Here is a 446,883-nt window from a genome sequence, read left to right as displayed (position 1 = left end):
TGCGCGAACTGGGCGACCCCAACGAGCAATACGCGGTGGGTGACGTGGTGCAGTTCCCCACGCCCGACCGCAAGGGACAGTTCGGTGGCGTGGTGCGCCAGCTGGGTGAAGAGGCTGTATTGTTCGACTTCAACCACCCGCTGGCCGGCCAGCCGGTGAGCTTCGAAGTGCAACTGATCGGGGTGTTATGACCATGAGTACGCAGGCTGAGATCCTCTTGGCCGAGCCGCGCGGTTTTTGTGCCGGCGTGGACCGTGCCATCGAGATCGTCGAGCGCGCGCTGACCAAGTTCGGCCGCCCGATCTACGTGCGCCACGAGATCGTGCACAACACCTATGTGGTCAACGACCTCAAGGCCAAGGGCGCGATCTTCATCGAGGAGCTGAGCGACGTGCCGCCCGGCGCCACCCTGGTGTTCTCCGCCCACGGCGTGAGCAAGGCCGTGCAGCGTGAGGCTGAAGCCCGCGGCTTCCAGATCTTCGACGCCACCTGTCCGCTGGTGACCAAGGTGCACGTGGAAGTGGCCAAGCTGCACAAGGAAGGCTACGAGTTCATCATGATCGGCCACAAGGGGCACCCCGAGGTGGAAGGCACCGTAGGCCAGCTCGATTCCGGCATCCACCTGGTGGAAGACGAGGCCGATGTGGCCCGTGTGCAGCCGGCCCAGACGGCCAAGCTGGCCGTGGTGACGCAGACCACGCTGAGCGTGGACGACGCGGCCAGCATCATGGCCGCGGTGAAAGCCCGGTTCCCCCAGGTGCGCAGCCCGAAGCAGCAGGACATCTGCTACGCCACGCAGAACCGGCAGGACGCCGTCAAGCTGCTGAGCCCGCAGGTGGACGTGGTCATCGTGGTGGGCAGCCCCACCAGCTCCAACAGCAACCGCCTGCGCGAAGTGGCCAAGAAACTGGGCACCGAGGCCTATATGGTGGACAGCGCCGACGAGCTGAAACCCGAATGGTTCGATGGCCGCAGCCGCGTGGGCCTGACCGCCGGCGCCTCGGCCCCGGAGATCCTGGTGCAGCAGGTGATCGAACGCATCCGGGCGCTGGGGGCGGTGGCGGTGCGGAAGATGGATGGGATTGAGGAGACGATCAAGTTTCCTTTGCCTAAGGGCTTGAAGACGGACGTCTGACCCTCTTTCTTCCTGAGGTTTTGCCCGGCGGCGCTTTTGTAGTCCCCCCCTATCCCCCCAGCCCCCTTCCCACCCCCGCCGGGGCGGGAAGGGGGAGCCCGATTTGAGTTTTGGACTCCGGCTGCGCTTCTACGGAACGAACCGTCGCCTCCGCCACTTCGGGCCGAGATTTTCGGGAGGCGGTCGTAGTAAATGGGGCGGAAGTTGTCTGCCAACGGCGGTGGTCGTTCCGACCTACCGCTTTCGAGTCCAGCCTGTCCTCTCCACTTTCTCGTCGCTGGCGCGCAGCTGCCAGCCAGAGCCGCACTGATCCAGTGCCGTTTACTACGACCGGCGCCCAGAAATGCAGGCATCCAAACCCGGAACGTGGCCCCACCCCCGTAGAAGCGTAGCCAGATAACCAGAAACCAAATCCAAGCTCCCCTTCCCGCCCCGGCGGGGGTGGGAAGGGGCGGGGGGATAGGGGGGATTACAAAAGCCCGCGCAGCGAAAAAGCAGCGAAAAGAACAAAGAAAAACGAAGAAAACCAGAGCCCAGAAAACGAAAACTACAATATCCAAATGCTAGACCTCACCCTGCTCCGCAAAGACCTCGACGGCGTCCTCGCCCGTCTGGAGACGCGCAAGAAACCCCAGCCCTTCCTCGACGCCGGCAAGTTCCGTGCGCTGGAAGGCGAACGCAAGACGATCCAGACCCGCACCGAAGAGCTTCAGAACAAACGCAACACCCTGAGCAAGCAGATCGGTGCGCTCATGGGCCAGGGCAAAAAGGATGAGGCCGAGGCGGCCAAGGCCGAGGTCAATGCGCTCAAAGGCGAGCTGGACAGCTCAACCACGCGACTGGACCAGATCCAGACCGAGATGCTGGCCCTGCTGCTGGCCGTCCCCAACCTGCCACACGAGAGCGTACCCGTGGGCAGCGACGAACACGGCAACGTGGTGGCCCGGACCTGGGGTACGCCGAAGACATTCGACTTCGCGGTCAAGGACCACGTGGACGTGGGCGAGCCGCTGGGCCTGGACTTCGACACCGGCACCAAGCTCACCGGGTCGCGCTTCACGGTCATGAAGGGCGGCATCGCCCGCCTGCACCGCGCGCTGGCGCAGTTCATGCTGGACGTGCAGACCCAGGAGCACGGCTACACCGAGTGCTACACGCCCTACATTGTCAACGCCGACACGTTGCGCGGCACCGGCCAGCTGCCCAAGTTCGAGGAAGACCTCTTTGCCGCCAAGAAGGGCGGCCAGGAAGGCGCGGCCGAGGACGTGGCGCTCTACCTGATCCCCACCAGCGAAGTCACGCTGACCAACTTCGTGCGCGACGAGATCGTGGCCGAGGCGGACCTGCCGCTCAAGCTCACCGCGCACACCCCCTGCTTCCGCTCCGAGGCTGGTTCTTATGGCCGCGACACGCGCGGCATGATCCGCCAGCACCAGTTCGACAAGGTCGAGATGGTGCAGATCGTGCACCCCGAGAAAAGCTACGAGGCGCTGGAGGAGATGACACGCCACGCCGAGGCCATCCTGCAGAAGCTCGGCCTGCCCTACCGCGTGATGTCGCTGTGCACCGGCGACATGGGTTTCGGCGCGGCCAAGACCTATGACCTGGAAGTCTGGTTGCCGGCGCAGAACACCTACCGCGAGATCAGCTCGGTCTCCAACTGCGAGGCCTTCCAGGCCCGCCGCCTGCAGGCGCGTTTCAAGAATGCCCAGGGCAAGAACGAGTTGCTGCACACGCTCAACGGCTCGGGTCTGGCCGTGGGCCGTACGCTCGTCGCTGTATTGGAAAACTACCAGCGCGCAGATGGCAGCGTCGAGATTCCCGCTGCCCTGCAGCCCTATATGGGCGGCATCAAGGAGCTGCGGCCGTGAAATCCCGGCTGCGCCGCGCCCTGTGCCTGCTGCCCGCCAGCCTGGTGCTGGGAGCGGGCGCAGCGCGGGCCGCCGCACTGGAGCTGGGTCAGAACGCACCGGATTTCGAACTCCCCGACCAGCAGTGCAAGACCCGCAAGCTGGCCGACTGGCGCGGCAAGTGGCTGGTGCTTTATTTCTATCCCAAGAACGACACGCCGGGCTGTACTACCGAGGCCTGCAACTTCCGCGACGACTGGCTGCTGCTGCAGGAGCTGGGCGCCGAAGTGGTGGGCATCAGCGTGGACAGCAGCGCCTCGCACGCAGCTTTCGCCCAGAAGTACAAGCTGCCCTTCCCGCTGCTGGCCGATGCACAGGGCGAGGTGGCGACACGTTACGGCGCTCTCTCGGACTGGCTGGTCTACAAGTTTGCCAAACGCCAGACCTTCGTCATCGATCCCCAGGGCCGCATCGCCCGCATCTACCGCTCGGTCGACAGCGACAAGCATTCGGCCGAGATCGTGGCCGATCTCAGGCAGCTGCGGCAGGCGCGCTGAAGCCTGGTTTCCATACACGCCATGTCCGCCAAGCCCAGCGATCAGAACCAGCGGGACATGGCGCAAGCCTTGCCTGCCGCTGGCAGCCCGGATGAGCTGACCGGCGTGTTGAGCCGGGCCGGCTTCGACGAGCGGCTGGCACTGGAATGGGCCCGTGCCCGGCGCGAGCAGACGCCGTTGTCCTTGCTGCTCATCGACATCGACCACTTCCGCGCCTATGTTGACACGCATGTGGCCACCATGGGGCCGGACCGCCTGAAGAAGATTGCCGCCGCCCTGGGCCGCGCGGTGTTCCGTCCGGCCGACGTGGTGGCGCGTTATGGCGACGACGAATTCGCCATCCTGCTGCCGGCGGTGCATGAGGTGGGCGCGCGCGTGGTGGCGGCCCGCGTTCGCATGCTCATCAATAGCCTGGCCATGCCGCACAGCGGCGGCGAGGGCGGCATCGTCACCGTCAGCATCGGCGTGGCTGCGTTCACGCCGGCGGGCGAGGCCGGCCCCGAAGCCCTGGTGGACCTGTGTGCGGCGGCGCTGGAGCAGGCCAAGCGCATGGGGCGCGACAGCATCGTCTCGCAGGACTGGATGGCCTGATGTCTGTTTGTCCGGGAAAGCCACCATGCGCCTGCTGATCCTCGAAGACGATCTCCAGCTGGGCGAGGCGCTCAGCAGCGGGCTGCGGCAGCTGGGGCATGTGGTGGACTGGTTCACCCGCGGTGAGCAGGCCGATGCCGCTGTCCAGGGCACGGCGTATGACGCCATGGTGCTGGACCTGGGCCTGCCCGTGACCGATGGCCTGGTCTGGCTCAGGCGCTGGCGCGAGCGTGGCGTGGACCTGCCGGTGCTGGTGCTGACTGCACGTGACACGGTGGAGCAGCGCATCGAGGGGCTGGACGTGGGGGCCGACGATTACCTGATCAAGCCCATTGCCATCGGTGAACTGGCCGCCCGCCTGCGCGCCATGCTGCGCCGCGCCACCGGCCGCACCCAGTCCGAATGGGTGCACGGGGCCCTGCGTTACGACCCGGCGAGCAAGCAGGTGCAGTGGCAGGGCCGGGCGGTGGATCTCACCGGCCGTGAGATCGCCCTGCTGGAAGTGCTGCTCAAGAACCCGCAGCGTGTGCTCTCCAAGACGCAGCTGCAGGAGCAGCTTTATGACTGGAGCGGTGGCGAACCCGAAAGCAATGCGCTGGAGGTGCACATCCACCATCTGCGCCGCAAGATCGATCCGGGCATCGTGCGGACCATCCGCGGCCTGGGTTATGCGCTCGGTGCGCTGGAGGACAAGTGATGAGTCTGCGCCGTCGTCTGATGCTCTACCTGCTGGTCTGCGCGCCGCTGGTGTGGCTGATCGCCGTGACGGCCTCGACCTTCCGCGCGCGGGCCGAGGTCAATGAACTGTTCGACACCGAGATGATCCGCCTGGCGCGCCAGGTGCAGCTGACCCTGGTCGGCGTCAGTGCTGACAGCGAGGCGCCCGGTGTGCCGGCCTCGCCGCTGGGCGGCGAGGCCGATCTGGACGACCTGGCCATCGCGGTCTGGGACCGGCAGGGCGAGGTGGTGCTGGTGGACCGCGAGGGCGCGCAACTGCCCTTGCGGCCCGATGGGGTGGGTTTTGTTGATCTGATCGTCAATGCACAGCCCTGGCGTGCCTACTACCTGCAGTCGCCCAATGGCCAGTGGGTGGTGGCGGCCGGGCAGAACCTGCACGAACGTGACGAACTGGTCTACGACCTGATCGGCAGCCAACTCATACCCTGGCTGCTGATGCTGCCCATCCTGTTGCTGGCCATGGGCTGGGCGGTGCGCGAAGCCCTCGCACCCATGCGTGCCCTGACCACGGAACTGCAGCAGCGCGGCGCCGACGAGCTGCAGGCCATCCCCGTGGTCAGCGCCCCGGTTGAGCTGCAGCCCATGCTGCTGGCCATGAACGGCCTGTTCGAACGCATTGAAACCACGCTGGCGCGCGAACGCCGCTTCACCGCCGATGCAGCCCATGAACTGCGCACCCCCCTGGCCGTGCTCAGCGCCCAGTGGGATCGCCTGCACGGTGCCAGCGCGGCGGCCGAGCGCGAGCAGGCCATGGCGGCCCTGCGTGCGGGCATCGAGCGCATGAGCCGGCTGGTGGACCAGTTGCTCAGGCTCTCGCGCCTGGAGGCGGCCAGCGGCCTGCCGCAGACCGCGCCGCTGGACTGGCCAGAGTTGGCGCGCCAGGCCATGAGCGAGGTGCTGCCGCTGGCCGAGCGGCGCCAGATCCAGCTCGATTGCCTGTGGCCGCAGGCGCCGCAGACCGCACCGGCCTGGTCGGGGGACGCCCACCTCATGACCGTGCTGCTGCGCAACCTGCTGGACAACGCAGCGCGTTATGCGCCGCAGGGCAGCACGGTGACGCTGCGTTTCGGGCCGGACCGTCTGACGGTGGAGAACGAGGGGCCGGCCCTGGCCCCCAAGGTGCTCGCCCAGCTCGGCGAACGGTTCCACCGGCCCGAGGGGCAGATCGAGAGCGGCAGCGGCCTGGGTGTGTCCATCGCCCGGCGTATCGCCGCGCTGCATGGCCTGGCCCTGCAGTACCGCGCGCGTGCCGACGGCACGGGCGTGGTGGCCGAACTCGTCAGGAACTGATCAGATCACTGCCCTTTGGCCTTGGCCAGCAGGGTGCGGATTTCCTCGCGCCGGCCGGTGTCGGCGATCTGGCGGGCAGGCCGTGGCGGCGCCTGCAGCGCGCGTTCGAGGAAGGTGATGCCTTCGGCGTTGCGGTCGGTCTCGATCAGGAATTCGCCATAGAAGAAGTTGGGGTCGATGCCGGCCGGGTTGATCTCCAGCGCCTTCTTGAGCATCTCCTCGGCCTTGGCCTTGCTGCCGAAGCCGATGGGCCAGCCCGGCACCTTGTAGTACAGCACACCCAGGCTGCCGTAGGCCGAGCCGTCGAGCACACGACCGTCGATGGCGATGGCCTGTTCGTACAGCGTCTTGGCCTGCTTGACCAGACCCAGTGCACCCAGGCCGCCTTTTTCACCCGCCAGCGTGCTCACGATGATGCCTTCCCAGACCAGGGGTTCACTGCGCCCCGCGTGAGCCAGGCTGACCTGGTGGGCCTTCTCGGCCAGCACCTCGAAGCGCTTGAGGCGGTCCGCGGGCGGCGTCTGGTAGCGGATGACTTCCCAGTCACGCTGCAGTTCGGCCACTGCATCGTCGACCGGTGCGGCCATGCCCACGAGGGGCAGGAAGAGGGCGCAGGCCAGCAGGCCTGTGAGCATTTTTTTCATGGGGTGACTCCTTGGGTGGGGGTGGGGATGGCGACCTGGCGCCGGTGCTTGGCGAAGCTGCCGTCGAGCAGCGGACCGATGAGGCTGTTCAGGCGCACGGCCAGGCGTTCCGGAAAACCAAGGTAGCGTTCGGCGGCCTCGCTCTCGATCAGCGCCAGCAGGGCCTGCGCCACCACGGCGGGCGCGTCGCTGCCCGTGCCGGTGGCCGTGTTGTAGGCCTGGGCGGCGTCGTCGTTGAAGGCGGTGCGGGTGCTGCGCGGTGCCAGCAGCTGCACGCGCACCGGCGTGTCGCCTAGTTCGCGGCGCAGGGCTTCGGCAAAACCGTGCAAGCCAGCCTTGCTGGCGGTGTAGAGGCTGAAACCCGGCAGGCCGATGCGGCCCAGGGCCGAACCGACGAAGACGATCTGGGCGTGTGGCAGCTGGCGCAGCCGCGGCAGCAGCGCCTGTGTGAGCAGCATGGGCGCGAGCAGGTTGGCCTGCAGCACGGCCTGCATCTGTGCGGCCTCCAGCTGTGGCAGCGCGCCGAAGGCCGGCAGGCCGGCCGCGTGCACGACCACGTTGGCGCCCCAGCGGTCGGCGGCCTGCGCGATGCGGGCCAGGTCGGCGGCGTTGCCGAGGTCGGCCGTGATCCAGGTGAGTCCGGCTTGTGCTGGCTGCGGCGTGCGGCTTACTCCCAGCACCTGGGCGCCGGCCTGCAGCAGGGCCTGCACCATGGCCTGGCCGATGCCGCCGCTGGCGCCGGTGAGCAGCACGCGGGCCTGGGCGGCCTTCATGCCAGGGCCTCCGCCCGCACCGGCATGGGCAGGGCGCGGAACACATCGCCATACAGGCGGTAGAAGGCGCGCGCGGCGTGGACGATGGCAGCCTGGTCGGCCGCGTCGGTGATCTCGTCCATCAGCAGCGCGAAATGCGCCGTGTGCTCCTGGTCCAGCGTGCCGTGTGAGCGCAGGTAGCTGAAGGCCGCATCGGGCAGGCCCAGCGGTTGCTGGATGGCATCGGCTGCCTGCAGGGCCAGGGCCACGCTGGTGCCTTCGAGCACGTGCACCATGCCGAAGAAACCCAGGGGGTTGCCGCGGGCGATGGTGTCGTAGGCATAGGCCACCATGACCTCGGTGGCGTGCGCGGGCTGGCCGTGGCGCACCGCTTCGGCGTCACCGCCGCAGGCGCGGATGTCGTCCAGGATCCACTCGTCGTGGCCGGCTTCTTCCTCGATGTACTCGTCCATGGCCGGGTTCAGCCAGGCGTGCCGCGCCGGCAGCGCGGCCTTGGCGGCGCGCAGCAGGGGCACGGTGTGCTTGACGTGGTGATAGGCCTCGGTGAGGAAAGCGACATAGCTGGGCAGCGAAACCTCGCCGCGTTGCAGCACCCCCTGGATGATGGGGGCGCTCAGCAGGCCCATGCGGGCGCTGCTGCTTTCCTGGATCAGTCGTTGGTAGAAGCTCATGGGGTGCTCATCAGTTGGGAAAGGGGTTCAACGGGCATCGCATCGGCGTGCGCTGCGAGGATGACCGCGCGTTGCGGGCGGCCGTTGGCGGTGGCGTAAGCACTGGCGACGGTGAAGGGGGCGCGGGCGCGGGTCCAGCGGGCGATGCGCGCGTAGTCGGGCAGCGTGGCATTGGCCGCATCGACGGCCGCCTGCAGCGCGCTGTCGGGTGTGTTGTCCTGCAGCGGCCAGAGCACGGCCCACAGGGCGGGTTCGCCGTCGCCGTAGACCACGGCCTGCCGGATGGCAGACTGGCTGCCCAGAGCGGTCTCGACCCATTCGGGCGAGATGTTGCGGCCGTAGGAGCTGATCAGCACGTTCTTCTTGCGGCCCTGGATGTGCACAAACCCTTGTGCATCGATGTGGCCGAGGTCGCCAGTGGGCCACCAGTCGGGGGCGGGGGTCCCGTCGCCCAGGTAACCCGCCATGAGGCTGCCGGCGATCTCGAGCTCGCCGTCGGGCGCCACGCGCATCTGCGCATGCAGCAGCAGCCGGCCGGCGCTGCCGTGCAGGTGGGCGCCGGGAAGGTTCAGCGTCTGCACCGATGCGCCTTCGGACAGGCCGTAGCCTTCGTAGGCGGGGATGCCCAGGGCGTGCGCTGCCGCCATCAGTGGCGCACCCACGGCCGCGCCGCCGACGGCGACAAACTTCAGGCCGGTGGGGGCGGTTTGCCGGGTCTGCTGCAGGTAGCCGCACCAGGCGCGCAGCATCTGCGGCAGCAGGATCATGCTGTCGGGCCGGTAGTGCAGCACGGCGGCATGGAAGGCGACCACGTCGAATTGCGAGGAGCCGCGCCAGCCCAGTTCGGCCAGCGGCGGCGTGAGCAGCGTGGCGCCTTGCCGGCGCGCCGCCATCTGGCCGGCCACGTTTTCGAGCAGAACGGCAAAGGGCAGGGCGCTGAGGTGGCGCGTGATGCCCAGCGGGCCCAGCGCCTGCACCACGCCGTCGGCCACACGTTCCATGGCGCCCTGGCGCAGGCAGACGCCCTTGGGGCTGCCGGTGCTGCCCGAGGTGTAGGTGATCTTCGCCGTGCCCTGCGGCATGGGGACGCTCTGCGTCGGCAGGCGCGCGGCGCGCAGCTCCAGACCGGCCAGCGTCAGCGGCAACCAGGGCAGGCCGGCCCAGGCGGCGGCCGTGGCGGGGGAGGTGAGCAGGGTGTCCACACCGGCCGACTGCAGGGCGTGCTGCAGCTGCGCGGGTGTGAAGAAGGGTGGCAGGGGGATGTGCACCAGGCCGGCGCCGGCGGCGGCCTCGTCCAGCACCACGAAAGCGGCGCCGTTGTCCAGCAACGTGGCCAGCACGCGGGTGTGTTGCGCCTGCAGCCACTGCTGTGCCGCGCGGCCGGCGTCATGGAGTTCGGCCGCGCTCCAGTCGCGCTGGCCGTCGAACAGGGCTGCGTTCATGCGGCGCTCCGGCGGCGGGCCAGCATGCGCAGCGCCAGGTCGATGCGACCGGCCACGACGACGGGGCGGTGGTCGTAATAACTGCCCCAGTCCGCCGCGGCGGCGCCGAGCTGGGCCGCATCGGCCACGCCCAGGGCCAGGGGCGTGATGCCCAGGCGCACGAAGAGGTGCTGCAGTTCCTGCGTCAGCGTGCTGACCACCCATTCCAGGCCCAGGCCCGCCAGCTGCGGCCCCATGAGATGGATCAGGCGTTTGCCTGCGCCGGCCTGCACGGCCGAGAGATGGCCGACTTCGGCGATCCGGGTGCGCTGCACCTGGCTGCTGCCTTGCCCCAGCAGGACTTCGACCGGCTGCTGCAGATAACGTTCGAGGAAGAGCGGGCCGGTATCGGCCACGCGGTAGCCGGCGGCGGCGATGATCTGGTCGTCTTCGTCGCGCAGGCTCACGAGCATGGGCGCGTAGTGGCGCACCTGGGCGCCGTAACGGGCCTGGTAGACCGCGTGGATGAAACGCTCGACACGCTCGCGCTGTCCATCCTGCGTGTCATGGACGGCGAGGCGATGCCGGCTGGCTGCTTGGGTCGCCACCGATAAACCTGAACTGTGAGGGGACATGGCCAGGGCCAGCATGCTTGCTCCTTGCGGCTCCATCGAGCCTGTGCATGGGTGCTGATCTTGGCGGGGGCGAATTAAGCGGACCTTAAGCGCCGCGGCCCGGACCCGGGGCCCGGGCCGCAGAACGTGTGCATTTGTTAACGCGACGGGCCAACGCTCACATCCTGTTGCACAAGGCGCGGGTCTGGCCGGAGCGCGCTAGAATGCAGGCAGGTCACGCAAGTGGCCAGACCCGATCGGGAGAGACTGCCGCAGCTGGCAGCGCCGAAGGAGCAACCGCCCCGGAAACTCTCAGGCAAAAGGACCGAAAGGGAAGTTCACACTCTGAAGAGCGGCCGGATGTCGTCACCCGGCCCACCGCAGGAGCAAGCGCAGCCGACACGGTTGCGTGAATCTCTCAGGTACCAAACAGAGGGGGCGTGTTTCGCACATGGTGTGCGGGGCACCCACCCCCTATGACGTTTGGAGCCTGTCCTCATGAAGTCGATCGCCGTCATCGGCGCCGGTATCACCGGCGTCACCACTGCCTACGCCCTGGCCAAACGCGGTTTTGCCGTCACCCTGTTCGAGAAACACCGCTACGCGGCGATGGAAACCTCCTTCGCCAACGGCGGCCAGCTTTCCGCCTCCAATGCCGAGGTCTGGAACCACCCCTCCACCATCCTCAAGGGCCTCAAGTGGATGCTCAGGAGCGATGCGCCGCTGCTGGTCAACCCCAAACCCGGCTGGCACAAGCTGAGCTGGTTCGCCGAGTTCATCGCCAGCATCCCGAACTACCGCCGCAACACCATCGCCACCGCCCAGCTGGCTGTGGCCGCGCGCGAGCACCTGTTTGCCTGGGCCGAGGCCGAGGGCGTGGACTTCGACCTCAAGCGTCAGGGCATCCTGCACATCTACCGTGACCAGAAGGGCTTCGACCATGCGGGCGAGGTCTCGAAGCTGCTGGCCGCCGGCGGCCTGCCGCGGCGCGCGGTGACCCCCGAGGAAATGCGCGCCATCGAACCCACCCTGGCCGGCAGCTACTACGGGGGTTATTACACCGAGAGCGACGCCACCGGCGACATCCACAAGTTCACCGTGGGCCTGGCGGCCGCGGCCGAGCGCCTGGGCGTGCGCACCCTGTACGGGCAGGAGGTGCAGCAACTCGGCAGCGATGGCCGCAGCGCCAGCGTGACCGCGCGCGTGGATGGTTTGCCGCAGACGCACCGCTTCGATGGTGTGGTGGTCTGCGCCGGCGTGCTCAGCCGCAGCTTTGCCGCGCAGCTGGGTGACCGCGTCAACGTCTACCCGGTCAAGGGTTATTCCATCACCGTCAACCTGCCCGATGCGCAGAGCCAGGCCGCCGCACCGATGGTGAGCTTGCTGGACGACGAGACCAAGCTTGTGACCAGCCGCCTGGGCGCCGACCGCTTCCGCGTCGCCGGCACGGCTGAGTTCAACGGCTACAACAAGGACATCCGGGCCGACCGCATCCGCCCGCTGGTGGACTGGGTCAACCAGTGCTTCCCCGGCGTGAGCACGCGCCAGGTCGTGCCCTGGGCCGGCCTGCGCCCCATGATGCCGGACATGATGCCGCGCGTGGGCCGCGGTCGTGCCGCCAATGTGTTCTACAACACGGGCCACGGCCATCTGGGCTGGACACTCTCGGCCGTCACGGCCGACATGGTGGCCGGGGTGGTGCAGCAGGCTTATGTGGGCACGGCGCCCGGCGTGCGTGTGTCGGCTTCGGTGCTGTCGCAGCCGAGCTGAGCTACTTGCGCCCGACCAGGTAAGTCACGCCGGCCGGGCCGTAACGCTCGCTGTGCGGCTCTGCCGGCGCGAGGTGAAACACCTCGCCGGGCCGGTACAGCCGCTCCTGTCCATGGCAGACGAGAGAGATCTCCCCGCTGAGGATCAGGGCCTTCGCCTCGAAGGGATGGGTGTGGGTGTCGAGAAAACCGTCGGGCTCGCGCGTGACGGTGGTGATGGTCCCGTAACCCTCACGCTGCAGTTCCAGGGTGAAGTTGCTGGAGTCCATGGGCCGACCTGCTTTCAGGGTTTGGATTGCAAGGCCGCTTCGATGGCCGAGACCAGTGTGCGGTGGCCCGGCTCGATGGCGCTGGCGAAACTGCTCACGGTCTTGCCGTCGCGCGCGATCAGGTACTTGTGGAAGTTCCACTCGGGCGCGGCCTTGGTGGCCTGATGGAGCTGGGTGTACAGGGCATTGCGCCGGGGGCCCACGACGCCGGTCTTGTCGAACATGGGGAACTTCACGCCATAGGTGTTGAAGCAGAGGTCGGCGATCTGCTTCGCATCGCCCGGTTCCTGTTGGCCGAAGTCGTTGGACGGAAAACCCAGGATGACCAGGCCGCGTTTCTCGTACTTGGCATACAGCGCCTCCAGCCCTTCGTATTGTTTGGTGAAACCGCAGTAGCTCGCGGTGTTCACCACCAGCAGCACTTTGCCGGCGTACTGGCAGAGGTTCTGCGGCGCGTCGTCCTGCAGGCGGGGGAACTGGTGCTGCAGCAGGGCAGGGCAGGAGGTTGCCGCAGGCTTGACGGTCTGGGCGTAGCTGCTGATGGGCAGCAGGGCTGCGGCCAGGCTGGACAGGGCCAGCAAAAGAAAAGGACGCATGGAAGTCATGCGCCCATTCTCAGTCAGGCGGCGTAACCCTGCCGCGCAGGTGGTCGGATCAGTCCGCCACGAAACCCGTGGCCTTGACGATGCGGGCCCAGCGCTCGGACTCGCGGTTCATCTTCTGCAGGAACCTGTCACCGCAGAGGTCGGGCGAGACGCTCAGGCCCGCATTGAGCATGCGGGTCTTGAACTCGGGGTTGGCCGTGATCTGCTGGTGCGCATCGCTCAGGCGCTGGACGATGGCCGGCGGCAGGTTCTTCGGGCCGGAGAAACCGAACCAGACCGTGGTGGCCAGCTGGGGCAGGCCCACCTCGCCTACCGTGGGCACATCGGGCAGCTGCGGCGCGCGCTGCTCGCCGGTGGTGGCATAGGCCACGAGCTTGCCGGCCTTGATGTGGGGGTTGGCTGTGGCGATCTGCACAAAACCCAGCGGGGCCACGCCGCCGATCATGTCGGTGATCTGCTGCGGGCTGCTCTTGTAGGGGATGTGCGTCATCTCGGTCTTCAGGGCTTCGCTGAACTGGTAACCCAGGAAGTGGGCCGGCGAGCCGGGCGAATAGGACGAGTAGGTCGGGGGCGCCTTCTGCGCCTGCACCCACTGCGAGAGTTCCTTGTAGTTCTTCGCGCCCAGGTTCGGGTGGCTGGCCAGCACCAGCGCCGCCTCCACGCCCTGGCAGATCTGCGTGAAGTCGGCGCCCTGGTAGCGGGCCTTGGGATTGGCATTGGGCGTGATGGTCATCATGCCGGCGGTGTTGACCAGCAGGGTGTAGCCGTCGGCCGGCGCGCGCTGGATCTGCTGGGCCGCGATCATGCCGCCGACCGCAGGCACGTTCTCCACCACCACGGGCTGGCCCAGCGCCTTGGCCAGGTGGTCGGCCAGCGCGCGGGCATACACGTCGGGCGGGCCGCCGGCGGTGGACGGCGCCAGCAGCTTGATGGATTTTTCGGGCCAGGCCTGGGCGGCGGCCCAGGGGGCGGTGAACGCCAGCAGGCCAGCGATCAGGGCCGTGCGTCGTGCGGCGGTAGTGAAAGTCATGGGGTACTCCTCGTCTGGTTTTGTTGGATTGGGATGAAGGGCCACTCAGCGCTGCGGCATGTCCTTGTAGGAATAGCCCAGGCTCACGGCAGCATCTTCTGGAATGGCGGGCACGGTGCTTTCCCAGGCCAGCCAGTCCTTGCGCAGGGCAGCAAAGCGTTCGGGGTGCTTGGCCGCCAGGTTGGCACGCTCGCGGGCGTCGGCCGTGATGTTGAACAGGTACTCGTTCTCGTCCACCTTCAGGTACTTCCAGTCGCCCCGGCGCAGGGCGCGCTGGCTACGGTGGTTCATGCGCCAGTAGAGCGGGCGCTCGAAGGTGTGTGTGGGGTCTTGCAACACGGCAGCCAGCGAGACGCCGTCGATGGGGACGTCCGCGCGCGGCTGGCCGCCGCCCAGGGCCAGCAGCGTGGCTGACCAGTCCATGGTCATGCAGTGTTGGGTGCTGAGGCTGCCAGCCGGAATCACGGCTGGCCAGTGCGCGATCCAGGGCACACGGATGCCGCCTTCGGTCAGGTCCATCTTGCCGCCGACCAGGGGCCAGTTGTCGGAGAAACGCTCGCCGCCGTTGTCGCTGGTGAAGACGATCAGCGTGTTGTCGAGTTGACCGGTGTCGCGCAGCGCGGCCACCAGCCGGCCGATGCCTTCGTCCATGTGGTGGATCATGCGGCGGTAGCTCTCGACATTGCCGCCATCCAGGTGGAAGAGGTTGCCCAGTCCGGCGGCGATCTGCGCATCGTCGCGTGTTTCCCAGGGCCAGTGGGGCGCGGTGTAGTGCAGGCTCAGGAAAAAGGGCTTGCCGTCCCTGGCCTGTGGCGCCATGCGCTGAACGTAGTCCACCGCGCGGTCCGACAGCACGTCGGTCAGGTAACCGACCTCGCGGTGTGACGCTTCGCCAAGGTAGAGGTCATGGTCGCCCTTGCCCGAGCAGTGGGTGAAGTAGTCCACCCCGCCGGCCATGATGCCGAAGAACTCGTCGTAGCCCGAGCGCAGCGGACCGAAAGTGGGTGGGTAACCCAGGTGCCACTTGCCGACCAGGGCGGTCGCGTAACCGGCCTCGCGCAGCAGCGAGGGCAGGGTGGGCATGTCGGTCGGCAGGCCCAGGGTGGTGCTGCCCTTGCTCTTGCTGTTGATGGGCTCTTCCATGCCGCCGCGCAGGCGGTACTGGTAGCGCATGGTCATCAGGGCGAAGCGGGTGGGCGAGCAGACCGGGGAGTTCGAGTAGCCCTCGGTGAAGCGCAGGCCGCCGGCTGCGAGGGCGTCGATGTGCGGGGACACGGGGCCGAAGCCGGCCTCACGCCCGCCGTAACAGCCCAGGTCGGCGTAGCCGAGGTCGTCCGAGACGATGTAGATCAGATTGGGTTTGGAGGACATGAGGGCTGAGCTTAGGGAAGGCTAGACCATTTGTAAAATTGAAACTTGTCATATTGAAATAAAGAAAACATATGGATCCGCGCCATCTGGTCCAACTGGCCACCATCCTGGAAAAGGGCTCGATCACCCAGGCCAGCCGCCACCTGCACCTGACCCAGCCCACGCTGACGCACAACATGCAGACCCTGGAGATGCAGGCCGGTGGCACCTTGTTCGAGCGCAGCCGCTTCGGCGTGCGCAGCACCCCGCTGGGTGAGATGTTGGCGCGCGAGGGGCGGGCCATTGCACGTCGGCTGCAGGACGCGGCGGAGGTGAGCGCCCGCCACCGCAGCGGGCTGCGCAAGCAGCTGCGCCTGGGCAGCGGGCCCATCGTGGGCGCGGCCCTGCTGCCCGGCCTCACGCAGGTCTTGCTGCAGCGTTTTCCGGACATCGCATTGAGCATCCAGAGCGACCGCCCGCACCTGCTGGTGGAACAGCTCATCGACGGCCGGCACGATCTGGTGATCGCGCCTTCCTGGCTGGACAAGCCGCCGCCTGGCATCGAGCGTTTTCTGCTGGTGCCCGATGACCTGGGCGTGTTCTGCGGGCGCTCGCACCCACTGGCAGTTCAAGGCCGGATCGAGCCGGGCGCGGCGGACGGCATGTCCTGGATCAGCCTGGGCACGGCCTCGCCCTTTGACCAGGCCGTGCGCGAGATGCTGACGGCCGCCGGCGTGGGCAGCACGCGCACCGAGATCACCGTGCTGGGCGAGGCCTTCATGCTGCTGCGCATCCTGGGCGCAGGTGCGCATCTCTCGGTGCTGCCGCATTTCCCCATGCGCCTGCTGCAGGCGCATTTCCCGCTGGTGGAGCTCAAGCTCGCGGTGCCGCCGCAGCCGCGGCCCATCTACCTCTGGTGTCGCAGCACGCTGCTGGAGGACCCGGGTTTTGTCGAAATGAAAGAGGTCATCCTGGGCTACGCCGCGGGGGTGTGAGACGCGCAACCACCCCGCAGCCCTGGCGCGCTTCGAATGGCGTCAGCCTGGTCTCAGCCGGTGCGACGCTTGCGGGTACCGCCTGGCGCCAGGGTCGCGCGCAGCGTGTCCAGGAAGACCTGGCAGGCGGCGGGCAGGGAGCGCCCTTTTTTGGTCACGACATAGAGGTCGCGCGAGACCTTGGGCGCGTGCAGGGGCTTGACCACCAGTTCCCGGTAGTGCGAATAGCTGGCATAGGCCGAGGGCATGATGCAGGGCGCCATGCCGCTGGCCGCCATCCACAGGCCGGTGGAGAGGAAGGAGACCTCGTTCACCACCTGCAGCGTGACGCCGGCCTGCGCCGCTGCCAGATCCACCAGCTGGCGCACGCCGTAGCCCGGACGTCCGGCGATCACGCGGTGGCCTTGCAGGTGGCTCCAGCGCAAGGTCTTCACGGCCGCCAGCGCATGGTCGGGTGGACAGACCAGGCAGAGCTGGTCACGCATCAGGGTCTGCAGTTCCAGTTCGCCGCCGGCACGCTCGGGGGTTCCGATGCCGAAGTCCACATGCTCGCCCAGCACGCGCGATGAAAACTGCTCGGGCGCGCAGTCGTCCACCACCACCTGCACCTCGGGGTGTTGCTGGCTGAAGGCGCGGATCGCCTCGGGCAGCAGCATGCCGGCCAGGGTGGGCGTGATGGTCAGGCTCACGCGGCCGCGGCGCAGGCCGCTGAGGTCGCCAAAGGTCGTGCTCAGGGCGTCCACGTCGCGCAGGATGCGCTCGGCCATCACGGCGACCTCGTGCGCCGCCTGGGTGGGCGCCAGTGAGCGTGTGGTGCGGTCGAACAGGCGGGTCTGCAGGCCGTCCTCGAGCTGGCGGATCAGCACGCTGATGGCCGACTGGGTGACGAACAGCTGGTCGGCCGCCGCCCTGAGCTTGCGCAGGCGATACACCGAGAGGAAGGCGCGCAATTGCCGCAGCGTGGGCGAGAAGGCGTGCGCAGGGTTTGCTTGATTCATTCTGAAAAATCATAAATGATTCGGAAAGTTTCGATTTACAAACCAATCGCCTTGCCCTCCAATCGTCTCCAGACCGACACAGGAGACCCCCACTTGAGCACCCCCCGTCCCTACAAACGTATCGCCACCGAAGAAGGCTGGGCGACACCGGAGATGATGCAGATGTACGGCAAGGTCCTGGAGAGCCGCACGCTGCAAGACCCGGGTTTTTACAGCCTGTGGGGCTTCTTCGGGCAGAGCCAGTCGCCGCGGGCACGTGATCTGTACGAGCGCATCCAGGACACCGGCGCGCGCCGCCTCGCCGACATGGACGCCTGCGGGATCGACATGCAGCTGCTGCTGCTGACCTCGCCCGGCGTGCAGATCTTTGACGCGCCCACCGCCACGGCACTGGCCATCTCGACCAATGACCACCTGGCCGCCACGATACGCCAGCACCCCACGCGTTTTGCCGGGCTCGCCGCGGTGGCGCCGCAGGCGCCGCAGGCCGCCGCAAAGGAGCTGGAGCGCGCCGTGCAGCAGTTGGGCCTCAAGGGCGTGGTGATCAACTCCCACACCCAGGGCGAGTATCTGGACGACGAGAAGTTCTGGGACATCTTTGCTGCTGCCGAGGCGCTGGATGTGCCGGTGTACCTCCATCCCAATACGCCCTCGCCGCAGATGGTGGAGCCCTTCCTGTCGCGCTGCCTGGACGCCGCCATCTACGGCTTTGCGGCCGAGACCGGCCTGCACGTGATGCGCCTCATCGTCAGCGGCGTGTTCGACCGCTTCCCCCGCCTGAAGTTCGTGCTCGGGCATCTGGGTGAAGGCCTGCCCTACTGGCTCTACCGCATGGACTTCATGCACGCCGGCATCGTGCGCTCCAACCGCAGCGAGGGTGTGCGGCCGCTGCGGAAAAAACCCAGCGACTACCTGCGCGAGAACTTCTACTACACCACCAGCGGCATGCCCTGGGAGCCGGCCATCCGTTTCGTGCAGGAGCAGATGGGGCACGACCGCGTGATGTACGCCATGGACTATCCTTACCAGTACGTGGCCGACGAGGTGGCCGCCATGGACGGCATGGCGCTGAGTGACGAGCACAAGAAGATGTTTTTCCAGACCAATGCCGAGACCATTTTCAAGCTGTAACCCGAGGAGCGAGACACCATGACATCCCGACTGAATCCGCTGCGTCGCCTGCTCGTGCTGGGCCTGTCTACCCTGGGCCTGGCCTGTGCCACCGGCATGGCCTGGGCACAGGCCGCCTGGCCGGCCAAACCCATCCGCCTGATCGTCACCTTCCCGGCCGGGGGCAGCAGCGACGCCGCTGCCCGCATCGTGGCCCCCCGGCTGGCCGAGCGCCTGGGCCAGCCCGTGGTGGTGGACAACAAGCCCGGGGCGGGCGGTGGCCTGGGCCTGGACCTGGTGGCCAAGTCACCAGCCGATGGCTACACCATCGTGCTGGCGTCGGCCGGCGGGCTGACCGCCAATCCCACGCTCTACGCCAACCTGCCCTACAACCCGGCGCGTGACTTTGCCCCCATCACCCTGTTCGGCACCAGCCCCTTTGTGCTGGTGGCCAACGCGGCACTGCCGGCGAACAACGTGCAGGACGTGATCAGCCTGGCCAAGGCGCAGGTCGGCAAGCTCAGTTACGCGTCGGGCGGTAATGGCACGGCCATGCACCTCTCGGGCGAGCTGCTCAAGGCCACCACCGGCAGCTTCATCCTGCACGTTCCCTACCGCGGCAGCGCGCCTGCGGTGATGGCCGTCATGTCGGGGGATACCCAATTGGCCATCGCCGATATCGCGTCCATCCGGCCGCAACTCAAGAGCGGCCGCATCAAGGTGATCGGCGTGCTGAGCAGGGAGCGTTCGTCGCTCGCCCCCGAGATGCCCACGCTGGCAGAAAGCGGCGTGCCGGGCTTCGAGGCCAACGGCTGGTTTGCCGTGCTGGCCCCGGCGGGTACACCGCCGGCCGTGGTGGCGCGGCTGAATGCCGAGATCACCGCCGTGCTGCGCCTGCCCGAAACACGCGAGCGTTTTGCCGCGGCCGCCCTGGAGCCGCTGACCAGCACACCGGAACAGCTGGCGCAGCTGATGCAGGCCGAGACCGTCAAATGGGCCAAGGTCATCAAGGACTCGGGCGCCAAGCTCGATTAGGACAGCGCTGGCCGGATTCGCTGGCGCCACAAAAAACAAAGCCCCGCAATGCGGGGCTTGTCTTTTGGCGGAGAGGGGGAACCCCGCCAATCCAACACTGACGCAGGTTGCAGCCTGATTCTTGACGCGATGCCTACAGGGATGCCTACACATTCAATTGACGGACTGTATATTTGGTGAGCCCTTTGTCACTCTAGATGTTGCACGAAAGGCCGCCATGCACCTTGGATTAGTAGCCAAGATAAGAAAAGGAACGGAATGAATACGGCAACGAGAACCATCAGCCAAAGGATTCTTGCTCTATTGGTTGCGGCTTTTGTCGCGATTGATATTTGGAACGTTCTGTTCCCATTGCCTGGTGAGTTTGAGGCATTGAAGAGATGGATGCCTGCATGGGCGATATGGCCCGGACTCGCGACATTGCTCTTAGTGATCTATTTCAAGCCCGATCGACGTAGGTTAAGTTTCAGTGGACTAAAAAACTTGCTGTGGCAGGGAATCTCTTGGGACTCACGTCCGCTTTTTATCAGAATAATGTCACGTCAAGATGAAAGCGATCCGAAGCATTTTCACTACGCCATGTCGTCGACTCAGCTATTTGGGTTCAACAATAGCCATCGACCATTGAAGCAGGCTAGCGCATATCTAAAGTTACCCGACGGCAAAAAGATTCCTCTGAGGGTCACGACCTCTGATCCCGCAATGGATACATCAGAAACCGTTGAGGTCGCCGCCAGGACAAGGTTCCAGATAGGTGGGAGCTTTGGTGAGGGTATGGAGTATTCTGATTTCGCCCCTCAATTTCTGCCGGCTCAACTTGTTTTCGAATGGCTAGAAGGTGATTACCGACAAACGGCCACAAAAGCACGGTATGACAAAGCGCTGGAAAAGTTGCGCAGACAAAATACACGTCCTTGGAAAGACAAGTTTTAATCGATGGCCAAGAGGAACGGTCACCCTGCCGTGACATAGGCAAGGTGGATGCCGCAGGATTCGAACCCACCGCGAATGCAGGGCCCTTATGTGATGCAAGACACCATTTGTAGGCATCGTGGCGATCCCTGCTGATGGATACCTGAATGCCACATTGATAACACGCTAAGCGTGAGGAGGTGCCGCACTATACAAATTTCGAGACGGCTCTCGGGTACCTTCGGCGATTCGATTTTTTCCAATGTGGTTCCCACCGCGCCCTGGGAGTTCAGGCGCCGATAATTGCACTGAGAATGAATACCATCAATGGCTTTGTATCGCCGCACCGATACTTCTGAATGAGATCGCCGTATCCAGGCGGGCTTTTTTCGAGTGTCCATCGCACCGGGATACGGCCGTAGCGAACGAGCAGTATCCATATAAGCAGTCTAGCGGTATGACCATTGCCGTTCGCATAAGGGTGAATCGTTAGAAAGCGCTCTAGGGTCGCTGCACAAACGGCCACAATTTTCTGTAGCACTTTTGCCTTTTCCCCAGGCTTCTTAGCATCGGCAGCAGCCGTATCTAGTTTCTGCAGCGCTCCCGCTAGATCGACGTGGAAAGCCTGCATGAAGGCGTCCACCTGTATCGGTGCGGTGCCAATGTGAGGGCCGACCTGTACTCTATAAGTGGTCAGGCAGGGGTGATGCGAGCCGCGGTAGTTCCCCGCCAAATATTGGCAGGCAGCAGGCGTTACTTTTGTAAACATCCTGCTGTGAGTCGGCCGTGTATCGCTCAACGCACCTTGATGGGACTGAGAATCTTTCTTCAGTTCATCAAGTATCGCGGCACACTCGTCAACGACGGAATTGAACTGGGGGTGGCCCTTATATTCCCAGCCCAAGCAGTCCTCGTGCCCCATTAGGCAAGAGGATTAGTGAAGTTGGCTCTTCGCCAAATTCTTGGCCCAATGGGGATCATTAGTTCTCCCCTTTTGTTCAGATGCGACTACTGCCTGCTCAGCAAGCGCTAGCAACTCTGGATCTAGGTCTTCATTCTCGACGGAGTCAATACTTGATGCGACTTTCTGGAAGTTTTCGCGTGAGGAGGCTACAGCAGCCTCCCAAGTGCGACCGAGTGCACTTTTTGCGCCGATGAAGATGTGATGCACATCCAGCACATGCACATACAACTCTTGCGTCGCAACCGCGAGCTTGTCAAACTCGAACGCCACCTTCGAATGTGGATTCACTTTTCGCAGTGATACAGCGACTCGGCTGAATGAAGGAATGTTTTCAAGAAGAGCTGTCTCGAGTTTGCCAAGATTCGTAAGCACTACAACTGTTTCTTCTGGACTCGCGTTCAGTCCTTCTTCCAACAGTTGGATCTTGATTGACTGAAAGACCATGACGTGAGCTTGCACGCGCGCAGTTGCGCTACTTATCCAGCCAGCTACGATCTTGCCAATGGTCGCAGACAAAGCATTGATCAGCTTGGCGGGGGATAGGAAGAGCAGACTCCGAAGAGTAAACGTGTTTAGAGACGCATTCCTGTTATCAGACTTGATCTGGCTGTACTCAACACGTACAACGCGAATGACGTCGGAACTAATCGACGCAGCACTCATAGTGGTCTCCTGTTGAGGCGAGGCGATAGAGCCTATTTAATTATTGTCCCCACACGACTGTTCCGCAATACGTATTACATATCCCCCATACATGGATATGCCTTAGAAACTGCTGTCAATTTGCGCTACTAAAATGCGAGCGCTGTATGCATTCACATGGCTCTTTTTTTGGGATCAGGGTTAACCCGGGTGTACGGGCGTTTGCACTCAGGTTGATTGCTTGGAGTCGGTTATCTATGTGTAAAAAGTAAAACGGGCCTAGGGGCCCGTGTTTACTGCGCGTCTGGCGGAGATGGTGGGATTGCTCGAAATTCGTCTGGCGCGAATTTCTCGGGGCTACGCCCCCGCGCTGTGCGCGTCCTGAAACAGTCCCCCGGACTGTTTCAGAGCGAACCACGTGGCTTCTCACCCACCCGACCCGCAAAAAACAAACCCCGCATGCGCGGGGTTGGTCTTTTGGCGGAGAGGGTGGGATTCGAACCCACGGTAGTGTTGCCACTACGCCTGATTTCGAGTCAGGTACATTCGACCACTCTGCCACCTCTCCGGCTTTGTGGAGCGCGTATTGTAGCAGCGTGCCAAGGGCTCATTGGCGCCCGGGGGGCGCCCAAGCCGTTCAGGCCTGGGCGGCGGCGGTACGCAGCAGGCGGTGCGAGGGGGCCGGGCGGGGCAGGGCTGCCGCCTGACCGAGCCCGCGGCGCTTGCGGATCCAGGCCATGGGCGTGGTGCTCAGGAACTTGAAGAAGAGCGCGTTGAGCGTCTGGTGGTCCAGGCCGCTCCTGGCCATGAGTTCCTGCCAGCCGATGGGCTCATCCAGATGGGCTTCGATCCAGGCGCACAGTTCCTCGAAGGTCTGGCGGTGGTCCGACAGGGCGGTTTGCTTGCGCGTGACGGCGGTGCGGGCGAAAGACATGGGTACGGCACTCCTCTGAGCTGGGGTAGCCGCAGTTTGCAAGAACCGTACCCGCCCAGCTCAGGGGGGAGCGGTCGCGGGGCAGGGATCAGTCCCGGGCGGCCAGCAACTGTTGTAGCGCAGACTCGAGCACCTGGGTGGTAACCAGTTGTTTCACTGGTATCTCTTGGAGCACGGAGGCCAGGGGCTCGGCCAGGTCCTGCAGCCGTTTGACCGTCTGTCCGGCCTCCTTGGGGCTGGCAAAACCCTCGCTCTGCAGCAGCAGCTGGCCCTGGGCGTCGACCAACTTGAAATAGAAGCGGCCATCGGCTTCGCGGTACTGCTTGAAGCTGGGCAGCGCGGCTTTGGCCGCCTTGTCCTTCTTGTCGCCGGCCTGGGCGCGCAGGTCGCGCAGGCCCACGGCGTGGCGCACCTTGGTGGTGAAGGGGGTGGCAATTTTCTGGGCCTTGGCCGCACCAGCCTTGAGCAGCTCTTCCAGGCGTTCGGGGTGGTGGATCAGCGATTCATAGGCGGCGCGCATGGGGGCGACCTCGTGGTCGATGCGCTCGAACAGGATGGTCTTGGCCTCGGCCCAGGCAATGCCGTCGGCATAAGCCTGGCGCAGCTGTGCGGTTTCGGCGGGTGTGGCGAAGGCCTGGTAGATCTGGAACAGGGCCGAACCCTCGGTGTCCTTGGGCTCGCCGGGCGCGCGCGAATCGGTCTTGATGCCAGCGATGAGCTTCTTCAGCTGCTCGCGCGGGGCGAACAGCGGGATGGTGTTGTCGTAGCTCTTGCTCATCTTGCGCCCGTCCAGGCCGGGCAATGTGGCCACCGACTCCTCGATCTGCGCCTCGGGCAGCACGAAGTGCTCGCCGTACAGGTGGTTGAAGCTGGCCGCCATGTCGCGCGCCATCTCGATGTGCTGGATCTGGTCGCGGCCCACGGGCACGCGGTGGGCGTTGAACATCAGGATGTCGGCCGCCATCAGCACCGGGTACATGAAGAGGCCGGCGGTGACGTCGGCATCCTCGTCCGCCCCAGCGGCCTTGTTCTTGTCCACCGAGGCCTTGTAGGCGTGCGCGCGGTTGAGCAGGCCCTTGCCGCAGACGCAGGTGAGGAACCAGGTGAGCTCGGGGATCTCGGGCACGTCGGACTGGCGGTAGAACGTGACGCGCTCGGGGTCCAGGCCGCAGGCGATCCAGCTGGCGGCGATCTCCAGCGTGCTGCGCTGGATGCGCGCCGGTTCATCGACCTTGATGAGCGCGTGGTAGTCGGCCAGGAAGTAGAAGCTTTCCACCCCGGCGGCGCGGCTGGCGGCGATGGCCGGGCGGATGGCGCCGACGTAATTGCCCAGGTGCGGGGTGCCCGAGGTGGTGATGCCGGTCAGGACGCGGACAATGCTCATGGCGTGGTGTCAGTGAAGAAGGAAGGACAGGGGCGTGAGCAGGAAGTCCAGCAGGCCGTAGGTCAGGCCCATGACCGGCCGCATCCACAAGGTGCTGACGATGCCGGTGATGACCAGCGCCATGACGATGAAAAAGCCCCAGGGTTCGACGCGCGAGACCATGGCCGCCTGTTTCCAGGGCAGCAGGCCGACCAGGATGCGCCCGCCGTCCAGCGGCGGCAGCGGGAAGAGGTTGAAGGCGAACATCACCACGTTGACCAGCACGCCGGCGCGACACATCTCGAGGAAAAAACGCTCTTCCAGGCCGCCCGCCAGCAGGACGTACATCAGGACGCCCCACAGCAGGGCCTGCAGCAGGTTGGCACCCGGGCCGGCCAGGGCCACCCAGACCATGTCGCGCTTCGGATTCCTCAGCTGGTCGAAGCGCACCGGCACCGGCTTGGCGTAGCCGAAGAGGAAGGCACCGCTGGTGGCGAAATACAACATCAGCGGCATCAGGATGGTGCCCACCGGGTCGATGTGCTTGATGGGGTTGAGCGTGATGCGGCCCATCATGGCCGCCGTGTTGTCGCCGAAATGGCGCGCGGCATACCCGTGGGCGGCCTCGTGCACGGTGATGGCGAACAGCACCGGCAGGGCGTAGATGAGGACGGTTTGAATGAGGTTGTTGAAATCCACGGGATCGATTGTCTCAGAGTGCGGGGCGCAGGCGAGGCCGGCGCGGGGAAGGGGGCTTAGAGGCCCAGATCGGCCGGATCGCCGCGGCCGCGGCGCAGCACCTCGGGCTCTTCGCCGCTGAGGTCGATCACCGTGGTGGGCTCGTGCGGGCAGGCGCCGGCGTCGATGACGGCGGCCAGCTGGTGCTGGTAGCGCTCGCGGATCTCCTGCGCATCGTTCAGCGGGTCGGTCTCGCCGGCCGGGATCAGGGTGGTGGCCAGCAGGGGGCCGCCGCTGTGCTGGGCCAGCAGTTCGTGCAGCACCGGATGCTCGGGCACACGCAGGCCGATGGTCTTGCGCGAAGGGTGGCTCACGCGGCGCGGCACTTCCTTGGTGGCTTCCAGGATGAAGGTCCAGGGGCCGGGGGTGGCGGCCTTGAGCAGGCGGTACTGCCGGTTGTCCACGCGCGCGTAGCTGGCCAGCTCGGCCAGGTCGCGGCACAGCAGGGTCAGGTGGTGCTTGTCGTCCACGCCGCGGATGCTGCGCATCCTGTCGGCCGCGGCCTTGTCGTCCAGGTGGCAGACCAGGGCGTAGCTGGAGTCGGTGGGCACGGCCACCACACCGCCTTTTTCCAGCAGGGCTGCAGCCTGCCGGAGCAGGCGGATCTGCGGGTTCTCGGGGTGGACGTCGAAGTACTGGGCCATCGTGCGGGGGTGCTCAGACTTCCATGGGTTCGAGCTTCAGGCGGTTTTCCCGCACGGCCAGCCAGGCGCTGGCGGCGCCGCAGCCAGCGATCAGGATCATGCCCAGCAGGGACCAGCCGTCGGCGATGTGGCCGAAGACGACCCAGCCCGCGAACATGGCAAAGGCGATCTGCACGTACATCAGCGGCATCAGCGTGGCGGCCGGCGCGCGCCGGTAGGCCAGGATGAGCACGAAGTGACCGATGGTGCCCATGAGGCCCATGAGCGTGAGTGCGGTCCATTCGGTCAGGGTCTGCGGCGTGACCCAGATGAAGGGCAGGGCCAGCGAGGCCAGCAGGGCGCCGACCCAGCCGGTGTAGAAATGCATGGTCACGGTGTCCTCGGTCTTCACCATCCTGCCGGTCAGGATCTGGAAGGCGGAATGGGTGGCCACCTGGGCCAGCGGCAGCAGGACGTGCCAGCCGAACAGGTCGCCACCGGGCCGGATGATGACGAGGGTGCCGACGAAGCCGCCGGCCACGAGGACCCAGCGCAGGCGCGAGACGTGCTCGCCCAGCAGGGTGGCCGCCAGCAGCGTGACCACCAGCGGCGCGATCATGGCGATGGCCGTGAATTCACCCACGGGCATGTAGGCCACGCTCAGGAAGGTCAGCAGGCTGGTGGTCGCGAGCAGGGCACCACGCAAGACATGCAGACCCAGGTGCCGGGTATGGAAGATGGCACGCCCGCGCTGCGGCAGCATGACGGCCGTGGTCAGCACGGCCTGGAAGATGTAGCGGAACCACAGGCCCAGCAGCACGGGCAGGGTCAGGGCGACCACCTTGGCCGAGGTGTCCAGCGTGGCAAAGCAGGCCAGGGCGGCAAGCGCGAACAGCATGCCGCTCAGGAAGTGGGGATGTTTCATTGCTGGATGCGATCTGCCAGCAGTTCCCACACCGGTGTGAGCTGGCCGGGCAGCAAGGGCAGGGCGCCCAGATCGGTGTGTGATTCGTCGGGGCTGTGGAAGTCGCTGCCGCGCGAGGCGGCCAGGCCGAATTCGCGCGCCATGTCGGCGTATTGCACGTACTCGGCCGCGCTGTGGCTGCCGGTGACCACCTCGACGCCGCGCCCGCCATGGGCCTTGAACTCGGAGAACAGGGCGTATTCCTCGGTGGGGCTGAAGTTGTAGCGCGCCGGGTGGGCGATCACGGCCAGACCTCCGGCATCGCTGATCCAGCTGACGGCGTCGCGCAGCGTGGCCCAGCGGTGCGGCACGAAGCCGGGTTTGCCTTCGGTCAGGTACTTGCGGAAGACTTCATTGGTCTCGCGGCAGACGCCGGCTTCCACCAGATAGCGCGCAAAGTGGGTGCGCGAGATCAGCTCGGGGTTGCCCGCGTACTTGAGCGCGCCCTCATAAGCGCCCTGGATGCCCACGGCCGCCAGGCTGGCCGCCATTTCGCGGGCGCGCTCGCCGCGGCCGCCACGTGTCTGGCGCAGGCCGGCCTGCATGCGCGGGTCTTCGGCGTCGAAGCCCAGGCCGACGATGTGCACGGTCTGGCCGGCAAAGGTGATGGAGATCTCGGTGCCCGTCAGGTAGGGCAGGCCGTGCGAGCGGGCCGCCGCCATGGCGCGCTGCTGGCCGCCGATCTCGTCGTGGTCGGTCAGCGCCCACAACTCCACGCCGTTGGCGTGCGCGCGTGCGGCCAGTTCCTCGGGCGTGAGGGTGCCGTCGGAGACGACGGAGTGGCAATGCAGGTCGGCGTTGAGAATGGAGCTCACGAGAGACATTTTAGGCGCTGGGGCGTTTCCCTGCCCGCAGCGGCGGTGCTGGCACAATGGCCGCATGCGGTACACCACCGAAGCCCGATGCGTCCTCCCCTGCCGCTGATGTAATGCCCATGGCCGCCCTCGATCTGCGCTCCCTTGTTGTCATGAGTGGCATCCTGAGCCTGCTGCTCGCGGTCTTGATCCTCTTCCTGCGCGTGAGCTATCCGCGCAGCATCCGCGGACTGGGGCTCTGGGCGGCCGCCCATGCCTGGGTTTTCCTGTCCACCGCGCTGTTTGCCGGGCGCGGTTTCCTGCCGGATTTCGTGACCATCGTGCTGGCCAACCTGGCCCTGCTGATCGGCATGGTGTCCTACCACGCCGGCGTCGAGCAGTTCTTCGGGCGTCGCCCGGCCTGGGCGCGCTGGGCCGGCCTGCTGGTGCTGCTGACGCTCCCCCTTTACTGGTACGCCGTGGTCGAGCCGAACTACAGCGCCCGCCTGATCCTGGTCTGCCTGGTCTGGGCGGGCATCTTCCTGGCCATGGCCTGGATGATCTGGCGCCAGGGCCCCGAGATCTTTTCCACGCGTTTCACGGTCGTGGTCCTGCTGGTGCATTCCATGGTGCTGCTGCTGCGCTTCTTCTCGGCCTGGATGCCGCTGGCCGAGGAAGGGCTGTTCACACCCTCGCGCGTGCAGGCGATCTACGTGGCCTCCAATGCGCTGATGCTGCTGGCACTGGGCATGGGGCTGATCCTCATGGCCGGCGACCGTCTGCGCGAGGAGTTCGAGCACCTGGCCTCCCATGACGCCCTGACCAATGTGCTGACGCGCCGGGTGTTCCTGACCGCCTGCGAGCAGGAGCTGGCGCGTTGCCGCCGCCACGGGCGCAGCATGGCGCTGCTGCTGCTGGACATCGACCACTTCAAGACCATCAACGACACCCATGGCCACCAGACGGGGGACCGTGTGCTGGTCGACTTTGTGCAGCGCATTGCCTCCCTGCTGCGCCGGCCTGACCTGATTGCGCGCTTTGGCGGCGAGGAATTTGTGCTGCTGCTGCCCGAGACCAGCCAGGAGGAGGCCATCGCCGTGGCCGAGCGCATCCTGGCCCATGTGGCCGAGTCGCGCGACAGCCTGCCGACCATCACGGTGAGCATCGGCGTGGCGACCAACCGGCCCGACGAAGACCAGATCGATGCCCTGCTGGCGCGTGCCGACAAGGCGCTCTACCAGGCCAAGACCGAAGGGCGCAACCGCGTCGAGGTCGCCTAGGTCCTCAGACTTCGGCGCCTTCGACCAGGAAGCGCACCCGACGCAGGCCCTGCCACTCGTCTGCATCGAGCCGGAAGGCCAGCAGCACGCGCGATGGCAGTGGGTCGGTGTGGCCGAACCAGATGCCGTCCACCGGCTGGCCCTGATGCTTGAGCTTCAAGGCCAGGTGCTTCTCGCCCACCAGGCGCTGGGAGAGCACTTCGACTTCCTCGCTGAAGGTGGGCGGGGCGAAACCCTGGCCCCAGACCTCGCGCTGCAGCGTGTCCACCATGTCGGCGCGGCGGTACTCCACCGGCAGTGCGCCGTCGGTCTCCAGCCGGCGCGTCAGCGTGGCGGCGTCCAGCCATTCCTGTGCCACCTCGGCCAGGCCCTGCTCGAAGCGGTCCAGGTGTTCCTCGGCGATGGTGCAGCCGGCTGCCATGGCGTGGCCGCCGAAGCGCAGCAGCACGCCGGGGTAACGCTTGGCCACCAGGTCCAGTGCGTCGCGCAGATGGAAACCGGGGATGGAGCGGCCCGAGCCCTTGAGCTCGTGCTCCTTGCCCGGCGCCTGGCTGGCGGCGAAGACGAAGCTGGGGCGATGCAATTTGTCCTTCAGGCGTGACGCCACGATGCCGACCACGCCCTCGTGAAAGTCGGGGTCGAACACGCAGATGGCCGGCGGCGGCTCTTCCTCGGGGTCGTAGAGCGATTCGACGATGTCCATGGCCTGCTCGCGCATCTCGCCCTCGATCTCGCGCCGCTCGCGGTTGATGCCGTCCAGCGTCTGTGCCAGCTCGGCGCCGCGGGCCGGGTCGTCGGTCAGTAGGCATTCGATGCCCAGGGTCATGTCGGCCAGGCGGCCGGCGGCGTTGATGCGCGGGCCCAGGGCAAAGCCGAAGTCGAAGGTGGTGGCCACGGCGGCCTTGCGCCCGGCCACGTCGAACAGCGCGGCCAGGCCCGGCGGCAGGCTGCCGGCGCGCACGCGCCGCAGGCCCTGCGCCACCAGCCGGCGGTTGTTGGGGTCGAGCCTGACCACGTCGGCCACGGTGCCCAGGGCCACCAGCGGCAGCAGCGTGTCCAGCTTGGGCTGGTTCTCGGCCGTGAAGACACCACGCTGGCGCAGCTCGGCGCGCAGCGCTAGCAGCACATAAAACATCACGCCCACGCCGGCGATGGATTTGCTCTCGAAGCTGCAGCCCGGCTGGTTGGGGTTGACGATGACCTCGGCGTCCGGCAGGGCAGGGCCGGGCAGATGGTGGTCCGTCACCAGCACCTGCAGGCCCAGCTCGCGCGCCAGGGCCACGCCCTCCACGCTGGCGATGCCGTTGTCCACGGTGATCAGCACGTCGGCGCCGCTGTCCTTCACCCGCCGGGAGATCGGCGGGGTCAGGCCATAACCATCGACCACGCGATCCGGCACCAGATAGTTGACCTGCTGTGCGCCCAGCATGCGCAGGCCGCGCACGCCCACGGCACAGGCGGTGGCGCCGTCGCAGTCGTAGTCGGCCACGATGCAGAGTTTCTGGTTCTTGCCTATCGCATCGGCCAGCAGCACCGCGGCCTGGGCCGTGCCCTTGAGCGTGGCCGGTGGCAGCAGGCGCGCCAGCGCGTCGTCGAGTTCGTCCTTGCTGTGGACGCCGCGGGCGGCATAAAGACGGGCCAGCAGCGGGTGCACGCCGGCCTGTTCCAGCGCCCAGGCGGCGCGCGGCGGGATGTCGCGGGTGACGATTTTCATGTCGGGCCGAGTATGTCAGACACAGACAGGGGTTTCAGGCGGCGCATCAGGCGCGACCAGGCACTGCGCGGGGCGGGGGTGTAGCGACGTGTGCCCAGTTCGCTGCACAACGTGAGCGTGGCGACCTGTCCGGCGTCCAGCGCAGCGTGCAGACCGGCCAGCTGCGCATCCAGCGCCTGCCAGGCCTGCGCCCAGGCGGCCCAGTCGCTGCGCACGGCGTGCTGCGCCAGGTCGTCGAGCACGCGCAGGCTCACACCTGGCGTCGGCACGGCAGGCAGCTTGCCACTGCCGCTGAGCCAGAAGGAGTTGACCGCCAATGCACCGCGCTCAGCACGTGCGTCGGTGACGGCATGGGTGTAGAGCAGCATCTGCATCTCGTTCTGCAGGCGGCGTAGCAGGGGCGAGGCCGGCAGCCAGGGCGCGACGTCACGCCCGATCACGCGCTCCGGTGATGCGCCGATCAGCCCGCGCAGCGGCTCACCCTGGGCCAGCCAGCGCAGCGGCGCATCAAAGTGCAGGGTGATGCCGTCCTCGGCGAAAAAAGGCTGCATGGCCGCCAGCAGGGCGCGCGACTCGTCTTCGCGCAAGTCCAGCGCCTTGGGGTCGCGCAGGCTCACGCGGGCCTGGCCGATTTCCCAATGGCTGGGGGTGATGAAGGCCCAGGGCTCTTCGCCGGCCCCGGGCAGGCCCAGTTTGTGTGCGCGTAGCGCAGCCCAGGCCGGCGCCTGCGGGTCCAGGCCCCGGGCCTGCGCCTGCAGGCGTTCGTGGGCGCTGACGGGGCTGTCTTCGGGCAGGGTGTGGGCCGGGTCCGGGCTGAGTCTGTGGAGCAGGGTTTGCAGTTGGGGGAGCTGCAGTTGGCGCAGAGCGGCTGTGGCGGCGGGGTCGTCGCTGAGGGCGTAGGGGATCAGCACATGCATGGGGGTATTGTCGTCCTTGTCCTTTTGCGATTTTCTTGCGCTGTCTCTTCCCCCCTATCCCCCCAGCCCCCTTCCCACCCCCGCCGGGGTGGGAAGGGGGAGCCTCATTTTGGAATTGCGCTCCGGCCACGCTTCTATGGGGCTGAGGTCGCGGACTGGGTTGGGGCGCCAGCATTTCTTGGAAGCGGTCGTAGTAAATGGCACTGAAGTGGCGCACCACCAGCGGTGGTCGTTCCGACCTATCGCAGTCTCGTTACTGGCGCGTAGCTGCCAGCCGGGGGGAGCCGACCCGGAACCGTTTACTACGACCAGTTCCTCGAAGTCTCAGCCCGAAATGGTGGCGGCAACGGCTCGTTCCGTAGAAGCCTAGCCGGAATCCAAAGGTCAAATCGGGCTCCCCCTTCCCGCCCCGGCGGGGGTGGGAAGGGGGCTGGGGGGATAGGGGGGGAAGAAAAAGCAGAACGAAAACAAGGACACAACAAGAAACCCAGATAATCCAGACCAAGCAACATGCAAATCCCCTACGAACTCCTCCTCGGCTGGCGCTACACCCGTGCCGGCCGCGCCACCCGGCGCAACGGCTTCATCTCCTTCATCTCGGGCGTGTCCATGCTGGGCATCGCGCTGGGTGTGGCCGCGCTCATCATCGTGCTCAGCGTGATGAACGGCTTCCAGAAGGAAGTGCGCGACCGCATGCTGGGCGTGGTCTCGCACATCGAGATCTTCTCGCCCTACGGGCAGGCCTTGCCCGACGTGGCGAAGACGCTGGCCGAGGTCAGGGCCAACCCGCAGGTCATTGGCGCCGCGCCCTTCATCGGCACGCAGGCTCTGCTGGCACGTGGGGAGGACATGAAAGGCGCCATCGTGCGCGGCATCGACCCGGCGCTCGAAGGCGAGGTGACCGACCTGGCCGCCACCCTGCGCGGTGGCGCACTGGACCGGCTGGTGTCGGGTGAGTTTGGTGTGGTGCTGGGGCGCGACCTGGCGCGCCAGCTGGGGGTGCAGGAGGGCGACAAGGTGACCCTGGTGGCGCCCAGCGGGCAGGTCACGCCGGCCGGTGTGGTGCCACGTCTGAAACAGATGACGGTGGTGGGCACCTTCGATTCCGGCCACTACGAATACGACGCGGGCCTGCTGATGCTGCACGTGGACGACGCCGCGCGCATCTTCCGCCTGGAAGGGCCCACGGGCATCCGCCTCAAGCTGAAAGACCTGCACCAGGCGCGCGAGGTAGGCGCCCAACTGGCCGGCACGCTCAGCGGTGATCTGCTGATCCGTGACTGGACACGCCAGAACCGCAACTGGTTTGCGGCCGTGCAGCTGGAAAAACGCATGATGTTCATCATCCTCACGCTCATCGTGGCCGTGGCGGCCTTCAACCTGGTCAGCACGCTGGTGATGACGGTGACCGACAAACGCGCCGACATCGCCATCCTGCGCACCCTGGGCGCCAGCCCGGCCAGCATCATGGGTATCTTCGTGGTGCAGGGCGCGGCGGTGGGTGTGATCGGCACCCTGTCCGGGCTGCTGCTGGGTCTGGGGGTGGCCTTCAACATCGACGTCATCGTGCCTGCGCTGGAGAGCCTGCTGCAGGCCAGCTTCCTGCCCAAGGACATCTACCTCATCAGCCGCATGCCCAGCGACCCGCAGAGCAGCGACATCGTGCCCATCGGCGTGATCTCGCTGGTGCTGGCCTTCGTCGCCACCATCTATCCGAGCTGGCGCGCCAGCCGCGTGAACCCCGCTGAGGCGCTGCGTTATGAGTAAATTTGCTCACCCCCAGGCTCCGCGCACTGCGTGTCGCTGCGCCACCCCCCTTGCAGGGGGCAACACCAGCGGCCCGGCAAAGCCGGTTCCGCGGTGTTCCCCGGTTTTTGTGATTTGGAGTGCGGTATGAGTGGGGTATCTGCCAGCGTAGTCCTGCAGGCCCAGGGTCTGGACAAGCGTTACAGCGAAGGCCGGCTCGACGTACACGTGCTGCGCGGCGTGGACCTGCAGGTGCATGCCGGCGAGATCCTGGCCGTGGTGGGCGCCTCGGGCTCGGGCAAGAGCACCTTGCTGCACCTGCTGGGCGGGCTCGATGCGCCCACCAGCGGTCGTGTGCAGCTCATGGGCCAGGATTTCTCCACGCTCTCGCAGGCGGTGCAGGGCCAGTTGCGCAACCGGCATCTGGGCTTCGTCTACCAGTTCCACCACCTGCTGCCCGAGTTCAGCGCGCTGGACAACGTGGCCATGCCGCTGTGGATCCGTCGTATGGACCGCGCGTTGGCTGCACAAACGGCGGCCCGCATGCTGGAGGCCGTGGGCCTGAAGGAGCGCCTGCACCACCGCCCGGCCGAACTCTCGGGCGGTGAACGCCAGCGTGTGGCCATCGCCCGGGCCCTGGTCACCCAGCCAGCCTGTGTTCTGGCCGACGAGCCCACGGGCAACCTGGACCGCGGCACGGCCGAGGGTGTGTTCGAACTCATGCTCAAGCTCGCGCGCGAGCAGGGCACGGCCTTCATCGTCGTCACGCACGACGAGACGCTGGCGGCTCGCTGCCAGCGCACGCTGCGGCTGGAGCAGGGGCGGCTCGTTTAAGGACCGCTCAGGCGCCGCCCAGGTCGCGGCGCTTCTGCTCGAATTCCGCGTGGTCGATCTCGCCGCGCGCATAACGTTGCGCCAGGATGTCCAGTGCGCTCTGGCCTGGCGAGGGCGGCCGGCGTCCGCTGCCGGCGGCCAGCCAGCGCAGCAGCGCGATCACACCCACGATGAGCAGCGCCCAGAACAGCAGCATCCCGAAGCCCATGCCGAAGAAGCCCGGGCCGCCATAAGCCCAGTTGTCGAACATCATGAGGGTGCTCCGATGTATTTCACCGCTCGGGCTCAGTCATCGCCGTCCATCATCCAGCCGCGGCGGTAGCTGCGCAACTGGTCCCGCTGCTCCTTGCTGAGCAGGGCTTCGATGCGGTTGTGGGACTCGATCGAGGCTTCCAGCAGCTGGCGCCGCAGGTCGGCCAGTTTCATGGACTGCTTGCCGATGGCGGCGGGGTCGCGTTTCTCGGCGGCCAGCAGGTCGCGCAGCCGGGCCTGTTCGTCCATCAGCTTGCCCATGGTGTCCCAGTTCTTGCGCCGCGTTTCGTCGCGGATCTGGTTGATGCGGGTCTGCTGCTGTTCGTTCAGGTCTAGCGCCTGCAGGGGCCCCAGGCCCATGCCACCCATCATGCTGCCACCGCCCATCATCCCGCCGCCCATCATGCCGGGCCCGTAGCCATAAGCCTGACCCTGGCCGCGCATCATGCCCGGGCCATACGGGCCTTGTCCGGGGCTGCCGTAGCCGCCCATCATGCCGGGGCCATAGGTTTCCCGGGGGATTCGCTGCGCGCCGGCTGGGCCTGCACCAGCGGGGCCGCAGCACTGAGTGCGGCCAGCGCCGTCAGCGTCATCAGAAAACGCCTGTACTTCATGGATCGCTCCTTGGAGAGTGGAATGCAGCGCATGCGCCGTTAGTGCGCGCAACCGCTACAGAACCAGCATAGGAAGTGCTTGCGCGGAATACCAATGAATTCGGCGCCGGAATGCGCCGGGATTGACGGACATCAAATGTCCGTGCCGTGGGCCTCAGGCGACGCGGTGGTACCAGAGCATCGAGAGGCTGGCGCCGGCCAGCATCAGCACCGCGGCCAGCAGGGCCAGCAGCGCGGACACCTCGGTTTCCTTCTTCTCCACGCTCAGGCGCGAACTCAAGGTCTCGTAGACCTTCTTCAGGTCCTCGGCCGTGGCGGCGTGGAAGTATTCCCCCTGGGTGCGGTGGGCGATGGCCTTGAGGGTTTCCTCGTCCAGGCGCACGTGCATGGACCAGCCCTCGAAACCGATGGTCTCGCCGTCCACGGTGCCCACGCCTACCGTGTAGATGCGCACGCCGCGGTCGGCGGCCATCTTGGCGGCTTCCATGGAGTCGATGCCCGTGGTGCGCTGGCCGTCGGTCAGCAGGATGATGGCGGCCGAGCCGTAGGAGCCGGGCGCCACGGGGGTGAACTCCTTGACGGCCGGGGCCGGCTGGTCGATGGACACGCCACGCCAGCGCTCGCGCCCGTAGGTCAGGTTGCCGATGTCGATGCCGGCATCGGGGAACAGCGTGGCCAGCGAAAGCACGATGCCGTTGCCGATGGCGGTGCCGCGCTGCAGCTGGAAGCGATCGATGGCCGAGGCCAGGTCCTCGCGGTTGTGCGTGGGGATCTGGGCCACCTGGGCCGAGCCGGCAAAGGCCACGACACCCACCTTCACGTTGCGCGGCAGCTCGGTCAGGAAGGCCTTGGCCGCGTTCTGCGAGGCGACCAGCCGGTTGGGCTGCACATCCGCGGCGCGCATGCTGCCCGAGACGTCCATGGCCAGCATGATGGTTTCCTGCTGTGTGGGCAGCACGATGACCGCCAGCGGCCGCGCCGCCGCCAGCAGCAGGGCGGTGATGGCCAGCAGCAGCAGGGCCGGCGGCACGTGGCGCCGCCAGGTGGACTGCTGGCCCATGGCCTGCCTGACCAGGCCCAGGCTGGCATAACGCAGCGCCAGCTTGTGCCTGCGTTTCAGCAGCCACAGGTAAAACGCCACCAGCAGCGGCGGCAGCAGCAGGAGCCACAGCATGTTGGGCCAGAGAAAGTTCATGCGGCAGCCTCCGTGCTGGGCTTGCGGACCAGTTGCAAATGGGCGGGTGGCGGCTGCCAGCGCGCGCGGCTGCGCTGGCGCCGCAGTTCGGCAAAGCGCAGCAGGGTGGATACCAGATCCTCGCCGGTGGCCAGTTCCAGCGTGTCCACGCCGGCGCGTGCCAGGGTCAGCCGCAGTGCCTCTTCGCGCTGGGCAGCCAGTTGGGCAAAACGTGCGCGAAACACCGGGTCGTGCGTGTCCACCAGCAGTTGTTCGCCGGTCTCGGCGTCGCGCATGGGCAGCAGGCCCAGGTCGGGCAGTTCATGTTCCAGCGGGTCGTACAGGCGTACCGCCAGCACCTCGTGGCGCAGGGCCAGGCGAGCCAGCGGGCGTTCCCAACCCGGCTCGCTGATGAAGTCCGAGAGCACGAAGACCGTGCTGCGCCGCTTCAGCAGGGCGGCGCTGTGTTGCAGCAGGTCCTGCAGGCGGGTGATGCCGGGGTAGTCCTCGGCTTGCGGGGCGGGGGCCTGCACGCGTTGCAGCAGCTGCAGCACGTGGCGCCGCCCGCTGCCCGGCGGCAGCACGGCCTGGATGCCGCCGTTGTAGAGCACGGCGCCCACCCGGTTGCCGTGGCGCGTGAGCAGGCGCGCCAGCACGGCCACGAAGTCGGCCAGCACCTCGCGCTTGGACCGCTCGCCCGAGCCGAAATCCACCGAGGGGCTGAGGTCGAGCAGGAACCAGGCGCTCATCTCGCGGTCTTCGGTGTAGACGCGCACGTGCGGCACCTGCATCCGGGCGGTGACGTTCCAGTCGATGTGGCGCACGTCGTCGCCGGGCTGGTATTCGCGCAAGTCGGCCAGGTCCAGGCCGGCGCCGCGCAGCAGGCTGCGGTAATCTCCCTGCAGCAGGCCGTCCAGGCGGCGCAGCACCGTCCACTCGAGCCGGCGCAGCGCCTGTTCGGCGGATTCGGGGGCGGGATGGACGGTGGTGGGCATGGTCAGGCGGCGAGGGGCTCGTGTTCGAGCACCTTGGCGGGCAGTGGCACGTGCGACATGAACTTGCCGATCAGGGCGTCGGCGTCCAGCCCCTCGGACAGGGCTTCGTAGGACAGCACCAGGCGATGCCGCAGCACGTCGGGCGCGAGATCGCCCACGTCCTCGGGCAGGGCGTAGCTGCGCCCGCGCAGCAGGGCCAGGGCGCGGGCGCCCTCGATCAGGCTGATGGTGGCGCGCGGGCTGGCGCCGTAGCTCAGGTAGCGCGTCAGGTCCTTGAGGCCGGCACGCACGGGTTCGCGGGTGGCGGCCACCAGCTTCACGGCGTACTGCACCAGGGCCGGGTCCACGTAGACCTCGCGGCAGTGGCGCTGCAGCGCAGCCAGCTGCTCCGTGGTGCTGACCGCAGTCACGGCCACCGCTGCGCCGGTGACACGCTGCACGATGACGAACTCTTCTTCCTCTGTCGGGTAGTCCACCTTCACTTTGAACATGAAGCGGTCGACCTGCGCCTCGGGCAGGGGGTAGGTGCCCTCGGTCTCGATGGGGTTCTGCGTGGCCATGACAACGAAAGGGGCGGGCACCGGGTAGCTGGTGCCGGCGATGGTCACCTGGCGCTCCTGCATCACCTCCAGCAGCGCACTCTGCACCTTGGCCGGGGCGCGGTTGATCTCGTCGGCCAGCAGCAGGTTGGCGAAGACCGGGCCCAGCGCGGTGCTGAACTCGCCGCTCTTCTGGTTGTAGATGCGCGTGCCCACCAGGTCGGCGGGTACCAGGTCGGGCGTGAACTGGATGCGGCGGAACTGGCCCTGCACCACCTGGGCCAGGGTCTTGATGGTCAGGGTCTTGGCCAGGCCTGGCACGCCTTCGACCAGCAGGTGCCCTTGGGCCAGCAGCGCCACCATGACACGTTCGAGGAAACGGTCCTGCCCGACCACCACGCGCTTGACCTCGTAGAGGATCTGCTCCATGAGTCGGGAGGTCTCGGCGGCGGTGTGCGAACTCTTGTCCATGGGGGCCTTTCCAGCGTCTGTTCAGAAGGGATGCATGCCGGCGGCCGAAGCCGCGTTCTCGATGGGCACGGCAAAGCCGATGCCGATGAAGGTGCGCTGCTCGGACGGGTTGAGGATGGCGGTGACGATGCCCACCACCTCGCCGTCCAGGGTGACCAGCGGCCCACCCGAATTGCCGGGGTTGGCCGCCGCGTCGAACTGGATCAGGTTGCCGATCTGCTGTTTGCCCTCAGGCGAGCGGAAGCTGCGCTTGAGCCCCGAGACCACGCCGCTGGAAACCGAAGGCCCGATGCCGAAGGGAAAACCCACGGCGACCACACCGTCGCCGGGCTGCAGTTCGGCAGTGGAGCGCAGGGTGGCGGGTTTCAGGTCGTCGGGCAGTTTCTGGGCCTGCAGCACGGCCAGGTCGTTGTGGCTTTGCGCGCTTGTCATGAGCGCGGGTGAACGGGTGCCGTCGTGGAAGGTGAGTTCGATGCGCTGGGCGCCGGCCACCACGTGCAGATTGGTCAGGATGACACCGCTGTCCACGATGACCACACCGCTGCCCAGGCCATGTTCGGTTTCCTGGCCGTCCTTGTCCGTGACGAAACCGGCCACCCGCACCACCGAGGGCGCGATGAGCGCCGCGGCCCGGGCGGCCGGTGAGGGCAGCCTGGCTGTCTCCAGCGTCTTGAGCACGGCCGCGTCGATGTCCTGCTGGGTCAGCTTGCGCTGCGGGGCCCCGGGCCACAGGGCCTGGGCCAGCAGCACCAGCAGGGCGGCCAGCGCCAACCAGCGCCAGTGCTGCTCCTGCCAGCGCGGCAGGCGGGTACGCCAGGGGCGGGCGGTGGAGGCGGTGGTGTGGGCCTCCGCGGCAGGCAAGGCCAGGTCCGGCGCGCTGGCGGGGCCACGCGGTGAACGGCTGTACAGGGCAGGCTGGCGCATGCGTACACCTGGGAGGTTGGGCCGCACCGGCGGCGTTGCACAGACGGTAGCACGGCTGGACTTTTTTTGCATGCGCGCCAGCCCGGCCCGTACCCTGTTTACGGCATCATCGGCGTCATGAGCCTGACTGGATGGATCGACACCCACTGCCACCTGGATGCGCCGGAGTTCGCGGCCGACGTGGCCGAGGTGCGCGAACGCGCCCGCCAGCGCGGTGTGGTCCATTGCGTATTGCCGGCCGTGCAGGTGGCGCATTTCGAGGCCACGCGCGCCCTGGCGCACCAGTTCGGTGACAGTTATGCCCTGGGCATCCACCCTTTGTATGTCAAAGACGCGTTGGACGCCGACCTGGCCCGGCTGGACGCCGCCCTGGCCGAACATCGCGACGACCCGCGCCTGGTGGCCGTGGGCGAGATCGGGCTGGACTATTTCGTGCCCGAACTCTGCGCCTCACCGCTGCGCGAGCGGCAGGAATACTTCTACGTGGAACAGCTCAAGCTGGCGCGCAAGCACGGTTTGCCCGTGATCCTGCACGTGCGGCGCTCGGCCGACATGTTGCTCAAGGGCTTGCGCGCCGTGGGGCAGGGAGGGCACCGCTGGAGTGGCATTGCCCATGCCTTCAACGGCAGCCTGCAGCAGGCGCAGGCCTTCATCGATCTGGGTTTTAAGCTGGGTTTCGGCGGCGCGCTGACCTACGAACGCGCGCAGAACCTGCGGCGCCTGGCCACCGAGCTGCCGCTGGAAGCCCTCGTGCTGGAGACCGATGCTCCCGACATGCCGCCGCACTGGCTGTACGCGACGGCCGGGCAGCGTGCGGCCGGCCAGGCGCAGGGGCGCAACGAGCCGGGGGAGTTGCCGCGGATTGCAGAGGTGCTGGCCGGATTGCGAGGACTGAACCTGGCAGCTCTGGAGCAACAGACGCGCGAGAATTCAAAGGTGGCCTTGCCGCGCTTGCAAGTGGCGAGCGCATCGTCGGCATGAATTCTCGACGCCTGCATGGCCTGCCGCCCCTGGTGGGTCCTGATACCCGTCTTCTCATCCTCGGCAGCTTCCCGAGTGTGGCGTCCTTGCAGTCTCAGCAGTACTACGCACACCCGCAGAATCATTTCTGGAAGATCCTGCAGGCGCTGTGGCCCGAACACCCTGTTCCGGGGCCGGAGCGTTATGAACAACGCTGTGCCTGGTTGCTGGCACGCGGCCTGGGCGTCTGGGACGTGTACGCGAGTTGTGAACGCAGCGGCAGCCTGGACAGCGCGATCCGCCACGCCGAGGTGAACGACTTTGCTGCCCTCAAGGCGCAATGCCCGCAGCTGCAGTTGATCGTGCACAACGGGGGTGAGAGTTACAAACATGCGAAGCTGGTGCGCAGCAGTCTGGGTATGGAGCACTTTCCCTTGATCAAGCTGCCGTCCACCAGCCCGGCCAATGCTTCCTGGAGCTTCGAGCGCAAGCTGGGTGCTTGGAGGGAGGCTGTGGTTCGGGCGGGGTTGTTGTGATTCCTGGTTGAGTGACGTTTTTCTCTGCGAGGCTGATCTGCCCCCCACTCATCCCCCGCCCTTCTCTACCCCCGCCGGGGTAGAGAAGGGAGCCTGGATTTCGCTTTTGGCTTTCTGGCTGCGCTTCTACGGCGCGATGCGTCACCACCCTTTGTAGAGCGTCTGCATTTCATGCCCGCGGTCGTAGTCAAAGGTTGCTGATCTTTGCGCCCAAAACGGCGGCCGCGAGCGGCCTGCCGTAAACGAGCCAGGATTGCGCAGCGCTTTTCCTGTCTCGTTGCTGGCCGGCGCAGCCGCCAGCCGTGGCGTGCAAATTCGTTCGAGTTCTCTACGACCGTTGGCTGGCGGTCGAGGCGAGCCAACCCGCGCTGTGACCTCACGCACCTTAGAAGCGTAGCCGGCGCGCCCAAGTCAAATCCAGGCCCCCTTCTCTACCCCGGCGGGGGTAGAGAAGGGCGGGGGGATGAGTGGGGGATAGACCAGGCGACGCCAGTCAAAACCACCAACTGCCGGCAAAAAACGAAAGCGATAATCCCAACACCTTGACCAAGAAGCACCCCCCCTCCCCGAAGTCCAGTTCTCTGACGAAGGCCCCATCCGTCATCTCCACCTGGATTCGATCTGGATCCAGGGCTCCATGGACACCCGGGACCCGACGCGCCTGGTGCACGAATACATCCAGCGCATGATGGCCTGGCTGCTGTTCGTGGAGCCGGCCTCCGTCCCGAAGCGCCAGGCCGTGCAGCTGGGCCTGGGCGCTGGTTCGCTGACCAAGTTCTGCGCCAAGTTGCTGCGCATGAAGACCACGGCCATCGAACTCAATCCGCAGGTGCTGGCCGCCTGCCGCGGCTGGTTCAAGCTGCCGGCGGATACGGCAAGGATGCAGGTCATCCTGGCCGATGCGGCGCAGGAAATCCAGAAACCCGAGTGGTTCGGTACCGTGGACGCGCTGCAGGTGGATCTGTACGACCACGAGGCGGCCGCGCCCGTGCTCGACAGTGCCGAGTTCTACGCCCATTGCCGGCGACTGTTGACTGAGGAGGGCTGCATGACGGTCAACCTCTTCGGCCGCTCTTCCAGCTATGCCAGGAGCGTGGACAAGATCGCCAGCGCCTTCGGCCGCGAGGCGGTCTGGGCCTTCAAGGCGACGCGCGAAGGCAACACCGTGGTGCTGGCCCAGCGCACGCCCTCACGTCCCAAGCGTGCCGTGCTTGCCGAGCGGGCCGAAATCATCCAGACTCAGTGGGACTTGCCCGCCACCAAGTGGCTGCGCGGCTTCAAACCGATAGTCGATCTGTAAACCATCCATGAGCGCCCAGCCCAAACTCAAGAGCCTGTCCAAGTCCGAGCACGTGGGGCCGGTCGACTGGCGCCGCCTGGTCGAGTGGCTGCTGGCCGACGGCGTGATTGCCGATGACGAGGCACAGCGCACCATCGCGCGTTGTTCGCAGGCCGAAAGCGCCCAGCACCCGCTGCTGCGCCTGGCCAGCGTCTCGATCCGCCGTGCCGTCGATCACAAGCCGCTGGACGTGGAAAGCCTTACGCAGTGGCTGGCCGGTCGTGCCGGCCTGGACTATCTGCGCATCGATCCGCTCAAGGTGGACGTGGGCAAGGTGGCCGACACCATGAGCGCAGCCTATGCCGAGCGCCACAAGGTGCTGCCGGTGCAGGTGCTGCCCAATGAGGTGGTAGTGGCCACGGCCGAGCCCTACATCACCGACTGGGTGGGCGAGGTGGAGCGCCAGACCCGCCGCAGCGTGCGCCGGGTGATGGCCAGCCCGGGTGAGATCACGCGTTACACGGCCGAGTTCTTTGCCCTGGCCAAGTCGGTGCGTTCTGCCATGAAGTCGGGCAGCGGCAACACGGGCGCCAGCTTCGAGCAGCTGGTGGAACTGGGCAAGAGCAACAAGCAGCTCGACGCCAATGACCAGAGCGTGGTGCAGGTGGTGGACTGGCTGTGGCAGTACGCCTTCGACCAGCGCGCCAGCGACATCCACCTGGAGCCGCGGCGCGAGCAGGGCGTGATCCGTTTCCGCATCGACGGCGTGCTGCACCCGGTCTACCAGATGCCCATGGGTGTGCTCACCGCCATGACGGCGCGCATCAAGCTGCTGGGGCGCATGGACGTGATCGAGAAACGCCGGCCGCAGGACGGCCGCATCAAGACACGCAACCCCGGCGGCGACGAGGTGGAAATGCGTATCTCCACCCTGCCCACGGCCTTCGGCGAGAAGATGGTGATGCGTATCTTCGACCCGGACACCACGGTCAAGGACCTGGCCGAGCTGGGCTTCTCACCGCACGACGCGCAGCGCTGGGAGTCGCTGGTCAAGCGCCCGCACGGCATCATCCTGGTGACCGGCCCCACGGGTTCGGGCAAGACCACCACGCTGTACTCCACCCTGAAGCGGGTGGCGACGGAAGAGGTCAACGTCAGCACGGTGGAGGACCCGATCGAAATGATCGAGCCGGCCTTCAACCAGACCCAGGTGCAGCCGCAGCTGGACTTCGGTTTCCCCGAGGGCCTGCGCGCCCTGATGCGGCAGGACCCGGACATCATCATGGTGGGCGAAATCCGCGACCTGGAAACCGCCGAGATGGCGGTGCAGGCTGCGCTGACCGGCCACCTGGTCTTCTCCACCCTGCACACCAACGATGCGCCTTCGGCCATCACGCGCCTGATGGAACTGGGCATCCCGCCCTACCTGCTCAATGCCACCGTGCTGGGCGTGCTGGCGCAGCGTCTGGTGCGCACACTGTGCGCGCAATGCAAGCAACGCGACGAGGCCGCCACGCGCGAGCACCTGGCCGAGATGGTGAAACCCTGGAACATCAGCGGCGGCTACAAGCCCTTCAAGCCGGTGGGTTGCGTTGACTGCCGCATGACGGGTTTCCAGGGACGCATGGGCCTGTACGAGCTGCTGGTCATTTCCGAAGCCTTCAAGGACAGGGTCAGCAAGGAGCCCAACATTGACGCGCTCAAGCGCCAGGCGGTGGCCGACGGCATGCGGCCCTTGCGCCTGGCCGGTGCCCTGCGCGTGGCCGAGGGCCTGACGGTCATCGATGAAGTGCTGGGTGCCACACCGCCCCTGAGCTGAGACAGCCCGTGTCAGGGCCTTGCCCCACGATGGCGCGTCGCTGCCGGAGAACCTAGGGTATTCCCGGAGCGCTGGTTCTGAATACCGTGTGGGGATAGGTGGAGTCCACATGTTCTGCCGGCCCGGATAGGTGAAACCCACATTCAGCAACAGATGTTTTCCGGGGCAGAATCGCCTGTGTTTCGGGCTTTCGACCCGTAGGAGACTGTTTGTGAAATTCATCAAGAGTGAAGAGGACTTTTTCGCGGGCGTGCTGTTTGCCGCCGTGGGTCTGGCTTTCGCCATCGGTGCGACCAACTACAACATCGGTACCGGTGCCCGTATGGGTCCCGGTTACTTCCCGCTGGGCCTGGGCGTGATCCTGACCATCCTGGGCGGCATCATCATGCTCAAGGGCATGGCAGGCAAGGAGGGGGCCAGGATGGGCAAGGTGGCCCTGCGTCCCCTGGCCTGCATCATCGGTGCCAACGTGCTGTTCGGCATCCTGCTCGGCGGTCTGCCCAAGCTCGGTATTCCCGCCATGGGTCTGGTGGTCGGCATCTATGGCCTGACCATCGTGGCCAGCCTGGCCGACAAGCAGTTCCGGCTCAAGAGCGTGCTGATCCTGGCCACCATCCTGGCCATCATCAGTTATGGCGCCTTCGTGAAATTGCTCAATCTGCAGTTCCAGATCTGGCCTGCCTTCATCACCGGCTGAGAAAGACAAAAAAATGGAACTCCTTGACCATCTGTCCCTGGGTTTTGGCGTGGCTTTCACGTTCCAGAACCTGCTGTACTGCTTCATTGGCGTGCTGCTGGGCACCCTGATCGGCGTGTTGCCGGGTGTTGGCCCGATCGCCACCATCTCCATGCTGCTGCCGGCCACTTATGCGCTGCCCCCGGTGGCCGCGCTGATCATGCTGGCCGGTATCTACTACGGCGCCCAGTACGGCGGCTCCACCACGGCCATCCTGGTCAACCTGCCGGGTGAGTCGTCCTCGGTGGTGACCATCATCGACGGCTACCAGATGGCCCGCAAGGGCCGTGCCGGTCCGGCGCTGGCTGCTGCCGGCCTGGGCTCCTTCTTCGCCGGCTGCGTCGGCACCCTGATCCTGGCGGGTTTTGCCCTGCCGCTGACCGAGGTGGCCTTCAAGTTCGGCCCGGCCGAGTATTTCTCGCTGATGGTGGCGGGTCTGGTCGGCGCCGTGGTGCTGGCTTCCGGCTCGCTGCTCAAGGCCATCGCCATGATCGTGCTGGGCCTGCTGCTGGGCCTGATCGGCACCGACGTGAACTCGGGTGTGGCGCGTTACTCCTTCGACATCCCGGAACTGACCGACGGCCTGGGCTTCATCGTGATCGCCATGGGCGTGTTCGGCTACGGCGAGATCATCAAGAACCTGTCGATGCCCGAAGAACATCGCGAGGTCTTCACGGCCAAGGTGACCCACCTCTACCCCTCGCTCGAGGACTTCAAGCGCATGGCCCCGGCTGTGCTGCGCGGCACGACCATCGGTTCGATCCTGGGCATCCTGCCCGGCGGTGGTGCGCTGCTGTCGGCCTTTGCGGCCTACACCATCGAGAAGAAGACCAAGCTCAAGAAAGGCGAAGTGCCCTTCGGCCAGGGCAATATCCGCGGCGTGGCCGCGCCCGAGTCGGCCAACAATGCCGGTTCCCAGACCTCCTTCATCCCGCTGCTGACGCTGGGCATTCCGCCCAATGCCGTGATGGCGCTGATGGTCGGTGCCATGACCATCCACAACATCCAGCCCGGCCCGCAGGTGATGACCAGCAACCCCGAGCTGTTCTGGGGCCTGATCGCATCCATGTGGATCGGCAACCTGATGCTGGTGGTGCTGAACCTGCCGCTGATCGGCATCTGGATCAAGCTGCTGACCGTGCCCTACCGCTGGCTGTTCCCGGCCATCGTGCTGTTCTGCGCGGTTGGTGTGTATTCCACGAACAACAACACCTGGGACATCTGGATGGTGGCCATGTTCGGTGTCGTCGGAACCATCTTCTTCAAGGTGGGCGTCGAGCCGGCTCCGCTGCTGCTGGGTTTCATCCTGGGCCCGATGATGGAAGAGAACCTGCGCCGCGCCCTGCTGCTGTCGCGGGGCGACTGGAGCGTGCTGGTGACGCGTCCGATCTCGGCTTCGCTGCTGGCCCTGGCCCTGCTGCTGCTGGTGATCGTGATGCTGCCGGCGATCAAGTCCAAGCGCGAGGAAGCCTTCGTCGAAGACTGAGTTCCTGCCATGCCCCGACCAGAACGGCACCCATGGGTGCCGTTCTTGCCTTTTCGGTAGCCCTACAGAGGAGAGACCCCGATGAAATTCAAAACCCTGCTCGGCCTGCTGGCCGTCGGCCTGAGCCTGTCGGTCTCGGCGCAGACCTGGCCGGCCAAGCCGCTGCGCCTGGTCGTGCCTTTCCCCGCGGGCGGCGCCACCGACATCCTCGCGCGCGCTCTCTCGCAGGAGCTCAGCAAGAAGCTGGGCCAGTCCATCGTGGTCGACAACAAGCCCGGGGCCGGTGGCACCATCGGCGCGCTGGCCGGTGCCCAGGCCGCGCCCGACGGCTACACCCTGCTGCTCACCACCTCGAGCACCCACAGCATCGGCCCGGCCATCAACCCCCGGATCCCCTACAACGCCGAGACCGATTTCACGCCCATCGTCTACGTGGCCAGTTCGCCGCAGGTGATCCTGGTGCCCCTGAGTTCGCCGGCGAAGAACCTGCGCGAATTCATCGACCATGCGCGCAAGAACCCCGGGCGGTTGAACTACGCCTCCAGCGGCAACGGCACCATCTCCAACCTGTCCACCGAGAACTTCAAGGCGCAGTCGGGCACCTTCCTCGTGCACATTCCCTACCGGGGCACCGGCCTCTCGATCGCTGACCTGATCAGCGGCAAGGTGGACGTGCTGTTCGATTCCATCGTGTCGGGCATGCCCCATGTGCGCGACGGCAAATTGCGCGCGCTGGCCGTGACCAGCCCCAAGCGCAGCGCGCTGGCTCCCGAACTGCCGGCGGTGTCCGAGGTCTTGCCTGGTTTCGAGTCCGTCACCTGGTTCGGTGTCTTTGGACCGCGTGGCCTGTCGCCGGAGATCGTGGCCCGTGTCAACCAGGCGGTGAATGCCGCGCTGGCCGAGCCCGAGCTGAAGGAGCGCTTTGCCCGCCTGGGGGCCGAAACGACGGGTGGCACCCCGCAGGCTTTCGCCACGGTGGTGCGCTCCGAATCCGCCAAGTGGAAGAAAGTCATCACCGAGCGCAAAATTACTGCGGATTAATGAAGCCGCCTGAGGCGCCTCGAGGGGCGCCTCGGAGCCTTCGCCAGAGGCGAAAGCTCTTCGGGTCGTCCAAGCCTGCGCAGGCAGGCTTGGAGCCGCGGCCCTCAGCCCCGCAGGGGGATGACGCCAGTGGCCCGGCGAGGCCGGTTCCACGGCGTCCCCGCTTTAGCAATTTGGCAAACGACAGATTCAAAGTGACGAGATCCTGATTCATGAACTTCAACTACAGCACCCCCTACACCAGCACCCGCCTGCCCGTCTTCGCGCGCAACGTCGTCTCCACCTCGCACCCGCTGGCCGCGCAGGCTGGTCTGCGCATGCTGCAAAACGGCGGCAACGCGGTGGACGCGGCCATTGCCGCGGCGGCGGCGATGATGATCTGCGAGCCGGTCAGCAACGGCCTGGGCAGTGACGCCTTTGCCATCCTCTGGGACGGCAAGGAACTGCACGGCCTCAATGCCTCGGGCCGCGCGCCGCAGGGCTGGACACCCGAGTACTTCCGTTCCAAGTACGGCGACGGCGCGAAGATGCCGCCCAAACGAGGCATCGATTCCGTCACCGTGCCCGGCGCCGTGGCCGGCTGGGTGGCCTTGAGCGATCGTTTCGGCAAGCTGCCTTTTGCGGACCTGCTGGCGCCGGCCATCGAGATCGCCGAGCGCGGTTACCTGATTCCTGTGGTGGTGCAGCAGAAATGGGCCGCCGCCACGCCCGAACTCAAGAGCGTGCCGGGTTTTGCCCAGAGCTTCCTGCCCTGGGGCCGGGCGCCGAATGTTGGCGAGCTGTTCCAGTTCAAGGCCGCCGCGCGCGCGCTGCGCGCCATCGCCCAGACCAAGGGCGAAGCCTATTACCGCGGCGAGATCGCCCAGGCCCTGGCCAGCTTCGCTGCCGAGTGCGGCGGCGTCCTGAAGGCCAGCGACCTGGCCGCCTACCAGCCCGAGTGGGTGCAGCCCCTGGCCAAGAACTACCGTGGCCACACCCTGCACGAGATCCCGCCCAACGGGCAGGGCATCGCCGCGCAGATGGCGCTGGGCATCCTGGACAAGTTCGACCTGGGCAGCCTGCCCGTGGACAGCGTGGACTCGCAGCACCTGCAGATCGAGGCCATGAAGCTGGCCTTCGCCGACGTCTACCGCTACGTGGCCGAGCCCTCGGCCATGCACGTGACGCCCGAGCAGATGCTGGACGACGCCTACCTGGCCAGCCGCGCCAAACTCATCGACATGAACAAGGCGCAGGACTTCAAGGCCGGCAACCCGGTCAAGGGCGGCACCATCTACCTGACGGCGGCCGACGAGAACGGCATGATGATCAGCTTCATCCAGAGCAACTTCATGGGCTTCGGCTCGGGCTGTGTGGAGCCGACCTTCGGCATCAGCCTGCAGAACCGCGGCCACGGTTTCAACGTGGACCCGGCCGGCAACAACACGGCCAACCTCGTGGCACCGGGCAAGCGCCCCATCCACACCATCATCCCGGCCTTCCTCACGAAGGACGGCCAGCCGGTCATGAGCTTCGGCGTGATGGGCGGCAATATGCAGCCCCAGGGACACCTGCAGACCCTGGTGCGCATGCTGGACTACGGCCAGAACCCGCAGACCGCCTGCGATGCGCCGCGCTGGCGCTACAACGCGGGCTTCGAGATCAACGTCGAAGCCACGATGAACCCGGCCACGGTGCAGGGCCTGTCGGCGCGCGGCCACCGCATGGAAGTGATCAACGACTCCTACCAGGACTTCGGCGCCGGCCAGTTCATCTGGCGCGCGGGCGATCCCAAGGTCGAAGGGTATGTGGCGGCGAGTGACCCGCGCCGCGACGGCCAGGCGGCCGGTTTCTGAGCCTGCTTTCGTGACAGCGCCAGACGCTACTAAAAATATAGCATTCGGCCTGCTGTTCGCGGTGGTGGGTGCCATCGCCTTCAGCGGCAAGGCGATCATCGTCAAGCTGGCCTACCGCTACGGGGTCGATGCGGTCACGCTCATCATGTACCGCATGCTGTTTGCCTTGCCGCTGTTCCTGGCCATGGCGGTGTGGGCCAGCCGGGGCAGGGCGGCGTTGACCCGGCGCGACTGGCTGGGCGTGCTGGGCCTGGGCTTCTGCGGTTATTACCTGGCCAGCTTCCTGGACTTCGCGGGGCTGGCCTGGATCACGGCTTCGCTGGAGCGGCTCATCCTCTACCTCACGCCCACCATCGTGCTGCTGCTCGGTTTCCTGCTCTATGGCCGGCGCATCAGCCGTCTGCAGGCGGTGGGCATGGGGATCAGCTATCTGGGTGTGCTGCTGGTGTTCGGCCGCGAGGCCACGCTGGCCGGTGCCGACGTGGCCTGGGGTTCGCTGCTCGTGTTCCTGAGCGCCGTCAGTTATTCCATCTATCTGAGCTACAGCGGCGAACTGGTGCAGCGCCTGGGTTCGCTGCGCCTGGTCGGGCTGGCGACCAGTGTGGCCTGCGGGCTCTGCCTTTTGCAGTTCGTGCTGCTGCGCCCGCTGTCGGCGGCGCAGGTGGCACCCGAGGTGCTCTGGCTCTCCCTGCTCAATGCCACGGCCTGCACGGCGGTGCCGGTGCTGCTGGTCATGATGGCGGTGGAGCGCATTGGTGCCGGCGCGGCGGCGCAGGCCGGCATGGTGGGCCCCATGTCCACCATCCTCATGGGCGTGTGGCTGCTGGGCGAACCCTTCACCGGCTGGGTGGTGGCCGGTACCGCGCTGGTGCTGGCCGGCATCTTCGTGTTCAGCCGGGCCGCGCGCCTGCCCGCCGACTGAAGGCCTGGCCGCGGCGGGGACTCGACCGCCCACGTATCATTTCTCTCATTCGACTTTTACTCACAGGAAAACATCATGGATCTCGGAATCAAAGGCAAGTGGGCGCTGGTCGGCGGCGCGAGCAAGGGCCTGGGCTATGGCTGCGCGCAGGCGCTGGCGCGCGAAGGCGTCAACGTGGTGATCGTGGCGCGTGGCGCCGAGGCCTTGCATGCTGCAGCGGCCAGCCTCAAGGCCGAAGCCCCGGGGGTGCAGGTCATCGCCGTGCCGGTGGACATCACCACCGTGGCCGGCCGCGAAGCCATCTTCGCCCAGCGCAAGGACTTCGACATCGTTGTCACCAACGCCGGCGGCCCGCCGCCCGGCGACTTCCGCGACTGGGACCGCGAGGCCTGGATCAAGGCGGTGGACGCCAACATGCTCACGCCCATCGAACTCATCAAGGCCACGGTGGACGGCATGGCCGCGCGTGGTTACGGCCGCATCGTCAACATCACCTCCAGCGCGGTGAAGGCGCCGATCGACATCCTGGGCCTCTCGAACGGTGCGCGCAGCGGCCTGACGGGCTTCGTCGCTGGCGTGGCGCGCAACGCGAAGATCGCGGCCAAGGGCGTGACCATCAACAACCTGCTGCCCGGCGCCTTCGATACCGACCGCCTCAAGCACACCATGGCGGGTGCGGCGCAGAAGACCGGCAAGCCCATCGAGGACATCGCCAACGCCCGTCGCATGACCATCCCGGCCCAGCGCTTCGGCACGCCCGAGGAATTCGGCGCCATCTGCGCCTTCCTGTGCAGCCAGTACGGGGGGTACATCAACGGCCAGAACGTGCTGGCCGACGGTGGCGCCTATCCCGGCACGTACTGAGCCGGTTCAGCCCGGCGCGGCCAGCACCGTATCAGCGGGTATTCCAGCCCGTTTCGTGACCCGCCGCGCCTTGCGATGGCGCGGCTGAGTGGCGAGAGGCGTGTCTCCGCCTTATCGGGGGGGAAAGGGTTTTCCCTTGGTTCCCTTAGAATGCAGGGGCGGGTATCTGCTTTTCGCAGTTCGCCCGCGCCCTTGGCGGGATCTGTGCAGGTCCTGCCAGTCAGTCCGACTACCCCCTGTGATCCCTGTCTGACCGTGCCTATGCGGAGGACGTGATATTCCGATCGCGTTTCGCGAACCGGGTGGGTCATGTCATGAATAGATGGAATTGAATGATGAAACAGAAGATCTCCTTGGCACTTGCCGCCGCATGGCTGGCCGCGACCGTCTGCAGCGCCTGGGCCGATACTTTCACGGGGGCCGGCTCGTCCGCCGCGGCGCCGATCTACCGCAGCTGGGGTGCTGCCTATGAGAAGGCCACCAGCAACAAGCTGGTCTATGAGTCGGCAGGCTCTTCGGCCGGCGTGCGCAAGATCAAGGCGCGCGAGGTGGGGTATGGCGCGACCGACGTCGCACCGACACGCGCCGAGCTGGAGAAGGATGGGTTGCTCGTATTTCCGATCGCCATCACGGGCATCACGCCCGTGGTGAACCTGCCCAGGATCGCCGACGGCCAGCTGCGATTGAACGGCAACGTGCTGGCGCGCATCTTCATGGGGCAGCTCAGCCAGTGGAATGCGCCGGAGATCGCCCAGCTCAACCCGGGCCTGGCCCTGCCCAATCTGCCCATCAAGGTCATCGTGCGCAGTGACGGCTCGGGTACCACCTACAACTACACCGACTATCTGGCCAAGGTGCATCCGGACTGGCAGGCGCAGTTCGGCGTCAAGAGCAGCATCGCATGGCCCGCACAGTTCATCGCGGCCAAAGGCAGCGAGGGGGTTTCCAAGGCGGTGCGCGACACGGTGGGAGGCATCAGCTATGTCGACTTCGGTTATGTGCGTGAATACCAGCTCACCCCGGTGCAGCTGGCCAATGCCACGGGTGAATTCCTGAATCCGTCCAGCGAAAGCTTCCGCACCGCGCTGTCGGCCAGCGACTGGGTCAGCAGCGGCAACTTCACGACGACGCTGACCAACATGAACCGACGCGGTGCCTGGCCTATCACCATGGGTACTTTCGCCATCGTGCCGCTGGTGGCCGACCAGCCGCAGGACATCCTGCCCGCCCTGAAGTTCTTCGCCTGGTCCTTCATGCACGGTGACGAACTGGTGCAGCAGAGCAGTTTCGTGCGCCTGCCCACCCGCGTGCAGGCGGCGGCCTTCAGGATCATCGCTTCCGTCAAGGACAAGACCGGCAACCCGATCGGCATGCAGGTCACGGGATTCTGAACCGGTGCGGCCTTCAGCGCCGCGCCGACGACACCACGATGCCGCAGACGATCAGCACGAAGGCGGCGCCGTGGTACAGCTGCGGCAGCTCGCCCAGCAGGGCGGCGGACATCAGGGCCGCGAGCAGGGGCGTGAGGTTGCCGAAGAAGCTGGCCACCGTAGGGCCGGCGCGTTGCACGCCGATGCCCCAGGCGCGGTAGGCCAGCAGGGCCGGTCCCACGGCCACGAAGACCAGGGCCGCGACCAGGGGCCAGCCCCAGGTGATGCGCTGGTCCACCACCACCCATTCACCGGCGGCAAAGAGGCCTGACCAGGCCAGGCCAAAGACGATCTGCGCCAGCAGGAAAGCCGCCCAGTCGCCGCGGATGGTGGTCGGTTCGCCCCCCGGGCGCGCCAGCATCCAGCTGTAGAAAGCCCAGCATATCGACGCGATCAGGATGTAGATGTCGCCCGGCAGCAGCTGGACCTGCAGCAGGGTGTCCAGCTGGCCGCGGCTGAGCACCAGCAGCACGCCGCTGATCGAGAGCAGGGCGCCCAGCAGCTGGCGGCGCGACACGGGCGCCGCGAAGAACAGGCGGCCGATGAGCTGCATCCAGATCGGCATGCTGGCGGCCACCAGGGTGACGTTGATGGGCGAGGAGGTCTTGAGCGCCAGGTACTGCAGCGCGTTGTAGGCGCCCACGCTGAGCAGGCCCAGCATGGAGAAGCGCCGCCAGTGTTGCCACATCCCGCTGTCGCGCTTCAGCACCCAGGCCGCCAGGGGCAGCAGGATCAGGCCGGCCAGCGCCCAGCGCAGCAGGTTGAGCATCATGGGCGGCACCAGTTCGCCCACCATGCGGCCCACCACGGCATTGCCGGCCCACATCAGGGGCGGCAGGGTCAGGAGCAGGGCGGTGGAGGGGCTGAGGCGGGTGTGCATGGGTTGGCACTGTAACAAGCCCGCGGCCGGGACGCTGCCGCCCGGGCCGTTTGGCCCTGCTGACGGCGGGCACTCGTATGCTCACGTAGAATTTTGCGCAACACAAGGAGACAGACCATGAGCCAGTTCACATCCCGCGCCGTGCGCATCAATCAGCACGGCGGCCCCGAAGAAATGAAGATCGTCGAGGTGACGGTGGGCGAACCCGGCCCCGGCGAGATCCGCATCCGCCACAAGGCCTGCGGCCTGAACTTCCTCGACGTCTACCAGCGTACCGGTGTCTACCAGCTGCCCATGCCGCTGCAGCTGGGCATGGAGGCCTCGGGCATCGTCGAGGCCGTGGGCGAGGGCGTGACGCACCTGAAGGTGGGCGACCGCGCCGCCTATGCCAGCCAGCCGCCCGGCGCCTATTGCGAGCTGCGCGTGATGCCGGCCAAGTGCGTCTGCAAGCTGCCCGACAACATTGATTTCGAGACCGGCGCGGCCATGATGCTCAAGGGCCTGACCGTGCAGTACCTGCTCAACAAGACGCGCCCGGTCGAAGGGCTGCAACCCGGCGATCACATCCTCTTCCATGCGGCTGCCGGTGGCGTGGGCCTGATCGCCTGCCAGTGGGCCCGGGCCCTGGGCCTGCAGCTGATCGGCACCGCCGGCTCGGCCGCCAAGTGCGAACTCGCCCGTGCCAACGGCGCAGCGCACGTGATCAATTACGCGACCGAGGATTTCCAGGCGCGCGTGAAGGAGATCACCGGCGGCAAGGGCGTGAAGGTGGTGTACGACTCGGTGGGCAAGGACACCTGGGACAAGTCGCTGGACTGCCTGCGTCCCTTCGGCCTGATGGCCAGCTTCGGCAACTCCTCGGGCGTGGTGCCGCCCTTCGCCCCGGGCAGCCTGGCCGCCAAGGGCTCGATCTACGTGACGCGCCAGACCCTGTTCACCCACATCGCCACACGCGAGAGCACGCAGGCCATGGCCGACGACCTGTTTGCCATGGTGGGCAGCGGCAAGGTGAAGATCAACATCGCGCAGCGCTACCCGCTGGAGCAGGTGCAGCAGGCGCACCGCGACCTGGAGGCCCGCAAGACCACGGGCAGCACCATCCTGACGCTGTGAGCTGGGCGCTGCTGCATTATCGGAAGACTGCGTTCTAGCGCAGCAGCGTCAGCACCATGCGCGGCATCTGGTTGGCCTGCGCCACCATCGCCGTGCCGGCGTTCTGCAGGATCTGCGCGCGCGACAGGGCGGCCGTCTCCTTGGCGAAGTCGGCGTCCATCACACGCGAGCGGCTGGCCGACATGTTCTCGCTGCTGAGCTGCAGGTTCTGGACGGTGGTGTCGAAGCGCGACATCTGCGCGCCCAGCTTGGCGCGTGTGCCGCTGACGTAGTTCAGCGCCTTGTCGATCTGGCGCATGGCCAGGCTGGCGTTGTCGACCGAAGTGACGTCCACGTTCATCAGGCCCAGCGAACCCAGGTTCATGCCGCCGATGGCCGTGTCTATGGTCTGGCCCGCATTGGCACCGACCTGGAAGCTCAGGATGTTGCCGGTGCCGCCGGCCTTGCCCAGCTCTTCCCAGGTCTCGGTGAAGCCTGCGAGGACATCGGTGCCGCTGCGGTTGCCGAAGTCCTGCACCACGCTCTTGGCGGTCTGGGTCGTGCCGTTGTCGACATCCAGGCCGCCGATGGCCCCGGGATCGGTATTGCTGAAGTCGAAGCTGGCTAGGAAGCCGGCCTTGCTGGTGTTGAAGTCGGCCACGAAGGCCGCCTGGCTGGCATAGGCGCCGCCGCTGGCATTCACGAAGGCATCGTTCAGGGTCTGGCCCGCGGTGTTGTGCAGGTAGGCCAGCATGTCCTGCACGCCGTTGCCGCCGGCCGCCTGGATCTTTTCGTGCAGGTAGCGGACGGCCACATAGGCCGACGAATAGTCCACGCTGGCGCTGCCCCAGGCCGTGATGTCGTCGGCCAGCGTGGCCACGGAGCCGTCGGCCTGCACCCGCTCTTCGGCGCCGTGGATGAATTCGGCCGCACCTTCGAGGAACCAGGTGGCCGAGCCGTCGTTGGCCAGCTCACCCCAGCTGGCGCCAGTGGCCATGACGGCGTGCACCATCTCGTGCGCGATGATGCGGTCGTTGTAGAAGGGGGCGGTGCCGCCGTCGGGCAGGTTGGGCGGCACGAAGTCCGCCATGTCGACCTGCATCCTGATGTTCGTGCCGGGGCCGCTGGCCCCGACCGACGACACGACCCGGGCGGCCGTGTTGCCGGCGGCATCGGTGAAGGTGGTGAGCTCGATGCTGATGGCATTGCCCTTGCCCGCGATGCCGTAGGCCTGGCTGATCATGTTCTCGGCCACTTCCAGCCAGCCGCCCTGCAGGCCTTCGATGACGGCATCCTGGTCGGTGTTGCTCAGGCCGGTCACCTTGTTGCGGCTCTGGTCGAAGACCTTGAGCGTATTGAATTCGGTGGTGCGGCCGATGCGGTCGATCTCGGCGGCCAGCTGGTTGACTTCCTGCTGCAGGGACTGCCGGTCGGAGGCCGAGTTGGTGGCGTTGGCCGACTGCACCGCCAGCTCGCGGATGCGCTGCAGGTTGCCGGTGATGGTGGTGGCTGCGCCCTCGGCGGTCTGCAGCATGGAGATGCCGTCGTTGGCGTTGCGGATGGCCTGGTTCTGGCCGCGGATCTGGCTGGTGAAACGCTCGGAAATGGCCAGGCCGGCAGCGTCGTCGCGGGCGCTGTTGATGCGCAGCCCGCTGGACAGCCGCTGGATGGACGTGGCAAAGGCCGACTGACTGGTCCCCAGATTTCTCTGGGCCGTCAGCGACAGCATGCCTGTGTTGATGACCATCCCCATGATGGAGCCTGTCTTCCGTCTGCCTTGTCTGATGCAGGGCCCATGGCCCGACCACGGTCTGCCCGCAGGAAAGACCGCCCCTGCACTGATGTCGGCAACTGGCCCGGAAACTGGGGCCTTATTTTTGGATGGGGGGAAACACCTGCAGCAGGGGGCTAAAGTTCATCGTCCTCGTGCCGATGGCTGCGCCAGATGGCCCGGCCCAGCCAGAGCGCACCGATGCCCGCGCCCAGGAAACCCAGCAGGCCGAAGGCCGGCAGGCCCAGCAGGGTGGGGCCGCCGCCCACCGTCATGACGATGGAGGAGCCGATGATGAGCGCCGCGATGATCAGCGCCAGCGAGAGCCGGTTGGCCGCGCGGTCGAGCTGCTTGCCGACGTGGCGCAGCGAGCGGCTCTCGATGTCCAGGCCCATGCGCCCCTGGCGCGCGCGGCGCAGGAGATGCGAGAGGTCCTGCGGCAACTGCTCGGCCACCTCCAGCAGGCGCAACCAGGAGCCCCAGGCGCGCCCTGCCAGTGCGCGGGGCCGGTAGCGCGCGCGCACCACCTGCTGCAGCAGGGGCAGGGCCTCACTGGTCATGCTGAAGTCCGGGTCCAGGCCACGGCCCAGGCCTTCGAGCGTGATGAAGGCCTTGATCAGCAGGGCCAGGTCCGCCGGCAGGGCCAGGTGGTTCTCGCGCAGCAGGGTGGTCACGTCCAGCAGCATGCGGCCCAGGTTCAGTTCGGCCAGCGGGGTGCCGTGGTACTGGTCGACGAAGGCCTCGATGTCGCTTTCCAGCCGCTCCACCGGTACGGCCTGGCCGTCGCGTGTCCAGTCCACCAGCACGTCCGCCACGGCCCGTGGTTCGCGCTGCACCAGGCCCAGCAGCAGCTTGAGCAATTGCTGGCGCCGGCGCATGGAGAGATGCCCCACCATGCCGAAGTCGATGAAGGCCAGGCGGTTGTCCGGCAGGTAGAAGACGTTGCCGGGGTGCGGATCGGCGTGGAAGAAACCGTCTTCCACGATCATCTTGAGCACGGCCTGGGCGCCGCGCCGGGCCAGCAGGCGGCGGTCCAGCCCGGTGGCGTCGAGCCGGTCCAGGTCGTGGCCGGCGATGCCCTCGACATAGTCCTGCACATTGACGCGCTCGCGCGTCCAGGCCCAGTGGATGCGGGGGATCTGCACGAAGGGCAAGGCCGCCATATTGCGCGCCAGGCGCTCGGCATGGCGGCATTCGCTGGCCAGGTCCAGTTCGCGCTGCAGCGAGCGGCCGAACTCGCGCAGCAGCTGGCGCGGGCGGTAGGGCGCGAGCGCGGGCAGTTCGGCTTCGGCCAGGGCAGCCAGGCGATCGAGCAGGCGCAGGTCGGCCTCGATCACCTCGCGGATGCCGGGGCGGCGGATCTTGACGATGACTTCGCTGCCATCCTTCAGCCGGGCGCGGTGCACCTGGGCAATGGAGGCGGCGGCCAGCGGCTCGGGGTCGAAACGGGCGAACACGGCCTCGGGCTCGTCGCCCAGGTCCTCGCGCAACTGCGTGCGCAGGTCGTCCAGCGGCAGGGCTGGCACATGGCTGTGCAGTTTCTCGAATTCGGCGATCCACTCGGGGCCGAACATGTCGGCGCGGCCGGCCAGGATCTGGCCCAGCTTGACGAAGGTGGGGCCCAGTTCTTCCAGGGCCTTGCGCAGCTGCACGGGGGGCGGCAACTGGGCCAGGTCGGCGGCGTGCTCCCAGTGCAGGCGGTGGCCGGCCTTTTCCAGGGCCCCGGCCAGGCCCCAGCGGCGCACCAGTTCACCCAGGCCATGGCGCATCAGCACGCCGGCGATCTCGTTGAGGCGGCCCAGGCTGCTGCGCCTGACACCGTGGACCGTAGACATCGTGTTCATGGTCGGAGTGTCAGGCCGGCGGACTCAGGCGCGGGCGCGCCGCACCCGAAGGATCTCGTCGAGCAGCAGGAAGATCACCCCCAGGGTGATGGCGCTGTCGGCCACGTTGAAGGCCGGGAAATGCCAGCGGCCGATGTGGAAGTCCACCATGTCCACCACGTAGCCGTGCAGCAGGCGGTCCACCACATTGCCGATGGCGCCACCCATGATGCAGGTCAGGGCGAAGCAGAACAGGCGCTGGCCGGCATGGGCGCGCAGCAGGTAGAGGATGAAACCTGTGGCGGCCACGCCGATGCCCACGAAGAACCAGCGTTGCCAGCCGTCGGCCCCGGCCAGGAAGGAAAAGGCCGCGCCGCGGTTGTGCACGCGCACGATGTTGAGCCAGTCGGTAAGGTAGGAGCTCTCGCCCGGGTGGTAATAGGCCAGGATCAGCACCTTGGTGAGCTGGTCCACCACCAGGATCAGCAGGGCCAGGCCCAGCCACTGCAGCAGGCCGGCCGATTTGATGGCGCGCCCCATCAGGCGACCTTCCGGCTTTCGCCGGCGCCGTAAAGGTTGCTGGTACAACGGCCGCACAGCGTGGGATGGGCGGCGTCGATGCCGACGTCCTCGCGGTAGTGCCAGCAGCGTTCGCATTTCTGCGCGGTGCTCGGTGCGACCTGCACGGTCAAGGAGCTACCGGCTTGCAGCGTCACGGCCGAGGTGATGAAGACGAACTTCAGGTCCTCGCCCAGGCTGGCCAGCAGCGCATGGTCGGCCGGCTCGGCCGCCAGGGTCACGGTGGCCTGCAGCGAAGCGCCCACCTTGCCCTCGGCACGCAGCGCTTCGATGTCCTTGTTCACCGCATCGCGGATCTCGCGGATGCGGGTCCACTTGGCCAGCAGCGCGGCATCGGGCTGGCCCAGCTCGACATAGGTTTCCATGAAGATCGATTCGGACGAGCCGGCCACCTTCCACGCTTCCTCGGCCGTGAAGCTCAGGAAAGGCGCCATCCAGCGCAACATGGCTTGCGTGATCTGGTACAGCGCGGTCTGGGCACTGCGACGCGCCAGCGACTTCGGGGCCGTGGTGTACAGGCGGTCCTTGAGCACGTCCAGGTAGAAGGCGCCCAGGTCCTCGCTGCAATACACCTGCAGCTTGGCCACCACCGGGTGGAATTCGTAGACCTCGTAGTGCGCCAGGATCTCAGCCTGCAGTTCGGCCGCACGGCTCAGCGCGTAGCGGTCGATCTCCAGCAGTTGGTCCAGCGGCACGGCGTCCTTCTTCGGATCGAAGTCGCTGACGTTGGCCAGCAGGAACTTCAGCGTGTTGCGGATGCGGCGGTAGGTGTCCACCACGCGCGCCAGGATCTTGTCGTCGATGCCCAGGTCGCCCGAGTAGTCGGTGGCGGCGCACCACAGGCGGATGATCTCGGCGCCCATCTTTTCGCTGACCTGCTGCGGGGCGACGACGTTGCCCACGCTCTTGCTCATCTTGCGGCCCTGGCCGTCCACGGTGAAGCCGTGGGTCAGCAGGCCGCGGTAGGGTGCGCGGCCGTACATGGCGCAGGCCGTGAGCAGCGAGCTGTGGAACCAGCCGCGGTGCTGGTCGTGGCCTTCCAGATACAGATCGGCCTCGGGGCCACTCTCGTGGCCGGCGCCGGGGTGCGAGGTCTTGAGCACCGTGGTGTGCGTGGTGCCGGAGTCGAACCACACTTCGAGGATGTCGGTGCTCTTGCTCCACTGCGTGGCGTTACTCTTGTCGGCTATGCGCTGCAGGATCTCGGCGGTGCTGAGCTTGCTCCAGGCCTCGATGCCGCCCTTCTCCACCACCTCGGCGGCCAGGTCGATGATCTCGGGCGTGCGCGGGTGCGGCTCACCGCTGTCCACGTCCAGCAGGAAGGGCAGGGGCACGCCCCAGCTGCGCTGGCGCGAGATGCACCAGTCGGGCCGGTTGGCGATCATGTCGCGCAGGCGGGTGCGACCGTTCTCGGGGTAGAACTTCGTCTCGTCGATGGCGGCCAGGGCCAGCTGGCGCAGGGTCTGCGGCGCCTTGTCCTTGGTGAAGATGCCCGTGCCCTCGTCCATGCGCACGAACCACTGGGCCGCGGCGCGGTAGATCACGGGCGTCTTGTGGCGCCAGCAGTGCGGGTAGCTGTGCGTGATGTCCTGGGTGGCGAAGAGGCGCCCGGCGTTCTTCAGCGCCTCCAGCACCACGGGCACGGCCTTCCAGATGTTGAGGCCGCCGAAGAGCGGGAAGTCGGCGGCGTAGGCGCCGTTGCCCTGCACGGGGTTGAGGATGTCGTCGTACTTCATGCCGTGGCTCACACAGCTGTTGAAGTCGTCCACGCCGTAGGCCGGTGCCGAGTGCACGATACCCGTGCCGTCCTCGGCCGTGGCGTAGTCGGCGAGATACACGGGGCTGGGTCGGCGGTAGCCGGCATCCACGTCGTACAGCGGATGCTTGAAGTTGATCAGGCCCAGCTTCTTGCCCAGGGTGGTGGCCAGCACCTTGCCCGTGAGCTTGAAACGCTCCATGCACTTGTCGACCAGCACGGCGGCCAGCACCAGCAGGCCGCGCTCGGTCTGCACCAGCGCGTATTCGAGCTCGGGGTTCAGGTTGAGCGCCTGGTTGGCGGGGATGGTCCAGGCGGTGGTGGTCCAGATCACGGCGTAGGCCGCTTGCTCCAGCTTCGGAACACCGAAGGCTGCAGCCAGTTTCTCGGGCTCGGCGCACTCAAAGCCCACGTCCAGCGTGCTGCTCTTCTTGTCCTGGTACTCGATCTCGAATTCGGCCAGCGAGGAGCCGCAGTCGAAGCACCAGTAGACGGGCTTGAGGCCGCGGTAGACGAAACCGCGCTCCATGACACGCTTGAAGGCACGGATCTCGGCAGCCTCGTTCACATAGTCCATCGTCCGGTAGGGCTTGTCCCACTGGCCGAGCACGCCCAGGCGCTTGAAGTCGGCCATCTGGCCGGCGATCTGCTCGGTGGCGAAAGCGCGGCTCTTGGCCTGCATCTCGTCGCGCGGCAGGTTGCGGCCGTGCAGTTTCTCGATGGCGTTCTCGATGGGCAGGCCATGGCAGTCCCAGCCCGGGATGTACTGCGCGTCCAGGCCCTTGAGCTGGCGCGCCTTGACGATCATGTCCTTGAGGATCTTGTTGACGGCGTGGCCGATGTGGATGGAGCCGTTGGCATAGGGCGGGCCGTCGTGCAGGATGAACTTGGGCTTGCCCTGGCGCACATCGCGCAGCTTCTTGTAGAGGCCCTGGTCTTCCCATTGCTTGACCCAGCCCGGCTCGCGCTTGGGCAGGTCGCCGCGCATGGGAAAGGGGGTGTCGGGCAGGTTCAGCGTGGCGCGGTAATCAACTTTGTCGGTCATGGCAAACTTTTCGAGAGACGTGGCGGCCCAGAGGGGCGGGCGAAAGGGGGCTTGAGCTGGCGCGGGGCAAGGTGCGCCGGTAGTGCCCCGTCAAATTCGCCGGGCGAACCAGGCGCGGGCAGCATCGCAGTCCCGGGTGATGCCTTGCGTGAGGGCATCCAGACTGTCGTATTTCAGTTCGTCGTGCAGTTTGTGCAGCAGTTCCACGCGGATGATTTTACCGTAGGCCCCCTCGGCGCCCAGGGCGGCCGGCCAGTCCAGGCAATGGGTTTCCAGCAGGACCCGGCCGCCATTCACATCGTTCGGGTCCAGCGAGGGACGGACCCCCAGGTTGGCCACCCCGCGCAGGGGCTGGACGTCCAGGCCATGCACCAGTACGGCAAAGATGCCGCTGGCGGCCGGTTTCCAGTGGCTGAAGCGCAGGTTCAGGGTCTTGAAGCCCAGCTCGCGCCCGAGCTTGCGCCCGTGCAGCACGTGGCCGGAGATGTGGTACGGGTGGCCCAGCAGGCGGGCCGCGTCGTCCATGCGGCCCTCCGCCAGGGCAGCGCGCACGGCTGAGCTGGAGACGCGCAGGCCGTGCACCTCGTAGCTGTTCATGCGCGCCACGTCGAAGCCCCGGGCTGTGCCGGCGGTGTCCAGCAGGGCGTAGTCACCGGCGCGTTTGGCGCCGAAACGGAAGTCGTCGCCTACCAGCACGTAGCGCGTACCCAGGCCGCGCACCAGCACGTCGTCTATGAAGGCCTGGGGACTCAGCGATGCCAGCCGGGCGTCGAAGGGCAGCACGATCACCTGGTCGATGCCGCAGCGCTGCAGGTCGGCCAGCTTGTCGCGCAGGGTGGCGATACGTGCCGGCGCCAGGGCAGCGTTGCCCGTGGCGCCGGCAAAGTAGTCGCGCGGGTGAGGTTCGAAGGTCATGGCGCAGCTGGGCACGCCGCGCTGCGCCGCCTCGCCGCGCAGCAGGGCCAGCATGGCCTGGTGGCCACGGTGCACGCCATCGAAATTGCCGATGGTCAGCGCACAGGCGGGGGCGATGCCGGGGTGGTGGAAGCCGCGGAAAACCTTCATGGGCAGGGTGTTGGTATCTTTTTGATAGCGGGCCGGGCTGTCAGCAAAAGCAAAGCCGCCAAACAGTCATCAAATCAGGGTATATTGTGTCCGAATGGCGAGGCGGCTCCATCGCAGGGGCCACCGCAGACGCAAACGTTCCGTTTGGATGGTTCTCGTAACCGGTCAGGAGGCGTGTTTTGAAGGTCTTGAAGCTGTCGGCCCAGGGGCTGCCCCAATCCTGGATTTCGCTCGAAGAGGCGGTGCTGCACTATGCCGCCGACGAGGTGCGCTGGGAGGCGGGCGGCGAGATCGCCGTTTTCCATGGCGGCCACAACGCCATCACCGGTGAGCAGTCCGTCATCACCGTCAACAGCATCATCGGCACCAAGGGCGTGCCCAGCATCAACCCCTTCGACCTGCGCCCCAGCCTGACCAACAGCAAGCTCTTCACGCGCGACCGCAATGTCTGCGCCTACTGCGGTGTAGACCACCACGAGACCGAGCTCACCCGCGAGCACATCATCCCCTTTGCGCAGGATGGCCAGGACCACTGGATGAACGTGGTGACGGCCTGCCGCTTATCACCCCCAAAAACATCACCAGTTGAGTGCGTGAGTGAGTTCCGACCTCGCAGGAGGCGGACGAATCGCCTCTCAGCAACTCGTGGTCATCACCAGTTCAGTTTACGAGTTCGCGGGAGGGCACGATGAGGTCCCTCCATCTCGCTGTCGACAGCTCGGGGTACCCGGCTCGCTGGCTGTCTTGGCAAGACGCCATCTGCCAGGAGACTCTTGGCAAGGTCGCCTATGGCTTTGGCGACCACGAGTTCACTTTCACTGGCGGCAAGAACCGAGACACGGGTCTTGACTCGCAAATCACGCTCAAAAGCATCTTGGTGCTCAAGGGACGCAGTCCTGAGCGCAACAAGCGCACGACCATCCCGCTCTCGAATGCTGCGTTGTTCCGGCGAGACCAGTTCATGTGTGCCTACTGCGGCACAGTGAGCGCTAAGGGGCTCACGCGCGACCACATTAAGCCGCTGTCGAGGGGCGGTGCCGATTCTTGGCTCAACTGCTGTGCTTGCTGTGTAGCCTGCAACGCGCAGAAAGGCTCGCAGACGTTGGAGGAGCTTGGTTGGCAACTGCTGTATGTGCCGTACGTGCCGAATCACCAAGAGGGCCTGATTCTCGCAAACAGGCACATCCTAGATGACCAGATGGAGCTGCTAAAGAGCATGGTTCCTAAGCACTCCCGGGTGGTAGGGCACGCGTGAAGCGTGCCCGCGGGCGTCACTCCAGCTGCGCCATAAACTCCGGACATGGGCACTGGATTGAGCGCCTACGGCTCTCAAGTGATACTAATTCTGATTAGCCCAAGGATTACGGTCGCTATCATAAAAAATATCCAATACGGAACCCGATTTTCTACCTCATGAATGAGCACGTTTGGTTTCGACTTGCCCTCAGTTTGGCATGTCTTACAGCCTTAGTTGGTTGGTCTGCTTGGGGCTGGAGCCATTACGCAGCGATGAGGGCAGATAGCGTCGGTGAAAGTCGTCGCACCTACCAGCAGGAGATGGCGGAAAGATGTCGAAGCGCTCCAAATTTTCCGGCATGCATCAGCAACGATGAGTTCTTGCTTGGCCAAGCAAAAGCGATGCTTGAAGGATTGCAATACCGCGAGCAGGCGCGGGCCATTGTTCCTTGGGCTGCTGGAGTACCGGTAGCCATATTGCTCATTTTCTTCTTGACTCGATGGATACTGACAGGCCGGGTCAGGCCATTTTGGGTCCTTTCGGAAAAATCTAACAGGGATGATGCGTGATGGATGACCGCGCATTTATGTGGATGAGGTATGTTAGTGAAAACTCCCTTGCCTCAACCTTGATTGCAGCGATACTCATCGGCGCCGTGGGTGGCCTTTGGCGGCTGTATCGAAATACACGGGACAGCAAACGTATTTACGAGTATCTAGTTCACTCTGCCTCGAATACTGACTATGTATTTCGTTCGACGCAGGCTATATCCACAAACACCAGAATCCCTGAAAGTCGAGTTGTGGACCTCTGTATCAAGCATCCAAATATCAAACGCAACGAAAAGGAAAAACAATCATGGCGTCTGGCGGACCATTGAAACTACTGATTGCGTCGAGTTTGACCGTATTTTTCGTTGGCTGTGCGACGCCGGTAAGCCATACAAATCAGTCCCTGGCTACATACGATAAAGACACTGAGTACGGTATCGAAAAGAGAGATGACGGATTCGGAATTACTGTCTATTACTCTCGCTACCAATTCATCCCAGAAAGCAGTGCCGTTGCAACGGCCTGCAAGAGCCAGCTCACCGCTATCGCGTGGGAGCATGCAGATAAGGTTGGGAAACAGATTGTGCCGATTAACGAGCAGCGCATCCGCATCTCTATGGGGCGGAATGGAGTGACAGGGATAACGTCCTGTCAGGCTACTGCAGTCGCAAATTGGAAGTAGGCGCCCTTAGCGTTCTCAAGCTCGTGCTTCGAGCGTTGAACGAATCAGCAAGTCCAGCGCCACTTGCCTGCTCTGAACTCGAGGCGCACTTTCCACGGCAGCTCTTGCTGCGTCCTCGTCGCCAACGATTAGCACCTGCTTCTGGGCGCGTGTGACCGCGGTGTAAATCAGAGTGCGGTCAAGCAGTCGGTGCCCGGTGAGCGGAACGATGACGCGAGGCCACTGTGAGCCCTGGGCCTTATGCACCGTGATGGCGTAGCCCAGCTGCAGGTCGTCTAACATCTCCTCGGCGACAGGCCTGCGAATGCCATCGTCCCAGAGAACCCAGGCTAGGGGGCGCTCGGCATCGCCGTCCTCACCATCAGCCACGGGTTGCTGTACATCCTCAACGTCCACGATGGTGCCCAGTGAGCCGTTCTGCAAGCCTCGGTCCCACATGTTCCGCGTGCACAGAACAGGGTCGCCAAGGTTGAATCCGGTGAGCGCCACCGTGTCATGCTGAGCGCTCCAAACTGTCACGGCTTTGCGCCCTGCCGTCGTCTCCGCCTGGCAGAGGCTGTTGATGGTGTTCACGCCGTCGGGCCCGTTGCGGCGTGCGGACAGGATTTGAGTGTTCTCTGGGTCGAGCCTGTACAAGTCCAGAACTGTCTCGGCAATCAGGCTGCTACCTGTGGCAGTAAGTGTGTCAGCGCATGGGATGAACGCGATTGCGCCAGCCTCGTCGTTTGACAGGGAAGGCCAGATGCCACTGCGGATGGAAATCGCCGCGGCCGCGATGTCGCCACCGTAGCGCTTGATGACCTTTAGCTCTCCCAAGGGAACAGCGGGAACGCGAATCAGAGCATGAAGCACCAGCCCTGGTCCGACCGGCATCAGCTGCTCAGGGTCTCCGGCGAGCACCAGGCGAACATCGGGACCCAGCAGCGTGCACAGCCGATACATCGAAACAATGTCCACCATGCTGGCCTCGTCCACGACCACAACAACCTTTCCTGAAAGCTCCTTGCCTGCCCGCAAGAAGTTGGCGATAGTGGAAGCCGAACGGCCAGTCGCCTCCTGCATTCGCTTCGCTGCACGGCCGGCCAATGCGAGTTGTACCACCTCGATGCCCGATTGGTCGTAGACCCTGTACAGCGCCTTGAGCACCGTGGTCTTGCCAACGCCAGCTCCTCCTGTGATGAGAACAAAGGAGTGGTCAGATGCAAGGTAGACGGCGCGTCGCTGTTCGGCATTGAGCTCAATGCCTTCCTTCGCCTCGTAGTCGTGCAGAAGGCCCTCGACTTCTGCAGGCGGCATCAGTGCTTGGTCGGCAGCGGTCAGGCGTGAAACGACCGCATTGGCAACCTGTTGCTCCATCACCATCGCGCCAAACGGCTGCACACCGTGAAGGCCCACGACAAAGCTGCCGTTGGATAGGCCCTGCGACAAGGCTGTCGGAACCAGGTTGCGCCAGCGAAACGTCGTGGTCTGGCTGCCCAGGACGGCTTGTAGGTAGTCCATGAGGGTAGAGGACAGTGCGGTGGTGTGACCGGCCGTGAAAACGCGATAGCAGGCCTCCTCGATGGCTCCCTGCAGGCGACGCGGGTCGTCCACCGCCACGCCGAAGTGGCTCCTAGCAAGTGCATCAACCTGCCGCCACGATGCTGAGAAACTCAGAAGGCGGTAAGGGTCTTGCTGGAGCTTCTCTGGTGTTTCGCTGCCGAAGAAATTCAGCACCTTCCGGCCAAGCTCAAGGTCGAAGCCTTCTGCCTGAAGCCACTGCAGCGTGCGACTGTCTCCAAATTGCGCCCAGGCGGCGGCCACTTGGGCTGCGCTCTCCGGCGTGAGGACCGTGGCCAGTGTGTCAACGTTTGCGGTGTCCAAGACCTCGAACAGCTTGGCGCCTAGGGCATCCCACAGCTTTCTGGCCTTGACCCGCCCGATGCGTTCGAAGGCTGGGTTGTCAGCCAGGAACGAGACGATGTGCTCGCCAGAAGGACGCAGCAGGAGGGCGCTGGACGCTTCGACTTGCCATTCCGATACCCGGAAACCATTGACCTCCAACAAGCGCTCAACGGCCTCGCCAGAGACCTTCCACCACTGACCGGGCTGGACGAGTGTCTTACCCAAAGTCGCACCGTTGGCCTTCACGACGTAGTACGCCGCTGCGTCCTGGACGTTGCCAGTGTCGTCGATGGGCTTCCCAGTGAAGATGCAGCCACCGAAGCCCTTTGGGCTCTGGCTGCGTATCGCGGTGACCCGCAGGGTCCTCTCGAGCATCAACGCGGTAACCTGCCTGTCAGGGCCAGTGCTTCGCTCAGGACGGCGTACTTCTCCAACGCCCTCTTGAGCTCGGTGACTTCGGCCTTCAGACCCGCGTTCTCCGTCTCCAGCCTGCGCAGACGCTCTGCTTCAATGGCGCCTCGCAGCTTGCCGGGTTCCCTGGTGAGCGGGGCAGGCACGCCGGCGGGCTCTTCCACTTTCGGTGGAAGCACGCCGCGCTGACGCAACTCGTCCTCCAGGTCGCTGAGCGCCTTCTTGACGCGTGGGTTCTGGTCAAGGACCGACTTGGCGAAGCCGCACTCGATTGCGAGCTCCTTGCGCGAGAGCTGTCCACGGTGAACCAAGGAGCGAAGCTCATCGTCAGACTTACTCGCTATCCAGGTCGCAAAAGCCTGGACGTTCTCCTCGGCGACCTGCCTACCGCTGGCCATCAGATGCTCCCTCTGTTTCATACCGCTGCTGCCAGTCGCCATCAGCTAGGCCGGTGCTCCGTCGATAGGCTGCAACCTCGGCCGAGTCCAGCACGACCTTCTTGTTAATGGTAAGACGGCCCTTGATGAAGGTGTACTGCCGTCCGCCAACAAGGTGGTCCATGAGCTTCAACAGCGCTGCCGCAACGTGCTTGTCGGCATGCGGTTCTGGACTTTCTGGTGCAGCCAACAGGAACGGTTGTCCGCCCTTCGTGGCACGAGCAATGGCGCCGTCTATGTCGACGCCAGGCCGCAGCGTCTTGAGCAACGTGCGAAGTGCGTCGTTCTCCTTCTGGAGCCAGCGTGCAACGCTCTCTTTGTCCCTGATTTGGGCCTGCAGGACGGGGTCGAGGACGGTGTCCGCGAGACTGCCGTTCCTGGAGACGCTCTTCTGGCGAGACGCCTGCTCGGTGATTCGCAGTTTGATGTACTCGCCAAGCATGGAGCCGGTGTTGCTGACCGTCGAATACGCCGGTCCGTTTGGACCGCAGCGACGAACCACCTCAGCCGCGGCAATCGGAACACCGTCCTTCTCCATCAGGTCGCACACCTCTCTGATGGCAGCGATATTCCCGCGCCTGATGCTGTTGCGAGAAGCGGCAATATCGTCATACAGGACGTCTGAGGCCCTGCGTTCCGGCTGTTGAGAGTTGTTCATTTCAGGGCCTTGATGGGGATAGTTTTTGAGGCGCTAGGGGTGGTCGCTTTGCTTGATGCCAGCAGTAGCTCCGACAGTCCTTGCTGCAGGTGTGGAAGGGAGGCAAGCGGTGTCCGCCCCTCAAGCAGGTCTGAGGCTTGCGACGGGTCTTCTGCCGCACCCAGCATCAACTCGATGGCCAGATTCGCAGCTGACAGACGCTGGTCGTCAGTGAGCTTGAAGTACAGATTCGTCAGGTCAGAGTGCTCGTTGATGGCCAGGAACTTGCCAACGGCCATCTCGAGGTCGAGTGCCACTGCCTTGGAATCCAGGGCGTAATCGGGCAGGAGTTCTGCGCAGGTTGATAGGAAGTGGTCAAGCTCCAGCTGGGTTGCCTGCTTGAAGCTGAAAGTCAGGTCCTGGTTGGGCTGGTCTGTCACCAGCATCAGGCGTGAGGTCGATTCACCATCCGCCCTGCCGCCTGCCAGAAACTGCTTGTAGTCATCGAGCTTATGCACCGATGCTTCATAGAGCTTCATCCTGTGCCACCACTCGGTGAGCATGTCGTTCAGCTGCCGCTCCTCGACATCGGTCTGTCCGCGCAGGAGGTCGGCCTGTGCGAAATCCTCAGCGTCCTCAGCGTCAAGGATGGAAGCACGCAGCACGTCGAGGGCCTGAATCTTCTGGCGAATCTTGAGAATCAGCTGGTTCCCTTCGATGCACTGCCCGAGCAAGAACGCTGGCCCCGTCAACCAGAATCTGCACTGCGGACACGACGGGCCCCTGTCGCCCACCGGAACCGGGGCAATTCTCCCATTCGAAGTAAGGCCACCTTCCTCGCAGCGGGTGCCTGGGCAGATGCCACCCAGCCGGAATTGCAGCAGGCCAGCGTTCTCCGTCATTGCGTCGAACCCGGTGTACATACCCTTGTACGAGGAGTTCGTCACCAGGTAATCGCGCATTGCGTGCGCTTCGGCTTCCGTGAACTTCGGGATTGCCGCCGTAGACCTCCCCGCCGTGGCCTCGGCGTTCTTCAGAGCTTGACGCATTTGCCCTGGTGAGGGTTTGTCATACCATAGCGTCATGATGTACGTGGCATGGCCGGCCACGTACTCTGAGACGATATTTAGTGGGACACCTCGGTCAAGCAGGTCAGTGATGCCGGAGACCCGCAGGGTATGAATGTCGTGGAGCGCGCGAGTCTTGCCGCCGGCGGTCGTAACGAGCTGCACGCGCTGGCTTTCGCTCTGAGCCAAGCTGTTGATGCGTCTTTCGGTTTCGGCACAGAGTTCGACCCAGAGCTTTAGAAGTTTTTGTTTGGATACCGGCAACGACGGGTCAGTCCCGCGGTCCGCAGAAGGGTCACGGAAAAGGCAGAGGAACTTGTCTTGGCGCTCGGTCCACTCTTCCGGCTGGTTCCGGTGACCCTGCACTTCGATAATGCCGTACGGGGTGGGGTGAGCGGCATATAGGCGAATCCATTCGTACTGGTAGCGCAGGTGCTTAAGTAATTCGTCGCTGACCCACGGGATGTGGTACCCCTCGTCGGATGTTTTATTGACCGGCACCCAGATGCCAATGACGTCAGACACGTCCAGCATCCCGGAAGGAATCACCTGCAGTACGCCCTCCCTGCGATTCGAGTCAATGACGCCATTGATTGCTATTTGGTTCGGATTGGGGACCATGGCCCGGCGCTCGAAGTCGAAGATGAACGCATCGGCTTCGCCGGAGTCAAACAGCCTCGCCTGAAGGCTGCGCAGGGGCAATGTCAAGAGGGTGTAGAGCAGCAAGGCTGCGCTCGGGCACCAAACGTACTCCAGCGCTTTTGTCTTCTCGTTGACGAGGTGGGTCCAGCCTCCCTGCGCTTTCGCCCATGCGTAGTCATCGCCGGTAAGGACTTTGCGCATCTCTTCCATAATATGAGCTGCAATCGCCTTCCGAGTGGTACCGCTCTTAAGCGTGTCACTGAATCGGTCCAGCTTCATGTCAACTGGCTGTGCTAACCAAGGGGCGTTCTTCGGGTCCCCCTTGTGCCTTGCCAGGAGACGGTCTTTCACGAAGTCGAAGAACTGACCGAGCATGGTTAGGCGCCCGTTCCTCGCTGCAGCAGAACTGAGCTTGGTGGCCAAGTAGCCGCGGTAGCAGGCGTAGCTTCCTAGCTGGTAGTCGTTGATGAGTGACCGCGTGATTTCCAGGGGCGAGCGGGGCGGATTGGGAAGAGAGCAAAGGAATGTCGCAAACTCTGCACATGCGGTCTTGCGGGTTTGACCTTGCGTGTCTTTGGTCTCCCTGACGAACTCTTCGAACCACTGGCTCCACTCAAACATGTGAGGGTGCTCAGCGCGCAGCTGCGAGAACGAAGAGAAGTCCTCGAGCTTGACGACCTCCGGCTTCTTGAAAAGAAGCGCCTGTGTTGGTGCTCCGGCGCACCTCGAGTTGTGGAGTCTGAGGAGTGCGTTGTAGGTCTTGCGCTGCTTGCCGGCCTGTTGCACCGTCATGGGCTCCTTCGCCTCAAGGACCAAGTCAATGCAAGTCGCTAACAATTCCGTGGTGACCTGCGCGAGGGAGCGAAGGTCAGAGGCGAGCATCAGGTTTCGCAGATGCGTTTCCCGGTTCACTTCAGTTGACTTCGCCACTTCCATGTTCGCGAGCTCGGCCATCAGCTCGTCGGCTTCTGGAGGGCGATACTCCTTTGCAAATATGGCGCCCTGGTTGCTGCGATGCGAGAGGTGGAGGTGTTCTTGAATGCCTGATTGGGGGTGTACGAACGGGAAGAGGAGCCAACCCTTCGTCGCGCTGTATCCCAGAAACTCGTACACCCTCGCCTGGTAATAGGATTTTGGGATGGTCCCCCTCTGGGGGTTGACATCGCGAGACCCCTCGAACAATGCCTCGATAATGAGGCCGTAGAAGGAAAGAGCCGAATCCGCAGCTCGTGCGGCGCCCGTCAGGTAGTCGTGACCGATGGCGGATTCACGGTTGCCATTGAGGCGGTACAGAGCGTCCATCTCCGTTACGGTCTTAGGCTTCAGCGCTTTCAAGACGCGAGGCCCTTCCTCGCCGGTCACCAGCTCACGCAGTTGAGTTACTGTGAAGTCTTCGCCAAGAATGGCGCTAACGGCGCCCCGGTTCACATTCCAAAGAGAGTTGCCCGCTGTGGCAAAGAGCTTGCAGGAGCCGTCCTCGACGGTTGTGAGTTCCCTCCAGAGTGCTTCGCCCCGCACTGCTGCATACGAGTCGATGGCGGCACGCAACTCGCGCATCGAAGGCGTGGTCAACAACTTGAACCTGGTTTTGTCGGTGTTCAAGTGGACTGCTGGTGCCAGCGCTGTAGAAGCAGGGAACACTGCCAGCGGCTCGGTGCTGATGTACTTGTAGGTCATCGCATCTTCCTGGTTAGTCTCTTGGTGTCGATGTCCCCGAGCGCCGTTGTCCCGTGCCGCTGGAGGGCGCTGGGCAGCACGCCCTGCGCCTGTGCGCCGACGGCCTTCCTGCCCTCGGCTGCAGCCAGCTCGTCCCTTGCCGTTTCTGGTGAGATGTGGGCATAGACGGCCGTCGACGATATTTGCGCGTGACCCATCCATTTCTGCACCATCAGCAGGTCGGCCTTCAACACGTCGACACAGTAGAAACCGTAGTAGTGGCGCAGTGAGTGGAGGCCATACCCTTTCAGGCTGACCCCAAACTTCTTCTCCACACGTTTGCGGGCCAGGTCGAATTGCTTGGCGGCTGCCTTCAGGGTCAGGGGCTCACCGTCTTCATTCACCCAGTAGTACGGGTGCGGCCGCCTGGGCAGCCTCTGCCTGACCTCGTGCAGGTACTCCCGATATAGAGGGACGAGTTCTTTGTCGGCGTTTCGAATGAAGTAAGTTTCCGATTTGAGGGCAGCCTCATCGTCGAATTTGATGCCCTTCCATCCGAGTGCGCTGCGCTCGGCGCCGTGGTCAGTGCGGGGCAGCAGACCGAACTGTTTCTTCAGATATTCCTTTCGCGTACCGCGAAGGGTCGCGCCCGACAGGTTGGTCCACTCCATCAATGACTGCACTGGATGGGCAAGGACGAAGTGCAACATCTCCTTGTCGGTGAAGACGTCGTGGGTGAATGCGTTGAGCACCTCCGAGATGCGACGTCCCCCAAAGGCCAGTGTCGAGAACAGCAGTCGGTCGCGGGGGTTTTTCGTCTCGTCCAAAAGTAATTGCAGGTATTTCTGAGGAAATGGCTTGTACTGCCTTAAGCCGGTGAGCGCCTTCTTCCTGCCCCCAGTCTTCTTCCTGAGTCGCTTCTTGGTGTGGAAGAGAAGACTCTTCTCGGCATGCTGCGAGCCTGACCACGAGACACGACAGTCTTCGATGAACCGTATCTCCCGGGTTGGCCAAATCGCGTCTCCGTTGTCCATCACGAACTTGACGTACTCCACCACGGCGCTCCGACACAGCACGTATTCGTTCTGCGAGGACGGAGCCCATCCCAACACGGTCCCATGGTCATACGCGTGAAGGAAGTCTTCCAGCAGCCGCCCGATTTCGCGTGCCTCGATGGGCTTGCTCCCACACACAAGCGTGTAGTAGTCCTTCAGTTTGCCGATGGCTGTGACGTACTTGCGAAGCGTCTCGTAGCTTCGCGCTCCCTCGCGCTGGAGATACCTCGCGTACATAGCCACGCTGAGGCTCATGGTCGGCAGGCCCCTCTCATCCAGTTCCACCAAGACCGGCAGCGTTTTTGCGTCAGGCGCCTCAATCGCTAGGTGTATGACGATGTGGGCGCCGTCGAAGCTCAGCATTTCGATATCATACCAGTAAACTGGTAGGTGTTAATAACTAAAATTTGGAGCTATCAAGTGCAGTCACAGTGTTTTCGGCCTCCCTCTAAAATCCTTCAGAACTGGTGACTCAGCTTTGGGGGTTGGAATGCCGCGCCTGCAACCACCGCAAGAGCAGCCGCACGCCCGAGCAGGCCGGCATGCCGCTGCTGTATGCGCCCTACGTGCCCAGCCTCTGGGAAGACTTCATCCTGCGCAACCGGCGCATCCTGGCCGACCAGATGGAGTTCCTCATGGCCCACGTGCCGCGCTCCTCGCGCCTGCTGGTCAACTGACACGGCGTCCATCGGGCAGGTCGCAGGCAAGCTCCGCTACCTTCAGCCACCATGCAGCCTGAGCGTCCATTGCGGGTCCTGGTGACCGATGACGACCCGATCCAGCTGCGCATTGCCGCGCGCCTGCTGCGCGAGCTGGGCCATTCCGGGGCCCTGGCCAACAACGGCCAGATCGCCCTGGACATGCTGGAGCGATTGCCCTTCGACCTCATGCTGCTGGACCTGAACATGCCGGTGCACGATGGCCTGGCGACCCTGGCCGGTCTGCGCCAGCGGCGCGAGCGCGGGCAGGCCACCCTCCCCGTCATCCTGGTCAGCGGCAACGACCTGGCGGACAACTGGGCCTACTACCGGGATGCCGGAGCCAGCGCCTACCTGGTCAAGCCGCTGGACATCAAGGACCTGGCAGCCGCACTGCAGCGGCTGTGAACGGCCCATGGATCAGCAGCTGGTCGTCCGTCGTTACCTGCTGATTTCCTCGGCGCTGTTCGTCCTGGGGCTGATGGGACTGGGCTACGCCCTGGTGGGGCAGCGGTTTGGCCATCTGCTGACCCGTGAAGTCCTGCTGGCGGCGGGCTTCAGCCTGGCGCTGGCCGGCGGCTGGCAGTTCTGGGCACTGGCCATCACGCACTACCGGGCCGACCAGCGATCCAGCGCGCTGGCCGACGAACTGGAGATGATGGCCAGCGTGGCCCAGCACACGGGCAGCCCCGTGATCGTGACCGATGCGCAGCACGCCGCCGTCTGGGTCAACGAATCCTTCTGCCGTGTGACGGGTTTTTCGCCTGCCGAGGTGATGGGACAACGGCCCGGGGGCCTGCTGCGTTCGCCACTGGCGGATCCGGCGACACTGGCCAGACTGGACGAGGCGATCCAGAAGCACGCCGGCATCGACCTGGAGGTGCTGCACCGTTACCGCGACGGCCGTGACCGCTGGGTGCGCATGCTGCTGTCGCCGCAGCAGGATGCCGCGGGCGGTTTCACCGGCTTCGTGACCGTGCTGGTGGATATCGACGAGCAGGTCCTGACCCGCGAAGCCCTGCGCACCAGCCAGGACATGCTGGCGCGCACCAGCCGCATTGCCGGCATCGGGAGCTGGTATGCCGACCTGCGCAGCCGCCGGCTCTACCTGTCGGATGAATGCCGCTCGATGCTGGGGCTCAGGGAGGACGAGGCGAGCCGCATCGAGGACATCTGGTGCCATTTCGACGAGACGCTGCGCGAGCAGGTGCGCGAGCAGCTGCAGGCCATGGAGCGGCTGGAGCGGTATTCGGTGGACCTGGTGGTGCGCATGAAGGGTGTGGAGCCAGACCGGCCCCAGTGGGTGCGCCTGGTCGCCGAGCTCGACTGGCATGGCGCGCGGACCGAACGCATCATCGGCTCGGTGCAGGACGTGAGCGCGCAGGTCCGCGCCCAGCAGCGCATCGAGGAGGAGCAGCGCATCCTGCGCGGCGCCATCGAGGCGGTGGACGAGGCCTTTGCCATCTACGACTCGCAAGACCGTCTGGTCTTCGCCAACGACAAGTACAAGGACCTCTACGCCCCGCACCAGGCTTTGGTGGTGGAGGGGGCCCGCTACGAGGACATCATCCGCTCAGCCGCGGGGAACGCCGTCTTCAAGGAGGCCCGGATTGGCAATGTCGTGGTGGACAGCCTCGAGGAGTGGCTGGCCGAGCGCCTGAAAAAATTCCGGCAGCCTCGTTCCGACTCGGTGATCGAACTCAGTGATGGCCGCTGGCTGCGCGTGGTCGAGCGCACCACCAGCGACGGTTTCCATGTTGGCTTTCGCATTGACATCACCAAGCTGCAGCACGCCCTGCAGGCGGCCGATGCCGCATCGCACAGCAAGGGCCAGTTCCTGGCCAACATGAGCCATGAGATCCGTACGCCCCTCAATGCCGTGCTGGGCCTGCTGCAGCTCCTGCGCTACACCTCGCTGACGCCGGAGCAGGGTGAACTGGTGCACAAGACGCATACCGCGGCGCGCTCCTTGCTGGCCATCCTCAACGACATCCTCGATTTCTCCAAGGTCGAGGCCGGCAAGATGGCGCTTCACCCCGAGCCCTTCGCGGTCGCGCAACTGATGCAGGAACTCCTGGTCATTCTGTCGGGCGCCCTGGGCGAGAAACAACTGGAACTGGTGGGCGACATCGATCCGCGCATTCCGCCCGTGCTGCTGGGCGACGCGCTGCGCCTCAAACAGGTGCTGATCAACCTGGGCGGCAATGCCATCAAGTTCACGGAACGCGGCCAGGTGCGGGTGGTCTTGTCCCTGGTGCACCGGGAAAACGGGCGGGTGCGGATCCGGTTCTCGGTTCAGGACACCGGCATCGGCATCAGTCCGGAGCAGCGCTTGCACATCTTCAGCGGCTTCTCGCAGGCCGAAGCCTCGACCGCGCGTCGTTACGGCGGTACCGGCCTGGGCCTGGCCATCAGCCAGCGGCTCGTGGCGCTGATGCAGGGCGAGATCACGCTGGACAGCGCGCCGGGCGCAGGCAGCGTGTTTGCCTTCGACGTCGACTTCCCGGTGGCGACGACGGCCCTGCCGCCGCCTCCGGCGCCGGGTGAGGGTGCGCATGCAGCGTCCGGCCCACGGCTGTCCGGCCTGCGCCTGCTGCTGGCCGAAGACAATGTGCTCAACCAGGAGGTGGCGCTGGCCATGCTGGCGCGCGAAGGCGCCCAGGTGGCACTGGCCGGGAACGGGCAGCAAGCCCTTGATCTGCTGGCAGCACAGCCGCAGGGATTCGATCTGGTGCTGATGGACATGCAGATGCCGGTGCTCGACGGCCTGCAGGCCACGCAGCAGATCCGCCAGCGCCTGCAGTTGCGCGCCCTGCCCATCGCGGCCATGACGGCCAATGCCATGCCGGCGGACCGCGACTTGTGCCTGGCAGCCGGCATGGATGCCCACATCGGCAAGCCTTTCGACATGGATGAACTGGTGGCCCTGATCCTGCGCTGGACCGGGCGCCTCAGCCCCCGCGATCAGATGCCGGCCGCCGCTGCGGTGACGCCACTGGCGCCGCCGCAGGTGCTGGAGGAGACCGGGACCTTGCGGCGCCTGGGAGGTGATGCAGCCCTGCTGCAACGCCTGCGCACCCGTCTGGGGACCATCCTGCCGGCCCAGCTGGCACAGACCCGCCTGGCCGTGGCGCAGGGCGACTGGGCCGGCGCTGCCGGCCTGATGCACCAGATCAAGAGCAGCGCGGCCGCCGTCGGTGCCCAGCGGCTGGCGCTGGACTGTGCCCGCGCCGAGCAGGACTGGAAGCGCTGCGCTGCAGCAGAGGCAGGGCCGCCGGACGACCCTGCCTGCCTGCTGGCAGGGCTGGAGGCGGCGGTGGCCCAGGTCCTGCCACTGCTGACCCCGTCGAGCGCAGCGAGCGGTGTGATGGATGCAGACCGGCCGGTGCAGACCGACCTGCTGTCCGAGCTGCACCGGCTCAAGAATCTGCTGGAACAGGCCGATATGGAAGCCGTGGAGGTGCATGAGCATCTGCTGGCGCAGCATGCCCGGGTAAGCGGTCCGCAGTTCGCCGGGCTCCATGCATTGATGGAGCAGATGGATCTGCTTGCTGCGGCCACGGAGGTGGCGCGGCTGCTGGAGGTGATCCGCCGGACCGGGCCGTGATGCCGGATGCCGCCGGCTTGACAAAAGCAGGTCGGCGCTCAAAGATGATTTCCATGAAGACACCCTGGCCATGCACGGGTGCCTGTCAGTTGTGTACCGCCAGACTCAACAGAAAGTCACGTCATGCGCAAGAACCTTCCGGTCAGCCAGAATGGATACGACTTCCCCTCCGACCAGACCCTGATTTCGGTCACGGACCTCAAGGGGCGCATGACCTACTGCAACACCAACTTCATCGCCGTCAGTGGTTACACGCGCGAGGAGCTGATGGGCCAGCCGCACAACATGGTGCGCCACCCGGACATGCCGGAAGAAGCCTTCCGCGACCTGTGGGCCACCATCCAGGGCGGCCTGCCCTGGTCGGCCCTGGTCAAGAACCGGCGCAAGAACGGCGACTACTACTGGGTGCGCGCCAATGCCACGCCCATGCGCAAGGGCTCGCAGATCGTGGGGTTCCTGTCGGTGCGCACCAAGCCGGGTGCGCAGGAGATCCAGGCCTGCGAAGCGCTCTACGCCACCATGCGCGCCGAGGCCGAAGCCGGGCGCCTGGTGCATCGGCTGCAGCGCGGGGTCTTGATCCGCGACGACCTGTTCGGGCGCGTCGGTCGCTGGCTCCGGCCCGGCCTGCGCAGCCAGCTGGTGCTGCTCAGCCTGTGGGCTGCCCTGGGTCCCTTCGTCTGCGCCCAGCTCGATGCGCCGCACTGGGTCACTGCCGTGGTGGCGGCGTTCACCGTGATCTCCGGCTCCTGGATGGCCATGCGTCTGACCCTCAGACCGCTCAAGGAAGTGGTGGACCTGGCCAACCTGGTGGCCAGCGGTGACCTGACCAGCTTCATCACGGTGAACGGCAAGGACGAGATCGGCCAGCTGCAGCTGGCCCTGGCCCAGCTGGTGGTGTCGGTGCGCACCGTGGTGCGCGACGTGCGGCACGAGGTGGCCAACCTGCGTGGCGCCAGCCAGGAGATCGCGGCGGGCAACCAGGACATGTCGACCCGCACCGAGGCGCAGGCCACCAACCTGGAGCAGACGGCCTCGTCCATGGAGGAAATCAACGGGACGACGCAGCAGACCACGCAGCTGGCGCGCGACGGGGCTCTCGTGGCGCGCGAAACCTCGACCGTGGCGCATCGCAGCCACGAGGCGGTGCTGGCCGTGGCCCAGACCATGCAGGAGATTTCGGACTCCTCGCGCCGCATCGGGGACATCATCCAGGTCATCGAGGGCGTGGCCTTCCAGACCAACATCCTCGCGCTCAATGCCGCCGTGGAAGCCGCGCGCGCCGGCGAACAGGGGCGCGGTTTTGCCGTGGTGGCGGCCGAGGTGCGCGCCCTGGCGCAGCGCACCACTTCGGCGGCCAAGGAAATCCGCACCCTGATCGAGGAATCCCGCGAGCGCGTGGATGCAGGGACGACGCGTACCGCGGATGCCCGCGCCCGCATGGACGAGGCCATGGCCTCGGTCGAGAAGGTGGCCAGTGTGCTGGAGAACATCAGCCATGCCACCACCGAGCAGTCCGTGGGTGTTGCCAAGGTCAGCACCGCGGTGGTCGAGATGGATGGCATCACGCAGCAGAACGCCGCCATGGTGGAGGAACTGGCCGCCGCCGCCCAGTCGCTCAACGGGCAGGTGCAGCAGGTGCACGACTCCATCCGGGTGTTCCGCCTGACCGATGCCGATGTCACCCTGGCCGAGGTCGATGCCGTCAGCCTGCGCAAGGACAACCGGGCCGGGGGCACGGGAGAGTTTGACCACGACGAGGCCCTCAGGACGCACCAGCAATACAGCATCACGCTGCGCAACGCCATCATGCGCAAGCTCACCCTGGACGCCGACAACCTGCGCCGGGACGACTGCTGCCAGCTGGGGGAGTGGCTGCGTGGCCCCGGCGGACAGCACGCTGCAAACAAGCCGGGTTTCACCGAGTTGCTACGCAACCACCGTGAGTTTCACCTGGAAGCGGGAAAGGTGGCCGACGCCATCAACAGCAAGCGCATGAGCGAGGCGCAGGCCATGCTGGAGTCCGGCCAGGGCTTTCACCATGCCGCCCGCGGTTTCATGTCCTCATTGCAGGCCTTGCACAGGAACGCCTGAGTTCACGCCCCGCTCAAAAAGCAGAAGGCCCGCAAAGCGGGCCTTCTGCTTGGGGGCGAACCTGGGCCTGATCAGGCGAAGACGCCGGCCGTTTCCTGCATGCGGGCCGACACCTCGCCCACCTGGTGCAGGCTGTCGCCGTAAGTCATTTCCAGCTGGGTCAGCTTCCTGAAGTAGTGGCTGACGATGTACTCGTCGGTCACGCCGATGCCGCCATGCAATTGCACGGCCTGCTGGCCCACGAAACGCATGGACAGTCCCAACTGCACCTTGGCGCGTGCCATGGCTCGGCGGCGCTCGTCGGCCGGGGCGTTGAGCTTGAGGCTGGCGTAGTAGCTCATGGAACGGGCCAGCTCCAGCTGCATCTTCATGTCGGCCGCGCGGTGGCGCAGGGCCTGGAAGCTGGCGATGGCCACGCCGAACTGCTTGCGCGTGTTCATGTAGTCCAGGGTCACGGCCAGGGTCTGGTCCATCACGCCCACGGCTTCGGCGCACAGCGACGCGATGCCGATGTCCACGGCGTGTTCCAGGGCCGTCAGGCCGTCGGCCGTGACGAGCTGCGCCGCGGCCTTGTCCAGCACCACGTCGGCGGCGCGGCCGCCATCCTGCGTGCCGTAGCCGCGTGTGCTCACGCCCTGGGTCGTGCGTTCCACCAGGAACAGGGCCAGCTTGCCACCGGTCATGGCCGGCACCAGGAAGGCATCGGCCTGGTCACCGGCCGGCACCATGTTCTTGGTACCCGACACGGCCCAGCCGCTACCGGCCTGTGCCGCCGTGGCGGTGCACACATCGAGGCGATAACGCGCCTTGCGCTCCTGCTGGGCCAGCACCACGAGTACTTCGCCCGCAGAGATACGCGGCAGCCAGCCGCTCTTGAGTTCAGCGCCAGCGTAGCCGGCCAGCACGGCGCCCGCGATCAGGCTTTGCGCCAGCGGCTCCAGCACGATGCCGCGCCCCAGCTCCTCCATCACCACCATGCCCTCGATCGGGCCCATGCCCAGGCCACCGTCGTCTTCGGGGATGTAGAGACCACAGAGGCCCAGTTCCGCCAGTTCAGTAAAAGCCTCACGCGAGAAACCGCCCGCGGCCTCAATGCTGCGGCGGCGCTCGAAGCCGTAGCCCTTCTCCACCCATTTGTGCACGGCGTCGCGCAGTTGCTGCTGGTCGTCGGTGAAATCGAAATCCATGTTCTGTCTCCTTGTGCTCAGCCGAGGATGGTTTGAGCCACGATGTTGCGTTGTACTTCGTTGGAACCACCGTAGATGGTGGTCTTGCGCATATTGAAGTAGGTCGAGGCCAGCGGGGCGTTGGCCAGCAAGCCGCCGGGGTAGTCCCCTTGCCAGCCGGCTTCCATGGCTTCGCGAATCAGGGGCAGGGCGTAGGGGCCGGCGGCCAGCATCATCAGTTCGGCGTAGCGCTGCTGGATCTCGCTGCCGCGGATCTTGAGCAGGCCGGCGATGTCCAGCGAGTTCTTGCCAGATTTCTCGGCGCTCAGCACCCGCAGCACCAGCATCTCCAGCGCCACCACGTCCACTTCCAGCTTGGCGATCTCGTCGCGGAATCGCACGTCCTCGTAGACGCCCTCGGCCTTGGCAATGCGCTTCAAGCGCTCCAGTTCGCGCTTGGCGCGGTTCACGTCGGCGATGTTGGTGCGCTCGTGGCTCAGCAGGTGCTTGGCGTAGGTCCAGCCCTTGTTCTCTTCACCGATCAGGTTCTCGGCCGGCACCTCGACGTTGTCGAAGAAGACCTCGTTGACTTCGCACTCGCCGTCCAGCAGCTTGATGGGGCGCACGGTCACGCCCTTGGACTTCATGTCGATCAGCAGGAAGGAGATGCCGGTCTGCGGCTTGCCTTCGTTGCTGGTGCGCACCAGACAGAAGATCCATTCGCCGTACTGGCCTAGCGTGGTCCAGGTCTTCTGGCCGTTGACGATGTACTTGTCACCCTGGCGCTCGGCGCGAGTCTTCACCGAGGCTAGGTCCGAACCGGAGCCCGGTTCGCTGTAGCCCTGGCTCCACCAGACTTCGCCGCTGGCAATGCCGGGCAGGAAACGCTGCTGCTGCTCGGGGCTGCCGAAGGCCATGATGACCGGAGCCACCATCACCGGGCCGAAGGGGATGACACGCGGCGCACCGGCCAGCGCGTTTTCTTCCTCGAACAGGTGCTTCTGGATGGCGTTCCAGCCCGGACCACCGAACTGCTTGGGCCAGCCCCAGCCCAGCCAGCCTTTCTTGCCCAGGATCTTGGCCCAGCGCTGGTGGTCGTCGCGGGTCAGCTGCAGGGCGTTGTGCACCTTGTGCGAGATGTCGGCCGGGAGGTTCGCGCGCACCCAGGCGCGGATCTCCTCGCGGAATGCTTGTTCTTCAGGGGTGAATGCCAAATCCATGGGGATCTCCGATAAAAAGCGGTTTTAGCTCCGGCATGACAAGTCCTGCGGACTTTGTCAGCCTGCACTGAAACCGGGGCGCTACGCGTACCCCGGTTTTAGCACGGTCGTTCGCTTACGGCTGTCCAGGTGGCGACATGCCGAGTTCCGCGCACAGTCGCTGCACGGTGACACGCAGCTGCGCGACCTCTGCTTCGAGCTGCGCCAGCCGCTCCACGGTGTTGCCGGTGACTTCGCCGCCTGGGGTGCGGGCTGCCGTTATGGGCCCGGCCTGCGTCTCGTCGACCGGGCCGCACAGCAGGTGCGCCCAGCGTTGCTCGCGCGTGCCGGGTGTCCTGGCCAGCTTGATGACCAGGGGGCCGCCTTTTTCGGCCGGGCGCTCTTGCAGTTCCTCCAGGAAACCCTCTACGGAGGAGATGTCGGCGAACTTGTACCAGCGCTCGGTGTTGAGCCGCAACTCGCCCGCAGTTTGCGGGCCGCGCAGCATCAGCAAGCCCAGCAGCACGGCCGATTGCTCCGGCACGCCGATGGCGCGCTGGGCGTTGTGCTCATAACGCGCCGTGCGCCCGCCGCTGACTTCGCGCACCAGCCCGAGCGGCTTCAATGTGTCCAGCGCGGTGGCGACCTGCGCCTCATCCAGTTCCATCAGCGGCTCGCGGCTGGTCTTCTGGTTGCAGCCCAGCAGCAGCGAGTTGAGCGTGAGCGGATAGCTGTCCGGCACGGTGCGGGCCTTCTCCATCAGGGTGCCCAGCACACGCGCCTCCACGGCGCTCAGAGTCGATGGCTGGGGCAGGGCGTGTGTGCTCAGGGTCATAATTCGTGCCGGTATGAAAAACATCGTCATTTTGATCTCAGGCGGCGGCTCGAATATGGCGGCCATCGTCCAGACGGCCGAACGTGAGGATTGGCGAGACAGATACGGCGCCCGTGTGGCCGCCGTGCTGAGCAACAAGGCCGATGCCAAGGGCCTGGTCCTGGCCCGCGAACGCGGCATCGCCACCGCCGTGCTCGACCACAAGGCCTACGACAGCCGCGAGGCCTTCGACGCCGCCCTGATGGCCGCCATCGACGCGCACCAGCCCGCCCTGGTGGTGCTGGCCGGTTTCATGCGCATCCTGACGCCGGGTTTTGTCCAGCACTACGCCGGGCGCCTGCTCAACATCCATCCTTCATTGCTGCCGGCTTTCACGGGCCTGCATACGCACCGCCGTGCCATCGAGGCCGGTTGCAAGTTTGCCGGCGCCACCGTGCACCAGGTCACGGCCGAACTGGACCATGGGCCCATCCTGGCCCAGGCCGTGGTGCCGGTGCTGCCGCAGGACGACGAACACACCCTCGCCGCCCGCGTACTGACGCAGGAGCACCAGATCTACCCGCGGGCGATCGTCGATTTGCTACAGAAGTTGTAGCAATCAGGGCGCAGACGAACCGGCTTCGCCCACCCAGGTGAAACGCGGCTGGCGTACGCCGGCGATCACGACTTCTTCGTTGAACATCGCCGCCGGCCGCACCCACAGGCCGCGCTCACCGTAAAGCGCGCGGTACAGGGTCATGGGCTCCAGCGTCTCGCTGTGACGCACGGTGCCCAGCACCTCGTACATCAGATTCTTGTAGTGCCGGTAGAGGCCGGGGCGGGTTTCGATCAGCGGGGGGAGGTTTTCATCGCTCATGGGACAATCCTAGGCCAAGTTCCAAACAACAAGATATGCATCCCCAAACCCTGCTGGACGTCTGCACCGAGCTCGTCCGGCTCACCCTCAAGTTCGACCACCCGGCCGACGCCATCGTGTCGCGCTTTTTCCGCGAGCACCGTGGCCTGGGCCCGCGCGAGCGCGCCACCCTGGCCGAGACGGTCTACACCGTGCTGCGCAAGAAGCTGCTGTTCGAGAAGCTGGCGCTCTCGGGCAGCGGGCCCAGGGAGCGGCGCCTGGCCATCCTCGGCTTCCACGGCCCGCGTGACTTCATCAAGAGCGTTCTGATCGAGCAGGAAAAGCAGTGGCTGGACCAGTGCGACCAGGTCAAGCCGACTGAATTGATGGACCTGCACCGCCACAACCTGCCTGAATGGCTGGTGCAACCGCTGAAAGACCAGCTGGGCGCAGGTTTCTGGCCCCTGGTCGAGAGCCTCAACCTAGGCGCGGGCCTGGACCTGCGCGTCAACACCCAGCTCGCGAAGCGCGAGGCCATCCAGAAGGAATTGAAGGAGGCTGGCATCAAGGCGGTGCCCACACCGTATTCACCCTGGGGGCTGCGCATCGACGGCAAGCCGGCGCTGAACAAGCTGGACGCCTTCACGCGCGGGGCCATCGAAGTGCAGGACGAGGGTTCGCAACTGCTGGCGCTGCTGCTGGATGCCCATCGCGGCGAGATGGTGGTGGATTTCTGTGCCGGCGCTGGCGGCAAGACCCTCGCCATCGGTGCGGCCATGCGCAGCACGGGCCGGCTGTATGCCTTCGACACCTCGGGTCACCGGCTCGAAGCCCTCAAACCCCGGCTGGCGCGCAGCGGCCTGTCCAATGTGCACCCGGCGGCCATCGCCCATGAGCGGGATGAGCGCATCAAGCGCCTGGCTGGCAAGATCGACCGCGTGCTGGTCGACGCGCCCTGCTCGGGCCTGGGCACCCTGCGCCGCAACCCCGACCTGAAATGGCGCCAGAGCCTGCAGGCCGTGGAAGAGATGACGGTCAAGCAGGCCGCCATCCTGGCCAGCGCCGCCCGCCTGCTCAAGTCCGGCGGCCGGCTGGTCTACGCCACCTGCAGTGTGCTGCCGCAGGAAAACGAGGCCATCGCCGAGGCCTTTTGCGCCGACCACCCCGACTTTCAGCCCCTGGACGCCGGCGAACTCCTGACCCAGCTCAAGGTCCCGGGCGCCGACCGCCTGTGCCATGGGGGCGACAATGGCCAGAAATACCTGCGGCTTTGGCCCCATCTGCATCAAACGGACGGCTTCTTCGCTGCAATTTGGCAAAAAAAGTAGGCATTTGACTTGAATTAAGGTTTCCCGCCTAAAACTGGCCCACTATGGCCAAAACAGGGTGGAACCCTTAGAATCCATGCCACAGGCCCGGCCGCTTATTTAAGGCTGGGCTTATTCCTATTCACTACGTTGAGAGACTTCTATGTTCTTACCTGACTGGGCTGTGCTGAACGCGGCCATTGACTGGCTGGCGCACGGCCTGTTGGACCTGAGCTGGTGGCAGATTGCCCTGGTCGCCCTGGCCTTGACCCACGTCACGATTGCCAGCGTCACCATCTTCCTGCACCGCCACCAGGCGCACCGCGCGCTGGATCTGCACGCCATCCCCTCGCACTTCTTCCGTTTCTGGCTGTGGCTGACCACGGGCATGGTGACCAAGGAGTGGGCCGCCATCCACCGCAAGCACCACGCCAAGTGCGAGCAGGCCGAAGACCCGCACAGCCCGCAGGTCTACGGCATCAAGAAAGTCTTCTTCGAAGGCTCCGAGCTCTATCGTGCCGAAGCCAAGAACCAGGAGACCATGGCCCGTTATGGCCACGGCACCCCGGACGACTGGATCGAGCGCAACCTCTACACCCGTTATTCCTGGCAGGGCGTGGGTCTGATGATGATCATCGACCTGGCCCTGTTCGGTGCCGCCGGTGCGGCCGTCTGGGCCCTGCAGATGGCCTGGATCCCGATCACCGCCGCCGGCATCATCAACGGCATCGGTCACTACTGGGGTTACCGCAACTTCGAGGCACCCGACGCCAGCACCAACATCTCCCCCTGGGGCATCATCATCGGCGGTGAGGAGTTGCACAACAACCACCACACCTATCCGACCTCGGCCAAGCTGTCCGTGAAGCCCTACGAGTTCGACATCGGCTGGATGTACATCAGCATCCTGAGCGCCATGGGCCTGGCCAAGGTCAAGAAGACCGCACCCAAGCTGGCCCTGGGTGACATCAAGCCCGTGGCCGACGACAAGACCCTCGAGGCCTTGATCGCCAACCGCTACGAGATCATGGCCGGCTACGCCGCCGGCATGCAGCGCGCCTTCCAGCAGGAAGTCGCCTCCCTCAAGGCCCGCAGCGCCGACACCGCCGTCATCAAGGCCGCCAGCCGCTGGCTGCATCGTGACGAAGACAAGGTTCCCGCCACCGTGGCTCCCGTGCTGGCCCAGGCCCGCGCCGCTTCCCCGGTGCTGGACAAGATGGTCACCATGCGCGAAGAACTGCGCCAGCTCTGGCTGAACACCTCGCTCTCGCGCGAGCAGCTGCTGGCCAATCTGCAGGCCTGGTGCCACCGTGCCGAAGAGAGCGGCATCGCTGCGCTGCAGGAGTTCTCGATGAAGTTGCGGATGGCTCGCGCCTGAGACGCTTCGCCTACTCCATGATCAAGCCCGCCGCGTGCGGGCTTTTTCTTTGGGGTGGGCTGAGCATCAAAAAAGCCACCCACAGGTGGTTCGGGCCTGTTCACACTCATTTCTCAAGATGCGTTGCGGATCAAAAAAGTCATGCGGTAGGCGCGGAGATGCCGCCGGAGTAATTTCCGGCAAGGCTGCGTAACACCCCGCATGGCTTTTTTGGCCGCAACCCAGAGGGAACGAGGTGAAAACCGCGCCACTCGTTGTTGCACTCCTAGCCCAGGCGGCGAGCCTGGGCGTCGTCGCGCGCCTAGATTGGCGCGGTTTTCACCTCGTTCGCACTTGAGAAATGAGTGTGAACAGGCCCTAGTTCAGGAGGTGCGGAACTCGCGGAAGGCGTCGTCGTCGATCTGCGCCAGCGCGGCGTTCAGGCCTTCGGCCAATGCAACAGCCTCTGATCGCAGGCCGCGCCGGTCCGAGGTGTGCGGGTCCGCGCCATCGATGGTGTATTCCCAGCCGAAGGTTCCGTCCTTGCGCGCCACCGAGGTCACCACGATGGCTTTTTCGCGGTAGACCTCGGCGCGCGTGCTCACTTCTTGCTCTTGGTATCGAACGACAGCAGTTCGGCACCGACGCCAGCCGACAGCAGGCCGGTCTGGGAATAGATGCCCAGCTTGGCGCGCGTGTCCGTGATGTCCAGGTTGCGCATGGTCAGCTGGCCGATGCGGTCCAGCGGGCTGAAAGGCGCGTCCTCCACCTTCTCCATGCTCAGGCGCTCGGGCGCGTAGGTGAGGTTGGGGCTCTCGGTGTTGAGGATGGAGTAGTCGTTGCCGCGGCGCAGCTCCAGCGTGACCTCGCCGGTGACGGCGTGGGCAATCCAGCGCTGGGCGGCTTCGCGCAGCATGATGGCCTGCGGGTCGAACCAGCGGCCCTGGTAGAGCAGGCGGCCCAGCTTGCGGCCGTTGTCGCGGTATTGCTCGATGGTGTCCTCGTTGTGGATGCCGGTCACCAGGCGTTCGTAGGCGATGTAGAGCAGGGCCAGGCCGGGGGCTTCGTAGATGCCGCGGCTCTTGGCCTCGATGATGCGGTTCTCGATCTGGTCGCTCATGCCCAGGCCGTGGCGCCCGCCGATGCGGTTGGCTTCCAGGATCAGGGCCACCGGGTCATCGAAGCGCACGCCGTTCAGCGCCACAGGCTGGCCTTCCTCGAAGCGTACGGTCACTTCCTCGCGCTTGACGACCACGTCGTCTTTCCAGAAGGCCACGCCCATGATGGGGTTCACGATCTTGATGCCGGAGTTCAGCTGCTCCAGGTCTTTGGCTTCGTGCGTGGCGCCCAGCATGTTGGAATCGGTGCTGTAGGCCTTCTCGGCGCTCATCTTGTAGCCGAAGCCGTGCTGCGTCATGAAGGCGCTCATCTCGGCGCGGCCGCCCAGCTCGTCGATGAAAAGCTGGTCCAGCCAGGGCTTGTAGATCTTGAGCGAGGGGTTGGTCAGCAGGCCGTAGCGGTAGAAGCGCTCGATGTCATTGCCCTTGAAGGTCGAGCCGTCACCCCAGATGTTGACGTCGTCTTCCTTCATCGCTGCCACCAGCATGGTGCCGGTGACGGCACGGCCCAGCGGCGTGGTGTTGAAGTAAGTGGCGCCGGCGGTGGTGATGTGGAAGGCGCCGGCCTGCAGCGCGGCAATGCCTTCGTGCGCCAGCTGGCGGCGGCAGTCGATCAGGCGGGCCAGCTTGGCGCCATATTCCATGGCCTTGCGCGGGATGGCGTCGTAGTCCGGTTCGTCGGGCTGGCCCAGGTTGGCAGTGTAGGCGTAGGGCTCGGCGCCCTTGAGCTTCATCCACAGCAGGGCGGCGCTGGTGTCCAGGCCGCCCGAGAAGGCGATGCCGACCTTCTGGCCGATGGGGAGGTTTTGCAGGATGGTGGCCATGGGATTAACCGAAGTGGCAGATGTAGTGGTAGGGCTCGGTGACCCGGATCTCGAAGCTCGAGTTGCCGGGCACGCTGAACTTGCTGCCCGCGGCCGACTTGACCCAGGCGTCCGAGCCCTTGAGCTTGTACTCGCAGCTGCCGGCCACGCATTCCATGATCTCGGGCGCACCGGTGTTGAAGGTCAGGGTGGCGGGCAGGACCACGCCGACGGATTTTTTGGTGCCGTCGGCCAGGGTGATGCTGTGGCTGACGCACTTGCCGTCGAAATAGACATTGGCCTGGGTGGTGACGGTCACGCCGGTGTATTGCTGGGTCATGGTGTGGTGCTCTGTTTGCAGGGGCGAATCCGCGATTTTAAGGCAGGGGGCTGTCCGGCCGGCTTCAGAGGCGCTGGAGCCACTCCGTGGCGTCGAAGCCCACGCTCACATCCTGCGCATTCCATTCGACCACGGGGCGCTTGATCACGCTGGCCTGGGCCAGCATCAGGGCGCGGGCACTGCGGGCATCGGTGACGCCGGCCTGGGTGGCCGGCTCCAGCTTGCGCCAGGTCGTGCCCTGGCGGTTCAGCAGCTTTTCCCAGCCGGCCGTGGCCAGCCAGTGGTCCAGACGGGCTTCGGGCACGCCCTGCTTCTTGAAATCGTGGAACAACACCTCCACCTGATGTTCAGCAAGCCAGGCGCGCGCCTTTTTCACCGTGTCGCAGTTGGAGATGCCGTAGAGGGTGATGGAATTCTTCATAGGCGACAATTCTCCCGTATGAACACGCTTTCTGACTGGCTGGCCCACTGCGAGCGCCTGCATCCCAAGACCATCGACATGGGGCTGGACCGCGTCAAGGCCGTGGCCCAGCGCATGGGCCTCAGCTTCGAATGTCCGATCATCACCGTGGCCGGCACCAATGGCAAGGGTTCCACCTGCGCCATGCTGGAGTCCATCCTCGGCCAGGCCGGCTACCGCACCGGCGTCTACACCTCGCCGCATCTCGTGCACTTCGAGGAACGCCTGCGCCTGCGGGGCGAGGCGGTCAAGGCCGACGAGTTGCTGCCGTCCTTTGCGCGTGTCGAGCTGGCCCGCACCGCGGACGGCGACGAGATCTCGCTGAGTTACTTCGAATTCACCACCCTGGCCATCCTGGACTGCATCGCGCAGGCAGGCGTGGACGTGGCCATCCTGGAGGTGGGCCTGGGCGGGCGGCTCGATGCCGTCAACATCCTCGATGCCGACTGCGCCATCATCACCAGCATCGACCTTGACCACATGGAACTGCTCGGCCCCGACCGCGAAAGCATCGGCCGCGAGAAGGCCGGCATCATGCGCACCGGGCGCCCGGTGGTGGTGAGCGATCCCATCCCGCCGCAAAGCGTGATCGACCATGCTGCCGCCATCGACGCCGAACTCTGGCGTTTCGGCCGCGACTTCAACTACTCGGGGGACAAGCAGCAGTGGAGCTGGGCCGGCCGGGACCGCCGTTACAGCGGCCTGGCCTACCCGGCGCTGCGCGGTGCCAACCAGCTGGTCAACGCCTCGGGGGTGCTGGCCGCCCTCACGGCGCTGCGCGAGAAGCTGCCGGTAACGGCGCAGGCCGTACGCAATGGCCTGGCCTTCGTGGAATTGCCCGGGCGTTTCCAGATCATCCCGGGCCAACCCACCCTGGTGCTCGACGTGGCGCACAACCCGCATTCGGTGGCTGCGCTGACCGCCAATCTGGACGCCATGGGCTACTACCCCACGACCCATGCCGTTTTCGGTGCCATGGCCGACAAGGACCTGGCGCCCATGCTGGCGCGCATCATGCCGCTGGTGGACCGCTGGTATTTCACCGATCTGCCCACGCCGCGGGCCGCCAGCGCGGCCGATCTGCAGGCCCGCTGCCAGGCGCTGAACCCGGGCGTGGCCAGCGCGTCCGCGCTCTTCGCCGACCCCCTGTTGGCCCTGCGTGCGGCCGTCGCCGCAGCGGACCCCGCTGATAGAATCGTGGTCTTCGGATCGTTCTACACGGTCGGTGGCGTTCTGAAGGAAGGCGTGCCGCGCCTTCAAGCCCAGCATCTCAAACCCTGAACCCGTAGCACATGGCCTTTTTCAAGTTCCGCAAGGGTGGTGACGATCAGACAGCGCCTGCCGCGCAGCCCGAGAGCGTCGAGGTGCTGCGTCGGCGCGCCAAGAACCGGCTGATCGGTTCGGCCATCCTGGTGCTGATCGGCGTCATCGGTTTTCCCCTGCTGGTGGACAAGCAGCCGCGCCCCGTGGCGGTGGACCTGCCGATCGAGATCCCCGACAAGAACAAGGTGCTGCCGCTGACCGCCCCCGCCCTGCCGGCGCCGGCAGCCGCTGTACCCGAAACCCCGCCCTCCGCCTCGGCCTCGGGCCCCATCACCGAAGCAGCCCCTGCTTCAGCGGCCAAACCGGCGCCGGCTGCCAAACCCGAGGCCAGGCCTGAACCCAAGGCGACCAAGCCCGACACCAAGGCAGAACCCAAAAAGGCCGACAGCAAGGCGGCGGCCGAAACCCGTTACGTGGTGCAGGTCGGCTCCTTTGCCGACGAAAGCCGTGCGCGCGAGGCGCGCAGCAAGATCGAGCGCGCCGGCCTCAAGAATTACACCCAGGCCGTGGAGACCAAGGACGGCAAGCGCATCCGGGTGCGTGCCGGCCCCTTTGCCAGCAAGGCCGAGGCCGAGCGTGCCGCGGAGAAGCTCAAGAAACTCGATCTGCCGGGAACGGTGCTGAGCCTGTAAGGACATGGCCATCGCCGTACTCGACTGGATTTTCATCGCTGCCTTGCTGGCCTCGACCGCCCTGGGTGTCTGGCGCGGTTTTGTTTACGAGGTGATGTCGGTATTGAACTGGCTGCTGGCCTTCGTGCTGGCCCAGTGGCTGGGTGCCGATGTCGGCCGCCAGTTGCCGATCGACAGCAGCTCGGAGGCCTTGGTCCAGATCATCGGTTTTGTGCTGGTTTTCGTGGCGTCCGTGTTCATCGGCGGTCTGGTCGTGTGGGGTATACCCAAATTGATCGAGCAGGCCGGCCTGCGGCCCGTGGACCGGGTGCTGGGCGGTGTGTTCGGCCTGCTGCGCGGCGTCATCCTGTTGCTGGCACTGGCGGTGCTGGTGCTGATGTCGTCGCTCAAGAGCCAGGCCTGGTGGCGTGAGGCCAAGGCCGCGCGGGTGTCGGTGGAGGTGCTGAAGGTGCTCAAGCCGATGCTGCCGCAAAGTGTGGGAAAGTATTTGCCCTGAAATGATCGGGTCGTGCACGGACTGGCCGTGTGCCCCTGACTGGAAGTGAAACTATGTGTGGAATCGTCGGCGTTGTCAGCAACGCACCCGTCAACCAGCTGATCTATGACTCGCTGCTGCTGCTGCAGCACCGCGGGCAGGATGCGGCCGGCATCGTGACCCAGCAGGATCGCAAGTTCTTCATGCACAAGGCCAAGGGCATGGTGAAGGACGTGTTCCGCACGCGCAATATGCGTGCGTTGCCGGGCAACTGCGGCCTGGGCCAGGCCCGTTATCCGACGGCGGGCAACGCCTACAGCGAGGAAGAGGCGCAGCCCTTCTACGTGAACGCGCCCTTCGGCATCGTGCTGGTGCACAACGGCAACCTGACCAATGCGCATGCGCTCAAGGCCGAGCTGTTCAACACCGACCACCGCCACATCAACACCGAGAGCGACTCCGAAGTCCTGCTCAACGTGCTGGCCGACGAACTGGACAAGTCCACGCGCGGCAAACCGCTGCGTGTCGGTGAGGTGTTCGCCGCCGTGCGCCAGGTGCACAAGCGCATCCGCGGCTCCTATGCCGTGATCGCGCTGATCGCCGGCCACGGTGTGCTGGCCTTCCGTGATCCCTATGGCATCCGTCCCCTGTGCATGGGGCGCAGCGCCGAGGGCACGGTGATGCTGGCCAGCGAATCCGTGGTGCTCGAAGGCACGGGCCATGTACTCGAGCGCGACATCGCGCCGGGCGAGGCGGTGTTCATCGACCTGGAAGGCCGCGTCAGCGCCCTGCAGTGCGCCGACGTGCCGCGCCTGCACCCCTGCATCTTCGAATTCGTCTACCTGGCCCGCCCCGACTCGGTGATGGACGGCATCTCGGTCTACCAGGCGCGCCTGAACCTGGGCGAGACCCTGGCCAAGCGCGTGGTCTCCACCGTGCCACCCAGCGAGATCGACGTCGTCATCCCCATCCCCGAATCGAGCCGCCCCAGCGCCATGCAGCTGGCCCAGCTGCTGGGCCTGCCCTACCGCGAGGGTTTCGTGAAGAACCGCTATGTGGGCCGCACCTTCATCATGCCGGGCCAGGCTGTGCGCAAGAAGAGCGTGCGCCAGAAGCTCAACGTGATCGGCAGCGAGTTCAAGGGCCGCAACGTCTTGCTGGTGGACGACTCCATCGTGCGTGGCACGACCAGCCGCGAGATCGTGCAGATGGCGCGCGAGGCCGGCGCCAACAAGGTCTACATGGCCAGTGCCGCGCCGCCGGTGCGTTTCCCCAACGTCTACGGCATCGACATGCCCACGGTGGAAGAGCTGGTGGCGCATGGCCGTACCGTGGAGGAAGTGCGCCAGATCATTGGCGCCGATGCGCTGATCTACCAGGACGTGGACGCCATGAAACATGCCATCGGCAAGCTGAACAAGAAGATCAGCGGTTTCGACGCGTCCTGCTTCGACGGTGTGTATGTCACGGGTGACATCCAGGCCGAAGACATCGCGCGCCTGAATGCCAGCCGCGTCAAGGGGGGCGAGGACGACGCCGACACCTCGCGTCTGGCCCTGCCCAACCACCAGGGGGACTGAGCGCATGAGCAGCAAGACCTCCAGGGAAAAATCCCGGCCCGAAGGCCTGCGCCTGCAGACGCTGGCGGTGCGTGCGGCCGTCGAGCGCAGCCAGTACGGCGAAAACTCCGAGGCGCTGTACCTGACCAGCGGTTATGTGCAGCCCAGCGCGGAGATCTCCGCGCGCCGTTTTGCCGGCGAAGAGGAGGGCTACACCTACGGCCGCTCCGGCAACCCCACGGTCACCAGCTTCGAGCAGAGGTTGGCGGCCCTGGAGGGAACCGAGGCCTGCATGGCCACCTCCTCCGGCATGTCGGCCATCATGCTGATGTGCTTCAGCCTGCTGAAGGCGGGCGACCACGTGGTTTATTCCCAGTCCCTGTTCGGCTCGACCATCAAGCTGATTGGCTCCGAGTTCGCCCGCTTCGGTGTGGAGTCCACCGCCGTGCCGCAGACCGATCTGGCGGCCTGGAAACAAGCGGTGCGCCCCAACACGCGCCTGCTGTTTGCCGAGACGCCCACCAACCCGCTGACCGAGGTCTGCGACATCGCCGCGCTGGCCGACATCGCGCACAACGCCGGCGCCCTGCTGGCCGTGGACAACTGCTTTGCCACGCCCGCGCTGCAGCGCCCGGTCGACATGGGCGCCGACATCGTCATGCACTCGGGCACCAAGTACCTCGACGGCCAGGGCCGTGTCATGGCCGGCGCCCTGTGCGCCAGCGAGAAGATGGTGCTGGAGAAATTCCTGCCCGTGCAGAAGAACAGCGGCATGGTGCTGTCACCCTTCAACGCCTGGGTGGTGCTCAAGGGCCTGGAGACGCTGGACCTGCGCATGCGCGCCCAGAGCGCGCTCACGCATGAACTGGCCCTCTGGCTGCAGCAGCACCCGGCGGTGGCACGCGTGCATTACCCCGCGCTGGCCGACCACCCCCAGCATGCCTTGGCCATGCAGCAGATGTCGGGCCTGGGTGGCGCCGTGCTGTCCTTCGATGTGAAGGCGACCAGCCCCGAGCAGGCGCGTGCGCGTGCCTTCCATGTGCTGGACTCGCTGCAGACCCTGTCGCTGTGCACCAACCTGGGCGACACCAAGACCCTGCTCACCCACCCGGCCAGCACCTCGCACGGCAAGCTGTCCGAGGCCCAGCGCCAGGCGGCCGGCATCGGCCAGGGCCTGATCCGTGTGGCCGTGGGCCTGGAGCATCCGCAGGACGTGCAGGACGACCTGGCACGCGGCCTGAACACCCTTTGAACTGATTTCACCGTGACCCAACGCGTTCGTACCCGCTTCGCCCCGTCGCCGACGGGTTTCATCCACCTCGGCAACATCCGCTCGGCCCTTTATCCCTGGGCGTTCGCGCGCGCCACGGGGGGGGACTTCATTCTGCGCATCGAGGACACCGACCTGGATCGCTCCACCCAGGCCGCAGTGGACGTCATCATCGAAGGCATGGCCTGGCTGGGTCTGAGCTATGACGAAGGCCCGTTCTACCAAATGCAGCGCATGGAGCGCTACAAGGTCGTGCTGGCCGAGCTGCAGGCTGCCGGCCATGTCTACCCCTGCTACATGAGCGTGGAGGAGCTCGACGCCTTGCGCGAGCGCCAGATGGCCCACAAGCAGAAACCCCGTTACGACGGCACCTGGCGCCCCGAGCCGGGCAAGGCCCTGCCGCCGGTGCCTGCCGGTGTGAAGCCCGTGCTGCGTTTCAAGAACCCGCTGGGCGGCGCCGTGGTGTGGGACGACAAGGTCAAGGGCCGCATCGAGATCAGCAACGATGAACTCGACGACCTGGTGATCGCGCGCCCCGACGGCACGCCCACCTACAACTTCTGCGTGGTGGTGGACGACATCGACATGGCCATCACTCACGTGATCCGTGGCGACGACCACGTGAACAACACGCCGCGCCAGATCAACATCTTCAAGGCCCTGGGCAAGGAACCCCCGGTCTACGCCCACCTGCCCACCGTGCTCAACGAGCAGGGCGAGAAGATGAGCAAGCGCAACGGCGCCAAGCCCGTCACCCAGTACCGCGACGAGGGCTACCTGCCCGATGCCATGGTCAACTACCTGGCGCGTCTGGGCTGGAGCCATGGCGACGACGAAATCTTCAGCCGTGCGCAGTTCCTGGAGTGGTTCGACCTCGATCACCTGGGTCGCAGCGCCGCGCAGTTCGACGAGGCCAAGCTGCGCTGGGTCAACGCCCAGCACCTCAAGGCCATGGCCGACGAGGCCCTGGCGCCACTGGTGGCCGAGCAGTTGCAGAAGCGCGGCATCGCCGCCGACGAGCGCCTGCCGCGCATCTGCGGCCTGTTCAAGGACCGCTGCGACACCACCGTGGCCCTCGCCGACTGGGCCCAGGCCTTTTATGGCGACGTGACCCCGAAGGCCGAGGACATGGCCCAGCACGTGACCGATGCCGTCAAGCCCGCGCTGGCCCAGCTCCAGGACAAGCTGGCTGCCTGTGCCTGGGACAAGGCCGGCATTGCCGCGGCCATCAAGGAAGTGCTCACCGCTGCAGGCTTGAAGATGCCGCAGCTGGCCATGCCGGTGCGTGTGCTGGTGCTGGGCACGCCCCAGACCCCCTCGCTGGATGCCGTGCTGGAGCTGCTGCCCCGCGAAAAAGTTCTGACCCGTTTGCAAAGGGTCTGAATTTCAGTCTATAATTCGAGGCTCGACGCGATGCTCTTGAAAAAGAGTGTCGTTTAGAAATGGGGGTATAGCTCAGCTGGGAGAGCGCTTGCATGGCATGCAAGAGGTCATCGGTTCGATCCCGTTTACCTCCACCAATTTCTTGTCGAGATGGAAATCAGTCCAGGTTTTGACCCTATCGTCTAGAGGCCTAGGACATCACCCTTTCACGGTGAGTACCGGGGTTCGAATCCCCGTAGGGTCGCCAAGTTTTGCAGCACTTGGTCTGTTTGCAGCTGCAAGCAGACAAACGTTGCTACCACGTGGAGTGGTAGTTCAGTTGGTTAGAATACCGGCCTGTCACGCCGGGGGTCGCGGGTTCGAGTCCCGTCCACTCCGCCAAAAAATGAAAAGCCGTTGCATGCAAATGCAGCGGCTTTTTTCTTGCCCGCCCCCCGTCGTCATTTTGAGATGAGGCCCCAGCCAGCCCTGCTGTCCTACCTGGGCAACTGGTGCGCTGCGCGGTGCAGGTGTGCGATGAAGTGGCGGATGGCGGGGGAGACGACCGAGTCGCTGCGGATGATGGCGCCGACCGTGAGCGGCAGCCCTGCCTTTGCAATGGGTACCACGTGGATGTGGGGCGCGGTCAGCGGGTGCTGCGCGATCTGGCGCGGCGCGCTGTCCGCGCAGGTGAAGAAGGTCCACCAGACCTACTACCTGCCCTCGATGACTGGCATCGCCACCGCGATCTACGAGAACCTGGCCTCACCGCCCGTGGTGGGCGAGGTGGAGCGCCACCGCGCGCACATGGCCCAGCAGCTGGCCGGCGCTGAACGCCTGCAGGGCACCTATCCCTACACCCTGGCACGCAGCTTCAAGGCCTATCGCCTCAACAAGTTCCTGCACGACATGGTGGCCCCTGCGCACCGTGCAGCCTTCAAGCGGGACGAGGAAACCAGCTTTACCGAGGCCGGCCTGAGCGAAGAGGAGAAGGCCCTGCTGCGTCGGCGCGACTGGCGCGGCCTGATCCATTACGGCTGCATCTTCTTCGGCCTGGAGAAGTTCGGCGCGGTGGTCGGCGTGTCCAACCTGCACATCTACGCCGCCATGCGCGGCGAGAGCCTGGAGGCCTTCCAGAAGACGCGCAATTCGCCGGTCCTGTACTCGGTGGCCAGCACCGAGGCGGGCAAGAAGGACTGGTCCGAGACCAGGTAGTCGCCCCGCACGGCGCTGGCATCGGCATGGACAAAAGCCCTGGTGCGGCTGCGCCAGGGCTTTCTTGATGCCGGGGATTATTCGGGCCACCGCCGCATGCGGCCCTGCAGGCAGCTCAGGCGCTGGCACTCCGGGCCAGTTCGGCTGCGCGCTGCTCGATCGCCAGCAGCAGGCGGCCTACGCTCTCGGAGCTCTTCAGGTCGCCGACGTCCAGCAGCAGGGCCGCAGCGCGCGCCATCGCCTCGATTTCCTTCGCGGAGTCTTCGGTGGATGGTCTGGTGGCTTGTTGCATGGTTGGGCCCCGCTTCATGCCAAGGATGGCGCAGGGCAGACCCATTGTGCTGCGCCCGCCAGGCAGGTCAACGGCCACAGCGTCTTTTTCCAGCCATCTATGCGTCAAAGTTCACGCCCGTGACGAGAGATCGGGAGGCTCGGGGGTGATGCACAGAGCGGCTGGGCTGTCGCGGCCCATGGGAAAGCCCGGACTTTGCAGGCCAGGGCTTGCTGCCGGTGCCGGGAAAATGCACCCGAGTCTCCGGCCAGTCTGGCTAACCCGTTGATTCTTATGAGCAAATCAATATGGCATGGCTTGAAACTGCCGCCGATCCCGCCGCGGCACATCCCTGATCCCTTGGTCGTGCGGTCAGCCCTTGAAAAAGGAGTAATGCGCCTAAAATACCGATCACAGGGGCTGCACTGGTTTCGACGTGGGTTCGGACGCGTGGCAGGGCATGTCGAGCTGAATGTGCTCGTAAAACAGATTCAAACAAACTAACTGCAAACGACGAACGTTTCGCACTCGCTGCTTAATTGCACGTGAGCCTCACAACAGCAAGCCGATAGGCTGGGCAAGGGTGGCGCAAGCTGTCCAGGCTGTGGGGTAACTTCATTCGGCTGGGCCCGCCTTGGGTAACTTAGGGCGGGTCGAGAAAATAGGTTGCTGGCGTCTTGCATAGCGTGCCACTGCGCGATGCAAGAAGCGAGACTTAAATCAGATGGCTACACATGTAGAACTGTACGAAGAAGGCTTGCGGACGCGGGTTCAAATCCCGCCAGCTCCACCACCTACCCTGTTAAAGAGCCCCCGATGAGAAATCATCGGGGGCTCTTTCTTGCCTGATCGTTGGACAACGGCGAGGTTTATCAATGCTGCTGGATGGCCGGCAAGACCGGATCCGAGTTTGCGCAACATCGCAGGGAAGCTGCCCTTGCATCGACTGGGCAAAGAAAAAGCCCGCTACCTATTTGATAGCGGGCTTTCCTTCACTGTCATGGTGCCGGAGAAAGGAATCGAACCCTCGACCTTCTCATTACGAATGAGCTGCTCTACCAACTGAGCTACACCGGCGCTAAGCCCAAAATTATACCTTGGGCAGGGCTGAGCAGGTCCTGGCGACTGGGCTGCGCCTCGCATCGGGATGGGATGCAAGGCGAAAACCGCAGCCATAGTCCAGCTATGGCGAGGATTTGCAACGCCGCAGACCGCCCGAGGCGGGGATGCAGCACACGCCAAGGACTTATTCAGCCTTGCCTTGGTGATAGGCCGTGACGCGCTCGACCTCGTTCTTCGAGCCCAGGATCACGCTGACGCGCTCGTGCAGGCTGGTGGGCTGGATGTCCAGGATGCGCTGGCGGCCGTTGGTGGCGGCGCCGCCGGCCTGCTCGACCAGCCAGCCCATGGGGTTGGCTTCGTACATCAGGCGCAGCTTGCCGGGCTTGTTGGGCTCACGCTTGTCCCAGGGGTACATGAAGACGCCGCCGCGGGTCAGGATGCGGTGCACGTCGGCCACCATGCTGGCAATCCAGCGCATGTTGAAGTCCTTGCCGCGCGGACCTTCCTTGCCCAACAGGCATTCGTCGATGTAACGCTTTACCGGTTCGTCCCAGTGGCGCATATTGCTCATGTTGATCGCGAATTCCCTGGTGTCTTCCGGGATCTGCACGTTCTCCTGCGTGAGCACGAAGGAACCCTGCTCACGGTCCAGCGTGAACATGGCCACGCCATCACCCACGGTCAGCACCAGGGTGGTCTGCGGGCCGTAGACGCAGTAGCCGGCAGCCACTTGCTGTTTGCCCGGTTGCAGGAAGTCGCTCGCACTCACAGGTTCGACGGTCTTGGGGTCGTCGTTGTGCTTTTTCAGCACGCTGAAGATGGTGCCAATGCTGACGTTGACATCGATGTTGCTCGATCCGTCCAGGGGATCGAACAGCAGCAGGTATTCGCCCAGGGGGTAGCGATTGGGCACGGCGTAGATGTCGTCCATCTCCTCCGAGGCCATGGCGGCCAGGTGGCCACCCCATTCATTGGCTTCGATCAGGACCTCGTTGGCGATGATGTCCAGCTTCTTCTGCACCTCACCCTGCACATTCTCGCTGCCGGCGCTGCCCAGCACGCCGCCCAGGGCGCCCTTATTGACGGCCTGGCTGATGCTCTTGCAGGCGCGGGCCACCACTTCCAGCAGCAGGCGCAGCTCCGACGGAATGTGGCCGTGTACGCGCTGCTGTTCGACCAGGTAGCGGGTGAGGGAGATCTTGGAACTCATGTCGGTCCTCTCGTTGGGTTCAGTCGGCGAGGGCGCGGGTCACGACCTCGCGCACGTCGTTGCTCAGCTCGGGTTTGGTCGCCACGCGGGCGATGGCCTCGCGCGCGGCGGTGCGGTAGGGCTCGGCCAGCTTCTTCCAGCGGTCCAGCGCACGTGCCAGGCGGGCGGCCACCTGCGGGTTGATCCCGTCCAGCTCTAGCACGCGTTCGCTCCAGTAGACATAACCGGCGGCGTCGGCGCGGTGGAAGGCGCCCGGGTTGGCACTGCAGTAGCTGAAGATCAGGCTGCGCGCGCGATTCGGGTTGCGCAGGTTGAAGTCCGGGTGGCTCATGAGCTGGCGCACGGCGGGCAGCACCTGGCCGCCGCGGTCGCAGGCGCCGGCCTGCAGGGCGAACCACTTGTCCAGCACCAGGGCCTCGTCCTTGAACAGGGCATGGAAGCGTTCCAGCGCAGCTTTGGCCAGTTCGTGCCCGCTGTGGACCAGGGCGGCCAGCGCATTGAAGCGGTCGGTCATGTTGCCCGCGTCCTTGAAGCGCTGGTAGGTCTTGCCGGGCCAGATCACGTCACCGGTCTCGCGTGCGGCAAGACACAGCATGGTGAGCGCCAGGCCAGTCAGGGCGCGGCGGCCGGCGGATGCGGCGTCCGGGCGGTAGGCGCCGGTGGCCTGGTGTTCCTCGTAGGCCCAGGCCCAGTCGTGGCGCAGTTCCAGCGCCAGTTGCTGGCGCATGGACTCGCGCACGGCATGCACACGCTGCGGGTCCACCACGTCCAGCTGCTCGGCCATATAGGTCTCGGCGGGCAGGGTGAGCACCAGTTCCTTGAAGGCGGCGTCCAGCGTGGGGTGGCGCAGCACCTGGCGCATGGCGTCGATGTAGGCAGCGTCCAGCACCTTGGCCTCGCCCGGCTGGGCGTGGCCACGGATGAAGGCCAGTGCGCGCTTGACGGCCAGGCGCTGACCGGCTTCCCAGCGGTTGAAGGGGTCGGTGTCATGGGCCAGCAGGGCCAGCAGCTGCTCGTCGCTGTAGTCGAACTCGAGCACCACGGGGGCACTGAAACCGCGCAGCAGGGAAGGCACGGGCTCGGCATCGACGTTGACGAAGCGCAGCGTCTGCGAGGCTTCGGTCAGCACGATGGTGCGCGAGCTGGGGCCGGGTTCGGCCTCGCCATCCAATTGCAGCGGCAGCGCGCGGCCGTCGGCCGTGATCAGGCCCAGGCTGACCGGGATGACGAAAGGCTCTTTCACCGCCTGGCCCGGGGTGGGGGCACAGGACTGGGCCAGCGTCAGCGTGTAGCTGCGGGCTGCGGCGTCGTACTGGGCGCTGGCGTTCAGGCGGGGTGTGCCGGCCTGGCTGTACCAGCGCTTGAACTGCGGCAGCAGGCGTGCCAGCTCGGAGCCGGGGTTGGCGTCGGCGATGGCCTGGGCGAAATCGTCGCAGGTCACGGCCTGGCCGTCATGGCGCTGGAAGTACAGCGCCATGCCCTTGGCAAAACCTTCGCGGCTGGTCAGCGTCTGCTGCATGCGCACGACTTCGGCGCCCTTCTCGTAGACGGTAACGGTGTAGAAGTTGTTGATCTCGATGTAGCTGTCGGGCCGCACCGGGTGGGCCATGGGGCCGGCGTCCTCGGGGAACTGGGCGGTGCGCAGCACGCGCACGTCCTCGATGCGCTTGACGGCGCGCGCCGAGAGGTCGCCCGCCAGGTCCTGGCTGAACTCCTGGTCGCGGAAGACGGTCAGGCCTTCCTTGAGGCTGAGCTGGAACCAGTCGCGGCAGGTGACGCGGTTGCCGGTCCAGTTGTGGAAGTACTCGTGGCCCACCACACTTTCGATGTTGGCGTAGTCGGCGTCGGTGGCGGTGGCCTGGTTGGCCAGAACGTACTTCGTGTTGAAGATGTTCAGGCCCTTGTTCTCCATGGCGCCCATGTTGAAGTCGCTGGTGGCGACGATCATGAAACGTTCCAGGTCCAGCGGCAGCTTGAAGCGCGCCTCGTCCCAGGCCACGGAGGCCATGAGGGAGTTCATGGCGTGTTCGGTCTTGTCCAGGTCGCCCGGGCGCACATAGACCTGCAGCAGGTGGTCCTGGCCGTTGCGCGCGGTGATGCGCTGTTCGCGCGCCACCAGCTGGCCGGCCACCAGCGCAAACAGGTAGCAGGGCTTGCGGTGCGGGTCGACCCACTTGGCGTAGTGGCGGCCGTCTTCCAGCGCACCCTGTTCCACCAGATTGCCGTTGGACAGCAGCACCGGATACTTCTGCTTGTCGGCGCGCAGGGTCACCGTGTAGCTGGCCATCACGTCCGGGCGATCCAGGAAGTAGGTGATACGACGGAAGCCCTCTGCTTCACATTGCGTGAAGAAGGAGTCGTTGCTTACGTACAGGCCCATGAGCTTGGTGTTTTTCACCGGGGCGCAGGTGGTGAAGATCTCCAGTTCGAAAGGCGCCTCGCCCTCGGGCAGGTTCTCCAGCACCAGCTGGCCGCCGTCCATCTTGAAGCTGGTGCCCTGGCCGTTGACGAGCACGCGCGCCAGGTTCAGCTCCTCGCCGTCCAGGCGCAGGGGCTGGGCCGCCACCGCCGGGTTGCGACGCAGCGTCATCCTGTTGAGGACGCGGGTCTTGGCCGGGTCGAGGTCGAAACTCAGGTCGACGGTGTCGATCCAGTAGGCGGGGGCGGTGTAGTCTTCGCGCCGGATGACGTGGGCTTGTCCTTCACGCATGGTGATTCCTTAAACGCCTTGTTTCAGCGAGGCTTCGATGAAGGGGTCGAGGTCGCCGTCCAGAACCTTCTGGGTGGCCGAGGTCTCGTAGTTGGTGCGCAGGTCCTTGATGCGGCTCTGGTCCAGCACGTAAGAGCGGATCTGGTGGCCCCAGCCCACGTCGGTCTTGCTGTCTTCCAGCTTCTGCTGTTCTTCCTGGCGCTTGCGCATCTCGTGGTCGTACAGGCGGCTGCGCAGGCGTTTCCACGCCACGTCGCGGTTGCTGTGCTGGCTGCGGCCGTCCTGGCACTGCACCACGATGCCGGTGGGGATGTGCGTGAGGCGCACGGCCGAGTCGGTCTTGTTGATGTGCTGGCCGCCGGCGCCGCTGGCGCGGAAGGTGTCGGTGCGCACATCGGCCGGGTTGATGTCGATCTCGATGGTGTCGTCGATCTCCGGGTAGACGAAGACGCTGGCAAAGCTGGTGTGGCGGCCACCCGAACTGTCGAAGGGCGACTTGCGCACCAGGCGGTGCACGCCGGTCTCGGTGCGCAGCAGGCCGAAGGCGTAGTCACCCTCGATCTTGATGGAGGCGCTCTTGATGCCGGCGGTGTCCCCCGGGGTTTCTTCTTCCACCGTGGCCTTGAAGCCCTTGCGCTCGGCGTACTTCAGGTACTGGCGCAGCAGCATGCTGGCCCAGTCGCAGGCCTCGGTGCCGCCGGCGCCGGCCTGGATGTCCAGGAAGGCGGGCAACGGGTCGGCCGGGTTGTTGAACATGCGGCGGAATTCCAGCTTCTCCACGATTTCGGAGAGCTTGGCTTCTTCGGCCGAGATGGTCTTGAGGCCGGCCTCGTCGCCTTCTTCCTTGCTCATCTCGTAGAGCTCGGAGTTGTCGGAGAGTTCGCTGGTCAGCTTGTCCAGCGTGACGACCACGTCGTCCAGCGCCTTCTTCTCCTTGCCCAGTTCCTGGGCGCGCTTGGGGTCGTTCCAGACCGTGGGGTCTTCCAGCGAGGCGTTGACCGTCCTCAGCCGTTCAGCTTTGGCATCGTAGTCAAAGATACCTCCGGAGCTCGACCGTGCGCTGGCTCAGGTCGGCCAGTTTGCTACCGATGGCATTGATTTGTTCTGCGTCCATGATGGGGGATCCTGTCTGGGTTCTGTGGGGGCGGTCTGCCGGTGGCAGTGTTGAGGGCCCGGAACCCTCGATTTTAGGCCCTCCCTCAAAGTCGGGCGGGCGCCTCAGGGGCCGAGCAGCCCCTGGAAGCTGTGGCTGTAGCCCAGAACCACCCCGGCCGTCCCCAGCACCATCAGGTTGATCGAGCCGTTGGTGCTGGTCTGGTAGCTGAGCGAAGGGATGATGGCGGGCGCAAAACCGCGCCAGTTCAAGGGCACTTTGTCCTCGTATTCATCCGTGTAGCCGTAGATGATGCCGGCCGACACCTTGACGCTGAGCCGGGAGTTCCCCAGCACCTCATGCCAGTGGTAACCCGCGTAGGCGTAGGCCGATGGCTGGCCGAAGGAGTTGCGGAACAGGGCCAGCCCTGCCAGGCGCTGGCGGTCCAGATGCTGTTCCAGCGTGAAAACAAAGGAGTACTTGTGCTCGGGATCGCTGGTCCAGTGGTAGACGATGGGCGCAATCGTGAGGGTGAGGGGGCGCGTGATGGGCGCCTCGCTGCCGGGCGTGTCCGGCGGAGTGCCTGTCGTGGGGGGGTGTCGGTGGTCGTTGGCGTGGTGCCGGCCTGGGTGTCGACCGTCTGGGCCAGGCTGTTGCCGGTCCACAGCAGGGTCAGGGCCAGGACGAAGGTGTGCGGTAGCAGGTGCATGGGGCTGGTAGAGCCCTAATCGGCCAGAAAGTTCTCGATCAGGCGGGCCAGTTGTTCGGGCTGGTCGTGGTGCAGCATGTGGCCGGCGTCCTGGATCTGGGCCTGCTGCAGCCGGGGCACGCTTTGCAGGCGCTGGTGGAACTCGGCCAGGGTGTATTTGCCCTCCCACCACTGCTCCATCTGGTTGTGGCTGGCTTCCACCGAGAGCACGGGCGCCGTGATGGCGGCAAAGGCGGCCAGCACCTCGTCCACGCGGTAGAGCTGGGCGTTGACGATCTTGTGCGCCGCGTCGCCCAGGATGTTCCACTGGCCTTGCGCATTGGGACGGGCCCAGTGGCGGGCCAGCCAGAGTGCCTTGTCCTCGCCCAGGCGCGGGTTGGTTTTCATGAGGCGGCGCGCCACGCCGTCGGCGTCGGCATAACTCTTGAGCGCCAGTTCGCCGCGGTGCAGGCTTTTGAGCTCGTCCATCCACTTGGCATAACGGCGAGGGGCTTGTGCCGCTTGCGTGGCCGGCATGCCGAAACCCTCCAGGTTGACGAGGCGGCGGATGCGCTGGGGGCGCACGCCGGCGTAGAGCATGACCACGTTGCCACCCATGCTGTGGCCCACCAGGTCCACAGCCCTGTCCCCGGCGTAATGGTCGAGCAGGAAGTCCAGGTCGGCCAGGTAGTCGGGGAACCAGTAGTTGTCATGCCCGGGGTAGCTGGCGCCCGCACCCGGTTCGCTGGTGTCCAGCCCGGTCAGGCCAAAACCGCGCCAGTCGGCGGCGATGACGGTCCGGTTCTCGAAAAAGGCCGGGCTGAAGGCGTCCACCATGAACTGCCAGGACGCGGCCACGTCCATCCAGCCGTGCATGAGCACCAGCGGGGGCAGGGTGGTTTCGGCCTGGCCCCAGCGCAGGACGTGGTACTTCAGCTGGCGGACGGGGGTAAATTCGCTGTGGGCGCTACGACGGACTTGGTACATTTGCTCAGGGTCTGGGGTCACACGCGGAATGGGTGTGGGCCGGCCCTCATCATACGGAGACACAGCATGGCGACCAGTCGACACCGTGACAGTTACGAGTCTTTACACGGCCAGTTCCGCTGGCAGGTGCCCGATGAATTCAATATCGCCGAGGTGTGCTGCCGGCGCTGGGCACAGGCGGCCGATGCCGGCCAGCGCATCGCCATCCATGCCGACGGGCCCGGCCTGCAGGCGCGCGCCCACAGCTACGCCGAACTGCAGCAGCAGGCCAACCGCCTGTCGAACGCGCTGGTCCAGTTACGCGTGAAGCCGGGCGACCGCGTGGCCATCGTGCTGCCGCAGCGTTTCGAGACGGCCGTGGCCTATATGGCCGTGCTGCAGATGGGCGCGGTGGCCATGCCCCTGTCCACGCTGTTCGGGCCCGAGGCGCTGGAATTCCGCCTGAACGACAGCGGGGCCGCGGTCCTGATCTGCGACGACGCGGCCATCGTCAACATCCAGAACATTCGCGGTGAGTGCGAGGCCTTGCGCCATGTGATCGGCGTGGGCGACAGCGCCAGCGGTGAGGTGGGGGGCGGTGCGGCCGGCATGGCCGACCTGGATTACAGCGCCCTGCTGGCCGAACACCCGCCGCAATACCTGCCCGTGGCCACGCGTGCCGACGACCCGGCCGTGCTCATCTACACCAGCGGCACCACGGGCAACCCCAAGGGCGCCTTGATCCCGCATCGCGCATTGATCGGCAACCTGACCGGTTTTGTCTGCAGCCAGAACTGGTTCGGCTTTGATCCTTTTCCGGCTCCCTCCCCCGTGCGGGGAGGGTTGGGGTAGGGGCGAGCACGGAAAGGACAAAGTCCAGCTTCAGGCTACCGGAACCGAAAACGCAAAGCGTTTTCTGGTCTCCGGCAGACTGGAGCTGGACCGGCGGGCTGATGGACGCCTTGTTGCCGACGCTTTATTTTGGCCGCCCCATCGTGGCCTGGAACGGCCGTTTCAGTGCGCAGACCGCCTTCGAGCTGCTGCAGAAATACGAAGTCACGCACACCTTCCTCTTCCCCACGGCGCTCAAGGCGATGATGAAGGCCTTCCCGCAGCCGAAGAAATTCTTCCAGCTCGGGCTGCAGGCCATCATGAGCGCGGGCGAGGCGGTGGGCGACGCCGTGTTCGGCTATTGTCAGAAGGAACTGGGCGTGACGGTGAACGAGATGTTCGGCCAGACCGAGGTCAACTACATCGTCGGCAACTGCGCCATCTTCTACCCGGCCAGACCCGGCAGCATGGGCAAGGGCTACCCGGGCCACCGCGTGGCCGTGATCGACGAGCAGGGGCGGGAATGCGCCGCCGGTTCGATCGGCGAAGTGGCGATCCATCGCCGCGACGTGCACGGCGACCCCGATCCCATCTTTTTCCTGGGGTACTGGAAGAACGAGGCCGGCACGCGCGACAAGTACACGGGGGACTGGTGCCGCACCGGTGACCTGGCGCTGCGCGACAAGGATGGCTACCTCTGGTACCAGGGGCGCGCGGACGACATGTTCAAGGCTGCGGGTTACCGCATCGGCCCGGGCGAGATCGAGAACTGCCTGCTCAAGCATCCGGCCGTGGCCAATGCGGCCGTGGTGCCCAAGCCCGATGCCGAGCGCGGCGCGCTGGTGAAGGCCTATGTGGTGCTGACGGCAGAGGCCGCAGCCGAGCGTGGGGACGAGCCGGTCTCGCGCAACGAGTGGGAGCGGCGTCTGATGATCGATCTCCAGCGCCATGTGAAGGGCAAGCTGGCGCCTTACGAATACCCCAAGGAGATCGAGTTCCTCGATGCCCTGCCCATGACGACCACCGGCAAGGTGCAGCGCCGCGTGCTGCGGCTGCAGGAAGAGGCACGCCATGCCCAGCACCGTGCGGTTTAAGCCCGGGCTGGCGCGGCGCGTGGCGCTGCTGTCCTTGTCGCAGTGGCTGCTGCTGCCCGCCATGGCGCTGCTGGCCTGGGGTGCCGTTTCCCAGGGGGGCAGGCCGGTCGTGGCCCTCTTGTTCGCGCTGGTGCCGGGGCTGGGCCTGCTGCTGGCCTTGCGCGCCTGGGAGAAGAGTCTGCGCCGCCAGTTCGTGCGCGAGGCGCCGCTGCCGCGCTTTCTGGGGACCAAGTTGTGCGAACGCTATCCCCAGCTCAGTCCGCGCGATACCGAGCTGGTGCTGCGCGGCCTGCGCCAGTTCTTCATGGCCCATCTGCGCAGCGGCCGCGCCTTCGTGGCCATGCCTTCGCGTGTGGTGGACGCGGCCTGGCACGAATTCATCCTGCACACGCGTGGCTACGAGTCATGGTGCGACACGGCTTTCGGCCGGCTCCTGCACCACAGTCCGGCCGAGGTGCTGGGCCGGGATGCACGGCGCAACGACGGCCTGCGCCGCGTCTGGTTCTGGGCCTGCAAGGAGGAGAGCATCGACCCGCGCCAGCCCAGCCGCCTGCCGCTGCTGTTTGCGCTGGACCGCAAGTTCGGGATTCCCGGCGGTTTCCACTATGTGCCGGACTGCCGCGAGATCGATCGCCAGAGTGGTTCCGACGCCTATTGCGGGACCAGCTTTGGCGGGAGCGACGGTGGTGGCGACGCGCCCGGTGATACCGCGGGTTTTGGCGGTGCGGACAGCAGCGCGGGCGGGGACAGCGGTGGGGACGGTGGTGGTTGTGGGGGCGGTGGTGACTAGGTTTTTCAAGTCGCGCTACGATGGCGCGCCGCGTTTACGCTTTTCTTCCTGTACCACCTGCACTGTCTCCCCATGAACCAAGTACAACTCGGTCGCAGCGACCTCCACGTCACGCCCATCTGCCTGGGCACCATGACTTTCGGCGAACAGGTCAGCGAGGCCGACGCCCATGCCATCCTGGACCGCGCGCTGGAGCGCGGCATCAACTTCCTGGACACGGCCGAGATGTATTCGGTGCCGACGCGGGCCGAGACCTTCAACCTGACCGAGAAGATCATCGGCAACTGGTTCGCCAGCCGGCCGGGCGCGCGCCAGAAGATGCAGGTGGCCACCAAGGTGGCAGGCCCCTCGCGCGGCATGGACTGGGTGCGCAAGGGCAGCCCCAACCTGACGCCGGCCGACATCGTGGCCGCCTGCGACGACAGCCTCAGGCGGCTGAAGATCGACGTGATCGACCTCTACCAGATCCACTGGCCGGTACGCCATGTGCCCATGTTCGGCCAGATGTATTTCGACCCGGCCAAGGATGACGCCACGGTCACGCCCATCCATCAGCAACTGGAGGCCCTGGGCCAGCTGGTGCAGGCCGGCAAGGTGCGGGCGATTGGCCTCTCGAACGAGTCACCCTATGGCGTGCACGAGTTCGTGCGCCTGGCCGAGTTGCACAACTTGCCGCGTGTGGCCACGGTGCAGAACCCCTATTGCCTGGTGAACCGCACCGTCGAGAACGGGCTGGACGAGACCCTGTACCGCCTGGGCGTTTCCCTGTTGGCCTATTCGCCGCTGGGTTTCGGCTTGCTCACCGGCAAGTACGACAGCAGCGGCTTCACCGGTGCCGATGCACCCCAGGACGGCCGCATTGCCAAGTTCGAGAGCGTGCGCAAGCAGCGCTGGGGCCGCGCCGAGTCGCTGGAGGCAGCGCGTCGTTACAACGCGCTGGCGCGCGAACATGGCCTGACGCCGACCCAGATGGCCCTGGCCTTCTGCTACACGAAGTGGCAGGTCACCAGCACCATCATCGGCGTGACCTCGGTGGCGCAACTGGACGAGGACCTCGATGCCTGGGGCACCACGCTGGCCCCGGAACTGCTCAAGGCCATCGACGCGATCCGCAAGGAACTGCGCGACCCGGCCGTCTAGAACTAGGACGCCCCCACGCTTGCGCACTGCGTGTCGCCGCTGCCCCCACTGGGGGCCCTCGTCGCCTTGGGGCGGCCCGGCGGCGACTCACGCCGCACTTGCCTACTTCAGCAGGAACTTCAGCAGCTTGTCCGTCAGCGGCCCATAGGGCGGCGCCAGCAATTTTGCCGTAGAGAAGCGCGCCTGCTTGAAGACGGGACGCAGCTTGGAGAAGGTCAGGAAACCCTCGTAGCCGTGGTAGTGGCCCATGCCCGAGGCGCCCACGCCGCCGAAGGGCAGCTCTTCCTGCCCGACGTGGAACAGCGCATCGTTGATGGAGACACCGCCCGACATCACGCGCGTGAGCAGCTCTTGCTGCACGGTCTTGTCATTCGTGAAGGGATAAAGCGCCAGCGGCCGCGCTCCGGCGTTGATGCGCTTGATCACATCGTCTTCCAGGTCCTCGTAGCTGATCACCGGCAGGATGGGGCCGAAGATCTCGCGCTGCATCAGCAGGCAGTCGGCCGGGGCATTGAGTACCAGGTGCGGCGCGATCTTGCGCAGCTTGATGTCGAAGGGCTTGCCCGGGATCAGCGGGATCACCTGCGCGCCACGCTGTTTGGCTTCGTCCAGGGCGTGCAGCAGGCGGGCATAGGCGATCTCGTCGATGATAGCCGTGTAGTCCGGCGTGTCCAGCTTGGGGTAGCGCCTGGGCATGATCTCCTGCGCCAGCCGCACGAATTCCTTGATGCGGCGCTCGGGCACGTAGACGTGGTCCACCGTGGTGCAGATCTGGCCGGCGTTGAGGTACTTGACGTAGAGCAGGCGCTCGGCCGCCGTGCGCAGCGGGAAGTCCTCGCAGACGATGGCGGGTGACTTGCCGCCCAGCTCCAGCGTCACCGGGCAAAGGTTGGCCGCAGCCGCGGCCATGACGGCGCGGCCGGTCTGGCCCGAGCCGGTGAAGAGCAGGTGGTCGAAGGGCAGGCTGGAGAATTCGATGCCCACACCGCCGGTTTCGTCGAAGAACTGCAGCTTTTCCTCGGGGAAATAGTCGGGCATCTCCTTGATCAGCAGTTTGGCGAGGTGGCGCGAGTTCTCGCTCATCTTGACCATGGCACGGTTGCCGGCCGCGAAGATGGCCGTCAGTGGCAGCAGGCTGAGGTTGAGCGGGAAGTTCCAGGGCACGATGACGCCCACCACGCCCAGGGGCTGCGGGATCACGCGGTTGCTGGCCAGGCCGAAGGCCATGCGGTCGATGCCGCGGCGCTGCGGCTTCATCCAGCGCTTGAGCTGCTTGAGCGTGTGGTGGATGCCCTTGAGCACCGGCATGATCTCGGTCAGCAGCGTCTCGTGGCGCGAGCGGTTGCCGTAGTCGGCGCTGATGGCCTCACAGATGGCGTCCTGGTGCTCGCGCACGAAACGCTCGAGCTTGCGCAGGTCGGCGCAGCGGCTTGCATAGTCGGGCTCCGGGCTGGCCAGGTAGGCGGCGCGCTGGCGTTTGAGTGCGGCCTCCAGGGTGGTGCGCAGCACGGCATGGGCGGAATCATTGACAGCGTTCATCGTCACTCTCCTTGATCTTGATGTTGTTCTTCAGGTGGCCATGTAGCGGCCGGCGCGGTGGTTGATGGCCAGCGTGAGGTTCAGCACCACGGCCCCGGCCACGGACAGGGCTACCTGCAGCAGCGGCGCCGTGGCCAGCGCCAGCAGCAGTATGAGCGTATCCACGGCCATTTGCACGTGGCCGGCCCGCCAGCCCCGGGTTTCCTGCAGCCAGAAAGCCAGGATGCCGACGCCGCCCAGGCTGGCGCGGTGGCGAAACAGGATCAGAAAACCCACGCCCAGCAGCACGCCGCCCAGCAGTGCGGCGTAGAGCGGGCGCACCTGCTCGAAGACGATGAGATACGGCATCAGTTCGGTCTGGACGGACAGCAGGGCCACGGCGATCATGGTCTTGAACAGGAAGGCGCGGTCCAGCCGGCGCCAGGCCAGCACGTAAAAGGGCAGGTTGAGCACGAAGAACACCGGCCCGAAACCCCAGCCCGTGCCGTAGTGCAGCAGGAAGGCGATGCCGGCCGTGCCGCCGCTGAGCAACTGCGCGTGCTGGAACAGCGCCACGGCCAGCGCAATCAGCGCGGTGCCCGAGAGCAGGGCCAGCGCATCCTCGGCATGGCTGTGGCGCAGGGGCGGTGTGTCTTGGGGCGCATTCATGTCCTGGAATTGTGGCACCGCCTTCTGACGCCTGGCCTGCTCCCCTGAGAGAAAATTCACGCATGGCCAAGAAAGAACACGTTTCCGAAACCCCTGCCACCCAGCTGCTCAAGGCAAACAAGGTGGACTACACCGAGCACCCCTACGAGTATCTGGAGCACGGCGGGGCGCAGCACAGCGCGCAGGTGCTGGGCTGGGATCCGTACACGGTGGTGAAGACGCTGATCATGCAGGACCAGGACGCCAGGCCGCTGGTGGTGCTGATGCACGGCAACCGCAAGGTGTCCACCAAGAACCTGGCGCGGCAGATCGGCGCCAAATCCGTGGAGCCCTGCAAGCCCGAGGTGGCCAACCGCCACAGCGGCTACCTGGTGGGCGGCACCTCGCCTTTCGGTACGCGACGCGAGATGCCGGTCTACATCGAGGAAGGCATCCTGGCGCTGCCGCGCATCCTGATCAACGGCGGACGACGCGGTTACCTGGTGGGCATCTCGCCGCAGGTCTGCGTGCAGTTGCTGGGGGCCACACCGGTGCAGTGCGCGCTGGCCGAATAGCGACGGGGGCGCCACCACGCCCGGCAGCGGACTCTGAGAGAATGAACGCACTACCGGAGTTTGTTGCATGCGATTCCCGGGCACTGCATTTTTCTCCCGGCGCGCCGGGGCGCTGGCCAGCTCAGCGATCGCATTCGCCTTGCTGTTGGCGGGCGGGGAAGTGGTCCTGCGTTCCCAGTTGCAGGACCGCCTGAACAAACGCCATATCGAAACGCTGTCCTACGCCACCACCCTGCGTGTACGCCTGGAGCGTGAACTCAACGCCCTGCTCTATCTCAATAGCGGCCTGGGCGCCTATCTGGTCGTGCGCAACAGCAGCATGCAGGCCAGCGAGATCCAGGACATCCTGGCCGTCCTGCATCGCAGCAGCCGGCACATCCGGAATTTCGGGGTGGCGGTTGGCTACCGCCTGCTTTATGTCTATCCCTTGCTGGGCAATGAAAGGGCGATCGGCTTGTACTACCCGGATCAGCCGACCCAATGGCCCATGATCCAGAAGATCGCCCAGAGCGGCCTGGCCTTGCTGGCCGGACCGGTGGAACTGGTGCAGGGGGGCCGGGGTCTGGTGTACCGCATGCCGCTGATGCTGCATGGACGCTACTGGGGCCTGCTGTCGACCGTGATCGACTCCGACTCGCTGTTCCAGGCGGTACAGGCCGAATCGGAAGACGATCGCTACGAGTTTGCGATCCGTGGCCGTGACGGACAAGGGCTGACAGGAGGGGCGGTCTGGGGGGCACTGGGCCTGTTCGATCAGCCGGAGGTGCTGGTCCAGGAGATGGACGTGCCCGGGGGGCGCTGGGCCATCGCCGTGCGTCCGCGCCTGGCCGACGACACCCGCAGCCTGCGCGCCTGGGTGCGCGCAGCTTCGGGGGGCGGTGGCCTGCTGGTGGCGACCATGCTCTACATGCTGGTCCGCAACCGCGGCCTGATGGCACACCGGGCCATGTACGACGACCTGACGCGTCTGCCGAACCGGCGCCTGTTCGAGGACCGCGCCCTGATGGCCTTTTCCCGCCAGCAGCGCCAGCCCGAGCAACTGTGCGCCCTGCTGTTCCTGGACCTGGACGACTTCAAGTGCGTGAACGACCTGCACGGCCACAAGGCGGGCGATGCCGTGCTCATGGCCGTGGCCCGCCGGGCGCTGGCGGCCGTGCGGCAGAACGACACGGTGGCCCGCTGGGGTGGCGATGAGCTCATCGTGCTGCTCGAGCATGTGTCCCGGGACATGCTGGAGACCATCGCCCGGCGCCTGCGCAGCGCCATCCAGGAGGCCATCGACTTCGAGGGGCGCACCTTGCAGGTGGGCGTTTCCATCGGGGTGGCGATCTACCCGGAGGACGGCAGCGATCTGGACCAGCTGCTGCACGCGGCCGATGGCCAGATGTATGGCGACAAGACGGCGCGCAAGAACGGCCCGTCCCGGCCGGCGCCACTGGCAGAATAGCGGCCAGCACCAATCAACAGGCCCCGGCCGCATGCCGGGCCGCTCGAAGAGGAAAAAGTCTTGGATTCCCTGTCGCTCGCCTATCCCGTCCTGGCCGCCGTGGCTGCCTATCTGCTGGGCTCCCTGTCCTTTGCCGTCATCGTCAGCCGCGTCATGGGCCTGAACGACCCACGCAGCTATGGCAGCAAGAACCCGGGGGCCACCAATGTGCTGCGCTCGGGCTCGAAGGCGGCTGCCGTGGTCACCCTGCTGCTGGATGCCGCCAAGGGCTGGCTGCCGGTGGCCCTGGTGCAGTGGTATGGCAAGCCCTACGGGCTGGAGGCCGGCACGGTGGCGCTGGTGGGCCTGGGCGCCTTCCTCGGCCATCTGTATCCGGTGTTCTTCCGCTTCGCAGGGGGCAAGGGCGTGGCGACGGCCCTGGGCGTCCTGATGGGGGTGCACTGGGCGCTGGGTCTGGCCACCCTGCTGACCTGGATCCTGATCGCCTTTTTCTTCCGTTATTCCTCCCTGGCTGCCCTGGTAGCCGCCGTGTTCGCGCCGCTGTATTACATCTTCGGCGACGGCCTGGCCTGGTATATGGAAGGAGCGCTGCTGATGGCGATCAGCCTGATGTCGCTGCTGCTGATCTACCGCCATGCCGAGAACATCGGCCGGCTGGCGCGTGGCACCGAGTCCAGGCTCGGCAAGAAGAAATCCTGAGCCGCCGGGCCCCGCCGGCGTCAGCCCTGGGCGGCGTGGGCTGCCAGTTGCAGGATCATGTGGTGGTTCAGGCGCAGCCGCACCAGCGAGGTGGCCAGGGCCGCCTGGATGGCCGGACGGCCTCCCATGGTGCGATGCAGGCGGGGTTGCGGCAGCACCTGGCCGTCGGTGCCGGTGACCACGGCCACATGGGGCAGGTTGGCGCGGTCGCTGCGGCGCATCACCACGGCCAGGGTGCTGTCCTCCAGCCGGACATAGGTGCCGGGCGGGCACAGGCCCACGGCGCGTACCAGGGCGTGGCCCACTTCGTCGTTGTAGGCATTGGCGCCCGTCATGATGGTGCGCACGGACTCGGTGGCGCTGCGACCTTCCCGTGACTTGCGCGGCGAGATCATGGCGGCGTAGCGGTCCACCACCCGCAGGATGCGGATCAGCCGCTTGTGGGCGGGCAGCTGGCGCAGCTCGATCTTTTCGGTGTATTCGTCGTGGTGCGAGGACACCACCTCGATCCACAGCGGGTCGTTCACGCCCAGGCTGTTGGCCAGCATCAGGCCGCCCTTGGGCGCGTGCAGGCGGATGGCTTCGAGCTGGGGCTGGCTGAGTTTCTCGGTCTGCAGGGCCAGCTGGTCCTGCAGTTCGGTCATGGCAATGTTCATGGTCAGCGCCGCATGGACCAGGCTGTCGCGTTCCTTGGGGTCGAGCTTGAGCTCGGTCGCCAGCAGGTGGCTCAGGGTGGCGCAGACCAGGCTGTGCGAGGCGCTGTAACCCACCGAGGAATTGGTGGCGAGCTGGAACAGCAGGTACAGGCCCACATCCGCATCGCGCTGCAGCAGGGCCTGCATCCAGCGGTCGTATTGCCAGACGCGCTGTTCGAACTCCTGCACGCTCAGCGGACTGCCCAGCAGGATGCCCAGGCCGGACTCCAGGTCCGACCACAGGCTCAGCAGGTCTTCGTACTCGTTTTCGTTTTGGACAGTCACGGCGCGCGATCCGGAATTTGAGCCTAGGATACCAGCAGCTTCAATAGCGCCGCTCCAGCACCAACTGGTCGTTGGTGCGCGTCATCTGGAAACGCGTGAGGTAGCTGTTGCCCAGCAGCACGTAAGGCATGGGGGCCGGGCTGACGATGCCTTCGACGTCATAGATCTCGACGCTGCCAAGTCGTACTGAACTCAGCTTGACGATCCAGCCTGTCGTGCTGCCGTTGGCCGTTTGCATCTGGACGGGTTGGCCTGCTTTGTAGTTGATGCCGATCCGGTCGGCATCTGCTGCACTCAGACCGACCACGGATGCTCCTGTGTCGACCAAAAAGGTCACCGATCGGCCGTTGATCTGCCCCGGCGTGCGGAAATGCCCGTTGCTGCCGGCGTGCAGCACGATGCGGCGCTGGTCACCGGCCTCGCCAGCCGAGGGGGGGGCGCTGACCGGCCCGTCGCCGAGGCGCAGGGTCTGGCGCGCACCGCCGATTTCCACCGTGGCCTGGCCGGCCTGCAGGCCGATGAGCGTCACGCCCTGGTGGCTCTGGCCCACGGCCACGCTCTTGGGCGGCCCGCCGTCGACCACCAGCAGGGCCTTGCTGCCCAGGATGCCCGACAGCACCACGGTCTGCGCCTGCACTGCGCCCGTCAGGACGAGGGCGCACAGCAGCAGGAAGAGGCGGCTGATCATGGTGCCGGCCTCAGTCGCGGAAGTTGTTGAAGCTGATGGGCACGTCGGTGATGTCCTTGCGCAGCAGGGCCATGACGGCCTGCAGGTCATCGCGCTTGGCGCCGGAAACCCGCAGCTTGTCTTCCTGGATCGCGGCCTGGACCTTGATCTTGCTGTCCTTGACCAGGCGCTGGATCTTCTTGGCCAGTTCGGCTTCGATGCCGTTGCGCACCTTGATGAGCTTCTTGACCTTGTCACCGCCGATCTTCTGCAGCTCCCCGATGTCCAGGAAGCGCACGTCTACCGCCTGTTTGGTCAGCTTGTTGCGCAGCACTTCGAGGATCTGATCGATCTGGAAGTCGGCGTCGCCGACCACGGTGATCTCCTTGTCCTTGATCTCGATGCTGGCCGAGGTTCCCTTGAAGTCGAAGCGGGTGCTGATCTCCTTGGCGGAGTTCTCCACGCCGTTTTTCACCTTGACCATATCGGCTTCGCAGACGGTGTCGAAAGAAGGCATGACGGTATTTTTCCGGGACTGGTGCAAATGAGAGAATCAGACCGATGTTAGTCGAGAAAAACGTCCCGCTCCAGCCGTACAACACCTTCCGCATCGTTGCCCGGGCCCATACCCTGGTCCGGGTGTTGCAGGAGGCCGACGTGTCCGCCGTGCTGGCCGACCCCGAACTCGGCCCGGCCCCGAAGTTCGTTCTGGGCGGGGGCAGCAACATCGTGCTGACCGGGGACGTGAAGCCGGTGGTGCTGAAGGTGGAGATCATGGGCCGCCGCCTGGTCGAGGAGACGCCCAGGGCCTGGATCGTCGAGGCCGGTGCTGGCGAGAACTGGCATGATTTTGTGAGCTGGACGCTGGCGCAGGGCTGGCCCGGCCTGGAGAACATGGCGCTGATTCCCGGCACCATGGGCGCCGCGCCGGTGCAGAACATCGGTGCCTACGGCGTCGAACTGCAGGACCGCTTCGAGTCGCTGGACGCCATCGACCTGCAGACCGGCCAGGCGCTGCGCCTGGACGCCGCCCAGTGCGGTTTTGGCTACCGCGATTCGGTGTTCAAGCATGCTGCTGCGGCCGGTGGCCAGGCGGGCGGCCTGGGCCTGGCCGGGCGTGCCCTGATCACCCGGGTCAGGCTGCGCCTGCCCAAAGCCTGGAAGCCGGTGCTGGGTTATCTGGACCTGGAGCGCAAGATGGCGGACAGCGGCATCGCCGAGCCCACCCCTCGCCAGATTTACGACTGGATCTGCGAGATCCGCCGCGCCAAGCTGCCCGACCCGGCCGTGATCGGCAATGCCGGCAGCTTCTTCAAGAACCCCACCGTCAGCCCCGAGCAGTGCGCCGACATCATCGCGCGCGAACCCAAGATCGTGTACTACCACCTGGACGACGGCACCGTGAAACTGGCCGCCGGCTGGCTGATCGATGCCTGCGGCTGGAAGGGCAAGTCCATCGGCCAGGCCGGGGTCTACGAGAAGCAGGCCCTGGTGCTGGTCAACCGCGGCGGCGGCGACCAGGGCGAGGATGGAAGTGGCCCCCGCGGGGCCACGGGCGGCGAGGTCATGACCCTGGCCAAGGCCATCCAGACCAGCGTCTACGAGCGTTTCGGCATCCGGCTTGAACCCGAGCCGGTGGTGGTCTGAGCCGGTCCCGTCGCCTCAGTTCGTGCTCACATCGATGCCGCTGAGCGCGCGCTCCAGCGCCGAACGGCTGGGCGTCTCGATGAAAACACACTGTTTACCGGTGCGTTTGCAGTGATCCTTCACACGCCAGTAGGCGTTGTGGCTGATGCAGCCGCTCTGGCAGATCACCAGGTCGGCCGCGGCCAGGGTGGCGTCGAGCTGGCTGCTGTTGTCTTCCGTGCCGCCGTCGTGGTGCAGGAAACGCGCGCCGGTGTGCTCGATCACCTGGCGGTAGATGGGCACGCTGGCCGTGCGGCCGCCCACGCACAGGACGGCGCGCTGCTCCAGGTCGGGCGTGCCAGATGTCTGGGGCGCGCTGCGTTGCTGTAGCGGCAGCTCGTCCAGCCGGTTTTGCAGCTGGTCCGCGCGCTCGCCCTGCCTTTGTGCCTCGGAGCGGGCCTGGGCCAGCTGGCGTTGCAGGGCGCGGATCTCCTCCGCCTGCTGCCGGCCCTGCTGCGTCAGTTCCATGCGCCCGGCCAGCCCTGGCACGTTGGCCTGCAACTGCTCCAGCGCTTCCTGCTGCTGGTGCAGCCGGGTCTGGGCCTGGACCAGCTCGGCGCGCAGGCGCAGGGTTTCGGCCTGCTGCTGTTCCAGGCGGGCGCTGTGCAGGCTGGCCTGCTGCAGGCTGCGCTGCTGGGCATGGGCCAGTTCACGCGCCAGGATGGCGTTCTCGTCGTGCAGGGTTTCCAGCCGGGTCAGGTCGGCACGCGTGACCATGCCGACCTGGTGCTGCAGCATGTGGACCTCGCCCAGGATGCGCTGCTCCAGCTCGGCGTCACAGCGCGGGTGGGTGAGTGCGGCCCACAGGGCGCCGGCCCAGTCGGCGCTGGCGCGGCAGTCCGTCCACCAGGCGCCCAGGGCTTCGGTGCTCTTGAGCTGCTGCGCGGCCCGCAGCACCAGCGCATAACGGTTCTCGAGTTCCTTGTGCAGGGTTTCGGACAGGGGCGAGCGGCGCCGGCATTCGGTGACGACGGTGCAATGCACCTCGTAGTCGCTGTACGGGCCCAGTTTGCCCAGGGTTTTCTCGGCCAGGCGGCGCAGCAGGGGCAGGGGCAGGCAGACCCCGATGACCGGGCAGTAGGCATGGCCGTCGAGCTCCCACAGGCGGCGCCGGCGTGAACTGTTGCCGGGGTGCGGGACCGTCATGGCCGGTTCGACGGCCAGGGGGCCGAGGTGGACGACGTCCGGTTTGGCTTGCAGCTGGCACATGGGACGCGCCTCCTCAATGCAGCAGGCCGCCGCCGGGCAGGGCGGCCAGCGGGTCCGAGGCGCGGGTGACCACCGAGCCGTCGCCAGCCGATTCGGTCAGCAGCACCCAGCGTTCGTGGGGGCGGGCCATGACCTGGCGCAGGCCGGGGCTGGCGTGCGGATGGTTCTTGAGGAAAAAGAGATTCGAGACGATCTTGCGTGCCATCAGCGTGCGCTGGCGGCTGCTGGGCAGTTTGGCGTCGCCGGCCGGGGCGGCCCAGCAGGTCATCAGGGCGAAGGTGCCGGCCACCAGGGCTTCCAGGCAGGGCGGGTTCAGGTCGTTGTCGGCACAGGACATGGGCTCTCCAGACGGGGTGGGGTGATTGCGGTGCAACCGTGCGTTGATTGTAATGAGAATAATTCTCATTACAATATTCAACACCTATCCCCTCAGGGTCTTGTCCTGGTGCCGGAAACAGAAAAGCCCGCACGAGGCGGGCTTTCGGTCGGGAGCCGGGCTGAATTACTTCAGCTTGGTTTCCTTGTATTCCACATGCTTGCGAGCCTTGGGATCAAACTTCATGATCGCCATCTTCTCGGGCATGGTCTTCTTGTTCTTGCTGGTCGTGTAGAAGTGACCGGTGCCGGCCGTGGATTCCAGCTTGATCTTTTCGCGTCCGCCTTTGGTTGCCATGATTCAGCTCCTTAAGCTTGGCCACGTGCGCGCAGGTCGGCGAGCACGGAGTCGATACCATTCTTGTCGATCAGACGCAGGGCGGCGCCGGACACGCGCAGGCGGACCCAGCGGTTCTCGGTCTCGACCCAGAAACGGCGATATTGCAGGTTCGGCAGGAACCGGCGCTTGGTTTTGTTGTTGGCGTGGGAAACATTGTTTCCGACCATCGGGCCTTTACCCGTTACTTGACAGACGCGTGCCATGAGGACACTTCGCTTTCTTCAAAACGGCCGCCACCTGGGCAGTGGGGGCCTCACCTCGCCAGTAGGGTGGCGGTAACCCATGATGGACAGCAAAGTCCAGCAAAGCCCGCAATTATAGCCGGATTGCGGAATGCTGGGCTGGCTTATTCCTGTTGCTCCAGGAAGCGTTGGGCGTCCAGGGCGGCCATACAGCCGGTGCCGGCACTGGTGATGGCCTGTCGGTAGACGTGGTCCTGCACGTCACCGGCGGCAAAGATGCCGGGCACCGAGGTCTGGGTGGCAAAACCCTTGAGCCCCCCTGGGTGACGATGTAGCCGTTTTCCATGGCCAGCTGGCCCTGGAAGATCTCGGTGTTGGGCGCGTGGCCGATGGCGATGAAGGCGCCCTTGAGTTCCAGCTCCTCGGTGCTGCCGTCCACGGTGCTCTTGAGGCGGATGCCGGTCACGCCGCTGGCGTCGCCCAGCACCTCGTCCAGGGTCTTGAAGGTCTTGAGCACGATCTTGCCGGCCTTGACCTTGTCCATGACCTTGTCGATCAGGATGGGCTCGGCCTTGAACTTGTCGCGGCGGTGCACCAGGTAGACCTTGCTGGCGATGTTGGACAGGTAGAGCGCCTCCTCGACGGCGGTGTTGCCACCACCAACCACGCAGCAGACCTGGTCGCGGTAGAAGAAACCGTCACAGGTGGCGCAGCCCGAGACACCGCGGCCCATGAAGGCCTGCTCGGAGGGCAGGCCCAGGTACTTGGCCGAGGCGCCGGTGGCGATGATGAGCGAGTCGCAGGTGTAGGTGCCGCTGTCACCGGTCAGGGTGAAGGGCCGCTTGCTGAAGTCGACCTTGTTGATGTGGTCGTAGACGATCTCGGTCTTGAAACGTTCGGCGTGGGCCTGGAAACGCTGCATCAGCTCCGGGCCCTGCACGCCGTCCGTGTCGGCCGGCCAGTTGTCGACTTCGGTCGTGGTCATGAGCTGGCCGCCCTGGGCCATGCCGGTGACCAGCACGGGGTTCAGGTTGGCGCGCGCGGCGTAGACGGCGGCGGTATAGCCGGCGGGGCCGGAACCCAGGATCAGGACCTTGGCGTGTTTGTTCTGCGACATTCTGTGAACCTTGCTTGTTTCGTGAATCTTTTGGTCAATAATCGATGCGCCGCGTACCGTGCCGCGGTGGATGGCCAGGGGGGAGACCGGAAAACCGGCCGACTTGCCATTGTATGAACTCAACCATGCACGCGCAGAATGACCGAACTATGTCAATGCTGACCAATCAGGATTTGTTGCGCCGGGTTCCGCTGTTTTCCATGCTGTCGGACGACCAGCTGCATGCGCTCGCGGCTGCGGTGGTGAAGCGCCGCGTCAAGCGCGGGGAACGCATCGTCCAGCAAGGGGAAAAATCGGACGCCCTGTCCATCATCCTCTCGGGGCGTGCCCGCGTGCTCATGACCGACACCGGCAACGGGCGCGAAGTCATCCTGGCCACCCTGCAGTCGGGCGACTACTTCGGCGAGATGAGCCTGATCGACAACGACGTGCACTCCGCCTCGGTGGAAGCCGAGACCCAGACCGACGTGCTGGAGCTGGGCCGGTCCGAGTTCCTGCGCAGCCTGGCCGAGAGCGCCCCGATGGCCTACGGCATCATGCGCGGCCTGGTGCAGCGCCTGCGCCACGCCGACCGCAAGATCGGCTCGCTGGCCCTGATGAGTGTCTATGGCCGCGTGGCCAATGTGCTGCTGGATGCCGCCAAGGCCAGTCCGCAGGGCGACATGACCATCCATGACAAGCTCTCGCGCCAGGATATCGCCAAGATGGTGGGCGCCTCGCGCGAGATGGTCAGCCGCGTCATGAAGGATTTCGAGGAGCAGGGCTTCGTGACCCCGCTCGAGGGCGGCGCCATGCTCGTCAAGGAACGCCGCTCCAAGCCGCGCTGAATGCGGCGCTTCACCTCGCGTGAAGGCGCCCTTTTTCTGTCTACATGACCTACCGACTCCACACGCTCAATTCCGAAGACTCCGGCGCCGCGGCGCCTTCGCGCTCCGGCCGCGGCCGCTTCGCAGGCGAGGTGCTGCTTTTCATCAGTTTCGTGCTGTTGGCCTACTGGCTGCTGGTCCTGAGCAGTCACAACCTGCTCGATGCCGCCGGATCCACCTCGGGTGACGGCGCCCCCGTGCGCAACCGGGGTGGCCAGCTCGGCGCCTGGCTGGCCGATGCCAGCTACTACCTCTTCGGCTTCTCGGTCTGGTGGTGTTTTGCTGCGGCGGTGCGGGGCTGGCTGTCGGCGCTGGCGCGCTGGCTGCGCGGCCCGGAATTGCCTGTCGAACCTGCAAGCTCCCCTTCGTGGCTGGCGCGCTTCGTGGCCAGCCGCGCCAGTTTCTGGGTCGGCCTGGCCCTGCTGATGCTGGCCAGCACGGCGATCGAGTGGGCACGTTTCTACAGCCTGGAGCCGCGCCTGCCGGGGCATGCCGGTGGCGTGCTGGGGTATCTGGTCGGGCCGCTGGCGGTGCGCTGGCTGGGTGTCACCGGCTCGGCGCTGCTGGCCATCGGCCTGTGGGTGCTGGCCATGGGCCTGGTGTTCCGTTTTTCCTGGGGCCATGTGGCCGAGCGCATCGGCGGCTGGGTCCACGGTTTTCTCGAATCGCGCCGCGCACGCCGCGAAATGGCGCAGGACCTGGCCCTGGGCCAGCAGGCCGCCCGCGAGCGCGAGGAGGGCGTGCTGGAGGAGCGCGAGGACTTCATCGAACACCACACGCCGCCCGTGCTGATCGAGCCGGTGCTGGTGGAGGTGCCGCAGAGCACGCGCGTGGCCAAGGAGCGCCAGAAGCCGCTGTTCAGCGACATGCCCGACTCCAAGCTGCCCCAGGTCGACCTGCTCGACGGCGCGCAGACTCGGCAGGAAACCGTGGCGCCCGAAACGCTGGAGATGACCAGCCGCATGATCGAGAAGAAGCTCAAGGACTTCGGCGTCGAGGTGCGTGTGGTGCTGGCCCAGCCCGGCCCGGTGATCACGCGCTACGAGATCGAACCCGCCACCGGCGTCAAGGGCTCGCAGATCGTGGGCCTGGCCAAGGACCTGGCGCGCTCCCTGAGCCTGGTGTCCATCCGTGTGGTCGAGACCATCCCGGGCAAGAACTTCATGGCGCTGGAGCTGCCCAATGCCAAGCGCCAGTCCATCAAGCTGTCCGAGATCCTGGGTTCGCAGGTCTACAACGAGGCCAAGTCCATGCTGACCATGGGCCTGGGCAAGGACATCGTGGGCAACCCGGTGGTGGCCGACCTGGCCAAGATGCCGCACGTGCTGGTGGCCGGTACCACCGGCTCGGGCAAGTCGGTCGGCATCAACGCCATGATTTTGAGCCTGCTGTACAAGGCCGAGGCGCGTGACGTGCGCCTGCTCATGATCGACCCCAAGATGCTGGAGATGTCGGTCTACGAAGGCATCCCGCACCTGCTGGCCCCCGTGGTGACCGACATGAAACAGGCCGCGCATGGCCTGACCTGGTGCGTGGCCGAGATGGAGCGCCGTTACAAACTCATGAGCAAGCTGGGCGTGCGCAACCTGGCCGGCTACAACCACAAGATCGACGAGGCCAAGGCCAGGGAACAGTTCATCTACAACCCCTTCAGCCTGACACCCGAGGCGCCTGAGCCGCTGGACCGGCTGCCGCACATCGTGGTGGTCATCGACGAGCTGGCCGACCTGATGATGGTGGTGGGCAAGAAGATCGAAGAACTCATCGCCCGCCTGGCGCAGAAGGCGCGCGCCGCCGGCATCCACCTGATCCTGGCCACCCAGCGCCCCAGCGTGGACGTGATCACCGGCCTGATCAAGGCCAACATCCCCACCCGCATCGCCTTCCAGGTCAGCAGCAAGATCGACAGCCGCACCATCCTGGACCAGATGGGTGCCGAGGCCCTGCTGGGCATGGGCGACATGCTCTACATGGCCAGCGGCACCGGCCTGCCCATCCGTGTGCACGGCGCCTTTGTCAGCGACGAGGAAGTGCACCGTGTGGTGAAGTACCTCAAGAGCCAGGGCGAGCCTGATTACATCGAGGGCGTGCTCGAAGGCGGCACGGTCGATGGCGAGGACGGCCCGCTGGGCGAAGGCGGCCCCAGTGGCGAGAAGGACCCCATGTACGACCAGGCGGTGGAAATCGTCCTGAAGAACCGCAAGGCCAGCATCTCGCTGGTACAGCGCCATTTGAAGATCGGCTACAACCGCGCGGCACGCCTGGTGGAAGACATGGAAAAGGCGGGTCTCGTCAGCGCCATGAGCACCAACGGCCAGCGCGACATCCTGGTGCCGGCGCGCGCGGAGTGAACCCCATGAAAAAACTGTTTGCTATTCTTTCGATAGCTGTCTGCGCCATGGCGGCCCGGGCCGATGGCCTGGGTGCGCTCGAGCTTTTCCTCAAGACCGCCTCCAGCGGTCGCGCCGAATTCACCCAGGTGGTGACGGCGCCGCCACGCGAGGGCCAGGTGGCACGCACGCGCAACTCCAGCGGGACCTTCGAGTTCCAGCGTCCCGGGCGTTTCCGCTTCGTCTACGGCAAACCCCTGGCCCAGACCATCGTGGCCGATGGCCAGACCCTCTGGTTGCATGACCTGGACCTGAACCAGGTGACGGCGCGCTCGCAGGCCAGTGCCCTGGGTAGCACGCCGGCCGCGCTGATCGCTGCGGCGCCCGACATGCGGGCCCTGCAGGCCGACTACCAGCTGGCCAACGGGCCCGAGCGCGAGGGCCTGCAGTGGGTGGTGGCGACACCGCGTGCGCGCGACGGCCAGGTGCAGAGCGTGCGTGTGGGCCTGCGCGAGGTGGAGCAGGGCGGCAAGAAGACGGCCGAACTGGCCGCGCTGGAGATCGTCGACAGCTTCGGCCAGCGATCCCTGCTGAGCTTCAGCCGTGTGCAGCTCAATGTGAGCCTGCCGCCCGAGACCTTCCGCTTCAAGCCGCCGGCCGGCGCCGACGTGATCCGTCAGTAATCAGTTGGCGGCGATGGCCTCGCGCACGGCGCTCAGCTGCCGGCGCGAGACCGAGAGCAGTTCGTCCGTGCCGCTCAGGCGCACCGCCCAGCCCTCGCCCTCCTCGGGGTCGTAGTGTTTCTCCAGCGCCCGCACGGCCCGCCGGGCCACCAGGGCATTGCGGTGCACCCGCATGAAACGCAGGGCGTACTTTTCCTCCAGCTCGCTCAGGGCGCCATCCAGGATGTAGGTCTTGGCCGCCGTGCGCACGGTGACGTACTTGAGCTCGGCCTTGAAGTACAGCACCTCGGCCAGGGGCACGCGCTCGGTCCGCCCGCGTTCCTGGATCAGCAGCACCTCTTCGGGCGCCGCCGTGCCGGCCTCCTGGCGGCCGCGCAGCAGCCGTTCCACCTTCTGCAGGGCCTGCTGCAGGCGCTCCAGCCGCACCGGCTTGGTCAGGTAGTCCACCGCCTCCAGTTCGAAAGCCTGCACAGCGTGTTCGGCGTGCGCCGTCACGAAGATCACGGCCGGGGGGTGCGGCAGGCTGCGCAGGGTCTGCGCCAGCGTCAGGCCGTCGGCGCCGGGCATGTGGATGTCCAGCAGGGCCAGGTCATAGGGCTGGCGGCGCAGCAGTTCGATGGCCTGGGTGGCGTTGGCGGCCTCGCCTTCGATGCTGATCAGCGGCGCCTTGCAGTCGCCCAGCAGGGTGCGCAGGCGGCTGCGGGCCAGGGACTCGTCGTCGACGATGAGCGTGCGCAGACCCATGCTCATGAGAAAACCTCCGTGCTGCGCACCGTGACACTCATGCCGGCACCTCCATGCGCACCTGGTAGATGCCGTCCTTGTGGATGGTCTGGAAGCTGCATTGCACGTCGTGCAGCAGGCGCAGGCGGTCGCGTACATTGTCCAGCGCCACGCCGTGGCCGTGTGGGCCCGGGCCGGATGGCACGGTGTTGGTCACCTTGATCACCACGGTGGAGCCGCGGCGCTGGGTGGAGATGCGCACCTGCGCCCCGCTGGGGCTGGGTTCCACGCCGTGGCGCACGGCGTTTTCCAGCAGCGGCTGCAGCAGCAGGGGCGGCAGGCGGGCGCCGTCGGCTCGCGGGTCGAGGGCCCATTCGAGCTGCAGGCGGTCACCGAAGCGCACCTGCTCGATGTCCAGGTAACGCCGCGCCAGCGCGATCTCGTCGCCCAGCGTGACCGATTCGCCCTGGTCGACCAGGGCATGGCGGAACAGGTCGCTCAGGTCTTCCAGCAGGGCCTCGGCCTTGGCCGGTTCGGCGCGCACCAGGGCAATCGCGCTATTGAGGGTGTTGAAGAGGAAATGGGGCCGGATGCGCGACTGCAGCTCGGACAGGCGCGCCGCCGTATCGGCCGGCATGCGCCCGCGCGCGCGCAGGGCCAGCACGGCCACCAGCACGCCGGCCAGCAGGGCGCCGCTGCTGGCACTGGCCAGCCAGGGCGCGGGGCTGAGCAGGCCGGCCAGCAAAAGCATGCCGCAGCCGTAGAGACCGGCCAGCGCGCCCAGCAGCACGCCCGCGGCGTACTGGGCCGGGCGCGGCAGGCGCCCCAGGGGTTGTTTGAACAGGCAGGCCACGACCAGCCAGAACACCGTGGCGGGCAGGGCACTGCCGGTCAGCAGGGCCAGGCGCACGATCCAGTCCAGCGCCGTGCTGGTGCCGTACATGGCACCCACGGCCACCACGGCCTCCACGAAAAGCACGGCGCGCAGGGCCACGCCCACCTGGCAGGCGTCGTACAGGAGTACGGCGGGCGCGGCGCTGGCCGGGCTTTCCGGAGCCAGCTCCTGGAAGGCCGATAAAATCTGGGTGTCTTTCATGGATGATGGGGATCGGCCCTGGGGCCGCCCCCATTATTGGTGAAATGACCGTGGTCGCACAATGGCTATCACGCCAGCCCTGCCCACCTTTGCCTTAAACGCCCGCCCGCCATGTCACAAAACCAACTCGACAAGAAATCACAAGCCTGGTCGGCGCTGTTCTCCGAGCCCATGAGCGATCTGGTCAAGCGTTACACGGCCAGCGTCTTTTTCGACAAACGCCTGTGGCATGCCGACATCACGGGCAGCCTGGCGCACGCCGAGATGCTGGCCGCCCAGGGCATCATCGGCGCGGCCGACCTGGCCGCCATCCGCGACGGCATGGCCCAGATCGTGGCCGAGATCGAGACCGGCAAGTTCGAGTGGAAGCTGGACCTGGAAGACGTGCACCTCAACATCGAGGCGCGCCTGACCCAGCTGGTCGGCGACGCCGGCAAGCGCCTGCACACCGGCCGCAGCCGCAATGACCAGGTGGCCACCGACGTGCGCCTGTGGCTGCGCACCGAGATCGACCTCATCAGCGACCTGCTGACCGACCTGCAGAAAGCCCTGGTCACGGTGGCCGGGCAGAACGTGGACGTCATCCTGCCCGGTTTCACCCACCTGCAGGTGGCCCAGCCCGTGAGCTTTGGCCACCACATGCTGGCCTATGTGGAAATGTTCGCGCGCGACGCCGAGCGCATGGCCGACGTGCGCCGCCGCGTCAATCGCCTGCCCCTCGGGGCAGCCGCCCTGGCGGGAACGAGCTACCCGCTGGACCGCGAGCGCGTGGCCCGCACCCTGGGCATGGTGGATGAGAACGGTGATGCCTGCGTCTGCCAGAACAGCCTGGACGCGGTGAGCGACCGCGACTTCGCCATCGAATTCACGGCCGCGGCCTCGCTGGTCATGGTGCACATCAGCCGCCTGAGCGAAGAACTGATCCTCTGGATGAGCCAGAACTTCGGTTTCATCAAAATCGCAGACCGCTTCACCACCGGCAGTTCCATCATGCCGCAGAAGAAGAACCCGGACGTGCCCGAACTCGCGCGCGGCAAGACCGGCCGTGTGGTCGGCCACCTCATGGGTCTGATCACCCTGATGAAGGGCCAGCCCCTGGCCTACAACAAGGACAACCAGGAAGACAAGGAGCCGCTGTTCGACACGGTGGACACCCTGAAGGACACGCTGCGCATTTTCACCGAGATGGTGGGTGGCCAGCTCAATCCAGAAACCGGCCAGCTCGAAGGCGGCATCACCGTCAACGCCCCCGCCATGGAACAGGCCGCCCTCAAGGGCTACGCCACCGCCACCGACCTGGCCGACTACCTGGTCAAAAAGGGCCTGCCCTTCCGTGACGCGCACGAGACCGTGGCCCACGCCGTGAAGGCCGCCATCAGCCACGCCTGCGACCTGTCCGAACTGCCGCTCACCGTGCTGCAGCAGTTCAACAAGAACATCGAGAAGGACGTCTACGACGTGCTCTCGCTGCGCGGCTCGCTCAACGCGCGCCACACCCTGGGCGGCACCGCGCCGGTCCAGGTCAAGGCGCAGATCGAGCGCCACCAGGCCCGCCTGGCGGCCCTCTGAACCCCGAAAGAGCCACGATGTCTGCCACCCATACCCTGAGCTGGACCGAAGAACTGGTGCTCGGTGACGCGCGCACCGACCACACCCACCAGGAGTTCATAGCCCTGGTGAACGCGACCACGGCCGCCCCCCTGGAGCGCAAGCTCGCCGTCTACCAGGAACTGCTGGCGCACACCGTCGAGCACTTCGCCCAGGAAGAGCGCTGGATGCTCGCCTGCGGCATCCAGCCCGACTTTTGCCACTTCGGCCAGCACGCCAGCGTGTTGCAGGTGATGCAGGAAGTCGAGCGCCGCGCACTGAATGGCGAAATGGAATACATCGGCAGCATGATCGAGGCCCTGGTCGAGTGGTTTCCCTCGCATGCCAACAGCATGGACGCCGGCCTGGTGAGCTACCTGCAGGAAAAGGGCTACGACACCACGACCGAGACTTTCAGGGACGGCGCGCCCGCCGCGACGCAAGCAGCTGTGCCGTCCTGCGGGCATGAACCCGGCCAGGCCTGCGCCTGATGCAGCTCCAGGGCATTTCAGGATCCTCAGCGAGATGCCCATGAAACAGCCCATCCGACGCATCGCCATCAGCACCGGGGGCGGTGACGCCCCGGGCCTGAACGCCGTCATCAGTTCCGTGGTCTGGGCCGCGGCCAACCGCGGCTGGGAGTGCGTGGGCATACGCGACGGATTCAACGGCATCCTGGCGCCGCAGCACTACGCCCAGGGCGGCGTGGAGCTGCTCACCCGCGACCGGGTGCGCGGCATTGCCCATCTGGGCGGCACCATCCTGGGCACCACCAACAAGGGCGACCCTTTCCACTTCCCCGTGCGCCAGGCCGACGGCAGCGTGGTCGAGGTGGACCGCTCCGGCGAGATCCTGGACTATTTTCAACGCGAGGGCATCGACGCCCTGGTCATCGCGGGCGGCGACGGCACGCTGACCATCGGCCACGAGCTGCACCGGCGTGGTCTGCGCGTGGTGGGTGTGCCCAAGACCATCGACAACGACCTGGACAAGACGCACACCACCTTCGGTTTCGACACCGCGGTGTCCTTTGCCACCGAGTGCCTGGACCGCCTGCACAGCACGGCCGAGAGCCACCAGCGCGTGATGGTGGTGGAGGTGATGGGGCGCTACGCGGGCTGGATTGCCCTGCACGCGGGCATCTCGGGCGGCGCGCATGCCATCCTGATGCCCGAGATCCCGTACGACATCGAGAAGGTGGCGGCCGCCATCCGCGAGCGCGAGGCCCACGGCCGCCTCTACTCGCTGGTGGTGGTGGCCGAAGGCGCGCAAGCCCGCAAGGGCCAGCGTGCCCTGCTGGCCGCGGCCGAGGCGGGCCACGCCGAGCGCCTGGGCGGCATCGGCGAGCAGGTGGCCAGAGAACTGGCGCAGCGCACGGGCAAGGACGCACGCGTGGTGGTGCTGGGGCACCTGCTGCGCGGTGGCAGCCCCACCACCTTCGACCGGCTGGCGGCCAAGCGTTTCGGCACGGCGGCCGTGCGTGCGCTGGACGAGGGGCACTCGGGTGTGATGGTGGCGCTGTCCCATCCCAACGTCATCTACGTGCCGCTGACCGAGGTGGCCGGCCGCATGAAGGCCGTGCCGCTGGATGGCGACACCGTACAGACCGCGCGCGACCTGGGCATCTGCCTTGGCGACTGATGGTGTGCAAGGTTTCCCGTTCGGGCTGAACCTGTCGAAGCCTGGGAGAGCCCTTCGACAAGCTCAGGGCGAACGGTCATAGACTCAACGCATTGACAAGTACCATAACCACAAATTTTCCGGAGAGATCAACATGCCCGTCATCACCAACATCGAAGACCTGCGGGTCCTGGCCCAGAAGCGCGTGCCGCGCATGTTCTACGACTACGCCGACAGCGGCTCCTGGACCGAGAGCACCTACCGCGCCAACGAGAGCGATTTCCAGAAGATCAAGCTGCGCCAGCGCGTGGCCGTCAACATGGACAACCGCAGCACGGCGGTGAAGATGATCGGCATGGACTTCAAGATGCCGGTGGCCATCGCCCCCGTGGGCCTGACGGGCATGCAGCACGCCGACGGCGAGATCCACGCGGCGCGCGCGGCCGAGAAGTTCGGCATCCCCTTCACGCTCTCGACCATGAGCATCTGCTCCATCGAGGACATCGCGGAAAACACGAGTGCGCCCTTCTGGTTCCAGCTTTACATGATGCGCGACCGCGAGGCCATGGCCCGCATGATCCAGCGCGCCAAGGACGCCAAGTGCAGCGCGCTGGTGCTGACGCTGGACCTGCAGGTGATCGGCCAGCGCCACAAGGACCTGAAAAACGGCCTGACCGCACCGCCTAAGCCCACCCTGGCCAACATCCTCAACCTGATGACCAAACCGCGCTGGTGCCTGGGCATGGCCGGTACGCGCCGCCACACCTTCCGCAACCTGGTGGGGCATGTGAAGGGCGTGAGCGACATGCGCTCGCTCGCGGCCTGGACCAACGAGCAGTTTGACCCGCGCCTGTCCTGGCCCGATGTGGCCTGGGTCAAGGAGCAGTGGGGCGGCAAGCTCATCCTCAAGGGCATCCAGGACGTGGAAGATGCCAAGCTGGCCGTGGCCAGCGGCGCCGATGCCATCGTGGTCAGCAACCACGGCGGCCGCCAGCTCGATGGCGCGCAAAGCAGCATCGAGGCCCTGCCGGCCATCGTGGCCGAGGTGGGCAGCCAGATCGAGGTCTGGATGGACGGCGGCATCCGCTCCGGCCAGGACGTGCTCAAGGCCTGGGCTCTGGGCGCGAAAGGCACCATGATCGGCCGCGCCATGGCCTACGGCCTGGGCGCCATGGGCGAGGCCGGCGTCAGCAAGGCGCTGCAGATCATCCACAAGGAACTGGACATCACCATGGCCTTCTGCGGCCACACCGATCTCAACAAGGTGGACCGCAGCATCCTGCTGCCGGGGACCTACCCGACGGCCTGAGTGGCCTGCACGTCCAGGTGGTACAGGCCCCAGGGGCACTGGGCGTAGCGCTCGGCCAACGGCCGGGCCATCACATCCGCATGCCGGTCGGTGTCGAACACGGCCCACAGCGGGCCCAGGCCGCCCAGCGGCAGGGGCTGGCCGTCCAGGTGGGTGGCCACGATGAAGCGGTAACGGCGCACCTGGGCCAGCGTCAGCGTGACGCTGTAGCCGTCGATGGCGCGCAGCACGAGCCTGAGGGTGGGGTCCATCCGGGTGCCGGTGGCCTCCACCACCTGGCCCAACAGCGGCCCGCGCAGGGTGTGGACCCTGGCGTCGTACTCCAGGGTCGGGCGGATGGTCACGGCCGGCAGTGCGCGCAGGGCTTCGAAGTCGAAGGTGTGGGCCCGGTCGAAGGCCAGCTGCTGCTTGACCATCATCTGGTCCAGGGCCAGGTCCAGCGGGCCGCGGTTGCCGCGGCCGATGGCGCCCGTCACCGTCAACAGGGTGGGGCCGCGCTGGCCGGCAGACGCCGCGAAGGCGGTCGCGGACAGTGTGCTGGCACCCAGGGCCGTGGCAAGGAAATGGCGTTTTTGCATGGGGTCTCCGCAGCGGGTGCAGCCTGCATTCTGCATCGGGTGCCGAGGTGCCGTGCCGGGCGGCAGCACGCTATGCTTGCCGGGTGATGGCTCCCTCTTCCGCCGCTCCGCAGCCGATGCGCCGCATCGCGCACCTCGACATGGATGCGTTCTACGCCTCGGTTGAACTGCTGCGTTACCCGCAGCTGCAGGGCCTGCCGGTGGTCATCGGCGGCGCGCGGCGCCGGCCCGACGATGCGCTGCTGCTGAAACATGCCGATCTGCCCTTGTCGGAGATCCCGGTGGCGGAATTTCCCCTGCTCAAGGACTACACCGGCCGCGGTGTCATCACCACCGCCACCTATGCGGCGCGCCAGTACGGCGTGGGCTCGGCCATGGGCCTGATGAAGGCTGCGAAGTTATGCCCGCAGGCCATCCTGCTGCCGGTGGACTTCGACGAATACCGCAAGTACTCACGCCGTTTCAAGGAGCTCATCACCGAGATCGCGCCGGTGATGGAGGACCGCGGTGTGGACGAGGTCCAATGAGTCATCAAATCCCACATTTGTATTTAATCATCAGATACCTCGAAAAACGGTAGAGTGATGACCTTGCATGTGGTGCAGGTTTGTATCCTATCGACAATGCATTGTGCTGATGAGTGACTATCTATTTTGAGTATTTCAAATGAGACTCGTTGAAGCAAACGGACGCTCGCTTGTACTGACCCACGCTGGAGAACTCCATGGTCCATTCACTCTATTCATCAACTTAAAGTACGACAACCCCAACACCCGGACGGCTGTCACCGGGGGTCTAAGGCTGCTGCAAGCTTTTGTACAAGCTTTCAGAGTGACTCTGCCCCACCGAGCACTTGAAGGGCACTGTCTTCACTCGCAGGAGGTGGGGTGGCTGGCGAACTTGGCGTATCGACCGATGGAGGAGATCGAGTCAATGACTCCGCAAATGCTCTCTCGTTTGGCCAAGACCGAAGTTGTTGCTCACAGAGACCGACCCGGGGCGGTGACGCGCGCTACTGCCAGTGCACGACTGGTGCAGATCGCGACCTTCCTCGACTGGTACTTTGTGGCTGTCCTAGATCCACGCATCCGATCTGCCCAAACACGCCGCGAGTTGAAGGACAGGTACGCAGCCTCCATCAATGACTTGAAAAGCAAAATCAAGGGATCCGGAAGCAAGCACCCGACGCAGGTGAGATCCCTTCCGACGATGCGTTTTAAGCAACTGATGACTGCTGCCTATTCAAACCCAGAAGCAATCTTCGGTCGTGGTAAGGGCGCCAGTTCCACCATGAAGCGAAATCGGGCAGTGTTCTTGCTCGCCTGTGAAGGTCTGCGACCGGGAGCGATTGGGAACCTTCAGTTGGAGGACTTCAAGGGCCGCTACCTTGAGATTAAGGACAACATTGCCAGGAGAGACGAGGCACCTACCTCAGGAACGCCTGTGCAAAAAGGAGCCCGGTCCAACTCTGTCAATTACAACTCTCAGTACACCATAACGCTGTGGCCTTGGACATCGGAGGCAATATCGGACTACATCCGTTCAGAGCGAGCCGAATTGCTGGCACGCCGGCTAAAAAACCAATCCAAGGGCTTCCTATTTCTTGAGGTGCTGGGGGCCGGTCCGATCCGAAACAGGAAAACCATCAGCCTCGTCTTCAATGAGGCGGAGGTAAGGATGCAAGAACAGGGCATGCTGACAAGGGAGTCCGGAGATGCATATGTGAAAGCCGAAGAATATGAGCTAGTGGCCTACACATTGCGGCACTCAGCCGCCACACTCTATGTCGCAGAAAAAGGCGGCAGTGACCAAACCAAGAGTGAAATGAAAGATCGCTTCGGCTGGACCAACAACAGCGCTATGCCGGATTTGTATGCGCGCCGGGCAGCCTTCGACGCGGCAGCCATTGACATCGCTGATTGGTGGGAAAGCATGAGAGCCGAACGTCTCAAATTGCAGCGAAAGGCGGATACGTGAACACGGCTGCAGCAAATAGCACTGGGGACCAATTCCGCACTGAGGATGAGTTGCTGTGGACTATGACCCGCGTGGTGAGTGATGGCAGGGACCAGAGTTCAGAAGAATTCAGCTTCGATCTCACCATGCTTGCCAAGGGATATTCTCGGCCCTTCCTTATTGCAGTGAAGACAGCATTGATCAACAGCCGTAACCGTGTATCGATTAAAACGATATTTAACGAGTACTCCCGCATAAGGACCATTCTGCTCAAGTGCCAGGATGCCGGGATAACGACTGCCGTTGTTGAGCAAATCGACCTCGCGTACCTTGCTGCGCTTGAGAGCCTCAAGCAGGAACAATCCCAATCAAATCTGCAGGGCTTCAAGCGCTTCTTTCAGGCGAACCGAGGCAATGAGTCGATCTTCGAATCAGCCTTGCGGCCAGAAGACTTTCCTCTCTTGGTCTCGGCGAGGGGTGAGCGAGGCGAGGCGATCAAGCGGATTTTGTCGCAAGCATTGAGTCGTGCTGCGGTAGCCCAGACCCTTACTGCAGTTGAAAATGCATATGAGGCCGGGGAAGTCGAAATTGGGATTTACGCGTTTGCGATGCTCGCTTTCCAAGTCTTCTTCCGGCCGGAGACTTACCGCAAGCTGAGGCTCATGGATCTAACCCGAGATGAAAACAAGGTGACCGGCCAGTTGACCTGGTTCCTCGACATGCTGCCCGTCAAAACTCGGGTAGACAGCCCGTACCGTCTCGCCATCAAAATCACCGCCGATCTCGGCGAGATTCTTCAACTTCAGAGAGAGCACGTCGTTCAGCGATACGGCCACTTGGTTGACGAAGCCGACCTCAGCAAACTAGCACTCTTTCCAGCAAGACGACTGAAAGCCGACGGAACATGGCACCATGACCACGCGAATGCGAATCATGGAATGTCTGGGAGCTCCGGGTCCTTCAGAGTAAGCTACTTAAACCCCATCGCTACGCTTGGTCGCCGCAGCCTAAGTTTCAACGCACTGCGGCACACTGTAGGAACCCAGCTCGCGCTCTCTGGGCTCTCTGCATCAAGTATCGCTGTAGTTTTAAGACACGCTACAGATGCCGCATGCCAGCGATACGTCGATCTCTTTTTTCAAGGGGTTCTCGACCGAATTAGCGACGCAATTCAACCGGCATTCGATCAGCACTTTCCTGTCTACAAAGACGTAATGGCGCGGGCGATCAGCAGGCACGACCAGATCGCGAAGGACAATCCCATTGTCAGTGAAGACCTTGCCACAGGACGCCGTGAGGTGACTGCGGCGTGCGGTAGGCAAAGCTTGTGCGGGTACGCGCCACTTGCCTGCTACGACTGCAACAAGTTCCGGCCGTGCTGGGATGCCGACCACACGATCAACCTGGATCTGGTAAATCGGGAGATCGCCGATTTCGAGGGGCAGGGGCTCGCCCTGCAACACGAGGTTCAAAAGTACAAGCAACTTAGAAATGCGATCCGCGTGGTGATCAGTATTTGCCAGTTGAAGAATCCGGCTGCCGGGCTAGGAGAAAGTTCTTGAATGCAAGGCAAGACGTTTTCGTCGAACTGGACATCGCGCAGCGCGGCTCGGCGCAGAAAGCCTGGCTTGAGGACTGCAGGACACGCATGAATGCGCGCTGGCCAGAAATCGACTTCGACTCGGACCACTGGCCTCTTTGGACCCGCTACAAAACAAAGCTCCTGGACGTTAGCTTCGCCCCAGCCCTCGCCGACTTTGAAGGCAAGGATCCTGCCTATGCACTGGCGCTCAAATGCATCATGGCTGAGATCGCCCTGAAGGGTGAAATCAAGGACCCATACGGCCAGTTACCTGGATGGCGGCTCCTGTCCCAAATCGACGCGCCGCTGTACCAACTCAGGCGGGTGCATCTGACCGAGCTTGAAGACGTCGTGGTTGAACGAGCCAAAGCATCACCAGGCACTGCAGGCGGGCTGTACGGGAACCTTTTGGCCCTTCGTGCTCAAATCGATCTGGTTGGTGCTGCTGGCGTCACAGACCGGTTGGCATGGAACATTGCGCCGCAGACCAAATCGCAGCTTTGGGCACTCAGCAAGAGCACAAGTAGGAACTTCAGGGCCAAGAAAGTGGCAATCCTGGAGCGGCAAATTGAAGCCCTGTCAGATGCGCAGACGGCTATGTTTCGAGGCGATGACCGGCTGTCTGCTTATGACCGTGTAGCCTTGGCGGTGATGGGACTCAATATGTGCTGTCCCAACCGGGTGAACGAGCCGCTCTGCATGGCAGCGGACGATCGCTTCACTTTGGAGGATTACATGATGCGCACATCTGAACCTGATGTTGGCAGTGATGGTCAATCCTTGGAGCGGGTGCATCAGATGCTGCTGGTCAAAGGATCCAAAGGGGCGGCGTGGGGCGGGAAACCGATCCTCAATTTCATGATCGCCTTCGCCGACTTGTGTATCGACGTCATTAGGCAGCACGGCGAACGTTCCCGAATGCTGGTGAACTGGTACTCGGAGCGCCCTGACGTTCTGTACCTGCCCGCTGAGCTTGAGCATCTGCGAGGAACCGATATCAATAAGAAAGCGCTTTGGAAGATCACGAACTTGGAAAGCCAAGAACCGACTGCAAAAAAAGAATCTAATGTGAAACCGATTTGGGAAGAGCTGCGCCGAAAGGGCTTCATAAAGAAGACAACTAACTCCGGGACTCACAGGTACGCTGGCGCAAAGTACACAAGAGAATCAATCCTGGCAGTTGGATGGTCCGACCTAGAGCCTGTCTTGTTGGCAAGGGTGAAGCAGGCGATGGAGGACCTTCGGAGAGTGACGCGTGGCAATCACTACCAGGGGCGTTTGTCTAACATGCTGATGCTGTTTGACAGCGCGCAAACGCCCTACCTACCTGGTTCTATTAAATACAACTCGCTAGTCCTTCGCTTGCGGCAGACCGAAAATGACAGAAAGCCATCTTCAGGTAAACAATACCGGAGTGACTGGAAGAAAGAGCCAACACTGTTTGAAAAGCTGGATATCAAGATGGTGGTGGACGGGGTCGTAGAGACGGCATACATAAACACCCATGATCCGCGGCGGTGGTTAACTTCACAGGCGCTTGATTCAGGCTTACCGGATGTGCTTGCGAACAAGTGGGCCAACCGCCTCAGCATCAATCAGCTCAAAGCCTACGACTTGAGAGGCGCTGAGCACAAGGCCGATCAGGCCGCCATGCCGGACGTCAAGGAGTTGTGGGACATGACTCAGGGCCTGCAAAGGCTCGGGGCAATTGAAAATGAGTACGGGCTAAAAACACAGATTGTGGCGCTTGGTGAAGCGAACATCGCTGTCACGAGCATGAACGACATCATGCAGGCAACCGAAGACCGGCCCGTTGCACGTACAGCGAATCAGATCATCGTCCTTTACCCGCAGCGCTACGGGGTCTGCCTTCATCAGCACCACGAACGACCGTGCCGGTCTTACAAATGCGCGCCGTGTAATGAAGGTTTGGTAGTGAAGGGCCATCTGCCGACCAATGAAAGAGTCAAGAAGGATGCCGATCTTGTGTTCCGCAGTATTGTGAACCAGTTGGAGGCACTGCTGATTGCTCGTCATCGGCAATTGGCTGACAATCCTGAGACACTAGACGGACACATCTTGACTCTCGTGCGCGAAGGCTTAAACCCTGAGCAGATGGCCAAGGAGCTGATCGCGAGATTCCATGAAATCAATGATCAGATCAAGGACCGATCTTTCGCCAACAAGCTAGGTGAAGCGTTCGCACTTACTGGTTTCGCTGAACAGCTGAATAAGGAGAGCAATCGTTCGGGTGCCCTGATTAAGTACCACAACCCCTCGTACCACGGTGCCCCCGGACACGAGCGAGCGTTAGAGGCGAGGCTCGGTGGCAGGGCCGGGGTGAAGGAAAGTATTCAAGCTTTCGAGCTGAAGTATCCGCAGTTTGTGCAAACGGAGTTAGGTAAGCAGGACCAGCGTGACCTGTTGGAAGTGGACGGAGACGATGACCACGAGGCCGGCAATGAATAGTACGAATGCGCCCAAGGGCGTCCGGAAGGGTGGGCGCAAGGAAACTCTGACGCTTGAAGTCGCCAAGAAAATTGTGGAGATGGTGCGGCTGCTGCCCGACGCCGAAGTACCTGTTACATGGAAGAACATCGAGGCGCACGTCAAGAAGAAGTTCCGAATTGCGCCCAAGCGCAATGCCCTATCGACCAAGGCATGGGGCGGACGGAGGCTGATCCGGGAGGCGTACGAGGAGGCGTGCGAGGTAGAAAGGCGCATGCAGCGCCAGTCTTCGTCAAAATACGCAGACAGTTCTCGCGCAGTTTTAAGAGCGCGCATCATGGAGCTAGAGGCCAAAATCCTCAGTCTTCAAACTGAATTGAATGCGACTCGTGAGCGTCAATACGATGAATTGAGTGTGCTTTGGACACGCAATACGCCGCTGAGTAGGCTACTTGATGACACAATAGAAAAATAATAGGCGTAGCCGACGCTCGATCTCCTCGGCGCGCGGAAGTTGCATTGCGCTCGATTGGCTACGCCATTTTTCGCAGAAATACCTCGGCATTTTCTTGCGGTACAGTGTAAACATGTCGAAATGACATGGCACTGTGGATAAAACCCCCAAGTTCTGACCACAAGCTTTGCTGACTAATCTAGTTTGAACTGAAGTAGGGCTAGGCAGACGCCCCCGTCGCAGTATTCGGCCATTTCTTTCCCCTTGTATATAAGGGGTCTCATTCAGCCTCCGAAAAGGTGCCGGCGAGTCGCGCGAACTCCATAGACTACAAACGTTCCAAAGACGGTCCTTTGTCATAGATCGCAGAAATGGCCTCTCCCACAATTCGACGCATCGCACACCTCGACATGGACGCGTTTTTCGCATCTGTGGAGTTGCTAAGGTATCCTCAACTCAAAGGACTTCCCGTGGTAGTTGGCGGCGGGCGCGGCGCCATTGATCTGGCGTTGCAGCGGATTCGTGAAGATAAGCTGCAAATGAACCCCAACACTGCGTGGGATGCGGCCACAGAGCGGGCTGCATTGAGTCAAATCCCTGTCAGCGGATTTGGACGACTTAGGGATTACACCGGGCGCGGCGTAATAACCACTGCCACATATATGGCGCGCAAATTCGGTGTGGGATCGGCAATGGGCATGATGAAGGCAGCAAAGCTTTGCCCCGAAGCCATCATGCTGCCAACGGATTTTATAGAGTATCGAAGCTATTCCCAACGCTTCAAATCCATCATTAAAGACATTGCGCCCGTCATGGAGAACCGGGGCATTGATGAGGTGTTTATTGATTTTTCCGAAGTGCCTGGTGGTCAGCGCTCTGGTGGACGAGTACTGGCCCGGCTCATTCAAAAGGAAATTTTCGAAGGCACGGGATTGACTTGCTCCATCGGAGTTGCGCCCAACAAACTACTTGCAAAGATGGCCAGTGAGTTCAACAAACCGAACGGCATCTCGATCGTGCACGGCGAGGATCTGGAGTCCATAATCTGGCCTCTTGCATGCCGCAAGATCAACGGGGTTGGTCCCAAGATGGATGAGAAGCTCCGGAGCTACGGCATCGAAACTATTGGGCAGCTCGCAGGACGTGAGCGCGACTGGCTCATTGCCCACTTCGGAAAAAGTAACGGCGCTTGGCTGCATGAGGCATCCTGGGGACGCGACGAGAGGCCCGTTATGACGGAGAGCGAGCCGGTCTCGATCAGCCGTGAGACCACCTTTGAGCGCGACCTGCACGCCGTGCGCGACAAGTCCGAGCTCGGTGCTATCTTCACCGCCCTTTGCGAGAGCGTGGCCGACGACCTCCAGCGCAAGGGCTACGTGGGGCGCACCATCGGCATCAAGCTGCGCTACGATGACTTCAGGAGCGTCACCCGTGACTTGACGCTTCCGCATTACACAGACAACTCAAAAGTCATTCGCGCTGCTGCTGGGAAATGCCTAAAGCGCGCGCCACTTGAGCGTCGTTTGCGATTGCTTGGCGTGCGTATTGGCACCTTAATCCGCCTTGCCGAATGGGAGGAGATCGAAACATCGGCCAACGTGATAGAAATGACGCAGGACTTGCATGCGCAAGCTCGCACGGGGCAATTGTTTTAGCCAGTTCACCGCGCTTCTGTTTGCCGAGTCCTTTGATCAACGCCAAAGGTAATTCCAACACCCACTAAAGGCTGGCTGCTGCCAATTGGTTTCGGAGCGCCAATGTCCGCTCCTATCGATACCAGCCACTGAAGGGCTCTCAGGCTGACGGGCCGCTTCACAACGCGAAGCGGACGTTCAAGGGATCGGCCGCCAAAGATGGCCAAGACTGCCCGACTTGGACCAACGATCTACCGCTATCGCGGTCCATTAACTGGCGATTTCGACCCATAGCGGACCGTCGTCGACAGCGAAAGCGGACTCTCAACGTGGAGGTCAGGGGCGCTGCGCGGCTTTATCGCGCAGCGTCCCCTGGACCGCAGGGTTAGATGACAGATTCTGTGCAGACTGGCATAAAACGCCAAACCAGCGGCAGGCATTTAGTTCGCTCTGCACCGGAGACACAAGATTCTTAACAGAGACTATGGCGTCGTTTGGAATGACACTGACGAGCCTTGCTTGGTCGACAACGATTGCGAAGCCACCAAATCGACGAATGCCCAATAGAGTCTGTTTCGTCGTCGTTGATCCATCACGGAGAACCATCTCCCATTTCGGCGTTGCCGTTGTGAGCATACGAGTACCAGATTGATAGCCGTGAAGTCCAGCCATAGAAAGCAGTATTGGGATCATGACGAACAGTCGAGCGCGTAGGCCCAAAAGCGAAGCTCCCAAGCGAGGGTGATTGATTACCGATAACGCAAGAAACCCCCACAGCAGGATAAAGAGCAGGTAGGCCCACTGTAGGTCGTTGGATAGGAATGGTCCAACCAAGGCTGCAAGTGAGCCGACAACGGGGACAACCAAGTCTCCGAACTTTCGGAATGCCCGTGTAAACCGGGGCGTTGGCGAACTCGCAATAAGTTCTTCTTCGGACTTTCCGCCTTCCACCCTCCGAAGGAATAACCCGTACATGAAAAATGCAAGGGCCGTCAGAAGCACTTTTGGCGCCCACAGGATTGCGCTTCTGACATGCTCAGACAATGAGCTTGGAATCTCGTCAAAGGAAAGGCCGATGGCAAGCAAGAAGCTGTAGTCGAAGAAGACCGAGACGACAAGAAGCAGCGAAGCAATTACGGCCACGGCTTTCCCTACTTGCTCGGCGAGAGCTAGCAATGGTGAGGCGACGGATGGGGCGGCGTCTGTCATCTAACGTGATATGGACCGCAAAAAAGTGCGGAATTACATGGACGGACGTTCATCCTGGCGCCTCCCTTGCTGCAAGCTAAGTGCTTGTTTTGTCTGAAGAATTCTCACGAATATAGCGCAGAGCCGCGCTCATAACAAACCGTGAAACCCCGCAATGTAACGGCCGGCTGCCGCTACGAGCGCCACGGAACGTCTATCCCCCAAAAAGGATCACTCAGTGACCGCTTTTGGCCGGGACCGGGTCTCCCCGGGGTATGTCGCAAGCAGACTCTGGCCGGCAGGGCCGCCGCGCTGAAGATCAGCTCCCTGGCGACGCCTGGTACTCACGCTGGCGGCCAGGGGCGGTAGTTCACTCAATCGTGGCCGATGTCCGTTCAAGGCTGTCTGCAGTCACTCGGTGTCGGAGCCCTGATGACTGCTGCAGAGCGTGAAGCCGCTGTTCAAGGCAGATGTTCCCGGCCCATAGCGGAAGCAACCCCCTCACAAAAGCAGTCATTCGGCAGTCTTCAAAGGCTGTAGCTGCCCCGCCATGCGCCTTTCACGTGGTCGATGCTGACCTTCTTCGGCGCCATCTTGCGTACTGCATCGGTGTCCAGTTCGACTTCAGGCTGCCGACCCAGGGCTTCAGCCTGCTCCATATGGCAAGCCGTCGACGTGACGGGGCGAAAGTAGAGCCGCAGCTTGCTGCCAACCGCCACGGTGCTGCGGCCCGGCGCATCGTCATGGAAGTGCACGAACTTCTTCACCAGGCAGGAAAAATACAGTTCAAGCTCGACGATGAGCGGTGTGTTCCGCGCGGCCAGTGCCTTCGCCGCAGCAGGGCTCCATTCGACCAGAACGTCCCGGCCGTTGATGGAGACGGTGGCAGTTTGTGTCATGGCAGGCGCTCCTGATTCTGACCGTTTCGGCCAAGATACCCGAGTGGACATCAGCCTGGCCGCATTCGTCAATGCTTCGTGCTCGATGCGCTGGAGCAGGCCTTTTTACGAGCGCCAACCCGCGCCCGATGCATGATTCATCACAGTTGCTGTTGCGAATGGTCTGAATCTGGCGTCCAATGGTTCGTGCAGCATGACCGGCCGCGCCCCTGTCGCCTCATCGAGTGGGCGAAATGATGAGGCGCGATACCCATCCAGATCTAACGGGAAGGGAGTCACCGTATGGCCAACACCACCCACCATTCAGCTGGCGATCACACCCCTCACGCCCGGCATGTCGCCGCGATTTCACCTGACTCCCTGAAAGACCCCGTATGCGGGATGACGGTCACCGAGCAGGCGAAATACAAGCTGGTACACGAGGGTCGGCCCTATTACTTTTGCAGCGCGAAGTGCGAAGGCAAGTTCTCGGCCGACCCGCAAAAGTATCTGGCACCGGCGCAATCCAGCGCGGCCGCGACAGACGCCCCAGCCGCAGGCACCATCTACACCTGCCCCATGCACCCCGAGGTGCGCCAGAATCACCCGGGCCACTGCCCCAAGTGCGGCATGGCGCTGGAGCCCGTACTGCCCAACCTGGACGATGACGAGAACCCCGAGCTGAAAGACTTCTCGCGTCGCTTCTGGTGGACCCTGCCCCTGACGGCGGCGGTTTTCGTGCTGGCCATGTTCGGCCACCGCCTGCGGTGGATGGACATGGGCACGCAAAGCTGGGTGGAGCTGGTGCTGTCCCTGCCGATTGCCTTGTGGGCCGGCATGCCCTTCTTCGTGCGGGGCTGGCAATCGGTCGTCACGCGCAACCCCAATATGTGGACGCTGATCGGCCTGGGAACCGGCGCCGCCTTTGTGTACAGCGTGGTGGCCACGGCGGCACCCCAGGTGTTTCCGGATTCCTTTGTCTCCATGGGGCGGGTGGCTGTCTACTTCGAGGCCGCGGCCGTCATCATCTCGCTCACGCTGCTGGGCCAGATGCTCGAACTCAAGGCGCGGTCACAAACCTCGGCCGCCATCAAGTCGCTGCTCGGCCTGGCGCCCAAGACGGCGCGCCGCATCAAGGACGACGGCAGCGAGGAAGACGTGCCCCTGAGTCACGTGCACGTGGGCGACAGCTTGCGCATTCGTCCCGGCGAGAAGGTGCCGGTGGACGGCGAGGTGGTCGAGGGCAGCAGTTCGGTGGACGAGTCCATGCTCACCGGCGAGCCCATGCCCGTGACCAAGCGCGTGGGCGATAAGGTGATCGGCGCCACGCTGAACACCTCGGGCTCGCTGGTCATGCGCTCCGAGCGCGTTGGCGCGGCCACGGTGCTGTCGCAGATCGTGCAGATGGTGGCGCAGGCCCAGCGCTCGCGCGCGCCCATGCAGCGCATGGCCGACGTGGTGGCGGGCTACTTCGTGGTGTCCGTCGTGGCCATTGCCGTGCTGACCTTCTTTGCCTGGGGCCTGTTCGGCCCCGAACCGCGCTGGGTCTATGGCCTGATCAACGCGGTGGCGGTGCTGATCATCGCCTGCCCTTGCGCACTCGGGCTGGCCACGCCCATGTCGATCATGGTGGCCACCGGGCGCGGTGCCACGCAGGGCGTTCTGTTTCGCGACGCCGCAGCCATCGAGAACTTCCGCAAGGTCGACACGCTCATCATCGACAAGACCGGCACCCTGACCGAAGGCCGCCCGGCGTTCGACCGGGCGGTGCCCGCCACCGGCTTTGACGCCACGGAAGTGCTGCGCCTCGCCGCCAGTCTGGACCAGGGCAGCGAGCACCCGCTGGCCGATGCCATTGTGCGCGCCGCACGCGAGCAGGGCCTGGCGCTGGACAAGCCGGAGAATTTCGAGTCAGGCTCGGGCATCGGCGTGCGCGGCCAGGTCGGCGGGCGACAGCTCGCCTTGGGCAACACCCGCCTGATGCAGCAAATCGGCGTGTCCGTCACGTCCTTGCTGGATCAGGCCGAGGCCTTGCGCGCCGAAGGGGCCAGCGTGATGCACCTGGCCGTTGATGGCCAGTTGGCAGGCCTGCTGGCCGTGTCCGACCCGGTCAAGGCGAGCACCCCTGAGGCGCTGGCCACCCTCAAGGCCGCCGGCTTGCGCATCGTCATGGCCACGGGCGACGGACACACCACCGCCAGGGCGGTGGGTGCGCGGCTGGGTATCGACGAGGTGCACGGAGAAGTCAAACCCGCGGACAAGCTACTGCTGGTCGAGCGTTTGCAGAAGGAAGGCTGCATCGTCGCCATGGCGGGTGACGGCATCAACGATGCGCCCGCGCTGGCCCGCGCCGATGTGGGCGTGGCCATGGGTACCGGAACCGACGTGGCGATGAACAGCGCGCAGGTGACCCTGGTCAAGGGTGATCTGCGCGGCATGGTTGTCGCGCGCAAGCTCTCGCAAGACACGGTGGCCAACATGAAGCAGAACCTGTTGTTCGCGCTGCTGTACAACGCCATGGGCATCCCGGTGGCAGCAGGGGTGCTGTACCCGCTCACGGGCTGGCTGCTGTCGCCGCTGATTGCGGCGCTGGCCATGAGCTTCAGTTCCGTGTCGGTGATCGGCAATGCGCTGCGTTTGAGGCAGATCAAGCTTTGAGTCACCAGGCGCGCGAACTCGGCGCGCCACGGAACTCGCCCGTTTCGCATGACTCGTACACAGTTCAACAACAAGGAGAACGCACATGATGGACGGATACGGCATGCCTTTCGGCTTCGGTTTCGGTTTCGGCGGGATCTTCATGATCCTGTGGTGGGTCATCATCATCGTGGGCGTCATCGCCGTAGTGCGATGGCTGGGCCAGCCCCCGGGCAGCCCGGGCCACGGTCACAGCGTCGGCGGTTCACGCTCGGCCATGGACATCCTCAAGGAACGCTACGCGCGCGGCGAGATCGACGAGGCCGAGTACCTCAAGATCAAACGCGAACTGACGCAGTAGACAGACCAGGCAGCAGGCACTTGCCAGCTCACGCGGCCCCTGTGCCGTGCCGGCGTGGCGCACACAGCTCAAAGGAGTCAATCATGAATCGCAGACATTGGTATTGGATCGCCGCGTGGGTGGTCCTGGTGGTGGTCACCGGTTTTCTGGCCTTCGGGCACGGACGCGGCGGCATGGGTTACTACGACGGTGGTGCGGGACCCGGCTGGGGACACATGGGCGGCTGGGGTCACATGGGCAACTGGGGTGAGGGGTATCGGGGTGAGCGCGGCTACCGCGGCGAGGGCTACCGGGGCGATGTCGGCCCGGCCTGGCGCGGCATGGGGCCGGACATGATGGGGCGTGATGGCTACGGCCCGGGCTGGGGCATGATGGGTGGCGCCTACGGTGCGCCCGGCATGGGCTATGGCATGGGCATGCCGGGGGGCTTCTACGGCACGATGCCCTGGGCCTTGCCCGACCTCACGCCCGAGCAGGAGCAGAAGTTGGTACAACTGCACGGCGAGCCGCAGAACCGCCAGCGCGCGCTCATGCAGCAGGTCTGGGCGTCCCAGGCCAGCCTGAGCCGTCTGTACGCTGCAGAAAAACGTGATTGGCCCGCCATCCGCGCGGCGGCCCTTGCCTTGCACGATGTCCAGCGCCAGCACATCTTGGCCGCCATCGACCTGCAGCAGAAGACCGATGCACTTCTGACAGACAGCCAGCGCAGGGAACTGGCGCGCGCCCAGCGCGGTCTGGGCTGGATGGGAGCACCATAGATGCATGCCTTCCACGCCCCGGGCCGCCGGCAGTTTCTGGGCAGCGCGGGCGCCGCGGCCCTGCTGGGTGCCGTGCCTGCGCTGGCACATGCAGCGCAAGGCAGCAGCGCCAACTTCGTCCCCGATCTTGAGCTGGCGTTGCGCGCCGCGCCCGATCAGGTAGGCATTTTCCGTGGGCCGGCCACGCGGGTCTGGCGCTACCACGCCAAGGTGATCAAGGGCGATGCCAGCGCGGTCACCACACTGACCGACAGCTACCTGGGCCCCATCATCCGGGTGCGCCGCGGCATGCGGGTGCGCATCCATTTCATCAACCAGCTGCCCCAGCCCAGTGTGGTGCACTGGCACGGCATGCTGGTGCCCGAGTCCATGGACGGCCACCCGCGTTTCGCGGTGCCGCCGGGCGGGCAGATTGTCTACGAGTTCGAGATCACCAACCGCGCCGGCACCTACTGGTTCCACCCGCATCCGCATGGCCTGACGGGCACCCAGGTGTACGGCGGGCTGGCGGGTCTGCTGATCGTCAGCGACGAGGAAGAGCGCGCCCTGGACCTGCCCGGCGGCGAGCACGATCTCGCGCTGGTCATTCAGGACCGCAGCTTCGGCACCGACAACCAGCTGCACTACGTCAGCGGCGGTGGCGGCATGGGCGGCATGATGGCGCGCATGGCCGGCTTTCTGGGCGGGCAGATTCTGGTCAATGGCCGGCCCGATGCCGCACTGGATGTCGAGCGGCGAGCCTACCGGCTGCGCTTGCTGAACGGCTCCAATTCGCGCATCTACAAACTGGCCTGGAACGACGGCACGCCCATGACCGTGATCGGCACCGACGGCGGCCTGCTGGCCGAACCCGTGACGCGCCCCTATGTCACGCTGGCGCCGGCCGAGCGCGTGGAACTGTGGGTCGATTTCTCGGTACGTGCTGCCGGAGACGAGTTGCGCCTGCAAAGTCTGGCCTTTGCCGCACAAGGCGGCTCCATGATGGGCGGCATGGGGCGCATGGGCGGCGGCGCAGGCGCGCTGGATCAGGGCGCAGCGTTTTCCGTGCTCAGGCTGCACATGGGGCCGGGGGCTGCCGTGGCCGGCAAATTGCCTGCGCGGCTGGCGCGCATCGCGCCACTGCAGCCGGAGCAGGCGGGCAATCTCAACAATCCGCGCACCTTCCACGTCACCGCCGGCGGCATGGTCTGGGGCCTCAACGGCCGTGTCTTCGAGATGGAGCGCGTGGCGGACGATGAAGTCGTGCGCCTGGGCAGCACCGAGGTGTGGCAGTTCGTCAACGAAGCCGGCATGGGCATGATGGGCAGCTTGCCGCACCCCTTGCACATCCATGGCGTGCAGTTTCGCGTCATGGACCGGCGTGTGCATCCGCAGGCGACATCGGCCTGGCGCAGCCTGAGCGCCGGCCTGGTGGACGAAGGCTGGAAAGACACCGTGCTGCTCATGCCCGGCGAACGTGTGCGTCTGCTGCTGCGCTTTGCCGATCATCCAGGCCTGTTTCTCTATCACTGCCACAACCTCGAGCACGAGGACATGGGCATGATGCGCAACTTCCTCATCCGGGCATAAGCGGCCAAAGCGGCACGCTTACGCTTCCAGGGACACACAGTGGCTCAGTTTGGGTGATGAATCAACAGCATTGGCGCTGAATGGTCCCGGTCGACTGCTATCGCTGCCAACCGGCCGGCGGCGGACGAACGCCTGCTTGAGGCTGGCTGCCGTCGTTTGGTTTCGGGGCGCCAATGACTGCTGTCGCTGGTACCAGTCATTGAGCAGCTCGCAGAATGGCCGGCCGCTTCAGAGCGCGAAGCGGCCGTTCAAGGCACTTTTTGCCGCAGATGGTCATGACGGCCCTACTTGGACCAGCGGGTGGCCGCTATCGCGGTCCACGAACTGGTGCTGCCGTCCCGAAGGGGACACTCTCCGGCCACGGAAGCAACTGCTCAACGTGTGAGGCTTAGATGAGTCAGCCACCTGAGCCCTTTTCGACGCCAACGGCCAAGTGCTGACCACCGATCAGAACCAGACGTCGTGGATCGAGGCGTTCGCTTCAGCGACGGGCTTCAACTTTCCGATCCAGCCACGCCCAATTAATGATCCTCGGTCCCTTAGCCGTACTGGCGTCGGCATCAACACCTAGAGATCAAGGGATAGGACACGCGAAGACGAGCCCGAGCAGCAAGTAATGATGACATCTCCTGCCGCACGCTCTTCATCCGTCAGGCAGTCATCTCGGTGGTCTGGAGTGCCGCTCACAACTTTGACCTTACATGTTCCACAGATTCCCTGCGTGCAGGCGAAGGGGGCATTGATTCCGGCATCCAATAAGACGTCAAGGATGGATTTGCCTTGCGGGACAGGCAGTGTCCGACCGGTTCGTATCAATTGCACATCAAACCCTCCATCAACGGCTGCCTCCTGACTTGAGTTGAATCGCTCGTAGTGAACGCAGTTGGAAAGACGGCGTTGAGTGTTGACAATGAAGGCATCGATCAGCCCGCTGGGGCCGCAACAGTAGAGGTGTGCCCCTGCCGGGGTGGACTGGATGACGCTCTCCAAGTCCATCCGCCTGCCTGTGTCGCCAGTCACATGCTTCAGAACTGTTCCGAATCCTTTGCTTGCAAGTCTGTCCAAGCTTTCCAGGAATGGCATATGCGTCTGGCGGCGCGCGGAATAGTGCAGGTCCCATGTGCGCCCGAGTTCGTTCAGGCGTTCTGCCATAGACAAGAACGGGGTGATGCCGATCCCTCCGGCAATGAACACGCTATGCTGAGCATTCTCGATCAGGGCAAAGTCGTTGACGGGCGGCGAGATTTGAATCCGGGCGCCGACACGCGCTGTGTCGTGGAACCAGGCAGAGCCGCCGCGGCTGTCATTTTCGCGCTTGATGGCAATCCGGTAGTAGTGCGGTCTAGACGAGGCAAGCAGTAGTGAATAGGATCGTTGCAGTCCCCCAGGAATTTCGATGTCGACATGTGCACCTGCGCCATACGGAGGCAAGAAATCGGTGTCAAGCGGGACCAGGTCAAAGGAAGCTGTGTCTGGGCTTTCCAGCCGGATTTGATTGATCTGTACGGGAATTTTGTCAAGATGCATACGATTCGACGTTGCTCGTTTGAGTCGGAATGTGAGGCGAAATTAGATTGAGTAGGTCTCGTAGGTGGCGGGGTGGAACAGTTCCTCCACCGCCATGAGCCGCTTCGACAGGCCTTGGGCGTGGTGGTGTCGGACAAAGGTCTCCAGCGTCTTGCGCGCCGCCTGCACGCCGTAGGACCAATAGTCCTCGCCCAAAGATTCGCGTGCCGCCTTCAGCTGCTCTTCCACGAAGGGCAGGGTCACCTTGGTGGCCGAAGTGTCGGACAGCAGCTCCAGCGCCTCCGCCTTGGACGCCGTGAAAGCTTTCACGACCGCCGCGGGCAGCCAGGGATGGGCCTGCGCCAGTTCCTTGCGGATGCCCACCACATGCATGATGGGAAACACCCCGGTGCGGCGGTAGTAGTCCTTGGCCTCGGCCGTGGGGTCGTCGAACAGCCAGCCGATGTTCGGGTTGCGCAGGGCCACGCGGTTGGGCGGGCGCGGCCCGATGAAACCGTCGATCTCGCCACGGTCCAGCAGTTCCGAGATGGTGCTGCCTTCGGGCGCGGCTTCCACCTTCACGCCCGGCGGCAATTGCAGCGTTATCTTCTCCGGCCGTCCCGGCGTGTCGATGCCGCCGCGCACCCAGGTGATGTCCTCGGGCCGCACGCCATAGTCATCCTGCAGGATGGCACGGGCCCAGACATTGGCCGTGAGCTGGTATTCGGGCAGGCCCACGCGCCGGCCCTTGAGGTCGGCCGGGTGCTTGATGCGGTCCTTGCGCACATAGATCGAGGTGTGGCGAAACGCGCGCGACAGGAACACCGGTACCGCGATGTAGGGACAATCCCCCTGCGAGTGCTTGACCAGGTAGCTGGAGAAGGACAGTTCGGCGATGTCGAAGTCGCGGCTGCGCATGGCCCGGAAAAACATCTCCTCCGGGTTGAGCAGCATGTAGACCGGGTCGACGCCGTCGATCTGGACCCGGCCGTCATAGAGCGCGCGGGTGCGGTCGTAGTCGCCCATGGCGACGGAAAGTTGTAGTTTGGTCATGGTTGCGAGATCCCGTTCAGGGGCTTTTCGGTCTTTCGATCGACTGCACCAACGGCGTCCAGCGCTGGATCTCACTGTCGACGAAGCGCGTGAAGGTGTCGGCGTCCCAGTCTTGCGTCTCCATGCCTTCAAAGCCCATCTGCTTCTGTGCGGCCTCGGTCTTCAAGTTGTGACGCACTTCTTCATTGATCTTTTTGACCAGCGCTGGCGACATGCCTGGCGGGCCGGACAGGGCGAACCATGTCGTGGCCGTGAGGGCGGGGTAACCCAGTTCGGTGAAGGTGGGTACGTTGGGCATATCAGCCAGGCGCTTGCTGGCCGTAACCGCCAAGGCTTTGAGCTTTCCGCTCGCGATGAATGCATTGGCCGAAGAGTAGGTTACGAAGGCCGCCGGAATCTGGCCGCTCACCAGATCTGTCACGGCCGGGGCCGCACCCCTGTAACTGATGTGCGTCTGCTGCACCTTGGTTTGCTTGGCGAACAATTCGCCTATCAGGTGGCCGTGTGTGCCCTGTCCAGGAGAGCCCCAGCTCAAGCCTTCCTTCATCCTTTGCGCATGGGTAATCAGCTCGTTGAGAGTGTTTACTGGGAGCGACGGATGAACTACCAAGACAGTAGGCGGTCCGCCCAACAGTGCGATATGCGTGAAATCTTTCATCGGATTGAAGGCCTTGATGCCGATCGGCGCAATGACATGCGAGCCGATGCCCGATACCACCAGGCTATAGCCGTCTGGTTGGGCTTTGACCACCATAGCTGAGCCGATGGTGCCGCCACCGCCACCCTTGTTCTCGACTACAAAAGTCTGCTTTAGAGATGACTGTAGTTGTTGAGCGATCATGCGCCCCAGCGTATCCGCGGAGCCGCCCGGGGCGTAGGGAACGACGACGCGAACTGGCTTGCTGGGCCAGTCGCCGTTTTTGGGTTGGGCCTGAGCCAGAGCGAAGGTTGAGAGCCCGATAAGCGCGACGATGGGGAAAAGTTTCCTGATCACTGATGTCTCCTGTGGGTTGCAGAATTGTTTGACGGTATGGTATCGTTGTTCCTCCAAAAGGAAAATCATTCTTCTATACGGAACAGGAGATCAGAATGTTGAACAAGGAACAAAACGAACTCGTAACCCGGACGGATGCGGGCACGCCCATGGGTGAGCTCTTCCGTCGCTACTGGCTGCCGGCGCTCCTGTCCGAGGAGCTGCCCGCGCCCGACTGCGCGCCGGTGCGCGTCCAGCTGCTGGGCGAACGCCTGATCGCCATCCGCGATACGCAGGGCCGGCTTGGCGTGATGGACGAGTTCTGCGCGCACCGCGGGGTCTCGCTCTGGTTCGGCCGCAACGAGGAGAACGGCCTGCGCTGCCCGTACCACGGCTGGAAGTTCGACGTCAACGGCCAGTGCGTGGACGTGCCCTCGGAACCGGAGGGCAGCCGCCTGTGCGACAAGGTCAAGCTCAAGTCCTATCCGCTGATCGAGCGCGGCGGCGTGATCTGGATCTACATGGGCCCGCCCGAGCACCAGCCGCCGGCGCCCGAGTGGGAATTTGCCACCGTGCCCGCCGAGCAGAGCTTCATGTCCAAGCGGCTGCAGGAATGCAACTGGCTGCAGGCGCTCGAAGGCGGCATCGATTCCAGCCACGTCTCCTTCCTGCATCGCGGCGGCCTGAGCCGTGACCCGCTCTTCAAGGGCGCCAAGGGCAATGACTACAACATGCAGGACCTGCGGCCGCAGTTCGAAGTGGTCGACGCCGAGGGCGGGCTGCTGATCGGGGCGCGCCGCAAGGCCGAGGCCGGCAAGCTGTACTGGCGCATCACGCCCTGGATCATGCCCTGCTTCACCATGGTGCCGCCGCGCGGCGATCATCCGGTGCATGGTCATTTCTGGGTGCCGATCGACGACGAGAACTGCTGGGCCTGGAGCTTCGACTACCATCCCACGCGCGCGCTCAGCACGACCGAGCGCCAGGCCATGCAGGAGGGCCACGGCATCCATTGCAAGTACGTGCCCGGCACTTACATTCCCCTGGCCAACAAGTCGAACGATTACCTGATGGACCGCGAGAAGCAGCGCTCCGGCGAACTCTACAGCGGCATCGAAGGCATTGCCGTGCAGGACTCCTCCCTGCAGGAAAGCATGGGGCCAATCCAGAACCGCACCCGCGAGCATCTCACCGGGACGGACCGCGGCATTGTGCAAGCACGCCGTCGTCTGATGGCCGCGGCGACGGCGCTGGCCGAGCGCGGGACGCCCCCGCCTGGCACCGAACCACGGGTCCAGAAGGTGCGCTCCGTGGCGATCGTTCTGCCTGAAGGCCAGCCCTTCCATGAGGCGGCGAAAGATGCGTTGCGGGCTGAGCCTAACAAGCCGCACGACTCGGTATGAGTACAACGCCATACCCGATGACTGTCACCGAGGGCATTCGATGAAGGCGGCGGTTGCAATTGCGCCTGGAACTACGGAGATCCGCGACATTGAGGTGCCGCCTCCGGATGCTGCATCCGGCGTGCTGCGCGTAGCCAGCACGGGAGTCTGCGGCAGCGACTGGGGCTATTACCAGAACCTGCCTCAGGCGCGCGGCCCACTGATCCTGGGCCATGAGACCGTGGGCCATGTCGAGCAGATCGGCGCATTCGCGGCCCGGCACTGGAACGTGAAAGAAGGCGATCTGGTCGCGCTGGAGGAGTACCTGCCCTGCGGCCATTGCGAGTACTGCCGCTCGGGCGAGTTCCGGCTGTGCAATGCCACCGACTGGCGCTTGGGCGGGCTGCGCTACGGCGCCACCGGGCTGTCGGTGGCGCCCGGCCTGTGGGGCGGTTTTGCGCAGCAGCAGCACCTGCACTTCAACACGGTGTTCCACCATGTGCCGCCCGGTGTCTCGGCACGCCACGCGGCCCTGGCCCTGCCCCTGTCCAATGGCATCGAGTGGACCTATCTGCAGGGCGGCGCCGGGCCGGGGCAGACGGTGCTGATCCAGGGGCCCGGCCAGCAAGGCCTGGCCTGCGTGGTGGCTGCGCGCGAGGCGGGGGCCGAGCAGATCATCCTCACCGGCCTGGGCAGCGAGACCGACCGCCAGCGCATGGTGCTGGCCCGGCAGCTGGGCGCGCACCACACCATCGACATCGAGGCGCAGGACCTGCTGGAGACCGTGGCCGACCTTACCGGCGGGCGCATGGCCGACCTGGTGATCGACTGCGCGGCCGGCGGGCCTGCCTCGGTGCTCAGCGCGATCGAGCTGGCGCGCAAGCGCGGCCGTGTCATCTTGGGCGGACAGAAGCGGCAGAAGATCCCGGCCTTCGACAGCGACCGCATCATCGCCAACTTCCTGACCGTCAAGGGCATGCGCGGGCATTCCTACGAGTCGGTGGAACTGGCGCTGCAGCTCATCGGCGGCAATCGCCATAATGTCACCTCCATGAGCACCCACACCTTCAGCCTGCAGGAAACCGACCTGGCCTTGCGCTCTCTGGTCGGACAAGGGGTGGAAGGTCCCATCCACATGACCATCGAGCCCCAACGGTGACGACCCCGGACCCGGACAGCCCGTCGCGCCGCCTCTCGTCTGTCGGCGGCGCACTGCGCCTGCTTAAGACCTTCACCCCGGAAGAGCCGGAGCTGGGCATCACGGCCCTGGCCAAACGCCTGGGCGTGGCCAAGAGCACGGCTCACCGGCTGGCCAGCACGCTGGTGGCCGAAGGTTTTCTGGAACAGAACCCGGTCGATGGCCGCTACCGGCTCGGACTACTGCTGTTTTCTCTGGGTGCCCAGGTACGCCGGCGCATGGACGTGTCGGAGCAGGCGGTGCCGCACCTGCACGCGCTGAGCACCCAAAGCGGCGAGACGGTGCACCTGGCGGTGCTGCACGACGCCGAAATCCTCTACCTGCGCAACATCGACAGTCCCCACGCCATCCGCACCCGCTCCTACCTCGGTGTACGCATGCCGGCGTATTGCACCAGCGAAGGGCGGGCCCTGCTGGCCTACAGCCCGCCACTGGTGGTGGCCCACATCATGCGGGCCAAACTGCAGCCGCGCACCGAGCACACGGTGACCGACAAGGCCAAGCTCACGAAAATCCTGGCGCAGGTGCGTGAAAGCGGTTATGCCATCGACGACGAGGAGTCTGAAGACGGCATGCGCGGCGTGGCAGCACCGATCTTCGATGCCAGTGGCGCGGTGGTGGCCGCCGTGGGACTGGCCGGGCCCGCGCAGCGGGTCAGCAAGACCGGCTTGCGCAAATTCTCCGCCCTGGTGGTGCAAGCCGGCCACGCCATTTCTGCCCGCCTGGGTCATCAGCCTGGCTACAAATGACCAGCCGCCGGACCCCTGTCTGGATCGTGACCGGCTACCTGGGCAGCGGCAAGACCACGCTATTGAAACGCTGGCTGCGCGATCCTGCGCTGGCCGATGCCGCGCTGGTGGTGAACGAGATCGGCGAGATCGGTTTTGACGACCGCCTGCTGGCCAGCGCCATGGACAGCGCCATGCTGCTGTCCAACAGCTGCGTCTGCTGCACCGGCCTGCCCGGGCTGGAAGAGGCGCTCACCGAACTCTGGTGGGACCGCCTGCACCGGCGACGCCCGGCGTTTTCTTCCGTGCTGATCGAGACAACCGGCCTGGCTGATCCCCGGCCGATCATCGCTGCGTTTGAAACAGTACCCTTCTTGCGCGAGCGCTATCGGCTGGCCGGCGTGCTGACCACCGCCAGTGCGCCGGCCGGTCTGGCCCTGATCGAGGCGCAGCCTGAAGCGCGCGCGCAGATCGAGGCGGCCGATGCGGTGATCATCACCAAAGTCGATCGGGCATCCGGCGCATTCTTGGCTAACGCACTGAATCGATTGAATCCGCACGCAGGCATCGCAGAGTCGGCCCAAGCGTCACTAGCGTGGTCGCAGGTCCAAGCGCTTGTCTCCGGCCTGGCCGGTTCTACGAAGCCATCGCCGCGTGGCGCGGACGGGCACCATCACCATGCTGAAGCTAGTTTTATTCCGCTCGCAAATCCCATGTCAACACCGGCCTTGAAGGCCCAAGTAGATGCATTGTGCGATGGAGCGTTACTGAGGCTGAAAGGGGTCGTGGCACTGGAAGATGGTCAGCACCATGCGGTTCAGTGGGCTTCAGGCGACACAGACATCGCCCTCACACCCTATGTTGGCAGTTTGCCACCGCTCGGTCTCACCTGTATCAAGGGCAATAGATAGACGGGTTGTTCGACTGCGCTGCTGCCGGCTCCGTGGACTCGGCTTCGCTGACTCTCAATCAGATCTTCTCCGTGACATTTCGTGGAGCATGACTAACGAACGCGTCACAAAAGAATCTGTCCTCGGGAAGCCCAATCTGCTCAACGCAGACACGTCGTAACGCCGCCACCATAGCCGGCGCTCCGCAGGCGTAGACATCGTGGCTGGACAGGTCAACATGGTCGGCAAGCAGAGCCTCGTGGACCAAGCCGGTGCGGCCGGGCCACGTACCTGCGGGGGCATCGCTGACCACCGGCACGTAATGCAATCCCGGCAGTATCTGCTGCCATTTGGTTATCACCTCCGACGCGTATAGTCCCTCCACTTGCCGCGAGCCCCAGTACAGCACCAGCGGACGGCTGATCTTGCGCCGCACCATGTGGTCGATGATGGACTTGATAGGGGCGAAACCGGTGCCCCCGGCTACCATGATCAGCGGTCGTTCACCATCCTCGCGCAGCCAGAAGTCGCCGTGCGGCAGTTCGAGCTGCAGCAGGTCGCCAGCCTTGAGGCCGGGCAGAACACCCATGCTGAAGTGGCCACCCGGTACGTGACGAATATGCAACTGCACGCCGTCGCTTTCATGCGGGGCGTTGGCCATGGAAAAGGAGCGGCGCTGGCCGTCAGGCAGGATCACCTGCAGGTACTGGCCGGCCTGGAACTTGGCGCGCTGGCCGGCGGCAAAACGCAGCTGCAGCACGGTCACATCGCTGGCCGGCTGTGTGATGCGGAATATCTTGGCCGGCAATATCTTGCGGGCATGGGGGTCGACGCGCTGCCAACTGCGCGGGCGGATCAACAGGTCGCTGGCGGCCTGGGCATGGCAGAAAAGGTGCTCGTTGTCGGCGTGGATGCCGGCCTCGGCACTGCCGCCGGCGGTGCCGGGCACCAACTGGCCTTCGAGTACCACGCCGCGACAGTTGCCGCACACGCCCTTGCGGCAGGAGTATGGCAGTTCGATGCCGTTACGCACGGCGGCGTCGAGCACGGTTTCGCCGTGCTCGCAGGAGAAGGCGATTTCGCTGCCGTCGATCTTGATCTGATGCGTCATTCAAATATTCAAAGAGGTACCGGCACGGCGGCGAGCCGCGCGACGGTATGGATCATGGCCCTTGCGTCGGCGATGCCTTGTCCGGCGATATCCATGGCACAGCCATGGCCCACGCTGGAGAGGATCACATCGGCGCCGATGGACAGGGCGCTGGCCTGCTTGGGACTCAGCAGCTTGACCGGGATATGGCCCTGGTCATGCAGCATGGCGACATAGAGGTCGTGGCGACGATCCGCCAGCAAGGCATCGGCACCCACGGGACCGTCCACTTGCAGGCCGGTCGCACGCAGACGCTCAGCGGCAGGTCGGGTGATGCGCTCGTCCGCATCGCCGAACAAGCCGTTCTCACCGGCATGTGGATTGATGCCAAACAGGCCAATGCGCGGTGCTGCCACGCCCAAGCGCTGCATGGCGCGCACCCCAGCCCGCGTGGCCTGCTCGACCAGCTCGGGACTGAGTCGGTCCAGAGCGTGCTGCACGCTCTCGTGCAAGGTGGCATGCACGATGTGCAGGCCACCCCCGACCAACAGCAGGAATACGCTGTCTTCGGGCTGCCCACAGACGCGTGCGACCAGTGAGGGGTAACCGGAAAAGGCAATGCCGGCCAGGTGCACGGCCGTCTCGTGGTGCGGCGCGGCGACCACGGCGTCGAACTCGCCGCGCCGTGCGGCCGCGATGGCAGCACTGGCCGCAGCGATCATGGCGGCACCGGCTTCGGCACAGACCTGCCCCGGCACAAAGGTGCTGCTGACCCCCGCCTCAGTCGGAACGACCGCGCAGGCGTCCAGCAGGGGGCCGAGTCCCAGCTGGGACGCCGTGCGTTGGAGCACCGCCTGGGGTCCGAACAACGTGATCTGCACGTCATCGCGTCCGGCATAGGCGGCAACGGTCTTGAGGGCGATTTCCGGCCCGATACCGTTCGGATCGCCGACAGGCAGCGCGATGCGGACGACCTTCCGGCTCACAGCGGCACGGCCAGCAAGGTGTCGATCCGGCTGCTGTCGCACACCACGATGCGGCTTTGCAGGCGTAGCGTATCGGTGCCCGTGTCGTACACGTCGTGGTAGACCCCCGTGCAGTACAGACTGGTCTCTCCGTCGTGCATGATGCGCGCCACCATGAAGGGAGTTTCGGCACTGGCCGTCTTCGCCTGGCTGTCCGTGACGAAGGGCAAGCCGACGATGTGCCGGTAGCTGTGCCGCTCGTAGATGTTGGCGTGGCGCAGGGCGGAGATGCGGTCCTGCAGCATGGCGCGGTTGCTGGCCCAGATCAGGCCGGCGGCCAGACCGTCGCGCTGGTTGTCAGCGGTGGTGACGGTGTACTGGCATTGCGGCAGGAAGAAGTCCGGCCAGCTCTCGAGTTCATTGTTGTCGATGCAGCGGATGTAGGCAGCCTGAAAAGCCGCGATCTTTTCGCGTAGGGTAGCGGTGTCCATCAATCTGGCTCCTAGATGTCCATGAGGCGGCGGTAGAGTTTCCAGAAGCCCCGCACCGAGGCTTCTGTCACCCGTGACGGGCTCGACGAGGTGCTGTCGCCTCCCATTTCGATCACGGCCTGATCTTCACCAGCCGCTGCAATGCCGCGCTGCACGAAGCCGCCGACCGCGCCGTCTTCCATGGAAACGAAGCCGGCCGGGCCAATCAGGTTGGCCTGCTTGAGGCGTACGTTGCGTTGTTCGCTTGTGTCGTCGGCGTAACCGAGGTAGGTCCAGTTCAGATCCGTCTTTTCCACGCTGCGCGGCAGTACCTGGCGGATGGCCAGGCAGTTCTGGATCTGCTGCAGCACGAAGCCCGGAAAGACCGAGAGGATCTGCAGCGTGATGCCGTCCTCGAATTCCTTGAAGCCCGCCAGCAGCGTCGGGTCGGCCAGCTTGTAGCCTTCCTGGTCGGAGCGCAGGCCCTGTTCCTGGTACTGCTTGCCGGCCTCGGCCTGCGGTGCATCCACCATCGAATAGCTGACGTGGTGTCCGCCTGACTCGCTCACGATGACCGCGCCGCGTTGCGACAGGCGGTTGAGGCGGAAGGTGGTGAAGAACAGGTGCAGCAGGCTGGCATGGTAGCTGTCCTTGACGTTCTCGAAGTAGAGCTTCCAGTTGTTGGGGAGCGCCTGCGTGAAGCGCCCGATCACCTCCACGGGCTTGTGCAGCACCCGCTCGATACGCGCGCAGATCTCGGGGCCGAGGTAGTCCTCGATGCCGTCCACCTCGTCGCTGAAGCTGCCGAACACCAGGCCGCAGAAGGTGGCGATGCGAAGCTTGCGCGGCGAATGGTCTTCCTTGCAGAAGGTGGCCGGCATGCCGCCGGCGCCATTGAGGCCGGCCTCAAAGGCCACGCCCTTGAGCGAGCCCTGCAGATCGTAGGTCCAGGCATGGTAGACGCACTGAAAGTCTTTGGCCGTGCCGGCCTTTTCCAGGCAGATCAGCGCGCCGCGGTGGCTGCAGCGGTTTTCGAAGGCGTAGATCTCGCCATCGTTGTCGCGCGCCACGACGATGGGCGCCCGCCCGACGAAGGTCGTGCGGTAACTACCCGGCTCCGGAAGCTCGGCTTCCAGGCAAAGGTAATTCCAGGCCGGTCCTTCGTAGACACGCTTCTGCTCCTGTTCGAGAACATCCTGGTTTTGGTAGACAGCGTAGGGCACGCGGGTGTGCTGCCCCCGCACCCACTGGATGGGGTGAATCTGGCTCATGATGGTTACCTTGCGTTGGGGGATCTGCGCGTCGATCAGTCGACCGTGACGTGAGCGTCCTTGATGACCTTGGCCCAGCGTATGGCTTCGCTGTGCATGAAACGGCCCATTTCTTCGGGCGTGTTGCCGATGACTTCGGCGCCCTGCTCGGCGAAGCGCGACTGGACATCAGGCTGATTGAGCGCTTCGACCAGGGCGTTGTTGAGAGATTTCACCGCGGCAGCCGGGGTGCCAGGCGGTGCGACAACCGCGAACCAGGTCACCGCCTGCATGCCCGGTAGACCGGCTTCGGCGAAACTCGGCACTTCTTTGACAGCCGGCGAGCGCTTGCTGTCGGCCACGGCGAAGATGCGTATCTTTCCGCCTTTGTGGAGCGGGGCGGAGGCGCCGAGATTGTCAAAGAAGACGTCGACCTGACCGCCGGCAAGGTCGGTCAGCGCCGGTGCCGTGCCCTTGTAGGGAATGTGGGTCATCTGTGTCCCGGTGAGCAGCTGGAACAGATTGGCCGTCAAGTGCGAGGTCGATCCGTTGCCCTGCGAGGCATAGGACACCTTGCCGGGGTTGGCCTTGAGGTAGGCAATGAACTCCTGCACATTTTTCACCGGCAACTGGTTGCTGACGGCCAGGACGTTGGGCACGGCGGCCAGCACGGTCACCGGCACCCACTTGGTGGCGTCGTAGGGCAGTTTGGGGTAGAGGCTTTGATTGATCACAAGGGGGCCGGGCGGCGCAACCAGCAAGGTGTGGCCGTCCGGTTCGGATTTGGCGACGATATCGGCGCCGATATTGCCGCCGGCGCCCGGCTTGTTTTCCACGATCACGCCGGCCGGAAAGCGGTGGCGTATTTTTTCGGCCAGGATGCGCGGTAGCACGTCGGCTGTGCCCCCCGCGGGGAAGGGCACGATCAGGCGGATCGGCTTGCTCGGAAAGTCGGCGGCGTGAAGGCTGGTCCAGGCGAAAGCGGCGCACAGCCAAATCATCAGTTGTCTCAAGTCTCTTCTCCTCGGGTAATGACTGTCCGGATGAACCAGACGGATGGCGAAAACAGGGGGGAAGTGTGTGGCTCCGGCCTCAGTTTGATAAAGTCAATTTTGCGAATAGCGCAAAATTGGTGAAATTCTTTTGACCACCATCAATGCAGAATCGATGCGATGGACACACACCCTCCAGTTCCACTTGTCAATGACAAGGACCTGATCGCCGGCCTGGCCAAAGGCTTGCGTCTGATCGAGGCCTTTGATGAAATGCACTCCCGACTGACCTCGTCCGAGGCAGCTCGCCGAGTCGGCATAAGCCCGGCTGCGGCCCGACGTTGCCTACTGACTCTGTGCCAGGGCGGCTACGCCCAGACCGACGGCAAGCGCTTCTGGTTGAACCACGGAATACTGCGGCTGTCCTACGCCTACTCGGCATCCACTCGTCTACCGCGCCTTCTGCAGCCCACTCTGGACGCCTTGAGCGAACGCACACGTGAGTCGGCATCCGTGGCCGTTCTGCACGGGACGGAAGTCATGGTCGCCGCGCGATCGACGGCCCGTAAAAGTCTGACCGTAGGTCTGGGGGTGGGGTCGCGCCTTCCTCTGCACTGCTCGGCCACCGGCCGTGTGCTTCTAAGTTCGCGTCCAGCGGCGGAGTTTGAGATCCTCTTCAATGCCATGTCTCTGCACAGGTTGACTCCACACACTCTCACGGACCCGATTCGTCTGCGCAAGCTGCTCAAGGCCTGCGCCGAAAATGGCTATGCATTAAGTAACGAGGAAATTGAAATAGGGGTCAGGTCGATCGCTGTCCCTCTGTACAACATGGGGGGCCTGGTTGTCGGCGCTCTGAGTCTTTCCAGTCGCGCCGACCGCATGACCGCAAGTGAAATGGCCGAGCAATTGCTGCCAGCCATGCTTCGTAGCCAGGCGTGGGTACGCTCAAGGTTGTCCTGAAGTCAACAGGTTGTCCTTCGCCCTAAGCGGCATTCATAGTAGTGAGCGCGACAGCGTATCCGGATTCGGGTTCGGCTTTTCAAAAAAATAGAAGCTCGCCAAATCCAGGCCTCTTTACGCATCCAGTACCAATGTTCCAGATCGACAACTCGAAACGCAGATCATCATCGATTTGTTAGCCGCACGTTCTTCCTTGGTCAAGATACTGTCTCGGTGTTCGACGTCGCCCGATAAAACGCGTGTTTCGCAGGCGCCGCACAGCCCTTCCCGACAGCTGGACTCAACCTTGCAGCCAGCGGTCTGTAATGCGTCAAGCAGAGTCGAGTCTGACGGAACGTGAATTGTCTTGTTAGACCTTCGCAACTCAACCCAGTACCCTTCTTGGTCGACGGCTCGGCCCTTTGGCAAATCAGCAGCGGCGAAGCGTTCCATGTGAAAATTTTTGTAGCCTAGCTGAACGCACGCCTTTTCATAGGCTTCCAGCATCCGCCCTGGCCCGCAACTGTAAAAGTGAGTGTCCGGCGGAAAGTTGCTGAGCAATCGAGTGATGTTGGGCGGAGCGCCGTTTTCATCATCGAAATGGAAAAATGTAGTGATGGAATTCTTCTTGCTTCTAGTGACCAGTTCCGTGATTTCGGTCATAAATGCGGCATCCAGTCGACTACGCGCGCAGTAGATAAGATGGACTTGTTGCTTAAGCGCCGAAAGGCGCTTAAGCATGGCAACAAGAGGGGTGATGCCTATACCTCCCGCAAGTAGAACACTCAGTCTTGCGTCTTCATGGAGGTGAAAGTGATTCCGCGGCACGCTTGTCGCAATGAATTGTCCAACTCGCAGCTGCTCATGCACGTAGCGCGATCCACCACGGCTTGCTCGATCTTTGAGAACGGCCACCACGTACCGGTTGGACTCGCCAGGGTTGGTTAGGGAGTAGCTTCTTACAAGTCCGGTGTCCAGATGAAGATCGATGTGGGCGCCGGCCTCCACACTTGGAAAGACGACCTCGGGCGTGGCAGGGCGAAGCTCAACACTGATGATGTCGCGTGCCTCATATCGGATATTGAAGACAAGTGCTTGGAGGAGGTGTGAGGGCATGACGAGCGCGCGCCACAAAGATGGAGCCGGCAAGGCCCCATCGAGTTACATGATATGAAGGCCACCGTCAACCATCAGGGTGGTCCCGGTGATGAAAGATGCCTCGCGGGACGCCAACCAAAGGATGGGCCAGGCAATTTCCTCCGGACTAGCCCACCGGCCGATCAGCGAAGTGTCCTTACGCTCTGTCCGGAGTTGCTCCACGGATTTGCCTGTCTGCTGTGCACGCCCGACGTGAAAGTCGGTCAGCGTCGAGCCCGGGCATATCGCATTGGCACGGACACCATACTCGGCCTCCTCGAAGGCCAGCGTGCGGGTATAGGCCAGTTGCGCCGCCTTGGTCGCATCGTACAGGGCCATGCCCTTGCGGCCAGTTACGGCATAGCACGATGAGACATTGACGATACTGCCTTCCCCCGAAGCTCGTAGGTACTTCAGCGCGGCCTGACAGTAATTGGAGATACCCACCAAATTGACGCCCACTATGGCCTGCCATTCAGCTGGTGTGACCGCCGCCGTGGCGCTGTAGTTGCGCATGGCGGCGTTGTTCACCAGAATGTCCAGGCCACCGAACTGCGCTACTGTTGACTGCACCGCAGCAAGTGCTGCCGCCGTATCAGAGACATCCGCTGTGGCGCTGGCCACGCGTGCCTGTGGCACGGCCTGGCGGATAGCCTCGCAGGTGCGCTGCAATGCTTCGGCGTTGGCGTCGACCAGCAGAACGGACGCGCCTTCCTGCGCAAAACATTTGGCGGCAGCCGCGCCAATGCCGGAACCTCCACCCGTGATCAAGGCGGTCTTGCCTCCCAAGCGTGCTTGACCCATACTCATTCTGCCTTTGCGCCGGTATCTTTGATGACCTTCCCCCAACGCCCGATCTCGGTGCGGATCCAGTCGCTGAACTGCTTGGGGCTGGAGGCCACGATATCGAATTCCATCTCGATCAACCGCTTTCTGATGTCAGGCTGGTTGAGAATCTTGACGATCTCGCGGTTGTAGCGCTCGATGATGGGTGCCGGCGTGCCGCCCGGGGCCAGAAAACCGATCCAGGAGGTGGCTTCGAAATCCTTGTAACCCGACTCGACAAGCGTTGGAATATCTGGCGTGCTTCCAAAACGCTTACTGCCAGAGGTGGCCAGCAGGTGCAGACGTCCTTCCTTGACGAATTGCTGCACATTGCCTGGCACGAAAAAGCCGGCCTGGATGTTGCCTGCAATCAGGTCCGTGACGGCCGGACCGGCACCCCGATAAGGTATGTGCGTCATGTGGAAGCCCGCGGCCGACTTCAACATCTCCATCGTCAGGTGCGAGGCGCTACCCAGAGCAACCGAGCCATAGGAGTACTGGCTCGGTGCAGCCTTGGCTTTGGCTACCAAGTCCTTCACGCTGGTGATGCCGGTGGCGGGGTTGACCACCAGATACTGTGGTGCCTTCACGGCCAGCGTGATGGGAGCCAAGTCCTTGAGCGGGTCGTAGGGCATTTTCTCGAACAACGTGACGTTGATCGCCAGAGGTCCGTTGTAGCCCACCAGCAAGGTATGGCCATCCGGCGCGGATCTGACGACCTCGTTGGCACCGATATTGCCGCCCGCGCCGGGCTTGTTCTCTACCACCACAGGCTGGCCCAGCGCTTCCTGCAGCTTGGGTGCGACCAGGCGAGCCAGCACGTCGTTGGTGCTGCCGGTAATGGGTACAACGATGCGCACCGGCTTGCTGGGCGACCAGTCGGCGCCAGCGCTTTGGGCCCACGCCGATACGGACGCGCAGACATAGAACACGGCTACAGCGATGAACCGTTTGAGATTTTTCATTTTGTCTCCTTTGTTTATTGAGGTTCGGTCGGCATCAGAGGCTGAAAACCGGCTTGCTGATTCCGTCGGCAAGGTTCTCTCGCGCCCATTCGACTGGGTCTTGCCCCTTGGGCAGTAGCACGCCGGCCGGACGCACCCGCTGCTGGCTTGCGTCCAGCGCCGGCGGATTCTGACCTTCTTCTAGGCCGAGCGCCGCTTCTTGCAGCATGCGCCGTGCCATGACGATCGCCTTGTCGGTCGGCAGCAGGTGCTCGGCCTCGTGGTTCTGGATCGTCCCCATGCTTTCCTGCAGCGAGTAGTCCTGCGCAGCGAAGCCGAAGATACCGCTGTAGGCGCGCTTTTCCTTCTGGGCGACACGGTCCATCATGTAATCGTTGTCGCTGTTGGCTTTGGGGATGAAGCTGCCCGGTGCCTCGTACTCCACGTGGATGCCCTTGCCGGCCTCCATTGCCGAACGCTCCTCTGCTGACAGGGGCCGGCCGGGTTGCCAGTTGATGCTCCAGGCCCAGCAGCTGTGATCGTCGATCGGCACCCAGACATGACCGCCCAGCGCATGCCCGCCAAAAGGGGCAATCAGCGTGAACCACGGGAACAGCCACTGCGTGACACGCCAGTAATACGAGTCAGGCTCGCCGTTGCGGCGGCCGAACAGGCTCAAGCCGAAAGGCGTCTTTTCGATCTCGAACACCACATTGCCATCGGCCTTGATGTAGTCAAGCGCCTTGACGCCCTGGTGCATCGGGTCCGAATCCACTTCGAAGCTGTGCACGTACGAGACGTGCGCGGTGTCGATGCCGCCCTCCATCGCCTGCAGGTAATTCGAATATTGCAGCCGCTTGGAGACGAACACATGGTCTGCAGGCAGCGTGCACCATTCGAGTTCCGGCGGTGCCGGCTGCTTGTCGGCCGGGCCCATGTAGGTCCAGACGATGCCGCCGCGCTCGATGCAGGGATAGGCCTTGATGTGCATGCGCTCGCAGGCTTGTGGCGACGACGGCACGTCCACACACTTGCCATCGCCGTCGAACTTGACGCCATGGTAGGCGCAGCGAATGCCGTTTTCCTCATTGCGGCCGAAATACAGCGAGACGCCGCGGTGTGAGCAGAACTCGTCGATCAGACGGGCCTTGCCATCGCTGTCGCGGAAAGCCAGCAGTTTCTCGCCCAGCAGCTGGACACGCACCTGGGGGCCGTCGGGATCGGCAATCTCGCTCGATTGCAGGGCAGGGACCCAGTAGCGGCGCATCAGGTTGCCCATGGGGGTGCCGGGGCCGACACGGGTAAGCGTTTCAGACATTTCCTTGTTCATGAGTGCGGTCTCCTTCGGTTGTGAAAGCCGGCATTTCCGTAAAAAATGCCGATCCTTTGATGTCCATCAGATAAGAACAGTGTCCATTGTACGGACTATTTGAGCTATGTCAAACGCTTTCTCAAGAAAACCTCCAGCCACCGCCGTTGCCTGGTTCTGCCCGGGATACGATGCGGCCTCTGCCCGTCATTCGAAGGAAAGTGGATTGGCCCAGACTGAAAAAATGAGCGACAGCGTCCGTGCGGTGGACCGCGCGCTGGACATCCTCATGGCGTTTACCGCCACCGATTACGAACTCTCAGTCGCTGAACTGCTCAAGCGCGTCGATCTGAGTCGGCCCACGCTATATCGCCTGCTGCACACGCTGGAGCAGAGCGGCTTTGTGATATCGGTCGGAGAACCGCAAAAATTCCGACTGGGTCCGTCCGTAGCTCATCTGGCACATGTGTGGACGTCCAGTCTGGACATCAGCGCGCTGGCACAGCCCGTCATGCGCCGAATCTGGGAACAGACTGGAGAGACGGTGGCCTTGTTTGTTCCGCAGGGGGCCTATCGTCTTTGCATTGCTGAACTGCCAAGCGCCCAACCCTTGAGTTTCAAACGAGGAGCAGGCTATCAAGAACGCATCCTGTTGGGCGCCAGTGGGCGAGCCATCCTGGCTTATGCGGTGAACGATGCGAGCGAATTGAAGAGCTATGCAACCGGTTCCCCGATTGATCTGACGCGGTATCCCGCTGAACTCGCGCAAATTCGCAAGCGTGGTTACGCCATCAGCAAGGATGAATTAATTGAGGGTGCGGTCGCAGTGGCCGCCCCGTTTTTCAATGGCGCAGGCAGGGTGGCGGGGTCAATTGGCGTATTCGGTCCCAGTGCCAGGTTGCATGCAGCACAGATCGAGGCTTATGGCTTGCTACTGTTGCAGGAAGCCAAGGTTTTGTCCAAGGCGTTGGGCCATGTCCCATCTGACATTAGCTCCAAATAGGATATTCCAGCTTTAGTCGTAGGCACGTACTTGGATTTCATGCAGTCTGCCTCAGGTTCGTGATTTCTCTCGTGAAGTCGCAAACTGCCATATAGCGCTCGCATGCGGTGTGGCTTGGTAGTATGAAATAGCGCTGCCGGCCAAGAGCTGGGTGCCGTCATCCAGTCGTGTTTGTACTATGACCGCTTCCCACTGCACACAAGCCGTTGATGTGTAGATCTGCTTCAGATTGCGCCGCTGTTTCCGCGATTTTGTTGCCTCGATTCCTAGCCAGGTGGTCAGCTTCTCGGCGTAGGGATCGAGCTTGCTTGGGCTGACCCGCTTTGCGTATGTGGGCTCGGTCTCGTCGGACCGCAGGTACTTCTTCACCGTGTTGCGAGCCAGGCCTGTACGCCTGGAGATCTCGCGGATGGACATCTGTTCTCGCAGTGCCCAACGTCTGATGACATTCAATGTCGCCACGTCTATCACTCCTAATTTCCCCCTGCATTTAAAACTAGCAGGGTAGGGCCTACGTGGGTCAACTTTGGATGGAAATCACTGTCCTAAGTGGGTCAGATTTCGGCGGAATTCAACACGCCATCCGTAACCTAGCCACTAAAGGGCGATCGCCCCAGCAAATATTCGAATCGGTGGGCGCAAGGAACCTCGAGCAGGTCCAGCGCGTCCTCCAGGGCAAGACATATAAGCGCATTCAGCCATCAGCAGAGGAGTGACTCGCGATGCGGGCAAACGCAGTGGAAGCACCGGCGAGTGCAATGATCGGCTGAATGTCGTTGGGTGATCGTCACCAGTGAGCGACCGGTCTCTTGGACGGGGGAGTAGCCGCTTCGGGTCGAGAGTGCCGGTTGGAAATCGGGGCAGTAGTCGTTCACGATGACGTTGCGATGCAGCATACGGTCGGTGTCGGCTCTTCCTATGAAACCGGCCGTCGGATCGGCCAGGGCTCGTGCACCCGAATGACTGCTGCAGGGAAGAAACCGTGACTTGTCGGCACGGCCGCGACCGACGGCAATCGCTGCACACCAGTCGGTAGTGGTGGCAATGTCAGTTCAAGGCTGATTGCGTTCTTTCGCAACGGACAACCCACTGATCGCAATCAGCCCGAAGTGGTCAACCGACTCGAGAAACCGAGAGACCATTTTTAACCGGCGGCTAATGTTTGCTTTCACGGAAGGGCATGTATCTGCGAGTCAATAATCACCATGCCAAGCGTCTACCAATGGACCAACATGGACCTTAACAACACCCGGGATAGCTCGCAACCAGGACAGAACTGCGTCGCGATCAAGCTCAGTCGGATTTTGAACAGCACCGACAATCGCACCTTCTGTGCAGCCGCCACCGAGTAGTAAGTCTCTTGCCACGATAATTTCCTCCAAGAATCCGTTGATGAAGCGGTCTTGCTGGCTGACAGTCGGAAGCTGCGACCAGACAATAGAGTAGTCAAAGCCGAGTTGCTGAAACTCAGCGATGCGCAGCTTCTTGCGTAGACGACGACTCCTGCGCTTGTTCACATTGGGATGGGCTGAAGGTGGCATTAAAAAGACCTATGAAATGAGTGAGCTAGCCTCGATCACTTGCGGTTATTGTCCTCCTGAACGGCCGCTTCGCGTTCTGATCCGGCCGGCCAGGCCGAGAGCCACCTAGTCACCGGCGCCGGTAACACCGGTCATTGGCCCTTCTAAATCAAGTGACGGCACTCAGCCTTGAACCGACATTGCCATCACAGCCGACGCTAGCGCAGTGATTTCTGCCGGTGGATTGTGGGCGAGCGAAATTTCGACATTTGTCTTGGATTTTTAGCGGTCATGGATGTTGAGGTGCCTTGTCAGCGCAATATCCATGCGCCTTCCAAAATGTATATAATAAATTATATTAATAAAATTAATTATAAGTATGGCGCCCGCATCACGCGCAATCGTCCTGACAGAACGTGCCATTGCCAGTTTGGCAAAGCAGCCGGGCCTGACTCAAGCCACTGCGTTGCTTCTCTGGAAATTGGTCGGTCTCCTGCCCATTTCTGGACAGCCTCTGAATCTCAGCCAGCTTGCTGATGAACTGGGCCTGACCATCGCTACAGTCACAAACGGCATGCAGACGTTGCTCAAGGCGGGGTTTGTGCTGCGTGGTCCCAAGGTGGGAAGGCTCCACACTTACAAGCTCAATACCGCTTATTTCCATCATCTATGAGCGATACGGCCGCAGACATGACTTAGCCCCACTGCAAGAGGCGGCTTACCTTTACGCAGCCTGGCGATCACGCGATCCTGCTCGGCAATACGCCGCCTGAGTGCCGCAATATCAGTGCGGTACTGGGCTGATGCCTTCTTCAAGGCTTGGGTTTCGGCGCGGATCTCTTTACGGGCAATACGGGAGATCTCTGCCTTAAGCTGGCTGGAAAAGTTGGCCATTTCATTCTCTGAGTGCTATCGAGTGCCCCATCTTAAAGAGTGCAGGATGGCATTTGCTACTGCGTGCGACACAATGCACACTCCTCGGCTGCACTACAGAATTGGTGAGGCGGAGCTCCGGAGCAAGAACACGTCGAGCATCAAGCCCCTCTTTAGGTGAGAATGACCTTGTTAACCCGGAAAGCACAGTGCAGCTGGCACATGCATGAAGCTCTTATATTGGGAGATAGGGCTGGAGTACCAATCCTTACATTGGTTGAACACGCTTGAGAATCCAAGTCGCCTCTGACCTGCATTTGGAACTTCTGCCTGAGGATCTGAGGGTAGAGCTCCTGGTCGACCCCCACCCGGACGCTGAGCTACTGATCTTGGCAGGGGACATCCATACCGGGGTTGAGGCCATCCGGCATTTCCGAAACTGGCCTGTCCCCGTACTCTATGTCGCGGGAAACCATGAGTTCTATGGACAGACCTGGGAAGATGTCCGGGCGAGTTTGCGGGAGGCGACTGCCGGCACGCTCATCCAGGTCCTGGACAACGACGCCTGCGTTATCGGCGGTGTCCGCTTTCTTGGGACGACCCTCTGGACCGACTTCGCCGTCGATAGGGCGCGTCCAGCACCCAGCGCCATGGAGTTGGCGGGGACTTATCTGAAGGACTTCTTTGAGATTCACACCCGGTCAGCCGAGGCCTCCACGGGGCGGATCACGCCGGCCCTGATGCTGGCTGATCACCTGGCATCCCGTACATGGCTGGAAGGCGAGCTACGGCGTGAGTTCATCGGCAAGACGGTGGTGATCAGCCATCATGCACCCCATCGCCTGAGCGTGCACCGCAAGTACGTTGGCCATCCATTGACACCCGCTTTTGCCTCCGACCTATCGGAGCTGATGTATCGGACGGATCTCTGGATCCATGGGCATGCTCATGACAGTTTCGACTATCAGGTGGGGCGATGCAGGGTGGTCTCGAACCCGGCTGGCTATTCGCTGAGTCCCCGCTGCAGGCTCTCAGGGCGCGAGTCGCTTCAATTGGAGAATCCTGGGTATCAGGCCAGCTACCTGGTCGTGATCTAGCAACAACTGGCCTTCAATCTTCAGCCTAGGGGGATATTCTCCAAATGCGGCATGGAACGACAGACTTTGGCTCCGAGCTTGGTTGAGCGCCATCGGCGCTAACGGCCTCTGGTGTTCATTTGCCTTAGTTGCTGCACCCCAACAACCCACAGGTCAAGGGCCAGATTGCAGCGGTTGCTGCCGTTCGAGTTTTCAACGTGCATGCCCTTGGCGTGCCGGATTGCGATCACTCCTATTCATGCATCGTGGTAAGGCGCAGAGACAGGTTTCAGGCGCGTAGTTGACATTGCTAGAGAGTTGACAACAGCGTGCAGAGATCTGCAAGCTCGACGAGCAAGACTGCAGCAGCATCAAGCATGGTGCGATCAATCACCTGGGCGTGTCGCCAGCGTTGATGGCTTACCGCGAGCACAAGGCCATGCTGGGCAAGACTTAGGCCGGCGAGAAGTTCCCGGCGGTTGTGATGATGGGGGCTGGCTGGATGGTGGTCCCCGACATCAAACCAGGCAAGTGATGGTGAGTGGCTGACCCGCCCTGGGTCAGCCACTCAGTCGGGATCGCTGTTTGCAGGTGATCCCGTCCTTTTTGTCAGTTGGCGCAGCAGCGCTGTGGCCAACCAGCCATCACTTTGATCCACCCGAAGCCTTGGCCACGTAGGCCGCCAGGGCGGCAATTTGCGCATCACTGAGTTTGCCGTTGTAGGACGGCATCTGCCCAATCCCGTTGCGCAGCGCGGTGGCCACGCGCTTGGCATCGGGCTTGAGCTCGTCCAGGCTGGGGCCCACGGCGCCTTCGGCTCCCGCGTCCTTGAGCGCATGGCACAGGGCGCAGGCAGGCACCGCGCCTTGGCCGAACAACACCTTGCCTTGTTGAAGTTGCGCGGCATCGTCGGCGGCGTGCACGGGCAGCACTGTGAATGCCAACGACCACAGGGCAGCGACCAACGCGTGTTTTTGGATTGTGCGCTTCATGCCACGCTCACTTTCACGGCGTGGTCGGCCCAGCTGGTGTTGTTGTAGCCGCCCGCGTTTTCCATGCGTTGTTCGGGCTGCACGTTGCCTGCGGTGTCGGTGGCTCGGCTCGCCAGGGTGAACTGGCCCGCCGGCAGGCGTGCCGCAAAAACAAACTGCCGCCACGCAAAGCGGCCGAGGTCGGGCCCCACCATGCGCGCGAGCTGCCAGGTTTTTCCGCCGTCCAGAGAAACCTCGACCTTGGCCACCGCGTTCATGCCGCCAAACGCCACGCCATGGATCTGTGTGTCACCCGCTTTAAGCGGGGCGCCGTCCGTGCCGGGACCGTTGATCCACGACTTCACCGTCATTTCCTGCACCGATGGCTGCGACGGGTCGCCCTTCGCGCCGGGCGGTGAAATGCGGTAGCCGTGCGACATGATGCGTGCGTCGGTCTCCTGAGCGGTGAAGGCCAGGCGTTTGACGTACTTGATGTTGTTCACGCCCGTGTAACCCGGCACGATCAAGCGCAGTGGGCCGCCGTGGGCCAGCGAAATCGGCACACCGTTCATTTCCCAGGCCAGCAGGGCATCGGCGAGTGCGGCAGCAGGCACCGAGCGTTCCACGATCACGCTCTTGGGGTCCAGTCCATCGGGGAGTTTTTCGCCGCCTGTGCCGGTGAGGTAGGCCATGCCGGCCTCCACGCCGCCCAGGGCATCCACCACCCAGCGCACCGGCACACCGCTCCACACCACACAGCCTGCTGCGCCCACTTGCCAAGGCGTTCCACTGGGCTTGTTGGGGAAGTAGCCGCGTCCGTTGCCAGAGCATTGCAACACCATCGCCGTGGTCTCGATGCCCATGCGCTTGAGGTCGCCCAGCGTGAGTTTGCGCGGGTTCTTCACCCCCTCGATGTTGATCTCCCAGGCATCGCGGTTGCCCAGGATCGAGACGTCGGGCGCGGGCAGGTTGTTGCGGATGTAGAGCTGCTCGGACGGCGTGATTACGCTGGTGCCGAACACACTGCGCTTGGTCTCAATGGTGGTGCTGCTGTGCACGATCAGGCTGGCCGGGTCCTTCCAGCCCACGTACGCTGGCAGAGGCTTGGCAGCACCGGCCACGGCGACGGGCGCGGTCTCACCAGCAGCGGCTGCGGTGCGGCCAAAGCTGGCCAGACCAACGGCAGCCAAAGCAGCGCCGCTGCCGGCCAGCAGGTGGCGCCGGGGGAGCGAGGTGGGTTGTTGGTTCATTTCTGGGGTCTCCGGTGGTTGGGCGTCGTGCGCCGGTTGGGGTGAAAGGGGTGAGCGGTTGATTCGTTGACAGGGACGCGGTGCCTCAGCCTGGCCCGGACACGGGAGGTGCCTGCAGTGCCGTCTGCGCGACCGCCAGTGCCTTCTTTTTCTGGGCCACCAGCAACAAGGGCTTGCCCTCGCGCGAGCGGATCACCTTCCAGTGCACGTTGCTCCACCAGCCGCTGGCCTCGCGCAGGTCCACAGGCTGGTCAAAGGCATACACCGTCACCATGCCGCCCTTCTCGAAGAACGTGGTGAGGTGGTAAGCGAGGTGACCTTCGATATCGCATGGCCGCATGAGTTGGGGAAACCCGGGCACCACGTTGGCGTCCCGCATGCCCAGGTGCATGAGCAACTGGCGCTGCTCCATGAAACTGCCCCGCAAGCTGCGCTCGTGGTATTCGTGGTCGATCGCGTCGCGCACCATCGCTGGCGGTCGCACGGCTAGCACCCCGCCGCTGGTGCCACCGGCCAGCAAAAGCGCAGCCAGAAAACGCTGCAAGCCGCGTCGCGCCAGCAGCGGCTGCGGCTTTCGGTACAGGTGTGCCGGTGCGTCGCTGGCCTCGAAGGCGATCGCCAACTCGGCGCGCGCGCGCAAATCGAATTCGCTGTCGGGCAGGAAAGGCGCGTCGGTATCGGGGCTCATGTCTTGGTCCTGCGAAACGGGGTAACGTTGACATCGGCCTTGGGTGTCGCAGGTACCCCCATGGCCAGCTTCAAAGCGTCGCGCGCACGGGCTAGGCGCGACAACACCGTGCCGGGCGCGATCTCCAGCGCCTCGGCCATCTGGGCGGTGGGCATGTCGTCGAAATAAAACATCACCAGCACCTCGCGGTGGATGGGCGCCAGGCGCGCGAGCGCCTTGACGACATCGAGTTTGTCGTCCAGCCCCGCGTCGGGCGCCGCTTGCTCGGGCTGCTCTTCATCGTCCAGCGACTGCATGCTGGGTGCGGCCTGGCGAAAGGCGGCGCGGCGCATGATCTGAAAGAGCCAAGCCCGTGCCAGCGCAGCGTCGCGCAGTTGCTCCCGGTGCTTCCAGGCGTTGGCAAAACAGTCTTGCACCACGTCTTCGGCAATGGCGCGCGAACCAGTGAGCGCCCACGCACTGCGCAGCAAAAAACGGTAGTGCTCACGCACCCATTGGTTATAGCGGGACTCGGCAGACTGGAACAGCATGGTGATCAAGAGCGCTGCGTGGCTTGGTTCATTCCGTGGCGCTCATCGGTACTTTCCCTAGGGCTGTCGATCAAGGCCCCCGCGTCCCACCCAGCGACGGAAATTCCGCTTCCGCACCTTTGGCTGTGCGCTGCTGCAGGGTGTGCAGTCGGCGTTGCATGCTCTGGATCTCCACCGTCTGCCCGGCAATGATTTCCTCGGCCAACTGCCGGGTGACAGGATCGCGCCCATGCTGCAACACCAGCCGCGCCATGTCCACAGCGCCGGCGTGGTGCGGAATCATCATCGCCAGAAAGTCCTGGTCGGCCTGGCCTGCGTAGCCCGGGCTGTGCATGGCCTGCATCATGCGGGCCATCGATTCGTCCATATCCCGCTGGAATGCGCTGGTGTGCGCGGCGCTGGCGCCGTGGCTGGTGTGCGCGCCGCTCATGCCGTCTGGCCCTTCTCGCCCACACGCACGTAGACGAGGTTGATGCTCTTTTTGTTGCGCAGCGCGCCAGAGGGCAGCGTCAGATTGCCCAGGGGGATCTGCGCAATGAAGGTCGGGCGCAGCGGGTCGCTCACATCAAATGCACTGCACACGGTCTGGCCCGCGTTGGGCGTGCCGGGCAGCTCGTCCTGTTCGTGGGCCACATACAGCAGCGTGTTCTCGGGGTTGGTCCACAACCCGTGCGACTCGCGGCCACGGCTGGAGAAGGTGCCCACCACCTTGCGCTGTCCGCCCGGAGCGCTGCGGTCGATGATGGCGATCGGGCTCGACGCCACGCCGCCGGGGCCACCATCGTCGATGCGCGCCAGGCTGGCATAGACCACGCTGCCGCGCGCATTGCGCACGAACTCAACGTGGTTGGGCCGCGCGCCCATGCCCAGCGGCACGGTGTCGATCAGGTCGAAGCCACCCTGCGTCGAGCGGCAAGACACCGCATCAGCCAGCTTGTGCGAGAACCACACCTCGGCACCGTCGGGTGTGGTCTTCATGAAGGGCGTGAAGCCGGGTTTGTCCTGTGCGCTGATGTCCAGCGTGGTCAGCCGCTGCGGTTGGCTGTGGCCATCCGCGCCGGGGTTGACGCGGAACACGTCGATCTTCGACACCTTCTGGCTGGCCACAAAGGCCAACGTACCCTCACGGTTGAACCACACCTGCGCCGGGCCGCTCAGCGTGGGCAGGTATTGGCGAACCGCGCTGGAGCCCGGGCTGTCGGCCCCCTTGAGCTGGCGAACGGCACGATCGACGCCGACGATGGCAATGCGGTCTTCACCGCGCAGCGTGACCCACAGCTCGCGGCCGTTGCGCGTGAAAGTGGGCTCGTGCGGTTCGCGGCCCAGCAGCAGGCCACTACTCAGGCGCTCGGGGTTGGTGGTGGGCCCAGACGCAGGGTTGGGTGTGTTGCCGATGACGCGGCGCTGCTCGGCGTCGATCAGATAAATGTTGCTGGAGCCGCGCCCGCTGGTGGCCAGCAACCGGCCATCGGGCGACGGCACCGCGCCGTGCGCATCGATACAGCCGTGGTACAGCGGCTTGTGGACCATCGCCGCGTGCGTTGGCGCCACGCCGGCCGTCACAAAGCGAAACGGGGGACGAGGGTCTTCGTCAAAGCTGGTCAGGTTGATCGTCGACTCGACGGTGTTGGTCTTCGGGTCGATGACCACCAGCGTGTTGGAGTCTTCATTGGTGATGAAGACGCGATCGCGCGGGTCGATGCCGGTCGCTGCGGCTCCCGCTGAAGCGCCGGACGGGGCCTGGGCATGTGCTGCGGGCAGCGCGCTGGCTGCCGCGGCGGCCAGGGTGTACTTGAGAATGTCGCGGCGTTGGGTGGTCATGTTTGCTTTCTGAGTTGGTGTGGAGAGTGATCGCTTGGGTCGTGGGCCGGCAGCCGCCGATGAACCACTGCCCAGCGCTTGCTTCAGGTCAAGAGCGCGGCTCAGGCCGTTTCATTCCCTGGCGCGAGCCGACAGCGCGTCGCGCCGACGCCGCCCTGGCCTTCAGCGCGGGGTGCCAAGTTGCCGATAGACCTCGGCCGACACCTGCGCCAGCACGCTGCGGTCGGCGTCGGACGACAGGGCGTAGCCGAAGGGACCGTCGACCCAGTAGAAGACATTGACCGCACCTTCGCGTGCGAAGCGGAAGGCCGTGTCTGTGTTCTTCACGCCGGCCTGCAGTGCCTTGTCCGGCCTCGCGGCACTGCCCACGTCGGCGACATCGTTGGACACGTACAGCGTCAGCTTGCTGCCGAGCTCGTTGCGGTACATGAACTGCGCAACCGGCCCCTGGCCACCCGGCAACAGGCGCCCGCCTTCCAGCGTGTAGCCCTGGGCCTGCAGGTGCGGCGGCTTCATCGGCGCGCCCATGCGCTTGGACAGCCATGCCACCAACTGGTCCTCGTGCGCCGCGTCCACCTCGACCGGGCGGCGCGCGTCGGGACTGTATACCGCGTGAGCCACCGCCGCGCGCTGCGCGAAGCCGCCCGCTGACGCCAGCGTCAGGCCGCGCTCGGCGGGTGCCGCGGCGGCCATGCGGCCGGCATCGTCGCCCCCCGCGGGCAGGCCGCCCCGCAAGCCCCAGCCAGTCGCGCCGCTGATGACGGCGATGGCGATCCCAGCGGCCAGGCGCTGGAGGTACCAAGGCGTCTGCGGCACGGCGCGCGGGCGCGCCGATTTCAGCAGGCGCTGCGGCGGCTGTTCATCCAGCACGGGATCGAACAAGGCGTGCAGTTCGCGCTTCTGCGCCCGGTAGGCCTCCAGGCGCTGCGCGTCTTCAGGGCGTGCGGCCAGATAAGCGGCGATCTCGACCTGGCGCTCAGCGGGCAGGCGGCCATCAACGAACGCATGCAGGTCGGCCTCGGTGACCGGGGGAATGGACGGTGGCGGACGGTCGGTATTCATGGGTTGATTCGCAATACATTCATTTGACGACTTTCAGCCGCACCGGTTCTGCGCGGCCTTCCATCAGGCCGCGCAGGCGCTCACGGCCTCGCGACAGGCGCGACATCACGGTGCCGATGGGGATACCCAGGGCCTGCGCCACATCGGCATAGGCCATGTCTTCCAGCGTCACCAGAAGAAGCACTTCCTTCTGCTCGACGGGCAGCAAGTCCAGTGCAGCCTGCAGATCCAGTACAGCCAGCCTGTCGGTTTGTGTCGGCGCCACCGGCACTTCGGGCGTGTCGTCGTCCATGGTCACGGTGTGCAGCCTGGGACGGCGCACGCCATCGACGTGCAGGTTGTGCATGATGCTGAAGAGCCAGGCGCGCATGTCGGCCACGCCGCCCCACAGGTTCGACTTGGCCCAGGCCCGCTCCAGCGTGTCCTGCACCAGATCGTCGGCGTCGTCACGGTTGTTCACCAGCGCGCGCGAATAGCGGCGCAGGCGCGGCACCCAGCTCAGCAGGCTTGCGTCGTCTTGCATCGGGGGGTCGTGGCCTGAGGGACTGGACGGAAGTCTACAGCAAATGTCATTCCTTGATGATGTGCCAGACGTCTTTGAAGTTGTCGCCGGCGCGGTCGCCGGGCTTCTGGTCGGCCTGGTAGGTGTAGACCGGCTTGCCCTTGTAGGCCCACTGGCGCGCACCGTCGTCGCGCATGACGATCGTGTATGCACCGGCGGGTTGGTCGCTGGCGGCGGCCATCGCGGGCGGCCACAGCGCGGCGCAGCCGCCGTTGCAGGTGCTCTTGCCGCTGCCTGCCACGTCCTTGTCGAAGGTGTAGAGCGTCATGCCCTTGGCGTCGACCAGCGCGCCGTTGGCGAGCTTGGCCGGCGCGTCGGCAGCCATAGCGCCGGTGAGTGGTGCCGCGAAGGAAGCCGCTGTGATCAGCAGCGCGGCCAGAGTCGAAAGGTGCTTCATGGGGTTGTCCTTTGGGGTCTGGTGGAGAGTAGCCACGCTGCGTGCCGTTCAGTAAGCCGCAGCCACCGCCAGCTTGGGGTCGATCTGCCAGGTTTCACTGACGATCTTGCCTTCACGGAACGTCAGCACGTAGCGCACCTTGATGGGCATCTTGCCTTCGAAGACGACGTTGGCCGAGACGGTGGCGCCCTTGGGGTTGGCCGATTCTTCAATCTGGCCGACTGTGAGCTTCAGTGGGCCGACGGCCTTGCCGAACTTCTCCCAGGTGCCGCGAATGGCATCGGTGGTGGCATAGGTGCCGTCGAGTGGGCCGCCTACCCAGTTCAGCTGGGCCTGGTCGGCATAGGCACGCATGACGATCTGGGTGTCGCCCGAGGCGATGGCCTGGAAGTGCGTGCGGGCGTCGTCGCTGGGGGCGGCGAAGGCGCTGCCGGAGGCGAGCGTCAGGGCGGTGGCGGCGAAAGCGAAAGTCTTGAACATTGTGGGCTCCGATGAAGGGTTGGTGTGAAGTGAAGGGGGGTGAGTGCGGGACGAAGGGTCAGATAGGTCCCGACAAAAGAGCAGACGGCGTCGGCATGCGGTCTATTCCAGAGCGTGCAAAGAAATTTAGGGTCAGGGCCCTGGGCCGTGAATTCGAGGCTTCAGCCCAGCAGGGCCGGCACCCAGCGGTTGATGAGCGCGCCTCCGACGATGAGCCAGCCGAACAAGATCAACGCCAGCAGCAGCGGCTTGGCCCCGGCCTTGCGAATGGCGCCGATGTGCGTGGCCAGGCCGAGCGCAGCCATCGCCATCGCCAGCAGCGCGGTGTCAATCTCGGTCGTCACTGCCACCACCGACGCCGGCAGCCATTGCAGCGAATTGAGCAACACGACCGCGACGAAGCCGAAGGCGAACCAGGGCACAGCGAGTTGACCCTTGGCGTGAGCATGCTCTGCCTCCACTAGGGCTTGCAGGGTGCTGTCGCGCGCCAGCCAAGCCGACAGCATCACCAGGAACGGCGCCAGCATCATTACTCGAACCATCTTCGCGATGACGGCCGAGTTGGCTGCGTCCGGGCCCACCGAACGTGCTGCGGCCACCACCTGGGCCACCTCGTGGATGGTCGATCCGACGTAGATGCCGAACCCGTTGGCGCCGCCGGGGATCAGCGCCCAGTGCCGGTTCAGCTCGAACAGCGCCGGGTACAGGAAGATCGCCAGCGTGCCGAACACCACCACCGTGGCCACCGCCACCGTGACCTGCTCGGCGCGCGCCTTGACCACCGGCTCGGCGGCCATCACCGCAGCAGCGCCGCAGATGGCACTGCCAGCGCCGATCAGCATCGCCGTCTTGCGCTCCAGGCCCAGCCAGCGCGTGCCGATGAGGCAGGCCAGTGCGAAGGTCGAACCCAATATCATCGCGTCGATGGCGACACCAGCGATGCCGACATGGTCAATGTCCTGCACGGTGAGCCGCAGGCCGTACAGCACCACGCCCAGGCGAAGCAGGTTCTGCTTGGAGAAGTTGACGCCGGCGCCGCTGGCTACCGCCAAGCGCGGGGCCCACGGGTAAACCGTGTTGCCCACGATCATGCCCAGCACGATGGCCAGCGTCAGCGCACTGAAGCCATGGTCCTGCAGCCAGGCGATGCGGCCCAGCGCGATACCGGTGGCAGCCAAGGCGCCGCTCAGGGCCAGGCCGGGGAGCATGCGTGCGAAAGCCGATGCAGAGGCCAATGTGCGTGGCTCAGGAAGTACGTTGATGGTCATGCTGCTTGCCTCCGGTTGAAGTTCGTGAGGACAAAGCTTCCGGCTTCATGGATGACCCGTCAAACGGGTTGTATCGCTAAGATGTACCCATCTAATCGCTTTGCAAACGAATCCGCCATGAATACCCTTCGCCTCACGCTGCGACAGCTGCAGATCTTCGTGGCGGTTGCGCGCAGCGGCACTACCACGGCAGCCAGCGCCGAGATTGCGCTGTCGCAGTCGGCCACCAGCTCGGCCGTGAATGAACTTGAGCGGCTGCTGTCGCTGCGCCTGTTCGACCGCGCGGGCAAGCGCCTGCTGCTCAACGACAACGGCCGTGCGTTACTGCCGCGGGCCCTGGCGCTGCTGGACGGTGCCGCCGGCATCGAGCTGATGTCCCGCGATGGCAGCGCCCAGGCGCAGTCGCTGCGCATCGGCGCCAGCACCACCATCGGCAACTATGTGCTGCCCAGGCTGCTGGCCCGTTTTGTCGCAGCGCAACCGGGCCATGCCAGTGCCTGGCGCTCAAAGGTCGTGATCGGAAACACGGCGGCCATCTGTGACGCGGTCGCTGCGTTTGAACTGGACGTGGGCCTGATCGAAGGGCCTTGCCACCAAGCGGCGCTGGCCGTCACGCCATGGCACCAGGACGAGATGGTGGTCGTTACATCGCCTGACAGCGCGTGGGCACGAATGAGCCTGGCCGGCGAGCGGGTGCCAATGCGGACACTGCGTGAAGGGGTCTGGCTGTTGCGTGAGTCGGGCTCGGGAACGCGCGAGGCCACCGACCAAAGTCTGCTGCCCCACTTGCGCTCCTACCGTCGAAGCATCGAGCTGGGAAGTTCGGAGGCGATCAAACATGCGGCCGAGGCGGGTATGGGGGTGGCCTGCCTTTCGTCGTGGGTCGTGAGCGACGCTTTGGAGGCCGGCCGCCTGTGCCGCATCTCCACGACCTTGCCGCGGCAGCTCCGACAATCTCACCTGGTCGTGCATCGCGACAAACAGCCCACCGCTTCGCTGCTGGCATTTGTCGACCAGGTATTTGGCGCCGAGAACACGGCGCCATGAAATGTGACTCCATCGAGGTCAGGCCTGAGCAGCTCGCCAGTCGGCGCTCAAAGTTTATCCACGCACCTTCAACGAGATTCACGGCAGGCTCACCTGCACAAATGCCGGATGCGGATGGCGACGTCAAGACTGCCGCATATCCACATACCGCGCGCGATGTCTTGGGCATTGCGATCCAACGGCCACCCCTTGTTTCCTTCTTTATTTGCGGCGAGAGCAATGATCAGAATGTTGCAACAGCATCAGGTCAAAGTGAACTATTGCCCGTCTATCACGCACTTTGAGGAGCACAGGGAACCCGGGTGGCGGGTATTGCGCTACGGACACTGAAGGACCAAAAGAAGTGATTCGCCCTCCCTGCTGGCGCTTGAAGAAGGCCTGCCCATGGTCCAGAACACCGTTTCGTCCGTGACGCAAAGGGCCATTCCAGAACTTTGCACTTCGCTACAGTGCCGAACGACCGGTACAGGTAATCGATCGGTCGCTTGAGATCCTGACCGGTAAGCGACCGCTTGCGTTGGCGCCCATGGACTCTGCCGTCGAACCTAAGTGGCAGCAATCAGCCTTGAACTGACATTCCCGCCACGACTGTGAACCACACTAATTTAATGAATTACACAAGTATTTCTTGAACTGAGATTGGGTGGCTTGCCGAAAAGTTCAATGCAGATACTAGATGACACCACATGGTCATGGTATTGCCGCTTTGACATTACTTGCGGCACCGGGCGTGCCGTGAATTCTCCGGGGGAGCTTCAGTCAATCTTGCTCTTTTGATGCACGAGCCCGCTGGCGGGGCGATATAGATTTCAGCATCTGCAGCGGACTGATGGTGACCGTCGGCTGCAGCATTGAGATCCAATCCGTCCTTTCCATGGCCTTTAGGACCCGCACCAGAGTCTCGACCGTGGCTCCTTTCCCGCCCTCAAGATTGCGCACCGCTGTACGGGAGACACCAGCATCCCGGGCCAGCGCTTCCTGGGATAAGTTCCGTAGCAATCGAGCAGCACGGATTTGCTCACCCAACGTTACTTCGAGCTCGGCCGGCGTAGAGAGATCTTTTGCCATGGGTTGATCAATAGATCGATTTAGGACTTGATGCTATTGGATTTCTTTAAGACCAATAAATGAAATTTTAGGCTTATTGGTTTTTATTAGAACCAAAATCCCAGAACAATAAAAGCAAGCCTTGCCAAGTCGATAGGCCATGTTTACTTGTCTAGTATCGTGGACAAATGATCACGCACGACTCACTCGGCATTCTTGCCGGTGTGATACGTCGCGCCGATCACCCGTGGTCGAAGAGACGGGCCAAGCTTGCGGGCAGTTTCAGAAAACTGGTAGGTCTGCACCCAGGTGGTGGAGAGCACAATCCTGACCTCAGGATGGGGTTCGAGCAGTCGTTCCAGTAAAGCGAGATGTTCGAACAGGCTGTGGCCAGGAGCTTTGAGGTAGGGGCCCTTGCGAGGATGCCAGTAGCAATACTCGGGATGAAGGACACCGTCGAAGTCCAGGTACAGGATCGGCAGGCCCAGTCCTTTGACTTTTCGGTCAAGCATGGTGGTATCCGGGATGCTTGGTGGTTAGTCCGAGACTAGCCTTCTGGAGACGATGGGGTGGAGTGCCCCGCGAGTTCGCGCGTGCGTTTCATCAGCCAGATTACCTCGTCGTTGCTGAGGCCCCAACCTTGACCGCGAACACGATGCTCGGTTTCTCGGTGGAAGACGTCCAGGTTAGAAACGAGGCCAGCCGCCCGCTTGCGACGCGTTCGCTCCGCCAGTTGCTGAGCCAGATCTTCGCAATAGACCCATCGTTCGTGCAATTCAGATGCGGTCGGTCCCACCACATATCGACCATCAATCTTTCGAGCCATGAATTTGGCTTGAGCTCCAGGAACCGTTGGCGCGGTAAACCCACGAGGAAAATCGACTGGAACGTCTCCCATGGCTTTTCTTGAGCGAATCTTCAGCCGCAGACAGACTAGACCTTTATCGTTCTCAACGCGCTTAAAAGGTATTCGTCTCCATTCTGGTCACTCACCCCGATGATTCGCGTCACGATCTCGCGTTCTACGGTAATAGAGAGGATCTGTACGGCCTGAATGAGTGACTCCTCTGGAATCGATATCTTGCGATCTCCTTTTGGAGATGCCAGAAGCATGAGGTACTTCACAACGAGATACACCGCTACGCTCAGGCTGCTCGAAGCCTCGGCGTCCTGTTTCACCATCAATTCGACACGGCGAAGATCCAACGCGAGGGACAACAGGATCGGCTCACTTAACTTTGAAGGAAGGAGCTCCTCCACGGGCCTGCTCTCAGCAAACCTACTAAGCAAAGAGAGATCGGTTGTGGATATTGGTCTCAATGTCTGCAGCATCGGAACTCCAGAATCTGAAAAGGATACTTATAGTCTGTAGACTTATAGTCGTCAATGCAGGGAAGCTATCGGGCACATGCCCCGTAGAAAAACATCCCGAATGTCTGCTCGCGAGTGTCTTGCTGGACAGATGCGTGAGCTTCGACTAAAGATCGGAATTTCCCAAGAGAAATTGGCCGAGGCTGCAGGCCTTCACCGCACTTATATTGGGGGCATTGAAAGAGCCGAGCGGAATGTGTCTATCGACAACATTGAAAAAATCGCGGTTGCCCTGGGAGTCGACGTCGTTCAATTGCTGTCGCCTATTGGAGCCTCCGTTGAAGGGGACTAGGCGAGATATAGCGATGTATTCCAACTGGCAAAAATCACTGAAAAACGTCTATTGCAATACAAAAAAACAAGGTAATGAGTACCATTGGTGAGGATTTGGTCCAAATTCGACTCTGGAAACAGAAAAAATTCAATGGATACGAACTAGAGCTTTCGCATACGGCCAGTACATCGACTTCACCGAGGTGCCGGGCGGCCAGCGTGACGGCGGCCGCAGCCTGGCGCGCCTGATCCAGAAAAGCATCCTGGACGCCACCGGCCTGAGCTGCTCCATCGGGGTGGCGCCCAACAAGCTCATCGCCAAGATGGCCAGCGAGTTCAAGAAACCCAGGGGTATCTCCATCGTGATGCCGGGGGACCTGCAGGCGCTGATCTGGCCGCTGCCCTGCCGCAAGATCAACGGCGTGGGCCCCAAGACCGACGAGAAACTCCAGGCGCAGGGCATCCACACCATCGGTGAACTCGCCGCGCGCGAGCGCGATTGGCTGGTCGAGCACTTCGGCAAGAGTTATGGCGCCTGGCTGTTTGAGGCGGCCTGGGGGCGCGACGAGCGCCCGGTGGTGACCGAAAGCGAACCGGTGTCGATCAGCCGCGAAACCACCTTCGAGCGCGACCTGCACGCCGTGCGCGACAAGGCCGAACTGGGCGCCATCTTCACCGCTCTGTGCGAACGCGTGGCGGCCGACCTGCAGCGCAAGGGGTATGCGGGCCGGACCATCGGCATCAAGCTGCGCTACGATGACTTCAAAAGCGTCACCCGCGACCAGACCCTCAGCCACCCCACGGCCGACGCCGCGACCATACGCCAGGCGGCGGGCCAGTGCCTCAAGCGCGTGGACCTGCAGCGCCGGCTGCGCCTGCTGGGCGTGCGTGTGGGCTCGCTCGTGAAGGCGGGTGAGGAAGCGTCCATCCCATCGACCCAGGAGACCGATCACCATGAACACACCGCCCTGCTTTTCCCTGACGATTGAGCAGCACATTGCCCACCTGGTGCTCAATCGCCCCGAGGCCATGAACACCATGCACCCGCAGTTCTGGCGCGAGCTGGACGCGGTGCTCACGCAGCTGCATGCCGGCAGCGAAGCGCGTGTGCTGCTCATCAGCAGCACCGGCAGGCACTTCAGCGCCGGCATGGCGCTGGAGACCTTCGGCGGCGCCATCACCCTGGACGACCGCAGCGCCGAAGGGCGTGCCGCCATCTTCGACCTGCTCACCGACATGCAGGCCACCTTCACGAAACTGGAGACGCTGCGCATCCCTGTCATTGCGGCTATCCAGGGCGGCTGCATCGGCGGCGCGGTCGACATGGTCAGCGCCTGCTGCCTGCGTTACGCCACGGCCGATGCCTTCTTCTGCATCCAGGAAATCAATATCGGTATGGTGGCCGACGTGGGCACGCTGCAGCGTCTGCCCAAGCTCATGCCCCTGGGCGTGGTCAAGGAACTGGCCTACACCGGGCGTCGTTTGCCGGCGGCGCAGGCGCTGGGCTACGGCCTGGTGAACCAGGTCTACGACACGCCCGAGGCCCTGCTGGCCGGCGCCCTGCAGACGGCCAGGGAGATTGCCGGCAAGCCGCCCGTGGCCCTCTGGGGCACCAAGCAGGCCCTGCACTATGCGCGCGACCATGGCGTGGACGATGCGCTCAGACAGATGGGCTGGCTGCAGGGCGCGATCTGGAGCAACAAGCACGTGCTGGAGGCCGTCACGGCCATGAAGGAGAAGCGGGCGGGCCAGTTTCCGGCGCTGTCGCCGCTGCAGTCCTTCCGCGACATCGGCCTGAGCGAATGATCGCCAAACCTGCCTTCGCCCTGGCCCTGTTCGTTTTCCTGGGAGGCGGCCACGCGCATGCGGCCGACCGGGACGATGCGATGTATGCCGCTTACGCGTGCCAGCAATACGCGATGGCGGCACTCAAGACCCTGGGCAAGCCCAAAGCCGACCCCTCACGCCCCGCGACACCGGTGCCGGTCAACGACGCGCGCTGGGCCGGTTTGCCTGATGTCTGGCTGGCCCTGGGCGCGCTCCATGCACAGGCGCGTTTTGGTGCGCCTACGGTCCGTTCGGACTACCGGTGTACGGTGCAGAAGATGGCCGTGGGCGGCTGGAAACTGCTCGATCTGCACTGGCCCCAGGGCCATCCCTGAGCCCGAATTACGCCTCTTTTGACAGCCACTTCCAGCGTGCCGCCGGTCGGCTTTCGTGATTGAATCGGGGCTGCATCATCAGGAGAGCAGCGTGCGGACCAATCTGCCCGTCATCGACCAGGAATACGATTACCCGGCCAGCGCCATGCTGGTGTCCATGACCGACACCCGGGGCTACATCACCCACGGCAACGCGGCCTTTTTCGCCACCAGCGGCTACAGCGCCGAGGAACTGATCGGCGAGAACCACAACATCATCCGGCATCCCGACATGCCGCCCGAGGGCTTTCGCGACCTCTGGCGCACCATCGGCCACGGCAAGCCCTGGACCGGCCTGGTCAAGAACCGGCGCAAGGACGGCAGCTACTACTGGGTGCGCGCCAATGTCACGCCCATCATGGAAAACGGCAAACCCGTGGCCTACCTCTCGGTGCGCACCAAACCCGGCCGTGAAGAGGTGCAGGCCGTGGCTGGCCTGTACGCGCAGCTGAACGAGGAAACCCGGGCCGGGCAGCCCAGCTTCCATCTGCAGGGCGGGCAACTGCGTTTCCATGGCCTCAAGGGGCAGCTGCAGCGCTGGCATGACCTGGGCCCGACAACGCGCATGGGCCTGCTGCTGGGCCTCATGCTCGTGCTGGGTCTTGCGCCCGTCTGGCTGGGGTTCCAGGGCGCGCTGGCCAGCTGGTTGCAGTTCGGCGGCCTGCTGGCCGGCGCGGGCATGGCCCTGGCGGTGTTCCAGCGGCGTTATGTGCAGGCCATCGAGCAGGTCGAGCTGTTTGCGCGCGACCTGGCCGCCTGCAACCTCAAGACCGCGCTGGATTTCTCGCCCAACCATCCCATGGCGGCCACGCTGAACAACCTGCGCCAGGTGCAGATCAACCTGCGGGCCGTCATCGGCGATGTCAACAGCGAGATCAGCAACTTCAACCGTACCGCCCTGGAGATCTCCGAAGGCAGCCTGGACCTGTCGGCCCGCGCCGAGTCACAGGCCAGCAGCCTGGAACAGACGGCGGCCTCGATGGAGGAAATCTCCAGCACCGTCAAGCACACCTCGCAGATTGCCGACGAGGTGCTGCGCCACAGCGAGCAGAGCACCACGGTGGCCACGCAGGGCGGCGAGTCGGTGCATGAACTCAGCGAACTGATGACACGCATCGACCAGTCGTCCGGCAAGATGCGCGAGATCATCTCGGTCATCGAGGGCATCGCCTTCCAGACCAACATCCTGGCGCTCAACGCCGCGGTGGAAGCCGCACGCGCCGGTGAACAGGGGCGCGGTTTTGCCGTGGTGGCGACCGAGGTGCGCGCGCTGGCCCAGCGCAGCGGCACGGCGGCCAAGGAGATCCGCGAACTGATCGCGCACTCGGCCGACCAGATCTCCAACGGCGCCGAGCGCATGCAGCACGCCAACAAGACCATCGAGGAAGTGGTGGAAGCGGTGCGCGAGGTGGGGGTGCTGATCAACCAGATCAGCACGGCCACGCGCGAGCAGACCACCGGGGTGGCCCAGGTCAACGAGGCCATCAACCACCTGGACGAGCTGACGCAGCAGAACGCCGCCCTGGCCGAGGAATCGGCCGCGGCTTCCGACGGGCTCAAGGTCAGCGCCGCGTCCCTGACCCAGTCCATGCAGGTGTTCCGCCTGCACTGACCCGCAAGCGCAGTGTTTACTGCCGTGCCGTGCGCACGTTGGCCGGCAGGGCCTGCGGGTGGCTGGTGCGCCAGGGGTTGATGTCCAGGCCGCCGCGGCGTGTGTAGCGCGCATAGACCGTCAGCTTGGTGGGCTTGCAGCGCGTCCAGATGTCCATGTAGATGCGCTCCACGCACTGCTCGTGGAACTCGTTGTGGTTGCGGAAGCTCACCAGGTACTGCAGCAGGCCGGCCTGTTCGATCTGCGGGCCGCTGTAGGCGATCTGCACGCTGCCCCAGTCGGGCTGGCCGGTCACCAGGCAGTTGCTCTTGAGCAGGTTGCTGGTCAGCACCTCGTTTACGGGCTGTTCGTCGAAGGCGGCTGTCAGCAGTTCGGGCGCCGGCGTGTAGTGCGTGCACTCCACCTCCAGCCGGTCCAGGCTCAGGCCGTCGAGTTCATGGATGGGTTCCTGGTCGAACAGCTCGGGCGCGATGATCTTCACGCCCACCGTACCCGTCTTGTCCGAGTCGCGCCACACGGCGGCACTCAGGTCGGCGCGCAGCCGCGCCAGGACCTCGGCCGCATCGGCGAACTTGGTGTTGTTGTAGCTGTTGAGGTAGAGCTTGAAGGACTTGCTCTCGATGATGTTGGGGGTTTCGCAGGGCACGGTGACGTGGGCAATCGCCACTTGCGGCTTGCCGCGCAGGTTGAGCCAGCTCAGCTCGTAAGCCGTCCACAGGTCGGCGCCCAGGAAGGGCAGGGTGGCGGGCACGCCGATTTCATCGCGTTTGGCGATGCGCGGGATGGGGAACAGCAGGCTGGCGTCGTACTGGTCCTTGTACGGCGTGGCCTTGCCCAGCAGGGAGTCTTCGGCTTGGCTCATCTCAGTCCTGCACTTTCCGGCGGAAGACCAGGCGGTCCGGTTCGGAGGCCTTGGCGTCGAAGGCATAGCCTTCGAGCTTGAACTTCTCCAGCTGCTTGGGTGTGCTCAGGTGCTGGGTGGCCGCGTAGCGCGCCATCAGGCCGCGCGCGCGTTTGGCCAGGAAGCTGATGACCTTGTACTTGCCGCCCTTCCAGTCCTCGAACACGCATTCGATCACGCGGGCTTTCAAGGTCTTGGTGTCCACGGCCTTGAAGTATTCCTGCGAGGCCAGGTTCACGACGACGGGCGTCTTGTCGGCCTGCAGGCGTTCGTTGAGATAGTCAGCGATCTGCGTGCCCCAGAACCTGTAGAGGTTCTTGCCCCGCGGGTTCTCCAGCGCCGTGCCCATCTCCAGCCGGTAGGGCTGCATCCAGTCCAGCGGACGCAGCACGCCGTAGAGGCCGCTGAGGATGCACACGTGCTCCTGGGCCCAGGCCAGGTCCTCAGCCTTGAGTGTCTTGGCGTCCAGCCCTTCGTAGACGTCGCCGTTGAAGGCCAGCACGGCCTGCTTGGCGTTTTTCGCCGTGAACTTCGGGCTCCAGGCCTGGTAACGCGCCACGTTCAGGCCGGCGAGCGTGTCGCTCAGGTCCATCAGTTCGGAAATCTGCTGCGGCGAGTGCTCGCGCAGGAGCTTGATGAGTTCGGTCGATTGCTTGACGAACAAGGGCTGCGTATGCGGCACGTCGCCGGCGGGGGTGTCGTAGTCCAGGGATTTGGCGGGAGATAATAAAAACAGCATGTTGCGTATCCTGTATCAGGACAATTATCTCGTAGCCATCGACAAACCGCCCGGTCTGCTGGTGCACCGAACGGGACTCGACGCCGGCGAGACCTTGTTTGCCCTGCAGCTGCTGCGCGATCAGCTGGGCCGCCCGGTCTGGCCCGCCCACCGGCTGGACAAGGGCACCAGCGGCGTGCTGCTGTTCGCGCTGGATGCCGAGACGGCCCGCCTGCTGGGGCCGGCCTTCGAGGCACCAGACCAGGTGCACAAGACCTACCAGGCCGTGGTGCGCGGCTGGCCACCCGAATCGGGCCTGATCGACCACCCCCTGCAGCGCATGGAAGATGACGCCCGCGCTGGCCGCATGCAGGTGCAGGACGCCCGGACGCGTTATCGCACGTTGGCGCGTTACGAACTGCTCTTGCCCCAGGGCCCTTTCCCCACGACACGCTGCGCGCTGGTGGAACTGCAGCCCCTGAACGGTCGCCGGCATCAGCTGCGCCGCCACATGAAACACGTGGCCCATCCCATCATCGGCGACGCCACCCATGGCAAGGGGCCCCTGAACCGCGCCCTGGCGGCGTGGCTCGGGGTGCAGCGCCTCTGGCTGCATGCGCTGCGCCTGGAGCTGGTCCATCCGGTGCATGGCACGGCGCTGCCGCTGGAGGCCCCCCCCGGGCCTGACTGGGCGCTGTGGCGCGGCAGCTTTGATGTATGTCAAGACGGGCGGATGGGCGCCGACTAGACTGGATCGGCCGCCGCTGTGACGGCGCTGTTCCTGATCTGGAGATGCCATGAAACTCATTGTCAATTTCTTCGTGATGCTCGGCCTGCTGGCCTGCCTGGGGGCCCGGGCGGCCGATCCGGTGACCGAGGCCATCACCCAGGCCTACGCGCCCTACCGTGCCGCGCTGTTCCGCACCAACAGCAAGGCGCAGGCCGAGTCCGAGCAGGCGATGGCCCAGGCCCGGCAGGCCTGGCAATCGATCGTGGACCGCTACGCGGCCGCGCCCCCCATTCCCTACGACAAAGATCCTGAATTCAGTGCGTCCCTGCAGGCCGTGGCCAAGGTGTACGAGCAGGCGACCGGCGAGATCGGCCAGGGCAAGCTGCCGCAGGCGCACGAAACGCTGGAACAGGCGCGCGACATCATGGCCGAGTTGCGCCGGCGCAATGGGGTCATCGTCTACAGCGACCATATGAATGCCTACCATGCGGAGATGGAGCATCTGCTGGAGCAGGAGGCGGCCCTGACGAGCAGCGCGCAGGGCCTGCTGAACCTGGTGAAACAGATGGGCGTGCTGGACTACCTGGCCAAGCGGCTGCGCAGCGAGGCGCCGAAGGCCCTGCAGAGCGACGCCGAATTTGCCGCTGCCCTGCAGGCACTGGAGACTTCGGTGACCATGCTGCACCGGGCCGCCATGAACCAGAATGCGGCCGCTGCCAAAGAGGCGCTGGGCCGGCTCAAGGGCCCTTACAGCCGCATGTTCCTGAAATTCGGCTGAAGTGCTTTGCAGCCCGGGTGCGCCGCCGGCTCAGGCCAGCGCGCGCAGCGCGGCCACCGTTTCCGTCTCGGTGCGGTAGAGACGATGCGCCGGATCGGCCGGCTTCCACCCCGCCTGCAGCAGGGTGCGTTCCACCGGCAGTTTCATGCCACTGATGTGCAGCAGCACATCCTGCTGGCGCAGTTGCTCGCTGAGCTTGAGCAGGGCGTCCACGCCGGTGGCATCGATGCGGTTGATGGGCTGGGCGAAGAGGCAGACGTGGCGGGTTTGCGGGTGCGCCGCCAGGTGCTCGACGATGGCGCGCTCGAACTCGGCCGCAGCGGCGAAGTCCAGCGCCGCATCCATGCGCAGGGCATAGGTGTCGGGTGCCAGCGGCGGCAGTCGCCAGAGATGGCGGTCGCGCAGGCTGCCGTCGGGGTGCAGTCCCACTTCGATGATGCGCGGATGCAGGCGCTGGTAGAGGAAATGGCTGAGCGACATCAGCACGCCGGCCAGCACGCCCCAGTAGAGCTGCGGTGAGACCAGCAGGGTGATGAGGAAAGTGGTGCCGGCAATGACGGCCTCCACGCGGGCGATGCGCCACAGGCGCGTGAACTCGCGCGGCTTGAGCAGGCCCAGCACCGCGGCCACCACGATGGCGGCCAGCACGGCCTGCGGCACATGGCGCAGCACGGGGATGAACAGCCACAGCGCCAGCAGCACGACCGCGGCGGAAAACACCGTAGCCCAGCCGGTGCGCGCGCCGGCGTAGAGATTGAGCGCCGAGCGCGAGAAGGAGGAACTGGTCGGGAAGGCACCGCTGAGGCCGGCCGCCAGCTTGCCCAGGCCCTGGCCGATCAGGTCCTGGTCCTGGTTCCAGCGCGTGCCGCGCCGTTCGTTGTCGACCTTGGCGCTGGAGGCCGTTTCCAGGAAACTCACCAGCGTGATGACCAGGGTGGGCAGCAGCAGCTGGCCCAGCACGGACAACTCAGGCAAGGCCGGCAGGCTCAGGGCAGGCAGGCCGGCCGGCAGGGAGCCGACCACCTGGCCACCCGCCGCCTCGAAGTCCAGGCCATGGGACAGGCCGGCGGCAGCCAGCACGATCAGCAGCACCGAGGGAAAGGCGGGGCGCCAGCGCCGTGCGACCAGCAGCAGCGCCAGCGTGCCCAGGCCGAAAGCCAGCGAGGGCAGGTGCCAGGCATGGAGTGGGTCCGATGCCAGGCTGTGCCAGTTCCGCAGGCCCAGCAGGTCGGGCAGCTGGGAGGCGATGATGAGCACGGATGCCGCCTGGGTGAAAGCCATGAGCACCGGCGCATTGACCAGATTGAGCAGCCAGCCGAAACGCATGAAACCCAGCACCAGCTGCAGCAGGCCGGTGAGCAGGGCCAGCCAGATGGCCAGCTGCACCCATTGCGCCGAGCCGGGCTGGGCCAACCCGGTCAGGCCGGCGCTCACCAGCAGGCAGGTCAGGGCGGTGGGGCCGACCGAGAGCCGGGTCGAGGCGCTGAACAGCACGGCCAGCAGAGCCGGCAGGATGGAGGCATAGATGCCGGTGACCGGTGGCATGCCCGCCAGCACGGCGTAGGCCACGCCCTGGGGGATCACCATCAGTCCCACAGCCAAGCCGGCCAGGGCTTCGCTGCGCAGCAGTTCGGCCGTGGGGCGGGGCCAGTTCAGGAAGGGGAAAAGCTTGCGCAGGCGGGTGGCGGTCGTCATGGCGGTCGAGTTTAGGGCCTGTTCACACTAATTTCGCAAGTGCGAACATGGCTAAAACCGCGCCACTCGTTGTTGCACTCCTAGCCCAGGCGGTTAGCCTGGGCGTCGTCGCGCGCCTAGATTGGCGCGGTTTTAGCCATGTTCCCTCCGGGTTGCGGCCAAAAAAGCCATGCGGGGTGTTGCGCGGACTTGCCGGGGGCCTACCCCGGCGGCGTCCACGCGCCTACCGCATGACTTTTTTGATCCGCAACGCATCTTGTGAAATTAGTGTGAACAGGCCCTAGTCCCGTACCGAGGGCGGGCTGGCTTGGGTGGACCGGTCTTTTACGCTAAAGTAAATGCATTACGCATAAGTGAATTCGAGGAGCCGCCATGTCCACGCCCCAAGCCGGCCTGCCGCCACCGCCCCCCATCCAGCAGCTGCACCACTACGCCTACCGCGCCCGTGATGCCGAGGAGACGCGGCACTTCTACGAAGACATTCTGGGCCTGCCGCTGTACCACATCATCCAGAGCGACCACGTGCCCAGCACGGGGGAATACTGCCCTTACACACACTTCTTCTTCCGCCTGCAGGACGGCTCCTTCATCGCCTTCTTCGACCTGGGCGACGACGTGGCCGCCGAGCCCAGTGCCAACACGCCGCGCTGGGTCAACCACATCGCCTTCCGGCTCGACTCCATCGCGCAGCTGGAAGACATGAAGGCGCGGCTGCAGGCGAATGGCATCGAGGTGATCGGCGTGACCGACCACCACATCTTCAAGAGCATCTACTTCTTTGACCCCAATGGCATCCGGCTCGAACTTTCGGCCCAGGTGGCCGACGAGTTCCAGATGCTCAAGGAAAGCACCACGGCGCATGCGCGCCTGAACGAATGGACTGCACGCAAGCAGGTCTGGCGCCAGGAACGCGCCGCCGGCAAGGTGGCCGCGCCGCTCAAGCCCCAGCAGAACGACCGGCCCGAGGTGGGCGGCCGCAAGACCACGGTCAGGGCCGGATCATGAGCGCGGCCTGGCGCGATGTCGCCTTTACCAACGGCTACGAGTTCACCCAGGGCAAGGGCTACGAACTGCCCGAGTACCCCTTCGTCGAGCCGCCCGAACTCAAGAGCGGTGAAGTGCGACGCCACAAGGTCGTCATCGTCGGCGCCGGCATCACCGGCCTGACCCTGGCTTGTTGCCTGGCCAGGCTGGGCATCCCTGCCGTGCTGCTGGACGAGGACAACACCGTGGGCGTCAAGGGAGCCTCCTCACGCGGCATCTGCTACACGCAGAAGTCGCTGGAGATCTTCCAGCGCCTGGGGGTGTACGAGCGCATCGCGGCCAAGGGCATCCAGTGGAGCGTGGGCCGCACCTTTGCCGGCCAGGACGAGGTCTATTCCTTCGACCTGCGCCAGAACAGCAGCTACAGCCTCTCGGCCCAGCCGCCCTTCATCAACATCCAGCAGTTCTATATCGAAGGCTATCTGGTCGAGCGCATCTACGGCCTGGGCCACGTGGACCTGCGCTGGAAGTCGCGTGTGACGGGCTTCCAGCAGCACGCGGGCTATGCCACGCTGGTCGTGGAGACGCCGGCCGGAGCCTACAAGCTGGAGGCCGAGCACGTGATCGACGCCAGCGGCTCGCACACGCCATTCCACGGCTGGACGGGCGCCACCATGACCTCGCGCCGCGGCGACGACCGCTGGTGCATCGCCGACGTGCGCTTCAAGCACCGCCCGCCGCAGGAGCGTCACACCTGGATCGAGGCGCCCTTCAACGGCAACCGCGCGGTCTGGCAGCACCTGATGGGCGACGAGGTCTGGCGCATCGACTACCAGATGGAGCCCAATGCCGACCCCGAGGCCGTGAGCCGCGAGGATGTGGTGCGCGAGCGCCTGCGGCAGCAGTTCGGCCCGGACGTGGAAGCCGAGATCGTCTGGGTCGGCCCCTATGCCTACCGCAGCCAGTGCCTGGACCGCTTGCGCATCGGCAGCGTGTTTTTCATGGGTGACACGGCCAAGATCGTCAGCCCCTTCGGCGCGCGCGGCGGCAACACCGGCGTGGCCGATGCCGACAACCTGGCCTGGAAGCTGGCGGCCGTGCTGCTTGGCCAGGCCCCGGCCACGCTGCTGGACAGCTACAACGAGGAGCGGCACGAGGCCGCCGCGCAGAACGTCATGGTGACCAACCGCACGGCGCGTTTCCTGCGCCCGGCCGATGGCATGGAGCGCACCTTCCGCAGCGCGGCCATCAGCCTGGCACGCCAGCACCCCTTTGCGCGTGCGCTCATCAACACCGGTCGCATGGCCGTGGCCAACAGCTACACCCATTCCGGCATCTGCGAGCGCAGCGGCGGCCTGTCGGTGCAGAACGTGAGCTTTCGCTGGGCCGACCACAGCGTTGGCTGCGTCAACGACCTGATCGAATGGGCGGGTGGCCAGTTGCTGGTGCTGGTCTTTGGCGACATGTCGGCAGCTGCGGTACAGCGCCTGCGCCATCTGGGCAGCGCCGCGCCCGTGCGCTGCGTGCAGGTCGTGGGGCCGGACACCCGGCCCCAGGCGCGCGAGTTCGTGATCGACCCGCAGGGCCATCTGCAGGGCGCCTGCCATGTCTTCGGCCATGCCTGGGCCCTGGTGCGGCCCGACGCCTACATCGCCGCTACGGGCGAAAGCGTGGACGCCGGCCTGATCCAGGCCATCGAACGCGCGATCGGCATCAAGGAGTTTTGATGAAAACCACCCCCCATTTCCAGGATGCCGATACCTTCTACGAGCAGTTGCTGGACGCCCACACCGGCCTCTCCCGCGAGCAGTCGGAACTGCTCAATGCCCGGCTGATCCTGCTGCTGGCCAACCAGATCGGAGCGAAGGAAGTGCTGGCCGAGTGCATCCGGGCGGCCAAGGATATGCCGCGCTAGGCTGGTCCAGGGCTCCCCCGGTAAAATCGAGGGCAGTTCCCAGACACCCCATGGAACGGCACCCTCGGGTGCCGTTCTTCATTTTTTGTCAGCACCATGACCGACACCGTCCAGCAACCCGGCCTCAACAGCCTGTCCAAGTCCTTCGAACCCGCCGCCCTGGAGGCGCATTGGGGCCCCGAATGGGAGAAGCGCGGCTACGGCCAGGCGGGTTTTCGCGGTACCGGCAAAGCCAAAGCGGGGGCACCGTCTTTCGCCATCCAGTTGCCGCCGCCCAATGTGACGGGCACACTGCACATGGGCCATGCCTTCAACCAGACCATCATGGACTCGCTCACACGTTACCACCGCATGGCGGGCGCCAACACGGTCTGGGTGCCGGGCACGGACCACGCGGGCATCGCCACCCAGATCGTGGTGGAGCGCCAGCTGCAGGAGCAGAAGATCAGTCGCCACGACCTGGGCCGCAAGAACTTCGTGGTGCGGGTCTGGGAGTGGAAGGAGCAGAGTGGCAACACCATCACCACCCAGATGCGCCGCATGGGCGACAGCGTGGACTGGAGCCGCGAATACTTCACCATGGACGACAAGCTCAGCAAGGTCGTCACCGAGACCTTCGTGCGCCTGTACGAGCAGGGGCTGATCTACCGCGGCAAGCGCCTGGTCAACTGGGACCCGGTGCTGCAGTCCGCCGTGTCGGACCTGGAGGTCGAGAGCGAAGAGAAGGACGGCTCGCTCTGGCACATCGCCTACCCCCTGGCCGATGGTTCGGGCAGCCTGACCGTGGCCACCACCCGCCCCGAGACCATGCTGGGTGACGTGGCCGTGATGGTGCACCCGGAGGACGAGCGCTACCAGCATCTGATTGGCAAGATGGTGACCCTGCCCCTGGTGGGCCGCCAGATTCCGGTCATTGCCGACGCCTACGTGGACAAGGACTTCGGCACCGGCGTGGTCAAGGTCACGCCGGCGCACGACCCCAACGACTACCAGGTGGGCCAGCGCCACAAGCTGGAGCTGATCTGTGTGCTGACGCTGCAGGCCACCGTCAACGACAACGCCCCCGAGAAATACCGTGGCCTGGACCGCTTCGTGGCGCGCAAGGCCATCGTGAAGGACCTGGAAGCGCTGGGCCTGCTGGTTGAGACCAAGAAACACAAGCTCATGGTGCCCATCTGTACCCGCACGGGCCAGATCGTCGAGCCCATGCTGACCGACCAGTGGTTCGTGGCCATGAGCCAGGTTGGCAAAGGCGACCCGACGGGCAAGAGCATTGCGCAGAAGGCCATCGACGCGGTGGACAGCGGCGCGGTCAAGTTCGTGCCCGAGAACTGGGTCAACACCTACAACCAATGGATGAACAACATCCAGGACTGGTGCATCTCGCGCCAGCTCTGGTGGGGCCACCAGATCCCGGCCTGGTACGACGAAGACGGCAAGGTGATCGTCGCGCGCAACGAAGCCGAAGCCCAGGCCCAGGCGCCGGGCCGCAAGCTCGTGCGTGACGAGGACGTGCTGGACACCTGGTATTCCTCGGCCCTCGTGCCTTTTTCCACCATGGGCTGGCCCGGCGCTGTGGAGCGCCCCTCCGGTAGCGGGACCGAGGATTTCGACCTCTACCTGCCCTCCAGCGTGCTGGTCACGGGTTACGACATCATCTTCTTCTGGGTCGCCCGCATGATCATGATGACGACCCACTTCACGGGCAAGGTGCCGTTCAGGCATGTCTACATCCACGGCCTGGTGCGTGATGCCCAGGGCCAGAAGATGAGCAAGTCCGAGGGCAATGTGCTGGACCCGGTGGACCTGATCGACGGCATCGCGCTTAGCGCTCTGCTGGACAAGCGCGTGGTCGGCCTGCGCAAGCCCGAGACTGCACCCCAGGTGCGCAAGAACACCGAGAAGGAATTCCCCGCCGGCATCCCGGCCTTCGGTGCCGATGCGCTGCGTTTCACCTTCGCTTCGCTGGCCTCGCTGGGCCGCAACATCAACTTCGACAGCAAGCGCTGCGAGGGCTACCGCAACTTCTGCAACAAGCTCTGGAACGCCACACGTTTTGTGCTGATGAACTGCGAGGGCCAGGACTGCGGTCTGGAGGAGCACACCAAGGAACAGTGTGTACCGGGCGGGCCTTTCCACGGTTACCTGAGCTTCAGTGCCGCCGACCGCTGGATTGTCTCGCTGCTGCAGCAGGTCGAGGCCGAAGTGGCCCGGGGCTTCGCCGACTACCGGCTGGACAACGTGGCCAACACCATCTACGACTTCGTCTGGAACGAGTTCTGCGACTGGTACCTGGAAATCGCCAAGGTGCAGATCAGCACCGGTGACGCAGCGCAGCAGCGCGCCACCCGCCGCACCCTGATCCGCACGCTGGAAACCATCCAGCGCCTGGCGCACCCGCTGATCCCCTTCATCACCGAAGAGCTGTGGCAGAAGGTGGCGCCCGTCGCCGGCCGCTCGGGCGAGTCGGTCAGCGTGGCCGCCTACCCGGTGAGCCAGCCCGAGCGCATCGACGCCGCGGCCATGGCCGAGGTGGCCCGCCTGCGCCAGTTCGTGGACGCCTGCCGCAATCTGCGCGGCGAGATGAATGTGTCGCCCTCCACGCGTCTGCCGCTGTACGCCGTGGCCAGCAGCGCCGGCGAGACGGCTTTCCTGGAGCAATGGGCGCCGGTGCTGCAGGCCCTGGCCAAGCTCAGCGAAGTCAAGGTCTTCAAGGCCGAGGCCGAGTGGGCCGCTGCCGCCCAGGCTGCGCCCGTGGCCGTGGTGGGCGAGGCCCGCCTGTGCCTGCACATGGAAGTGGATGTGGCCGCCGAGAAGGCCCGCCTGGGCAAGGAAGCGACCCGCCTGGAAGGCGAGATCGCCAAGGCCAAGGGCAAGCTGTCCAACGAGGCTTTCGTGGCCAAGGCGCCGCCCGCCGTGATCGAGCAGGAGAACAAGCGTTTGGCCGACTTCACGGCCACCCTGGCCAAAATCCAGGACCAGCTGACTCGCTTGAGGTAATCGTCATATTTCGCAGGGAGAATCGGGGCATGACGCAAAAAATCAAAACCGCCGTTTTCCCCGTCGCCGGCCTGGGCACGCGTTTCCTGCCGGCCACCAAGGCGGCGCCCAAGGAGATGCTGCCTGTCGTCGACAAGCCGCTGATCCAGTACGCGGTGGAAGAGGCCTATGCCGCCGGCATTCGCCATATGGTCTTCGTGACCGGGCGCAACAAGCGTGCCATCGAGGACCATTTCGACACCGCCTACGAGCTGGAGAACGAGCTGGAGCAGGCCGGCAAGCAGGCCCTGCTGGACCTGGTGCGCTCGGTGCAGCCGGACGACATGCTCTGTTCCTACGTGCGCCAGCCGCGCGCCCTGGGCCTGGGCCATGCGGTGCTGTGTGCCGAGCACCTGACCGAAAACTCGCCTTTTGCCGTGCTGCTGGCCGACGACCTCATGATGGGCCCGCCCGGCGGTTTGCATGTGCTGGCCCAGATGGCCGAGCAGTTTTACCGGCTGAACAATTCCGTGATCGCGGTGCAGGAAGTGCCACAGGACCAGGTGCGTCGTTACGGCATCGTGGCGGGCCAGCCCGACGGTGAGCGCCTGCTGAAGATCAGCCACATGGTGGAGAAACCCGCGCCTGAGCAAGCACCGTCACGCCTGGCCGTGGCCGGCCGTTACATCCTGACGCCGGCGGTGTTCGAGCAGATCCGCCAGCAGCCGCGCGGTGCCGGCGGAGAAATCCAGCTGACCGACGGCATTGCCGGTTTGCTCAAGCACGAGGCCGTGCATGCCTACACCTATGCCGGCAAGCGTTATGACTGCGGCAGCAAGGAAGGGTTTCTGGAGGCCACGGTGGAACTGGCCCTGGCGCACCCCGAGGTGGGGGTGCATTTCCGCGCGTATCTCAAGTCGCTCAAGGTCTGAGGCCTGAGCCCCGAACTTGCGAAGAAATCGTAGCGAGCGGCCCGAGCGCAAGGCGGACGGAGCACAGGAACCGGAACGTACTTCCTGTACGTGAGGATTCTGAGCACCGCCCAACGCGGCGATCGGATCGCGCAGTAGATTTATTCGTAAGTTCTTATTTGCGCTTGAGGACGTGGATGTAATCCTTGCCCTCGGTGGTCTGTTCCAGCAGTTCGTTGCCGGTCTGCTTGGCAAAGGCCACGAAATCACGGACCGAGCCGGCGTCGGTGGCGATCACCTTGATGGTCTGGCCGCTCGTCATCTCCGACAGGGCCTTCTTGGCCTTGAGGATGGGCAGGGGGCAGTTCAGGCCACGGGTGTCGAGTTCTCGGTCAGCGTTCATCACAGGTCCAGATTAGCGAGCAGCCCTGATTTTAAGCAATCCGGCCTTCAGGTGGCGGAATCGGACCTCTGTGGGGACTTCCAGCCCTCCATGAACTGCGGGGTATGCCCGCGCGAGCGCAGCCAGTCGGCCAGGGCGTAGCCGGTGCCGGCAGGCCAGCATTTGACCTTTTCCGGGCTGAACAGCCGGTAGTCCACCAGTTCGGGCGAGAGCTTCACCTCGCCCTCGCAGCGCGCGTGGTAGGCCACGATGAGCTGGTTCATGCGCTGGAAGTCGTAGACGCCGATCAGGTTCAGCTCCAGGGCCTGCAGGTTCGTCTCCTCCTGGATTTCGCGCGTGATGCCTTCCTGCGGCGTCTCGCCGGCTTCCATGAAACCCGTGATCAGCGCGTACATCTTGCCTTCCCAGGCCGCATTGCGCGCCAGCAGGATCTGGCCCTGGTACTCCACCACGGCGGCCAGAACCGGTGTGGGGTTGTTCCAGTGCGTCCAGGCGCAGGCCGGGCAGCGCAGGCGTTCCTTGGGGCCACCGTCTTCCAGCAGAGTGATGGGCGCCAGCGCCGTGGCGCAGACCGGGCAGTAGCGGAAGTCCTGGCTCATCAGACCAGAGTTTCAGGCCGGGAAGACGCCGGTGGACAGGTAGCGATCGCCGCGGTCGCAGACGATGAAGGCGATGGTCGCGTTGGTCTCGCGCGCGGTGATCTGCTGCGCGACCCAGCAGGCCCCCGCAGCCGAGATGCCAGCAAAGATGCCTTCCTCGCGCGCCAGGCGGCGGCACATCTCTTCGGCATCGCTCTGGCTCACGTAGACCAGCTCGTCCACCGCGCTCGGATCGTAGATCTTGGGCAGGTATTCCTGCGGCCATTTGCGGATGCCGGGGATGCGCGAGCCTTCGCTGGGCTGGGCGCCGATGATGCGGATCTCGGGGTTCTTTTCCTTGAGGAAACGCGAGACGCCGGTGATGGTGCCCGTGGTGCCCATGGCGCTGACGAAGTGGGTGATGCGCCCGCCGGTCTGCTCCCACAGCTCGGGGCCGGTGGTCTCGTAGTGGATGCGCGGGTTGTCGGCATTGGCGAACTGGTCCAGCACCCGGCCCTTGCCGACCTGTTCCATCTGCGTGGCCAGGTCACGTGCGTATTCCATGCCGCCGGATTTGGGCGTGAGGATCAGCTCGGCGCCAAAGGCCTTCATGGTCTGGGCGCGCTCGATGGAGAGGTCCTCCGGCATGATCAGCACCATGCGGTAGCCCTTGATGGCCGCTGCCATGGCCAGGGCGATGCCCGTGTTCCCGGAAGTGGCTTCGATCAGCGTGTCGCCGGGTTTGATTTCGCCGCGTTCCTCGGCGCGCTGGATCATGGACAGGGCGGGGCGGTCTTTCACCGAGCCGGCCGGGTTGTTGCCTTCGAGCTTGCCGAGGACGACGTTGCCGCGTGCGGCGTTTTCCGTGGCGCCGATGCGCTGCAGGGCCACCAGCGGCGTCTTGCCGATGGCGTCTTCGATGGTGGGGTACTTCATGACCGCCACTGTGCCATAATTTCGGCCTTCATCCCTCGTGGATGGCCATCTCCGCCCGGGTGGTGAAATTGGTAGACGCAGGGGACTCAAAATCCCCCGCCGCAAGGCGTGCCGGTTCGATTCCGGCCCCGGGCACCACCCCTTCTGAATACCCCAGTTGGTTTGCATTCGCGAACCGGCACGCCTGAAGGCGGTACTGTTGAAGCGCACTTGCGTGCGCGGGTTCGATTCCGGCCCCGGCACCACCCCTTCTGAATACCCAGTTGGTTTGCAGTTGCGAACCGGCACGCCCAAGGCGGTATTGTTGAAGCGCCCTGACGCGCGCGAGTTCGATTCCGGTTGTGCTTCCCTGATCAACATCACCTCGGCGCGCCTACGGTTGGCGCTTGCCTTGGTTCAGTAACGTTCGCGCAGGTAGATGAAGGGCGCCTTCGGGCTGCCGAAGCGGATGCGGGCCGCCGGCGCGCGGTCGGCGTTGCTGCCGCACCAGTTGCCCAGCAGGAAACTCAGGTCCGGGCTGGGCGTCGTGCCGGTGCTGGCGACGGGGCTGCCCGGGTTCCAACTGCCGCACCAGTCGGTGTTCGAGTCCGTGCCCGTGCCCAGGTTGAGCACCAGGTCCACGCTTCCCGCGCCTTTGACGGACGGGTTGATGCGGAAGTTGGTGAGACCGCCCGTCATCGTGGCCGCGGGGCTCAGGGCCAGGCTGGCGCTGGTGACATTCAGGCTGGAGCCGCTGGCCGGTGCCACATTGCCCACGGCCAGGTTGCTGGCGGCCAACGTGGTGCAGCGGTCGTCGGTGTTGAGCTGCCAGGTTGTGCCATTCCAGTATTCGGCGCGTACCGGCACCAGCAGGGGCAGGGCATCCGAGCCATAGGCGTTGAGCAGGTTCAGGCGGCCCAGCACCGCGCCCGTGCTGCCCAGTCTCCGTGCAGTACAGCCCGCACCGCTACAGGTGCCGCTTGTGTTGGCATCCATGTCCGCAGCGGCCATGGTGGCCGTGCCTTCGTTGACCAGCACACCGATGTCCAGGCCCCAGAAGGGTCCCGCGGCCTGCAGCCTTGAGGTCGCGCAGGCGGCCGGGCTCGACGTATCAAGGTTGGTGGGCGGCGTGTTGGTCGGGCGTGTGAAACTGGCGCTGATCGTGGAGGCGTTGTAGACGCCGGCCACCCAGCTGGCCGTGGGGGCACCTGCCAGGCGCGGGTTCAGGTGGCAGCCCTGGTTGGCGGCGGTCTGGTCTTCGGCCACAAGTTCGGGCACCACGCCGGGCATGCGGCCGGCATCGTAGTTCTGCGTCACCCCATCTGCAGCGTTGCGCGCCTCGAGCCTATAGGCCACGCCCAGCCTGGGCTGGCCCATATAGGTGAAGTTGCGTGTGGTGCCGGTGCAGGAGGGCGTGACGCTGCCCGTGGTCAGCGTGAAATGGTCCGGGATGAAACGGCCGAACAGCGCGCTATTGGCCGTGATGCCGAACAGGCAGCCGTACTTGCCGTAGTTGGTGTTGCTCGCGAAGGTGCCGCTGGTGTCGCGCGTATTGGCGTAGCTGCCCGCAATGCAGTCCACCTGCGTGCCCTGGTCCACCGCGGTCCAGGTGCTGTCGTGGATGCCGCGCAGGCTGGTGGTATTGCTGGCCGGGTCGTAGCCCAGGAAACGGAAGTGCCCCACCTCGCTGTAGGTGAAGGTGTTGCCGGTGGAGCTGGAGGCTGTGGCTGCGGGGAAGCTGCCCGGGGCGATGCTGCCCACGGTCCAGCCCGCCACATTGGCCGTCATGGCGGTCGGATTGATGGTGGGCACGGCAGCGGCGCCGGCATAACCGGCCGTGGCCGTGGCCACCGTCATGCTGAAGCTGTCGCTGCCCGCGCGCAAGGCCGGGGTGCCGGTCAGGGCCGCATTGTTGGCGGTGCTGCTCAGGGTGTTGAAGTTCAGCGGGCGCACGGCAAAGGCGTCGGTGGAACAGGCCCAGACCCCATTGGCGTTGACCGTCGTTCCGTCACTCACCAGGGCCACCAGGTTGCTCCAAGCATCGGGAATGGTGAAGTCCGCGCTCTGTTTCTGGCCCGCGTTGGAGGTCGCAAAGCTCAGCGTCTGCGTGCCGCCGGCCACGGCCGTCTTGGCCTGGCAGGCCGCGCTGCAGTAATTGGCCTGCGAACTGTTGAGCACGCAGGCGCCGTCGCTGTTGTCGACCAGCTTGACATTCACGTTCTTGGTGCCCGAGAGCACATAACCGGTCTGGATCTGGTTGTTGTTGATGGCCGCCACATTGAGCTTGAAGGGGGTGCCCGCCAGTTTGGTGTAGATGCGGCCGGTCAGGTAGTTCTGCACGGCGATGGCCGGTGTGCCGTAGGCCTCGTCGATCACGGCAAAACCCGAGGCCACACCGCCGCTGGGCGGCACGACGGTCTGCGCGCAGATGCGCAGGCTGTCGATCTCGTGGATGTTGTTCGAGCCGCCGGTGGAGCCCGTGAAGGAGATCTGCCAGTTGGCGGGTACCGCGGCCTGGGGATTGCCGGGGTACAGGGCAAGGGCGCGGGCAAAGGCGTCGAAGGATGGGATCAGGGCCGTGTAGCTGTCGCCGACGCCTGTGGTGTCGCGGTTCACGACCACCTGGGTTGCAGGAGTGGCGGCCCCTGCATTGCGCGCATCCACCACGATCTGGTAACGATAACCCGGTCCGCGTGTGGTGCCGGTGATGTCGATGGGTGGGCTGAGGTTGGCGGCCGTGCCCTGCAGCCAGCGGTAACCCGTGGTGCCGCTGCCCGAGCCGCGCACACCTACCGACTCGACACGGAAGCCCGGACCACCCTGGCGCCCTTCGGTCGGGTTCTGGTAGTTGCCGTACTCGTCCAGCGCCACGCCGATCCAGCCGCCGGCAAAACCGTTGATGGCGGTCTGCTGCGCATAACCCAGGGAGCCGCCATAGGCGCCGGGCACGGCTGGCACGTTGTAGTCCGACAGGGTGACGGCGATGCCGTCGGCCCCCGTGCCGTTGTAGGCGTAATGCAGGAATTCGACCGAGATGTAGTTGCCCGCGGCAGGGAAGGCCGCCGGGACGGTGGCCGCCTTGGCGTTGTTGCCGGTGTTGTTGGTCAGGCGCAGCACGTTGCTGGCGACGATGCTGGGCTGGATGCCGGTGCTGTCGCTGATGGAGGTGATCCAGTTCTGGCCGAAGATGGTCGAGGGGTTGAGGCTGGCGCGGTTGAAGTTGTCGCAGACGCAGCTGACCGCCACACCGGCCGGGATGTTGCTGGGCGGGTTGCAGGGTGCGGCGGTGACGTTGTAGGCCTCGCCTGGGAAATTGCCATTGTTCGCCCCGGTGCCGCCCAGGCGGTTGCCGGCCGCGTCCTGGATGCTGTCGTCGTCCGCCAGGTTCAGGCCCAGGGTGCCGCTGCCCGTGCCGGTGCTGGCCGTCACCGTCCAGGTGGTGCCGCTGCCGCTGACGTTGGTGATGGCCGCGCCGCTCACGCCGCCGCCCTGCACCAGGGCAAAGTCTGCAGCGTTGACGCCGGTGACAGCTTCGCTGAAGGTGACGGTCCAGTCCACACTGCCGGCGCCGGCCGTCGGGTTCGGACTGGCCACGGCGATCGCGCTCACGGCTGGTGTGGTGCGATCCAAGGTGTACGCAGCACCCGGGAGATTGCCATTGTCCGTGCCGCTGCCGCCCAGGGGCACGCTGTTGCTCACGATGCTGTCGTCGTCCACCAGGTTCAGGCCCAGGGTGCCGTTGCCCGTGCCGGTGCTGGCCGTGACGGTGCGCGTGGTGCCGGTGCCGGTCACGCTGGTGATGGCGGCGCCTGTCACGCCGGTTTGCGCCAGCGTGAAATCACTGGCGTCCACATTCGTGACGCTCGCGCTGAAGGTGACGGTCCAGGACACGCTGGCTGCATTGGTGGGGCTGGCACCGGCCAGCGCGATGCTGCTCACGGTGGGGTAGACGGTGAGTGCATTCGTCAGGGTGACAGTGCCACTGGCCCCGGTGCTGCAGTTGTCCGAGTTGTAGGCAATCAGGTAGAGGTTGTACACCCCGGGCGCTGTCGGTGCCGTGATGCCGTAGGTACCGGAGTAGGTGCCGTCGCCGGTGAAGTCGGGAGCGTTGTTGCAGGTGGTGCCGCCCGGGGCTGTGGTGGCCAGGCGCCAGGCGAAGGATCGCCAGTCGTCCACCGCGTTGGCTCCGGAGGTCGTCACGCTCAGGGTCACGTTCACGCTGCTGCCGCTGCCGACCGAGTTGCTGCTCAGGGTGGGGGCGCTGGTGCCGGTGTCGATCACGATGGCGGCCTGGGCCGTTCCTGCCATGCACAGGGCCAGGCAGGTCAAGAGGCGGGAGAAAAGGGGTTTCATGCCATGCTTCCGCATCAGAAGGTCACATCCAGCCGCCGCTCAAGGTAGCGGGTGCCAGGATTGGTGTTGGGGCAGGCGCCGGTCCCGGCGTCGGGCTGGTTACAGGCGGTGGACGTCACGGTCCAGACGGTGGGGCCGCCGTTGGTGCCGGGCGTGGCGCTGCAGGTCACGGTGACCGTGTAGGTCGAGAGCGTGGGGGGGGGCGGCACGAAACTGTTCGTGGCGGCACAGCTGTTGTCGCGTAGCTGACGGTACAGGCCCCATTCCACGCCGCTGCGCGCGGCCTCGTAGACGCGCACGCCCTGCACGTCCAGCGCCGAGCCGATCTGCTGGCTGGTGGAGACGCTCAGGATGAAGGCGCCCAGCGCCGTCAGCACCACCAGGATGAAGATGGCCGTGACGGCGGTGAAACCGCGCTGGCGTCGAGTGGGGCGGCTGCGTTTCATGGCGAGTTGTCCACGCGGATCTGGTGCTGCAGGCTCACGGTCTCGGCGTTGGCGCCCAGGCCAGAGGTCACGACGAGCCGGATGTCGAGCAGGCCGTTGCGTCCGCCCACACCGGGGGCGTAACTCACGGCACAGGTGGCGCCGGTGCCGGTGGCGGCATTGGCCGTGACCAGCAGGGCGGGGGTGCCGGCCGGCGGCGTGGGCTGCGTGGCGAAGAAGCCGTAGTTGGCGTGGCGTTGCACCGGCCCCGTTGCTGCCGTCGGGCAACTGTAGGTGACGGCCCGCGTGCCTGAGGGCACCACCTGGAAGCGGCCGTTGGGCGAGGGCAGGGGGGTGGACTGGTTGGCAAAGGGGTTGTTGGCCAGCGTCACGACATTGCCCGCAATGCCTGCAATCCGGGCCCGGTTGCAGTTGGCGCAGAGGTCGCCATCCGCGTAGGCATTGGCCGGCGCATTGCCGGGGCCGAGGTTGTAGACCACGACGAAGTCGTTGGGCTGCATGGCCGGCAGCGGGCCATGCACATCGAAGCTCAGGTCGGTCGCATCGTTGAAGCTGAGGAAATTGCCGCTGGTGGAACCATCGCTCGGGTCGCGGTAGCGGCCGCCGGCGCTGGTCATGATGAACTCGATGTAGGTCACATTGCCCACGGTGGCCACGCGCAGGCTGTTGGGCAGGGCCAGGCGCACGTCGCGTGTGATGCGGCGCAGGGCGACATCGGCGGTGTCGGTGAGTTCGGCGCGGCGCACCGAATCGAAGTAACCGTCCACCGGGGCACGGATGAACACGGCCACCATGGCGGCCAGGATGCCCGTGATGACAATCACGATGAGCGCCTCGACCAGCGTGAAACCCGCTTGCTGCGCTAAGGGAGTAGGGCGTGCTGTGTTCATGGCAGGGCGTTGGGCGCGTAGCGCGTGCGGTAGCCTTCGAGCGCTACGGCCTCGTTGCCGAAACTGACGGTGACGCGGATGAGCAGGACCTCATCGCTGCTGGGAATGCCGCCGAGGGTTCCGGGCGACACGATCACCCGCGCTTCATAGCCGAGCGGGAAGGCCACGCCGGCCAGGCTGGTGGTGATGACGGCACCGTCGTAGTCGGTGACCTGGTCCCAGGGTGCCAAAGCACTGCCCCGGGTCTCGGCGGGTGTTCCCCCCGCACAGCCGGCCGCACTGGTGGCCGTGGTGGCGTTGGCGTCGTCGGGGTCGCACCAGCCGTGGCTTTGCAGGCGCACTTCTTCCAGCACGCTTTCGGCGATGGCCAGCATCTGCTTGCGCACCATGGGGTCGGCGCTGCGGCTGGTGGTCTGGTCCAGCACCAGCAGGATGCCGGCCAGGCCCACCGTGACGATGACGATGAAAAAGATCAGCTCGACGAAGGTCAGGCCGCGTTGCCGCGAGCGACGCTGGGAGGCGCGCGGATCAGTGCACATGGCCGGTCTCCGCTTGCACGGTGACGGTCCAGGGCGCGTCCCCGGTGACCGTGTAGCTGGCGGCGGCACCTGGCCGGCCCAGGGGGCTGAAGGTGAGCGTGGCGGGGCCGGCCAGCGTGACGTTGGCCGGGGCGCACAGCTGGTTGTCGGGGCCGCCGCAGCGCCGGTCGGGGGTGGGCAGGGGCAGGTTGCGCGGGAAGTTGCCTGCGCCGGGGTCTTCCGGGCTGACGTTGTCGATGCTCAGGCTCAGGTTGTTGCCGCCCAGCGTGACGCGCACATTGCGCCGCTCGGCCACGGCGCTCTTGCGCGCGTATTCCAGCGTGGCGCGCACGGCGTCGCGGTAGCCCACCTCGTCGAAACCCCGTGTGAGGTCGATGCGCGGCAGCGCGAAGACCGCCAGGATGCCCAGCAGCAGCAGCACCATGATCAGCTCGATCAGGGTGAAGCCGCGCGCGCGACGGCGGGCGGCCAGGGTGTGCCGGGGGGGAGACATGCAGCGATTATCCGGGGGTTCTCAGACGGCCCGCAAGCCGGTGGCCACCGTGGGATAACGCAATCTGAGACGCAATTCACGCTTCATGCGCGTGTTTTCGAGCCGGCGCGACTCGCTCATGAAACTCAGCAGCATGGCGGGCAGTGTTTGCACCGCCTGCTCGCGGGCCAGGCGCGTGGGGCGCGGCAGGCCGTACAGCCCGGCGGCGAGGTCCACATAGTCGCCCATTTTCAGCTCGCTGTCGTCGCTGGCGTGGTACACGCGCTGCGCCGCGCCGCGCCACAGCGCGACCAGGCAGGCGCGGGCCAGGTCGTCGGCGTGGATGTGGTTGGTGTAGACGTCGTCCTCGGCGCGCAGCACCGGCGTGCCCTTGAGCAGGCGTTCGCGGGGGGTGCCGCCTTCGCGGTCTGGCGCGTAGATGCCGGGGATGCGCAGGATGCTGCTGCGTACCCCCGCGCTGCGGCCTAGGAAGCGCACGTGCCGCTCGGCCGCCACGCGGCGGCGGGCGCGGGCCGTGCCCGCCTGCAGGGGCCGTGTCTCGCTGACCCGGGCACCGCCGCAGTCGCCGTAGACCCCGCTGGTCGAGCCGTAGACCAGGGTGGCTGGCGGTGTGCGCAGGCGCAGCGCGCGCAGCAGGTTGCGGGTGCGTGCGTCGTCCGCGCCCTCGCCGGGTGGCGGGGCCAGGTGCAGCACGCGGTCGGCCAGACCGGCCAGGCGTCGCAGGGTGGCGGGCCGGTCCAGGTTGCCCAGCAGGGGGGTGATGCCGCGGGCCCGCAGGCCGTCCAGGCGGGTGGGCGTGGAGGTGAGCGCCAGCACCCGCACGCGGGCGGGCAGGGCGGCGGCGGCGCGCAGGCCCACGTCACCGCAGCCGACGATGAGCACACGCTGGCGCCGGAAGCGCATGGGCAGCGCGCCTGAAGGGTTTGTCAACACTGGCAAAATTCCTGTCTTTGCGTCGAAAAACTGTTCAAGGATAACGAAAAGATGTCTTCCCATCAAGTCACCGTGTTGCCCAGTGGCCGCAGTTTCGAGGTTCTCCCCGGCGAAGCCATTCTCGCCGCCGGCATCCGCGCCGGCATCGGCCTGCCCTATGGCTGCAAGGACGGGGCCTGTGGCTCCTGCAAATGCAAGAAGATTTCCGGTGCCGTGGTGCATGGCCCGCACCAGAGCAAGGCCCTGAGCGAGGCCGAGGAAGCCGCCGGTTACGTGCTGACCTGCTGCGGCGTGCCCCAGGGTGACGTGGTGCTGGAATCGCGCCAGGTGACCGAGGCCGGCGCCTTTCCGATCCGCAAGATGCCGGTGCGCGTGAACGAGATGCAGAAGGTCTCGCCCGACGTGATGCGCCTGGTGCTGCAGCTGCCGGCCAATGACAGCTTCCAGTTCCACGCCGGCCAGTACGTCGAGTTCCTGCTGCGCGACGGCGCGCGGCGCAGCTACTCCATGGCCAATGCGCCGCACAGCCGCGCCGGCCAGCCCACGGCCACACCGCCGGTGGGCGCCACCATGGAGCTGCACATCCGCCACATGCCGGGCGGCAAGTTCACCGACCATGTGTTCGGTGCCATGAAGGAAAAGGAGATCCTGCGCATCGAGGGGCCCTACGGCAGCTTCTACCTGCGCGAGGACAGCGACAAACCCCTGGTGCTGCTGGCCTCGGGCACCGGTTTCGCACCGATCAAGGCGCTGATCGAGCAGATGCAGCACAAAGGCATCAGCCGGGCGGCCACGCTCTACTGGGGCGGGCGCCGCCCGGCCGATCTCTACATGCACGACTGGGTGCTGCAGAAGACGAAGGAGATGCCGAAGCTGCGTTACGTGCCCGTGGTGTCCGATGCCCTGCCCGAAGACCACTGGGCCGGCCGCACGGGTTTCGTGCACCAGGCCGCGCTGCAGGACCTTCCCGACCTCTCGGGCCACCAGGTCTACGCCTGCGGCGCCCCCATCGTGGTGGACTCGGCCCGGCGCGACTACGTGGCCCAGGCCGGCCTGCCCGAGGAAGAGTTCTACGCCGACGCCTTCACCAGCGAGGCTGACAAACACGCTGCATAGCAGCGTGTTTGCAGTGTAGGGTCATATCCGCGTAGCGGATGTGGGCCGGAACTACAAGCACGGCGCGTAGCGCCGGCCGTGGCCGCAACAGAACGTATCTGAGGGCGCGTAGCCTCAAGGTCTAGGCGTCAAGCTTCAGGCTGCAAAGACAAGGCCCGCTGTCGCAAGACAGCGGGCCTTTTTGATGGTGGCTCAGGTGTCAGTTGCCCGGGCCTTGCGGGCGCTGGGCGCGCGGGCGGTCCTTGCGGCCGTCCTGGTTCATGTCGCGCTGGCGGTCATGCTTTTCACGGCGGATGTCGCGGCTGTTGCGGTCCTGCATATTGTCCATGTGGGCACGTTCACGTGCGGTGACCTGGCCGTCGGCCTTGGCGCGTTCTTCCACGCGCTCGGTGCGCTGCTGCCGGTTTTCCAGGCGCTGGGCTTCGCGCGGGGTCAGCTGGCCCGAACTGGCGCCCTGCTCGATGCGGCGTTCCTGGTTTTGCTGGCGCTGGTCCACCTTGGGGGTGGCCGTCTGGGCCAGGGCCGTGCCGGCGGCCGCCAGGGCCAGGATGCTGAACAAGAACTTGCTTTTCATGCGGATCTCCTTGGGGGATGAAACATGGAAGAAAAAGCTTCCATGGACCTGCAACGCCTCAGGCGCGCGCTGCAGCCGACAGGTTTCTGCAAAGCCTGTGTAAAGGGATGTCACAAGACCGCAGCCCGGCTCAGAGCCGGTTCGAGACCTCGATCAGGTTGAGGTCCGGGTCGCGGAAATAGACCGAGAGGATGGGCCCCTGCGCGCCGGTGCGCTGCACCGGGCCCTCGCTCACGACCACGCCGCAGGCCGCCAGGTGCGCCTGTACCTGGGCCAGCGGCACCGACGTCAGGAAACACAGGTCGGCCGAACCCGGCGTGGGCCGCTGGGCCTTGGGCTCGAATTCACGGCCGCTCTGGTGCAGGTTGATCTTCTGCGTGCCAAAGGCCAGGGCCTGGCGGCCGGCGCCGAAGGTGACCACCTCCATGCCCAGCACGCGCTGGTAGAAGGCGCAGGTGGCCGCCACATCGGCGACCGTGAGCACGAGGTGATCGAGGCTGTCGATCCGCATCAACTCAGAGTTCCAGCGCGTCGGCAATGGCCTTGATGCCGGCCTTGGCGCAGGCCTCGTCGGCTTCGCCGCCGGGGCCGCCCGAGATGCCGATGGCGCCCACCAGCGTGCCGCCGGCCTCGATGGGCAGGCCACCACCGGCCGCGACGACACGCGGCACATGGCGGATGCCGCTCATGGACTTGCCGGCCTGGGTGTCCTTGCCGAACTCCAGCGTGGAGGTCTTGAAGCTGGCTGCCGTCCAGGCCTTGTCGGTGGCGACCGTGACCGTGTGCGCACCGGCAAAGCGGTCGCGCAGCAGCACCTGGACCAAGCCCGTGCGGTCGGTCACGGCCACGGCGATCTGGTAACCCTGCTTGCGGCAGGATTCCAGCGCGGCCTGGGCGGCCTTGAGTGCGGCTTCGGGCGTCAGGTTCTTGCTCTGGAACACGGCTTCCTGCGCCAGCACGTTGCCAGCGAGGCCCAGGGCGATAAGGGTGAGGGTGATGCGTTTCATAAGATGTCCTTTTGAGATCGGACAGCCATGGTAGACCCCGCGCGGCCATGTGCGCAGGCAATCCCGAGCAGTCTGCTGCTTTATTCGCCCAGGTAGGCGGCGCGCACGGCCGGGTCGTGCAGCAGATCCTGCGCCGGGCCGGACAGGGTGATCAGCCCCGACTCCATGACATAAGCCCGGTCGGCGATGGACAGGGCGCGGCTGGCGTTCTGCTCCACCAGCAACACGGTGGTGCCCTGGCCATGCACCTCGCGCACCACCTCGAAGATCTTGTCGACCATGATGGGGCTCAGGCCCATGGAGGGCTCGTCCAGCAGCAGCAGCTGGGGGCGGCTCATCAGCGCGCGGCCCATGGCCAGCATCTGCTGCTCGCCACCGCTGAGCGTGCCCGCCAACTGGGTGTGCCGTTCCTTGAGGCGCGGGAACAGGCCGTACATGCGCTCCAGGTCGGCCGCGATGCCCTCGCTGTCGTCGCGTGTGTAGGCGCCCATCAGCAGGTTCTCGGCAATGCTCATGCGGGTGAACACGCCGCGCCCCTCGGGCACCATGGCCAGGCCCTGGCGCACCAGGTCCCAGGGCCCCTGGCCGCGCAGGGCCTTGCCCAGGTAGTGCAGCTGGCCCACGCAGGGCAGGGTGCCGGTGACGGCCTTCATGGTGCTGGTCTTGCCGGCGCCGTTGGAGCCGATCAGGCAGACCAGTTCACCGCGCTTGACCTCGAAGTCCACACCCTTGACGGCCTGGATGCCGCCGTAGGCCACCTTCAGGCCGTGGACCTGCAACAGCACTTCTTTGTCTTGACTCATGATGCGGTGGCCTCCGCAGCGGCCTTGGCGCCGGCGTGGCCCAGATAGGCCTCGATGACCTTCTCGTTCTTCTGCACCTCGGCCGGTGTGCCTTCGGCGATCTGGCGGCCGTAGTCCAGCACGGTGACACGGTCGCACAGGCCCATCACCAGTTTCACGTCGTGTTCGATCAGCAGCACGCTGACGCCGTCGTGGCGGATGCGTTCGATCAGGGCGCGCAGCTCCACCTTTTCGGTGGCGTTCATGCCGGCGGCCGGTTCGTCCAGGGCCAGCAGCAGAGGCTCGGTGGCCAGGGCGCGTGCGATCTCCAGACGGCGCTGGTCGCCATAGCTCAGGGTGCGCGCCTTGTAGTCACCCAGGTGGCCTATGCCCACGTAGTCCAGCAGCTCGTTGGCGCGCCGGGTGATGTTCACTTCCTCGCGCTCGAAGCCGCGGGTGCGGAAGATGGCACCCAGCAGGCCGGAGCCCGAGCGGGTGTGCCGCCCGACCATCACGTTCTCCAGTGCCGTCATGTCGGCAAAGAGGCGGATGTTCTGGAAGGTGCGTGCGATGCCGGCACGCGCCACCTCGTGCACGGCCGTGGGCTTGTAGGCCAGGCCGGCCAGCTCGAATTTGCCGCTGTCGGGGGTGTACAGGCCGGTGATGACGTTGAAGAAGGTGGTCTTGCCCGCGCCGTTGGGGCCGATCAGGCCGTAGACCTGGCCGCGCTGGATGCGCAGGTGCACATCGTTGAGGGCCTGCAGGCCGCCGAAGCGTTTGGAGACACCGCTCACATGCAACAACACGTCGCTCATAGGGATGCCCTCCGCGCTATGCGCTGCGGGATGAGCGCTTCGGGGCGGCCGTGCGCGCTCATGCCGGCCCCCCCTTCCTGCGCAAAGCCTTGCCGTGTTCCGGTGAAGGCCACAGGCCGCGCGGGCGCAGCAGCATGACGATGATCATGGCCAGGGCGATCAGCAGCTGACGCAGGATGGAGGCATCCAGCCGCCCGTCCGTCATGGACTGCAGCGGGCCAGCGACGTAACGCAGCACCTCGGGCAGCGAGGCCAGCAGCACCGCGCCCAGGATCACGCCCGGCAGGTGGCCGATGCCGCCCAGCACCACCATGGCCACGATCATCACGGACTCCATGAGGCTGAAGGACTCGGGCGAGATGAAACCCTGGAAGGCCGCGAACATGGCACCCGAGACACCCCCGAAGGTGGCCCCCATGCCGAAGGCCAGCAGCTTCATGTTGCGCGTGTTGATGCCCATGGCCTTGGCGGCGATCTCGTCCTCGCGGATGGCCATCCAGGCGCGGCCGATGCGCGAGAACTCGATGCGGTGGCAGATCACCACACTCACCACCACCAGCGCGAGGAAGAGGTAGTAGTACATGGTGACGGGCGCCACGTCGAAACCGAAGACGTTGAGCTTCTTGCCCAGGTCGAAACCGAAGAACTTGATGGAGTCGATCTGGCCTATGCCCTTGGGGCCATTGGTGATGTTGACCGGGTGGTCCAGGTTGTTCAGGAAGACGCGGATGATCTCGCCGAAACCCAGGGTCACGATGGCCAGGTAGTCACCGCGCAATCGCAAGGTGGGTGCGCCCAGCAGCACCCCCAGCGCGCCGGCCAGCAGCGCTCCCAGCGGGATGACCAGCCACAGCGGCGTGTGCAGGCCATTCGGAAACATCGCTGCGAAGGCGGGGAAGTGGTCGCTCAGGTGGGGCGAGGCCAGCAGGCCGAACATGTAGGCACCAATGGCGAAGAAGGCCACGAAACCCAGGTCCAGCAGGCCGGCGTAACCCACCACGATGTTCAGGCCCAGGGCCAGCAGCACAAAGAGCAGGGCCATGTCCAGGATGCGCACCCAGGCATTGCCGTAACCCTGCAGGATCAGCGGCAAGACCAGCAGGCCGATGGCGGCCAGCACGATGGCGATGAGGCGGTGGCGGGAATTCATCTGCATGGTCAGGCCCTGTCCGCCACACGTTCGCCCAGCAGGCCCGAAGGCCGCAGCGTGAGCACCACGATCAGCACGATGAAGGCAAAGATGTCCGCGTAGTGGCTGCCCAGCACACCGCCCGTGAGGTCGCCGATGTAACCGGCACCGATGGCCTCGATCAGGCCCAGCAGGATGCCGCCCACCACGGCGCCCGCCAGGTTGCCGATGCCGCCGAAGACCGCAGCCGTGAAGGCCTTGAGCCCGGGCAGGAAACCCATGGTGTGCTGCGCGGTGCCGTAGTTGCTGGCCCACATGACACCGGCAATCGCGGCCAGCACGGCGCCGATGATGAAGGTGGCCGAGATCACGCGGTCGGGCTGCACGCCCATGAGCGCGGCCACGCGCGGGTTCTCGGCCGTGGCGCGCATGGCGCGGCCTAATTTTGTGGCATGCACCAGCCACATCAGCGCGGCCAGGGTGAGCGCCGTGACCACCAGGATCATGATCTGCGTGGGCGTGATGCTGGCGCCGCCGAGTTGGATGGGTGTGCTCGGCAGCAGCGTGGGGTAGGACTTGAAGTTGGGCTTCCAGATGATCATGGCCATGGTCTGCAGCAGGATGGACATGCCGATGGCGGTGATCAGGGGGGCCAGGCGCGGGCTGTTGCGCAGCGGCCGGTAGGCCACCTTCTCGATGCTGTAGTTCAGGGCCGCAGCCAGCACGCAGGCCACGATGAGCGCGATGATGAGCACCAGCCAGGGCGGCAGCAGGGGTTGCAGCACGCCGATCACGCTCCAGCTGACCAGGGCGCCGACCATCAGCACCTCGCCGTGGGCGAAGTTGATCAGGCCGATGATGCCGTACACCATGGTGTAGCCCAGCGCCACCAGCGCATACATGCTGCCCAGCACCAGGCCGTTGATGATCTGTTGGAGAAAGATGTCCATTGATTCCCCTGCAGCAAGCTTTGTGCCACTTGCCGCAGGTCCCGAGAGTTATGCCTGGTTCCGACTCTTTTCGTTCAGCGCGCGCAGTGTACGCATCTTTTCGGCGATTTTGATCTCCAGGCCGCGTTCCACGGGTCGGTAGAAACCCGGCTCGGCCATGCCATCGGGCAGATAACTCTCGCCGGCCGCGAAACCACCGGCCTCGTCGTGCGCATAGCGATAGCCCTTGCCGTAGTCCAGCTCCTTCATGAGCTTGGTCGGTGCATTGCGCAGGTGCATGGGCACCGGACGGGTGCCGTCCTTCTTGATGAAGGCCTTGGCCTCGTTGTAGGCCTTGTAGACGGCATTGCTCTTGGGCGCGATGGCCAGGTACACCACACATTCGGCCAGCGCCAGCTCGCCCTCGGGCGAACCCAGGCGTTCGTAGACCTCGGCCGCGTCCAGCGCCAGGCGCAGCGCGCGCGGATCGGCCAGGCCCACGTCTTCACTCGCCATGCGCACCAGGCGGCGCGCCATGTAACGCGGGTCGGCCCCGCCGTCGAGCATGCGCATGAACCAGTAGAGCGAGGCATCGGGGTCGCTGCCGCGCACCGACTTGTGCAGCGCGCTGATGGTGTCGTAGAACTGCTCGCCGCCCTTGTCGTAGCGCCGCATGCGCTCGCCCAGCACCTTGAGCAGCCATTCGTCGCTGATGCGTTCCTGCTTCTGCTGCGTGGCTGCCACGGCCAGCGTTTCGAGTGTGTTGAGCAGGCGTCGCGCGTCACCGTCGGCATAAGCGATCAGCCGGTCGCGCGCCGCATCGTCCATGGGCGGCACGGCGTCGATGTCCAGCGCGCGCTGCACGATCTGCTTCAGGTCCTCTTCGCTCAGCGACTGCAGCACATAGACCGCCGCGCGCGAGAGCAGGGCGGAGTTGACCTCGAAAGACGGGTTCTCGGTGGTGGCGCCGATGAAGGTGAACAGGCCGGACTCCACATGCGGCAGAAAGGCGTCCTGCTGGCTCTTGTTGAAGCGGTGCACCTCGTCGACGAAAACGATGGTGCGTTTGTCCTGCCCCAGCGCCACCTGGGCCATCTCCACGGCCTCGCGGATGTCCTTCACGCCGCCCAGCACCGCGCTGATGCTGATGAACTGCGCGCCAAAGGCATCGGCCATCAGCCGCGCAATCGTGGTCTTGCCCGTGCCCGGCGGGCCCCAGAGGATGCAGCTGTGGGGCTGGCCCGATTCGAAGGCGATGCGCAGGGGCATGCCCTCCCCCAGCAACTGCTGCTGGCCGATGACTTCGCCCAGGGTTTTGGGGCGCAGGCGTTCGGCCAGGGGTTGATGGGGTTGGGCTTGTGGGGGCATGCCGGGATTCTAGGTGGTAGGTTGGCGTTGTCGCTGCCTTCCATTGAGGGAAAGGTCTCCGCGTACGCTTTGGGGGCGAGATAATCTCAAGCTACCAATTCATGCACGACGAACGGACGCTTATGCCTATTCCAAAGTATGACGATCTATTCACCCCGCTTTTGCAGGCTATGCATAACCTTGGCGGCTCAGCGTCGGTGGCCGAGCAGGAGGACGAAGTGGCATCGATTCTTCGGCTTTCCGAAGAGGATGTCGCGGAAATTCATCGAGGGAATCGAACAAAACTGAGTTATCGGTTGGCTTGGGCGAGAAACTATCTCAAGAGGTATGGGGTTCTCGATAACTCGGCAAGGGGCGTTTGGGCGCTAACTATTGAAGGGCAGAAGCATAAATCTCTAAACAAAGAGATCGTCAGAAAATTCGTTCAGTCATTGGGGCGAGATGAGGTTGAAGACGATGGGGAACCAGAAGCTGCTGAATCATCTCCAGAGCTAAAAGATATTGGATGGGAAGACAAGCTGCTTGAGGTTGTGAAGTCTATGCAACCCGATGCCTTCGAACGTTTGTGTCAGCGTGTTCTTCGCGAGTCTGGATTTATTCAGGTTGAGGTTACTGGGAAGACCAGCGATGGCGGTATCGATGGAAAGGGTGTTGTTCGAATTGGTGGGCTCTTGTCTTTCCATGTGATTTTTCAATGCAAACGCTATCAGGGTAGCGTTTCCTCGCCACTGGTTCGAGACTTTCGGGGCGCAATGGTGGGGCGTGCAGATAAGGGGCTGCTGATTACTACGGGAACGTTTACTAAGGACGCTCGTACTGAGGCTCAACGTGACGGCGCGCCACCGATCGATTTGATCGATGGAGAAGCTTTGGTCGAAAAGCTTAAAGAGCTTCGGATTGGGGTGGCTGTGAAACAGAAGATTATTGAAGAGGTTTTGATCGACGAAGCGTATTTCCGTAGCGTGTAGGCTGAGCAGCACTTCAGTCCAGAGCTCGAAACAAGGACGCGCCATGGCGCGTCCTTGTGGGGTCCGGTATTCCGTTCCCCACGCCGTAATGAGGAGGCGAGTAGCGCAGGGAACGGCGGAAAAAGAAGCGCAGATGTTTGAGCGCAGCGAGTTTCTGCACTTCCCGCACTGGCCGAGCAACGCAGTGTGCCCGGAGCGTAGCGAAGGGACGACGAACCCGGCTCGCCTTCTCTTTGCTTACTTTCTCTTGGCGAAGCAAGAGAAAGTGAGTCGCCCGCCGGGGCGAGACCCGGCTTGCAGCGATCGCCAAGGCGCAGGAAGCCGAGACCTGCGAAAATCACACCTTCGCACCCCCACCCACCCCATGACCTACTCCGTCAAAGAGATCTTCTACACCTTGCAAGGCGAGGGCGCGCAGTCCGGCCGGGCTGCCGTGTTCTGCCGTTTTGCGGGCTGCAACCTCTGGACGGGGCGCGAGGAAGACCGCGCGACGGCGGTGTGCAAGTTCTGCGATACGGATTTCGTGGGCACGGACGGCACGGGCGGTGGCAAGTTCGCCACGGCAGATGCGCTGGCCGAAGCCATCGAGAAGACCTGGGAGCCGCAGGGCCGGGCCGGTCGTTACGTTGTGCTGACCGGTGGCGAGCCGCTGCTGCAGGTGGACGAGGCGCTGACCACGGCCCTGCATAAGCGCGGTTTCACGATTGCCGTGGAGACCAATGGCACGGTGGCGCCGCCGCCGGGTCTGGACTGGATCTGCGTCAGCCCCAAGGCCGATGCCGAGGTGGTGCTGAGAAAAGGCAATGAACTCAAGCTGGTCTACCCGCAGGTGGACGTGGACCCGGCGCGTTTCGAAGGCCTGGCCTTCGAGCATTTCTTCCTGCAGCCCATGGACGGGCCGGATCGCGCCACCAATACTGAGCGCGCCATTGAATACTGTCAGCAACACCCCCAGTGGCGGCTGGGCATCCAGTCGCACAAGATGATCGGAATCCGTTGATGTACGAGATCAGCCAGCGTTTTTTCTTTGACGCCGCCCACACCCTGCGCCGCGAGATCGAGGCCGAGGGCAGCAAGCGCGTGCATGGCCACACCTATTACGCCGAGGTCTTCGTGCGCGGCGAGCCCAAAGGTACGTCCGGCATGGTGCTGGACCTGGGTTACGTCCGGCGCGAGGTGGAGGTGCTGCGCGAGAAGCTGGACCACCATTTCCTGGACGAGGTGCCGGGCCTGGGCATCCCCACGCTGGAAAACCTCTGTGCTTTCATCTGGAAGGAACTCCAGCCCAAGGTACCCGGCCTGGCCGCGGTGACGGTGGAGCGGCACGCGATTGGTGACAAGTGCGTCTACCGGCCTGAGTGAGTCCTGCAGGGCGACAAACCGGGTAACCGTCACGCCCCACATCCCATGCTAAATGTTCCTGCCTCCTACTACTGGAGTGGTGAAACCATTCGCAGCCGTAGCGTGAGTGATGTCGTGCTGACGGGAACCGTCGATGTGCCTGCGCCCTCTGCCAGGCTGGTGGCCGATTGGCAAAGGGAGATCACCTTGCGTCTGGGCCTGGAGCCCGGCGACGTCGAGCCCCTGCCTCTGGCGCGTGCGCGCGTGCGCTGGCCGGAGTATGGCCTCTGTGTGCAGGCGGTGGCCGACTGGACACGTTCGCTCGGTCTGCAGGAGGTGCTGGCCTTCAGCGAGGTCGCCCTGATGGCCTGCCGCGGCGCGAGGTACCACCATGACGGCGAACGGTATGGCAGCAAAGCCTTCTGCAATCTTTTTCTGAGCGAGGACCGGGGGCTGGACCTGCATTTTCCGGCGACCGGTCTGCGCATCCCGCTGGCAAGGGGGACGGTCGTGATCTTTGATACGGGCCAGCCGCACGCCGTCATCGAGCGGCGCAGCAGCGGCTTTGATGCGGCCGACTTCCCGCCCGACCCCGAGCGCAGCCAGGTCTTCCTGAGCTGGGAGCTTCCCATCGAGGATGTCCACGTCGCGCGCGCACTGGGGGTCGCCTTCGACATCGACCCTGCCAGCGCCTTGCGGTTGGAGGATGAGCAGGTCTGGCTGAACGGTGCACGGGCCCGCGTGTGCCCGTCCACGGGCCGGTGGACCCCGGCTGATCCAGAACAGCCTTAGCCGGTGTTGCGCAAGCCCGCCGCAATCCCGTTGATCGAGATGTGGATGCCGCGGCGCACGCGCTCATCCGCCTGTCCCGCACGGTAGCGGCGCATCAGCTCCACCTGCAGGTGGTGCAGCGGGTCGATGTAGGGGAAACGATGGCGGATGGAGCGCTGCAAGGCGGCGTTGCCGGCCAGGCGCTGTTTCTCGCCGGTCAGTTGGGTGAGGGCGTGCACGGTGCGCTGCCATTCGGCCTCGATCTGCGTGAACACCTTCTTGCGCAGCTTGCCGTCGCCCACCAGCTCGGCGTAGCGCGAGCCCAGGGCCAGGTCGCTCTTGGCCAGCACCATGTCCATGTTCGAGAGCAGGGTCTTGAAGAAGGGCCACTGTTTGGCCATCTTCTGCAGCAGGGCCAGGCGCTCCTTGTGTTCCTTGGCTCCGCCGGCGTTCAGGAAGTTTTCCACCGCGGTGCCGAAGCCGTACCAGCCGGGCAAGGTGACGCGGCACTGGCCCCAGCTGAAGCCCCAGGGGATGGCGCGCAGGTCTTCGATCTTCTGCGTGGCCTTGCGTGAGGCCGGGCGCGAGCCGATGTTGAGTTCGGCGATCTCGCGGATGGGGGTGGCACCGAAGAAGTAGTCGGCAAAACCCGGGGTTTCGTAGACCAGGGCGCGGTAGGTCGCCATGCTGCCTTGCGACAGGGCCTCGGCGGCCTTGAGGTAGGCGGGGGCCGCCGGCTTGGTGGGCTGCAGCAGCGTGGCTTCCAGCGTCGCGGCCACCAGGGTTTCCAGGTTGCGCCGGCCGATCTCGGGGTTGGCGTATTTGGAGGCAATCACTTCGCCCTGTTCGGTCAGGCGGATCTGGCCGCGCACCGTGCCCGGGGGCTGGGCCAGGATGGCTTGGTAGCTGGGGCCGCCGCCGCGGCCCACGGTGCCGCCGCGGCCGTGGAAGAGGCGCAGCTGCACGGGGGCGAGCTGGTCGAACAGTTCCACCAGCGCGATCTCGGCGCGGTAGAGCTCCCAGTTGCTGGTGAAGATGCCGCCGTCCTTGTTGCTGTCGGAGTAGCCGAGCATGATGTCCTGCTCGCCGCCGCTGCGCCGGATCAGGGCGGCGATGCCGGGCAGCGCGTAGTAGTCGCGCATGATGGGCGCGGCCTGGCGCAGGTCCTCGATGGTCTCGAACAGGGGCACCACGATCAGGTCGTTGGTGCAGCTCGTGTCGTCCAGCACGCCGCGCATCAGGCCCACTTCCTTCTGCAGCAGCAGCACTTCCAGCAGGTCGCTCACCGTCTCGGTGTGGCTGATGATGTAGTGGCGGATGGCCTCATGGCCGTAGCGCTGGCGGATCTGGCGGGCCATCTCGAACACGGCCAGCTCGCTTTGCGTGTGGGCGCTGTAGTCCACGCCCACCACGCGCAGCGGCCGGGCGTCGTTGAGCAGGCGCAGCAGCAGGGCGCGCTTGGCCATTTCGTCGAGCTTCGAATACTGCGATTCGATGCGTGCCGTGGCCATCAGCTCGGCGATGACTTCCTCGTGCTTGTCCGAACTCTGGCGCAGGTCCAGCGTGGCCAGGTGGAAGCCGAAGACTTCCACCGCGCGGATCAGCGGGCGCAGGCGCTGCTGCGTCAGGGCGGCGCCGTGGCGCGTGTTGAGCGAGCCTTCGATGGTTTTCAGGTCGGCCAGGAAGTCGGCCGCACTGGCATAGGGGTTCTGCGGTGCCACGGCGTGGCGGGCTGCCTCGCCGCCGCTGAGTTCGCGCAGGGTGGCGGCCAGGCGGGCGTAGACGCCGATCAGGGCGCGGCGGTAGGGTTCGTCCCGGCGGTGCTCGCTGGTGTCGGGCGAGCTGTCGGCCAGCAGGCGCATCTCGGGGCTGCAGCCCACCAGCAGGTCGGAGACGGAGAGCTCGCTGCCCAGCAGGTGCACTTCGGTCAGGTAGTGGCGCAGCGCCACCTCGGCCTGCCGGCCCAGGGCCATGGCCATGGTGTGCGCGCCCACATTGGGGTTGCCGTCGCGGTCGCCGCCGATCCAGTGGCCCATGCGCAGGAAGCTGTGCACGGGCTGGTTGAGCTCGCGCTCCAGGTTGGCGTAGACGGCCGGGATCTCGCGCAGGAAGGTGGGTTCGTAATAACTCAGGGCGTTGTCGATCTCGTCGGCCACCACCAGCTTGCTGCTGCGCACCAGGCGGGTCTGCCAGAGCTGCAGCACGCGCGCGCGCAGCAGGGCTTCGTTGGCGGCCAGCTCGCGCGGGGTGAGCATGTCCTTGCGCGGGTCCACGCCGACGGCGCGGGTCTTGATCTCGTCGCGCTGGGTCAGCAGGCGGGCAATGTCGCGCTCGGCGTCCAGAATGCTCTTGCGCTGCACCTCGGTGGGGTGGGCGGTGAGCACGGGCGAGAGGTAGCTGTGCGCCAGGGTGTTGGCGATCATCTTGGGGCTGATGCCGGCCCAGCGCAGGCGCGACAGCGCCACGTCGATGCTGCCCTCCTGCTCATTGCCGGCGCGTTCGTGCACGGCGCGCCGGCGGATGTGGTGCCGGTCCTCGGCCAGGTTGGCCAGGTGGCTGAAGTAGGTGAAGGCGCGGATGACGCTCACGGTCTGGTCGTCGCTCAGGCCCTTGAGCAGTTTTTTCAGGGTCTTGTCGGCTTCCGTGTCGTCGTGGCGGCGGAATGCCACGGAGAGCTTGCGGATCTGCTCGATCAGTTCGTAGGCTGCGCTGCCCTCCTGCTCGCGGATGACGTCGCCGAGGATGCGGCCGAGCAGGCGGATGTCTTCGACCAGCGGTCGTTCGTTGTCTTTGGAGCGGGCGACGGTGGCGGGCATGACGATGTGCTTGGTAGTGGTAAAACAGGGGCAACGCGATGCATGCTAGCATCGCCCGCTCGCTGATGTGTCCGCCCTCTGTAACTGATGGATGGGCGGCTCCTTTTTTCGATCGAAGATCCTGATGAAACTGACCATCGCCACCCGTGAAAGCCGCCTCGCCCTCTGGCAGGCCGAACACGTGAAAGCCCTGCTGGAGCAACAGGGCCACAGCGTCACGCTGCTGGGCATGACGACCAAGGGCGACCAGATCCTGGACCGCTCGCTGAGCAAGGTCGGCGGCAAGGGGCTGTTCGTCAAGGAACTCGAGGTGGCGCTGGAAGAAGGCCGTGCCGATCTGGCCGTGCATTCGCTCAAGGACGTGCCCATGGAGCTGCCCGAAGGCTTCGCCCTGGCCTGCGTGATGGAGCGCGAGGACCCGCGTGACGCCTTTGTCTCCCCCAAATACGCCAACCTGTCTGCGCTGCCGCAGGGCGCCGTGGTGGGCACCTCCAGCCTGCGCCGTGTAGCCTTGCTGCGTGCGACCCGCCCGGACCTGAAGATCGAGCCGCTGCGCGGCAACCTCGACACCCGCCTGCGCAAGCTGGACGAAGGGCAGTACGACGCCATCGTGCTGGCGGCGGCCGGCCTCAAGCGCCTGGGTCTGGAAAACCGCATCCGTTCGGTCTTTGCGCCGGGCGAGATGCTGCCCGCGGCCGGTCAGGGCGCGCTGGGCATCGAGATCCGCAGCGATCGCCAGGACGTTGCCGTTGCGCTGGCTCCTCTGGTGCACCAGGGCACCTGGCTGCGCGTGGCCGCCGAGCGCGCGGTGAGCCGTGCCATGGGCGGCAGCTGTTCCATGCCGCTGGCGGCCTACGCCACGCTGGACGGTGCGACCCTGCTGATCCAGGCCGCCTGGGGCGACCCGGAGGGCCGTGTGGCCCTGGTGCGCGCCGATGCGACGGTTTCCGTGGCGGACCTTTCCGCCGCCGAGGCGCTGGGCAGCCAGGTGGCGGCCCGCCTCAAGGAAGGCGTGCTGCGTGCCGGCGGCTCGCTGGATACCGAGAAGCACTGAACACCATGCGCGTCATCGTCACCCGCCCCCGGCGCGAAGCGCAGGACTGGGTGCAGACGCTGCAGCAGGCCGGCCATGAGGCGCTGGCCCTGCCGCTCATCGGCATCGCCCCGGCGCCCGATACGGCCGCGCTGCAGCGGGCCTGGCGCCAGCTCGACGGCTACCTCGGCCTGATGTTCGTCAGCGCCAATGCGGTCGATGGTTTCTTCGCGGCCCGCCCGGCCGATGTGCCGCTTCCGGCCCAGACTTGGGCCACCGGGCCCGGCACGGTGGGCGCGCTGCGGCGTGCCGGGGTGCCGGCGCAGCACATCACCGCCCCACCGGCCGATGCCGCGCAGTTCGACTCCGAGGCCTTGTGGGCCCTGGTCGCCGGCCGCATCGTCCCCGGTGCGCGTGTGCTGATCGTGCGCGGCGCCGATGCCAGCGCCGGCGCCAGCACCGAGGGCGCCGGGCGCGACTGGTTCGCACGCCAGGTCGCTGCCGCCGGTGGCTCGGTGGATTTCGTCGCCAGCTACCAGCGCCAGCGCCCGGTGCTGGATGCTGCCCAGTTGGCGCTGGCCCGGGCCGCCGCGCAGGACGGCTCGGTCTGGCTGTTCAGCAGCAGCGAGGCCGTGTTGAACCTGCAGGCCAGCCTGCCGCAGCAGGACTGGGGCGCCGCGCGCGCCGTGGCCACGCATGCGCGCATCGCGCAGGCGGCACGTGCGGCCGGCTTTGCCCTGGTGCGCGAGTCACGCCCTGCGCTGGCCGATGTCCGGGCCTCGATAGAATCGATGCAATGACCACGCCCGAGCCCCTGGAATCCCCCAACGCCGGCAGCGCAGAGCCTGTTGCTGCAGCGCCTGCCGCACCCGCAGCGGTCGACCGCCCGCCGGTCGCAGCAGCGCTGCCCCCGGTGTCGCGCCGCCTGGTGCTGGCCCTGGGGACGGTCGCCGTGCTGGCCCTGCTGCTCACCGCCCTGTTGTGGGAGCGCCTGTCCACCTTGCAGGATCAACTGGCGCGCCAGACGGCCGAAGCCGGCGCCAACGCGGCCGAGGCGCGCACGCTGGTGCGCGAGACCCAGCAGCGCGAGCGCGAGCTGGCCGCGCGCCAGGCCGTGCTGGAGGCACGCCTGGGCGAGGTGGCGCTGCAGCGCAGCCAGCTCGAGGAGCTGATGCAGAGCCTGTCGCGTTCGCGTGACGAGAACCTGGTGGTGGACATCGAGTCCGCCATCCGCCTGGCCCAGCAGCAGTCCCAGCTGACTGGCAGCGTGGAGCCCCTGCTGGCGGCGCTGCGCACGGCCGAGCAGCGGGTGCAGCGGGTGCCCCAGGCCCGGCTGGCGCCCCTGCAGCGCGCACTGGCGCGCGACACGGCGCGCATCAAGGCCACCCCGCTGGCCGACACCCCGACCTTGCTGGCGCGCCTGGATGAACTGGTGCGCCTGGCCGACGAATTGCCCCTGGCCAATGCCGTGGGGGCGCGCGCCCCCGCCGCCGCGCTGGCGACCCAGGCCGTGAGTGAGACCGGTCTGCGCGACTGGTGGCAGCGTAGCCTGAAGGCGGTGCAGGACGAACTGCGTGGCCTGGTGCGCGTCAGCCGCATCGACCACCCGGACGCCGTGCTGCTGAGCCCCGAGCAGTCCTTCTTCGTGCGCGAGAACCTCAAGCTGCTGCTGCTCAACGCCCGCCTGGGCCTGCTGGCACGCCAGCCCGATGCGGCCCGGGCCGACCTGCTCAAGGCCGGCGCGGCCCTGGAGAAGTATTTCGATGCCGATGCGCGTCGCATGCGCGCGGCCCTGGCGCTGCTGCAGCAGACCCGCGAGCAGATGAAGACGCTGGAGTTGCCGCGCGTGGACGAGACGCTGGCGGCCCTGGCCACGGCGGCGGCCGGCCGCTGAGCGTTGCAGGCGAACCCCCATGCGCAACGTGCTCTGGTTTCTCGCCCTCTTCGCCCTGGCGGCGGGGGTGGCCCTGTTTGCCGGCAACAACCAGGGCACGGTCACGCTGTTCTGGCCGCCGCACCGCATCGACCTCTCCCTCAACCTGGTGCTGCTGCTGTTGATGGCAGCCTTCGTGCTGCTGTACGCCGCCCTGCGGGGCCTGGCCGTGCTGCTGGCGTTGCCGGACGAGGCGCGGCGCTGGCGCATGCGCCATCAGGAGCGGGTGCTGCAGCAGGGCCTGCTCGATGCCCTGTCGCACCTGACGGCCGGGCGCTACATCCGGGCCCGCAAGGCGGCTGAACACGTGCTGGCCCAGACCGAGGCGCTGACGAATGCCGAGCAGGGCCTGCCCTACGGGGGCCGGCTGGCCGCCATGGCGCACCTGCTCGCGGCGGAATGCAGCCATGCCCTGCAAGACCGCAGTGCGCGCGATGAACATGCCCGCCAGGCGCTGGTCCTGACCCAGTCCCGGCGGCGCGACGAACTGGAAATCCGCGAAGGGGTGCAGTTGCGCGTGGCCCGCTGGGCCTTTGATGACCGCGACGTGCAGGCCGCCCTGCAGCGGCTCGATGAACTGCCCCAGGGCGTGGCGCGCCGCACCCTGGCCCTGCGCCTGCGCCTGCGGGTCACACGCCTGGCCGGGCAGTCCCGGGCGGCGCTGGAGACCGCACGCCTGCTGGGCAAGCACCGTGCCTTTTCGGAAACGGCCAGCCGCAGCATCGTGCGCGGGCTGGCCACCGAATGGTTGCGCAACAGCCACGATCCGGCCCAGCTGCACAAGGCCTGGACCCAGCTCGACGAGACCGAGCGTCGTATGCCCGAAGTGGCCCTGCAGGCCGGGGAACGCATGCTGGCGCTGGGCGGCGATTTTGCGCTGGTGCAGCAGTGGCTGCTGCCGGTGTGGGAGCAACTGGTGCGCCCGTCCTCCACGCTGCCGCAGGAACTGCGCCTGCGCCTGGTGCTCCTGCTCGAACGGGGTTTCAACCAGACCCCGGGCCAGCCCGACGTCGCCTGGCTGGCGCGCATCGAGTCGGCCCAGATGGGCAACCCGCGTGAAGCCCTGCTGCAGTACCTGGCCGGCATCGCCTGCATGCACCTGAGCCTGTGGGGCAAGGCCCAGCAGCTCTTGCGCCAGTCGCTGACCCAGTTGGCCGACGAGACCTTGCGCCGGCGTGCCTGGGCTGCCCTGGCGCGCATGGCCGAGCAGCGCGACGACAGCGCGGGCGCACTGGAAGCCTGGCGCCAGGCCGCCCGGAGCTGATTCCGGGCGATTCGCCCCCCGGGACAAGCAGGGGGTGACGTTTCGCCCTTTCCCGGCTAATATGGTCAGCACTATGGCGACCCTGACAGAACACCTGATCAAGCTGACCGACCACCGTGACCGCGATCTGCTGGAGCTCACGCTGGCCAAGGCCCTGATCGACCTGGTGCCGATCCAGCGCGTGGTGATCTCCCGTGTCAGCGCCGAAGACAACGAGAAACGCTGGCTGGACCTGGTCTCGCTGGATGCGCGCGGCGGCGGCAAGGTGGTGGACCCGCTGCGCATCGATTTCCAGAGCCTGCCCAAGCTGGAGGAGTCCTATGACCGGCTGCGCAGCCTGAACGGGCGCCAGGTCATCGAAGTAGCCTGGGCCGGACCCGACGGCCCGCGCATCTACTACCTGCCGCTGTTTGCCGATTCCCGCGCCGATGCGGAGCAGGGCGTGATCGAGGTCCATACCGCCGGCGTGCTGGAGCCTGTGGACCGCCAGACCATCGAGCAGTTGCACCACATCTATCGCAACATGTACACGCTGCTGGCCTACAGCGACCGTGACGCGCTGACCGGCCTGCTCAACCGCAAGTCCCTGGACGACACCTTCTACAGCGCCCTGCTGGAGGAGATGGACGGCATCCTGGAAGACGCCAGGAACGAGCCGTCCCCCGGCAAGGAACGCCGCCACCGCGTGCCGCCCAACTACTGGCTGGGCACCATCGCCATCGACAATTTCCACCTGCTCAACGACAAGCACGGTCACCTGATCATGGAAGAGGTCACCCTGCTGGTGGCGCGCATCATGAACAGCACCTTCCGCACCCACGACCGGCTCTACCGCTTCGGCGGCGAGCAGTTTGCCGTGCTGTTCCACTGCCCCGAGGAGGCCCTGGCCCTGGGGGCCTTCGAGCGCATGCGCGCCAATGTCGAGAAGTTCAGTTTCCCGCAGGTCGGCCGCATCACCATCAGCGCCGGTTTCACCCGCGTGCTGGCCGACGACTCGCCCAGCCGCGCGCTGGAGCGCACCGAGCAGGCCATCGACTTCGCGCAGAAGAACGGGCGCAACAAGGTCTGCAGCCATCTGGACCTGGTACGGCGGGGGCTGTTTGGGGAAGTGGCGAGAACGGGGTCGGTGGACGTGTTCTGAATCTCCCGGTTCATGATGAGATGCCCGCTTCATGCGGGCTTTTCTTTTTCCGGGTTTTGGTTTGTTCACGCAGCAAGCCGGGTCTCGCCCCGGCGGGCGAGGTACTTTTCTTTGCTTCGCCAAAGCAAAGTACCCAAAAGAAAGGCGAGCCGAAGTCAGGGCCCCTGCGGGGTACCTTGCGCTGCTCGCATCGGGCGGGGTCGGGCTAAACTCGCTGCGCTCAGACAACGCCCGCCCTGATCCGCCCGCTGCTGCGCTGCTCAGCCCTGCCACACGGCATAGGGCTCCGAACAGCCAATACCGATAGCCAACAGCCGAACTCCACAAGGACGCGCCATGGCGCGTCCTTGTTGTTTCTGGTTTTGGTTTTGGTCTCCGGTTCCCCATTGCCGTGAGAGGAGGCGAGTAGCGCAGGCCAGGGCGGAATAAGAAGTGCAGATGTCTGAGCGTAGCGAGTTTCTGCACTTCCCGCACTGGCCGAGCAACGCAGCGTGCCCGCAGCGTAGCGGAGGGACGACGAACCCGGCTCGCCTTTCTTTGCTTACTTTCTTTGGCGAAGCAAAGAAAGTGAGTGCGCTGTCGGGCGCATCACCCGACACCAAACCGGTCGCCGGGGCGAGACCCGGCCTGCCACGCAAGCAACCGCTTATCCAGATGCCAACCCGTCTCGGCGACAATCCTCCCTGTCCCAAACACAGAACACGAAATCCATGGCCGTCCAGTGGTTCCCAGGTCACATGCACCTGACCAAGAAGACCATCGAGGAGCGCATCAAGCACATTGATGTGGTCATCGAGATGGTGGACGCGCGCCTGCCCGGCTCCAGCGCCAACCCCATGCTGGCCTCGCTCACCAGCAAACGGCCCAGCCTCAAGGTCCTGAACAAGCAGGACCTGGCCGACCCGGCGTGCACCGCGCTCTGGCTGGCGCATTACAACGGCCGCGAGGGCACACGCGCCATCGCCCTGGACACCACCGATGGCAACGCCGCCCGGCGCCTGATCGCTCCCTGCCGCGAACTGGCGCCCACCCGCGGCGAGAGCATGGCGCGTCCGCTGCGCGTGATGATCTGCGGCATCCCCAACGTGGGCAAGTCCACGCTGATCAACCGCCTGGTGGGCAAGAGCGCGGCCAAGGCAGCCGATGAGGCCGGCGTCACGCGCAATGAGCAGCGCATCGTGCTGGAAGACGGCTTCTACCTCTTCGACACGCCCGGCATGCTGTGGCCGCGCATCATCGTCGCGCAAAGCGGCTACAACCTGGCCGCCAGTGGCGCCGTGGGGCGTAATGCCTTCGACGACCAGGAGGTGGCGCTGGAGCTGCTGGACTACCTCAAGCCGCATTACCTCGCAGAACTGGCCGCACGTTATGCCCTCAAGGACATCGAGTCGCTGCAGAGCGAGGAATTGCTCGAAGCCATCGGCCGCAACCGCGGTGCCTTGCAAGCCGGCAACAAGGTGAACCTGCAGAAGGCCGCCGAGCTGCTGATCCACGACTTCCGCTCCGGCGCGCTGGGCCGCATCTCGCTGGAGACGCCGCAGGAATATGCACGCTGGCTGGCCGAAGGCAAGCAGCTCGACGCCGAGCGCCAGCTGCGCAAGGAAGAACTCAAGAGTGCCGGCCACATCCGCACCAAGCCCGCGGCCAAGAAAACTGCGCCCCCCAAGGCCATCCCCCGTCCCAGGAAACCCGCCCGATGAAAACCCTGCTGCCCCAGCAACTGCTGGTCCACCCCGATCGCCACGATCCTGCGCCGCTCATCCTCTACCACGCACGCTGCGCCGACGGCTTTGGCGCGGCATTGGCTGCCTGGCTTTACTACGAAGGTCGGGCCGAGTTCCGGCCCTGCGACCATGGCGACGTGAAGACCGTGGACGACCTGCCGGCGCTCGATGGCCGCGCCGTCTACATCCTGGACTTCTCCTTCGCACCCGAGCTCATGCAGGCCATCGAGCAGCGCGCCGCCAAGCTCGTTCTGCTGGACCACCACAAGAGTGCGGCCGAGAAGCTCACGGGGTTTGCCTGCCGCTGCGGTGTGGTGCATTTCGACATGGGCAAGTCCGGCGCGCGCCTGGCCTGGGAGTTCTTCCAGTCCGATCGTGCCTTGCCCGCCCTGGTGCGTTACATCGAGGACCGCGACATCTGGGCCTGGAAGTTTCCCGAGAGCGCGGGTTTCCTGGCCGCACTCGACATGGAGGCCATGGACTTCGAGCGCTGGGCGCAGATCGCCTCCTGGTCCGAAGACGAATTGGCGAGCTTCATGCAACGCGGCCAGGCCATGGACGAGAAGTTCAGCAAGCTGTGCGAAGACATCGCCGCGGGCGCCGAGCCTGTCGTCTTCAACGGCCAGGCCGGGCTCATGGTCAACGCCCCGGGCATGTTCCACAGCCTGGTGGGCGAACTGCTGAGCAAGAAGAGCGGCACCTACGCGCTGATGTGGAGCGCCAGCAAGGGCGGCCTCATCAAGGTGGGCCTGCGTTCGCAGCGCAGCTTCGACTGCATCCCTCTGGCCGAGAGCATGGGCGGTGGCGGCCATGCCCAGGCCTGCGGTTTCCGCATGGGGGCCGAGCGCCTGCCCGAGCTGCTGCGCGGCACGCTTAACGCCTGAACCCTCAAGTTGCCCGCTGGCCTGCCGATAAAGGGTTGAACCACCCGATATCGACCATGGACGGCATCAGCAATCAGATCATCGCCATCGCCAGCCAATTGCAGTCGGCGCGGCTGGCGCAGAACGTGCAGGTCTACGTCTTGCGCCAGGCCATGGACATGCAGCAGAGCAGCATGCAGATCCTCTTGCAACCGACCACGGGCCCACAGCCCCTGGCCACCTCGGGCAGCCTGGGCACGCGGCTCAACGTGCTGGCCTGAAGCCAAGCGACGTTTCTCTTCAGTAGCCTTCTTTGAGCACCACGTCCGAGCAGGGGTGGGCCACGCAGGGCAGCACATACCCCTCTTCCTTCTCTTCCTGGCTCAGGCCCGGCCATTCGATGTCGTAGCGCACCGTGCCGCTGAGCAGCTGGCCGATGCAGGTGCGGCAGTTGCCATTGCGGCAGGAGCTGGGCCAGTCCACACCGCCTTCTTCCATGGAGCGCAGCAGAGGGCGATCGGCCCAGGCGTCGAATGGCTGGTCGAAGGCTTCGGTGCGGCCGGTGTAGAAGAGGGGGGTGTCGTTCGGGTTCATGTTCGAGGGAGGGTGGTGCCTCCATTCTAGGCAGGACCGGATAAGCCCATTGCGTCACGGGGCAAGCCCTGTTTGCTATTAAAAACAGAGCGTTTGCGTCAGGTCATGGACGCCGCCGGGCTGTCGTGTCAGCATCACGTGACCGCACCGTAGGAGCTTATCCATGGACCGCCGCCGCATCCTCATCCTCCAGGGCCACCCCGACGCCTCGGCCCCGCATCTCTGCCACACCCTGGCTGCTGCCTATGCCGAAGGCGCGCGCCAGGCCGGCCACGAGGTGCACATCGTGGAGATCGCCAGACTCGACTTTCCCCTGCTGCGCAGCCAGCAGGAGTGGGAGCATGCGGCGTTGCCCGCTGGCCTGCAGGCCGCGCAGGACGAGATCGCCTGGGCCCAGCACCTGCTTATCGTGTTCCCGCTCTGGCTGGGCGACATGCCGGCCCTGCTCAAGGGTTTCCTGGAGCAGGTGGCGCGCCCGGGTTTTGCCTTCAAGGGCGATGCGGCCGAGCGCGCCAGCAACCCCTTCATCTTCAAGGGCCTCAAGGGCCGCAGCGCGCGCATCGTCGTCACCATGGGCATGCCGGCCCTGATCTACCGCTGGGTGTTCCGGGCTCGTGGCGTGGGTCTGCTCAAGCGCAACATCCTGGGCTTCGTCGGTATCTCGCCGGTGCGCGATACGCTGATCGGCATGGTGGACCGGCTGGGTGAGGCCGGCGTGCGCAAGTGGCAGGACAGGCTGCGCACGCTGGGGGCGCGGGCCGTTTGAGCGGATCAGACCGCTTCGGTGGTCAGGGCGCCAGCGTCACGTGCCACCAGCTGCCGTCGGCCAGCCGCAGGCAGCCTGCGCCGTCCAGCGGCGTGAAACGCTCGGCGCGCGCGGGCAGCGCCAGGGGGCGGGCCAGTTCGGTCCATTGCCCCGGGGCATCCCAGCGCAGGGCCTGCAGCATCTGCAACTGCATGTCGGGGATCAGGATCGCCGGTCGCTGGCCCGGCTGCGTCACGACCACCGCCAGTTGCTGCTCCAGTTCGCCCATGCGGTGGTTGGAGACCTCGGTGGCGCGTGCATAGGGTTCGAGGCGTGGCGGGCGATAGTGGTGCAGGGTGAGCACGCCGCCGATGTGGGGGGTGGTCACGCTGGCCAGGTCGAGGCGGCCGTCGCCGTCGAAATCGGCCACACCGACCGGATTGAGCCAGCGGAAGGTCGAACCCGCATGGGGGCCGCGGGCCAGTTCCACCAGCGTGCCATCGCGCAGGCCGAACACCACCAGCGCCGCGCCGCGCAGGGCGTCGGCCTCCACCAGGATGATCTCGTCACGCCCGTCGCCGTCCAGGTCGGCCAGCCGCGGCACGCGGTCCTCGAACACCCGCTGCAGCGGCAACGTGTAGGTCAACAACTGCGCGTGGGCCGTGGCCGGCAGCACCTGCAGGCTGGCGGCATGCAGCGTCGAGCCCAGGGCCGCATGCGGGTAGCGCGCCGTGGGCGAGCCCAGCCAGGCCCAGGCGATGTCGCGTGCTCCTAAGGCAGCCTGGCTTTGCGGCAGTCGTTGCTGCGCGGCCGGCGGCAGCGGGGCCTGCGCCACGGCCATGACGCCACAGGCCGGGCTGGCCGGCGTCAGTGTCAGCGTGCTGGCCTGCAGGCCCACAGGCAGCAGTGCGCACAGCAGGGTCAGTCGTAGGGCAAGGGGGTAGGGCAGCATCGAGAAGATCCGTATGAACAGACTCTAGTCTGTCTGCCGCGCGGATTTCTTACAGATCCGGCGTCTGGAAGTGCGCCGACACCAGTTCGCGCAGCGCTTGCGCGGCATAGCGGCTCAGGCGCGTGGCCGGCCGGGCCGTGGGCACAGCCAGCACCAGCTGGTTGCGCATGGCCGGGCTGTGGATGGCGGCCACCTGCAGGGCCTGCGGGTAGGTCCAGGCCTTGGTCGCGCCCAGCGGCAGCACGGTGTCGCCCACACCACGTGCCACCAGCGAGAGCACCGTCTGCACCGAATCCACTTCGGCCACCAGTTTCAAGGGCAGGCCGCGCGGGCGCGTGTGCTGCTCCAGCAGCTGGCGCAGGGCATTGGGGCCGCTGGGCATGACCAGGGGGCGCTGGGCCACGTCGGCCAGCCGCATGCGCTTGGGCAGGGGCTGCACGCTGATGAGCACCAGCGGTTCGCGCAGCAGGGTCTCCTGCTGCATCTGGGGTGAGGGCGGTGGATCGAAGACCAGGGCCACGTCGATGCGCCCGGCCACCAGCCATTCACGCAGGCGGATGCTCAGTCCTTCCACCACGGTCATGGTGGCTTCGGGGAACTGCGCGTGGAAGCGTTCGACCAGGTCGGCCGTCAGCACGTGGGCCAGGCGCGGCGGCAGGCCCACGGTCAGGCGGCCGCGCGGGCTGGCCTGGCGCTCGCGCATGTCCACTCGGGCGCGCTCGGCCAGGTCGAAGATGCCGCGCGCATGCGCCAGCAAGGCCGTGCCGGATTCGGTGGCCTGCGCGCCGCGGCCGGTGCGCTCGAACAGGCGCTGTCCCAGTTCTTCCTCCAGCAGCAGCACCTGCCGGCTCAGCGCCGGCTGCGACATGTGCAGGGCGGCGGCGGCGCGGCTGAAGCTGCCGGCCTCTGCCACAGCCACGAAATACTGCAGGCGGGTCAGGTCCATGACATGCATTCTACGGATAGCTGATATTGACCAATAGTTGAACTGAAAGCGGCGGTGCCGCACCACAATCAGCGACATGCCCAATCTCCAGACGCTCGTCCAGACCTACCAGACCCAGCCCTCCCGGCCCACCTTGCAGCTGCCTCCCGGCGCTTGCGATGCCCACGTGCACGTGTTCGGCCCAGCCAGCCGTTTTCCCTATGCGCCCGGGCGCAACTTCACGCCGGTGGATGCGCCCAAGGAAACGTTGTTTGCCCTGCACGAGCAGCTGGGCGTCAGCCGCTGCGTGATCGTGCAGTCGGCCGTGCACGGTTTCGACAACCGCGTGGTCGAGGACGCGATCCAGGCCGGGCAGGGGCGCTACCTCGGTGTGGCCCTGGTGCCCGTCAACGTGGCCGACAGCGAACTGCAGCGCCTGGCCGGCGTGGGTTTTCGCGGCGTGCGCTTCAACTTCATGAAGCACCTGAGCGCTGCAGCCAGCGTGGACGAGGTCGTGGCGCTCACGCCGCGACTGAAGGCTGCCGGCCTGCACCTGCAGGTGCATTTCGAGAGCAGCCTGGTGCACGGCCTGGGGCCGGTGCTGGCGCGCAGCGCCGTGCCCGTGGTGATCGACCACATGGGCCGGGTCGACGCCACGCTCGGGGCGGGCCATGCCGACTTCGCAGCCCTGCACGCCTTGCTTGCGAACCCGTTGTTCCATGTGAAGCTCAGCGGCATCGACCGCATCGATTCAAAGCCTACCGCGGCGCCGGCCTATGAGCAGGGCGTGGCCCTGGCCCGCCTGCTGCTGGAGAGCTACCCGGATCGCTGCCTCTGGGGCACGGACTGGCCACACCCCAACCACACCCATGTGCCCGACGACGGCGCCCTGGTGGACGCGCTGGCACGCATCGCCCCCGAAGCCGCGCAACGCGAGCTCCTGCTCGTGCGCAACCCGCAGGCCTTTTACCGCTTCGAGCACTGAATCCATGAACAAGACTTCCACTTCCCCCAGCGGCCGCCTCGCCGGCAAGGTCGCCTTCGTCACCGGTGCCGGCTCGGTCGGCCCCGGCTGGGGCAATGGCCGCGCCATCGCCGTGCGCTTCGCCGAAGAGGGCGCGTGTGTTTTCGGCCTGGACCGTGACCTCGAACGCATGGCCGAGACCGAGCGCCTGGTCACCGCCGCCGGCGGGCGCTTCATCGGTCTCGGCTGCGACGTCACGCAAAGCGCGGCCATCGCCGAGGCCGTGACGCGCTGCATGAGCGAGTTCGGCCGCATCGACGTGTTGGTCAACAACGTGGGCGGCTCGGCCAAGGGCGGCCCGGTGGAAATGAGCGAGGAGGTCTGGGATGCGCAGATCGACCACAACCTCAAAAGCGTCTTCCTGAGCTGCAAGCACGTCATCCCGCACATGCTGGCGCAGGGGGCGGGCGCCATCGTCAACATCTCCTCCACCTCGGGCCTGCGCTGGACCGGTGCCGCACAGATCGCCTACGCGGCCACCAAGGCCGGTGTGATCCAGTTTTCGCGCGTGCTGGCCGTGCAGTACGCCAAGCAGGGCCTGCGCGTGAACACCGTGGTGCCCGGCCAGCTGCACACGCCTATGGTCGAGGTGCGGCTGGCCGGCCAGCGCGCGGGTGGCGACGTCGAGGCCCTGCTGCAGCAGCGCCAGTCGCGCATCCCGCTGCCCTTCATGGGCGACGGGCGCGACACGGCCAACGCCGCGCTTTTCCTGGTCTGTGATGAATCGCGTTTTGTCACCGGCACCGAAATCGTGGTCGACGGCGGCATGTCCGTGCGCTGCGACTGAGCCCCAGAGTTTCACTACAAGGAGACCGCCATGAAATCCCATCACCTCGTCCGTCGCGCCGGCCTGCTGGCCCTGGCCTGCGCCCCTCTGCTTTTTGCGGGGGCGGCGCTGGCCCAGCAGGCCAAGGTCACCCGCATCATCGTCGCCTTCCCGCCCGGCGGCCCGGTGGACTTCGTGGCCCGCACCCTGGGTGAACAGCTGGGCAAGGAACTGGGCCACCAGGTCATCGTCGAGAACAAGGCCGGCGCCAATGGCGCCATCGCCGCGGAGTACGTCGCGCGCTCGGCCCCCGACGGCCAGACCCTGTGGCTGACCAGCGTGGGGGCGGTCGCCATCAACCCCGCGCTCTACGACAAACTCTCCTACGACCCGCAGCGTGACCTGACGCCGGTGTCCGGGGTGGTCAACAACGTCGAGGTGCTGGTGGTCGCTGCCAACGCGCCCTACAACAGCGGCGCCGAATTCGTCGCCGCCAGCCGCCAGAACCCGGGCAAGCCCCTGAGCATGGCCTCCTCCGGCACCGGCAGCGTGCCGCACCTGGCCATGGAGCTGCTCAACGACGCCGCGAAGATCAACCTCATGCACATCCCCTACAAGGGCGCCGCACCGGCCATCAACGACGTCATCGCCGGCCACGTGCACGGCTTCTTCGGCGACATCCCCGGCCTCATCGGCCACATCAAGGGCGGCCGCCTCAAGGCCATCGGCCTGGCGGCGACCAAGCGCCATCCGTTGCTGCCCGAGGTCAAGACCTTCGAGGAGATGGGCGTGAGCGGCGTGGACTCCGACAACTGGTACGCTCTGTTCGCCGCCAAGGGCACACCCGCGGCCGAGATCGATCGCGTGAACCAGGCGGTGCGCCGCACCCTGGGGCACGAGGCCGTCAAGTCCAGGCTGCAGGCTTCCGGCGCCGAAGTCGCGCCGTCCACACCGGCCCAGCTGGCCACACTGCTGAAGAACGACACCGCCAAGTGGACCCGCGTGGTCAAGGCCAAGAACATCAAACCCGACTGAGATTTCACCGACCCATGCGCATCGCTCCCGTCATCCCCAGCACCCGGCCCGAACTCGCCGCCCAGGAGGCGCAGATCCAGGCCGAGCGCGGCCGCATCTCGCCGCTGTACCAAGTGCTGCTCAACAGCCCGCCCATCGCCCACGGCTGGGAGCAGATGCTCTCGGCCGTGCGCAACCGCAACAGCCTGCCCGCCGCCCTGCGCGAGCTCGTCATCCTGCGCGTGGCCGTGCTGAATCGCGCGCCCTACGAGTTCGACGCCCATGTGCCGCACGCGCTGAATGCCGGTGTTTCGCAGGTGGTCATCGATGGCCTGCGCGCCGTGCCGCTGGCGGCCGACCTGCCCCTGTCGCCGGCCGAGCGTGTGGCGCTGCGCCTGACCGACGCCATGACACGCGACATCGATGTGCCGCAGGCGCTGTACGACGAGGTGAAGCAGCACTTCGATGCCCAGGGCCAGATCGACCTGGTGGCCACGGCCGCGGCCTACAACATGGTGTCGCGTTTCCTGGTGGCGCTGCAGATCGGACATTGAACATGGCCTCCAAGCCGACCGACTGCCTGCTGCTGCAGTTCACGCTGGCGCCGGCGCCCACGGAGCGTCTGGCCGCAGCCGCGGCCCAGTTGTGCGCCGACAGCGGGCTGCACCTGCAGCGCCTGGCCTGTGCGCCGGACGGGACCACCTATCTCTACGCGCGCCTGCCGCAGCGCACCCAGCTCGGCGTAGAAGCCCTGCCGCCCCTGGCCGCTGCGCTGGAGAGGCGCATCCCGGCGGCGCGCGACATCCGCGTCGCGCGCCTGCAGCAGGTTTTCACCGCGCCGGGCCATGCCGACGGGGAACTCCCGGTTTTCCACTACGTGGTCGAGACGGACCCGGAAGCGGGTTGGCAGGCCGAGCTGGAGCGCTGGTACGACCAGGAGCACATGCCCGGCCTGGCCGCCGTGCCGGGCTGCATCCTGGCCCAGCGTTATTACAACCACGACCAGGGCCCGCTCTCGCTGGCCTGTTATGACCTGGTGTCCGAGCAGGTGCTGGGCTCGCCGCCCTGGCTGGCCGTGCGCGGCACGGCCTGGAGCGATATCGTGCGCCCGCACTTCACCAACACCCGGCGCACCATGTTCCGCGCGCTGGGCTGATCGAAGGATTTTCCTCAGCGCGCCCGGCGCAGGCAGTCCATGCGGGCGTCCAGGATGCGGGTCTCCGCCTCGCGGTAGGCACGCTGCTGCTCGAAGCTGGGTCTGGGCGGCAGCTTGATCTGATCGAGTTCCCGCTGCGCCGTATCCGTGCACTGCTGTGCGCGGGCTGTGGCGGCCTGCGCGGCCGGGCTGCCAGGCCTGGGCCGGCTGGCTTCCTCGCAGGCGCGAGCCTTTGCTCCTGCGGCTTCCAGCGCGGCATGGATGGGCGCCATGAACTGCCGTTGCGTCTCTTGATCGCTGCCCGGCGCCGGGGCGCGGGCCATGGCCTCGCGCTGGATGCGTGCCGATTCGGCCTCGAACTCGGCGATGCAGCGCGGGTTCTCGGCCCGGGCGGTGGTCGCCAGCAGCAGGCTGCAGATAAGGGCAAGGGCGTACTTCATCGCAGATCGCTCCCAGGAGGGTGATAGGGAAAGATTGTGCGTCATGGCGACACCTCCCACGTTCAGGGGATGACGGCCCAGGCTTGAGCGGCTAAGCTCGCGCGAACTCGAAACAGGGAGACGCCATGAAACGACTCGGTCCGGTCCTGCAATTCCTCGGCTGCGATGCAGGCCAGTGGCGCGTGAGTGCCCTGTGGGTGCAGGACAGCGCCGACGCGGCGCCCGCGCTCACCGCCGGCGGGCGGCCGGTGCAGCTGAGCCAGGCCCCGGTGCCGGGCAGCGCCTGCACGGCCTGGCGCTTCGAATTCGCCGTAGTCCAGACCGCGGCAGAGCAGGACGTGGCCTACAGCATCGGCGGCGAGCAGCACGGTTTCTGCGTGCCGGCGCGCGACACCCCGCCGGCCCTGGCCTACGCTTCGTGCAACGGCTTTTCCGATCCGACCCTCATGAAAAAGGTCCCGCAGCCCAACGCCCTGTGGGCCCGCCTGGGCCGCCTGCACGCGGGCGAGGACCGCGTGGACAGCCAGCGCTACGGCCCCCTGCACCTGCTGCTGCTCGGCGGCGACCAGGTCTACAGCGATGCGATGTGGGTCCTCATCCCCGAACTCAAGGCCTGGAGCGCCTTGCCCTGGGACAAGCGGCTCAAGGCCGGCTTCAACGCCACCCTGCGCCGCAAGGTCGAAGCCTATTTCAGCCAGCTCTACCTGGAACGCTGGTCCCAGCCCGAGGTGGCCACCATGCTGGCCCGCCTGCCCACGGTGATGATGTGGGACGACCACGACATCCTGGACGGCTGGGGTTCCTACCCGCAGGCGCAGCACGCTTGCCCGGTCTACCAGGGCATCTTCGAGGTGGCGCGCAGTGCCTTTGCCCTGTTCCAGCGCCAGGCCATCGGCGGCTTGCCCCCGGCCACCCTGCCGGGGCAGGACCACCACAACAGCGCCTGGCGCATCGGCGGGCTGGGCTTGCTGGTGCTGGACATGCGCAGCGAGCGTCGCCCCAGTTCGGGCGACCCGCAAGGCGGGGTGTTGCAGCCCGAGCAGGTGCTCAGCCCGAAGAGCTGGGACGCCGTCTACCGCTGGCTGGCCGCCCAGGAGGCCGCGGGCGGTTTGAAACACCTCTTCGTCATGAGCAGCATCCCCGTGGTGCATCCCAACCTGGAGTTGATCGAGACGGTGCTGGGCGTATTGCCCGGTCAGCAGGAGATGGAGGACGACCTGCGCGACCACTGGAGCAGCCGGCCGCACCGGGCCGAGCGCCTGCGCCTCATCCATCGCCTGCTGCAGGCTGCCGCCGCAGGCGTGCGTGTCACCATCCTTTCCGGCGACGTGCATGTGGCCGCGCTGGGGGTCATCGAGTCCACACGCGAAGACGGCAGCGCTGGCCACGCGCGTGTCATCAATCAGCTCACCAGCAGCGCCATCGTGCACCCGACCTCGACGGCGACCGAGGTGTTCGTGCTGGAGCATGTGGCCCGGCACGCCGAGCAGATCGATCGCGGCATCAGCACCCGCATGCTGGAGTTTCCCGGCACCCGCCGCTGCATCATGGCCGGCCGCAACTTCCTCACCCTGCAGCCGGACGCGCCCGGTGGCGGCGGCCGTTACTGGGCCAACTGGTGGGTCGAGGGCGAGCCCCACCCCTACACCAAGGTGGTCCACGCCATCAGTGCACCGGCCTGAGACCCCTTGCGCCCGTAGTAGAGTGGCGGGCGTCAGACATGGACAGATCAAAAAACAGGGGCCACAGGCCCTGCAGTTGGTGGGAGGCCAACACACATGCTGAAGGAATTCGGTTTTCTGCTGAAGAACACGCTGGCGGTGCTGGTCATCCTCGGGGTCCTGGTGTTCCTGCTCAACTACCCGCGGCTGCATGTGTACCAGCAGTACCTGCGCGAGGCGGCCCCCGAGACCAGCATGCGTTACGAGCTGCTGTCCGCCGACATGGACGAAGCCGCCGTGCGCCAGCACTTCGCCGGCGTGCCGCTGAACTGCATCTCCGAATCGCGCGAGGCCAACGGCCTGGGTGAGCGTGTCTGTTATGCGGCCTTGAGCCGGGCCGACGACAATCCGGCCCTGGGCCTGGCGATGTTTTTCAACAAGGGGCGGCTGGTCACGGCCATCGTGCAGGTGCCCTGGTGGCGTCACGTGGGGCAGCGCATGCGCCTGGTGGCGCGTTACGGCGAACCCCGCATCCGCGACGACAAGCTGCACTGGCGACTGCCCAATGGCCTGCTCGTCGCCAACCAGAGCCGCTCCCTCAACCCGCTGCAGTGGAGCGTGGTGATGTGGCTGCCGCCCAACGCCCGGCAGCGCTGAGGCGCGGCCCGCCCGCCGGGCTTACTTGTTCTTGTCCTTGCCGCGCGGGATGACGGCGGTGACCGGCGGCATCGGGCGGTCGGAGGTGGATGTCTTGGGCGGCGAAGTGTCTTTCTTCGGTTTCTTTGCCATCTTGTTGCTGCGCTGTTCACCTTTGGCCATACGGTCCTCCATGGGTTGTGGTGCCGTCCCGGCACCGGTGCCCTGCATGGTAAGCCAGAAAGCCGCTGTCTTTACAACTGGACACGCACATCTCTTGGTGCCGCCGTGGCCTGGTGCTAGCATGGCCTTCTCCCAACCCTGCCTTGGTCTTCTCCCATGAACAGAAGCAGCAGAATCGCCCTGGCCTTCCTGGTCACCGTCGCGCTGGTCGGTCTCATCGCCTGGCTGGTCTGGCCCCAGCCGGCCCCGCCCGTGCCCCAGCCGGTGCCCATCACCCGGCCCGTCAGCGGCGCCGCCGAACTCACGGTCACGCCCGTGCCGTCCAACGACCCCATCCGCCATCCGGTGCAGGCCATCGAGACCGTCGAGCCGGCGCCCAAGCCCCTGCCCGCCCTGGGCCAGTCCGACGCACGCCTGCAGCAGGAGCTCAACGCCCTGGTGGGCCGCAAGAACGTGCAGACTTTCGTGCTGCTGGAGAGCTTCGTGCGCCGCGCGGTTGCCACCGTGGACAACCTGGGCCGCGAGCACGCCGCCCCCAGCATGTGGCCCGTGCACCCTACCTCCGGGCGTTTTGCCACGCTCAAGCAGGGCGAGGGCGAGATCATCAACCCCGACAACGGGCAGCGTTACGTGCCCCTGGTGCAGTTCATCGAATCGGTGGACAGCCGCAAGGCCGTGCAGCTGTATGCCGCGCTCTACCCCCTGTTCCAGCAGGCTTATGTGGAGCTGGGTTATCCCAAGGCCTATTTCAACGACCGCCTGGTCGCTGTCATCGACCAGCTGCTGAGCACCCCGGTGGTCGAAGGCCCGCTGGCCGTGGCCCTGGTGGACGTGAAGGGCCCCATCGCCTCCGAGCGTCCCTGGACCCGCTACGAGTTCGCCGACGAGCGGCTGCAGTCCCTGGCCGCGGGGCAGAAGATGCTGCTGCGCACCGGCCCGGCCAACCACCGCCGTCTGCGGGTCAAGCTGCTCGACATCCGCAAGCTGCTGACCAAGGCCGAGTTGCCGCCGGCCATCAAGCCCTGACGGGTCTTACAACGTCAGCATCAGCCCGGTGCGCGGATCGCTGCGCCCGGCCAGCAGTTGCTGGTAGGCCGCGCTCAGGGCCTCGGCGCCCCGGTCGGTGTGGATCACGAGCCAGGGGTGCGCGGGGTCGTTCACCTTGCGCATCAAGGCCGCCCAGGCCTCACCCAGGCGCTCTTCGAAACCCGCCGCGCCCCAGCCCTCGGGCGGTGGTGCGCTGCGCTTCTTGCCCTGGGCCGGGGCGAAAAACAGCTCGGGCCGCGGCCCGGGCAGGCCGCCGGCCCCGCCCAGCGCTTCCCAGTGGCTGCCGCCGACCGAACAGCTGTACTTCAAGGCCGGGCCGAAATGCCCGTGGATCGCGCGGCGCAGGCCGGCATCACCCGCGAAGTCGATGTAGACCGTGGGCAGGTCCGGGTCCAGGGTCGTCACATCCTCGTAGCGCAGCACCTCGCCATAACAACCCAGCCCGCGCGTGAAGTCCAGGTTGCCGGCCGAGGTGAGTCCGCGCACCGTGGGGCCACCGCTGCGGCGCGCCAGGCAGAAGGCCGTGCCGTAGGCCGTCTTGCTCGATGCGCTGGACAGCAGCAATTGGTCCGCACCGAAAAAATCCTGCTCGGCCATGAAATCGTCGATCAGGAAGGAGGTGGTGAACAGCGGCCGCAGCACGGCCTGCTGGCCTTCGAGCGCCGGGTCGTAGGCCGGGTCCGCGGCACAGTACACCAGCTGGTTGTAGACCGAGGCCAGCTCGCGCCGGTGTGCTGCGCCGTCCATGAAACCACGCGGGTTCACGCGGGTTGCCTGCACCACCAGGTGGTGGCCCATGGGCAGGTAGCCATAGACGCGCTGGCCGGTGGCCACGTCCGCGTTACGCGACTCCACCACCTCGGCAAAGCCCCAGACCGGAATGCAGCCCCAGCCCTCGGCCCCGCTGGGGAAAAACTGCCAGTACTTCATCTTGTCGCCGAAGGCGGCGTAGGTGATGTTGTTGGCCGTCAGCGCGAAGGATTGCACCCGCAGGCGGACTTCGCCCTCGGCCAGGGTCCGTGCGGCCGGGGCGTCGGGGTCGGGCAGCAGGCGGGTGGTGTGCAGGTCAGTGCGGCTGACGCAGAAACGGGTCGCAGGGGCATTCATGGCGTTTCCTTATGAAGGCCCCAGCATGCCTGCAGCCGGCCCGCGCCGCTGTCACCCAGGCGATGGCTGCGGGTTCAGGCCCGGGCCCGCAGCCCCTGCGCCAGTGCACCCAGGGCGATGCCGCCCAGCGCCCACAGCAGGTCCCAGTTGCCCGTGCCCAGGCCGGCAATTGCCGGGCCGGGGCACACGCCGCACAGGCCCCAGCCCACGCCGAACAGCGCGGCACCCATGGCGGTATCGCGGTTCCAGTTGCTGGGATGGGTGTGGAAGTAGCCGCCCAGCAGCGGGCGCTTGATGAAGCGGGGCAGCACCTGGTAAGCCAGCAGCGTCACCAGCACCGCGCCCCCCAGCACCAGCATCAGGCCCCCGTCCTGGAAGCGCAGGAAGCTCAGCACCACCTCGGGTTTCACCATGGTGGAATACGAGAGGCCGAAGCCGAACAGGGCGCCCGCCGCCAGCGTGGCCAGCGCGCTCTTGAACTTGCTGGTCTGCATCACAGGAACCTCGCCGCCAGGTTGGCCGTCAGGAAGGCCGTGGCCATGAAGGTCAGCACCGCGCCCAGCGCAGGCAGTTGCAGCGAACCCAGGCCGCAGATGCCGTGGCCCGAGGTGCAGCCATTGCCCAGCCGCGCGCCGTAACCCACGAGAAAACCGCCCAGCCCCAGCTGCCAGGCCGGCACCTGCGTGTCCTGCGCGGCACCACCGGCAAAACCCAGCCACCACACCAGCGCGCCGACGATCAGCCCGGCCGCGTAGACTAGACGCCAGCCACGGCTGTCCACGAAACGCGGTTGCTGGAAAAACGGCCGGTGGACCAGCCAGGACCAGCTGCTGGAAAACACCGTGCTCATGCCGCCGATGCGGCCGGTGAAAAGAAAAAGCAGGGACGTGCCCAGGCCGATCAGCAGGCCGCCCAGCAGGTAGTGGGTCCAGCCCAGGGGGAAAAGAGGTGTGATGAAGCTCATGGCACGGCATTATCCGCGCCGCGGCCCCTGCGAGACCGTGAACAGGCTCTTACCAGGCGGTGTCGATCGTGTCCTGGGAGGGCTGGACGGAGGGCGGCGTGGTGGTGCTGCCGCCTTCCGTGCCCAGGGCCTGGCGTTCGGCCTCGTTGAGCACGTCCAGCGGCACGGCATCGGACGGATGCGTCAGCGTGACGATGCCCACGCCCAGCTGGGGCGTGTAATCGTGGCGGCTCTGGTCGCGCCCCACCACCATCAGCGGCCGGCCCACGGTGGAGCGCAGGCGGGCCACCGTCTCGCTCACGAAGGAATCGTGCGCGTCGGTGGAGATCACCACCACGAAACAGCGCGGGTGGTACAGGCCCACCACGCAGCGGAAACCTGCCGCGCGGCGGATGCGCGCAGCCATCGCCGCCAGGATCTGGTGTTCCACCCCGTGGCCGGCTGCCTGGCCCAGCTCATAGAGGTTGCCCAGGTGCAGGCAGACCACGGTGCAGTTGCCGTGCAGCCGGGCCGTGCGCCAGAAGGCATGCTCCACCTCGGACAGCAGCACCGAGCCGGTGGGCAGGCCGGTGGCCGGGTCGGCGCCGACCTGCAGGCGCGACAGGCGCGTGAGCTGGCGTTGCTGGCGGTTGCGCACGAAGACCAGCACGCTGCAGGCCAGGAAATACAGCACCGTGAGCACGGCCGTGACGATCCAGGTGCCCAGGCCGAAACCCGGCACGTTCAGCCCGCGCAGGTACAGGCCGGTCACCAGGCCCGCCAGCAGCAGGCAGGCCAGCACCATCCAGCGCGCCAGCGGGTCGCCCAGGGTGGCGGCGCGCAGGGTGGCGATCAGGCCCAGCACCGCTGCGGCCATGTTGACGATGGCCGTGGCCAGCAGCAGTTGCGGGAAGTCCCCGGAGGGGGTGCGCGCCACCAGCACGGCCAGCACGATGGCGGCCAGGAAGAGGGCGCCGGCGCCCCAGGTGGTGATGCGGCCGACCGTGCGGTCCTCGCGGCTGCCGCCCATCCAGATGCCCAGGTAGTACAGGGCCAGGGCGCCGGCCAGCGGCCCCAGGCTGCCCTTGAGCACCTGCAGCAGCTTCATGGAGAGCTGGGGCCACAGCGCCTCGGGCAGGCCGGTCATCACCACGCAGCTCGTCCCGGCAATCACCACGAACAGCAGGTTGCGCAGCGAGCCCAGCTTGCGGTTGAGCAGGACGTCGGCCAGGCTCAAGGAGGTCAGGGTCAGCAGACCCCCCAGCATGGCGGACCAGACGGCAACTTCGGAAATGGGCATCCCGCGATTATGGGGCGGCCGCAGGGCCTGTGTTTCGTGATTTATTCACGTTTCCCGCCCCGGGGCTTTGCCGGCCGGTTCACCAGGCCGTGTCGACCCGGTCGTCGGCGGCCACAGGCCGGCGCACCTGCTCCATGGCTTCGTGCTCCACCGCGTCGATCACCTCCTGCGGCACGGCCTGGTCGGGCAGCACCGTGCGCAGGGCGATGCCCACCTGCGGCACGAAGGGCAGGCGCTGTGCCTTGTTGCCCACCACCTGCAGCGGCTGCGTCACCAGGCCCAGCAGGCGGGCGATGATGGCATCGTTGAAGGTGCGCTTGCGGTCGATGGAGAACACCACGATGAAACAGCGCGGGTGGTAGACGCCGACCACGCAGCGAAAGCCGGCGGCGCGGCGGATGCGTGCGGCCGTGGCGGCCAGGATCTGGTGGTCGCTGGCGCGGCCCAGCGTATCGCCCAGTTCGTACAGATTGCTCAGGTAGAGGCCCACCACGATGCACTGGCCGTGCAGTCGGCCGGTGCGCCAGAAAGCGTGTTCCACCTCGCTCAGCAGCTTGGCGCCGGTGGGCAGGCCGGTGACCGGGTCCCAGCCCATCTCCAGGCGCGACAGCCGCGCCAGCTGGCGCAGTTGCCGGTTGCGCACGATGATCAGCACCATCACGATCAGCACGAACAGCACCGCGCTGCTGGCGGTGAGGATGCGCGAGCCCAGGCCCAGGCCCGGCACCTTCAGCACATGCAGGTACAGGCCTGCCATCAGGGCCGTCAGCAGCAGGCAGGCCAGCACCAGCCAGCGCGCCAGCGGGTCACCCAGCACGGCGGCGCGCACGGCGATCACCATGCACAGCACCACCGCTATCGCGTTGAGGCCCGCCGTCAGCATCAGCAGGCCGTGGAAGTCCTGGACCGGCACCAGTGTGGCCAGCACCGCCATCACCATCGACGCGATCAGCATGCCGTAGGCGCCCCAGACGGTGAGGCGGTAGATCAGGTGGTCTTCGCGGTCACCGCCGGTCCAGATGCCCAGCAGGCGCAAGCCCAGGGCGCTGCTCAGCAGGCCGAAGCCGGCCTTGAGCGCCATCATCAGGCGCACCGGCAGGCCGGGGAACAGCGTCTCGGGCAGGCCGGAGAGGAAGATGCAGGCGCTGCTGATTGCGAAGATCAGCAGCATGTTGCGCACGGCGCCCAGGGTGCGTGTCACCACGGTATCGGCGCCGGCCAGCAGGACCAGCGACAACAGCCCGCCGGTCATGACGGCCCAGACGGTGTGCTCTGCCATGTTCATGCGCCGATTATCGTCATTCGGCCACGCCCTGGCGAGGCTGCAGCGTGAAGGAATTGGCAAGCCGCAGAAGAATCGTTGCTATGAAAACCGCAGCAGCGGGCCGTGGGCCGGCAGGCGGTAGCCCCGGGGGGACCCGGCGGCTCAGAGCGCGGCCGGTCTCGTGGTGATGCCCAGGCTGTTGCCGGGGATGGTCATGATCTCGTCTTCCGGCATGCCGTCCCGGGTGGGCGGCCCCAGGGCCAGCCGCTCGGCATCGTTGATGACGTCCATGGGGTCGGCGTGGGCCGCGTTGAGCGTGACGACCCCCAGGCCCAGGCGCGGCCAGAAATCCCGGGTGCTGCCGTCCGGGCCCACCACGGGCAGGGGCTGCGTGGCCAGGGCGCGCAGGCGCGTCACCGTCAGGCTGACGTACTGGCGGCGCTGGAAGGCGGAGATCACCACCACGAAACAGCGCGGGTGGTACAGCCCCACCACGCAGCGAAAACCGGCCGCGCGGCGGATGCGCGCGGCCATGCCCGCCAGGATCTGCTGCTCCGCCTGCGGCCCGCCCGCTTCAGCGGGCGCATACAGATGGTTCAGGCGCAGGCAGACCACCGTGCATTCACCGTTCAGGCGGGCCGTGCGCCAGAAGGTGTGCGCCACCTCGGCCAGCAGCAGGGAGCCGGTGGGCAGGCCCGTGGCCGGGTCGGTGCGGGCCTGCAGCGAGGCCAGGCGGTCCAGCTCCCGGCTTTGCCGGATGCGCTTGATGACCACGATGGAGCCGACCAGGAAATAGGCCACCGTGCACACCGCCGTCAGGATCCAGGTGCCCAGGCCGAAGCCCCGCACGTTCAGGCTGCGCACCCACAGCCCCAGCACCTCGATGACCAGGCAGATACCGGCCAGCACCACCCAGGGGGCCAGCGGGTCGCCCAGCAGCGCCGCCCGGATCGATGTGGCCAGGCCCAGCAGCACGGCGATCACGGTGGCGACCGCGGTGGCATGCAGCATCTGGTGGATGTCCGCGCCGGCCAGAAGCAGGGCGCCCAGCAGCAGCGCCGTCAGCAGCATGGCGGTGGAGCCCCAGGTGGTGAGGCGGTGCGTGACCGGATCCACCTCGGCGCCGCCCAGCCAGATCCCCAGGTAATACAGCACCAGGGACGCACTCAGCGGCCCCGTGCAGACCTTGAGCAGGTTCAGCCAGTCCTCGGGCAGGCCGGGGAACAGCGTCTCGGGCAGGCCGGTGCGCACCAGGCTGCTGGCGCCGGTGACGACCACGAACACCAGGTACCGCAGGGAATTGATGTTGCGGGTGGCCAGGGCATTGGCCGTGGCCACCGCCGCCAGGGTCAGCAGAGCTCCCAGCATGGCGGACCAGACGACGAATTCTGTAGTTTCCACTCTTTCATTATCGGTGGCGTGCTTACGCCGAACGGACAGCGCCCGCCGGGTGTCAGTCGGACCGTTGCCAGACCAGCAGCAGGTTGTTGGCCGGCATGCTGTGGCGTACCGCGAGCCGCAGGCCGGCAGCGCGTGCCTGGTCTTCCACGTCCTCGCGGCGCCGGATGCCCCAGTCCGGGTTCTGCGCGCGCAGCGTGGCATCGAACTTCAGGTTGCCCTCCGAAGTGGGTACTTCGTCCTCCAGATAGGGACCGTAAGTCACCAGCCGCCCGCCCGGCGCCAGCAGGCGCGCCGCGCCGCGCATCAGCCCGGCACAGCAGGCCCAGGGTGCGATGTGCAGCATGTTGGCGTTGTAGATCAGGTCCTGCGGCTCGTGCCCGATGGGCCAGGCGTCGGACAGCACGTTGAGCAGCTGCGGCGGCTGCACGTTGACCAGCCGCGCCTCGGTGATGCGCACCATGATGTCGGGAAAGAGATCGGCCGTCAGGTCCGTGGGCTGCCAGGTCCACAGCGGCAGGTGCGCGGCGAACCAGGCCACGTGCTGGCCCGTGCCGCAGCTGATCTCCAGCGCATGGCCCTCCTCGGGCAGCAGCGTGCGCAGCACCTCCAGGATGGGCTGCTTGTTGCGCTCGGCCGCGGCGCTGAAGGCGAGTTCATTCATGGTCATGGCGATTTCCATCATGGCACAGGGAGAAGATCCGGGGAGAGACGCATGGTGCCAGCAAGCGGCCGCCCGGGCTTCCCATGAACATGGGGTGTACTCTCGAATCGTGCCCGTCGCCGGCCTGCCCGGACCGCACTGCGCTAGCATCGCGCATGAGTTCCCATTACGAAAGCGTGTCCAACGCCGCGCTGTACCCCGAGGCCTTCAACGTGGCCGCCCCCCTGCCGCCCGTAGGGCGCGAGATCTGGCCGCGCCAGCCGGGGGTCTTCATCCGTCCCGTGGCGGACCAGGAGCCGGCGGCAGAGTCCCGGGCCCCGCGCGAGCTGGTGGCCGGGCAGTTCGGCCTGGTGCCGCGCTGGGTCAAGTCGGCCTCGGACGCCAAGCTGCGCTCCACCAAGCTGGTCAACGCCCGTGCCGACACCGTGAGCACCTCCAGCAACTTCCGCGAGGCCTGGCTGGCCGGGCAGCGCTGCATCGTGCCCATGACGGCCTTCCTGGAGGACGACTGGCGCAGCGGCAAGGCCGTGCCCACCCGCATCGCCCGGGTGGACGGCAAGCCCATGGGTGTGGCCGGCCTGTGGGAGCGCTGGAGCGGCGCCGAGGGTGAGGTCATCGTCAGCTACACCCTGCTCACGGTGAACGCCAACAGCCACGCCCTGATGCACCGCTACCAGCAGCCCGGCAGCGACAAGAGCATGCCGGTCATCCTGAACGAAGGCGCCTGGGACGCCTGGCTGGGCGCCCCCGTGGAGAAGGCGCGGGAGTTCCTGCGGGCCTACCCGGCTCAGCAGCTCCTGGCCAACCCGGTCGAGAAAAAACGCTGAGCCTCACGCCCGCGCAGGGGCAGAGGCCTCAGTGCGTCACGAACTCGTAGCTGACTTCTTCGCTCTCCACCATGTCCAGGATGTCGTTCAGCGCCTCGTCGCTGTCCGTGCTGCGCCAGGTGTCTTCGGGGTCGTCGGCAAACAGGGGCTCGATCGCCAGGTCCAGGAATTGACCGTTGGGCAGCTTCAGCACGGGCGTGCCCTCGGAGGTCTGGACCAGCTCCCAGTCGCCGGGCACGGTCATCTCCAGATTGATCTGGACCTTGAGTTTTTTCATGGTGCTTCCTTGTGTATCAGGCCGCGAGCTTAGCCCAGGGGCGGGTCGTTCAATCTGGCGCTCAGCTCCCTGGCGTCCGGCACACTGAACGCGGTGTTGTGCCTGTCGGTATAGGGCCCGCCCCCGGGGACCAGCTGGCCCGCGGCGTCGTAACCGATGGCCTTGAACTTCCAGACCGCGCCGATGCGCTTGAGGTTGCCTATGTGCACGCCATCGGGTGCGTGCACGCTGTAGACGTCCGGGTTGACGGGGCGCAGGGTGAAGGTGCTCATGGATGTTCGTCAGCTCAAGCCTGCCAGACCCCGAAACCGGCCGAGCGCAGGTCGATGCCGATCTCGATTTCCTTGTCCACGGCGTCGTCGTAGCGCATGGGGTTGAAGCCCTCGTACAGATCGGGCAGCAGGCGCAGGCCGTATTTCGTCACATAGCTGTTGGCCTGGATGCCGGCCATGTGCTTGTCGAAACGCACATCCGGGTCCAGGCCCGTCATGCCCACGTAGACACAGGGCTTGCCGTCCACGTAGTTGGGGTTGTTCTTTTTGAACCTGGTTTCAAACAGCACGTCCTTCGACAGCTCGATGACGTAGACGTGGTAGTGGGGGCGGCGGGCCATGGTGCAGGGGCGGTGGATGCCCGCCATTATTGATGCGGGCCGCAAGCCACGGTAGCGGCGCGTGCTGCGGCCGCTTTTCTGCAGAAAACCACGGCACCGCGCCAAAGCGGTAATAGTTCGCATCGCTATCGCAGCGAAGCGTGAACTACGCACGCGCGGGGGGATGCCAGATGCGCGCAGGCTGCCCATACTGCCTCCATAAGCCTCTGGAGGAGCACATCATGAAGTTCACCGCCCTGTTAGTCACTGCCGCCGCGCTGGCCGCGGGTGGGCCCGCGTGGTCCGATACGGCGGGCCATCCAACGTCGGCCGACACATGGTTGGCACGGCGCCAGGCGCAGGAGCAGCAGGACGAGGCCCGCTACCGGGTCTGCGACGCGCAGCGCGTCGACAACCCGGCCACCCGCAGCATCGATTTCACCGCCGACGGCCGCCGCTGCCTGATCGCCGCGCTGGGCCAGGCCGGCTCCGTGCAGGGTGCGCTGGTGCTGCTGCGCAATGCCTCCGTAGCCCTGCGCAAGAATCCCTCAGACGAGGCGCTGCGCCAGGCGGCGCAACGCGCCGTGGAGCGGGCCCGCGCGCAACTGGGTGCCGAGATGATGGCGTTGCGTGAACGCTTCCGGGAAGAAGCCGCCGCGCTGGACCTGGCCGAGTTTTCCATCCATCTCCCGCAGCTGCATGAGCAGCAGCAGCGGTGGCGGCTGGAGACCTACCTGGCAGCCTTGCAGGCGCCGCCTCTGGACTGAGCCTGAGCCGGCTCACAGCGCGCGCCTTCACTTGCGGCGCAGCGTGCCCGCCAGGTCCGTGCCCGGCGCCACGGTATTGAAGACCGTGCCGTACTTCTTCACGTTCTCGTGCAGCAGGGCCAGGCGCTGCTCGCTCTCGTCCGTGTCCACGATGATCTCGTAGCGGATGCTCTCCATCTTGGGCGGCACGTCCTGGCGCACGCCGTCCACCACCACCTCCACGCTGCGCAGCTGGAACTTCAGGATGGGCACCACCCGCTCGATGCCCTTGACCATGCAGGCCGAGAGCGCGGCCAGCAGCAGCTCGGCCGGGTTGAAGGCCGCGGGGTTGCCGGCCAGGTCGGTGTCCAGCGCGATCTCGGCCTGCTTGCAGGTGGCGCGGCTGCTGTGGGTGTCCACGCGGCGGGTTTCCACGTGGAAGGTCATCTTGGTGGGAGCGGAGGTCATGGGAAAGTCGCTTTGGCCGGAGTCACGTAGTTTGCATCCGACCCCGCCAATAGCCGGGCTTGCGATGCTGGTGAGAAATGGCGATGACCAGCAGATCATCGCCATCCACACTGTAGATGACGCTGTACGGAAAGCGACTGAGCCGGCAACGCCGTGTCTGCGGGCTCAAGGGATGCCAGGCTTGCGGGTGACGGGTGATGAGGGTAATGGTCTTGAGCGTCTCGACCAGGAAGGCATCGCCCAGACCGGGGGCCTGAGCCGCGTACCAGGCGATGGCTTCGTCGAGTTCGTGCTGGGCGGGCGCCAGCAGCTTGACATTCATGCGCCTGAGGTTTTGACCGTGTACTTGCCCAGCACCTCGGCCAGCGGCAGTGCGCTGATCTCGCCCCGGCGATAGGCGGCCAGCCGGTCCTCGGCTTCTTTGGCCCAGAGCGCGTCCAGATTCGGGTCCGGCGTGTCCAGCGTGTCCAGGATGCGCTCGACCAGCTCCATGCGCTCGGCCGGTGGCAACTGGGCGGCCTGCTGGCTCAGGGACTCGGCTGTTTGTGACATGGCGGACTCCATACGGGCGGGCAATATCCGGACTATAGCGATTCGGGCCAAATCACTCCTCGATCTTCACGCCCTTCCAGAAGGCCACGCGGCCCTGGATCAGATGGGCTTCGGGCTTGGGCTCGGGGTAGTACCAGACGGCGTCGGGCAGCATGTCGCCGTTGACCATGAGCGCGTAGTAATGCGCCTCGCCCTTCCAGGGGCAGGTGGTCTTGTGGTTGCTGAAGGTGACGTACTCGCGCTTGAGCGTGTGCTCGGGGAAGTAGTGGTTGCCCTCCACCAGCACGGTGTCGTCACTCTCGGCGATAACGGTGTTGTTCCAGGTGGCTTTCATGATGTCGAATATTTATGGAAGTGCGAAGGACTCGTATCTATACCGGCATGCTCTTCGTTTAATAGTTTGCTGAAATAAAAGCCAACTCCGGAATCACCTGTGACGCACGTGGGATCATCGTTTTTGTTGAGTGCGCTGGTCTTCAATTCTCCCGACTGATCGTTGCAGCTGTTCGACTTGCGTGCTCGTACGTACGGCGTCGATTTTTAGCTTATCCACAGAGGTCTTCACCTCTTTGACGTCGCTACTTAGAACATCAACTTTGGCATCCAGTCTGGTTGCGAACACCAAAACCGTTGCGATCACAGCGCCTATTCCAGCTAGTATTTCCCAATGATGCTTTATCCATCTGGAGACCACGCCGTTTGTAGGCTCGACTGAATATTTTCCCGGTTCTAATTCGGTTCCTACATCGTAGGTTCCGCCTAACTCGTAGTCATCAGTAGAAATTCTTGTCGCGTCTGACGGGCTACTCCGACTTGGGCGGACAGTCCCAGATGTGTCGGCGGCGCTAATTATTCGGCTAGCCGCCGCTTTTGGAGGCGCGGACTGCCGTTTAGGGCCCTTCTTAGCCGCCATTTTCTAGTCCAACAGTTTTGGCTTTTTCTCGGAAGATGGCAAGTTGCTTCTTGTACTTTTCGCTCACCGCCCTAATTGCGGCGTCTATTTTTTCCTCTAGCAACGGCGCGTAGTAGCGCTGAACATCAAGCATGAGGTTTATCTCGTGCTTGGCACTGTGATCAGTATCAACTTCCCCATCGTAGTACGTTTCAAGAACGTTCCAGAAATCCTCGGTTCGAAAGTCGGGGATGCCCGTCGTTGCCGTGATTGGATGTCGTTGCTCAAACTGAAGCTGAAACTTCGCAGGAAATCCATCTGTTTTGAAGTGTGTGATCTTCTCGATTAGCTCTCTGCTCGGTTGGTCAGTTTTTGATGGGAAACGATACTCACAGACTATTCCAATCCTTCGCACATCACGAATTTTTAAGGCTGCATTCACAACCGAGAAAAGCGATATGAACCGATCGATTTCGGCGTCAATGTCGAGAGTTGAATCTGAGTCGTAATAGTCCACCGAGAACTGCACGTCTTTCACGCCCGCGAATAAAGTGTGTTTCTCGCCTATCAATCGGAAGTGAGATTTGTCGGCCGCCTGCTCTACAGTCTTGAAAAGACCTTTGGTGGTTTTCGATCGCTCTGCAGATGCAAGCAAATCATCGACCAATGAGCCTGCCCAAGTACTAAAGCGGAACATCGACTTTGCAGGACGAAGACCGACTGTGAATTTAAGTGGTTTCATGTCTGAAAAGATCTATAGGAAGTTGTCGCAGTCTACTAAGGCGTGGGCTTTACTTTCCCCAACTATCCTTCAATCCGGTCACCCGGTTGAAGACGGGCTTACCCTTGCTATGGTTCAGTCGGTCCGCCACACAAGGCGCTAGCGCCTTGCGGCGCAGGCTCACTTCGCGCAGCGAAGTTACGCCGTAGCCAAAATAACCATGCCGCTCGAACTGGAACTTGTCGTCCGCCGCTGCCTGGGCCAGTGAGGGCTCCACATAGGCGGTGACGGTCTTGAGGCTCTCGGGGTTCAGGCTGGCCAGGAAGTCCTTGCCGCCCGCATCGGGTTGCGCATCCGTGAACAGGCGGTCATACAGGCGCACCTCGGCGGCCACGCCGTCGGCCACGGCCACCCAGGTGATGGCGGCCTTGGCCTTGACCGTATGTGAGACGTTCATTTGCACTTCAAGCGCTTGTAGGAGTAGCCGCCACAAGCTTGGCCTTGGCCATCTGCGCCATTCTCACAAACTGTGAGCATTGCTCCACCCACTGCAGTCTTTGCGCGTAGCTCAGTTGGGCGAATGCGCGCAGGCGTTCGTCGCTGACGTAGTAGGTTCGGTTGTCGCGCAGTGGGGTGGCGGCGCTGTTGCTCATGGGTTTTGCAGGCGTTTGAGGTGTTCTATGTCGGCCAAGTCGATGGGTCTGGCCACACTTTGCTTGAGTGCGATCAAGTCGTCAATGCTGGCCAGCTTGACAGGAACGCCCGCCACGTCGAGCTGCAAGGCGCGCTGGCACATGCTTGCGGGGTCGACCGGGGGGAATAGCAGCACATCCAGCGTCACGCCTGCCATGTCCTCGCTGCGCAGCGAAAAGGCCTGCAGGTTGCGCTGGGTGTGCCATTGCCTCAGGGTTTCAATGTCGCTGAGCGTTTCCAGTGGCACTGGCAACATGGGGCTCAGGCGCAGCTCTTTGGCGGCTTCTATCAGGTGCTGCAGGTTGACGGGCGATATGACCACGCACACGTCGATATCCATGGTGTTGCGCTCAACCCCGTGCAGGGCGACGGCCAAACCGCCGATCAAAACGTACTCAACCTTATGGCGATCCAGCGCTGAGAAAAGGTCGAGGTAGAACATGGCTTATTTGCCCCAGCTGTCTTTCAAGCCCGTCACCCGGTTGAAGACGGGCATGCCGGCCTGGTGATCCTTGCGGTCCGCCACAAAGTAGCCATGCCGCTCAAACTGGAACTTGTCGTCCGCCGCAGCCTGGGCCAGTGAGGGCTCCACATAGGCGGTGACGGTCTTCAGGCTGTCCGGGTTCAGGCTGGCCAGGAAGTCCTTGCCACCGGCATCGGGTTGCGCGTCGGTGAACAGGCGGTCGTACAGGCGCACCTCGGCGGCCACGCCGTCGGCCACGGCCACCCAGGTGATGGCGGCCTTGGCCTTGACGCTGTCGGCGCCGGGGGTGCCGCTCTTGGTGCCGGGGATGACCTTGGCGTGCACCTCGGTCACCTTGCCCGCCGCATCACGCTGGCAGCCGGTGCACTCGATCACGTAGCCACCCTTGAGGCGCACCACATTGCCGGGGAACAAACGCTTGTAGCCCTTGGGCGCCACTTCCTCGAAGTCTTCGCGTTCGATCCACACCTCGCGGCCGATCAGGAAGCGGCGCAGCGCGGGGGCCACCTGGCCTTCTTCCACATGGGGCAGGGCGGGCAGGGTGCATTCCTCGGTGTAGTCGGCGCTGCCAAAGGCCTCGGCCCAGTTGGTGAGCACCAGTTTCACCGGGTCCAGCACGGCCATGCCGCGGTGGGCCTTGCTCTCCAGGTCTTCGCGCAGGCAGCCTTCGAGCGTGGAGTAGTCGATCCAGGAATAGTCTTTGGTGACACCGATGCGTTCGGCAAAGAGCTGGATGCTCTCGGGCGTGTAGCCGCGGCGGCGCAGGCCGACGATGGTGGGCATGCGCGGGTCGTCCCAGCCGCTCACACGGCCTTCCGTCACCAGCTGGGCCAGCTTGCGTTTGCTGGTGATCACGTAGGTGAGGTTGAGGCGCGCGAATTCATGCTGGTGCGGCAGCAGGAAGACGTTGGGGCGCTGGCCGTCCAGGGCATGGGCCAGCAGGGGGGTGAACTGCGCAGTGTCCTTCTTGAGCAGGGCGAAGAAGGCGGGCAGGTCGTGCAGCACGGCGTCGGGGTTGTGGCCCCACTTGGCAAACATCGCGCGCAGCTGCGCTTCGGCCTCGCTGGCAAAGAGCTTGTCGGCGTGGTTGTGGCAGTGCAGGGCAAATTCCTTGCCGGCTTCCAGGCCCTGGCCTTCGATTTTCTCGATCAGCTCTTTTGCATGCGCAAACTGCGGCGTGCGCAGGATGGGGACGATGCGCTCCAGTGTCCAGTCGTAAAACGGGCGCTGGTCTTCGAACTCCAGCGTGCAGATGCTGTGGGTGATGTTCTCCAGCGCGTCCTCGATGGGGTGGGCAAAGGAGTACATGGGGTAGATGCACCAGGCGTCACCCGTGTTGTGGTGGGTGGCACGGCGGATGCGGTAGATGGCCGGGTCGCGCAGGTTGATATTCGGGCTGGCCATGCTGATCTTGGCGCGCAGCACCATGCTGCCGTCCGCATGCTTGCCGGCGCGCATTTCGCGGAAGCGGGTCAGATTTTCAGCTGGCGTGCGGGTGCGGAAGGGGCTGTCGGTGCCGGGTTTGCCGAAGTCGCCACGGTTGGCGCGCATTTCCTCGGGGGTCTGCTCGTCCACATAGGCGTGGCCGGTTTCCACCAGGTACTCGGCGGCGCGGTACATGAAGTCGAAGTAGTTGCTGGCGTAGTACAGGTGGCTGTCGCCATGCGCCTCCCAGCCGAAGCCCAGCCATTTCACCGCGTCGGTGATGGCGTCCACATACTCCTGCTCTTCCTTCTCGGGGTTGGTGTCGTCGAAGCGCATGTGGCAGACGCCGCCGTAGTCGCGCGCCAGGCCGAAGTTCAGGCAGATGCTCTTGGCGTGGCCCACGTGCAGGTAGCCGTTGGGTTCGGGCGGGAAGCGGGTGCGGATGCGGGCGGGGTCGGGCTGGCCTTTTTCCTGCAGGCTGGCCTCACCCGGCTGGTGGGCCCAGCGGCGGCCGCTGTAGGTGCCGGCGGCCAGGTCGTGCTCGATGATCTGGCGCAGGAAGTTGCTGGCCTTGGCCGGCTCCTGGGATTTGTCCTTGTTTTCGGGAATTCTTGGCGTGCTCATGGAGCAATTCTAGACGGCCCCCCCCGGGGCGAGCCCGCGTTGCTAGGATGTCCGGCTCAGGAGGGCACCATGAGCGAACTGCATAGCAAGAGCGTGACCATTTCCCAGACCGATCTGAACGGCGCCGTGCGCGACGGCCTGATCACCAGCACCCAGTCCAAGCTGCTCTGGGAGCGCTGGGTGTTGCATACCCGGGCCCAGACCACGGTGCCGGCCGATCTGGCCAGCGGGCCGCGCTTTTCTTTCACCAACGTGCTGTATTACTTCGGCGGTATGGTGGCCATCGGCGCCATGACGCTGTTCATGACGCTGGGCTGGCAGCAGTTCGGCGACTGGGGCCTGCTGGCCATTGCCCTGGGCTACCTGGTGGCCAGCCTGGCGGTGGCGGACCACCTCAAGGGCCGGGGCCTGCACACGCCGGCCGGCATCCTGGCCACGCTGGCGGTGTGCCTGGTGCCGCTGGCGCTATGGGCCCTGCAAAGCGGCCTGGGCCTGTGGCCGCCGGGCGGGCCCAGTAGCTACCGGGCCTATCACACGCACATCGACTGGCGCTGGCTCACGCTGGAGTTCGGCACGCTGGCCGCCGCGCTGGTGATGCTGTGGCGCTATCGCCTGCCTTTCATGGTGATGCCGGTGGCGGTGACGGTCTGGTACATGTACATGGACGTGGCCAGCCTGCTCATGCAGCAGGCCGGCTTTGAATACCGGTTCATGCGCGACATGTCCCTGGTCTTCGGCATAGCCACCTGTCTGCTGGCCCTATGGGTGGACGTGCGCAGCCGCCTGGCCAGCGGCGAGTGGCGGCAGGACTTTGCCTTCTGGCTCTACATCTTCGGCGCCCTGATGTTCTGGGGCGGCCTGAGCCTGCAGGATTCGGGCACGCAGCTGGGCAAGGCGATCTACGCGCTGATCAACGTGGGCCTGATCCTGCTGGGCGCGGCCATTGGCCGGCGGGTCTTCACCGTGCTGGGGGCCCTGGGGGTGGCGGGTTACCTGGGTTATCTGTCGTACCGGGTGTTCCGCGACAGCATGCTGTTTCCGTTTGCGCTCACTCTCCTGGGGCTGGCCGTGATTGCACTGGGGATCTGGTGGCAGCGCCACGAAAAGGTGATCGAGGCGCGGCTGGGCGCCTGGCTGCCGGCGGGGCTGCGGCCGCGCTGATATATAAGCCGCGACTTCAATAGCTGGGTTACATCTCGTAACCTCCTTCACCGGCGCTTCGCAGCCGGGCGGGGGGTGAAGGCGTTGTGGGTACAGGGCAGCCCACCGGCGGCCCCGTAAAGGAGAACCCTCATGACGACGAAAGCCAAATCTTCCGCTGCTGCCCTGGCCCTGGTGGCTGCCCTGGGGCTGGGCGCCAGCGGCGCCGCCCAGGCCGGACACGACGATGTGGATATTTTCTGGTCCATCGCCATGTCGCAACCCGGCATCCGTATCGGCGTGAGCAATGCACCGGCCGCCCCGGTGGTGGTGCACGCCCCGCGCCATGTGCATGGGCACCCCGTGTATGTGCCGCCCCGTGTGGTGTACGCGCCGCATCCGGTCTACCGGGTGCACCCGGGCTACCAGGGCCATGGCCACTGGAAGGACCGCGACGACCGCCGTGGCCATGATCGCCACGCCCGCTACGACCGGCATGACCGACATGACCGTTACGACCGACACGACGGTCGCGGCCAGGGTGGCGGCCACGGCCAGCGCCCCGGTGCAGAAAACCATATGGGAAATCGCCGATAAGCGGTACCATCTGATTGCGCCGCGGATCCTCCCCCGCGGCTGATCGTGCCCCGCACGGTCATTACACGGCGCTCTTCATGAGCGCCGTTTTTTATGGCGCCGCCGTTTGCTGGCCTACATGGCCTTGAACAGGTGGGCATAGAGCCGGCTGACCGCCAGGCGCTCGGCGCTGCCGCGCAGCTGCAGGCTCAGGCGGCCTGCTTCATCCCGCGTGACCTGCTCGATGGCGGCGGCGCGCACCACGGTGCCGCGGTGCACCTGCCAGAAGGCCTGGGCGTCGAGCTGGGGCAGCAGTTCGCGCAGCGGGGTGCGGATCAGGGCCTCCTGGCCGGGCGTGATGACACGCACGTATTTGTCGGCGGCTTCGAAATAGATCACTTCTTCCACCGGCACCAAACGGATGGCCGTGCCCACGCCGGCCTGGATGAGCTTGAGCGGCGTGGCCGCCGGTGCCGCGCCCGCGTTCAGCAGGCCGCGCAGCTGGGCCAGTGTTGCTTCAAAATTCATAGCGCCTTGTGACCGACCGGCCAGGGCCTGCTGTACGCGGACCACAGTTTTCTGGAGGCGGGCTGGCTCCACCGGCTTGAGCAGGTAGTCCACCGCCTGCGCCTCGAAGGCCTGCATGGCGTACTGGTCGTAGGCGGTGACGAAGACCAGGGCGGGGAAGGGCCGCGCATCGGGTCCATGCTGCGGCCATTCGTCGGCCAGGCGGGCGGCGGCGTCCAGGCCGCTGAGGGCGGGCATGCGCACGTCGAAGAAGAGCACGTCGGGCTGCTGCTGCAGGGTCTGCTGCACGGCGCTGGCACCGTCGCCGGCCACGGCCACGATGCGCAGTTCGGGCCAGGCGCGTGCCAGTTCGGCCTGCAGGGCCTGGGCCAGCAGGGGCTCGTCTTCGGCGATGAGGGCGCGGGGCGGGTTCATGCGGCGGGGAAGCTCAGGGTGACGATGGTGCCGCCGCCGGGCGGGGTGGCCAGGTCCAGCGCGGCCTGCGCGCCGTAGGTGCTGAGCAGGCGTTCGCGCACCTGGGCCAGGCCGAAGCCGGAGCCCGCGGGGGTGGCAGCGGTGTAGCCCATGCCGCTGTCGCTGACCACCAGGGTGAGCAGGGCGCCCTCGCGGCGGACGGACACGTGCAGGCTGCCGCCTTCCACCTTGGGCTCCAGGCCGTGCAGGATGCCGTTTTCCACCAGGGGCTGCAGCAGCAGGGCCGGCACGGGCTGGGTCGCCAGCTCGGGCGGCAGCTCCAGCGTGTAGCGCAGGCGCGGGCCCAAGCGCACGGCCATGAGTTCGAGGTAGTCGCGCAGGCGCTCGAACTCGGCCTGCAGGGTGTGGCTGGTGGCGCGCGAGGCGGCCAGCGTGGCGCGCAGGTAGGCAATGAGGCGGTCGAGCATGGCGATGGCGCGCGGCGGGTCGGTGGTGATGAGTGCACGCAGATTGGCCAGGGTGTTGAACAGCATGTGCGGCTCGAGCTGCGATTCGAGCAGGCGCAGCGTGGATTCGGCGGCCTGTCGCTGGGCAGCCTCGGCCTGGGCGCGGCTCTGGGCCAGCCGGGTGCGCGACACGAAGTAGTAGGTGACGGTGCCGCCGGCCACCAGCGAGACGAGCAGCATGCCGCTGGCGCGGCGCGTCTCGAACAGCCAGTAGCTGAGCAGGGAGTGGCCGGTGATCTCGCTGGCAATGCGACTGCCGACCAGGTAGGCGGCCAGCACCGACACCAGGGTAAGGACGGTCCAGCGCAGGGCGCTGCGGGTGTCGTCGCGGATGAAGATGCGCTTGCCGATCTCGATGAAGGCCCAGATGCACAGGCCGATGGCGTTGGCGTAGACCAGGTTGTGCCAGAGCAGGTCGCGCACGAAGAGCGTGAGCAGCAGGGCGATCACGAAGTTGACGCTGAGAACGATCAGCCCCGTGCGCAGCAGGTGCTGCGGCAGGGGGGTGGTCGTGCCGGGCTCGGTCATGGCGCAAGTATCCACGACTACCAGCGGTCGCGCGCCGCCAGCAGGCGCTTGCGCTCCTGGGCGACCAGGCGCTCGCGCAGGCGGTTGCCCGGCACGACGAGCCAGACGACGACCCCGTGGATGAGCAGGCCCAGGCCCCAGCCCAGCGCGGGGTACAGGGCCCAGTGGTGGGCCTGCCGCGCCGAGAGCAGGGCCAGCAGGAGGTTGACGGCGATGTACACGGTGGCGTGGAGGTACCAGCCGAGCTTGGCGCCGGCGATCCTGCGGGCCAGGCGGTCGATGTCGGCATCGGAGGTGGGGTGCATGGTGTTTCCTTGTGTTCGGGGTGATGGGATCAGGCCAGTGCCAGCCACTGTTTCCAGAGCAGCGTGCCCAGGTAGCGGTTGGGCAGCAGGGTGAAGCTGCCGGCCACGATGCAGGCGATGACGTAGGTGATGCGCATGACCCGGCGGTGGCCGGCGATGTCGCGCCGGGCCAGGTACCAGAAGGCGCCGAACAGCGCGAAGAAGACAACGGGGATCAGCAGGTGGATGGGCGTGTAGCCCTTGATGTTCACGATGGTGGTGCTGCGGATGAAGAGGGCGGAGATGGCGGTGACGACCATCAGCGTGACCCAGGCGTAGCCTAAGGCGCGGTGCAGGCGCGGGCGCTGTGTGCGGCCCAGGCGAGCCCACAGGGCGAAGGGGCCGATGACGGTGGCCGCCAGCGCGGCGCTGAGGTGGATCGCAATGGTGGGGGTCAATTCCAGGGCCATGGGGCTCTCCTTGGGTGTTCGGTGAGACGGACTGTGCGACGGCCCCGCCCGCCGGGCCAGCGCCGTGCGACGGATGACGCCGGGCGTGGCGCCAGATGCGGCCAGGCGGCGTGAACGGCGGGCGGGTTTGCCGCGTCTTTACACAGGCGACACCTGTCCACCGCACGGGCTATTGCCTTCTTCCTACAATGGACCACATGAAAAAGACATATGTGGCGGCGGGCGCCGTGGCCCTGGTGCTGCTGGCCGCCGGGGGCTGGTGGTGGACACAGCGCGGCGGCGGCACCGAGGTGCAGTACCGCATGGGCAAGATCGAGCGCGGGCCGCTGCAGTCGGCGGTGTCGGCCAGCGGTTCGGTGAGCCCGGTGACGCAGGTGACGGTGGGCACCCAGGTGTCGGGCCAGATCAAGGACCTGTACGTGGATTTCAACTCCGAGGTCAAGGCCGGCCAGCTGCTGGCCGTGATCGACCCCGAGACGTTCGAGTACCGCGTGCGCTCGGCCCAGGCCGACGTGGACGCCGCCCGTGCCGTGGTGCTGACGGCCCAGGCCAATGTGGTGGCCAGCCGCGCCCAGGTGTCGCGCGCGCAGACCGATCTGGCCGAGGCGCGCCGCACGCATGAGCGCAACCTGATGCTGGTGGGCAAGGGTTTCATCGCGCAGAGCGAAGCCGACAAGTCCAACGCCCTGGTCAACACCAGCAACGAATCCGTGAAGGCGGCCGAAGCCCAGCTCGGCGTGACCGACGCGCAGGTGAAAAGCGCGCAGGCCAGCGTGGCCCAGCGCGAAGCGGCGCTGGCGCAGGCCCGCATCGACCTGGCGCGCACGCGCATCACCTCGCCGGTGAACGGCATCGTGATCAAGCGCGCCATCGAAAAGGGGCAGACGGTGGCGGCCAGCCTGCAGGCGCCCGAACTCTTCATCATTGCGCGCAATCTGCGCGACATGCAGGTGGAAGCCAGCATCGACGAGGCCGACGTGGGCCGCATCCGCAACGGGCAGAAGGCCAGCTTCACGGTGGACGCCTTCCCGGGCCAGACCTTCGAGGGCGCAATCTCCCAGGTGCGCAAGGCCGCGGTCAATGTCTCCAATGTGGTGAGTTATGTGGCGGTGGTGACGTTTTCCAATACCGACGGCCGCCTGCTGCCGGGCATGACGGCCAATGTGCGCGTGGTAACCGACATGCGCGACAACGTGCTCAAGGTGCCCAACGCCGCGCTGCGTGTGCGCATCGCAGGGCTGGAGCCCGCGGCTGCGCCGGCGTCGGCGTCGGCGCCGATGGACGCGGCCTCGGCACCGGCCGCCGCACCTGCTGCGCCCGCAGCGGCCGGCGCGGCCAATGCCACGACGGAGTTCCGCAACCGCCTGGTGCGCGAACTGCAGCTGAACACGGCGCAGACGGAGAAGGTGGACGCCATCTACGCCAGCGCGCGACCGAAGTTCATGGCGCTGCGCGAACTGCCCGAGGCCGATCGCAGCAAGGCGCGCGAGCGCATCACCGCCGACATCCGCGCGCGCATCGCCGAGGCGCTGACGCCCGAACAGAAGCAGCGTTACGCGGCGCTGCAGGCCGAGCTGGCGGGCCGCACCATCACCCGCGGGCGCATCCACGTGCTGGGTTCCGACGGCAAGCCGAAGGCGCTGAACGTGCGCCTGGGCATCACCGACGGCAGCCAGACCGAGCTGATCGTGGGGCCCAACTCGCCGGAAGCGGCCGAGCTGAAAGAGGGCGCCAGCGTGATTACCGGCACGGTGACGGCCGGCAGCGCGCAGCGCCCGGCCAATACCGGCCCGCGGATGATGTTCTGACATGGCGCTGATCGAAGCGCGTGGTCTGAGCAAGACCTACACCATGGGCAACACCACCGTGCACGCGCTGCGCGAGGTGTCGCTGGACATCGCCGAGGGCGAGTTCGTGGCCATCATGGGCGCTTCCGGCTCGGGCAAGTCCACGCTGATGAACATCCTGGGCTGCCTGGACCAGCCCAGCGCCGGCCAGTACCACCTGGCCGGTGAGGCGGTGGAGGGCATGGCGCCGGAGCAACTGGCTTCCATCCGCAACCGGCGCATCGGTTTTGTCTTCCAGCAGTTCAACCTGCTGCCGCGCACCAGCGCGCAGGAGAACGTGGAGCTGCCCATGGTCTATGCGGGCGTGAAGTCCGCGGACCGCAAGGCGCGGGCGCTGGCCGCGCTGCAGACCGTGGGCCTGGGCGAGCGCTGGCAGCACACGCCGTCTGAACTCTCGGGCGGGCAGCAGCAGCGCGTGGCGATAGCGCGCGCGCTGGTGAACAACCCGCAGCTGATCCTGGCCGACGAGCCCACGGGCGCGCTGGACACCAAAACGAGCGAAGACATCATGCGCATCCTCTCGGGCCTGAACGCCCGGGGCATGACGGTGGTGATCGTGACGCACGAGGCCGACATCGCGGCCTGGGCGCGCCGGCGCCTGGTGTTCCGTGACGGGCAGATCGTGGAGGACGTGCGCCAGCCCGGACACAGGGCTGAAACGCCGGCGGAGGCCCAGGCATGAACTGGTTCGCCGCCTTCCGCACGGCCTGGCGCGCGCTGGCTGCCAACACGCTGCGCAGCATCCTGACCATGCTGGGCATCATCATCGGCGTGGCCGCGGTGATCACCATGATCGCCGTGGGCAGCGGCGCCACCGAGCGCGTGCAGGAACAGATGAAGGGCCTGGGCTCCAATGTGATGCTGGTGCTGCCGGGCAGCCTGAGCGCGGCCGGCGTGCGCCAGGCGGCGCAGACGCGTTCACGCTTCACGGAAGAGGACGCCGAAGCGATTGCCATCGAGATTCCCGAGGTGCAGGCCTCGGCGCCGTCCTCGCGCACCACGGCGCAGGCGGTGGCGCAGAACGCCAACTGGAACACCAATATCTTTGGCACCACCAACGACTACCTGGAGGTGCGCGACTGGTCGCTGGAGAGCGGGCGCCTGTTCGAGGCGGCCGAGCAGTCGGGCTCGGCCAAGGTGGCCTGGCTGGGGCAGACGGTGGCGCGCGAGCTTTTCGGCGAGGAGGATCCGATCGACCAGGTGATCCGCGTGCGTGGCACGCCCTTCACCGTGATCGGGGTGCTGGCGCGCAAGGGCCAGAACAGCATGGGCCAGGACCAGGACGATGTGGTGATCATGCCCATGTCCACCTTCCGCAACCGCATCTGGAACGCGGGCGGCAATGTGCGCCGCATCTGGACCATCCACGTGAAAGTGCGTGAGGGCCAGAGCATGAAGCTGGCCGAGGAGAGCGTGCGCGAACTGCTGCGCCAGCGCCTCAAGGTGCCGCCGGGTGGCGACGACACCTTCAGCGTGCGCAACCTGTCGGAGATCCTGGCGGCGCAGGAGGAGGCCAGCCGCATCATGACGCTGCTGCTGGCGGCGGTGGCCGGCATCAGCCTGGTGATCGGCGGCATCGGCATCATGAACATCATGCTGGTCAGCGTGACCGAGCGCACGCGCGAGATCGGCCTGCGCATGGCGGTGGGCGCGCGCCCGCAGGACATCCTGGCGCAGTTCCTGATCGAGGCGGTGACACTCTCGCTCTTCGGCGGCGCCCTGGGCGTGCTGCTGGGCGGTCTGGCGACCTGGGGCGTGGGCGTGCTGGCCGGCTGGAACGTGAACATGTCCCTGGGTGCCATCGTGCTGGCCGTGGGCTTCTCGGCCCTGGTGGGTGTGTTCTTCGGCTTCTACCCGGCACGACGGGCTTCCAGGCTGCTGCCGATCCAGGCGCTGCGCTACGAGTAAGGCAGCCACAGGCGTCCGGTAGACTTTGCCCTGTCTCCATGGGGCCGCCAGAGCGGCCCCGCTCACGTTCGCCCCCCACTGCATCGCCTTGAAACCCCGCATGTCTTCCTTCCGCTGTCGCCGGCTGTGGCCGCTTGTCTTCGTGCTGGCCGCCTGGCTGGCGCTGCCCGTGCGGGCCGCCTGGCTGGCGCTGCCCGTGCGGGCCGCCGGACCGGTGGACGTGACGGCCCTGCCGGCGGGGTCGTTGACGCTGACGCCTTTTGTTGCGCTGCTGGAAGATCCGTCAGCCTCGCTGACACTGCAGGATGTGCAGGCGCCCGCGCAGGCGCAGCGTTTCCAGGCGCAGGAGACGCAGGCGGCGGCGCTGGCCCTGGGGTTCACCCGCTCGGCCTACTGGATGCGGCTGACCCTGCGCAATCCGGGCGAGGTGCCGCTGGAGCGCATGCTGGTCGTGGACAACCCGCGCATCTCCCATGTGCATGCCTATTTGCCAGAGGGACGGGGCGTTTACCGCAGCATCCTCACGGGCAGCGACACCTCTTTTGAAACCCGCGTCTACCGCAACCGGTCCTTTGTGTTTCCGCTCACGCTGCCGGCCGGTGCCGAGGCGGTGGTCTATCTGCGCGTGCAGTCCACCATCGGCCTGCTGGTGCCGGTACAGCTCTGGAGCCCGGAGGCCTTTCACGCCCACGAACGCAGCGACTACAGCCGGCAGGCCTGGTACTTCGGCATTGCCACGGCGATGTTCCTGTTCAACCTGATGCTCTTCGCCGCCCTGCGCGACCGGGTCTACGGGCTCTACCTGGCCTTTCTGGCCTTTGCAGTGGCCACGGTGGGCACAAAAAACGGCTTGGCAGGGGAGTTCCTCTGGGCGGGCAACGGGCTCGGCTCCAACGTGGCTTACTGGAGCTGCGCCTCGCTGGCGCTGGCCACCTTGCTGCTCTTCACGCGGCGCATGCTGGACACCCCGCGGATCCTGCCGCGTACCGACCGCGCCCTGCTGGGCCTGGTGTTGTTCTACCTGTGCACCTTGCCGGTCTACATGCTGGCGCTGCAGTCGGTGGCCCGTGCGGCCATTCTGCTCAACTTCCTGACGGTGCCTGTGATCCTGGGCGTGGCGATTGCCGCCGCCGTGAAACGCCAGCGCAGCGCCTATTTCTTCCTGGTCGCCTTTGCCCTGCTCATGCTCGGCGGCGCCGTGACCACGCTGCGCGCCATGGGGGTGCTGCCGACCAATGCCTTCACGGTGGACGGCCTGCAGCTGGGCTCGGCATTGGACATGCTGTTGTTGGCCTTTGCCCTGGCCGACCGTTACAACACCTTGCGCCGCGAGAAGGGCAAGGCGCAGAAAGCCTTGCTGGAGACGCAGCAACAGCTGGTGGAGACGCTGCGCAGTTCGGAGCGTGAGCTCGAACTGCGCGTCGACCAGCGCACCGAGGAGTTGCAGGTCCTCAACCGCAGGCTCGCGGCGCTCAGCCTCACCGACGACCTGACGGGCATTGCCAACCGCCGCCGCTTCGAGGAAGTGCTGGCGCAGGAATGGCGGCGCGCCCAGCGCCAGGGACAGCCGCTGGCGCTGGCCATGGTGGACGTGGACTGGTTCAAGGATTACAACGACCACTACGGCCACCCGGCCGGTGACGAGTGCCTGCGCCACATTGCCCGTGCGCTGGCCGACCTGGTGGGGCGCAGCGGCGATCTGGTGGCGCGTCATGGCGGCGAGGAGTTCGTGTTCCTGGCCCCGGTCACCGATGCGGCCGGCGCGCTGGGCATGGCCAGCCGGGTGGTGCAGGCGGTGCATGCCCTGGCCCTGCCGCACGCGCAGTCCCCGCTGGGGCGCGTGACGATCAGCATAGGGGTGGCCTGCGTGTTGCCCGGACCGCATGATGTGCCCGAGGCCCTGCTGCGCAGCGCCGATGCGGCGCTCTACCAGGCCAAGGCACAAGGGCGCAACCGGGCCGAACTCGCGCCGGCTTCGGGCGCTTGAGCCGCTGTGCCAGGCGGCCATCTGGCAAGACCCTACTGCCCTTGAACATATTGATACAGGGCCTGTGGCAGGTCGCGGCAGAATAGGCCTGTTTGCAGATGAGGAAATCAAAGTGCCAAGGTTCAGACCCAGCGGCTGCGGATTCGAGCAGTCCATGCAGCAAGTCCAGCGAGTGGAGGACTTCCGCCAATTGCTCCAGGTTATCTCTTCGTATGTAGGCCGCAAGGTCAACCCCGAGGAGATCAAGATGGATCCCTATGGCATGGACCCGCGCAACCGATGGGACACCTGGGCGGTGATCCTGGTGGACGTCGGCCCGATCGGTTTCACCAACGCCTGCCTGGACCCGAACTTCAGCCCGGAACAGAGCCAGTTCTCGGGGCTCGCGTCGCTGTAAGCACGGGGCTCTTTTTTGCCGGCCTGGGGGCGCCCCATCATCGAGGATGCGGGGTGCCAGCGATAATCCACGGTCTTCAATGGAGTCCCCGTGGATATCACCCTGCTGATCAAGGCCGCCCTGATGGGCATCGTCGAAGGCCTGACCGAATTTCTCCCCATTTCCAGCACCGGCCACCTGATCCTGGCCGGCGCGTTGCTGGGCTTCGATGACGAGAAGGCCAAGGTCTTCGACATCGCCATCCAGACCGGCGCCATCTTCGCGGTGATCCTGGTCTACTGGCAGAAGCTGCGCGCCACCGTGGTAGCCCTGCCCACCAGCCGGCAGGCGCAGCAGTTCACGCTCAATGTGCTGATCGCCTTCTTCCCCGCCGTGCTGCTGGGCCTGCTGGCGGGCAAGGCCATCAAGGCGCACCTGTTCACGGCCGAGGTGGTGGCCACCACCTTCATCATCGGTGGTTTCATCATCCTGTGGGCCGAGAAGCGCCAGGCGCGCGCCGAGACCGCGCCGCGCATCCTCGATGTGGAGCAGATGGGCTGGCAGGACGCGCTCAAGCTGGGCCTGGTGCAGTGCCTGGCCATGATTCCGGGCACCAGCCGCAGCGGCGCCACCATCATCGGCGGCATGCTGCTGGGCCTCTCCCGCAAGGCGGCGACCGACTTCTCCTTCTACCTGGCCATCCCCACGCTGATCGGCGCCGGCGCTTACAGCCTCTACAAGGAACGCGCGCTGCTCTCGATGGCCGACCTGCCCATGTTCGGCGTGGGCCTGCTGTTTTCCTTCATCAGCGCCTGGCTCTGCGTGCGCTGGCTGCTGCGTTTCATCTCCACGCACAGCTTCAACGGCTTTGCCTGGTACCGCATCGTCTTTGGCATCGTGGTGTTGGCCACGGCCTGGAGCGGTGCGGTGCGCTGGAGCGCCTGAGCCCCGGGCCCTGATGCAAAAGGCCGCAATTGCGGCCTTTTTTACGCGTTGTGGTTCTTGAGTTCGCGCACGCGCTGCAGGTTCAGCAGCGCGGCCTCGATGGCGGCCGCCGTGGTGATGGGCTGCTCCATGGGGAAGAGGTGCGAGCCGTCGAGCATGCTGATGCGGCCCTTGGTCACCTTCTCGGTCATGGCCATGCCCACCTGCTTCATCTCCACCGAATGGCGCCCGCCGATGAAGGCGGCCGGGCACTTGAGCGGGTGGCGCCTGAGCAGGCTGTCGAGGTGGTCGGGAATGGTGTTGTAGATGGCGGTCTCGACCTCGCGCGTGAAACTCAGCACGCGCTTGCCGTCTTCGTCGTGCATGCCGTGCTCCACGTAGTCGCGCAGCACCTGCTCATCCCAGTGGGCGAAGGCCTTCTTGTGGCGCAGGTGTTCGAAGGCGGTGTCGACGTCCGGCCAGCTGTTGCGCCGCGCCTTGCTGATGGCGCCGGGCGAGACGGCGCCGATGAGCTGGGTGCGTTTGGCCACGTTCACGCTGGTGGCGCGCCAGCCGCCCAGGATGGGCGAGTCGATCAGCAGCACGCCGCAGGCGAGTTCCGGGTGGCGCGCGGCGGCCATCAGGCTGAGGAAGCCGCCCAGCGAGTGGCCGACCAGGAAGGCCGGCTCACCGCTCTTGTTCACTTCGGCGCTGGCGAAATCGGCCAGCTGCTGCACCAGGTGCGGCCAGTTGCTGGTGACGGGGTAACGCTCGTCGTGGCCGAACTTGTCGATGGCCTTGACCTTGAAGCCGCGGCGGCGCAGCTCGGCGAAGAGCACGCGGTAGGTGCTGGCCGGGAAACTGTTGGCGTGGGAAAAGACGATGGGGGGCAGGTGGGAGTTCATTTGCGGGTCGCCAGTTTCTTCAGCGCGTAGAGCGCATCGAGCGCGTCGCGCGGGCTCAGTTCGTCGGGGTTGATCTCGGCCAGGTGCGATTCGACGGCGCTCGCCGTAGCTTGCTCCTGCACCGGCGGAGGTGCAAACAGGTCGACCTGGGCCTGGCTTTCGGAGGCGGAAGTTTCCAAGGCGGCCAGCGCATGGCGCGCATGGTTGACCACAGCCGCAGGCATGCCGGCCAGGCGTGCGACCTGGATGCCGTAGCTGCGGCTGGCCGGACCCTGCTGGATCTCGTGCAGGAAGACGATGTCGTGGCCCGACTCGGTGGCGCTCACGTGCACGTTGACGGCGGCGTGGTGCTTCGCGGGAAATTCCGTCAGCTCGAAGTAGTGCGTGGCGAAGAGCGTGTAGGCCTGGGTCTTGTCGTGCAGCTGGGTGGCGATGGCGCCGGCCAGGGCCAGGCCGTCGAAGGTGGAGGTGCCGCGACCGATCTCGTCCATGAGTACCAGGGACAAGGGCGTGGCGGCGTGCAGGATCTGCGCGGCCTCGGTCATCTCCAGCATGAAGGTGGACTGGGCGTTGGCCAGGTCGTCGGCGGCGCCGATGCGGGTGTGGATGGCGTCGATGGGCCCCAGGCGGCAGGCACTGGCGGGGACGTAGGAGCCCATGGAGGCGAGCAGCACGATGAGGGCGACCTGACGCATGTACGTCGACTTACCGCCCATGTTCGGGCCGGTGATGATCTGCATGCGCTGCTTCGGACCCAGGCGCGTGTCATTGGCGATGAAGGCGCCGGAACTCGTTTCGGCCAGGCGGGCCTGCACCACGGGGTGGCGGCCGGCCGTGATCTCGATGCAGGGTTCGGCCGCGAAAACGGGTACGCACCACTCCAGCGTGAGCGAGCGTTCGGTCAGCGTGCACAACACGTCCAGCGTGGCCAGGGCCCGTGCGGTGCGCGTGAGGGCGGGGATGTGCGGCGCCAGCTGGTCCAGCAGCTGTTCATACAGCCATTTCTCTCGCGCCAGGGCGCGCTCCTGTGCACTGAGGGCCTTGTCTTCGAAAGCTTTCAGTTCGGGCGTGATGAAGCGCTCGGCGTTCTTGAGCGTCTGGCGGCGGCGGTAGTCCTCGGGCACGCGGTCCAGGTTGCTGCTGGTGATCTCGATGTAGAAGCCGTGCACCTTGTTGAACTGCACACGCAGGTTCGTGATGCCGGTGCGGGCGCGTTCGCGGGTCTCCAGTTCCAGCAGGAAACCGTCGCAGTTGGTCTGGATGGCGCGCAGCTCGTCGAGCTCCGCGTCCAGGCCGTCGTTGATGACACCACCGTCGCGCACCAGGGCGGCCGGCTCGGGCAGGATGGCGCGGGCCAGCAGCTCGGCGCAACCCGCGGGCGGTAGCAGCTGTTGTGACACTTGCGCCAGCAGGCCGGCCTGGCCCTGCAGAACCGGCGCCAGCTGCTCCGTTTTTTGTAGCGTCTGCTGCAGGGCGACGAGTTCGCGCGGGCGCACCTGGCGCAGGGCGATGCGGGCGGTGATGCGCTCCACGTCGCTGCAGCCTTTCAGCTGCTCGCGCAATTTTTGCCAGGGTCCGCCGCGCAGGGCGGTCAGGGCGTCCAGACGCTGCTGCGCCGGGGCCCGGTCGCGCGCGGGCTCCAGCAGCCAGCTTTTGAGCAGGCGGCTGCCCATGCCGGTCATGCAGGTGTCGAGCAGGGAGAAGAGGGTGGGGCTGTCCTCGCCGCGCAGGGTCTGTACCAGTTCGAGGTTGCGGCGCGTGGTCTGCGGCAGGTCGATCAGCTGGTCGTTGCGTTGCACACGCAGGTTGTGCACGTGGCTTAAAGCGCGGCCCTGGGTGTGCTCGGCATAGGCCAGCAGGGCGGCTGCGGCGGCGTGGGCCTGGGGCAGCTCCTGCGCGCCCCAGCTGGCCAGGCTGGCAGCCTTAAGCTGTTCCAGCAACTTGTTCTGGCCCAGGGCACTGTCGAACTGCCATTCGGGACGCAGGGCCAGGGCCACGCTGGTGTTTTGTTTGAGTGCCAACAGGCGCTGCTCGAAAGCGGGCGTGCAACCCGCGCTGTAGATCAGCTCGCCCGGGGCGATGCGCGCCAGCCATTCAGGCAATTCATCCGGGCTGCATTCGGCCAGGTTCACCTCGCCTTGCGTGACGCTGAGCCAGGCCAGGCCCAGGGTGTTGCGCGGGCCCTGGTGCACGGCCAGCAGCAGGGATTCGCTCTTGTCGCTCAGCAGCGCCGAATCGGTCAGCGTGCCGGGCGTGACGACGCGCACCACCTTGCGCTCCACCGGGCCCTTGGCCGTGGCCACGTCGCCCACCTGCTCGCAGATGGCGACCGATTCACCGAGCTTGATGAGGCGGGCCAGGTAGGTCTCGACCGAATGGAAGGGCACGCCGGCCATGACCACGGGCTGGCCGCCCGACTGGCCGCGTTGGGTGAGGGTGATGTCGAGCAGGCGCGCAGCCTTTTCGGCGTCGGCGTAGAACAGTTCGTAGAAATCACCCATGCGGTAGAACAGCAGGGTCTGCGGGTACCCGGCCTTCAGGCCGAGGTACTGCTGCATCATGGGGGTGTGGAGGGCGACCGGATCTGACATCCCGGGGAGTCTATCAATAGCCGATGTGCGGTCCGCTGCGGGGGACCGGCGCGTGCTCACAGCTGCTGCTCAAGGCTACACTGTGGCGGCGCAAAACATGCAAGTGTTCATTCACATACGGGTGGGGGTTTTATGGGCTTGAGACTCAAATTCAATCTGGTGCTGATCGCGGTTTTCCTGATCGGTTTTGCCGCCACGGGCTGGATCTCGCGCCAGCTGCTGCAGGAAAACGCCCGCGACGAGGTGATCCGCAACGCCCGCCTGATGATGGACACCGCGCTGTCGGTGCGCGCCTACACGGTGGACCAGGTCAAGCCGCACCTGGACGAGAAGCTGATCGAGGTCTTCCTGCCGCAGACGGTGCCGGCCTATGCCGCGACCGAGACCATGGCCGCGGTGCAGAAGAAATACCCGGGTTACGGCTACAAGGAAGCCACGCTGAACCCCACCAACCCGCGCAACCGGGTGACGGACTGGGAGGCCGACATCGTGCAGCAGTTCCGCCAGGACAAGGGCACGCTGGAGCTGATCTCCGAGCGCAGCGGCGCCACCGGCCGGCTGCTCTACATCGCCAAGCCCATCCAGATCAGCAATGCCGCCTGCCTGGCCTGCCACAGCGTGCCCGCTGCCGCCCCGGCGAGCATGATCAAGCTCTACGGCGAGGCCAACGGTTTCGGCTGGAAACACAACGAGATCATCGGCGCCCAGGTGGTGACGGTGCCGATGGAGGTGCCCATCCTCAACGCCGACCGCGCGCTCAAGACCTTCCTGATCTCGCTGGCCGGCGTGTTCGGGCTGGTCTTCGTGGTGCTCAACCTGATGCTGAGCTGGCTGATCGTGCGTCCGATCCGCAAGATGTCGCAGGCGGCCGACCAGGTGAGCACGGGCAACTTCGACGTGCCGGAGTTCGACGAGCGCGGACGGGACGAGGTGGCGGTGCTGGGCGGCGCCTTCAACCGCATGCGTCGCAGCCTGGACAAGGCCATGCAGATGATCGAACGGGGCGAGTGAGCCCTGCGCGCGATGCCGACATGAGCGTTGATGTGAACACCGGGGATGAGGCAGCGGGTACGGCGGGCCGCGCCTCGGACGTGGCCGCGCTGGAGCCCGGCCATACCATCTACGAGTACCGCATCGACAAGGTGCTGGGCGGTGGCGGTTTCGGCATCACCTACCTGGCGCAGGACGTGAATCTGCAGCTGCCGGTGGCCATCAAGGAGTATTTCCCGGCCAATGTGGCGGTGCGCGCCGAGGGCCGCACGGTGCGTGTGCGCTCGGAAGAGGGCAGCGAGCGCTTCAACTGGGGCCTGGACCGTTTCGTCGACGAGGCGCGTGCCCTGGCTTCCTTCCGCCACCCCAACATCGTGCGGGTGCTGCGCTACTTCAAGGAAAACGGCACCGCCTACATCGTGATGGATTACGAGTCGGGGGACCCGCTCAAGCACTGGGCTGCGCGCCAGCGCAGCCTGGACCAGGCCGCCCTGCTGCAGCTGGTCTACCCCCTGCTCGACGGCCTGGAGGCGGTGCACAAGCTCAACTTCCTGCACCGCGACATCAAACCCGACAACATCTACATCCGCGCCGACGGCAGCCCGGTGCTGCTGGACTTCGGCGCCGCGCGCCGGGTCAGCAGCGACCACGACATGACCAATATCGTGAGCCCCGGCTTCGCGCCTTTCGAGCAGTACCACAGCAAGGGCAACCAGGGCCCGTGGACGGACCTGTACTCGCTGGGCGCGGTGCTGTACTGGCTGACCACGGGGCGCAAGCCGCTGGAAGCGGCCGCGCGGGTGCGCGACGATGCCATGCCCAGGGCCGTGGACCTGGCCAGCCCGGTGGTCTTCGGCCTGCCGCTGCTGCAGGCCATCGACTGGGCCCTGAGTCCGCACGAGAAGGACCGCCCGCAGAACGTGGCCGCGCTGCGCGAGGCGCTGCGCCAGTCGGCGTTCGCGCCGACCGAACTCAGGACGCAGCTGCACACGCAAATCCACACCCAGATCCAGACCCAGGTGATGGACGAGCGGCGCAGCGCCTCGCGCACGGGCGGCGATGAGCATTCGCGCAAGAACGTGATGGGCACCATCATGTTCCTGGACCTGGTGGCCTATTCGACCCGCAGCGTGGACCAGCAGGTGGCGCTCAAGACCCAGTTCAACGAACTCGTGAGCAAGGCCATCGACGGCGTGGAGGCCTCCTCGCGCATCATGCTGGACACGGGCGACGGCGCGGCCATCTGCTTCCTGGGTGACCCGGAGGAGGCGCTGGTCTCGGCCCAGCTGCTGCGCGACCTGATGCGGCAGAAGTACAACGAGAAGCTGTCCATGCGCGTGGGCCTGCACCTGGGGCCGCTGCGCCTGCTCAAGGACATCAACGACCGCGTCAACGTGGTGGGCGACGGCATCAACGTGGCGCAGCGCATCATGGATTTTTCCACCGCGAACCAGATCATGGTCTCGCGCGCCTATTTCGACGTGATCTCCCGCATCAGCGACGGTGCCGAGGAGCTGTTCGAGTTCCTCGGCGAGCGCTACGACAAGCACGAGCGCGCCCACGAGGTCTACCGCCTGCTGGACCAGCGCGGGGCCCGCCTGAGCCCGGGCAACGACGAAGCCACCACCCTGCTGATGGCCGACGTGGTGCCGATCGAGGCGCAGGAGGTGCAGGCCATCGAGGCCGAACTGGCCAAGGCCATCGGCCCGCTGGCGCATGTGCTGATGAAAAAGAGCGTGGCGCGTGCGGCCGATGCCCAGGGCCTGCGCGAGCTGCTCTCGGTCTCCATCCAGGACCCGGCCACGCGCGAAGCCTTTGTGCTGGGCCGCCACAGCAGCCGCACGGGCCCGAGCACCACCCTGCCGCCCGGCGGCCGCAGCAGCCCCTCGGTGCGCAGCCAGCCCCTGAGCCGTCCCCTGTCGCAGCCGATCACGCGTCCGCACTCCGGCCACGGCAGCAGCAGCCGCACCAGTGCGAGTGGTGTGCCAAACTTCGAGCCGGCGCAGCTGGAGCCGCTGGAGCGCGCGCTGAGCCAGCACATCGGGCCGCTGGCCCGCACACTGGTGCGGCGCGAGGCCTCGAAGCAGACCGAGTGGGGTGCCTTGCTGCAGGCCCTGGCCCAGCAGATCGACAAGCCCGAGGACCGCCAGCGTTTCCTGGCCGCGGCAGGCAGGGCCCCGCGATGAAACGTTCGCGAACTCAGGGTTCGAGTTCGCGCACCCCCAGATAGATGCTCAGGAAATCCTGTCCGTGGCGGTCGGTGCCGGCCGCCACATGGCCCAGGGGCAGAGCTGCGTGCGCCTGCAGATGCGCTTCCAGTACCGGCGCGGGCACGCCCAGCACGGCCCCGAGTTCGCGCAACAGCGGCGCGGCGTCTTCGAGCCGCAGACCGGTCTTGTAGAGATTGATGTCGCAGGACTGGCGCGCATTGCCGGCCTCACGTGCTTCCAGATAGAGCATGGGGGCGCCGGGCGCGCGGGTGCTGCCGCGCTGCACCAGTGCATTGGCCGTGCCCAGGGCCAGGCTGTGCCGGCCCGGGGGATGCAGGGCCTGGATGCGTTTGACGATGTCGTAAGCCGTCAGCTGGGGCTGCACGTGGTACTCGGCTTGCGCATAGGCCTCGCCCTGTGCCTGCCACTTGATACCGTAGTGCAGCAGCTGTGGCTCGGGGCCCAGGGTGCCCGCCTGCATGCGCGCGCGGATGGGCTCCCAGAACTCCAGGTAGGCCTTGAAGAGCACCTGGCCTTCTTCCGCCTCGATGCTCAGGCCCACGGTATTGGCCAGGGGTGCGCGTTCTCGCAATGCGTCGGCGGCTGGTGCGGGCAGGCCGTGGGTCTGCTCCAGCCAGGCGATGAAACGCAGCGGCGCGAAGTCGCGCGCCTGCCAGCCCAGCAGCAAGCGGTCGTCGAGCAGCCGGCCGGGCAGCAGCTTGAACGAAAGCTCCTGCCCATACGGCAAGCCCAGATCACCGGCCTGTTGCAGCAGTTTTTGAGAGGTGTTGGTTTTTTTTGTCACGTTTCTAACAATTGGCAAAACTTTTACACACTTTGTTACAGACGTATGACGGAATGAGTACAAGGAATCCTGGGGATAAGGACAGGACTCGCTACCGTTCGTCGGTTGCTCCATTCTGCACCGTGAAGAATTGCGCGAAAAGCTTGTGTCGGCAGAAGTCAGTCCCAATAATCGCCCGAGCTAGAGGTAACAGTTCGTATCCATTTGTGACCTGCGGGTCGCGTGCGCACTGCTCTGCCTCAAAGGAGGAGCCATGTTGCAGTCCCTGCGCGCGCTATCCCATGCACTGGTGCCTACGCGGCTTACGCGTATGTTGCACCAGGCTTTCGGCCGGTCTCCCACGACCCTGACCGCGGCCTCGCACAAACCTCGAAACCCACGGCGCCCGTCCCCCCGACGCGCGCCGTTTTCGATGGAGGCGGTCGAGCCGCGCCTGCTGCTCTCGGCCGACATCAGCTACGCGGCCGGGCCCGGCAGCAATGCCTACACCCTGGACGCCTACAACGATGGCGGCGACATCAAGATCCGACTGACCCAGACCGGTGGCATCAACCTGGGCTTCAGTCCCTGGAGCGCCAACTTCAGTGCTGGGGACCCCAACATCCGCATCGCCGCCCTGGGTGGCGCCGTGGTGCAGGCCGGCCTGCAGGACAGCATCACCCTCAACCTCAACAGCTTCGACACCCACCTCGATCCCCTGCTCGGTGCCGGTGACACGCTGAGCATCGAGTTCACCGGCGGCTGGCAGGACTTGCTGGGCGACCAGTTCATCCTGTACGGTACGGCCGACGTCGACTTCGGCATCTGCGTGCGCACCGACGCCGACATCAGCGTGCCGGGCTCGGTCAACCTGAGCGCCGAGAACATCGAACTCGAAGTCGAGCGTGTGGGCACGGGCCTGCCGCCCGACCTGGGCCTGGACGAAGACTTCCTGGCCTTCGCCAGCGCCGACCTGGACATCAACGGCACGCTCAACGCCACCCACAACGTCACGCTGAGCGCCATCACCGACCTCACGCTGAGCAACGACAGCCTGGGCATCAGCGCCTTCCAGTTTGCCGTGATCGGCGCCGAGGCCTCGGCCGAGGTCGATATCGGCGACGGGGCCGACATCACCGCGGGCGCAGCCATGACGGTCACGGCGCGTTCGCACGTGCAGGCCGTGGCCTCGCTGGCTGCGCTGGCCGGCAAGAGCGACACCAGCACCGATGCGGCCGTGGTCACCGTGGTGGTGGTCAACGACGCAGCCGTGCGCGTGGGCGGCACCGCCCAGCTCGACGTGACGGGTGCCCTGCAACTGGTGGCCGACAACCGCACCCTGGGCATCGCCATGGCCGACGGCACCCCCGAGGGCGGTGGCGCCAGCTCGGGCGCGACGCTGGGTCTGTCCGTGGTCACGGGCAGCACCGAAGCGTCCATCCGCGGCAGCGCCGACGTGCAGGCCGGCAGCCTGCGTGTGGCGGCGCTGACCGAGAACACGGTGACCGCCGTGGCCCAGGCCTCCGAAGGTGGCGCCACGGATGGCGGTAGCACGGGCGACACGCCCAACAACAAATCGCAGAAGGCGCTCAAGGACAACGACGCCGCTTCCAGCGGTGGCGACCTCACGCTGGGCGCCGCCGTGGCGGTGGGCGTGCTGGAGAACAGCACCGAGGCCATCGTGGACAGCACGGGTACCGTGCTCACGACCGGCCTGCTGGACATCGAGGCGCGCAACATCGGCGTAGCCCAGACCCTGTCCGACGGCAGCGCCACCGTGATCGGTGGCGGCAATGCCACCGCAGTGGGCATCGCGGCCTCCGTGGGCGTGGACGTGGTCCACACCCGGGCCTGGGTGGGTGGCGCGGGCGTCACGGCCGATGCCTTGAACGTGCACGCGCTGGCGGGCCAGCGCAGCCTGGGTTTTGCCGCGGACGACGTGGACGACGGCGACGAGAAGATCGATCTGCTGGCCGGTGGCCACGGCCTGAAGACGGGTGATGCCGTCAAATATGAACAGGGTGAGGCGGGCGCCTTGCTCGGCGGCCTGAACGAAACCGACACCTATTACGTGAGCGTGGGCGAGGACGGCAGCCTCCAGCTGCACGCCAGTGCCGAAGACGCCGAAAGCGGCGACAACGCCATCAACCTCACGGGTGCCGGCGGCGCGGGCCACCGCCTGGTCGCGCAGGACAACACGAGTCGTTACACCGTGGAAGCCATCGCCGGCGCCAGCGGCGGCGACACTGGCGTGGCCGGCGCCCTGGCCCTGGGTGTGGTGGTCACCAGCGCCACCGCCGAACTGAAGGCCGACACACCGGTCACCGTGACGGGCGGTGACGTGAGCATCCAGGCCGAGAACTTCATCGCCTCCTCGGTCACCGCTTCGGGCAAGCAGGACGCCGAGGCCGCCACCACGGGCGTGGGCGCGGCCTTTGCGCTCAATGTGTCCATCACCGACACCGACGCCCTGATCGGCAGCAACGCCAATGTGGGTGGCGCCGACGCACTGCTGCTGAGCGCGGCCAGCCGCAACCAGGTGGACACGCGGGTGGACGGCGGCTCCAAGGGCGAGACCGCGGTCACGCCCATCCTGGGCATCACGGTGGCCAGCAACGAAACCCTGGCCGGCCTGGGAACAAATGCCGGGCCCGATACCGATTTCGGCGGCGCAGTCACCGTCAGTGCCACGCATGCCGGCTCGGCCGCCACCGAGGTGGCGGGCGACACCACCTCGGGCGAGACCGGGGTGGGCATTTCCCTGGGCCTGACCATCGCCACCGACGTGGTCAGCGCCAGCACGGCGCGTGACCTGATCGCCGGCGGGGCCGTGGCCTTCACCGCGCGTTCCACGGGCAATGCCAGCAGCAAGGCCAAGGCCAGCGTGGCCGGCGGCGCGCAGGACGACGCACCCGAGGAAGGTTCACCCGAGGAAGACGAAGGCGGCGTCAACAAGCAGAAGAAGGACAACCGCAACTTCGCCGACCAGCGCGCCAGCAGCAAGGGCGGCAGCGGCAAGACCGGCTCCACCGACAGCGCCGATGCCGGCGCCAGCGACGAAAACGGCCAGAGCCAGAAGGTGCAGGTGGCCGGTGCGGTGGCCGTCACCGTGGCCGACTCCGCATCGACCGCCGCCATCGGGGACGGCCTGGACATCAGCAGCAGCGGCACCGTGAGCGTGCGCGCCGAGAACAACACCGACGCCCAGGCCGTGGCCGACGCCAGCACCGTGGGGCCGATGGTGAAGTTCAACCCCGCCGACGAGGGTGTGGTGGACTATGAGAACGAGACCATCCTGGTCGGCGCCTCCAGCGGCCTGTCGACCGGTGACACCGTGAGCTACAGCAACGGCGGCGGCACGGGCGTCGGCGGCCTGGACGACGACGATGGCGAGACCACCTATTACGTGCGCATGGTCGGCGAAGACAAGGTGGCGTTGTACGACACCAAGGAACACGCCGAGGCCGCCGAGAGCGAGACCGCAGGCCGGGTGGACTTGACACTGCCGGAAGAGGAAAGCGAGCAGCCCAGCGGCGAGGGCCACAAGCTGAACATGGGGCCCGCCGACGGCACGGGTATCGGCATCGCGGTGGCGGTCAATGTGGGCCTGGTCGACAACCAGGCCACCGTGGGCAATGGCAGCATCACCAGCAGCGGGCTGCTGGTCGAGGCCGTGATGGCCGATGTGGACGGCGACCAGACCCACACCTTCCTGGCCAGCGCCACCTCGGGCGCCAGTGCCGGTGACACCGGCGTGGCCGGCGGCCTGGCCGTCAACGTGGGCCTGAGCGATGCACGCGCCGCCGTGGCCAATGGCGCCGACCTCATCGTCAGCGGCAACGTCACGATCCGGGCCGAGAACCGCGTGTCCAATACCGCCGTGTCCACGGGCAAGGCCGAGGGCAGCAGCGGCGTGGGCGTGGGCGCCTCCATCGCCATCAATGTGGGCGAGACCGATACCCAGGCCCTGCTGGGCGACAGCGTCACCGCCACCGGCGTGGTGGACCTCACGCTTGAAGCCGATTCCGCCAACGAGATGATGACCACCGGCACCGGCGGCGCCAAGGGCGAGACGGCGGTCACGCCGGTCATCGTGGTGGCGGTGGGCGACAACGACACCGAGGCCTCGATCGGCCTGGGCGGCACGCTCTCGGTGAGCGACGACATCACGCTGAGTGCCAGCCACGAAGGCAGTTCGCAGGCGATTGCCGAGGGTGACACCGAATCGGGTGACACCGGCGTGGGCATTTCGCTGGCCATCAATGTGCTGACCGACAGCGCCGTGGCCAGCACCGCGCGTGACCTCGCCGCCGGCGGCGCCGTGGCCTTCAGCGCCAAGACCGCCTCGGCCAGCCGTGCCAAGGCCAAGGCCAGCGTGGCCGGCGCGGCCGACGAGGAAGCCAACGATCCGGACGGCGACACGGAAAGCGGCGAAGACGGCAAGAACGTGGACCAGAAGGTCGCCGGCCAGACCAGCGGCGCCAATCAGAAATCCACAGGGGCCGGCGGCAAGGGCAGTGCCAACACCAGCGATGCCAGCGCCGAAACCGCCGAGGGCGATGGCGGCGGCAGCGGCACCAAGATCAGCGTGGCCGGCTCGGTGGCCGTCAACGTGGTGCACAGCACCTCCAACGCCTCCATCGGTGCGGGCATCGATATCACCGCGGGCAGCAGCAGTGCCGACGGCACGGTCAGCCTGCTGGCCGAGAACAACACCGACGCCGAGGCCACGGCCGACGGCAGTGCCACCGTGGGCGAGGGCGGCACCTCGGTGGGGGCAGCCGTCTCGGTCAATGTGGCCACCATCGTCAACCGTGCCAACCTGGACGGCACGGCCAGCGTCACGGCCGACGGCTACAGCGCGCGGGCCGTGGCGCAATCGCGTGAAACAGCCATCGAACCCGAGTCGAACCCCGTGGTCGACACGGACGAGGACACGATCTTCCTGGGCAACGGCCACGGCCTGTCCACGGGCGACAAGGTGACCTACCAGCGCCCCGAGAGCGGCGATGCCGACGACGAGATCGGCGGCCTGGACGACGGCACGGTCTATTACGTCATCGTCGGCGAAGGCGGCCGCATCCAGCTGGCCGAGACCGAGGACAAGGCGCGTGACGGTGATGCCATCGATCTCACCAGCGCGGGCGCCGGCACCGGCCACGAGCTCGAACCCGATTTCCTGAAGTTCGCCGACGACATCGTCTTCAATCCGGCCGACAACGTGGTCACGCTCAAGCCGGCCGATGGCCACCATTTGCAGACCGGCGACGCGGTCAGCTACGGTAGCGCCGTGGGCGGTGCCGACAACGTGGGTGGCCTGACGGACGACAGCACCTATTACGTGATCCTGCTGAGCGACGGCAACATCCAGCTCGCCGCCACGCGCGAGGATGCGCTCAAGGGCAAGGCCCTGGCGCTGTCCAGCGCGGGCACGGGTGACGCGCACACCCTGAGCGACGCCACCCATTCCTTCTCGGCCCAGGCCCGGTCCGGCGCCAGCGGTGGCAAGACCGGCGTGGCCGGCTCGGTGGCCATCAACGTGGCCAACCTGGACGCCGAGGCGCGGGTCTTCAGCGGCGCTTCCATTGAGTTGACGGGCAACCAGGACGTGACCCTGGCCGCGGCCAGTTCCACCTCCTCGCACGTCAAGGCCTACCCCAATGGCCCGGCCGGTGGCACCTCGCTGGGGGTGGGTGCATCGTTTGCGCTCAACATCGTCGAGAGCGACGTGCTGGCCGAGGTGCAGGACGGCGCCACGCTGGAGAACACCAGCGGCACCTCCGGCAACGTCTCGGTCACCGCAGACTCGGCCCACACCCTGACTACCGCGGCCCTGGCCGGTGCCAATGCCACCGAGGGTGACGCCATCAGCGGCGCCGTGGCGATAGCCGTGACCGACCACGACGTGGCGGCCCGCCTGGGCGATGGCACTGATCTGGAAGCCAGCGGCACGCTGACCGTGGCGGCCCACCACAGCAACCTGCTCGAAACACGCGCCGACGGCGAGGCCGGCGGCAAGGGCGTGGGCATAGGCGTGGCGATTGCGGTGGCCGTGGCCGTGGACACGGCCGAGGCCAGCGTGGACGGCAGCATCATCGTGGGCGGTGACGCCACGGTGGAGGCCAGCGCCATCGTCAAGAGCCTGAACGAGACCAAGGCCAGCGCCAAGGGTGCCGAGGGTGGTGACGAAGAGAACGAAGAGAAGAGCGCCGACGAGCAGAGCGCGGAGAAGACGGACTACGGCAAGGGCAAGACCTCCGGTGATTCACGCGCGCAAAGTGTGGACTCCAGCCAGACCAGCGCCAACAGCAAGGCCAACCAGGGTTCGCAGGAGGCCACCGACGCCAACAGCAACCCGAACAACTCCAACAGCGCTGGCGAAGGGCAGACCGGCCAGTCCTCCAACATCAAGGTGGGTGCGGCCATCGGCGTGAGCGTGCTGGATATCGACGCCCAGGCCATCGTGCGCGACGGGGCCGTGCTGCAGGCCGGCGGTGCCGTGGCCGTGCGCGCCATCGGCGAGACCGATTCCACCATCAAGGCCATCGGCCTGGCCGTGGCAGAAAGCGTGCCCGAGGAAGAAGGTGAGGGCGGTGGTGGAGGAGGAGGGGGCGGAGGGGGCGGAGGAGGTGGCGGCGGCTCGTCCAGCGGCAGCACGGCCGTCGGTGCGGCCGTGGGCGTGAACATCGTCATCTCCCAGACCAAGGCCAGCATCGACAACGCCCAGGTCACGGGTGACGGCATCACAGTCGAGGCCGGTACACCCGAGGGTGAAGCTAGCGATCTCATCACCTGGGCGCTTGCGGGCGCGGGGGCGCAAGGCAGCGGCGGCGGCAGCAGCAACGCCGTGGCCGGCGGCATTGCCGTCAATGTGGGCGTGTTCGACACCGACGCCACCGTGGCCGATGGTGCCGACCTGCAGTCTTCAGGCGACATAGCCGTGCTCGCGCGCAGCGACGTGGGCTCGCAGGCCCTGGCGGCCGCAGGCGCCGGCTCCATCGGCGGCAGCGGCGGCGCCGGGGTGGGCGCCTCGGTTTCGGTGACCGTCATCACCCAGGACACACAGGCCCGTCTGGGCAACGGCGACACCGATGCGGCTGGTGCCATCACGGTGCAGGCCGAGAGCTCGGTGGGGGCACTGGCCCTGGACCTGCCCCTGCTGGACGACGATATTTACGTCAGCGGCGTGGCCATCGGCGGCGCGGTGTCGCAGGGCGGCACGGCCGTGGCGGGTTCCTTCGTGGTGGGGGTGTATGTCACGCACACCGAGGCCGCAGTGGCGAATGACGCCCAGATCAACCAGCGTGGCCTGTACACGGCCACGACGGCGCAGGACGTGGCCGTGCGTTCCGAGGCCACGCAGAATGTGCTGGACATCGCCGGCGCGCTGTCGGCCAGCCTGCAGGGCACCGGCGTCGGTGCGGCCATCGACGTGCAGGTGCTCACGCTGGACAGCAAGGCCCATGTCGGCGGTGGCGCCGATGTGGATGCCGGTGGCAGCGTGGTCGTGGAAGCCTACTCTGACCAGGAACAGCTCTCGGTCACGGCCAACGTGGCGCTGAGCGGCAGCGGCTCGGGCATCGGCGGTGCGGTGTCCATCATCGTGGACGTGAACCACACCTATGCCTCCATCGGCGACAACGCGGGGGTCGATGCCGATGGCAACGTCATCGTGCAGGCGGCCGGCGACACGGAACTGCTGGGCGTGGCGGGCAATATCTCGGTGGGCGGTGGCGGTTCGGCCTTCGGCCTGTCGACCATCGTCTTCGTCCATGAGGATACGGTCCAGGCCTGGATAGGCAACGGCGCCCAGATCACGGCGCGCGGCAACGACGGCACCCATGCCGTGCAGACCGGTGAACGCGACAACGATGGCGACCGCACCACCGAGGCCGCGCGCGGCCTGGCCGTGACGGCAACGTCCTTCGAAGATGTCCAGACCGTCGTCGTCGGTTTCTCGGGCGGTTCCTCCTTCGGCATCGGCGGCTCGGTCGCGGTCAATGTGCTGCACGAGACCACCGAGGCCTGGCTGGGCGAGGGCGTCTCGGTCAACAGCGACAACACGGGCGCGCACAGCAGCCAGGACGCGCTGCTGCGTGCCAGCGATGCGACCGACGTCTTCTCCATCGCCGGCGGTGCCCAGTACGGCGGCACCGGCGGCATCGGCGCCGGCATCGACCTTGGTGTGATCCACAAGACCACCCGTGCCTACATGGCCGATGACAGCGAACTCAAGGTCCGTGACGACCTGCGTGTGCAGGCCAGGAGCGACGAGGACATCTTCTCGGCTGCGGCCAATGCCGGGGTCGGCGGTTTTGCCGTGGCCCTGTCGGCCGGCATCTACAGCGTGACCACCACCACACGCGCGGCCATCGGCGACGACGGGGCGCCTGGCGCTGCCAGCGTGCAGGCCGGTGGTGACGTGGACGTCAGCGCCGCGGGCACGGCGGGTTTTGTGCTCCTGGCCGGCAGCGTGGGCGTGGGCACCAGCTCGGCAGGTGTGGGCGCGGCCAACACCACCCTGGTCCACAACGACACGGTCGAAGCCCTGATCGGTGGCGATGCCAGCGTGACCGCCACAGGCGATGTGAACCTGGAGGCGACGTCCAGTGAAAGCCTGTTGACCGTGGTGGCGGCAGGCGGCGTGGGCTCCACGGTGGGCGTGGCGGGCTCGGCACCGGTGCAGGTGCTGAACGAGACCACACGCGCGGCCATCCGCGATGGCGCAGACGTCGAGGCCAACGATGTGGGCCTGCTGGCCCAGTCGAGCACCAGCCTGATCGGCATCGGCGGTACGGTGGCCGTGGGCGGCACGGCGGGGATAGGCGTGGGTGCGGAGGTGCTCTTGCTGAACAAGACCACCGACGCCTACATCGGCGGCTCGGAGGTGACGGCCACGGGTGATGTGCGCGTGCGCGCCGCGTCCAGCGAAGGCCTGATCGGCGCTGCGGCTGCCGGTGCCGTGGGCGGCACGGTGGGCGTGGCCGGATCGGCCGGCGTGCTGGTGGTCAACCCGACCACACGCGCCTGGATCGGCGACGACACGGGCTCGCTCACTTCGGGTGTGGCCCAGGTGCACGCGGACGGCAACGTCATCATCGATGCGGCTTCCGACACCGAGATCGACCTGATCGCCGGTGCGGTGGGTGTGGGGGGAACCGTGGGTGTGGGCGCGGCCGCGGCCGTGACGGCTGTCAGCAAGGTGACCGAAGCCTATGTCGGCGCCAACGCCGAGGTTACGGCCCTGGGTCAGGGGGCCAGTGGCACGACGGCCAGCCTGGGGACTTTCGGGACCGCCCAGTTCCTCAACAACGTCGACTCCGAGAACAGCGATCTGAGTTCGGTCCAGGTGGACGAAAACGGCCAGCTCGTGCGCGTGATCTACGAGCGCGATGAGGACGGCGATGTGGTACTCGATGACGAGGGGGACCCCGTGGTCCTGCAGGTGATCCCGGTCGACGGCATCGACCTGGCGCCGCCCTCGGACCTGATCAGCGATCTGGGCGATCCCTCGGAAGAGTCGAGCAACGATGCCCCGAGCGGCAACATCCTCAAGGACCGCCAGCGCGAGGTGGCCACGGGCAGCGTGCGCGGCCTGGCCGTGACGGCCACCAACAAGGACAGCGTCGAATCCCTGGGCATCTCGGTGGCGGGTGGCACGGTGGGGGTGGCCGTGGGCGGCGTGGTCAGCGTCAACGCAAGCCAGACCAGTGCCTACATCGCCAGCGGTGCGCGCATCAACGAGGACAACACCGGTGCGCATGCCGGCCAGGATGTGCTGGTTTCGGCTGCCAATGACTACCACCAGATGGGTCTCGTGGGCTCGATCGGTGTGGGTGCGGTGGGCGTGGCCGCGAATGCCGATGTGACGGTGACCTCGGCGACGACCAGGGCCTTCATCGACGACGGCGCGCACGTGAATGCCGCCGACAGCGTGGCGGTCACTGCGGACAACCACCAGGATGTGCAGTCCTTCGCCTTTGCGGCGGCGGGCGGTTTCGTGGGGGTCAGCGCACCCTTCTCGGTCGTGGTGCTCCAGTCCGACACCCAGGCCTGGATAGGCAACGATGCGGCCAGCCTGGCCACGGGGGCCCAGGTCAATGCCGGCGGCAATGTGCTGGTGCGGGCCACCGACGTGACCGAACACTTCACCATCTCGGGCGCGGTGGCCGGTGGTGCCGGTGGCGTGGGCGCCACGGTGGCGGTGGTCACGATGGACAAGAGCACCCAGGCTTCGATCGGCGACTACGCCACGGTCAATGCCCTGGCGGGTGGCGCCAACGTGAACGGCGTGGCCACCGGGGCCGTCGAAGCCGACGGCGACTTCACGCGCGCCGGTGTGCAGGGCGTGATCGTGCAGGCCGAATCCGAGGAAAAGCTGTTTGCGCTCTCGGTCGCCGGCGCCGGAGGTTTCATCGGCGTGGCCGGTGCGGTGGGCGTGCAGGTGGTGGATTCGGACACGACGGCCAGCATCGGCGCCAATGCGCGCATCAACCAGACGGGGACGGCCGAGGCCGACCAGTCGGTCTACGTCAATGCGCTCAATGACCTGCGGGCCTTTGCCTTCGACGGCGGCCTGGCCGGTGGTGTGGGCGCGCTGGCCGGCGGTGTCAACGTGGGTGTGGTGCGCAACGACACCCGTGCCCTGATCGAGGACGGCGCCCAGATCCGCGCCAAACACGATGTGGAAGTGTCGGCGCTGGCCAACCGCGACATCGAGAGTGTGGTGGTCAGCGGGGCACTGGGCGGCGTGTCACTGGCGGGCTCGATCTCGGTCTGGAGCATCGGCGACGCCGTGCGCAGCAGCTACGACGTGCAGCAGAAGAACGAGGACGGCAGCGATGCCGGCACCCAGTCCAATGACCCGCTGTCCGGCGGCAAGATGAACGAGGCCACGGGCGACGCCGAAGGCCAGTCGGGCGAGTTCAGTTCCTCGATGCGGGAATACGACCAGGACGAGGGTGACCCGCCGCCGGCCGACAGCCAGGAAGCCAAGCTGAAGGCGGTCAACAACACCGAGGACCAGCAGGCCCAGATCACGGGCTCGGGGGCCGATCTGGTCGACGCGCGCACGGCCGGGACCGCCTCGTCCTCCGCCCTCGATGCCGAGGGCGACGCAGCCAAGTCCGGCACCGTGGCCCGCATCGGCAACAGCGTGAGCATCGTGGCGGACGACAGCGTGAATGTCACCGCCACCGAGCGCATCGAGTTCACCGCCTTTGCCGGTACGGCCGCGGTCGGCGCCCTGGGCATCGGCGCGGGCATCGCCGTCGTCAACATCGGCAGCGCGGTGGAAGCTTCCATCGGATCGTCCACGGTGCAGGCGGGGACCGGCGGCAGCGATGGTGTGGCCGTGCAGGCCACGCTGATCACCGACATCGACGCCCGGGCCTGGGGTGGCCAGGGCGGTGCCGTGGCCCTGGGGGCCCAGGTGGTGGTGGTCACGGACAACAGCACGCAGAAGGCGGCCATCGACAGTGGCGCCAACATCAACCGGGCTGGCGGCGGCGTGCTGGTGCAGGCCAAGGCCGACCGCACGGTCTATGCCCAGGCCCTGGGCGTGCAGGGCGCAGCGGCTGCGCTGGGCGTTTCGGTGGCCGCGATCGACGTGGGCGGCCTGACCGAGGCCTATATCAACGGCGACGTGGGCCAGAACCTGACGCCGGGTTATACCGTGCAGAGCGTGACGGTGCGCGCGCAGTCCGACGCGGATCTGGAAGCGCAGGCCATCCAGGCCGGCCTGAGCGCCGGTCTGAGCCTGAGCGGCGCGGTGGCCGTGGCCAACTTCGATCCTTCAGTCCAGGCCCGTGTGGGCAGCACGGCCGACATCCGCACCAGCGGCGCCATCACGGTCGAGGCCTTGAGCACGGCCACGGCCGAGGCCGATGCGCTGGGCATCAGCCTGTCGCTGGGTATCGGTGCCGGTGCCTCCATCTCGGTGGCCAACGCCGCGCCGCAGCTCAGCGCCACGGCCAACGGGCGCTTGCGCAGTACGGGGGGCGGCGCCATCAACATCAAGGGCCGCGCCGATGTGGATGCGTTGGCCGAATCGAACGCGGCCTCGGCGGGCCTGCTGTTTGGCGGCGCCGGCAGCATCGCGCTGTCGCGTGCGGCGGCCGGGGTGACAGCCGAACTGGGCAGCACGGGCGAGATCGATACCAGCGGCAATGCGCTGATCCAGGCTGAGGCCATCAACCTGTCCGACGCCGTGGCGCGCGGCCTGGCTGGCGGTCTGGTCGGCATCGGCATCAGCTATGCCGATGCCGAGACCGCGGGCGCTGTGCTCGCGCGCTCCAACGGCGATGTCGATGCCGGTTCACTGACGGTCGAAGGCCTGCAGACCAACACCGCCGGGTCCGACGCCTACGCCCTGGCCGGCGGCCTGATCGCCGCGGGCTTCAATATCGCGGTCGTGGACATGAAGGGCACGGTGGCGGCGCGCCTGGGTGGCAGCTCCACCACGCGTGCCACCAACGACGTGACCGTGCGCGCCCAGGCGGCCAATGCTGGCCTGGCCCGGGGCTTCGGCACCACGGTGGGCGGGATCGCCATCGGCGGCATGGACGTCAGCGCCTCTCTGGGCAATTCGGGTGTAGGTGCCGAGGTCAGCGCGGGCCTGGAGGCCGGCGCCGAGATCACGCAGGCGCATGTGGTGTCCATCAGTGCCCTGAGCCAGGACACGCTGTATGCACAAGGGCAGGCGGCGGGTGGCGGCCTGATCTCCGTGCTGGGCTCGGATGTCGAGAGCGTCAGCACCCAGACCACGGAGGTGCTGATCGGCGCCTCGGCCGAGATCGACGCCTATGCGGTGAACCTGCAGTCCACCAATGTGCAGGCCGCGGATGTGCAGGCCGATTCGCTGTCGATCGGGCTGGCCAGCGGTGCCGGTGCCAAGGCCCTGACCATGGTCACGGGTGATGCGCTCATCAATGTGGAGGCCGGGGCCGACATCGGTGCGGTGCGCATCGCGCTGGCGGCGGACAACAGCTTCACCAAGAACCACTACGACACGAGCCTGAGCTCGGCCTCGGTTTCGCTGGGCGGTCTGGACTTCCTCAAGAGCGAGACCCGGGTGGGCACGGAGGCCAACCGCTTCGAGGCCCGCATCAACATCGCCACCGGCGCCGTGCTGCACGCCGACGGCAGCCATGCCGATCCGGGCCTGCTGCGCCTGGAGACTTTCACCGACGTGACGGTGTACGACTCGGTGGAGGTGGAGTCCTACGGAGGCTTCGCGATCTCGACCGGTGTGTCGCAGGCCACGGTGGAAAGCGATTCGCGGATGGTGATCAACGGCAGCCTGCTCAGCAAGGCCAGCAATGTCGACATCGCTGCGCGTTCCAGCGCCGCGGTGTTCACGGATGCCGACCTGCTCATCGCCACGGCGCTGGGTGGCGTGTCGACGGCACAGGCCTACAGCACCCTGGACGTGCGCAACACGGTGGAGCTCAACGACGCCACCCTCCGGGGGCAGGACGTCAACATCTACGCCGGCCGCGATACGAACGGCGCGTTGAACCTGCTCAACGGCTACTCCAATGGGGAGGTGCAGGCCTATTCCCTGCTGCCCACGATAGGTATTCCGATCTCGGAGGTGGTGGTCGACGAGACCAACCGCATCAGCCTCAACGGCGCGAGCAAGGTGCTGGCCATGAAGAATGCCACCCTGCGTGCGATCGCCGGCCTGGGCAGCTACTTCGAGGAAGGCCAGGTCACCTCGCTCTCGCTGGTGCCTTATGGCATCTCGGTCAGCGAGGACCCGGATATCGATGTCAGCAACCTGGTGCAGATCGGCCCCGATGCCAGCGTTGAGGCCGGCATCAATAACCAGGCCGTGGTGCGGGTGCTGCCGCGTTTCGTGGACGGGGTGGAGCAGCTGGCCGCCAGCCGACTCGACACGGCGCTGACCGAGCCGGAAAAGCTGGCGCGCAGCCTGTCGGTGGACACCGACTATGTCTACGCCCGCCTGGACCTGAGCCAGCTGCCCCTGGCCCTGCGCAATGCCATGCAGGACAAGTTCTTCGTGATCAAGCCGCGCGAGGTGGAGGCGCCGTCCCTGGTCTACAAGAACCTGGTCAACGTGCTGCTGGAGCAGCGCGCGGAAGTGATCGACTGGCTCGCCAACCACAGCACCAATGCCGAGGCCGTGGCGCGCTACCAGGTGCAGCTGGAGCTGATCGACGAGGCCCTGGAGGAACTGGGCCTGACCGAGGTGATCGACGGCAAGATCGTCATCAAGGGTTCGCTGGACCTGATCTTCGTCGAGATGCCGAACATCTATGCAGCACCGGGCTCGGTCTTCATCGATGCCGACAACACGCCCGATCTCAGTGACGTCAAGGCGCGCGCCGGGGCGAAGATCGAGATCTTCAACAGCACGCCCTTCCTGATGTCGGTGGGCGACGCGGTGATCCAGGATTCCAGCCGCGTGGCCATCAACGCGAACAACGAGCTGGTGGTGCTCACGCCCGGCCGGGTCTACCTGAACAACGTGGCCCAGGGGGCCGCGCCCGGCGCCGCCGCTGCGCCCGTGATCAGCATCACGCAGAACTCGGCCTCGGTGTCCACGGCGGACGCCAGCGCCTACTACAACATCAGCACGACCATCCCGAGCTACGACCAGGACCTCTACATCGTCGGTGACATCATCAACGAGAGCGGCACCATCAACATCCTCAACGACGACGGCAGCATCACCGTCTCGGGCGAGATCCGCGGCCAGACCATCAACATCAACGCCGCCAAGGACTTCACGCTCAACAGCGACGGCTGGTTCCATACCGGGCGCGACCCGCGTACGTATTTCATCGACAAGGCCTTCATGTTCAATCGGCCCCGCACCGATCCGGACAACTTCTATTCCGACGCCAATGCCGCCAACGTCGATGTCAGCGGTGCGGGGGGCATGCAATCCCTGCTGGACCAGATCAACACGCCCGACGCGGCCATCCTGGCCCAGGGCACCATTGCCGTGACGGCGCGTTTCCTCAACATCAACGGCCTGATCCAGAGCGGCGCGCAGACTGTCGAACTGGAAATCGATGCCAGCTTCAACCCCTATGCCTATTCGATCTGGTCGAACAACGGGCAGCTGATCAACAGCGAGGGCGATGCCGTGGCGGGGGTGAACTTCGGCGACGAGCGCATCCCGGTCAAGGCCTATTTCGACTACGCCAAGCAGGCCATCGTGGTGGAGGACATCGTGCCCGAGGGCGGGCGCGTGATCCTGGCGGGCCAGATCCTGAGCACGGGCAACGGCCAGGTCAAGGCGGCCCATGGCCACGCCAGCGTGAACATCGTCAACAACAGCAACTACAAGCTCATCACCAACCGCATCGACACCAGCAAGGACCGCGTGGGCAAGATCACCCTGATCGACACCGCGCGCATCGACGGGGTGCAGGCGGCCAAGTTCGAATACACCTACAGCGGCGGCCAGATCGTCGAGCGTCGTTACGACGGCGTGCTGCAGGAGCCCACGGACACCGGGGTCTCGGACACCGAGGGCTTCTCGCGCATCGTCTACACGCAGATCGGCGGCAACATCGACCATGCCGGCACGAGCACGGTGTTCAATACGCGCCCCGGCCTGCAGTATGTCTGGGTCGACGGGCATGAAAGCACGGTGACGGTCAAGCACACCTTCCAGACCAATTCCTTCAACCTGTTCGGCGACCTGACGGATTTCGAGGACTGGCTGGTGTCGGACGACGTGACCCATACGGTGGGTACGCCCGAATACAGGACCGGTTTGCCCCTGCTCGAATCCGAGGCGCTGGCCGTCAGCGGTACAGGGGATTCGCCGGCCGGCAGCGCGGGCTCCGCCTACAGCGCGCGCTTCGTGCAGGTGCAGGATTCCGGTGTCATCATCGAAAACGGCATCACCACGATCTACCTGCTGCCGGGCACCGGCATGGGTGGCACCGCCGGCCATACCTACCGTGCGAGGTTCGATGGTGACGTGATCCTGGCCCAGGAGAACTATGCCGACACCGACCGCTGGGAGGACATGGGCACGCCTGCAGAGGCCCTGGCCACCCACAACAGCGCCTTCGCCAATTACGAGCGCGTTGTGTATTCGCCCGACCAGGTGAGCGGCGGCGGCTGGCTGGAGACCAAGACCATCACGCACATCGAGGACGAGATCATCGGCCTGAAGGACTACTACACCCACAGCCTCAAGGCCGACTACGACATCGGCATCGGCTTCGTGGGCAACGACAGCTCCACCATCAGCATCACCAGCAAGAAGGACCTGCTGGTCAAGGGCGACATCAGGGTGGCGGCCGGCGGCCAGGTGACCCTGGGTTCGAGCCAGGGCTCGGTGCAGGGCAGCACGGAGAACATGGTCTACAACGATGCGCCCAACGTCAGCGCGGCGGGCGACGTCATGCTGCTGGTCGACGGCGGCAGCAGCGTGCCGGTCAGCGTGACGGCCGGCGGCGACATCGACATCACCGTGGTGCTCAGCGGCGCCACCGCCAGCCTGGTGGTGGACCAGATCATCAGCACGGGCGGCGACGTGACCATCACGGCGCGCGACGGCATCAGCGGCGTGGACGGCGACGCGCTGATCCAGGGCAACCGCGTCGACCTGACGTCCACCCAGGGCAGCATCACGGGCCAGGGCGGCTCGGCCCTGCGCGTGAACAGCAACATCCTGGGCACCGGCGGCCTGACGGCGGTCTCGGGCGGCGATGTGAACATCGTGGAGACGGCGGGCGACCTCAAGCTGCTCAAGTCCGGCCAGGTCGGCGGCATCTCGGTGCTGGCCACGGGCGCGGCACGGCTGGCGACGGTGAACGGATCCATCGTCGATGCCAATGTCGAGCTGGTCAAGCCCAAGGCCATCGGCCTGGGCCTGAACCAGCTGCAGCTCGATGCGCTGGCCCTGAAGTTCGGCGTCACGCCCGAGTCCCTGAACTACTCGGTCGCGCCGGGCCTGTACAGCTATCTCTACCCGCACGCCGAGTTCCTGGGCACGACACCCACGCAGACGGCGGCGGAGAACCTGAACGTCAAGGGCGCCAGCATCTACCTGGACGCCAATGGCGGTGCCATCGGCCGCAGCCAGGCGCCACGCATCATCGATCTGAGCGGCGGCTTCGACAGCCTGAACGCCCAGGACAAGAGCCTGCTCTCCACCTCGGGTGTTTCCGACGTCTACGGTGTGCAGCACGCCCTCTACCGTTATGTCGGCGCGACGGGTCCGATCCCCGATGGCGGAGAGGACAACGACGACCTGCACGAGCAGGATTTCAGCGACAACAGCCGCTGGGAGAAGGTCAGCTACACGGCCACAGGGGCCAGCAAGACCTCGCCCATCCTGCGCAACATCGCGCATGACGGTTACGTGCTGGTCGAGTTCAACGACGGACGTTATGGCCTCTACCAGTACCAGGGTGCTGGGGGCCAGCTCAACCTGGCCACCGAAAACTTCGGCAATGCCAACCGCTGGGAGAAGGTGCAGCCGCGTGCCACCACGGACACCAGCGGCGATGACCTGGTCCATGGCCAGCTCGTGAGCAACAAGAACGCGGTCGAGCGCGTGGCCTTCCAGCTGCGCGACGACATCGACGTGGAAAGCGGCGAAGCCGGCGTGACGGGCTACAGCGACGGCGATGTGGCGCTGGACGCCACCGAGACCCTGATCCTGCACCGCATCGACGCCGCGGGCGACATCTACCTGCGCGCGGGCGACCTGATCCGTGATGCCGGCACGGTCGGCCCGACGGATCCCGTCATCGTGGGCGTGGGCAATCTGTCGCTGACCAGCGGCGGGCGCATCGGCGGCGAGATGCCGGGTGAGGCGCTGCGCATCGAGATGGGCGGCAGCAGCCGGCTCTATGCCTTCGCGCCGGGCGAGATCAATATCCAGCAGATGGGCGCCACGGGGCTCTACGTGGACAACGCCGCGTCCAGCGGTGACTCGGTCTACATCGAGACCGAACTGGGCAACCTGACGGTCGAGACCGTGCTTGCCGCCGACCATGCGAGCCTGATCGCCGGCGGCTCCATCCTGGATGCCTTCAGCGACGATGGGGCCCCCGAGGTCAATATCGAGGCCGCCAGCCTGTACCTGAGTGCGGGCCTGAACATCGGCGCCGATGCGGCGCACTTCCTCGACGTGGAGATCGCAGGCGAGATTTCCGGCGTGGCAGGCGGCAGCGTCTTTCTGAACAGCCCGACCAACCTGCGCATCGGCCTGATCGCCGCACGCAACGGCACCGTGCATCTGACGAGCCGGGAGTCCGTCATCGACCATGCCGACGACACGGCCGCCGACATCGAGGCTCGCAACGTGGTCCTGCTGGCCGAGGGGGGCAGCACCGGTACCGACCTCAACCCGCTGGACATCGACAGCTCCTACAACGGCGTGGCCGGCACCATCACCGTGCTGGCCCAGGGCCGGGTCTTCCTGATCGAGACCGAAGGCACGCAGGGCGACGACGGCGACATGCGCATCAACGAGGTCACCGGCGAGACCGACGACGTGACCCTGCGCGCGCTCAAGGGCTCCATCCTGGACGCCAACGGCGCGCTGGCCAACAACGTCACGGGCGCCAACATCATCCTGATCGCCGACCTGCAGAGCATCGGCACCCAGGGCAATGCGCTGGAGATCGACTCCTCCAACCCGGTGCAGGGCCACCTGCACGCCCAGGCGCAGCGCAACATCAACGTCACCGAGACCAGCGGCCCACTCTACGTGGGCCAGGTCCAGGCCACGGCGGGCAACGTCATCCTCAGCGTGCGTGACAGCGGCGCGGCCGGGAACAACCTGGTGCTGGACAGCGCTGCCCTGATCGAGGCCCTGTCCACGGCCGGCGGTGAAGGCGACATTCTGCTGCAGGCCGGCGACAACGTGCACGCCGCCGTGGGCAGCGTCATCCGCTCGGGCCGCCACCTCGTGATCCATGGCGACAGCGGCGACACGGGCAATGTCGACGCCGCGGGCACCACCATCCTGCTCGAAGGTGCACTGGCATCCAACGAGATCGAAATCGCGGGTGAACGCCAGGGCGACACCATCGAGCTGCGTGTCGAAAGCCTGCTCGGCCATGTGCGCGTGCTGGGCGACACCGACGGCCTGGCCGGCGGCGACGACCTCTTCATCCTCGATCGCCTGCCCAGCATGACGGCCGAGCGCGACCGCATCGACGACGGCGTCGGCGCCCTGGTGCGCGACGCCGTGGACCTGGACGGCCGCGGCGGCACCGACCGCTACCTGGTCTACACCCACGGCAGCGCCAATGCGCAGGACTACATCGTCAACGTGCTCGACTCGGGTGCCAAGAACGACGGCCTGGACACCCTGGAGATCGAGGGCAGCGAACAGGCTGACGTCTTCCTGCTGCGCCGGGTGGCCGCCATCACCGAAGGCGCGTCCGAGCCCATCGCCGCCAATACGCCGGCCTTCGTGGCCCTGATGCGCGGCACGCTGGACGAGGTGCGCGACCAGACCCATGCACAGGTCGAGCGCATCAACTACGACGAGAACATCAATTCCCGCCTGATCGTGCGCAGCTTCGGCGGTGACGACTACTTCGCCGTGGACGACAACGCCGCGCTGACCACGCTGGACGCCGGCGCCGGCAACGACGAGGTGCAGATCGGCCAGATGTACGGCGCCGCGCGGGTTTCCATGCCGGCGCCCGGCACGGTGGCCGCTGGCGACGACTTCAGCACCATAGCGACCACGGCCGGTTTCCTCAGCCGCGGCGCCAGCTTCGCGCTCACGGCCTATGGCGGCACCGGCAACGACCAGTTCACCGTCTACAGCAACAAGGCCGAGACCCGGCTGGAGGGCAATGACGGCAACGACGTCTTCATCGTGCGTGCCTTCGCCCTGGTGAGTGACAACAACAAGCTTTCCACCGAGGCCCTGAACCAGGCCATCGGCGGCGAGGGCACCGACACCGTGATGTACAACATCAACGCCCCGGTGGACCTGGACGGCGGCGCCGGCTTCGACAAGGTGGTCGTGATCGGTACCGAGTTCGGCGACGACTTCGTCATCACCGACGAGGCCGTCTACGGCGCCGGCCTGAACGTGCGCTACGACAATATGGAGGCCATCGACGTCGATGGCCTCGAGGGTGACGACCACTTCTTCATCCGCAGCACCCGGGCCGGCGTGGTCACCACCATCATCGGCGGCAAGGGCTCGGACACCTTCGACGTGGCCGGCGACGTGACCGAACCCATCGTCAGCCTGGACCTCGAAGGCCGCAGCGGTGTGATCAACCACGCCGTGACCTCCACCGACCCGGCCTACGACGGCCTGCTGGCCGCGGGCATCAGCACCACCGTGGCCGGCCCGGCCACCGGCCAGGTGCTCGTGACCCAGAGCGCGGGCAGTACCCAGGTCAACGAACAGGGCGCCACCATCGACAGCTACACCCTGCAGCTGGCCACCGCGCCCGTGGGCGGTCCGGTCTACCTCAATGTCTCGGCCGGCCGCAGCACGCAGGAAGAGGAAGACGGCAGCCCGGCCGGCGACTCGGTGCTGGTCTCCACCGACGGCGTGAACTTCAGCCGCTACCTCACGCTGACCGTCAACGACACCGCGGCCCGCACCATCTACGTCCAGGCCATGGACGACGGCCGGCAGGAAGGCGAGCGCGTCTACGCCATCAGCCACAGCGCGCAGAGCGCGGATGCCACCTTCAACCACGTGGCCATCCAGAACGTGCGCGTGACGGTGCTGGACAACGACAAGCCCGAGGTCGTCATCACCGGCAGCGGCCCTGTCGAGCGTGTGCTCGAAGGCGACGCCACCACCGGCATCAGCGACAGCTATACCGTGCAACTGGGCGCACCGGTGGTCTCGGGCACGGTCATCGTGGCGGTGGCCACCGACGGCCAGGTCACCGTGGCCAGTGCCGATGCACGCTACAACGCTGCCGACCAGACCCTCACCTTCGACGCCGGCAACTGGAACCTGCCGGTGCTGATGACGGTGACGGCCGTGGACGACGCGGCCATCGAGAACAGCCTGCTGTCCTCCATCAGCCACACGGCCGCGGGTTACGGTGCGGCCAGCTTCCAGGTGCAGGTCGTGGACAACGACAGCGCCGGTGTGCTGCTGGACCAGAGCGGCGGCAGCACCCGTGTGGTGACCGACGACCTGGACACCCCGGCCGACGAGGCCGCCTCCGACAGCTACACCGTGCGCCTGACCCAGGCCCCCACGCAGGACGTGGTCATCACCGTGCTGCCGGACGACCTGACGCTCGCCAACCCCATCGAGCTGACCTTCACGCCCGACAACTGGTGGATCGCGCAGACCGTCACGGTCAGCGCCGTCGAACCCCAGCCGCCCATGCCGGCGCAGCCGCTCAAGACCTTCCCGGTCCAGCCGCACGTGCTGGGTGGCGCCATCGCCGGCCCGCTTTTCATCGAAGGCTCGGTCGATGCCGCGGCCGACCGCTCGGTCAAGACGGCCATCATGCTGCCGGACGAGACCGATGTGCCCCTGCCCAGCGCCGTGATCACGGTGGACGAGAACACCCTGATCGACACCCTGGTCCTGCACAACGACTCCAGCGTCTCCAACGACACCGGCCTCATGGCCGCCGGTTCCTGGTACGACGAGAACGGCGTGCCCAGCACCAATATCTCGGGCCTGGGCCTGGCGGGCTCGGTCTCCTTCGGTGAAGAGGCCTTCCCCGGCGGCAAGACCTTTGCCGGCGGCATCACCTACCGCAACGTCGAGGTGGCCGAGGTACTGCTGGGCCAGGGCGACGACCACTTCACCGTGACCGACACCCTGTCCACCACTGCGGCCCACGGCGGCATCACCGTCATCCATGGCGGCGGCAACACTTCCGCCACGGCCGGCGACACCCTGATTGCCACCCACAGCCGCTCGCCCCTGGTGCTGCTGGGCGACACCACACAGGACGGCCTGCGCTACAGCGGCGAGTCCGGTGTGGCCTCGACCCACGGCATCCGTTTTGATCACGCGGGCAACGACCTGATCGACGCCTCGGCCTCCGGCCAGAGTGTCACGATCTACGGCGGCATCGGCCAGGACACCATCTACGGCAGTGCCCAGGGCGACCACCTGCTGGGCGGCTCGGGTGAGGACATCATCCACGGCCTGGGCGGCATCGACCACATCTACGGCGATTCCGGCATCAACCTCTTCTACGGTTCGACGGGGGTCGACGGCGCCAAGCCCGACGTCATCGTGGTGAACGCCAACACCAGCGTCCATCCCAACCGTGACGACCTGCTGGCCGGCAGCGACCAGATCTTCGGCGGCGAGGGCGACGACCTCATCCTCGGCGACCATGGCCAGTTCGACCTCGTGCCCGGCACCCAGCGCGTCGCGACCAAGGACAACGAGGCCGTCACGGTGGTGCGCACCACCGAGCCGGACAACGGCGCGGCCGACATCATCCACGGCGACACCGGCAATGACCGCATCCTGGGCGGCAACGGCAGCGACCTGATCTACGGCAGCACGGGCAATGACCTGATCCTGGGTGACCACGGCGTGCTCGACTTCCATGTCGACGCCGACCTCACCACCCTGGACCTGGCCTACACCAACGACCCGGACGACGGCGGCGCGGGCGACTTCCTCTACGGCAGCGACGGCGAGGACCTGATCCTGGGCGGCGCGGGTGACGACATCATCACCGGCGACGCAGGCAGCGACGTGCTGCTGGGCGACCACGGCCGGGTGACGGCGGTACTCGGGGTGTACGTGCGCCTGGAGAGCGAACAACCCGGCGTGGGCGGCAGCGACAACATCTTCGGCTCCACGGGCAATGACTGGATCATCGGCGGCGCAGGTGCGGACCGGCTCTCCGGCGACGAGGGCGACGACGTGGTGGCCGGCGACAACGCCATCCTGGACTTCGTGGGCGTGGGCATCCTGACCACCACCGACCCGACCGAGGGCGGCGGCGACGTCATCGTGGGCGGCATCGGCAAGGACGTGCTCTTCGGCGGCACCGGTGCCGACCTGATCTACGGCGACTCCGAGTTCGACACCCGTGATCTGGAGACCGGCGACGTGGCCCCGGCCGGCGACGACGACGTGATCTTCGGCGACCACGGCAAGGTGGACCTGAACCTGCCGGCGAACGTCAACTTCCTGTCCATCGACATCGGTGCCAATGACGGCGGCGGCAACGACGTGGTCCATGCCGGCGGCGGTGACGACATCATCATCGGCGGCCAGGGCGACGACCTGCTGCGTGGCGACGCGGGCGACGACGACATGCTCGGCGGCACCAACGTGCCCTTCGGCGCCGATGGCGACGACACCATGTACGGCGGCGACGGCGGCGACGCCATGCTGGGCGACAACGGCTACATCCTGCGCACCTTCAACGCCACGGGCGACGACTGGGTGCGCACGCCCTACGGCAACATCGTGCGCACCGTGATCCGCTACGACGACCTGGATCTGGTCGACGGCGACGACATCATGTATGGCGACGGCGGCACCAATGAAATCTGGGGCCAGCGCGGCAACGACACCCTGGTGGGCGGCCTCGGCGACGACGAGATCATCGGCGGCCTGGGCCACGACACCCTGTTCGGCAACGGCGGCCACGACGTCATCCTGGGCGACATGGGCATCATCACCCGTGCCTACAACCCCGACGGCAGCGCGCGCGAGAACGCCGACGGCAGCTGGCACAAGGACGTGCTGCTGCTCGACATGGCCTACCTCACGGGCGCCATCGCCCTGAACGGCCCCGACATGCCCGAGGGCAGCCAGGCCACGGTGGACGCGCTGCTGGGCGCCGACGTCACCCTGCTCACCGGCGTCTTCAACGCCGACGGCAGCAAGCGCTACAACGGCTACGGCACTCCCGAGAACCGGGCCCTGCTGCTGAACCTGATCGAGGACGGCAACGACACCATCTCGGGCGGCGACGGCAACGACGCCATCTACGGCCAGCGCGGCAACGACATCCTCACCGGCGACGCGGGGCGTGACTTCATCTCCGGCGGCCTGGGTGACGACACCATCGACGGCGGCGACGACGACGACACCGTGGTCGGCGACCAGGCCATCGTCGACGCCGACTGGGCGGCCGTGCCCAACGTCACACACGGCTACTGGGTCGTGAACAACGTGGTCGATGGCGTGAGTTCGGCCGAGGCGGCCCTGGGCATAGACCTGGGCCCGCTGGGCACCAAGGTCATCCCCATGATGTCCGTGGTACCGGGCCGCGAGCTCAACGCCTCGGTGCAGTTGCTGCCGCAGATCTTCGGCTACGGCCCGCTGCCGGGTGCGGACCACCTGAACCTGGCCGACGGTGGCTCGCTGGCCGCCTACGCCTCCGTGGTCACCGACTGGGCCCACCATGCCGACCTGCTCTCGGGCAACGACACCGTGGCGGGCGGTGCCGGCGACGACACCGTAGTGGGCGACGACCTGATCAGCGTGGCCCGCACCGTGGTCTTCGACGCCGACACCATGGCCGAGGCCGAGTACCTGACGCGCCGCCTGCTCGACGTGTCGGACGACTTCTCCGACCTCGTGCACGAACAGTACGAGCTGGTGTGTGACCACTTCGGAACCTGGGGCAGCAACTGGCACGACAACTGGAACGACCACTGGGACCGTGACGGTTACTGGAACACGGTGATCGACGCCACCTACGCCTTCGGCAACGACACCCTGCGCGGTGATGCCGGCCAGGACGTGCTGATCGGCGACAACAGCGTCACCATGACCCCGGCCTTCGCCGTGCCCACCGACCTGGCCGACGAGTTCGAACAGTTCATCGATGGCAGCACCTGGGCCGGCGACGAGATCGCCCACGGCATCACCGACCTGGTGGCGCTGGAACACCACCAGCGCGACGTTGTCATCACGGTGCAAAGCGGCTGGAAGACCTACCAGAAGCTGCAGGGCCATGTGGACGAACTGCTGACCGGCAACGACACCATCTTCGGCGGTGACGGCAACGACCTCGTGGTCGGCGACGCCTTCGTCTACCGCGCTCCGCAGGTGCTGCTGATCCCGGCGGTGGAGCAGCCCTACCAGCACCATCACCACCATGGTCACCACCACCATTACCACGGCCATGACCATGGCCACGACCATGATCACGACGACAGCTGGTGGCATGCGGACGGCTGGACGGACCGCGACTGGGCGGACTGGGGCGCTTACGGTGGCTACGGCGGTTATGGTGGTTACGGCAGCTACGGCTGGGATGACCACAACCATCACCACGGCCAATACGGGCATGACCACCACGGCCACCATGGCGACCACGAGGGCCACAGCCTGGACGCCATCCTGACCGGCCGCGACACCGTCTACGGCGGTGCCGGCTCCGACCTGATCTGGGGCGACAACCTGGCACTCGTCACGCCGGATGTGGTGCGCAGCTGGGGCCTGAGCAGCTACGAATACGCCCACGCCAAGGACCACGCCGGCGACGCCCTGGCCCGCCTCTCGGCCCTGACCGACGAGACCGGCTACTGGTTCGGCGGCGACCACCACGAGCATGGCCACGGCCACCATGACGGCCAGGGCTGGTGGGATCACCACCATGACGACGACCATCACCACCACCATCACCACCACGACAGCGAGCTGTACGAGGACGAGATCTGGGCCGGCGACGGCAACGACATCGTCTTCGGCCAGCGCGGTGACGACGACCTCTACGGCGAGAAGGGCGACGACTGGCTGATCGGCGGCCACGACTCCGACGACCTGGACGGCGGCAGCGACCGGCGGGAGCGCAACAAGCTCTACTCCGGTGACACCAGTTCGTACGAACTGCGCGAACTGGTGGCCGCCTCCATGACCAACTGGGACGGCGCCTTCCTCAACCTGGCCCTGCCCAGCGCGCCCTTCGGCAACACGGTGATCGACCGCGGTGCCCACTCGCACCACGGCACCTTCGACTTCATCGAGTTCGACTGCCCGCCCGGCCTGACCTTCCAGCACACCGAGACCTTCAGCGACGGCGTGGCCAACCTCTTCACCGGGGACCGCACCGGGACCTGGAGCATCAGCTCCGGCCGTTACGTCACCACGCCCGTGGCCGGTGGTCTGGCCCTGAACCTCATGGACCTGGGCCTCAACAGCAACCAGTCCATGTCGGTGCTGGAGCTTTCCACCAGGATCAAGGTGCAGGGCCAGGGCGGTTTCATCTTCGACTACTACAGCCCCGACTACTACCGCTTCGTGGAGATCGATGCCGTCGCCGACCAGGTGCGCATCGGTCACTACACCGCAGCCGAGGGCTGGGTGATCGACGCCTCGGCCTCGCGGAAGATCTACGCCGGTTATGACTACAACCTGGGCATCGAACTGCAGGGCCCCCTGGTCAAGGTCTACCTCAACGGCGACGACGTGCTGGGCCATGCCTACGACCAGGTGGCCATGCACGGCCAGGTCGGCCTCTATGCGAAGGACGGCACGGGCAGCTTCGACTACGTCACCGTGCGCAGCAACGACACGGCCTTCCGTGCCGCTGCCGACTACCTGCAGGCCGATGTGGCGGCCCCGCTGTCCGACGGCACCGTGACGCTGACGCAGGAGCAGCTGTCCTCGCTGACGGCGGCGGCGGTCGATGCCTGGAAGCGCACCCTGGCCCCGGGCGATGAACGCCTGGCCCTGCTGGACGGCATCCGCTTCTCGATCGCCGACCTGCCGGAACTGGCCCTGGCCGAAACCCAGGCCGGCGGCAACATCCTGGTCGACATCGACGCGGCCGGCCACGGCTGGTTCGTGGACCGCACCCCGGGTGACGATCGCGAGTTCCGCAACGAGGGCGGGGTGCTGATCGCCCGCGGCGGCGCGGCGGCCGGCAACATGGACCTGTACAGCGTGCTGCAGCACGAAATCGGCCACACCCTGGGCTTCGAGCACAGCGATGGCGGTTTGATGGCCGACACCCTGGCCGCCGGCCTGCGCACGGCCACGCCCAGCATGCCGCAGCCGGTGGCGCCGCCCTTGCCTTGGGTGTCGCTTTCCACCATACTGGCCGGCATGGACTCCACGGCCTCCACCAGCAACTGGACGGCACCGCCGGTACCGGGCCTGGTCATGCCCAGCATCGACTGGAGCAGCCTGGGCACGGGCCAGAAGACCACCGGCAAGACCGCGGCAAGCGGCAGCAGCTGGCAGACCGATTTCGTGAACCACCTCGCGCGCAACGAGGCCGAGCGCAACCCGAACGCCAAGATGCGCATCCAGCTCGATGTCACGCCCGAGGCCGACGTCGAACTCGATCACCCGGTATCTGTTTTCTAGTTTCCACAACAGGGAGGACCCACGCATGAGTACCCAGCTGCTGATCTATGAAACCGCCGTCCCCGTCTCCAGCGGGCGCCACGCCAAGGCCTCGGTCGAGGCGGGCAAGGGCTACGGCTTTGCGCGCAAGATCAATTCCGTGCCCCTGATGGCGGTGGAGTTCCCGCAGGCCGCGGCCGATTACGCGGTGGTCTTCGCCAGCAGCGGCGATGCCCTGGTGCCCGTGGTCATTCTGGGCGCGCGCCAGAACGAAAACCTCTACGTCAACGAGGACGACAGCTGGAAAGCCGGTTACGTGCCGGCCTTCCTGCGCCGTTACCCCTTCGTGTTTTCTTCCAGCGAAGACGGCAAGACCTTCACCCTCTGCGTGGACGAGGCCTTCCAGGGCCTGAACTACCAGGGCCGCGGCCAGGCCCTCTTCGGTGCCGACGGCAAGGCCACGGCCTATGTGGACAACGTGCTCAAGTTCCTGCAGGAATACCGCCTGCAGTTCGAGCGCACCCGTGCCTTCTGCGCCAAGCTCAAGGCCCTGGACCTGGTCGAGCCCATGCAGGCCCAGTTCACCCTGCCCCAGGGCGAGAAGATGACACTCACCGGCTTCCACGTGGTGGACCGCGCGCGCCTCAAGAAGCTCGCCCCCGAAAAGCTCGCCGCGCTGGCCGCCACCGACGAGCTGGAGCTGATCTACCTGCACCTGCAGTCCATGCGCAACTTCGATGCCGTCAAGGACCGCCTGGTGCGCAGCCGCGCCGATGCTGCCCCGGCAGCAGCGCCGGCCGAGGAGGCCCCCGCACCCGCCGCAACGCCTGCGCCTGCTGCGCCGGCCCCGGCGGCCAGCGGCCGCCGAAAAACGGCGGTCACCCCCGGCTGAACGCGCGCTGGGGCGGCTCGTCCCAGCGTGCCTGCGGCCCGGAGAGCAGAGATGATGTCCGGGCCGACCCCACAACCGCCGACGTGACCACTTGAGCAGCGCACCGATCTACGCCAACACCGATGCTGCCGCCGACAGCGGCAGTGCTGCCGCTGCATCGTCCTCCGCATCTCCCGCCGCCTCGGCCAGCGCTGCTGCCGACGGCTCGGCCTGGGCCGGCCTGAGCCAGCCCTCCGACACCCGTGCCTTCTGCGCCAGCTGGCTGACCATCCTCTGCCTGCAGGTGCCGCGCGTGCGCGGCGCCCTGGTGCTGCTCGCGGAGCAGGACAACAGCTACACGCCGGCCGCACTCTGGCCCGACGCCAGCCGCAACCTCATGCATCTCGGCCCGGCCGCGCAGGCCGCGCTCACGCAGCGCCGGGGTGTGGTGCAGTCCGGCGGCGAGGGCACGGCCAGCTTGGCCACCCACGTGGCCTACCCGCTGGAGGTCGACGGCAAGCTGCAGGGCGCGGTTGTGCTGGACCTCACGCCGCGGTCCGACGCCGAGGTGCAGCTGGCCCTGCGCCTGCTGCACTGGGGCAGCGCCTGGCTGGTCGACCACTTCCGCCAGCAGCTGGTGCAGCGCGAACGCCAGATGGTGGCGCGCCTCTCGCTGGCCACCGACACCCTGGCCACCGCCCTGCAGGAAGAGCGCCTGGGCGCCGCCTGCCTGGCCGTGGTCAACGACCTGGCCGCGCGCCTGGACTGCCAGCGCGTGGCCCTGGGTTTCGAGCACGCCGGCTCCATCCGGGTACAGGCCATCTCGCACACCGCGACTTTCGATGCACGGACCGACTTCGTGCGCCTGCTGGCCGAAGCCATGGACGAGGTCTGGGACCTGGACCTCTCCGTGGTGCACCCGCCCTTGTTGGCCGACGGTGTGCCCGGCCTGGCCCACGCCGCGCTGGCCGCCTCGCGCCAGGACAGCGCCGTGCTCTCCGTTCCCCTGCGCAACGACGGGGTCATGGTGGGCGTGCTGACCTTCGAGCGCGCGCGCGATTTGCCCTTCGGCGCGGACGATCTTGCCCTGTGCGAAGCCCTGGGCACCCTGCTGGGTTCGGTGCTGGACCTCAAGCGCCGGCAGGAACGCGGTGTGTGGGAGCGCATCACGGCGGCCTGGCGCCACGGGGCCACCAGCCTCTTCGGCCCCGACCATCCCGGCCTCAAGCTGGTGGTGGCGCTGGGTGTGGCGGTGCTGCTGTTCCTCAGCCTGGCCAGCGGCACCCACCGTGTTTCGGCCAAGACCGTGGTCGAGGGCGAGGTGCAGCGCGGCGTGGCCGCGCCTTTCCCGGGTTTCGTGACCGAGAGCCTGGTGCGCCCCGGCGACCGCGTGCGCACGGGCCAGGTGCTGGCCCGCCTGGACGACCGCGACCTCAAGCTCGAACAGCTGCGCTGGATGGCCGAGGCCGAACAGGCCCGCCGCCGTTACCGCCTGGCCGCCGCTGGCTCCGACCGCGCGGCCATGGCCGTGACCTCGGCCCAGGTCGACCAGGCCCAGGCCCAGCTCGCGCTGACCGAGGAGCGCCTGGCCCGCGCCACGCTGCTGGCGCCCTTCGACGGCCTGGTGGTGCAGGGCGACCTGAGCCAGCAGCTGGGCTCGCCGGTGGAGCAGGGCAAGCTGCTGTTCGAACTGGCGCCGCTGGACGCCTACCGCGTGATCCTGCAGGTCGACGAGCGCGACATCGGCCACCTGCAGCTGGGCCAGCGCGGTGAACTCGCGCTCTCGGGCCTGCCCTACGAGCGCCTGGCCTTCACGGTGGAGCGCATCACGCCCATCTCGGTGCCGCAGGACGGGCGCAACCATTTCCGCGTCGAGGCCAGGCTCGACCGGGCCGACGCCGGCCTGCGCCCCGGCCTGGAAGGCATAGGCAAGGTCGAGGTGGGTCAGCGCCGCCTGATCTGGATCTGGACCCATCCCTTCGTGGACTGGCTGCGCCTGAGCACCTGGAAGTGGCTGGGCTGAAGGGCAGGTGGCATGAGCGACTCCATGCTCTCCACCAACTGGTACCGCGTGGCCGGCGTGCGCCCGCGCCTGCGCGGCCATGCGCGCCTGCACCGCATGCGTTTCCGCGGCGAGCTCTGGTACCTGCTGCAGGACCCGGTCAGCAGCCGCATCCACCGCTTCACGCCCTCGGCGCGTTTCCTCATCGCCGCCATGGACGGCGAGCGCACCGTGCAGCAGGTCTGGGAACTGGCCAACCGCGAGCTGGGCGAGGACGCCCCCAGCCAGGACGAGGTGATCCGCCTGCTGGGCCAGCTGCACGCGGCCGACCTGCTGCAGAGCGACACCTTGCCCGACGCGGCCGAGCTCTTCGAGCGCGGCGAGAAACAGCAGCGCCAGACCCGGCGCAAGTCCTGGCTCAACCCCATGGCCATCCGCATCCACCTCTGGGACCCGGACGCCTTCCTCAACCGCATCCGCCCGCTGGTCCACCGGCTCTGGGGCCGCTGGGGCGGCCTGCTCTGGCTGGCCGTGGTGCTGCCCGCCGTGCTGCTGCTGCCTTCGCAGTGGACGGCGCTGACCGGCAACTTCGCCGACCGCGTGCTGGCCACCGACAACCTGCTGCTCCTGCTGCTGGTCTTCCCCGCGCTCAAGGCCCTGCATGAGCTGGGCCACGCCATCGCCGTCAAGCGCGGCGGCGGCGAGGTGCACGACCTGGGCGTGGTGCTGCTGGTGCTCATCCCCGTGCCCTATGTGGAGGCCTCGGCCTCCAGCGTGTTCAAGAACAAGTTCGACCGCGCCCTGGTCGGCGCGGCCGGCATGGTGGTCGAGCTCTTCGTGGCGGCGCTGGCCTTCTACCTCTGGCTGCTGCTGGAGCCCTCGCTGCTGCGCGCCGCGCTCTTCAACGTGATGCTGGTGGCCGGCGTCTCCACCCTGGTCTTCAACGGCAACCCCCTGCTGCGCTACGACGCCTATTACATCCTGGCCGACCTGATCGAGATGCCCAACCTCGCGCAGCGCGCCCTGCGTTACTGGGGCTACCTCATCGAGCGTTATGCCTTCGGCGCGCGCGAAGCCGAAACGCCCGAGACCGCCCGCACCGACAAGGTCTGGCTCGCGCTCTACGGCGTGCTGTCCACGCTGTACCGCGTCTTCGTCACCGTGGCCATCGCGCTCTTCGTGGCCAGCGGCTTCTTTTTCATCGGCGTGCTGCTTGCGCTCTGGGCCGTGGCCAGCATGGCGCTGATCCCGCTGGCCAAGGGTGTGGCGCACCTGGGCAGCAGCCCGCGCCTGATGCCCTACCGCCGCCGGGTCTGGGGCGTCACGGGCGGCGTGCTGGCCGGCCTCTTCCTGCTGCTCTTCGTGCTGCCACTGCCCTTTCGCACGGTGGCCCAGGGCGTGGCCTGGCTGCCCCAGCAGTCCCTGGTGCGCGCGGGGCAGAGCGGTTTTGTGGTCTCGCTGGCCGTGCCACCGGGCACGACCGTGCGCCGCGGTGACCTGCTGCTGACCCTGCACAACCCGGCGCTGGAGGCCGAGGCCGCCAGCGCACGCGCGCGTGCCGCCGAACTGCGGGCCGTCTACATGGCGCAGTTCTCCAGCGACCGTGCCCAGGCCGCCATCGCGCGCGAGCAGTGGCAGGCCGCCGACGCCACGCTGGCCATCCAGCTCGGCCGCCTCGACCAGCAGAACGTGCGTGCACTGTCCGACGGCATCTTCGTCGTGGTGCAGGCCCAGGACATGCCCGGGCGCCACTACCGCCAGGGCGAGCTGCTCGGTTATGTGCTGGACGAGCCGCGCCTCTTGGCACGCGTGGTGGTCGAGCAGGAGGCCGCCGACCTGGTGCGCGGCGCCACCACTGGCGTGCAACTGCGCCTGGCCCACCAGCCCGAGCGGGTGCTGCAGGGCCATCTGGAGCGCGAGGTGCCCGGCGGCGACAGCTACCTGCCCAGCCGCGTGCTGGCCACCGAAGGCGGGGGTCTGCTCGCCACCGACCCGCGCGACCGCGAGGGCGCGCGCACCCTGGAGCGCACCTTCCAGTTCGACGTGGCCCTCACCGGCGGGGTGGACCCGGCCTCGGCTGTCTTCTTCGGCGAGCGCATCCATGCCCGCTTCGACCACCCGCCCGAGCCCCTGGCCCAGCAGTGGTACCGCGGCATCCGCCGGCTTTTCCTCTCGCATTTCCAGGTTTAGGCATGTCCAGCGCCGTCCTGCCCTACAGTTCGCGGCTCTGGGCCCGTGGTTCCCCCTATGCCGAACGCACACGGCCCGAGCTGCACTGGCACGACCGCGCCGCCCTGGCCATCGATGCCGCCTGTTTCGCCCCGCTGCGTGATCTGCTCCAGCGTGACCTGCGCGTGATGCGCCGGGTGGCGCGCGACGCCCTGGCCCGCTCGGAGGCGCTGGACGCGCTGCCCGACGAAGTGCTGCGCGCCCAGGCCACCGCCTTGCGCGCGCGCCTGCGCGCCCAGGGTTACACGCCCGAGCTGGTGGCCGAGAGTTTTGCCCTGATCCGCACCGCGGCCGGGCGCTGCCTGGGTCTGCGCCATTTCGAGAGCCAGCTCATGGCCGGTTACGCCCTGCTGCGCGGCCGCCTGGCCGAGATGGCCACGGGCGAGGGCAAGACTTTCTGCGCCACCCTGCCGGCCTGCACCGTGGCCCTGGCCGGTTACCCGGTGCACGTGATCACGGTCAACGATTACCTGGCCAAGCGCGACGCCGCGAAGATGAAACCCCTGTACGACTTCCTGGGCCTGAGCGTGGGCGTGGTCTTCCAGGGCCAGGAAAAGCCGCTGCGGAGACTGGCCTACGCGCAGGACATCACCTACGCCACCAACAAGGAGGTGGCCTTCGACTACCTGCGCGACCGCGTGGCCGTCAAGGGCCAGGGCAGCCGCCTGCACCAGGCCGCGCGCCTGCTGCGCGGCCAGGCCGCGCACGAAGAGGCGCTGGTGATGCGCGGCCTGTACTACGCCCTGGTCGACGAGGCCGACAGCGTTTTCATCGACGAGGCGCGCACCCCGCTCATCCTCTCGGCCAGCCGCGGCGCGGCCGAAGAGCTGGCCGACTGCGCTGCCGCGCTCGAATTGGCCGCGCAGCTGGAGGAGGGCGAGGACTACCTGGTCGAACGCCAGATCCACCGCGTGCTGCTGACCGACAGCGGCCAGGCCCGGCTCGACGCCTATGCCGAAGAGCGCGCGGCCGAACTGGGCGGCATCTGGACCTCAGCGCGTGCCAGAGAAGAGCGCCTGCGCCAGGCCCTGGCCGCCATCCACCTCTACCTGCGCGACGAGCATTACGTGGTGGCCGAAGGCAAGGTGCAGATCGTGGACGAATCCACCGGCCGCCTCATGCCCGACCGCTCCTGGGAACGCGGCCTGCACCAGATGATCGAGGCCAAGGAGCGGGTGGAGCCCACGCCGCGGCGCGAGACCCTGGCGCGCCTGACCTACCAGCGCCTGTTCCGGCGTTACCTGCACCTCTCGGGCATGACGGGCACCGCCGCCGAAGCTGCGCGCGAGATCCGCACCGTCTACGGCCTGCAGGTGGTGCGTGTGCCCTTGAACAAGCCCTCGCGCCGTGTGCACCTGCCCAACCGCCTGCTGCCCACGCAAGCCGCCAAGTGGCAGGCCGTGGCCCAGGCCGCCAGCGCCCTGGCCGCCGCGGGCCGCCCCGTGCTGATCGGCACCCGTTCGGTGAAAGCCTCGGAGGAGATCAGCGCCGTGCTGCACGCGCAGGGCATCACCCACGCCCTGCTCAACGCCAAGCAGGACGCCGACGAAGCCGCCGTGGTGGCCGAAGCCGGCCAGGCCGGCCGCGTGACGGTGGCGACGAACATGGCGGGCCGCGGCACCGACATCGAACTGGGCGAGGGCGTGGACGCACGCGGTGGCCTGCACGTCATCCTCACCGAGTTCCATGACTCGGGCCGGGTGGACCGCCAGCTCTTCGGCCGCTGCGCGCGCCAGGGCGACGCTGGCAGCTGCCAGGCCATCGTCTCGCTGCAGGACGACATCTACACCGTGGCCGTGCCCGGCCCCACGGCCTTCTTGCAACGCGTGCTGCAGCAGGGCACGCGCCTGCCGGCCTGGACTTGCGGCGCCCTGCGCTGGCTGGCACAGTGGACCACCGAGCGCCGCCACACGGCCCTGCGCATCGCCAATCTCAAACAGGACACCCAGCTCAACCAGTCGCTGGCTTTCACGGGGAAGGGGGAATGATGAGGCTTTTACCGAAGGACAGGCGCCACCGCCTGGCGCTGCTCGCCCTGCTGCTGGGCGCCGGCGGCGCGCAGGCCAACCCCTACGACTGCCTGATCGAACCCAACCAGATCGTGGAGCTGCGCAGCCCGGTGGAGGGCGTGATCCACAGCGTGCTGGTCAAGCGCGGGGACCGGGTGCAGGCCGGCCAGGTGCTGGTGCAGCTCGACTCCTCGGTGGAGCAGTCCAGCGTGGAGCTGGCGCGTTACCGCGCCCAGGTCAGCGGGCGCCTGCAGTCGGCCAGGAACCGGCTGGAATACGCCAGCAAGAAGTTCGAGCGCTCGCAGGAACTGCACAACAAGGAGTTCGTTGCAGCCCAGGCGCGTGACGAGGCCCAGGCCGAAAAACTGCTGGCCGAATCGGCCTACAAGGAAGTGCAGGAAGAGCTGGAGGTGGCGCGCCTGGAGTTCCGCCAGGCCAGCGAGGCGCTGAACCGCCGTTCCCTGCGCAGCCCCTTCGAGGGCGTGGTGATGGACCGCCTGCTCAACCCCGGCGACCTGGCCGAATCCGGCACGGGCCGCAAGCCCATCCTCAAGCTGGCCCAGGTCAAGCCCCTGCGTGTGGAGGTGGTGCTGCCCATCGAGGCCTACGGCCAGATCAAGCGCCTGAGCACGGCCGAGATCACCCCCGAAGCCCTGGGCGGCAGCTACAAGGCCACCGTCACCATCGTCGACAGCGTGTTCGACGCGGCCAGCGGCACCTTCGGTGTGCGCCTGGAGCTGCCCAACAGCGCGTCCGCGCTGCCGGCGGGGGTGCGCTGCAAGGCGGACTTTCCGGCGCTGCGGGGGGTGAAGGGGCGGGGGGTGCCGCTGAGTGGGTCGGCGCGGTGAGGCGGAAGCTGTCTGGTATCGGCCAGGAGCGGATAACAATGATCGGCCCCTGAAGCTGTCTCTCTATGCCCCTTTTGGGGGATATGCCCAGCGCCTCAGGCCTCATAGACTTGGGAAAGTCGCTGGGTAGTTAGCGTGCTCTTTTATCCACCGTGTCAATCGAACCAACGGCAATTGATGTCCTTTCAGATCAATAACCTAGATCCGTTCCCATGAAACTGACGATGTTGAATCGCCGTTTTATTTCGCAGGTTTTGCGATCTTTATCACGTTAGCCCGCAAATGAAAATCCTTTTGCCGAACCGCGTTCTCGTACTCATTGCACTCTCCTTTTTTTGCCTCCCTTCTGCCAAGGCTGAAGCATCTCCGACAAAGGAAATGATTGCAGGTTGGTGGAAAGCAGCGTCGAATGAAGAAATGGATCTGCTTGGAAAACCAATTCAAGTTCGTCTCCGAGGCAAGGAGGTTGCCTACCTTGTGGAGGCTTCGTTCGACCGCGGGCGAAATGAAATGTTCCGCACAGTCATAGTCCGCCCTCAGCTGCAGGAGGTGCGAGAGATCGCTGAGCCAGTGAGGGGGGGTATCAAGGTCTTTGATCTTGACAGAGACGGAGTCTCGGAGGTGGTCGCGATATCTGTTGGCTCTGGGCAGGGAACAGAATCTGGAGTTAAATCCATTGTGCAGTTTGACGGATGGGACGCAATAGTTCTGCATCAGGCTGAGTTTGAATCCGGATGTGCAGCCGACCTTAGTAGCTGCTCCAGTACGGAGGTCTCATGGAAATTTTCGGATCTAGATAACGACGGAAAGCTGGATCTGGTTGAAGAAGTAATTTCTTCAGAAGGTGGGGCAAATAAACCCGCGACCAAGTCCAAAGTGGTACGGAAATTCATTTTCAAGAATGGCAAGCTCACCATTTTTGACTCGCGTATCAATGGCGCAAATAAGTAGTGGATTGGATAACACGTCAGTCAAGCGCGGATTGCCTGCGGCATCCGCTCACCTCAAACGTTGAGCGTCTGCTTTCGAAGCCGCTGAGAGTCCGCCATGGGTCGAACAGCGCCCCTGGCGTATGTTGCTATTCGCCCAGCCAGAAGCGCTCGCTGCGGTCGAGGAAGTCGTGCACATGGACCGTGATCGATTCCTCGCCCAGCAGGACGACGCTGTATTGCGGCGGCTCGTGACTGCCCGGGATCTTGGCCGTATCGTCGAGCCGCAAGGCCACCTGGTGGTTGGTGCCGCGCATCGTGGAGTACGGGATGCCGTGCCACGAGCCGAAGATCGGGCGATGGACGTGACCGAAGAACAGGTGCTTGATGCGCTGGGTCTTCCCCGACAGCGCGCGCTGGAACGGTGCCGTATCCAGCAGGGAGATGCGGTCCATCGACGGTATGCCGAGCGGGAACGCCGGGTGGTGCATGAACAGCAGCACCGGCCGGTCGTCCTCGCCCAGCCGTTCGGCCAGCCACCGCGCGCGCTGCTCGCAGAGCACGCCGTGGCTGACGCCGGGCTCGTTGGTGTCGAGGAACAGCCCGCGGTAGGGGCCGACGGGGACTTCGTACTGAATGAAGCCATTGGCATCCACCGGCACGCGCGGGAAGAACTCGCGGAAGTTGGCCCGGTCGTCGTGGTTGCCAAGTATGGGCAGCACCGGCATGGGCAGGCGGCCGAGCTGCTCGGCCAGCTGCCGGTAGGCGTCCTTGTGGCCGACGTGGGCCAGGTCGCCCGTCACGACGCACAGCGCCGCATCCGCGTGCTCCTCCAGCATGCTGTCGATGCAGCGCGCCAATCGCCTGGCCGGGTCCAGCCCGTAAAGGGCATGCCCCTGCTCAACGAGATGGACGTCCGTGAGATGGATGAACTTGAACATGGGGCATGTCTCCATCAGCGCGGCAGCAGGGCCTGTACGTCGCGGCTCATGGCGGCGAGCGCCTTCTCCGGCGTGGTTTCCTTGGAGATCACGGTCTGGATGTGATCCTTGATGACGTCGGTGATCTTCAGGCCGTTCTCACCGGGGAAGGCGTACCAGCCCGTCAACACCGGCAGCTGCTTGATGGCCGTCAGATGGTTCGGGTTTTGTTCGTAGAACGATTTGAGCAGGTTGGCATCGTTGGCGGGGATGGTGTTGGCCGGGAAGTAGCCGGTGCCATGAACCATGGCCGTGGCGCCCAGCGGTCCCGTGGCGAACTTGATGTATTCCCAGGCGGCTTTCTGCTTGGCCGGGTCCTTGGCGAACATCATGGCCACATTGCCGCCGGCCGGCAGGCGACCGTTCTTCTCGATCGGCATGCGCGCAGTGCGCAGATCGAAACGGCTGCCGATCTGCTTGGTGATCAGACCCAGGCGCGACGTCGAGGTGACCAGGATGGCCAGATTGCCGGAGACAAAGTCCTGGCTTGCGGTGTTGAGCGCCCCGTTGCGCATCTCGCCGTCCTTCACGACCAGGGCGAAGGTCTGCATCGCGGCCTTGCCCGCCGGGCCGTCAAAGGCCACCTTCTTCTCGTCGGGGGTCAGCATGGTGCCGCCATTGGAGAACACCAGCGCCTGCCACATCCAGTTCCCGGTGATTTCCCAGTCCAGGTGCATGCTCTGGGTGCCGGCGTTGGCCGCCTTGGATTTCCGTGCCAGCGCAGCGATGCCCTCCCAGGTGGTGGGGAACTGATCCGGTGCCACGCCGGCCTTGCGGACGAGGTCGGCGTTGAAATAGACGATCGGGGTCGAAAGCGAGAAGCCGATGCCGACCTGCTTGTTGCCGACCTGGCCGAGGGACAGCAGGGCCTTGTCGTAGCCCATCTTGTCCCAGCTCTGCTCGGCTTTGATGAAGGGTGTCATGTCAACGGCGATGTCGCGGTCGACGAAAACGCGTTGACGGTTCAGGCCCTGATAGGAGACGTCAGCCAGTTGGTTGGTAACCGCCTGGCGGAGTGACTGCTGCGTTGCCTCTTCATAGCCGGGAGTGGGCGCGCGGAAGGACACCTTGTACTGCGGGTACTTGGCCATGAAGTCACGTGCGATCTTTTCGTGCACGTCCTTGAAGATGCCTGCGTAGGGGTAGTCGACCACGATTTCGACCGCCGGCTGGGCCTGCGCCAGGCTGCAGGCCAGCAGCGCGCCGGCCGCCATGGATTTGAGAAAAATTCGTTTCATCGGATGGACTCCTTGGTGGATAGAGAGGGAGGGAGAGGTTCAGCCTTTGACGCCGGTCAGCGTCACGCCTTCGATAAACCGCTTTTGGGCGGCGATGAACAGAAGCAGCAGCGGCGCCGTGATGAGGACGGTGCCGGCCATGAGCGGGCCGTAATTGATGCCGGCCTCCTCATTGCGGAAGAACATGGTGCCCAGCGGGGGGGTGGCCAGTTCGGGCGAGGAGATCACAAGCAGCGGCCAGAAATAGTCGTTCCAGTGCCAGACCACCGAGAAGATGGCGAAGGCAAAGAGGGCCGGCACCGCTGTGGGGAGCATCACACGCCAGACGAGCTCGAACTCGCTCATGCCGTCCAGACGCGCCGCGTGCACGAGGTCATCGGGGACGGTGCGGAAGAACTGACGCATCAGGAAGATGCCGAAGGCCGAGATCGAGAAGGGCACGATCAGCGCCGACAGCGTATTGAGCATTCCCGCGTGGTGCAGCATCACGTAGATGGGGATGGCCGTGGCCTGGTGCGGAATCATCAGGGCGAGCAAGACCAGGCGCCAGGCCCAGGTCTTGCCCCGGAATTCGAGCTTGGCAAAGGCGTAGGCCGCCGGCAGCAGTACCAGGATCTGCAGCACCAGGATGGCCGCGCAGACCACGACTCCGTTCCAGAGGTAGCGCAGCAAGGGCACGCGTGTCAGGGCCTCGGTGTAGTTTTCGACCATGGCCAGCCGCGTCGGCAGCAGGGTCAGTTCGCGGGTGAAGACCTCGTCCGCCGGCTTGAGCGAGGTCAGGACCATCCAGATGAACGGGGTCAGAAAGACCAGGGCGCCCGTCATCAGCAGCAGGTGGCGCGCAATGCGGAAAGGGAGTGAAGGCCGGTTCATCAGTAGTGGGTCTTTCGTTCCATGGTGGCGTGTTGCACCTGGGTGAGGAAGAAGATGCCGGCAATGAACACGATGGTCATGGCGCTGGCATAGCCCATGCGGAAGAAGCTGAAGCCTTCGGCGTAGATCGTGTGCAGCAGCACCTCGGTCGATTTGTTGGGGCCGCCGCGCGTCAGCACATGCACGGTGTCGAACACCTGCAGGGCACGGATGGCGCAGACCGTGACCACGAACAGCGTCGTCGGCCCCAGCAGCGGCCAGGTGATGCGGCGAAAGCGCTCCCACGGGTGTGCGATCCCGTCCAGGGCGCTGGCGTCGCGGATGTCCTGGGGGATGCTTTTGAGGCCCGCGAGGAACAGCACCAGAGCCAGGCCCGACATCTGCCAGATGCCGATGGCGGCCAGCGAATAAAGCGCCACGTGTCGGTCGTTCAGCCAGTCGCGTGGTGTCAGGCCGACTATCGTCAACACGTGGTTGACCATGCCGGCACTGGGATGCAGCAGAAACTGCCACACCACGGCCATGGCGATCAGTGTCGAGGCCACGGGCATGAAGAATGCCGTGCGATAGAAGCCGCGCAATTGGCTGTCGGACTCGATCAGCAAGGCGGCGCCCAGGCCTATGCTGACGGCGCCGCCGGTGACCAGGACCAGATAGAGAAAGGTGTTGCCCAGGGATTTGCGAAACACCGGATCGCTCCAGAGCTCCACGTAGTTCGCCAAGCCGATCCAGTTCAGGGTGGCGGCGCCGAACTGCCAGTCGGTGAGGGACATCACGGCCACGACGGCGACGGGCAGCAGCAGCAGCACGACCAGCAGCACGGTGGCTGGCGAGAGCAGCATCAAGGTATTCAGCGGATGGACGCGCATGTGTGGGGCCCGAGAGGTTTAGGCCGCGGCGTCCAGCAGCACGGCGTGGGGGCGGAAGGCCAGTCGCTGGCCGTCGGCACCGAAGACGTGAATCTGATCCAGCGGAATCCAGACGCGAAGCAGCTCGCCGATGCGAAGGTTCGGATGACTGTTGTGCAGGCAGAAGACGCAGCTTTGTTCCGACGTTGCCAGCTTGACGGTGGCGATCAACTCCGCCCCGGTGTACTCGACGGCGCTGACGCGGCCATGAATCTCCAGGCCGTCCACCAGAGCCTGCGTTCTTGTCTGCGGCCGGAATCCGACCCGGCAGGGTAGAGGCTCGCCATTGAGACCTTGCATCCCGTCAATGAGGCCAATTTGCCGGCCGAGCAACCAGACGCTGCCGTTGCCGCGGATTTCGCCCTGCAGCAGGTTGATGCGGGGCGCACCGACAAAACGGGCGACCTCGATATTCGCCGGCTGGTTGTAGATCTCGTCGGGCGTCCCCAGTTGGAGAATTCGCCCTTCACGCATGACGGCGACACGGTCCGACATGGACATGGCCTCATGCTGGTCGTGGGTCACGTAGATGAAAGTCACCCCGAGTTGATCGTGCAGCTGGCGAATCTCGGCGCGCAGGGTCTGCCGCAGGTTGGCGTCGAGGTTGGACAGCGGTTCGTCGAACAGGAACACGGCCGGGTGACGCACCATGGCGCGCGCCAGGGCCACGCGCTGGCGTTGACCGCCGGAGAGCTGGGCCGGCTTGCGATCCCACAGATCTGCAATGCCGAGGCTTTGCGCGACCTTGCGTGCGCTGATTTCTACCTCCGCGTGTTTGCGACGGATGGCGGGCGAAAGCCAGCGCAGGGTAGGCAGGCGCTGCCAGAAATTCAGGCCACGCATCAGCAGCGGTGTGCAGATGTTCTGTCCGACCGTCATGTGCGGGTAGAGCGCGTAGGACTGGAACACCATGGCGCAGTCGCGCTGGCTGGGCGAGAGTTGCAGCAAGTCGCGCTCACCCAGGTGGATCGTCCCCGCATCGGGCTGGTCCAGGCCGGCGATCAGCCGCAGCAGGGTGGACTTGCCGCAGCCCGACGAGCCGAGCAAGGTGAGGAATTCGCCGTCTCGTACGTCCAGGTCCAGGCCCTTGAGGACCTGGGTGGCGCCGAACTGCTTGACCAGTCCTTTGATCTGGATATCAGGCATGGCATGCCTCCTTGTCGGTGGGCAGTCGCTTGAGTACCCATTGAGTCAGTTGGTCGTAGCCGTCGAAGCCAGCCACCTGCGGCAGCAGATCGTCCGGGTGGCTGGCATAACCGCCGAGGTGGGCGGCAAAACGGACCTGGGCTGCTTGCGCGCAGCGCGCATCGATGGCGGAGTCCCCGATGAACAGCACCTGTGATGGCGGCAACCCCATCAGTTCAAGCACCCGCAGCAGCGGGTCGGCTGCAGGCTTGGCCAGGGGGGCGTCGCCGATACCGACGATGACTTCGAAGTCAACGGGAAAGGCCGCGGCGGCAAGCAGCGCATCCGTCGAGGCCCGATCGCGGTTGGTGCAGATGGCAAGTCGCAGGCCCTGGGTCGCAAACGCCTCCAGCGCGGCGGCGGCACCGGGGAACGGCCTGGTGGTCGCGAGCCCGCGTTGCATGTACAAGGCCAGGTAGTCCTCTTCCAACCGGGCGGCGGTCCCGTCGGGAATCGTCTCGGTCTGGAGTGCGAGCGCCTGGCGGAACATCGGGACCAGCCCTTCGCTCAAGGCCGGTCGCAACAGTGGCATTGCGATGGCGCGCAGGCCGGCGTGCTCCAGCACCTCATTGGCAGCGGCCGCCAGGGAAGGGAGGGTGTCGAACAGAGTGCCATCGACATCGAATACCATGGCGCGAAAATGATCGTTTATGTTCATATTCGCCGATGCTACGAACATCTTGTGTCATTCTGATGACTTGTATTGATCCTATAGTTCCCTGAATCAGGATAGATTCAGGAAACCCATCCAGGCATGAACACGCCCAACGCCCATGCTCAAAGCCGCACGCCATAAGGAAATCGTTGCCCTGGTCCAGGGGGGCGGCGCTGTCGAGGTCACCGTTCTGGCCGAGAGGTTCCAGACCTCACCGATCACCATCCGCCGGGACCTGATCGAGTTGCAGGAGCGCGGACTGCTGGCGCGCACGCGCGGCGGTGCGATCTCCGGCGAGATGATTGCCGAGGGCTGGGCGCGCTACGAAAGCATCAGTTACGCCGAGCGCGAGCGCGAACACGTCCGCGAAAAGCGCGCCATCGCGGAACTTGCGGCGCAGCAGGTCTCCGATGGCGACTGCATCCTGGTCAACGGGGGCACCACCTCGCGCCATCTGGCCGAGGCCTTGCGTGGCCACCAGAATCTGCATGTCGTCACCAATGGACTGACCGTGGCCATGGAATTCGCCCGCAGCCAGAACGCCGCGGTGTATCTCTTGCCGGGTACGGTGGATTTCAAGAAGATGGCGTCGGTGAGCCGGCCAGCACCAGGCGCTTTCGACGATATCTCCGTCAGGGTGGCCTTCCTCGGTGTGCATGGAATCTCCCCGACCGGTGGCATAGGGATGTTGTCCCCGGACGAGGCGGCGATGAATCGGTGCTTCGTTGATGCAGCGCAGTCGGTCACCGTGATGGTGGACTCGTCAAAATTCAGCTCACAGGCGATCTTCCGCATTTGCGAGTTGAAGCGGGTCACGCGTGTTATCACGGACTCGGGTGTCAGCGACAGCGATCGCAGCCAGGTGAGTGCTCTTGGTGTCGAGGTGCTGGTGGCCTCGCCTGACGACGCGGCAGGGTGAACCCGCGCCGCAACAAGCTCAAGCAGCGCGAGACGATCTCGGCCATGCAGGCCCGGGCCGGCGGTCGTTGCGGTGCCGGATCCTCTGTTCGGTGTGTCGATCTGGGCTAGCATGCAGTTTCCGCGAAACTGGCAGCATGAAAGAGGACCCCCGCATGGAGATCAACCGCCCCGAGGTACTGGCCGAAGTGAGGGCTGCTTTTGCGCGCTACGAGGACGCGCTGGTCAACAACAAGGTGGAGGTGCTGGACGAGCTGTTCTGGGACAGCCCGCACACGCTGCGTTACGGCGCCACCGAGAACCTGTACGGTTACGACGAGATCCGGGCCTTCCGCGCGGGGCGGCCCTCGGTGGGCCTGATGCGCGAACTCACGCGCACGGTGATCACCACCTACGGCAGCGACTACGCCACGGCCAACTGCGAGTTCCGTCGCAGCGGCAGCGAGGCCATTGGCCGCCAGAGCCAGACCTGGCTGCGCACGCCCGCGGGCTGGCGCGTGGTGGCCGCGCATGTGAGCCTGCTGGCCGCGCCGCGCTGAGGCCGCCGGCTCAGGGCTGGGGTTCGCGTTTGCCGGGCAGCAGCGCGTGCGCGCGCAGTTGGTCCAGCGTGACGTAGTCCAGCGCGCGCAAGTGCGTGCATTCCAGCACCACGGACGGGGCCACACCGGCCTCTAGCGCCGCTTTCCAGCGCAGCGCGCACAGGCACCAGCGGTCGCCGGCTTTCAGGCCGGGGAATCGGTACTCAGGGTGCGGGGTGACGAGGTCGTTGCCGCTGGCCACGGAGAAGTCGAGGAAGGCCTGCGTCAGACGCGCGCAGATCACGTGCGAGCCCAGGTCGTGCGCGTCGGTCTTGCAACAGCCGTCGCGGTGGAAACCGGTGAGCGGGTCGTAGGAGCAGGGCATGAGCTCGGTGCCCAGGACGTTCAGGGTGGTCATGGCCTGAGCTTATGGCAAAACGCCCCGTTTGGCACGGGGCCGCTTACCACCCTCTCAGTCCAGCGTGCCGACCTCGCCGCGGCGGATGGCGTCGGCACGCGCCTGCACGGCCAGGCGCTCGGCCGCGTCCAGCCGGGCCAGGTTCCTGACCTGCAGCGCGGTGCGCGGGTTGCTCGCCAGCAGGGCTTCGTGGCGCAGCAGGAAATCCCAGTACAGCGTGGTGATGGGGCAGGCGCGTTCGCCGGTGCGCTGGGCCGGGTCGTAACGGCAGCCTTTGCACAGGGGGCTCATGCGTTCGATGTATTTGCCGCTGGCGATATAGGGTTTGCTGGCCATCAGGCCGCCGTCGGCGTACTGGCTCATGCCCAGGGTGTTGGGCAGCTCCACCCATTCCACCGCGTCCACGTAGACGCCGAGGTACCAGGCGTGCACCTGCCGGGGTTCCACGCCATAGAGCAGGGCGAACAGGCCGGTCACCATGAGGCGCTGGATGTGGTGCGCGTAGCCGTGCTGCAGCGTCTGGCTGATGGCGTCGGCCAGGCAGGCCAGATCGGTGCGGCCAGTCCAGTACCAGGCGGGCAGGTCTTCATGGGCGTCGAGCGCATTGCCTTCGAGGTACTGCGGCATCTGCGTCCAGTAGATGCCGCGCACGTACTCGCGCCAGCCCAGGATCTGGCGGATGAAACCCTCGGCGCTGGACAGCGGCACCTGGCCGGTGCGGTACGCGGCCTCGGCCCGGGCCACCACCTCGCGCGGATGGAGGAGCTTGAGGTTGAGGGCGGCGGAGAGGTGGGCGTGGTAGAGCCAGGGCTGACCCGGCCAGATCGCGTCCTGCCAGTGGCCGAAATCGGCCAGGCGCTGCGTGATGAAGTCATCGAGCGCCTGCAGGGCCTGCGCGCGCGTGACCGGCCAGGCAAAGCTCTCCAGCTCGCCCGGGTGCGTGGCAAAACGCTGCTGCACCAGGGCCATGACCTCGCGCGTGATCGCGTCGGGTTCGAAGCGGCTGCGCGGCGGCACGAAACCCGGGCCCTGGGGGCCGAAAGCCTGGCGGTTGTCGGCGTCGAAATTCCACTGGCCGCCGGCGGGCTGCTCGCCCTCCATCAGCACCTGGTGTTTCTTGCGCTGCTCGCGGTAGAAGTACTCCATGCGCAGGCTCTTGCGGCCGCGGGCATGGGCGGCGAAGTCGCGCACCGTGGTGTAGAAATGCCGGTCGTCGCGGATCTCCAGGGGCAGGCCGGCGGCAGCGGCCGTGGCTTGCAGGGCCTTGAGCACGCGCCAGTCGCCCGGCGCCGTCATGATGAGTTGCTGCGGCTGCAAGGTGGCCAGGTCGTGCGCCAGCTGGGGCGCCAGGCTGCCTCGGTTGCCGGTCTCGTCCAGCCGCACGTAGTGCAACGGCCGGCTCATCTGTGCCAGGGCCTGTGCGAAATGGCGCATGGCGCTGAGGAAAAGCACGGTGCGGGGCTTGCCGGAGGGGATGTGGGTGGATTCCTCGGCCACCTCGGCCATCCAGACGCGGTCCTGCGCCGGATCGAAGCCGTCGAAGGCGGTCGCCTGCAGATCGAGCTGGTCGCCCAGCACCAGCACGAGCGAGCGCAGCGTGCTCATGCGGCAGGCCGGGCGCGGCGGCAGGCTTCGGAGCAGTACTTGACCTGCTCCCAATTTTTTTCCCATTTCTTGCGCCAGCTCATGTGGCGGCCGCAGACGCTGCAGGGTTTGCCGGGCAGGGACTGCTTGTTGCCTTTGTAGTCTTGGGACGGGGTCATGGCCTGCGGGGGATGCGGTGTGCAGCGCCGAATGTAGCGTTTGCCCGGTTTTCCCGCTCCCGCCGCCGGCATGACCCTTGCCACCGCCGGTTGGCCCCCCGGCCCCCGGATGAGGCAGGAATACCGGCTTTCAGGACTTATTCCCGCGGAGCCGGGGAGCCCCTGACCCCAACTCGATTAACATCCTCCAACACTTCAGGACAGCATCCAGGGGCACAGCCGTCAGGCTGGCGCGGGACGCTGCCGACCGGCATCTTTCATGGGTACAGCTGACGACAAGAACGAGAACACGCAACTTCGTGCCCGATTGCGCGAGGTTGAACTGCGTTTGCAGGAGCGTGAGCGGGACTGGGAGCTGCTGGAGCGTCAGCGGCGCCATAGCGAGAAACTTTTCAGCGCTGCTTTTGACGAAAGCCCGGAGGCCATCGGCCTGTCGCGCCTGGCCGATGGCCTGATCGTCGACGTCAACCAGGAGTGGCTGGCCGTCACCGGCTACACCCGCGAGGAGGTGATCGGCCATACCGTGGTGGAGATCGGGCACTGGCCCGACCAGGCCAGCCGCGAAGCGGCCGTGGCCGCCTTGCGTGTCAGCGGCCGCCTGCGGGACTACGAGGCCATCGTCCATCTCAAGGACCGGGGCAAACGCCTGGTGCGCCTCAACGGCACGCTGATGGACGTGGATGGCGAGAAGCACATCCTGATGTACATCAAGGACATCACCACCGAGCGTATGGCCGAGGAGTCGCTGCGCGCCGGTGAGCTGGCGCTGGCGCAGGCCAATGAAAAACTCAGCGCCCAGCTCGACCTGTACAACCTGACCGAGGAACTGGCCCGGGTCGGTCACTGGAGCACCAGCGACGGCGGTGCGACCATCCATTTTTCCGGCGGACTGCAGAACATCGATTTCGACAAGATCGGTCCCGTGCGCACGCGTGGCCAGGCCCGCGGCCGCATTCACCCCGACGACCTTCCGGTCTTCCTGGCGGCACGCAGCAGCATGGACGGGCGCATCGTCGAGTACCGGTCCATCCATCCTGACGGCAGCATCTACTGGCGGCGCAGCCGCATGCGGCGCCATCAGAACAGTGACGGCAGCATCACGGATTTCGGCGTGGTGATGGACGTGACGGCCGAGATGCAGGCCGCCCACATCCTGCAGGAGAAGCTCGAGTTCATCGAAAAGCTCACCAGCCGGGTGCCCGACGTGCTGTTCCAGTACCAGCACCGGGAGGGCGGCCAGGTGAGCTTCCCTTTCATCAGCGAGAGCGTACGCCGCATGTTCCATGTCTCGCCGGAAGAGGTGAGGAACGATGCAAGAAAGCTGTTCAGCATGATCGAGCCGCAGGACATACCGGCGCTGTTCGACTCCATGCGCGCGGCTTTCCACGACGGCGCTTCCTGGCAGCACGAGTTCCGCATCCGGCATCCGGAGGGGGGGGCACGCTGGGTGCGCGGCAATTCCGTCACGGTGCGCGAGCCCAGCGGCGAGCTGGCGTCCTATGGCGCCGTGCGCGACATCACCGAGAGCAAGCTGGCCGAAGCCCGGCTGCAGGAGAGCGAAGCGCGCTTCCGCAGCCTGACCGACCTCTCCTCCGACTGGTACTGGGAGATCGACGAGAACTTCCGCTTCACGAATTTCGTGGGCTACCGCGACGGCAAGTCCATCATGACCCGGGACGAGAGCCTGGGCAAGACACGCTGGGAGCTGGGCGCGCTGAACCTGGGCGCGGACGACTGGGACGCCCACCGCCGTGTGCTGGAATCGCACCAGTCCTTCCGCGACCTGGAGCTGCAGCGGCTCGACGCTGACGGGCAGCCCTACTGGGTGGCCGTCAGCGGCACGCCGATCTTCGATGGCCAGGGGCAGTTCCGCGGTTACCGCGGCATCGGGCGCGACATCAGCAAGCGCAAGCGCGCCGAGGACGAAACCCAGCGCCTGGCTTTCTACGACACCCTGACCGGCCTGCCCAACCGGCGCCTGCTGATGGACCGGCTCTCGCACGCCCAGGTCACCAGCGCGCGCAGCAAACGCTACGGTGCCCTGCTGTTCATCGACCTGGACAACTTCAAGGACCTCAACGACACGCTGGGCCACGATGTGGGCGACCTGCTGCTGGAGCAGGTCGCCTTGCGACTGGTCTCCTGCCTGCGCGAGGGCGACACGGCGGCACGTTTCGGCGGCGACGAGTTCGTGGTGATGCTGGAAGACCTGAGCGAGAGCGATGCCGATGCCGCCGGCCAGGCCGAGCTGGTGGCCGAGAAGATACTGGCCCGCCTCAACGCCCCCTACGAACTGGTGGGCCGCCAGCACAACAGTTCGCCCAGCATCGGCATCACGCTGTTTTCCGGCGCCTCGCTGGGCGTGGACGAGCTGCTCAAGCGTGCCGACGTGGCCATGTACCAGGCCAAGGCGGCCGGGCGCAACACCCTGCGTTTCTTCGACCCGCAGATGCAGGCCACGGTGCTGGCGCGCGCCGCGCTCGATGCCGACCTGCGCCAGGGCCTGCAGCGCGAGGAACTGCTGCTGCATTACCAGCCGGTGGTCGATGGCTACAACAAGATCGTCGGCTACGAGGCGCTGCTGCGCTGGCGCCATCCCGGGCGCGGTATGGTGATGCCGGGCGAGTTCATCACCCTGGCCGAGCAGTCCGGCCTGATCCTGCTGATCGGCCAGTGGGTGCTGCGCTCGGCCTGCCGCCAGCTGGTGGCCTGGGCAGATCAGCCCGCCACCCGCAAGCTCAGCCTGGCGGTCAACGTCAGCGCGCGCCAGTTCCGCCAGGCCGATTTCGTGAGCCAGGTCCAGGCCGTGCTGGACGAGACCGGTGTCGACCCGCAGTACCTGAAGCTGGAGCTGACCGAGAGTGTGCTGATCAGCGACGTGGAAGACGCCATCCGCAAGATGGGCGCCTTGCGCGAACGCGGTGTGCGTTTCGCGCTGGACGATTTCGGCACGGGTTACTCATCGCTGAGTTACCTCAAGCGCCTGCCGCTGGACCAGCTCAAGATCGACCAGTCCTTTGTGCGTGACGTGCTGACCGATCCCAACGATGCGGCCATCGTGCGCACCATCCTGGCCCTGGCCCAGAGCATGGACCTGCAGGCCGTGGCCGAGGGCGTGGAGACCGAGGGGCAGCGCCAGTTCCTGCTGGACAGCGGCTGCGCCGTGTTCCAGGGGTACCTCTTTGGTCGCCCAGGGCCGTTAGGCCACACCGTCATACCGGCATAAGGCCGGCGTTCAACTGCTGATTACTCGAAAGCGCCCTGGTCGCGCTCGTCGCCGTTGCCGTTCCCGTTACCCGAGGACAGGCTGAGCTTGTCGGCGTTCTGGCGCGCTTCGGCTTTCTCGCCGGCACCGGCGAACTTGCTGTACTTGTGCAGCAGGGGCACCAGCTGGCCGTAGATGCGCGGGGCGCCGGCCAGGCATTCCTTCTGTTCCAGGAAGTCCGATTCACCGGTGAAGTTGCCCACCAGGCCACCGGCCTCGGTGACCAAGAGCGAGCCGGCGGCCACGTCCCAGGGGCTCAGGCCGGTCTCGAAGAAACCATCGGTGAAACCGGCGGCCACATAGGCCAGGTCCAGCGCGGCCGCGCCCGGGCGGCGCAGGCCGGCGGTGCGCTGCATCACGTCGCTCATCATGGCCAGGTAGGCCGGGAAGTTGTCGCCCTGGCGGAAGGGGAAACCGGTGGAGATCAGGCACTGCGAGAGCTGGGTGCGCTTGCTCACGCGGATGCGGCGCTCGTTCATGTAGGCGCCGCGGCCCTTGGTGGCGGTGAAGAGGTCGTTGCGCGAGGGGTCGTAGATGACGGCCTGCTCGACCTTGCCTTTGACGGCCAGCGCGATGCTGACGCAATAGACCGGGAAGCCGTGGATGAAGTTGGTGGTGCCGTCCAGCGGGTCGATGATCCAGACGTGGTCCGAATCCTGGGCGCCGCGCGTGCGGCCGGTCTCCTCACCCCAGATGGCGTGGCCCGGGTAGGCGGTGAGCAGCGTTTCGATGATGGTCTCTTCGCTGGCGTGGTCCACCTCGGTCACAAAGTCGTTCACCTGCTTCTGCGAGACGCGCACGGCCTCGACGTCGAGCGCAGCGCGGTTGATGATGGCGCCGGCGGCGCGGGCGGCCTTGATGGCCACGTTGAGCATGGGGTGCAGATTGGGGGACGACATAAATTGTGGAGGCGTTGGGGGCGCGGACTATGGCACGGGCCCTGGAAGCTGAAGAGCAGAAAGCCGGTTCGGCGATGCGGGCGGCGACAATAGGGCCAGATTTTACCCGCAGCGCCCCATTTCCATGCAAACCACCCCTTTTCGTACCCGTTTCGTGCTGATCCAGACCAGCCACGCCGGCAATGTGGGCGCCGCCGCGCGTGCCATCAAGGTCATGGGTTTCGACGAACTGGTGCTGGTGGCGCCGCGCTGGGCCAATGTGCTGCGGCGCGAGGAGACCATCCAGCGCGCCAGCGGGGCGCTGGACGTGCTGGAGAACGCCCGCATCGTCGAGACCCTGGACGAGGCGCTGGACGGCATGACCCACCTGTGCGCCACCGCCATGACCCCGCGCGACTTCGGCCCGCCCACGCGCGCGCCGCGCGAGCATTTCACCCAGCTGGTGCAGACCGCCACGCCGCAGGTGGGTGCGCAGGGTGTGGCTTTCCTCTTCGGCTCCGAGCGCTTCGGCATGCGCAACGAGGACGTCTACCGCTGCCACGTGGCCCTGAGCATTCCGACCAACCCGAAGTTCGGCTCGCTGAATCTGGCTTCGGCCCTGCAGGTGATTGCCTATGAATGGCGGCTGGCCCTGGGTGGCTTTCCCGTGCAGGAGGCTACGGCGCCCATGGTGCGCGCCGACGCGCCCCAGGTGGCCGGTTTGCTGACGCACCTGGAACAGGCCCTGGTGGCCGTGGGTTTCCTCGACCCCGAGGCGCCCAAGAAACTGATGCCGCGCCTCAACAGCCTGTTCAACCGCGCGGACCTCACGCAGGAGGAAATCCATATCCTCAGAGGTGTTGCCAAGGCCATGCTGGAGACGGCAGACAAGGCCAAGCGCTAGACTAGCCATATGTTTGCCCGCCTCCGCTCCGACATCCAGTGCATCCTCGACCGCGACCCGGCCGCCCGCAGCGCCTGGGAGGTGCTGACCTGCTACCCCGGCCTGCACGCCATCGTGATGCACCGTTGGGGCCACTGGTGCTGGACCCACGGCCTCAAGTGGCTGGGGCGTTTCATCTCGCACATCGCTCGCTGGTTCACGGGCATCGAGATCCACCCGGGCGCGAAGATCGGCCAGCGTGTGTTCATCGACCACGGCATGGGCGTGGTGATCGGCGAGACCGCCGAGGTGGGCGACGGTTGCACCATCTACCACGGCGTCACGCTGGGCGGCACCTCGCTCTACAAGGGCACCAAGCGCCACCCCACGCTGGGCAAGGATGTGGTGGTGAGCGCCGGCGCCAAGGTGCTGGGCGGTTTCGAGGTCGGTGACGGTGCCAAGATCGGCAGCAACGCGGTGGTGATCAAGCCGGTGCCGGCGGGCGCCACGGCCGTGGGCATCCCGGCGCGCATCATCCCGTCCAAAGACGGTGCCAGCGCCGACGTGACGGGCACGGAGAAGAAGTTCACGGCCTACGGCATCACGCTGGACGACGATCCGCTGAGCCAGGCCATGAAGGGCCTGATCGACAACGCGGGCTCGCAGGAGCACCAGATCGCCCTGCTGTGGCAGGCCATCGAAAAACTCTCCTCGGGCAGGCCGGCGTCCGACTGCGTGCCCGGCGATGCCGCACGTACCGAGCACTTCGAGAAAGACAAGCTCAACCAGCTCGTCGGCAAGTAAGCCGCTGCTTCAGGTTTTTCCGGTCACGCGTGCGCCCAGCACGTTGACGGCCAGCCCGCCCATCACCAGTGCGGCGGCCATCAGCTTCCAGGCCTGCAGGGGTTCACCCAGCAGCAGGGCCGAGCTGCCCATGCCGAAGATGGGGATCAGCAGGGCCATGGGCGTGATGGTGGCGGCCGGGTGCCGCGCCAGCAGCCAGCCCCAGGCGCCAAAACCGAACAGGGTGTTGCCCACCGCCTGCCACACGATGGCCGCCCAGGCCGCCAGGCTGGCGCGCGGCAGCGCATCGGTGATGGCGGCCGGCCCTTCGAACCAGAGGCTCAGGATGAGCAGCGGCGGCACGGCGAAGACGCTGCTCCAGACCATGAACCCCAGCATGTCTACCTTGCCGATGCTGCGCGCGAGCACATTGCCGCAGGCCCAGCACAGGGCGCCGCCCAGGGCCAGGGTCAGGCCCAGGGGTGTGACGTCGGTGTGGGTCTGGTGGAAGCTCTGCCAGGCGATCAATGCAAAACCCAGGGTGGCCAGCGCCAGGCCGCCGAACTGCACACGCGGCATGCGCTCGTGCTGCAGCCAGGCCACCAGCAGCAGGGTCATGAAGACCTGCGACTGCATCAGCAGCGAAGCCAGGCCCGGCGACACATCGTTGCGCATGGCCAGGAAGAGCAGGCCGAACATGAAGCCGATGAAGACCCCGTAGCTCACCAGGTAGCGCCAGGCCACGGCCGGGCGCTTGATGAAGAGCAGCCAGGGCAGGGCGCTGAGCACAAAACGCAGGGTCGCCAGCAGCAGGGGCGGCAGCTCGGTCAGCCCGAACTTGATGACGACGAAGTTGGTGCCCCAGACCGCGACCACGGCCAGCGCCAGCAGGATGTGCGACAGGGGCACGGCTCAGGGCCTGCTCAGGCCTTGGGCGGGCGGATGGCCGACTTGGGCCGGAAGGCCTTGCAGACCGCGTCGTTCGTTTCCATGTAGGGCCCGCCGATCAGATCCACGCAGTAGGGCACGGCGGCAAAGATGCCGGCCACGATGGATTTGCCCTCAGCGTCCTTCAGGCCTTCCAGCGTTTCCTGGATGGACTTCGGTTGCCCGGGCAGGTTGATGATCAGGCTCTTGTCCCGGATCACGGCCACCTGGCGCGAGAGGATGGCGGTGGGCACGAATTTCAGGCTGATCTGGCGCATCTGCTCGCCAAAACCAGGCATCTCCTTGTGCGCCACGGCCAGCGTGGCCTCGGGTGTGACGTCGCGCAGCGCGGGGCCGGTGCCGCCGGTGGTGAGCACCAGGGAACAGCCAGCATCCACCAGCTCGATCAGCGTGGCGCTGATGCGCGCCTGCTCGTCGGGGATCAGGCGCGGCTCGAAAGTGATGGGGTTCTTCAGCGCGCGCGTCAGCCAGTCCTGCAAGGCGGGCAGGCCCTTGTCTTCGTAGACGCCGGTGGAGGCGCGGTCGCTGATGGAGACGATGCCGATCTTGATGGCATCGAATTTGGCCCCCACGCTTGCCACTGCGTGTGTTGCGCTGCCCCCCGAGGGGGTGTTCGCGCCTTGGGACGGCCCGGCTGCGCTCAGGGGATCACTCATCGTCTTCTCCGGCTTCGGCTTCGGCGTCGACCGAGGCCAGCAGTTCACGCACCAGCTGGAAGACCTCGCGGTAGGCGCGGCCCTGGCGCGGGGCCAGGCCTTGTGACACGGCGGCCTTGTCCGCGGGGATGGCGTCCTTGCGGGCCTGGCGCACCAGGGCGCGCAGCTGCTGGGTGTCGGTCTGCGGGAAATCCTTGATCCAGGCGGCCACGGCCTCGTCGTCGGCGATCAGGCGGTCGCGCCATTGTTCTGCCGTGTGCAGCAGGGCGGTTTCGCGGGCCGAGGGCATGTGCTGCTCGACCAGGGCGGCGCGCGCGGCGTCCAGCACGGCGGGGTCGAGCTGGCGCATGAGCTTGCCGACGAACTGCATCTGGCGGCGCTTGCCCTCGAAGTTGGTGATGCGCTTGGCCTCGGCCAGGGCTTCGATCAACTTGTCCGGCAGGTTGAGCTTGTCCCGCAGGTCGGCGCGCAGGTTCAGCAGGGATTCGCCGAGTTTCTGCAGCTCGGTGCTCTCGCGCTTGAGGTCGGTGCGGCTGACGTCGGTGTCGCCCCGGAGCTCACGCTTGAGCTCCAGGTCGAGTTCGCTGCCTTCGGCGACGAACTGGCCTTTGACGTAATAGCCTTTTTTGGGTTTGCGGGACATGTATTCTGGAAAAGCTGTGTGACGCCGTAGGGCGATGCACGGCCAAGTATCATAGCTGCGCCATGAACAAACCCGATCCCCGTGCCGAAAGCGGCTTCAGCTACAGCCGTGACTATTTCGCAGAACTCGTGGACGCCGCGCTGGCGCACGCCAAAAAGCTCGGCGCCACCGACGCCGGTGCCGAGGCCTCCGAGGGCTGCGGCCTGAGCGTTTCGGTGCGCAAGGGCGAACTGGAGAACGTGGAGCGCAACCGCGACAAGTCCCTGGGTGTCACTGTCTACCTGGGCCAGCGCCGCGGCAATGCCAGCACCTCCGACTTCTCGCGCGCCGCCATCGAGCAGACCGTGCAGGCGGCCTACGACATCGCGCGCTTCACCGCCGAAGACCCGGTGGCCGGCCTGCCCGACGCCGAAGACATCGCCTCGCATGCCGACACGCAGCGCGAGCTGGACCTGTTCCACCCCTGGGCCATCGACAGCGCCCAGGCCGCCGAACTGGCGCGCACCACCGAGGCCGCGGCCTTTGCCACCGACAAGCGCATCACCAACAGCGAGGGGGCGGCGGTGTCGGCCCAGCAGTCGCATTTCTTCAGCGCGCACACGCGCGGTTTCCGCGGGGGTTACCCCAGCTCGCGCCACTCCATCTCGGTCTCGCCGATTGCCGGCAAGGGTGCCGGCATGCAGCGCGACTACTGGTACAGCTCTCACCGCCACCCGGAAGACCTGGCCCTGCCCGAGGCCATCGGCCGTTACGCTGCCGAGCGCGCGCTCAGCCGCCTGAAGGCGCGCAAGATCAGCACCCGCGAAGTGCCGGTGCTGTTCGAGTCGCCGCTGGCCGCAGGCCTGCTGGGCGCGCTGGTGCAGGCCCTGAGCGGCGGGGCGCTGTACCGCAAAAGCTCCTTCCTGCTGGACTCGCTGGGCCAGCAGGTGCTGCCGGCGCACATCGACCTGCTGGAAGACCCCTTCCTGCTGCGCGGCAAGGGCAGCTCGCCCTTCGACGAGGAAGGCGTGCGGGTCCAGCCGCGTTCGGTCATCAACGCCGGCCGCGTGCAGGGCTACTTCCTGAGCAGCTATTCGGCGCGCAAGCTGGGCATGAAAACCACGGGCAACGCCGGCGGTTCGCACAACCTGATCCTGAGCTCGCGCCTCACCAAGGCGGGTGACGACCTGGACGCCATGCTGAAAAAGCTGGGCACCGGCCTCTTCGTCACCGAACTGATGGGCCAGGGCGTGAACTACGTGACCGGCGACTACTCGCGTGGCGCCAGCGGTTTCTGGGTCGAGAAGGGCCGCATCGCCTACCCGGTGGAGGAGATCACCATCGCCGGCAACATGAAGGACATGCTCATGGGCATCACGGCCGTGGGGGCCGACGCCTACAACTACGGCGCGAAGACCGTGGGCTCCATCCTGGTCAACCGCATGAAGGTGGCGGGCAGCTGAGGCCATGGGCACCCAGGGGCCGTTGAAGTGGTCGCGCCTGTTTCAGCCGCGCCATCCGCTGTTCTGGATGATCATGGCGCTCAATGGGCTGTCGGCCATGCTCTCCTGGATCGTCCAGAGCAAACCTCTCAACACCCTGGGGCTGGGACTGGTGCTGCTCTTCCTGCTCGGCAATGCCCTGGTCAGCATGTGGCTGGGCTGGCGGCTCTTGCGCGAGGAGCCGCACCCCCGGGACGAGCGGCCAGCCGGTGGCTCGCCACCCGGAACCTGAGCTGGCTCAGCCGGCCAGAGCGCGGCCTTCACGGCGGCGCAGACCTGGCCCATCCCGGCCTTGCCGGCAAGTTGTAACGACAGCGCCTTCCAGGGCGTCTTCCGGGTGACAGTGCAGGTGCTGCACGCTAATATGCGGCGCAGCACCCGTAAAGGGCAAAGGGAGAACATGGATACAGGCCGACCTGGAGAGTTTCCTGCCTGGCGCGCACCCGCGGAGGAATACCCGGAGTTGCTCGTGGGCCGGTCCTCACGTGTCTGGGGTGGCTTGCGGGCCCTGCGCCTGCTGGTCCTGGGCGGCTGGCTGGGGGTCACCCTGCTCGCTTTCCTGGTTCCGGGCCTGTCGATGGCCTATCTCGTGGCCTATCCGGTACTGCTGGTCTTTTCGGCCTGGGCCCTGGGCACGGGTTATGGCATCACCCTGTTTGTGTTCAGCTGCCTGGCCGTCGTGGCGCTGGCCGCGGGGCAGGCCATGGGCCTGTTGGCTCATGCGGGGCCGGGCTCCGTGACGTCCTCGGCCGTGACCCTGCTGCTCGCCATGGGGGGGAGCATGGTGATGACCCTGGTCCTGCTGCTGGCCTTTCTCGAGCGTTATGCCGGGATGCGGCAGCTGCACAAGCAGGACCAGCTGGATCTGCAGGCCGCACGGGCCCGCGAAACCGACCTGCGCCTGCTGGCCGATCACCTGCCGGGCCTGGTGTTCGAATGTGACGTGCAGGGCCGCTGTGTTTTCGTCAACCAGCGCCTGGCCCTGTTTTTCGGCAAACCCGCGCAGGCCCTGCTGGGCACGCCCATGGTGGAACTGCTGGGCGGGGGCACGGTGCGCGATTTCTCGACCTACCAGTCCGCCGTGCTGCGGGGGGACGTGGTCGAGTTCAGCATGCGCAGGCTGGCGCCGGACGGCGTCTGGTGCACGGTGGAAGTCACGCTGGTGCCACGCCAGGCGGCCGATTCCGCGCGTGTGGTCGGCTGGTACGGCCTGATCTACGACGTCACCCGCCGCGAGAACGTGACCCTGGAACTGCGCGACAAGGCCACCCACGACGCGCTGACCGGCCTGCCCAATCGCCTGTTGTTCCACGAGCGGCTCGATCATGCGATCCGCAATGCCTTCCGTCGCAAGACCTCGGTGGCGGTGATGTTCATCGACCTGGACAACTTCAAGCGCATCAACGACGTGATGGGGCACGCCGCCGGCGATCTGTTCCTGCGTGAGATGGCGCGCCGCATCACCGGGGCCATCCGCAGCATCGACACGGTGGCGCGGCTGGGCGGTGACGAGTTTGTCGTGCTGGCCGAGGAGGTCGACAACTCGGAGACGGCCGCCCTGATCGCCGACAAGGTGCTGGAGGCTTTGTTGCAGCCGGTGACGATAGGCCATGAGACGGTGTCCGCCGGCGGCAGCATCGGCATTGCCATGGGGCCGCAGGACGGCGACACCGGTGAGGCACTGCTGCAGGCCGCGGACGCGGCGCTCTACGAGGCCAAGGCGGCCGGCCGCAAGTGCTACCGCATCTTCAATGCCGGCCTTGGGGTTGCACCGGAAACCGGCGGTTTCAGCCGGCCTGCGGCGCTCTGAGGGGGCTGCCTCAGGTCACCGGTGCCGGGTTGAACAGCACCAGGGCGTTGTGCAGCTTCCACTGCTCGGCCCAGGTCTTCTTCTTGCCGCTGGCCACATCGAGCAAAAGCTGGAAAAGCTCCCAGCCGGCTTCCTCGATGTTGATTTCGCCATCGGCCACACGGCCGGCGTTCATGTCCATGAGGTCGTGCCAGCGGCGGGCCAGCTCGGTGCGCGTGGCCACCTTGACCACAGGGCATTCGGCCAGGCCATAAGGCGTGCCGCGGCCCGTGGTGAAGACGTGCAGGTTCATGCCCGCAGCCAGCTGCAGCGTGCCGCAGATGAAGTCGCTCGCGGGCGTGGCGGCGTAGACCAGGCCGCGTTGTTCACGGGCCAGCTTGTTGCCGGGCGAGAGCACGTGGGCGATGGGCGCGGTGCCGCTCTTGATGATGGAGCCCATGGCCTTCTCGACGATGTTCGAGAGGCCGCCGGCCTTGTTGCCCGGCGTGGTGTTGGCGGCGCGGTCCACACGGCCGCGTTCCAGGTACTGGTCGTACCAGCCCAGTTCACGCACGATGGCCTCGGCCACCTCGGGTGTGGCGGCGCGGCTGGTGAGCTGTTCCACGGCGTCGCGCACCTCGGTGTTCTCGCTGAACATGATGGTGGCACCGGCGCGCACCAGCAGGTCGGCCATATAACCCACGGCCGGGTTGGCTGTGACGCCGCTGAAGGCATCGCTGCCGCCGCACTGCACGCCCACCACCAGCTCGCTGGCAGGTACCGTTTCGCGGCGGCGGGCGTTGAGGCGCTTCAGGTGCACGTCAGCCTGCGCGACGACGTGGTCGATCATGCTCATGAAACCCACATGTGCGGCGTCCTGCAGGCAGACCACGTCGAGCGCGGTTTCCTTGGCGTCACCGCTGATGGGGATGCTGCCCGGGGGCAGCAGGCGCTCGGGCTGCAGCTTCTCGCAGCCCAGGCTGACCACCATGACCTCACCACCGAAGTTGGGGTTGAGGCTGATGTTGCGCAGCGTGCGGATCGGGATCGGTGCCTCGGGTGCGTCGATGGCCACGCCGCAGCCGTAGCTGTGTTCCAGGCCCACGACACCGTCCACGTTGGGGTACCTGGGCAGCAGTTCCTTGCGGATGCGTTCGACGGCGATCTCGACGACGCCGGCCACGCACTGCACGGTGGTGGTGATGGCCAGCAGATTGCGTGTGCCCACCGAGCCGTCGGCGTTGCGGTAACCCTCGAAGGTGTAGCCCTCCAGCGGCGGCAGCGGGGCCGGCTTGACGGTGGCCATGGGCAGGCCCTGCAGCTCGCGCGCCGCAGGCATGTCCAGCAGGCGTTCGTGCACCCAGCTGCCGGCGGGGATGGCGGTCTTGGCGTAGCCGATGGGCACGCCGTAGCGGATGACGGTGGCGCCGGCCGCGATGTCGACCAGCGCGACCTTGTGCGCCTGCGGCACCTTGTCGCGCAGGGTGATGCCCTCGGCGGGCAGGGCAGTGCCGGCCGGCAGGCCGCCCTCGTTGGCGACGATGGCCACGTTGTCCGTGGCCTGCATGCGGATGATGATGGGTAAGGCGTTCATATGTCAGATGCGGTCGACGATCTCGATCCAGTTGGGGCCCTGGCCCACCGGGAGTCGATGGGTGGCGGTCAGGCGGCCGCTCTCGCCATCGATGCGGTACAGCGTGAGCGCATGCGAGAGCTGGCCGGCCGCGATGAGCCACTGGCCCGAGGCGTCGATCCGGAAACCGCGGGGTTGTGTCTCGGTGGCCTGGTGGCCTACCAGCGTGAGCATGCCACTGTCCGCGTCGACGCGCCAGATGGCCAGGGTGCTGGAGTTGCGTTCGCAGGTGTAGAGGAAACGGCCGTCGGGTGTGAGGTGCAGGTCGGCGGCCCAGGCTTTGCCATCGAATCCGGCCGGCAGGGTGGGCCAGTGCTGGCGCAGGCTCAGCTGGCCCTTCTGATGGTCGATGTCCAGCAGGTCCACCGTGGCGTCGAGTTCATTGAGCAGATAGGCGTGGCGGCCGTTCGGGTGCAGCACCAGGTGGCGCGGCCCGCTGCCCGGGCGTGCGGCCAGGGCCGGCGGCTCGTTGGGTGTGAGCTGCCCGGTGGTCGCGTCGAAGCGCCACTGGAAGACCTGGTCGGTGCCCAGGCTGCTGATGTAGACATGGCGGTTGTCCGGGGCCGGCAGGGCCGCGTGGGCGTTTTTGCCATTGGGCACGATCTGCACGGCGGCCTCGGGTTGGCCGTCGGCGCTTATGGGCGACACGCTGGCACGGTGGCCGCCATAGGAGGCAGCGAGCAGCCAGCGCCCGCTGCGGTCGGTGGCGATCCAGGCCATGCTGTCGGGCAGGGGCGCTTGCCCCAAGGGGCTCAGCTGGCCCGTGGCGGCTATGTTGAACGCGGCGACCGTGAACGGTTCGGAACGCAGGGCCACGTAGAGCTTCTTCTGGTCCGGGCTCAGGGCCAGGGGCATGGCCGTGCCGCCGACCGGCAGGGTCTGGAGGGCGCGCAGGGTGCCTGCGCGCTTGTCCAGCTCCAGCACGCTGATCTCGCGGCTGTCGGCGTTGGACACATAGACGGTGGCCATGTGAGAGGCGACTTGAGAAGAAGACATCGTGTCTGCGCGTCCGTGGTGTTCAATCGGCCTTGATGCCCGCCGCCTTGATCACCTGGGCCCATTTTGCGACTTCCGCTTTCTGGTACTCGCCGAGCTCGGCGGGGGTCATGCTGGAGGGCACCATGCCGAAGCCCTTCAGGCGCGCCTGGACTTCGGGCGTCGCGACGATCTTCATGATCTCCGCGTGCAGGCGATCGACGATGGGTTTGGGCGTGCCTGCCGGCGCGAACACGGCCTGCCAGGAACCCATGTCGAAACCTTTCTGGCCGGCTTCGGCGATGGTGGGCACGTCGGGCAGAGATTCCAGGCGCCTGGAGCTGCTCACGGCGATGGGGCGCAGCTTGCCGGACTGGATGTGGGGGCCGACGATGAGGACGGTGTCGAACATCATGTCCACCTGGCCGCCGATCACGTCCTGCACGGCCGGGCCGCTGCCTTTGTAGGGCACGTGCGTGAACTTCACGCCGGACTGGTAGGCCAGCAGCTCCAGCGCCATGTGCGGCGAGGTGCCGGTGCCCGGCGAGGCCGAGGACAGGCCGCCCGTCCTGGCCCTGCTGCCCGCGAGTACGTCGGCGAGTGTCTTGTAGGGGCTGGAGGCTGGGACCACCAGCACCAGCGGGCCCGAGCCCAGCATGGCCACGGGCGTGAAGGATTTGACGGGGTCGTAGTCGATCTTGGCGTACAGGCTCACATTGATGGAATGCGAGCTGATGGTGCCGCCCATGATGGTGTAGCCGTCGGCGGGCGCGCGCGCGGCGATGGCCGAACCCACGCTGCCACCCGCGCCGCCCTTGTTGTCGATGACCACAGGCGTGCCCAGCGCCGCGCCCAGGGGCTGGGCGATCAGGCGTCCCAGGGTGTCAGTGTTGCCACCGGGCGCAAAAGGCACCAGGTAGGTGATGGCCTTGCCCGTGGGCCAGCTGCCTTGCGCCACGGCGGGCAGGGCGACGAGTGTGCCGCCCAGCAGCAGGGTGCTGGCAGCGAGGGAGCGACAGATCAGCGTACGGCTTTGCATGGTGGTCTCCTGGTTGAAGCTAAGGTCTTCAGTAGCGGGGCTGGATGCCCGTGAAGGCGGGCTCGTACTTCTGCATCTGTGCCAGGTCGTTGCGCTTGCGGATGCCGCAGTGCAGATAGTTGTCGTGCAGGCGGGCCAGGGCCGTACGGTCCAGTGTCACGCCCAGGCCGGGTCCGGTGGGCACGCGCAGGCTGCCGTTTTCGAACTGCAGCCGGCCGCCGGTGATCACTTCCTCGTCCTGCCAGGGGTAATGGGTGTCGCAGGCGTAGGTCAGCAGCGGCACGCTGGCGCAGAGGTGGGTCATGGCCACCAGGCTGATGCCGAGGTGCGAATTGCTGTGCATGGACAGGCCCAGGCCGAAGGTGCGGCACAGGGTGGACAGCCGTTGCGTGGCGCGCAGGCCGCCCCAGTAATGGTGGTCGCTCAGCACGATCCTGACGGGGCAACCCAGCTCGACGTTACGACGGAATTCGGCGAAGTCGGTCACGACCATATTGGTGGCCAGGGGCACCTCGCATTCGCGCGCCACGGCGGCCATGCCGTCCAGGCCGGGGGCGGGGTCTTCGTAGTACTCCAGCACACCACGCAGCTGCTGCAGGATCTTCAGGCTGGTGGCCACGCTCCAGTTGGCATTGGGGTCGATGCGCAGCGGCGTGCCGGGGAAGGCCTGCGCCAGCGCCAGGATGCCGGCGGCTTCCTGTTCGGGGGGCAGGGTGCCGGCCTTGAGCTTGATGCTCTGGAAGCCGTACTGATCGATCATGCGCTGCGCCTGCGCGACCAGCTGTGCGGGCGTGAGCGCCTCGCCCCAGGGATCCGGGGCGTAAGGCTTGTCGATGTGTTCGGCGTATTTGTAGAACAGGTAGGCGGAGTAGGGAACGCGGTCGCGCGCCGCGCCGCCCAGCAGATCCACCACGGGTGCGTTGGCGAGCTGGCCCTGCAGGTCCATCATGGCCACTTCGAAGGCGCTGATCACCTTGGCCACGGTCTTGGACACATGGGTGCCGGGTGCCAGCGAGACCTGCTGGGTCAGGAATTCGGAGGCGGTCTGGACCGGCGGCGTGACCAGGGCTGCCACGCGCGTTTCCATCTCGTTCAGGGCCCAGGGTGACAGGCCCTGCAGCGCGGGCGCGGCCTTGGCCAGCGCCTCCAGCATGGGCAGGTCGCCGTAGCTTTCGTTGATGCCCACCAGGCCCGAGGTCGTCTCGATCTCGATGATGGAGCGCAGGGCCCAGGGCTCGTGGATGCCCGCCGCATTGAGCAGCGGCGGGTCGCGGAAGGCGATGGGCGTGACGCGGACGTGCCGGATCGCGTGCGAGGGGCTCATGTCTGCAGCGTCACTTCAGCAGCAGATTGGGCAGCCACAGGCTGAGCGCGGGGATGTAGGTCACCATGCCCAGCACCAGCAGCAGGGCGATGAAGAAGGGCATCATGGCCTTGACGACCTTTTCGATCGGCAATCGCGCCACCGCGCTGCCGACGAAGAGCACACCACCGACCGGCGGCGTGAGCAGGCCGATGCCCAGGTTCACCATCATGATCATGCCGAAGTGCACCGGGTCGATGCCGATGCTCACGATGACCGGCATCAGGATGGGCGTCATGATGAGGATCAGCGGCGCCATGTCCATCAGCGTGCCCAGGGCCAGCAGCAGCACGTTGATCATCAGCAGCACGACGGTCTGGTTGGACGACAGGCTGGTGATCGCCGCGGTGATCTGCTGCGGGATCATCATCAGCGTCATCACCCAGCCAAAGGCGGCGGCGAAGCCGATCAGGATCATCACGATGGTCAGGGTCTTGACCGTGCGGTGCACCAGCTTGGGCAGGTCGCGCCACTTGTAGTCGCGGTAGATGAACATGGTGACGAAAAAGGCCCAGAGCACCGCGATCGACGCCGACTCGGTGGCCGTGAACACGCCGCTGAGGATGCCGCCCAGGATGATGACCATGGTCATCAGGCCCCAGAGTGCGTCCACGCAGATCTTCAGCGCTTCGCGCATGGGGATGCGGCGGCCGGCCGGGAAGTTGCGCTTGCGCGCGATGACCAGGCACATGATGGCCAGCGTCAGCCCCAGCAGCAGGCCCGGCAGCACACCGGCCAGGAAAAGCGCGGCGATGCTCACCGAGCCGCCCGCGGCCAGCGAATAGATCACGGCGTTGTGGCTGGGCGGGATCAGGATGGCCTGCACGCTGCCGCTGACCGTCACGGCGGTGGCGAAATCGCGCGGGTAGCCCTTTTTCTCCATCTCGGGGATCAGCACCGAGCCGATCGAGGCGGTGTCGGCCATGGACGAGCCCGAGATGGCGCCAAAGAAGGTGGAGGCCAGGATGTTGACCAGGGACAGACCGCCGCGGATGAAACCCACCAGCACCTCGGCAAAGGCCACGAGGCGCCGGCTCATGCCGCCTTCGGCCATGATGGCGCCGGCCAGCACGAAGAAGGGGATGGCAAGCAGGGAGAACTTGTTGACCCCGGCAGCGATCTGGATCATCACCGCGTCCAGCGGGATCTCGATCCACCAGGCACCGACGAGGGCGGCCAGGCCCATGGCGTAGGCCACGGGCATGCCGATGATCATCAGGCCGAAGAAGGTTCCGAGCAGGATGAAAGCGTCCATCAGGCAACTCCTTCCTGGTCATAGGTGACGATGGCGCGTTCCGACTGGCTGCCGCAGCTGATGTGCTCGATGACAAACAGGGCGGTCACCAGCCCGCCGATCGGCACCGGCGTGTAGGTCAGGCCGACCGGAATGAAAGGCAGTTCACCGATGTTCTGGCCCCAGGTGGCGATGCACAGCCGGGTGCCGTAATACAGCATGAACAGGGCCACGGCCAGCATCAGCAGGTGCACCAGGCCGGCCACCGGGCGCTTGATGCCCTGCGGCAGGCGATCGGTGACCAGGGCCACCGCGATGTGCGCACCGGCGCGGTAGCTCACCGCGGCGCCGAGGAAGGTGAACACCACCATCAGCAGGATGGCCACCGGCTCGGGCCACTGCGAACCGGTGCCCAGCACGTAGCGCGTGAAGATGCCCCAGGGAATGATCAGGGTCATGATGGTGATCGCGATGCCGGCCACCCACAGGCAGGCCAGGTACAGGGCGTCGTTGAAGGCGTGGAAGCGTTCTTGCATCGGAGGGGCTCAGAGGTAAACAAAAAAGCCGCCGCGCGTGGGCGGCGGCCTGTCTGGAGATTCCGGGAGGGAATCAGTTCACGGCGCCGATCTTCTTCAGCAGATCGGCGTAGTTGGCGCCGTACTTGGCACGCACGGGAGCGGTGGCTTCAAAGAAGGGCCTGTTGTCGATGTTGATGAACTCGACACCGGCGGCCTTGAGCTTGACGGAGTGTTCTTCCACACTCTTGTCCCATAGCACGCGCTGGTCCAGCTGCGCTTCGCGGCCCAGTTTCTTCACCAGGGCCTGGTCGGCGGCGCTGAGCTTGTCGAACGACACCTTGGACATCACCAGGATCTCGGGGATGATCAGGTGGTTGGTCTGGGTGTAGTACTTGGCGCCAGCCGAGTAGTGGTTGCTGGTGAACATGGAGGGCGGGTTGTTCTCGGCGCCGTCGATCACGCCGGTCTGCAGCGCGGAGAAGACCTCGCCGTAGCCCATGGCGATGCCGTTGCCGCCCATGGCGTTCATGGTGTCGACGAAGAGCGGGTTGCCCATCATGCGGATCTTCTGGCCTTTCAGGTCGGCCGGGCTGCGCACCGGCTTCTTGGTGTACAGGCTGCGGCTACCGCCGTCCATCCAGCCCAGCGCCACCAGCTTGGCGGGGCTGGCGCTGACCTTGGCCAGCAGTTCGTCGCCGACGGCGCCGTCGATCACCTTGCGCATGTGCGGGATGTCGCGGAAGACGAAAGGCATGTTGAAGACGTTGACTTCGGGCACCACCGGGCCGATCACGCCCAGCGAGATACGCGCGATCTGGATGGCGCCCAGCTGCGTCTGCTCGACGACTTCCTTCTCCTGGCCAAGCACGGCACCGGGGAACATCTGGATCTTGATGCGGCCATTGGTGGCGGCTTCCAGTTTCTTGCCCATCATCTCGACGGCCACCACGGTGGGGTAGCCGGCGGGGTGGGTGTCGCTGGCCTTGAGGGTCTGGGCCTGGGCGGCCAGCGGTAGCGTGGCGACCAGGGCCAGCGCGAGGAGGGTGCGGCGAATTTTCATGGTGTTGTCTCCAGGGTGGTTGAAACGGGGCGAGGGGAAATCAGTTCTCGAAAGGGCCTTGCTTGACGAAGCCGCCGCCCTGGTAGATGGCGACCGGGTCGGTGCCGTCGATGCGGGGCTGGCGGGCCTCGACCGCGGCCCGGAAGCGCTCCGAGCTGTCCTGCGGGCGGTAGCCGATGTGGCGGGCCGTGCTGTTGTCATACCAGGCCGTGGCGTTGTCGCTGATGCCGTAGATGATGCTGTGACCGACGATCGGGGCGGTCAGCGCGGACATGACCAGGCGCTCCAGGTCGTCGTAGCTCATCCAGCTGGCCAGCATGCGCCGGTCTTTGGGCTCGGGGAAGGAGGAGCCGATGCGCAGCGACACGGTCTCGATGCCGTAGCGGTCCCAGTAGAACTGGGCCAGGTTCTCGCCGAAGGCCTTGGACAGGCCGTAATAGCTGTCGGGGCGCAAACGCACCTCGGTGTCGATCACCTCGTCCTGGCGGTAGAAGCCAGTCACATGGTTGGAACTGGCGAACACGATGCGTCTGGCGCCGTGCCGGCGGGCGCCCTCGTACACATGGTAGGTACCCACGATGTTGGCCGGCAGGATCTGCTCGAAGGAGAACTCGGTCGAGATGCCGCCCAGATGCACCACGGCATCGACGCCCTGCAGCAGGGTGTCCACGGCGGCCTTGTCTTCCAGGGCCGCGGGCATGACTTCTTCGCCGGGGCCGGCCGGGCCCAGGTCGGCGATGTCCGACAGGCGCAGCACATCGCAGTAGGCCTTGAGGCGGGGGCGCAGTTCCCGGCCCAGGCCGCCGGCGGCGCCGGTGAGCAGGAGTCGGTGGAAACGCAGAGGGGTGGCGTGGGCGGTCGGCATGAAATGTTCGGGTAGGCGCGGGGGTATATCGGCTAAAGTGTTGCTATGACTTGCTTTTTGTCATCAGTTGTCATACAACTATCTTCCGCATGCAAGGCAATCTTGTCAATCTCCAAACGATTGGTGTAAACCCTGATGAGCACTCCTTTCCCGTCCGCCCCCCGCCGCCGGCCCCGCACGCTGGCGCTGGAACTCGTCGATTCCCTGGGGGACCGGATCCGCGATGGCCGCATCGTTCCCGGCGACAAGCTGCCGACCGAGGCCGCCATCATGGAAGAGTTCGGCGTCAGCCGCACCGTGGTGCGCGAGGCGATCTCCAAATTGCAGGCCTCGGGCCTGGTCGAGACACGGCACGGCATCGGCACCTTTGTCGTGGGCATGGGCGATGGCGCGGCCTTCCGCATCGCGCCGGAGCAGATCGCCACCCTGCATGACGTGATCGCCGTGCTGGAGCTGCGCATCGGCCTGGAGACCGAGGCCGCCGCGCTGGCGGCGGCACGCCGCACCGAGCGCAACCTGGCGGAAATGCGCGCGGCGCTCGATGGTTTCGCCGCGGCCCTGGCCGAAGGGCGCGATGCCGTGGGCCCCGACTTCCAGTTCCACCAGGAAATCGCACGTGCCACGCAGAACCCGCACTTCGCCGAGCTCATGAGCACGCTGGGCGCCATGATCATCCCGCGCGCGCGCCTGGGCGCCGGTGCCGACGTCAGCGAGGCCCAGCGCAGCTACCTGCTGCGTGCCAACGCCGAGCACGAGAACATCTTTGATGCCATCCAGAACCAGGACCCGGACGCGGCCCGCGCGGCCATGCGCACGCACCTGGCCAACAGCCGGGAGCGCCGCCGCCGCGCGGCCGTGCTGTCGGCCGACCTGGCCGGCAAATAAGGGCTGCCCGGGCGGCCAGAAAAACCCGGGGGAGGGGTTTGACAATCATTCTTGATGTTGTATGATGACTGACAACAAAAGGTCGGGCAGATCTTTTGGGATCTAGACCTTCGGAGACTCCTCATGCACCCCCAAGAACTCAAAACCATCATGTCCAGCGGACTGCTGTCCTTCCCGCTGACCGACTTTGATGCCCAGGAAAACTTCAACCCCAAGGGCTACGCGGCCCGCCTGGAATGGCTGGCGCCCTATGGCGCCAGCGCCCTGTTCGCAGCCGGCGGCACCGGCGAATTCTTCTCGCTGACGGGCGAGGAATACGCCCGTGTCATCAAGACCGCCGTGGACACCTGCCGCGGCAAGGTGCCCATCATCGCGGGCGCCGGCGGCCCCACGCGTTTTGCCATCCAGTGTGCGCAGGAAGCCGAGCGCGCCGGCGCCCACGGCATCCTGCTGCTGCCGCATTACCTGACCGAAGCCGGCCAGGAAGGGCTGATCGCGCATGTGGAGCAGATCTGCAAGAGCGTGAAGTTCGGTGTCATCGTCTACAACCGCAACGTCTGCAAGCTCACGCCCGAATCCCTGGCCATCCTGGCCGAGCGCTGCCCCAACCTGATCGGCTTCAAGGACGGCATCGGTGACATTGAACTCATGTCTTCCATCTACATGAAGATGGGCGAGCGCTTCGCCTACCTGGGCGGCCTGCCCACGGCCGAGGTCTACGCCGCGGCCTACAAGGCCCTGGGCACGCCCGTGTATTCCTCGGCGGTGTTCAACTTCATTCCCAAGACCGCGATGGACTTCTACCACGCGGTCGCCAGGGACGACATGGCCACGCAGCACCGCCTGCTGCGCGACTTCTTCATGCCCTACCTGCAGATCCGCAACAAGGGCCAGGGGTATGCCGTGAGCATCGTCAAGGCCGGCGCCAAGCTGGTCGGTCACGATGCCGGCCCCGTGCGCGCGCCGCTGACCGACCTGAAACCGGCCGAGATGGACGAACTGGCCGCACTGATCAAGAAACTGGGCCCCCAGTAAACCTCCCCCGACCCATCACCACGAAGGAGACAACCATGAAAAAATTCCTGACCGCATTGACCCTTGCAGCCGCGGCCTGCAGTGCCTGGGCCTGGCCCGACAAACCCGTCACCCTGCTCGTGCCCTTCCCGCCGGGCGGCTCGACCGACCTGATCGCCCGCACCCTGGCACCCAAGCTGCAGGAGAAACTGGGCGGCAGCTTCATCGTCGACAACAAGGCCGGCGCGACCGGCACCATCGGCGCCGGCATCGTCACGCGCGCGGCCCCCGATGGCCACATGCTTTTCGTGTCCTCGCTGGGACCCTTCGTGATCGCCCCGCACCTGCTGGCCAGCGTGCCCTACAACGCGCTCACCGATTTCGACTACATCACGGTCGCCGTGCAGGCCCCCAATGTGCTGGTAGTGCCGGCCGCTTCGCCGCACAAGACCATGGCGGACGTGATCGCCTACCAGAAGGCCAACCCCGGCAAGATGACTTTCGCCTCCTCGGGTAACGGCAGCAGTGACCACCTGACGGCCGAGCTGTACTGGCAGCAGACCGGTACCAGCGGTGTGCACGTGCCTTACCGTGGCGGAGGCCCGGTCATGACCGATCTGCTGGGCGGGCAGGTGGATTCCTCCTTCATGAACATCAACACCGCCATGCCGCAGATCTTGGCCGGCAAGCTGCGCGCCCTGTCCATCACCAGTGCCCAGCGCTCGCCCCTGCTGCCCGGCGTGCCCACGCTGGAAGAACTCGGCATCAAGGAAGCCAACGTCTACTCCTGGCAGGCCATCGCCGCGCCCAAGGGTCTGCCGGCCGACCTCAAGGCCAGGTTGCACGCGGCCATCGTGGCCGCCCTGAACGACCCTGCCGTCAAGCCCAAGCTGCTGGACCTCGGTTTCGAGATCGTGGCCAACACACCCGCGCAGTTCACCGCCTTCCAGGCAGCCGAATTCGCCCGCTGGAAGAACCTGATCTCGAGCCGCAAGATCACGGCCAACTGAGCCCGGCCCGGTGCCCGCTCCTGACGACCATGGTCAGGGGCGGGTTGTTTTTCGTTTTACGCTGTTGCCCATGCCCAACGTCTCGACTCCCCTCGTCACCGAACTGCGCGTCATCCCCGTCGCGGGCCGTGACGGCATGCTGCTCAACCTCAGCGGTGCGCATGCACCGTTTTTTACGCGCAACCTGCTGATCCTGCGCGACAGCGCTGGCCACACCGGTGTGGGTGAGGTGCCGGGTGGCGAGAAGATCCGCCAGACCCTGGAAGACGCACGCGCACTCGTGGTGGGCCAGCCCATCGGCGCTCATCAGCGTGTGCTGCAGCAGGTGCAGCAGAAGTTTGCCGACCGTGATGCCGGCGGCCGCGGCCTGCAGACCTTTGACCTGCGCACCACCATCCATGCCGTGACGGCCGTCGAATCGGCCCTGCTGGACCTGCTGGGCCAGCACCTGGAAGTGCCCGTGGCGGCGCTGCTCGGCGAAGGCCAGCAGCGTGAGGCGGTGGAGATGCTGGGTTACCTCTTTTTCGTCGGTGACCGCAGGAAGACCGATCTGCCGTATGTCGATTCGGCGAGCGAGCCCGAAACAGCCGATGGCTGGTTCCGCCTGCGCCACGAAGAGGCCATGACACCCGAGGCCGTGGTGCGCCTGGCCGAAGCCGCGCGCGAGAAGTACGGCTTCAACGACTTCAAGCTCAAGGGCGGTGTGATGCGCGGCGACGAAGAAGTCGACGCCGTGACCGCGCTGCATAAGCGTTTCCCGCAGGCCCGCGTCACGCTGGACCCCAACGGCGGCTGGCTGCTCAAGGACGCGATCCGCCTGGGCCAGCGCATGCGCGGTGTGGTGGCCTACGCCGAAGACCCCTGCGGTGCCGAAGACGGCTTTTCAGGCCGTGAAGTCATGGCCGAGTTCCGCCGTGCCACCGGCCTGCCCACAGCGACGAACATGGTGGCCACCGACTGGCGCCAGCTCACGCACGCGCTCTCGCTGCAGAGCGTGGACATCCCGCTGGCCGACCCGCATTTCTGGACCATGGCCGGCTCGGTGCGCGTGGCGCAGACCTGCCGTGACTGGGGTCTGACCTGGGGCTCACATTCCAACAACCATTTCGACGTCTCGCTGGCCATGTTCACCCATGTGGCGGCCGCCGCACCCGGCAAGGTCACGGCCATCGACACGCACTGGATCTGGCAGGACGGCCAGCGCCTCACCAAGGAGCCGCTGCAGATAGTTGGTGGTCACGTGCAGGTGCCGAAGAAACCGGGCCTGGGTGTCGAGCTCGACATGGGCGAGGTGGAAAAGGCGCACCAGCTCTATCTGCAGTACGGCCTGGGATCGCGCGACGACGCCACGGCCATGCAGTACCTGATCCCCGGCTGGAAGTTCGACAACAAGCGTCCCTGCATGGTGCGCTGATTGAGGGTCTGTTCGCACTCATTTCTCAAGATGCGTTGTGGATCAAAAAAGTCATGCGGTAGGCGCGTGGACGCCGCCGGGGTCATCCCCCGGCAAGTCCGCGCAACACCCCGCATGGCTTTTTTGGCCACAACCCGAAGGGAACGGGGTGAAAACGGCGCCACTCGTTGTTGCACTCCTCGCCCAGGCGGAGAGCCTGGGCGTCGTCGCGCGCCTAGATTGGCGCCGTTTTTACCCCGTTCGCACTTGAGAAATGAGTGCGAACAGACCCTTATGAGTTGACCTATGAGCACATCTTTCTCTTCCTACAACGCACGTACGGGTGAGGTGCTGAGCGCCCTGACAGCATCGACCCCGGCTGACATCGATGCGACCTGCATGGCCGCCGCCGCGGCCTTCCCGCTCTGGCAGGCCAGCAGCGGCGCGCAGCGCGCCACGCTCTTGCGTGCCCTGGCCGCCGGCCTGGAAGCCGCGCGCGAATCGCTGGTGCCCCTGGCCGACCAGGAAACCGCGCTGGGCCCGGTGCGCCTCAACGGCGAACTCGACCGCACGGCCTTCCAGCTGCGCCGTTTTGCCGACATCAGCGAACGCGGCGTACCCTTTGAATACACGGACGATCCCGCCGTGGCCGGCGTCCCCCCCGCGGGCCATCCCGCCATGCAGCGCTGGGTTGTCCCGCTGGGCCCCGTGGCCATGTACGCGGCGAGCAACTTCCCCTTCGCCTTCTCGGTGCTGGGCGGTGACACGGCCTCGGCCCTGGCTGCCGGTTGTTCCGTGGTGATCAAGGCGCACCCGGGCCACCCGCAACTCTCCTTGCAGACCCACGCCATGATCCGCCAGGTGCTGGCCGCGCAGGGTCTGCCGGCCGGTCTCGTGGGACTGGTGCAGGGTGCGAGCAATGACGTGGGCGTGCAGCTGGTTCGCCACCCGGCCATCGCGGCCGCGGCCTTCACGGGCTCCACGCGCGGCGGCGCTGCATTGGCGGCCGAAGCGGCGGCGCGCCCGCGCCCGATTCCCTTCTATGGCGAGCTGGGTTCCATCAACCCCGTGATCGCCTTGCCGGCCGAGTTGAAGGCCAAGGGTGCCGAGCTGGCCACCACGCTGGCCGGCTCCATCACCCTGGGCTGTGGTCAGTTCTGCACCAACCCCGGTGTCATCGTGCTGCTCGACGCCGGGCCGGCCGATGCGAAAGCTGTGAACGACGCCTTCGTGCAGCAGTTGGGACTGGCCCTGGCCGGCCAGAACCCGCACGCCATGCTCACCCAGGGCATGCGCAAGAACTTCGATGCGGGCGTGGCCCATTGGGGTGAGGCGGGTGCTGACTTCGTCGTGCACGAGGTCGCCGCTGCGGGCCAGCCGCCGCGCCCGGTGCTGGCGCAGGTGAGTGCCGATGCTTTCATCGCCAAGCTGGCCCTGCGTGAAGAAGTCTTTGGCCCCGGCAGCCTCATCGTGCGTGCGGCCAGCGTGGCCCAGGCCCTGCAGGTGCTGCAGGCCGTGGGCGGCTCGCTGACCGTCACCGTCTGGGGCGCGCAAACCGAGAGCGCGGAGGTGCAGGCGCTCGTGCGCGGTGCCATGGCCATCGCCGGCCGGGTGCTGTTTGCCGGTGTGCCCACGGGTGTGGCCGTCACGGCGGCCCAGCAGCACGGTGGCCCCTGGCCCAGCAGCACCCGGCCCGAGAGCACCTCGGTCGGTGATGCGGCACTGCTGCGTTTCCTGCGCCCGGTCTCGCTGCAAGACGCGCCGGCCTGGCTGCTGGCGCGCCAGGGACGGCCGCTCTGATTTAGCCCAGGTTTAGCCCCAGGTCCGCGCCAGGGCCTGGGCGGCCTCCTGCAGACGCGGCAACTTCTCGATCGCCTGCGCCAGCGACATGCGGGCCACCGGGGCCTGCAGCGCCACGGCGCAGCGCGCGCCTTGCCCGTCCGGGCCGCGCACCGGCACGGCAACGCAGACCAGGCCTTCCACGAACTCCTCGGCATCCACCGAATAGTCGTCCTTGCGGATGCGCTTGAACTCGGCATCGAGCGCCTCCCGGGTGGTCAGCGTGGTGGCGGTATGGCGCTCCAGCGGCAGGCCGTCGAGCAGGGCGTTGCGCTGCGCGGCTGGCAGGTGGGCCAGCAGCAGCTTGCCGCTGGCCGAGCAGTGGATGGGCACGCGCGTGCCCGGCCGCAGGTTGAGCTGCAAGGGGAAGGCCGACTCGATGCGGTCCAGGTACAGCACCTCGCTGCCCGAGAGCGCCGTGAAGTTGCAGCTCTCGCCCACGTCGGCTACCAGCTGGCGCAGCACGGCGTGGCGCACGCCCTGCTGGGTGCTGCCGGCCAGGGCCGCCTCGGACAGGCGCAGCAGGCGCGGTGCCAGCGCGTAACGGCGGCCGTCGGGCTCGCGCAGCAGCAGTTCACCGGCCTCCAACTGCGCCAGCATGCGGTGCACCGTGGGCTTGGGCCAGCCGCTGGTGGCCACGGCCTCGGCCAGGGTCAGCGCGCGGCCTTCGCGCACCAGCACTTCCAGCAGGTCGAAGAGGCGCAGGCCGGGGGAGGGGGCTGATTTTTCCGTCATTAATCTCTGATTTCGAGACGATTTAACAAAATATTCCGGAATATTCTCGCACTCTCTTACAGTCCAAGACAAGCCTTAAAACCAGAACATCGCTACCAGAGACTCCATGCCCGTCGTTTCCCTGCCGTTTCGCAATGCCGTGATCACCGGTGCCTGTGGCGGCCTGGGCCAGGCGCTGGCGCGCGAGCTGCTGGCTGCCGGTGCGCAGGTGGCGCTGGTCGGGATGAACCGTGAGGTGCTCGAAGCGCTGGCGGCTTCGGCCCCGGGCCGCTGCGCCATCTACACACCCGACGTGGCCGACAGCGTGGGCATGCAGGCGCTGGCGGCCGACTGGATACAGCGCGCCGGCCTGCCGGACCTGGTGATTGCCAACGCCGGCGTGGCCGGTGGTTACGAGACCGCCGAGGCCGGCGACCTGGCCGTGATGCGTCGCATGCTGGAGATCAACCTGCTGGGCCCCGCCACCACCTTCCAGCCTTTTGTGGTGGCCGCGCGTGCGCAGCCGAAACACCGCTGTGCCCTGGTCGGCGTGGCCAGCATCGCGGGCTGGCGCGGTATGCCGGGCAACGGCGCTTACTGCGCCAGCAAGGGCGGCCTGATCCGTTATTTGGAAAGCCTGCGCGCCGAATGCCGTGGCAGTGGCCTGAGCGTGCACACGGTCAGCCCCGGTTACCTGCGCACGGCGCTCACGGCCGGCAACCGCTTTGCCATGCCGGGGCTGATGTCGCCCGAGGACGCCGCGCACGCATTGCTTGCGGGCGTGGCGCGCGGGCGCGAGCACATCGTGCTGCCCCGGCGCATCGGCTGGCTCTCGCGCCTGCTGTCCTGTCTGCCGGCGCGCTGGCATGACCGCCTGCTGCGCAGCCAGCCGCGCAAGCCGCGGGTGGGGGAGGCCGGTGCCACCGCCATCCCCGGCCTGAATCCGCCGCCCGGTCCCTGAGCCGGCCGCAGCGTCCAGCGATTTCCCAGAACGACCACGAGACACTCCGACCATGCCTGTTGCTTCCTCCGCCTCCGTTCCCACCCAGCAGATGATCGCGCTCATCGGCGCCGGCCCCTCCGGCCTGGCGGGCGCACGCAACCTGCAAAAGCTCGGCATTCCCTTCCAGGGCTTCGAGGCCTACTCCGATGTGGGCGGCCTGTGGAACATCGACAACCCGCGCTCCACCGTCTACGAGTCGGCGCACCTGATCTCCAGCAAGCGCACCACCGAGTTCACCGAATTCCCCATGCCCGAGGGTACGGCCGACTACCCCGGCCACCGCGAGCTGTGCCGCTACTTCAGCGACTTCGCCGACCACTTCGACCTGCGTCGCCACTACCGCTTCGGTGTGCGTGTGTTGAAAGTCGAGCCGGTCAGCGAGCGCCCCGATACGCTGTGGCGCGTCAGCATCGATGCCGGTGAGGGCCGCATCGAGACCGCCGAGTACAAGGGCGTGATCATCGCCAACGGCACGCTGGCCGAGCCGAACATGCCGCGCTTCGAAGGGCAGTTCGACGGCGAGCTGCTGCACACCTCGGCCTACAAACACGCCCGGCAGTTCACGGGCAAGCGCGTGCTCATCGTGGGCGCCGGCAACTCGGGCTGCGATATCGCGGTGGACGCGGTGCACTATGCGCAGAGCGTGGACATCTCGGTGCGGCGCGGTTATTACTTCGTGCCCAAATACGTGTTCGGCAAACCGGCCGACACCCTGGGCGGCAAGCGGCCGCTGCCGGCCTGGCTCAAGCAGAAGGTCGACAGCACCGTGCTCAAGTGGTTCACGGGCGACCCCACGCGCTTCGGCTTTCCCAAGCCCGAGTACAAGATGTACGAGTCGCATCCCGTGGTGAACTCGCTGATCCTGCACCACCTGGGCCACGGCGACATCCACGTCAAGCCCGACATTGCCCGCTTCGAGGGCCGCACCGTGCACTTCAAGGACGGCACCCAGCAGGACTACGACATGGTGCTGGCCGCCACCGGCTACACCCTGCACTACCCCTTCATCGCGCGCGAACACCTCAACTGGCAGGGTATGGCCCCGCAGCTCTACCTCAACATCTTCGCGCCGCGTTACCAGCGCCTGGCGATGCTGGGCATGATCGAGGCCAGCGGCATCGGCTGGCAGGGCCGTTACGAACAGGCCGAACTGGTGGCGCGTTATTTCAAGGCGCTGGACGAACAGAAGCCGCAGGCCCGTGCCCTGCAGGCCGCGATGACCGGGCCCGCGCCCGACATGTCGGGCGGCTACAAATACCTCAAGCTCGAACGTATGGCCTACTACGTCCACAAGGACACCTACCGCGCCGCCGTGCGCCAGGCTGCAGCCGCGCTGGCTTGATCACACGGATCACAGGGAGACACACATGCTGCCGGTCGACGAAATACGCCTGAACTTCAACCCCGCCTCGCTCATGGTGCTCAACGCCGTGTTGGGTTTCCTGATGTTCGGCATTGCGCTGGACACCCGGGTGGACGACTTCAAGCGCGTGGCCAGGATGCCCTGGGCCATGGCCGTGGGCATTGCCGCGCAGTTCATCGTGCTGCCCGCCGTCACCTACGTGCTCACCCTGCTGCTGGGCGTGGGCCCCAGCATCGCGCTGGGCATGATCCTGGTGGCCTGCTGCCCGCCGGGCAATGTGAGCAACATCCTCACGCACCGCGCGCGCGGCAACGTGGCCCTGTCGGTGTCCATGACGGCCATCTCCAACGCCATCGCCATCGTGGTCATGCCGCTGAACTTCGCCTTCTGGGGCAGCCTGCATCCGGATGCCTCGGCCCTGCTCAAGACCATTGCGCTGGACCCGGTCGAGATGGTGGGGCACATCGTGGCCATCATCGGCCTGCCCTTCGTGCTGGGCCTGCTGTGCGCGCACCAGCTGCCCAATTTCACGCAGCGCGTGAAAAAGACCGTGCGCATCGTGAGCTTCCTGGCGCTGATCGCTTTCATCATCGGTGCCATCGCGGGCAACTGGCGCTTTTTCCTCGACTACGTGGGCCTGGTGCTGCTGGCCGTGGTCCTGCACGATGCCCTGGCCTTCGGCACGGGTTACGTCTGCGCGCGCGTGACGGGCTTGCAGGACTACGACCGCCGCGCCGTGAGCATCGAGGTCGGCATCCGCAACGCCGGCCTGGGCCTGGTGCTGATCTTCAGCTTCTTCGGCGGCCTGGGTGGCATGGCCGTGGTGGCTGGCGTCTGGGGCTTCTGGGACATCATCGCCGGCCTGGCCCTGGCCAGCTGGTGGGGGCGCCGCGCCCCGGTACCTGCCCCGGAGGAGTTGCGCGCATGACCATGAACGCCACGCCGCGCGCGCGGCGCATCCTGGTCACGGGAGCCGACGGTTTCCTGGGGCGGGGTGTGATCGCCGCCCTGGCACAACGCGACGAAACCGACGTGGTGCTGGCCCTGGACGTGCGCGAGGTGCCCATGCAAAGGCGCGAGGCCGGCGTGCTCTACCGCCAGCTGGACGTGCGCGACCCGGCCCTGCGGGCCACCCTGCGCGAGCATGCCATCGACACCGTGGTGCACCTGGCCTCCATCGTCACCCCCGGGCGCGATTCGAACCGCGAATTCGAATACGACGTGGACGTGAATGGCACGCGCAACGTGCTGCAGGCCTGCGTGGACGAGGGCGTGTCCCATGTGCTGGTGTCCTCCAGCGGCGCGGCCTACGGTTACCACGCCGACAACGCGCCCTGGCTGACGGAATTGCATGCGCTGCGCGGCAACGAGAGTTTTGCCTACGCCCACCACAAGCGCCTGGTGGAGGAGATGCTGGCCGACTGGCGGCAGAAACATCCGCAGCTGGCGCAGACGGTCTTTCGCATCGGCACCATCCTGGGCGAGCGGGTCGACAACCAGATCACGGCGTTGTTCGAGAAACCCCGCCTGCTGGCCGTGCGCGGCAGCGACAGCCCCTTCGTTTTCATCTGGGACCAGGACGTGACGGGTGCGATGCTGCATGCCCTGGAAGGCGCCGAACCCGGTTGCTACAACCTGGCCGGTGACGGCGCGCTCACCATCCAGCAGATCGCCCTGCGCCTGGGCAAGCGCACGCGCGAGCTGCCGGCCTGGCTGCTGATAACCGCGCTGGCCATCGGCTCGCGGCTGGGCCTGACCCGTTACGGGCCCGAACAGCTGGACTTCCTGCGCTACCGGCCCGTGCTGCTCAACACCGCGCTCAAGCAGCGCTTCGGTTATGTGCCGCGCAAGTCCAGCGCCCAGGCGCTGGACGCCTTCATCGCTGCGCGGGAGCGCCAGGGGCGCCCGGTGACGCGGAGAGAAGCCGCGTGACACAGCGCGCACTCTCGGCCGGGGACTTGCTGCGTGTCCTGGGCGTGGTCGTCATCTGGGGCCTGAACTTCGTCGTGATGAAGATCGGCCTGCTGTCGCTCAGCCCCATGCTGCTGGGCGCGCTGCGTTTCACGGCGGCCTCCCTGCCTTTCCTGCTCTTCGTGCCGCGGCCCACCTTGCCCTGGAAATACGTCGTCGCCTACGGGCTGGCGCAGGGCGTTGGCCAGTTCGGTTTCCTGTTCCTGGGCCTCAAGCTGGGCATGACGGCGGGTATGGCCTCGGTGGTCATGCAGACCCAGGCCTTCTTCACGCTGCTCATGGCCGTGACCTTGCTGGGGGAGCGCGCAAGGCTGGTCCAGTGGCTGGGCCTGTGCATCTCCTTCGCCGGCCTGCTGATGATCGCCGGCGCCCACGGTGAGGGCGCGCAGCAGATGACGCTGGCGGGTTTCATCCTCACCCTGGGTGCGGCCTTCATGTGGGCCGTCTCCAACCTGGTGGCGCGCAAGGCGGCGCAGGCGGGGCATTACGAGCCCTTTCCCTTCATCGTCTGGAGCAGCCTGGTGCCCATCGTTCCTTTCTTCGCGCTGTCCTGGTGGGTGGACGGCCCGCAGCAGTTGAGCGCGCAGCTGCTGGCCTTCGACGCCAAGGCCCTGTTCGCCGTGCTCTACCTGGCCCTGCTGGCCACGCTGCTGGCCTACAGCCTGTGGACGCGTCTGCTGCAACGCCACCCGGCGGGGCGTGTCACCCCCTTCTCGCTGCTGGTGCCGGTGGTGGGCCTGGTGGCCGCCATGGCCCTGCTGGGCGAACAGCCCAGCGCCCTGCAGTGGGCCGGTACCGTGGCCGTGCTCTGCGGCATGCTGGTGAACCAGAGCGGGGGCTGGTGGCGGCGCTGAGCTTGTGGGTGTATCCCCCGTTTGGGGGATAGGCTTATGGAGGGGCGAAACCTAGAATCTTGCCGATTAGGTGTTCTATTTTCCGCAGGCTCTGCGCTCTAAATTTTCTAGGCGTTGTGATCTATGTCTCGCCGCTCAGTTAAAGCTTCATTTTTGAAGCGCTACACCGATCTTCCTTCCACATTGGCTGTGCTGCGCAATCGCGAAATTACGTTGCTCAGTCCTATGACATGGGACGATACAAATGATCGAGGTACCTTGGCACACTATGCCGAGCGAGGGAAGCTCAATACGTTGCTAGGTATTTGCTTCTCGCAAGCGATAGAGACATATCATCATTGGAAAGTTTTTTCTCCGGGATCAGCTGGCGTTTGCATCTATTACTTCAAAGAAAAACTTCTGGAGGCTGTCCCCAAAGATGGATTCACGCATCGCCTTGTCGATTACAAGTCGCCAACCGAACTGCTTGCCTCCTACGCATCATTGGCTGATATGCCTTTCACTAAAGGAGAGGCATATCGCGATGAAATCGAATACAGAATCATCTACACATCGATAGTCGAAGAGGTTAGAGATAAGACTATCCCGATTGATTTGGGTGTTATTCGATCTATAGTCCTTAGCCCGTGGATGGCACCAGCACTTTTTGAGGCGACAAAAGCATCAATACTGGAAATTGAGGGATGCGCTGACATTCCAATTACACAGTCTCCGGTCGTGTCCAATCAAGCTTGGCTTCAATATGTCAAGAACATCTAACGCAAGCGTTTAGATGAATAGTCTTCCGTCGTAATGCTTGCCTTGTCATGACCCCATCCCCGGACGACCTCGCCGACGCCAACCTCCTGCAAGCGCTGCGCGAGCATGCACGCTGGCAGGAGCCTTGCACCTGTGTGGAAGAGGGGGGTGTGCTGATGATGGCGGGAGCGAATGCCTTTCCCGGGGCTTTCCGCAACTGCGTGGTGCGGGTCGATGCCGGCGTTCCGGCCGCCGAGGTCTTGCAGCGGGCGCATGCCTTCTTCGCGCAACGCAAGCGCGGCTACACGCTGCTGGCGCGGGCCAGCCGTGATGCGGACCTGATCGCCGCGCTGCAAACCGCAGGGATGACACCGCTGGCGGATAGCCCCTGCATGCTGATCGATCAAGCTGTGGCAGAGCCCGAGCTGCCGGCCGGTATCCGCATCGAACGCATGACGGAACTGCGCCATGTGCAGGACGCCGTGGCCATCAACGCCGAGGCCTACGAGGCGCTCAAGCTGCCAGCGGCGGAAACACGGGTGTTCTTCGGGCGGCCGCAGGAGGTTCTGTCGCCGCGCATCGTGGGTTTTGTCGCCTACCGCGACGGGGTGCCGCTGTCCACGGCGCTGACGCTGCTCAGCGGCGAGGGGGCAGGGGTGTACTGGGTGGGCACGGCGGCCGCGGCGCGGCGTTCGGGCCTGGGCGAGTTGTGCACGCGACTGGCGACCAACGCCGGCTTCGCTGCCGGTGCGCGGGTGGTGACGCTGCAGGCCAGCCCCTTTGGCGAGCCGATCTACCGGCGGCTCGGTTACCGGACCTACGACCGGCAGCTGCGTTTCCGCTTCCCGGTGCCAGAGAGCGCCGGGGCCTGAAAACTCAGCCGGCCAGCGCGGCCTTCACGGCGGCCGAGACCTGGCCCATTTCGGCCTTGCCGGCCAGGCGGGTCTTGACCACGCCCATGACCTTGCCCATGTCGCCCGGGCCCTTGGCGCCGAGTTCGGCCACGATGGCTTTCACTTCGGCCAGCACTTCATCAGCCGAGAGGCGTTGGGGCAGATAGGCTTCCAGCACCTTGATCTCGGCGCTTTCCTTGTCGGCCAGGTCCTGGCGCGCGGCCTGCACATAGGCGGCGACCGAGTCCTTGCGTTGTTTGATCAGCTTGTCGATGATGCCGACGACGTTGGCGTCATCCAGCGTGACGCGCTCGTCCACTTCCTTCTGCTTCATGGCGGCCAGCAGCAGGCGGATGGTGCCCAGGCGCTCGCTGTCCTTGGCGCGCATGGCGGCCTTCATGTCTTCAGTGATCTGGTCTTTGAGGGACATATCTATCTCCGGAAAAAACAAAACCCGCGCCTGGCGTCCCGAGCGCGGGTTGTTTGATGCGCAGTGAGGTCGGGGACCCCAGGACGATCAGTACAGCTTCTTGGGCAGCTGCATCGAGCGGATGCGCTTGTAGTTGCGCTTGACGGCGGCAGCCTTCTTGCGCTTGCGCTCGGACGTCGGCTTTTCGTAGAACTCGCGGGCGCGCAGGTCGGTCAGCAGGCCCAGTTTCTCGATGGTGCGCTTGAAGCGGCGCAGAGCCACGTCAAACGGCTCGTTTTCTTTAACACGGATGGTCGTCATTACGTCATGGTTTCCGAAATGTGCGGACAGAGGGTGGGCAGGAGATCGGGCCTGCACGCCGTGAATCGCGAAGTGCCCCGCCTGTAACTAGTATTTGGCCGGCGGGGCTATGCCAGCAAAGTCCAACATTATAGCGGGTTAAGCCAGCCGGGCAACCGGCGCATGAGGCGCCGGCCCAGGGGCTCCAATCAGGGCCGCCAGCGGCGGCCTGCCCCCGGATGGGGGCCAGCGACCCACACGCAGTGGGGGAGCGCGGGGGAGAAGCCTAGTTTGGCCCCTGGGCTTGGGCGACAGCCATGCCACAGGCATGGCCGCTCGCCCAAGCCCACTGGAAGTTGTAACCGCCCAGCCAGCCCGTCACGTCCACCACCTCCCCGATGAAATACAGCCCCGGCTGCTTCTGGGCCTCCATGGTCTGGCTGGACAGCTCCCGGGTGTCCACCCCGCCGGCCGTGACCTCGGCCTTGGCGTAGCCCTCGGTGCCCGTGGGAGTCAGCTCCCAGCGGCTGAGTTTTTCGGCCAGGGCGGCCAGGGCCTTGTCGGCGGCTTCGTTGATGGGCCGCGCCCAGGCCGGGTCCTGGCTGGCCCAGGCTTCGGCCAGGCGGCTGGGCAGCAGGGTGGCCAGTTCATTGACGATGAGCTTGCGCGAACGCAGCTTGGCGTCCTGCAGCAGGGGCAGCAGCTCGCGGTCCGGCGCCAGGTTGATGCGGATGGGGGTCTGGGGCTTCCAGTAGCTGGAGATCTGCAACACGCCCGGGCCCGAGAGGCCGCGATGGGTGAACAGCAGGTCTTCCAGGAAGGCCATGCGCTCTTTCTTGGCTCCGGTTTCGATCTGCACCGGCAGGGCCAGCCCGGCCAGGCCGGCGTAGGGCGCCCAGGCCGCGCCGTCGAAGGTCAGCGGCACCAGGGCCGGGCGGGTCTCGACGATCTTCAGGCCGAACTGCTTGGCGATGCGGTAGCCGAAATCGGTGGCGCCGATCTTGGGGATGGACAGGCCGCCGGTGGCGATGACCAGGGACTTGCAAGTGACGGGGCCCTGGTCCGTGTCGAGTTCGTAGCCCGCGGCCCCATGGCGCACGGCCTGCACCCCGCAGGGCTGCCAGCGCGTGACACCGCCTTTTTCGCACTCGCGCAGCAGCAGCTGGATGACGTCGTCGGCCGAACGGTCGCAGAAGAGCTGGCCCTTGTGTTTCTCGTGGAAGGCGATCCCGTCGCGTTGCAGCAGGGCGATGAAGTCTATCGGGGTGTAGCGGCTCAGCGCCGAACGGCAGAAGTTCGGGTTCTCGCTGATGAAGTGCTTGTGCGGCTGACGCACATCGATGTCGCGGTTGGTGAAGTTGCAGCGCCCGCCGCCCGAGATGCGGATCTTCTCGGCCACCTTGGGGGCGTGGTCGATCAGCAGCACCCTGGCGCCGCGCTGGCCGGCCACACCGGCACAAAAAAGGCCGGCGGCGCCGGCCCCGATCACGACGACGTCAAAGCGCTGCATCAGCCTTTCCAGGTGAAGGGAAACTTCAGCTGCTTGAAGAAACCGTTGGGCACGTAGTCGCCCAGCACACCGTAGCGCTCGGGCCAGAGCTTGGTGCTCTTGACGGCCGTGCCGAAGAGGTAGTCCAGGAAGGCGAAGTGCGCCGCGTAGTTGCGGTCCAGTGCTTCCTTGTCCTGGCTGTGGTGCCAGTGGTGGAAGTTGGGCGTGACGATGATGTAGCGCAGCGGGCCCAGGCGCACGCTGACGTTGGCGTGGTTGAACACCGCCTGGAAACCGACGATGACGATGTAGGTGTCGATGACCTCTTTGGAAAAGCCCAGCACGAAGATGGGCGCCAGCACCAGGGTGCGGGTGATCAGCAGCTCCAGGATGTGCTGGCGCGAGCCGGCCAGCCAGTCCATGCTCTTGGCGCTGTGGTGCACGGCGTGCAGGCGCCACAGCAGGGGCACCTCGTGGTAGGCGCGGTGGGTCCAGTACTGCACGAAGTCCGACACCAGCAGGATCAGCAGCACCGCAGCCACGAAGGGCAGGTCGCGCACCCAGGCCTGGATGCCGTCGGCCGCAGCCCAGCCGAACAGGCGGTGCACCAGCAGGTTGGTGGCCAGCAGGATGAAACCCACCACCATGTGGTTCACGATGAAGTGGTGCAGGTCGGTCTGCCACTCGGGGCGGAAGACGGGCTGGTCCTTGCGCAGGGCGAAGAGCTTCTCGACGAAGATGAAGATCAGCGAAGAGCCCAGCAGGTCCAGGATGAACCAGTCCAGGCCGATGTAGGGGGTGTTGTCGGCAAAGTCGTTCACCGGCACCTTGTGGCCGCCCAGCAGGGCGGTCAGCGCGACCAGCAGGAAGGCAAAGGCCGAGAGCCAGCGCGAACGGTTGAAGAGCACGTTGACCAGGGACAGGCCGCCGGCCACCACCATGGCGATGAACATGATGGTGCGTACCGTGTCCACGTTGTAGCTGCGGCGCAGCTCCGGCGTGGTCAGGTACTCGGGAAAGAGGAAGGCCAGTACGCCCAGGAAACAGAGGAAGGCCAGCGCCAGGGCGATGACGCCGGTCACCAGGCCGGAGCCGGGTTTGAGTTCGCCGGCGCCCTCGGCGAGTTCATTGAGCTCTTTCAGCATGCGTGCCCCCCTTTGGTGTGTGGCCGTGGCGCTCACCACGGCTTTGGGCAGCAGTGTAGCGCCGGCCGGGGGCAGGGCCGCGGCCGGGCGCGGCGCCTTCAGGCGGTGTGCTTGTTGCGGTCGGCCAGCACGGCGGCCTTGCGCGTCAGGCCGTCGATCTCGCCCGTGATATCGGACAGCACGTTGGCGACGACGGCAAATTCGCGGCCGTGCTGGCCGGCGCGCGCGGCCATGATCTGGGCGTTGAAGCTCACCACCTTGGCCTCCTTGGCCACGCTCTGGATGTCGCCCACGATGCCCGCGAGTTCTTTCATCATGGCCTCGGACTTGGCCTTGGTGATGTCGTCGAAGGCCGTGGTCGCGGTATTGAGCGCCTCCAGGATGCGATCGGTGTGGCCCACCAGCTCGATCAGCGATTCGGCCACGCCGGGCGCCTTGCGTTCGATCTGCTCCAGGGTGCGGCGCATGAGCTGCATGAAGGTTTCGATGACGGGGCCCACGCCGCGCACACCGTCGTAGGTGGTCCTGATCTTCTGCGCACTGGCGGCTTCCAGCTGCCCAGTCGTGACTAGCAGGTGTTGCTGGCTTTCGGTGAAGATCTGCAGGCTGCGCTGGGCCTCGGCCAGCCGCTGGGCATCACCGCGGGCCGCCAGGATGGTCTGCAGGATCATGCGCTGCGACAACATGCGCTGGCGTGCAGCCAGGTTGACCAGCGAGAGGCCGGTGATATGTGCCGGCACGATGGCCGGGGTCCTGCCCGGGGCGCGGGGAGTGTGGGGTGTGACAGCGGTGGAAGGCAGGTGGTTCATGTCGGGGCCCGGTTCGAGGACGGGACCCGTTGGCCCCGTTCACATACCCAAAGCAAACCTCGGGCCAGCTTGCGGAGCCTGCTGCGCCAGTTGCCACACGCCCTGCAGCACATCGCCCACCACCATGACGCAGGGGCTGCCCAGCGCTTCACGCACCAGGGTGGCGTGCAACTGATCCAGTGTGGTGAGGGCGTGGCGCTGCGTGGGCAGCGAGGCGTGCTGCACCAGGGCCACCGGCGTCTCACCGGGCAGGCCGCTCAGCAGGCCCTGTTCGATCTGCAAGGCGCCGCTCACGCCCATGTAGATCACCAGCGTGAGCCGGGCCGCGTGCGCGGTGGTCGCGATGGCCGCCCAGTCCGGTCCGCTGGCGCCGGGTTTGGCGTGGCCCGTGAGGAAGATCACGCCTTGCGCATGTTCCCGGTGGGTCAGCGGCACGCCCAGGCTGGTGACGGCCGCCAGGCCCGAGGTGATGCCGTTGACCACGTCCACACGGATGCCGGCTTCCTGCAGATGCTCCACCTCTTCGCCGCCGCGGCCGAAGATGAAGGGGTCGCCGCCTTTGAGGCGCACCACGTGCTCGCCTTCGCGCACGGCGGTGATCATGAGTTTCTCGATGAAGGACTGCGGCGTGGAGGTGCAGCCGCCGCGTTTGCCCACGTGCACGATGCGTGCGGTGGGCGCGGCATGCGCCACGATGGCCTCGTTGACCAGATCGTCGACCAGCAGCAGGGTGGCGCGCTGGATGGCCTTCAGCGCCTTGAGCGTGAGCAGTTCGGGGTCGCCGGGGCCGGCGCCCACGAGGGTGCAGGAGCCGGTGAGGGGCAAGGTGTTCGTGTGCATGTCCTGGCCTTGCAAGTTTCAGGCCGCCTGCTTCAGCGGCACGACTCGGCGCACCAGGCGCTGCAGTTCGGGCACGCAGGAGCCGCAATTGGTACCGCATTTCAGCGTCTGCTGCAGTGCGCCCAGGCGTTCGTTCTCGCTGCCGCTGCATGACGCCAGCGTGGCCTCGATGGCGTTTTCACTGACGTTGAAGCAGGTGCAGACCTGGCGGCTGCGCGCGGGGATGGCCACCGGGGCCTGGCCGCCGGGCAACAACAACAGGCGGCCGTAGCTCTGGGCCGGCAGCTCCTGCTGCAGCAGGGAACGGATCCAGGCCTCGGCGCGTGTGTCGCCGGCCAGCAGCATGGCCTGCAAGGTGGTTTGCTCACCCTCGCGCTGCAGCAGCGCGGCGCGGCGCTGGCCGCGTTTGCGGTCGGCGTAGCGCAGGGTGCCTGCATGGTCCAGGCCCAGCAGCTGTTCGATCTCGGCCAGCAGTTCGTCGGGCACGGCCTCGTGCGCGGCGGCCCGGAACAGCACGCCGCTGCGTTGTGCGCCGCCGCCGTCCAGCGGCGCGGCGTTGGCAAAGGGCACGCAGCTGGCATAGGGGAAACGCAGCATGAGGCGGCGCAGTGCCTCGCGTGTGCTCAGCGCGCTTTCGGCCGGCAGCCAGGCCATGGCCAGCAGGGTCCAGGGCAGTTCGGCCTTGAGGATCTTGACGGCCGCATGCTTGAGCTCGGGCTGTTTGGAGCTGGGGCAGAAGGCCGAGGTGGTCAGCGCGTTGACACCGGCCAGGGGCTGGCCGGCGCTGCTCATGCCGCTGAGGTATTCCGGGCCCCAGTGCATGGCCATGAAAGCCTGGCCGCTGGCCAGCTCCTCGCTGGCCTGCAGCGGCACCAGGATGGAGCCGCGCTTGCTGGTGACGTGCACCAGCTCGCCTTCGGTGAAACCACGGCGTGTCATGTCGCCGGGGCTCATCTGCACGCAGGGCTCGGCCACGTGGCCGAAGAGACGGCCCAGGGTGCCGGTGCGGCTCATGCCGTGCCACTGGTCGCGCAGGCGGCCGGTGGTGAGCGCAAAGGGAAAGCGCGACTCGCGCGGCTCGGCCACGGGTTTGTAGAGCGTGTTGGCAAAACGCGCGCGGCCGTCTTCGGTGGGGAAGATGCCGTCTTCGTAGAGGCGCTTCTTGCCCGTCATGGCGCCTTCAGGCAGGGGCCATTGCTGGGGTTTTTCTTCAAGCTGACCGTAGCTCATGCCGGTGATATCCAGGTCACGGCCACGGGTGGACTCACGGTGTTCGTTCCAGACCGCTTCGGGGCTGTCGTAAGCGAAGAGTCCGGTGCGCGGGCCGATGCCCAGCGCTTCGAGCCGGCGCGCGAAGTCCACGGCGATCTGCCAGTCGTGTCGCGCTGCGCCGGGTGCGGGCACGGCGGGGCGCACGCGCGTGATGCGGCGTTCGCTGTTGGTGACGGTGCCGTCCTTCTCGCCCCAGGTGCTGGCGGGCAGCAGCAGGTCCGCGTAGTCGCAGGTGGTGGGGGTGGCAAAGGCTTCCTGCACCACCACGAACTCGGCGCGCTCCAACGCGCGGCGCACGGTGGCCAGGTCGGGCATGCTTTGCGCGGGGTTGGTGCAGGCTATCCACAGGGCCTTGATCTCGCCGTCGGCCGCGGCCTGGAACATCTCGACCGCGGTCTTGCCCGGCTTGTCGGGCACGGCGGGGATTCCCCAGAGCGCGGCCACTTCCGCGCGGTGCTGCGGGTTGGCCAGATCGCGGTGGGCACTGAGCAGATTGGCCAGGCCGCCGACTTCGCGCCCGCCCATGGCATTGGGCTGGCCGGTCAGCGAGAAGGGGCCGGCGCCGGGTTTGCCGATCTGGCCCGTGGCCAGGTGCAGGTTGATGAGTGCGGCGTTCTTGGCCGTGCCGCTGCTGCTCTGGTTCAGGCCCTGGCAGTAGAGGCTGAGCGTGGCCTTGGAGGTGGCGAACAGGCGCGCGGCCTCGTACAGCGTGTCCTTGGCGATGCCGCAGGTCTGCGTCACCATGTCGGGCGTGTAGTCGCGTACCGTGGCTTTCAGTTCCTCGAAGCCGCGCGTGCGGGTGCTGATGTAGTTGCTGTCGGTCCAGCCTTCCCACAGCATGAGGTGCAGCATGCCGTTGAAGAGGGCCACGTCGGTACCGGGCTGGATCTGCACAAAGAGGTCGGCGGTGCCGGCGGTGTCGGTGCGGCGCGGGTCCACCACCACGATCTTCAGGCCGGGGCGGTTCTTTTTGGCTTCCTCGATGCGGCGGAACAGGATGGGGTGGGCCCAGGCGGCATTGGAGCCGGCGATGAAGAGGCAGTCGGCGTGGTCCAGGTCCTCGTAGCAGGCCGGCGGCGCGTCGGCGCCCAGGGTCTGCTTGTAGCCGGCCACCGCGCTGCTCATGCACAGGCGCGAGTTGGTGTCGATGTTGTTGGTGCCGATCAGCCCTTTGGCCAGCTTGTTGAAGACGTAATAGTCCTCCGTGAGCAATTGCCCGCTCACATAGAAACCCACGGCGTCTGGGCCATGCGTGCGGATGGTGTCGGCAAAACGGGTGGCGGCCAGGTCCAGCGCGGTCTCCCAGGCCAGGGGTTGCGGTGCGGCACCGCGCTGCAGGCGCTGCATGGGCTGCAGCAGCCGCGTCTGCGCGATCACCTCGGGCGTGGCCGTCAGGTGCAGCGTGGAGCCCTTGGAGCACAGGCGGCCGAAGTTGGCCGGATGGTCCGGGTCACCGCGCACGCCGATGATCTGATCGCGTCGCGACTCGATGATGACGCCACAGCCCACACCGCAGTAGGGGCAGGTTGATCGCGTTTCTTTGTGCATGCCGAGTCTCTACCGATGGGTGTTGCGTGCGTGGCTGTTATCTCAGGCGCAGGCCGTCTTGCGCGTGCAGGGCCCGGCCACGGGCGGCTGGATGTCCAGCGCCAGGGTGGCGAGTTCCTGGCCGTCCAGGTGCACCACGCCGTCTTCCACCTTCACGGCGAAACGCGTCGTGCTGCCTTCGTCGGGCGCGCGGGCGCAACCGGTGTCCAGACCGATGGTCCAGTTGTGCAACGGGCAGGCCACGCTGGTGCCGAAGACGATGCCTTGCGAGAGCGGGCCGCCCTTGTGCGGGCAGCGGTCGAGCAGGGCAAAGACCTGGTCCTGGTCGTTACGGAACACGGCCACGGCCATGCCCTGGGGGCGTGCCACACGGCGCGAACCCAGCACGGGGATGTCATCGACGCGGCAAATCGGTTTCCATTCACTCATTTCTGTACTCCTTCAGGCTTTCAGACCGGCGTAGAGGCCGGTCACACGGTCCATGACACTCAGCAGGTTCTCGCTGGTCACGAACATGTCGGACAGGGCTTTCGGCCCGGCGTTGTTGATCTCTTTGAGCGCCAGGTCGAAGAACAGCCACTGGTTGTCGGCCAGGGCCAGCTGGTCCTTGATGCCGTTTGTTGCTTCGGGCGCGTTGCGCAGCAGCTCCATGGCGCTCAGGAATTCGCTGCGCGCCTTGCCGATCTCGGCCTGGGCCTGGGCCGGTTCCACGCGCAGGGCGGCGGCGTAGAAGTACTTGGCCATGCGTTGCGACAGCATGCGCTGGCGGCCGGCCACGTTGACCAGCTTGCCCACGGGTTTGCTGGTGACGGCCTCGTACTGCACCGTGCCCTGGTGGGCCAGGGCCAGCACGCGTGCGTCGGTGTCGAGCAGGCCGCCCACGCCGTCGCGGCTGGGGTGCTTGCCCACCAGCGCGCCCTTGTATTCGCTCCAGGCGCCTTCGAGGTCCGCATAGGTCCTGCGCAACTCGGCGTTGGGCGCGTAGGCTTTGAGCTCGACCAGCTGGCGGTCGAACAGGGCCATGGAGCGGTCCAGGATCTGCTGGGCCGCGCCGCTTTCGGTCCTGTGCACCATGGCCAGCCAGGCCTTAGCCATGCGCTGCGAGAGCATGCGCTGGCGGCCGGCCTTGTTGATGGCGTCGTTGAGGTCCAGCACCTGGGCCTGCACGCCGAAAGAGGCGGCGCCAGCCAGGGCCAGCAGGTGGCGGCGTTTCATGCGCTGACTCCTTCGACCTTGATCGGGATGAACTGGCGCGTGTCGACACGGGCCTTCTCGCCCTCGAACCAGGGATCGGGTTCGCCGTCCAGCGCGAACTGCAGGCGCTCCCACAGGGCCCGGCGGCCCTCATGGTCGTCCAGGATCTTCTTCTTCACGTAGTCCAGGCCCACGCGGTTCACGTAGTGCACGGTGCGCTCCAGGTACCAGCCTTCCTCGCGGTAGAGCTGCATGAAGGCACCGGTGTACTCCAGCACCTCCTCGGCCGTCTTGAGCTTGGTGAAGAAATGCGCCACCTCGGTCTTGATGCCACCGTTGCCGGCGATGTGCATTTCCCAGCCCGAATCGACGCCGATGATGCCCACGTCCTTGATGCCGGCCTCTGCGCAGTTGCGCGGGCAGCCCGAGACGGCGAACTTCACCTTGTGCGGCGCGTACATGCGCCACATGGCGCGCTCCAGGTCCTTGCCCATCTGCGTGCTGTCCTGCGTGCCCATGCGGCACCATTCGCTGCCCACGCAGGTCTTCACCGTGCGCAGGGCCTTGGCGTAGGCGTGGCCGCTGGGCATGCCAATGTCGTTCCACACGGCCTGCAGGTCTTCCTTCTTGACGCCCAGCAGGTCGATGCGCTGGCCGCCCGTGACCTTGACGGTGGGGATCTTGTACTTGTCCACCGCGTTGGCGATGCGGCGCAGTTCGTCGGCCGTGGTCTCGCCGCCCCACATGCGCGGGATCACGCTGTAGGTGCCGTCCTTCTGGATGTTGGCGTGGCTGCGTTCGTTGATGTAGCGGCTCTGCGGATCGTCCTTGGCCTCCTTGGGCCAGCTGGAGATCAGGTAGTAGTTGACGGCCGGGCGGCAGCTGGCGCAGCCGTTGGGCGTTTTCCAGTTCAGGCTCTTGAAGACATCACCAATGGTCAGCAGCTTGCTGGCCACGATGGCCTCGCGCACGGCCTGGTGGCCGTGTTCGGTGCAGCCGCACATGGCCTTGGTCTTGGGTGTGGCCGAGTAGTCGCCGCCGGCGGTGAACATCAGGATCTGTTCCACCAGGCCCGTGCAGGAGCCGCAGCTGGCGCTGGCCTTGGTGTGCTTGCGCACCTCGTCCAGCGTGAACAGGCCTTTTTCCTTGATGGCCTTGCAGATGGTGCCCTTGTTCACGCCGTTGCAGCCGCAGACCTCGTCGCTGTCGGCCATGGCGGCTGCCTTGCTGTGGCCTTCGTGGCCGGCGTCGCCGATGTTCGATTCGCCGAACATCAGGCGGTCGCGGATGTCACCCACGCTGCGGCCGTCGCGCAGCAGCTTGAAGTACCAGCTGCCGTCCACCGTGTCGCCGTAGAGGCAGGCGCCCACCAGCTTGTCGTCGCGGATGACAAGTTTCTTGTAGACGCCACCGGCCGGGTCGCTCATCACGATCTCTTCGGTGTTCTCGCCGCCCATGAAATCGCCGGCGCTGAACAGGTCGATGCCCGTGACCTTGAGCTTGGTGGAGGTGAGCGAGCCGGTGTAACGGCCGATGCCGAACTGCGCCAGGTGGTTGGCCAGCACCTTGCCCTGCTCGAACAGGGGCGCCACCAGGCCGTAGGCGATGCCGCGGTGCGCGGCGCATTCGCCCACCGCGTAGATGCGCGCGTCGGTGGTGGTCTGCAGCGTGTCGCTGACCACGATGCCGCGGTTCACGTGCAGCTTCATGCTCTCGGCCAGCGCCGTGTTGGGGCGGATGCCCACGGCCATCACCACCAGGTCGGCCGGCACTTCCGTGCCGTCCTTGAACTTGATGGCCTTGACGCGGCCGTCTTCACCGCCCACCAGTTCCTGCGTCTGCGCGCCGATCAGGAATTGCATGCCGCGGTCTTCCAGCGACTTCTGCAGCAGCTTGCCGGCCACGTCGTCGAGCTGGCGTTCCATCAGCCAGGGCATCACGTGCACCACGCTCACGCTCATGCCGCGTTTCATCAGGCCGTTGGCCGCTTCCAGGCCCAGCAGACCGCCGCCGATGACGACCGCATGCTTGTATTTGGCGGCGGCCGCGATCATGGCCTCGGTGTCGGCGATGTCGCGGTAGGCCAGCACACCTTTCAAGTCCTTGCCCGGCACGGGCAGGATGAAGGGGTTGGAGCCCGTGGCCAGGATCAGGCGGTCGTATTCGGCGCTGATCGTCTCGCCTTTCGCATTCTTTGCGTGCACCACGCGCTTGACGCGGTCCACCTCGGTCACGGTCCAGCCGGCGTGCAGGGTGATGCCGTTGTCCTGGTACCAGGCCCAGTCGTTCAGGACGATGTCTTCCAGCTTCTGTTCGCCGGCCAGCACCGGCGAAAGCAGGATGCGGTTGTAGTTGGGGTGGGGCTCGGCGCCGAAGACCGTGATCTCGTACAGCTCGGGCGCAATCTTCAGCAGCTCTTCGAGCGAGCGCACGCCGGCCATGCCGTTGCCGATCATCACCAGTTTGAGTTTTTTCATCACAAGCTCCGTCGATCCAAATCAAGCAAGAAACAAAAAAGGCGTCCACACGGTGCCTGCTGGATGCAGCGCACGTGGGGACGCCTTCGTCCTGGGTTCATCCGCTGCGCCGTTGCACCGGATGAGTGAATGGGGGCCAGCTTTGGCCGGGTACGCCTGAAGCGACGCAAGGGTCGTGCCAGTTTTGTGCAGGGCAACAAAAGAAAGGAGACTGCCTGGCCGGCAGGCGCCTTCAAAATGCACCAACACCGGCATCAATCTTGCGGAACGGTCAGCATGAGCTTTGAAATGGACATCGGCTACACCTCGCTTGCAGGTGCCAAGGCCGTCAACGAGGACTTTGCCGGCGCCATGCTGCCCGAAGAAGGGCGTGAGGACATGGGGGTGATCGCCGCCATTGCCGACGGCGTCAGCGCCGGCGGCCTAGGCCAGGAGGCGGCCCAGACCACGGTGGCCACTTTGGTGCGCGACTACTACAGCACGCCCCAAACCTGGGATACCACGGTCGCGCTGGACCGAATCATCGCCGCGCAGAACACCTGGCTGGCCGCCACCAACCGCCGGCGTGCACCCGCAACCGGCATGACCACGCTCACCGCCCTGGTGCTGCGCGGGCATTCCTGGACCCTGGCCCATGTGGGCGACACCCGGGCCTATCTGCTGCGCGAGGGCCAGGTCACCCAGCTCACGGTGGACCACGTCATGCCCCACCCGGATTTCCGCCACCAGCTCATGCGGGTGGTGGGCGCGGAGGACCGGCTCGTGGTCGACTACATCCAGGGTGACCTGCAGGTGGGCGACGTCTTCATCCTGCTGAGCGATGGCGTGCACGGATCACTGCGCCTGCGCCAGCTGGCCGAGCGGGCCGAACTGGCCAACGCCCAGGTGATTGCTGACAGCCTGGTGCAGGCGGCCATCAAGGCCGGCAGCAACGACAACGCCACCGCCCTGGTGGTGCGCGTGCTGGGCCTGCTGGACGCAACGTTGCAGGACGTGAGCCGTAGCGCCCAGGCCCTGCCCGTTCCCGTGCGCCTCAAACCGGGTGACGTGATCGACGGCCTGCGTGTGGAGGAAGTGGCGGCCGACAACGGCATCAACCTGATCTACCGCGTCCGCGACGGACACACCCAGACCGACTACGCCCTCAAGACCCTGCACCCCTCGCGCGCCCACGACCCCGAGGAAGGCGCCGCGCTGGCCCACGAGGCCTGGCTGGCGCGCTGCATGCAGACCTCACGCGCGGCCGAGCACCTGGTGCAACTGCACGAGAAGCCGCCCGCCGGCAAGGGGCAGTCCGCCTTCTACCTGCTCTACGACTGGCACGCGGGCGAGACCCTGCAGCAGATGCTGGCCCGCCAGCAGCGTTTCAGCCCGGCCCAGGCCGTGGCCCTGGCCACCCAGGTGCTCAAGGCCCTGGGCCGCCTGCACCGCCAGAGCGTGGTGCACCGCGACATCAAACCCGCCAACCTGCACCAGGGGGAGGACGGCGTGTTGCGCCTGCTGGACCTGGGCGTGGCCCTGAGCGGGCGCGAACCCGAGGCCATGCGCCGCCTGCACGCGGGCACACCCAGCTACATCAACCCCGAGCAATGGGGCTTCACCGTGCGCGCTGGCGGCATCGACACCAACGTGCCGCCCGAAGACCCCGACGCCATGAGCGACCTCTACGCCCTGGGCGTCACCTTCTACCAGCTGCTGGCCGAGGGCAAGCTGCCCTACGGCGAGGTGCTGCCCTACCAGAGCGGCCGCTACTACCGCGACCCGACGCCGCCCAGCCGCCACAACCCCGAGGTGCCGATCTGGCTCGACCACGTGGTGTTGAAAGCCGTGGCCCGCGACAAGCGCCAGCGTTTCGAGACGGCGGAGGAATTCCTGCTGGCGCTGGAGCGCGGGGCTTCTCGGCCGCTCACCGCGCCGCCGGCTTCACCGCTGCTGCAGAGGGATCCGACCTTTGTGTGGAAACTGCTGTTCGGGGTCAGCGCGCTGTTCAATGTGCTGCTGGTGTACTGGTTGTTGTTTTTGCCGAAGTAGGGGCGGCTGGGCTGTGGCACTACCCTTTCTGTGGGGAGGCTGATATAAATCAGGCACTTACAACAGAAAACGGGAGGATGACTTGATGGACTTGAACTGTGTTCATAAGACAGGTCTGCTGTCTTCATCAAGTTAAGCAGCTACATCTATGACTTGCTTCGAAATTCTTTCAGCTCTAGCCAATATTGCTACAGCAGCGGCTGTGGGCGTGGCAGCCTGGCAACTCGTCCTTGCTAAACGACAGGCTATAACCAGTTTTGAAGATTCATTCGCCAAGGAGTACAGAGATTTGGCCTCAAAGCTTCCAACCAAGGCATTGCTTGGCGAGCCGCTAGACAATGAAGAGTACTCAACTCACTTTGATGAGATGTATCACTATTTCGATCTGTGCAATGAGCAAGCATTTCTTCACAAAGCCGGTCGGATATCTGACGAAACGTGGAAATTTTGGCGAGATGGAATTCAAACAAATTTGAATCGCCCGGCCTTTGAGCGTGCATGGTCAGAGATTGCAGAAAAGGCAAATGATGATTTCTCTGAATTGAAAGCTTTGTTTCCGCCTAAGCCGTATGCAGCCCAAACAGTCGCCGCTGCGGCGGCCCCTTACGGCAAAAGCTAGGCATCAGGAATATGCGGCGCAGCTACAAAATCCTGCTCTTCTACTCGCTGCTCATGCTTGCAGCTTTCGATCTACACGCGCTGATCCAGCGGTTCTTCCTTGCGTCACCGGAGCCAATCGCATGGGAGAAGGCCATTGTTGCAGTACTCCTGCAAGTCATCGCGGTTGGAGTCGCAGCTCTGTATCTGCGGTGGATCAGTATTTCCGACATCTCGCTCCTCGAGCACAACCCCAGCCTTCTTTCACGAGGTCTGAAGACCACGCCGTTGCTTGCTTGTGTCTTGCTGGCTGCGCTTTCGGTGACCGTGCTCTACAACGCCGTCAACTGCGGGAGTCATTCGTTTCCAGCAAATCGTGGAATGACAAGTTGCCCCCTGTAGCACGCGTCTGACGGTGTGCTGGGAGGAGCTCAGATTACTCTTCCGCTTGTGTCAATCCGAAGTGACGCCTAACCCTTTGTGTATGGACGCCTCCACACGTACATGAAACTGACCGACTAGAGGCGACCAAGCGGTCGACTATCCGATATGGAATCTGCGTCGCTGAAACCCATAAAAAAAGCCGGCCCTCCCGAACGGGAGACCGGCTTCTTAACGCTGCCGCGTATCAGGCCGCGATGGCTGCCTGGTCCTGATTGGCGGCCTTGCGGGTGGCGGCCTTGAGTTGCAGGTTGGCGCTGTTCAGCGCTTCGGCTTTTTGCTCTCGCGTGTGGGCTCGCTTTCGACACGTACCAAACGACGAGAGCGTCGGCTTATCGCAGGCGCCCGACGTAACGCGCGTCGGTCTTGGGGGCTTCTGCCTTGGTCTTGGGGTCGGCCGCGAGCAGGGCGGGACGGGTCCCTTCGCTGGAGGCCGTCATGCCCAGCGCATCCATGAGTTCGAGCCCTGCCACCAGCAGATCAGGGTCGGCCGTGTCCATCAACGCGGACAAGGTCTCGCGGGCGAAGGTGCGGTTGGCCGCGAACTGCACCACATCGAAGCTCTTGCCGTGACGTGCCGCCAGGGTTCGTAATTTGGCGATCTTGAGCAATGTTGCCTGTTCCATCTTGCTGTCTCCTAGGGTAAAAATTCACCTTGAGTGCCGATAAGTCAGGGGTCATGCACTGCGTGCACGACCACCTTTCTCCGCCCATGTCCTCGTCCAGCGTAGTTGCATCACGCGTGTCATGCCCAGCACCAGCAGCGAGAGCAGGGCGAACAAGGCGAAGCCCCAGAAATAGGTGCCGGTGTATTGCTTGGACAGGCCCATGGCATTGGGCACCAGGCCGCCGCCGAGGGCGCCGATCTCGCCGATCATGGAGCCGGCCACGGCCGTGGTCAGCGGCCAGCGCAGCGGCACCAGCTGGAACAGCGCGCCGTTGCCCGCGCCTAAAGCGGCGAAGCACAGCATCATGAGCAGGGTGGTGAGCACCAGCGAGCCGCCGGCCAGCCCGCACAGCAGCAGGGTGATGGTGATGATGACCATCACGGCGGTGAGCGTGTTGATGCCACCCCAGTGGTCCGAGATCCAGCCGCCGAAGATGCGCAGCGCCGCGCCCATGAAGGCGGCCAGCATGGTGAGCTGGCCGGCCTGCACCTTGCTCACGCCGAACTGGTCGTAGTAGTAGCTGGGCAGGAAGGTGGTCAGGCCGATGAAACCACCGAAGGTGATGGCGTAGATGACGCTGAAGGCCCAGCCGTCTTTTTCGAACAGGCAGGCGATGTGGTCGCGAAAGCTGGCGTGCTTGTCCACGTCGTCGGGCTCGCGCGCGATGAAGACCATCACCAGCACGGGCAGCAGCAGGCCCAGCGCCGCCAGGCCGTAGACGGCTTTCCAGCCGTAGGCCTGGGCCAGCTGTGGCGCCAGCAGGGCCGAGACCGAGGTGCCTACATTGCCCGCACCCACCAGGCCCATGGCCAGGCCCTTGTAGCGCGCGGGGAAGGAACCCGAGCCCAGCGAGAGCGCCACACCGAAGCTGGCGCCGGCAATGCCCAGCAGCACACCCATGGCCAGCAGGTCGTTGAAGGACTCGACGAAGAAGTAGCCAAAGAGCAGGGCGATGGCGATGCCGCCCATTTCCACCAGGGTGGCGTTCTTGCGCCCGATGTACTGGGCCAGGATGCCCAGCGGGAAACGCATGAGCGCGCCGGCAAAGATGGGGATGGAGAGCATCAGCCCGATCTGCGCGGGGCTGAGCTGCAGCGATTCCTTGATGAAGGGCGCCATGGCGCCGTTGGTCACCCAGACGCCGCAGCAGTAGGTGAAATACACGAAGGAGGCCAGCAGCGTGGGGCTGTGGCCGGCCTGAAGGAAATTGCGAAAGCTGTTCATCGTGCTTGTCCGTGGGCCAACAAAAAAGGCGTCGACACGTGCATGGCAGCAGGGCTGCGCACGTGTGGACGCCTTCGTCTGGAACGATCCGGTGCGTCTTTGCACCGAATGCGGGATTTCAAGCCGGCTTTGGCCTGTTCATCTCAGTGCAAGCAATATCTGCGCCCGGACTTGGGGCGGTCATCTCGACAGCCGCTGTGCCCGGTTTCCAACCCAGGGACACCGCGGAACCGGCTTCGCCGGGCCGCTGGTGTCGCCCCCTTGAGGGTGGGGCCGCGCTCAGGCGCGGCACGGGGGTGTACTTAATTCAAGCCGCTTTTTCCACGTGCGCCTGGCGCGTGTAGAGGAAGTCGATCACGGCCTTGCGGTAGTTGATGTAACGCGGGTCTTCGGCCAGCTCCACACGCTTGCGCGGACGCGGCAGGTCCACGGCCAGCACTTCGCCGATGGTGGCGGCGGGTCCGTTGGTCATCATCACGATCTTGTCGCTCAGCAGCACGGCCTCGTCCACATCGTGCGTGACCATGACCACGGTGCTTTTCGTGCGCGCCACGATCTCCAGCAACTCGTCCTGCAGCTTGGCGCGGGTGAGCGCATCCAGGGCGCCGAAGGGTTCGTCCATCAGCAGCACCTGGGGTTCCATGGAGAGGGCGCGGGCGATGCCCACGCGCTGTTTCATGCCGCCCGAGATCTCGCCGGGGCGCTTTTGTGCCGCGGGTGTCAGGCCCACCAGGGCCAGGGCGGCTTCGGTGCGGGCCTTGAGCTGGGCCTTGTTCTCGGCGGCGGCGCCCGTGCTCTTGCTGCCGGCGCCGAAGACGCGTTCCACGGCGAGGTAGACGTTCTCGTAGCAGGTCAGCCAGGGCAGCAGCGAATGGTTCTGGAACACCACGGCGCGCTCGGGGCCGGGGCCCGAGATTTCGCGGTTGGCGCACAGCAGGGTGCCGTTGGTGGGGGTGGTCAGGCCGGCGATCAGGTTGAGCAGGGTGGACTTGCCACAGCCCGAGTGACCGATCAGCGCCACGAACTCGCCCTTGGCGACCGTGAGGTTGATGTCGCGCAGCGCAGGGAAGGAGCCCTTGGCGGTCTTGAAGGTCTGCTCGACGCCCTGGACTTCGATGTACTTGGTGCTCAGTGATTCGTTCATGGCGGACTCCTCAGTTCTTGACTTCTTCGAAGGTGAAGGCGGTGGCCAGCTTGATCAGCGCGAACTCCAGCACCAGGCCGACGATGCCGATCACGAAGATGGCGATGATGATGTTCTTGACGTTGAGGTTGTTCCACTCGTCCCAGACCCAGAACCCGATGCCCACGCCGCCGGTCAGCATCTCGGCCGCGACGATCACCAGCCAGGCCGTGCCCACCGCCAGGCGCACGCCGGTCAGCATGTAGGGCAGCACGGCGGGGAAGAGGATCTTGGTGACGATCTTCCATTCCGAGAGCTGCAGCACACGCGCCACGTTCATGTAGTCCTGCGGCACACGCTGCACGCCCACCGCGGTGTTGATGATCATGGGCCAGATCGAGCAGATGAAGATGGTCCAGATGGCCGCCGGGTTGGCGCCCTTGAAGACCAGCAGGCCGATGGGCAGCCAGGCCAGGGGCGAGACCGGGCGCAGCAGGCTGATCAGCGGGTTGAACATGCGGCTCAGGAAGGTGAAGCGCCCGATCATGAAACCGGCCGGGATGCCCACCGCGGCCGCCAGGCCGAAGCCCAGGGCGACACGCTCGAGGGACATCAGCACGTTCCAGCCCACGCCCTGGTCGTTCGGTCCCTTGCGGTAGAAGGGATCGCTGAACACGTCGAGCGCCTGCTTGAAGGTCTCGGCCGGGCTGGGGATGCTGCTGTTGCTGGTGATGGCCACCAGCGCCCAGATGCCCACCAGCAGGGCCAGGCCCAGCACCGGGGGGATCACGCGCAGCCACAGGCCGCGCCAGTCGTAGCCCGGCGTCTTGACCGCCTCCACAGCGGGGGCTGCCGGGGTCGCGGCCTTTTTCCCGCCAGTGGGCGGGAGGGGAACGGGGGTGGCCCGTTCCAGGGGGGTGTGAAACACGGCGCTGACCATGATGCTTTCCTTTGCCGGCCCTCAGGCCTTGATCTTGAAACCGTCGGCGTACTTCTTCGGGTCCTTGCCGTCCCAGACCACGCCGTCGATCAGCTTGCTGGTGCGCATGACATCCTTGGGCACCGACACCTTCAGGGCCGAAGCCACCTGCTTGTACAGGTCGATCTGGTTGATCTGCTTGGCCACGCCCAGGTAGTCCGGGTGGTCTTTGAGCAGGCCCCAGCGCTTGTGCTGCGTCAGGAACCACATGCCGTCGGAGAGGTAGGGAAAGTTCACCGCGCCGTCGTTGAAGAACTTCATGTGGTTGGGGTCGTCCCAGGTCTTGCCCATGCCGTTCTGGTAACGGCCCAGGATGCGCTGGTTGATCGCGTCCACGCTGGTGTTGATGTAGGACTTCTGCGCCACGACCTCGGCCATCTTCATCTTGTTGGACAGCCCGGCGTCGATCCATTTGCCGGCTTCGAGCACGGCCATCATGACGGCGCGGGTGGTGTTGGGGTACTTCTTGGTGAATTCGGCCGTGGTGCCCAGCACCTTTTCGGGGTGATCCTTCCAGATATCCTGCGTCGTGTTGGCGGTGACGCCGATGCCGTCCATGATGGCGCGGTGGTTCCAGGGCTCGCCCACGCAGAAACCGTCCATATTGCCCACGCGCATGTTCGCCACCATCTGGGGCGGCGGCACGGTGATGAGCTTGGCGCCGGAGAGCGGGTTGATGCCGGCGGCAGCCAGCCAGTAGTGCATCCACATGGCGTGGGTGCCGGTGGGGAAGGTGCCGGCGAAGGTGTATTCGCGCTTGTTGGCCGCCATGAACTTGGCCAGCGAGGGGCCATCCACCGCACCCTTGTCGGCCAGGGCCTTGGACAGGGTGATGGCCTGGCCGTTGTTGTTCAGGGCCATGAGCACGGCCATGTCCTTCTTGGGGCCGGCCGTGCCCAGGTGCACGCCGTAGATCAGGCCGTAGAGCACGTGGGCCATGTCGAGTTCACCGTTGACCAGCTTGTCGCGTACACCGGCCCAGCTGGCTTCCTTGCTGGGGATGATCTTGACGCCGTATTTCTGGTCCAGGCCCAGTTCGGCGGCCATGACCACGCTGGCGCAGTCGGTCAGCGGGATGAAGCCGATCTTCACTTCCTTTTTTTCGGGCGCGTCCGAGCCGGCGGCGTAGACGGCGGCGCGCAGGGCGGGGTCGATGCCGACGGCACCGACGGCAGCGGTTTGCAGCACGGCGCGGCGGCTGAGTTTGGCGTTCAGAAGATCAGGCATGGCTAGCTCCTAGAGTTGACGAGAGAAACAAAAAAGGCGTCCTCACGTTGCTGGCGCGTCTGCATGACGCTGCCTGCTCTGTGGGGACGCCTTTGTCCGGATCGGTTGTTGCACCCGCCGTTGGATGCTTGACCGTTTGACCTCAGTGGTCTTATCTAGACTTAAGCAAAGGACGTGCCAGCCTGGGGAGGGGTGACTTGGCGTGCCTGGCCAGGCTGCAAGTCATTGATTTCATGGGGTTTTGTTTGAAGGGCCGGCCATCCGGGGTGAGCCGCTCTGGAATGGTGCGGCGCACCAAAAGAAGACGGCCGTCCCGGTTCAGAGCAGTTCGGCCACGTCCAGCATGCGCTGGGCGACCTCGGCCAGTTTCATGCCCTTGTCCATGGCGGTCTTGCGCAGCTTCTCGTACGCGGCCTGTTCGCTCAGGCCCTGGCGCTGCATGAGCAGGCCCTTGGCGCGGTCGATGGTCTTGCGGTCCTTGAGCTCGGCGCTGAGCTCGTCGAGCTCGTTGCGGGTCACGGCCAGTTCCTGACGCAGGGCCTGCTCGTGCTGGAAACGCGCCAGGGCCACGTCCAGGATGGGGCGGATGCGTTCGGCCGAGAGGCCGGCCACGATGTAGGCCGTCACGCCCGCGGCCACGGCGGCGCGCACGTGCGAGGTGTCCTGGTCGTTGGTGAACATGACGATGGGACGCGGCGCATCGCGCGTGGCCATCACCACGTGCTCGAGCGCGTCGCGCGCGTCGCTCTCGGCATCGACGATCACCAGGTCGGGTTGTAGCTGCGCCAGGCGTTCGTTGAGGAAGACGTCGGCCGGCAGCGAGGCGATGAGGTTGAAGCCGCTTTCCAGCAGGCCGATGCGCAGGCTGCGCGAACGCTCGGCCTGCTGCACGGCGTCCTCATCCCCGGAGTCACCCGTCCCCAGATCCGAGGTCACCACCACGATGCGCAGGGCTTCATTCATATCGATCAGCTTGCAAGAAATACGCCTAAACACGGCGGCAGGTTTGCCGCTTGGCATAGAATTATCCCTGCTCCGGGGTGTCGTCCGCGCAAGTGGAGGGCTGAGATGGTGAGGTTTGTCTTTGACAGGCCCTGATACCGAACCCGTGAACTTGACTCGGATCATGCCGACGTAAGAAGAGCTGTTTGCCAGGCCCCCCGGCCCCGCCACACCTTTCGGAGCAACGTGCGAAGCACACCAGGAAAGGCTATCGTGGCAGAGTCCGTACACCCATCGTCGCAACCAGCATCGGACATCGTTCCCGATCTGCTGGCCTTCATCGCCCAGGCCGATGCGGGCGAAGATGCGTTCAATGCCCTGGCCCTGCGCCTCTTCACCCACCAGTTCCGGCACAACGCTGCCTTCCAGAAGTTCTGCCAGCAGCGTGGCCGCACGCCGCGCACGGTGAAACACTGGCGCGACATTCCGGCCGTGCCCATCAACGGCTTCAAGGACCTGACGCTGAGTTGCACGCCGCCCGCGGCCTGCGAGCGCGTTTTCATGACCAGCGGCACCACGCGCGGCGACGTCAAGGGCCGGCACTACCACCCGCATCTGCAGGTGTACGACCTGTCCATGACACTGAACTTCCGCCAGCGCTTCATGGGCGGGCAGGACCGCATGCGCATGGGGCTCCTCTTCCCCAGCGAACAGCTGATGCCCAACTCCTCGCTGGCGCATTACCTGGCGCTGGCCCTGCACAACTTCGGCACACCCGAGAGCCGTTATTACCTGGACACCGAGGGCCTGCAGGTGGACGCACTCTGCGCCACGCTGGCGCAGGTGCAGGCCAGCGGTGAGCCCTTCGCCCTGCTGGGCGCGAGCTACAGCTTCGTCCACCTGATGGATGCACTGCAGGCGCGCGGCCTGCAATTCAAATTGCCGGCCGGCAGCCGCCTGCTCGATACCGGCGGTTTCAAGGGCCAGTCGCGTGAGATGGAGATGGACGCGTTCTACGACGCGCTCGCATCGACCTTCTGCGTGCCGCGCAGCGCCTGCATCAATATGTATGGCATGACGGAGCTCAGCACCCAGTTCTACGACGCGGGCAATGCCACGCTGCCGGCCCTCAAGTCCGGTCCGCACTGGATCCGCACGCGCGTGCTGGACCCGCTCACCGGGCAGGAGATGCCTCGGGGTGAGCGCGGCATCCTGGCCCACACGGACCTGGGCAACTTCAACTCCGTCATCACCATCCTCACCGAGGACGTGGGCGTGGCGGTGGACGGCGGTTTCCTGCTGCTGGGCCGCGCCCAGGGTGCGCAGGCCAAGGGCTGCTCGCTGGCGGTGGATGAGTTTTTGAAAGCTGCACGGGCATGAAAGTCACCGCCGGTTATCTGCCGGGCCTGAAGTCCAGCGAGGTGCAGTGGCACACGTTGAGCTTTGGCGCAGGGGCACAGCAGGTCGATGTGGTCGTGCCGCAGCTCACGCCGGCCCAGCTGCACACGCTGGCCGCACACGTGCGTAACCAGGGGCGCACGCAGCTCAAGTCCATGCCGGTGTCGCAGATCATCGCGGCCATCGACCGCGCCATCGAGCGCCTGCTCAATCCCGCCGACCCTTATCGTCTGGAACTGGAGCTGCTGCTGCCGCGCATCAGTGGCTTCGACGCCGAGATGGTGCGTTTGGGCCTCAACGCCTACCTCAAGACCTTTCGTGCGCCGCAGCTGCAGCGTTTCGTGGCCGAGGACTTCAGCAACCCCAAGCTGCTCGACGAATTCCAGCCGCGCGCCAAGGGCGGCATGGCGCGCGCGCTCGGCCCCGAGCTGCTGGTGCACGTATGGGCCGGCAATGTGCCGGGCCTGCCGCTGTGGAGCCTGGTCTGCGGCCTGCTGGTCAAGGCGCCGGCCATTGGCAAGGTGGCCAGTGCCGAGCCCCTGTTCGCTTCCCTGTTCGCGCGCCTGCTGGCCGAGGTGGAGCCGCGTCTGGCCGAGGTGCTGGCCATCGTCTGGTTCAAGGGCGGGGACACGGCCAGTGAGCGGGCGCTCTTTGCCGAGGCCGACACGGTGCTGGCCTACGGCGGCAACGACACGCTGACGGCCTTGCGCGCGCAGGTGCCGGTGAGCACGCGTTTCCTGCCGCATGGCCACAAGCTCAGCGTGGGCCTGGTGTCGGCCGCCGCACTCAATGTGCAGCATGTGCAGGCCGTCGCCCGCGCGGCCGCGCTGGACGTGGTGCGCTACGAGCAGCAGGGCTGTTATTCACCGCACACCTATTACGTGGCGCGCGGCGGCCGGGTCACGCCACGCGAATTCGCGCAGCAGCTGGCCGGTGAACTGGCCGCGCTCCAGCATAAATTTGCGCGCCGTACCCTGACACTGGAAGAAGCGGCCAGCGTCGCCGGCTGGCGCCAGGGCCAGGAGATGCAAGGTTTTGCCGGTGCCGGGGTGGAACTGCTGGGCGACGCGGATGCGGCCTGGTGCGTGGCCTATGCCGAACAGGCCAGCGCCTTGCTGCCCTGCGCGCTGAACCGCACGGTGCAGGTGCAGGCCGTGGACCATCTGGAAGAAACCGTGCCCCTGCTGGCCGTACAGCGCGATGTGCTGCAGACCGTGGGCCTGGCCGCTGCGCCGCAGGAATTACACATGCTGGCCGAGCGGCTGGGGGCGGCCGGTGCCACGCGCATCTGCGCCCTGGGCCAGATGACCGCGCCCGAGGCCGGCTGGCACCACGACGGGCGTTTCAGCCTGCTGGATCTGGTGCGCATGGTCGAGCTCGAACAGTCGGCCGAGGATGCGGCCGAGGCTTATGCGCCCTATCGTGATTGAGCGCGATTGAGATATGCCCATGAGCGCCACGCCCTTCCTCGACATGCAGCAGGTGAGCTACACCTTCCCCGGCTGGCCGCCGGTGGTGCAGCGCGTGGACTGGGACATCGCGCCCGGCGAGTTCCACTGCCTGGTGGGGCGCAGCGGCTGCGGCAAGACCACGCTGCTCAAGCTGGCCGCGGGCCTGCTGCAACCCGATGCCGGAGTGGTGCGCCTGCAGGGGCAGGCTGTCCACGCCCCCGGCCCGGGCACGGGTTTTGTGTTTCAGCAGCCCACGCTGCTGGACTGGCTCACGGTGCTGGACAACGTGCTCCTGCCCCTGACCCTGCAGCGCACGCCAACGGACGCCGACCGGGCGCGCGCCGAACAGTTGCTGGCGCAGATGGGCCTGGGTGCTTACCTGCGTCACCATCCGCGTCAGCTTTCGGGCGGGCAGCAGAGCCGTGTGGCGATTGCACGCGCATTGCTGCTGGACCCGCCCATCCTGCTGATGGACGAGCCCTTTGCCGCACTCGATGCCATCACGCGCGAGGAACTGCAGGACGAACTGCAGGCCATGTGCCGTGCGCGCGGCACCTCGGTGTTTTTTGTCACGCACGACATTGCCGAGGCGGTCTACCTGGCCGACCGCGTGGCGGTGATGGACGCGGGCCGCATCCGTCACGACATCCGTGTGGACCTGCCGCGTCCGCGTGGGCGTGAGCTGCGCTACGGCGCGGCCTTCAACGCCATCTGCGCCGAACTGCGGCACGCCATGGACGGGGAGGGCGCATGAGGTACCCGCGTCTGCTGGCCTTCGCGCTGCTGCTCGTCCTGCTGCTGGCCTGGGAGTGGGCCGTGTCGGCTTTCAAATTCTCGCCGCTGGTGCTGCCGGCGCCCAGCGTGATCGGCGCGGCGTTGCTGCGCGGCGTGTTGACGGGCTACCTCTGGCCGCACATGGCCCAGACCCTGCTGGAGCTGGGTCTGGGGCTGGCATTGGGCGTGGTGCTGGGTTTCACCGGCGGCGTGCTGCTGGGCGAGTCGGCCGCACTGCGCCGTGTGCTCATGCCCTATGTGGTGACCAGCCAGGTCGTGCCCAAGCTGGCGCTGGTGCCGCTCTTCATCGTCTGGTTCGGCTTCGGCACCGTGCCCACCGTGGTCATCACCGCGCTGATCTGCTTCTTCCCGCTGCTGGAAAACACGCTGACCGGCATCGCCCAGGTGGACGCCGCGCGTCTCGAACTCTTCCGCATGCTGGGCGCGACCCGTTGGCAGACCCTGTGGCGGCTCAAGGTGCCCGCCTGTCTGCCCGCTATCCTGGCCGGCCTGCGCGTGGCCGTGGTGCTGGCGCTGGTGGGCGCCGTGGTGGGTGAGTTCATAGGCGCCAGCAAGGGCCTGGGCGCGCTGATCATCGCCGCCCAGGGCTCCATGGACACGCCGCTGATGTTTGCCGTGCTGCTGCTGATCACGCTGATCGGCCTGCTGCTGTACGAGGCCACGCTCTGGCTGGAGCGTCGCTTGCTGCGACCTTATTCATCCAACCTTTGAGGACGACACCATGAAACGACATTTCCTGCGCACCCTTGCTGCGCTTGCACTCGGTGCCCTGTGCACCGGCGCCCGGGCCCAGGCCAAGCTGGACAAGGTGACGATCGCCGGCTGGGGCGGTCCCATCTCCGAGATCACCAACCTGCTGGTCGAGCCCGACAAGGGCTTCTTCCGCGCCCAGGGCATCGACATGGTCTTCATGCCCGGCACCGGGGGTGGCGATGCCGTTCGCAACTTGCTCAGCGGCCAGGCCGACGTGGCCTTCACCGACCCCGGCTCGCTCTACGCCGCGCTGGACAAGGGTGAGAAGCTGCGCGTCATCTATGACATCTACCCGCAGAACATCTTCAACGTGGTGGCGCTCAAGAGCAGCGGCATCACGAAACCGGCGGACCTCAAGGGCAAGAAGATCGGTGTCTACAGCCTGTCCAGCGGCACGCTGACCAATCTGCAACTGCTGCTGAACCAGGCCGGCCTGAGCGAAAAGGACGTGACCATCGTCGTCACCGGCCTGCTGAACTTCGCACCGCTGATGCAAGGCCAGGTGGACGCCGCCGCCGCCACCGACACCGGCCTGCTGGTGGCCCGCGCCAGAGGCGTGGGCGAGGTGAACGTGATGGAAGTGCGCAATTCGCTCAATGTTTCCAGCGACATCTTTGTGGTGCGCGAAGAAACGTACCAGCAGAAGAAGGACGTGCTCAGGCGTTTCCTGGCGGCTTACCGCGACAGCGCGCAGTGGATGATCGCCCAGCCGCAGGAAGCCGCCGCGTTGGCGGTCAAGCGCGCCATCAACGGCCAGAACGAAGCCGTGAACCTGGAAGTCATCAAGCTGCGCAATGCGTCGAGCGTCTCGCCGCTGACGCAGAAGAACGGCCTGGGCGCCATCGACGTCGACATGCTGCAAAAGGGCGCCGAAGCCTGGAAGAAGATCGGCCTGATCCAGCGTGAGCTGAAGATGAAGGACGTCGTCAGCCAGGACCTGCTGCCGCGCAAATAGAGCTTTCAGGACGCATCATGGACTTCGCAGGCAAGGTCATCCTCGTCACGGGCGCCAGCCGCGGCATAGGCGCAGCCATTGCCCAGGCCTTCGCGGCCGAGGGTGGCTTCGTGGTCGTCAACTACCTGCGCAACGAGGCCGCCGCCGACGCGGTGGTGGCGCAGTGCAAGGCCACGGGCGCTGCAAGAGGCGGCGATGCCTGGGCCATCCGCGCCGACGTCAACGACCCGGCCCAGGTGCAGGCCCTGGTGGTCCAGGTGCAGGCCGAACTGGGCCGCATCGACGTGCTGGTCAACAACGCCTTCGCCCCCTACCGCTTCGACCCCGAGCAGCGCAAGCGCTTCTGGGAAACCGGGTGGACTGATTACCAGACCCAGTTCGACGGTGCCGTGCGCGCCACGTACAACGTCTGCCAGGCCGTGCTGCCCGGCATGCGCCAGCGCGCGCAAGGTTGCATCGTCAACCTGGCCAGCGATCTGGTCGAGCGTCCGGTCGTGGCCTATCACGACTATGCGACGGCCAAGTCGGCACTCGTGGGCTTTAGCCGCAACCTCGCGGCCGAGTTGGGCCCCCTGGGCATACGCGTCAACTGCGTGGCGCCGGGTCTGGTCTACCCGACCGACGCCAGCCGCGCGACCAAAGAGGATGTGAAAGAGGCCATCGTGGCGCAGACGCCTTTGCGCCGCATCGCCCGGCCTGAAGACGTCGCGGGGCCGGTGCTCTTCCTGGCTTCGGACTGGAGCCGTTTTGTCACGGGCCAGGTGCTGGTGGTCGATGGTGGTTTAGTGATGAAGTAAGCGGTCATTCGCTTAGACTCGCTTCATGTCTGATGTTGCGCCCCTGATCCTGGGCATCGAATCCTCCTGCGACGAAACCGGCGTGGCCCTGGTGCAAAGCCAGGGCGGCCCGGTGCCGCAACTGCTCTCGCACGCGCTCTACAGCCAGATCGAGATGCACCAGGCCTATGGTGGCGTGGTGCCCGAGCTGGCCAGCCGCGACCACATCCGCCGTGTACTGCCGCTGACGAAACAGGTCATGGCCGAGGCTGGCAAGACCCTGAAAGACATCGACGTGGTGGCCTACACCCGCGGCCCTGGCCTGGCCGGTGCGCTGCTGGTGGGCGCAGGCGTGGCCTGTGCGCTGGGTGCAGCCCTGGGCAAGCCCGTGCTGGGTGTGCATCACCTTGAAGGCCATCTGCTTTCGCCCTTCCTGAGCGCCGACCCGCCCGAGTTCCCCTTCGTCGCTCTGCTGGTCTCCGGTGGTCACACCCAGCTCATGCGAGTGGATGGCGTGGGGCGCTACGAAATCCTGGGCGAGACCATCGACGACGCGGCAGGCGAAGCCTTCGACAAATCGGCCAAGCTCATGGGCCTGGGTTACCCCGGCGGCCCGGCGCTGGCGAAGCTGGCGGAGCAGGGCGACGGTGCGGCTTTCAAGCTGCCGCGCCCGCTGCTGCATAGCGGCAACCTGGATTTCTCTTTTGCCGGTCTCAAGACCGCGGTGCTGACGCAGGCGCAACGCCTGGGTGGCGAACTGGAAGCACGCAAGGCCGATCTGGCTGCCTCCACGCAGGCCGCCATCGTGGAAGTGCTGGTGAAAAAATCGCTGTCCGCGCTGAAAGAAACGGGGCTCAAGCGGCTGGTGGTGGCCGGCGGCGTAGGCGCCAACCGGCAATTGCGCGAACAACTCAATGCCCAATGCCAGAAACTCAAGGTGCGTGTGCACTACCCCGAGTTGCACCTGTGCACCGACAACGGCGCCATGATCGCCATGGCTGCCGCCATGCGCCTGCAGGCCGGCATGCAGGAAGCGACCCGCGCCTATACCTTCGAGGTCAAGCCGCGCTGGCCGCTGGATGCGATCAGCCAGTCCGTTTGAGGACTGAGTAGCTTCTTCTCTATCTCCGGAGACATAGCATGACCTGCGATCCTCATTGGACTGCCTATTCATCGGCGCTGTTGACACCAATCGTTGCGGTGTTTGGCGCATTCATTGCATTTCGGCAGTGGCGTCTCGGGCAAAACAAACTAAAACTGGAGCTTTTTGATCGACGGTTCTCTGTCTACGCCGCTTCACGAGACTTGCTTGCCGGAATCATGACGTCTGGACGAGCGAAGGACGAAGAGACATTCAAGTTCTTGGCCGCGACCCGTGAGGCAAAGTGGCTTTTAGATGCGGAAATTGAAGACTATCTTCACAAGGCGCTTTATCACCAGGCACTTCGGCTGGCTTGTCTTCAAGCAGAGCTAGAGGGGGTTGGTGTTGGTGATGAACGTACAAAGAATGTTCGCGAGCAGTCAGAGATCAAGAAATGGTTTATGTCTCAGTACGACGTTCTCGATGCTTATTTTTCGAAGTACATGCAGCTTGCGCACTAGGTCTTAGTAGGGTGCTCTACCAAACTAGTTGCAGTGGTGGCTCAAATCCAAAGTTGAACGTACAAAAAGGCCGCGAATTTCGCGGCCTTTTTGTTGGGAGGTGAGGATCAGTTGATCGCCAGCTTGACGGTCTTGTCTGCCGGCTGAACCTTGACCAGTTTGAGCGTGAGCACGCCGTTGTCCAGCTTGGCTTCGCTCTTGGCCACATCAATGTCCTGCGGCAGCTCGTAGGCGGCCTTGTACTGGCGCTTGGCTTCGGGCAGGGTTTCGATGCGGATCACATTGCCTTCGATGCCGATGGACAGCTGCTCGCGGCTGACGCCGGGCACGTCGAAGCTCAGCTCGTAAGCCTTGTCTTCGGCGGCGCTGGCCGGCTGCTCGGCCGGTGCGGACTCATTGAAGAAGCGGTCGAAGGCGCGCAGCGAGGGGGAGAAAGCGGAACGGCGGATGACGGGAACAAACAGCATGGTTGAACTCCTGTGGTGTTAAGGGGTGGCTCGGTGTGCGGAGGCACTGCCGGCCGCAGGGCATAACTGGGCACGGGGTGAAAAGTTTTCAAGGCCCGGGGCGAGGGGCAAATTTTTCGGGGCCGGGTCTTGAAAATGGGGGCGCTGTCGCCATGCCCGGCCGCTGCGCACGTTCCGGCCAGGCGGCACAATCAAGCCCTTGTGAGGGAGAAGACATGCGACAAGTGATCCTTGACCTGGAAGAATCCAAAATCCGTGAAGTGGCCAATGCCGGCATCGGCCGCAGCGACGTGCTGGCCTTCTGGTTCGGTGAGGGCGACGAGGTCACCCCCGACTTCGTGCGCCAGGCGGCCATCGATTCTCTTAGTAAGGGCGAGACCTTCTACAGCCACAACCTGGGCCTGCCCGAGCTGCGCGCGGCGATTGCCCTGCACCTGAGTCGCCTGCACGGCACCGTGGCGCCGGACCGCATTGCCGTGACCTCGGGCGGTGTCAACGCGCTGATGATCGCCATGCAGGCCCTGCTGGAAGCGGGTGACGAGGTGGCCATCGTGACCCCGGTCTGGCCCAACCTCACGGCGCAGCCGCTCATCCTGGGGGCACGGCTCAAGCCCATCCCCCTCAAGCCCGTGGCGGGCGCCTGGACGCTGGACCTGGAGGCGCTGCTGGCCGCAGTGACCCCGGCCACCAAGGTGCTGATCCTCAACGCGCCCAGCAACCCCACGGGCTGGACGCTCACGCGCGAGGAGCAGCAGCGCATCCTGGACCATTGCCGCAAGACCGGCACCTGGATCGTGGCGGACGAGGTCTATTCCCAGCTTTTCTATGAAACCTCGCCGAATGGCTGCGCGCCCAGTTTCCTGGACATCGCCTCCTCCGAAGACCGGCTGGTCGTGGTGCACAGCTTTTCCAAGAGTTTCCTGATGACAGGCTGGCGCCTGGGCTGGCTGGTGCTGCCGCCTGCCATCACCCACGACGTGGGCAAGCTGATCGAGTTCAACACCTCCTGCGCCAGCGTCTTCACCCAGCGTGCCGCCCAGGTGGCGCTGGAGCGTGCGGCTGAGATCACGCCGCGGGTCGTGGCCCACCTTAAAACCTGCCGCGACACCCTGGTGCCCTTGTTGCAGGCCCTGCCGGGTGTGGAGCTGGCCAAGCCCGCGGCCGGCATGTACGCCTTTTTCCGCCTAGCCGGCCATGACGACTCCCTGGCCACGGCCAAGCGCCTGGTGCGCGAGGCCGGCCTGGGCCTGGCGCCGGGCGAGGCCTTTGCCCCGGAGGCCCAGGGCTGGCTGCGTTGGTGCTTTGCGTCCAAGGACCCGCAGCGCCTGGTGCTGGGTGTGGAGCGGCTGCGTGGGTGGCTGGAACGTAAGTAGGCACTACCGTCTCGCGGTTTGGGCTATAATTCCATGGTTCTGCGGCCTGCCAAGGCTTGCAGAGCGCACGTCAGTAGCAGTTCCAGCCGCTGACGCAAGTTGTAAACCCTGGGACGTCCCGACCGAAAGCGGCCGGTTTCGTCCCGCATGACAGGAAATAGAAATGATCGCTACCAGCATCAAGGCCGAAGTTGTCAAGGCCAATGCCCGTTCCGCTACCGACACCGGCAGCCCGGAAGTCCAGGTCGCCCTGCTGACCGCCCGCATCAACGAACTGACCCCGCACTTCAAGACCCACGCCAAGGACCACCACGGCCGTCGCGGTCTGCTGCGCATGGTGAGCCGTCGCCGCAAGCTGCTGGACTACCTGAAGTCCAAGGACTTCGACCGTTACAGCGCGCTGATCACCAAGCTGGGCCTGCGCAAGTAATCGCCCCGGACAGATGAACAGGAGCGCCTGAGTTGGATTTCTAGCTCAGGCGCTTTGTACTTCGGAGCAGACAGGAACAGAGCGAAGCTGTGTCATTCCAGAGGAAATCGGGTGAATTTCCTCGACTTTCTCTGGAATGGCATCGTGTTCTGTGATGTGGCTTCGAGCCCTAGGGGAGGCGGCTTAGACCTCCCTTGATCCATACAGGAGAAAACACATGACCATGTTCAACAAAGTCAGCAAGACCTTCCAGTGGGGCCAGCACACGGTCACCATGGAAACCGGCGAAATCGCCCGCCAGGCCACCGGTGCCGTGCTGGTCAACATCGACGACACCGTGGTGCTGGCCACCGTGGTGGCCACCAAGAGCGCCAAGCCGGGCCAGGACTTCTTCCCCCTGACGGTGGACTACACCGAGAAGTCCTACGCCGCCGGCAAGATCCCCGGCAGCTTCTTCAAGCGTGAAGGCCGTCCCAGCGAGCTGGAGACCCTGACCTGCCGCCTGATCGACCGCCCGATCCGTCCGCTGTTCCCCGAAGGCTTCTACAACGAAGTCCAGGTGATCGTGCACGTCGTGAGCCTGAACCCCGAAGTGCAGGCCGACATCGCCGCCATGATCGCCACCAGCGCCGCTTTAAGCATCAGCGGCATCCCCTTCAACGGCCCCATCGGTGCCGCGCGCGTGGGTTACATCAATGGCGAATACGTCCTGAACCCGGGCCAGACCCAGCTCAAGGACAGCCAGATGGATCTGGTCGTCGCCGGTACCGAATCCGCCGTGCTGATGGTGGAATCCGAAGCGCAACAGCTGTCGGAAGAGATCATGCTGGGCGCCGTGGTGTTCGGCCACGAGCAGGGCAATATCGCCATCAACGCCATCCACGAGCTGGTGCGTGACGCCGGCAAGCCGGCCTGGGACTGGAAGGCCCCGGCCAAGGACGAGGCCCTGATCGCCAAGGTCAATGCGCTGGCCGAAGAGAAGCTGCGCGCCGCCTACCAGATCCGCAACAAGCAGGCCCGCACCCACGCCTGCCGCGAGACCTATGCCGTCGTGATGGCCGACCTGAAAGAGTCCGGCGTCGAGTTCGACAGCGTCAAGGTCGAAGGCATGCTGTTCGACATCGAAGCGCGCATCGTGCGCAGCCAGATCCTGGCCGGCGAGCCGCGCATCGACGGCCGCGACACGCGTACCGTGCGCCCCATCGAGATCCGCAACGGCGTGCTGCCCCGTACCCACGGTTCCGCCCTGTTCACGCGCGGCGAGACCCAGGCCCTGGTGGTTGCCACGCTGGGCACCGAGCGCGACGCGCAGCGCATCGACGCGCTGGCCGGCGAGTTCGAAGACCGCTTCATGCTGCACTACAACATGCCTCCCTTCGCCACCGGCGAAGCCGGCCGTTTCGGCACCCCGAAGCGCCGCGAGATCGGCCACGGCCGTCTGGCCAAGCGTGCCCTGGTGGCCTGCCTGCCGAGCAAGGAAGAGTTCCCCTACACCATGCGTGTGGTGTCCGAGATCACCGAGTCCAACGGTTCCTCGTCGATGGCTTCCGTCTGCGGCGGCTGCCTGTCGCTGATGGACGCCGGCGTGCCGATGAAGGCCCACGTGGCCGGCATCGCCATGGGCCTGATCAAGGACGGCAACCGTTTCGCCGTGCTGACCGACATCCTGGGTGACGAAGATCACCTGGGCGACATGGACTTCAAGGTGGCCGGTACCACCAACGGCATCAATGCCCTGCAGATGGACATCAAGATCCAGGGCATCACCAAAGAAATCATGCAGGTCGCCCTGGCCCAGGCCAAGGAAGCCCGCATGCACATCCTGGGCAAGATGCAGGAAGCCATGGGCGAGGCCAAGACCGAAGTTTCCAACTTCGCGCCCAAGCTCTTCACCATGAAGATCAACCCCGAGAAGATCCGTGACGTGATCGGCAAGGGCGGCGCCGTGATCCGCGCGCTGACCGACGAGACCGGCTGCCAGATCAACATCGAGGAAGACGGCACCATCACCATCGCCGCCACCGACGCCACCAAGGCTGAGGAAGCCAAGCGTCGCATCACCGAGATCACCGCCGAAGTCGAAATCGGCAAGGTCTACGAAGGCCCGATCACCAAGATCCTGGACTTCGGTGCCCTGGTCAACCTGCTGCCCGGCAAGGACGGCCTGCTGCACATCAGCCAGATCGCCCACGAGCGTGTCGAGAAGGTCACGGACTACCTGTCCGAAGGCCAGATCGTCAAGGTCAAGGTGCTGGAGACCGACGAGAAGGGTCGCATCAAGCTGTCCATGAAGGCGCTGCTGGACCGTCCGGCCCAGAACAACGGCGGCGAACAGGCCTGATCCGACTTTGTCACCCTGACGACGGCGTCCTGCGGCGGGTCCGCAGGCGCTGTCGGAGCGAGAGACCATGAAAGCCATCGAAATCACTTCCTACGGTGCGCCCGAGGTGCTGCGTCTGGGCCAGCGCCCCGACCCGGTGCCGGGTGCAGGTGAGCTGCTGATCCGCGTGGTCGCCAGCGGCATCAACCGGCCCGACGTGTTCCAGCGCACCGGCAACTACCCGGTGCCACCGGGCGCCTCCGACATCCCCGGCCTCGAAGTGGCCGGCGCGATCGTGGGCGGTGATGCCGCGGCCCTGGCGCAAGCCGGTTTCAAGCTGGGCGACAAGGTGTGCGCGTTGGTGGCTGGCGGCGGTTATGCCGAGCTGTGCACCGCACCCATCGCGCAGTGCCTGCCGTACCCCAAGGGCCTGAGTGATGTCGAGGCGGCTTCGCTGCCAGAGACCTTCTTCACCGTCTGGAGCAATGTGTTCGACCGCGGTCGCCTGCAGGCCGGCGAGACGCTGTTGATCCAGGGTGGGTCGAGTGGCATCGGCGTCACCGCCATCCAGCTGGCCAAGGCCATGGGTGCGAAAGTGATCGTGACGGCCGGCAGCGACGACAAGTGCGCCGCCTGCCTGAAACTGGGCGCCGACCATGCCATCAACTACAAGACGCAAGACTTCAAGGACGAGGTCAAGCGCCTGACCGATGGCAAGGGTGTGGACGTGATCCTCGACATGGTGGGCGGCGAGTACGTCGCGCGCGAGGTCGAGAGCCTGGCCGAGGATGGTCGTATCGTCATCATCGCCGTGCAGGGCGGTACCAAGAGCAATTTCAACGCGGGCCTGGTCTTGCGCAAGCGCCTGACCATCACCGGTTCCACGCTGCGTCCGCGCCCCATCGCCTTCAAGCAGGCGATTGCGCAGGCCTGCCTGAAGCATGCCTGGCCGCTGATCGAGGCTGGCAAGGTCAAGCCCGTGATCCACAGCACCTACGCGGCCGTGGACGCCAAGGATCCCACCGGCAGCGGTGCGGCACGCGCGCATGCGCTGATGGAATCGAACCAGCACATCGGCAAGATCGTGCTGACCTGGAGTGCAGCATGAGCGCCGCCGGGCCGTCCCAAGGCGCGAAGGCCCCCGAGGGGGGCAGCGCAGTACATGAAATGACAAGCGTGGGGGCGCTATGACCAAGAAGCTGATCGCCGGCAACTGGAAGATGAATGGCAGCCTGGCGGCCAACCAGGCCCTGCTCAAGGGTCTGCTGTCCGGCCTGAAGGACCCGGCGTGTGACATCGCCGTCTGTGTGCCTGCTCCTTATCTGGCTCAGTGCCAGATGCTGCTGGCCACCAGCCCGGTGGAGCTGGGGGCGCAGGACGTCTCGCAGCATGAACTGGGTGCCTACACGGGCGAAGTGTCCGTGGCCATGCTCAAGGACTTCGGTGTGCGTTACGCCATCGTCGGCCACTCGGAGCGTAGGCTGTACCACGGCGAGACCGATGCCGTGGTGGCCGCCAAGGCGCAGCGCGCGCTGGCCGGCGGCGTCACGCCCATCGTCTGCGTGGGCGAGACCCTGGCCGAACGCGAGGCAGGCAAGACCGAGGAGGTGGTCAAGCGCCAGCTGGCCGCGGTGATCCACCTCAATGGCCACTGCATCAGCGAGGTCGTCGTGGCCTACGAGCCCGTCTGGGCCATCGGCACCGGCAAGACTGCCAGTCCCGAGCAGGCGCAGCAGGTGCACGCCGTGTTGCGTGCGCAGCTCAAGGCGGCCACGCCGCAGTCCGAGCGCATCAAGCTGCTCTATGGCGGCAGCATGAACGCGGCCAATGCCGCGCAGCTGCTGGCCCAGAGCGACATCGATGGCGGCCTGATCGGCGGCGCTTCGCTCAAGGCCCCCGATTTCCTCGCCATCATTTCCGCGGCCGGCTGAAGCAGCCGCTCGATTGCTACGAATTTAGGAGTAAACATGAGTTTCATCGTCACCATCATCATCACGGTGCAGATCGTCACGGCCGTGGCCATGATCGGCCTGATCCTGGTCCAGCATGGCAAGGGCGCCGACATGGGCGCGGCCTTCGGCAGCGGCTCGTCGGGCAGCCTGTTCGGCGCCAGCGGCAGCGCCAACTTTCTTTCGCGCACCACGGCCGTGCTGGCCACGGTGTTCTTCGTGAGCACTCTGGCGCTGGCCTATTTCAGCAATGTGCGCCCGGCCAGCACCGGCAGCGTGCTCGAAGGCAGTGCCGTGACCGCGCCGGCGGCGCCGGAAACGGCAGCCCAGATTCCGGGCACGACGGTACCGGTCGATGCCGCTCCCGCGTCCGCCCCCGCAGCTCCCGTTGTGCCGGGCCCGGCGCAGATTCCGGCACGATGACCTGAGTCAAGAATTCCGGAACTTCTCCCCGGGAAGAGGGGTGATTTCGGAGTAAACTCCAAGGCTTGCCGGGTGAGCTATCAGGCCCTCATGCAAGTCTGGCAACAGAGACAAGCCGTCGTGGTGAAATTGGTAGACACGCTATCTTGAGGGGGTAGTGGCGAAAGCTGTGCGAGTTCGAGTCTCGCCGACGGCACCATATAAATGACCGTCCGGGTACAACCCGGGCGGCCCAACGGTGATCAGCATTCAAGATGAGCCTCGATCAGTACCTTCCCGTCCTTCTGTTCATCTTGGTCGGCATTGCCGTCGGCGTCATCCCCCAGGTCATCGGCTACATCCTGGGCCCCAATCGCCCCGACGCGGCGAAAAATTCTCCCTACGAGTGTGGTTTCGAAGCGTTCGAAGACGCGCGCATGAAGTTCGACGTGCGCTACTACCTCGTTGCCATCCTGTTCATCCTGTTCGACCTGGAAATCGCCTTCCTCTTCCCCTGGGCCGTGGCGCTCAAGGAGGTGGGTGCGGTGGGTTTCTGGGCCGCCATGGTGTTCATCGCCATCCTCGTCGTGGGCTTTGTCTACGAGTGGAAAAAGGGCGCCCTGGACTGGGAATGAATATGGCCCCCACGCTTGCCACTTCGTGTGCTGCGCTGCCCCCCGAGGGGGCCCAGTCACCTTGGGGCGGCCCGGCGGCGACTGACGGTTTCAACAAGGTCATTAAGGATATTCGTCATGATTGAAGGCGTGATGAAAGAAGGCTTCGTCACCACCAGCTACGACACGGTGGTGAACTGGGCCAAGACCGGCTCGCTCTGGCCCATGACCTTCGGTCTGGCCTGCTGCGCGGTCGAGATGATGCATGCGGCAGCCGCCCGTTACGACATCGGCCGCTTCGGTGCCGAGGTCTTCCGTGCCAGCCCGCGCCAGTCCGACCTGATGATCGTGGCCGGCACCCTGTGCAACAAGATGGCCCCGGCCCTGCGCAAGGTCTACGACCAGATGAGCGAGCCGCGCTGGGTCATCTCCATGGGCTCCTGCGCCAACGGTGGAGGTTATTACCACTACAGCTACTCGGTGGTGCGCGGCTGCGACCGCATCGTGCCGGTCGACGTCTACGTGCCGGGCTGCCCGCCCACGGCCGAGGCCCTGATCTACGGCATCATCCAGCTGCAGCAGAAGATCCGCCGCACGCAGACCATCGCCCGCGTCTGAGGAACCATTGATGACTGCTTTTGCCGTTAATCCCGAAGCTCTCAAGGACACCGTGACCGCCGCTTTGGGCGGCAAGGCGCGCCGTGTCGACGTCAGGCTGGGCGAGGTCACCGTCGAGGTTGCCCCCCAGGACTACCTGGCCGCAGCCCGCATCCTGCGTGATGCACCCGACTGCCGTTTCGAACAGCTGATCGACCTCTGCGGTGTCGACTACTCCGCCTGGGGCGAGGGCGCCTGGGAGGGCGCGCGTTACTGCGTCGTCTCTCACCTGCTGTCCGTCAGCCTGAACCAGCGCCTGCGCCTCAAGGTCTTTGCGGCCGATGACGACTTTCCGGTGGTGGACACGCTCACCGAGGTCTGGCGTGCCGCCAACTGGTACGAGCGCGAGGCCTTCGACCTCTACGGCATCGTGTTCGAAGGGCACGACGACCTGCGCCGCATCCTGACCGACTACGGTTTCATCGGCCACCCCTTCCGCAAGGACTTCCCCCTGTCCGGCCATGTCGAGATGCGCTACGACGCCGAACTCAAGCGCGTGATCTACCAGCCGGTGAGCATCGAACCGCGCGAGATCACGCCGCGCATCATCCGTGAAGACAACTACGGCGGATTGAAATAATCATGGCCGAAATCAAGAACTACACCCTGAACTTCGGCCCGCAGCACCCGGCCGCCCACGGCGTGCTGCGCCTGGTGCTCGAGCTCGACGGCGAGGTCGTGCAGCGTGCCGACCCGCACATCGGCCTGCTGCACCGTGCCACCGAAAAGCTGGCCGAGAGCAAGACCTACATCCAGTCGCTGCCTTACATGGACCGTCTCGATTACGTGTCCATGATGTGCAACGAGCAGGCCTACTGCCTGGCCATCGAGAAGATGCTGGGCCTGGAAGTGCCGCTGCGTGCGCAGTACATCCGCACCATGTTCGGCGAGATCACGCGCCTGCTCAACCACCTGATGTGGCTGGGCTCGCACGGCAACGACTGCGGCAGCTCCACCATCCTGATCTACACCTTCCGCGAGCGCGAAGACCTGTTCGACATGTACGAGGCTGTCTCCGGCGCGCGCATGCACGCCGCCTACTTCCGTCCGGGGGGCGTCTACCGCGACCTGCCCGACAGCATGGCGCAGCACAAGGTCAACAAGATCCGCAATGCCCGCGCCGTGGCCGAGATCAACGCCAACCGCCAGGGTTCGCTGCTGGACTTCATCGACGACTTCTGCGCGCGTTTCCCCAAGTGCGTGGACGAGTACGAGACCCTGCTGACCGACAACCGCATCTGGAAACAGCGCACGGTCGGCATCGGCGTCGTCACCGCCGAGCGGGCCCTGAACCTGGGCATGACCGGTCCCATGCTGCGCGGCTCGGGCATCGCCTGGGACCTGCGCAAGACCCAGCCCTACGATGCCTACGACCGTGTCGACTTCGACATCCCGGTGGGCAAGACCGGTGACAGCTACGACCGCTACCTGGTGCGTGTGCAGGAGATGCGCGAATCCAATCGCATCATCCAGCAGTGCTCGGCCTGGCTGCGCGCCAACCCCGGCCCCGTCATCACGGACAACCACAAGGTGGCGCCGCCGGCTCGCGAGGCCATGAAGTCGAACATGGAAGAGCTGATCCACCACTTCAAGCTTTTCACCGAAGGTTTCCGCGTGCCCGCCGGCGAGGCCTATGCCGCCGTCGAGCACCCCAAGGGCGAGTTCGGCATCTACATGGTGAGCGACGGTGCCAACAAACCCTACCGCCTCAAGATTCGTGCCCCGGGCTTTGCCCACCTGGCCACGCTCGATGAACTCGCCCGCGGCCACATGCTGGCCGACGCCGTGGCCATCATCGGCACCCTGGATATCGTGTTTGGAGAGATTGACCGATGATCTCTGAGTCCATCAAAGGGCGCTTCGCCAAGGAAGTCGCCAAGTACCCGCCTGAGCAGAAGCAGTCGGCCGTCATGGCCTGCCTGTCCATCGTGCAGCAGGAACTGGGTTTTGTCAGCACCGACAGCGAGGCCGAAGTCGCCGCCTACCTGGGCATGGCGCCCATGGCCGTGCACGAGGTCACGACCTTCTACAACATGTACAACCAGCGCCCGCTGGGCAAGTACAAGCTCAACGTCTGCACCAACCTGCCGTGCCAGCTGCGCGACGGCCAGAAGGCACTGCACCACCTCGAGCACAAGCTGGGCATCCACATGGGCGAGACCACGGCCGACGGCCTGTTCACCCTGCAGCAGAGCGAATGCCAGGGCGCCTGCGCCGACGCGCCGGTGCTGCTGGTCAACGATCGCACCATGTGCAGTTTCATGAGCAACGACAAGCTGGACCAGCTGATCGACGGCCTGAAGGCTGGAGGGGCCAAGTGATGTCGGTCGAAAAATTCCTTTCGCAGTTCGCCGCCACCGGCACCGAGACCTGTTTCCACAACCGCCACATCGAGCCCCAGATCTACGCCGGCCTCAACGGCAGCAACTGGCACCTCAAGGACTACGAGGCGCGCGGTGGTTACCAGGCCCTGCGCAAGATCCTGGGCAAGGATGGCGGTGAAGGCTTGACGCAAGACCAGGTGATTGCCACCGTCAAGGAATCCGCCCTGCGCGGCCGTGGCGGCGCCGGTTTCCCCACCGGCCTGAAGTGGAGCTTCATGCCGCGCCAGTTCCCGGGCCAGAAGTACCTGGTGTGCAATTCCGACGAGGGTGAGCCCGGGACCTGCAAGGACCGCGACATCCTCATGTACAACCCGCACATCGTGATCGAGGGCATGGCCATTGCGGCTTATGCCATGGGCATCACGGTGGGCTACAACTACATCCACGGCGAGATCTTCTCCGCCTACGACCGCTTCGAGGCCGCGCTGGAAGAGGCGCGTGCCGCCGGCCTGCTGGGCAACAACATCGCGGGCAGCAACTTCAGCTTCCAGCTGCATGCGGCCCACGGCTTCGGCGCTTACATCTGCGGCGAGGAGACCGCGCTGCTCGAATCGCTCGAAGGCAAGAAGGGCCAGCCGCGTTTCAAGCCGCCGTTCCCGGCCAGCTTCGGCCTGTACGGCAAGCCGACCACCATCAACAACACCGAGACCTTCGCGGCCGTGCCCTGGATCATCCGCAACGGCGGCCAGGCCTACCTCGAATGCGGCAAGCCCAACAACGGCGGCACCAAGATCTACTCGATCAGCGGCGACGTCGAGCGCCCGGGCAATTACGAGATCCCCATGGGCACGCCCTTCGCCAAGCTGCTGGAGCTCGCCGGTGGCGTGCGCGGCGGCAGACGCCTCAAGGCCGTGATTCCCGGCGGTTCCTCCGCCCCGGTGCTGCCGGCCGACATCATGATGCAGTGCACGATGGACTACGACTCCATCGCCAAGGCCGGCTCCATGCTGGGCTCGGGCGCCGTCATCGTGATGGACGAGACGCGCTGCATGGTCAAGGCACTGCAACGCCTGAGCTACTTCTACATGCACGAATCCTGCGGCCAGTGCACACCCTGCCGCGAAGGCACGGGCTGGCTCTCGCGCGTGGTCGATCGCATCGAAAACGGCCAGGGCCGCCCGGAAGACCTGGACCTGCTGGACAACGTGGCCGAGAACATCCAGGGCCGCACCATCTGCGCGCTGGGTGACGCGGCGGCCATGCCGGTGCGCGCCATGATCAAGCACTTCCGGCCTGAATTCGAACATCACGTACAGCACAAGACCTGTCTGGTCCCCGCTTACGTCTGAGGCAGAGCACACCATGGTTGAAATCGAACTCGACGGCAAGAAGGTGGAGATCCAGGAAGGCAGCATGGTCATGCATGCGGCCGAGAAGTCTGGCGTCTACATCCCGCATTTCTGCTATCACAAGAAACTCAGCATCGCGGCCAACTGCCGCATGTGCCTGGTGGATGTGGAGAAGGCGCCCAAGCCCATGCCGGCCTGCGCCACCCCCGTCACGCAGGGCATGATCGTGCGCACCAAGACCGACAAGGCCCTCAAGGCGCAGAAGTCGGTCATGGAGTTCCTGCTGATCAACCATCCGCTGGATTGCCCCATCTGCGACCAGGGCGGCGAGTGCCAGCTGCAGGACCTGGCCGTGGGTTATGGCGGTTCTGCCTCGCGCTACCAGGAAGAAAAGCGCGTGGTCTTCCACAAGGACGTGGGCCCGCTGATCTCCATGGAGGAGATGAGCCGCTGCATCCACTGCACGCGCTGCGTGCGTTTCGGCCAGGAGATCGCTGGCGTGATGGAACTCGGCATGAGCCACCGCGGCGAGCATTCCGAGATCGAGACCTTCGTCGGCCACTCAGTGGATTCCGAGCTGTCGGGCAACATGATCGACATCTGCCCGGTCGGCGCGCTCACCAGCAAGCCCTTCCGCTACCAGGCCCGCACCTGGGAGCTGGGCCGCCGCAAGTCGGTCAGCCCGCATGACTCCACCGGCGCCAACCTGATCGTGCAGGTCAAGAACAACCAGGTGCTGCGTGTCGTGCCCCTGGAGAACGACGCCGTCAACGAGTGCTGGATCGCCGACCGTGACCGTTACTCCTACGAAGCCCTCAACGGCGCCGACCGCCTGACCACGCCCATGCTCAAGCAGGGTGGCCAGTGGAAGGAAGTCGACTGGCAGACCGCGCTCGAGTACGTGGCCAACGGCCTGAAGAACATCAAGAACGATCACGGTGCCAACAGCATCGGCGCCCTGGTCAGCCCGCACAGCACGCTGGAAGAGCTGTACCTGGCCGCCGGCCTGCTGCGCGGCCTGGGCAGCGACAACATCGATTACCGCCTGCGCAACGCTGAATTCGGCAAGGCCGAGGGCGTGCGCTGGCTGGGCCTGCCGATTGCCGAACTCACGCAGCTGCAGCGCGTGCTGGTGGTCGGCTCCAACCTGCGCAAGGACCACCCGCTGTTCGCGCAGCGTATCCGCCAGGCCGTGCGCCATGGCGCGCAGGTGAGCGCCATCACCTCGAAGAGCCTGTACCCGAGCGCCGATGCCTGGGCCATGAACGTGGCTCAAGCACAGGTGACGCCGGCCGCGCAGTGGGCGCAGGCCCTGGCCAATGTGGCCGCGGCCATCGCGGCAGAGAAGGGTGTCACCGCTCCGGCCGCCGGCCAGGCCACGCCCGAAGCCCAGGCCATCGCCAAGTCCCTGCTGGGTGGCGAACGCAAGGCCGTGCTGCTGGGCAATGCCGCGGCACACCATGCCAACGCTTCCAGCCTGCTGGCCCTGGCCAACTGGATCGGTGCACAGACTGGTGCCAGCGTGGGTTACCTGACCGAAGCCGCCAACACCGTGGGCGCGCAGTGGGTCGGTGCCCAGCCGCAGGCCGCCGGCCTGAACGCTGCGCAGATGCTGACGGGTGGCAAGCTCAAGGCGGCCGTGCTGCTGGCCGTCGAGCCTGAGTACGACACGGCTGCCGGCCAGGCCGCTGCCGCCACGCTGGACGCCGCCGAGATGGTTGTCACGCTCAGCCCCTTCAAGACCAATCTGGCCTTCAGCGACGTGCTGCTGCCCATCGCGCCTTTCAGCGAGACCTCGGGCAGCTTCGTCAACGCCGAAGGCCGGGTGCAGAGTTTCCATGCCGTGGTCAAGCCCCTGGGCGAGACACGCCCGGCCTGGAAGGTGCTGCGCGTGCTGGGCAATCTGCTGGGCCTGAACAGCTTCGACTTCGAGTCCTCGCAGGAGGTGCTGGCTGCGGCCACGACCAAGGCGGCGAACCTGTCCAACGCCACGCAGGCCGGCATCAACGTCGCTGCCACGGCAGGTGAGCCGGTGGTGGCTTCCATCTACCAACTCGACGGCCTGGTCCGTCGCGCGCCGTCGCTGCAGCTGACGGCCGACGCCCGTGAACAAGGGGTAGCCGCATGATCGATGCGTTTTACAACGGCGGCCTGAACCTGATTGCCGCCAGCTGGTGGGCCACCCTGGCCTGGCCGGTGCTCTGGATCCTGATCAAGATCGTGGCCGTGCTCGCGCCGCTGATGGGTGCGGTCGCCTACCTGACGCTGTGGGAGCGCAAGCTGCTGGGTTTCATGCAGGTGCGTTTTGGTCCCAACCGCGTGGGTCCCTTCGGCCTGCTGCAGCCCATCGCCGATGCGCTCAAGCTGCTGACCAAGGAAATCATCACGCCCAGCGCGGTGAGCGGTGGTCTGTTCCGGCTCGGCCCCATCATGGCCATCATGCCGGCCCTGGCCGCCTGGGTGGCGATCCCCTTCGGCCCTGATGTGGCGCTGACCAACGTCAACGTGGGTCTGCTGCTGATCATGGCCATCACCTCGATCGAGGTCTATGGCGTCATCATCGCCGGCTGGGCATCCAACTCCAAGTACGCCTTCCTGGGCGCGCTGCGCGCCTCGGCGCAGATGGTGAGCTACGAGATCGCCATGGGCTTCTGCTTCCTGGTGGTGCTCATGGTCTCGGGCAGCATGAACCTGACCAACATCGTGCTGGGTCAGGGGCAGGGCTACTTCGCCGACATGGGCCTGGGTTTCCTCTCCTGGAACTGGCTGCCCCTGCTGCCCATCTTCATCGTCTACCTGATCTCCGGCGTGGCCGAGACCAACCGCCACCCCTTTGACGTGGTCGAGGGCGAGGCCGAGATCGTGGCTGGCCACATGGTCGAGTACTCGGGCATGGGCTTCGCCATCTTCTTCCTGGCCGAATACGCCAGTATGTGGCTGGTCTCCATCCTGGCCGTCATCATGTTCCTGGGCGGCTGGATGCCGCCCATCGACAGCGCCCTGTTCAACTGGATCCCCGGCTGGATCTGGCTTGGGCTGAAGACCTTTGTCGTGGTGTCCATGTTCATCTGGATCCGCGCCACCTTCCCGCGTTTCCGTTACGACCAGATCATGCGTCTGGGCTGGAAGATCTTCATCCCGGTCACCCTGGTGTGGCTGCTCGTCGTCGGCATCTGGATGCAGACGCCGTGGAACATCTGGAACTAAGGGGCTGACGACATGCAAGCCGCTTCAAGCAATACCGCCTTTTCCCTCAAGGACTTCTTCAAGAGCTTCATGCTCGTGGAGCTGTTCAAGGGCATGGCCCTGACGGGCCGTTACGCCTTCGCCCGCAAGGTGACGATCCAGTACCCCGAAGAGAAGACCCCGCTGTCGCCGCGTTTCCGCGGCCTGCACGCGCTGCGCCGTTATGACAATGGTGAAGAGCGCTGCATCGCCTGCAAGCTGTGCGAAGCCGTCTGCCCGGCCATGGCCATCACCATCGAGTCCGAAGTGCGCCAGGATGGCAGTCGCCGCACCACACGCTACGACATCGACCTGACCAAGTGCATCTTCTGCGGCTTCTGCGAGGAAAGCTGCCCGGTGGACTCCATCGTCGAGACCCACATCCTCGAATACCACGGCGAAAAACGCGGCGACCTGTACTTCACCAAGGACATGCTGCTGGCCGTGGGCGACCGCTACGAGACCGAGATCGCTGCGGCCAAGGCGGCCGACGCCAAGTACCGCTAAGGCGCCACGAACCACTACGAACCGATCATGGACGTCAAAACCGGCTTCTTCCTCCTCTTCTCGATCGTGCTGATCCTGTCAGCCCTTCGGGTGATCACGGCACGCAACCCCGTGCATGCCGTGCTCTTCCTCATGCTGGCCTTCTCGCAGGCCTCGGGCATCTGGCTGCTGCTCAAGGCCGAGTTCCTGGCCATCACCCTGGTGCTGGTCTACCTGGGCGCGGTGATGGTGCTCTTCCTCTTCGTGGTCATGATGCTGGACATCAAGATCGACCAGCTGCGCCAGGGTTTCTGGAAGCACCTGCCGCTGGCCGCGACCCTGGGCGCGGTGGTGGTGCTGGAGATGGGCGCCGTGCTGCTGACGGGTTTTCGCGTGAGCGACGAACCGGCGATGGCCCAGGTGGTCGGCCAGCCGATGGCAGAAGTCGATAACGCCAAGGAACTGGGCATCCTGCTCTACACCGAATACGTCTACCCGGTCCAGGTGGCTGCCGCCATCCTGCTGGTGGCCATGATCGCCGCCATCGCGCTGACCCTGCGCCAGCGCAAGGACAGCAAGGCCATTGACCCCTCGCTGCAGGTGCGCGTGCGCGCCAGCGAGCGCATGTCCATCGTGAAAGTCGAGCCCACCCGCGCTGCCCCCCCGGCGCCGGCGGCGCCCGAGGAGACCAAGCCATGACTCTGACCCTGGGCCATTACCTGACGCTGGGCGCCGCGCTGTTTGCCATCGCGGTGGTCGGCATCTTCCTGAACCGCAAGAACCTGATCGTGCTGCTGATGGCCATCGAGCTGATGCTGCTGGCGGTCAACCTGAACTTCGTCGCCTTCTCGCACTACCTGGGTGACATGCACGGCCAGGTCTTCGTGTTCTTCATCCTCACCGTGGCCGCGGCCGAATCGGCCATCGGCCTGGCCATCCTGGTGCTGCTGTTCCGCAACAAGTCCAGCATCAACGTGGACGAACTCAACGAGCTCAAGGGTTAAAGGTTAGAAGAAGATGAGCACAACCCTGAACGCATCCACCCTGCTGGCCGTGCCGCTGGCGCCCCTGGTCGGCTCCCTGCTGGCCGGCATCTTCGGCACCAAGATGGGCGGCAACTGGATCGGCCGCCGCCTCTCGCACACCTTCACCATCCTGGGTGTGCTGGTGGCCTTCATCATCTCCGCCATGACACTCAAGAGCGTGGCCATGGACGGCGCGCGCTTCAACGAAACCATCTACGAATGGATGGTGGTCGGCGGCCTGAAGATGGAAATCGGCTTCATGGTCGACGGCCTCACCGCCATGATGATGTGCGTGGTCACCTTCGTCTCGCTCATGGTGCACATCTACACCATCGGCTACATGGAAGAGGACGAGGGCTACAACCGCTTCTTCGCCTACATCTCGTTGTTCACCTTCTCCATGCTCATGCTGGTCATGAGCAACAACCTGCTGCAGCTCTTCTTCGGCTGGGAGGCGGTGGGCCTGGTGTCCTACCTGCTGATCGGCTTCTGGTTCAACAAGCCCACGGCCATCTTCGCCAACATGAAGGCCTTCCTGGTCAACCGTGTGGGTGACTTCGGCTTCATCCTGGGCATCGGCCTGATCGCCGCCTACGCCGGCTCGCTCAACTACACCGAAGTCTTCGCCAAGTCCGGCGACCTCGGCAAGCTGATCTTCCCTGGCACCGAGTGGCTGCTGATCACCGTGATCTGCATCTGCCTGTTCATCGGAGCCATGGGTAAGTCGGCCCAGTTCCCGCTGCACGTCTGGCTGCCCGACTCCATGGAAGGCCCCACGCCCATCTCCGCGCTGATCCATGCCGCCACCATGGTGACGGCCGGCATCTTCATGGTGGCGCGCATGTCGCCCCTGTTCGAGCTGTCCGACACGGCCCTGAGCTTCATCATGGTCATCGGCGCCATCACGGCCCTGTTCATGGGTTTCCTGGGCATCATCCAGAACGACATCAAGCGCGTGGTGGCCTACTCCACGCTCTCGCAGCTGGGTTACATGACGGTGGCGCTCGGCGCTTCCGCCTACTCGGTCGCCGTCTTCCACCTGATGACGCACGCCTTCTTCAAGGCCCTGCTGTTCCTCGGCGCGGGCTCGGTCATCATCGGCATGCACCACAACCAGGACATCCGCTGGATGGGTGGCGTACGCAAGTACATGCCCATCACCTGGATCACCTCGCTGCTCGGTTCCCTGGCCCTGATCGGCACGCCGCTGTTCGCCGGTTTCTATTCCAAGGACAGCATCATCGAGGCCGTGCACTTCAGCACGCTGCCGGGTGCGGGTTTTGCCCATTTCGCAGTGCTGGCCGGCGTCTTCGTCACGGCCTTCTATTCCTTCCGCATGTACTTCCTGGTCTTCCACGGCAAGGAACGCTACGACCAGAACCCCGACGCGCACCATGACGACCACCACCACGACGACCACGGCGACGGCAAGCCGCACGAGTCGCCCTGGGTCGTCACCGTGCCCCTGGTGCTGCTGGCCATCCCCTCGGTGGTGATCGGCTACCTCACGCTCATGCCCATGCTCTTCGGCGACTTCCTCAAGGACGCCATCACCGTCAATGCGGCTGCGCACCCGGCCATGGCCAGGCTGGCCGAACTCGTCCACGGCCCGCTGGCCATGGCGGGCCATGCCTTCAGCACCCTGCCGTTCTGGCTGGCGCTGGCCGGTGTGGCGCTGTCTTATTACATGTACATGGTCAACCCGGCACTGCCGGCGGCGATCAAGCGCATTTTCCAGCCGGTCTATACCCTGCTGGAGAACAAGTACTACCTGGACTGGATCAACGAGAACATCCTGGCGCGCGGTGCCCGCATGCTGGGTGTTGGCCTGTGGAAGGGCGGCGACCAGGCCGTCATCGACGGCACCCTGGTCAACGGTTCCTGGAAGGTGGTGGGCTGGGTGGCCGGTGTCGCGCGCTGGTTCCAGTCGGGTTACCTCTACCACTATGCCCTGGCCATGATCCTGGGCATCGTGGTACTCATGTCGTATTTCGTGACCTGGCCCATGCTGGACCAGTGGCTCGGCCGCTAAGGAGAAGAACAATATGGGTTTGTTGAGCCTTGCCATCTGGATGCCGATCGCTTTCGGCATCCTGCTGCTGGTCCTCGGGCGTGATGACCAGGCGCGCACCGTGCGCTGGGTCGCGCTGGTGGGGGCGATTGCCAGTTTCCTCGTCACGCTGCCGCTGTACACCGGTTTTGCACTCGGCACGGCCGAGATGCAGTTCGTCGAGAAGCTGGTCTGGATGGAGCGCTTCAATGTGCACTACCACCTGGGCCTGGACGGCATCTCCTTCTGGTTCGTGCCGCTGACTGCCTTCATCAACGTGATCGTGGTGATCGCGGGCTGGGAGGCCATCACCAGCCGCGTCAACCAGTACATGGGCGCCTTCCTCATCCTGAGCGGCCTCATGATCGGGGTGTTCTCCGCGCTGGACGGCCTGCTGTTCTACGTCTTCTTCGAGGCCACGCTGATCCCGATGTACCTGATCATCGGCATCTGGGGCGGCCCCAACAAGATCTACGCGGCCTTCAAGTTCTTCCTCTACACCCTGCTGGGTTCGCTGCTGCTGCTGATCGCGCTGATCTTCCTGTACACCAAGTCGGGCGGCAGCTTCGACATCGCCACCTGGCACGCCCTGCCGCTGGACCGCAGCACGCAGACGCTGATCTTCTTCGCCTTCTTCGCGGCCTTTGCCGTGAAGGTGCCGATGTGGCCGGTGCACACCTGGCTGCCCGACGTGCACGTGGAAGCGCCCACCGGCGGCTCCGCCGTGCTGGCGGCCATCATGCTGAAACTCGGCGCCTACGGTTTCCTGCGTTTCTCCATGCCCATCGCCCCGGATGCTGCCCGTGAATGGGCCTGGCTGATGATCGCGCTCTCGCTGATCGCCGTGGTCTACGTGGGCCTGGTCGCCATGGTGCAGCAGGACATGAAAAAACTCGTGGCCTACTCCTCCGTGGCCCACATGGGCTTCGTCACCCTGGGTTTCTTCATCTTCAACGACCTCGGCGTGGCCGGTGGCCTGGTGCAGATGATTGCCCACGGCTTCGTCTCCGGCGCCATGTTCCTGGGCATCGGCGTGCTGTACGACCGCGTGCACTCGCGCGAGATCGCAAGTTACGGCGGTGTCATCAACACCATGCCCAAGTTCACCGCCTTTGCCCTGCTGTTCGCCATGGCCAACTGCGGCCTGCCCGCCACCGCCGGTTTCGTCGGTGAGTGGATGGTGATCCTGGGCGCCGTGAAATACAACTTCTGGATCGGCCTGGCCGCCGCCTCGGCGCTGATCTTCGGCGCCGCCTACACGCTGTGGATGTTCAAGCGTGTCTACCTGGGCCCCGTGGCCAATGAGGACGTCAAGGGCCTGAGCGACATCAACAGCCGCGAGTTCCTCATGCTGGCCCTGCTGGCCATCGCCGTGCTCTGGATGGGCATCCATCCCAAGCCCTTCACCGACGTGATGGACAGCTCGGTGGCCGAGCTGCTCAGGCACGTGGCCCAGTCCAAGCTGAACTGACGCGGCCGAACCGAATCAAAGAGACCGAACATGACCGACACCATCAGCTGGATCGCGGTATTCCCCGAGGTCATCCTGCTCGTCATGGCCTGTGCCATCACGCTGCTGGACCTGGCCGTCAAGAGCCGCCTGCGCACCACCACCTATGTGATCACCCTGCTGACCCTGGCCGTCGTGGCCCTGCTGCAGGCCCTCTACGCCAACACCGGCGGCACGCTCTATGGTCTGAACGGCATGGTCGTCAGCGATGCCATGGGCAACTGGCTCAAGTGCTTCGCCACCATCGCCGTCATGGTGACCCTGGTCTACGCGCGCCCCTACGCCGCCGACCGCGACATGCTGCGCGGCGGTGAACTGTTCAGCCTGAGCCTGTTCGCGCTGCTGGGCATGTTCATCATGATCTCGGGCAACAACTTCCTGCTGATCTACCTGGGCCTGGAACTGCTCACCCTGTCCAGCTACGCCCTGGTGGCCCTGCGCCGCGACCACGCCGTCTCCACCGAAGCCGCCATGAAGTACTTCGTGCTGGGCGCGCTGGCCTCGGGTTTCCTGCTCTACGGCCTGTCCATGATGTACGGTGCCACCGGCACGCTGAACATCAACAAGGTCTTCGACGTCATCTACACCACCCAGATCAACCCCACCGTGCTGACCTTCGGCCTGGTCTTCGTGGTGGCCGGCCTGGCCTTCAAGCTGGGTGTCGTGCCCTTCCACATGTGGATCCCCGACGTCTACCAGGGCGCGCCCACCGCCGTCACGCTGATGATCGGCGGCGCGCCCAAGCTGGCCGCCTTTGCCATCGTCATGCGCCTGCTGGTCGAGGGCATGCTGCCCCTGTGGTTCGACTGGCAGCAGATGCTCATGCTGCTGGCCATCGCCTCGCTGCTGATCGGCAACCTGGCCGCCATCATGCAGACCAACCTCAAGCGCATGCTGGCCTACTCCACCATCTCGCAGATGGGTTTCGTGCTGCTGGGCCTGATGTCCGGCATCATCGACGGCGACGGCCATTCCGCCGCCAACGCCTACAGCTCGGCCATGTTCTACGTCATCACCTATGTGCTGACCACGCTGGCCTCCTTCGGTGTCATCCTGCTGCTGGCCCGTGAAGGCTTCGAGAGCGAGGAGATCGCCGACTTCGCCGGCCTCAACCAGCGCAGCCCGCTGTACGCCGCCATCATGGCCATCTGCCTGTTCTCGCTGGCCGGCATCCCGCCCATGGTCGGCTTCTACGCCAAGCTCTCGGTGCTGCAGGCCCTGATCGCCTCGGGCACGGCACTGCACATCGGCCTGGCCGTGTTCGCCGTCATCCTGTCGCTGATCGGCGCCTTCTACTACCTGCGTGTCGTCAAGGTCATGTACTTCGACGAGCCCATCACCGCCAGCACCGTCTCGGCCCCGCTGGACGTGCGCGCCGTGCTGTCCGTCAACGGCCTGCTGGTGCTGGTGCTGGGCATCGTGCCCGGCGGCCTGATGGCGCTGTGCGCCCAGGCCGTGGTGCAGATGCTGGGTACCTGAGCGCCATGAGCCAATCCGTTGCGGTGTGGTTCGTGGTGCTGACCGCCGTGGTCGGCGCCAACCTGCCTTTTGTCAACGGCCGCCTGCTGGCCGTGCTGCCGCTGAAGTTCCCCAAGAACCTCGGTGTGCGCCTGCTGGAACTGGTGCTGTTCTACTTCATCGTGGGTGGCATGGCCCTGCTGCTGGAGCAACGCGCCGGCCGCATCGCCCCGCAGAACTGGGAGTTCTACGCCATCACCGGCACGCTCTTCCTGACCCTGGCCTTCCCCGGCTTCGTCTACCGCTACCTCTACAAGCGTCACGGCTGACACGCTCGCGCGATCATGGATGACCGCCACCTGATCGAAACGCAGCAGAGCAGCGAGGAGCTGCTCAAGGGCCGTTTCCTGCACGCCTTCCGCGACACCGTGCGCCTGCCCGACGGCAGCAGCGCCGTGCGTGAATACGTCAAGCACCCCGGCGCCGTCATGATCATCCCGCTGCTGCCCGATGCACCGGGCGGCCTGCGTGTGGTGCTGGAGCGCCAGTACCGCTACCCCGTCAAACAGGTGATGATCGAATTCCCCGCCGGCAAGCTGGACCCGGGCGAAGACGTGCTGGCCTGCGCCCGGCGCGAACTGCAGGAAGAAACCGGTTACCGCGCCACCGAGTGGGCACGCGCAGGTGTGCTGCACCCCGTCATCTCCTATTCCACCGAGTTCATCGAAGTCTGGTTCGCGCGCGGCCTCACGCTGGGCGAGCGCCAGCTGGACGAAGGCGAGTTCCTCGACGTCTACACCGCCACCCCGGCCGAGCTGCTGCAGCAGTGCCGCACGGGCCAGGTGACCGACGCCAAGACGCTGACCGGCATGCTCTGGCTGCAGAACGTCCTGTCGGGCGCATGGGCATTGGAGTGGCAGGCTGTCGCTTGATGTCTGCGCCGCGGATAATCGTGTCATGAAGGTCTTCAACCTCCAGTGCAGTGCACACCACGGCTTCGAAGGCTGGTTCGCGTCCGACGAGGACTACAGCAGCCAGGTCGAGCGCGGCCTGCTGGAGTGCCCGCTGTGTGCTGACAAGACCATTCACAAGCTGCCCAGTGCCCCGCGCCTGAACTTCGGCGCGGTCGAGGCACCGCAAGCCAAGGTGCCCAACGAGAAACAGGCCGTGGTGGCCGGTGACCCGGCCCAGGCCCTGCAGGCCGCCTACCTGCAACTGGCGCGTCGTATCGTGTCCGAAACGGAAGACGTGGGTGAGCGCTTCGCCGAAGAGGCGCGCAAGATCCACTACGGCGAGACCGAAGAACGCGGCATCCGCGGCCAGGCCTCACGCGAGGAGACCGAGGCGCTGATGGAGGAGGGCATCGCGGTGATGCCGCTGCCTTTGCCGGAGGGACTCAAGGGGCCGTTGCAGTAGATGATCAGATTCTTAGAACAAGAAAGCCCGGCATGCCGGGCTTTCTTGTTTTTCGTTGCGCGGCGCTAATGTTGTGACTCGACTCGTAGCTCGTCAGAGCCGTCGCGGCTGCAGCAAATGGTTATGCCCCGATGAACTACTTGATTGCCTCGTATGCGAACGAGGCAATGACAGATGCAAGTACTCCAAGAAGCACAGCAAATGCACTGGATATGAATAGCGCCAGCAAGGGACGCTTCTTTACAAAATTCAGCAAGAGGTAGTAAGTGTCTAAGGAAATTGCCTTGATTTCCTTCTGAACCGCTTCGATCACTTCATCGGATACGCGTTCTTGGCGGAGCTTTTCCTGACATTCACCGCAGATGATTGGATGATCGCAGGAAGCCACTAAATCTGTCTTAATTCCATTCATGTCGAAAAGGCAACCGCGGGTTTCATCATGCGTGTAACCAGGTACCTCACCGTAGTTAGGAATGCAATTTCCAGATCGGCGATAGAGGAGCGTATACGCATAAAGAATGCGGTAAATGACATTCTCTAGCGGGATATTGGAGTACGACAGAATTTCCTTGACTTGGTGGAAAGTAAAGACAATCTGATTGTTTCCTAAACGCCTTGCGTACCAGTTGTACTGGATCGGAACGCTCACGATCGCGATGGTGAAATCCACATCTGGGACTACCGGAATTTGGGTTTTTACCAAATCATCAGAGAAGACCCAGTCTTCACTGTCGGAGTCACAGCGGAGAGCGTAGCTGTCGATTTCCCCCATCACTTCAAATACAGACGATTGCCAAGACTTGATCTTGGCCCGCGAAAAATCCATTGGGAGGTGCCCAATGCTGAGGAGCTTGATTCGAGTTCTATTCATGGAACTCTCCGGTGCCCAATACGCGATATGGAACGCAAAGTGCGGAATAACATGGACGGACGTTCATCCTGGCGCCTCCCTTGCTGCAAGCTAAGTGCTTGTTTTGTTTGAAGAATTTGCGCAAATATAACGCAGTGCTGCACTCATGACAAACCGTGAGACCACGCCGGGCCGTCTGTTTCTCTGCGTGAGACAACGCCGTCTAGGATTTGAACTGCAAGGCCGCCAGCCGCGCATACAGCCCATTCGCCGCCACCAACTGCTCGTGCGTCCCCTGTTCCACCAGCCGCCCCCCGTCGATGACCACGATGCGGTCCGCCTGCTGCACCGTGGCCAGCCGATGCGCGATAACCAGCGTCGTGCGCCCGCGCATGGCGGTTTCCAGCGCGGCCTGCACCATGCGTTCGCTCTCGGCGTCCAGCGCGCTGGTGGCTTCATCGAGCAATAACAGGGGCGGGTTCTTGAGCATGGCGCGCGCGATGGCGATGCGCTGGCGCTGGCCGCCGGAGAGGCGCACACCGCGTTCACCGAGGAAGGTGCCATAACCCTCGGGCAGGGCGCGGATGAAGTCGTCGGCGAAGGCGGCGCGGGCGGCAGCTTTCACCTCTTCGTCTGTCGCATCGGGGCGGCCGTAGCGGATGTTCTCCAGCGCGCTGCTGGAGAAGATCACCGGCTCCTGCGGCACGATGGCGATCTGTGCGCGCAGTTCCTGCAGGCTTTGCTGTGGCAGGGGCACGCCGTTGAGCCTGAGCGTGCCAGCGCTCGGGTCGTAGAAGCGCAGCAGCAGCTGGAACACCGTGGTCTTGCCCGCGCCGCTGGGGCCCACCAGGGCCACGGTCTCGCCGGGGGCGACGTGCAGCGTGAAGTCGCTCAGCGCGGCCTGCGCCGGGCGCGAGGGGTAGTGGAAGGTGAGGGCCTCGAAGGCGATGGACGTGCCGGCGGCCGGGGAGGGCGCGGGCAGGGCCAAGACGGGCGAGGTGATGGGCGAGCGGCTGGCCAGCAGCTCCATCAGGCGTTCGGTGGCGCCGGCGGCGCGCAGCAGTTCGCCGTAGACCTCGCCCAGCACGGCAAAGGAACTCGCCAGCATGATGACGTAGACCACAGTCTGCCCCAGGTGGCCGGCGCTGATCTCGCCGGCCAGCACGGCCTGCGTGCCCTGGTACAGGCCCCAGAGCAGGGCGCCCGAGGTGGCGACGATGATGAAGGCCATCAGGGTGGCGCGGGCGCGCACGCGGCGCTTGGCGGTGCCGAAAGCGTGCTCGGTGGCGGCGTCGAAGCGCTGCGCCTCGCGCGCCTCGGCGGTGTAGCTCTGCACCACGGGCACGGCGTTGAGCACCTCGGCAGCGATGGCGCTGGAGTCGGCCACACGGTCCTGGCTGGCGCGCGAGAGGCGGCGCACACGCCGCCCGAACCAGACGCTGGGCGCCACCACCAGCAGCAGCACGCCCAGCACCTGGGCCATGATCCAGGGGTTGGTCCAGACCAGCATGCCCAGCGCGCCCAGGCCCATCACCGTGCTGCGCAGGCCCATGGAGAAGGAGGAGCCCACCACGGTCTGCACCAGGGTGGTGTCGGTGGTCAGGCGCGAGAGCACCTCGCCGGTCTGTGTGGTCTCGAAGAATTCGGGGCTCTGCAACAGCACGTGGCAGTAGACCGCGTCGCGCACGTCGGCGGTGACGCGCTCGCCCAGCCAGCTCATGAGGTAGAAGCGCACCGCCGAGAACAGGCCCATGGCCACGGCCACGCCGAACAGCAGGGCGAAGTGCTGGCGCAGCGCCAGCAGCTGGACGCCGCGGTCCTGCGGCTGCAGGCCGCCGTCGATCAACTCGCGCAGGGCCAGCGGGAAGGCCAGCGTGGCCGCCGCTGCCAGCAGCAGGAAAAGCAGGGCCAGCGCGATGCGTGCGCGGTAGGGTCGCAGGAAGGGCAGCAGGCCGCTGAGGGAGCGGGGCGTGCCGGCGCGGGGGCGGTCAGACGACATGGGCGGAGTGGGTGCTGTGGCGACGCATGAGCTTAACGCGTCGCCGGGCAGCCCCCGCCTGCCCGGGCCGGCTAGCGTTCAGCGTTTGGACAGCACTTCGCGCAGCGTGGCGGCCAGGTCGTCGATATGGAACTTGGCGATGTAGGCGTCGGCGCCGGCGCTCTGCACCTGGGCCTCGTTGGCCGTGCCCGTGAGCGAGGAGTGGACCACCACCGGGATGCCGCTGAACTGCACGTCGGCCTTGACGTTGCGCGTCAGCGTGAAGCCGTCCATCTCGGGCATTTCCAGGTCGGTGAGCAGCAGCGCGACCTTGTCCCTGACGGACTTGCCTTCGGCCTTGGCCTGCACGGCCAGGCTTTGCAGGCGTTCCCACGCCTCCTTGCCGCTGTGGGTCATGATGAAGGAGATGCCCAGGGAGTTCAGGCCTTTCTCCAGGATGCCGCGCGCCATGGCTGAATCGTCGGCCGCCAGCACCACGCTGCCCGGCGGGAGCTGGATCTTGGGGCCCGTGGGCTTGCCGAAATCCGCCGTGTCTGGCATCACGTCGTGCAGGATGCGTTCCACATCGAGCACCTGCGCCAGCCGGCTGTTCTCTGCGTCGCCATCCAGGCGGGCGATGCTGGTGACCAGTTCGCCACCGCGGCCTTCGGCGGAGAGCACATGCTTCCAGTCCACCTGCACGATCTCGGTCACGTTCTCCACGAAGAAACCCTGGGTGGTGCGGGCGAACTCGGTGACCAGCAGGATGCCGTCACCCTTGGCCGGCGTGCGGCCCGTGATGGCGGGCAGGTCGATCACGGTGATGATCTGGCCGCGGATATTGGCCACGCCCAGCACATGGGCCGGCGCATTGACCATCTTGGTGAGCTGGGGCATGACCATGATTTCGCGCACCTTGAACACATTGATGCCGAACAGTTCGCGCTGCTCGGAGCCGGCGGCGGTGCCCAGCTGGAAGAGCAGCAGTTCGAACTTGCTGCTGTTGCCGGCAGTGTTGCGGGTATCGGTGGTGCGGGAGGAGGGCTGGGAACTCATGCGGGTCGTCCTTGTTGATCTCAGTTGACAGCGTAACGGCTTGTCCGGCTGCCGGCAAGGCAGGCCGGCTGAAAATACCCGATTTCACTGTGCAATTGCGCAAGAATCGGGTGGCGGTGGCCCGGCGCGGGGGTGAGAATAGGCCCGTACTGCGAACCACCGAACACCCATGACACCCGCCAACCTGCTCCAGCTGATCATCCTTGCGGCCATCTGGGGCGCCTCCTTCCTGTTCATGCGCATCGCCGTCCCCGCGCTGGGGCCGGTCTGGCTGATCGAGTGGCGGGTGCTGCTGGGGGCCCTGTTGCTGGCGCTGGCGGGGCGCTGGTTCCGTCACAGCCTGGCCTTGCGTGCGCACTGGCGCCACTACCTGGTGCTGGGTCTGTTCAACAGCGCGCTGCCCTTTGTGCTCTTCGCCTGGGCGGCGCAGACGCTCACGGCTTCGCTGCTCTCGGTGGTCAACGCCACGGCGCCGATCTGGGGCGCGGTGATCGCCTGGGCCTGGGGCCGTGAACCGCTCAAGGCCCGTGTCGCGGCGGGCCTGGCCCTGGGCGTGGCGGGGGTGGCGCTGCTCATGGGGCTGGACCCGGCCATGCTGAAGCCCGGTTCGGGCTGGGTGCTGGCGGGGGTGTTGCTGGCGCCTTGCTGTTACGCCATCGCCAGCCACTACGCCAAATCGGCCGACAATGCGCTCACGCCCTATGCCAATGCCCACGGCAGCATGTGGGCGGCCACGCTGCTGCTCTGGCCGGTGCTGCCTTTCGCGGGCCATGCACCGCTGCCTGAGACGGCCACGCCGGTGCTGGTCTGGGGCGCGGTACTTGGCCTGGGCCTGCTCTGCACGGGCCTGGCCTACCTGATGTACTTCCGCCTGGTGGCGGCACTGGGCGCGGCCTCGGCGCTCACCGTGACCTTCCTGATCCCGGTCTTCGGCATCCTCTGGGGCCACCTCTTCCTGAGCGAGGCCGTGGGCTGGCAGACCCTGGCCGGCGCGCTGGTGGTGCTGACGGGGACCGCGTTGGTGACGGGCTTCGACCCGCGCACGCTGTGGGTGCGCAAGGCGGTGCCGCATGGATGAAACCATGCTCGACCAGCCGCAGCGCCAGTACGAGGTGGTGGCCCAGGCCATACGCTACCTGCGCGCGCAGGCCCTGCAGCAGCCCAGCCTGGCCGAGGTGGCGCAGGCCGTGCACCTGAGCGAATACCATCTGCAACGCGTGTTTGCCGCCTGGGCCGGCATCTCGCCCAAGCGTTTCCTGCAGTACCTGACCAAGGAGTACGCGCGGGAGGCGCTGCGCGAGGCGCAGGATGTGCTCAGCGTCACGCAGGCCAGCGGCCTGTCCAGCGCCAGCCGCCTGCACGACCTCATGGTCAGCTGCGAGGCCATGACCCCCGGCGAGATCAAGAGCGGCGGTGCCGGTCTGACGCTGGGCTGGGGGCAGGCCGATACACCGTTTGGCACCGCGCTGGCGGGCTGGACGTCGCGTGGACTCTGCTACCTGGCTTTTCTCGACGATGACGCAGCCCCGCGCCAGCAGGAGTTGTGCGCGGCCTGGCCGGCGGCGCAGCTGCAGCGTGACGACACGCAGGCCCGGCGCCTGCTGGAGCAGGTCTTCCCCGGCACGCCGCAGCCCGGTCGCCTGCACCTGCTGCTGCGCGGCACCAACTTCCAGCTCAAGGTCTGGGAGGCGCTGCTGCGCCTGCCGCCGGGGCGGCGCGTGTCCTACACGCAACTGGCCGCGCTGGCCGGCACGCCGAAGGCGCAGCGTGCGGTGGGCAGCGCGCTGGCAGCCAACCCCATCGCGTACCTCATCCCTTGCCACCGCGTGATCCGCGAGAGCGGCGACAGCGGCTTGTACCGCTGGGGGGGTGAACGCAAGGCGGCCATGCTGGCCTGGGAGGCCGGGCGTTACCCGACCTAGGACAGCAGGGCGCGGCCGGCCTGCAGGAACTGCGCGGCCTTTTTTTCGTCGATGGTGAGCTTGATGAACTTGTGGCAGCGCTCGATGGCGGCCTGCAGTTCGGCAGCGCTGTCGGGTACGTCCTTCAGGCGCTCGATCACCTTGGGGGCATCGGCGCCCAGGATCTCGCGGCTCAGGGCGATCAGCGCCTCGCGCGCCGACAGCCGCGAGGCCGGGTGGCCGCCGGGCTGCACCGATTCCACGAAGCCTTCGCTGACCAGCCACTCGATGTTCTCCTGCACCTTGGGCAGCTGGGCCGTGCGGCTGAGCAGGCCGGAGAGGCTGATCGAGCCGTCAGCCATGATGAGCAGGGCGCGCAGTGTCTGTGGCAGGCCGAAGGAGCGGCTGCGGATCTCTTCGACCCCCTTGTTGGTCTTGACCAGGATCAGCGACGTGTCCATGGCGGGCAACTCCTCAGCGTGTCATTTCTTCGATGATGCGGTAGATCAGCCGTACCGTGATCAGCACGTAGACCGCGCCGAAGAAGAAGATCATCGCCACCACCAGGCTGATGATTTCGGGGGGCAGGCTGGTGAAGAAGGGGGTGACGAAATAGCCCAGCGTGAACAGGGTGACCAGCGACGTCAGGTAACCCCACTGCTTGCCGACCACGCCACCCGGGATGTTGCTGCGCAGGCGGTAGACGGTGGTCAGGCACAGCAGCATGACGGCAATGGCGGCGATGTTGATCGCCAGGATCAGGGTGGGGGTCATTCTCAACGCTCCTTGTTAGGCGGGTGGATACCGCAGCCATGATACGGGGGGAGGCATGTTCTGAGAACCGGTTCGGTGCCCTCATTAGGGTAAATCTGGATGCCTGGGGGGGTGTTTGTGAGCCGGGCCGTGTTTGATCTGCGTCAACGGTGCCGCGTCCGGCCCTTGAGAACGGCGGGGGGCTCCCTATATTTTTTTCATGGTCGTAGCCGGTCGTGGTGACCGCCGGCCTTCAACCCCAGGAGGAAGATATGAACGCTCTCATCTCGCGCGGCAGCCTGTTCGACGACTTTTTCCGCGACGTGGCGCCCGGTTTCTACGTCAAGCCCCTGCACGGCGACCCGCTGCCCAGCGCGGGCCAGATCAGGATGGACGTGAAGGAAAACGGCGACGCCTACACCGTCTCGGCCGAGATCCCCGGCGTGCGCAAGGAAGACATTCACGTCACCATCGAGGGCAGCATGGTCATGGTGCGCGCCGAGGTGAAGCAGGAAGACAGCCAGACCCAGGACGACAAGCTGCTGCGCAGCGAGCGTTACTTCGGCTCGGTCTCGCGCGGCATCCAGCTGCCGCAGGACGTGGACCAGGGCCAGGCCAAGGCCAAATACGACAACGGCGTGCTCATGCTGACCCTGCCCAAGAAGCAGGGCAAGGGCGGGCAGAAGCTGCGCATCGAGTGAAAGAAAAACGGGGGCCGCGGCCCCCGTCCTGTTCTTGAGCCGGCGCGCGCTCAGCGTGCGTTCAGCAGCTCGGGCACGTGCAGCAGGATGAACTCGTTGTCATCGTTGCGGCCCAGCTGGCGGCCGGAGGAGTAGGGCAGGTTGTTGTCGTTGGCGACGACGATGTGCTCGGCGTCCACCACGTCCACGTCCTCGATGGTCACGAAGGGGAAGGTGAAGCGGCCGTTTTCGCCGCCGACCTTGGCCACACCCTTGGGGTCCTGGATGTCCATCAGGTCCACGTAGCCGATCTTGCGCATGAAACCGTCGGCATCCACTTCCTTCAGGCTGACCTTGTAGACACGCTTGAACCTGGCGGGCACGTTCTGGCAGTCCGGGCGGGCCGGGCCGTTGCAGGCCGTACGCTCCAGGCCCTCGCCGTTGTCACGCTCGATGATGAGGCCGGTGTCGGCGTCGATCATGTTGAAGTCGCCGATGTTGTTGCCCTTGAGCTCCAGCGCGTACTTCCAGGAGCGGCCCGTCCACTCGCCCTTGGCCACGTTGAACTCCAGCACGCGCAGGTACTCGCGGCCGTCCTTGTTCTCCCATTGTTTTTCAGTTTCGTTCCACAGCGGGCCTTCGAGCAGGGGGTAGAGGAACTGGCCGTCTTTCGAGGCGGCCATGCCTTCGTAACCGCGCGAGCGGCGCACCGGCGTGCTGAAGGCACCCGCCGTGGCGGGGGTGCTCACGCTGAAGTGGTCGGGCGAGCGGGCCAGCTTGCCGTCGACCAAGGTGTCGTACACGGCCAGCACCTTGCCCTGGCGGTCGGTCTTGATCAGGTAGGGGCCGAGCTCGTCGCCGAACCAGACGTGCTCGCCGATGAACTGCATGGACTCGATGTCGAAGTCGGCGCCGGTCAGGTAGCGCTTGCTCGTGCCTTCGTTGACGATGAGGAAGGGCACCTTCTTCTGCGGGTCGTGCAGGAACACGGTCTGCAGGCGTTTGACGCTGCCGCTCTTCCAGTCGGGCAAGACGCGGTGGAACATCAGCATGGCGTCGGCCGAGTTGGCCTTGCTGCCGTAGCCGTTGTCGGTCAGCACCCAGTAGCTGCCGTCTTTCATGGCCTTGATGCCCGAGAAACCCTGCACGGGCTGGCCGGTGAAGGGCAGGCTGATGCCGGTGGGCTTGGGCGCGTCCTTGGCCGAGAGGTAGGAGCTGCCGGCGATCACGCCCAGGCGGTCCTCGCGGCGGCCGTTGGGCGTGGTGTACTTGCCCGAGGTCTGCAGGCTGGCCGGCGCATCCTTGGGCGCGGCGATGAAGCTGGTGGCCGGCAGGGCGGCGTGGCCGGCCAGGGTGGCGGGGAAGGCCGACTGGGCCTGGGCGGTCGATGCCGTTGCAAGGAGCAGGAGTGACAGCAGAGGAATGCGCATGATGGACTTGGGTTGGTTGAACACGCAAGTCGCATGCTAGGAAGCGCAGATGACAGGACTGTGAAGGCTGTCGTGGCAACAGCCATGCTGTGCTGCACCTCCAGTGCCGGGCACGGCCCGGACTACATCATCGCGTAGCGTTTCTTGGCCTGCACCGCATTGGCGATGTAGCCGCGGGTCTCCGCGTAAGGCAGCTTGCCGCGCAGGGCGTTGTAGACCGCGTCCGGCCGTTGGGCGTTGATGGCGTCCAGCGCCTCGTCCTGGCGCGCCCGCCCGTTCTTGTTGCTGAAGGCGCGGTACACATTGCTGGGGCCGGTGTTGTAGGCGGCGATGGCGCAGTATTCGCGCGAGACCGGGTCGCGGATCTCGCGCAGCGGGCTATCAAAAAGCAGCACGCCCAGGTAGGCGGTGCCGAACTCGATGTTGTTGGCAGGGGTGAAGAGGAATTCCTTGCTGGGGATCACGTCCTCGCCGCGCGACTTGCGGTAGGCCTCGCGCCCGCCGCTGGTGGGTACGAGCTGCATCAGGCCGTAGGCCGGGGCGCTGGAGACCGCGTAGGGGTTGAAGGCGCTCTCGATGCGGATGATGGCGTAGACCAGGCTGCGGCTGACCCGGGTCTTGTCCGAGTTCTGGCGCACCAGGCTGGCGTACTGCAGTGCGCGCTTGTCGATGGCGGCATTGACCATGGCCATCTGCACGTAGAACACCGTCCTGGGCTGGCCCTTGACGTCGATGCTGCGCTGCTGCAGGCGGTTGCTGACCAGGTAGTCCGCGTAACGTTCCACGTCCTCGCGCGTCTTGAGGACAACGTTGTTCTGGTCCACCACCAGGTCCTGCAGATAGGGCTGGCCGTCGAGCGTGATCTCCTTGTCCGAGAACAGGTCGACGGCGCCGGGATCGCCGGGCGTGAGCAGGGCCACGACGGTGGCGCGGCGCAGCTTGTCGCGCACGGCGTCGTCTTCCAGGTGCTCGATCAGGATGGTGCCGGCGTCGTAATCGACCACGACCCGGTTCCTGTAGTTCTCCGTGTATTTCACATAACGCGTGCGGCTGGGCAGGGTGCCCGCTTCGCGCTGGCCCCACTGCTCGCCGCTTTCCTTCTGCAGATTGCCCATGAGCCGGTTGTATTCGGTCTTGATGCGGCGCAGGTCGGCCACGGCAAGCTGCGGGTTGTAGACATAGGAGTTGACCCGGCTTTGTGCCATGTTGCGCAGGGCCGATTCCGGGTTTCTGGACGTGGCGAGGGTCACCATCTGCTGCGTGCTGCAGGCCGACAAGGTCAGGGCGCCGGCGGTGCCCAATAGCAAGCGTCTGTTCATGTCCATGTGCTGCGTTCCTCCGGAGGTCTGCGCGATATTGGCCCGGTTGCGTGGGGCCATGGTAACGAATTACCGGGGTCTAGGCGGCCCTTGTGGCGGCCCAGTCACGCGCGATTTGCAACACTTGTTGCAGAGCGTCGGGCGCGTCGCAGGCCACCACACGGCGCTGCGGCATGGAACGCAGCCAGGTGATCTGGCGCTTGGCCAGCTGGCGCGTGGCGGCGATGCCGCGCTCGCGCAACTCGCTCAGGGGGAAGCTGCCGTCCAGTCCGCGCACTTCGTGCGCCTCCAGATAGTCCCAGGCCTGGCGATAACCCACGCAGCGCATGGAGGGCAGCTCGGCGTGCAGGTCGCCGCGCGCGCGCAGGCGCTGCACTTCGTCCAGCAGGCCGGCGGCCAGCATGGCGTCGAAACGCTGCGCGATGCGCGCGTGCAGCCAGGCGCGGTCGGCCGGCTCCAGCGAGATCAGCGTGATGGCTTGTGCCATGGCCGAGGGTTGGGTGGCATCCCCGCGTGTGTGGAAAGACGACAGGGCCTGGCCCGAGACGCGGTACACCTCCAGCGCGCGCTGGATGCGCTGCGAGTCGCCAGGCGCCAGGCGCGCGGCCGTGAGCGGGTCCACCCGCATCAGTTCGGCATGCAGGGCCGGCCAGCCTTTGTCTTGGGCTTCGGCCTCGATCTGTTCGCGCACCTGCGCATCGGCCCTGGGCATGTCGTCGATACCGTCGAACAGGGCCTTGAAGTAGAGCATGGTGCCGCCCACCAGCAGGGGGTGCCGGCCGCGCGCGTGGATGGCGTGGATGAGCTGCGTGGCATCCGCCACGAACTCGGCCGCGCTGTAGGCCTGCAGCGGGTCGCGGATGTCGATCAGGTGGTGTGGCACCGTGGCCAGTTCGGCTGCGCTGGGTTTGGCCGTGCCCACGTCCATGCCGCGGTAGACCAGGGCCGAATCGACGCTGATGATCTCCACCGGCAGTTCGGCCGCGATGGCCAGCGCGGCCGCAGTCTTGCCACTGGCGGTGGGGCCAGCCAGGGCAAGAATGGCCCCCACGCTTGGCACTTCGTGTGCTGCGCTGCCCCCCGAGGGGGCCGTCGCGCCTTGGGGCGACCCGGCGGCGCTCAGCGCGGCTTTCGGGTCAGTGCTCGGACTTGCCATGCTTTTGCACCAGGGTCCAGGCGGTGAGCGCGATCATCACGCTCCAGAACCACACGCCGTACATCAGCGGGCGCGCCGTGCCGTCCATGATCTCGCCCAGCACGCTGCCGACGATGAAGGACCCGAGGGCCATGAGGAAACCGTTGAGCGCCGAAGCCGCGCCGGCCGCGTAGGGGAAGGGGCCCACGGCGCCGCTCTGGCTGCAGGGCTGGTGCACGCCGTGCGCGAGCATGAAGAGGTAGAAGGGCCCCATGATGGTCCAGCCGTTGTGCAGGCCGGCCAGCGCAAAGAGACCCATGAGCGTACCGCCGGCCAGCGTGAAGCCCGCGGCCAGCGCCACCGTACGCCGTACGCCGAAGCGCGGCAGCAGGCGGCGGCAGGCCAGGGTGCCGAGGATGTAGGTGAGGGACACGGAGCTCATGATGAAACCATAAGCCGGCCGCGAGACACCGAGAACGTCGATGAAGACGAAGGACGAGGAGGCCAGCACCGTGAACAGGCCGCCATAGGAGGCGGCCGACAGCGCCGACCAGGCCCAGAAGGTCGGGTGGCGCACGATGCCGCCCCAGGTCTGCAGCAGGTTGGCGGGCTGCAGCGCCTGCGGGTTCTTCTGCGGGATGGTCTCCTCGAAGCGCCATAGCACCAGCGCCAGCGTGGCCGCGCCGAACACGGCCAGCGCCAGCAGGGCGAAGCGCCAGCCGATCCAGCCCGACAGCAGGCCGCCCAGCGGCCCGCTGAGGCAGGCGATCACGCCCAGGCCGGTCAGGCCCTTGGACATCATGCGCGCTCCTTCCACGGGTTTGTACAGGTCGCGCACGATGGCGCGCGCGCACATCACGCCCGCGCCCATGGCCGCACCCTGCAGCACACGCGCGGCGATCAGCAGCTCCATGGTGGGCGCCAGCGTGCTGACCACCGAGGCCAGCACATAGGCCAGCAGGCCCCAGAGCAGGACGGGCCGGCGCCCGTAACGGTCCGAGATCGGGCCCCAGACCAGCTGCGAAAGGCCGAAGGCCAGCAGCAGGGCGGTGAGCGTGAGCTGCGCCTGCGGCAGCGTCGCGCCGAACCCTTCGGTCAGCGCAGGCAGGGCAGGGAGGTACAGGTCGGTGGTGATCGGTTGCAGGCCCAGCAGCAGGGACAGGAAAAGCACGATCAGGGCGGGGGACATGGCGGTTGCGGGAGCCGCAGGAGACGGGAGGGACATCGCCCCCGAGACTACCAGATCAGGGCATACCCTGAGTTCGCGTGACGGCCTTGCAGCAGGCCGTCGGCGTTGCCGTCGGTCAGCGCAAACCGAACAGCTCGTTCAGCGCCACCCGGTACTGCGCCTGTCCCACCGAGTTGGTGTTGTGGTGCGAGCCGCCCTCGACCAGCACAAAGGCCTTGCGGCCCGTGGCGGCGTCAAAGAGCTTGCGGCCCAGTTCGGGCGGGATGAGCTTGTCGTTGGCGCCGTGCACCACCAGCAGGGGGGAGCCGACGTCGGGCACGCGCTTGACGGCCTCGAAGCGCTGGGTGATCAGCGGGCCCACGGGCAGCCAGCCCCACTTGAAGCTGCTGACCACATCGGGAATCGAGGTGAAGGTGCCTTCGACCAGGGTGCCGACCTCGTCTTCGACCTGCGCGGCCAGTTCGATGGCGATGGCGCCACCCAGGGAGTGGCCGAAGATGTAGCGCGGCCGGCCGGGGTATTGCCGGCCCAGCCAGTCCCAGGCGGCGCGGGCATCCTCGTAGGCCATGGTCTCCGAGGGCAGTTCCTGCGAGCTCTTGCCGAAACCCCGGTAGTCCACTGCCAGCACCGAGAAGCCCAGCTCCTGCATGCGCCGCGCGCGGAAGGCCGAGCCCACCACGTTGAAGCGCGCGCCGTGCAGGTAGAGCAGCACCGGGGCATGGGGCTTGGGGTGCGCCAGCCACAGACCGTGCAGCTTGACGGGCTGGCCGGTTTCCTGCGAGTTGAAGGCTATCCAGACATCGCTCATGCCCTGGGCGGCTTCGTCGCCGCGCCACCAGCTGCGGTCCGAAGGCTGGAAGATCCAGCCGCGCTGTTTTTCGTCGAGGGTGGCGCAGCCCGTGACCAGGGCAAAGGCGGTGAGCAGGGCGAGCAGCAGGAGGAACCAGCGTTTCATGGGGTTCTATGATGCGCCGGGTGGCCGGAAAGTTCAGGGCAGCCCGCACAAGACCCCTGAATCCTGCCGCCCATCCCGCCATTGCCGAGACCCGCCATGACCGACAGCGTCTTCACCCGCATCATCCGCCGCGAGATCCCGGCCGTTTTCGTCTACGAGGACACACAGGTCATCGCCTTCATGGACGCCGGCCAGGTCAACCCCGGCCATGTGCTGGTGGCGACAAAACGCCAGGTCGAGACCGTGATGGAGCTGGAGGAGGCCGAGGCCGCGCATCTGTTTGCTATCGCCACGCGTGTGGCCAAGGCGGTGCAGGCGGCCTTCGAGCCCGAGGGCATGACCCTGCTGCAGACCAACAAACCGGCGGGCTGGCAGACCGTGCCCCATGTGCACATCCATGTGCTGCCGCGCTACGCGGGTGACGGGGCCGACCTGGTCTGGCCGCGCAAGGAGCCGGGGCTGGAGAAGCTGCGGGAGTACGCCGCCCGCATCCGGCTCTGAGTGCCCGCAGGCTGGCCCGGCGGGCATCACCCGTTCGGGCTATGGCGGCCGGCACGGGGGCGGGCTAGGATGCAAGGCCTCTGCCCTGCGCCGCTGCCATGAAACACTACGCCGACCTGCTTGCCGAATGCCTCACCGAGGTTCGTGAAATCATGCCCTGGGACCTGGCGGAGCAGCTTCGCCAGCCCACGCCACCGCTGCTGCTCGACATCCGCGAACCGGCGGAATTTGATGCCGCGCACATTGCCGGCGCCATCCACGTGCCGCGCGGCATCCTGGAATCGGCCTGCGACTGGGACTACGACGACACCGTGCCCGAACTGGCCGGCGGGCGCGAACGCGAGATCGTGGTGATCTGTCGCTCGGGCAACCGCAGCGTGCTGGCCGCCCACACGATGCAGCGCATGGGGTTCAGCAAGGTGGTTTCGCTCAAGACCGGCGTGCGCGGCTGGAACGACTACGAGCAGCCGCTGGTGGACCGCAGCGGCCAGGCGGTGGACATCGATGCGGCCGATGCACTGCTGGCCAGCCGCGTGCGACTGGAGCAGCGGCGGCCGGCCTGAGCCTGAACCCGGCTGTCGACTGCGGATGGATTCAGGGGCAAGGCCAGTTCACTTCCGGGCCACGGACCGGACTTCAACGCCCGCGCAAAAACAGCGCGTCCAGATCCTTCAGCGTGACCTGCCGCCAGGTCGGGCGGCCGTGGTTGCACTGGTCGGAGCGTTCGGTCTGCTCCATGTCGCGCAACAGCGCGTTCATCTCTTCCAGCGTGAGTTTGCGGTTGGCGCGCACGGCGCCGTGGCAGGCCATGGTGCCCAGCAGTTCGTTGCGGGCGCGCTGGATCACGGTGCTGGCTTCGTGCTGGCCCAGCTCGGCCAGCACGCTGCGCGCCAGTTCCACGGCATCACCCTGGGCCAGAGTGGACGGCACGGCGCGCACGGCCAGGGTCTTGGGCGAGAAGGAGCTGATCTCCAGGCCCAGGGTCGACAGCGTGGCAGCGTGGGCCTCGGCCGTGGCCACTTCCTGCGGTGTGGCAGGGAAGGTGGCGGGAATCAGCAGGGGCTGGCTGGAAATGGCCTGCAGGTCGAGCTGGTTCTTGAGCCGTTCGTAGACGATGCGTTCGTGCGCGGCGTGCATGTCCACCACGACCAGGCCCTGGGCATTCTCGGCCAGGATGTAGACGCCCTGCAACTGCGCCAGGGCGCGGCCCAGGGGCCAGGCCGCGGGCGTCGCTTCGGCGGGCTGAGGCCTGGCCTCGGCCAGGGCCGCCGAGCCGGGCTCGCGCACGGCCCAGGCCGTTGGTGCGGGCGTTGCCGTGGATGCGGGCTGCCACAGTGCGGCCAGGTCGTGCACTTCATGGCCGCGATCCGAGGTGCTGGCCGCTCCGAAATTGATAGCGGGCTGCGCCCAGGGGGAGGACGCGACGGGGCGTGCGATGTCGGCCAGGTGGGCCGGCACCGCAGAACCGCCGTGCACGGCGGCCTGCGCGCGCGGCGCGGCCAGGGCGTTTTCCACGGCGTGGCGCACGGCCTGGTGCACCTCGCGGCTGTCGCGGAAGCGCACCTCGATCTTGGTGGGGTGCACGTTGACGTCCACGCGCGCCGGATCGATCTCGATGTACAGCGCGTAGACCGGCTGCTTGTGGCCGTGCAGCACGTCCTCATAAGCGCTGCGCGCGGCGTGCGTGAGCACCTTGTCGCGCACGTAACGGCCGTTGACGTAGCAGAACTGGTGGTCGGCGCGCGCGCGGGCGGCGTCCGGAATGCCGGCGCGGCCCCGGACGCGGATGCCGTGGTACGCACCCGGTGCGGCGGCCGTCTGGAAATCCACGGCCACCGACTCGGTGATGAAATCCTCGCCCAGCACGTCGGCCAGGCGCTGGTTCTGCGCGTCGGCGCCGCTGCACACGCGCCACTGCTCCACCAGCTTGCCCTCGTGCCAGATGGCAAAACCCACGTCAGGCCGGGCCAGGGCATGGCGGCGCACGGATTCGATGCAGTGCGCCAGTTCGGTGGCATCGGTCTTGAGGAACTTGCGGCGTGCCGGTGTGCTGAAGAACAGCTCCTTCACTTCCACCGTGGTGCCGGCGCTGCGCGCCACGGGCCGGATCTCGCCGGTGCGGCCGTCCAGCAGGAAGGCGCTGGACTGCTCGGCCACGCGCGAGAGGATGGCGCAATCGGCGATGGAGTTGATGGCGGCCAGGGCCTCGCCGCGAAACCCCATGGTGCCAACGGACTCCAGGTCGTGCAGGCTGGCGATCTTGCTGGTGGCGTGGCGTTTCAGGGCGATGGGCAGCTCGTCGCGCGGGATGCCGATGCCGTTGTCTTCCACCGCGATCAGGCGCACGCCGCCGGCCAGCAGGCGCAGGGTGATCTGGGTGGCGCCGGCGTCCAGCGCGTTGTCCACCAGTTCGCGCACCACCGAGGCGGGGCGCTCCACGACCTCGCCGGCGGCGATCTGGCTGATCAGCTCATCCGGCAGTTCACGGATGGGGCGGCGCGGGGCGGGGGAGAGGACGGCGTTCACCAGGGCATTTTAGGCTGCCACTGCCGGCGTCTTGTACGATGCCGGCCAGGAGTACACACCCATGGCCGGAACCACCCTGTTAACACTGATCGACGACATCGCCACCATCCTCGATGATGTGGCCACCATGACCAAGGTCGCCGCGCGCAAGACCGCCGGCGTGCTGGGCGACGACCTGGCGCTCAATGCCCAGCAGGTCACCGGGGTGCAGGCCGACCGCGAACTGCCCGTGGTCTGGGCCGTGGCTCGGGGCTCGATGATCAACAAGGCCATCCTGGTGCCTGCGGCCCTGCTGATCAGCTGGCTGGCGCCCTGGCTGATCACGCCGCTGCTGATGCTGGGCGGGGCTTTCCTCTGTTTCGAGGGTTTCGAGAAACTCGCGCACAAGTGGCTGCACAGCCCCGAAGAGGACGAAGCCGAACACCAGAAGACGCTGCAGGCCCTGGCCGATCCGGCGGTGGACCTGGTGGCCTTCGAACGCGAGAAGATCAAGGGCGCGGTGCGCACCGACTTCATCCTCTCGGCCGAGATCGTGGTCATCACCCTGGGCACGGTGGCGGCGGCCTCGCTGATGCAGCGCGTGGGTGTGCTGGTGGGCATCTCCCTGCTGATGACGGTGGGGGTGTATGGCCTGGTGGCGGGCATCGTCAAGCTCGACGACCTGGGCCTGCGCCTGCAGCGTTCGGCTTCGGGTTTTGCGCAGGCCGTGGGCACGGGCCTGCTGCGGGCCGCGCCCTGGCTCATGAAGACGCTGTCGGTCGTGGGCACGGCCGCCATGTTCATGGTGGGCGGCGGCATCCTGCTGCACGGCTGGCCGGCCCTGGCCCATGCGGTCGAGGCCTGGGCCGCGGGCTGGGGCAGCCTGCTGGCGGCTGTGATCAACACCTTGGCCGGCGCCGCGGTGGGTGTGGTGGCCGGTGCGCTGGTGCTGGCCGTGGTGATGGGGGTGCAGCGCCTGCGCCGCTGATTTCCACGCAGCGTGCGGGGATCAGGGCAAGCAGCCGGAGGCGGGCAGGGATAATCACGCCCCATGGAACTCATCACATTTCTGCTCGACTTCATCCTCCACGTGGACAAGCACCTGGAGGCCTTCGTGCAGGCCTACGGTGCCTGGGTCTATGCGCTGCTCTTCCTCATCGTCTTCGTCGAGACCGGCGTCGTGGTCATGCCCTTCCTGCCGGGGGACTCGCTGCTCTTCGTGGTGGGGGCCCTGGCCGGCGCCGGCCTGCTGAGCTACCCGGTGGCGGTGGTCGTGCTGCTGGCGGCGGCCATCCTGGGGGACCAGTGCAACTATTCCATCGGGCGTTACTTCGGCCCCAAGGTCTTCCAGTGGGAGGATTCGCGCTTTTTCAACAAGCGCGCCTTCCAGCGCGCGCACGACTTCTACGAAACCTACGGCGGCATCACCATCATCGTCGCGCGGTTCATGCCCTTCCTGCGCACCTTCGTGCCCTTCGTCGGCGGCGTGGCCGAGATGAGCCGCGTGAAGTTCACGCTCTACAACATCGTGGGTGCCTTCATCTGGGTGCTGGGCATCTGCACCGCGGGTTATTTCCTGGGCAGCCTGCCCTGGGTCAAGGCCAACCTGGACAAGATCATCTGGGCCATGATCCTGATCCCCGGCCTGGTCGTGATCTATGGCAGCTGGAAAGCGCATCGCCAGGCCAGCCGCACCTGAAAGTCCGTGCTGCGGAGGTGGATGAATGACCAGCTTGCCGGTTGTGGCCGGCTGTGTGCATCATTGCGGCATGGAGTCAGGGAGTTGGTTCAGGCCGGCCGCCACGATGCCGGTTCCCGGTCAGCAGGAAGGTGCAGACATGCCACGCAAGAAAGCCGATGCCAGCAGCCACGAGACGCCCAGCATGAAGGCGGTGCCCGAGACCGTGGAAGTGCTGGTGGGGCAGGTGCTCAGGCGCCCCGGGGGCTATTACTGGAGCCTGACCGACGGCGGGCGCGAATTCGGGCCCTACGACAGTTTCGAGGAGGCGCAGGCCGATATGGAGGCCGCCGCGGATCTCGAAGCCCCCGAGCCGGGTGAAAGCCTGCAGGAGGCCGAGAGCGAGCTGGGCATTGCCGACTGGATCGATCCCGACACCGGTGAGCCGGCCGAGGGGATGTCACCCCCGCACCTGGACAACGACTGAATGTGCGAATAAATCTACTGCGCGGGCCGATGGTGGCGTTGCGCAGTGCTCATTTCCTCGCCTATCGGTTCGATATGTCTCGGTCATTGCGCGCTGGGCGCCTTGCCCTCGGCCCGCTCGCTACGATTTCTTCACACATTCAGGACCTCAGTCGTCCCAACTGGCGAACAGCCCCCAGGGCGAGTGGGTCAGTGCCACCGACACCATGAAACCGTAGCAGGCCAGCGCACCGATGTAACACAGCGCCTTGGCTTCCCGCCGTCGTGCGTACTTGAGTGCGAGCATGCCCAGCACGATGTACAGCGGTAGCACGGCCAGCTTGACCTGCAGCCAGGGCGTGAGCAGGGGGTTGAGGCGCAGCTCCCACAGCAGGCGCAGGGCCGCGGCCAGCAGGCCGGTGTCGATGATGGCGCTGACCCGTCCCAGCACGGGGTGCAGGGGCCAGCGCTGGCGGGTCAGCACGGCCGCGCCGCGCAGCGCGAACAGGGCACCGCTGGTGAAGGCCAGGCCCATGTGCAGATGGCGCAGGGCCGGGTAGTGGACGATCCAATCCATCAGAGAGAGGCTGCGTTCAGACGCTGCGGTTGCGCGCCAGCGGCGGGTTCTTGGCGAAATAACCCTCGATGCCGCGCATCAGCGCCTGGGCCAGCTGCTCCTGGTAGGCCTCGCTGTTGAGCTTGGCCTCCTCCTCAGGGTTGCTGATGAAGGCGGCTTCCACCAGCACGCTGGGTATGTCCGGGGCTTTCAGCACGGCAAAACCGGCCTGCTCCACGCGCGGCTTGTGCAGCTTGCCCACCCGGCCGATCTCGCTGAGCAGGGTGCCGCCGAGCTGCAGGCTGTCCTTGATCTGCGCGCTGGTGCTCATGTCCAGCAGGGCGCGCTGCACCTGCGCATCCTTGGCCTTGACGTTGATGCCGCCGATCTGGTCGGCCTTGTTTTCCTTGGCAGCCATCCAGCGTGCCGCGCTGCTCGACGCCCCGCCGTGGCTCAGCGCGAACACGCTGGCCCCCTGGGGGCGCGGTGTGTAGAAGGCGTCGGCGTGGATGCTGACGAAGAGGTCGGCCTGCACCTGGCGCGCCTTCTGCACACGCACGTGCAGGGGCACGAAGAAGTCACCGTCGCGCGTGAGGTAGGCGCGCAGGGTGTGGCCGTTGACGCTGCTGGCGTTGATGCGGTCGCGCAGGCGGCGCGCGATGCGCAGCACCACGTCCTTCTCGCGCGTGCCGTTGCGGCCGATGGCACCGGGGTCCTCGCCGCCGTGGCCGGGGTCCAGCGCGATGATGATGAGGCGGTCGGTCCCGTTGCCGCGCGCTGGCAGCGCGGGCACGGGGGGCAGGCCTGGTGCGGGCGCCTTGTCGGCATGGCGCGCGATCAGGTCGCCCAGCGGGTCGGTGTCGCTGCGCGGTGCCGAGGCGGCGGGGGCCGGTCCTTTCTGCCCCAGGCGCTCGGCAATCAGCGCGGCCAGCGGGTCGGGCGGCTGGGTGGGGTAGAGGTCGAAGACCAGACGGTGCTGGTAGGGCTCGATGGGTTTGAGCGTGAAGACCTGGGGCTTGATGGCCTGCTTGAGGTCGATCACCAGGCGCACCACGCCGGGCGCGTACTGGCCCACGCGGATGCCGGCGATGTTGGGGTCCTCGGGCAGCACCTTGGCCACCAGCTCGCGCAGCGCGGGGTTGAGCTCGATGCCCTCGATGTCCACCGCGAGGCGTGGCGGCTGGCCGATGAAACTCTGCCTGGCCTTGAGTTCGGTGTCCGATTCGAGCGTGACGCGCGAGTAGTCCTCGGCCGGCCAGACGCGCACGGCCACGATGGCCGCACCGCTGGCCAGCTGGGCGCGGCCCAGCAGCAGCACCAGGGTGCCGGCCTGGATCAGTTCGCGCCGCTGGATCATTTCTGTACCTCGCGCAGGCCCTGCAGCAGGGCCGCACCCGCAGGCGTACCGGCCGTCAGTGTGGCCAGGCGTGATTCGTCGGCCTGCACCTGCAGTGTGATGGCCAGATCGGCCACGGGCAGCAGGCCGCTCGCCTTCTCGGGCCACTCGGCCAGCTTGAGGCCGGGGCTGGCGAACAGGTCGCGTAAGCCCGCGTCTTCCCATTCGCGCGGGTCGCTGAAGCGGTAGAAGTCGAAATGCCAGATGTTGAGGCCCGGCACTTCGTGCGGCTCGACCACGGCGTAGGTGGGGCTCTTGATGCGGCCGCTCACGCCCAGGGCCCGCAGCAGGTGGCGCACCAGGGTGGTCTTGCCGGCGCCCAGGTTGCCGTGCAGCTCGATAAAGGCGTTGCGGAGGGACGGCTGTGCCGCCAGCACGGCGGCCAGGGCCTGCGTGGCGGATTCGTCAGGCAGGATGCGGGTTTCTACAATGGCTTCGTGACGTTCAGCAGCAGTCAATTCATTTCCCAAATACGGGCCTGGGCCCGTGAACTTGGATTTTCCCAAATCGGCGTGAGTGGTGTCGATTTGTCGGACGCCGAGCCGGGTTTGCGCGACTGGTTGTCGCGTGGTTTCCACGGTGAGATGGCCTATATGGCCGCGCATGGCCTCAAACGCGCCCGCCCGGCCGAACTGGTGCCGGGCACGGTGAGCGTGATCACCGCGCGTCTGGACTACCTGGGCGCGAGTATGCCCGAGGGTTGGCAGGCCATCGAGTTCGAGCGCCTGCAGCGCCCCGCGGAGGGCATCGTCTCGCTCTACGCCCGCGGCCGCGATTACCACAAGGTCCTGCGCGCGCGCCTGCAGCGGCTGGCCGAGCGCATGGCCGCTGAAGTCGGGCCCTTTGGCCATCGCGTCTTCACCGACTCGGCCCCGGTGCTGGAGGCCGAACTCGCCACGCGCAGCGGCCAGGGCTGGCGCGGAAAACACACCCTGGTGCTCAACCGCGAGGCCGGCTCCATGTTCTTCCTGGGCGAGATCTATGTGGACCTGGCCCTGCCGGCCAGCGAACCCGTCAGCAACCATTGCGGCAGCTGCGAGGCCTGCATCACGGTCTGCCCCACGCAGGCCATCCTGGGCCCGGGGAAACTCGATGCGCGCCGCTGCATCTCCTACCTGACGATCGAGCATGCGGGGCCGATTCCCGTGGAACTGCGCCCGCTGATGGGCAACCGCATCTACGGCTGCGACGATTGCCAGCTGATCTGCCCCTGGAACAAGTACGCACAGCGCAGCTCCCTGCCGGATTTCGCGCCACGCCCCGGCATGAGCGGGGGCACGCTGCTGGACCTGCTGGCCTGGAGCGAGGGGGAATTCTTGCAGCGCACCGAAGGCAGCCCGATCCGGCGCATCGGCCACGAGCGCTGGCAGCGCAACATCGTGGTGGCCCTGGGAAATGCCTTGCGCGTGGCGCATGACCCTGCGATAGTCGCAGCACTGCAGGGGCAGCTGGCGCAGGGCAGTGCCCTGGTGCGCGAGCATGCTGCCTGGGCCCTGGCCCAGCAGCCGGGACCACAGTCCCCTGCGTGAATGACGGAGTCGGAACATGACCATTCAATACACCTACGTCTCGCCCCACTTGCCGGAAAACAAGATGCGCCTGTACCCGACGAAGGTGATCAACATCATTGGCGGGCCAGGCTGCGAAAAGTCGCTGTTCACTGCCGCCATCATCCTGTACCTGCACCTGCACCACAAGACGGTGGAGCTGATTCCGGACTACGCCAAATCGCTGGTGTGGCAAAAAGACTACGAGAGCCTGCGCAACCAGTACAGGATCGCCCAGCAGCAGTTCCACATGCTGGAGCTGCTCGACGGCCAGGTGCAGTACCTGGTGGGCGAATGCTCGCTGCCGCAGATCCTCTACTACAACGAGTTCTACCCCGACAACATCTGCGACACGGGCAAGACGCGCAAGCAGATCCTCGAGTGGTACAAGCAGCACAACAACGTCAACATCATGGTCGAGCGCGGCGAGCGCAAGTACATCCACACCGGGCGTTTCCAGGACGAGGAACAGGCCAAGGAGGTGGACCGCGGCATGCGCGCCCTGCTGCGCCGCGAAGGCATCGCCTACACCCCGCTCAAGCCCGAGCTCGAGGCCATCCACGCCTTCATGGCCGAACAGCTCAAGCAGTGAGTTAGCGCAGCACCCCCAGCGCAAACGACAGGCTGGCCACCCCCAGCAGGGTGGACAGTGTGACCAGGCCGGCCACATAGGCGCCGTCGTAGCCCATGCGCGCGGCCAGCACGTAGCAGCTGGAGGCCGTGGGCAGGGCCGAGAAGGCCAGCAGGATGGTGGTCTGCACCGGCGTCAGGCCGAAGGCCAGGGACAGGCCCAGCGCGATCAGCGGCAGCAGCAGGTGCTTGATGGCCAGCACGGCCACGGCCAGCACCTTGCCCTTGCCCAGGCTGGAAAAACGCAGGCCGGCCCCGGCCGCCATCAGGCCCAGGGCCAGCGAGGCGGCGCCGATGCGGCTGAGCGTGGGGTCGGCCCAGGCCGGGATGCGAAAGCCCAGCACGTTGGCGATCAGCCCCGACACGGTGGCGATGATCAGCGGGTTGCGCAGCAGCTCGCGCCCCACGCTGCGCTGCGCGTGGCGCGCCATGGGCCAGACCGCGCCCACGTTGAACAGCGGCACGCAGAAACCGATCAGCACGGCCAGCAGCAGCAGGCCTTGGGGGCCGGCCAGGCGCTCGGCCAGGGCCAGGCCGATGAAGGAGTTGAAGCGGAAGGCCACCTGGGTGCTGGCCGCGTGCAGACGGGTGTCGATGTGGCGGCCGATCCAGGGCAGGTGGGGCAGGGCATAGGCCAGGGCGATGCCGATGATGCCCATGCTCAGGCCCGCGCCGATCAGGCTGGAGGCGGCGCCCAGGTCCAGCGGGCTGCGCAGGATGCTGTGGAACAGCAGCACCGGGAACAGGAAGTAGTAGACCAGGATCTCGACCTGGTCCCAGACCGGCCGGTTCAGCGCCGTGTAGCGGCAGACCAGATAGCCGCACAGGATCAGGGAGAAATCGGGGAAAAGCAGCTGGGCGTAGTTCACCGGCCGAGAATACCAGCGAACCGCCCATCGGTCCGGGGCGCGGCCTGTCAGCCGGCCGCCCTGCCGGGGCGTTGAATACCCATGAAAAAGCTCCTTGTCTCCACCCTGCTGGCCCTGTCCTGCGTCCTGGCCGGTGCCCCTGCCCACGCGGCCATGCTGGAAGGCCTGCGTTTCGACGACACGGTCCGCCTGGGCAGCCGCGAACTGCAGCTCAATGGTCTGGGCGTGCGTGCGGTCTACATCTTCAAGGCCTTTGTGGCCGCGCTTTATGTGCCGCAGAAGACGGCCGCCCCGCAAGCCATCCTGGACCAGGACGCCCCCCGGCGCCTGCAGCTGCGCATGCTGATGGAGGTCGACTCCGGCGAGATCAAGAAGGCCCTGGTCCGGGGCATGCGCAAGAACGTGAACGACGCCGAATGGGCGGCCATGCAGGACCGCGTGGACCAGTTTGCGCGCACGATCGACAGCATCGGCGTGGCACGTGAGGGCGACACCATCAACCTCGACTACCTGCCTGGGCAGGGCCTGCAACTGGCCGTCAACGAGGTGTCGCGCGGCCCGGCCATCGGCGGGGCCGATTTCTACCAGGCGCTGCTGGAGATCTTCGTCGGCCCCAACCCCGTGGATACCCGACTTAAAAAGGCACTGCTGGGGCAATAGAATCGGGCATCTCTCACTGATACAGGAGTTGTCCCCATGCAGCGTCGTGCCCTCTTTGTCCTCAGCCTGCTGGCTGCCGCCGGTACCGCTTTTGCCCAAGGCTATCCCAACAAACCCGTCAAGCTGCAGGTGCCCTTTGCACCCGGTGGCACGACCGACATCATCGCGCGCGTGATCTCCGAGCCGCTGGGCAAGGCCCTGGGCCAGCCCGTGGTGATCGAGAACAAGGCCGGTGGTGGCGGTGTCGTGGGGGCGCTCGAAACGGTGCGCGCTGCGCCGGATGGTTATTTCCTCGGCATGGCCACCGTGTCCACCACGGCGGCCAACCCGGCCATCAATACCAAGATTCCCTACAACGTGCTGACGGACTTCACGCCCATCATCAACATTGCCGCCACGCCCAACATCATCGCGGTGCATCCGAGCTTCCCGGCCAAGGACTACAAGGGCTTCATCGCCGAACTCAAGAAGTCGCCGGGCAAGTATTCCTATGCCTCCTCGGGCACGGGCGGCATCGGCCACCTGCAGACCGAACTGTTCAAGAGCCAGACCGGTGTCTTCATGACGCACATCCCCTACCGGGGTGCCGGCCCGGCCCTGAACGACACGGTCGCCGGCCAGGTGCCGATCATCTTCGACAACCTGCCCTCGGCCCTGCCCTTCATCCTCGCCGGCCGCCTGGTGCCCATCGTGATCGCCGCCCCCCAGCGCCTGGCCCAGCTGCCCAATGTGCCGACCTTCAAGGAAGTGGGCCTGGAGCCGGTGAACCGCATGGCCTACTACGGCATCCTCGCCCCCAAGGGCCTGCCCAAGGACGTCGTGGACAAGATCAACGCCGCCACCCGCCAGGTGCTGCAGGATCCGGCCGTGCGCAAGCGCATCGAGGACACCGGCTCCCTGATCGTGGGTAACACGCCCGCACAGTTCGCCGAGCAGATGAAGGCCGAGTACATGGTCTACAAGAAGGTGGTCGACAGCGCCGGGCTCAAGCTCGACTGAGTTCCCCGTGGCACAGGGCCTGGATGACGCGTCCATCGACGCTTTCGTCGATGCCCTGTGGCTGGAGGAAGGCCTGTCACGCAACACGCTGGCGGCCTACCGCCGCGACCTCACGCTCTACGCCCGCTGGCTCACCGCCCGCGGGCGTACGCTTTTGGAGAGTACCGAACCCGATATCAATGGTTATTTCTCGGCCCGGCACGGTGAAACGAAAACCACCACGGCCAGCCGGCGCCTGACGGTCTTCAAGCGCTACTTTCGCTGGGCCTTGCGCGAGCGCCATATTTCGGCCGATCCGACGCTGAAGCTGCAGGCGCCCAAGCAGATGGCGCGTGCCATCAAGACGCTGAGCGAGGCCCAGGTCGAGGCCCTGCTGGCCGCACCGGGCGAGGACACGCCGCTGGCCGTGCGCGACCGCACCATGCTGGAGCTGATGTACGCCAGCGGCCTGCGGGTGAGCGAACTGGTGGGCCTGAAGACCTTCAACGTCAGCCTGTCCGAGCACGTGCTGCGGGTCTTCGGCAAGGGCAACAAGGAGCGCCTGGTGCCTTTCGGCGAGGTGGCCGCAGGCTGGCTGCAGCGTTACCTGCAGGAGGCGCGCCCGGCCCTGCTGGCGGGCAAGCAGACCGATGACCTCTTCGTCACCCTGCGCGGCACACGCGCCGGCGAGGCCATGTCGCGCGTGATGTTCTGGATGATCGTGAAAAAGCATGCGCTGGCCGCCGGCATCACGGCGCCGCTCTCGCCGCACACCCTGCGCCATGCCTTTGCCACCCATCTGCTGAACCACGGCGCCGACCTGCGCGCCGTGCAGATGCTGCTGGGGCATGCCGACATCTCGACCACCACCATCTACACCCACGTGGCGCGCGAGCGCCTCAAGTCGCTGCACGCGCAGCACCACCCGCGCGGATAAGATCGGGCCATGATCACTGTTCATCACCTCGAAACCTCGCGCTCGCAGCGTGTCCTCTGGCTGCTCGAAGAGCTGGGCCTGCCCTATGAACTCAAGGTCTATGCGCGCGACCCGCGTTCGCGGCTGGCGCCGCCCGAACTCAAGAAGATCCACCCGCTGGGCAAGTCGCCCGTTATCACCGACGGCGACGAGACCATCGCCGAATCCGGCGCCATCATCGAGTACCTGGCCGAACGCTACGGCGCCCAGGCCGGCGGCGAACTCGCACAGCTGGTCCCGAAGCCGGGCACGCCGGCGCACCGCCAGTGCCGCTTCTGGATGCACTACGCGGAAGGCTCGCTGATGAACTGGCTGGTGATGAAGCTGGTCTTCATCAGCATCCCGCGCCAGCCCATGCCTTTTTTCGTGAAACCCATCGCGCGCCAGCTCTGCGCCAAGGTCATCGAACGGCTGATCGAACCCAATGTGTTGGGGGCGCTGGCCTTCATGGAAGACCATCTGTCGCGCAACCCCTGGTTTGCCGGCGAGGCGCTGAGCATCGCGGATTTCCAGATGAGCTTTGCCGTGGAGGCCGCGCTGACGCGCGGCACGGACACCACGCCCTATCCGCATGTGCGGGCTTTCCGCGACCGCATGAACGCACGCCCGGCCTACCAGCGCGCGCTACAGCGCGGCGGCCCGGTGATCGCGAAGCTCTAGGCCGAGGCCGGGTCCAGGTTCTCGGCCCAGCTCAGGGCCTGCAGGTGGGCCCAGTTGACCTGGTGGTTGGAGAGGTGCAACTGGGTGGCCGCGCGGGCAAAGGCCGCTTCGTCGGCCGACTCGCAGGCCAGGGTCAGCTCCAGGAAGGGCGCGAACATGCCTTTGCGCTGCAACAGCGCGTCCGTCACATGGGACGACAGCGAGATCGATTCCAGCGCCTGCGCCATGGGCAGGCCCAGCATGGTGTCGAGCAGCGAGAACACGCCGACCACGAAGGCGTCGTCAGCCTCCTCGGGTGGCAGCAGTTCGGCGGCCAGCAGCTCCATGAGCCGGCCGCGCACCACCGCCATCTGGCCCACGGCCGGTGCGGTACCGCCCACGCGCGAGGTGGTCATCAGCAGCGCGGCCCAGCGGAACAGCTTCTGCATGCCCAGGATCATCACCGCGTGGCGGAAGGAGGTGATCTCGCAGCTCAGGCCGAAACCGGCCGAATTGATGAAACGCAGCAGGTTGAAGGAGAGCGTGGGGTCGCGCTTGAGCAGCGCCTCGATCTCGCCCACCTCGGCCTGGCGGCGCACCAGGTTGATGAGCTGGATGATGTTCGCCTGCGCCGGCCGCAGGGTCTGGCCCTTGACCAGCACCGGTGTGGCGAACCAGTAACCCTGGAACAGCTTGATGCCGTGCTGGGCTGCGAGTTCGTGCTGCGCGGCCGTCTCCACCTTTTCGGCAATCAGCTTGGCCGTGCTGTGCTTCTGTGCGAACTTCACCAGCGGTTCGATCAGCTCTGGCTTGAGCTGCGACATGTCCAGCTTGATGTAGCTGGCCAGCGGCAGCCAGCTCGCATAAGGGCGGGTGAGCATGGTCTGGCTGAAGGCCAGGCGGAAGCCCTTGCGTTTCACCTCCATCAGCATGGGCAGGCGTGCCTCGATTTCGGCCGGGCTGTTCCCGTCCAGCGGCGGGATCTCCAGCACCACACGCTCGGGATGGATCAGCTCCAGGTGCCGCCCGGCCAGGCTCTCGTGCGTGCAGTTGATGAACATGGTCTTGCGACCCATGAGCGCCTGGTGCTCGGCGTGCGAGAGCACGTTGAACAGCAGTTCGGCGTCGCTGGCGGCGGTGTGCGCTTCGGCGCCCAGCGAGCGGTCGTAGAGCTCGTAGCCGATGACGTTGCGCGCCTCGTCCAGGATGGCCTGGCGGGCAATGGCGGTCTGGTCGCCGGTGGCCGGCGGGGCGGAGGCTTCGGAGGGCGTGGTCATAGAGGTGCTGCGAGGGTTCCTCGGCATTCTAGGGGGATAATTTCGCCACAATGGAACTGCGCGCACGCTGCCTCGAACTGCTGGCCCTGGCCGACCCCGTGGCCAAGGCCGCCGGTGTCACCGCGCTGGACCGCACCGGCCCCATAGCCTGCGCACGCGTGTTCGCCGAACCGCCCGGCGTGCCCGGTCGCAGCGCGCGCCCGCCCTTGCTGCCCCACACCCAGATCAAGACCGGCTCGCTCGCCACCCCGCGCGGCCACGCCGCCCTGGTGCACTCCATCGTCCACATCGAACGCAACGCCATCGACCTGGCGCTGGACATCTGCTGGCGCTTCGCCGGCCTGCCCGAGGCCTTCTACCGCGACTGGCTGCAGGTGGCCTTCGAGGAGGCGTACCACTTCACCCTGTTGCGCAACCATCTGCTGACCCTGGGCTTTGATTACGGCGACTTCCCGGCCCACGACGGTCTGTGGTCGATGGCGGAGCGGACCAAGGGTGACCTGCTGGCACGGGTGGCGCTGGTGCCGCGTACGCTGGAGGCACGGGGGCTGGATGCCTCACCGGCGGTGAAGACCAAGCTGGTGTCGATTGGCGATCATCGTGCCGGGGAGATCCTGGACATCATCTTGCGGGATGAGATTGGGCATGTTTCCACTGGGAACCGGTGGTATGCGTGGGCTTGTGGGGAGCGGGGGCTGGAGCCTGTGGTGACTTATGCGGAGCTGGTGGTGAAGTACGAGGCGCCTAAGTTGAAGAGGCCGTTTAATCTGGATGCGCGGCGGGCTGCTGGGTTCAGCGATGCCGAGTTGTCGGCCCTGCAGGCGGACTGAACTTCCGTTAAGTTGATCGCCTTGCTGGCGTGGCATTGCCGGGATGTGCCCCCGGCAGGGCAGTAACTTTCTTTTGCTTCGCCAAAAGAAAGTCACCAAAGAAAAGGCGAGCCGGGTGCGTCGTCCCTGCGCTGTGCGCAGGGCACGCTGCGTTGCTCGGCCAGTGCGGGAAGTGCAGAAACTCGCTACGCTCAGACATCTGCACTTCTTATTCCGCCCTGGCCTGCGCTACTCGCCTCCTCTCACGGCAATGGGGAACCGGAGACCAAAACCAAAACCAGAAACAACAAGGACGCGCCATGGCGCGTCCTTGTGGAGTTCGGCTGTTGGCTATCGGTATTGGCTGTTCGGAGCCCTATGCCGTGTGGCAGGGCTGAGCAGCGCAGCAGCGGGCGGATCAGGGCGGGCGTTGTCTGAGCGCAGCGAGTTTAGCCCGACCCCGCCCGATGCGAGCAGCGCAAGGTACCCCGCAGGGGCCCTGACTTCGGCTCGCCTTTCTTTTGGGTACTTTGCTTTGGCGAAGCAAAGAAAAGTACCTCGCCCGCCGGGGCGAGACCCGGCTTGCCACGATCACAAGCCCGCAACCAACGAAGGAAAACCAAGCCTCCTTACAATCCCCCTTAGCCCCAGAAAACCAAAGACGGAACAAGAAAATGGCCATCTACGAACTCGACGGTAAAGCACCAGTGTTAGGCAAAAACGCCTATGTCGCCGACAGCGCCCAAGTCATCGGCAAGGTGACCCTGGAAGATAACGTCAGCGTCTGGTTTGGTACCGTCATCCGCGGTGACAGCGAACACATCCACATCGGCCGCAACTCCAACATCCAGGATGCCAGCGTGCTGCATGCCGACGAAGGCGTGCCGCTGGTCCTGGGCGAGAACGTGTCGGTGGGTCACCAGGTCATGCTGCACGGCTGCACCGTGGGCGACGGCTCGCTGATCGGCATCGGGGCCGTGGTGCTGAACCACGCCAAGATCGGCAAGAACTGCCTGGTGGGGGCGGGCTCGCTGGTGACCGAGGGCAAGGAGTTCCCGGATGGCTCCATGATCCTGGGCAGCCCGGCCAAGGCCGTGAAGCAGCTGTCGCCCGAGCAGATCGCAGGCCTGCAGCGTATTGCCCAACACTACATCGCCAACGCCGAGCGCTTCCGCAAGGGCTTGAAGAAAATCGGCTGAGCCCCAAATCCTTGCATGTCCGAACTCCATAAATTTCTTTTCGAAGGCCTGCCGGTACGCGGCATGGTCGTGCGCCTGACCGACGCCTGGACCGAGATCCTCAAGCGCCGCGCGCAGAGCAGCACCGGGGCCTATGCGCCGCCGGTGCAGGCCCTGCTGGGCGAGATGGTGGCGGCCGGGGCGCTGATGCAGTCCAACATCAAGTTCAACGGCGCGCTGATCCTGCAGGTCTATGGCGACGGGCCGGTCAAGCTGGCCGTGGCCGAGGTGCAGTCCGACCTCAGCCTGCGCGCCACCGCTACGGTGCAGGGCCCGGTGCCCGATGATGCCGGTCTGCGAGCCATGCTCAATGTGAATGGACTGGGCCGCTTTGCCGTCACGCTCGACCCCCAGGATCGCCAGCCCGGCCAGCAGCCCTACCAGGGTGTGGTGCCGCTCTCCGGTGCCGACGGCCAGTCCGTGCACAACCTGGCCGAGGCCCTGCAGCTTTACATGCGCCAGAGCGAGCAGCTCGAAACGGTGCTGGTGCTGGCGGCTGACGACAAGGTGGCTGCGGGCCTGCTGATCCAGCGCCTGCCCATCGAGGGCATGGGCAACCTGGCCGGCCAGCAGCCGGCCGAGGCCGAGTTGTACGAGGCCGAGATGCTGGAGCACTACAACCGCATCGCTACCCTGGCGTCCAGCCTCAAGCGCGAGGAGTTGCTGACGCTGGATGTGGAGACCATCCTGCGCCGCCTGTTCTGGGAGGAGAAGCTGCAGCGTTTCATGCCGCATGCCGGCGAAACCGCGCCGCGTTTTGCCTGCACCTGCAGCCGCGAGCGCGTGGGTCGCATGATCCAGGGGCTGGGCGAGATCGAGGCCCGCGAGATCCTGGCCGAGCGCGGCGTGATCATGGTGGACTGCGAGTTCTGCGGTGCCAACTACCGCTTCGACACCATCGACACCACGCAGCTGTTCACGACGGCGGGCGACCAGCCGCCTTCGAGTTCAGTAGTCCAGTAAACAACCTCAGTTCACATTCTGGATCGGCGCAGCGTTCGCAAGGGCCGGTCCAGCGCGGCGGTGGGCCGTCCTGCGGGGCGATCAGGCGCAGCGCGGCACGCAGGCGCTGCGGGCCGAGTCCGTACACCACGCCATAAGCCACACCGTCTGCGGCCAGTTGCGCACGCAGGTGGGCATCCGCGGCCTGCTGTGCGGCCGTGCTGCCCGGCAGGTCCAGGCCCATGAGCAGGACATGGGCGTAGCTGCCGGGTGTCAGTGTTTCAGGGGAGGGTGCGTCGCTGACCTGCAGCTCGGGCAGGTGCCGGGCCAGATCCTGGGCCAGGCGGGTCTTGCCGGTCGCGGGGGCGCCGACGACGGCGATCTTCATCACGGCCTTATTTGGCGATCTGGACGTAGATCTCGTTGGGCTTGACCATGCCCAGCTCCAGCCTGGCCTTTTCTTCCACCATCTCCAGACCCTCGCGCAGGTCCTGCACGTCGGCCACCAGCCGGTCGTTGACCAGCTGGGCCTGTGCATTCTTCTGCTTCTGGGCTTCGAGCTCGAGCACCATGCGGTTCACATTGGGCACGCTGCCCCGGCCAAACCACAGCTGCGCGTGCAGGACCACGAGCAGGGTGATCAGGATGGCCGGGACGAAACGAGTTCCCAATGCTTACCTTTCTGAGGCCCGTTTTGCCGCCGGGCCGTCCCAAGGCAAAATGCGGCCCCCTCGGGGGGCAGAGAGCAACATGCAATGGGCGACCGTGGGGGCCATTTACTTCAGGTTGTAGAAGGCGCTGCGGCCGGGGTAGACGGCGATCTCGCCTAGGTCTTCCTCGATGCGCAGCAGCTGGTTGTACTTGGCCATGCGGTCCGAGCGGCTCAGCGAGCCGGTCTTGATCTGGCCGGCGTTGGTGCCCACCGCGATGTCGGCAATGGTGCTGTCTTCGGTCTCGCCCGAGCGGTGGCTGATGACGGCGGTGTAACCGGCGCGCTTGGCCATCTCGATGGCAGCGAAGGTCTCGCTCAGGGTGCCGATCTGGTTGATCTTGATCAGGATCGAGTTGGCGATGCCCTTGTCGATGCCTTCCTTCAGGATCTTGGTGTTGGTGACGAAGAGGTCGTCGCCCACGATCTGCACCTTCTTGCCCAGGCGCTCGGTCAGGATCTTCCAGCCGTCCCAGTCGCCTTCGGCCATGCCGTCCTCGATGCTGATGATGGGGTACTTGTCGCACCAGGTGGCCAGCATGTCCGTCCACTCGGTGGCGGACAGCACCAGGCCTTCGCCTTCCAGGTGGTACTTGCCGTCCTTGTAGAACTCGCTGGCGGCGCAGTCCAGGCCCAGGGCGATCTGCTCGCCCGCGGTGTAGCCGGCCTTGTCGATGGCCTCCAGGATGAGCAGAATGGCCGCTTCATGGTTGGCCACGCTGGGGGCAAAACCGCCCTCGTCGCCGACCGAGGTGGGCATGCCCTTGTCGTGCAGGATCTTCTTGAGCGCGTGGAAGACCTCGGCGCCGTAACGCAGGGCTTCGCGGAAATTGGGCGCGCCGATCGGCAGCAGCATGAACTCCTGCAGGTCCAGGTTGTTGTTGGCGTGGGCGCCGCCATTGATGACGTTCATCATGGGCACGGGCATCTGCACCGCGTTCATGCCGCCGAAGTAGCGGTACAGGGGCAGGCCGGCCTCTTCGGCAGCGGCGCGGGCCACGGCCATGGAGACGGCCAGCATGGCGTTGGCGCCCAGGCGGCTCTTGTTCTCGGTGCCGTCCAGGTCGATCAGGGTCTTGTCCAGGAATGCCTGCTCGGAGGCGTCCAGGCCCAGCACGGCTTCGCTGATTTCGGTGTTGATGTGCTCGACGGCCTTGAGCACGCCCTTGCCCAGGTAACGGTTCTTGTCGCCATCACGCAGTTCGATGGCTTCGCGCGAACCGGTGGAGGCGCCCGAGGGCACGGCGGCGCGGCCCATGGTGCCGGACTCCAGCAGGACGTCGCATTCGACGGTGGGGTTGCCTCGGCTGTCCAGGACCTCGCGGCCGACGATATCAACAATAGCGCTCATGCTTACCTTTCGATTTGGATAGTGATATTCAGACGATGGGGGCGGTCACGCCCTCCACCAGAATCATGTTGAAGAACTGGGTGGCACCGGCGCGTTTGGTCCGGGCCTGGCGGTACATCTCGCCGTCGTAGAAGGCCTGGGCCTGCTCGAAGCTCGGAAAACGCAGCATGGCCACGCGGGCCGGCTGCCAGTTGCCTTCCATCACCGCGAAGCGGCCGCCGCGCACCAGGTATTCGCCACCCGCCGCCTTCACCGCCGCGGGGGCCTCGGCCATGTACTGCTTGTACTGCTCCATGTCGGAGATCTGCATGTCGACGATGATGTAGGCAGGTGTCATGGCGGTCTGGATCGGGTCAGGCGTTGAAGCTGTTTTCCAGGAAACCGCTTTTCTTGGCCACGTCGTCCAACGCCACCAGCGTTTCCAGCAGGGCCTTCATGTGCTTGAGCGGCACGGCGTTGGGACCGTCGGACCAGGCCTGGTCGGGGTTGGGGTGGGTTTCCATGAAGAAACCTGCGATGCCCACGGCCGCACCGGCGCGGGCCAGCACGGGCACCATCTCGCGTGCACCGCCGCTGGTGGTGCCCTGGCCGCCGGGTTTTTGTACGGAGTGGGTGACGTCAAACACCACAGGCGCCCCTGACTTGCGCATTTCGGCCAGACTGGTCATGTCGGCCACGAGGTTGTTGTAGCCAAAGCTGACGCCGCGCTCGCAGGCCAGAAAGCGATCCGGGTCCAGGCCCGCTTCAACGGCGGCCGCACGGGCCTTGTCGATGACGTTCTTCATGTCCCAGGGCGCGAGAAACTGACCCTTCTTGATGTTCACCGGCTTGCCCGACCTGGCGACAGCGTGGATGAAGTCAGTCTGACGGCACAGGAAAGCCGGGGTCTGCAGCACGTCGACCACGCTGGCGACCTCGGCCACCTGCGATTCGTCGTGCACGTCGGTGAGGACGGGCAGACCGGTTTGACGGCGCACTTCGTCCAGGATCTTCAGGCCGGCCTCCAGCCCCAAGCCGCGCTTGGTAGCACCCGAAGAACGGTTGGCTTTGTCAAACGAGCCCTTGTAGATCAGGGGGATGCCCAGAGACGTGCAGGCTTCCTTGAGCTGACCTGCCACGTCGATGGACATCTGCAGCCCTTCGATGGAGCAGGTCCCGGCGATCAGGAAAAAGCGCTTGTCGAGACCGACGTCGAAGCCGCAGAGTTTCATGGTGCGTGTCCTTAGGCGACGGCTTTGAGGTTCTTGTTCTTGCCCGCACCCTGGTGCTCCAGCGCGGCCTTGACGAAGGCGTTGAACAGCGGGTGGCCGTTCCAGGGGGTGGACTTGAACTCGGGGTGGAACTGCACGCCGACGAACCAGGGGTGGGCGCTTTGCGGCAGCTCGACGATTTCGGTCAGCTGCTCGCGCTGGGTCAGGGCCGAGATCACCAGGCCGGACTTGCGCAGGGCGTCAAGATAGTTGACGTTGGCCTCGTAACGGTGGCGGTGCCGTTCGGTGACCACGTCGCCGTAGATCTGGTGCGCCAGCGTGCCGGGGGCCACGTCGGAACTCTGGGCGCCCAGGCGCATGGTGCCGCCGAGGTCGGAATTGGCGTCGCGTGTCTTGATGCTGCCGTCGGCGTCCTTCCACTCGGTGATCAGCGCGATCACCGGATGCTGGCAGTGCGGTTCGAACTCGGTGCTGTTGGCGTCCTTGAGGCCGGCCACGTGGCGGGCGAATTCGATGGTGGCCACCTGCATGCCCAGGCAGATGCCCAGGTAGGGCACCTTGTGCTCGCGGGCATAACGCGCGGTGCTGATCTTGCCCTCGATGCCGCGCTTTCCGAAGCCGCCGGGCACCAGGATGGCGTCGTATTTGGCCAGGCGTGCCACGGTGTCGTCGGTGATGGTTTCCGAATCGACGTGCTCGATCTTCACGTGCACATGGTTCTTCATGCCGGCGTGGCGCAGCGCCTCGTTGACCGACTTGTAGCTGTCCGACAGCTCCACGTACTTGCCCACCATGGCGATGGTGACCTCGCCCTTGGGGTGCTCGGTCTCGTAGACCAGGGAATCCCAGCGCTTGAGGTTGGCCGGCGGGGTGTTCAGGCGCAACTTGTCGCAGATCAGGCCGTCCAGGCCCTGCTCGTGCAGCACGCGCGGCACCTTGTAGATGGTGTCCACGTCGGGCATGGAGATCACGCCCCACTGCGCCACGTTGGTGAAGAGCGAGATCTTGTCGCGCTCGTCGTCGGGAATCGGGCGGTCGGCGCGGCACAGCAGGGCGTCGGGCTGGATACCGATCTCGCGCAGTTTCTGCACCGTGTGCTGGGTCGGTTTGGTCTTGAGCTCGCCGGCAGCGGCGATCCAGGGCACGTAGGTCAGGTGCACGAAGGCGGCGTTGTTCGGTCCCAGGCGCAGGCTGAGCTGGCGCACGGCTTCCAGGAAGGGCAGGGACTCGATGTCGCCCACGGTGCCGCCGATCTCGACGATGGCCACGTCCACCGCTTCGGGCGTGTCGTAACCGGCGCCGCGCTTGATGTATTCCTGGATTTCGTTGGTGACGTGCGGGATGACCTGCACGGTCTTGCCCAGATAGTCGCCGCGGCGTTCCTTCTCGAGCACGCTCTTGTAGATCTGGCCGGTGGTGAAGTTGTTGGTCTTCTTCATGCGCGTTTCGACGAAACGCTCATAGTGGCCCAGGTCCAGATCCGTTTCGGCGCCGTCGTCGGTCACGAACACCTCGCCGTGCTGGAAGGGCGACATCGTTCCCGGATCGACGTTCAGATAGGGATCGAGCTTGATGAGGGTGACTTTGAGACCCCGCGATTCCAGGATCGCGGCCAAGGACGCTGAGGCGATTCCCTTGCCCAGGGAGGACACCACACCGCCGGTGACGAAGACGAATTTGGTCATGTCAGGTTCGGACGGCAGTCCGAGGAGGTGGTAAAGCGAGATTATAGGCTTCCAAGCGTGACAGCCCTGTCGTGGGACGGAAAGTTCCAGCCAAACTGTTACATTGCGGGCCATGAACGACTTGGCTGGAAAACACATCGTCCTGGGCCTGACCGGGGGCATCGCCTGCTACAAGGCGGCCGAACTCTGCCGCGCCCTGATCAAGGAAGGGGCCACGGTGCAGGTGGTGATGACCGAGTCCGCCGGCCAGTTCATCACGCCGGTGACGATGCAGGCGCTGTCGAACCGGCCGGTCTACCACTCGCAGTGGGACCCGCGCGAGGCCAACAACATGGCCCATATCAACCTCAGCCGCGAGGCCGACGCCATCCTGATTGCGCCGGCCAGCGCCGACTTCATGGCCAAGCTGCTGCATGGCCGCGCCGACGATCTGCTCAGCCTGATGTGCCTGGCGCGTCCGATCGACCAGGTGCCGCTGCTGATTGCCCCGGCCATGAACCGCGAGATGTGGGCCAACCCGGCCACGCAGCGCAATGTGGCCCAGCTGCAGGCCGACGGTGCCCATGTGTTCGCCGTGGGCAGCGGTGACCAGGCCTGCGGTGAGGTGGGCGATGGCCGCATGCTGGAACCCGGGGAGTTGCTGGAGGAAGTGATCGCCTTCTTCGCGCGCAAGAGCCTGCGCGGCCAGCGTGTGCTGGTGACGGCCGGCCCGACCTACGAGGCCATCGACCCGGTGCGCGGCATCACCAACCGTTCCAGCGGCAAGATGGGTTTTGCCATCGCGCGCGCCGCACGCGAGGCCGGTGCCGAGGTGGTCCTGGTGGCTGGCCCGGTGCACCTGCCCACGCCGCGCGGGGTGCGCCGCATTGACGTGCGTTCGGCGCGCGACATGCAGCAGGCAGTTGATGCCGAGGTGTCGAATGCTACTGTTTTTGTAGCTACTGCGGCGGTGGCCGACTGGCGCCCAGCCAGCTCGGCCGAGCAGAAGATCAAGAAGGACGGCTCTGGCCAGGTGCCGGCGCTGACCTTTGTCGAGAACCCCGACATCCTGGCCGGCGTGGCCCAGGGGGAGCGCGCGAAAAGCGGTGCGCTCTACTGCGTGGGCTTCGCGGCCGAGAGCCACGACCTGCTGGCCCACGCCCAGGCCAAGCGCGCCCGCAAGGGGGTGCCCCTGCTGGTGGGCAATATCGGCCCGGCCACCTTTGGCCAGGATGACAACGTCCTGCTGCTGGTGGATGCCAATGGCAGCACCGAACTGCCGCGTGCCGACAAGCTGAGCCTGGCACGCCAGCTGGTGGCCGAGATCGCGCGCAGGCTGGGCAAGAAGACCTGATTCCCCCTGAACGACACCATGAACATCGACGTCAAGATCCTCGATCCGCGCATGGCGGATCAATTGCCTGCTTATGCAACGCCCGGCAGCGCCGGCCTGGACCTGCGGGCCTGTATCCACGAGGCCGTGACCCTGCTGCCCAATGCTTGGCAGCTGATCCCCACGGGCATCGCCATCCACCTGGCCGATCCCGGTTATGCGGCGCTGATCCTGCCGCGCTCGGGCCTGGGCCACAAGCACGGCATCGTGCTGGGTAACCTGGTCGGCCTGATCGACAGCGACTACCAGGGTCAGCTCATGGTCAGCGCCTGGAACCGCAGCCCCACGGCCTTCACCATCGAACCGATGGAGCGCATCGCGCAGCTGGTTGTGGTGCCGGTGCTGCAGGCGCAGTTCAACGTGGTGAGTGAATTCCCCGCCGCCACCGAGCGTGGCGCCGGCGGCTACGGTTCGACCGGGAAGAATTAGCTCCCCCCTGTTACGGCTCACTGCGTGTAGCCGTCTTTCCCCTCAGGGGACAACGCCAGCGGCCCGGCAAAGCCGGTTCCGCGGCGTTCCCCGGTTGAAGTCCCTGCTGGTGCTGCTCTTGTGGTGTCAGTGAACGCTGCTGCTGCCGGGGCCGTGTTCGTGCGGCGGGGCGATACGGAAAAAGCCGGTGCCGGCCGTGCCGCGGCCGATTTCCTCTTCGGTGGCTTCACGCACGGCTTCCACCTTGAGGCGCAGTCGCAGCGCGATGCCGGCCAGCGGGTGGTTGCCGTCGAGCACCACGTGCTCGGGATAAATCTCGGTGACGGTGTAAAGCGCGTCCTTGGGGGCTTCGGGGTTGCAACCCGGGGGCAGGGCCGAGCCCTCAAGGGTCATGCCTTCCTCAAGTTCAGGCGGAAAGAGCTCCCGTTTTTCCAGAAAGAGAAGTTGCTCCTGGTAGTCGCCGAAGGCTTCCTCGGGTTCGAGCTGCAGCGCCACGGTGGCGCCGACGCCGTGGCCTTGCAGGGCGTCCTCGATTTTCTTGAAAAGGTCCTCGCCGCCGATCAAGAACTCGACTGGCTCGTCGAGCACGTCGAGTTCTTCCTCAAGGGTGTCCGTGAGCGTCCAGGTCAGGGCGACCACGCATTGCTGATTGATGTCCATAAGGCAGAATTGTCGCGCAAATCGCTCCCCCCGACACTCGCTCACTGCGTGTAGCTCGCCCGGTGACTACGCCAGAGGCTCAGTCTCTTCGGCCTGTCCGAGCCTGCGCAGGCAGGCTCGGAGCCGCAGGCCTCAGCCCCTCAAGGGGCGCTCCCAGCGGCCCGGCAAAGCCGGTTTCGCGGGAGCCCTGGGTTGGTTCAGTAGTGCGTATCCATTACAGTTCTCCCCATGGACGTCAAACAAACTTTGCCCCTGCTGGGCGGGATCAGCCCCGAAGTTTTCATGAAGCGCTACTGGCACAAGAAGCCGCTGCTGGTGCGCCAGGCGATCCCCGGCTTTGCGCCGCTGCTGGCGCGCAGTGAGCTGTTCGAGCTGGCCGCGCGCGAGGAGGTGGAGTCGCGTTTGGTCACGCTGCAGCGCCAGCGCGGCAAGGAGGCCTGGAGCCTGCAGCACGGGCCATTTGCGCGGCGCGCGCTGCCCGCGCTCAAGACGCCCGAATGGACCCTGCTGGTGCAGGGCGTGGACCTGCACAGCGATGCCATCCACGGCCTGATGAACCGTTTCCGCTTCATTCCCGATGCGCGGCTCGATGACCTCATGATCAGCTACGCCAGCGACGGCGGTGGCGTGGGGCCGCACTTCGACAACTACGACGTTTTCCTGCTGCAGGCTCAGGGCCAACGGCGCTGGCGCATCGGTCGCCAGCAGGACCTGAGCCTCAAGCCGGGCATGCCGGTCAAGATCCTGGCGAATTTCCAGCCCGAGCAGGAATTCGTGCTGGAGCCCGGCGACATGCTCTACCTGCCGCCGCACTATGCCCACGACGGGGTGGCCGTGGGCGGTGACTGCATGACCTATTCCATCGGCTTTCGTTCGCCCAAGGCGGGTGAACTGGCGCAGGATCTGCTGCAGCGCCTGGCCGAGGATGCGGCCGAGGCCGTGGGCGACACGTTTTACCGGGATCCGCGTCAGCCGGCCGTGCCGGCGCCGGCCGCCATGCCGGCCGCCATGGCGCGTTTTGCACGGCAGGCCCTGCAGCAGGTGCTGAAGGACCCGCTGGCGCTGACACGGGCCCTGGGCGAGACCCTGAGCGAACCCAAGGCCCATGTCTGGTTCGAGGCGGGCGCCGTGCCCAGGGGGCGCTGGGGCGTGGCGCTGGACCGGCGCACCCGCATGCTCTATGACGCGCACCATGTGTTCATCAATGGCGAGAGCTACCGCGCCTCCGGCCGCGACGCCACACTGATGCACCAGCTGGCCGACCAGCGTGGCCTGGGCGCGGCCGAGGTGGCGCGCGCCAGCGCCGACGCGCGCGAACTGCTGCAGGCCTGGTGCGAGGATGGTTGGGCCCATGCCTGCTGAAGAAACCCCCCCCATTCCGCTGCCGCAGGGCCGCCTCAACGGGCGCAGTGTGTTTGCGCAGGCGGTGCGCGATGCGCTGCAGACGGCCGCGCGTGAGGGCTGGAAAGAGCTGATCCTGTGCGACGCCAACTACGCCGACTGGCCGCTGGGCGAGCGCGCCGTGGTCGAGTCGCTGCAGGCCTGGGCGCGCAGCGGGCGCCGCCTCACCATGCTCGCCATGGACTATTCGGGCCTGCCGCGCCAGCACGCGCGTTTTGTCAAATGGCGTCAGACCTGGGACCACATCATTGAATGCCGGCTCTGCCGCAGCAGCGACATCCTGGCCTTCCCCAGCGTGCTCTGGAGCCCGGCCTGGGTGATGCAGCGCATCGATACCGAGCGCGACGTGCTGGTGTGTGACAGCGCCGCACCCCGGCGGGTGGAGTTGCGGCAGGTGCTGGACGAGTGGCGGCGCGACAGCACGCCTGGTTTCCCGGCTTCAGTCCTGGGGCTGTAGCGTCTGCGCAAGGCCCTTGGTTATCACTTAAGGGGTAACCCTGATTTATTTCGCATGACGGGGTTGGTTCCACAATATAATTCCGGGCTAAGCAAGGCATGCACCCGTGCCCTTGCTTGGTCGGTGCGGGTTCCCGCGCCTGCATGTTCCCTAGTCTCAACCTGCTAATAGATATATCAACATGAACAAGTCTCTCGTTCTGGCCGCCGTGATCGCTGCTGCTGCCCTGGCCGCCTGTGGCAAAAAAGAAGAAGCCGCTGCCCCCGCCGCTCCCGCTGTGGCTGCTCCCGCTCCCGCTGCTGACGCTTCGGCTCCTGCCGCTGCTCCCGCTCCGGCTGCCGACGCTTCGGCTCCCGCTGCTGCCCCGGCCCAGAAGTAATTCTTCGCCCGCATGAAAAAAGCCACCGCAAGGTGGCTTTTTTTTGGCCAGCCCCCTGCGGGGCTCGGCGGGACTCTCAGCGCAGGTCGTCGGTGATGACTTGCAGGATGCGCTGGGCGTTGGCCGACACTTCAGGCGCGCCCTCGGCATTGAGGACGGACACCGTGCTGCTCTCGCCCTGGCCGCGCACCGTGATGCGGTATTTCTGCGGTGCCTTGTCCTTCGGGCTGGCGCTGAACAAACGGCTGAAGAAACCGGGCTCTTCCTGGCCCGGCGGAGTCGGCTCCACATAACGCACGAAGTAGGTGCCCTGGCTGCGGTCGCGGTCCTCGACGGTGAAGCCGGTGCGGTCCAGGGTCAGGCCGACACGGCGCCAGGCGCGGTCGAAGCTTTCGCTGACCAGCACCACGGGCTGGCCGTCACGGCTGTCCAGGCGTGAGGTTCGGCGCGGTGTCACGGCCGCCGTTTGCAGCTCGGCCTGCGGGCCCGTCGCCCCGAGCTTGATCATCAGGCGGCGCAGCATCTCGACTTCCATCTCGCTGTCGGGTGCGCGCGACTGCCAGATGGTCTGGGTCTGCTCCGTGTTCTTGTAGACCTCTTCCATGGCGCGGTGGCTGATGTAGATCTCGGTGCCGCCGGTAGCATTGCGCTCCAGCCGGGTGCGGTATTTGTCCAGCGTGCTGCTGGAATACAGACCATCCACCAGCTTGCCCAGGGTGCGGCGGATGATGTCCTGCGGCAGCTTGGCGCGGTTCTCGGCCCAGTCGGTTTCCATGATGCCCAGCTGGGCCTGCTCCAGGCTCAGGGCCAGGCCGGTTTCCTGCCAGAACTCCCTGATCTGGGGCCAGAGCTTTTCGGCCGGCTGGTCTACCACCAGCCAGCGTTGGCCACCGCTGCCCTCGACGCGGATGCCGGGATAGCCGGCAACGGCGACGGCAGCGACGGCTGCAGCCGCGCTGCCTTGTGAGGCGCTCTGATAGCCGGTGGCGCTCACGGTGCTGCCCGGCGTGGCATAGCGGGTGTCACGCGGCAGCTGGGTCAGGTCGGGCGGGATGGACAGTGGGGGCGCCTTGGCGGCGGCCTTGTAGTCGACCTTGTCGCCTTCCAGCGTGGAACAGGCGACCAGCGCCAGCGGCAGGCCCAGCAGGGCCAGTTTCAAAACAAGCTTCACCGGTATTTCCTTGGGGAACGGTTGGGTTCAGAGCAGGCCGGTGGCGCGCAGGGCCGCTTCGACCACGGGCTGGTTGGCCGGCGTCAGCGGTGTCATGGGCAGGCGTAGCGTGCCGCCGCAACGGCCCAGACGCTGCATGGCCCACTTGACCGGGATGGGGTTGGGCTCGACGAAAAGCTGCTTGTGCAGCGGCATCAGCTTGAACTGGATCTCCATGGCGCGCTTGACGTCGCCGGCCATGGCGGCCACACAGAGTTCGTGCATCTGGCGCGGCGCCACGTTGGCCGTCACGCTGATGTTGCCGTGGCCACCGCACAGCATCAGGGCGACGGCGGTCGGGTCGTCACCCGAGTAGATCGAGAAAGCCTTCGGCACTTCGCGGATCAGCCACTGGGCGCGTTCGATGTTACCCGTGGCTTCCTTGATGCCGACGATGCCCGGCACCTGGGCCAGACGCAGCACGGTGTCGTGCGCCATATCGGCCACGGTGCGGCCGGGCACGTTGTACAGCACCATGGGCAGGTCGCCCACGGCTTCGGCGATGGCCTTGAAGTGCAGGTACTGGCCCTCTTGCGTGGGCTTGTTGTAGTAGGGCACGACCTGCAGCTGGCAGTCGGCGCCGACCTTCTTCGCAAATTTCGCCAGCTCGATGGCTTCGGCCGTGGAGTTGGCGCCGCAGCCCGCCATGATGGGAACCTGGCCCTTGGCCTGCTCGACCGAGACGCGGATGATCTCGCAGTGCTCGTCCACGTTCACCGTGGGCGACTCGCCGGTCGTGCCGACCACGCCGATGCAGTCCGTGCCTTCGGCAACGTGCCAGTCGATGAGTTTGCGCAGTGTGGGGTAGTCGACGCTACCGTCCTCGTGCAGGGGGGTGACGAGGGCCACGATGCTGCCGGTGATACGGCGGTTGGAGGAAGTCATGTCCGCGAATGTATAAGTTCAGGCTAAAGAAGGATTCTAACGAGGGCCAGCCCCCGCCCGTGGGGCCGGGCCTCAGAGTGGATAACGCGCCGGTGCGCCGTCCGTGGACAGGCCGCTGGCGCGTACCGCCACGATACGCTGCACATAACGCTCGGGGGCGGCCAGATAGCCGTCTTCATAAGCCACCACCCGCAGGGGGCGGCACACGTCCAGCAGTTCGCCTGGCTGCAGCAGGAAGTCGGGCCGCGAGGGTTTGCCCACGGTCTCGTTGCCGGCGGCAAAGGTTTCGTAGATCAGCAGACCACCCGGCGCCACGCTTTGCAGCAGCACGGGAAACAGCGCGCGCCAGAGGTAGTTGGTGACCACCACGGCGTCGAAGGTCCGGGGCTGCTCACCGTTCAGCAGGGGCCAGGGGCCGTTCTCGATGTCTGCTACCAGGGCGGTGCCCAGCGATGCCACGGCGGCGATCGCCTCGGGGGAGCGGTCCACCCCGGTGACGGCATGGCCGTGCCGGGCGAACCAGCGCAGGTGGCGGCCATGGCCGCAGGCCACGTCCAGCACCGTCCCGCCGGGGCGGACCAGGTGCGTCCAGCGCTGGACCCAAAGGGACGGGGCTTCCAGGCCGTGCACGGCCGCAACGCTCATCGCGGCTTGACCTCGTCCTTGAGTGCGGCCAGGGCCATGCGTTCCACCAGGCCAGGGGCCAGCAGCTTGAGGTAACGACCCAGCTTGCCCTTGGTGCTCATCACGACTTCGCGCCGGCGCGCGTTCATGCCGTCCAGGATGAGGCGGGCGCAGACTTCCACCGGCATGGCGTCGTCTTCCTTCAGGCCACTGGCGCCGGCGGCCACACCGGCCGCGTTGAGCCCGCGGTAGCGGATCTGCGTGGCCACCACGCCGGGGTAGGCCGTGGTGACGCTGACGCCGGCCGGTTTGAGCTCGGCACGCAGCGCCTCGAAAAAACCCGTCATGGCGAACTTGCTGGCGCTGTAGGCCGTGCGCCCCGGCACGCCCACCAGGCCGGCCAGGGAAGAGACGGCCACCACCTGGCCACGGCTGGCCTTGAGATGGGGCAGGGCGGCGTGTGTGCACCAGACGCTGCCCCAGAGGTTCACGCGCATCAGGTCCTCGTACCAGCCCAGGTCTTCGGGCTGGACCTGCTCGAACAGGGCCTGGGCCGAGACACCGGCGTTGTTGACGAGGGCGTCCAGCCAGCCGAAGCGCTCCACGCTGCGCTCGATCAGGGCGCGACACTGGGCCGGGTCGGTCACATCGGTGGGCACGACCAGCACCTCGCTGCCATGGCTGCGGCACGCTCGCGCCACTTCTTCCAGCTGGGTTTCCTTGCGGGCGGCCAGCGCGAGGCCGGCCTCGGCACCATGCCGCTGCGCCAGCTGGCGTGCCAGTTCAGCGCCGATGCCGTCGGACGCGCCGGTGATGATGAAGGTCTTCATGGTCATGGCACAGCAGTGTGCCACGCCCTCATGTCAGACGGGTACGGGATTTTCCTAGAAACAGGCCCAGAGCTGGTCGGCCAGGGTCAGCAGGAAGTCCGGCCGGGTGTAGAGGGCAAACACGGCCAGCAGCACGGCCAGGGCCAGGCCCCAGGCCAGCAGTTGGCGCGGCAGCTTCTTCATGCCTGGGCCGCCTGGGGCTGGCGCCGGATCGCGGCCTCGCGCACCGGCAGGTTGACCAGCGCGGCAGCG

Annotated in this window: 415 protein-coding genes, 7 tRNA genes, 1 other RNA gene, 8 pseudogenes and 3 riboswitches (2 of these 434 running past the window's edge); of the genes and pseudogenes, 212 read left to right on the top strand and 219 right to left on the bottom strand. The window is 65.8% G+C overall.

The features are described from left to right. The 7 genes from HTY51_RS12460 to HTY51_RS12430 all read left to right on the top strand — a co-directional run. On the top strand, positions 1–191 hold the 3' portion of the coding sequence (locus HTY51_RS12460) for a peptidylprolyl isomerase (protein ID WP_174253023.1). The gene continues 259 nt to the left of window position 1, outside the view; the window shows 191 of its 450 coding nt (coding positions 260–450); its start codon lies off the left edge, out of view; it ends in the stop codon at positions 189–191. 2 nt (positions 192–193) lie between these two features. Beyond that, positions 194–1,135 carry a 4-hydroxy-3-methylbut-2-enyl diphosphate reductase gene (gene ispH, locus HTY51_RS12455; protein ID WP_174253022.1) on the top strand — a complete coding sequence of 314 codons (942 nt, stop codon included), beginning with the start codon at positions 194–196 and terminating at the stop codon, positions 1,133–1,135. 560 nt (positions 1,136–1,695) lie between these two features. Next, positions 1,696–3,006, top strand: a complete 1,311-nt coding sequence (gene serS / locus HTY51_RS12450; RefSeq protein ID WP_174253021.1) for a serine--tRNA ligase — start codon at positions 1,696–1,698, stop codon at positions 3,004–3,006. Further along, on the top strand, positions 3,003–3,542 hold the full coding sequence (locus tag HTY51_RS12445; RefSeq protein ID WP_174253020.1) for a peroxiredoxin: 540 nt from the start codon (positions 3,003–3,005) through the stop codon (positions 3,540–3,542). Before serS ends, HTY51_RS12445 begins: the two co-directional genes overlap by 4 nt. Before the next feature lie 21 nt (positions 3,543–3,563). Continuing rightward, the gene (locus HTY51_RS12440; protein WP_174253019.1) at positions 3,564–4,133 is read left to right on the top strand and encodes a GGDEF domain-containing protein; all 570 of its coding nucleotides are present in this window, start codon (positions 3,564–3,566) and stop codon (positions 4,131–4,133) included. 25 nt (positions 4,134–4,158) lie between these two features. Further along, positions 4,159–4,830, top strand: a complete 672-nt coding sequence (locus HTY51_RS12435; protein WP_174253018.1) for a response regulator — start codon at positions 4,159–4,161, stop codon at positions 4,828–4,830. After that, on the top strand, positions 4,830–6,161 hold the full coding sequence (locus tag HTY51_RS12430; protein ID WP_174253017.1) for an ATP-binding protein: 1,332 nt from the start codon (positions 4,830–4,832) through the stop codon (positions 6,159–6,161). The genes HTY51_RS12435 and HTY51_RS12430 overlap by 1 nt, the downstream gene beginning before the upstream one ends. A 5-nt stretch (positions 6,162–6,166) precedes the next feature. On the opposite strand, the gene HTY51_RS12425 is transcribed toward HTY51_RS12430, so the two are convergent. From HTY51_RS12425 to HTY51_RS12405, 5 genes are read right to left on the bottom strand one after another with little or no spacing between them, the layout of a single operon-like run. Further along, the gene (locus tag HTY51_RS12425) at positions 6,167–6,805 is read right to left on the bottom strand and encodes a hypothetical protein (RefSeq protein ID WP_174253016.1); all 639 of its coding nucleotides are present in this window, start codon (positions 6,803–6,805) and stop codon (positions 6,167–6,169) included. Beyond that, positions 6,802–7,578, bottom strand: coding sequence for an SDR family oxidoreductase (locus HTY51_RS12420; RefSeq protein WP_174253015.1), 777 nt, complete (start codon positions 7,576–7,578; stop codon positions 6,802–6,804). The genes HTY51_RS12425 and HTY51_RS12420 overlap by 4 nt, the downstream gene beginning before the upstream one ends. Then, positions 7,575–8,249, bottom strand: a complete 675-nt coding sequence (locus HTY51_RS12415; RefSeq protein ID WP_174253014.1) for a TenA family transcriptional regulator — start codon at positions 8,247–8,249, stop codon at positions 7,575–7,577. Before HTY51_RS12415 ends, HTY51_RS12420 begins: the two co-directional genes overlap by 4 nt. Beyond that, positions 8,246–9,691 carry an AMP-binding protein gene (locus HTY51_RS12410; RefSeq protein ID WP_174253013.1) on the bottom strand — a complete coding sequence of 482 codons (1,446 nt, stop codon included), beginning with the start codon at positions 9,689–9,691 and terminating at the stop codon, positions 8,246–8,248. Before HTY51_RS12410 ends, HTY51_RS12415 begins: the two co-directional genes overlap by 4 nt. Next, the gene (locus HTY51_RS12405; protein WP_254606876.1) at positions 9,688–10,278 is read right to left on the bottom strand and encodes a thermostable hemolysin; all 591 of its coding nucleotides are present in this window, start codon (positions 10,276–10,278) and stop codon (positions 9,688–9,690) included. The genes HTY51_RS12410 and HTY51_RS12405 overlap by 4 nt, the downstream gene beginning before the upstream one ends. A 254-nt stretch (positions 10,279–10,532) precedes the next feature. Next, positions 10,533–10,622, top strand: a riboswitch (glycine riboswitch). Further along, positions 10,623–10,727: riboswitch (glycine riboswitch) on the top strand. Positions 10,728–10,782: 55 nt separating this feature from the next. On the opposite strand from HTY51_RS12405, the gene HTY51_RS12400 reads away from it, so the two are divergent. Continuing rightward, positions 10,783–12,054 (top strand): D-amino acid dehydrogenase, encoded by a 1,272-nt coding sequence (locus HTY51_RS12400; RefSeq protein ID WP_174253011.1) that lies wholly within the window; start codon positions 10,783–10,785, stop codon positions 12,052–12,054. Position 12,055: 1 nt separating this feature from the next. Here HTY51_RS12400 and HTY51_RS12395 read toward each other — a convergent pair whose 3' ends face one another. Genes HTY51_RS12395 through HTY51_RS12380 form a run of 4 tightly spaced genes read right to left on the bottom strand, consistent with a single transcriptional unit; the run spans position 12,056 to position 15,328 of the window. Next, positions 12,056–12,322, bottom strand: coding sequence for a cupin domain-containing protein (locus tag HTY51_RS12395; protein WP_174253010.1), 267 nt, complete (start codon positions 12,320–12,322; stop codon positions 12,056–12,058). Positions 12,323–12,336: 14 nt separating this feature from the next. After that, positions 12,337–12,927, bottom strand: coding sequence for a glutathione peroxidase (locus HTY51_RS12390; protein WP_371733816.1), 591 nt, complete (start codon positions 12,925–12,927; stop codon positions 12,337–12,339). Between the two features lie 49 nt (positions 12,928–12,976). Further along, positions 12,977–13,957: a tripartite tricarboxylate transporter substrate binding protein gene (locus tag HTY51_RS12385; protein WP_174253009.1), complete on the bottom strand. Its 981-nt coding sequence runs from the start codon at positions 13,955–13,957 to the stop codon at positions 12,977–12,979. Between the two features lie 45 nt (positions 13,958–14,002). After that, a complete protein-coding gene (locus HTY51_RS12380) occupies positions 14,003–15,328 on the bottom strand; it encodes a sulfatase (protein ID WP_174253008.1) in 1,326 nt (441 codons plus the stop codon). 71 nt (positions 15,329–15,399) lie between these two features. On the opposite strand from HTY51_RS12380, the gene HTY51_RS12375 reads away from it, so the two are divergent. Next, entirely contained in the window at positions 15,400–16,302 is a 903-nt protein-coding gene (locus HTY51_RS12375; protein WP_174253007.1) for a LysR family transcriptional regulator, read from the top strand. A 53-nt stretch (positions 16,303–16,355) separates the two neighbouring features. Here the strand turns inward: HTY51_RS12375 and HTY51_RS12370 are convergent, their stop codons facing one another. Continuing rightward, entirely contained in the window at positions 16,356–17,300 is a 945-nt protein-coding gene (locus HTY51_RS12370) for a LysR family transcriptional regulator (protein WP_174253006.1), read from the bottom strand. 93 nt (positions 17,301–17,393) lie between these two features. On the opposite strand from HTY51_RS12370, the gene HTY51_RS12365 reads away from it, so the two are divergent. The 3 genes from HTY51_RS12365 to HTY51_RS12355 all read left to right on the top strand — a co-directional run bounded on the left by HTY51_RS12365 (position 17,394) and on the right by HTY51_RS12355 (position 20,378). Then, complete coding sequence (locus HTY51_RS12365) at positions 17,394–18,431, top strand: amidohydrolase family protein (RefSeq protein WP_254606875.1); 1,038 nt, start codon at positions 17,394–17,396, stop codon at positions 18,429–18,431. A gap of 18 nt (positions 18,432–18,449) precedes the next feature. Beyond that, positions 18,450–19,445 (top strand): tripartite tricarboxylate transporter substrate binding protein, encoded by a 996-nt coding sequence (locus HTY51_RS12360; protein WP_174253004.1) that lies wholly within the window; start codon positions 18,450–18,452, stop codon positions 19,443–19,445. 258 nt (positions 19,446–19,703) lie between these two features. Then, a complete protein-coding gene (locus HTY51_RS12355; RefSeq protein ID WP_174253003.1) occupies positions 19,704–20,378 on the top strand; it encodes a hypothetical protein in 675 nt (224 codons plus the stop codon). A gap of 268 nt (positions 20,379–20,646) precedes the next feature. On the opposite strand, the gene HTY51_RS12350 is transcribed toward HTY51_RS12355, so the two are convergent. The 9 genes from HTY51_RS12350 to HTY51_RS12310 form a co-directional block, all read right to left on the bottom strand. After that, positions 20,647–21,261, bottom strand: coding sequence for a Fic family protein (locus HTY51_RS12350; protein WP_174253002.1), 615 nt, complete (start codon positions 21,259–21,261; stop codon positions 20,647–20,649). 30 nt (positions 21,262–21,291) lie between these two features. Next, a complete protein-coding gene (locus HTY51_RS12345; protein WP_174253001.1) occupies positions 21,292–21,984 on the bottom strand; it encodes a hypothetical protein in 693 nt (230 codons plus the stop codon). A gap of 457 nt (positions 21,985–22,441) precedes the next feature. Next, positions 22,442–22,531: transfer RNA gene (locus HTY51_RS12340), tRNA-Ser, on the bottom strand. 69 nt (positions 22,532–22,600) lie between these two features. After that, on the bottom strand, positions 22,601–22,897 hold the full coding sequence (locus HTY51_RS12335) for a hypothetical protein (RefSeq protein WP_174253000.1): 297 nt from the start codon (positions 22,895–22,897) through the stop codon (positions 22,601–22,603). Positions 22,898–22,985: 88 nt separating this feature from the next. Continuing rightward, a complete protein-coding gene (locus HTY51_RS12330) occupies positions 22,986–24,281 on the bottom strand; it encodes a tryptophan--tRNA ligase (RefSeq protein ID WP_174252999.1) in 1,296 nt (431 codons plus the stop codon). Positions 24,282–24,290: 9 nt separating this feature from the next. Next, entirely contained in the window at positions 24,291–24,959 is a 669-nt protein-coding gene (locus HTY51_RS12325; RefSeq protein ID WP_174252998.1) for a site-2 protease family protein, read from the bottom strand. A 56-nt stretch (positions 24,960–25,015) separates the two neighbouring features. Next, entirely contained in the window at positions 25,016–25,642 is a 627-nt protein-coding gene (locus tag HTY51_RS12320) for an L-threonylcarbamoyladenylate synthase (RefSeq protein ID WP_174252997.1), read from the bottom strand. Positions 25,643–25,655: 13 nt separating this feature from the next. After that, entirely contained in the window at positions 25,656–26,546 is an 891-nt protein-coding gene (locus HTY51_RS12315; protein WP_254606874.1) for a DMT family transporter, read from the bottom strand. Then, entirely contained in the window at positions 26,543–27,409 is an 867-nt protein-coding gene (locus tag HTY51_RS12310; RefSeq protein WP_174252996.1) for a 3',5'-nucleoside bisphosphate phosphatase, read from the bottom strand. The genes HTY51_RS12315 and HTY51_RS12310 overlap by 4 nt, the downstream gene beginning before the upstream one ends. Positions 27,410–27,519: 110 nt before the next feature. Between HTY51_RS12310 and HTY51_RS12305 the strand changes: the two genes are divergently transcribed. Next, on the top strand, positions 27,520–28,659 hold the full coding sequence (locus HTY51_RS12305; RefSeq protein ID WP_174252995.1) for a diguanylate cyclase: 1,140 nt from the start codon (positions 27,520–27,522) through the stop codon (positions 28,657–28,659). Between the two features lie 4 nt (positions 28,660–28,663). Here the strand turns inward: HTY51_RS12305 and recJ are convergent, their stop codons facing one another. Together recJ and HTY51_RS12295 are read right to left on the bottom strand one after the other, a co-directional pair. Beyond that, positions 28,664–30,373 (bottom strand): single-stranded-DNA-specific exonuclease RecJ, encoded by a 1,710-nt coding sequence (gene recJ / locus HTY51_RS12300; protein WP_174252994.1) that lies wholly within the window; start codon positions 30,371–30,373, stop codon positions 28,664–28,666. Beyond that, positions 30,370–31,290 carry a phosphoglycerate mutase gene (locus HTY51_RS12295; protein WP_174252993.1) on the bottom strand — a complete coding sequence of 307 codons (921 nt, stop codon included), beginning with the start codon at positions 31,288–31,290 and terminating at the stop codon, positions 30,370–30,372. The genes recJ and HTY51_RS12295 overlap by 4 nt, the downstream gene beginning before the upstream one ends. A 510-nt stretch (positions 31,291–31,800) precedes the next feature. Here HTY51_RS12295 and HTY51_RS12290 point away from each other — a divergent pair. Together HTY51_RS12290 and lolD are read left to right on the top strand one after the other, a co-directional pair. Continuing rightward, positions 31,801–33,057, top strand: coding sequence for a lipoprotein-releasing ABC transporter permease subunit (locus tag HTY51_RS12290; RefSeq protein ID WP_174252992.1), 1,257 nt, complete (start codon positions 31,801–31,803; stop codon positions 33,055–33,057). Positions 33,058–33,183: 126 nt separating this feature from the next. Next, positions 33,184–33,870 (top strand): lipoprotein-releasing ABC transporter ATP-binding protein LolD, encoded by a 687-nt coding sequence (lolD, locus tag HTY51_RS12285; protein WP_174252991.1) that lies wholly within the window; start codon positions 33,184–33,186, stop codon positions 33,868–33,870. Between the two features lie 7 nt (positions 33,871–33,877). Here the strand turns inward: lolD and HTY51_RS12280 are convergent, their stop codons facing one another. The 7 genes from HTY51_RS12280 to HTY51_RS12255 form a co-directional block, all read right to left on the bottom strand. Continuing rightward, positions 33,878–34,123 carry an SHOCT domain-containing protein gene (locus HTY51_RS12280; protein ID WP_174252990.1) on the bottom strand — a complete coding sequence of 82 codons (246 nt, stop codon included), beginning with the start codon at positions 34,121–34,123 and terminating at the stop codon, positions 33,878–33,880. Between the two features lie 32 nt (positions 34,124–34,155). Further along, on the bottom strand, positions 34,156–34,617 hold the full coding sequence (locus tag HTY51_RS12275) for a Spy/CpxP family protein refolding chaperone (RefSeq protein WP_174252989.1): 462 nt from the start codon (positions 34,615–34,617) through the stop codon (positions 34,156–34,158). Beyond that, positions 34,614–34,736, bottom strand: coding sequence for a hypothetical protein (locus HTY51_RS18755; RefSeq protein WP_256405556.1), 123 nt, complete (start codon positions 34,734–34,736; stop codon positions 34,614–34,616). Before HTY51_RS18755 ends, HTY51_RS12275 begins: the two co-directional genes overlap by 4 nt. Positions 34,737–34,890: 154 nt before the next feature. Further along, the gene (locus HTY51_RS12270; protein ID WP_174252988.1) at positions 34,891–35,931 is read right to left on the bottom strand and encodes a VWA domain-containing protein; all 1,041 of its coding nucleotides are present in this window, start codon (positions 35,929–35,931) and stop codon (positions 34,891–34,893) included. Continuing rightward, the gene (locus HTY51_RS12265; RefSeq protein ID WP_174252987.1) at positions 35,928–36,905 is read right to left on the bottom strand and encodes a DUF58 domain-containing protein; all 978 of its coding nucleotides are present in this window, start codon (positions 36,903–36,905) and stop codon (positions 35,928–35,930) included. The genes HTY51_RS12270 and HTY51_RS12265 overlap by 4 nt, the downstream gene beginning before the upstream one ends. A 2-nt stretch (positions 36,906–36,907) precedes the next feature. Continuing rightward, the gene (locus HTY51_RS12260) at positions 36,908–37,915 is read right to left on the bottom strand and encodes a MoxR family ATPase (protein ID WP_174252986.1); all 1,008 of its coding nucleotides are present in this window, start codon (positions 37,913–37,915) and stop codon (positions 36,908–36,910) included. A gap of 21 nt (positions 37,916–37,936) precedes the next feature. Then, the gene (locus HTY51_RS12255) at positions 37,937–38,839 is read right to left on the bottom strand and encodes a S1C family serine protease (RefSeq protein WP_174252985.1); all 903 of its coding nucleotides are present in this window, start codon (positions 38,837–38,839) and stop codon (positions 37,937–37,939) included. Between the two features lie 123 nt (positions 38,840–38,962). Here HTY51_RS12255 and HTY51_RS12250 point away from each other — a divergent pair, with 123 nt between their 5' ends. From HTY51_RS12250 to pstS, 11 genes are all read left to right on the top strand, one after another. Continuing rightward, positions 38,963–39,820, top strand: a complete 858-nt coding sequence (locus HTY51_RS12250) for a TatD family hydrolase (RefSeq protein ID WP_174254267.1) — start codon at positions 38,963–38,965, stop codon at positions 39,818–39,820. Next, on the top strand, positions 39,817–40,335 hold the full coding sequence (locus HTY51_RS12245; RefSeq protein WP_174252984.1) for a DNA-deoxyinosine glycosylase: 519 nt from the start codon (positions 39,817–39,819) through the stop codon (positions 40,333–40,335). The genes HTY51_RS12250 and HTY51_RS12245 overlap by 4 nt, the downstream gene beginning before the upstream one ends. A 637-nt stretch (positions 40,336–40,972) precedes the next feature. After that, complete coding sequence (locus tag HTY51_RS12240; RefSeq protein ID WP_371733811.1) at positions 40,973–41,635, top strand: spermidine synthase; 663 nt, start codon at positions 40,973–40,975, stop codon at positions 41,633–41,635. Between the two features lie 7 nt (positions 41,636–41,642). Next, the gene (locus HTY51_RS12235; protein ID WP_174252983.1) at positions 41,643–43,433 is read left to right on the top strand and encodes a GspE/PulE family protein; all 1,791 of its coding nucleotides are present in this window, start codon (positions 41,643–41,645) and stop codon (positions 43,431–43,433) included. Between the two features lie 211 nt (positions 43,434–43,644). After that, positions 43,645–44,130 carry a tripartite tricarboxylate transporter TctB family protein gene (locus HTY51_RS12230; protein WP_174252982.1) on the top strand — a complete coding sequence of 162 codons (486 nt, stop codon included), beginning with the start codon at positions 43,645–43,647 and terminating at the stop codon, positions 44,128–44,130. 13 nt (positions 44,131–44,143) lie between these two features. After that, positions 44,144–45,655, top strand: a complete 1,512-nt coding sequence (locus tag HTY51_RS12225; protein WP_174252981.1) for a tripartite tricarboxylate transporter permease — start codon at positions 44,144–44,146, stop codon at positions 45,653–45,655. 81 nt (positions 45,656–45,736) lie between these two features. Continuing rightward, the gene (locus HTY51_RS12220; RefSeq protein WP_174252980.1) at positions 45,737–46,696 is read left to right on the top strand and encodes a tripartite tricarboxylate transporter substrate binding protein; all 960 of its coding nucleotides are present in this window, start codon (positions 45,737–45,739) and stop codon (positions 46,694–46,696) included. 212 nt (positions 46,697–46,908) lie between these two features. Beyond that, positions 46,909–48,531, top strand: coding sequence for a gamma-glutamyltransferase family protein (locus HTY51_RS12215; protein ID WP_217448209.1), 1,623 nt, complete (start codon positions 46,909–46,911; stop codon positions 48,529–48,531). A gap of 10 nt (positions 48,532–48,541) precedes the next feature. Then, complete coding sequence (locus tag HTY51_RS12210) at positions 48,542–49,453, top strand: DMT family transporter (RefSeq protein ID WP_254606873.1); 912 nt, start codon at positions 48,542–48,544, stop codon at positions 49,451–49,453. 75 nt (positions 49,454–49,528) lie between these two features. Then, complete coding sequence (locus tag HTY51_RS12205; protein ID WP_174252978.1) at positions 49,529–50,317, top strand: SDR family oxidoreductase; 789 nt, start codon at positions 49,529–49,531, stop codon at positions 50,315–50,317. Positions 50,318–50,652: 335 nt separating this feature from the next. Further along, positions 50,653–51,708, top strand: coding sequence for a phosphate ABC transporter substrate-binding protein PstS (pstS, locus tag HTY51_RS12200; protein WP_254606872.1), 1,056 nt, complete (start codon positions 50,653–50,655; stop codon positions 51,706–51,708). Between the two features lie 13 nt (positions 51,709–51,721). Here pstS and HTY51_RS12195 read toward each other — a convergent pair whose 3' ends face one another. Beyond that, positions 51,722–52,627, bottom strand: a complete 906-nt coding sequence (locus HTY51_RS12195; protein WP_174252976.1) for a DMT family transporter — start codon at positions 52,625–52,627, stop codon at positions 51,722–51,724. Positions 52,628–52,744: 117 nt separating this feature from the next. On the opposite strand from HTY51_RS12195, the gene HTY51_RS12190 reads away from it, so the two are divergent. Next, entirely contained in the window at positions 52,745–53,740 is a 996-nt protein-coding gene (locus HTY51_RS12190; protein WP_174252975.1) for a quinone oxidoreductase, read from the top strand. A gap of 34 nt (positions 53,741–53,774) precedes the next feature. Here HTY51_RS12190 and HTY51_RS12185 read toward each other — a convergent pair whose 3' ends face one another. The 5 genes from HTY51_RS12185 to HTY51_RS12165 all read right to left on the bottom strand — a co-directional run bounded on the left by HTY51_RS12185 (position 53,775) and on the right by HTY51_RS12165 (position 61,758). Beyond that, positions 53,775–55,472, bottom strand: coding sequence for a flagellinolysin (locus HTY51_RS12185; RefSeq protein ID WP_174252974.1), 1,698 nt, complete (start codon positions 55,470–55,472; stop codon positions 53,775–53,777). Between the two features lie 155 nt (positions 55,473–55,627). Next, a complete protein-coding gene (locus HTY51_RS12180) occupies positions 55,628–57,325 on the bottom strand; it encodes an AarF/ABC1/UbiB kinase family protein (protein ID WP_174254264.1) in 1,698 nt (565 codons plus the stop codon). Between the two features lie 33 nt (positions 57,326–57,358). Beyond that, a complete protein-coding gene (gene lspA, locus HTY51_RS12175) occupies positions 57,359–57,853 on the bottom strand; it encodes a signal peptidase II (protein ID WP_174252973.1) in 495 nt (164 codons plus the stop codon). Beyond that, positions 57,853–60,693 (bottom strand): isoleucine--tRNA ligase, encoded by a 2,841-nt coding sequence (gene ileS, locus HTY51_RS12170; RefSeq protein ID WP_174252972.1) that lies wholly within the window; start codon positions 60,691–60,693, stop codon positions 57,853–57,855. Before ileS ends, lspA begins: the two co-directional genes overlap by 1 nt. A gap of 90 nt (positions 60,694–60,783) precedes the next feature. Then, positions 60,784–61,758 (bottom strand): bifunctional riboflavin kinase/FAD synthetase, encoded by a 975-nt coding sequence (locus tag HTY51_RS12165; protein WP_174252971.1) that lies wholly within the window; start codon positions 61,756–61,758, stop codon positions 60,784–60,786. Positions 61,759–61,937: 179 nt separating this feature from the next. On the opposite strand from HTY51_RS12165, the gene HTY51_RS12160 reads away from it, so the two are divergent. The 3 genes from HTY51_RS12160 to HTY51_RS12150 all read left to right on the top strand — a co-directional run bounded on the left by HTY51_RS12160 (position 61,938) and on the right by HTY51_RS12150 (position 63,564). Next, positions 61,938–62,450: an HNH endonuclease gene (locus HTY51_RS12160; RefSeq protein ID WP_174252970.1), complete on the top strand. Its 513-nt coding sequence runs from the start codon at positions 61,938–61,940 to the stop codon at positions 62,448–62,450. Further along, the gene (locus tag HTY51_RS12155) at positions 62,447–63,013 is read left to right on the top strand and encodes an HNH endonuclease (RefSeq protein ID WP_174252969.1); all 567 of its coding nucleotides are present in this window, start codon (positions 62,447–62,449) and stop codon (positions 63,011–63,013) included. Before HTY51_RS12160 ends, HTY51_RS12155 begins: the two co-directional genes overlap by 4 nt. A gap of 158 nt (positions 63,014–63,171) precedes the next feature. Beyond that, a complete protein-coding gene (locus HTY51_RS12150; protein ID WP_174252968.1) occupies positions 63,172–63,564 on the top strand; it encodes a hypothetical protein in 393 nt (130 codons plus the stop codon). A 679-nt stretch (positions 63,565–64,243) separates the two neighbouring features. Here HTY51_RS12150 and HTY51_RS12145 read toward each other — a convergent pair. From HTY51_RS12145 to HTY51_RS12125, 5 genes are read right to left on the bottom strand one after another with little or no spacing between them, the layout of a single operon-like run. Next, entirely contained in the window at positions 64,244–66,487 is a 2,244-nt protein-coding gene (locus HTY51_RS12145) for an AAA family ATPase (RefSeq protein ID WP_174252967.1), read from the bottom strand. Beyond that, positions 66,487–66,921: a VPA1267 family protein gene (locus tag HTY51_RS12140; RefSeq protein ID WP_174252966.1), complete on the bottom strand. Its 435-nt coding sequence runs from the start codon at positions 66,919–66,921 to the stop codon at positions 66,487–66,489. Before HTY51_RS12140 ends, HTY51_RS12145 begins: the two co-directional genes overlap by 1 nt. After that, positions 66,908–67,618, bottom strand: coding sequence for a hypothetical protein (locus HTY51_RS12135; protein WP_174252965.1), 711 nt, complete (start codon positions 67,616–67,618; stop codon positions 66,908–66,910). Before HTY51_RS12135 ends, HTY51_RS12140 begins: the two co-directional genes overlap by 14 nt. Next, positions 67,615–70,983, bottom strand: a complete 3,369-nt coding sequence (locus tag HTY51_RS12130; RefSeq protein WP_174252964.1) for a VPA1269 family protein — start codon at positions 70,981–70,983, stop codon at positions 67,615–67,617. The genes HTY51_RS12135 and HTY51_RS12130 overlap by 4 nt, the downstream gene beginning before the upstream one ends. Then, on the bottom strand, positions 70,980–72,380 hold the full coding sequence (locus HTY51_RS12125) for a site-specific integrase (protein ID WP_174252963.1): 1,401 nt from the start codon (positions 72,378–72,380) through the stop codon (positions 70,980–70,982). The genes HTY51_RS12130 and HTY51_RS12125 overlap by 4 nt, the downstream gene beginning before the upstream one ends. 128 nt (positions 72,381–72,508) lie before the next feature. On the opposite strand from HTY51_RS12125, the pseudogene HTY51_RS12120 reads away from it, so the two are divergent. The 4 genes and pseudogenes from HTY51_RS12120 to HTY51_RS12105 all read left to right on the top strand — a co-directional run. Beyond that, a pseudogene (locus HTY51_RS12120) lies at positions 72,509–72,694 on the top strand (HNH endonuclease); the annotation flags it as partial. A 51-nt stretch (positions 72,695–72,745) separates the two neighbouring features. Then, positions 72,746–73,123: a response regulator gene (locus tag HTY51_RS12115; RefSeq protein ID WP_174252962.1), complete on the top strand. Its 378-nt coding sequence runs from the start codon at positions 72,746–72,748 to the stop codon at positions 73,121–73,123. A 7-nt stretch (positions 73,124–73,130) separates the two neighbouring features. After that, positions 73,131–76,322, top strand: coding sequence for an ATP-binding protein (locus HTY51_RS12110; protein WP_174252961.1), 3,192 nt, complete (start codon positions 73,131–73,133; stop codon positions 76,320–76,322). 123 nt (positions 76,323–76,445) lie between these two features. Further along, positions 76,446–78,413, top strand: a complete 1,968-nt coding sequence (locus tag HTY51_RS12105; RefSeq protein ID WP_174252960.1) for a methyl-accepting chemotaxis protein — start codon at positions 76,446–76,448, stop codon at positions 78,411–78,413. 71 nt (positions 78,414–78,484) lie between these two features. Here HTY51_RS12105 and HTY51_RS12100 read toward each other — a convergent pair whose 3' ends face one another. From HTY51_RS12100 to HTY51_RS12090, 3 genes are all read right to left on the bottom strand, one after another. After that, positions 78,485–79,600, bottom strand: a complete 1,116-nt coding sequence (locus tag HTY51_RS12100) for an acyl-CoA dehydrogenase family protein (RefSeq protein WP_174252959.1) — start codon at positions 79,598–79,600, stop codon at positions 78,485–78,487. 17 nt (positions 79,601–79,617) lie between these two features. Then, entirely contained in the window at positions 79,618–80,799 is a 1,182-nt protein-coding gene (locus tag HTY51_RS12095; RefSeq protein WP_174252958.1) for an acyl-CoA dehydrogenase family protein, read from the bottom strand. A gap of 115 nt (positions 80,800–80,914) precedes the next feature. After that, on the bottom strand, positions 80,915–81,613 hold the full coding sequence (locus HTY51_RS12090) for a YceH family protein (protein ID WP_254606871.1): 699 nt from the start codon (positions 81,611–81,613) through the stop codon (positions 80,915–80,917). A gap of 13 nt (positions 81,614–81,626) precedes the next feature. On the opposite strand from HTY51_RS12090, the gene purN reads away from it, so the two are divergent. Beyond that, positions 81,627–82,208, top strand: a complete 582-nt coding sequence (purN, locus tag HTY51_RS12085) for a phosphoribosylglycinamide formyltransferase (protein WP_174252957.1) — start codon at positions 81,627–81,629, stop codon at positions 82,206–82,208. A 3-nt stretch (positions 82,209–82,211) separates the two neighbouring features. Here purN and HTY51_RS12080 read toward each other — a convergent pair whose 3' ends face one another. Continuing rightward, positions 82,212–82,469 carry a DUF1653 domain-containing protein gene (locus HTY51_RS12080; RefSeq protein WP_174252956.1) on the bottom strand — a complete coding sequence of 86 codons (258 nt, stop codon included), beginning with the start codon at positions 82,467–82,469 and terminating at the stop codon, positions 82,212–82,214. A 35-nt stretch (positions 82,470–82,504) separates the two neighbouring features. Between HTY51_RS12080 and HTY51_RS12075 the strand changes: the two genes are divergently transcribed. Continuing rightward, on the top strand, positions 82,505–83,776 hold the full coding sequence (locus HTY51_RS12075) for an RsmB/NOP family class I SAM-dependent RNA methyltransferase (RefSeq protein WP_174252955.1): 1,272 nt from the start codon (positions 82,505–82,507) through the stop codon (positions 83,774–83,776). 142 nt (positions 83,777–83,918) lie between these two features. Further along, positions 83,919–85,133, top strand: coding sequence for an acyl-CoA desaturase (locus HTY51_RS12070; protein ID WP_174252954.1), 1,215 nt, complete (start codon positions 83,919–83,921; stop codon positions 85,131–85,133). 362 nt (positions 85,134–85,495) lie between these two features. On the opposite strand, the gene HTY51_RS12065 is transcribed toward HTY51_RS12070, so the two are convergent. The 4 genes from HTY51_RS12065 to HTY51_RS12050 form a co-directional block, all read right to left on the bottom strand. Then, positions 85,496–85,717, bottom strand: a complete 222-nt coding sequence (locus HTY51_RS12065; RefSeq protein WP_174252953.1) for a hypothetical protein — start codon at positions 85,715–85,717, stop codon at positions 85,496–85,498. Continuing rightward, a complete protein-coding gene (gene argG, locus HTY51_RS12060; protein ID WP_174252952.1) occupies positions 85,714–87,054 on the bottom strand; it encodes an argininosuccinate synthase in 1,341 nt (446 codons plus the stop codon). Before argG ends, HTY51_RS12065 begins: the two co-directional genes overlap by 4 nt. Before the next feature lie 4 nt (positions 87,055–87,058). Beyond that, a complete protein-coding gene (locus tag HTY51_RS12055; protein ID WP_174252951.1) occupies positions 87,059–87,373 on the bottom strand; it encodes a pyrimidine/purine nucleoside phosphorylase in 315 nt (104 codons plus the stop codon). A gap of 64 nt (positions 87,374–87,437) precedes the next feature. Next, positions 87,438–87,794, bottom strand: coding sequence for an ArsC family reductase (locus tag HTY51_RS12050; protein ID WP_174252950.1), 357 nt, complete (start codon positions 87,792–87,794; stop codon positions 87,438–87,440). A gap of 18 nt (positions 87,795–87,812) precedes the next feature. On the opposite strand from HTY51_RS12050, the gene folC reads away from it, so the two are divergent. From folC to HTY51_RS12005, 9 genes are all read left to right on the top strand, one after another. Beyond that, positions 87,813–89,114 (top strand): bifunctional tetrahydrofolate synthase/dihydrofolate synthase, encoded by a 1,302-nt coding sequence (gene folC, locus HTY51_RS12045; protein ID WP_174252949.1) that lies wholly within the window; start codon positions 87,813–87,815, stop codon positions 89,112–89,114. Between the two features lie 11 nt (positions 89,115–89,125). Then, on the top strand, positions 89,126–89,788 hold the full coding sequence (locus HTY51_RS12040; RefSeq protein WP_174252948.1) for an SPOR domain-containing protein: 663 nt from the start codon (positions 89,126–89,128) through the stop codon (positions 89,786–89,788). 4 nt (positions 89,789–89,792) lie between these two features. Beyond that, positions 89,793–90,284, top strand: a complete 492-nt coding sequence (locus HTY51_RS12035; protein WP_371733804.1) for a CvpA family protein — start codon at positions 89,793–89,795, stop codon at positions 90,282–90,284. 53 nt (positions 90,285–90,337) lie between these two features. Beyond that, positions 90,338–91,843: an amidophosphoribosyltransferase gene (gene purF / locus HTY51_RS12030; RefSeq protein ID WP_174252947.1), complete on the top strand. Its 1,506-nt coding sequence runs from the start codon at positions 90,338–90,340 to the stop codon at positions 91,841–91,843. A 4-nt stretch (positions 91,844–91,847) separates the two neighbouring features. Beyond that, positions 91,848–93,074: an O-succinylhomoserine sulfhydrylase gene (locus HTY51_RS12025; protein ID WP_174252946.1), complete on the top strand. Its 1,227-nt coding sequence runs from the start codon at positions 91,848–91,850 to the stop codon at positions 93,072–93,074. A gap of 12 nt (positions 93,075–93,086) precedes the next feature. Beyond that, the gene (gene gltX / locus HTY51_RS12020) at positions 93,087–94,475 is read left to right on the top strand and encodes a glutamate--tRNA ligase (protein WP_174252945.1); all 1,389 of its coding nucleotides are present in this window, start codon (positions 93,087–93,089) and stop codon (positions 94,473–94,475) included. A gap of 61 nt (positions 94,476–94,536) precedes the next feature. Next, a tRNA-Ala gene (locus HTY51_RS12015) sits at positions 94,537–94,612 on the top strand. Positions 94,613–94,646: 34 nt separating this feature from the next. Next, positions 94,647–94,722 (top strand) — tRNA-Glu (locus tag HTY51_RS12010). 57 nt (positions 94,723–94,779) lie between these two features. Next, positions 94,780–94,856: transfer RNA gene (locus tag HTY51_RS12005), tRNA-Asp, on the top strand. Positions 94,857–94,951: 95 nt separating this feature from the next. Here the strand turns inward: HTY51_RS12005 and HTY51_RS18750 are convergent. Then, the gene (locus HTY51_RS18750) at positions 94,952–95,083 is read right to left on the bottom strand and encodes a hypothetical protein (protein WP_256405537.1); all 132 of its coding nucleotides are present in this window, start codon (positions 95,081–95,083) and stop codon (positions 94,952–94,954) included. Between the two features lie 34 nt (positions 95,084–95,117). Here HTY51_RS18750 and HTY51_RS12000 point away from each other — a divergent pair. Beyond that, a pseudogene (locus HTY51_RS12000) lies at positions 95,118–95,669 on the top strand (gallate dioxygenase); the annotation flags it as partial. 115 nt (positions 95,670–95,784) lie between these two features. Here HTY51_RS12000 and HTY51_RS11995 read toward each other — a convergent pair. Beyond that, a complete protein-coding gene (locus HTY51_RS11995; RefSeq protein ID WP_174252944.1) occupies positions 95,785–95,961 on the bottom strand; it encodes a hypothetical protein in 177 nt (58 codons plus the stop codon). A 395-nt stretch (positions 95,962–96,356) separates the two neighbouring features. Between HTY51_RS11995 and ssrA the strand changes: the two genes are divergently transcribed. Then, positions 96,357–96,733: a transfer-messenger RNA gene (ssrA, locus tag HTY51_RS11990) on the top strand. A 208-nt stretch (positions 96,734–96,941) separates the two neighbouring features. Here ssrA and HTY51_RS11985 read toward each other — a convergent pair. From HTY51_RS11985 to HTY51_RS11960, 6 genes are all read right to left on the bottom strand, one after another. Next, positions 96,942–97,017 (bottom strand) — tRNA-Thr (locus tag HTY51_RS11985). A gap of 169 nt (positions 97,018–97,186) precedes the next feature. After that, positions 97,187–98,212 (bottom strand): class 1 fructose-bisphosphatase, encoded by a 1,026-nt coding sequence (locus HTY51_RS11980; protein ID WP_174252943.1) that lies wholly within the window; start codon positions 98,210–98,212, stop codon positions 97,187–97,189. Between the two features lie 19 nt (positions 98,213–98,231). Next, entirely contained in the window at positions 98,232–100,922 is a 2,691-nt protein-coding gene (gene pepN / locus HTY51_RS11975) for an aminopeptidase N (protein ID WP_174252942.1), read from the bottom strand. A gap of 9 nt (positions 100,923–100,931) precedes the next feature. After that, positions 100,932–102,036, bottom strand: a protein-coding gene (prfB, locus tag HTY51_RS11970) for a peptide chain release factor 2 (protein ID WP_174252941.1) whose coding sequence is annotated in 2 segments (ribosomal slippage) — positions 100,932–101,954 and positions 101,956–102,036 — 1,104 coding nt in all. Because the reading frame shifts where the segments join, the coding sequence is not laid out codon by codon here. Positions 102,037–102,140: 104 nt separating this feature from the next. Further along, positions 102,141–102,680 carry an ABC transporter ATP-binding protein gene (locus HTY51_RS11965; protein WP_174252940.1) on the bottom strand — a complete coding sequence of 180 codons (540 nt, stop codon included), beginning with the start codon at positions 102,678–102,680 and terminating at the stop codon, positions 102,141–102,143. 59 nt (positions 102,681–102,739) lie between these two features. Continuing rightward, positions 102,740–103,690, bottom strand: a complete 951-nt coding sequence (locus HTY51_RS11960) for an alpha/beta fold hydrolase (protein WP_174252939.1) — start codon at positions 103,688–103,690, stop codon at positions 102,740–102,742. 66 nt (positions 103,691–103,756) lie between these two features. Between HTY51_RS11960 and HTY51_RS11955 the strand changes: the two are divergent. From HTY51_RS11955 to HTY51_RS11945, 3 genes and pseudogenes are all read left to right on the top strand, one after another. After that, a pseudogene (locus HTY51_RS11955) lies at positions 103,757–105,594 on the top strand (acyl-CoA synthetase). Continuing rightward, the gene (locus tag HTY51_RS11950) at positions 105,572–106,384 is read left to right on the top strand and encodes a hypothetical protein (RefSeq protein WP_254606870.1); all 813 of its coding nucleotides are present in this window, start codon (positions 105,572–105,574) and stop codon (positions 106,382–106,384) included. The pseudogene HTY51_RS11955 and the gene HTY51_RS11950 overlap by 23 nt, the downstream one beginning before the upstream one ends. Positions 106,385–106,456: 72 nt before the next feature. Next, positions 106,457–107,524, top strand: coding sequence for an aldo/keto reductase (locus tag HTY51_RS11945; RefSeq protein WP_174252938.1), 1,068 nt, complete (start codon positions 106,457–106,459; stop codon positions 107,522–107,524). Positions 107,525–107,626: 102 nt separating this feature from the next. Here HTY51_RS11945 and HTY51_RS11940 read toward each other — a convergent pair whose 3' ends face one another. Next, the gene (locus HTY51_RS11940; protein ID WP_174252937.1) at positions 107,627–109,063 is read right to left on the bottom strand and encodes a coniferyl aldehyde dehydrogenase; all 1,437 of its coding nucleotides are present in this window, start codon (positions 109,061–109,063) and stop codon (positions 107,627–107,629) included. Between the two features lie 30 nt (positions 109,064–109,093). Further along, positions 109,094–109,711: a YitT family protein gene (locus tag HTY51_RS11935; RefSeq protein WP_174252936.1), complete on the bottom strand. Its 618-nt coding sequence runs from the start codon at positions 109,709–109,711 to the stop codon at positions 109,094–109,096. Positions 109,712–109,773: 62 nt separating this feature from the next. On the opposite strand from HTY51_RS11935, the gene HTY51_RS11930 reads away from it, so the two are divergent. The 3 genes from HTY51_RS11930 to plsY all read left to right on the top strand — a co-directional run bounded on the left by HTY51_RS11930 (position 109,774) and on the right by plsY (position 112,411). Further along, the gene (locus HTY51_RS11930) at positions 109,774–110,265 is read left to right on the top strand and encodes an aminoacyl-tRNA deacylase (protein ID WP_174252935.1); all 492 of its coding nucleotides are present in this window, start codon (positions 109,774–109,776) and stop codon (positions 110,263–110,265) included. Positions 110,266–110,425: 160 nt separating this feature from the next. After that, on the top strand, positions 110,426–111,712 hold the full coding sequence (locus tag HTY51_RS11925; protein WP_174252934.1) for a diguanylate cyclase domain-containing protein: 1,287 nt from the start codon (positions 110,426–110,428) through the stop codon (positions 111,710–111,712). A 69-nt stretch (positions 111,713–111,781) separates the two neighbouring features. After that, the gene (plsY, locus tag HTY51_RS11920) at positions 111,782–112,411 is read left to right on the top strand and encodes a glycerol-3-phosphate 1-O-acyltransferase PlsY (protein WP_174254260.1); all 630 of its coding nucleotides are present in this window, start codon (positions 111,782–111,784) and stop codon (positions 112,409–112,411) included. Between the two features lie 20 nt (positions 112,412–112,431). Here plsY and HTY51_RS11915 read toward each other — a convergent pair whose 3' ends face one another. Genes HTY51_RS11915 through HTY51_RS11905 form a run of 3 tightly spaced genes read right to left on the bottom strand, consistent with a single transcriptional unit; the run spans position 112,432 to position 114,575 of the window. Further along, on the bottom strand, positions 112,432–113,391 hold the full coding sequence (locus HTY51_RS11915) for an HD-GYP domain-containing protein (RefSeq protein ID WP_174252933.1): 960 nt from the start codon (positions 113,389–113,391) through the stop codon (positions 112,432–112,434). 40 nt (positions 113,392–113,431) lie between these two features. Continuing rightward, positions 113,432–114,079 carry a TIGR02281 family clan AA aspartic protease gene (locus HTY51_RS11910; protein WP_174252932.1) on the bottom strand — a complete coding sequence of 216 codons (648 nt, stop codon included), beginning with the start codon at positions 114,077–114,079 and terminating at the stop codon, positions 113,432–113,434. A 10-nt stretch (positions 114,080–114,089) separates the two neighbouring features. Further along, on the bottom strand, positions 114,090–114,575 hold the full coding sequence (locus tag HTY51_RS11905; protein ID WP_174252931.1) for a YajQ family cyclic di-GMP-binding protein: 486 nt from the start codon (positions 114,573–114,575) through the stop codon (positions 114,090–114,092). A gap of 44 nt (positions 114,576–114,619) precedes the next feature. On the opposite strand from HTY51_RS11905, the gene murB reads away from it, so the two are divergent. Beyond that, the gene (gene murB, locus HTY51_RS11900; protein ID WP_174252930.1) at positions 114,620–115,705 is read left to right on the top strand and encodes a UDP-N-acetylmuramate dehydrogenase; all 1,086 of its coding nucleotides are present in this window, start codon (positions 114,620–114,622) and stop codon (positions 115,703–115,705) included. A gap of 15 nt (positions 115,706–115,720) precedes the next feature. On the opposite strand, the gene HTY51_RS11895 is transcribed toward murB, so the two are convergent. The 5 genes and pseudogenes from HTY51_RS11895 to trxB form a co-directional block, all read right to left on the bottom strand. After that, the gene (locus tag HTY51_RS11895; protein ID WP_174252929.1) at positions 115,721–116,953 is read right to left on the bottom strand and encodes a DUF2325 domain-containing protein; all 1,233 of its coding nucleotides are present in this window, start codon (positions 116,951–116,953) and stop codon (positions 115,721–115,723) included. 13 nt (positions 116,954–116,966) lie between these two features. Continuing rightward, positions 116,967–117,290 (bottom strand): hypothetical protein, encoded by a 324-nt coding sequence (locus HTY51_RS11890; RefSeq protein ID WP_174252928.1) that lies wholly within the window; start codon positions 117,288–117,290, stop codon positions 116,967–116,969. A gap of 165 nt (positions 117,291–117,455) precedes the next feature. Then, positions 117,456–117,626: a 50S ribosomal protein L33 gene (gene rpmG / locus HTY51_RS11885; RefSeq protein ID WP_057676949.1), complete on the bottom strand. Its 171-nt coding sequence runs from the start codon at positions 117,624–117,626 to the stop codon at positions 117,456–117,458. A gap of 11 nt (positions 117,627–117,637) precedes the next feature. Next, positions 117,638–117,871: a 50S ribosomal protein L28 gene (rpmB, locus tag HTY51_RS11880; protein WP_174252927.1), complete on the bottom strand. Its 234-nt coding sequence runs from the start codon at positions 117,869–117,871 to the stop codon at positions 117,638–117,640. Between the two features lie 143 nt (positions 117,872–118,014). Next, positions 118,015–118,967: pseudogene (trxB, locus tag HTY51_RS11875) on the bottom strand (thioredoxin-disulfide reductase). Between the two features lie 149 nt (positions 118,968–119,116). On the opposite strand from trxB, the gene HTY51_RS11870 reads away from it, so the two are divergent. Genes HTY51_RS11870 through lolA form a run of 3 tightly spaced genes read left to right on the top strand, consistent with a single transcriptional unit; the run spans position 119,117 to position 122,846 of the window. Beyond that, complete coding sequence (locus HTY51_RS11870) at positions 119,117–119,794, top strand: Crp/Fnr family transcriptional regulator (protein WP_174252926.1); 678 nt, start codon at positions 119,117–119,119, stop codon at positions 119,792–119,794. A gap of 44 nt (positions 119,795–119,838) precedes the next feature. Then, entirely contained in the window at positions 119,839–122,184 is a 2,346-nt protein-coding gene (locus HTY51_RS18795; protein ID WP_174252925.1) for a DNA translocase FtsK, read from the top strand. Positions 122,185–122,189: 5 nt separating this feature from the next. Next, a complete protein-coding gene (gene lolA / locus HTY51_RS11860) occupies positions 122,190–122,846 on the top strand; it encodes an outer membrane lipoprotein chaperone LolA (protein WP_174252924.1) in 657 nt (218 codons plus the stop codon). On the opposite strand, the gene HTY51_RS11855 is transcribed toward lolA, so the two are convergent. Both HTY51_RS11855 and HTY51_RS11850 read right to left on the bottom strand, forming a co-directional pair. Continuing rightward, the gene (locus HTY51_RS11855; RefSeq protein ID WP_174254259.1) at positions 122,847–123,590 is read right to left on the bottom strand and encodes a LytTR family DNA-binding domain-containing protein; all 744 of its coding nucleotides are present in this window, start codon (positions 123,588–123,590) and stop codon (positions 122,847–122,849) included. It lies immediately after the preceding gene. A 37-nt stretch (positions 123,591–123,627) separates the two neighbouring features. After that, the gene (locus HTY51_RS11850; protein ID WP_174252923.1) at positions 123,628–124,665 is read right to left on the bottom strand and encodes a histidine kinase; all 1,038 of its coding nucleotides are present in this window, start codon (positions 124,663–124,665) and stop codon (positions 123,628–123,630) included. A 111-nt stretch (positions 124,666–124,776) separates the two neighbouring features. On the opposite strand from HTY51_RS11850, the gene argH reads away from it, so the two are divergent. The 4 genes from argH (at position 124,777) to HTY51_RS11830 (ending at position 129,181) form a co-directional block, all read left to right on the top strand. Continuing rightward, positions 124,777–126,234: an argininosuccinate lyase gene (gene argH / locus HTY51_RS11845; RefSeq protein WP_174252922.1), complete on the top strand. Its 1,458-nt coding sequence runs from the start codon at positions 124,777–124,779 to the stop codon at positions 126,232–126,234. A 17-nt stretch (positions 126,235–126,251) separates the two neighbouring features. After that, a complete protein-coding gene (locus HTY51_RS11840) occupies positions 126,252–126,743 on the top strand; it encodes a hemerythrin domain-containing protein (protein ID WP_174252921.1) in 492 nt (163 codons plus the stop codon). A gap of 40 nt (positions 126,744–126,783) precedes the next feature. Continuing rightward, positions 126,784–127,893, top strand: coding sequence for a 6-phosphofructokinase (locus HTY51_RS11835; RefSeq protein WP_174252920.1), 1,110 nt, complete (start codon positions 126,784–126,786; stop codon positions 127,891–127,893). A 133-nt stretch (positions 127,894–128,026) separates the two neighbouring features. Further along, complete coding sequence (locus tag HTY51_RS11830; protein ID WP_174252919.1) at positions 128,027–129,181, top strand: alpha-hydroxy acid oxidase; 1,155 nt, start codon at positions 128,027–128,029, stop codon at positions 129,179–129,181. Here the strand turns inward: HTY51_RS11830 and HTY51_RS11825 are convergent. After that, positions 129,166–129,759, bottom strand: coding sequence for a molybdopterin-dependent oxidoreductase (locus HTY51_RS11825; protein ID WP_174252918.1), 594 nt, complete (start codon positions 129,757–129,759; stop codon positions 129,166–129,168). The two genes, HTY51_RS11830 and HTY51_RS11825, sit on opposite strands and share 16 nt — an antisense overlap. Before the next feature lie 86 nt (positions 129,760–129,845). Here HTY51_RS11825 and HTY51_RS11820 point away from each other — a divergent pair. The 6 genes and pseudogenes from HTY51_RS11820 to dinB all read left to right on the top strand — a co-directional run. Next, a pseudogene (locus tag HTY51_RS11820) lies at positions 129,846–130,280 on the top strand (DNA polymerase IV); the annotation flags it as partial. 145 nt (positions 130,281–130,425) lie between these two features. Further along, the gene (locus tag HTY51_RS11815) at positions 130,426–131,736 is read left to right on the top strand and encodes a site-specific integrase (protein ID WP_174252917.1); all 1,311 of its coding nucleotides are present in this window, start codon (positions 130,426–130,428) and stop codon (positions 131,734–131,736) included. After that, entirely contained in the window at positions 131,733–133,277 is a 1,545-nt protein-coding gene (locus HTY51_RS11810; RefSeq protein WP_174252916.1) for a site-specific integrase, read from the top strand. Before HTY51_RS11815 ends, HTY51_RS11810 begins: the two co-directional genes overlap by 4 nt. Next, on the top strand, positions 133,274–135,766 hold the full coding sequence (locus HTY51_RS11805) for a hypothetical protein (RefSeq protein WP_174252915.1): 2,493 nt from the start codon (positions 133,274–133,276) through the stop codon (positions 135,764–135,766). Before HTY51_RS11810 ends, HTY51_RS11805 begins: the two co-directional genes overlap by 4 nt. Beyond that, complete coding sequence (locus tag HTY51_RS11800; protein WP_174252914.1) at positions 135,759–136,220, top strand: hypothetical protein; 462 nt, start codon at positions 135,759–135,761, stop codon at positions 136,218–136,220. The genes HTY51_RS11805 and HTY51_RS11800 overlap by 8 nt, the downstream gene beginning before the upstream one ends. Before the next feature lie 350 nt (positions 136,221–136,570). Continuing rightward, on the top strand, positions 136,571–137,854 hold the full coding sequence (gene dinB, locus HTY51_RS11795; RefSeq protein WP_174252913.1) for a DNA polymerase IV: 1,284 nt from the start codon (positions 136,571–136,573) through the stop codon (positions 137,852–137,854). A 315-nt stretch (positions 137,855–138,169) separates the two neighbouring features. Here the strand turns inward: dinB and HTY51_RS11790 are convergent, their stop codons facing one another. Together HTY51_RS11790 and HTY51_RS11785 are read right to left on the bottom strand one after the other, a co-directional pair. Next, positions 138,170–139,042, bottom strand: coding sequence for a hypothetical protein (locus tag HTY51_RS11790; protein WP_174252912.1), 873 nt, complete (start codon positions 139,040–139,042; stop codon positions 138,170–138,172). A 506-nt stretch (positions 139,043–139,548) separates the two neighbouring features. After that, complete coding sequence (locus HTY51_RS11785) at positions 139,549–139,920, bottom strand: hypothetical protein (RefSeq protein WP_174252911.1); 372 nt, start codon at positions 139,918–139,920, stop codon at positions 139,549–139,551. A gap of 381 nt (positions 139,921–140,301) precedes the next feature. Between HTY51_RS11785 and HTY51_RS11780 the strand changes: the two genes are divergently transcribed. From HTY51_RS11780 to HTY51_RS11765, 4 genes are all read left to right on the top strand, one after another. Then, positions 140,302–142,557, top strand: a complete 2,256-nt coding sequence (locus HTY51_RS11780; RefSeq protein ID WP_254606869.1) for a heavy metal translocating P-type ATPase — start codon at positions 140,302–140,304, stop codon at positions 142,555–142,557. Between the two features lie 85 nt (positions 142,558–142,642). After that, on the top strand, positions 142,643–142,897 hold the full coding sequence (locus HTY51_RS11775; RefSeq protein ID WP_174252909.1) for an SHOCT domain-containing protein: 255 nt from the start codon (positions 142,643–142,645) through the stop codon (positions 142,895–142,897). A gap of 83 nt (positions 142,898–142,980) precedes the next feature. Further along, positions 142,981–143,655 carry a Spy/CpxP family protein refolding chaperone gene (locus HTY51_RS11770; protein WP_174252908.1) on the top strand — a complete coding sequence of 225 codons (675 nt, stop codon included), beginning with the start codon at positions 142,981–142,983 and terminating at the stop codon, positions 143,653–143,655. Continuing rightward, positions 143,656–145,224, top strand: coding sequence for a multicopper oxidase family protein (locus HTY51_RS11765; protein WP_174252907.1), 1,569 nt, complete (start codon positions 143,656–143,658; stop codon positions 145,222–145,224). Positions 145,225–145,791: 567 nt separating this feature from the next. Here the strand turns inward: HTY51_RS11765 and HTY51_RS11760 are convergent. Genes HTY51_RS11760 through HTY51_RS11750 form a run of 3 tightly spaced genes read right to left on the bottom strand, consistent with a single transcriptional unit; the run spans position 145,792 to position 148,777 of the window. After that, entirely contained in the window at positions 145,792–146,751 is a 960-nt protein-coding gene (locus tag HTY51_RS11760; protein WP_174252906.1) for a PDR/VanB family oxidoreductase, read from the bottom strand. A gap of 42 nt (positions 146,752–146,793) precedes the next feature. Beyond that, positions 146,794–147,783, bottom strand: coding sequence for a PhnD/SsuA/transferrin family substrate-binding protein (locus HTY51_RS11755; RefSeq protein ID WP_174252905.1), 990 nt, complete (start codon positions 147,781–147,783; stop codon positions 146,794–146,796). Between the two features lie 16 nt (positions 147,784–147,799). After that, positions 147,800–148,777: a tripartite tricarboxylate transporter substrate binding protein gene (locus HTY51_RS11750; RefSeq protein ID WP_174252904.1), complete on the bottom strand. Its 978-nt coding sequence runs from the start codon at positions 148,775–148,777 to the stop codon at positions 147,800–147,802. 95 nt (positions 148,778–148,872) lie between these two features. Here HTY51_RS11750 and HTY51_RS11745 point away from each other — a divergent pair, with 95 nt between their 5' ends. The 4 genes from HTY51_RS11745 (at position 148,873) to HTY51_RS11730 (ending at position 152,975) form a co-directional block, all read left to right on the top strand. Further along, a complete protein-coding gene (locus HTY51_RS11745) occupies positions 148,873–150,159 on the top strand; it encodes a Rieske 2Fe-2S domain-containing protein (RefSeq protein ID WP_174252903.1) in 1,287 nt (428 codons plus the stop codon). Between the two features lie 121 nt (positions 150,160–150,280). Further along, positions 150,281–151,297 (top strand): zinc-binding dehydrogenase, encoded by a 1,017-nt coding sequence (locus tag HTY51_RS11740; protein ID WP_254606868.1) that lies wholly within the window; start codon positions 150,281–150,283, stop codon positions 151,295–151,297. Continuing rightward, on the top strand, positions 151,294–152,085 hold the full coding sequence (locus HTY51_RS11735) for an IclR family transcriptional regulator (protein WP_174252901.1): 792 nt from the start codon (positions 151,294–151,296) through the stop codon (positions 152,083–152,085). Before HTY51_RS11740 ends, HTY51_RS11735 begins: the two co-directional genes overlap by 4 nt. Then, positions 152,082–152,975, top strand: coding sequence for a GTP-binding protein (locus HTY51_RS11730; protein ID WP_174252900.1), 894 nt, complete (start codon positions 152,082–152,084; stop codon positions 152,973–152,975). Before HTY51_RS11735 ends, HTY51_RS11730 begins: the two co-directional genes overlap by 4 nt. Before the next feature lie 58 nt (positions 152,976–153,033). Here HTY51_RS11730 and HTY51_RS11725 read toward each other — a convergent pair whose 3' ends face one another. The 5 genes from HTY51_RS11725 to HTY51_RS11705 are packed head-to-tail and all read right to left on the bottom strand — an operon-like array spanning position 153,034 to position 157,742. Next, positions 153,034–154,065, bottom strand: a complete 1,032-nt coding sequence (locus HTY51_RS11725; protein WP_174252899.1) for a 2Fe-2S iron-sulfur cluster-binding protein — start codon at positions 154,063–154,065, stop codon at positions 153,034–153,036. A gap of 8 nt (positions 154,066–154,073) precedes the next feature. After that, complete coding sequence (locus tag HTY51_RS11720) at positions 154,074–155,030, bottom strand: PdxA family protein (RefSeq protein WP_254606867.1); 957 nt, start codon at positions 155,028–155,030, stop codon at positions 154,074–154,076. After that, positions 155,027–155,500, bottom strand: a complete 474-nt coding sequence (locus HTY51_RS11715) for a nuclear transport factor 2 family protein (RefSeq protein WP_174252898.1) — start codon at positions 155,498–155,500, stop codon at positions 155,027–155,029. Before HTY51_RS11715 ends, HTY51_RS11720 begins: the two co-directional genes overlap by 4 nt. A gap of 11 nt (positions 155,501–155,511) precedes the next feature. Continuing rightward, positions 155,512–156,750: an aromatic ring-hydroxylating dioxygenase subunit alpha gene (locus HTY51_RS11710; RefSeq protein ID WP_174252897.1), complete on the bottom strand. Its 1,239-nt coding sequence runs from the start codon at positions 156,748–156,750 to the stop codon at positions 155,512–155,514. 35 nt (positions 156,751–156,785) lie between these two features. Then, a complete protein-coding gene (locus HTY51_RS11705) occupies positions 156,786–157,742 on the bottom strand; it encodes a tripartite tricarboxylate transporter substrate binding protein (protein WP_254606866.1) in 957 nt (318 codons plus the stop codon). 159 nt (positions 157,743–157,901) lie between these two features. Here HTY51_RS11705 and HTY51_RS11700 point away from each other — a divergent pair, with 159 nt between their 5' ends. Then, positions 157,902–158,684 carry an IclR family transcriptional regulator C-terminal domain-containing protein gene (locus HTY51_RS11700; RefSeq protein WP_174252896.1) on the top strand — a complete coding sequence of 261 codons (783 nt, stop codon included), beginning with the start codon at positions 157,902–157,904 and terminating at the stop codon, positions 158,682–158,684. 114 nt (positions 158,685–158,798) lie between these two features. On the opposite strand, the gene HTY51_RS11695 is transcribed toward HTY51_RS11700, so the two are convergent. The 4 genes from HTY51_RS11695 to HTY51_RS11680 are packed head-to-tail and all read right to left on the bottom strand — an operon-like array spanning position 158,799 to position 162,899. Further along, complete coding sequence (locus HTY51_RS11695; RefSeq protein ID WP_174252895.1) at positions 158,799–159,779, bottom strand: PDR/VanB family oxidoreductase; 981 nt, start codon at positions 159,777–159,779, stop codon at positions 158,799–158,801. A 45-nt stretch (positions 159,780–159,824) separates the two neighbouring features. After that, positions 159,825–160,610 (bottom strand): SDR family NAD(P)-dependent oxidoreductase, encoded by a 786-nt coding sequence (locus HTY51_RS11690; RefSeq protein ID WP_371733798.1) that lies wholly within the window; start codon positions 160,608–160,610, stop codon positions 159,825–159,827. After that, positions 160,607–161,590, bottom strand: coding sequence for a tripartite tricarboxylate transporter substrate binding protein (locus HTY51_RS11685; RefSeq protein ID WP_174252894.1), 984 nt, complete (start codon positions 161,588–161,590; stop codon positions 160,607–160,609). Before HTY51_RS11685 ends, HTY51_RS11690 begins: the two co-directional genes overlap by 4 nt. Before the next feature lie 34 nt (positions 161,591–161,624). Then, positions 161,625–162,899: an aromatic ring-hydroxylating dioxygenase subunit alpha gene (locus HTY51_RS11680; protein WP_174252893.1), complete on the bottom strand. Its 1,275-nt coding sequence runs from the start codon at positions 162,897–162,899 to the stop codon at positions 161,625–161,627. A 223-nt stretch (positions 162,900–163,122) separates the two neighbouring features. On the opposite strand from HTY51_RS11680, the gene HTY51_RS11675 reads away from it, so the two are divergent. Continuing rightward, positions 163,123–163,881 (top strand): IclR family transcriptional regulator, encoded by a 759-nt coding sequence (locus HTY51_RS11675; protein WP_174254255.1) that lies wholly within the window; start codon positions 163,123–163,125, stop codon positions 163,879–163,881. Between the two features lie 195 nt (positions 163,882–164,076). Here the strand turns inward: HTY51_RS11675 and HTY51_RS11670 are convergent. Then, positions 164,077–164,352, bottom strand: a pseudogene (locus tag HTY51_RS11670) (IS21 family transposase); the annotation flags it as partial. A 722-nt stretch (positions 164,353–165,074) separates the two neighbouring features. After that, complete coding sequence (locus HTY51_RS11665; RefSeq protein ID WP_174252892.1) at positions 165,075–165,398, bottom strand: 50S ribosome-binding protein YggL; 324 nt, start codon at positions 165,396–165,398, stop codon at positions 165,075–165,077. Positions 165,399–165,780: 382 nt separating this feature from the next. Here HTY51_RS11665 and HTY51_RS11660 point away from each other — a divergent pair, with 382 nt between their 5' ends. After that, positions 165,781–166,074: a MarR family transcriptional regulator gene (locus HTY51_RS11660; protein ID WP_174252891.1), complete on the top strand. Its 294-nt coding sequence runs from the start codon at positions 165,781–165,783 to the stop codon at positions 166,072–166,074. On the opposite strand, the gene HTY51_RS11655 is transcribed toward HTY51_RS11660, so the two are convergent. Next, positions 166,065–166,295 (bottom strand): hypothetical protein, encoded by a 231-nt coding sequence (locus HTY51_RS11655; RefSeq protein ID WP_174252890.1) that lies wholly within the window; start codon positions 166,293–166,295, stop codon positions 166,065–166,067. The genes HTY51_RS11660 and HTY51_RS11655 overlap by 10 nt on opposite strands. A 296-nt stretch (positions 166,296–166,591) precedes the next feature. On the opposite strand from HTY51_RS11655, the gene HTY51_RS11650 reads away from it, so the two are divergent. Further along, a complete protein-coding gene (locus HTY51_RS11650; protein WP_174252889.1) occupies positions 166,592–167,371 on the top strand; it encodes a metallophosphoesterase in 780 nt (259 codons plus the stop codon). A gap of 623 nt (positions 167,372–167,994) precedes the next feature. On the opposite strand, the gene HTY51_RS11645 is transcribed toward HTY51_RS11650, so the two are convergent. The 11 genes from HTY51_RS11645 to HTY51_RS11595 all read right to left on the bottom strand — a co-directional run bounded on the left by HTY51_RS11645 (position 167,995) and on the right by HTY51_RS11595 (position 176,379). Then, positions 167,995–168,342, bottom strand: a complete 348-nt coding sequence (locus HTY51_RS11645) for a cytochrome c (RefSeq protein ID WP_008904214.1) — start codon at positions 168,340–168,342, stop codon at positions 167,995–167,997. Beyond that, positions 168,339–169,571, bottom strand: a complete 1,233-nt coding sequence (locus tag HTY51_RS11640; protein ID WP_008904213.1) for a sulfite oxidase — start codon at positions 169,569–169,571, stop codon at positions 168,339–168,341. The genes HTY51_RS11645 and HTY51_RS11640 overlap by 4 nt, the downstream gene beginning before the upstream one ends. A gap of 85 nt (positions 169,572–169,656) precedes the next feature. Further along, on the bottom strand, positions 169,657–170,259 hold the full coding sequence (locus HTY51_RS11635) for a hypothetical protein (protein ID WP_008904212.1): 603 nt from the start codon (positions 170,257–170,259) through the stop codon (positions 169,657–169,659). Continuing rightward, positions 170,256–170,789, bottom strand: a complete 534-nt coding sequence (locus tag HTY51_RS11630; RefSeq protein WP_174254254.1) for an RNA polymerase sigma factor — start codon at positions 170,787–170,789, stop codon at positions 170,256–170,258. Before HTY51_RS11630 ends, HTY51_RS11635 begins: the two co-directional genes overlap by 4 nt. Positions 170,790–170,859: 70 nt before the next feature. Next, positions 170,860–171,219, bottom strand: a complete 360-nt coding sequence (locus HTY51_RS11625; protein ID WP_008904210.1) for a DUF305 domain-containing protein — start codon at positions 171,217–171,219, stop codon at positions 170,860–170,862. Then, positions 171,216–172,610, bottom strand: coding sequence for a YncE family protein (locus HTY51_RS11620; RefSeq protein ID WP_008904209.1), 1,395 nt, complete (start codon positions 172,608–172,610; stop codon positions 171,216–171,218). The genes HTY51_RS11625 and HTY51_RS11620 overlap by 4 nt, the downstream gene beginning before the upstream one ends. 162 nt (positions 172,611–172,772) lie before the next feature. Next, a complete protein-coding gene (locus HTY51_RS11615; protein ID WP_174252888.1) occupies positions 172,773–173,672 on the bottom strand; it encodes an anti-sigma factor in 900 nt (299 codons plus the stop codon). A gap of 19 nt (positions 173,673–173,691) precedes the next feature. Then, complete coding sequence (locus HTY51_RS11610; protein ID WP_008904230.1) at positions 173,692–174,195, bottom strand: RNA polymerase sigma factor; 504 nt, start codon at positions 174,193–174,195, stop codon at positions 173,692–173,694. A 46-nt stretch (positions 174,196–174,241) separates the two neighbouring features. Further along, on the bottom strand, positions 174,242–174,559 hold the full coding sequence (locus tag HTY51_RS11605; protein WP_231624607.1) for a hypothetical protein: 318 nt from the start codon (positions 174,557–174,559) through the stop codon (positions 174,242–174,244). A 120-nt stretch (positions 174,560–174,679) separates the two neighbouring features. Then, positions 174,680–175,111: a nuclear transport factor 2 family protein gene (locus tag HTY51_RS11600; RefSeq protein WP_008904227.1), complete on the bottom strand. Its 432-nt coding sequence runs from the start codon at positions 175,109–175,111 to the stop codon at positions 174,680–174,682. A gap of 161 nt (positions 175,112–175,272) precedes the next feature. Beyond that, positions 175,273–176,379: a YeiH family protein gene (locus tag HTY51_RS11595; protein WP_008904226.1), complete on the bottom strand. Its 1,107-nt coding sequence runs from the start codon at positions 176,377–176,379 to the stop codon at positions 175,273–175,275. A gap of 117 nt (positions 176,380–176,496) precedes the next feature. Here HTY51_RS11595 and HTY51_RS11590 point away from each other — a divergent pair, with 117 nt between their 5' ends. Together HTY51_RS11590 and HTY51_RS11585 are read left to right on the top strand one after the other, a co-directional pair. Beyond that, positions 176,497–177,426, top strand: a complete 930-nt coding sequence (locus tag HTY51_RS11590; protein WP_008904225.1) for a LysR family transcriptional regulator — start codon at positions 176,497–176,499, stop codon at positions 177,424–177,426. Continuing rightward, positions 177,423–177,710, top strand: a complete 288-nt coding sequence (locus tag HTY51_RS11585) for a hypothetical protein (RefSeq protein WP_133156668.1) — start codon at positions 177,423–177,425, stop codon at positions 177,708–177,710. Before HTY51_RS11590 ends, HTY51_RS11585 begins: the two co-directional genes overlap by 4 nt. A 475-nt stretch (positions 177,711–178,185) precedes the next feature. Here HTY51_RS11585 and HTY51_RS11580 read toward each other — a convergent pair whose 3' ends face one another. The 3 genes from HTY51_RS11580 to HTY51_RS11570 all read right to left on the bottom strand — a co-directional run bounded on the left by HTY51_RS11580 (position 178,186) and on the right by HTY51_RS11570 (position 179,805). Further along, entirely contained in the window at positions 178,186–178,494 is a 309-nt protein-coding gene (locus HTY51_RS11580; RefSeq protein WP_174252887.1) for a helix-turn-helix transcriptional regulator, read from the bottom strand. Positions 178,495–178,676: 182 nt separating this feature from the next. Then, positions 178,677–178,985 carry an HAD domain-containing protein gene (locus HTY51_RS11575; protein ID WP_174252886.1) on the bottom strand — a complete coding sequence of 103 codons (309 nt, stop codon included), beginning with the start codon at positions 178,983–178,985 and terminating at the stop codon, positions 178,677–178,679. Between the two features lie 421 nt (positions 178,986–179,406). Next, positions 179,407–179,805 carry a hypothetical protein gene (locus HTY51_RS11570; RefSeq protein WP_174252885.1) on the bottom strand — a complete coding sequence of 133 codons (399 nt, stop codon included), beginning with the start codon at positions 179,803–179,805 and terminating at the stop codon, positions 179,407–179,409. Between the two features lie 76 nt (positions 179,806–179,881). Here HTY51_RS11570 and HTY51_RS11565 point away from each other — a divergent pair, with 76 nt between their 5' ends. From HTY51_RS11565 to HTY51_RS11545, 5 genes and pseudogenes are all read left to right on the top strand, one after another. Continuing rightward, on the top strand, positions 179,882–180,136 hold the full coding sequence (locus HTY51_RS11565) for a helix-turn-helix domain-containing protein (RefSeq protein WP_174252884.1): 255 nt from the start codon (positions 179,882–179,884) through the stop codon (positions 180,134–180,136). Positions 180,137–180,302: 166 nt separating this feature from the next. Next, positions 180,303–181,106, top strand: a pseudogene (locus HTY51_RS11560) (DNA polymerase IV); the annotation flags it as partial. Continuing rightward, positions 181,072–181,923 carry an enoyl-CoA hydratase-related protein gene (locus HTY51_RS11555; protein WP_174252883.1) on the top strand — a complete coding sequence of 284 codons (852 nt, stop codon included), beginning with the start codon at positions 181,072–181,074 and terminating at the stop codon, positions 181,921–181,923. The pseudogene HTY51_RS11560 and the gene HTY51_RS11555, both read left to right, overlap by 35 nt. Then, positions 181,920–182,279 (top strand): hypothetical protein, encoded by a 360-nt coding sequence (locus tag HTY51_RS11550; RefSeq protein ID WP_174252882.1) that lies wholly within the window; start codon positions 181,920–181,922, stop codon positions 182,277–182,279. The genes HTY51_RS11555 and HTY51_RS11550 overlap by 4 nt, the downstream gene beginning before the upstream one ends. A 91-nt stretch (positions 182,280–182,370) precedes the next feature. Then, positions 182,371–183,930, top strand: a complete 1,560-nt coding sequence (locus HTY51_RS11545; protein ID WP_174252881.1) for a PAS domain-containing methyl-accepting chemotaxis protein — start codon at positions 182,371–182,373, stop codon at positions 183,928–183,930. Between the two features lie 16 nt (positions 183,931–183,946). Here HTY51_RS11545 and queF read toward each other — a convergent pair whose 3' ends face one another. After that, entirely contained in the window at positions 183,947–184,792 is an 846-nt protein-coding gene (queF, locus tag HTY51_RS11540; protein WP_174252880.1) for an NADPH-dependent 7-cyano-7-deazaguanine reductase QueF, read from the bottom strand. 1 nt (position 184,793) lies between these two features. After that, positions 184,794–185,570, bottom strand: a complete 777-nt coding sequence (gene yaaA / locus HTY51_RS11535) for a peroxide stress protein YaaA (protein ID WP_174252879.1) — start codon at positions 185,568–185,570, stop codon at positions 184,794–184,796. Here yaaA and HTY51_RS11530 point away from each other — a divergent pair. Together HTY51_RS11530 and HTY51_RS11525 are read left to right on the top strand one after the other, a co-directional pair. Further along, positions 185,569–186,297, top strand: coding sequence for a pseudouridine synthase (locus tag HTY51_RS11530; protein ID WP_174252878.1), 729 nt, complete (start codon positions 185,569–185,571; stop codon positions 186,295–186,297). The two genes, yaaA and HTY51_RS11530, sit on opposite strands and share 2 nt — an antisense overlap. Before the next feature lie 49 nt (positions 186,298–186,346). Further along, positions 186,347–187,057: a hypothetical protein gene (locus tag HTY51_RS11525; RefSeq protein ID WP_174252877.1), complete on the top strand. Its 711-nt coding sequence runs from the start codon at positions 186,347–186,349 to the stop codon at positions 187,055–187,057. 30 nt (positions 187,058–187,087) lie between these two features. On the opposite strand, the gene HTY51_RS11520 is transcribed toward HTY51_RS11525, so the two are convergent. Next, positions 187,088–188,752 carry a SulP family inorganic anion transporter gene (locus HTY51_RS11520; RefSeq protein ID WP_174252876.1) on the bottom strand — a complete coding sequence of 555 codons (1,665 nt, stop codon included), beginning with the start codon at positions 188,750–188,752 and terminating at the stop codon, positions 187,088–187,090. A 372-nt stretch (positions 188,753–189,124) separates the two neighbouring features. Here HTY51_RS11520 and HTY51_RS11515 point away from each other — a divergent pair, with 372 nt between their 5' ends. The 5 genes from HTY51_RS11515 (at position 189,125) to galU (ending at position 195,562) form a co-directional block, all read left to right on the top strand. Then, positions 189,125–189,757 (top strand): VOC family protein, encoded by a 633-nt coding sequence (locus HTY51_RS11515; RefSeq protein ID WP_174252875.1) that lies wholly within the window; start codon positions 189,125–189,127, stop codon positions 189,755–189,757. After that, positions 189,754–191,463, top strand: coding sequence for an FAD-dependent oxidoreductase (locus HTY51_RS11510; protein ID WP_174252874.1), 1,710 nt, complete (start codon positions 189,754–189,756; stop codon positions 191,461–191,463). Before HTY51_RS11515 ends, HTY51_RS11510 begins: the two co-directional genes overlap by 4 nt. Next, positions 191,463–191,651, top strand: coding sequence for a DUF2783 domain-containing protein (locus HTY51_RS11505; protein WP_174252873.1), 189 nt, complete (start codon positions 191,463–191,465; stop codon positions 191,649–191,651). The genes HTY51_RS11510 and HTY51_RS11505 overlap by 1 nt, the downstream gene beginning before the upstream one ends. 96 nt (positions 191,652–191,747) lie before the next feature. Then, positions 191,748–194,651 (top strand): valine--tRNA ligase, encoded by a 2,904-nt coding sequence (locus HTY51_RS11500; protein ID WP_174252872.1) that lies wholly within the window; start codon positions 191,748–191,750, stop codon positions 194,649–194,651. A 29-nt stretch (positions 194,652–194,680) separates the two neighbouring features. Continuing rightward, a complete protein-coding gene (gene galU, locus HTY51_RS11495; RefSeq protein ID WP_174252871.1) occupies positions 194,681–195,562 on the top strand; it encodes a UTP--glucose-1-phosphate uridylyltransferase GalU in 882 nt (293 codons plus the stop codon). Positions 195,563–195,716: 154 nt separating this feature from the next. On the opposite strand, the gene HTY51_RS11490 is transcribed toward galU, so the two are convergent. Genes HTY51_RS11490 through cysM form a run of 3 tightly spaced genes read right to left on the bottom strand, consistent with a single transcriptional unit; the run spans position 195,717 to position 197,458 of the window. Beyond that, positions 195,717–195,944, bottom strand: coding sequence for a sulfurtransferase TusA family protein (locus tag HTY51_RS11490; RefSeq protein WP_174252870.1), 228 nt, complete (start codon positions 195,942–195,944; stop codon positions 195,717–195,719). A gap of 47 nt (positions 195,945–195,991) precedes the next feature. Further along, positions 195,992–196,543, bottom strand: a complete 552-nt coding sequence (locus tag HTY51_RS11485; protein ID WP_174252869.1) for an NUDIX domain-containing protein — start codon at positions 196,541–196,543, stop codon at positions 195,992–195,994. Between the two features lie 12 nt (positions 196,544–196,555). Further along, a complete protein-coding gene (gene cysM, locus HTY51_RS11480; protein ID WP_174252868.1) occupies positions 196,556–197,458 on the bottom strand; it encodes a cysteine synthase CysM in 903 nt (300 codons plus the stop codon). A 53-nt stretch (positions 197,459–197,511) separates the two neighbouring features. On the opposite strand from cysM, the gene HTY51_RS11475 reads away from it, so the two are divergent. After that, positions 197,512–197,596: transfer RNA gene (locus HTY51_RS11475), tRNA-Leu, on the top strand. A 258-nt stretch (positions 197,597–197,854) separates the two neighbouring features. Here HTY51_RS11475 and HTY51_RS11470 read toward each other — a convergent pair. Genes HTY51_RS11470 through HTY51_RS11445 form a run of 6 tightly spaced genes read right to left on the bottom strand, consistent with a single transcriptional unit; the run spans position 197,855 to position 205,097 of the window. Then, entirely contained in the window at positions 197,855–201,790 is a 3,936-nt protein-coding gene (locus HTY51_RS11470) for a DUF6701 domain-containing protein (RefSeq protein ID WP_174252867.1), read from the bottom strand. A gap of 14 nt (positions 201,791–201,804) precedes the next feature. Further along, entirely contained in the window at positions 201,805–202,236 is a 432-nt protein-coding gene (locus HTY51_RS11465; RefSeq protein ID WP_174252866.1) for an agglutinin biogenesis protein MshP, read from the bottom strand. Next, a complete protein-coding gene (locus HTY51_RS11460; protein ID WP_174252865.1) occupies positions 202,233–203,126 on the bottom strand; it encodes a type II secretion system protein in 894 nt (297 codons plus the stop codon). The genes HTY51_RS11465 and HTY51_RS11460 overlap by 4 nt, the downstream gene beginning before the upstream one ends. Further along, positions 203,123–203,665: a type II secretion system protein gene (locus tag HTY51_RS11455; RefSeq protein ID WP_174252864.1), complete on the bottom strand. Its 543-nt coding sequence runs from the start codon at positions 203,663–203,665 to the stop codon at positions 203,123–203,125. The genes HTY51_RS11460 and HTY51_RS11455 overlap by 4 nt, the downstream gene beginning before the upstream one ends. Next, positions 203,655–204,158, bottom strand: coding sequence for a type II secretion system protein (locus HTY51_RS11450; protein ID WP_174252863.1), 504 nt, complete (start codon positions 204,156–204,158; stop codon positions 203,655–203,657). Before HTY51_RS11450 ends, HTY51_RS11455 begins: the two co-directional genes overlap by 11 nt. Positions 204,159–204,179: 21 nt before the next feature. Next, positions 204,180–205,097 (bottom strand): NAD-dependent epimerase/dehydratase family protein, encoded by a 918-nt coding sequence (locus tag HTY51_RS11445; RefSeq protein WP_174252862.1) that lies wholly within the window; start codon positions 205,095–205,097, stop codon positions 204,180–204,182. Positions 205,098–205,142: 45 nt separating this feature from the next. Here HTY51_RS11445 and HTY51_RS11440 point away from each other — a divergent pair, with 45 nt between their 5' ends. Next, entirely contained in the window at positions 205,143–206,207 is a 1,065-nt protein-coding gene (locus HTY51_RS11440) for a CDP-6-deoxy-delta-3,4-glucoseen reductase (protein ID WP_174252861.1), read from the top strand. 199 nt (positions 206,208–206,406) lie between these two features. Here the strand turns inward: HTY51_RS11440 and HTY51_RS11435 are convergent, their stop codons facing one another. The 8 genes from HTY51_RS11435 to HTY51_RS11400 form a co-directional block, all read right to left on the bottom strand. Further along, positions 206,407–206,781, bottom strand: coding sequence for a hypothetical protein (locus tag HTY51_RS11435; protein ID WP_174252860.1), 375 nt, complete (start codon positions 206,779–206,781; stop codon positions 206,407–206,409). 130 nt (positions 206,782–206,911) lie between these two features. Continuing rightward, entirely contained in the window at positions 206,912–207,292 is a 381-nt protein-coding gene (locus tag HTY51_RS11430; RefSeq protein WP_174252859.1) for a VOC family protein, read from the bottom strand. Positions 207,293–207,296: 4 nt separating this feature from the next. Then, the gene (locus HTY51_RS11425; protein WP_174252858.1) at positions 207,297–207,788 is read right to left on the bottom strand and encodes a heme-binding protein; all 492 of its coding nucleotides are present in this window, start codon (positions 207,786–207,788) and stop codon (positions 207,297–207,299) included. Positions 207,789–207,868: 80 nt separating this feature from the next. Beyond that, the gene (locus HTY51_RS11420; RefSeq protein WP_174252857.1) at positions 207,869–208,591 is read right to left on the bottom strand and encodes an ABC transporter ATP-binding protein; all 723 of its coding nucleotides are present in this window, start codon (positions 208,589–208,591) and stop codon (positions 207,869–207,871) included. Then, positions 208,588–209,385, bottom strand: coding sequence for an ABC transporter ATP-binding protein (locus tag HTY51_RS11415; protein ID WP_174252856.1), 798 nt, complete (start codon positions 209,383–209,385; stop codon positions 208,588–208,590). Before HTY51_RS11415 ends, HTY51_RS11420 begins: the two co-directional genes overlap by 4 nt. Positions 209,386–209,443: 58 nt before the next feature. Then, the gene (locus tag HTY51_RS11410) at positions 209,444–210,535 is read right to left on the bottom strand and encodes a branched-chain amino acid ABC transporter permease (RefSeq protein ID WP_174254253.1); all 1,092 of its coding nucleotides are present in this window, start codon (positions 210,533–210,535) and stop codon (positions 209,444–209,446) included. Between the two features lie 8 nt (positions 210,536–210,543). Continuing rightward, entirely contained in the window at positions 210,544–211,464 is a 921-nt protein-coding gene (locus HTY51_RS11405) for a branched-chain amino acid ABC transporter permease (protein ID WP_174252855.1), read from the bottom strand. A 48-nt stretch (positions 211,465–211,512) separates the two neighbouring features. Then, the gene (locus HTY51_RS11400; protein ID WP_174252854.1) at positions 211,513–212,811 is read right to left on the bottom strand and encodes a replication-associated recombination protein A; all 1,299 of its coding nucleotides are present in this window, start codon (positions 212,809–212,811) and stop codon (positions 211,513–211,515) included. A 101-nt stretch (positions 212,812–212,912) separates the two neighbouring features. Here HTY51_RS11400 and HTY51_RS11395 point away from each other — a divergent pair, with 101 nt between their 5' ends. From HTY51_RS11395 to HTY51_RS11380, 4 genes are all read left to right on the top strand, one after another. Continuing rightward, positions 212,913–213,779 carry a restriction endonuclease gene (locus HTY51_RS11395; RefSeq protein ID WP_217448208.1) on the top strand — a complete coding sequence of 289 codons (867 nt, stop codon included), beginning with the start codon at positions 212,913–212,915 and terminating at the stop codon, positions 213,777–213,779. A 364-nt stretch (positions 213,780–214,143) separates the two neighbouring features. After that, positions 214,144–214,779 (top strand): 7-carboxy-7-deazaguanine synthase, encoded by a 636-nt coding sequence (queE, locus tag HTY51_RS11390; protein WP_174252853.1) that lies wholly within the window; start codon positions 214,144–214,146, stop codon positions 214,777–214,779. Then, entirely contained in the window at positions 214,776–215,141 is a 366-nt protein-coding gene (locus tag HTY51_RS11385) for a 6-carboxytetrahydropterin synthase (RefSeq protein WP_174252852.1), read from the top strand. Before queE ends, HTY51_RS11385 begins: the two co-directional genes overlap by 4 nt. 45 nt (positions 215,142–215,186) lie before the next feature. Continuing rightward, positions 215,187–215,912 carry a hypothetical protein gene (locus tag HTY51_RS11380; RefSeq protein WP_174252851.1) on the top strand — a complete coding sequence of 242 codons (726 nt, stop codon included), beginning with the start codon at positions 215,187–215,189 and terminating at the stop codon, positions 215,910–215,912. Here the strand turns inward: HTY51_RS11380 and ppc are convergent. Continuing rightward, complete coding sequence (ppc, locus tag HTY51_RS11375; protein WP_174252850.1) at positions 215,909–218,707, bottom strand: phosphoenolpyruvate carboxylase; 2,799 nt, start codon at positions 218,705–218,707, stop codon at positions 215,909–215,911. The genes HTY51_RS11380 and ppc overlap by 4 nt on opposite strands. Before the next feature lie 124 nt (positions 218,708–218,831). Between ppc and hemC the strand changes: the two genes are divergently transcribed. The 8 genes from hemC (at position 218,832) to HTY51_RS11335 (ending at position 226,946) form a co-directional block, all read left to right on the top strand. Beyond that, the gene (gene hemC / locus HTY51_RS11370; protein WP_254606864.1) at positions 218,832–219,761 is read left to right on the top strand and encodes a hydroxymethylbilane synthase; all 930 of its coding nucleotides are present in this window, start codon (positions 218,832–218,834) and stop codon (positions 219,759–219,761) included. 5 nt (positions 219,762–219,766) lie between these two features. Next, entirely contained in the window at positions 219,767–220,540 is a 774-nt protein-coding gene (locus HTY51_RS11365) for a uroporphyrinogen-III synthase (protein ID WP_174252848.1), read from the top strand. Further along, positions 220,537–221,634: a uroporphyrinogen-III C-methyltransferase gene (locus tag HTY51_RS11360; RefSeq protein WP_174252847.1), complete on the top strand. Its 1,098-nt coding sequence runs from the start codon at positions 220,537–220,539 to the stop codon at positions 221,632–221,634. Before HTY51_RS11365 ends, HTY51_RS11360 begins: the two co-directional genes overlap by 4 nt. 19 nt (positions 221,635–221,653) lie before the next feature. After that, positions 221,654–222,937: a heme biosynthesis HemY N-terminal domain-containing protein gene (locus HTY51_RS11355; protein WP_174252846.1), complete on the top strand. Its 1,284-nt coding sequence runs from the start codon at positions 221,654–221,656 to the stop codon at positions 222,935–222,937. A gap of 73 nt (positions 222,938–223,010) precedes the next feature. After that, positions 223,011–224,078: a GGDEF domain-containing protein gene (locus HTY51_RS11350; RefSeq protein ID WP_174252845.1), complete on the top strand. Its 1,068-nt coding sequence runs from the start codon at positions 223,011–223,013 to the stop codon at positions 224,076–224,078. 710 nt (positions 224,079–224,788) lie between these two features. Continuing rightward, positions 224,789–225,778 carry a ribosome biogenesis GTPase YlqF gene (gene ylqF, locus HTY51_RS11345; protein WP_174252844.1) on the top strand — a complete coding sequence of 330 codons (990 nt, stop codon included), beginning with the start codon at positions 224,789–224,791 and terminating at the stop codon, positions 225,776–225,778. Continuing rightward, positions 225,775–226,686 carry a DHH family phosphoesterase gene (locus tag HTY51_RS11340; protein ID WP_174252843.1) on the top strand — a complete coding sequence of 304 codons (912 nt, stop codon included), beginning with the start codon at positions 225,775–225,777 and terminating at the stop codon, positions 226,684–226,686. The genes ylqF and HTY51_RS11340 overlap by 4 nt, the downstream gene beginning before the upstream one ends. A gap of 56 nt (positions 226,687–226,742) precedes the next feature. Continuing rightward, on the top strand, positions 226,743–226,946 hold the full coding sequence (locus tag HTY51_RS11335; protein ID WP_174252842.1) for a putative motility protein: 204 nt from the start codon (positions 226,743–226,745) through the stop codon (positions 226,944–226,946). A 19-nt stretch (positions 226,947–226,965) separates the two neighbouring features. Here HTY51_RS11335 and HTY51_RS11330 read toward each other — a convergent pair whose 3' ends face one another. After that, the gene (locus tag HTY51_RS11330; protein ID WP_174252841.1) at positions 226,966–227,259 is read right to left on the bottom strand and encodes a 2Fe-2S iron-sulfur cluster-binding protein; all 294 of its coding nucleotides are present in this window, start codon (positions 227,257–227,259) and stop codon (positions 226,966–226,968) included. Between the two features lie 163 nt (positions 227,260–227,422). On the opposite strand from HTY51_RS11330, the gene HTY51_RS11325 reads away from it, so the two are divergent. Further along, positions 227,423–228,025: an NAD(P)H-dependent oxidoreductase gene (locus tag HTY51_RS11325; RefSeq protein WP_174252840.1), complete on the top strand. Its 603-nt coding sequence runs from the start codon at positions 227,423–227,425 to the stop codon at positions 228,023–228,025. A 22-nt stretch (positions 228,026–228,047) separates the two neighbouring features. Here HTY51_RS11325 and HTY51_RS11320 read toward each other — a convergent pair whose 3' ends face one another. Together HTY51_RS11320 and HTY51_RS11315 are read right to left on the bottom strand one after the other, a co-directional pair. After that, positions 228,048–228,956: a VCBS repeat-containing protein gene (locus tag HTY51_RS11320; protein ID WP_174252839.1), complete on the bottom strand. Its 909-nt coding sequence runs from the start codon at positions 228,954–228,956 to the stop codon at positions 228,048–228,050. A 49-nt stretch (positions 228,957–229,005) separates the two neighbouring features. Continuing rightward, positions 229,006–229,902: a LysR family transcriptional regulator gene (locus HTY51_RS11315; protein WP_174252838.1), complete on the bottom strand. Its 897-nt coding sequence runs from the start codon at positions 229,900–229,902 to the stop codon at positions 229,006–229,008. Between the two features lie 76 nt (positions 229,903–229,978). Between HTY51_RS11315 and HTY51_RS11310 the strand changes: the two genes are divergently transcribed. From HTY51_RS11310 to HTY51_RS11290, 5 genes are read left to right on the top strand one after another with little or no spacing between them, the layout of a single operon-like run. Next, a complete protein-coding gene (locus HTY51_RS11310) occupies positions 229,979–230,866 on the top strand; it encodes an amidohydrolase (RefSeq protein ID WP_174252837.1) in 888 nt (295 codons plus the stop codon). A gap of 4 nt (positions 230,867–230,870) precedes the next feature. Next, positions 230,871–231,692 carry an SDR family NAD(P)-dependent oxidoreductase gene (locus tag HTY51_RS11305; RefSeq protein ID WP_174252836.1) on the top strand — a complete coding sequence of 274 codons (822 nt, stop codon included), beginning with the start codon at positions 230,871–230,873 and terminating at the stop codon, positions 231,690–231,692. Positions 231,693–231,722: 30 nt separating this feature from the next. Further along, positions 231,723–232,706, top strand: a complete 984-nt coding sequence (locus HTY51_RS11300; protein WP_174252835.1) for a tripartite tricarboxylate transporter substrate binding protein — start codon at positions 231,723–231,725, stop codon at positions 232,704–232,706. Between the two features lie 14 nt (positions 232,707–232,720). Beyond that, entirely contained in the window at positions 232,721–233,239 is a 519-nt protein-coding gene (locus HTY51_RS11295) for a carboxymuconolactone decarboxylase family protein (RefSeq protein ID WP_174252834.1), read from the top strand. 2 nt (positions 233,240–233,241) lie between these two features. After that, entirely contained in the window at positions 233,242–233,841 is a 600-nt protein-coding gene (locus HTY51_RS11290; protein WP_174252833.1) for a hypothetical protein, read from the top strand. A gap of 14 nt (positions 233,842–233,855) precedes the next feature. Here HTY51_RS11290 and HTY51_RS11285 read toward each other — a convergent pair whose 3' ends face one another. Continuing rightward, positions 233,856–234,281 carry a hypothetical protein gene (locus tag HTY51_RS11285; protein ID WP_174252832.1) on the bottom strand — a complete coding sequence of 142 codons (426 nt, stop codon included), beginning with the start codon at positions 234,279–234,281 and terminating at the stop codon, positions 233,856–233,858. Between the two features lie 125 nt (positions 234,282–234,406). Between HTY51_RS11285 and HTY51_RS11280 the strand changes: the two genes are divergently transcribed. After that, positions 234,407–235,963: an alkaline phosphatase D family protein gene (locus tag HTY51_RS11280; protein WP_174252831.1), complete on the top strand. Its 1,557-nt coding sequence runs from the start codon at positions 234,407–234,409 to the stop codon at positions 235,961–235,963. Between the two features lie 96 nt (positions 235,964–236,059). Further along, the gene (locus HTY51_RS11275; RefSeq protein ID WP_174252830.1) at positions 236,060–236,599 is read left to right on the top strand and encodes a hypothetical protein; all 540 of its coding nucleotides are present in this window, start codon (positions 236,060–236,062) and stop codon (positions 236,597–236,599) included. A gap of 21 nt (positions 236,600–236,620) precedes the next feature. On the opposite strand, the gene HTY51_RS11270 is transcribed toward HTY51_RS11275, so the two are convergent. Further along, positions 236,621–236,761: a hypothetical protein gene (locus tag HTY51_RS11270; protein ID WP_174252829.1), complete on the bottom strand. Its 141-nt coding sequence runs from the start codon at positions 236,759–236,761 to the stop codon at positions 236,621–236,623. A gap of 156 nt (positions 236,762–236,917) precedes the next feature. Between HTY51_RS11270 and HTY51_RS11265 the strand changes: the two genes are divergently transcribed. Then, a complete protein-coding gene (locus HTY51_RS11265; RefSeq protein ID WP_174252828.1) occupies positions 236,918–237,787 on the top strand; it encodes a DUF3014 domain-containing protein in 870 nt (289 codons plus the stop codon). A 6-nt stretch (positions 237,788–237,793) separates the two neighbouring features. Here the strand turns inward: HTY51_RS11265 and HTY51_RS11260 are convergent, their stop codons facing one another. The 7 genes from HTY51_RS11260 to HTY51_RS11230 form a co-directional block, all read right to left on the bottom strand. Further along, positions 237,794–238,915 (bottom strand): DUF2855 family protein, encoded by a 1,122-nt coding sequence (locus HTY51_RS11260; RefSeq protein WP_174252827.1) that lies wholly within the window; start codon positions 238,913–238,915, stop codon positions 237,794–237,796. Between the two features lie 74 nt (positions 238,916–238,989). Next, on the bottom strand, positions 238,990–239,409 hold the full coding sequence (locus HTY51_RS11255; protein WP_174252826.1) for a DUF6691 family protein: 420 nt from the start codon (positions 239,407–239,409) through the stop codon (positions 238,990–238,992). Beyond that, the gene (locus HTY51_RS11250; protein WP_174252825.1) at positions 239,409–239,879 is read right to left on the bottom strand and encodes a YeeE/YedE family protein; all 471 of its coding nucleotides are present in this window, start codon (positions 239,877–239,879) and stop codon (positions 239,409–239,411) included. Before HTY51_RS11250 ends, HTY51_RS11255 begins: the two co-directional genes overlap by 1 nt. A gap of 49 nt (positions 239,880–239,928) precedes the next feature. After that, positions 239,929–241,158: a diguanylate cyclase domain-containing protein gene (locus tag HTY51_RS11245; protein ID WP_174252824.1), complete on the bottom strand. Its 1,230-nt coding sequence runs from the start codon at positions 241,156–241,158 to the stop codon at positions 239,929–239,931. A gap of 79 nt (positions 241,159–241,237) precedes the next feature. Next, on the bottom strand, positions 241,238–242,443 hold the full coding sequence (locus HTY51_RS11240; protein ID WP_174252823.1) for a hypothetical protein: 1,206 nt from the start codon (positions 242,441–242,443) through the stop codon (positions 241,238–241,240). 141 nt (positions 242,444–242,584) lie between these two features. Continuing rightward, a complete protein-coding gene (locus HTY51_RS11235) occupies positions 242,585–243,823 on the bottom strand; it encodes a GGDEF domain-containing protein (protein WP_174252822.1) in 1,239 nt (412 codons plus the stop codon). A gap of 52 nt (positions 243,824–243,875) precedes the next feature. Then, the gene (locus HTY51_RS11230) at positions 243,876–244,505 is read right to left on the bottom strand and encodes a DUF938 domain-containing protein (protein WP_254606863.1); all 630 of its coding nucleotides are present in this window, start codon (positions 244,503–244,505) and stop codon (positions 243,876–243,878) included. Positions 244,506–244,639: 134 nt separating this feature from the next. Here HTY51_RS11230 and HTY51_RS11225 point away from each other — a divergent pair, with 134 nt between their 5' ends. Continuing rightward, on the top strand, positions 244,640–245,311 hold the full coding sequence (locus HTY51_RS11225) for an SOS response-associated peptidase (RefSeq protein WP_174252821.1): 672 nt from the start codon (positions 244,640–244,642) through the stop codon (positions 245,309–245,311). Positions 245,312–245,339: 28 nt separating this feature from the next. On the opposite strand, the gene HTY51_RS11220 is transcribed toward HTY51_RS11225, so the two are convergent. From HTY51_RS11220 to HTY51_RS11210, 3 genes are read right to left on the bottom strand one after another with little or no spacing between them, the layout of a single operon-like run. After that, entirely contained in the window at positions 245,340–245,588 is a 249-nt protein-coding gene (locus tag HTY51_RS11220; RefSeq protein WP_174252820.1) for a hypothetical protein, read from the bottom strand. 29 nt (positions 245,589–245,617) lie between these two features. After that, positions 245,618–245,860, bottom strand: a complete 243-nt coding sequence (locus HTY51_RS11215) for a hypothetical protein (RefSeq protein ID WP_174252819.1) — start codon at positions 245,858–245,860, stop codon at positions 245,618–245,620. Between the two features lie 14 nt (positions 245,861–245,874). After that, entirely contained in the window at positions 245,875–246,201 is a 327-nt protein-coding gene (locus HTY51_RS11210) for a hypothetical protein (RefSeq protein WP_174252818.1), read from the bottom strand. Positions 246,202–246,422: 221 nt separating this feature from the next. Between HTY51_RS11210 and HTY51_RS11205 the strand changes: the two genes are divergently transcribed. Then, entirely contained in the window at positions 246,423–246,947 is a 525-nt protein-coding gene (locus HTY51_RS11205; RefSeq protein WP_174252817.1) for a hypothetical protein, read from the top strand. 27 nt (positions 246,948–246,974) lie between these two features. Here the strand turns inward: HTY51_RS11205 and HTY51_RS11200 are convergent, their stop codons facing one another. The 9 genes and pseudogenes from HTY51_RS11200 to HTY51_RS11160 form a co-directional block, all read right to left on the bottom strand. Next, entirely contained in the window at positions 246,975–247,394 is a 420-nt protein-coding gene (locus HTY51_RS11200) for an OsmC family protein (protein ID WP_174252816.1), read from the bottom strand. A gap of 22 nt (positions 247,395–247,416) precedes the next feature. Next, positions 247,417–247,716, bottom strand: a complete 300-nt coding sequence (locus tag HTY51_RS11195) for a type II toxin-antitoxin system RelE/ParE family toxin (RefSeq protein ID WP_174252815.1) — start codon at positions 247,714–247,716, stop codon at positions 247,417–247,419. Then, positions 247,713–247,946 carry an addiction module protein gene (locus HTY51_RS11190; RefSeq protein WP_174252814.1) on the bottom strand — a complete coding sequence of 78 codons (234 nt, stop codon included), beginning with the start codon at positions 247,944–247,946 and terminating at the stop codon, positions 247,713–247,715. Before HTY51_RS11190 ends, HTY51_RS11195 begins: the two co-directional genes overlap by 4 nt. Positions 247,947–247,998: 52 nt before the next feature. Further along, the gene (locus HTY51_RS11185) at positions 247,999–248,280 is read right to left on the bottom strand and encodes a DUF427 domain-containing protein (RefSeq protein ID WP_057675205.1); all 282 of its coding nucleotides are present in this window, start codon (positions 248,278–248,280) and stop codon (positions 247,999–248,001) included. A 568-nt stretch (positions 248,281–248,848) separates the two neighbouring features. Continuing rightward, the gene (locus HTY51_RS11180; protein ID WP_174252813.1) at positions 248,849–249,580 is read right to left on the bottom strand and encodes a hypothetical protein; all 732 of its coding nucleotides are present in this window, start codon (positions 249,578–249,580) and stop codon (positions 248,849–248,851) included. A gap of 49 nt (positions 249,581–249,629) precedes the next feature. Then, positions 249,630–250,001 (bottom strand): annotated as a pseudogene (locus tag HTY51_RS11175) (hypothetical protein); the annotation flags it as partial. Positions 250,002–250,023: 22 nt separating this feature from the next. Further along, positions 250,024–250,212 carry a hypothetical protein gene (locus HTY51_RS11170; protein WP_174252812.1) on the bottom strand — a complete coding sequence of 63 codons (189 nt, stop codon included), beginning with the start codon at positions 250,210–250,212 and terminating at the stop codon, positions 250,024–250,026. After that, on the bottom strand, positions 250,209–250,694 hold the full coding sequence (locus HTY51_RS11165) for a DUF6036 family nucleotidyltransferase (RefSeq protein ID WP_174252811.1): 486 nt from the start codon (positions 250,692–250,694) through the stop codon (positions 250,209–250,211). The genes HTY51_RS11170 and HTY51_RS11165 overlap by 4 nt, the downstream gene beginning before the upstream one ends. A gap of 3 nt (positions 250,695–250,697) precedes the next feature. Then, positions 250,698–252,785 (bottom strand): glutamine--tRNA ligase, encoded by a 2,088-nt coding sequence (locus HTY51_RS11160; protein WP_174252810.1) that lies wholly within the window; start codon positions 252,783–252,785, stop codon positions 250,698–250,700. A 69-nt stretch (positions 252,786–252,854) separates the two neighbouring features. On the opposite strand from HTY51_RS11160, the gene HTY51_RS11155 reads away from it, so the two are divergent. Both HTY51_RS11155 and HTY51_RS11150 read left to right on the top strand, forming a co-directional pair. After that, positions 252,855–253,946 carry a DUF2157 domain-containing protein gene (locus tag HTY51_RS11155; protein WP_174252809.1) on the top strand — a complete coding sequence of 364 codons (1,092 nt, stop codon included), beginning with the start codon at positions 252,855–252,857 and terminating at the stop codon, positions 253,944–253,946. A 132-nt stretch (positions 253,947–254,078) separates the two neighbouring features. Then, positions 254,079–254,522, top strand: coding sequence for a hypothetical protein (locus HTY51_RS11150; protein ID WP_174252808.1), 444 nt, complete (start codon positions 254,079–254,081; stop codon positions 254,520–254,522). Between the two features lie 114 nt (positions 254,523–254,636). Here HTY51_RS11150 and HTY51_RS11145 read toward each other — a convergent pair whose 3' ends face one another. From HTY51_RS11145 to HTY51_RS11130, 4 genes are read right to left on the bottom strand one after another with little or no spacing between them, the layout of a single operon-like run. Next, positions 254,637–255,443 carry a LytTR family DNA-binding domain-containing protein gene (locus HTY51_RS11145; RefSeq protein ID WP_174252807.1) on the bottom strand — a complete coding sequence of 269 codons (807 nt, stop codon included), beginning with the start codon at positions 255,441–255,443 and terminating at the stop codon, positions 254,637–254,639. Beyond that, positions 255,440–256,477 (bottom strand): sensor histidine kinase, encoded by a 1,038-nt coding sequence (locus HTY51_RS11140; protein WP_174252806.1) that lies wholly within the window; start codon positions 256,475–256,477, stop codon positions 255,440–255,442. The genes HTY51_RS11145 and HTY51_RS11140 overlap by 4 nt, the downstream gene beginning before the upstream one ends. A 17-nt stretch (positions 256,478–256,494) precedes the next feature. Further along, entirely contained in the window at positions 256,495–256,782 is a 288-nt protein-coding gene (locus HTY51_RS11135) for a 2TM domain-containing protein (RefSeq protein WP_174252805.1), read from the bottom strand. Positions 256,783–256,811: 29 nt separating this feature from the next. Next, complete coding sequence (locus tag HTY51_RS11130; protein ID WP_174254250.1) at positions 256,812–257,225, bottom strand: DUF2306 domain-containing protein; 414 nt, start codon at positions 257,223–257,225, stop codon at positions 256,812–256,814. Between the two features lie 203 nt (positions 257,226–257,428). On the opposite strand from HTY51_RS11130, the gene HTY51_RS11125 reads away from it, so the two are divergent. The 6 genes from HTY51_RS11125 (at position 257,429) to HTY51_RS11100 (ending at position 264,294) form a co-directional block, all read left to right on the top strand. After that, complete coding sequence (locus HTY51_RS11125) at positions 257,429–259,039, top strand: efflux RND transporter periplasmic adaptor subunit (protein WP_174252804.1); 1,611 nt, start codon at positions 257,429–257,431, stop codon at positions 259,037–259,039. 1 nt (position 259,040) lies between these two features. Continuing rightward, positions 259,041–259,760: an ABC transporter ATP-binding protein gene (locus HTY51_RS11120; protein WP_305791368.1), complete on the top strand. Its 720-nt coding sequence runs from the start codon at positions 259,041–259,043 to the stop codon at positions 259,758–259,760. Further along, entirely contained in the window at positions 259,757–260,986 is a 1,230-nt protein-coding gene (locus HTY51_RS11115) for an ABC transporter permease (protein ID WP_174252803.1), read from the top strand. The genes HTY51_RS11120 and HTY51_RS11115 overlap by 4 nt, the downstream gene beginning before the upstream one ends. A 100-nt stretch (positions 260,987–261,086) precedes the next feature. Continuing rightward, complete coding sequence (locus tag HTY51_RS11110) at positions 261,087–262,973, top strand: diguanylate cyclase (protein WP_174252802.1); 1,887 nt, start codon at positions 261,087–261,089, stop codon at positions 262,971–262,973. Positions 262,974–263,127: 154 nt separating this feature from the next. Next, complete coding sequence (locus HTY51_RS11105) at positions 263,128–263,370, top strand: hypothetical protein (RefSeq protein WP_174252801.1); 243 nt, start codon at positions 263,128–263,130, stop codon at positions 263,368–263,370. A 90-nt stretch (positions 263,371–263,460) separates the two neighbouring features. Beyond that, a complete protein-coding gene (locus HTY51_RS11100; protein WP_174252800.1) occupies positions 263,461–264,294 on the top strand; it encodes an undecaprenyl-diphosphate phosphatase in 834 nt (277 codons plus the stop codon). Positions 264,295–264,335: 41 nt separating this feature from the next. Here HTY51_RS11100 and HTY51_RS11095 read toward each other — a convergent pair whose 3' ends face one another. Further along, on the bottom strand, positions 264,336–265,178 hold the full coding sequence (locus HTY51_RS11095; RefSeq protein ID WP_254606862.1) for an alpha/beta fold hydrolase: 843 nt from the start codon (positions 265,176–265,178) through the stop codon (positions 264,336–264,338). Beyond that, a complete protein-coding gene (mutS, locus tag HTY51_RS11090) occupies positions 265,175–267,769 on the bottom strand; it encodes a DNA mismatch repair protein MutS (RefSeq protein WP_254606861.1) in 2,595 nt (864 codons plus the stop codon). The genes HTY51_RS11095 and mutS overlap by 4 nt, the downstream gene beginning before the upstream one ends. 132 nt (positions 267,770–267,901) lie before the next feature. On the opposite strand from mutS, the gene HTY51_RS11085 reads away from it, so the two are divergent. Further along, positions 267,902–268,780 carry a DUF3365 domain-containing protein gene (locus HTY51_RS11085; RefSeq protein WP_174252799.1) on the top strand — a complete coding sequence of 293 codons (879 nt, stop codon included), beginning with the start codon at positions 267,902–267,904 and terminating at the stop codon, positions 268,778–268,780. A gap of 20 nt (positions 268,781–268,800) precedes the next feature. Continuing rightward, on the top strand, positions 268,801–270,945 hold the full coding sequence (locus tag HTY51_RS11080) for a protein kinase (protein ID WP_174252798.1): 2,145 nt from the start codon (positions 268,801–268,803) through the stop codon (positions 270,943–270,945). A 13-nt stretch (positions 270,946–270,958) separates the two neighbouring features. Here the strand turns inward: HTY51_RS11080 and HTY51_RS11075 are convergent, their stop codons facing one another. Then, positions 270,959–271,774 carry a hypothetical protein gene (locus HTY51_RS11075; protein WP_174252797.1) on the bottom strand — a complete coding sequence of 272 codons (816 nt, stop codon included), beginning with the start codon at positions 271,772–271,774 and terminating at the stop codon, positions 270,959–270,961. Positions 271,775–272,186: 412 nt separating this feature from the next. On the opposite strand from HTY51_RS11075, the gene HTY51_RS11065 reads away from it, so the two are divergent. The 7 genes from HTY51_RS11065 to HTY51_RS11035 all read left to right on the top strand — a co-directional run bounded on the left by HTY51_RS11065 (position 272,187) and on the right by HTY51_RS11035 (position 307,892). Beyond that, on the top strand, positions 272,187–299,003 hold the full coding sequence (locus HTY51_RS11065; RefSeq protein ID WP_174252796.1) for an LEPR-XLL domain-containing protein: 26,817 nt from the start codon (positions 272,187–272,189) through the stop codon (positions 299,001–299,003). Between the two features lie 25 nt (positions 299,004–299,028). Next, positions 299,029–299,874 carry a SapC family protein gene (locus tag HTY51_RS11060; protein ID WP_174252795.1) on the top strand — a complete coding sequence of 282 codons (846 nt, stop codon included), beginning with the start codon at positions 299,029–299,031 and terminating at the stop codon, positions 299,872–299,874. A 91-nt stretch (positions 299,875–299,965) separates the two neighbouring features. Then, the gene (locus HTY51_RS11055; RefSeq protein WP_174252794.1) at positions 299,966–301,876 is read left to right on the top strand and encodes an HlyD family efflux transporter periplasmic adaptor subunit; all 1,911 of its coding nucleotides are present in this window, start codon (positions 299,966–299,968) and stop codon (positions 301,874–301,876) included. Between the two features lie 12 nt (positions 301,877–301,888). Beyond that, on the top strand, positions 301,889–304,045 hold the full coding sequence (locus tag HTY51_RS11050) for a peptidase M50 (protein ID WP_174252793.1): 2,157 nt from the start codon (positions 301,889–301,891) through the stop codon (positions 304,043–304,045). 2 nt (positions 304,046–304,047) lie between these two features. After that, entirely contained in the window at positions 304,048–306,072 is a 2,025-nt protein-coding gene (locus HTY51_RS11045) for a hypothetical protein (RefSeq protein WP_174252792.1), read from the top strand. After that, positions 306,069–306,941 carry an efflux RND transporter periplasmic adaptor subunit gene (locus HTY51_RS11040; protein WP_174252791.1) on the top strand — a complete coding sequence of 291 codons (873 nt, stop codon included), beginning with the start codon at positions 306,069–306,071 and terminating at the stop codon, positions 306,939–306,941. The genes HTY51_RS11045 and HTY51_RS11040 overlap by 4 nt, the downstream gene beginning before the upstream one ends. Before the next feature lie 282 nt (positions 306,942–307,223). After that, complete coding sequence (locus HTY51_RS11035) at positions 307,224–307,892, top strand: VCBS repeat-containing protein (RefSeq protein WP_174252790.1); 669 nt, start codon at positions 307,224–307,226, stop codon at positions 307,890–307,892. A 127-nt stretch (positions 307,893–308,019) separates the two neighbouring features. Here the strand turns inward: HTY51_RS11035 and HTY51_RS11030 are convergent, their stop codons facing one another. From HTY51_RS11030 to HTY51_RS11005, 6 genes are read right to left on the bottom strand one after another with little or no spacing between them, the layout of a single operon-like run. After that, complete coding sequence (locus HTY51_RS11030) at positions 308,020–308,811, bottom strand: phosphodiesterase (protein ID WP_174252789.1); 792 nt, start codon at positions 308,809–308,811, stop codon at positions 308,020–308,022. A 14-nt stretch (positions 308,812–308,825) separates the two neighbouring features. Next, positions 308,826–310,088 carry an ABC transporter substrate-binding protein gene (locus tag HTY51_RS11025; protein WP_174252788.1) on the bottom strand — a complete coding sequence of 421 codons (1,263 nt, stop codon included), beginning with the start codon at positions 310,086–310,088 and terminating at the stop codon, positions 308,826–308,828. Positions 310,089–310,127: 39 nt separating this feature from the next. After that, complete coding sequence (locus HTY51_RS11020; protein ID WP_254606860.1) at positions 310,128–310,961, bottom strand: carbohydrate ABC transporter permease; 834 nt, start codon at positions 310,959–310,961, stop codon at positions 310,128–310,130. After that, on the bottom strand, positions 310,961–311,830 hold the full coding sequence (locus HTY51_RS11015; RefSeq protein ID WP_174252787.1) for a carbohydrate ABC transporter permease: 870 nt from the start codon (positions 311,828–311,830) through the stop codon (positions 310,961–310,963). The genes HTY51_RS11020 and HTY51_RS11015 overlap by 1 nt, the downstream gene beginning before the upstream one ends. An 18-nt stretch (positions 311,831–311,848) precedes the next feature. After that, positions 311,849–313,015 carry an ABC transporter ATP-binding protein gene (locus tag HTY51_RS11010; RefSeq protein ID WP_174252786.1) on the bottom strand — a complete coding sequence of 389 codons (1,167 nt, stop codon included), beginning with the start codon at positions 313,013–313,015 and terminating at the stop codon, positions 311,849–311,851. Continuing rightward, on the bottom strand, positions 313,008–313,712 hold the full coding sequence (locus HTY51_RS11005; protein WP_174252785.1) for an HAD family hydrolase: 705 nt from the start codon (positions 313,710–313,712) through the stop codon (positions 313,008–313,010). The genes HTY51_RS11010 and HTY51_RS11005 overlap by 8 nt, the downstream gene beginning before the upstream one ends. 115 nt (positions 313,713–313,827) lie before the next feature. Here HTY51_RS11005 and HTY51_RS11000 point away from each other — a divergent pair, with 115 nt between their 5' ends. Together HTY51_RS11000 and hpxZ are read left to right on the top strand one after the other, a co-directional pair. After that, positions 313,828–314,628 carry a DeoR/GlpR family DNA-binding transcription regulator gene (locus HTY51_RS11000; protein ID WP_174252784.1) on the top strand — a complete coding sequence of 267 codons (801 nt, stop codon included), beginning with the start codon at positions 313,828–313,830 and terminating at the stop codon, positions 314,626–314,628. 154 nt (positions 314,629–314,782) lie between these two features. Next, positions 314,783–315,166 (top strand): oxalurate catabolism protein HpxZ, encoded by a 384-nt coding sequence (gene hpxZ / locus HTY51_RS10995; RefSeq protein WP_174254245.1) that lies wholly within the window; start codon positions 314,783–314,785, stop codon positions 315,164–315,166. Between the two features lie 10 nt (positions 315,167–315,176). Here hpxZ and HTY51_RS10990 read toward each other — a convergent pair whose 3' ends face one another. The 3 genes from HTY51_RS10990 to HTY51_RS10980 are packed head-to-tail and all read right to left on the bottom strand — an operon-like array spanning position 315,177 to position 317,326. After that, the gene (locus HTY51_RS10990; RefSeq protein WP_174252783.1) at positions 315,177–315,563 is read right to left on the bottom strand and encodes a DUF2237 family protein; all 387 of its coding nucleotides are present in this window, start codon (positions 315,561–315,563) and stop codon (positions 315,177–315,179) included. Between the two features lie 54 nt (positions 315,564–315,617). After that, the gene (locus HTY51_RS10985) at positions 315,618–317,168 is read right to left on the bottom strand and encodes a cryptochrome/photolyase family protein (protein WP_174252782.1); all 1,551 of its coding nucleotides are present in this window, start codon (positions 317,166–317,168) and stop codon (positions 315,618–315,620) included. Continuing rightward, the gene (locus tag HTY51_RS10980; protein WP_174252781.1) at positions 317,165–317,326 is read right to left on the bottom strand and encodes a DUF2256 domain-containing protein; all 162 of its coding nucleotides are present in this window, start codon (positions 317,324–317,326) and stop codon (positions 317,165–317,167) included. The genes HTY51_RS10985 and HTY51_RS10980 overlap by 4 nt, the downstream gene beginning before the upstream one ends. Positions 317,327–317,585: 259 nt before the next feature. On the opposite strand from HTY51_RS10980, the gene HTY51_RS10975 reads away from it, so the two are divergent. After that, entirely contained in the window at positions 317,586–320,552 is a 2,967-nt protein-coding gene (locus tag HTY51_RS10975; RefSeq protein ID WP_174252780.1) for an EAL domain-containing protein, read from the top strand. Positions 320,553–320,572: 20 nt separating this feature from the next. Here the strand turns inward: HTY51_RS10975 and HTY51_RS10970 are convergent, their stop codons facing one another. Beyond that, positions 320,573–321,490, bottom strand: coding sequence for an inositol monophosphatase family protein (locus HTY51_RS10970; RefSeq protein WP_174252779.1), 918 nt, complete (start codon positions 321,488–321,490; stop codon positions 320,573–320,575). A gap of 124 nt (positions 321,491–321,614) precedes the next feature. Between HTY51_RS10970 and HTY51_RS10965 the strand changes: the two genes are divergently transcribed. Both HTY51_RS10965 and cysE read left to right on the top strand, forming a co-directional pair. Next, complete coding sequence (locus HTY51_RS10965; RefSeq protein WP_174252778.1) at positions 321,615–322,373, top strand: RNA methyltransferase; 759 nt, start codon at positions 321,615–321,617, stop codon at positions 322,371–322,373. A gap of 9 nt (positions 322,374–322,382) precedes the next feature. Beyond that, positions 322,383–323,156, top strand: coding sequence for a serine O-acetyltransferase (gene cysE / locus HTY51_RS10960; protein WP_174252777.1), 774 nt, complete (start codon positions 322,383–322,385; stop codon positions 323,154–323,156). 9 nt (positions 323,157–323,165) lie between these two features. On the opposite strand, the gene HTY51_RS10955 is transcribed toward cysE, so the two are convergent. Genes HTY51_RS10955 through yjgA form a run of 3 tightly spaced genes read right to left on the bottom strand, consistent with a single transcriptional unit; the run spans position 323,166 to position 325,382 of the window. Then, the gene (locus HTY51_RS10955; protein WP_174252776.1) at positions 323,166–324,044 is read right to left on the bottom strand and encodes an EamA family transporter; all 879 of its coding nucleotides are present in this window, start codon (positions 324,042–324,044) and stop codon (positions 323,166–323,168) included. Between the two features lie 14 nt (positions 324,045–324,058). After that, on the bottom strand, positions 324,059–324,739 hold the full coding sequence (gene mog, locus HTY51_RS10950) for a molybdopterin adenylyltransferase (protein ID WP_254606859.1): 681 nt from the start codon (positions 324,737–324,739) through the stop codon (positions 324,059–324,061). Beyond that, a complete protein-coding gene (yjgA, locus tag HTY51_RS10945) occupies positions 324,732–325,382 on the bottom strand; it encodes a ribosome biogenesis factor YjgA (RefSeq protein WP_174252775.1) in 651 nt (216 codons plus the stop codon). The genes mog and yjgA overlap by 8 nt, the downstream gene beginning before the upstream one ends. Positions 325,383–325,444: 62 nt before the next feature. Between yjgA and pmbA the strand changes: the two genes are divergently transcribed. The 3 genes from pmbA (at position 325,445) to HTY51_RS10930 (ending at position 328,673) form a co-directional block, all read left to right on the top strand. Then, positions 325,445–326,824 (top strand): metalloprotease PmbA, encoded by a 1,380-nt coding sequence (gene pmbA, locus HTY51_RS10940; protein ID WP_174252774.1) that lies wholly within the window; start codon positions 325,445–325,447, stop codon positions 326,822–326,824. Positions 326,825–326,828: 4 nt separating this feature from the next. After that, positions 326,829–327,095, top strand: coding sequence for a hypothetical protein (locus HTY51_RS10935; RefSeq protein WP_254606858.1), 267 nt, complete (start codon positions 326,829–326,831; stop codon positions 327,093–327,095). A 168-nt stretch (positions 327,096–327,263) separates the two neighbouring features. Further along, positions 327,264–328,673: a GGDEF domain-containing protein gene (locus HTY51_RS10930; RefSeq protein WP_174252773.1), complete on the top strand. Its 1,410-nt coding sequence runs from the start codon at positions 327,264–327,266 to the stop codon at positions 328,671–328,673. Positions 328,674–328,683: 10 nt separating this feature from the next. Here HTY51_RS10930 and garD read toward each other — a convergent pair whose 3' ends face one another. From garD to HTY51_RS10890, 8 genes are all read right to left on the bottom strand, one after another. Continuing rightward, complete coding sequence (gene garD, locus HTY51_RS10925) at positions 328,684–330,246, bottom strand: galactarate dehydratase (RefSeq protein WP_254606857.1); 1,563 nt, start codon at positions 330,244–330,246, stop codon at positions 328,684–328,686. 3 nt (positions 330,247–330,249) lie between these two features. Then, positions 330,250–331,254, bottom strand: a complete 1,005-nt coding sequence (locus HTY51_RS10920) for a beta-propeller fold lactonase family protein (protein ID WP_174252772.1) — start codon at positions 331,252–331,254, stop codon at positions 330,250–330,252. A gap of 49 nt (positions 331,255–331,303) precedes the next feature. Then, positions 331,304–332,299 (bottom strand): tripartite tricarboxylate transporter substrate binding protein, encoded by a 996-nt coding sequence (locus HTY51_RS10915; RefSeq protein ID WP_174252771.1) that lies wholly within the window; start codon positions 332,297–332,299, stop codon positions 331,304–331,306. Positions 332,300–332,327: 28 nt separating this feature from the next. Continuing rightward, entirely contained in the window at positions 332,328–333,623 is a 1,296-nt protein-coding gene (locus HTY51_RS10910; protein WP_174252770.1) for a glucarate dehydratase family protein, read from the bottom strand. Between the two features lie 10 nt (positions 333,624–333,633). Next, positions 333,634–334,917, bottom strand: coding sequence for a TRAP transporter large permease (locus HTY51_RS10905; protein ID WP_174252769.1), 1,284 nt, complete (start codon positions 334,915–334,917; stop codon positions 333,634–333,636). Continuing rightward, positions 334,917–335,432, bottom strand: a complete 516-nt coding sequence (locus HTY51_RS10900; RefSeq protein WP_174252768.1) for a TRAP transporter small permease — start codon at positions 335,430–335,432, stop codon at positions 334,917–334,919. The genes HTY51_RS10905 and HTY51_RS10900 overlap by 1 nt, the downstream gene beginning before the upstream one ends. A gap of 73 nt (positions 335,433–335,505) precedes the next feature. Continuing rightward, complete coding sequence (locus HTY51_RS10895; protein WP_174252767.1) at positions 335,506–336,474, bottom strand: TRAP transporter substrate-binding protein; 969 nt, start codon at positions 336,472–336,474, stop codon at positions 335,506–335,508. Between the two features lie 40 nt (positions 336,475–336,514). Beyond that, positions 336,515–337,339: an NAD(P)-dependent oxidoreductase gene (locus tag HTY51_RS10890; protein WP_174252766.1), complete on the bottom strand. Its 825-nt coding sequence runs from the start codon at positions 337,337–337,339 to the stop codon at positions 336,515–336,517. Positions 337,340–337,474: 135 nt separating this feature from the next. On the opposite strand from HTY51_RS10890, the gene HTY51_RS10885 reads away from it, so the two are divergent. From HTY51_RS10885 to HTY51_RS10865, 5 genes are all read left to right on the top strand, one after another. Beyond that, positions 337,475–338,224 carry a FadR/GntR family transcriptional regulator gene (locus HTY51_RS10885; RefSeq protein WP_174252765.1) on the top strand — a complete coding sequence of 250 codons (750 nt, stop codon included), beginning with the start codon at positions 337,475–337,477 and terminating at the stop codon, positions 338,222–338,224. A 123-nt stretch (positions 338,225–338,347) separates the two neighbouring features. Beyond that, entirely contained in the window at positions 338,348–339,259 is a 912-nt protein-coding gene (gene kdgD, locus HTY51_RS10880) for a 5-dehydro-4-deoxyglucarate dehydratase (protein WP_174252764.1), read from the top strand. A 35-nt stretch (positions 339,260–339,294) separates the two neighbouring features. After that, on the top strand, positions 339,295–340,248 hold the full coding sequence (locus HTY51_RS10875; protein ID WP_174252763.1) for a tripartite tricarboxylate transporter substrate binding protein: 954 nt from the start codon (positions 339,295–339,297) through the stop codon (positions 340,246–340,248). Positions 340,249–340,318: 70 nt separating this feature from the next. Then, positions 340,319–341,662 carry a glucarate dehydratase gene (gene gudD, locus HTY51_RS10870; protein ID WP_174252762.1) on the top strand — a complete coding sequence of 448 codons (1,344 nt, stop codon included), beginning with the start codon at positions 340,319–340,321 and terminating at the stop codon, positions 341,660–341,662. 285 nt (positions 341,663–341,947) lie between these two features. Then, entirely contained in the window at positions 341,948–343,441 is a 1,494-nt protein-coding gene (locus tag HTY51_RS10865) for an aldehyde dehydrogenase (NADP(+)) (protein WP_174252761.1), read from the top strand. Between the two features lie 12 nt (positions 343,442–343,453). Here HTY51_RS10865 and HTY51_RS10860 read toward each other — a convergent pair whose 3' ends face one another. After that, positions 343,454–344,215 (bottom strand): IclR family transcriptional regulator, encoded by a 762-nt coding sequence (locus HTY51_RS10860; RefSeq protein ID WP_174252760.1) that lies wholly within the window; start codon positions 344,213–344,215, stop codon positions 343,454–343,456. 106 nt (positions 344,216–344,321) lie between these two features. On the opposite strand from HTY51_RS10860, the gene HTY51_RS10855 reads away from it, so the two are divergent. The 7 genes from HTY51_RS10855 to HTY51_RS10825 all read left to right on the top strand — a co-directional run bounded on the left by HTY51_RS10855 (position 344,322) and on the right by HTY51_RS10825 (position 350,995). After that, the gene (locus tag HTY51_RS10855; protein ID WP_174252759.1) at positions 344,322–345,155 is read left to right on the top strand and encodes an SDR family oxidoreductase; all 834 of its coding nucleotides are present in this window, start codon (positions 344,322–344,324) and stop codon (positions 345,153–345,155) included. Positions 345,156–345,207: 52 nt separating this feature from the next. Further along, a complete protein-coding gene (locus tag HTY51_RS10850; RefSeq protein ID WP_174252758.1) occupies positions 345,208–346,539 on the top strand; it encodes an NAD(P)/FAD-dependent oxidoreductase in 1,332 nt (443 codons plus the stop codon). 25 nt (positions 346,540–346,564) lie between these two features. After that, positions 346,565–347,488: a bile acid:sodium symporter family protein gene (locus tag HTY51_RS10845; RefSeq protein WP_174252757.1), complete on the top strand. Its 924-nt coding sequence runs from the start codon at positions 346,565–346,567 to the stop codon at positions 347,486–347,488. Further along, entirely contained in the window at positions 347,485–348,492 is a 1,008-nt protein-coding gene (locus tag HTY51_RS10840) for an SDR family oxidoreductase (RefSeq protein WP_174252756.1), read from the top strand. Before HTY51_RS10845 ends, HTY51_RS10840 begins: the two co-directional genes overlap by 4 nt. Continuing rightward, positions 348,489–349,385, top strand: coding sequence for an EamA family transporter (locus HTY51_RS10835; RefSeq protein WP_174252755.1), 897 nt, complete (start codon positions 348,489–348,491; stop codon positions 349,383–349,385). The genes HTY51_RS10840 and HTY51_RS10835 overlap by 4 nt, the downstream gene beginning before the upstream one ends. Before the next feature lie 153 nt (positions 349,386–349,538). Then, on the top strand, positions 349,539–350,144 hold the full coding sequence (locus HTY51_RS10830; protein ID WP_174252754.1) for a DUF2971 domain-containing protein: 606 nt from the start codon (positions 349,539–349,541) through the stop codon (positions 350,142–350,144). Positions 350,145–350,191: 47 nt separating this feature from the next. Continuing rightward, the gene (locus HTY51_RS10825) at positions 350,192–350,995 is read left to right on the top strand and encodes a GNAT family N-acetyltransferase (RefSeq protein WP_174252753.1); all 804 of its coding nucleotides are present in this window, start codon (positions 350,192–350,194) and stop codon (positions 350,993–350,995) included. Between the two features lie 4 nt (positions 350,996–350,999). On the opposite strand, the gene HTY51_RS10820 is transcribed toward HTY51_RS10825, so the two are convergent. The 10 genes from HTY51_RS10820 to nirB form a co-directional block, all read right to left on the bottom strand. After that, positions 351,000–351,446 (bottom strand): GatB/YqeY domain-containing protein, encoded by a 447-nt coding sequence (locus tag HTY51_RS10820; RefSeq protein ID WP_174252752.1) that lies wholly within the window; start codon positions 351,444–351,446, stop codon positions 351,000–351,002. Between the two features lie 87 nt (positions 351,447–351,533). Further along, positions 351,534–351,746 (bottom strand): 30S ribosomal protein S21, encoded by a 213-nt coding sequence (gene rpsU, locus HTY51_RS10815; RefSeq protein WP_057675259.1) that lies wholly within the window; start codon positions 351,744–351,746, stop codon positions 351,534–351,536. A 265-nt stretch (positions 351,747–352,011) separates the two neighbouring features. Continuing rightward, a complete protein-coding gene (locus HTY51_RS10810) occupies positions 352,012–353,235 on the bottom strand; it encodes an NAD(P)/FAD-dependent oxidoreductase (RefSeq protein ID WP_174252751.1) in 1,224 nt (407 codons plus the stop codon). Next, positions 353,235–354,359: a sterol desaturase family protein gene (locus HTY51_RS10805; protein WP_174252750.1), complete on the bottom strand. Its 1,125-nt coding sequence runs from the start codon at positions 354,357–354,359 to the stop codon at positions 353,235–353,237. The genes HTY51_RS10810 and HTY51_RS10805 overlap by 1 nt, the downstream gene beginning before the upstream one ends. Positions 354,360–354,457: 98 nt before the next feature. Further along, positions 354,458–355,168: a type IV pili methyl-accepting chemotaxis transducer N-terminal domain-containing protein gene (locus tag HTY51_RS10800; protein WP_174252749.1), complete on the bottom strand. Its 711-nt coding sequence runs from the start codon at positions 355,166–355,168 to the stop codon at positions 354,458–354,460. Between the two features lie 39 nt (positions 355,169–355,207). Next, entirely contained in the window at positions 355,208–356,008 is an 801-nt protein-coding gene (cobA, locus tag HTY51_RS10795; protein WP_174252748.1) for a uroporphyrinogen-III C-methyltransferase, read from the bottom strand. Positions 356,009–356,026: 18 nt separating this feature from the next. Continuing rightward, complete coding sequence (locus HTY51_RS10790) at positions 356,027–358,828, bottom strand: nitrate reductase (protein ID WP_174252747.1); 2,802 nt, start codon at positions 358,826–358,828, stop codon at positions 356,027–356,029. Positions 358,829–358,870: 42 nt separating this feature from the next. Continuing rightward, positions 358,871–359,257 (bottom strand): nitrite reductase small subunit NirD, encoded by a 387-nt coding sequence (gene nirD / locus HTY51_RS10785; protein WP_174252746.1) that lies wholly within the window; start codon positions 359,255–359,257, stop codon positions 358,871–358,873. 12 nt (positions 359,258–359,269) lie between these two features. Then, entirely contained in the window at positions 359,270–360,043 is a 774-nt protein-coding gene (locus HTY51_RS10780) for a type IV pili methyl-accepting chemotaxis transducer N-terminal domain-containing protein (protein ID WP_174252745.1), read from the bottom strand. After that, complete coding sequence (nirB, locus tag HTY51_RS10775) at positions 360,040–362,499, bottom strand: nitrite reductase large subunit NirB (RefSeq protein WP_174252744.1); 2,460 nt, start codon at positions 362,497–362,499, stop codon at positions 360,040–360,042. The genes HTY51_RS10780 and nirB overlap by 4 nt, the downstream gene beginning before the upstream one ends. Positions 362,500–362,775: 276 nt before the next feature. On the opposite strand from nirB, the gene HTY51_RS10770 reads away from it, so the two are divergent. The 3 genes from HTY51_RS10770 (at position 362,776) to HTY51_RS10760 (ending at position 365,529) form a co-directional block, all read left to right on the top strand. After that, positions 362,776–364,530 carry a bifunctional protein-serine/threonine kinase/phosphatase gene (locus tag HTY51_RS10770; protein ID WP_174252743.1) on the top strand — a complete coding sequence of 585 codons (1,755 nt, stop codon included), beginning with the start codon at positions 362,776–362,778 and terminating at the stop codon, positions 364,528–364,530. Positions 364,531–364,678: 148 nt separating this feature from the next. Next, the gene (locus tag HTY51_RS10765) at positions 364,679–365,149 is read left to right on the top strand and encodes a hypothetical protein (protein ID WP_174252742.1); all 471 of its coding nucleotides are present in this window, start codon (positions 364,679–364,681) and stop codon (positions 365,147–365,149) included. Positions 365,150–365,160: 11 nt separating this feature from the next. Next, positions 365,161–365,529, top strand: a complete 369-nt coding sequence (locus HTY51_RS10760) for a hypothetical protein (RefSeq protein WP_174252741.1) — start codon at positions 365,161–365,163, stop codon at positions 365,527–365,529. Positions 365,530–365,900: 371 nt separating this feature from the next. Here the strand turns inward: HTY51_RS10760 and HTY51_RS10755 are convergent, their stop codons facing one another. From HTY51_RS10755 to HTY51_RS10730, 6 genes are all read right to left on the bottom strand, one after another. After that, positions 365,901–366,194, bottom strand: coding sequence for a hypothetical protein (locus HTY51_RS10755; protein WP_174252740.1), 294 nt, complete (start codon positions 366,192–366,194; stop codon positions 365,901–365,903). 51 nt (positions 366,195–366,245) lie between these two features. Further along, entirely contained in the window at positions 366,246–367,460 is a 1,215-nt protein-coding gene (locus tag HTY51_RS10750) for a nitrate/nitrite transporter (protein WP_174252739.1), read from the bottom strand. Between the two features lie 307 nt (positions 367,461–367,767). Then, positions 367,768–368,604: an ABC transporter ATP-binding protein gene (locus HTY51_RS10745; protein ID WP_174252738.1), complete on the bottom strand. Its 837-nt coding sequence runs from the start codon at positions 368,602–368,604 to the stop codon at positions 367,768–367,770. Between the two features lie 10 nt (positions 368,605–368,614). Beyond that, positions 368,615–369,523 (bottom strand): nitrate ABC transporter permease, encoded by a 909-nt coding sequence (ntrB, locus tag HTY51_RS10740; RefSeq protein ID WP_174252737.1) that lies wholly within the window; start codon positions 369,521–369,523, stop codon positions 368,615–368,617. A 21-nt stretch (positions 369,524–369,544) separates the two neighbouring features. Next, entirely contained in the window at positions 369,545–370,789 is a 1,245-nt protein-coding gene (locus tag HTY51_RS10735; protein WP_174252736.1) for a CmpA/NrtA family ABC transporter substrate-binding protein, read from the bottom strand. Between the two features lie 318 nt (positions 370,790–371,107). Next, positions 371,108–371,752 (bottom strand): ANTAR domain-containing response regulator, encoded by a 645-nt coding sequence (locus HTY51_RS10730; protein WP_174252735.1) that lies wholly within the window; start codon positions 371,750–371,752, stop codon positions 371,108–371,110. Between the two features lie 63 nt (positions 371,753–371,815). Then, a riboswitch (TPP riboswitch) is annotated at positions 371,816–371,947 on the top strand. Between the two features lie 57 nt (positions 371,948–372,004). Between HTY51_RS10730 and HTY51_RS10725 the strand changes: the two genes are divergently transcribed. The 8 genes from HTY51_RS10725 to HTY51_RS10690 are packed head-to-tail and all read left to right on the top strand — an operon-like array spanning position 372,005 to position 379,461. After that, positions 372,005–373,111 (top strand): long-chain fatty acid--CoA ligase, encoded by a 1,107-nt coding sequence (locus HTY51_RS10725; RefSeq protein WP_174252734.1) that lies wholly within the window; start codon positions 372,005–372,007, stop codon positions 373,109–373,111. Continuing rightward, positions 373,108–374,559: an acyl-CoA reductase gene (locus HTY51_RS10720; RefSeq protein WP_174252733.1), complete on the top strand. Its 1,452-nt coding sequence runs from the start codon at positions 373,108–373,110 to the stop codon at positions 374,557–374,559. Before HTY51_RS10725 ends, HTY51_RS10720 begins: the two co-directional genes overlap by 4 nt. Before the next feature lie 19 nt (positions 374,560–374,578). Then, positions 374,579–375,334, top strand: a complete 756-nt coding sequence (locus HTY51_RS10715; RefSeq protein ID WP_371733780.1) for an ABC transporter ATP-binding protein — start codon at positions 374,579–374,581, stop codon at positions 375,332–375,334. Further along, positions 375,331–376,086, top strand: coding sequence for an ABC transporter permease (locus HTY51_RS10710; RefSeq protein WP_174252731.1), 756 nt, complete (start codon positions 375,331–375,333; stop codon positions 376,084–376,086). The genes HTY51_RS10715 and HTY51_RS10710 overlap by 4 nt, the downstream gene beginning before the upstream one ends. A gap of 10 nt (positions 376,087–376,096) precedes the next feature. Then, positions 376,097–377,083 carry an ABC transporter substrate-binding protein gene (locus HTY51_RS10705; protein ID WP_174252730.1) on the top strand — a complete coding sequence of 329 codons (987 nt, stop codon included), beginning with the start codon at positions 376,097–376,099 and terminating at the stop codon, positions 377,081–377,083. 17 nt (positions 377,084–377,100) lie between these two features. After that, on the top strand, positions 377,101–377,880 hold the full coding sequence (locus tag HTY51_RS10700; protein ID WP_174252729.1) for a 3-oxoacyl-ACP reductase: 780 nt from the start codon (positions 377,101–377,103) through the stop codon (positions 377,878–377,880). Positions 377,881–377,905: 25 nt separating this feature from the next. Beyond that, entirely contained in the window at positions 377,906–378,961 is a 1,056-nt protein-coding gene (gene tsaD, locus HTY51_RS10695; protein ID WP_174252728.1) for a tRNA (adenosine(37)-N6)-threonylcarbamoyltransferase complex transferase subunit TsaD, read from the top strand. 38 nt (positions 378,962–378,999) lie between these two features. Beyond that, on the top strand, positions 379,000–379,461 hold the full coding sequence (locus tag HTY51_RS10690) for a hypothetical protein (RefSeq protein ID WP_174252727.1): 462 nt from the start codon (positions 379,000–379,002) through the stop codon (positions 379,459–379,461). Between the two features lie 107 nt (positions 379,462–379,568). On the opposite strand, the gene HTY51_RS10685 is transcribed toward HTY51_RS10690, so the two are convergent. Then, positions 379,569–379,928, bottom strand: a complete 360-nt coding sequence (locus HTY51_RS10685) for an Hsp20/alpha crystallin family protein (protein ID WP_174252726.1) — start codon at positions 379,926–379,928, stop codon at positions 379,569–379,571. Positions 379,929–380,143: 215 nt separating this feature from the next. Here HTY51_RS10685 and HTY51_RS10680 point away from each other — a divergent pair, with 215 nt between their 5' ends. The 24 genes from HTY51_RS10680 (at position 380,144) to HTY51_RS10565 (ending at position 402,516) form a co-directional block, all read left to right on the top strand. Next, entirely contained in the window at positions 380,144–381,301 is a 1,158-nt protein-coding gene (locus tag HTY51_RS10680; RefSeq protein ID WP_174252725.1) for a pyridoxal phosphate-dependent aminotransferase, read from the top strand. A gap of 163 nt (positions 381,302–381,464) precedes the next feature. Further along, positions 381,465–381,731 carry a 30S ribosomal protein S15 gene (gene rpsO / locus HTY51_RS10675; protein ID WP_057675287.1) on the top strand — a complete coding sequence of 89 codons (267 nt, stop codon included), beginning with the start codon at positions 381,465–381,467 and terminating at the stop codon, positions 381,729–381,731. A 217-nt stretch (positions 381,732–381,948) separates the two neighbouring features. Continuing rightward, the gene (gene pnp / locus HTY51_RS10670) at positions 381,949–384,072 is read left to right on the top strand and encodes a polyribonucleotide nucleotidyltransferase (protein ID WP_174252724.1); all 2,124 of its coding nucleotides are present in this window, start codon (positions 381,949–381,951) and stop codon (positions 384,070–384,072) included. Positions 384,073–384,139: 67 nt separating this feature from the next. After that, positions 384,140–385,159, top strand: coding sequence for an NAD(P)H-quinone oxidoreductase (locus HTY51_RS10665; RefSeq protein WP_174252723.1), 1,020 nt, complete (start codon positions 384,140–384,142; stop codon positions 385,157–385,159). Positions 385,160–385,238: 79 nt separating this feature from the next. Beyond that, positions 385,239–385,982: a triose-phosphate isomerase gene (tpiA, locus tag HTY51_RS10660; RefSeq protein ID WP_174252722.1), complete on the top strand. Its 744-nt coding sequence runs from the start codon at positions 385,239–385,241 to the stop codon at positions 385,980–385,982. Positions 385,983–386,018: 36 nt separating this feature from the next. Then, positions 386,019–386,423: a preprotein translocase subunit SecG gene (gene secG / locus HTY51_RS10655; RefSeq protein ID WP_174252721.1), complete on the top strand. Its 405-nt coding sequence runs from the start codon at positions 386,019–386,021 to the stop codon at positions 386,421–386,423. Between the two features lie 114 nt (positions 386,424–386,537). Next, positions 386,538–386,622, top strand: a tRNA-Leu gene (locus tag HTY51_RS10650). A 55-nt stretch (positions 386,623–386,677) separates the two neighbouring features. Next, complete coding sequence (locus tag HTY51_RS10645; protein WP_174252720.1) at positions 386,678–387,037, top strand: NADH-quinone oxidoreductase subunit A; 360 nt, start codon at positions 386,678–386,680, stop codon at positions 387,035–387,037. Between the two features lie 117 nt (positions 387,038–387,154). Further along, positions 387,155–387,634 (top strand): NADH-quinone oxidoreductase subunit B family protein, encoded by a 480-nt coding sequence (locus HTY51_RS10640; protein WP_057675293.1) that lies wholly within the window; start codon positions 387,155–387,157, stop codon positions 387,632–387,634. Positions 387,635–387,644: 10 nt separating this feature from the next. Further along, positions 387,645–388,253 carry an NADH-quinone oxidoreductase subunit C gene (locus tag HTY51_RS10635; RefSeq protein ID WP_174252719.1) on the top strand — a complete coding sequence of 203 codons (609 nt, stop codon included), beginning with the start codon at positions 387,645–387,647 and terminating at the stop codon, positions 388,251–388,253. 2 nt (positions 388,254–388,255) lie between these two features. Next, positions 388,256–389,509: an NADH-quinone oxidoreductase subunit D gene (locus HTY51_RS10630; RefSeq protein WP_174252718.1), complete on the top strand. Its 1,254-nt coding sequence runs from the start codon at positions 388,256–388,258 to the stop codon at positions 389,507–389,509. Then, entirely contained in the window at positions 389,506–389,994 is a 489-nt protein-coding gene (gene nuoE / locus HTY51_RS10625; RefSeq protein WP_174252717.1) for an NAD(P)H-dependent oxidoreductase subunit E, read from the top strand. The genes HTY51_RS10630 and nuoE overlap by 4 nt, the downstream gene beginning before the upstream one ends. Next, positions 389,994–391,346 (top strand): NADH-quinone oxidoreductase subunit NuoF, encoded by a 1,353-nt coding sequence (gene nuoF, locus HTY51_RS10620; RefSeq protein WP_174252716.1) that lies wholly within the window; start codon positions 389,994–389,996, stop codon positions 391,344–391,346. Before nuoE ends, nuoF begins: the two co-directional genes overlap by 1 nt. 13 nt (positions 391,347–391,359) lie before the next feature. Continuing rightward, complete coding sequence (nuoG, locus tag HTY51_RS10615) at positions 391,360–393,474, top strand: NADH-quinone oxidoreductase subunit NuoG (protein ID WP_174252715.1); 2,115 nt, start codon at positions 391,360–391,362, stop codon at positions 393,472–393,474. Continuing rightward, positions 393,471–394,553, top strand: a complete 1,083-nt coding sequence (nuoH, locus tag HTY51_RS10610) for an NADH-quinone oxidoreductase subunit NuoH (RefSeq protein WP_174252714.1) — start codon at positions 393,471–393,473, stop codon at positions 394,551–394,553. Before nuoG ends, nuoH begins: the two co-directional genes overlap by 4 nt. A 12-nt stretch (positions 394,554–394,565) precedes the next feature. After that, on the top strand, positions 394,566–395,078 hold the full coding sequence (gene nuoI, locus HTY51_RS10605) for an NADH-quinone oxidoreductase subunit NuoI (RefSeq protein ID WP_174252713.1): 513 nt from the start codon (positions 394,566–394,568) through the stop codon (positions 395,076–395,078). 27 nt (positions 395,079–395,105) lie between these two features. After that, positions 395,106–395,756, top strand: coding sequence for an NADH-quinone oxidoreductase subunit J (locus HTY51_RS10600; RefSeq protein WP_174252712.1), 651 nt, complete (start codon positions 395,106–395,108; stop codon positions 395,754–395,756). Next, complete coding sequence (gene nuoK, locus HTY51_RS10595; protein ID WP_174252711.1) at positions 395,753–396,061, top strand: NADH-quinone oxidoreductase subunit NuoK; 309 nt, start codon at positions 395,753–395,755, stop codon at positions 396,059–396,061. Before HTY51_RS10600 ends, nuoK begins: the two co-directional genes overlap by 4 nt. Positions 396,062–396,074: 13 nt before the next feature. Next, positions 396,075–398,114 (top strand): NADH-quinone oxidoreductase subunit L, encoded by a 2,040-nt coding sequence (gene nuoL, locus HTY51_RS10590; protein ID WP_174252710.1) that lies wholly within the window; start codon positions 396,075–396,077, stop codon positions 398,112–398,114. Positions 398,115–398,127: 13 nt separating this feature from the next. After that, positions 398,128–399,603: an NADH-quinone oxidoreductase subunit M gene (locus tag HTY51_RS10585; protein WP_174252709.1), complete on the top strand. Its 1,476-nt coding sequence runs from the start codon at positions 398,128–398,130 to the stop codon at positions 399,601–399,603. Between the two features lie 30 nt (positions 399,604–399,633). Then, complete coding sequence (nuoN, locus tag HTY51_RS10580) at positions 399,634–401,121, top strand: NADH-quinone oxidoreductase subunit NuoN (protein ID WP_174252708.1); 1,488 nt, start codon at positions 399,634–399,636, stop codon at positions 401,119–401,121. Between the two features lie 5 nt (positions 401,122–401,126). Beyond that, entirely contained in the window at positions 401,127–401,429 is a 303-nt protein-coding gene (locus HTY51_RS10575) for a DUF2818 family protein (RefSeq protein ID WP_174252707.1), read from the top strand. A 15-nt stretch (positions 401,430–401,444) separates the two neighbouring features. After that, positions 401,445–402,032 (top strand): NUDIX domain-containing protein, encoded by a 588-nt coding sequence (locus tag HTY51_RS10570; protein ID WP_174252706.1) that lies wholly within the window; start codon positions 401,445–401,447, stop codon positions 402,030–402,032. Positions 402,033–402,057: 25 nt separating this feature from the next. After that, positions 402,058–402,516, top strand: a complete 459-nt coding sequence (locus tag HTY51_RS10565; RefSeq protein WP_174252705.1) for a DUF1178 family protein — start codon at positions 402,058–402,060, stop codon at positions 402,514–402,516. Between the two features lie 136 nt (positions 402,517–402,652). Here the strand turns inward: HTY51_RS10565 and HTY51_RS10560 are convergent, their stop codons facing one another. The 3 genes from HTY51_RS10560 to HTY51_RS10550 all read right to left on the bottom strand — a co-directional run bounded on the left by HTY51_RS10560 (position 402,653) and on the right by HTY51_RS10550 (position 406,400). Then, on the bottom strand, positions 402,653–403,387 hold the full coding sequence (locus HTY51_RS10560; RefSeq protein ID WP_174252704.1) for a hypothetical protein: 735 nt from the start codon (positions 403,385–403,387) through the stop codon (positions 402,653–402,655). 202 nt (positions 403,388–403,589) lie between these two features. After that, positions 403,590–405,365 (bottom strand): ABC transporter transmembrane domain-containing protein, encoded by a 1,776-nt coding sequence (locus HTY51_RS10555; RefSeq protein ID WP_174252703.1) that lies wholly within the window; start codon positions 405,363–405,365, stop codon positions 403,590–403,592. Positions 405,366–405,443: 78 nt separating this feature from the next. Then, a complete protein-coding gene (locus HTY51_RS10550) occupies positions 405,444–406,400 on the bottom strand; it encodes a chemotaxis protein (protein ID WP_174252702.1) in 957 nt (318 codons plus the stop codon). A gap of 169 nt (positions 406,401–406,569) precedes the next feature. On the opposite strand from HTY51_RS10550, the gene HTY51_RS10545 reads away from it, so the two are divergent. Next, positions 406,570–407,478, top strand: a complete 909-nt coding sequence (locus HTY51_RS10545; RefSeq protein ID WP_174252701.1) for a DMT family transporter — start codon at positions 406,570–406,572, stop codon at positions 407,476–407,478. Then, positions 407,471–408,322: a methylated-DNA--[protein]-cysteine S-methyltransferase gene (locus HTY51_RS10540; RefSeq protein WP_174252700.1), complete on the top strand. Its 852-nt coding sequence runs from the start codon at positions 407,471–407,473 to the stop codon at positions 408,320–408,322. The genes HTY51_RS10545 and HTY51_RS10540 overlap by 8 nt, the downstream gene beginning before the upstream one ends. On the opposite strand, the gene HTY51_RS10535 is transcribed toward HTY51_RS10540, so the two are convergent. Beyond that, entirely contained in the window at positions 408,319–408,762 is a 444-nt protein-coding gene (locus HTY51_RS10535; RefSeq protein WP_174252699.1) for a hypothetical protein, read from the bottom strand. The two genes, HTY51_RS10540 and HTY51_RS10535, sit on opposite strands and share 4 nt — an antisense overlap. A 13-nt stretch (positions 408,763–408,775) precedes the next feature. After that, a complete protein-coding gene (locus tag HTY51_RS10530; protein ID WP_174252698.1) occupies positions 408,776–409,075 on the bottom strand; it encodes a hypothetical protein in 300 nt (99 codons plus the stop codon). A 251-nt stretch (positions 409,076–409,326) separates the two neighbouring features. Here HTY51_RS10530 and HTY51_RS10525 point away from each other — a divergent pair, with 251 nt between their 5' ends. Next, the gene (locus tag HTY51_RS10525; protein ID WP_174252697.1) at positions 409,327–409,755 is read left to right on the top strand and encodes an Hsp20/alpha crystallin family protein; all 429 of its coding nucleotides are present in this window, start codon (positions 409,327–409,329) and stop codon (positions 409,753–409,755) included. 50 nt (positions 409,756–409,805) lie between these two features. On the opposite strand, the gene HTY51_RS10520 is transcribed toward HTY51_RS10525, so the two are convergent. The 5 genes from HTY51_RS10520 to HTY51_RS10500 form a co-directional block, all read right to left on the bottom strand. After that, positions 409,806–411,164, bottom strand: a complete 1,359-nt coding sequence (locus tag HTY51_RS10520; protein WP_174254241.1) for an esterase-like activity of phytase family protein — start codon at positions 411,162–411,164, stop codon at positions 409,806–409,808. A 122-nt stretch (positions 411,165–411,286) separates the two neighbouring features. After that, positions 411,287–412,489: a murein transglycosylase domain-containing protein gene (locus HTY51_RS10515; protein WP_174252696.1), complete on the bottom strand. Its 1,203-nt coding sequence runs from the start codon at positions 412,487–412,489 to the stop codon at positions 411,287–411,289. A 73-nt stretch (positions 412,490–412,562) separates the two neighbouring features. Further along, positions 412,563–413,639 (bottom strand): tRNA (adenosine(37)-N6)-dimethylallyltransferase MiaA, encoded by a 1,077-nt coding sequence (miaA, locus tag HTY51_RS10510; RefSeq protein ID WP_174252695.1) that lies wholly within the window; start codon positions 413,637–413,639, stop codon positions 412,563–412,565. After that, the gene (locus HTY51_RS10505; protein ID WP_174252694.1) at positions 413,620–414,843 is read right to left on the bottom strand and encodes a multidrug effflux MFS transporter; all 1,224 of its coding nucleotides are present in this window, start codon (positions 414,841–414,843) and stop codon (positions 413,620–413,622) included. Before HTY51_RS10505 ends, miaA begins: the two co-directional genes overlap by 20 nt. 79 nt (positions 414,844–414,922) lie before the next feature. After that, positions 414,923–415,762 carry an alpha/beta hydrolase gene (locus tag HTY51_RS10500; RefSeq protein ID WP_174252693.1) on the bottom strand — a complete coding sequence of 280 codons (840 nt, stop codon included), beginning with the start codon at positions 415,760–415,762 and terminating at the stop codon, positions 414,923–414,925. Positions 415,763–415,858: 96 nt separating this feature from the next. On the opposite strand from HTY51_RS10500, the gene HTY51_RS10495 reads away from it, so the two are divergent. Continuing rightward, positions 415,859–416,263, top strand: coding sequence for an HIT family protein (locus tag HTY51_RS10495; RefSeq protein ID WP_174252692.1), 405 nt, complete (start codon positions 415,859–415,861; stop codon positions 416,261–416,263). A gap of 98 nt (positions 416,264–416,361) precedes the next feature. Further along, positions 416,362–416,826, top strand: coding sequence for a rhodanese-like domain-containing protein (locus HTY51_RS10490; protein WP_174252691.1), 465 nt, complete (start codon positions 416,362–416,364; stop codon positions 416,824–416,826). A 73-nt stretch (positions 416,827–416,899) separates the two neighbouring features. Here the strand turns inward: HTY51_RS10490 and mutL are convergent, their stop codons facing one another. Further along, positions 416,900–418,789: a DNA mismatch repair endonuclease MutL gene (gene mutL / locus HTY51_RS10485; RefSeq protein WP_174252690.1), complete on the bottom strand. Its 1,890-nt coding sequence runs from the start codon at positions 418,787–418,789 to the stop codon at positions 416,900–416,902. Positions 418,790–418,850: 61 nt separating this feature from the next. Here mutL and HTY51_RS10480 point away from each other — a divergent pair, with 61 nt between their 5' ends. The 3 genes from HTY51_RS10480 to HTY51_RS10470 all read left to right on the top strand — a co-directional run bounded on the left by HTY51_RS10480 (position 418,851) and on the right by HTY51_RS10470 (position 420,933). Continuing rightward, positions 418,851–419,756 carry a DUF808 domain-containing protein gene (locus HTY51_RS10480; RefSeq protein ID WP_174252689.1) on the top strand — a complete coding sequence of 302 codons (906 nt, stop codon included), beginning with the start codon at positions 418,851–418,853 and terminating at the stop codon, positions 419,754–419,756. Between the two features lie 63 nt (positions 419,757–419,819). Further along, positions 419,820–420,467: a DedA family protein gene (locus HTY51_RS10475; RefSeq protein WP_174252688.1), complete on the top strand. Its 648-nt coding sequence runs from the start codon at positions 419,820–419,822 to the stop codon at positions 420,465–420,467. A 139-nt stretch (positions 420,468–420,606) separates the two neighbouring features. After that, entirely contained in the window at positions 420,607–420,933 is a 327-nt protein-coding gene (locus HTY51_RS10470; protein WP_254606856.1) for a hypothetical protein, read from the top strand. A 147-nt stretch (positions 420,934–421,080) separates the two neighbouring features. Here HTY51_RS10470 and HTY51_RS10465 read toward each other — a convergent pair whose 3' ends face one another. The 3 genes from HTY51_RS10465 to tsaE are packed head-to-tail and all read right to left on the bottom strand — an operon-like array spanning position 421,081 to position 423,321. Further along, a complete protein-coding gene (locus HTY51_RS10465; RefSeq protein ID WP_174252687.1) occupies positions 421,081–421,488 on the bottom strand; it encodes a SirB2 family protein in 408 nt (135 codons plus the stop codon). A 16-nt stretch (positions 421,489–421,504) separates the two neighbouring features. Further along, positions 421,505–422,824, bottom strand: a complete 1,320-nt coding sequence (locus HTY51_RS10460; RefSeq protein WP_174252686.1) for an N-acetylmuramoyl-L-alanine amidase — start codon at positions 422,822–422,824, stop codon at positions 421,505–421,507. After that, the gene (tsaE, locus tag HTY51_RS10455) at positions 422,821–423,321 is read right to left on the bottom strand and encodes a tRNA (adenosine(37)-N6)-threonylcarbamoyltransferase complex ATPase subunit type 1 TsaE (protein WP_254606855.1); all 501 of its coding nucleotides are present in this window, start codon (positions 423,319–423,321) and stop codon (positions 422,821–422,823) included. Before tsaE ends, HTY51_RS10460 begins: the two co-directional genes overlap by 4 nt. A 12-nt stretch (positions 423,322–423,333) precedes the next feature. Between tsaE and queG the strand changes: the two genes are divergently transcribed. Together queG and HTY51_RS10445 are read left to right on the top strand one after the other, a co-directional pair. After that, positions 423,334–424,392 (top strand): tRNA epoxyqueuosine(34) reductase QueG, encoded by a 1,059-nt coding sequence (gene queG, locus HTY51_RS10450; protein WP_254607062.1) that lies wholly within the window; start codon positions 423,334–423,336, stop codon positions 424,390–424,392. Between the two features lie 16 nt (positions 424,393–424,408). Continuing rightward, positions 424,409–425,002, top strand: coding sequence for a hypothetical protein (locus tag HTY51_RS10445; protein WP_174252683.1), 594 nt, complete (start codon positions 424,409–424,411; stop codon positions 425,000–425,002). A gap of 1 nt (position 425,003) precedes the next feature. On the opposite strand, the gene HTY51_RS10440 is transcribed toward HTY51_RS10445, so the two are convergent. Next, positions 425,004–425,909: an AEC family transporter gene (locus HTY51_RS10440; protein WP_174252682.1), complete on the bottom strand. Its 906-nt coding sequence runs from the start codon at positions 425,907–425,909 to the stop codon at positions 425,004–425,006. Positions 425,910–425,990: 81 nt separating this feature from the next. On the opposite strand from HTY51_RS10440, the gene HTY51_RS10435 reads away from it, so the two are divergent. Genes HTY51_RS10435 through HTY51_RS10420 form a run of 4 tightly spaced genes read left to right on the top strand, consistent with a single transcriptional unit; the run spans position 425,991 to position 429,183 of the window. Further along, positions 425,991–426,569, top strand: coding sequence for a chalcone isomerase family protein (locus HTY51_RS10435; protein ID WP_174252681.1), 579 nt, complete (start codon positions 425,991–425,993; stop codon positions 426,567–426,569). Positions 426,570–426,605: 36 nt separating this feature from the next. Next, the gene (locus tag HTY51_RS10430; protein WP_174252680.1) at positions 426,606–427,568 is read left to right on the top strand and encodes a tripartite tricarboxylate transporter substrate binding protein BugE; all 963 of its coding nucleotides are present in this window, start codon (positions 426,606–426,608) and stop codon (positions 427,566–427,568) included. A gap of 7 nt (positions 427,569–427,575) precedes the next feature. Then, positions 427,576–428,484 carry a site-specific tyrosine recombinase XerD gene (gene xerD / locus HTY51_RS10425; protein WP_174252679.1) on the top strand — a complete coding sequence of 303 codons (909 nt, stop codon included), beginning with the start codon at positions 427,576–427,578 and terminating at the stop codon, positions 428,482–428,484. A 9-nt stretch (positions 428,485–428,493) separates the two neighbouring features. Then, complete coding sequence (locus HTY51_RS10420) at positions 428,494–429,183, top strand: glutathione S-transferase family protein (RefSeq protein WP_174252678.1); 690 nt, start codon at positions 428,494–428,496, stop codon at positions 429,181–429,183. Here the strand turns inward: HTY51_RS10420 and HTY51_RS10415 are convergent. Further along, positions 429,180–430,439, bottom strand: a complete 1,260-nt coding sequence (locus HTY51_RS10415; protein WP_254606854.1) for an EAL and HDOD domain-containing protein — start codon at positions 430,437–430,439, stop codon at positions 429,180–429,182. The two genes, HTY51_RS10420 and HTY51_RS10415, sit on opposite strands and share 4 nt — an antisense overlap. Positions 430,440–430,489: 50 nt before the next feature. Here HTY51_RS10415 and HTY51_RS10410 point away from each other — a divergent pair, with 50 nt between their 5' ends. The 3 genes from HTY51_RS10410 (at position 430,490) to HTY51_RS10400 (ending at position 433,449) form a co-directional block, all read left to right on the top strand. Continuing rightward, the gene (locus HTY51_RS10410; RefSeq protein ID WP_174252676.1) at positions 430,490–431,269 is read left to right on the top strand and encodes a ferritin-like domain-containing protein; all 780 of its coding nucleotides are present in this window, start codon (positions 430,490–430,492) and stop codon (positions 431,267–431,269) included. A 653-nt stretch (positions 431,270–431,922) separates the two neighbouring features. After that, positions 431,923–432,447, top strand: coding sequence for a gamma carbonic anhydrase family protein (locus tag HTY51_RS10405; protein ID WP_174252675.1), 525 nt, complete (start codon positions 431,923–431,925; stop codon positions 432,445–432,447). A 15-nt stretch (positions 432,448–432,462) separates the two neighbouring features. After that, positions 432,463–433,449, top strand: coding sequence for an Hsp33 family molecular chaperone HslO (locus HTY51_RS10400; protein ID WP_174252674.1), 987 nt, complete (start codon positions 432,463–432,465; stop codon positions 433,447–433,449). On the opposite strand, the gene HTY51_RS10395 is transcribed toward HTY51_RS10400, so the two are convergent. The 6 genes from HTY51_RS10395 to HTY51_RS10370 all read right to left on the bottom strand — a co-directional run bounded on the left by HTY51_RS10395 (position 433,403) and on the right by HTY51_RS10370 (position 438,384). Beyond that, on the bottom strand, positions 433,403–433,816 hold the full coding sequence (locus HTY51_RS10395; protein WP_174252673.1) for a hypothetical protein: 414 nt from the start codon (positions 433,814–433,816) through the stop codon (positions 433,403–433,405). The genes HTY51_RS10400 and HTY51_RS10395 overlap by 47 nt on opposite strands. 7 nt (positions 433,817–433,823) lie before the next feature. Next, positions 433,824–434,099 carry a septum formation initiator family protein gene (locus tag HTY51_RS10390; protein ID WP_174252672.1) on the bottom strand — a complete coding sequence of 92 codons (276 nt, stop codon included), beginning with the start codon at positions 434,097–434,099 and terminating at the stop codon, positions 433,824–433,826. 105 nt (positions 434,100–434,204) lie between these two features. Further along, positions 434,205–435,488, bottom strand: coding sequence for a phosphopyruvate hydratase (eno, locus tag HTY51_RS10385; RefSeq protein WP_174252671.1), 1,284 nt, complete (start codon positions 435,486–435,488; stop codon positions 434,205–434,207). Between the two features lie 28 nt (positions 435,489–435,516). Beyond that, a complete protein-coding gene (locus HTY51_RS10380) occupies positions 435,517–435,825 on the bottom strand; it encodes a DUF1330 domain-containing protein (RefSeq protein ID WP_174252670.1) in 309 nt (102 codons plus the stop codon). Positions 435,826–435,841: 16 nt separating this feature from the next. Continuing rightward, positions 435,842–436,699: a 3-deoxy-8-phosphooctulonate synthase gene (gene kdsA / locus HTY51_RS10375; protein WP_174252669.1), complete on the bottom strand. Its 858-nt coding sequence runs from the start codon at positions 436,697–436,699 to the stop codon at positions 435,842–435,844. An 11-nt stretch (positions 436,700–436,710) separates the two neighbouring features. Further along, entirely contained in the window at positions 436,711–438,384 is a 1,674-nt protein-coding gene (locus HTY51_RS10370; RefSeq protein WP_174252668.1) for a CTP synthase, read from the bottom strand. A 112-nt stretch (positions 438,385–438,496) separates the two neighbouring features. Here HTY51_RS10370 and coaBC point away from each other — a divergent pair, with 112 nt between their 5' ends. Further along, positions 438,497–439,717: a bifunctional phosphopantothenoylcysteine decarboxylase/phosphopantothenate--cysteine ligase CoaBC gene (gene coaBC / locus HTY51_RS10365; protein WP_174252667.1), complete on the top strand. Its 1,221-nt coding sequence runs from the start codon at positions 438,497–438,499 to the stop codon at positions 439,715–439,717. 18 nt (positions 439,718–439,735) lie between these two features. Then, the gene (gene dut / locus HTY51_RS10360) at positions 439,736–440,185 is read left to right on the top strand and encodes a dUTP diphosphatase (protein ID WP_174252666.1); all 450 of its coding nucleotides are present in this window, start codon (positions 439,736–439,738) and stop codon (positions 440,183–440,185) included. Between the two features lie 126 nt (positions 440,186–440,311). Here dut and HTY51_RS10355 read toward each other — a convergent pair whose 3' ends face one another. Next, positions 440,312–440,845: a peptidylprolyl isomerase gene (locus tag HTY51_RS10355; protein WP_174252665.1), complete on the bottom strand. Its 534-nt coding sequence runs from the start codon at positions 440,843–440,845 to the stop codon at positions 440,312–440,314. Positions 440,846–441,073: 228 nt separating this feature from the next. Between HTY51_RS10355 and HTY51_RS10350 the strand changes: the two genes are divergently transcribed. Further along, complete coding sequence (locus HTY51_RS10350; RefSeq protein ID WP_174252664.1) at positions 441,074–442,207, top strand: JmjC domain-containing protein; 1,134 nt, start codon at positions 441,074–441,076, stop codon at positions 442,205–442,207. After that, positions 442,197–442,703 (top strand): hypothetical protein, encoded by a 507-nt coding sequence (locus HTY51_RS10345; RefSeq protein WP_174252663.1) that lies wholly within the window; start codon positions 442,197–442,199, stop codon positions 442,701–442,703. Before HTY51_RS10350 ends, HTY51_RS10345 begins: the two co-directional genes overlap by 11 nt. 455 nt (positions 442,704–443,158) lie before the next feature. On the opposite strand, the gene bamC is transcribed toward HTY51_RS10345, so the two are convergent. The 6 genes from bamC to HTY51_RS10320 form a co-directional block, all read right to left on the bottom strand. After that, a complete protein-coding gene (gene bamC, locus HTY51_RS10340) occupies positions 443,159–444,253 on the bottom strand; it encodes an outer membrane protein assembly factor BamC (RefSeq protein WP_174252662.1) in 1,095 nt (364 codons plus the stop codon). 27 nt (positions 444,254–444,280) lie between these two features. Next, positions 444,281–445,177 (bottom strand): 4-hydroxy-tetrahydrodipicolinate synthase, encoded by an 897-nt coding sequence (gene dapA / locus HTY51_RS10335; RefSeq protein WP_174252661.1) that lies wholly within the window; start codon positions 445,175–445,177, stop codon positions 444,281–444,283. Between the two features lie 72 nt (positions 445,178–445,249). After that, complete coding sequence (locus HTY51_RS10330) at positions 445,250–445,822, bottom strand: bifunctional 2-polyprenyl-6-hydroxyphenol methylase/3-demethylubiquinol 3-O-methyltransferase UbiG (protein ID WP_174252660.1); 573 nt, start codon at positions 445,820–445,822, stop codon at positions 445,250–445,252. Next, positions 445,819–446,631, bottom strand: a complete 813-nt coding sequence (locus HTY51_RS10325) for an SDR family oxidoreductase (RefSeq protein WP_174252659.1) — start codon at positions 446,629–446,631, stop codon at positions 445,819–445,821. Before HTY51_RS10325 ends, HTY51_RS10330 begins: the two co-directional genes overlap by 4 nt. A gap of 54 nt (positions 446,632–446,685) precedes the next feature. Then, complete coding sequence (locus tag HTY51_RS18745; RefSeq protein WP_256405365.1) at positions 446,686–446,814, bottom strand: hypothetical protein; 129 nt, start codon at positions 446,812–446,814, stop codon at positions 446,686–446,688. Next, positions 446,811–446,883, bottom strand: the 3' end of a protein-coding gene (locus HTY51_RS10320) for an MFS transporter (protein ID WP_174252658.1). 1,148 nt of this gene lie beyond the right edge of the window; only the last 73 of its 1,221 coding nucleotides appear in the window; its start codon lies off the right edge, out of view — the gene reads right to left on this strand; the stop codon is at positions 446,811–446,813. The genes HTY51_RS18745 and HTY51_RS10320 overlap by 4 nt, the downstream gene beginning before the upstream one ends.

It is taken from the genome of Rhodoferax sp. BAB1, from assembly GCF_013334205.1.
In the GTDB taxonomy this organism is placed as follows: Bacteria; Pseudomonadota; Gammaproteobacteria; order Burkholderiales; family Burkholderiaceae_C; genus Hylemonella.
Note: the sequence above shows the minus strand (reverse complement) of the source record. Positions and strands in the feature narration are given on the sequence as shown.

Excerpts from the sequence above, each read along its gene's own strand:
- ispH (WP_174253022.1), top strand. The coding sequence starts at position 194 with ATGAGTACGCAGGCTGAGATCCTCTTGGCCGAGCCGCGCGGTTTTTGT.
- serS (WP_174253021.1), top strand. The coding sequence starts at position 1,696 with ATGCTAGACCTCACCCTGCTCCGCAAAGACCTCGACGGCGTCCTCGCC.
- HTY51_RS12440 (WP_174253019.1), top strand. The coding sequence starts at position 3,564 with ATGTCCGCCAAGCCCAGCGATCAGAACCAGCGGGACATGGCGCAAGCC.
- HTY51_RS12435 (WP_174253018.1), top strand. The coding sequence starts at position 4,159 with ATGCGCCTGCTGATCCTCGAAGACGATCTCCAGCTGGGCGAGGCGCTC.
- HTY51_RS12430 (WP_174253017.1), top strand. The coding sequence starts at position 4,830 with ATGAGTCTGCGCCGTCGTCTGATGCTCTACCTGCTGGTCTGCGCGCCG.
- HTY51_RS12425 (WP_174253016.1), bottom strand. The coding sequence starts at position 6,805 with ATGAAAAAAATGCTCACAGGCCTGCTGGCCTGCGCCCTCTTCCTGCCC.
- HTY51_RS12420 (WP_174253015.1), bottom strand. The coding sequence starts at position 7,578 with ATGAAGGCCGCCCAGGCCCGCGTGCTGCTCACCGGCGCCAGCGGCGGC.
- HTY51_RS12415 (WP_174253014.1), bottom strand. The coding sequence starts at position 8,249 with ATGAGCTTCTACCAACGACTGATCCAGGAAAGCAGCAGCGCCCGCATG.
- HTY51_RS12410 (WP_174253013.1), bottom strand. The coding sequence starts at position 9,691 with ATGAACGCAGCCCTGTTCGACGGCCAGCGCGACTGGAGCGCGGCCGAA.
- HTY51_RS12400 (WP_174253011.1), top strand. The coding sequence starts at position 10,783 with ATGAAGTCGATCGCCGTCATCGGCGCCGGTATCACCGGCGTCACCACT.
- HTY51_RS12395 (WP_174253010.1), bottom strand. The coding sequence starts at position 12,322 with ATGGACTCCAGCAACTTCACCCTGGAACTGCAGCGTGAGGGTTACGGG.
- HTY51_RS12390 (WP_371733816.1), bottom strand. The coding sequence starts at position 12,927 with ATGACTTCCATGCGTCCTTTTCTTTTGCTGGCCCTGTCCAGCCTGGCC.
- HTY51_RS12385 (WP_174253009.1), bottom strand. The coding sequence starts at position 13,957 with ATGACTTTCACTACCGCCGCACGACGCACGGCCCTGATCGCTGGCCTG.
- HTY51_RS12380 (WP_174253008.1), bottom strand. The coding sequence starts at position 15,328 with ATGTCCTCCAAACCCAATCTGATCTACATCGTCTCGGACGACCTCGGC.
- HTY51_RS12375 (WP_174253007.1), top strand. The coding sequence starts at position 15,400 with ATGGATCCGCGCCATCTGGTCCAACTGGCCACCATCCTGGAAAAGGGC.
- HTY51_RS12370 (WP_174253006.1), bottom strand. The coding sequence starts at position 17,300 with ATGAATCAAGCAAACCCTGCGCACGCCTTCTCGCCCACGCTGCGGCAA.
- HTY51_RS12360 (WP_174253004.1), top strand. The coding sequence starts at position 18,450 with ATGACATCCCGACTGAATCCGCTGCGTCGCCTGCTCGTGCTGGGCCTG.
- HTY51_RS12355 (WP_174253003.1), top strand. The coding sequence starts at position 19,704 with ATGAATACGGCAACGAGAACCATCAGCCAAAGGATTCTTGCTCTATTG.
- HTY51_RS12345 (WP_174253001.1), bottom strand. The coding sequence starts at position 21,984 with ATGAGTGCTGCGTCGATTAGTTCCGACGTCATTCGCGTTGTACGTGTT.
- HTY51_RS12335 (WP_174253000.1), bottom strand. The coding sequence starts at position 22,897 with ATGTCTTTCGCCCGCACCGCCGTCACGCGCAAGCAAACCGCCCTGTCG.
- HTY51_RS12330 (WP_174252999.1), bottom strand. The coding sequence starts at position 24,281 with ATGAGCATTGTCCGCGTCCTGACCGGCATCACCACCTCGGGCACCCCG.
- HTY51_RS12320 (WP_174252997.1), bottom strand. The coding sequence starts at position 25,642 with ATGGCCCAGTACTTCGACGTCCACCCCGAGAACCCGCAGATCCGCCTG.
- HTY51_RS12315 (WP_254606874.1), bottom strand. The coding sequence starts at position 26,546 with ATGAAACATCCCCACTTCCTGAGCGGCATGCTGTTCGCGCTTGCCGCC.
- HTY51_RS12310 (WP_174252996.1), bottom strand. The coding sequence starts at position 27,409 with ATGTCTCTCGTGAGCTCCATTCTCAACGCCGACCTGCATTGCCACTCC.
- HTY51_RS12305 (WP_174252995.1), top strand. The coding sequence starts at position 27,520 with ATGGCCGCCCTCGATCTGCGCTCCCTTGTTGTCATGAGTGGCATCCTG.
- recJ (WP_174252994.1), bottom strand. The coding sequence starts at position 30,373 with ATGAAAATCGTCACCCGCGACATCCCGCCGCGCGCCGCCTGGGCGCTG.
- HTY51_RS12295 (WP_174252993.1), bottom strand. The coding sequence starts at position 31,290 with ATGCATGTGCTGATCCCCTACGCCCTCAGCGACGACCCCGCCGCCACA.
- HTY51_RS12290 (WP_174252992.1), top strand. The coding sequence starts at position 31,801 with ATGCAAATCCCCTACGAACTCCTCCTCGGCTGGCGCTACACCCGTGCC.
- lolD (WP_174252991.1), top strand. The coding sequence starts at position 33,184 with ATGAGTGGGGTATCTGCCAGCGTAGTCCTGCAGGCCCAGGGTCTGGAC.
- HTY51_RS12280 (WP_174252990.1), bottom strand. The coding sequence starts at position 34,123 with ATGATGTTCGACAACTGGGCTTATGGCGGCCCGGGCTTCTTCGGCATG.
- HTY51_RS12275 (WP_174252989.1), bottom strand. The coding sequence starts at position 34,617 with ATGATGGGCGGCTACGGCAGCCCCGGACAAGGCCCGTATGGCCCGGGC.
- HTY51_RS18755 (WP_256405556.1), bottom strand. The coding sequence starts at position 34,736 with ATGAAGTACAGGCGTTTTCTGATGACGCTGACGGCGCTGGCCGCACTC.
- HTY51_RS12270 (WP_174252988.1), bottom strand. The coding sequence starts at position 35,931 with ATGAACTTTCTCTGGCCCAACATGCTGTGGCTCCTGCTGCTGCCGCCG.
- HTY51_RS12265 (WP_174252987.1), bottom strand. The coding sequence starts at position 36,905 with ATGCCCACCACCGTCCATCCCGCCCCCGAATCCGCCGAACAGGCGCTG.
- HTY51_RS12260 (WP_174252986.1), bottom strand. The coding sequence starts at position 37,915 with ATGGACAAGAGTTCGCACACCGCCGCCGAGACCTCCCGACTCATGGAG.
- HTY51_RS12255 (WP_174252985.1), bottom strand. The coding sequence starts at position 38,839 with ATGCGCCAGCCTGCCCTGTACAGCCGTTCACCGCGTGGCCCCGCCAGC.
- HTY51_RS12245 (WP_174252984.1), top strand. The coding sequence starts at position 39,817 with ATGAATTCTCGACGCCTGCATGGCCTGCCGCCCCTGGTGGGTCCTGAT.
- HTY51_RS12240 (WP_371733811.1), top strand. The coding sequence starts at position 40,973 with ATGGACACCCGGGACCCGACGCGCCTGGTGCACGAATACATCCAGCGC.
- HTY51_RS12235 (WP_174252983.1), top strand. The coding sequence starts at position 41,643 with ATGAGCGCCCAGCCCAAACTCAAGAGCCTGTCCAAGTCCGAGCACGTG.
- HTY51_RS12225 (WP_174252981.1), top strand. The coding sequence starts at position 44,144 with ATGGAACTCCTTGACCATCTGTCCCTGGGTTTTGGCGTGGCTTTCACG.
- HTY51_RS12220 (WP_174252980.1), top strand. The coding sequence starts at position 45,737 with ATGAAATTCAAAACCCTGCTCGGCCTGCTGGCCGTCGGCCTGAGCCTG.
- HTY51_RS12215 (WP_217448209.1), top strand. The coding sequence starts at position 46,909 with ATGAACTTCAACTACAGCACCCCCTACACCAGCACCCGCCTGCCCGTC.
- HTY51_RS12205 (WP_174252978.1), top strand. The coding sequence starts at position 49,529 with ATGGATCTCGGAATCAAAGGCAAGTGGGCGCTGGTCGGCGGCGCGAGC.
- pstS (WP_254606872.1), top strand. The coding sequence starts at position 50,653 with ATGAAACAGAAGATCTCCTTGGCACTTGCCGCCGCATGGCTGGCCGCG.
- HTY51_RS12195 (WP_174252976.1), bottom strand. The coding sequence starts at position 52,627 with ATGCACACCCGCCTCAGCCCCTCCACCGCCCTGCTCCTGACCCTGCCG.
- HTY51_RS12190 (WP_174252975.1), top strand. The coding sequence starts at position 52,745 with ATGAGCCAGTTCACATCCCGCGCCGTGCGCATCAATCAGCACGGCGGC.
- HTY51_RS12185 (WP_174252974.1), bottom strand. The coding sequence starts at position 55,472 with ATGGGGATGGTCATCAACACAGGCATGCTGTCGCTGACGGCCCAGAGA.
- HTY51_RS12180 (WP_174254264.1), bottom strand. The coding sequence starts at position 57,325 with ATGTCTACGGTCCACGGTGTCAGGCGCAGCAGCCTGGGCCGCCTCAAC.
- lspA (WP_174252973.1), bottom strand. The coding sequence starts at position 57,853 with ATGGGGCGCGCCATCAAATCGGCCGGCCTGCTGCAGTGGCTGGGCCTG.
- ileS (WP_174252972.1), bottom strand. The coding sequence starts at position 60,693 with ATGACCGACAAAGTTGATTACCGCGCCACGCTGAACCTGCCCGACACC.
- HTY51_RS12165 (WP_174252971.1), bottom strand. The coding sequence starts at position 61,758 with ATGAAGGTTTTCCGCGGCTTCCACCACCCCGGCATCGCCCCCGCCTGT.
- HTY51_RS12155 (WP_174252969.1), top strand. The coding sequence starts at position 62,447 with ATGAGGTCCCTCCATCTCGCTGTCGACAGCTCGGGGTACCCGGCTCGC.
- HTY51_RS12150 (WP_174252968.1), top strand. The coding sequence starts at position 63,172 with ATGAATGAGCACGTTTGGTTTCGACTTGCCCTCAGTTTGGCATGTCTT.
- HTY51_RS12145 (WP_174252967.1), bottom strand. The coding sequence starts at position 66,487 with ATGCTCGAGAGGACCCTGCGGGTCACCGCGATACGCAGCCAGAGCCCA.
- HTY51_RS12140 (WP_174252966.1), bottom strand. The coding sequence starts at position 66,921 with ATGGCCAGCGGTAGGCAGGTCGCCGAGGAGAACGTCCAGGCTTTTGCG.
- HTY51_RS12135 (WP_174252965.1), bottom strand. The coding sequence starts at position 67,618 with ATGAACAACTCTCAACAGCCGGAACGCAGGGCCTCAGACGTCCTGTAT.
- HTY51_RS12130 (WP_174252964.1), bottom strand. The coding sequence starts at position 70,983 with ATGACCTACAAGTACATCAGCACCGAGCCGCTGGCAGTGTTCCCTGCT.
- HTY51_RS12125 (WP_174252963.1), bottom strand. The coding sequence starts at position 72,380 with ATGCTGAGCTTCGACGGCGCCCACATCGTCATACACCTAGCGATTGAG.
- HTY51_RS12115 (WP_174252962.1), top strand. The coding sequence starts at position 72,746 with ATGCAGCCTGAGCGTCCATTGCGGGTCCTGGTGACCGATGACGACCCG.
- HTY51_RS12110 (WP_174252961.1), top strand. The coding sequence starts at position 73,131 with ATGGATCAGCAGCTGGTCGTCCGTCGTTACCTGCTGATTTCCTCGGCG.
- HTY51_RS12105 (WP_174252960.1), top strand. The coding sequence starts at position 76,446 with ATGCGCAAGAACCTTCCGGTCAGCCAGAATGGATACGACTTCCCCTCC.
- HTY51_RS12100 (WP_174252959.1), bottom strand. The coding sequence starts at position 79,600 with ATGGATTTCGATTTCACCGACGACCAGCAGCAACTGCGCGACGCCGTG.
- HTY51_RS12095 (WP_174252958.1), bottom strand. The coding sequence starts at position 80,799 with ATGGATTTGGCATTCACCCCTGAAGAACAAGCATTCCGCGAGGAGATC.
- HTY51_RS12090 (WP_254606871.1), bottom strand. The coding sequence starts at position 81,613 with ATGACCCTGAGCACACACGCCCTGCCCCAGCCATCGACTCTGAGCGCC.
- purN (WP_174252957.1), top strand. The coding sequence starts at position 81,627 with ATGAAAAACATCGTCATTTTGATCTCAGGCGGCGGCTCGAATATGGCG.
- HTY51_RS12080 (WP_174252956.1), bottom strand. The coding sequence starts at position 82,469 with ATGAGCGATGAAAACCTCCCCCCGCTGATCGAAACCCGCCCCGGCCTC.
- HTY51_RS12075 (WP_174252955.1), top strand. The coding sequence starts at position 82,505 with ATGCATCCCCAAACCCTGCTGGACGTCTGCACCGAGCTCGTCCGGCTC.
- HTY51_RS12070 (WP_174252954.1), top strand. The coding sequence starts at position 83,919 with ATGTTCTTACCTGACTGGGCTGTGCTGAACGCGGCCATTGACTGGCTG.
- argG (WP_174252952.1), bottom strand. The coding sequence starts at position 87,054 with ATGGCCACCATCCTGCAAAACCTCCCCATCGGCCAGAAGGTCGGCATC.
- HTY51_RS12055 (WP_174252951.1), bottom strand. The coding sequence starts at position 87,373 with ATGACCCAGCAATACACCGGCGTGACCGTCACCACCCAGGCCAATGTC.
- HTY51_RS12050 (WP_174252950.1), bottom strand. The coding sequence starts at position 87,794 with ATGAAGAATTCCATCACCCTCTACGGCATCTCCAACTGCGACACGGTG.
- folC (WP_174252949.1), top strand. The coding sequence starts at position 87,813 with ATGAACACGCTTTCTGACTGGCTGGCCCACTGCGAGCGCCTGCATCCC.
- HTY51_RS12040 (WP_174252948.1), top strand. The coding sequence starts at position 89,126 with ATGGCCTTTTTCAAGTTCCGCAAGGGTGGTGACGATCAGACAGCGCCT.
- HTY51_RS12035 (WP_371733804.1), top strand. The coding sequence starts at position 89,793 with ATGGCCATCGCCGTACTCGACTGGATTTTCATCGCTGCCTTGCTGGCC.
- purF (WP_174252947.1), top strand. The coding sequence starts at position 90,338 with ATGTGTGGAATCGTCGGCGTTGTCAGCAACGCACCCGTCAACCAGCTG.
- HTY51_RS12025 (WP_174252946.1), top strand. The coding sequence starts at position 91,848 with ATGAGCAGCAAGACCTCCAGGGAAAAATCCCGGCCCGAAGGCCTGCGC.
- HTY51_RS11995 (WP_174252944.1), bottom strand. The coding sequence starts at position 95,961 with ATGCAACAAGCCACCAGACCATCCACCGAAGACTCCGCGAAGGAAATC.
- HTY51_RS11980 (WP_174252943.1), bottom strand. The coding sequence starts at position 98,212 with ATGAGTTCCAAGATCTCCCTCACCCGCTACCTGGTCGAACAGCAGCGC.
- pepN (WP_174252942.1), bottom strand. The coding sequence starts at position 100,922 with ATGCGTGAAGGACAAGCCCACGTCATCCGGCGCGAAGACTACACCGCC.
- HTY51_RS11960 (WP_174252939.1), bottom strand. The coding sequence starts at position 103,690 with ATGTACCAAGTCCGTCGTAGCGCCCACAGCGAATTTACCCCCGTCCGC.
- HTY51_RS11950 (WP_254606870.1), top strand. The coding sequence starts at position 105,572 with ATGCCCAGCACCGTGCGGTTTAAGCCCGGGCTGGCGCGGCGCGTGGCG.
- HTY51_RS11945 (WP_174252938.1), top strand. The coding sequence starts at position 106,457 with ATGAACCAAGTACAACTCGGTCGCAGCGACCTCCACGTCACGCCCATC.
- HTY51_RS11940 (WP_174252937.1), bottom strand. The coding sequence starts at position 109,063 with ATGAACGCTGTCAATGATTCCGCCCATGCCGTGCTGCGCACCACCCTG.
- HTY51_RS11935 (WP_174252936.1), bottom strand. The coding sequence starts at position 109,711 with ATGAATGCGCCCCAAGACACACCGCCCCTGCGCCACAGCCATGCCGAG.
- HTY51_RS11930 (WP_174252935.1), top strand. The coding sequence starts at position 109,774 with ATGGCCAAGAAAGAACACGTTTCCGAAACCCCTGCCACCCAGCTGCTC.
- HTY51_RS11910 (WP_174252932.1), bottom strand. The coding sequence starts at position 114,079 with ATGATCAGCCGCCTCTTCCTGCTGCTGTGCGCCCTCGTCCTGACGGGC.
- HTY51_RS11905 (WP_174252931.1), bottom strand. The coding sequence starts at position 114,575 with ATGCCTTCTTTCGACACCGTCTGCGAAGCCGATATGGTCAAGGTGAAA.
- murB (WP_174252930.1), top strand. The coding sequence starts at position 114,620 with ATGTTAGTCGAGAAAAACGTCCCGCTCCAGCCGTACAACACCTTCCGC.
- HTY51_RS11895 (WP_174252929.1), bottom strand. The coding sequence starts at position 116,953 with ATGTGCCAGCTGCAAGCCAAACCGGACGTCGTCCACCTCGGCCCCCTG.
- HTY51_RS11890 (WP_174252928.1), bottom strand. The coding sequence starts at position 117,290 with ATGTCCTGTGCCGACAACGACCTGAACCCGCCCTGCCTGGAAGCCCTG.
- rpmG (WP_057676949.1), bottom strand. The coding sequence starts at position 117,626 with ATGGCAACCAAAGGCGGACGCGAAAAGATCAAGCTGGAATCCACGGCC.
- rpmB (WP_174252927.1), bottom strand. The coding sequence starts at position 117,871 with ATGGCACGCGTCTGTCAAGTAACGGGTAAAGGCCCGATGGTCGGAAAC.
- HTY51_RS11870 (WP_174252926.1), top strand. The coding sequence starts at position 119,117 with ATGTCAATGCTGACCAATCAGGATTTGTTGCGCCGGGTTCCGCTGTTT.
- HTY51_RS18795 (WP_174252925.1), top strand. The coding sequence starts at position 119,839 with ATGACCTACCGACTCCACACGCTCAATTCCGAAGACTCCGGCGCCGCG.
- lolA (WP_174252924.1), top strand. The coding sequence starts at position 122,190 with ATGAAAAAACTGTTTGCTATTCTTTCGATAGCTGTCTGCGCCATGGCG.
- HTY51_RS11855 (WP_174254259.1), bottom strand. The coding sequence starts at position 123,590 with ATGGGTCTGCGCACGCTCATCGTCGACGACGAGTCCCTGGCCCGCAGC.
- HTY51_RS11850 (WP_174252923.1), bottom strand. The coding sequence starts at position 124,665 with ATGAAAGACACCCAGATTTTATCGGCCTTCCAGGAGCTGGCTCCGGAA.
- argH (WP_174252922.1), top strand. The coding sequence starts at position 124,777 with ATGTCACAAAACCAACTCGACAAGAAATCACAAGCCTGGTCGGCGCTG.
- HTY51_RS11840 (WP_174252921.1), top strand. The coding sequence starts at position 126,252 with ATGTCTGCCACCCATACCCTGAGCTGGACCGAAGAACTGGTGCTCGGT.
- HTY51_RS11835 (WP_174252920.1), top strand. The coding sequence starts at position 126,784 with ATGAAACAGCCCATCCGACGCATCGCCATCAGCACCGGGGGCGGTGAC.
- HTY51_RS11830 (WP_174252919.1), top strand. The coding sequence starts at position 128,027 with ATGCCCGTCATCACCAACATCGAAGACCTGCGGGTCCTGGCCCAGAAG.
- HTY51_RS11825 (WP_174252918.1), bottom strand. The coding sequence starts at position 129,759 with ATGCAAAAACGCCATTTCCTTGCCACGGCCCTGGGTGCCAGCACACTG.
- HTY51_RS11815 (WP_174252917.1), top strand. The coding sequence starts at position 130,426 with ATGAGACTCGTTGAAGCAAACGGACGCTCGCTTGTACTGACCCACGCT.
- HTY51_RS11800 (WP_174252914.1), top strand. The coding sequence starts at position 135,759 with ATGAATAGTACGAATGCGCCCAAGGGCGTCCGGAAGGGTGGGCGCAAG.
- dinB (WP_174252913.1), top strand. The coding sequence starts at position 136,571 with ATGGCCTCTCCCACAATTCGACGCATCGCACACCTCGACATGGACGCG.
- HTY51_RS11790 (WP_174252912.1), bottom strand. The coding sequence starts at position 139,042 with ATGACAGACGCCGCCCCATCCGTCGCCTCACCATTGCTAGCTCTCGCC.
- HTY51_RS11785 (WP_174252911.1), bottom strand. The coding sequence starts at position 139,920 with ATGACACAAACTGCCACCGTCTCCATCAACGGCCGGGACGTTCTGGTC.
- HTY51_RS11780 (WP_254606869.1), top strand. The coding sequence starts at position 140,302 with ATGACGGTCACCGAGCAGGCGAAATACAAGCTGGTACACGAGGGTCGG.
- HTY51_RS11775 (WP_174252909.1), top strand. The coding sequence starts at position 142,643 with ATGATGGACGGATACGGCATGCCTTTCGGCTTCGGTTTCGGTTTCGGC.
- HTY51_RS11770 (WP_174252908.1), top strand. The coding sequence starts at position 142,981 with ATGAATCGCAGACATTGGTATTGGATCGCCGCGTGGGTGGTCCTGGTG.
- HTY51_RS11765 (WP_174252907.1), top strand. The coding sequence starts at position 143,656 with ATGCATGCCTTCCACGCCCCGGGCCGCCGGCAGTTTCTGGGCAGCGCG.
- HTY51_RS11760 (WP_174252906.1), bottom strand. The coding sequence starts at position 146,751 with ATGCATCTTGACAAAATTCCCGTACAGATCAATCAAATCCGGCTGGAA.
- HTY51_RS11755 (WP_174252905.1), bottom strand. The coding sequence starts at position 147,783 with ATGACCAAACTACAACTTTCCGTCGCCATGGGCGACTACGACCGCACC.
- HTY51_RS11745 (WP_174252903.1), top strand. The coding sequence starts at position 148,873 with ATGTTGAACAAGGAACAAAACGAACTCGTAACCCGGACGGATGCGGGC.
- HTY51_RS11730 (WP_174252900.1), top strand. The coding sequence starts at position 152,082 with ATGACCAGCCGCCGGACCCCTGTCTGGATCGTGACCGGCTACCTGGGC.
- HTY51_RS11725 (WP_174252899.1), bottom strand. The coding sequence starts at position 154,065 with ATGACGCATCAGATCAAGATCGACGGCAGCGAAATCGCCTTCTCCTGC.
- HTY51_RS11715 (WP_174252898.1), bottom strand. The coding sequence starts at position 155,500 with ATGGACACCGCTACCCTACGCGAAAAGATCGCGGCTTTTCAGGCTGCC.
- HTY51_RS11710 (WP_174252897.1), bottom strand. The coding sequence starts at position 156,750 with ATGAGCCAGATTCACCCCATCCAGTGGGTGCGGGGGCAGCACACCCGC.
- HTY51_RS11700 (WP_174252896.1), top strand. The coding sequence starts at position 157,902 with ATGGACACACACCCTCCAGTTCCACTTGTCAATGACAAGGACCTGATC.
- HTY51_RS11695 (WP_174252895.1), bottom strand. The coding sequence starts at position 159,779 with ATGCCCTCACACCTCCTCCAAGCACTTGTCTTCAATATCCGATATGAG.
- HTY51_RS11690 (WP_371733798.1), bottom strand. The coding sequence starts at position 160,610 with ATGAGTATGGGTCAAGCACGCTTGGGAGGCAAGACCGCCTTGATCACG.
- HTY51_RS11685 (WP_174252894.1), bottom strand. The coding sequence starts at position 161,590 with ATGAAAAATCTCAAACGGTTCATCGCTGTAGCCGTGTTCTATGTCTGC.
- HTY51_RS11680 (WP_174252893.1), bottom strand. The coding sequence starts at position 162,899 with ATGAACAAGGAAATGTCTGAAACGCTTACCCGTGTCGGCCCCGGCACC.
- HTY51_RS11675 (WP_174254255.1), top strand. The coding sequence starts at position 163,123 with ATGAGCGACAGCGTCCGTGCGGTGGACCGCGCGCTGGACATCCTCATG.
- HTY51_RS11660 (WP_174252891.1), top strand. The coding sequence starts at position 165,781 with ATGGCGCCCGCATCACGCGCAATCGTCCTGACAGAACGTGCCATTGCC.
- HTY51_RS11655 (WP_174252890.1), bottom strand. The coding sequence starts at position 166,295 with ATGGCCAACTTTTCCAGCCAGCTTAAGGCAGAGATCTCCCGTATTGCC.
- HTY51_RS11645 (WP_008904214.1), bottom strand. The coding sequence starts at position 168,342 with ATGAAGCGCACAATCCAAAAACACGCGTTGGTCGCTGCCCTGTGGTCG.
- HTY51_RS11640 (WP_008904213.1), bottom strand. The coding sequence starts at position 169,571 with ATGAACCAACAACCCACCTCGCTCCCCCGGCGCCACCTGCTGGCCGGC.
- HTY51_RS11635 (WP_008904212.1), bottom strand. The coding sequence starts at position 170,259 with ATGAGCCCCGATACCGACGCGCCTTTCCTGCCCGACAGCGAATTCGAT.
- HTY51_RS11630 (WP_174254254.1), bottom strand. The coding sequence starts at position 170,789 with ATGCTGTTCCAGTCTGCCGAGTCCCGCTATAACCAATGGGTGCGTGAG.
- HTY51_RS11625 (WP_008904210.1), bottom strand. The coding sequence starts at position 171,219 with ATGAGCGGCGCGCACACCAGCCACGGCGCCAGCGCCGCGCACACCAGC.
- HTY51_RS11620 (WP_008904209.1), bottom strand. The coding sequence starts at position 172,610 with ATGACCACCCAACGCCGCGACATTCTCAAGTACACCCTGGCCGCCGCG.
- HTY51_RS11615 (WP_174252888.1), bottom strand. The coding sequence starts at position 173,672 with ATGAATACCGACCGTCCGCCACCGTCCATTCCCCCGGTCACCGAGGCC.
- HTY51_RS11610 (WP_008904230.1), bottom strand. The coding sequence starts at position 174,195 with ATGCAAGACGACGCAAGCCTGCTGAGCTGGGTGCCGCGCCTGCGCCGC.
- HTY51_RS11605 (WP_231624607.1), bottom strand. The coding sequence starts at position 174,559 with ATGGCTGCCGACGCGCCGGCCAAGCTCGCCAACGGCGCGCTGGTCGAC.
- HTY51_RS11600 (WP_008904227.1), bottom strand. The coding sequence starts at position 175,111 with ATGTTCAAGACTTTCGCTTTCGCCGCCACCGCCCTGACGCTCGCCTCC.
- HTY51_RS11595 (WP_008904226.1), bottom strand. The coding sequence starts at position 176,379 with ATGACCATCAACGTACTTCCTGAGCCACGCACATTGGCCTCTGCATCG.
- HTY51_RS11590 (WP_008904225.1), top strand. The coding sequence starts at position 176,497 with ATGAATACCCTTCGCCTCACGCTGCGACAGCTGCAGATCTTCGTGGCG.
- HTY51_RS11585 (WP_133156668.1), top strand. The coding sequence starts at position 177,423 with ATGAAATGTGACTCCATCGAGGTCAGGCCTGAGCAGCTCGCCAGTCGG.
- HTY51_RS11580 (WP_174252887.1), bottom strand. The coding sequence starts at position 178,494 with ATGGCAAAAGATCTCTCTACGCCGGCCGAGCTCGAAGTAACGTTGGGT.
- HTY51_RS11575 (WP_174252886.1), bottom strand. The coding sequence starts at position 178,985 with ATGCTTGACCGAAAAGTCAAAGGACTGGGCCTGCCGATCCTGTACCTG.
- HTY51_RS11570 (WP_174252885.1), bottom strand. The coding sequence starts at position 179,805 with ATGCTGCAGACATTGAGACCAATATCCACAACCGATCTCTCTTTGCTT.
- HTY51_RS11565 (WP_174252884.1), top strand. The coding sequence starts at position 179,882 with ATGCCCCGTAGAAAAACATCCCGAATGTCTGCTCGCGAGTGTCTTGCT.
- HTY51_RS11555 (WP_174252883.1), top strand. The coding sequence starts at position 181,072 with ATGAACACACCGCCCTGCTTTTCCCTGACGATTGAGCAGCACATTGCC.
- HTY51_RS11550 (WP_174252882.1), top strand. The coding sequence starts at position 181,920 with ATGATCGCCAAACCTGCCTTCGCCCTGGCCCTGTTCGTTTTCCTGGGA.
- queF (WP_174252880.1), bottom strand. The coding sequence starts at position 184,792 with ATGAGCCAAGCCGAAGACTCCCTGCTGGGCAAGGCCACGCCGTACAAG.
- HTY51_RS11530 (WP_174252878.1), top strand. The coding sequence starts at position 185,569 with ATGTTGCGTATCCTGTATCAGGACAATTATCTCGTAGCCATCGACAAA.
- yaaA (WP_174252879.1), bottom strand. The coding sequence starts at position 185,570 with ATGCTGTTTTTATTATCTCCCGCCAAATCCCTGGACTACGACACCCCC.
- HTY51_RS11525 (WP_174252877.1), top strand. The coding sequence starts at position 186,347 with ATGAAACTCATTGTCAATTTCTTCGTGATGCTCGGCCTGCTGGCCTGC.
- HTY51_RS11520 (WP_174252876.1), bottom strand. The coding sequence starts at position 188,752 with ATGACGACCGCCACCCGCCTGCGCAAGCTTTTCCCCTTCCTGAACTGG.
- HTY51_RS11515 (WP_174252875.1), top strand. The coding sequence starts at position 189,125 with ATGTCCACGCCCCAAGCCGGCCTGCCGCCACCGCCCCCCATCCAGCAG.
- HTY51_RS11510 (WP_174252874.1), top strand. The coding sequence starts at position 189,754 with ATGAGCGCGGCCTGGCGCGATGTCGCCTTTACCAACGGCTACGAGTTC.
- HTY51_RS11505 (WP_174252873.1), top strand. The coding sequence starts at position 191,463 with ATGAAAACCACCCCCCATTTCCAGGATGCCGATACCTTCTACGAGCAG.
- HTY51_RS11500 (WP_174252872.1), top strand. The coding sequence starts at position 191,748 with ATGACCGACACCGTCCAGCAACCCGGCCTCAACAGCCTGTCCAAGTCC.
- galU (WP_174252871.1), top strand. The coding sequence starts at position 194,681 with ATGACGCAAAAAATCAAAACCGCCGTTTTCCCCGTCGCCGGCCTGGGC.
- HTY51_RS11490 (WP_174252870.1), bottom strand. The coding sequence starts at position 195,944 with ATGAACGCTGACCGAGAACTCGACACCCGTGGCCTGAACTGCCCCCTG.
- HTY51_RS11485 (WP_174252869.1), bottom strand. The coding sequence starts at position 196,543 with ATGAGCCAGGACTTCCGCTACTGCCCGGTCTGCGCCACGGCGCTGGCG.
- cysM (WP_174252868.1), bottom strand. The coding sequence starts at position 197,458 with ATGAAGTACCCCACCATCGAAGACGCCATCGGCAAGACGCCGCTGGTG.
- HTY51_RS11470 (WP_174252867.1), bottom strand. The coding sequence starts at position 201,790 with ATGAAACCCCTTTTCTCCCGCCTCTTGACCTGCCTGGCCCTGTGCATG.
- HTY51_RS11465 (WP_174252866.1), bottom strand. The coding sequence starts at position 202,236 with ATGAAACGCAGCCGCCCCACTCGACGCCAGCGCGGTTTCACCGCCGTC.
- HTY51_RS11460 (WP_174252865.1), bottom strand. The coding sequence starts at position 203,126 with ATGAACACAGCACGCCCTACTCCCTTAGCGCAGCAAGCGGGTTTCACG.
- HTY51_RS11455 (WP_174252864.1), bottom strand. The coding sequence starts at position 203,665 with ATGTGCACTGATCCGCGCGCCTCCCAGCGTCGCTCGCGGCAACGCGGC.
- HTY51_RS11450 (WP_174252863.1), bottom strand. The coding sequence starts at position 204,158 with ATGTCTCCCCCCCGGCACACCCTGGCCGCCCGCCGTCGCGCGCGCGGC.
- HTY51_RS11440 (WP_174252861.1), top strand. The coding sequence starts at position 205,143 with ATGTCTTCCCATCAAGTCACCGTGTTGCCCAGTGGCCGCAGTTTCGAG.
- HTY51_RS11435 (WP_174252860.1), bottom strand. The coding sequence starts at position 206,781 with ATGAAAAGCAAGTTCTTGTTCAGCATCCTGGCCCTGGCGGCCGCCGGC.
- HTY51_RS11430 (WP_174252859.1), bottom strand. The coding sequence starts at position 207,292 with ATGCGGATCGACAGCCTCGATCACCTCGTGCTCACGGTCGCCGATGTG.
- HTY51_RS11425 (WP_174252858.1), bottom strand. The coding sequence starts at position 207,788 with ATGAAACGCATCACCCTCACCCTTATCGCCCTGGGCCTCGCTGGCAAC.
- HTY51_RS11420 (WP_174252857.1), bottom strand. The coding sequence starts at position 208,591 with ATGAGTCAAGACAAAGAAGTGCTGTTGCAGGTCCACGGCCTGAAGGTG.
- HTY51_RS11415 (WP_174252856.1), bottom strand. The coding sequence starts at position 209,385 with ATGAGCGACGTGTTGTTGCATGTGAGCGGTGTCTCCAAACGCTTCGGC.
- HTY51_RS11410 (WP_174254253.1), bottom strand. The coding sequence starts at position 210,535 with ATGAATTCCCGCCACCGCCTCATCGCCATCGTGCTGGCCGCCATCGGC.
- HTY51_RS11405 (WP_174252855.1), bottom strand. The coding sequence starts at position 211,464 with ATGGACATCTTTCTCCAACAGATCATCAACGGCCTGGTGCTGGGCAGC.
- HTY51_RS11400 (WP_174252854.1), bottom strand. The coding sequence starts at position 212,811 with ATGCCCCCACAAGCCCAACCCCATCAACCCCTGGCCGAACGCCTGCGC.
- HTY51_RS11395 (WP_217448208.1), top strand. The coding sequence starts at position 212,913 with ATGCACGACGAACGGACGCTTATGCCTATTCCAAAGTATGACGATCTA.
- queE (WP_174252853.1), top strand. The coding sequence starts at position 214,144 with ATGACCTACTCCGTCAAAGAGATCTTCTACACCTTGCAAGGCGAGGGC.
- HTY51_RS11380 (WP_174252851.1), top strand. The coding sequence starts at position 215,187 with ATGCTAAATGTTCCTGCCTCCTACTACTGGAGTGGTGAAACCATTCGC.
- ppc (WP_174252850.1), bottom strand. The coding sequence starts at position 218,707 with ATGCCCGCCACCGTCGCCCGCTCCAAAGACAACGAACGACCGCTGGTC.
- hemC (WP_254606864.1), top strand. The coding sequence starts at position 218,832 with ATGAAACTGACCATCGCCACCCGTGAAAGCCGCCTCGCCCTCTGGCAG.
- HTY51_RS11365 (WP_174252848.1), top strand. The coding sequence starts at position 219,767 with ATGCGCGTCATCGTCACCCGCCCCCGGCGCGAAGCGCAGGACTGGGTG.
- HTY51_RS11360 (WP_174252847.1), top strand. The coding sequence starts at position 220,537 with ATGACCACGCCCGAGCCCCTGGAATCCCCCAACGCCGGCAGCGCAGAG.
- HTY51_RS11355 (WP_174252846.1), top strand. The coding sequence starts at position 221,654 with ATGCGCAACGTGCTCTGGTTTCTCGCCCTCTTCGCCCTGGCGGCGGGG.
- HTY51_RS11350 (WP_174252845.1), top strand. The coding sequence starts at position 223,011 with ATGGCGACCCTGACAGAACACCTGATCAAGCTGACCGACCACCGTGAC.
- ylqF (WP_174252844.1), top strand. The coding sequence starts at position 224,789 with ATGGCCGTCCAGTGGTTCCCAGGTCACATGCACCTGACCAAGAAGACC.
- HTY51_RS11340 (WP_174252843.1), top strand. The coding sequence starts at position 225,775 with ATGAAAACCCTGCTGCCCCAGCAACTGCTGGTCCACCCCGATCGCCAC.
- HTY51_RS11335 (WP_174252842.1), top strand. The coding sequence starts at position 226,743 with ATGGACGGCATCAGCAATCAGATCATCGCCATCGCCAGCCAATTGCAG.
- HTY51_RS11330 (WP_174252841.1), bottom strand. The coding sequence starts at position 227,259 with ATGAACCCGAACGACACCCCCCTCTTCTACACCGGCCGCACCGAAGCC.
- HTY51_RS11325 (WP_174252840.1), top strand. The coding sequence starts at position 227,423 with ATGGACCGCCGCCGCATCCTCATCCTCCAGGGCCACCCCGACGCCTCG.
- HTY51_RS11320 (WP_174252839.1), bottom strand. The coding sequence starts at position 228,956 with ATGCTGCCCTACCCCCTTGCCCTACGACTGACCCTGCTGTGCGCACTG.
- HTY51_RS11315 (WP_174252838.1), bottom strand. The coding sequence starts at position 229,902 with ATGGACCTGACCCGCCTGCAGTATTTCGTGGCTGTGGCAGAGGCCGGC.
- HTY51_RS11310 (WP_174252837.1), top strand. The coding sequence starts at position 229,979 with ATGCCCAATCTCCAGACGCTCGTCCAGACCTACCAGACCCAGCCCTCC.
- HTY51_RS11305 (WP_174252836.1), top strand. The coding sequence starts at position 230,871 with ATGAACAAGACTTCCACTTCCCCCAGCGGCCGCCTCGCCGGCAAGGTC.
- HTY51_RS11300 (WP_174252835.1), top strand. The coding sequence starts at position 231,723 with ATGAAATCCCATCACCTCGTCCGTCGCGCCGGCCTGCTGGCCCTGGCC.
- HTY51_RS11295 (WP_174252834.1), top strand. The coding sequence starts at position 232,721 with ATGCGCATCGCTCCCGTCATCCCCAGCACCCGGCCCGAACTCGCCGCC.
- HTY51_RS11290 (WP_174252833.1), top strand. The coding sequence starts at position 233,242 with ATGGCCTCCAAGCCGACCGACTGCCTGCTGCTGCAGTTCACGCTGGCG.
- HTY51_RS11285 (WP_174252832.1), bottom strand. The coding sequence starts at position 234,281 with ATGAAGTACGCCCTTGCCCTTATCTGCAGCCTGCTGCTGGCGACCACC.
- HTY51_RS11280 (WP_174252831.1), top strand. The coding sequence starts at position 234,407 with ATGAAACGACTCGGTCCGGTCCTGCAATTCCTCGGCTGCGATGCAGGC.
- HTY51_RS11275 (WP_174252830.1), top strand. The coding sequence starts at position 236,060 with ATGCTGAAGGAATTCGGTTTTCTGCTGAAGAACACGCTGGCGGTGCTG.
- HTY51_RS11270 (WP_174252829.1), bottom strand. The coding sequence starts at position 236,761 with ATGGCCAAAGGTGAACAGCGCAGCAACAAGATGGCAAAGAAACCGAAG.
- HTY51_RS11265 (WP_174252828.1), top strand. The coding sequence starts at position 236,918 with ATGAACAGAAGCAGCAGAATCGCCCTGGCCTTCCTGGTCACCGTCGCG.
- HTY51_RS11260 (WP_174252827.1), bottom strand. The coding sequence starts at position 238,915 with ATGAATGCCCCTGCGACCCGTTTCTGCGTCAGCCGCACTGACCTGCAC.
- HTY51_RS11255 (WP_174252826.1), bottom strand. The coding sequence starts at position 239,409 with ATGCAGACCAGCAAGTTCAAGAGCGCGCTGGCCACGCTGGCGGCGGGC.
- HTY51_RS11250 (WP_174252825.1), bottom strand. The coding sequence starts at position 239,879 with ATGAGCTTCATCACACCTCTTTTCCCCCTGGGCTGGACCCACTACCTG.
- HTY51_RS11245 (WP_174252824.1), bottom strand. The coding sequence starts at position 241,158 with ATGCCCATTTCCGAAGTTGCCGTCTGGTCCGCCATGCTGGGGGGTCTG.
- HTY51_RS11240 (WP_174252823.1), bottom strand. The coding sequence starts at position 242,443 with ATGAACATGGCAGAGCACACCGTCTGGGCCGTCATGACCGGCGGGCTG.
- HTY51_RS11230 (WP_254606863.1), bottom strand. The coding sequence starts at position 244,505 with ATGATGGAAATCGCCATGACCATGAATGAACTCGCCTTCAGCGCCGCG.
- HTY51_RS11225 (WP_174252821.1), top strand. The coding sequence starts at position 244,640 with ATGAGTTCCCATTACGAAAGCGTGTCCAACGCCGCGCTGTACCCCGAG.
- HTY51_RS11220 (WP_174252820.1), bottom strand. The coding sequence starts at position 245,588 with ATGAAAAAACTCAAGGTCCAGATCAATCTGGAGATGACCGTGCCCGGC.
- HTY51_RS11215 (WP_174252819.1), bottom strand. The coding sequence starts at position 245,860 with ATGAGCACCTTCACCCTGCGCCCCGTCAACCCGGACGTCTACAGCGTG.
- HTY51_RS11210 (WP_174252818.1), bottom strand. The coding sequence starts at position 246,201 with ATGGCCCGCCGCCCCCACTACCACGTCTACGTCATCGAGCTGTCGAAG.
- HTY51_RS11205 (WP_174252817.1), top strand. The coding sequence starts at position 246,423 with ATGAAGTTCACCGCCCTGTTAGTCACTGCCGCCGCGCTGGCCGCGGGT.
- HTY51_RS11200 (WP_174252816.1), bottom strand. The coding sequence starts at position 247,394 with ATGACCTCCGCTCCCACCAAGATGACCTTCCACGTGGAAACCCGCCGC.
- HTY51_RS11195 (WP_174252815.1), bottom strand. The coding sequence starts at position 247,716 with ATGAATGTCAAGCTGCTGGCGCCCGCCCAGCACGAACTCGACGAAGCC.
- HTY51_RS11190 (WP_174252814.1), bottom strand. The coding sequence starts at position 247,946 with ATGTCACAAACAGCCGAGTCCCTGAGCCAGCAGGCCGCCCAGTTGCCA.
- HTY51_RS11185 (WP_057675205.1), bottom strand. The coding sequence starts at position 248,280 with ATGAAAGCCACCTGGAACAACACCGTTATCGCCGAGAGTGACGACACC.
- HTY51_RS11180 (WP_174252813.1), bottom strand. The coding sequence starts at position 249,580 with ATGAAACCACTTAAATTCACAGTCGGTCTTCGTCCTGCAAAGTCGATG.
- HTY51_RS11170 (WP_174252812.1), bottom strand. The coding sequence starts at position 250,212 with ATGAGCAACAGCGCCGCCACCCCACTGCGCGACAACCGAACCTACTAC.
- HTY51_RS11165 (WP_174252811.1), bottom strand. The coding sequence starts at position 250,694 with ATGTTCTACCTCGACCTTTTCTCAGCGCTGGATCGCCATAAGGTTGAG.
- HTY51_RS11160 (WP_174252810.1), bottom strand. The coding sequence starts at position 252,785 with ATGAGCACGCCAAGAATTCCCGAAAACAAGGACAAATCCCAGGAGCCG.
- HTY51_RS11155 (WP_174252809.1), top strand. The coding sequence starts at position 252,855 with ATGAGCGAACTGCATAGCAAGAGCGTGACCATTTCCCAGACCGATCTG.
- HTY51_RS11150 (WP_174252808.1), top strand. The coding sequence starts at position 254,079 with ATGACGACGAAAGCCAAATCTTCCGCTGCTGCCCTGGCCCTGGTGGCT.
- HTY51_RS11145 (WP_174252807.1), bottom strand. The coding sequence starts at position 255,443 with ATGAACCCGCCCCGCGCCCTCATCGCCGAAGACGAGCCCCTGCTGGCC.
- HTY51_RS11140 (WP_174252806.1), bottom strand. The coding sequence starts at position 256,477 with ATGACCGAGCCCGGCACGACCACCCCCCTGCCGCAGCACCTGCTGCGC.
- HTY51_RS11135 (WP_174252805.1), bottom strand. The coding sequence starts at position 256,782 with ATGCACCCCACCTCCGATGCCGACATCGACCGCCTGGCCCGCAGGATC.
- HTY51_RS11125 (WP_174252804.1), top strand. The coding sequence starts at position 257,429 with ATGAAAAAGACATATGTGGCGGCGGGCGCCGTGGCCCTGGTGCTGCTG.
- HTY51_RS11120 (WP_305791368.1), top strand. The coding sequence starts at position 259,041 with ATGGCGCTGATCGAAGCGCGTGGTCTGAGCAAGACCTACACCATGGGC.
- HTY51_RS11115 (WP_174252803.1), top strand. The coding sequence starts at position 259,757 with ATGAACTGGTTCGCCGCCTTCCGCACGGCCTGGCGCGCGCTGGCTGCC.
- HTY51_RS11110 (WP_174252802.1), top strand. The coding sequence starts at position 261,087 with ATGTCTTCCTTCCGCTGTCGCCGGCTGTGGCCGCTTGTCTTCGTGCTG.
- HTY51_RS11105 (WP_174252801.1), top strand. The coding sequence starts at position 263,128 with ATGCAGCAAGTCCAGCGAGTGGAGGACTTCCGCCAATTGCTCCAGGTT.
- HTY51_RS11095 (WP_254606862.1), bottom strand. The coding sequence starts at position 265,178 with ATGAACTCCCACCTGCCCCCCATCGTCTTTTCCCACGCCAACAGTTTC.
- mutS (WP_254606861.1), bottom strand. The coding sequence starts at position 267,769 with ATGTCAGATCCGGTCGCCCTCCACACCCCCATGATGCAGCAGTACCTC.
- HTY51_RS11085 (WP_174252799.1), top strand. The coding sequence starts at position 267,902 with ATGGGCTTGAGACTCAAATTCAATCTGGTGCTGATCGCGGTTTTCCTG.
- HTY51_RS11080 (WP_174252798.1), top strand. The coding sequence starts at position 268,801 with ATGAGCGTTGATGTGAACACCGGGGATGAGGCAGCGGGTACGGCGGGC.
- HTY51_RS11065 (WP_174252796.1), top strand. The coding sequence starts at position 272,187 with ATGGAGGCGGTCGAGCCGCGCCTGCTGCTCTCGGCCGACATCAGCTAC.
- HTY51_RS11060 (WP_174252795.1), top strand. The coding sequence starts at position 299,029 with ATGAGTACCCAGCTGCTGATCTATGAAACCGCCGTCCCCGTCTCCAGC.
- HTY51_RS11050 (WP_174252793.1), top strand. The coding sequence starts at position 301,889 with ATGAGCGACTCCATGCTCTCCACCAACTGGTACCGCGTGGCCGGCGTG.
- HTY51_RS11045 (WP_174252792.1), top strand. The coding sequence starts at position 304,048 with ATGTCCAGCGCCGTCCTGCCCTACAGTTCGCGGCTCTGGGCCCGTGGT.
- HTY51_RS11040 (WP_174252791.1), top strand. The coding sequence starts at position 306,069 with ATGATGAGGCTTTTACCGAAGGACAGGCGCCACCGCCTGGCGCTGCTC.
- HTY51_RS11035 (WP_174252790.1), top strand. The coding sequence starts at position 307,224 with ATGAAAATCCTTTTGCCGAACCGCGTTCTCGTACTCATTGCACTCTCC.
- HTY51_RS11030 (WP_174252789.1), bottom strand. The coding sequence starts at position 308,811 with ATGTTCAAGTTCATCCATCTCACGGACGTCCATCTCGTTGAGCAGGGG.
- HTY51_RS11025 (WP_174252788.1), bottom strand. The coding sequence starts at position 310,088 with ATGAAACGAATTTTTCTCAAATCCATGGCGGCCGGCGCGCTGCTGGCC.
- HTY51_RS11020 (WP_254606860.1), bottom strand. The coding sequence starts at position 310,961 with ATGAACCGGCCTTCACTCCCTTTCCGCATTGCGCGCCACCTGCTGCTG.
- HTY51_RS11015 (WP_174252787.1), bottom strand. The coding sequence starts at position 311,830 with ATGCGCGTCCATCCGCTGAATACCTTGATGCTGCTCTCGCCAGCCACC.
- HTY51_RS11010 (WP_174252786.1), bottom strand. The coding sequence starts at position 313,015 with ATGCCTGATATCCAGATCAAAGGACTGGTCAAGCAGTTCGGCGCCACC.
- HTY51_RS11005 (WP_174252785.1), bottom strand. The coding sequence starts at position 313,712 with ATGAACATAAACGATCATTTTCGCGCCATGGTATTCGATGTCGATGGC.
- HTY51_RS11000 (WP_174252784.1), top strand. The coding sequence starts at position 313,828 with ATGCTCAAAGCCGCACGCCATAAGGAAATCGTTGCCCTGGTCCAGGGG.
- hpxZ (WP_174254245.1), top strand. The coding sequence starts at position 314,783 with ATGGAGATCAACCGCCCCGAGGTACTGGCCGAAGTGAGGGCTGCTTTT.
- HTY51_RS10990 (WP_174252783.1), bottom strand. The coding sequence starts at position 315,563 with ATGACCACCCTGAACGTCCTGGGCACCGAGCTCATGCCCTGCTCCTAC.
- HTY51_RS10985 (WP_174252782.1), bottom strand. The coding sequence starts at position 317,168 with ATGAGCACGCTGCGCTCGCTCGTGCTGGTGCTGGGCGACCAGCTCGAT.
- HTY51_RS10980 (WP_174252781.1), bottom strand. The coding sequence starts at position 317,326 with ATGACCCCGTCCCAAGACTACAAAGGCAACAAGCAGTCCCTGCCCGGC.
- HTY51_RS10975 (WP_174252780.1), top strand. The coding sequence starts at position 317,586 with ATGGGTACAGCTGACGACAAGAACGAGAACACGCAACTTCGTGCCCGA.
- HTY51_RS10970 (WP_174252779.1), bottom strand. The coding sequence starts at position 321,490 with ATGTCGTCCCCCAATCTGCACCCCATGCTCAACGTGGCCATCAAGGCC.
- HTY51_RS10965 (WP_174252778.1), top strand. The coding sequence starts at position 321,615 with ATGCAAACCACCCCTTTTCGTACCCGTTTCGTGCTGATCCAGACCAGC.
- cysE (WP_174252777.1), top strand. The coding sequence starts at position 322,383 with ATGTTTGCCCGCCTCCGCTCCGACATCCAGTGCATCCTCGACCGCGAC.
- mog (WP_254606859.1), bottom strand. The coding sequence starts at position 324,739 with ATGAGTGATCCCCTGAGCGCAGCCGGGCCGTCCCAAGGCGCGAACACC.
- yjgA (WP_174252775.1), bottom strand. The coding sequence starts at position 325,382 with ATGTCCCGCAAACCCAAAAAAGGCTATTACGTCAAAGGCCAGTTCGTC.
- pmbA (WP_174252774.1), top strand. The coding sequence starts at position 325,445 with ATGAACAAACCCGATCCCCGTGCCGAAAGCGGCTTCAGCTACAGCCGT.
- HTY51_RS10935 (WP_254606858.1), top strand. The coding sequence starts at position 326,829 with ATGGGCACCCAGGGGCCGTTGAAGTGGTCGCGCCTGTTTCAGCCGCGC.
- HTY51_RS10930 (WP_174252773.1), top strand. The coding sequence starts at position 327,264 with ATGGATACAGGCCGACCTGGAGAGTTTCCTGCCTGGCGCGCACCCGCG.
- garD (WP_254606857.1), bottom strand. The coding sequence starts at position 330,246 with ATGAACGCCTTACCCATCATCATCCGCATGCAGGCCACGGACAACGTG.
- HTY51_RS10920 (WP_174252772.1), bottom strand. The coding sequence starts at position 331,254 with ATGGCCACCGTCTATGTGTCCAACGCCGACAGCCGCGAGATCAGCGTG.
- HTY51_RS10915 (WP_174252771.1), bottom strand. The coding sequence starts at position 332,299 with ATGCAAAGCCGTACGCTGATCTGTCGCTCCCTCGCTGCCAGCACCCTG.
- HTY51_RS10910 (WP_174252770.1), bottom strand. The coding sequence starts at position 333,623 with ATGAGCCCCTCGCACGCGATCCGGCACGTCCGCGTCACGCCCATCGCC.
- HTY51_RS10905 (WP_174252769.1), bottom strand. The coding sequence starts at position 334,917 with ATGGACGCTTTCATCCTGCTCGGAACCTTCTTCGGCCTGATGATCATC.
- HTY51_RS10900 (WP_174252768.1), bottom strand. The coding sequence starts at position 335,432 with ATGCAAGAACGCTTCCACGCCTTCAACGACGCCCTGTACCTGGCCTGC.
- HTY51_RS10895 (WP_174252767.1), bottom strand. The coding sequence starts at position 336,474 with ATGAAAATTCGCCGCACCCTCCTCGCGCTGGCCCTGGTCGCCACGCTA.
- HTY51_RS10890 (WP_174252766.1), bottom strand. The coding sequence starts at position 337,339 with ATGCCGACCGCCCACGCCACCCCTCTGCGTTTCCACCGACTCCTGCTC.
- HTY51_RS10885 (WP_174252765.1), top strand. The coding sequence starts at position 337,475 with ATGAGCACTCCTTTCCCGTCCGCCCCCCGCCGCCGGCCCCGCACGCTG.
- kdgD (WP_174252764.1), top strand. The coding sequence starts at position 338,348 with ATGCACCCCCAAGAACTCAAAACCATCATGTCCAGCGGACTGCTGTCC.
- HTY51_RS10875 (WP_174252763.1), top strand. The coding sequence starts at position 339,295 with ATGAAAAAATTCCTGACCGCATTGACCCTTGCAGCCGCGGCCTGCAGT.
- gudD (WP_174252762.1), top strand. The coding sequence starts at position 340,319 with ATGCCCAACGTCTCGACTCCCCTCGTCACCGAACTGCGCGTCATCCCC.
- HTY51_RS10865 (WP_174252761.1), top strand. The coding sequence starts at position 341,948 with ATGAGCACATCTTTCTCTTCCTACAACGCACGTACGGGTGAGGTGCTG.
- HTY51_RS10860 (WP_174252760.1), bottom strand. The coding sequence starts at position 344,215 with ATGACGGAAAAATCAGCCCCCTCCCCCGGCCTGCGCCTCTTCGACCTG.
- HTY51_RS10855 (WP_174252759.1), top strand. The coding sequence starts at position 344,322 with ATGCCCGTCGTTTCCCTGCCGTTTCGCAATGCCGTGATCACCGGTGCC.
- HTY51_RS10850 (WP_174252758.1), top strand. The coding sequence starts at position 345,208 with ATGCCTGTTGCTTCCTCCGCCTCCGTTCCCACCCAGCAGATGATCGCG.
- HTY51_RS10845 (WP_174252757.1), top strand. The coding sequence starts at position 346,565 with ATGCTGCCGGTCGACGAAATACGCCTGAACTTCAACCCCGCCTCGCTC.
- HTY51_RS10840 (WP_174252756.1), top strand. The coding sequence starts at position 347,485 with ATGACCATGAACGCCACGCCGCGCGCGCGGCGCATCCTGGTCACGGGA.
- HTY51_RS10825 (WP_174252753.1), top strand. The coding sequence starts at position 350,192 with ATGACCCCATCCCCGGACGACCTCGCCGACGCCAACCTCCTGCAAGCG.
- HTY51_RS10820 (WP_174252752.1), bottom strand. The coding sequence starts at position 351,446 with ATGTCCCTCAAAGACCAGATCACTGAAGACATGAAGGCCGCCATGCGC.
- rpsU (WP_057675259.1), bottom strand. The coding sequence starts at position 351,746 with ATGACGACCATCCGTGTTAAAGAAAACGAGCCGTTTGACGTGGCTCTG.
- HTY51_RS10810 (WP_174252751.1), bottom strand. The coding sequence starts at position 353,235 with ATGCAGCGCTTTGACGTCGTCGTGATCGGGGCCGGCGCCGCCGGCCTT.
- HTY51_RS10805 (WP_174252750.1), bottom strand. The coding sequence starts at position 354,359 with ATGCTGAAAGAGCTCAATGAACTCGCCGAGGGCGCCGGCGAACTCAAA.
- HTY51_RS10800 (WP_174252749.1), bottom strand. The coding sequence starts at position 355,168 with ATGAACCACCTGCCTTCCACCGCTGTCACACCCCACACTCCCCGCGCC.
- cobA (WP_174252748.1), bottom strand. The coding sequence starts at position 356,008 with ATGCACACGAACACCTTGCCCCTCACCGGCTCCTGCACCCTCGTGGGC.
- HTY51_RS10790 (WP_174252747.1), bottom strand. The coding sequence starts at position 358,828 with ATGCACAAAGAAACGCGATCAACCTGCCCCTACTGCGGTGTGGGCTGT.
- nirD (WP_174252746.1), bottom strand. The coding sequence starts at position 359,257 with ATGAGTGAATGGAAACCGATTTGCCGCGTCGATGACATCCCCGTGCTG.
- HTY51_RS10780 (WP_174252745.1), bottom strand. The coding sequence starts at position 360,043 with ATGAAACGCCGCCACCTGCTGGCCCTGGCTGGCGCCGCCTCTTTCGGC.
- nirB (WP_174252744.1), bottom strand. The coding sequence starts at position 362,499 with ATGAAAAAACTCAAACTGGTGATGATCGGCAACGGCATGGCCGGCGTG.
- HTY51_RS10770 (WP_174252743.1), top strand. The coding sequence starts at position 362,776 with ATGAGCTTTGAAATGGACATCGGCTACACCTCGCTTGCAGGTGCCAAG.
- HTY51_RS10765 (WP_174252742.1), top strand. The coding sequence starts at position 364,679 with ATGACTTGCTTCGAAATTCTTTCAGCTCTAGCCAATATTGCTACAGCA.
- HTY51_RS10760 (WP_174252741.1), top strand. The coding sequence starts at position 365,161 with ATGCGGCGCAGCTACAAAATCCTGCTCTTCTACTCGCTGCTCATGCTT.
- HTY51_RS10755 (WP_174252740.1), bottom strand. The coding sequence starts at position 366,194 with ATGGAACAGGCAACATTGCTCAAGATCGCCAAATTACGAACCCTGGCG.
- HTY51_RS10750 (WP_174252739.1), bottom strand. The coding sequence starts at position 367,460 with ATGAACAGCTTTCGCAATTTCCTTCAGGCCGGCCACAGCCCCACGCTG.
- HTY51_RS10745 (WP_174252738.1), bottom strand. The coding sequence starts at position 368,604 with ATGAACGAATCACTGAGCACCAAGTACATCGAAGTCCAGGGCGTCGAG.
- ntrB (WP_174252737.1), bottom strand. The coding sequence starts at position 369,523 with ATGGTCAGCGCCGTGTTTCACACCCCCCTGGAACGGGCCACCCCCGTT.
- HTY51_RS10735 (WP_174252736.1), bottom strand. The coding sequence starts at position 370,789 with ATGCCTGATCTTCTGAACGCCAAACTCAGCCGCCGCGCCGTGCTGCAA.
- HTY51_RS10730 (WP_174252735.1), bottom strand. The coding sequence starts at position 371,752 with ATGAATGAAGCCCTGCGCATCGTGGTGGTGACCTCGGATCTGGGGACG.
- HTY51_RS10720 (WP_174252733.1), top strand. The coding sequence starts at position 373,108 with ATGAAAGTCACCGCCGGTTATCTGCCGGGCCTGAAGTCCAGCGAGGTG.
- HTY51_RS10715 (WP_371733780.1), top strand. The coding sequence starts at position 374,579 with ATGAGCGCCACGCCCTTCCTCGACATGCAGCAGGTGAGCTACACCTTC.
- HTY51_RS10710 (WP_174252731.1), top strand. The coding sequence starts at position 375,331 with ATGAGGTACCCGCGTCTGCTGGCCTTCGCGCTGCTGCTCGTCCTGCTG.
- HTY51_RS10705 (WP_174252730.1), top strand. The coding sequence starts at position 376,097 with ATGAAACGACATTTCCTGCGCACCCTTGCTGCGCTTGCACTCGGTGCC.
- HTY51_RS10700 (WP_174252729.1), top strand. The coding sequence starts at position 377,101 with ATGGACTTCGCAGGCAAGGTCATCCTCGTCACGGGCGCCAGCCGCGGC.
- tsaD (WP_174252728.1), top strand. The coding sequence starts at position 377,906 with ATGTCTGATGTTGCGCCCCTGATCCTGGGCATCGAATCCTCCTGCGAC.
- HTY51_RS10690 (WP_174252727.1), top strand. The coding sequence starts at position 379,000 with ATGACCTGCGATCCTCATTGGACTGCCTATTCATCGGCGCTGTTGACA.
- HTY51_RS10685 (WP_174252726.1), bottom strand. The coding sequence starts at position 379,928 with ATGCTGTTTGTTCCCGTCATCCGCCGTTCCGCTTTCTCCCCCTCGCTG.
- HTY51_RS10680 (WP_174252725.1), top strand. The coding sequence starts at position 380,144 with ATGCGACAAGTGATCCTTGACCTGGAAGAATCCAAAATCCGTGAAGTG.
- rpsO (WP_057675287.1), top strand. The coding sequence starts at position 381,465 with ATGATCGCTACCAGCATCAAGGCCGAAGTTGTCAAGGCCAATGCCCGT.
- pnp (WP_174252724.1), top strand. The coding sequence starts at position 381,949 with ATGACCATGTTCAACAAAGTCAGCAAGACCTTCCAGTGGGGCCAGCAC.
- HTY51_RS10665 (WP_174252723.1), top strand. The coding sequence starts at position 384,140 with ATGAAAGCCATCGAAATCACTTCCTACGGTGCGCCCGAGGTGCTGCGT.
- tpiA (WP_174252722.1), top strand. The coding sequence starts at position 385,239 with ATGACCAAGAAGCTGATCGCCGGCAACTGGAAGATGAATGGCAGCCTG.
- secG (WP_174252721.1), top strand. The coding sequence starts at position 386,019 with ATGAGTTTCATCGTCACCATCATCATCACGGTGCAGATCGTCACGGCC.
- HTY51_RS10645 (WP_174252720.1), top strand. The coding sequence starts at position 386,678 with ATGAGCCTCGATCAGTACCTTCCCGTCCTTCTGTTCATCTTGGTCGGC.
- HTY51_RS10640 (WP_057675293.1), top strand. The coding sequence starts at position 387,155 with ATGATTGAAGGCGTGATGAAAGAAGGCTTCGTCACCACCAGCTACGAC.
- HTY51_RS10635 (WP_174252719.1), top strand. The coding sequence starts at position 387,645 with ATGACTGCTTTTGCCGTTAATCCCGAAGCTCTCAAGGACACCGTGACC.
- HTY51_RS10630 (WP_174252718.1), top strand. The coding sequence starts at position 388,256 with ATGGCCGAAATCAAGAACTACACCCTGAACTTCGGCCCGCAGCACCCG.
- nuoE (WP_174252717.1), top strand. The coding sequence starts at position 389,506 with ATGATCTCTGAGTCCATCAAAGGGCGCTTCGCCAAGGAAGTCGCCAAG.
- nuoF (WP_174252716.1), top strand. The coding sequence starts at position 389,994 with ATGTCGGTCGAAAAATTCCTTTCGCAGTTCGCCGCCACCGGCACCGAG.
- nuoG (WP_174252715.1), top strand. The coding sequence starts at position 391,360 with ATGGTTGAAATCGAACTCGACGGCAAGAAGGTGGAGATCCAGGAAGGC.
- nuoH (WP_174252714.1), top strand. The coding sequence starts at position 393,471 with ATGATCGATGCGTTTTACAACGGCGGCCTGAACCTGATTGCCGCCAGC.
- nuoI (WP_174252713.1), top strand. The coding sequence starts at position 394,566 with ATGCAAGCCGCTTCAAGCAATACCGCCTTTTCCCTCAAGGACTTCTTC.
- HTY51_RS10600 (WP_174252712.1), top strand. The coding sequence starts at position 395,106 with ATGGACGTCAAAACCGGCTTCTTCCTCCTCTTCTCGATCGTGCTGATC.
- nuoK (WP_174252711.1), top strand. The coding sequence starts at position 395,753 with ATGACTCTGACCCTGGGCCATTACCTGACGCTGGGCGCCGCGCTGTTT.
- nuoL (WP_174252710.1), top strand. The coding sequence starts at position 396,075 with ATGAGCACAACCCTGAACGCATCCACCCTGCTGGCCGTGCCGCTGGCG.
- HTY51_RS10585 (WP_174252709.1), top strand. The coding sequence starts at position 398,128 with ATGGGTTTGTTGAGCCTTGCCATCTGGATGCCGATCGCTTTCGGCATC.
- nuoN (WP_174252708.1), top strand. The coding sequence starts at position 399,634 with ATGACCGACACCATCAGCTGGATCGCGGTATTCCCCGAGGTCATCCTG.
- HTY51_RS10575 (WP_174252707.1), top strand. The coding sequence starts at position 401,127 with ATGAGCCAATCCGTTGCGGTGTGGTTCGTGGTGCTGACCGCCGTGGTC.
- HTY51_RS10570 (WP_174252706.1), top strand. The coding sequence starts at position 401,445 with ATGGATGACCGCCACCTGATCGAAACGCAGCAGAGCAGCGAGGAGCTG.
- HTY51_RS10565 (WP_174252705.1), top strand. The coding sequence starts at position 402,058 with ATGAAGGTCTTCAACCTCCAGTGCAGTGCACACCACGGCTTCGAAGGC.
- HTY51_RS10560 (WP_174252704.1), bottom strand. The coding sequence starts at position 403,387 with ATGAATAGAACTCGAATCAAGCTCCTCAGCATTGGGCACCTCCCAATG.
- HTY51_RS10555 (WP_174252703.1), bottom strand. The coding sequence starts at position 405,365 with ATGTCGTCTGACCGCCCCCGCGCCGGCACGCCCCGCTCCCTCAGCGGC.
- HTY51_RS10550 (WP_174252702.1), bottom strand. The coding sequence starts at position 406,400 with ATGAGTTCCCAGCCCTCCTCCCGCACCACCGATACCCGCAACACTGCC.
- HTY51_RS10545 (WP_174252701.1), top strand. The coding sequence starts at position 406,570 with ATGACACCCGCCAACCTGCTCCAGCTGATCATCCTTGCGGCCATCTGG.
- HTY51_RS10540 (WP_174252700.1), top strand. The coding sequence starts at position 407,471 with ATGGATGAAACCATGCTCGACCAGCCGCAGCGCCAGTACGAGGTGGTG.
- HTY51_RS10535 (WP_174252699.1), bottom strand. The coding sequence starts at position 408,762 with ATGGACACGTCGCTGATCCTGGTCAAGACCAACAAGGGGGTCGAAGAG.
- HTY51_RS10530 (WP_174252698.1), bottom strand. The coding sequence starts at position 409,075 with ATGACCCCCACCCTGATCCTGGCGATCAACATCGCCGCCATTGCCGTC.
- HTY51_RS10525 (WP_174252697.1), top strand. The coding sequence starts at position 409,327 with ATGAACGCTCTCATCTCGCGCGGCAGCCTGTTCGACGACTTTTTCCGC.
- HTY51_RS10520 (WP_174254241.1), bottom strand. The coding sequence starts at position 411,164 with ATGCGCATTCCTCTGCTGTCACTCCTGCTCCTTGCAACGGCATCGACC.
- HTY51_RS10515 (WP_174252696.1), bottom strand. The coding sequence starts at position 412,489 with ATGGACATGAACAGACGCTTGCTATTGGGCACCGCCGGCGCCCTGACC.
- miaA (WP_174252695.1), bottom strand. The coding sequence starts at position 413,639 with ATGGCAAGTCCGAGCACTGACCCGAAAGCCGCGCTGAGCGCCGCCGGG.
- HTY51_RS10505 (WP_174252694.1), bottom strand. The coding sequence starts at position 414,843 with ATGTCCCTCCCGTCTCCTGCGGCTCCCGCAACCGCCATGTCCCCCGCC.
- HTY51_RS10500 (WP_174252693.1), bottom strand. The coding sequence starts at position 415,762 with ATGAAACGCTGGTTCCTCCTGCTGCTCGCCCTGCTCACCGCCTTTGCC.
- HTY51_RS10495 (WP_174252692.1), top strand. The coding sequence starts at position 415,859 with ATGACCGACAGCGTCTTCACCCGCATCATCCGCCGCGAGATCCCGGCC.
- HTY51_RS10490 (WP_174252691.1), top strand. The coding sequence starts at position 416,362 with ATGAAACACTACGCCGACCTGCTTGCCGAATGCCTCACCGAGGTTCGT.
- HTY51_RS10480 (WP_174252689.1), top strand. The coding sequence starts at position 418,851 with ATGGCCGGAACCACCCTGTTAACACTGATCGACGACATCGCCACCATC.
- HTY51_RS10475 (WP_174252688.1), top strand. The coding sequence starts at position 419,820 with ATGGAACTCATCACATTTCTGCTCGACTTCATCCTCCACGTGGACAAG.
- HTY51_RS10470 (WP_254606856.1), top strand. The coding sequence starts at position 420,607 with ATGCCACGCAAGAAAGCCGATGCCAGCAGCCACGAGACGCCCAGCATG.
- HTY51_RS10465 (WP_174252687.1), bottom strand. The coding sequence starts at position 421,488 with ATGGATTGGATCGTCCACTACCCGGCCCTGCGCCATCTGCACATGGGC.
- HTY51_RS10460 (WP_174252686.1), bottom strand. The coding sequence starts at position 422,824 with ATGATCCAGCGGCGCGAACTGATCCAGGCCGGCACCCTGGTGCTGCTG.
- HTY51_RS10445 (WP_174252683.1), top strand. The coding sequence starts at position 424,409 with ATGACCATTCAATACACCTACGTCTCGCCCCACTTGCCGGAAAACAAG.
- HTY51_RS10435 (WP_174252681.1), top strand. The coding sequence starts at position 425,991 with ATGAAAAAGCTCCTTGTCTCCACCCTGCTGGCCCTGTCCTGCGTCCTG.
- HTY51_RS10430 (WP_174252680.1), top strand. The coding sequence starts at position 426,606 with ATGCAGCGTCGTGCCCTCTTTGTCCTCAGCCTGCTGGCTGCCGCCGGT.
- HTY51_RS10420 (WP_174252678.1), top strand. The coding sequence starts at position 428,494 with ATGATCACTGTTCATCACCTCGAAACCTCGCGCTCGCAGCGTGTCCTC.
- HTY51_RS10415 (WP_254606854.1), bottom strand. The coding sequence starts at position 430,439 with ATGACCACGCCCTCCGAAGCCTCCGCCCCGCCGGCCACCGGCGACCAG.
- HTY51_RS10410 (WP_174252676.1), top strand. The coding sequence starts at position 430,490 with ATGGAACTGCGCGCACGCTGCCTCGAACTGCTGGCCCTGGCCGACCCC.
- HTY51_RS10405 (WP_174252675.1), top strand. The coding sequence starts at position 431,923 with ATGGCCATCTACGAACTCGACGGTAAAGCACCAGTGTTAGGCAAAAAC.
- HTY51_RS10400 (WP_174252674.1), top strand. The coding sequence starts at position 432,463 with ATGTCCGAACTCCATAAATTTCTTTTCGAAGGCCTGCCGGTACGCGGC.
- HTY51_RS10395 (WP_174252673.1), bottom strand. The coding sequence starts at position 433,816 with ATGAAGATCGCCGTCGTCGGCGCCCCCGCGACCGGCAAGACCCGCCTG.
- eno (WP_174252671.1), bottom strand. The coding sequence starts at position 435,488 with ATGAGCGCTATTGTTGATATCGTCGGCCGCGAGGTCCTGGACAGCCGA.
- HTY51_RS10380 (WP_174252670.1), bottom strand. The coding sequence starts at position 435,825 with ATGACACCTGCCTACATCATCGTCGACATGCAGATCTCCGACATGGAG.
- kdsA (WP_174252669.1), bottom strand. The coding sequence starts at position 436,699 with ATGAAACTCTGCGGCTTCGACGTCGGTCTCGACAAGCGCTTTTTCCTG.
- HTY51_RS10370 (WP_174252668.1), bottom strand. The coding sequence starts at position 438,384 with ATGACCAAATTCGTCTTCGTCACCGGCGGTGTGGTGTCCTCCCTGGGC.
- coaBC (WP_174252667.1), top strand. The coding sequence starts at position 438,497 with ATGAACGACTTGGCTGGAAAACACATCGTCCTGGGCCTGACCGGGGGC.
- dut (WP_174252666.1), top strand. The coding sequence starts at position 439,736 with ATGAACATCGACGTCAAGATCCTCGATCCGCGCATGGCGGATCAATTG.
- HTY51_RS10355 (WP_174252665.1), bottom strand. The coding sequence starts at position 440,845 with ATGGACATCAATCAGCAATGCGTGGTCGCCCTGACCTGGACGCTCACG.
- HTY51_RS10350 (WP_174252664.1), top strand. The coding sequence starts at position 441,074 with ATGGACGTCAAACAAACTTTGCCCCTGCTGGGCGGGATCAGCCCCGAA.
- HTY51_RS10345 (WP_174252663.1), top strand. The coding sequence starts at position 442,197 with ATGCCTGCTGAAGAAACCCCCCCCATTCCGCTGCCGCAGGGCCGCCTC.
- dapA (WP_174252661.1), bottom strand. The coding sequence starts at position 445,177 with ATGACTTCCTCCAACCGCCGTATCACCGGCAGCATCGTGGCCCTCGTC.
- HTY51_RS10330 (WP_174252660.1), bottom strand. The coding sequence starts at position 445,822 with ATGAGCGTTGCGGCCGTGCACGGCCTGGAAGCCCCGTCCCTTTGGGTC.
- HTY51_RS10325 (WP_174252659.1), bottom strand. The coding sequence starts at position 446,631 with ATGAAGACCTTCATCATCACCGGCGCGTCCGACGGCATCGGCGCTGAA.
- HTY51_RS18745 (WP_256405365.1), bottom strand. The coding sequence starts at position 446,814 with ATGAAGAAGCTGCCGCGCCAACTGCTGGCCTGGGGCCTGGCCCTGGCC.